Source organism: Candidatus Mycobacterium methanotrophicum (assembly GCF_023515995.1).
Lineage (GTDB): Bacteria > Actinomycetota > Actinomycetes > Mycobacteriales > Mycobacteriaceae > Mycobacterium > Mycobacterium methanotrophicum.
Genome location: NZ_CP097320.1, coordinates 3,816,167 through 4,269,486, shown reverse-complemented (window position 1 = coordinate 4,269,486; position 453,320 = coordinate 3,816,167). Strand labels below are relative to the sequence as shown.

The 453,320-nt window shown below is 65.6% G+C and carries 404 protein-coding genes, 9 tRNA genes, 73 pseudogenes and 1 riboswitch (2 of these 487 running past the window's edge); of the genes and pseudogenes, 249 read left to right on the top strand and 237 right to left on the bottom strand.

Annotation, left to right across the window (positions count from 1 at the left end; all coding sequences use genetic code 11):
* Positions 1-206: the 5' portion of a Dyp-type peroxidase gene (locus tag M5I08_RS22325; RefSeq protein ID WP_219067921.1), read on the bottom strand. Its footprint begins 814 nt before the window's first position; 206 of the gene's 1,020 nt are visible here — the first part of the coding sequence; its start codon is at positions 204-206; its stop codon lies beyond the left edge, outside the window.
* Positions 207-236: 30 nt separating this feature from the next.
* Here M5I08_RS22325 and M5I08_RS22320 point away from each other — a divergent pair, with 30 nt between their 5' ends.
* Positions 237-1,490 (top strand): M18 family aminopeptidase, encoded by a 1,254-nt coding sequence (locus M5I08_RS22320; RefSeq protein ID WP_219067922.1) that lies wholly within the window; start codon positions 237-239, stop codon positions 1,488-1,490.
* 8 nt (positions 1,491-1,498) lie between these two features.
* Here M5I08_RS22320 and M5I08_RS22315 read toward each other — a convergent pair whose 3' ends face one another.
* Positions 1,499-1,810: a nuclear transport factor 2 family protein gene (locus M5I08_RS22315; RefSeq protein ID WP_249763430.1), complete on the bottom strand. Its 312-nt coding sequence runs from the start codon at positions 1,808-1,810 to the stop codon at positions 1,499-1,501.
* Positions 1,811-1,994: 184 nt separating this feature from the next.
* Here M5I08_RS22315 and M5I08_RS22310 point away from each other — a divergent pair, with 184 nt between their 5' ends.
* From M5I08_RS22310 to purM, 7 genes are all read left to right on the top strand, one after another.
* Positions 1,995-2,345 (top strand): VOC family protein, encoded by a 351-nt coding sequence (locus M5I08_RS22310; protein WP_219067923.1) that lies wholly within the window; start codon positions 1,995-1,997, stop codon positions 2,343-2,345.
* 39 nt (positions 2,346-2,384) lie between these two features.
* Complete coding sequence (gene purL, locus M5I08_RS22305; RefSeq protein WP_219067924.1) at positions 2,385-4,679, top strand: phosphoribosylformylglycinamidine synthase subunit PurL; 2,295 nt, start codon at positions 2,385-2,387, stop codon at positions 4,677-4,679.
* Positions 4,676-6,382, top strand: a complete 1,707-nt coding sequence (locus M5I08_RS22300; RefSeq protein WP_219067925.1) for an alpha/beta hydrolase — start codon at positions 4,676-4,678, stop codon at positions 6,380-6,382. The genes purL and M5I08_RS22300 overlap by 4 nt, the downstream gene beginning before the upstream one ends.
* Positions 6,382-7,014 (top strand): Rv0804 family intramembrane glutamic endopeptidase, encoded by a 633-nt coding sequence (locus M5I08_RS22295; protein WP_219067956.1) that lies wholly within the window; start codon positions 6,382-6,384, stop codon positions 7,012-7,014. Before M5I08_RS22300 ends, M5I08_RS22295 begins: the two co-directional genes overlap by 1 nt.
* Before the next feature lie 80 nt (positions 7,015-7,094).
* Positions 7,095-7,484: a sterol carrier family protein gene (locus M5I08_RS22290; RefSeq protein WP_219067926.1), complete on the top strand. Its 390-nt coding sequence runs from the start codon at positions 7,095-7,097 to the stop codon at positions 7,482-7,484.
* A 159-nt stretch (positions 7,485-7,643) separates the two neighbouring features.
* On the top strand, positions 7,644-9,197 hold the full coding sequence (gene purF / locus M5I08_RS22285; protein ID WP_370328532.1) for an amidophosphoribosyltransferase: 1,554 nt from the start codon (positions 7,644-7,646) through the stop codon (positions 9,195-9,197).
* A 58-nt stretch (positions 9,198-9,255) separates the two neighbouring features.
* Positions 9,256-10,350: a phosphoribosylformylglycinamidine cyclo-ligase gene (gene purM, locus M5I08_RS22280; protein ID WP_219067927.1), complete on the top strand. Its 1,095-nt coding sequence runs from the start codon at positions 9,256-9,258 to the stop codon at positions 10,348-10,350.
* A 61-nt stretch (positions 10,351-10,411) separates the two neighbouring features.
* Here the strand turns inward: purM and M5I08_RS22275 are convergent, their stop codons facing one another.
* Positions 10,412-10,588, bottom strand: a complete 177-nt coding sequence (locus M5I08_RS22275; protein WP_219067928.1) for a DUF3073 domain-containing protein — start codon at positions 10,586-10,588, stop codon at positions 10,412-10,414.
* A gap of 133 nt (positions 10,589-10,721) precedes the next feature.
* Complete coding sequence (ygfZ, locus tag M5I08_RS22270; protein ID WP_219067929.1) at positions 10,722-11,816, bottom strand: CAF17-like 4Fe-4S cluster assembly/insertion protein YgfZ; 1,095 nt, start codon at positions 11,814-11,816, stop codon at positions 10,722-10,724.
* A 281-nt stretch (positions 11,817-12,097) separates the two neighbouring features.
* On the opposite strand from ygfZ, the gene M5I08_RS22265 reads away from it, so the two are divergent.
* Positions 12,098-12,967: an aminodeoxychorismate lyase gene (locus tag M5I08_RS22265; RefSeq protein WP_219067958.1), complete on the top strand. Its 870-nt coding sequence runs from the start codon at positions 12,098-12,100 to the stop codon at positions 12,965-12,967.
* Positions 12,968-13,462: 495 nt separating this feature from the next.
* Here the strand turns inward: M5I08_RS22265 and M5I08_RS22260 are convergent, their stop codons facing one another.
* The 8 genes from M5I08_RS22260 to lmeA all read right to left on the bottom strand — a co-directional run bounded on the left by M5I08_RS22260 (position 13,463) and on the right by lmeA (position 18,166).
* Positions 13,463-14,281, bottom strand: a complete 819-nt coding sequence (locus tag M5I08_RS22260; protein ID WP_219067930.1) for a toll/interleukin-1 receptor domain-containing protein — start codon at positions 14,279-14,281, stop codon at positions 13,463-13,465.
* Between the two features lie 103 nt (positions 14,282-14,384).
* Complete coding sequence (locus M5I08_RS22255) at positions 14,385-15,056, bottom strand: heme-binding beta-barrel domain-containing protein (RefSeq protein ID WP_219067931.1); 672 nt, start codon at positions 15,054-15,056, stop codon at positions 14,385-14,387.
* Positions 15,057-15,254: 198 nt separating this feature from the next.
* Complete coding sequence (locus tag M5I08_RS22250) at positions 15,255-15,557, bottom strand: DUF1416 domain-containing protein (protein ID WP_219067932.1); 303 nt, start codon at positions 15,555-15,557, stop codon at positions 15,255-15,257.
* Position 15,558: 1 nt separating this feature from the next.
* On the bottom strand, positions 15,559-16,230 hold the full coding sequence (locus tag M5I08_RS22245; protein ID WP_219067933.1) for a sulfurtransferase: 672 nt from the start codon (positions 16,228-16,230) through the stop codon (positions 15,559-15,561).
* 30 nt (positions 16,231-16,260) lie between these two features.
* Complete coding sequence (locus M5I08_RS22240) at positions 16,261-16,722, bottom strand: DUF4395 domain-containing protein (RefSeq protein WP_219067934.1); 462 nt, start codon at positions 16,720-16,722, stop codon at positions 16,261-16,263.
* 99 nt (positions 16,723-16,821) lie between these two features.
* Positions 16,822-16,941 (bottom strand): Ms5788A family Cys-rich leader peptide, encoded by a 120-nt coding sequence (locus M5I08_RS27115; RefSeq protein ID WP_370328668.1) that lies wholly within the window; start codon positions 16,939-16,941, stop codon positions 16,822-16,824.
* Positions 16,941-17,354 (bottom strand): TlpA family protein disulfide reductase, encoded by a 414-nt coding sequence (locus M5I08_RS22235; protein ID WP_219067960.1) that lies wholly within the window; start codon positions 17,352-17,354, stop codon positions 16,941-16,943. Before M5I08_RS22235 ends, M5I08_RS27115 begins: the two co-directional genes overlap by 1 nt.
* Positions 17,354-18,166 carry a mannan chain length control protein LmeA gene (gene lmeA / locus M5I08_RS22230; RefSeq protein WP_219067959.1) on the bottom strand — a complete coding sequence of 271 codons (813 nt, stop codon included), beginning with the start codon at positions 18,164-18,166 and terminating at the stop codon, positions 17,354-17,356. The genes M5I08_RS22235 and lmeA overlap by 1 nt, the downstream gene beginning before the upstream one ends.
* A gap of 229 nt (positions 18,167-18,395) precedes the next feature.
* Here lmeA and M5I08_RS22225 point away from each other — a divergent pair, with 229 nt between their 5' ends.
* The 6 genes from M5I08_RS22225 to pstB all read left to right on the top strand — a co-directional run bounded on the left by M5I08_RS22225 (position 18,396) and on the right by pstB (position 24,095).
* A complete protein-coding gene (locus M5I08_RS22225) occupies positions 18,396-19,163 on the top strand; it encodes a winged helix-turn-helix transcriptional regulator (protein ID WP_219067935.1) in 768 nt (255 codons plus the stop codon).
* Entirely contained in the window at positions 19,160-20,107 is a 948-nt protein-coding gene (gene mshD, locus M5I08_RS22220) for a mycothiol synthase (protein WP_219067936.1), read from the top strand. The genes M5I08_RS22225 and mshD overlap by 4 nt, the downstream gene beginning before the upstream one ends.
* Positions 20,108-20,234: 127 nt before the next feature.
* Positions 20,235-21,344 (top strand): phosphate ABC transporter substrate-binding protein PstS, encoded by a 1,110-nt coding sequence (gene pstS, locus M5I08_RS22215; protein ID WP_249762963.1) that lies wholly within the window; start codon positions 20,235-20,237, stop codon positions 21,342-21,344.
* 49 nt (positions 21,345-21,393) lie between these two features.
* Positions 21,394-22,398 (top strand): phosphate ABC transporter permease subunit PstC, encoded by a 1,005-nt coding sequence (gene pstC, locus M5I08_RS22210; RefSeq protein ID WP_219067937.1) that lies wholly within the window; start codon positions 21,394-21,396, stop codon positions 22,396-22,398.
* Positions 22,395-23,306: a phosphate ABC transporter permease PstA gene (gene pstA, locus M5I08_RS22205; RefSeq protein ID WP_219067938.1), complete on the top strand. Its 912-nt coding sequence runs from the start codon at positions 22,395-22,397 to the stop codon at positions 23,304-23,306. Before pstC ends, pstA begins: the two co-directional genes overlap by 4 nt.
* A gap of 12 nt (positions 23,307-23,318) precedes the next feature.
* The gene (pstB, locus tag M5I08_RS22200) at positions 23,319-24,095 is read left to right on the top strand and encodes a phosphate ABC transporter ATP-binding protein PstB (RefSeq protein ID WP_219067939.1); all 777 of its coding nucleotides are present in this window, start codon (positions 23,319-23,321) and stop codon (positions 24,093-24,095) included.
* Here pstB and phoU read toward each other — a convergent pair.
* The 5 genes from phoU to M5I08_RS22175 form a co-directional block, all read right to left on the bottom strand.
* Complete coding sequence (phoU, locus tag M5I08_RS22195) at positions 24,092-24,760, bottom strand: phosphate signaling complex protein PhoU (protein WP_219067940.1); 669 nt, start codon at positions 24,758-24,760, stop codon at positions 24,092-24,094. The genes pstB and phoU overlap by 4 nt on opposite strands.
* 100 nt (positions 24,761-24,860) lie before the next feature.
* Positions 24,861-26,960 (bottom strand): LCP family protein, encoded by a 2,100-nt coding sequence (locus M5I08_RS22190; RefSeq protein WP_219067941.1) that lies wholly within the window; start codon positions 26,958-26,960, stop codon positions 24,861-24,863.
* Between the two features lie 167 nt (positions 26,961-27,127).
* Positions 27,128-28,213, bottom strand: coding sequence for a tRNA dihydrouridine synthase DusB (gene dusB, locus M5I08_RS22185; protein WP_249763429.1), 1,086 nt, complete (start codon positions 28,211-28,213; stop codon positions 27,128-27,130).
* Between the two features lie 54 nt (positions 28,214-28,267).
* A complete protein-coding gene (locus M5I08_RS22180; RefSeq protein ID WP_219067943.1) occupies positions 28,268-29,284 on the bottom strand; it encodes an acyl-ACP desaturase in 1,017 nt (338 codons plus the stop codon).
* A 112-nt stretch (positions 29,285-29,396) separates the two neighbouring features.
* The gene (locus M5I08_RS22175) at positions 29,397-29,981 is read right to left on the bottom strand and encodes a TetR/AcrR family transcriptional regulator (RefSeq protein WP_219067944.1); all 585 of its coding nucleotides are present in this window, start codon (positions 29,979-29,981) and stop codon (positions 29,397-29,399) included.
* Positions 29,982-30,176: 195 nt separating this feature from the next.
* Here M5I08_RS22175 and M5I08_RS22170 point away from each other — a divergent pair.
* Together M5I08_RS22170 and M5I08_RS22165 are read left to right on the top strand one after the other, a co-directional pair.
* Positions 30,177-30,520, top strand: a pseudogene (locus M5I08_RS22170) (oxygenase MpaB family protein); the annotation flags it as partial.
* An 89-nt stretch (positions 30,521-30,609) separates the two neighbouring features.
* Positions 30,610-31,014: an oxygenase MpaB family protein gene (locus tag M5I08_RS22165; protein WP_370328531.1), complete on the top strand. Its 405-nt coding sequence runs from the start codon at positions 30,610-30,612 to the stop codon at positions 31,012-31,014.
* A 112-nt stretch (positions 31,015-31,126) separates the two neighbouring features.
* Here the strand turns inward: M5I08_RS22165 and M5I08_RS22160 are convergent, their stop codons facing one another.
* Complete coding sequence (locus tag M5I08_RS22160; RefSeq protein ID WP_219067945.1) at positions 31,127-31,342, bottom strand: zinc transporter Slc39a7; 216 nt, start codon at positions 31,340-31,342, stop codon at positions 31,127-31,129.
* Between the two features lie 35 nt (positions 31,343-31,377).
* Positions 31,378-31,767 (bottom strand): ArsR/SmtB family transcription factor, encoded by a 390-nt coding sequence (locus tag M5I08_RS22155; RefSeq protein ID WP_219067946.1) that lies wholly within the window; start codon positions 31,765-31,767, stop codon positions 31,378-31,380.
* A gap of 106 nt (positions 31,768-31,873) precedes the next feature.
* Between M5I08_RS22155 and M5I08_RS22150 the strand changes: the two are divergent.
* Positions 31,874-32,767: pseudogene (locus tag M5I08_RS22150) on the top strand (SAM-dependent methyltransferase).
* Positions 32,768-32,775: 8 nt separating this feature from the next.
* Here the strand turns inward: M5I08_RS22150 and M5I08_RS22145 are convergent.
* Positions 32,776-33,876, bottom strand: coding sequence for a F420-dependent hydroxymycolic acid dehydrogenase (locus M5I08_RS22145; protein WP_219067947.1), 1,101 nt, complete (start codon positions 33,874-33,876; stop codon positions 32,776-32,778).
* Positions 33,877-33,928: 52 nt separating this feature from the next.
* Positions 33,929-34,017, bottom strand: a tRNA-OTHER gene (locus M5I08_RS22140).
* 210 nt (positions 34,018-34,227) lie between these two features.
* On the opposite strand from M5I08_RS22140, the gene M5I08_RS22135 reads away from it, so the two are divergent.
* A complete protein-coding gene (locus M5I08_RS22135; protein ID WP_370328530.1) occupies positions 34,228-34,887 on the top strand; it encodes an IS630 family transposase in 660 nt (219 codons plus the stop codon).
* A 738-nt stretch (positions 34,888-35,625) separates the two neighbouring features.
* Positions 35,626-35,853: pseudogene (locus M5I08_RS22130) on the top strand (hypothetical protein); the annotation flags it as partial.
* Here M5I08_RS22130 and M5I08_RS22125 read toward each other — a convergent pair.
* The 3 genes from M5I08_RS22125 to M5I08_RS22115 all read right to left on the bottom strand — a co-directional run bounded on the left by M5I08_RS22125 (position 35,758) and on the right by M5I08_RS22115 (position 37,995).
* Positions 35,758-36,747, bottom strand: coding sequence for an MT-A70 family methyltransferase (locus M5I08_RS22125; RefSeq protein ID WP_219067962.1), 990 nt, complete (start codon positions 36,745-36,747; stop codon positions 35,758-35,760). The pseudogene M5I08_RS22130 and the gene M5I08_RS22125 sit on opposite strands and share 96 nt — an antisense overlap.
* Positions 36,748-36,811: 64 nt before the next feature.
* Positions 36,812-37,681, bottom strand: coding sequence for a BglII/BstYI family type II restriction endonuclease (locus tag M5I08_RS22120; protein ID WP_219067948.1), 870 nt, complete (start codon positions 37,679-37,681; stop codon positions 36,812-36,814).
* A gap of 238 nt (positions 37,682-37,919) precedes the next feature.
* Positions 37,920-37,995, bottom strand: a tRNA-Lys gene (locus tag M5I08_RS22115).
* Between the two features lie 122 nt (positions 37,996-38,117).
* On the opposite strand from M5I08_RS22115, the gene M5I08_RS22110 reads away from it, so the two are divergent.
* From M5I08_RS22110 to M5I08_RS22100, 3 genes are all read left to right on the top strand, one after another.
* Positions 38,118-38,190: transfer RNA gene (locus tag M5I08_RS22110), tRNA-Glu, on the top strand.
* A 35-nt stretch (positions 38,191-38,225) separates the two neighbouring features.
* A tRNA-Asp gene (locus tag M5I08_RS22105) sits at positions 38,226-38,299 on the top strand.
* Between the two features lie 28 nt (positions 38,300-38,327).
* Positions 38,328-38,404, top strand: a tRNA-Phe gene (locus tag M5I08_RS22100).
* 23 nt (positions 38,405-38,427) lie between these two features.
* Here the strand turns inward: M5I08_RS22100 and M5I08_RS22095 are convergent.
* The 6 genes and pseudogenes from M5I08_RS22095 to M5I08_RS22065 all read right to left on the bottom strand — a co-directional run bounded on the left by M5I08_RS22095 (position 38,428) and on the right by M5I08_RS22065 (position 43,222).
* Positions 38,428-39,596, bottom strand: a pseudogene (locus M5I08_RS22095) (site-specific integrase).
* Positions 39,596-39,832: a helix-turn-helix transcriptional regulator gene (locus M5I08_RS22090; RefSeq protein ID WP_219067949.1), complete on the bottom strand. Its 237-nt coding sequence runs from the start codon at positions 39,830-39,832 to the stop codon at positions 39,596-39,598. Before M5I08_RS22090 ends, M5I08_RS22095 begins: the two are co-directional and overlap by 1 nt.
* 35 nt (positions 39,833-39,867) lie before the next feature.
* Positions 39,868-41,190: an FtsK/SpoIIIE domain-containing protein gene (locus M5I08_RS22085; protein WP_219067950.1), complete on the bottom strand. Its 1,323-nt coding sequence runs from the start codon at positions 41,188-41,190 to the stop codon at positions 39,868-39,870.
* A complete protein-coding gene (locus M5I08_RS22080; RefSeq protein ID WP_219067951.1) occupies positions 41,187-41,609 on the bottom strand; it encodes a plasmid replication, integration and excision activator in 423 nt (140 codons plus the stop codon). The genes M5I08_RS22085 and M5I08_RS22080 overlap by 4 nt, the downstream gene beginning before the upstream one ends.
* 205 nt (positions 41,610-41,814) lie before the next feature.
* On the bottom strand, positions 41,815-42,018 hold the full coding sequence (locus M5I08_RS22070) for a hypothetical protein (RefSeq protein WP_219067952.1): 204 nt from the start codon (positions 42,016-42,018) through the stop codon (positions 41,815-41,817).
* A gap of 67 nt (positions 42,019-42,085) precedes the next feature.
* A complete protein-coding gene (locus M5I08_RS22065; RefSeq protein ID WP_370328529.1) occupies positions 42,086-43,222 on the bottom strand; it encodes a type ISP restriction/modification enzyme in 1,137 nt (378 codons plus the stop codon).
* Between the two features lie 47 nt (positions 43,223-43,269).
* On the opposite strand from M5I08_RS22065, the gene M5I08_RS22060 reads away from it, so the two are divergent.
* Positions 43,270-44,070: a transposase family protein gene (locus M5I08_RS22060; protein WP_249762961.1), complete on the top strand. Its 801-nt coding sequence runs from the start codon at positions 43,270-43,272 to the stop codon at positions 44,068-44,070.
* Between the two features lie 56 nt (positions 44,071-44,126).
* Here M5I08_RS22060 and M5I08_RS22055 read toward each other — a convergent pair whose 3' ends face one another.
* The 3 genes and pseudogenes from M5I08_RS22055 to M5I08_RS22045 form a co-directional block, all read right to left on the bottom strand.
* Positions 44,127-44,579, bottom strand: a complete 453-nt coding sequence (locus M5I08_RS22055; protein WP_249762960.1) for a transposase — start codon at positions 44,577-44,579, stop codon at positions 44,127-44,129.
* Positions 44,580-44,618: 39 nt separating this feature from the next.
* Positions 44,619-45,866, bottom strand: coding sequence for an ISL3 family transposase (locus M5I08_RS22050; RefSeq protein WP_249762783.1), 1,248 nt, complete (start codon positions 45,864-45,866; stop codon positions 44,619-44,621).
* Positions 45,867-46,021: 155 nt separating this feature from the next.
* Positions 46,022-49,873, bottom strand: a pseudogene (locus M5I08_RS22045) (DEAD/DEAH box helicase); the annotation flags it as partial.
* 147 nt (positions 49,874-50,020) lie between these two features.
* Between M5I08_RS22045 and M5I08_RS22040 the strand changes: the two are divergent.
* On the top strand, positions 50,021-50,887 hold the full coding sequence (locus tag M5I08_RS22040) for a DUF8757 domain-containing protein (protein ID WP_249762959.1): 867 nt from the start codon (positions 50,021-50,023) through the stop codon (positions 50,885-50,887).
* On the opposite strand, the gene M5I08_RS22035 is transcribed toward M5I08_RS22040, so the two are convergent.
* The 4 genes and pseudogenes from M5I08_RS22035 to M5I08_RS27490 all read right to left on the bottom strand — a co-directional run.
* Positions 50,884-51,348, bottom strand: coding sequence for a DUF488 domain-containing protein (locus M5I08_RS22035; RefSeq protein ID WP_249762958.1), 465 nt, complete (start codon positions 51,346-51,348; stop codon positions 50,884-50,886). The two genes, M5I08_RS22040 and M5I08_RS22035, sit on opposite strands and share 4 nt — an antisense overlap.
* Before the next feature lie 150 nt (positions 51,349-51,498).
* Positions 51,499-52,722, bottom strand: coding sequence for a HEPN domain-containing protein (locus M5I08_RS22030; protein WP_219068815.1), 1,224 nt, complete (start codon positions 52,720-52,722; stop codon positions 51,499-51,501).
* Positions 52,723-53,078: 356 nt separating this feature from the next.
* A complete protein-coding gene (locus M5I08_RS27495) occupies positions 53,079-53,273 on the bottom strand; it encodes a DUF8548 family protein (protein ID WP_502213846.1) in 195 nt (64 codons plus the stop codon).
* 118 nt (positions 53,274-53,391) lie between these two features.
* A pseudogene (locus tag M5I08_RS27490) lies at positions 53,392-53,757 on the bottom strand (DUF8548 family protein); the annotation flags it as partial.
* 234 nt (positions 53,758-53,991) lie between these two features.
* Between M5I08_RS27490 and M5I08_RS22020 the strand changes: the two are divergent.
* Complete coding sequence (locus M5I08_RS22020) at positions 53,992-55,950, top strand: hypothetical protein (RefSeq protein ID WP_249762956.1); 1,959 nt, start codon at positions 53,992-53,994, stop codon at positions 55,948-55,950.
* A 6-nt stretch (positions 55,951-55,956) separates the two neighbouring features.
* Here the strand turns inward: M5I08_RS22020 and M5I08_RS22015 are convergent, their stop codons facing one another.
* Positions 55,957-57,351 (bottom strand): hypothetical protein, encoded by a 1,395-nt coding sequence (locus M5I08_RS22015; protein WP_249762955.1) that lies wholly within the window; start codon positions 57,349-57,351, stop codon positions 55,957-55,959.
* A 100-nt stretch (positions 57,352-57,451) separates the two neighbouring features.
* Between M5I08_RS22015 and M5I08_RS22010 the strand changes: the two genes are divergently transcribed.
* On the top strand, positions 57,452-57,778 hold the full coding sequence (locus tag M5I08_RS22010; RefSeq protein WP_249762954.1) for a hypothetical protein: 327 nt from the start codon (positions 57,452-57,454) through the stop codon (positions 57,776-57,778).
* Between the two features lie 72 nt (positions 57,779-57,850).
* The gene (locus tag M5I08_RS22005; protein WP_219068866.1) at positions 57,851-58,006 is read left to right on the top strand and encodes a hypothetical protein; all 156 of its coding nucleotides are present in this window, start codon (positions 57,851-57,853) and stop codon (positions 58,004-58,006) included.
* A 43-nt stretch (positions 58,007-58,049) separates the two neighbouring features.
* On the opposite strand, the gene M5I08_RS22000 is transcribed toward M5I08_RS22005, so the two are convergent.
* Together M5I08_RS22000 and M5I08_RS21995 are read right to left on the bottom strand one after the other, a co-directional pair.
* Complete coding sequence (locus M5I08_RS22000) at positions 58,050-58,874, bottom strand: hypothetical protein (protein WP_219068819.1); 825 nt, start codon at positions 58,872-58,874, stop codon at positions 58,050-58,052.
* Positions 58,867-59,955, bottom strand: a complete 1,089-nt coding sequence (locus M5I08_RS21995; RefSeq protein WP_219068821.1) for a helix-turn-helix domain-containing protein — start codon at positions 59,953-59,955, stop codon at positions 58,867-58,869. The genes M5I08_RS22000 and M5I08_RS21995 overlap by 8 nt, the downstream gene beginning before the upstream one ends.
* Positions 59,956-60,366: 411 nt before the next feature.
* Here M5I08_RS21995 and M5I08_RS21990 point away from each other — a divergent pair, with 411 nt between their 5' ends.
* Together M5I08_RS21990 and M5I08_RS21985 are read left to right on the top strand one after the other, a co-directional pair.
* A complete protein-coding gene (locus tag M5I08_RS21990; protein WP_249762953.1) occupies positions 60,367-61,068 on the top strand; it encodes a trypsin-like peptidase domain-containing protein in 702 nt (233 codons plus the stop codon).
* Positions 61,069-61,309: 241 nt separating this feature from the next.
* Positions 61,310-61,738 (top strand): hypothetical protein, encoded by a 429-nt coding sequence (locus tag M5I08_RS21985; protein ID WP_219068825.1) that lies wholly within the window; start codon positions 61,310-61,312, stop codon positions 61,736-61,738.
* 7 nt (positions 61,739-61,745) lie between these two features.
* On the opposite strand, the gene M5I08_RS21980 is transcribed toward M5I08_RS21985, so the two are convergent.
* Genes M5I08_RS21980 through M5I08_RS21970 form a run of 3 tightly spaced genes read right to left on the bottom strand, consistent with a single transcriptional unit; the run spans position 61,746 to position 64,041 of the window.
* Positions 61,746-62,927, bottom strand: a complete 1,182-nt coding sequence (locus tag M5I08_RS21980) for a rolling circle replication-associated protein (RefSeq protein ID WP_219068827.1) — start codon at positions 62,925-62,927, stop codon at positions 61,746-61,748.
* Positions 62,911-63,507, bottom strand: coding sequence for a PIN domain-containing protein (locus M5I08_RS21975; protein WP_219068829.1), 597 nt, complete (start codon positions 63,505-63,507; stop codon positions 62,911-62,913). The genes M5I08_RS21980 and M5I08_RS21975 overlap by 17 nt, the downstream gene beginning before the upstream one ends.
* 30 nt (positions 63,508-63,537) lie before the next feature.
* Positions 63,538-64,041 (bottom strand): excisionase family DNA-binding protein, encoded by a 504-nt coding sequence (locus tag M5I08_RS21970; RefSeq protein WP_219068831.1) that lies wholly within the window; start codon positions 64,039-64,041, stop codon positions 63,538-63,540.
* 743 nt (positions 64,042-64,784) lie between these two features.
* Here M5I08_RS21970 and M5I08_RS21960 point away from each other — a divergent pair.
* From M5I08_RS21960 to M5I08_RS21950, 3 genes are all read left to right on the top strand, one after another.
* Positions 64,785-65,132, top strand: coding sequence for a hypothetical protein (locus M5I08_RS21960; protein ID WP_219068833.1), 348 nt, complete (start codon positions 64,785-64,787; stop codon positions 65,130-65,132).
* 73 nt (positions 65,133-65,205) lie between these two features.
* The gene (locus tag M5I08_RS21955) at positions 65,206-65,856 is read left to right on the top strand and encodes a M15 family metallopeptidase (protein ID WP_219068860.1); all 651 of its coding nucleotides are present in this window, start codon (positions 65,206-65,208) and stop codon (positions 65,854-65,856) included.
* Positions 65,790-66,368: an LLM class flavin-dependent oxidoreductase gene (locus M5I08_RS21950; protein WP_219068835.1), complete on the top strand. Its 579-nt coding sequence runs from the start codon at positions 65,790-65,792 to the stop codon at positions 66,366-66,368. The genes M5I08_RS21955 and M5I08_RS21950 overlap by 67 nt, the downstream gene beginning before the upstream one ends.
* Positions 66,369-66,573: 205 nt before the next feature.
* Here M5I08_RS21950 and M5I08_RS21945 read toward each other — a convergent pair whose 3' ends face one another.
* Positions 66,574-67,020 (bottom strand): TIGR03618 family F420-dependent PPOX class oxidoreductase, encoded by a 447-nt coding sequence (locus tag M5I08_RS21945; RefSeq protein WP_219068837.1) that lies wholly within the window; start codon positions 67,018-67,020, stop codon positions 66,574-66,576.
* Positions 67,021-67,706: 686 nt separating this feature from the next.
* Positions 67,707-67,973: pseudogene (locus M5I08_RS21940) on the bottom strand (3-hydroxyacyl-CoA dehydrogenase); the annotation flags it as partial.
* Between the two features lie 3 nt (positions 67,974-67,976).
* On the opposite strand from M5I08_RS21940, the pseudogene M5I08_RS21935 reads away from it, so the two are divergent.
* The 3 genes and pseudogenes from M5I08_RS21935 to M5I08_RS21925 all read left to right on the top strand — a co-directional run.
* A pseudogene (locus tag M5I08_RS21935) lies at positions 67,977-68,264 on the top strand (methylmalonyl Co-A mutase-associated GTPase MeaB); the annotation flags it as partial.
* Positions 68,265-69,040: 776 nt separating this feature from the next.
* Entirely contained in the window at positions 69,041-70,954 is a 1,914-nt protein-coding gene (locus M5I08_RS21930) for a serine/threonine-protein kinase PknD (RefSeq protein ID WP_219068841.1), read from the top strand.
* 485 nt (positions 70,955-71,439) lie between these two features.
* Entirely contained in the window at positions 71,440-71,814 is a 375-nt protein-coding gene (locus M5I08_RS21925) for a hypothetical protein (protein ID WP_219068843.1), read from the top strand.
* 1,024 nt (positions 71,815-72,838) lie between these two features.
* Here the strand turns inward: M5I08_RS21925 and M5I08_RS27355 are convergent.
* Together M5I08_RS27355 and M5I08_RS21915 are read right to left on the bottom strand one after the other, a co-directional pair.
* The gene (locus M5I08_RS27355; protein WP_219068847.1) at positions 72,839-73,303 is read right to left on the bottom strand and encodes a hypothetical protein; all 465 of its coding nucleotides are present in this window, start codon (positions 73,301-73,303) and stop codon (positions 72,839-72,841) included.
* Positions 73,300-75,648, bottom strand: coding sequence for a DEAD/DEAH box helicase (locus M5I08_RS21915; RefSeq protein ID WP_219068849.1), 2,349 nt, complete (start codon positions 75,646-75,648; stop codon positions 73,300-73,302). Before M5I08_RS21915 ends, M5I08_RS27355 begins: the two co-directional genes overlap by 4 nt.
* A gap of 336 nt (positions 75,649-75,984) precedes the next feature.
* On the opposite strand from M5I08_RS21915, the gene M5I08_RS21910 reads away from it, so the two are divergent.
* From M5I08_RS21910 to M5I08_RS21895, 4 genes are all read left to right on the top strand, one after another.
* Positions 75,985-76,188 (top strand): cold-shock protein, encoded by a 204-nt coding sequence (locus tag M5I08_RS21910; protein WP_003925183.1) that lies wholly within the window; start codon positions 75,985-75,987, stop codon positions 76,186-76,188.
* Between the two features lie 204 nt (positions 76,189-76,392).
* Positions 76,393-76,971 (top strand): hypothetical protein, encoded by a 579-nt coding sequence (locus M5I08_RS21905; RefSeq protein WP_219068851.1) that lies wholly within the window; start codon positions 76,393-76,395, stop codon positions 76,969-76,971.
* A 125-nt stretch (positions 76,972-77,096) separates the two neighbouring features.
* Positions 77,097-79,913, top strand: a complete 2,817-nt coding sequence (topA, locus tag M5I08_RS21900) for a type I DNA topoisomerase (RefSeq protein WP_219068853.1) — start codon at positions 77,097-77,099, stop codon at positions 79,911-79,913.
* Between the two features lie 136 nt (positions 79,914-80,049).
* Entirely contained in the window at positions 80,050-80,460 is a 411-nt protein-coding gene (locus M5I08_RS21895; RefSeq protein WP_219068854.1) for a hypothetical protein, read from the top strand.
* Here the strand turns inward: M5I08_RS21895 and M5I08_RS21890 are convergent.
* Entirely contained in the window at positions 80,457-82,100 is a 1,644-nt protein-coding gene (locus M5I08_RS21890) for an adenylate/guanylate cyclase domain-containing protein (protein ID WP_219068864.1), read from the bottom strand. The two genes, M5I08_RS21895 and M5I08_RS21890, sit on opposite strands and share 4 nt — an antisense overlap.
* Positions 82,101-82,148: 48 nt before the next feature.
* Between M5I08_RS21890 and M5I08_RS21885 the strand changes: the two genes are divergently transcribed.
* The gene (locus M5I08_RS21885; RefSeq protein WP_219068862.1) at positions 82,149-83,345 is read left to right on the top strand and encodes a DNA polymerase III subunit delta'; all 1,197 of its coding nucleotides are present in this window, start codon (positions 82,149-82,151) and stop codon (positions 83,343-83,345) included.
* 30 nt (positions 83,346-83,375) lie between these two features.
* Positions 83,376-83,448: transfer RNA gene (locus tag M5I08_RS21880), tRNA-Thr, on the top strand.
* Positions 83,449-83,755: 307 nt separating this feature from the next.
* On the opposite strand, the gene M5I08_RS21875 is transcribed toward M5I08_RS21880, so the two are convergent.
* Both M5I08_RS21875 and M5I08_RS21870 read right to left on the bottom strand, forming a co-directional pair.
* Complete coding sequence (locus M5I08_RS21875) at positions 83,756-84,784, bottom strand: hypothetical protein (RefSeq protein WP_249762952.1); 1,029 nt, start codon at positions 84,782-84,784, stop codon at positions 83,756-83,758.
* A 19-nt stretch (positions 84,785-84,803) separates the two neighbouring features.
* Entirely contained in the window at positions 84,804-86,633 is a 1,830-nt protein-coding gene (locus M5I08_RS21870) for a hypothetical protein (RefSeq protein WP_219067011.1), read from the bottom strand.
* On the opposite strand from M5I08_RS21870, the gene M5I08_RS21865 reads away from it, so the two are divergent.
* Entirely contained in the window at positions 86,599-87,543 is a 945-nt protein-coding gene (locus M5I08_RS21865) for an NAD-dependent epimerase/dehydratase family protein (RefSeq protein ID WP_219067012.1), read from the top strand. The genes M5I08_RS21870 and M5I08_RS21865 overlap by 35 nt on opposite strands.
* 77 nt (positions 87,544-87,620) lie before the next feature.
* Here M5I08_RS21865 and M5I08_RS21860 read toward each other — a convergent pair whose 3' ends face one another.
* From M5I08_RS21860 to M5I08_RS21850, 3 genes are read right to left on the bottom strand one after another with little or no spacing between them, the layout of a single operon-like run.
* A complete protein-coding gene (locus M5I08_RS21860; protein ID WP_219067013.1) occupies positions 87,621-87,965 on the bottom strand; it encodes a DUF2304 domain-containing protein in 345 nt (114 codons plus the stop codon).
* Positions 87,962-88,654 carry a polyprenyl-phospho-N-acetylgalactosaminyl synthase PpgS gene (gene ppgS, locus M5I08_RS21855; protein WP_370328528.1) on the bottom strand — a complete coding sequence of 231 codons (693 nt, stop codon included), beginning with the start codon at positions 88,652-88,654 and terminating at the stop codon, positions 87,962-87,964. Before ppgS ends, M5I08_RS21860 begins: the two co-directional genes overlap by 4 nt.
* A 52-nt stretch (positions 88,655-88,706) precedes the next feature.
* Positions 88,707-90,005 (bottom strand): polysaccharide biosynthesis protein, encoded by a 1,299-nt coding sequence (locus M5I08_RS21850; RefSeq protein WP_219067015.1) that lies wholly within the window; start codon positions 90,003-90,005, stop codon positions 88,707-88,709.
* A 220-nt stretch (positions 90,006-90,225) separates the two neighbouring features.
* On the opposite strand from M5I08_RS21850, the gene M5I08_RS21845 reads away from it, so the two are divergent.
* On the top strand, positions 90,226-91,182 hold the full coding sequence (locus M5I08_RS21845) for a TerC/Alx family metal homeostasis membrane protein (protein ID WP_219067068.1): 957 nt from the start codon (positions 90,226-90,228) through the stop codon (positions 91,180-91,182).
* A gap of 187 nt (positions 91,183-91,369) precedes the next feature.
* Here the strand turns inward: M5I08_RS21845 and M5I08_RS21840 are convergent, their stop codons facing one another.
* Positions 91,370-91,858 carry an inorganic diphosphatase gene (locus tag M5I08_RS21840; protein ID WP_219067016.1) on the bottom strand — a complete coding sequence of 163 codons (489 nt, stop codon included), beginning with the start codon at positions 91,856-91,858 and terminating at the stop codon, positions 91,370-91,372.
* 150 nt (positions 91,859-92,008) lie between these two features.
* Between M5I08_RS21840 and dacB the strand changes: the two genes are divergently transcribed.
* From dacB to M5I08_RS21800, 8 genes are all read left to right on the top strand, one after another.
* Positions 92,009-93,394 (top strand): D-alanyl-D-alanine carboxypeptidase/D-alanyl-D-alanine endopeptidase, encoded by a 1,386-nt coding sequence (gene dacB / locus M5I08_RS21835; protein WP_219067017.1) that lies wholly within the window; start codon positions 92,009-92,011, stop codon positions 93,392-93,394.
* The gene (locus tag M5I08_RS21830; protein ID WP_219067069.1) at positions 93,391-94,449 is read left to right on the top strand and encodes a zinc-dependent metalloprotease; all 1,059 of its coding nucleotides are present in this window, start codon (positions 93,391-93,393) and stop codon (positions 94,447-94,449) included. The genes dacB and M5I08_RS21830 overlap by 4 nt, the downstream gene beginning before the upstream one ends.
* A complete protein-coding gene (gene tilS, locus M5I08_RS21825) occupies positions 94,428-95,411 on the top strand; it encodes a tRNA lysidine(34) synthetase TilS (protein ID WP_219067018.1) in 984 nt (327 codons plus the stop codon). The genes M5I08_RS21830 and tilS overlap by 22 nt, the downstream gene beginning before the upstream one ends.
* Before the next feature lie 11 nt (positions 95,412-95,422).
* Positions 95,423-96,040, top strand: a complete 618-nt coding sequence (gene hpt, locus M5I08_RS21820; protein WP_219067019.1) for a hypoxanthine phosphoribosyltransferase — start codon at positions 95,423-95,425, stop codon at positions 96,038-96,040.
* A 322-nt stretch (positions 96,041-96,362) separates the two neighbouring features.
* Positions 96,363-96,716, top strand: a complete 354-nt coding sequence (gene csoR / locus M5I08_RS21815) for a copper-sensing transcriptional repressor CsoR (RefSeq protein WP_219067020.1) — start codon at positions 96,363-96,365, stop codon at positions 96,714-96,716.
* A gap of 69 nt (positions 96,717-96,785) precedes the next feature.
* A complete protein-coding gene (locus tag M5I08_RS21810; protein ID WP_219067021.1) occupies positions 96,786-97,079 on the top strand; it encodes a DUF1490 family protein in 294 nt (97 codons plus the stop codon).
* A gap of 49 nt (positions 97,080-97,128) precedes the next feature.
* Positions 97,129-99,432, top strand: coding sequence for a copper-translocating P-type ATPase (locus M5I08_RS21805; protein WP_219067070.1), 2,304 nt, complete (start codon positions 97,129-97,131; stop codon positions 99,430-99,432).
* Positions 99,429-100,058: a DUF5134 domain-containing protein gene (locus M5I08_RS21800; RefSeq protein WP_219067022.1), complete on the top strand. Its 630-nt coding sequence runs from the start codon at positions 99,429-99,431 to the stop codon at positions 100,056-100,058. The genes M5I08_RS21805 and M5I08_RS21800 overlap by 4 nt, the downstream gene beginning before the upstream one ends.
* Here M5I08_RS21800 and M5I08_RS21795 read toward each other — a convergent pair.
* Positions 100,044-100,946 carry a cation diffusion facilitator family transporter gene (locus M5I08_RS21795; protein ID WP_249763427.1) on the bottom strand — a complete coding sequence of 301 codons (903 nt, stop codon included), beginning with the start codon at positions 100,944-100,946 and terminating at the stop codon, positions 100,044-100,046. The genes M5I08_RS21800 and M5I08_RS21795 overlap by 15 nt on opposite strands.
* A gap of 243 nt (positions 100,947-101,189) precedes the next feature.
* Between M5I08_RS21795 and M5I08_RS21790 the strand changes: the two genes are divergently transcribed.
* On the top strand, positions 101,190-101,564 hold the full coding sequence (locus M5I08_RS21790; protein WP_219067023.1) for an ArsR/SmtB family transcription factor: 375 nt from the start codon (positions 101,190-101,192) through the stop codon (positions 101,562-101,564).
* Positions 101,565-101,638: 74 nt separating this feature from the next.
* Entirely contained in the window at positions 101,639-102,259 is a 621-nt protein-coding gene (locus M5I08_RS21785; protein ID WP_219067072.1) for a cation efflux transmembrane domain-containing protein, read from the top strand.
* 17 nt (positions 102,260-102,276) lie between these two features.
* On the opposite strand, the pseudogene M5I08_RS26265 reads toward M5I08_RS21785, so the two are convergent.
* A pseudogene (locus M5I08_RS26265) lies at positions 102,277-102,357 on the bottom strand (hypothetical protein); the annotation flags it as partial.
* A gap of 172 nt (positions 102,358-102,529) precedes the next feature.
* On the opposite strand from M5I08_RS26265, the gene M5I08_RS21780 reads away from it, so the two are divergent.
* Entirely contained in the window at positions 102,530-102,754 is a 225-nt protein-coding gene (locus tag M5I08_RS21780) for a hypothetical protein (RefSeq protein ID WP_219067024.1), read from the top strand.
* 314 nt (positions 102,755-103,068) lie between these two features.
* Here the strand turns inward: M5I08_RS21780 and M5I08_RS21770 are convergent.
* The 4 genes and pseudogenes from M5I08_RS21770 to M5I08_RS21755 all read right to left on the bottom strand — a co-directional run.
* Positions 103,069-103,896 (bottom strand): annotated as a pseudogene (locus M5I08_RS21770) (APC family permease); the annotation flags it as partial.
* A gap of 100 nt (positions 103,897-103,996) precedes the next feature.
* Entirely contained in the window at positions 103,997-105,013 is a 1,017-nt protein-coding gene (locus tag M5I08_RS21765; protein WP_219067025.1) for a zinc-binding dehydrogenase, read from the bottom strand.
* Positions 105,013-106,209 (bottom strand): LLM class flavin-dependent oxidoreductase, encoded by a 1,197-nt coding sequence (locus M5I08_RS21760; protein ID WP_219067026.1) that lies wholly within the window; start codon positions 106,207-106,209, stop codon positions 105,013-105,015. The genes M5I08_RS21765 and M5I08_RS21760 overlap by 1 nt, the downstream gene beginning before the upstream one ends.
* Positions 106,206-107,180: an alpha/beta fold hydrolase gene (locus M5I08_RS21755; RefSeq protein ID WP_249762951.1), complete on the bottom strand. Its 975-nt coding sequence runs from the start codon at positions 107,178-107,180 to the stop codon at positions 106,206-106,208. The genes M5I08_RS21760 and M5I08_RS21755 overlap by 4 nt, the downstream gene beginning before the upstream one ends.
* Positions 107,181-107,436: 256 nt before the next feature.
* Here M5I08_RS21755 and ftsH point away from each other — a divergent pair, with 256 nt between their 5' ends.
* The 14 genes from ftsH to clpC1 all read left to right on the top strand — a co-directional run bounded on the left by ftsH (position 107,437) and on the right by clpC1 (position 122,346).
* Positions 107,437-109,785 (top strand): ATP-dependent zinc metalloprotease FtsH, encoded by a 2,349-nt coding sequence (gene ftsH / locus M5I08_RS21750; protein WP_219067074.1) that lies wholly within the window; start codon positions 107,437-107,439, stop codon positions 109,783-109,785.
* A 15-nt stretch (positions 109,786-109,800) separates the two neighbouring features.
* A complete protein-coding gene (gene folE / locus M5I08_RS21745) occupies positions 109,801-110,418 on the top strand; it encodes a GTP cyclohydrolase I FolE (protein WP_219067028.1) in 618 nt (205 codons plus the stop codon).
* Positions 110,419-110,438: 20 nt separating this feature from the next.
* On the top strand, positions 110,439-111,257 hold the full coding sequence (folP, locus tag M5I08_RS21740) for a dihydropteroate synthase (RefSeq protein ID WP_370328667.1): 819 nt from the start codon (positions 110,439-110,441) through the stop codon (positions 111,255-111,257).
* On the top strand, positions 111,250-111,651 hold the full coding sequence (gene folB, locus M5I08_RS21735; RefSeq protein WP_219067030.1) for a dihydroneopterin aldolase: 402 nt from the start codon (positions 111,250-111,252) through the stop codon (positions 111,649-111,651). Before folP ends, folB begins: the two co-directional genes overlap by 8 nt.
* A gap of 106 nt (positions 111,652-111,757) precedes the next feature.
* Positions 111,758-112,306 carry a 2-amino-4-hydroxy-6-hydroxymethyldihydropteridine diphosphokinase gene (gene folK, locus M5I08_RS21730; protein WP_219067031.1) on the top strand — a complete coding sequence of 183 codons (549 nt, stop codon included), beginning with the start codon at positions 111,758-111,760 and terminating at the stop codon, positions 112,304-112,306.
* A complete protein-coding gene (locus tag M5I08_RS21725; protein ID WP_219067032.1) occupies positions 112,306-112,782 on the top strand; it encodes a DUF3180 domain-containing protein in 477 nt (158 codons plus the stop codon). The genes folK and M5I08_RS21725 overlap by 1 nt, the downstream gene beginning before the upstream one ends.
* An 85-nt stretch (positions 112,783-112,867) precedes the next feature.
* A complete protein-coding gene (locus M5I08_RS21720) occupies positions 112,868-114,199 on the top strand; it encodes a DUF6779 domain-containing protein (protein WP_219067033.1) in 1,332 nt (443 codons plus the stop codon).
* A gap of 112 nt (positions 114,200-114,311) precedes the next feature.
* Complete coding sequence (locus tag M5I08_RS21715) at positions 114,312-115,232, top strand: Rossmann-like and DUF2520 domain-containing protein (protein WP_219067034.1); 921 nt, start codon at positions 114,312-114,314, stop codon at positions 115,230-115,232.
* Positions 115,229-116,173 (top strand): pantoate--beta-alanine ligase, encoded by a 945-nt coding sequence (gene panC, locus M5I08_RS21710; RefSeq protein WP_219067035.1) that lies wholly within the window; start codon positions 115,229-115,231, stop codon positions 116,171-116,173. The genes M5I08_RS21715 and panC overlap by 4 nt, the downstream gene beginning before the upstream one ends.
* Positions 116,173-116,580: an aspartate 1-decarboxylase gene (gene panD, locus M5I08_RS21705; protein ID WP_219067036.1), complete on the top strand. Its 408-nt coding sequence runs from the start codon at positions 116,173-116,175 to the stop codon at positions 116,578-116,580. Before panC ends, panD begins: the two co-directional genes overlap by 1 nt.
* A gap of 28 nt (positions 116,581-116,608) precedes the next feature.
* A complete protein-coding gene (locus M5I08_RS21700) occupies positions 116,609-117,433 on the top strand; it encodes a type III pantothenate kinase (RefSeq protein ID WP_219067037.1) in 825 nt (274 codons plus the stop codon).
* 97 nt (positions 117,434-117,530) lie between these two features.
* Positions 117,531-119,072, top strand: a complete 1,542-nt coding sequence (gene lysS / locus M5I08_RS21695; protein WP_219067038.1) for a lysine--tRNA ligase — start codon at positions 117,531-117,533, stop codon at positions 119,070-119,072.
* Between the two features lie 117 nt (positions 119,073-119,189).
* Positions 119,190-119,528, top strand: a complete 339-nt coding sequence (gene lsr2 / locus M5I08_RS21690) for a histone-like nucleoid-structuring protein Lsr2 (RefSeq protein ID WP_219067039.1) — start codon at positions 119,190-119,192, stop codon at positions 119,526-119,528.
* Between the two features lie 268 nt (positions 119,529-119,796).
* The gene (clpC1, locus tag M5I08_RS21685) at positions 119,797-122,346 is read left to right on the top strand and encodes an ATP-dependent protease ATP-binding subunit ClpC (protein ID WP_219067040.1); all 2,550 of its coding nucleotides are present in this window, start codon (positions 119,797-119,799) and stop codon (positions 122,344-122,346) included.
* An 80-nt stretch (positions 122,347-122,426) separates the two neighbouring features.
* Here the strand turns inward: clpC1 and M5I08_RS21680 are convergent, their stop codons facing one another.
* Together M5I08_RS21680 and mhuD are read right to left on the bottom strand one after the other, a co-directional pair.
* Positions 122,427-123,791, bottom strand: a complete 1,365-nt coding sequence (locus tag M5I08_RS21680; protein WP_219067041.1) for a serine hydrolase — start codon at positions 123,789-123,791, stop codon at positions 122,427-122,429.
* The gene (mhuD, locus tag M5I08_RS21675) at positions 123,766-124,083 is read right to left on the bottom strand and encodes a mycobilin-forming heme oxygenase MhuD (RefSeq protein ID WP_219067042.1); all 318 of its coding nucleotides are present in this window, start codon (positions 124,081-124,083) and stop codon (positions 123,766-123,768) included. Before mhuD ends, M5I08_RS21680 begins: the two co-directional genes overlap by 26 nt.
* 23 nt (positions 124,084-124,106) lie before the next feature.
* Between mhuD and M5I08_RS21670 the strand changes: the two genes are divergently transcribed.
* The gene (locus M5I08_RS21670) at positions 124,107-124,865 is read left to right on the top strand and encodes an alpha/beta fold hydrolase (RefSeq protein WP_370328527.1); all 759 of its coding nucleotides are present in this window, start codon (positions 124,107-124,109) and stop codon (positions 124,863-124,865) included.
* 7 nt (positions 124,866-124,872) lie between these two features.
* Here the strand turns inward: M5I08_RS21670 and M5I08_RS21665 are convergent.
* Positions 124,873-125,780: pseudogene (locus M5I08_RS21665) on the bottom strand (iron-sulfur binding domain-containing protein).
* Here M5I08_RS21665 and M5I08_RS21660 point away from each other — a divergent pair.
* From M5I08_RS21660 to M5I08_RS21650, 3 genes and pseudogenes are all read left to right on the top strand, one after another.
* Positions 125,779-126,402: a carbonic anhydrase gene (locus M5I08_RS21660; RefSeq protein WP_219067045.1), complete on the top strand. Its 624-nt coding sequence runs from the start codon at positions 125,779-125,781 to the stop codon at positions 126,400-126,402. The pseudogene M5I08_RS21665 and the gene M5I08_RS21660 sit on opposite strands and share 2 nt — an antisense overlap.
* Before the next feature lie 29 nt (positions 126,403-126,431).
* Positions 126,432-126,699, top strand: a pseudogene (locus tag M5I08_RS27105) (MMPL family transporter); the annotation flags it as partial.
* A gap of 238 nt (positions 126,700-126,937) precedes the next feature.
* Positions 126,938-127,738, top strand: coding sequence for a hypothetical protein (locus M5I08_RS21650; protein ID WP_219067075.1), 801 nt, complete (start codon positions 126,938-126,940; stop codon positions 127,736-127,738).
* Between the two features lie 6 nt (positions 127,739-127,744).
* On the opposite strand, the gene disA is transcribed toward M5I08_RS21650, so the two are convergent.
* Genes disA through M5I08_RS21635 form a run of 3 tightly spaced genes read right to left on the bottom strand, consistent with a single transcriptional unit; the run spans position 127,745 to position 130,899 of the window.
* Entirely contained in the window at positions 127,745-128,857 is a 1,113-nt protein-coding gene (gene disA, locus M5I08_RS21645; RefSeq protein ID WP_219067046.1) for a DNA integrity scanning diadenylate cyclase DisA, read from the bottom strand.
* A gap of 16 nt (positions 128,858-128,873) precedes the next feature.
* Positions 128,874-130,274, bottom strand: a complete 1,401-nt coding sequence (radA, locus tag M5I08_RS21640) for a DNA repair protein RadA (RefSeq protein ID WP_219067047.1) — start codon at positions 130,272-130,274, stop codon at positions 128,874-128,876.
* 31 nt (positions 130,275-130,305) lie between these two features.
* Entirely contained in the window at positions 130,306-130,899 is a 594-nt protein-coding gene (locus tag M5I08_RS21635) for a copper chaperone PCu(A)C domain-containing protein (protein WP_370328526.1), read from the bottom strand.
* A 303-nt stretch (positions 130,900-131,202) separates the two neighbouring features.
* On the opposite strand from M5I08_RS21635, the gene carD reads away from it, so the two are divergent.
* The 6 genes and pseudogenes from carD to M5I08_RS21605 form a co-directional block, all read left to right on the top strand.
* Positions 131,203-131,691 (top strand): RNA polymerase-binding transcription factor CarD, encoded by a 489-nt coding sequence (carD, locus tag M5I08_RS21630; RefSeq protein ID WP_219067048.1) that lies wholly within the window; start codon positions 131,203-131,205, stop codon positions 131,689-131,691.
* Positions 131,692-131,714: 23 nt separating this feature from the next.
* Positions 131,715-132,395: a 2-C-methyl-D-erythritol 4-phosphate cytidylyltransferase gene (gene ispD / locus M5I08_RS21625; RefSeq protein ID WP_219067049.1), complete on the top strand. Its 681-nt coding sequence runs from the start codon at positions 131,715-131,717 to the stop codon at positions 132,393-132,395.
* Positions 132,392-132,877: a 2-C-methyl-D-erythritol 2,4-cyclodiphosphate synthase gene (gene ispF / locus M5I08_RS21620; protein WP_219067050.1), complete on the top strand. Its 486-nt coding sequence runs from the start codon at positions 132,392-132,394 to the stop codon at positions 132,875-132,877. The genes ispD and ispF overlap by 4 nt, the downstream gene beginning before the upstream one ends.
* A gap of 114 nt (positions 132,878-132,991) precedes the next feature.
* Positions 132,992-134,404 carry a cysteine--tRNA ligase gene (gene cysS / locus M5I08_RS21615; protein WP_219067051.1) on the top strand — a complete coding sequence of 471 codons (1,413 nt, stop codon included), beginning with the start codon at positions 132,992-132,994 and terminating at the stop codon, positions 134,402-134,404.
* Entirely contained in the window at positions 134,394-135,326 is a 933-nt protein-coding gene (gene rlmB, locus M5I08_RS21610; RefSeq protein WP_219067052.1) for a 23S rRNA (guanosine(2251)-2'-O)-methyltransferase RlmB, read from the top strand. Before cysS ends, rlmB begins: the two co-directional genes overlap by 11 nt.
* Before the next feature lie 101 nt (positions 135,327-135,427).
* A pseudogene (locus M5I08_RS21605) lies at positions 135,428-135,772 on the top strand (PI-PLC domain-containing protein); the annotation flags it as partial.
* 135 nt (positions 135,773-135,907) lie between these two features.
* On the opposite strand, the gene M5I08_RS21600 reads toward M5I08_RS21605, so the two are convergent.
* From M5I08_RS21600 to M5I08_RS27350, 3 genes and pseudogenes are all read right to left on the bottom strand, one after another.
* Positions 135,908-137,149 carry an SLC13 family permease gene (locus tag M5I08_RS21600; RefSeq protein ID WP_219067078.1) on the bottom strand — a complete coding sequence of 414 codons (1,242 nt, stop codon included), beginning with the start codon at positions 137,147-137,149 and terminating at the stop codon, positions 135,908-135,910.
* The gene (locus tag M5I08_RS21595) at positions 137,146-138,072 is read right to left on the bottom strand and encodes an MBL fold metallo-hydrolase (RefSeq protein ID WP_219067053.1); all 927 of its coding nucleotides are present in this window, start codon (positions 138,070-138,072) and stop codon (positions 137,146-137,148) included. Before M5I08_RS21595 ends, M5I08_RS21600 begins: the two co-directional genes overlap by 4 nt.
* Positions 138,072-138,197 (bottom strand): annotated as a pseudogene (locus tag M5I08_RS27350) (LamB/YcsF family protein); the annotation flags it as partial. The pseudogene M5I08_RS27350 and the gene M5I08_RS21595, both read right to left, overlap by 1 nt.
* Positions 138,198-138,246: 49 nt before the next feature.
* On the opposite strand from M5I08_RS27350, the pseudogene M5I08_RS27100 reads away from it, so the two are divergent.
* Positions 138,247-138,372: pseudogene (locus tag M5I08_RS27100) on the top strand (SDR family NAD(P)-dependent oxidoreductase); the annotation flags it as partial.
* A gap of 174 nt (positions 138,373-138,546) precedes the next feature.
* On the top strand, positions 138,547-139,419 hold the full coding sequence (locus tag M5I08_RS21580; RefSeq protein WP_249763426.1) for an ISAzo13 family transposase: 873 nt from the start codon (positions 138,547-138,549) through the stop codon (positions 139,417-139,419).
* Between the two features lie 23 nt (positions 139,420-139,442).
* Here M5I08_RS21580 and kstR read toward each other — a convergent pair whose 3' ends face one another.
* A complete protein-coding gene (kstR, locus tag M5I08_RS21575; RefSeq protein WP_219067055.1) occupies positions 139,443-140,048 on the bottom strand; it encodes a cholesterol catabolism transcriptional regulator KstR in 606 nt (201 codons plus the stop codon).
* Between the two features lie 338 nt (positions 140,049-140,386).
* On the opposite strand from kstR, the pseudogene M5I08_RS21570 reads away from it, so the two are divergent.
* The 4 genes and pseudogenes from M5I08_RS21570 to M5I08_RS21555 all read left to right on the top strand — a co-directional run.
* A pseudogene (locus M5I08_RS21570) lies at positions 140,387-140,901 on the top strand (acyl-CoA dehydrogenase family protein); the annotation flags it as partial.
* A 133-nt stretch (positions 140,902-141,034) separates the two neighbouring features.
* Positions 141,035-141,433, top strand: coding sequence for an IS200/IS605 family transposase (tnpA, locus tag M5I08_RS21565; RefSeq protein WP_219067056.1), 399 nt, complete (start codon positions 141,035-141,037; stop codon positions 141,431-141,433).
* Between the two features lie 4 nt (positions 141,434-141,437).
* A complete protein-coding gene (locus tag M5I08_RS21560) occupies positions 141,438-141,602 on the top strand; it encodes a helix-turn-helix domain-containing protein (protein WP_249762950.1) in 165 nt (54 codons plus the stop codon).
* Between the two features lies 1 nt (position 141,603).
* Positions 141,604-142,692, top strand: coding sequence for an RNA-guided endonuclease InsQ/TnpB family protein (locus M5I08_RS21555; protein WP_249762949.1), 1,089 nt, complete (start codon positions 141,604-141,606; stop codon positions 142,690-142,692).
* A gap of 21 nt (positions 142,693-142,713) precedes the next feature.
* Here the strand turns inward: M5I08_RS21555 and M5I08_RS21550 are convergent, their stop codons facing one another.
* From M5I08_RS21550 to M5I08_RS21540, 3 genes and pseudogenes are all read right to left on the bottom strand, one after another.
* Entirely contained in the window at positions 142,714-142,896 is a 183-nt protein-coding gene (locus M5I08_RS21550; protein ID WP_219067057.1) for a hypothetical protein, read from the bottom strand.
* Between the two features lie 4 nt (positions 142,897-142,900).
* Entirely contained in the window at positions 142,901-144,082 is a 1,182-nt protein-coding gene (locus tag M5I08_RS21545) for a pyridoxal phosphate-dependent aminotransferase (RefSeq protein WP_219067058.1), read from the bottom strand.
* A gap of 10 nt (positions 144,083-144,092) precedes the next feature.
* Positions 144,093-144,718 (bottom strand): annotated as a pseudogene (locus M5I08_RS21540) (acyl-CoA dehydrogenase family protein); the annotation flags it as partial.
* On the opposite strand from M5I08_RS21540, the pseudogene fadA6 reads away from it, so the two are divergent.
* A pseudogene (gene fadA6 / locus M5I08_RS21535) lies at positions 144,708-145,766 on the top strand (steroid 3-ketoacyl-CoA thiolase FadA6); the annotation flags it as partial. The pseudogenes M5I08_RS21540 and fadA6 overlap by 11 nt on opposite strands.
* A 118-nt stretch (positions 145,767-145,884) precedes the next feature.
* Here fadA6 and M5I08_RS26390 read toward each other — a convergent pair.
* From M5I08_RS26390 to ipdC, 3 genes and pseudogenes are all read right to left on the bottom strand, one after another.
* Positions 145,885-147,120, bottom strand: coding sequence for a PGRS repeat-containing protein (locus tag M5I08_RS26390; protein ID WP_305883647.1), 1,236 nt, complete (start codon positions 147,118-147,120; stop codon positions 145,885-145,887).
* A 369-nt stretch (positions 147,121-147,489) separates the two neighbouring features.
* Entirely contained in the window at positions 147,490-147,990 is a 501-nt protein-coding gene (locus tag M5I08_RS21525) for a TetR/AcrR family transcriptional regulator (protein ID WP_249763425.1), read from the bottom strand.
* Between the two features lie 36 nt (positions 147,991-148,026).
* Positions 148,027-148,521: pseudogene (gene ipdC / locus M5I08_RS21520) on the bottom strand ((3aS,4S,5R,7aS)-5-hydroxy-7a-methyl-1-oxo-octahydro-1H-indene-4-carboxyl-CoA dehydrogenase); the annotation flags it as partial.
* Positions 148,522-148,556: 35 nt separating this feature from the next.
* Between ipdC and M5I08_RS21515 the strand changes: the two are divergent.
* From M5I08_RS21515 to M5I08_RS21495, 5 genes and pseudogenes are all read left to right on the top strand, one after another.
* Positions 148,557-149,038, top strand: a pseudogene (locus M5I08_RS21515) (4-hydroxy-2-oxovalerate aldolase family protein); the annotation flags it as partial.
* Positions 149,039-149,131: 93 nt separating this feature from the next.
* Positions 149,132-149,443: a heme-binding protein gene (locus M5I08_RS21510; RefSeq protein ID WP_249762948.1), complete on the top strand. Its 312-nt coding sequence runs from the start codon at positions 149,132-149,134 to the stop codon at positions 149,441-149,443.
* A gap of 96 nt (positions 149,444-149,539) precedes the next feature.
* A pseudogene (locus M5I08_RS21505) lies at positions 149,540-150,195 on the top strand (hypothetical protein).
* A pseudogene (locus M5I08_RS21500) lies at positions 150,192-150,846 on the top strand (SDR family NAD(P)-dependent oxidoreductase); the annotation flags it as partial. The pseudogenes M5I08_RS21505 and M5I08_RS21500, both read left to right, overlap by 4 nt.
* 22 nt (positions 150,847-150,868) lie before the next feature.
* Positions 150,869-150,992 (top strand): annotated as a pseudogene (locus tag M5I08_RS21495) (gamma carbonic anhydrase family protein); the annotation flags it as partial.
* Between the two features lie 13 nt (positions 150,993-151,005).
* Here M5I08_RS21495 and M5I08_RS21490 read toward each other — a convergent pair.
* From M5I08_RS21490 to M5I08_RS21480, 3 genes are read right to left on the bottom strand one after another with little or no spacing between them, the layout of a single operon-like run.
* Positions 151,006-152,040, bottom strand: a complete 1,035-nt coding sequence (locus M5I08_RS21490) for a 3-oxoacyl-ACP synthase III family protein (RefSeq protein ID WP_219067060.1) — start codon at positions 152,038-152,040, stop codon at positions 151,006-151,008.
* Complete coding sequence (locus M5I08_RS21485; protein ID WP_219067061.1) at positions 152,024-152,713, bottom strand: SRPBCC family protein; 690 nt, start codon at positions 152,711-152,713, stop codon at positions 152,024-152,026. The genes M5I08_RS21490 and M5I08_RS21485 overlap by 17 nt, the downstream gene beginning before the upstream one ends.
* Positions 152,694-154,427: a thiamine pyrophosphate-binding protein gene (locus M5I08_RS21480; protein ID WP_219067081.1), complete on the bottom strand. Its 1,734-nt coding sequence runs from the start codon at positions 154,425-154,427 to the stop codon at positions 152,694-152,696. Before M5I08_RS21480 ends, M5I08_RS21485 begins: the two co-directional genes overlap by 20 nt.
* A gap of 344 nt (positions 154,428-154,771) precedes the next feature.
* Between M5I08_RS21480 and M5I08_RS21475 the strand changes: the two genes are divergently transcribed.
* Together M5I08_RS21475 and M5I08_RS21470 are read left to right on the top strand one after the other, a co-directional pair.
* A complete protein-coding gene (locus M5I08_RS21475; RefSeq protein ID WP_370328525.1) occupies positions 154,772-155,533 on the top strand; it encodes an ABC transporter ATP-binding protein in 762 nt (253 codons plus the stop codon).
* Between the two features lie 26 nt (positions 155,534-155,559).
* A complete protein-coding gene (locus M5I08_RS21470; RefSeq protein ID WP_219067062.1) occupies positions 155,560-158,034 on the top strand; it encodes an ABC transporter permease in 2,475 nt (824 codons plus the stop codon).
* 15 nt (positions 158,035-158,049) lie between these two features.
* On the opposite strand, the gene M5I08_RS21465 is transcribed toward M5I08_RS21470, so the two are convergent.
* The 4 genes from M5I08_RS21465 to M5I08_RS21450 form a co-directional block, all read right to left on the bottom strand.
* Entirely contained in the window at positions 158,050-158,520 is a 471-nt protein-coding gene (locus M5I08_RS21465) for a hypothetical protein (protein WP_249762947.1), read from the bottom strand.
* Between the two features lie 179 nt (positions 158,521-158,699).
* The gene (locus tag M5I08_RS21460; RefSeq protein ID WP_370328524.1) at positions 158,700-159,299 is read right to left on the bottom strand and encodes a class I SAM-dependent methyltransferase; all 600 of its coding nucleotides are present in this window, start codon (positions 159,297-159,299) and stop codon (positions 158,700-158,702) included.
* Between the two features lie 41 nt (positions 159,300-159,340).
* Positions 159,341-159,940, bottom strand: a complete 600-nt coding sequence (locus M5I08_RS21455) for a DUF4389 domain-containing protein (RefSeq protein ID WP_219067083.1) — start codon at positions 159,938-159,940, stop codon at positions 159,341-159,343.
* A 32-nt stretch (positions 159,941-159,972) separates the two neighbouring features.
* Positions 159,973-161,184, bottom strand: coding sequence for an FAD-dependent oxidoreductase (locus M5I08_RS21450; RefSeq protein WP_249763424.1), 1,212 nt, complete (start codon positions 161,182-161,184; stop codon positions 159,973-159,975).
* 268 nt (positions 161,185-161,452) lie between these two features.
* On the opposite strand from M5I08_RS21450, the pseudogene M5I08_RS21445 reads away from it, so the two are divergent.
* Positions 161,453-161,929 (top strand): annotated as a pseudogene (locus M5I08_RS21445) (DUF1501 domain-containing protein); the annotation flags it as partial.
* A gap of 277 nt (positions 161,930-162,206) precedes the next feature.
* Here M5I08_RS21445 and M5I08_RS21440 read toward each other — a convergent pair.
* Positions 162,207-162,770: pseudogene (locus tag M5I08_RS21440) on the bottom strand (PGRS repeat-containing protein); the annotation flags it as partial.
* A gap of 1,377 nt (positions 162,771-164,147) precedes the next feature.
* Between M5I08_RS21440 and M5I08_RS21435 the strand changes: the two are divergent.
* A complete protein-coding gene (locus tag M5I08_RS21435; RefSeq protein ID WP_249762946.1) occupies positions 164,148-166,229 on the top strand; it encodes a glycosyltransferase family protein in 2,082 nt (693 codons plus the stop codon).
* Between the two features lie 108 nt (positions 166,230-166,337).
* Here M5I08_RS21435 and M5I08_RS21430 read toward each other — a convergent pair whose 3' ends face one another.
* The gene (locus M5I08_RS21430; protein ID WP_219067067.1) at positions 166,338-167,789 is read right to left on the bottom strand and encodes a class I SAM-dependent methyltransferase; all 1,452 of its coding nucleotides are present in this window, start codon (positions 167,787-167,789) and stop codon (positions 166,338-166,340) included.
* Positions 167,790-168,164: 375 nt separating this feature from the next.
* Between M5I08_RS21430 and M5I08_RS27095 the strand changes: the two genes are divergently transcribed.
* From M5I08_RS27095 to M5I08_RS21405, 5 genes and pseudogenes are all read left to right on the top strand, one after another.
* A complete protein-coding gene (locus M5I08_RS27095; protein ID WP_370328523.1) occupies positions 168,165-169,472 on the top strand; it encodes a transposase in 1,308 nt (435 codons plus the stop codon).
* 10 nt (positions 169,473-169,482) lie between these two features.
* Positions 169,483-170,169 carry a DUF5666 domain-containing protein gene (locus M5I08_RS21420; protein WP_219070925.1) on the top strand — a complete coding sequence of 229 codons (687 nt, stop codon included), beginning with the start codon at positions 169,483-169,485 and terminating at the stop codon, positions 170,167-170,169.
* A 296-nt stretch (positions 170,170-170,465) separates the two neighbouring features.
* Positions 170,466-171,271 (top strand): annotated as a pseudogene (locus tag M5I08_RS21415) (IS256 family transposase); the annotation flags it as partial.
* 431 nt (positions 171,272-171,702) lie between these two features.
* Positions 171,703-172,008 carry a hypothetical protein gene (locus M5I08_RS21410; protein ID WP_219070489.1) on the top strand — a complete coding sequence of 102 codons (306 nt, stop codon included), beginning with the start codon at positions 171,703-171,705 and terminating at the stop codon, positions 172,006-172,008.
* A gap of 140 nt (positions 172,009-172,148) precedes the next feature.
* On the top strand, positions 172,149-173,375 hold the full coding sequence (locus tag M5I08_RS21405) for a class I SAM-dependent methyltransferase (RefSeq protein ID WP_219070487.1): 1,227 nt from the start codon (positions 172,149-172,151) through the stop codon (positions 173,373-173,375).
* A gap of 80 nt (positions 173,376-173,455) precedes the next feature.
* Here the strand turns inward: M5I08_RS21405 and M5I08_RS21400 are convergent, their stop codons facing one another.
* Entirely contained in the window at positions 173,456-173,797 is a 342-nt protein-coding gene (locus M5I08_RS21400) for a metallopeptidase family protein (RefSeq protein WP_249762945.1), read from the bottom strand.
* A 50-nt stretch (positions 173,798-173,847) separates the two neighbouring features.
* On the opposite strand from M5I08_RS21400, the pseudogene M5I08_RS21395 reads away from it, so the two are divergent.
* The 3 genes and pseudogenes from M5I08_RS21395 to M5I08_RS21385 form a co-directional block, all read left to right on the top strand.
* Positions 173,848-174,032, top strand: a pseudogene (locus M5I08_RS21395) (transposase); the annotation flags it as partial.
* 546 nt (positions 174,033-174,578) lie between these two features.
* On the top strand, positions 174,579-175,886 hold the full coding sequence (locus tag M5I08_RS21390; RefSeq protein ID WP_219070485.1) for a hypothetical protein: 1,308 nt from the start codon (positions 174,579-174,581) through the stop codon (positions 175,884-175,886).
* A gap of 345 nt (positions 175,887-176,231) precedes the next feature.
* Positions 176,232-177,086: a class I SAM-dependent methyltransferase gene (locus M5I08_RS21385; protein ID WP_219070483.1), complete on the top strand. Its 855-nt coding sequence runs from the start codon at positions 176,232-176,234 to the stop codon at positions 177,084-177,086.
* Between the two features lie 97 nt (positions 177,087-177,183).
* On the opposite strand, the gene M5I08_RS21380 is transcribed toward M5I08_RS21385, so the two are convergent.
* Positions 177,184-178,686, bottom strand: coding sequence for a sulfotransferase family 2 domain-containing protein (locus M5I08_RS21380; protein ID WP_219070481.1), 1,503 nt, complete (start codon positions 178,684-178,686; stop codon positions 177,184-177,186).
* Between the two features lie 1,096 nt (positions 178,687-179,782).
* Between M5I08_RS21380 and M5I08_RS21375 the strand changes: the two genes are divergently transcribed.
* A complete protein-coding gene (locus tag M5I08_RS21375; RefSeq protein ID WP_249762759.1) occupies positions 179,783-180,583 on the top strand; it encodes a transposase family protein in 801 nt (266 codons plus the stop codon).
* Here the strand turns inward: M5I08_RS21375 and M5I08_RS21370 are convergent.
* The 4 genes from M5I08_RS21370 to M5I08_RS21355 form a co-directional block, all read right to left on the bottom strand.
* Positions 180,554-180,910 (bottom strand): class I SAM-dependent methyltransferase, encoded by a 357-nt coding sequence (locus tag M5I08_RS21370; RefSeq protein WP_219070346.1) that lies wholly within the window; start codon positions 180,908-180,910, stop codon positions 180,554-180,556. The genes M5I08_RS21375 and M5I08_RS21370 overlap by 30 nt on opposite strands.
* Before the next feature lie 13 nt (positions 180,911-180,923).
* The gene (locus M5I08_RS21365; RefSeq protein ID WP_219070348.1) at positions 180,924-181,385 is read right to left on the bottom strand and encodes a glycosyltransferase family 2 protein; all 462 of its coding nucleotides are present in this window, start codon (positions 181,383-181,385) and stop codon (positions 180,924-180,926) included.
* Between the two features lie 264 nt (positions 181,386-181,649).
* Complete coding sequence (locus M5I08_RS21360) at positions 181,650-182,606, bottom strand: class I SAM-dependent methyltransferase (protein ID WP_219070350.1); 957 nt, start codon at positions 182,604-182,606, stop codon at positions 181,650-181,652.
* A 12-nt stretch (positions 182,607-182,618) separates the two neighbouring features.
* A complete protein-coding gene (locus tag M5I08_RS21355; protein ID WP_219070352.1) occupies positions 182,619-187,298 on the bottom strand; it encodes a glycosyltransferase in 4,680 nt (1,559 codons plus the stop codon).
* Between the two features lie 239 nt (positions 187,299-187,537).
* Here M5I08_RS21355 and M5I08_RS21350 point away from each other — a divergent pair, with 239 nt between their 5' ends.
* A complete protein-coding gene (locus tag M5I08_RS21350; RefSeq protein ID WP_219070354.1) occupies positions 187,538-187,684 on the top strand; it encodes a hypothetical protein in 147 nt (48 codons plus the stop codon).
* A gap of 376 nt (positions 187,685-188,060) precedes the next feature.
* Positions 188,061-190,268: a glycosyltransferase gene (locus M5I08_RS21345; RefSeq protein ID WP_219070356.1), complete on the top strand. Its 2,208-nt coding sequence runs from the start codon at positions 188,061-188,063 to the stop codon at positions 190,266-190,268.
* A gap of 290 nt (positions 190,269-190,558) precedes the next feature.
* Here M5I08_RS21345 and M5I08_RS21340 read toward each other — a convergent pair whose 3' ends face one another.
* Complete coding sequence (locus M5I08_RS21340; protein WP_219070925.1) at positions 190,559-191,245, bottom strand: DUF5666 domain-containing protein; 687 nt, start codon at positions 191,243-191,245, stop codon at positions 190,559-190,561.
* A 280-nt stretch (positions 191,246-191,525) separates the two neighbouring features.
* Between M5I08_RS21340 and tnpC (M5I08_RS21330) the strand changes: the two are divergent.
* A pseudogene (gene tnpC, locus M5I08_RS21330) lies at positions 191,526-192,999 on the top strand (IS66 family transposase).
* Positions 193,000-193,138: 139 nt separating this feature from the next.
* Here tnpC (M5I08_RS21330) and M5I08_RS21325 read toward each other — a convergent pair.
* Genes M5I08_RS21325 through fgd form a run of 3 tightly spaced genes read right to left on the bottom strand, consistent with a single transcriptional unit; the run spans position 193,139 to position 197,375 of the window.
* Positions 193,139-194,284, bottom strand: coding sequence for an acetate kinase (locus tag M5I08_RS21325; RefSeq protein ID WP_219070235.1), 1,146 nt, complete (start codon positions 194,282-194,284; stop codon positions 193,139-193,141).
* A complete protein-coding gene (pta, locus tag M5I08_RS21320; protein ID WP_219070237.1) occupies positions 194,277-196,358 on the bottom strand; it encodes a phosphate acetyltransferase in 2,082 nt (693 codons plus the stop codon). Before pta ends, M5I08_RS21325 begins: the two co-directional genes overlap by 8 nt.
* Positions 196,359-196,364: 6 nt before the next feature.
* Entirely contained in the window at positions 196,365-197,375 is a 1,011-nt protein-coding gene (gene fgd / locus M5I08_RS21315) for a glucose-6-phosphate dehydrogenase (coenzyme-F420) (RefSeq protein ID WP_219070239.1), read from the bottom strand.
* Positions 197,376-197,439: 64 nt separating this feature from the next.
* Between fgd and M5I08_RS21310 the strand changes: the two genes are divergently transcribed.
* The gene (locus M5I08_RS21310) at positions 197,440-198,180 is read left to right on the top strand and encodes an MBL fold metallo-hydrolase (RefSeq protein ID WP_219070241.1); all 741 of its coding nucleotides are present in this window, start codon (positions 197,440-197,442) and stop codon (positions 198,178-198,180) included.
* 189 nt (positions 198,181-198,369) lie between these two features.
* On the opposite strand, the pseudogene M5I08_RS21305 reads toward M5I08_RS21310, so the two are convergent.
* The 4 genes and pseudogenes from M5I08_RS21305 to M5I08_RS21290 form a co-directional block, all read right to left on the bottom strand.
* Positions 198,370-198,565 (bottom strand): annotated as a pseudogene (locus M5I08_RS21305) (LLM class flavin-dependent oxidoreductase); the annotation flags it as partial.
* Between the two features lie 112 nt (positions 198,566-198,677).
* A complete protein-coding gene (locus M5I08_RS21300; protein WP_219070243.1) occupies positions 198,678-200,213 on the bottom strand; it encodes a PPE family protein in 1,536 nt (511 codons plus the stop codon).
* Between the two features lie 637 nt (positions 200,214-200,850).
* Positions 200,851-201,482: pseudogene (locus M5I08_RS21295) on the bottom strand (class I SAM-dependent methyltransferase); the annotation flags it as partial.
* A 2-nt stretch (positions 201,483-201,484) separates the two neighbouring features.
* Positions 201,485-201,853, bottom strand: a complete 369-nt coding sequence (locus M5I08_RS21290; RefSeq protein ID WP_219070245.1) for a DUF3054 domain-containing protein — start codon at positions 201,851-201,853, stop codon at positions 201,485-201,487.
* A gap of 55 nt (positions 201,854-201,908) precedes the next feature.
* Between M5I08_RS21290 and M5I08_RS21285 the strand changes: the two genes are divergently transcribed.
* Positions 201,909-203,075, top strand: a complete 1,167-nt coding sequence (locus M5I08_RS21285; protein WP_219070247.1) for an acyl-CoA dehydrogenase family protein — start codon at positions 201,909-201,911, stop codon at positions 203,073-203,075.
* Positions 203,072-203,991 (top strand): annotated as a pseudogene (locus M5I08_RS21280) (acyl-CoA dehydrogenase family protein); the annotation flags it as partial. The gene M5I08_RS21285 and the pseudogene M5I08_RS21280, both read left to right, overlap by 4 nt.
* Positions 203,992-204,067: 76 nt before the next feature.
* On the opposite strand, the gene M5I08_RS21275 reads toward M5I08_RS21280, so the two are convergent.
* The 4 genes and pseudogenes from M5I08_RS21275 to mrx1 all read right to left on the bottom strand — a co-directional run bounded on the left by M5I08_RS21275 (position 204,068) and on the right by mrx1 (position 206,000).
* Positions 204,068-204,718 (bottom strand): transposase, encoded by a 651-nt coding sequence (locus M5I08_RS21275; protein WP_249762944.1) that lies wholly within the window; start codon positions 204,716-204,718, stop codon positions 204,068-204,070.
* 399 nt (positions 204,719-205,117) lie between these two features.
* Positions 205,118-205,447, bottom strand: a complete 330-nt coding sequence (locus M5I08_RS27090; RefSeq protein ID WP_255564705.1) for a ZIP family metal transporter — start codon at positions 205,445-205,447, stop codon at positions 205,118-205,120.
* A 65-nt stretch (positions 205,448-205,512) separates the two neighbouring features.
* A pseudogene (locus tag M5I08_RS27085) lies at positions 205,513-205,684 on the bottom strand (cytochrome ubiquinol oxidase subunit I); the annotation flags it as partial.
* Positions 205,685-205,745: 61 nt separating this feature from the next.
* Entirely contained in the window at positions 205,746-206,000 is a 255-nt protein-coding gene (gene mrx1, locus M5I08_RS21265) for a mycoredoxin Mrx1 (RefSeq protein WP_219067846.1), read from the bottom strand.
* A gap of 88 nt (positions 206,001-206,088) precedes the next feature.
* On the opposite strand from mrx1, the gene M5I08_RS21260 reads away from it, so the two are divergent.
* Both M5I08_RS21260 and M5I08_RS21255 read left to right on the top strand, forming a co-directional pair.
* Positions 206,089-208,209: an ATP-dependent DNA helicase UvrD2 gene (locus M5I08_RS21260; RefSeq protein ID WP_219067897.1), complete on the top strand. Its 2,121-nt coding sequence runs from the start codon at positions 206,089-206,091 to the stop codon at positions 208,207-208,209.
* A gap of 398 nt (positions 208,210-208,607) precedes the next feature.
* A complete protein-coding gene (locus M5I08_RS21255) occupies positions 208,608-208,877 on the top strand; it encodes a WhiB family transcriptional regulator (protein WP_219067847.1) in 270 nt (89 codons plus the stop codon).
* Between the two features lie 73 nt (positions 208,878-208,950).
* Here M5I08_RS21255 and M5I08_RS21250 read toward each other — a convergent pair.
* The 3 genes and pseudogenes from M5I08_RS21250 to M5I08_RS21240 form a co-directional block, all read right to left on the bottom strand.
* A pseudogene (locus M5I08_RS21250) lies at positions 208,951-210,295 on the bottom strand (macrolide-binding ATPase MABP-1).
* Between the two features lie 45 nt (positions 210,296-210,340).
* The gene (locus M5I08_RS21245) at positions 210,341-211,192 is read right to left on the bottom strand and encodes a cyclodehydratase (RefSeq protein WP_219067849.1); all 852 of its coding nucleotides are present in this window, start codon (positions 211,190-211,192) and stop codon (positions 210,341-210,343) included.
* Positions 211,193-211,228: 36 nt separating this feature from the next.
* The gene (locus tag M5I08_RS21240; RefSeq protein ID WP_219067850.1) at positions 211,229-212,641 is read right to left on the bottom strand and encodes a zinc-dependent metalloprotease; all 1,413 of its coding nucleotides are present in this window, start codon (positions 212,639-212,641) and stop codon (positions 211,229-211,231) included.
* 87 nt (positions 212,642-212,728) lie between these two features.
* On the opposite strand from M5I08_RS21240, the gene M5I08_RS21235 reads away from it, so the two are divergent.
* The 3 genes from M5I08_RS21235 to M5I08_RS21225 all read left to right on the top strand — a co-directional run bounded on the left by M5I08_RS21235 (position 212,729) and on the right by M5I08_RS21225 (position 217,044).
* Positions 212,729-213,751: a YlbL family protein gene (locus M5I08_RS21235; protein ID WP_219067851.1), complete on the top strand. Its 1,023-nt coding sequence runs from the start codon at positions 212,729-212,731 to the stop codon at positions 213,749-213,751.
* A gap of 85 nt (positions 213,752-213,836) precedes the next feature.
* Positions 213,837-216,824: a UPF0182 family protein gene (locus tag M5I08_RS21230; protein WP_219067852.1), complete on the top strand. Its 2,988-nt coding sequence runs from the start codon at positions 213,837-213,839 to the stop codon at positions 216,822-216,824.
* 146 nt (positions 216,825-216,970) lie between these two features.
* Positions 216,971-217,044 (top strand) — tRNA-Met (locus M5I08_RS21225).
* 1,212 nt (positions 217,045-218,256) lie between these two features.
* On the opposite strand, the gene M5I08_RS27080 is transcribed toward M5I08_RS21225, so the two are convergent.
* Positions 218,257-218,352, bottom strand: coding sequence for a hypothetical protein (locus M5I08_RS27080; RefSeq protein WP_370328666.1), 96 nt, complete (start codon positions 218,350-218,352; stop codon positions 218,257-218,259).
* Between the two features lie 511 nt (positions 218,353-218,863).
* A complete protein-coding gene (locus M5I08_RS21215; protein WP_219067899.1) occupies positions 218,864-219,976 on the bottom strand; it encodes an NDMA-dependent alcohol dehydrogenase in 1,113 nt (370 codons plus the stop codon).
* Between the two features lie 793 nt (positions 219,977-220,769).
* Between M5I08_RS21215 and M5I08_RS26260 the strand changes: the two genes are divergently transcribed.
* Entirely contained in the window at positions 220,770-220,892 is a 123-nt protein-coding gene (locus tag M5I08_RS26260; protein ID WP_255564707.1) for a hypothetical protein, read from the top strand.
* Between the two features lie 767 nt (positions 220,893-221,659).
* Positions 221,660-221,836 carry a GMC oxidoreductase gene (locus tag M5I08_RS21210; protein WP_370328521.1) on the top strand — a complete coding sequence of 59 codons (177 nt, stop codon included), beginning with the start codon at positions 221,660-221,662 and terminating at the stop codon, positions 221,834-221,836.
* Positions 221,837-221,862: 26 nt separating this feature from the next.
* On the opposite strand, the gene mftD is transcribed toward M5I08_RS21210, so the two are convergent.
* Genes mftD through mftA form a run of 4 tightly spaced genes read right to left on the bottom strand, consistent with a single transcriptional unit; the run spans position 221,863 to position 224,581 of the window.
* On the bottom strand, positions 221,863-223,038 hold the full coding sequence (gene mftD, locus M5I08_RS21205; RefSeq protein WP_219067853.1) for a pre-mycofactocin synthase MftD: 1,176 nt from the start codon (positions 223,036-223,038) through the stop codon (positions 221,863-221,865).
* Positions 223,039-223,050: 12 nt separating this feature from the next.
* A complete protein-coding gene (gene mftC, locus M5I08_RS21200; RefSeq protein WP_370328665.1) occupies positions 223,051-224,208 on the bottom strand; it encodes a mycofactocin radical SAM maturase in 1,158 nt (385 codons plus the stop codon).
* A gap of 5 nt (positions 224,209-224,213) precedes the next feature.
* Complete coding sequence (gene mftB / locus M5I08_RS21195; protein WP_219067855.1) at positions 224,214-224,477, bottom strand: mycofactocin biosynthesis chaperone MftB; 264 nt, start codon at positions 224,475-224,477, stop codon at positions 224,214-224,216.
* Entirely contained in the window at positions 224,477-224,581 is a 105-nt protein-coding gene (gene mftA, locus M5I08_RS21190) for a mycofactocin precursor MftA (RefSeq protein ID WP_219067856.1), read from the bottom strand. The genes mftB and mftA overlap by 1 nt, the downstream gene beginning before the upstream one ends.
* A gap of 115 nt (positions 224,582-224,696) precedes the next feature.
* Here mftA and M5I08_RS21185 point away from each other — a divergent pair.
* Positions 224,697-225,725, top strand: a pseudogene (locus M5I08_RS21185) (amidohydrolase family protein); the annotation flags it as partial.
* Positions 225,726-225,870: 145 nt separating this feature from the next.
* Here the strand turns inward: M5I08_RS21185 and M5I08_RS21180 are convergent.
* Both M5I08_RS21180 and groL read right to left on the bottom strand, forming a co-directional pair.
* Complete coding sequence (locus M5I08_RS21180) at positions 225,871-226,131, bottom strand: hemophore-related protein (protein WP_249763422.1); 261 nt, start codon at positions 226,129-226,131, stop codon at positions 225,871-225,873.
* Between the two features lie 150 nt (positions 226,132-226,281).
* Positions 226,282-227,907: a chaperonin GroEL gene (gene groL, locus M5I08_RS21175; protein ID WP_219067859.1), complete on the bottom strand. Its 1,626-nt coding sequence runs from the start codon at positions 227,905-227,907 to the stop codon at positions 226,282-226,284.
* A 198-nt stretch (positions 227,908-228,105) separates the two neighbouring features.
* On the opposite strand from groL, the gene M5I08_RS21170 reads away from it, so the two are divergent.
* Positions 228,106-228,336: a hypothetical protein gene (locus M5I08_RS21170; protein ID WP_219067860.1), complete on the top strand. Its 231-nt coding sequence runs from the start codon at positions 228,106-228,108 to the stop codon at positions 228,334-228,336.
* 3 nt (positions 228,337-228,339) lie between these two features.
* Here M5I08_RS21170 and M5I08_RS21165 read toward each other — a convergent pair whose 3' ends face one another.
* Positions 228,340-228,525, bottom strand: a complete 186-nt coding sequence (locus tag M5I08_RS21165; RefSeq protein WP_219067861.1) for a hypothetical protein — start codon at positions 228,523-228,525, stop codon at positions 228,340-228,342.
* Between the two features lie 677 nt (positions 228,526-229,202).
* On the opposite strand from M5I08_RS21165, the gene M5I08_RS21160 reads away from it, so the two are divergent.
* Positions 229,203-231,494, top strand: coding sequence for a heavy metal translocating P-type ATPase (locus M5I08_RS21160; RefSeq protein ID WP_219067862.1), 2,292 nt, complete (start codon positions 229,203-229,205; stop codon positions 231,492-231,494).
* 30 nt (positions 231,495-231,524) lie between these two features.
* On the opposite strand, the gene M5I08_RS21155 is transcribed toward M5I08_RS21160, so the two are convergent.
* Positions 231,525-231,872 carry a nuclear transport factor 2 family protein gene (locus tag M5I08_RS21155; RefSeq protein ID WP_219067863.1) on the bottom strand — a complete coding sequence of 116 codons (348 nt, stop codon included), beginning with the start codon at positions 231,870-231,872 and terminating at the stop codon, positions 231,525-231,527.
* Positions 231,869-232,126: a hypothetical protein gene (locus M5I08_RS21150; protein ID WP_219067864.1), complete on the bottom strand. Its 258-nt coding sequence runs from the start codon at positions 232,124-232,126 to the stop codon at positions 231,869-231,871. Before M5I08_RS21150 ends, M5I08_RS21155 begins: the two co-directional genes overlap by 4 nt.
* A 35-nt stretch (positions 232,127-232,161) precedes the next feature.
* Here M5I08_RS21150 and M5I08_RS21145 point away from each other — a divergent pair.
* The 4 genes and pseudogenes from M5I08_RS21145 to M5I08_RS21130 all read left to right on the top strand — a co-directional run.
* Positions 232,162-232,858, top strand: a pseudogene (locus M5I08_RS21145) (zinc-binding dehydrogenase); the annotation flags it as partial.
* Entirely contained in the window at positions 232,836-234,488 is a 1,653-nt protein-coding gene (locus M5I08_RS21140) for an AMP-binding protein (RefSeq protein ID WP_219067865.1), read from the top strand. The pseudogene M5I08_RS21145 and the gene M5I08_RS21140, both read left to right, overlap by 23 nt.
* A 101-nt stretch (positions 234,489-234,589) precedes the next feature.
* The gene (locus M5I08_RS21135) at positions 234,590-235,132 is read left to right on the top strand and encodes a redoxin domain-containing protein (RefSeq protein ID WP_219067866.1); all 543 of its coding nucleotides are present in this window, start codon (positions 234,590-234,592) and stop codon (positions 235,130-235,132) included.
* Positions 235,129-236,031 (top strand): cytochrome c biogenesis CcdA family protein, encoded by a 903-nt coding sequence (locus tag M5I08_RS21130; RefSeq protein WP_219067867.1) that lies wholly within the window; start codon positions 235,129-235,131, stop codon positions 236,029-236,031. Before M5I08_RS21135 ends, M5I08_RS21130 begins: the two co-directional genes overlap by 4 nt.
* A gap of 144 nt (positions 236,032-236,175) precedes the next feature.
* Here the strand turns inward: M5I08_RS21130 and M5I08_RS21125 are convergent, their stop codons facing one another.
* Positions 236,176-236,838, bottom strand: coding sequence for an alpha/beta hydrolase (locus M5I08_RS21125; protein WP_249762942.1), 663 nt, complete (start codon positions 236,836-236,838; stop codon positions 236,176-236,178).
* 515 nt (positions 236,839-237,353) lie between these two features.
* On the opposite strand from M5I08_RS21125, the gene M5I08_RS21120 reads away from it, so the two are divergent.
* Positions 237,354-238,142, top strand: coding sequence for an alpha/beta fold hydrolase (locus M5I08_RS21120; protein ID WP_249762941.1), 789 nt, complete (start codon positions 237,354-237,356; stop codon positions 238,140-238,142).
* Here M5I08_RS21120 and M5I08_RS21115 read toward each other — a convergent pair.
* On the bottom strand, positions 238,101-238,346 hold the full coding sequence (locus M5I08_RS21115) for a hypothetical protein (RefSeq protein ID WP_219067870.1): 246 nt from the start codon (positions 238,344-238,346) through the stop codon (positions 238,101-238,103). The genes M5I08_RS21120 and M5I08_RS21115 overlap by 42 nt on opposite strands.
* A gap of 46 nt (positions 238,347-238,392) precedes the next feature.
* Here M5I08_RS21115 and M5I08_RS21110 point away from each other — a divergent pair.
* Positions 238,393-238,936, top strand: a pseudogene (locus M5I08_RS21110) (selenium-binding protein SBP56-related protein); the annotation flags it as partial.
* 116 nt (positions 238,937-239,052) lie between these two features.
* On the opposite strand, the gene M5I08_RS21105 reads toward M5I08_RS21110, so the two are convergent.
* Positions 239,053-239,580 carry a helix-turn-helix domain-containing protein gene (locus tag M5I08_RS21105; RefSeq protein ID WP_219067871.1) on the bottom strand — a complete coding sequence of 176 codons (528 nt, stop codon included), beginning with the start codon at positions 239,578-239,580 and terminating at the stop codon, positions 239,053-239,055.
* Between the two features lie 71 nt (positions 239,581-239,651).
* On the opposite strand from M5I08_RS21105, the gene M5I08_RS21100 reads away from it, so the two are divergent.
* Together M5I08_RS21100 and M5I08_RS21095 are read left to right on the top strand one after the other, a co-directional pair.
* Positions 239,652-240,437, top strand: coding sequence for an aldolase (locus M5I08_RS21100; RefSeq protein ID WP_219067900.1), 786 nt, complete (start codon positions 239,652-239,654; stop codon positions 240,435-240,437).
* Positions 240,438-240,447: 10 nt separating this feature from the next.
* A complete protein-coding gene (locus M5I08_RS21095; RefSeq protein WP_219067872.1) occupies positions 240,448-241,320 on the top strand; it encodes a dihydrodipicolinate synthase family protein in 873 nt (290 codons plus the stop codon).
* A 25-nt stretch (positions 241,321-241,345) separates the two neighbouring features.
* Here M5I08_RS21095 and M5I08_RS21090 read toward each other — a convergent pair whose 3' ends face one another.
* The 7 genes and pseudogenes from M5I08_RS21090 to M5I08_RS21060 all read right to left on the bottom strand — a co-directional run bounded on the left by M5I08_RS21090 (position 241,346) and on the right by M5I08_RS21060 (position 245,594).
* The gene (locus tag M5I08_RS21090; protein WP_249763421.1) at positions 241,346-241,603 is read right to left on the bottom strand and encodes an NAD(P)H-dependent oxidoreductase; all 258 of its coding nucleotides are present in this window, start codon (positions 241,601-241,603) and stop codon (positions 241,346-241,348) included.
* A 248-nt stretch (positions 241,604-241,851) separates the two neighbouring features.
* Positions 241,852-242,610, bottom strand: a complete 759-nt coding sequence (locus M5I08_RS21085; RefSeq protein ID WP_219067873.1) for an SCO6745 family protein — start codon at positions 242,608-242,610, stop codon at positions 241,852-241,854.
* Positions 242,611-242,681: 71 nt separating this feature from the next.
* Entirely contained in the window at positions 242,682-243,284 is a 603-nt protein-coding gene (locus tag M5I08_RS21080) for a hypothetical protein (RefSeq protein ID WP_219067874.1), read from the bottom strand.
* Positions 243,260-243,568 carry a hypothetical protein gene (locus tag M5I08_RS21075; RefSeq protein WP_249763462.1) on the bottom strand — a complete coding sequence of 103 codons (309 nt, stop codon included), beginning with the start codon at positions 243,566-243,568 and terminating at the stop codon, positions 243,260-243,262. Before M5I08_RS21075 ends, M5I08_RS21080 begins: the two co-directional genes overlap by 25 nt.
* On the bottom strand, positions 243,565-244,029 hold the full coding sequence (locus M5I08_RS21070; protein WP_219067876.1) for a hypothetical protein: 465 nt from the start codon (positions 244,027-244,029) through the stop codon (positions 243,565-243,567). The genes M5I08_RS21075 and M5I08_RS21070 overlap by 4 nt, the downstream gene beginning before the upstream one ends.
* 116 nt (positions 244,030-244,145) lie before the next feature.
* Positions 244,146-244,697 (bottom strand): mammalian cell entry protein, encoded by a 552-nt coding sequence (locus M5I08_RS21065; RefSeq protein WP_219067877.1) that lies wholly within the window; start codon positions 244,695-244,697, stop codon positions 244,146-244,148.
* Positions 244,694-245,594, bottom strand: a pseudogene (locus tag M5I08_RS21060) (RDD family protein). The gene M5I08_RS21065 and the pseudogene M5I08_RS21060 overlap by 4 nt, the downstream one beginning before the upstream one ends.
* A gap of 17 nt (positions 245,595-245,611) precedes the next feature.
* Here M5I08_RS21060 and M5I08_RS27075 point away from each other — a divergent pair.
* Positions 245,612-245,796, top strand: a pseudogene (locus M5I08_RS27075) (phosphate acyltransferase); the annotation flags it as partial.
* Positions 245,793-246,742, top strand: a pseudogene (locus M5I08_RS21055) (acetate kinase). The pseudogenes M5I08_RS27075 and M5I08_RS21055, both read left to right, overlap by 4 nt.
* 78 nt (positions 246,743-246,820) lie before the next feature.
* Here the strand turns inward: M5I08_RS21055 and rfbC are convergent.
* From rfbC to M5I08_RS21035, 4 genes and pseudogenes are all read right to left on the bottom strand, one after another.
* Entirely contained in the window at positions 246,821-247,426 is a 606-nt protein-coding gene (gene rfbC, locus M5I08_RS21050) for a dTDP-4-dehydrorhamnose 3,5-epimerase (protein ID WP_219067879.1), read from the bottom strand.
* 1 nt (position 247,427) lies between these two features.
* A complete protein-coding gene (gene rfbB, locus M5I08_RS21045) occupies positions 247,428-248,423 on the bottom strand; it encodes a dTDP-glucose 4,6-dehydratase (RefSeq protein ID WP_219067880.1) in 996 nt (331 codons plus the stop codon).
* A gap of 26 nt (positions 248,424-248,449) precedes the next feature.
* Positions 248,450-249,316 carry an LLM class F420-dependent oxidoreductase gene (locus M5I08_RS21040; protein ID WP_219067881.1) on the bottom strand — a complete coding sequence of 289 codons (867 nt, stop codon included), beginning with the start codon at positions 249,314-249,316 and terminating at the stop codon, positions 248,450-248,452.
* 26 nt (positions 249,317-249,342) lie between these two features.
* Positions 249,343-249,844: pseudogene (locus tag M5I08_RS21035) on the bottom strand (LLM class flavin-dependent oxidoreductase); the annotation flags it as partial.
* A 402-nt stretch (positions 249,845-250,246) separates the two neighbouring features.
* Between M5I08_RS21035 and infA the strand changes: the two are divergent.
* The 8 genes from infA to truA all read left to right on the top strand — a co-directional run bounded on the left by infA (position 250,247) and on the right by truA (position 254,903).
* Complete coding sequence (infA, locus tag M5I08_RS21030) at positions 250,247-250,468, top strand: translation initiation factor IF-1 (RefSeq protein WP_003418601.1); 222 nt, start codon at positions 250,247-250,249, stop codon at positions 250,466-250,468.
* 51 nt (positions 250,469-250,519) lie between these two features.
* Positions 250,520-250,633: a 50S ribosomal protein L36 gene (rpmJ, locus tag M5I08_RS21025; protein WP_219067882.1), complete on the top strand. Its 114-nt coding sequence runs from the start codon at positions 250,520-250,522 to the stop codon at positions 250,631-250,633.
* Between the two features lie 173 nt (positions 250,634-250,806).
* Positions 250,807-251,181, top strand: coding sequence for a 30S ribosomal protein S13 (gene rpsM, locus M5I08_RS21020; RefSeq protein WP_219067883.1), 375 nt, complete (start codon positions 250,807-250,809; stop codon positions 251,179-251,181).
* A 3-nt stretch (positions 251,182-251,184) separates the two neighbouring features.
* Positions 251,185-251,601 carry a 30S ribosomal protein S11 gene (gene rpsK / locus M5I08_RS21015; protein WP_219067884.1) on the top strand — a complete coding sequence of 139 codons (417 nt, stop codon included), beginning with the start codon at positions 251,185-251,187 and terminating at the stop codon, positions 251,599-251,601.
* A gap of 24 nt (positions 251,602-251,625) precedes the next feature.
* A complete protein-coding gene (gene rpsD, locus M5I08_RS21010; protein WP_219067885.1) occupies positions 251,626-252,231 on the top strand; it encodes a 30S ribosomal protein S4 in 606 nt (201 codons plus the stop codon).
* Positions 252,232-252,303: 72 nt separating this feature from the next.
* Positions 252,304-253,347, top strand: coding sequence for a DNA-directed RNA polymerase subunit alpha (locus M5I08_RS21005; RefSeq protein WP_219067886.1), 1,044 nt, complete (start codon positions 252,304-252,306; stop codon positions 253,345-253,347).
* 88 nt (positions 253,348-253,435) lie between these two features.
* On the top strand, positions 253,436-254,020 hold the full coding sequence (gene rplQ, locus M5I08_RS21000) for a 50S ribosomal protein L17 (RefSeq protein WP_219067887.1): 585 nt from the start codon (positions 253,436-253,438) through the stop codon (positions 254,018-254,020).
* Positions 253,980-254,903 carry a tRNA pseudouridine(38-40) synthase TruA gene (gene truA, locus M5I08_RS20995; RefSeq protein WP_370328520.1) on the top strand — a complete coding sequence of 308 codons (924 nt, stop codon included), beginning with the start codon at positions 253,980-253,982 and terminating at the stop codon, positions 254,901-254,903. The genes rplQ and truA overlap by 41 nt, the downstream gene beginning before the upstream one ends.
* An 8-nt stretch (positions 254,904-254,911) precedes the next feature.
* Here truA and M5I08_RS20990 read toward each other — a convergent pair whose 3' ends face one another.
* Genes M5I08_RS20990 through M5I08_RS20980 form a run of 3 tightly spaced genes read right to left on the bottom strand, consistent with a single transcriptional unit; the run spans position 254,912 to position 256,700 of the window.
* Positions 254,912-255,121, bottom strand: a complete 210-nt coding sequence (locus M5I08_RS20990) for a cutinase family protein (RefSeq protein WP_249762940.1) — start codon at positions 255,119-255,121, stop codon at positions 254,912-254,914.
* A gap of 31 nt (positions 255,122-255,152) precedes the next feature.
* Positions 255,153-255,833, bottom strand: coding sequence for a cutinase family protein (locus M5I08_RS20985; protein WP_219067889.1), 681 nt, complete (start codon positions 255,831-255,833; stop codon positions 255,153-255,155).
* A 48-nt stretch (positions 255,834-255,881) separates the two neighbouring features.
* Positions 255,882-256,700 carry a cutinase family protein gene (locus M5I08_RS20980; RefSeq protein WP_370328519.1) on the bottom strand — a complete coding sequence of 273 codons (819 nt, stop codon included), beginning with the start codon at positions 256,698-256,700 and terminating at the stop codon, positions 255,882-255,884.
* Between the two features lie 463 nt (positions 256,701-257,163).
* Between M5I08_RS20980 and eccB the strand changes: the two genes are divergently transcribed.
* Positions 257,164-258,531, top strand: a complete 1,368-nt coding sequence (gene eccB, locus M5I08_RS20975) for a type VII secretion protein EccB (RefSeq protein ID WP_219067890.1) — start codon at positions 257,164-257,166, stop codon at positions 258,529-258,531.
* Here the strand turns inward: eccB and mycP are convergent.
* Positions 258,517-259,866, bottom strand: coding sequence for a type VII secretion-associated serine protease mycosin (gene mycP / locus M5I08_RS20970; RefSeq protein ID WP_219067891.1), 1,350 nt, complete (start codon positions 259,864-259,866; stop codon positions 258,517-258,519). The two genes, eccB and mycP, sit on opposite strands and share 15 nt — an antisense overlap.
* Positions 259,863-261,227 carry a type VII secretion integral membrane protein EccD gene (gene eccD / locus M5I08_RS20965; RefSeq protein ID WP_219067892.1) on the bottom strand — a complete coding sequence of 455 codons (1,365 nt, stop codon included), beginning with the start codon at positions 261,225-261,227 and terminating at the stop codon, positions 259,863-259,865. The genes mycP and eccD overlap by 4 nt, the downstream gene beginning before the upstream one ends.
* A 110-nt stretch (positions 261,228-261,337) precedes the next feature.
* Here eccD and eccCa point away from each other — a divergent pair, with 110 nt between their 5' ends.
* Complete coding sequence (gene eccCa / locus M5I08_RS20960; RefSeq protein WP_219067893.1) at positions 261,338-265,111, top strand: type VII secretion protein EccCa; 3,774 nt, start codon at positions 261,338-261,340, stop codon at positions 265,109-265,111.
* Positions 265,108-266,328, top strand: coding sequence for a type VII secretion-associated protein (locus M5I08_RS20955; protein ID WP_219067894.1), 1,221 nt, complete (start codon positions 265,108-265,110; stop codon positions 266,326-266,328). The genes eccCa and M5I08_RS20955 overlap by 4 nt, the downstream gene beginning before the upstream one ends.
* A gap of 7 nt (positions 266,329-266,335) precedes the next feature.
* On the opposite strand, the gene M5I08_RS20950 is transcribed toward M5I08_RS20955, so the two are convergent.
* Both M5I08_RS20950 and M5I08_RS20945 read right to left on the bottom strand, forming a co-directional pair.
* Complete coding sequence (locus M5I08_RS20950) at positions 266,336-267,721, bottom strand: PPE family protein, SVP subgroup (protein ID WP_219067895.1); 1,386 nt, start codon at positions 267,719-267,721, stop codon at positions 266,336-266,338.
* Between the two features lie 56 nt (positions 267,722-267,777).
* Positions 267,778-269,190, bottom strand: coding sequence for a PPE family protein, SVP subgroup (locus M5I08_RS20945; protein WP_219067896.1), 1,413 nt, complete (start codon positions 269,188-269,190; stop codon positions 267,778-267,780).
* A 656-nt stretch (positions 269,191-269,846) separates the two neighbouring features.
* Between M5I08_RS20945 and tnpC (M5I08_RS20940) the strand changes: the two genes are divergently transcribed.
* Entirely contained in the window at positions 269,847-271,343 is a 1,497-nt protein-coding gene (gene tnpC / locus M5I08_RS20940) for an IS66 family transposase (protein ID WP_249762911.1), read from the top strand.
* Positions 271,344-271,735: 392 nt separating this feature from the next.
* Here tnpC (M5I08_RS20940) and M5I08_RS20935 read toward each other — a convergent pair whose 3' ends face one another.
* The 9 genes from M5I08_RS20935 to M5I08_RS20895 form a co-directional block, all read right to left on the bottom strand.
* On the bottom strand, positions 271,736-273,544 hold the full coding sequence (locus M5I08_RS20935) for an NAD-binding protein (protein WP_219069590.1): 1,809 nt from the start codon (positions 273,542-273,544) through the stop codon (positions 271,736-271,738).
* Between the two features lie 264 nt (positions 273,545-273,808).
* Positions 273,809-274,489 (bottom strand): response regulator, encoded by a 681-nt coding sequence (locus M5I08_RS20930; RefSeq protein ID WP_219069588.1) that lies wholly within the window; start codon positions 274,487-274,489, stop codon positions 273,809-273,811.
* Entirely contained in the window at positions 274,486-277,053 is a 2,568-nt protein-coding gene (locus M5I08_RS20925; RefSeq protein ID WP_219069586.1) for an ATP-binding protein, read from the bottom strand. Before M5I08_RS20925 ends, M5I08_RS20930 begins: the two co-directional genes overlap by 4 nt.
* Before the next feature lie 11 nt (positions 277,054-277,064).
* Entirely contained in the window at positions 277,065-278,000 is a 936-nt protein-coding gene (locus M5I08_RS20920) for a potassium-transporting ATPase subunit C (RefSeq protein ID WP_219069584.1), read from the bottom strand.
* 54 nt (positions 278,001-278,054) lie between these two features.
* On the bottom strand, positions 278,055-280,166 hold the full coding sequence (gene kdpB, locus M5I08_RS20915) for a potassium-transporting ATPase subunit KdpB (RefSeq protein WP_219069592.1): 2,112 nt from the start codon (positions 280,164-280,166) through the stop codon (positions 278,055-278,057).
* 67 nt (positions 280,167-280,233) lie between these two features.
* Positions 280,234-281,904 (bottom strand): potassium-transporting ATPase subunit KdpA, encoded by a 1,671-nt coding sequence (kdpA, locus tag M5I08_RS20910; RefSeq protein WP_219069582.1) that lies wholly within the window; start codon positions 281,902-281,904, stop codon positions 280,234-280,236.
* Positions 281,905-281,994 carry a K(+)-transporting ATPase subunit F gene (kdpF, locus tag M5I08_RS20905; protein ID WP_219069580.1) on the bottom strand — a complete coding sequence of 30 codons (90 nt, stop codon included), beginning with the start codon at positions 281,992-281,994 and terminating at the stop codon, positions 281,905-281,907.
* A gap of 447 nt (positions 281,995-282,441) precedes the next feature.
* On the bottom strand, positions 282,442-283,923 hold the full coding sequence (locus M5I08_RS20900) for a sensor histidine kinase (protein ID WP_219069578.1): 1,482 nt from the start codon (positions 283,921-283,923) through the stop codon (positions 282,442-282,444).
* The gene (locus tag M5I08_RS20895) at positions 283,920-284,693 is read right to left on the bottom strand and encodes a response regulator transcription factor (RefSeq protein ID WP_219069576.1); all 774 of its coding nucleotides are present in this window, start codon (positions 284,691-284,693) and stop codon (positions 283,920-283,922) included. Before M5I08_RS20895 ends, M5I08_RS20900 begins: the two co-directional genes overlap by 4 nt.
* Before the next feature lie 325 nt (positions 284,694-285,018).
* Between M5I08_RS20895 and M5I08_RS20890 the strand changes: the two genes are divergently transcribed.
* Both M5I08_RS20890 and M5I08_RS26385 read left to right on the top strand, forming a co-directional pair.
* Entirely contained in the window at positions 285,019-285,336 is a 318-nt protein-coding gene (locus tag M5I08_RS20890; RefSeq protein WP_219069574.1) for a PE family protein, read from the top strand.
* A gap of 37 nt (positions 285,337-285,373) precedes the next feature.
* Positions 285,374-286,726, top strand: coding sequence for a PPE family protein (locus M5I08_RS26385; protein WP_219069572.1), 1,353 nt, complete (start codon positions 285,374-285,376; stop codon positions 286,724-286,726).
* 81 nt (positions 286,727-286,807) lie between these two features.
* On the opposite strand, the gene M5I08_RS20875 is transcribed toward M5I08_RS26385, so the two are convergent.
* The 4 genes from M5I08_RS20875 to M5I08_RS26380 form a co-directional block, all read right to left on the bottom strand.
* Positions 286,808-287,092 carry a WXG100 family type VII secretion target gene (locus M5I08_RS20875; RefSeq protein ID WP_219069570.1) on the bottom strand — a complete coding sequence of 95 codons (285 nt, stop codon included), beginning with the start codon at positions 287,090-287,092 and terminating at the stop codon, positions 286,808-286,810.
* 30 nt (positions 287,093-287,122) lie between these two features.
* Entirely contained in the window at positions 287,123-287,419 is a 297-nt protein-coding gene (locus M5I08_RS20870; protein ID WP_219069568.1) for a WXG100 family type VII secretion target, read from the bottom strand.
* Between the two features lie 83 nt (positions 287,420-287,502).
* The gene (locus tag M5I08_RS20865; protein ID WP_219069566.1) at positions 287,503-288,696 is read right to left on the bottom strand and encodes a PPE family protein; all 1,194 of its coding nucleotides are present in this window, start codon (positions 288,694-288,696) and stop codon (positions 287,503-287,505) included.
* A gap of 72 nt (positions 288,697-288,768) precedes the next feature.
* Positions 288,769-289,674, bottom strand: a complete 906-nt coding sequence (locus M5I08_RS26380; protein WP_219069564.1) for a PPE family protein, SVP subgroup — start codon at positions 289,672-289,674, stop codon at positions 288,769-288,771.
* Between the two features lie 196 nt (positions 289,675-289,870).
* Here M5I08_RS26380 and M5I08_RS20850 point away from each other — a divergent pair.
* A tRNA-Leu gene (locus tag M5I08_RS20850) sits at positions 289,871-289,936 on the top strand.
* Positions 289,937-290,446: 510 nt separating this feature from the next.
* Here the strand turns inward: M5I08_RS20850 and M5I08_RS20845 are convergent.
* The 4 genes from M5I08_RS20845 to M5I08_RS26375 all read right to left on the bottom strand — a co-directional run bounded on the left by M5I08_RS20845 (position 290,447) and on the right by M5I08_RS26375 (position 293,313).
* Positions 290,447-290,731 carry a WXG100 family type VII secretion target gene (locus tag M5I08_RS20845; protein ID WP_219066228.1) on the bottom strand — a complete coding sequence of 95 codons (285 nt, stop codon included), beginning with the start codon at positions 290,729-290,731 and terminating at the stop codon, positions 290,447-290,449.
* A 31-nt stretch (positions 290,732-290,762) separates the two neighbouring features.
* The gene (locus M5I08_RS20840; protein WP_219067817.1) at positions 290,763-291,059 is read right to left on the bottom strand and encodes a WXG100 family type VII secretion target; all 297 of its coding nucleotides are present in this window, start codon (positions 291,057-291,059) and stop codon (positions 290,763-290,765) included.
* Positions 291,060-291,142: 83 nt separating this feature from the next.
* A complete protein-coding gene (locus M5I08_RS20835) occupies positions 291,143-292,339 on the bottom strand; it encodes a PPE family protein (RefSeq protein ID WP_219069562.1) in 1,197 nt (398 codons plus the stop codon).
* A 74-nt stretch (positions 292,340-292,413) separates the two neighbouring features.
* Positions 292,414-293,313: a PPE family protein, SVP subgroup gene (locus M5I08_RS26375; protein ID WP_219069560.1), complete on the bottom strand. Its 900-nt coding sequence runs from the start codon at positions 293,311-293,313 to the stop codon at positions 292,414-292,416.
* A gap of 239 nt (positions 293,314-293,552) precedes the next feature.
* Here M5I08_RS26375 and M5I08_RS20820 point away from each other — a divergent pair.
* The 5 genes and pseudogenes from M5I08_RS20820 to M5I08_RS20800 all read left to right on the top strand — a co-directional run bounded on the left by M5I08_RS20820 (position 293,553) and on the right by M5I08_RS20800 (position 298,373).
* Positions 293,553-293,626 (top strand) — tRNA-Leu (locus M5I08_RS20820).
* A 974-nt stretch (positions 293,627-294,600) separates the two neighbouring features.
* Positions 294,601-295,400, top strand: a pseudogene (locus tag M5I08_RS20815) (transposase family protein).
* Between the two features lie 10 nt (positions 295,401-295,410).
* Positions 295,411-295,932, top strand: a complete 522-nt coding sequence (locus M5I08_RS20810; RefSeq protein WP_219070880.1) for a hypothetical protein — start codon at positions 295,411-295,413, stop codon at positions 295,930-295,932.
* A gap of 140 nt (positions 295,933-296,072) precedes the next feature.
* Positions 296,073-297,374, top strand: coding sequence for a recombinase family protein (locus tag M5I08_RS20805; RefSeq protein WP_219070881.1), 1,302 nt, complete (start codon positions 296,073-296,075; stop codon positions 297,372-297,374).
* Between the two features lie 198 nt (positions 297,375-297,572).
* On the top strand, positions 297,573-298,373 hold the full coding sequence (locus M5I08_RS20800; RefSeq protein WP_249762759.1) for a transposase family protein: 801 nt from the start codon (positions 297,573-297,575) through the stop codon (positions 298,371-298,373).
* A 49-nt stretch (positions 298,374-298,422) separates the two neighbouring features.
* Here the strand turns inward: M5I08_RS20800 and M5I08_RS20795 are convergent, their stop codons facing one another.
* Positions 298,423-299,595: a glycosyltransferase gene (locus M5I08_RS20795; protein WP_219070886.1), complete on the bottom strand. Its 1,173-nt coding sequence runs from the start codon at positions 299,593-299,595 to the stop codon at positions 298,423-298,425.
* Between the two features lie 563 nt (positions 299,596-300,158).
* Between M5I08_RS20795 and M5I08_RS20790 the strand changes: the two genes are divergently transcribed.
* Complete coding sequence (locus M5I08_RS20790) at positions 300,159-301,406, top strand: ISL3 family transposase (protein WP_249762939.1); 1,248 nt, start codon at positions 300,159-300,161, stop codon at positions 301,404-301,406.
* Between the two features lie 473 nt (positions 301,407-301,879).
* On the opposite strand, the gene M5I08_RS20785 is transcribed toward M5I08_RS20790, so the two are convergent.
* Entirely contained in the window at positions 301,880-302,362 is a 483-nt protein-coding gene (locus M5I08_RS20785) for a hypothetical protein (protein WP_219068635.1), read from the bottom strand.
* Between the two features lie 15 nt (positions 302,363-302,377).
* On the bottom strand, positions 302,378-303,556 hold the full coding sequence (locus M5I08_RS20780; RefSeq protein ID WP_219068633.1) for a cytochrome P450: 1,179 nt from the start codon (positions 303,554-303,556) through the stop codon (positions 302,378-302,380).
* Between the two features lie 622 nt (positions 303,557-304,178).
* Between M5I08_RS20780 and M5I08_RS20775 the strand changes: the two genes are divergently transcribed.
* On the top strand, positions 304,179-304,403 hold the full coding sequence (locus M5I08_RS20775) for a hypothetical protein (RefSeq protein ID WP_219068631.1): 225 nt from the start codon (positions 304,179-304,181) through the stop codon (positions 304,401-304,403).
* Positions 304,404-304,425: 22 nt separating this feature from the next.
* Here M5I08_RS20775 and M5I08_RS20770 read toward each other — a convergent pair.
* Positions 304,426-304,709: pseudogene (locus M5I08_RS20770) on the bottom strand (class I SAM-dependent methyltransferase); the annotation flags it as partial.
* 362 nt (positions 304,710-305,071) lie between these two features.
* Between M5I08_RS20770 and M5I08_RS20765 the strand changes: the two are divergent.
* From M5I08_RS20765 to M5I08_RS20745, 5 genes and pseudogenes are all read left to right on the top strand, one after another.
* Positions 305,072-306,124 (top strand): YncE family protein, encoded by a 1,053-nt coding sequence (locus tag M5I08_RS20765; RefSeq protein WP_219068629.1) that lies wholly within the window; start codon positions 305,072-305,074, stop codon positions 306,122-306,124.
* 103 nt (positions 306,125-306,227) lie between these two features.
* Entirely contained in the window at positions 306,228-307,859 is a 1,632-nt protein-coding gene (locus tag M5I08_RS20760; protein ID WP_219068627.1) for a long-chain fatty acid--CoA ligase, read from the top strand.
* A 12-nt stretch (positions 307,860-307,871) separates the two neighbouring features.
* Positions 307,872-308,141 (top strand): annotated as a pseudogene (locus M5I08_RS20755) (NAD(P)H-dependent amine dehydrogenase family protein); the annotation flags it as partial.
* Between the two features lie 107 nt (positions 308,142-308,248).
* A complete protein-coding gene (locus tag M5I08_RS20750; RefSeq protein ID WP_219068626.1) occupies positions 308,249-309,115 on the top strand; it encodes a class II glutamine amidotransferase in 867 nt (288 codons plus the stop codon).
* Positions 309,116-309,126: 11 nt separating this feature from the next.
* Positions 309,127-309,993, top strand: a complete 867-nt coding sequence (locus M5I08_RS20745; RefSeq protein WP_219068623.1) for a patatin-like phospholipase family protein — start codon at positions 309,127-309,129, stop codon at positions 309,991-309,993.
* Here the strand turns inward: M5I08_RS20745 and M5I08_RS20740 are convergent.
* From M5I08_RS20740 to lpqV, 4 genes and pseudogenes are all read right to left on the bottom strand, one after another.
* Positions 309,990-311,486, bottom strand: a pseudogene (locus M5I08_RS20740) (CocE/NonD family hydrolase). The gene M5I08_RS20745 and the pseudogene M5I08_RS20740 overlap by 4 nt on opposite strands.
* A gap of 2 nt (positions 311,487-311,488) precedes the next feature.
* Entirely contained in the window at positions 311,489-312,481 is a 993-nt protein-coding gene (locus M5I08_RS20735; RefSeq protein ID WP_219068621.1) for a patatin-like phospholipase family protein, read from the bottom strand.
* 115 nt (positions 312,482-312,596) lie between these two features.
* Positions 312,597-312,994: pseudogene (locus tag M5I08_RS20730) on the bottom strand (SAM-dependent methyltransferase); the annotation flags it as partial.
* Between the two features lie 352 nt (positions 312,995-313,346).
* The gene (lpqV, locus tag M5I08_RS20725; protein WP_219068619.1) at positions 313,347-313,787 is read right to left on the bottom strand and encodes a lipoprotein LpqV; all 441 of its coding nucleotides are present in this window, start codon (positions 313,785-313,787) and stop codon (positions 313,347-313,349) included.
* Positions 313,788-313,918: 131 nt separating this feature from the next.
* Here lpqV and M5I08_RS20720 point away from each other — a divergent pair, with 131 nt between their 5' ends.
* A complete protein-coding gene (locus tag M5I08_RS20720) occupies positions 313,919-314,497 on the top strand; it encodes a cupin domain-containing protein (protein WP_219068617.1) in 579 nt (192 codons plus the stop codon).
* On the top strand, positions 314,494-314,880 hold the full coding sequence (locus tag M5I08_RS20715; protein ID WP_219068615.1) for a rhodanese-like domain-containing protein: 387 nt from the start codon (positions 314,494-314,496) through the stop codon (positions 314,878-314,880). Before M5I08_RS20720 ends, M5I08_RS20715 begins: the two co-directional genes overlap by 4 nt.
* 176 nt (positions 314,881-315,056) lie before the next feature.
* On the opposite strand, the gene M5I08_RS20710 is transcribed toward M5I08_RS20715, so the two are convergent.
* Positions 315,057-315,839 (bottom strand): enoyl-CoA hydratase, encoded by a 783-nt coding sequence (locus M5I08_RS20710; protein ID WP_219068613.1) that lies wholly within the window; start codon positions 315,837-315,839, stop codon positions 315,057-315,059.
* A 13-nt stretch (positions 315,840-315,852) separates the two neighbouring features.
* Entirely contained in the window at positions 315,853-316,902 is a 1,050-nt protein-coding gene (locus M5I08_RS20705) for an enoyl-CoA hydratase/isomerase family protein (protein ID WP_219068611.1), read from the bottom strand.
* 199 nt (positions 316,903-317,101) lie between these two features.
* Here M5I08_RS20705 and M5I08_RS20700 point away from each other — a divergent pair, with 199 nt between their 5' ends.
* Positions 317,102-317,953, top strand: coding sequence for a Bax inhibitor-1/YccA family protein (locus M5I08_RS20700; protein ID WP_219068609.1), 852 nt, complete (start codon positions 317,102-317,104; stop codon positions 317,951-317,953).
* A 141-nt stretch (positions 317,954-318,094) separates the two neighbouring features.
* On the opposite strand, the gene M5I08_RS20695 is transcribed toward M5I08_RS20700, so the two are convergent.
* Complete coding sequence (locus M5I08_RS20695) at positions 318,095-319,312, bottom strand: acetyl-CoA C-acetyltransferase (RefSeq protein WP_219068607.1); 1,218 nt, start codon at positions 319,310-319,312, stop codon at positions 318,095-318,097.
* A 57-nt stretch (positions 319,313-319,369) separates the two neighbouring features.
* On the bottom strand, positions 319,370-320,314 hold the full coding sequence (locus tag M5I08_RS20690) for an SGNH/GDSL hydrolase family protein (RefSeq protein WP_370328664.1): 945 nt from the start codon (positions 320,312-320,314) through the stop codon (positions 319,370-319,372).
* A gap of 264 nt (positions 320,315-320,578) precedes the next feature.
* On the opposite strand from M5I08_RS20690, the gene M5I08_RS20685 reads away from it, so the two are divergent.
* The 4 genes and pseudogenes from M5I08_RS20685 (at position 320,579) to M5I08_RS20670 (ending at position 325,116) form a co-directional block, all read left to right on the top strand.
* The gene (locus tag M5I08_RS20685; protein WP_219068604.1) at positions 320,579-321,631 is read left to right on the top strand and encodes an alpha/beta hydrolase fold domain-containing protein; all 1,053 of its coding nucleotides are present in this window, start codon (positions 320,579-320,581) and stop codon (positions 321,629-321,631) included.
* Between the two features lie 30 nt (positions 321,632-321,661).
* Positions 321,662-323,068, top strand: a complete 1,407-nt coding sequence (locus M5I08_RS20680) for a cystathionine beta-synthase (RefSeq protein WP_219068602.1) — start codon at positions 321,662-321,664, stop codon at positions 323,066-323,068.
* A gap of 201 nt (positions 323,069-323,269) precedes the next feature.
* Positions 323,270-323,869 (top strand): annotated as a pseudogene (locus M5I08_RS20675) (RDD family protein); the annotation flags it as partial.
* Positions 323,870-323,961: 92 nt separating this feature from the next.
* Positions 323,962-325,116 carry a cystathionine gamma-synthase gene (locus tag M5I08_RS20670; protein WP_219068598.1) on the top strand — a complete coding sequence of 385 codons (1,155 nt, stop codon included), beginning with the start codon at positions 323,962-323,964 and terminating at the stop codon, positions 325,114-325,116.
* Here the strand turns inward: M5I08_RS20670 and M5I08_RS20665 are convergent.
* The 3 genes from M5I08_RS20665 to M5I08_RS20655 all read right to left on the bottom strand — a co-directional run bounded on the left by M5I08_RS20665 (position 325,113) and on the right by M5I08_RS20655 (position 326,779).
* The gene (locus tag M5I08_RS20665; RefSeq protein WP_219068597.1) at positions 325,113-325,559 is read right to left on the bottom strand and encodes a GPP34 family phosphoprotein; all 447 of its coding nucleotides are present in this window, start codon (positions 325,557-325,559) and stop codon (positions 325,113-325,115) included. The two genes, M5I08_RS20670 and M5I08_RS20665, sit on opposite strands and share 4 nt — an antisense overlap.
* 44 nt (positions 325,560-325,603) lie before the next feature.
* Positions 325,604-326,098, bottom strand: coding sequence for a transcription elongation factor GreA (gene greA / locus M5I08_RS20660; protein WP_219068595.1), 495 nt, complete (start codon positions 326,096-326,098; stop codon positions 325,604-325,606).
* A gap of 261 nt (positions 326,099-326,359) precedes the next feature.
* Complete coding sequence (locus tag M5I08_RS20655) at positions 326,360-326,779, bottom strand: DUF4307 domain-containing protein (RefSeq protein WP_219068645.1); 420 nt, start codon at positions 326,777-326,779, stop codon at positions 326,360-326,362.
* A gap of 133 nt (positions 326,780-326,912) precedes the next feature.
* Here M5I08_RS20655 and mca point away from each other — a divergent pair, with 133 nt between their 5' ends.
* Genes mca through M5I08_RS20635 form a run of 4 tightly spaced genes read left to right on the top strand, consistent with a single transcriptional unit; the run spans position 326,913 to position 330,415 of the window.
* Positions 326,913-327,782: a mycothiol conjugate amidase Mca gene (gene mca, locus M5I08_RS20650; protein WP_219068593.1), complete on the top strand. Its 870-nt coding sequence runs from the start codon at positions 326,913-326,915 to the stop codon at positions 327,780-327,782.
* Positions 327,779-328,048, top strand: coding sequence for a hypothetical protein (locus M5I08_RS20645; RefSeq protein ID WP_249762937.1), 270 nt, complete (start codon positions 327,779-327,781; stop codon positions 328,046-328,048). Before mca ends, M5I08_RS20645 begins: the two co-directional genes overlap by 4 nt.
* Complete coding sequence (locus M5I08_RS20640; RefSeq protein WP_219068591.1) at positions 328,032-330,026, top strand: thioredoxin domain-containing protein; 1,995 nt, start codon at positions 328,032-328,034, stop codon at positions 330,024-330,026. The genes M5I08_RS20645 and M5I08_RS20640 overlap by 17 nt, the downstream gene beginning before the upstream one ends.
* Positions 330,027-330,037: 11 nt before the next feature.
* A complete protein-coding gene (locus M5I08_RS20635) occupies positions 330,038-330,415 on the top strand; it encodes a nuclear transport factor 2 family protein (protein ID WP_219068589.1) in 378 nt (125 codons plus the stop codon).
* Here the strand turns inward: M5I08_RS20635 and trhA are convergent.
* Positions 330,412-331,182 carry a PAQR family membrane homeostasis protein TrhA gene (gene trhA, locus M5I08_RS20630; RefSeq protein WP_370328518.1) on the bottom strand — a complete coding sequence of 257 codons (771 nt, stop codon included), beginning with the start codon at positions 331,180-331,182 and terminating at the stop codon, positions 330,412-330,414. The two genes, M5I08_RS20635 and trhA, sit on opposite strands and share 4 nt — an antisense overlap.
* Positions 331,183-331,269: 87 nt before the next feature.
* Between trhA and M5I08_RS20625 the strand changes: the two genes are divergently transcribed.
* The 3 genes from M5I08_RS20625 (at position 331,270) to M5I08_RS20615 (ending at position 333,076) form a co-directional block, all read left to right on the top strand.
* Positions 331,270-332,067 (top strand): (2Z,6E)-farnesyl diphosphate synthase, encoded by a 798-nt coding sequence (locus M5I08_RS20625; RefSeq protein ID WP_219068639.1) that lies wholly within the window; start codon positions 331,270-331,272, stop codon positions 332,065-332,067.
* Between the two features lie 92 nt (positions 332,068-332,159).
* Entirely contained in the window at positions 332,160-332,405 is a 246-nt protein-coding gene (locus M5I08_RS20620; RefSeq protein ID WP_219068647.1) for a hypothetical protein, read from the top strand.
* Between the two features lie 233 nt (positions 332,406-332,638).
* The gene (locus tag M5I08_RS20615; protein WP_249762936.1) at positions 332,639-333,076 is read left to right on the top strand and encodes a hypothetical protein; all 438 of its coding nucleotides are present in this window, start codon (positions 332,639-332,641) and stop codon (positions 333,074-333,076) included.
* A 41-nt stretch (positions 333,077-333,117) separates the two neighbouring features.
* Here the strand turns inward: M5I08_RS20615 and coaA are convergent, their stop codons facing one another.
* Positions 333,118-334,056: a type I pantothenate kinase gene (gene coaA, locus M5I08_RS20610; RefSeq protein ID WP_219068587.1), complete on the bottom strand. Its 939-nt coding sequence runs from the start codon at positions 334,054-334,056 to the stop codon at positions 333,118-333,120.
* Between the two features lie 31 nt (positions 334,057-334,087).
* A complete protein-coding gene (locus M5I08_RS20605) occupies positions 334,088-335,008 on the bottom strand; it encodes a DMT family transporter (RefSeq protein WP_219068585.1) in 921 nt (306 codons plus the stop codon).
* A 118-nt stretch (positions 335,009-335,126) separates the two neighbouring features.
* On the opposite strand from M5I08_RS20605, the gene M5I08_RS20600 reads away from it, so the two are divergent.
* From M5I08_RS20600 to M5I08_RS20575, 6 genes and pseudogenes are all read left to right on the top strand, one after another.
* Positions 335,127-336,359, top strand: a complete 1,233-nt coding sequence (locus M5I08_RS20600; protein WP_219068637.1) for a DUF885 domain-containing protein — start codon at positions 335,127-335,129, stop codon at positions 336,357-336,359.
* A gap of 10 nt (positions 336,360-336,369) precedes the next feature.
* Complete coding sequence (locus M5I08_RS20595; RefSeq protein ID WP_219068583.1) at positions 336,370-337,851, top strand: glycine hydroxymethyltransferase; 1,482 nt, start codon at positions 336,370-336,372, stop codon at positions 337,849-337,851.
* 53 nt (positions 337,852-337,904) lie between these two features.
* Entirely contained in the window at positions 337,905-338,735 is an 831-nt protein-coding gene (locus tag M5I08_RS20590) for an acyl-ACP desaturase (protein WP_219068581.1), read from the top strand.
* A 283-nt stretch (positions 338,736-339,018) separates the two neighbouring features.
* On the top strand, positions 339,019-340,350 hold the full coding sequence (phoH2, locus tag M5I08_RS20585; protein ID WP_219068579.1) for an RNA 5'-3' helicase PhoH2: 1,332 nt from the start codon (positions 339,019-339,021) through the stop codon (positions 340,348-340,350).
* 154 nt (positions 340,351-340,504) lie between these two features.
* Positions 340,505-341,299, top strand: a complete 795-nt coding sequence (locus M5I08_RS20580) for a polysaccharide deacetylase family protein (RefSeq protein WP_370328663.1) — start codon at positions 340,505-340,507, stop codon at positions 341,297-341,299.
* Positions 341,300-341,359: 60 nt separating this feature from the next.
* Positions 341,360-341,974, top strand: a pseudogene (locus M5I08_RS20575) (MFS transporter); the annotation flags it as partial.
* 268 nt (positions 341,975-342,242) lie between these two features.
* Here the strand turns inward: M5I08_RS20575 and M5I08_RS20570 are convergent.
* The 3 genes from M5I08_RS20570 to M5I08_RS20555 form a co-directional block, all read right to left on the bottom strand.
* Positions 342,243-343,061 carry an abortive infection family protein gene (locus M5I08_RS20570; RefSeq protein WP_219068573.1) on the bottom strand — a complete coding sequence of 273 codons (819 nt, stop codon included), beginning with the start codon at positions 343,059-343,061 and terminating at the stop codon, positions 342,243-342,245.
* 801 nt (positions 343,062-343,862) lie between these two features.
* On the bottom strand, positions 343,863-344,189 hold the full coding sequence (locus M5I08_RS20560) for a hypothetical protein (protein WP_249762935.1): 327 nt from the start codon (positions 344,187-344,189) through the stop codon (positions 343,863-343,865).
* Between the two features lie 368 nt (positions 344,190-344,557).
* Positions 344,558-345,993, bottom strand: a protein-coding gene (locus M5I08_RS20555) for an IS3 family transposase (RefSeq protein WP_370328484.1) whose coding sequence is annotated in 2 segments (ribosomal slippage) — positions 344,558-345,633 and positions 345,633-345,993 — 1,437 coding nt in all. Because the reading frame shifts where the segments join, the coding sequence is not laid out codon by codon here.
* A gap of 177 nt (positions 345,994-346,170) precedes the next feature.
* On the opposite strand from M5I08_RS20555, the gene M5I08_RS20545 reads away from it, so the two are divergent.
* Both M5I08_RS20545 and M5I08_RS20540 read left to right on the top strand, forming a co-directional pair.
* Positions 346,171-346,494: a hypothetical protein gene (locus M5I08_RS20545; protein WP_219069970.1), complete on the top strand. Its 324-nt coding sequence runs from the start codon at positions 346,171-346,173 to the stop codon at positions 346,492-346,494.
* 762 nt (positions 346,495-347,256) lie between these two features.
* Positions 347,257-348,774, top strand: coding sequence for a Tn3 family transposase (locus tag M5I08_RS20540; protein ID WP_219069968.1), 1,518 nt, complete (start codon positions 347,257-347,259; stop codon positions 348,772-348,774).
* Positions 348,775-349,156: 382 nt separating this feature from the next.
* Here M5I08_RS20540 and M5I08_RS20530 read toward each other — a convergent pair whose 3' ends face one another.
* Positions 349,157-350,572, bottom strand: a complete 1,416-nt coding sequence (locus M5I08_RS20530; protein WP_219069967.1) for a class II fumarate hydratase — start codon at positions 350,570-350,572, stop codon at positions 349,157-349,159.
* A 21-nt stretch (positions 350,573-350,593) separates the two neighbouring features.
* Positions 350,594-351,622 carry a class II fructose-bisphosphatase gene (gene glpX, locus M5I08_RS20525; protein ID WP_219069965.1) on the bottom strand — a complete coding sequence of 343 codons (1,029 nt, stop codon included), beginning with the start codon at positions 351,620-351,622 and terminating at the stop codon, positions 350,594-350,596.
* Between the two features lie 55 nt (positions 351,623-351,677).
* On the opposite strand from glpX, the gene M5I08_RS20520 reads away from it, so the two are divergent.
* Positions 351,678-352,322 (top strand): DUF4245 domain-containing protein, encoded by a 645-nt coding sequence (locus M5I08_RS20520; protein WP_249762934.1) that lies wholly within the window; start codon positions 351,678-351,680, stop codon positions 352,320-352,322.
* Positions 352,323-352,392: 70 nt separating this feature from the next.
* Here the strand turns inward: M5I08_RS20520 and M5I08_RS20515 are convergent, their stop codons facing one another.
* From M5I08_RS20515 to M5I08_RS20490, 6 genes and pseudogenes are all read right to left on the bottom strand, one after another.
* Positions 352,393-352,572 carry a PIN domain-containing protein gene (locus M5I08_RS20515; protein ID WP_219069961.1) on the bottom strand — a complete coding sequence of 60 codons (180 nt, stop codon included), beginning with the start codon at positions 352,570-352,572 and terminating at the stop codon, positions 352,393-352,395.
* Positions 352,573-352,860: 288 nt separating this feature from the next.
* A pseudogene (locus tag M5I08_RS20510) lies at positions 352,861-353,469 on the bottom strand (SDR family oxidoreductase); the annotation flags it as partial.
* On the bottom strand, positions 353,466-353,786 hold the full coding sequence (locus M5I08_RS20505) for a hypothetical protein (RefSeq protein WP_219069959.1): 321 nt from the start codon (positions 353,784-353,786) through the stop codon (positions 353,466-353,468). The pseudogene M5I08_RS20510 and the gene M5I08_RS20505, both read right to left, overlap by 4 nt.
* Positions 353,787-353,985: 199 nt before the next feature.
* Positions 353,986-354,228 carry an exodeoxyribonuclease VII small subunit gene (locus M5I08_RS20500; protein WP_219069957.1) on the bottom strand — a complete coding sequence of 81 codons (243 nt, stop codon included), beginning with the start codon at positions 354,226-354,228 and terminating at the stop codon, positions 353,986-353,988.
* Entirely contained in the window at positions 354,218-355,459 is a 1,242-nt protein-coding gene (xseA, locus tag M5I08_RS20495; protein WP_370328662.1) for an exodeoxyribonuclease VII large subunit, read from the bottom strand. Before xseA ends, M5I08_RS20500 begins: the two co-directional genes overlap by 11 nt.
* Positions 355,460-355,467: 8 nt before the next feature.
* Positions 355,468-356,052 (bottom strand): lipid droplet-associated protein, encoded by a 585-nt coding sequence (locus M5I08_RS20490; protein ID WP_219069953.1) that lies wholly within the window; start codon positions 356,050-356,052, stop codon positions 355,468-355,470.
* 74 nt (positions 356,053-356,126) lie between these two features.
* Here M5I08_RS20490 and M5I08_RS20485 point away from each other — a divergent pair, with 74 nt between their 5' ends.
* A complete protein-coding gene (locus tag M5I08_RS20485) occupies positions 356,127-357,134 on the top strand; it encodes a 4-hydroxy-3-methylbut-2-enyl diphosphate reductase (protein WP_219069951.1) in 1,008 nt (335 codons plus the stop codon).
* Here the strand turns inward: M5I08_RS20485 and M5I08_RS20480 are convergent.
* Positions 357,131-358,246, bottom strand: a complete 1,116-nt coding sequence (locus tag M5I08_RS20480; RefSeq protein ID WP_219069949.1) for a DUF6542 domain-containing protein — start codon at positions 358,244-358,246, stop codon at positions 357,131-357,133. The two genes, M5I08_RS20485 and M5I08_RS20480, sit on opposite strands and share 4 nt — an antisense overlap.
* A 105-nt stretch (positions 358,247-358,351) precedes the next feature.
* On the opposite strand from M5I08_RS20480, the gene ychF reads away from it, so the two are divergent.
* Positions 358,352-359,446, top strand: a complete 1,095-nt coding sequence (ychF, locus tag M5I08_RS20475) for a redox-regulated ATPase YchF (RefSeq protein ID WP_219069948.1) — start codon at positions 358,352-358,354, stop codon at positions 359,444-359,446.
* 242 nt (positions 359,447-359,688) lie between these two features.
* On the opposite strand, the pseudogene M5I08_RS20470 reads toward ychF, so the two are convergent.
* Positions 359,689-360,312, bottom strand: a pseudogene (locus M5I08_RS20470) (transposase family protein); the annotation flags it as partial.
* Positions 360,313-360,662: 350 nt separating this feature from the next.
* Here M5I08_RS20470 and M5I08_RS20465 point away from each other — a divergent pair.
* Positions 360,663-360,917, top strand: coding sequence for a hypothetical protein (locus tag M5I08_RS20465; RefSeq protein ID WP_219069944.1), 255 nt, complete (start codon positions 360,663-360,665; stop codon positions 360,915-360,917).
* A 26-nt stretch (positions 360,918-360,943) separates the two neighbouring features.
* On the opposite strand, the gene istB is transcribed toward M5I08_RS20465, so the two are convergent.
* Positions 360,944-361,783, bottom strand: a complete 840-nt coding sequence (gene istB, locus M5I08_RS20460; protein WP_219069942.1) for an IS21-like element helper ATPase IstB — start codon at positions 361,781-361,783, stop codon at positions 360,944-360,946.
* On the bottom strand, positions 361,780-363,375 hold the full coding sequence (gene istA / locus M5I08_RS20455) for an IS21 family transposase (protein ID WP_219069940.1): 1,596 nt from the start codon (positions 363,373-363,375) through the stop codon (positions 361,780-361,782). The genes istB and istA overlap by 4 nt, the downstream gene beginning before the upstream one ends.
* A 279-nt stretch (positions 363,376-363,654) precedes the next feature.
* Between istA and M5I08_RS20450 the strand changes: the two genes are divergently transcribed.
* Positions 363,655-364,881, top strand: a complete 1,227-nt coding sequence (locus M5I08_RS20450; RefSeq protein ID WP_249763285.1) for an IS110 family RNA-guided transposase — start codon at positions 363,655-363,657, stop codon at positions 364,879-364,881.
* A gap of 151 nt (positions 364,882-365,032) precedes the next feature.
* Here M5I08_RS20450 and M5I08_RS20445 read toward each other — a convergent pair whose 3' ends face one another.
* The gene (locus M5I08_RS20445) at positions 365,033-365,218 is read right to left on the bottom strand and encodes a hypothetical protein (RefSeq protein ID WP_219070903.1); all 186 of its coding nucleotides are present in this window, start codon (positions 365,216-365,218) and stop codon (positions 365,033-365,035) included.
* A 588-nt stretch (positions 365,219-365,806) separates the two neighbouring features.
* On the opposite strand from M5I08_RS20445, the pseudogene M5I08_RS20440 reads away from it, so the two are divergent.
* Positions 365,807-366,043, top strand: a pseudogene (locus M5I08_RS20440) (cytochrome P450); the annotation flags it as partial.
* Between the two features lie 78 nt (positions 366,044-366,121).
* On the opposite strand, the gene M5I08_RS20435 reads toward M5I08_RS20440, so the two are convergent.
* The 6 genes and pseudogenes from M5I08_RS20435 to M5I08_RS20410 all read right to left on the bottom strand — a co-directional run.
* Positions 366,122-366,757, bottom strand: a complete 636-nt coding sequence (locus M5I08_RS20435; protein ID WP_440271467.1) for a transposase — start codon at positions 366,755-366,757, stop codon at positions 366,122-366,124.
* A 533-nt stretch (positions 366,758-367,290) separates the two neighbouring features.
* Positions 367,291-367,575, bottom strand: a complete 285-nt coding sequence (locus tag M5I08_RS20430) for a type II toxin-antitoxin system RelE family toxin (protein WP_249762933.1) — start codon at positions 367,573-367,575, stop codon at positions 367,291-367,293.
* The gene (locus M5I08_RS20425; RefSeq protein ID WP_219070811.1) at positions 367,572-367,811 is read right to left on the bottom strand and encodes a type II toxin-antitoxin system Phd/YefM family antitoxin; all 240 of its coding nucleotides are present in this window, start codon (positions 367,809-367,811) and stop codon (positions 367,572-367,574) included. Before M5I08_RS20425 ends, M5I08_RS20430 begins: the two co-directional genes overlap by 4 nt.
* A 288-nt stretch (positions 367,812-368,099) precedes the next feature.
* On the bottom strand, positions 368,100-368,747 hold the full coding sequence (locus M5I08_RS20420) for a hypothetical protein (protein WP_249763461.1): 648 nt from the start codon (positions 368,745-368,747) through the stop codon (positions 368,100-368,102).
* A 65-nt stretch (positions 368,748-368,812) separates the two neighbouring features.
* A pseudogene (locus M5I08_RS20415) lies at positions 368,813-369,198 on the bottom strand (DUF742 domain-containing protein); the annotation flags it as partial.
* Between the two features lie 40 nt (positions 369,199-369,238).
* Positions 369,239-369,752: pseudogene (locus tag M5I08_RS20410) on the bottom strand (peroxiredoxin); the annotation flags it as partial.
* Between the two features lie 116 nt (positions 369,753-369,868).
* Here M5I08_RS20410 and M5I08_RS20405 point away from each other — a divergent pair.
* A complete protein-coding gene (locus M5I08_RS20405; protein ID WP_219070813.1) occupies positions 369,869-370,153 on the top strand; it encodes a type II toxin-antitoxin system Phd/YefM family antitoxin in 285 nt (94 codons plus the stop codon).
* Positions 370,150-370,413, top strand: a complete 264-nt coding sequence (locus M5I08_RS20400; RefSeq protein WP_219070814.1) for a type II toxin-antitoxin system RelE family toxin — start codon at positions 370,150-370,152, stop codon at positions 370,411-370,413. Before M5I08_RS20405 ends, M5I08_RS20400 begins: the two co-directional genes overlap by 4 nt.
* 35 nt (positions 370,414-370,448) lie before the next feature.
* On the opposite strand, the gene M5I08_RS20395 is transcribed toward M5I08_RS20400, so the two are convergent.
* Entirely contained in the window at positions 370,449-371,675 is a 1,227-nt protein-coding gene (locus M5I08_RS20395) for an IS110 family RNA-guided transposase (RefSeq protein WP_249763288.1), read from the bottom strand.
* A 360-nt stretch (positions 371,676-372,035) separates the two neighbouring features.
* On the opposite strand from M5I08_RS20395, the gene M5I08_RS20390 reads away from it, so the two are divergent.
* The 6 genes and pseudogenes from M5I08_RS20390 to M5I08_RS27070 all read left to right on the top strand — a co-directional run bounded on the left by M5I08_RS20390 (position 372,036) and on the right by M5I08_RS27070 (position 375,131).
* On the top strand, positions 372,036-372,560 hold the full coding sequence (locus tag M5I08_RS20390; RefSeq protein ID WP_219068056.1) for a restriction endonuclease: 525 nt from the start codon (positions 372,036-372,038) through the stop codon (positions 372,558-372,560).
* 95 nt (positions 372,561-372,655) lie between these two features.
* Positions 372,656-372,871: an Mtp family mycobacterial-type pilin gene (locus M5I08_RS27485; protein ID WP_502213837.1), complete on the top strand. Its 216-nt coding sequence runs from the start codon at positions 372,656-372,658 to the stop codon at positions 372,869-372,871.
* A 117-nt stretch (positions 372,872-372,988) separates the two neighbouring features.
* Positions 372,989-373,612, top strand: a complete 624-nt coding sequence (locus tag M5I08_RS20385) for an IS607 family transposase (RefSeq protein ID WP_219068057.1) — start codon at positions 372,989-372,991, stop codon at positions 373,610-373,612.
* A gap of 80 nt (positions 373,613-373,692) precedes the next feature.
* Positions 373,693-374,637 carry a hypothetical protein gene (locus M5I08_RS20380; RefSeq protein ID WP_219068058.1) on the top strand — a complete coding sequence of 315 codons (945 nt, stop codon included), beginning with the start codon at positions 373,693-373,695 and terminating at the stop codon, positions 374,635-374,637.
* Positions 374,532-374,756: pseudogene (locus tag M5I08_RS20375) on the top strand (VOC family protein); the annotation flags it as partial. The gene M5I08_RS20380 and the pseudogene M5I08_RS20375, both read left to right, overlap by 106 nt.
* A gap of 45 nt (positions 374,757-374,801) precedes the next feature.
* Complete coding sequence (locus M5I08_RS27070; protein ID WP_219068059.1) at positions 374,802-375,131, top strand: hypothetical protein; 330 nt, start codon at positions 374,802-374,804, stop codon at positions 375,129-375,131.
* Between the two features lie 16 nt (positions 375,132-375,147).
* Here the strand turns inward: M5I08_RS27070 and M5I08_RS20365 are convergent.
* Positions 375,148-375,345: pseudogene (locus tag M5I08_RS20365) on the bottom strand (hypothetical protein); the annotation flags it as partial.
* 202 nt (positions 375,346-375,547) lie between these two features.
* Here M5I08_RS20365 and M5I08_RS20360 point away from each other — a divergent pair.
* Positions 375,548-375,880 (top strand): DUF732 domain-containing protein, encoded by a 333-nt coding sequence (locus M5I08_RS20360; protein WP_219068060.1) that lies wholly within the window; start codon positions 375,548-375,550, stop codon positions 375,878-375,880.
* Between the two features lie 7 nt (positions 375,881-375,887).
* Here the strand turns inward: M5I08_RS20360 and M5I08_RS20355 are convergent, their stop codons facing one another.
* Positions 375,888-376,568 (bottom strand): guanylate cyclase, encoded by a 681-nt coding sequence (locus M5I08_RS20355; protein WP_370328661.1) that lies wholly within the window; start codon positions 376,566-376,568, stop codon positions 375,888-375,890.
* 75 nt (positions 376,569-376,643) lie between these two features.
* On the opposite strand from M5I08_RS20355, the gene M5I08_RS20350 reads away from it, so the two are divergent.
* Complete coding sequence (locus tag M5I08_RS20350) at positions 376,644-376,805, top strand: hypothetical protein (RefSeq protein WP_219068062.1); 162 nt, start codon at positions 376,644-376,646, stop codon at positions 376,803-376,805.
* 4 nt (positions 376,806-376,809) lie between these two features.
* On the opposite strand, the pseudogene M5I08_RS20345 reads toward M5I08_RS20350, so the two are convergent.
* Positions 376,810-377,623 (bottom strand): annotated as a pseudogene (locus M5I08_RS20345) (adenylate/guanylate cyclase domain-containing protein).
* A 208-nt stretch (positions 377,624-377,831) separates the two neighbouring features.
* Between M5I08_RS20345 and M5I08_RS20340 the strand changes: the two are divergent.
* Together M5I08_RS20340 and gnd are read left to right on the top strand one after the other, a co-directional pair.
* Positions 377,832-379,241 carry a glucose-6-phosphate dehydrogenase gene (locus M5I08_RS20340; RefSeq protein WP_219068063.1) on the top strand — a complete coding sequence of 470 codons (1,410 nt, stop codon included), beginning with the start codon at positions 377,832-377,834 and terminating at the stop codon, positions 379,239-379,241.
* A gap of 15 nt (positions 379,242-379,256) precedes the next feature.
* Positions 379,257-380,285 carry a phosphogluconate dehydrogenase (NAD(+)-dependent, decarboxylating) gene (gene gnd / locus M5I08_RS20335; RefSeq protein ID WP_219068064.1) on the top strand — a complete coding sequence of 343 codons (1,029 nt, stop codon included), beginning with the start codon at positions 379,257-379,259 and terminating at the stop codon, positions 380,283-380,285.
* Here gnd and M5I08_RS20330 read toward each other — a convergent pair.
* On the bottom strand, positions 380,282-380,521 hold the full coding sequence (locus M5I08_RS20330) for a hypothetical protein (protein WP_249762931.1): 240 nt from the start codon (positions 380,519-380,521) through the stop codon (positions 380,282-380,284). The genes gnd and M5I08_RS20330 overlap by 4 nt on opposite strands.
* Between M5I08_RS20330 and M5I08_RS20325 the strand changes: the two genes are divergently transcribed.
* Entirely contained in the window at positions 380,501-381,874 is a 1,374-nt protein-coding gene (locus tag M5I08_RS20325; RefSeq protein WP_219068066.1) for an FAD-dependent monooxygenase, read from the top strand. The genes M5I08_RS20330 and M5I08_RS20325 overlap by 21 nt on opposite strands.
* A gap of 7 nt (positions 381,875-381,881) precedes the next feature.
* Here M5I08_RS20325 and M5I08_RS20320 read toward each other — a convergent pair.
* The 3 genes and pseudogenes from M5I08_RS20320 to M5I08_RS20310 all read right to left on the bottom strand — a co-directional run.
* Positions 381,882-382,019, bottom strand: a pseudogene (locus tag M5I08_RS20320) (alpha/beta fold hydrolase); the annotation flags it as partial.
* A gap of 49 nt (positions 382,020-382,068) precedes the next feature.
* Positions 382,069-382,305 (bottom strand): hypothetical protein, encoded by a 237-nt coding sequence (locus M5I08_RS20315; protein ID WP_219068067.1) that lies wholly within the window; start codon positions 382,303-382,305, stop codon positions 382,069-382,071.
* Between the two features lie 12 nt (positions 382,306-382,317).
* Positions 382,318-382,491, bottom strand: a complete 174-nt coding sequence (locus M5I08_RS20310; RefSeq protein ID WP_219068068.1) for a TetR family transcriptional regulator — start codon at positions 382,489-382,491, stop codon at positions 382,318-382,320.
* A gap of 98 nt (positions 382,492-382,589) precedes the next feature.
* On the opposite strand from M5I08_RS20310, the gene M5I08_RS20305 reads away from it, so the two are divergent.
* From M5I08_RS20305 to M5I08_RS20285, 5 genes and pseudogenes are all read left to right on the top strand, one after another.
* The gene (locus M5I08_RS20305; RefSeq protein WP_249762930.1) at positions 382,590-383,141 is read left to right on the top strand and encodes an Rv1363c family protein; all 552 of its coding nucleotides are present in this window, start codon (positions 382,590-382,592) and stop codon (positions 383,139-383,141) included.
* Positions 383,138-383,638 (top strand): Rv1363c family protein, encoded by a 501-nt coding sequence (locus M5I08_RS20300; RefSeq protein WP_219068069.1) that lies wholly within the window; start codon positions 383,138-383,140, stop codon positions 383,636-383,638. Before M5I08_RS20305 ends, M5I08_RS20300 begins: the two co-directional genes overlap by 4 nt.
* 10 nt (positions 383,639-383,648) lie before the next feature.
* The gene (locus M5I08_RS20295; RefSeq protein ID WP_219068070.1) at positions 383,649-384,215 is read left to right on the top strand and encodes an alpha/beta fold hydrolase; all 567 of its coding nucleotides are present in this window, start codon (positions 383,649-383,651) and stop codon (positions 384,213-384,215) included.
* An 85-nt stretch (positions 384,216-384,300) separates the two neighbouring features.
* Positions 384,301-384,654 carry a DUF732 domain-containing protein gene (locus tag M5I08_RS20290; protein ID WP_219068071.1) on the top strand — a complete coding sequence of 118 codons (354 nt, stop codon included), beginning with the start codon at positions 384,301-384,303 and terminating at the stop codon, positions 384,652-384,654.
* Positions 384,655-384,796: 142 nt separating this feature from the next.
* Positions 384,797-384,937, top strand: a pseudogene (locus tag M5I08_RS20285) (DUF1298 domain-containing protein); the annotation flags it as partial.
* Positions 384,938-384,943: 6 nt separating this feature from the next.
* Here M5I08_RS20285 and M5I08_RS20280 read toward each other — a convergent pair.
* Genes M5I08_RS20280 through M5I08_RS20270 form a run of 3 tightly spaced genes read right to left on the bottom strand, consistent with a single transcriptional unit; the run spans position 384,944 to position 387,296 of the window.
* A complete protein-coding gene (locus M5I08_RS20280) occupies positions 384,944-385,549 on the bottom strand; it encodes a MarR family transcriptional regulator (protein WP_219068072.1) in 606 nt (201 codons plus the stop codon).
* A complete protein-coding gene (locus M5I08_RS20275) occupies positions 385,546-387,123 on the bottom strand; it encodes a pyruvate, phosphate dikinase (RefSeq protein ID WP_370328517.1) in 1,578 nt (525 codons plus the stop codon). The genes M5I08_RS20280 and M5I08_RS20275 overlap by 4 nt, the downstream gene beginning before the upstream one ends.
* An 8-nt stretch (positions 387,124-387,131) precedes the next feature.
* Positions 387,132-387,296 (bottom strand): NAD(P)-binding domain-containing protein, encoded by a 165-nt coding sequence (locus M5I08_RS20270; protein WP_219068073.1) that lies wholly within the window; start codon positions 387,294-387,296, stop codon positions 387,132-387,134.
* A gap of 164 nt (positions 387,297-387,460) precedes the next feature.
* Here M5I08_RS20270 and M5I08_RS20265 point away from each other — a divergent pair, with 164 nt between their 5' ends.
* Positions 387,461-387,970 (top strand): DoxX family protein, encoded by a 510-nt coding sequence (locus tag M5I08_RS20265; RefSeq protein WP_219068074.1) that lies wholly within the window; start codon positions 387,461-387,463, stop codon positions 387,968-387,970.
* A gap of 42 nt (positions 387,971-388,012) precedes the next feature.
* Here M5I08_RS20265 and M5I08_RS20260 read toward each other — a convergent pair.
* The 3 genes and pseudogenes from M5I08_RS20260 to M5I08_RS20250 all read right to left on the bottom strand — a co-directional run.
* Positions 388,013-388,430, bottom strand: a pseudogene (locus tag M5I08_RS20260) (FAD-dependent oxidoreductase); the annotation flags it as partial.
* Between the two features lie 19 nt (positions 388,431-388,449).
* Positions 388,450-388,719, bottom strand: coding sequence for a short-chain fatty acyl-CoA regulator family protein (locus M5I08_RS20255; RefSeq protein ID WP_370328516.1), 270 nt, complete (start codon positions 388,717-388,719; stop codon positions 388,450-388,452).
* A 35-nt stretch (positions 388,720-388,754) separates the two neighbouring features.
* Entirely contained in the window at positions 388,755-389,144 is a 390-nt protein-coding gene (locus M5I08_RS20250; RefSeq protein WP_249762929.1) for a thiol-disulfide oxidoreductase DCC family protein, read from the bottom strand.
* A 60-nt stretch (positions 389,145-389,204) separates the two neighbouring features.
* Between M5I08_RS20250 and M5I08_RS20245 the strand changes: the two are divergent.
* A pseudogene (locus M5I08_RS20245) lies at positions 389,205-389,732 on the top strand (DUF3556 domain-containing protein); the annotation flags it as partial.
* Between the two features lie 64 nt (positions 389,733-389,796).
* On the opposite strand, the gene metE reads toward M5I08_RS20245, so the two are convergent.
* Positions 389,797-392,088: a 5-methyltetrahydropteroyltriglutamate--homocysteine S-methyltransferase gene (gene metE, locus M5I08_RS20240; RefSeq protein ID WP_219068078.1), complete on the bottom strand. Its 2,292-nt coding sequence runs from the start codon at positions 392,086-392,088 to the stop codon at positions 389,797-389,799.
* Positions 392,089-392,220: 132 nt separating this feature from the next.
* A riboswitch (cobalamin riboswitch) is annotated at positions 392,221-392,461 on the bottom strand.
* The gene (locus tag M5I08_RS27065) at positions 392,460-392,612 is read right to left on the bottom strand and encodes a hypothetical protein (RefSeq protein WP_370328515.1); all 153 of its coding nucleotides are present in this window, start codon (positions 392,610-392,612) and stop codon (positions 392,460-392,462) included. It overlaps the preceding riboswitch by 2 nt.
* A 265-nt stretch (positions 392,613-392,877) precedes the next feature.
* On the opposite strand from M5I08_RS27065, the pseudogene M5I08_RS20230 reads away from it, so the two are divergent.
* Positions 392,878-394,029 (top strand): annotated as a pseudogene (locus M5I08_RS20230) (thiolase family protein).
* Positions 394,030-394,147: 118 nt separating this feature from the next.
* A pseudogene (locus M5I08_RS27060) lies at positions 394,148-394,390 on the top strand (enoyl-CoA hydratase-related protein); the annotation flags it as partial.
* Positions 394,391-394,399: 9 nt separating this feature from the next.
* On the opposite strand, the gene M5I08_RS20220 reads toward M5I08_RS27060, so the two are convergent.
* From M5I08_RS20220 to M5I08_RS20210, 3 genes are read right to left on the bottom strand one after another with little or no spacing between them, the layout of a single operon-like run.
* The gene (locus M5I08_RS20220; protein WP_219068079.1) at positions 394,400-395,416 is read right to left on the bottom strand and encodes an NAD(P)/FAD-dependent oxidoreductase; all 1,017 of its coding nucleotides are present in this window, start codon (positions 395,414-395,416) and stop codon (positions 394,400-394,402) included.
* The gene (locus M5I08_RS20215) at positions 395,413-395,913 is read right to left on the bottom strand and encodes an isoprenylcysteine carboxyl methyltransferase family protein (RefSeq protein WP_219068080.1); all 501 of its coding nucleotides are present in this window, start codon (positions 395,911-395,913) and stop codon (positions 395,413-395,415) included. The genes M5I08_RS20220 and M5I08_RS20215 overlap by 4 nt, the downstream gene beginning before the upstream one ends.
* 3 nt (positions 395,914-395,916) lie before the next feature.
* Positions 395,917-396,957 carry a type III polyketide synthase gene (locus M5I08_RS20210; protein ID WP_219068081.1) on the bottom strand — a complete coding sequence of 347 codons (1,041 nt, stop codon included), beginning with the start codon at positions 396,955-396,957 and terminating at the stop codon, positions 395,917-395,919.
* 261 nt (positions 396,958-397,218) lie between these two features.
* Here M5I08_RS20210 and M5I08_RS20205 point away from each other — a divergent pair.
* Together M5I08_RS20205 and M5I08_RS20200 are read left to right on the top strand one after the other, a co-directional pair.
* Positions 397,219-398,367: pseudogene (locus M5I08_RS20205) on the top strand (NAD(P)H-binding protein).
* Positions 398,368-398,447: 80 nt separating this feature from the next.
* Positions 398,448-399,167, top strand: a complete 720-nt coding sequence (locus M5I08_RS20200; protein ID WP_219068082.1) for a CPBP family intramembrane glutamic endopeptidase — start codon at positions 398,448-398,450, stop codon at positions 399,165-399,167.
* An 11-nt stretch (positions 399,168-399,178) separates the two neighbouring features.
* Here M5I08_RS20200 and M5I08_RS20195 read toward each other — a convergent pair.
* Positions 399,179-399,730: pseudogene (locus M5I08_RS20195) on the bottom strand (enoyl-CoA hydratase-related protein).
* A gap of 258 nt (positions 399,731-399,988) precedes the next feature.
* Between M5I08_RS20195 and M5I08_RS20185 the strand changes: the two are divergent.
* Positions 399,989-401,062, top strand: a complete 1,074-nt coding sequence (locus tag M5I08_RS20185; protein ID WP_219068083.1) for a CaiB/BaiF CoA transferase family protein — start codon at positions 399,989-399,991, stop codon at positions 401,060-401,062.
* A gap of 47 nt (positions 401,063-401,109) precedes the next feature.
* Positions 401,110-401,317: pseudogene (locus M5I08_RS20180) on the top strand (SDR family NAD(P)-dependent oxidoreductase); the annotation flags it as partial.
* Between the two features lie 212 nt (positions 401,318-401,529).
* Here M5I08_RS20180 and M5I08_RS26255 read toward each other — a convergent pair.
* The gene (locus M5I08_RS26255; RefSeq protein ID WP_255564712.1) at positions 401,530-401,661 is read right to left on the bottom strand and encodes a hypothetical protein; all 132 of its coding nucleotides are present in this window, start codon (positions 401,659-401,661) and stop codon (positions 401,530-401,532) included.
* A gap of 285 nt (positions 401,662-401,946) precedes the next feature.
* Here M5I08_RS26255 and M5I08_RS20175 point away from each other — a divergent pair, with 285 nt between their 5' ends.
* The 3 genes and pseudogenes from M5I08_RS20175 to M5I08_RS20165 all read left to right on the top strand — a co-directional run bounded on the left by M5I08_RS20175 (position 401,947) and on the right by M5I08_RS20165 (position 405,714).
* Positions 401,947-404,331 (top strand): MMPL family transporter, encoded by a 2,385-nt coding sequence (locus tag M5I08_RS20175; protein ID WP_219068084.1) that lies wholly within the window; start codon positions 401,947-401,949, stop codon positions 404,329-404,331.
* Positions 404,324-405,064: pseudogene (locus M5I08_RS20170) on the top strand (TetR/AcrR family transcriptional regulator). The gene M5I08_RS20175 and the pseudogene M5I08_RS20170 overlap by 8 nt, the downstream one beginning before the upstream one ends.
* A complete protein-coding gene (locus M5I08_RS20165) occupies positions 405,061-405,714 on the top strand; it encodes a class I SAM-dependent methyltransferase (protein ID WP_219068085.1) in 654 nt (217 codons plus the stop codon). Before M5I08_RS20170 ends, M5I08_RS20165 begins: the two are co-directional and overlap by 4 nt.
* 344 nt (positions 405,715-406,058) lie before the next feature.
* Here M5I08_RS20165 and M5I08_RS20160 read toward each other — a convergent pair whose 3' ends face one another.
* Positions 406,059-406,772, bottom strand: coding sequence for an NAD-dependent deacylase (locus tag M5I08_RS20160; RefSeq protein ID WP_219068086.1), 714 nt, complete (start codon positions 406,770-406,772; stop codon positions 406,059-406,061).
* Between the two features lie 37 nt (positions 406,773-406,809).
* On the opposite strand from M5I08_RS20160, the gene M5I08_RS20155 reads away from it, so the two are divergent.
* Positions 406,810-407,175 carry an Rv1152 family transcriptional regulator gene (locus M5I08_RS20155; RefSeq protein WP_249763412.1) on the top strand — a complete coding sequence of 122 codons (366 nt, stop codon included), beginning with the start codon at positions 406,810-406,812 and terminating at the stop codon, positions 407,173-407,175.
* On the opposite strand, the pseudogene M5I08_RS20150 reads toward M5I08_RS20155, so the two are convergent.
* Positions 407,148-407,708: pseudogene (locus tag M5I08_RS20150) on the bottom strand (DUF1697 domain-containing protein). The gene M5I08_RS20155 and the pseudogene M5I08_RS20150 sit on opposite strands and share 28 nt — an antisense overlap.
* 44 nt (positions 407,709-407,752) lie before the next feature.
* Between M5I08_RS20150 and M5I08_RS20145 the strand changes: the two are divergent.
* Together M5I08_RS20145 and M5I08_RS20140 are read left to right on the top strand one after the other, a co-directional pair.
* Complete coding sequence (locus tag M5I08_RS20145; protein ID WP_219068088.1) at positions 407,753-408,196, top strand: PPOX class F420-dependent oxidoreductase; 444 nt, start codon at positions 407,753-407,755, stop codon at positions 408,194-408,196.
* Positions 408,197-408,211: 15 nt separating this feature from the next.
* Positions 408,212-408,400, top strand: a complete 189-nt coding sequence (locus M5I08_RS20140; RefSeq protein WP_219068089.1) for a DUF5302 domain-containing protein — start codon at positions 408,212-408,214, stop codon at positions 408,398-408,400.
* Between the two features lie 103 nt (positions 408,401-408,503).
* On the opposite strand, the pseudogene M5I08_RS20135 reads toward M5I08_RS20140, so the two are convergent.
* A pseudogene (locus tag M5I08_RS20135) lies at positions 408,504-408,710 on the bottom strand (DUF4345 family protein); the annotation flags it as partial.
* A gap of 55 nt (positions 408,711-408,765) precedes the next feature.
* Here M5I08_RS20135 and M5I08_RS20130 point away from each other — a divergent pair.
* On the top strand, positions 408,766-409,347 hold the full coding sequence (locus M5I08_RS20130) for an HhH-GPD-type base excision DNA repair protein (RefSeq protein WP_219068115.1): 582 nt from the start codon (positions 408,766-408,768) through the stop codon (positions 409,345-409,347).
* Complete coding sequence (locus tag M5I08_RS20125) at positions 409,344-409,490, top strand: DUF1059 domain-containing protein (RefSeq protein ID WP_219068090.1); 147 nt, start codon at positions 409,344-409,346, stop codon at positions 409,488-409,490. Before M5I08_RS20130 ends, M5I08_RS20125 begins: the two co-directional genes overlap by 4 nt.
* 12 nt (positions 409,491-409,502) lie before the next feature.
* Here M5I08_RS20125 and M5I08_RS20120 read toward each other — a convergent pair whose 3' ends face one another.
* Together M5I08_RS20120 and M5I08_RS20115 are read right to left on the bottom strand one after the other, a co-directional pair.
* Complete coding sequence (locus M5I08_RS20120; protein WP_219068091.1) at positions 409,503-410,420, bottom strand: Rv1157c family protein; 918 nt, start codon at positions 410,418-410,420, stop codon at positions 409,503-409,505.
* Positions 410,421-410,490: 70 nt separating this feature from the next.
* Positions 410,491-411,117, bottom strand: a complete 627-nt coding sequence (locus tag M5I08_RS20115; RefSeq protein ID WP_219068092.1) for a hypothetical protein — start codon at positions 411,115-411,117, stop codon at positions 410,491-410,493.
* Between the two features lie 154 nt (positions 411,118-411,271).
* Here M5I08_RS20115 and M5I08_RS20110 point away from each other — a divergent pair, with 154 nt between their 5' ends.
* Complete coding sequence (locus M5I08_RS20110) at positions 411,272-412,513, top strand: mannosyltransferase (protein ID WP_219068093.1); 1,242 nt, start codon at positions 411,272-411,274, stop codon at positions 412,511-412,513.
* 28 nt (positions 412,514-412,541) lie between these two features.
* On the opposite strand, the gene M5I08_RS20105 is transcribed toward M5I08_RS20110, so the two are convergent.
* A complete protein-coding gene (locus M5I08_RS20105) occupies positions 412,542-412,871 on the bottom strand; it encodes a transposase family protein (protein ID WP_219068094.1) in 330 nt (109 codons plus the stop codon).
* Between the two features lie 85 nt (positions 412,872-412,956).
* Positions 412,957-413,139, bottom strand: a complete 183-nt coding sequence (locus tag M5I08_RS20100; RefSeq protein WP_219068095.1) for a hypothetical protein — start codon at positions 413,137-413,139, stop codon at positions 412,957-412,959.
* Between the two features lie 78 nt (positions 413,140-413,217).
* Between M5I08_RS20100 and M5I08_RS26250 the strand changes: the two genes are divergently transcribed.
* Entirely contained in the window at positions 413,218-413,346 is a 129-nt protein-coding gene (locus M5I08_RS26250; protein ID WP_255564713.1) for a hypothetical protein, read from the top strand.
* A 290-nt stretch (positions 413,347-413,636) separates the two neighbouring features.
* On the opposite strand, the gene M5I08_RS20095 is transcribed toward M5I08_RS26250, so the two are convergent.
* On the bottom strand, positions 413,637-413,921 hold the full coding sequence (locus tag M5I08_RS20095) for a 4a-hydroxytetrahydrobiopterin dehydratase (RefSeq protein ID WP_219068096.1): 285 nt from the start codon (positions 413,919-413,921) through the stop codon (positions 413,637-413,639).
* 52 nt (positions 413,922-413,973) lie between these two features.
* Between M5I08_RS20095 and M5I08_RS20090 the strand changes: the two genes are divergently transcribed.
* The 3 genes from M5I08_RS20090 to M5I08_RS20080 all read left to right on the top strand — a co-directional run bounded on the left by M5I08_RS20090 (position 413,974) and on the right by M5I08_RS20080 (position 418,400).
* A complete protein-coding gene (locus M5I08_RS20090; RefSeq protein ID WP_219068097.1) occupies positions 413,974-414,357 on the top strand; it encodes a (deoxy)nucleoside triphosphate pyrophosphohydrolase in 384 nt (127 codons plus the stop codon).
* Positions 414,358-414,479: 122 nt separating this feature from the next.
* Entirely contained in the window at positions 414,480-416,366 is a 1,887-nt protein-coding gene (gene typA, locus M5I08_RS20085; protein ID WP_219068098.1) for a translational GTPase TypA, read from the top strand.
* Positions 416,367-416,495: 129 nt separating this feature from the next.
* On the top strand, positions 416,496-418,400 hold the full coding sequence (locus M5I08_RS20080; RefSeq protein ID WP_219068116.1) for an ABC transporter family substrate-binding protein: 1,905 nt from the start codon (positions 416,496-416,498) through the stop codon (positions 418,398-418,400).
* On the opposite strand, the gene M5I08_RS20075 is transcribed toward M5I08_RS20080, so the two are convergent.
* Positions 418,384-418,968, bottom strand: a complete 585-nt coding sequence (locus tag M5I08_RS20075) for a TetR/AcrR family transcriptional regulator (protein WP_219068099.1) — start codon at positions 418,966-418,968, stop codon at positions 418,384-418,386. The two genes, M5I08_RS20080 and M5I08_RS20075, sit on opposite strands and share 17 nt — an antisense overlap.
* A 44-nt stretch (positions 418,969-419,012) precedes the next feature.
* Between M5I08_RS20075 and mshB the strand changes: the two genes are divergently transcribed.
* The 3 genes from mshB (at position 419,013) to M5I08_RS20060 (ending at position 423,169) form a co-directional block, all read left to right on the top strand.
* Positions 419,013-419,930 carry an N-acetyl-1-D-myo-inositol-2-amino-2-deoxy-alpha-D-glucopyranoside deacetylase gene (gene mshB / locus M5I08_RS20070; RefSeq protein ID WP_219068100.1) on the top strand — a complete coding sequence of 306 codons (918 nt, stop codon included), beginning with the start codon at positions 419,013-419,015 and terminating at the stop codon, positions 419,928-419,930.
* 147 nt (positions 419,931-420,077) lie between these two features.
* Entirely contained in the window at positions 420,078-420,500 is a 423-nt protein-coding gene (locus M5I08_RS20065; RefSeq protein WP_219068117.1) for a hypothetical protein, read from the top strand.
* 98 nt (positions 420,501-420,598) lie between these two features.
* Entirely contained in the window at positions 420,599-423,169 is a 2,571-nt protein-coding gene (locus M5I08_RS20060) for a bifunctional FO biosynthesis protein CofGH (RefSeq protein ID WP_219068118.1), read from the top strand.
* A gap of 198 nt (positions 423,170-423,367) precedes the next feature.
* On the opposite strand, the gene M5I08_RS20055 is transcribed toward M5I08_RS20060, so the two are convergent.
* Positions 423,368-423,544: a hypothetical protein gene (locus M5I08_RS20055; RefSeq protein WP_219068121.1), complete on the bottom strand. Its 177-nt coding sequence runs from the start codon at positions 423,542-423,544 to the stop codon at positions 423,368-423,370.
* A gap of 31 nt (positions 423,545-423,575) precedes the next feature.
* On the opposite strand from M5I08_RS20055, the pseudogene M5I08_RS20050 reads away from it, so the two are divergent.
* The 9 genes and pseudogenes from M5I08_RS20050 to M5I08_RS20005 form a co-directional block, all read left to right on the top strand.
* Positions 423,576-424,209, top strand: a pseudogene (locus M5I08_RS20050) (transposase family protein); the annotation flags it as partial.
* Positions 424,210-424,294: 85 nt separating this feature from the next.
* Positions 424,295-425,500, top strand: a complete 1,206-nt coding sequence (locus M5I08_RS20045) for an acetyl-CoA C-acetyltransferase (protein ID WP_219068101.1) — start codon at positions 424,295-424,297, stop codon at positions 425,498-425,500.
* A gap of 58 nt (positions 425,501-425,558) precedes the next feature.
* Positions 425,559-426,392, top strand: coding sequence for a 3-oxoacyl-ACP reductase FabG (gene fabG / locus M5I08_RS20040; protein WP_219068102.1), 834 nt, complete (start codon positions 425,559-425,561; stop codon positions 426,390-426,392).
* Positions 426,389-426,721: a hypothetical protein gene (locus M5I08_RS20035; protein ID WP_219068103.1), complete on the top strand. Its 333-nt coding sequence runs from the start codon at positions 426,389-426,391 to the stop codon at positions 426,719-426,721. The genes fabG and M5I08_RS20035 overlap by 4 nt, the downstream gene beginning before the upstream one ends.
* 6 nt (positions 426,722-426,727) lie before the next feature.
* Positions 426,728-427,408 carry a class I poly(R)-hydroxyalkanoic acid synthase gene (locus M5I08_RS20030; RefSeq protein WP_219068119.1) on the top strand — a complete coding sequence of 227 codons (681 nt, stop codon included), beginning with the start codon at positions 426,728-426,730 and terminating at the stop codon, positions 427,406-427,408.
* A complete protein-coding gene (locus M5I08_RS20025) occupies positions 427,405-427,818 on the top strand; it encodes a hypothetical protein (protein WP_219068104.1) in 414 nt (137 codons plus the stop codon). Before M5I08_RS20030 ends, M5I08_RS20025 begins: the two co-directional genes overlap by 4 nt.
* Positions 427,770-428,114: a hypothetical protein gene (locus tag M5I08_RS20020; protein ID WP_219068105.1), complete on the top strand. Its 345-nt coding sequence runs from the start codon at positions 427,770-427,772 to the stop codon at positions 428,112-428,114. The genes M5I08_RS20025 and M5I08_RS20020 overlap by 49 nt, the downstream gene beginning before the upstream one ends.
* 8 nt (positions 428,115-428,122) lie before the next feature.
* Positions 428,123-429,662: pseudogene (locus M5I08_RS27055) on the top strand (acetate kinase).
* Between the two features lie 48 nt (positions 429,663-429,710).
* Positions 429,711-429,980 (top strand): hypothetical protein, encoded by a 270-nt coding sequence (locus M5I08_RS20005; protein ID WP_219068106.1) that lies wholly within the window; start codon positions 429,711-429,713, stop codon positions 429,978-429,980.
* Between the two features lie 120 nt (positions 429,981-430,100).
* Here the strand turns inward: M5I08_RS20005 and M5I08_RS20000 are convergent.
* The 4 genes and pseudogenes from M5I08_RS20000 to M5I08_RS19985 form a co-directional block, all read right to left on the bottom strand.
* Positions 430,101-430,397, bottom strand: a pseudogene (locus M5I08_RS20000) (IS1634 family transposase); the annotation flags it as partial.
* A gap of 363 nt (positions 430,398-430,760) precedes the next feature.
* Complete coding sequence (locus tag M5I08_RS19995) at positions 430,761-431,138, bottom strand: helix-turn-helix domain-containing protein (RefSeq protein ID WP_219068108.1); 378 nt, start codon at positions 431,136-431,138, stop codon at positions 430,761-430,763.
* A 61-nt stretch (positions 431,139-431,199) separates the two neighbouring features.
* Positions 431,200-431,496, bottom strand: a complete 297-nt coding sequence (locus tag M5I08_RS19990; RefSeq protein WP_219068109.1) for an alpha/beta fold hydrolase — start codon at positions 431,494-431,496, stop codon at positions 431,200-431,202.
* A 172-nt stretch (positions 431,497-431,668) separates the two neighbouring features.
* Positions 431,669-432,547, bottom strand: a complete 879-nt coding sequence (locus M5I08_RS19985) for an alpha/beta fold hydrolase (RefSeq protein WP_219068110.1) — start codon at positions 432,545-432,547, stop codon at positions 431,669-431,671.
* Positions 432,548-432,677: 130 nt separating this feature from the next.
* Here M5I08_RS19985 and M5I08_RS19980 point away from each other — a divergent pair, with 130 nt between their 5' ends.
* The 3 genes from M5I08_RS19980 to M5I08_RS19970 all read left to right on the top strand — a co-directional run bounded on the left by M5I08_RS19980 (position 432,678) and on the right by M5I08_RS19970 (position 434,996).
* A complete protein-coding gene (locus tag M5I08_RS19980) occupies positions 432,678-433,853 on the top strand; it encodes an alpha/beta fold hydrolase (RefSeq protein ID WP_219068111.1) in 1,176 nt (391 codons plus the stop codon).
* 22 nt (positions 433,854-433,875) lie between these two features.
* Positions 433,876-434,673: a 3-hydroxybutyrate dehydrogenase gene (locus tag M5I08_RS19975; RefSeq protein ID WP_249762928.1), complete on the top strand. Its 798-nt coding sequence runs from the start codon at positions 433,876-433,878 to the stop codon at positions 434,671-434,673.
* 119 nt (positions 434,674-434,792) lie between these two features.
* A complete protein-coding gene (locus M5I08_RS19970) occupies positions 434,793-434,996 on the top strand; it encodes a hypothetical protein (protein ID WP_219068112.1) in 204 nt (67 codons plus the stop codon).
* Positions 434,997-436,036: 1,040 nt separating this feature from the next.
* On the opposite strand, the gene M5I08_RS27050 is transcribed toward M5I08_RS19970, so the two are convergent.
* A complete protein-coding gene (locus M5I08_RS27050; RefSeq protein ID WP_370328514.1) occupies positions 436,037-436,450 on the bottom strand; it encodes an oxidoreductase in 414 nt (137 codons plus the stop codon).
* Positions 436,365-436,931, bottom strand: coding sequence for a PadR family transcriptional regulator (locus M5I08_RS19960; RefSeq protein ID WP_219070259.1), 567 nt, complete (start codon positions 436,929-436,931; stop codon positions 436,365-436,367). Before M5I08_RS19960 ends, M5I08_RS27050 begins: the two co-directional genes overlap by 86 nt.
* Before the next feature lie 191 nt (positions 436,932-437,122).
* Here M5I08_RS19960 and fdxA point away from each other — a divergent pair, with 191 nt between their 5' ends.
* From fdxA to M5I08_RS19935, 5 genes and pseudogenes are all read left to right on the top strand, one after another.
* Positions 437,123-437,449, top strand: coding sequence for a ferredoxin (fdxA, locus tag M5I08_RS19955; RefSeq protein ID WP_219070258.1), 327 nt, complete (start codon positions 437,123-437,125; stop codon positions 437,447-437,449).
* Positions 437,450-437,481: 32 nt separating this feature from the next.
* Positions 437,482-438,567, top strand: a complete 1,086-nt coding sequence (dapC, locus tag M5I08_RS19950) for a succinyldiaminopimelate transaminase (protein ID WP_219070263.1) — start codon at positions 437,482-437,484, stop codon at positions 438,565-438,567.
* Positions 438,564-440,086, top strand: a pseudogene (locus M5I08_RS19945) (acyl-CoA dehydrogenase family protein); the annotation flags it as partial. The gene dapC and the pseudogene M5I08_RS19945, both read left to right, overlap by 4 nt.
* Positions 440,087-440,184: 98 nt before the next feature.
* Positions 440,185-442,122 (top strand): annotated as a pseudogene (locus M5I08_RS19940) (APC family permease); the annotation flags it as partial.
* A gap of 123 nt (positions 442,123-442,245) precedes the next feature.
* Positions 442,246-444,213, top strand: a pseudogene (locus M5I08_RS19935) (APC family permease); the annotation flags it as partial.
* Between the two features lie 210 nt (positions 444,214-444,423).
* Here M5I08_RS19935 and M5I08_RS19930 read toward each other — a convergent pair.
* Positions 444,424-445,212 carry a transposase gene (locus M5I08_RS19930; RefSeq protein WP_249762927.1) on the bottom strand — a complete coding sequence of 263 codons (789 nt, stop codon included), beginning with the start codon at positions 445,210-445,212 and terminating at the stop codon, positions 444,424-444,426.
* A gap of 304 nt (positions 445,213-445,516) precedes the next feature.
* Here M5I08_RS19930 and M5I08_RS19925 point away from each other — a divergent pair, with 304 nt between their 5' ends.
* Entirely contained in the window at positions 445,517-445,828 is a 312-nt protein-coding gene (locus M5I08_RS19925) for a hypothetical protein (protein ID WP_249762926.1), read from the top strand.
* Positions 445,829-446,021: 193 nt separating this feature from the next.
* On the opposite strand, the gene M5I08_RS19920 is transcribed toward M5I08_RS19925, so the two are convergent.
* Positions 446,022-446,234 carry a hypothetical protein gene (locus M5I08_RS19920; protein WP_249762925.1) on the bottom strand — a complete coding sequence of 71 codons (213 nt, stop codon included), beginning with the start codon at positions 446,232-446,234 and terminating at the stop codon, positions 446,022-446,024.
* Positions 446,235-446,617: 383 nt separating this feature from the next.
* On the opposite strand from M5I08_RS19920, the gene M5I08_RS19915 reads away from it, so the two are divergent.
* Entirely contained in the window at positions 446,618-447,055 is a 438-nt protein-coding gene (locus M5I08_RS19915) for a single stranded DNA-binding domain-containing protein (protein WP_219070253.1), read from the top strand.
* Positions 447,056-447,106: 51 nt separating this feature from the next.
* The gene (locus M5I08_RS19910; RefSeq protein WP_219070251.1) at positions 447,107-448,012 is read left to right on the top strand and encodes a pseudouridine-5'-phosphate glycosidase; all 906 of its coding nucleotides are present in this window, start codon (positions 447,107-447,109) and stop codon (positions 448,010-448,012) included.
* On the opposite strand, the gene M5I08_RS19905 is transcribed toward M5I08_RS19910, so the two are convergent.
* Entirely contained in the window at positions 447,994-448,311 is a 318-nt protein-coding gene (locus M5I08_RS19905) for a hypothetical protein (RefSeq protein WP_219070249.1), read from the bottom strand. The two genes, M5I08_RS19910 and M5I08_RS19905, sit on opposite strands and share 19 nt — an antisense overlap.
* Positions 448,312-448,367: 56 nt before the next feature.
* The gene (locus M5I08_RS19900) at positions 448,368-449,168 is read right to left on the bottom strand and encodes a transposase family protein (protein ID WP_249762759.1); all 801 of its coding nucleotides are present in this window, start codon (positions 449,166-449,168) and stop codon (positions 448,368-448,370) included.
* A 648-nt stretch (positions 449,169-449,816) separates the two neighbouring features.
* Here M5I08_RS19900 and M5I08_RS19895 point away from each other — a divergent pair.
* Positions 449,817-451,079, top strand: a complete 1,263-nt coding sequence (locus M5I08_RS19895) for an alpha/beta hydrolase (protein ID WP_249762924.1) — start codon at positions 449,817-449,819, stop codon at positions 451,077-451,079.
* On the opposite strand, the gene M5I08_RS19890 is transcribed toward M5I08_RS19895, so the two are convergent.
* Entirely contained in the window at positions 451,060-452,640 is a 1,581-nt protein-coding gene (locus tag M5I08_RS19890) for a PucR family transcriptional regulator (protein ID WP_219069934.1), read from the bottom strand. The genes M5I08_RS19895 and M5I08_RS19890 overlap by 20 nt on opposite strands.
* Positions 452,641-452,723: 83 nt before the next feature.
* Between M5I08_RS19890 and pruA the strand changes: the two genes are divergently transcribed.
* Positions 452,724-453,320 carry the 5' end (the start) of an L-glutamate gamma-semialdehyde dehydrogenase gene (pruA, locus tag M5I08_RS19885; RefSeq protein WP_219069932.1) on the top strand. It continues 1,035 nt past the right edge of the window, so 597 of the gene's 1,632 nt are visible here — the first part of the coding sequence; it begins with the start codon at positions 452,724-452,726; the stop codon falls past the right edge of the window.

The window sequence follows — 453,320 nt, the reverse complement described above, 5'->3', positions numbered from 1 at the left end:
AGCCGGTCCCACGCCTCGGAGCCGATCGAGGCGATCATCGACAAGTGTTTGCTCGGATCGCGGAACCCGATCGCCCGCGCCAGGCCGGCGAGCTCCGGCAGCGCATCGTGCACCGCCGCCTCGCCGCCCTCGTCGATCGTGACAACCAGGAAAATCGCCGCCGGGGTCAGGGGCACGAGAACCGGTTGCGGCTGCACTGGGGGCACGAGTTCGAGCCTAATGAAAAGATGAGGGGCATGGCGGCGACGGCGCGTGGCTTGTGCGGATTCATCGACGAGTCCCCGTCGCCGTTCCACGTTTGTGCCACGGTGGCGGCCAGGCTGCGCGCCGCCGGCTGCACCGAGCTGGCCGAAGCGGACGAATGGCCTTCGGCCGGCAAGTTCTTCACTGTGCGCGCCGGATCGCTGGTGGCGTGGGACAGCGCGATCGGCGCGCGACCGTTTCGCGTGATCGGCGGGCACACCGACAGCCCGAATCTGCGGGTCAAGCAACACCCCGACCGTGAAGTCGCGGGCTGGCATGTCGTCGCGTTGGAGCCTTACGGCGGCGTCTGGCTGAACTCCTGGCTCGACCGCGAGCTGGGCATCAGCGGGCGGCTCTCGATCCGTGACGGCGGCGGTATCGCCCAGCGGCTGGTGCGCATCGACGCTCCGATCCTGCGGGTGCCGCAGTTGGCGATCCACCTCGCAGAGGATCGCAAGTCGGTCGCCCTGGACCCGCAGCGTCACGTCAACGCCGTGTGGGGAGCCGACGGCCGAGCCCGGTCACTGATCGGCTACGTCGCCACGCAGGCCGGCTTCGATCCCGACGACGTGCTCGGCGCCGATCTGATGACCCACGGCCTGACCCCGTCGACGCTGTCCGGCCTGGACGACCAGTTCGTCAGCGCGCCGCGGCTGGACAACCAGGCGTCCTGCTACGCGGGTCTCGAGGCGTTCCTGGACGCCGCACCCGGCGAATACCTGCCGGTGCTGGCGCTGTTCGACCACGAGGAGGTCGGCTCAACCTCCGATCGCGGCGCCGACTCCGAGCTGCTGCTGATCACGCTGGAACGCATCGTGCTCGCCGCCGGCGGCGGACGGGAAGACTTTCTGCGGCGGCTGTCAGGATCGATGGTCGCCTCGGCGGATATGGCGCACGCCACCCATCCCAATTACCCGGAGCGCCACGAGCCCGGGCACCTGATCGCGGTCAACGGCGGTCCGGTGCTCAAGGTGCACCCGAATCTGCGTTACGCCACCGACGGCCGCACCGCCGCCGCGTTCGCGCTGGCCTGCCAGCAGGCCGGGGTGCCCCTGCAGCGCTACGAACACCGCGCCGACCTGCCCTGCGGCTCGACGATCGGCCCGATGACATCAGCGCGCACCGGTATCCCGACGGTCGATGTCGGCGCTGCTCAGCTGGCCATGCATTCGGCACGGGAATTGATGGGCGCGGGCGACGTCGCCGCGTACGCGGCGGCCCTGCGGGCCTTCCTGTCGCCCGGCTGACGCCTTGGTCAGCGCGGCCCGACGAAGATCGGCTCGTAGCGGGTCACGTTCTCCACCACCATGCCGTTGCGGGTGCGGACCCGATCGATCCCACGGATCTGGACTGGCCCGTCCGGGCCGGTTGCGCGGCCGATGTAGCGCAGGAAGACCAGCTGTTCGCCCTCGGCGGCACCCGGAACACTCGCGCTGTCGACGACTTCAAGCCGCCGGTCCGGAGCGGTGGCCAGCAACTCGGCGACTTTCGCCGTGTACGCCTTGGCGCCGCGCGCCGGCTCGGGGTCACCGGGCCAGTAGCCGACGGCCCAAAATGCCGCAAACAGCTCTGCGCTGAAGACAGGGCCGGGAGCCGTTGCAGGAGAAGCGGTTTGAACATTGGTCAGGATTCCTCCAGGGCTCGGACGCGCTGGTTGAGCGCGTTACCGCCAGGGTGTCTCGGCTGCGTGCTGCTCCGCGATTACCTGGGAGGTCATCGGACGAGCGTAATGCCGGTAACACAGCGGGGGTATGGCGCTCAAAGTAGAGATGGTCACGTTCGACAGCAGCGATCCCGCGAAGCTGGCCGGCTGGTGGGCCGACCAATTCGACGGGCAGGTCCAGGAGATGCTTCCCGGCGAGTTCTTCGCGGTCATGCGGTCCGAGGGGCCAGGGCTGGGCTTTCAGAAGGTCACCGATCCCGCGCGGGGCAAAAACCGGGTCCATCTGGATTTCGGCGCGGCTGACGTCGACGCCGAGGTTTCGCGACTTGTCGCCGCCGGCGCCACCGAGGTCGGCCGGCACAGCATCGGCGACAACTTTCGTTGGGTGGTGCTGACCGACCCCGACGGCAACGCGTTCGACGTAGCCGGCGGGCAGTAGCATCCCGCAGCTGCGAGGGCGCCGCTCTAGACTGTCGACGTGACGTCCGGGCTTACTCACGCGGTCGATACCGTCGAGCAGGCCGCGGCCACCCCTGATCAGCCGCAACCGTTCCGCGAACTGGGTCTCACAGACGACGAACATCAGCGGATCCGCGACATCCTGGGACGTCGCCCCACCGATGCTGAGCTGGCGATGTATTCGGTGATGTGGAGCGAGCACTGTTCCTACAAGTCGTCCAAGGTCCACTTGCGGTACTTCGGTGAGACCACCACCGATCAGATGCGGGCCGGGATGCTGGCCGGCATCGGGGAGAACGCCGGCGTCGTCGACATCGGTGACGGCTGGGCGGTCACCTTCAAGGTGGAATCGCACAACCACCCGTCCTACGTCGAGCCTTACCAGGGCGCGGCCACCGGGGTCGGCGGAATCGTCCGCGACATCATGGCGATGGGTGCTCGACCGGTCGCGGTGATGGACCAGTTGCGTTTCGGCGCTGCCGATGCCCCGGACACCCGCCGCGTGGTCGACGGGGTGGTACGGGGCATCGGGGGTTACGGCAACTCACTGGGCTTGCCCAACATCGGCGGCGAAACCGTGTTCGACGCCTGCTACGCCGGCAATCCGTTGGTCAACGCGCTGTGTGTGGGTGTGCTCCGGAGAGAGGACCTGCGTCTGGCGTTCGCTTCGGGTGCAGGCAACAAGATCATCCTGTTCGGTGCGCGCACCGGGCTTGACGGCATCGGCGGCGTGTCGGTGCTTGCTTCGGAGACCTTCGGCGGCGACGAGTCGGGGTCGGGTCGCAAGAAGCTACCGTCGGTTCAGGTCGGCGACCCGTTCATGGAAAAGGTGCTCATCGAGTGCTGCCTGGAGCTGTATGCCGCAGATCTGGTGATAGGCATTCAGGACCTTGGCGGAGCTGGAATAGCCTGTGCGACTTCGGAGTTAGCCTCCGCCGGCGACGGCGGCATGGTCATTGAACTGGATACCGTTCCGCTGCGCACCACGAACATGACCCCGGCCGAAGTACTCTGCAGCGAGTCGCAGGAACGGATGTGCGCGGTCGTCGCACCGGAGAACGTTGACGCGTTCATGGCGGTGTGCCGCAAGTGGGAGGTGGTGGCCACCACGATCGGCGAAGTCGCCGAGGGCGACCGGTTGCGCATCACCTGGCACGGCGAGACGGTGGTGGACGTGCCGCCGCGCACCGTGGCTCACGAGGGCCCGGTGTATCAGCGCCCGATCGCTCGGCCCGACTCGCAGGACGCGTTGAATGCCGACCGGGCCAGCAGCCTGCCACGACCGGTCACCTGCGACGAGCTACGCGCGACTTTGCTTGCGCTGCTAGGCAGTCCGCATCTGTGCAGCCGCGCCTTCATTACCGAGCAATACGACCGCTATGTGCGCGGGAACACCGTGTTGGCCGAACACGCCGACGGTGGTGTGCTCCGCGTCGACGAGTCCACCGGCCGCGGCATCGCGCTGTCGACCGACGCATCAGGGCGCTACACGCTGCTGGATCCCTACACCGGCGCCCAACTCGCGCTGGCCGAGGCTTACCGCAACGTCGCCGTCACCGGCGCCACCCCCGTCGCGGTGACCAACTGCCTCAACTTCGGCTCGCCGGAAGACCCCGGGGTGATGTGGCAGTTCGCGCAGGCGGTACGCGGTTTGGCCGATGGCTGTGCGGCCCTGGGGATTCCGGTGACCGGCGGCAACGTCAGCTTCTACAACCAAACCGGGTCGGCGGCCATTCTGCCCACACCGGTGGTGGGTGTATTGGGCGTGATCGATGATGTCGCCCGGCGCATTCCCACCGCGATGGGTACCGAGCCGAGCGAGACGCTGATCCTGCTCGGCGACACCCGGGACGAATTCGACGGATCAGTCTGGGCGCAGGTCACCGCCGACCATCTGGGCGGACTGCCGCCTGCTGTTGATCTGCCCCGTGAGCGACTGCTTGCCGACATACTGAGCGCCGCCTCGCGCGACGGGCTGGTGTCTGCTGCCCACGACCTGTCCGAAGGCGGCCTGGCGCAGGCCGTGGTGGAATCGGCGCTCGCAGGCGAAACAGGTTGTCGCATTGTTCTTCCCGAGGACGCCGATCCGTTTGTCATGTTGTTCTCCGAGTCAGCGGGCCGTGTGCTGGTCGCCGTGCCGCGCACCGAGGAGAGCCGTTTGCGCGCGATGTGCGAGGCGCGGGGTTTGCCGGCCACTCGCATCGGTGTCGTCGACCAAGGTTCGGACGCGGTGGAGGTTGCGGGTCTGTTCACCGTTTCCCTGGCAGAGCTGCGCAGCACATCCGAAGGAGTGCTGGCCGCGCTGCTTCGATGAATAGCGAACGCCACCAACGGCATCCGTTGGTAGTGTGGGCGTGGAGCCTGCTGCGACTGCAATTCGTCGGGGTGGCGTGCGGCGCGTTGTTCTTCTGCCTGTCGCTGACGCCGTCGCTGCTGCCGCGGGACTGGGTGTACCAGGGCCTGATCGGCGGCATCAACGGGGCATTCGGCTACGGCCTGGGTGTGGTGATCGGCCGAGCCAGCTACCGCGTGCTGCTCCGAGGGGCCCGCTGGTGGCCACCTCCGCCGCGGGCGCTGTTCTGGATGAAGGCGACGGTCGTCGCGATCGCGCCGACCGCTTGCGTGCTGATGCTCATCCCGGCCGCCGCCTGGCAGCGGCAGGTGTCGGCGCTGATGGGTATCGAGGGACCGACGACCCTGGGTTACTTGCGCACGCTGATCGTCGCCGTCGTTGTCGCCGCGGTGTTGGTGTCGACGTTGCGGGTTCTCATCGACGCCGTCAAGCTGCTGGCCCGGATGCTGATCAGGCGATGGCACTTGCACGACGAGGTGGCGCTGTTCATCGGCACGACTATCGTTGTGGCGCTGCTGATCATGCTGATCAACGGTGTCCTGGTACGGGGATTCTTCGCGGGGGCCAACGCGCTGTTCCAGCCGCGGGATACCGCCACCGCCGCAGGTCTGTCGCAGCCGATGCTTCCGGAAAAGTCCGGCAGCCCAGCGTCGTTGGCGCCGTGGGACTCACTGGGCTACCAGGGTCGCAACTTTGTCGCCACCGGTCCGCATGCAGCCCAACTGGCGCGGCTGAACGGCCGGCCCGCCAAGGAGCCGATCCGGGTGTATGCCGGCCTGCGCACCGCGCCCGATGACAGAGGTCGGTTGGCCGCGATCGTCGGGGAACTCGAGCGCACCGGCGCGTTCAGCCGCAAAATCCTGGTCATCGCGCCGACCACCGGCACCGGCTGGATCGACCCGGTCGCGGCGAGCTCGCTGGAGATGCTGTACAACGGCGACACCGCGATCGTCGGTCTGCAGTATTCCTACCTGCCCAGCTGGATCTCGTTCCTCGCCGACAAGCAGAAGTCCATGGATGCCGGCCGAAAGCTGATCGACACGGTTCACGACCGCTGGCGACAATTTCCGCGCGACCACCGACCGAGATTGCTGCTTTACGGCGAGAGCCTGGGCTCGATGGCCGGCCAGGCCGCGTTCGGATGGCTACCCGACATCCGCCGGATGGGCTTCGATGCGGTGCTCTGGGTGGGACCACCCCAAGCCAGCCCGCTGTGGCATGCGCTGATCGCGCGGCGCGACCCGCACACCACCGAGGTCGAGCCGCGCTACGACAACGGGCGAACCGTGCGGTTCTCCGAAGCCATCGACCCTTGCGACGTCAGCCGGCTCGCAGAACCGCCGTGGCAGGGGACTCGGGTGCTATTTTTGCAGCACCCGTCCGACCCGGTGGTGTGGTGGTCACCCGATCTGCTGTTCGACCAGCCCCAGTGGCTCATCGAACCTCGCGGCGCGGACCGCAGCGCTGCGATGCGTTGGTATCCGGTTGTCACGTTTTGGCAAGTCAGCGCCGACCTGACTAACGCCCAGGATGTGCCCGGCGGACATGGCCACAATTACGGCAACGACATCTTGGACGGCTGGGTCGCAGTGGCTCCGCCGGACGGTTGGACGCCGGCCGACACGGAGCGAGTCCGTGCTTCACTGAATCAGTCTGAACTGTGATGCGGCGCAATAGCGTTCATCGCGTACAAGCGCTTGGGCTGGGCGCCGCGCTGGTCGGTTGGAGCTTTGTCGGTCCACGGCTACCGAACCGGGCCCGCTCGGCGGCGCAGGCCGGACTTGCCGGGCTGTTGGACCTGGTGGCGGCGGCGCCGCTGGGCCTGCTTCCGCCCCGACTGTGGGACGGCGTACGGCTGGGGACGGCCGCCGGAGCAGCAGCGGCGACCGGGGTCTTGGCAGTGACATCCGTTCCAGCCGTTCGACGTTCGATGGCCGAACGGAAACTTCCGGCAGCAGTGTCGAGTTGGCTGGCGGTGCAGATACCGTTGGGCACGGTGTGGGCCGAGGAAGCGGCATTCCGCGCCGCGCTGGCCGCGGTCGCCGGCCGCGCTTACGGTGCCTCCGGTGGTCGGCTGCTGCAAGCCGTTGCCTTCGGTCTGTCGCATATCGTCGACGCGCGCGCGACCGGTGCACCCGTGCTCCCCACAATGTTGGCTACCGGCGGCGCGGGCTGGATATTCGGTTGGCTGGCCGACCGTTCCGGCAGCCTGAGCGCGCCGATGCTGGCGCACTTGGCGATCAACGAGTCCGCCGCGGCGGCGGCGCTGATCATCCAACGGCGGTCGCAGGGCTAGTCGGCGGTAGGCGGCACGTCGAGTGCGGTGACCATTGAAAACTCCGCGCGAGGTCGGCAGCCTTCATGGACCCTAGAGGGATGGCCCGCCATCGAGCCGATCCGGTAGCGACCCGCGACGCGGTCCGTGCGGTCGAAGCCTGGCTCCGCGACGACACCCGTCCCGCTCCGAGCCGAGCGCATCTGGCGGCAGCGGTTCGGCTCACCGCGCACACCTTGGCCGACCAGGCACCGGGCGCCAGCGTCGAGGTACGCGTTCCGCCTTTTGTTGCTGTGCAGTGTATTTCCGGGCCGAGGCATACCCGAGGCACACCACCCAACGTGGTCGAGGCCGATCCGCGAACATGGCTGCTGCTGTCCACCGGGCTACTGGGGGTCACCGATGCCAGCGCCACCGGGGCGCTGCGTCTGTCGGGCTCGCGAGCCGGTGAGATCCGGGCCTGGCTACCGCTGGTGAGCTTGGCCGGTTAGTGAGTTTTGTGACGTATGTGACAGCTGACATCCCATGGGATCGACTAGCCTGGAAAACCGGTGTGCGGTGACACAACACGCACGCTCGATTCGGCCATATCGCGGTGCTGTCCGTAGACTGCAAACGTCACCACTCCGCCCCCAGGGAGCCGCCCGACCGTGACCGCCCAGTTGCCAGTGCCCGAGGAAAACCCGCCCGGCGAAGAATGCGGTGTGTTCGGCGTATGGGCCCCCGGCGAAGAAGTCGCAAAACTCACCTACTATGGGCTCTACGCGTTGCAGCATCGTGGCCAAGAGGCCGCCGGCATCGCCGTCGCGGACGGCTCGCAGGTACTGGTCTTCAAGGATCTCGGCCTGGTCAGCCAGGTTTTCGATGAGCAGACGTTGGCGGCCATGGAAGGCCATGTCGCGGTCGGGCACTGCCGATACTCCACGAGCGGCCAAACCACGTGGGAAAACGCGCAGCCGGTGTTCCGCAACACCGCGGCCGGCACCGGGGTGGCACTGGGGCACAACGGCAACCTGGTGAACAGCGCCGAGCTTGTCGCGCGTGCCCGGGAAGCAGGGTTGGTCAACAGCCGGGTTCATTGTGCGGCGACCACCGACTCCGACATCTTGGGTGCACTGCTGGCCCACGGCGCGGCCGACTCCAGCCTGGAGCAGTCCGCGCTGGAAGTGCTGCCGACTGTGCGCGGCGCGTTCTGTCTGACGTTCATGGACGAGAACACGTTGTACGCCGCGCGCGACCCGTACGGCGTACGTCCGCTGTCACTGGGACGGCTGGACCGTGGCTGGGTGGTTGCCTCCGAGACCGCTGCTCTGGACATCGTCGGCGCCTCGTTCGTTCGCGACATCGAGCCGGGCGAGTTGTTGGCCATCGACGCTGATGGCGTCCGGTCGGCCCGCTTCGCCAATCCAGAACCCAAGGGCTGCATTTTCGAGTACGTCTACCTGGCGCGACCGGATAGTACGATCGCCGGTCGGTCGGTGCATGGCGCCCGGCTCGAGATCGGTCGTCGGCTGGCCCGCGAATGCCCGATCGATGCCGACCTGGTGATCGGCGTTCCGGAGTCCGGCACACCAGCCGCCGTGGGCTATGCCCAAGAGGCCGGCATTCCCTACGGGCAAGGCCTGATGAAGAACGCGTACGTCGGGCGCACCTTCATTCAGCCGTCGCAGACCATTCGCCAGCTCGGTATCCGGCTGAAGCTCAACCCGCTCAAAGAGGTGATCCGCGGTAAGCGGCTCATCGTCGTCGACGACTCGATCGTGCGGGGCAACACCCAACGCGCTTTGGTCAGGATGCTGCGGGAGGCCGGCGCCGTCGAGGTGCATGTGCGCATCGCCTCGCCACCGGTGAAATGGCCTTGCTTCTACGGCATCGACTTTCCGTCGCCGGCGGAGTTGATCGCGAACGCGGTCGAAGAGGGGGACGAGATGCTGGAGGCGGTGCGGCATGCCATCAACGCCGACACGCTCGGGTACATCTCGCTGCGTGGCTTGATCGCTGCGACCGAGCAACCCTCCTCGCGGCTCTGTGCGGCCTGTTTCGAGGGCAGCTATCCGATCGAGCTGCCCAGCGAGAACGCGCTGGGCAAGAACGTCGTCGAGCACATGCTGGCCACGACCGCGCGGGAAGCTAGGCAGGCCGACATTGCGGCCCGCGGAATATCGCCGGAAGCGGAGCAGGCCTCCGCGCTGCGCGATCCCTAGCTCAGCGGACAGGTGGCCGATACACGGGTTCGGCCTCGACCGGTAGCCTTTATCGACGATGGCCGACCTTAGCAAGAAGTCCGGAAAAGAACCGGTCGACCCGGGCGTCACCTATGCATCGGCCGGAGTCGATATCGACGCCGGGGACCGCGCCGTTGAGTTGTTCAAGCCGTTGGCCTCCAAAGCCACCAGGCCCGAGGTGCGCAGCAAGCTTGGCGGATTCGCCGGATTGTTCGCGCTACGAAGCGATTACCGCGAACCGTTGCTGGCGGCATCCAGCGACGGGGTGGGTACCAAGCTGGCGGTCGCACAGGCGATGGACAAACATGACACCGTCGGCCTGGACCTGGTGGCGATGGCGGTCGACGACCTGGTGGTATGCGGAGCCGAGCCGCTGTTCCTCCTGGACTACATCGCCCTGGGCCGCATCGTGCCGCAACGGCTCAACGCGATCGTCGGCGGTATCGCCGAAGGCTGCATGCGCGCCGGTTGTGCGTTGCTCGGCGGCGAAACCGCCGAGCATCCCGGTCTGATCGAGCCCGACCACTACGACATCTCGGGCACTGCCGTGGGCGTGGTTGAAGCCGACGGCGTGCTCGGCCCCGACCGGGTCAAGCCGGGAGACGTCATTATCGCGATGGGGTCATCCGGGCTGCATTCGAACGGATACTCGCTGGCCCGCAAGGTGCTGCTAGAGATCGACCGGATGAATCTGGCCGGGTACGTCGAAGAGTTCGGCCGCACGCTCGGCGAAGAGTTACTCGAGCCGACCCTCATCTACGCCAAGGACTGCTTGGCGCTGGCCGCCGAAACCCAAGTCCGGACGTTCTGCCATGTGACCGGGGGCGGATTGGCCGGCAACCTCGAACGGGTCATCCCGCATGGGCTGGTGGCCGAGGTCGACCGCGGCACGTGGACCCCGGCACCCGTCTTTGCGATGATCGCCCAGCGCGGCCGGGTGTCCCGCGCCGAGATGGAAAAAACCTTCAACATGGGTGTCGGCATGATCGCCGTCGTGGCGCCGGACGACACCGACCGCGCGTTGGCGATTCTGACCGCCCGGCATTTGAGCAGCTGGGTGATCGGTGCAATCAACAAAGGCGGGAAGGAAAGCCCGCGAGCCAAGCTCGTGGGGCAGCACCCGCGGTTTTAGGAATCAGCTTGAGGCGATACCAATGCGGGCCGGAAATGGCCGCTGGTGGTTCCGAAAACTTTCAGCGGCGCCAGTCGTCGTCGGCATTCCAGGGTTCTTCGCCGTCCTGCTGGTCGGCGTCGTCATCGCCCGACCCGGACAGCTCGCGCTGAAGCCGATCGAAATCGGTCTGCGGTGAGCTGTACTTAAGTTGACGAGCAACCTTGGTCTGCTTCGCCTTAGCCCGGCCGCGGCCCATGGGGGAACCCCCTCGCGCAATAACGGAGCGGCCCAACGAGTAGGCGGCTCCGATCTTTTGTCTTTATTGTCCTGCTGACAGCTTAGCGTGCCCGATGGGTGCGTGCTGTCGCGCCCCGCACCCGTGCAGATAGTCATCGCGCCGTTCCTCGGAGTCGCTCGACGGCCACCCGACCGGCGCCGGGCGCGTCGATTGGCGGCAGCGAGTCGGGGTCGATCACTGCGGGCACCTCGGCCTCGCCGCCGGTCATCAGCGCGGTCTGGGCCGGTATCCCCCGTTTGAGCAGCGCGAGCGCCACCGGACCCAGATCGATGTGCTCGACCACGGTGCCGAGCCTGCCCACTGCGCGACCGTCAGCCAATACGGGGTCGCCGGTAGCGGGCCGGTCCGCCGATCCGTCGAGGTGCAACAACACCAGCACGCGGGGAGGTTTGCCCAGGTTGTGCACCCGCGCGACGGTCTCCTGACCGCGGTAGCAGCCTTTGTCGAGGTGGACCGCGCCCAGCCCCGGGCCGCCGATCCAACCCACTTCGTGCGGGATTGTGCGTTCGTCGGTGTCGACGCCGAGCCGCGGCCGCACGGCCGCCACCCGGTGGGCCTCGTAGGTCCATACTCCGGCCGGGCGCAGGCCCGCCTGCGTTAAACGGCGCTGCAGGTCGGCGGACTCGCGTCGGTCGACCAAAACATCCAGCTCGACTTGGCCGGCTTGCGCCCCGATCATCCGGCGCACGAAGCCATTACCGGCCGTCGGCACCGCGGTCATCTCGGCGGGCAACGCATCCAATCCCAGCGCCTCGAGCACCGCCGGCTCGCCGAGCTGTGGCCCCAACAGCGAGAGCACGGCCAGGTCCGCGGCGGCGGGAATGACGTCCGACCAGAACACCATCTTGCGCAGATAGTCCAACAGCGGCTCGCCCCGCCATGGCTCGGTGTCGAGATAGGTGACGCCGCCGAACTCGGTTTGAATCCAGTGATCCTCGACGCGTCCCTGCCCGTCCAGGCTGAGGTTTTGCGTGCTGGCGCCGTCGGGCAGCTCGCTGACACGTTGGCTCGAGATGCTGTTCAGCCAGGTTTGCCGGTCGGCACCGGTCAATGTGAGCACCCGACGGTGCGAGCGATCGACCAGCACGGCGGCGGTTTCGGCTGCCCGCTGCTCGCCCAGCGGGTCGCCAAAATGCCAGATCGCGCCGGCGTCGGGGCCGGGCTCGGGGGCGGGAACGGCGGACACACACCAACTCTACGGGCTCAGACACTGGGTCTTATGGTGGCGACCCGCAGCGCCCGGCTTCGCCGCGCTCGCGATCACCACTGGGTCTTTCGGTGGCGACCCGCAGCGCCCGGCTTCGCCGCGCTCGCGATCACCACTGGGTCTTTCGGTGGCGACCCGCAGCGCCCGGCTTCGCCGCGCTCGCGATCACCACTAGGTCTTTCGGTGGCGACCCGCAGCGCCCGGCTTCGCCGCGCTCGCGATCACCACTAGGCTTCTGGTCCATGACAGGTCACCCGGGCGTGGTCGTCACGCTCGACGGTGAGGTACATCCGCCGGCAACGCCACTCCTGTTCGCCGACGACCTCGCCGTAGTGCGGGGCGACGGCGTGTTCGAGACGTTGCTGGTCCGCGACGGCAAGCCGTGCCTGGTGGAGGCGCATCTAAGCCGGCTGAGCCATTCGGCGAAACTGCTGGATCTGGCGGCGCCGGACCTGACGGCCTGGCGGCACGCGATCGACTTGGCAGCGCGGCAGTGGGCGTCCGACACCGCCGACGAGGGTGCGATGCGCTTGGTCTACAGCCGCGGCCGGGAACGCGGCTCCGCGTCCACCGCCTACGTGACGGTCAATCCGATCGCCGACCGGATCACTGCCGCCCGTCGCGACGGCGTGGCCGCGGTGACGCTGCCCCGCGAGCTGCCCGCGACCGGTGTCGAGGCGATGCCGTGGCTGCTGGCCGGCGCCAAGACGCTGTCCTACGCCATCAACATGGCCGCGCTGCGACATGCCGCCCGGCAGGGCGCCGGTGACGTCATTTTCGTCAGCTCGGACGGCTACGTTCTGGAAGGCCCGCGGTCGACGGTGGTGATCGCCGTCGGTGGCGCAGCAGCCGGGGGCAATGTGTGCCTGCTGACTCCGCCGCCCTGGTATCCGATCCTGCGCGGGACCACGCAGCAGGCGCTGTTCGGCGTCGCCCGCGCCAAAGGCTACGACTGCGACTATCGTGCTCTGCGTGTCGCTGATCTTTTTGCAGCGCAAGGAATTTGGTTAGTGTCGAGCATGACGCTGGCGGCTCGCGTCCATACGCTCGACGGGTGGGTATTGCCGAGCGCCCCGATGGCGGCGGAATTCGCCGAGCTTGTCGACGCCGCCATTGTCAGCGATCGCTGAAATCGGTTGTCGGCGCGGCGCTGACCGGGTACGGTCGGCCGTACACAGGGAAGGAGGTGGTCCGCGAAATTGATAGCTGAATGGACTTGTGAGGTGGCTGCCCGCTAGCTGTACCGGGCGAGGAATCACCTGCGCGCGCTGGCGAATTCCCCGCAGCCACCCAGCCCCCGAGCCTCCGGTCTGTCCAACCAGGAACTATGGCTCGGGGGCTGCCCATTTCTTGAGGTCTAGCCCTAAACGCCAAAGGCTCTCTGCGGCAGCCGATATGCGCTTGTCCAGGTGTGACGAAGGCGCCGGGTGTTGATATCTGCGGCGCTGAGCAGAATCGAGTTCAGGTTTGCGGATGGCGTCGGTGCGGCAGCTGGGGTGGTCGGTTTCGGTGACGGTGTGGGGCTCGGCCGTTGGGTGACGAGCACCGCTACCACCACGACCGCGACGACGACCGTTAGTCCGGCACCGGCCGCGATCAATAACCGCCTGCGGGACGCCCCACCGTCATCCGAAGCGGGCAGGCTTCGTCCAGTCGAGGGCAGCGCGGGACGGTTTGGCGCCGCCGAGATGCTCGGTGGCGGTGCCGGTTCGTGTCGGAGTCGTCGACCCGCCAGCGGCCCCGCCTGGTTGGTCGGGTTCTGTGGATGACGCTGCTGCGGTTGGGGACTTCGCGTCGACCGACGCCAGCAGGTTGTCGATTTCGCTTCGGGTGCGGTAGGTGACATCGCTTCGGTCACGCAGCGTGCGCAGCAGACGGGCGATGTCGTTTCGGGCAGTGGGATCGTCGCCGTCCTCTTCGAGCCCGGATTTGAGTTCGGTCAGCAAGTGAGTTTGTTGGCGAGGGTCAAGATCTTGCTCGGCGAGGGTGCTGCTGAGCCGCATCAGATAGGCGAACGGCACCGGCGGTTCGTCGGGCGGCGGCGAGGGCAACGGCGGCTGTTGGGCCGCTAACGCGTGGACCGCGCTGACCAGCTGGATACCGGTGTCGACGGTCGGGTTCTGGTAATCGATAACCTGCAGCGACGCAAGGGGATTGGCCCGCATGCTGTCGACCGGGCCGATCCGAACGGGAAGGATCGGTCTCTGGAGGGCTTTCGCATAGCGCAATTCGGCCTGACAGGGCTTGGACTCCGGCGAGTGATTCGACAGCGCGACGATGAAGACCTCGCACGAGCGGATCTGCTCGAGGATTTCGTTCCACCAGGCTTCGCCGCCGCCCAGGTCGTCATCGAACCAAACCTGCTGGCGGGCCCGCCGAAGCGCTGCCGTCAGGGGCTCGATGGCCGACCTGTCTTGGCTCGAATAGCTGATAAAGAGCCCCATAGCACTCTCCCCTCGGCACGGGGGCGAACAGTCAAACTGCGATGCGACGATAACGCATCTTCGCCCTGGTCGAGCAGCATTCGGCCGCAGCTGCCAGCGCGTGCTAGCCGGCGAACCGCGACAGCCGCGCCGACACGTGCGGCACCAACCCCCCGTCGGCGTCCACCCGTTCTTCGACGTAGGCCAGGTCACCGCCCTCGACGATGCCGTAGAGCCGCTTAGCGCCACCGACCAGCACGCCAGACCGGCTGCGGGCCAAGGCATCGGTGACCAATTCCCATGACGACTGGTTGAGCGGCCGCCCGTAGAACAGCTCGACGTAGCCGGCCGAGTGCGCCAGCAGCAACTCGATGGCGTCTGACTCAGTCAGGTCGTGGGGATCGTTCACGAAGCGCCAGTAGCCGGTTTCCCGCAAGTCGGGTCCTTGGTAGTCGCCGGAATCGGTAAGCCGCCAGGACCGTGCTTCCCAGTTGAGATAGTCGCCGCCGTCGTGTGAGACCACGATCTGCTGCCCGAACCGGTAGTCGCCGTTGGCTCCGCGGCCCTCGCCTTCGCCGCGCCACACGCCAACCAGCGGAAGCAAAGCCAGCAGGGCGTCATTCAGGTTTGCGCCTTCGCGCAGGTTCGCAGTGTCCGCGGGAATAGGCAGGTCGTCGAAGACCGGGATGTTGCGAGCCGCAGTCACCTTGGCGCGTTGGGCGGCTGCGGCCACGGCACGGTCCCCGGAACTAGGCGGGTGGACCGACTCGTCACCGGCGTCGGCGCTGGAGGTCATGCGCCGCTCCTCCGCATCGCTGCGCTCTGCATCGTCGACGGCGCGTCACGACTCGTCGGTGATCAGCCGGTACAGGGTGTACAGCGCGAACCAAGAGATCACCACAACGGCGGCGACCAGCATGATCTCGAAGAACAGAACCACGGCAACGAGTCTAGTTCGCCAACGATCCTGGGACTGGCGGGGGAGACCTGGTGGTCAGGCGAGCTTGACGTCGACCTCGTGGACCCCGGCGCCCGACGGGCTCACCACCGCGTCACCGTTACCGACAGCCGACAGCGCACGCAGCGTCCATGATCCCGGCGCAGCGAAGAACCGGAAGTCACCGGTGGCCGACGCGACGACCTCGGCGGTGAACTCGTCGGACGAGTCCAGCAGACGCACGAACGCCCCGCCAACCGCCTGGCCGTTACCATCGACGACGCGACCGATGATCACCGTCTCCTTCTCCAGGTCGACGCTGGCCGGCAACGTCTGTCCTTGCTTTGGTGCAGAGCACATATCAGCTTCCCAACTCGATCGGGGCGCCCACCAGGGAGCCGTATTCCGTCCAACTGCCGTCCTCGTTGGCGGCTTTGCTCCACGGCACGTTGATCGCGCCGGGGATGTGGCCCGGCCGCTGGCTTTGTTCCTGAGGCAGGTGCGCCGGTGCCATCACCTTGCCGGAGAACTCGTCCGGAGAGCGGACATCGACCAGGTTCTTGACGTTGATGGCCGCGATGACGTCATCGCGAAACGCGCGGATGCTGTTGTCGGGCGCCCTTGCGATGTATGACGTCGCCGGTCGGTTCACCGTCTCGGCCGACAGCGGCCACCCGTCGAGCTCCCGCTTCTTGCGGCCACCGTCGATGAGCTTGACGTTGTCGTGACCGTACAGCTTGAGATACCAGTACGCGTAGGCGGCGAACCAGTTGTTGTTGCCGCCGTAGAGGATCACGGTGTCGTCGTTGGCGATGCCGCGGTCACTGAGCAGTTTGGAGAACTGCTGGGCGTCGAGGAAGTCACGCCGGACCGGGTCTTGCAGATCGGTACGCCAGTCCAGTTTGACTGCGCCGGGGACGTGGCCGACGTCGTATGCGCCGGTGTCCTCGTCGACTTCGACGAAGACCGTGTTGCCGGCGTCGAGATTGCTCTGGGCCCAGTCGGCGGAGACCAGGACGTCGGCGCGTGCCATGTTGGGGGTCCTTTCGGCAGTTACGCGGGCTTAGAAGTCCGGGAGGCGGGCCTTCAGATGCACGACGAGCGGGTAGAGCTGGCAGCCCAGGCAGATCCCGAAAGCTGCGTTGAGAAAAGCCGCCATCAGTGCTGCGGCGGTGGCGATGAGGCCGACCGGCGGCGCAGCAAAAGCGAATCCGGCTGCGCCGATAACTGCGAAGACCAGGCCGACCAGTTGGGCGAACTTCAGCGGCGCCGCCGGCTCACGCTCGCGGACAGGTCCCAGCCGCGGCGCCAGCACACTGGCGAACACCATCCCGTAGGGATGACGGCGCGGGCCGGCGACGGCGCCGATAGCGAAGACGACGGCCTGCAGACTCAGAATGACCGCGGCGGCCAGCGAGCTGAGTCCCGAAACGATCAGGGCGATCACCAGCACACCGGTGGTGATCCACGCGACGAATCGGGGGCCACGGACATCGACCTGGTGGACGGTGCCGGTGCTCGACATGATGGTGCTCCTAGCTGCTCTATGCAGGGGGTATGCGGACGCGCGCCAATGATGTTGGTTCCTGGCTGCTTCGAGCGCGGCGCGAGAAAGCGCGGCTACTCAGCAACTACAACAACAGCAGCAACCCGCGACGCGGCACAGATCGACTGCGCGGCGCTTGGTGAGCAGAAGCTCAAGGCGGGAGGACACATCCGACAGCTTACCCAATGGCCACCCCATCAAGCCAACAGCGGAGCCAACGCCGACCGCAGGTCATCGGCTTTCGGCACACCCGCGGCGCGGTATCGCTGACGCCCCTGCGCATCGAAGATAAACGTCGTGGGCAGCGACAAAACTGAAAGACGTCGCGCGGCGGCCGGATTGGCGTCCATGTTGATTTCCACGTGTGCGACATCACCAAGGTCGTCACATACCTGGGTAACCACGCGCCGCACGTGGACACACGGCGAGCACCATGGCGCGCTGAAATGCACGACGGTGGGCCCGTCATCAGACAGGCCCAAGTCGCTGGTGTCCACGTGCGCGGCCGCCGAAGAATCGGTCGGCCGGACGGTGCCGGCACGCCGGGTCAGCAGCAAGCCGACGACGGCCGCCAGGGCAAGCGCTGCCACAACGGCCACGATCGCGGGGATCACGCCCGGTTGAACCCGTCGAGCGCAATGGTTAATCCGGCGGTGATGCCCTCGATGATCACATCGGAGCCACGGGCGCCCTGGCTTGTCGGCTCCACCCCGAACGGAAGTCGTTGGTCGGGCAGCGTGCCGGCGAACGCGGCCAGCACCGCGTCGCGCTTCTCGTCGGGAACCTTCTGATTGGCGGTGTCCGGGCCGGTCAGCACACCGGTAGGGGCGAACACCAGCGTGGTCTTGTCGTCGCCGGCCATCGACAGGTCCACAGACACACTGACCCGCTTGTCGAAGTGGGCCGACTTCGGGGTGCCGGTGAACACCAGACCGTGGCTACCCGAGATCCCCGATTCAGTTGTCCCGCCGGTCGCGTCGTTGGTCTCCTGCGGCGGCGCCTCCACCATCAGGTCGCGGATACCCATGTAGCGGCCAAGATGCAGCGAGTCGATGATGATCCGGCTCTCCAGCTTGCCGACCCGAAGCTTGGCACTGGGCCGGATCAGCCACGATGTGTCGATTAAGTCGATCGAATGCATGGTCGCCTCCAGCGTGGCTTTCCCGATCACCGGACGGTCGACGGCGCCGGCCTTGATTTCCACCTCGTCGTAGCGGTCGCGCATCGCCTGCGGGATTACCGGAAAGCCGAGGATCGCGACGAATGGATCGAAACCCAGGCCCGCTGCCTGCCGCACCGTGCGGGCCAGCCGATACTCGGCGTAGATGGTGGTCCCGAAGTCGACGCCTACGGCTCCCAGCAGCCCGATCACGGCGGCCAGCACCACCGCTGCCGCAGCGGCCAGCACCTTCCGCATCCGCATATTGTGGCCTACCGCGCCGTCGGCGCCGAGCTGGATGGGGTTGCCCGGCTCGCCCCCGGTCTGCATCGTCATCGCGCTGGATCTGATGGCGCGATTCCTTCTCAGACCGCCCCGGTCTGCATCGTCATCGCGCTGACTTGCAGGCTTCACGCTATCGTTAAATAGCTGGCCGATAACTTCACGCCTCGCCATGAAGTTGGGAGTTGCCTTCCCGCGACGCTGGAGGGGCTTGTTGGATCTACTACTGCTGACCGCGGAGCCGCATCCGGACGTGGTCCTGCCGTCGTTGTCGCTGCTTGCTCACCACGTGCGCACAGCGGCTCCCGACGTTTCTGCCCTGCTGGAAGTAGGTAGCGCGGACGTACTGATCGTCGACGCGCGACTTGACCTGCCGGCAGCGCGTGGACTGTGCCGGTTGCTGAGTACGACGGGCCGCTCGATTCCAGCGGTAATAGTGGTGAACGAGGGCGGCCTGGTGGCTGTTAACGTCGACTGGGGTCTGGACGAGATCTTGCTTCCCGGCACCGGGCCCGCCGAGATCGATGCCCGGCTGCGACTATTGATCGGCCGCAAGGGCAGCCTGCAGGATCAGGAAGGCGTCGGCAAGATCAGCCTTGGCGAACTGGTGATCGACGAGAGCACCTACACCGCCCGGTTGCGTGGACGCCCGTTGGACCTGACATATAAGGAGTTCGAACTGCTGAAGTACCTGGCGCAGCATGCCGGCCGGGTATTCACCCGGGCCCAGTTGCTGCACGAGGTGTGGGGATACGACTTCTTCGGTGGCACCCGTACGGTCGACGTGCACGTCCGCCGACTGCGCGCCAAACTCGGGCCGGAGTACGAGTCGCTGATCGGCACGGTACGCAACGTGGGCTACAAAGCGGTCCGGCCGAGCCGCGGGCGGCCACCGAACGCCGGGCCAGCCGCCGAGGGCGACGAACCCGATGTAGCGGGCCGCCAAGGTCCGCTGGTCGATCCGCTGCGCAGCCAGTGACGTCGCCCGAGTGGCGGGCGGGGCTGGCCGCCGACGAGCAGCAGCAAATCCGTGAACTCGCCCACGCGGCCGCCCAGGTCGACGGAGTCGCACCGGTCGGCGAGCAAGTTCTGCGGGAGTTGGCGCATCGGCGCACCGAGCACCTGCTGACGACCGGTCGCCATCCGAGCGGCGGCCGACGGGTCGTCGGTTACCTGAATCTCTCCCCGGGGACCCGGGATGGCTTCGGCATGGCGGAGCTGGTGGTGCATCCGCACGCCCGCCGCCGCGGTATCGGCGCCGAAATGATTCGCGCCGCGTTGTCGAAAAGCGCCGGGAATAACCGGTTTTGGGCGCACGGCACGCTGGACTCAGCGCGGGCGACCGCTTCCGCGTTAGATTTGGCACCGGTTCGCGAACTCGTCCAGATGCGCCGCTCGCTGCACGGCGTCACGGAGCCGTCCGCGCCCGACGATATTCGCATCCGGACCTACGCCGGTACCGCCGACGACGCCGAACTGCTGCGGGTCAACAACGCCGCATTCGCCCAGCACCCCGAACAGGCTGGCTGGACGCCAACTGATTTGGCCGAGCGACGCGCCGAAGAGTGGTTCGACCCCCACGGGCTGTTCCTGGCCTTCGACGAGCAGACGGACGCGCTGCTGGGCTTCCACTGGACCAAAGTGCATGCGGGAGAGCCTGGCCTGGGTGAGGTCTACGTCGTCGGCGTCGATCCAGCGGCGCAGGGCCGCGGCCTGGGTGGGCTGCTGACATCGGTGGGCGTCGCGTTCCTGGCGCGGCGACTGGCCGCAGCGGCCCATCCCACGGCGATGCTCTATGTCGAGTCGGACAACACCGTCGCGCTGCGCGCCTATCGGCGTCTAGGGTTTACCCAGTACAGCGTGGACACCGCTTATGCGGCAGCCACATCCAGCCCGACGAGCGGCGGCGTCGGCGCTCGCTGAGCTGTTCGCCGGCCGTTCACCCGGCAGCGGGATGCACCGGCTACGCCCGGCGCATACTTTTCGGGTTAGCCGCGGCATCCCTGCCGCGAGGGTAAGTTGCGGGCGAAATCCGCGAGAAAGCGAGATCGTGAAGCTCGACCCGGTGGGCAGAGTGCGGGTGGCCGCGGTGTCGATAGCGTTGATCGCGGGCCTGATATCGACCGGCTGCGGCAGCGACAACAACCTGTACGGCATGTCGGCGCCGACGGGGCCGGTGAACTGTGCCGGCAAGCCCGACCTGACCGCCGAGGGATCCACGGCCCAGCAAAACGCCATTGCCTTGTTCAATACGGACTGGGCGCGGTTGTGCGCCGGAAAGCAGTTGGCATACAACCCGACCGGGTCGGGCGCCGGGCGTGAGCAGTTCATCGCCGCGCACGTGGATTTCGCCGGCTCTGACTCACCGCTGAGCCGCGACCAGATCGATCCGGCCGCCGAGCGCTGCCACGGACATCCGGCCTGGCATCTGCCGATGGTCTTCTGGCCGATCGCGGTGGCCTACCATCTGGACGGTGTCAAGCAGCTGGTTGTCAACGGTGATGTGCTGGCCAAGATATTCAGCGGCCAAATCTTTAATTGGCGCGACCCGCGGATCGCCGCGCTCAACCCCGGCGTGGCGCTGCCCGACACCAAGGTCTGGCCGATCTACCGGTCGGACTCATCGGGGACCACCGACAACTTTCAGAAGTACTTGACCGCGGCCGCACCGAAGAGCTGGACCGGGGGCGTCGGCAGCGAGTTTCAAGGTGGCGTAGGTGAAGGAACACAGAAGTCCGCCGGTGTCATCCAAGCCGTGCGATCCACGTCGGGCGCCATCGGGTATGTCGAGAAAGGCTTCGCCGACGAAAGCGGCGTGCCGTACGCGCAGATCGACGCCGGCAGCGGGCCGGTGGCCCTCACCGATGACGCGGCCCGCAAGGCCATCGACAGCGTCACCTTCGCGGGGGTGGGCAACGACTTGAAGTTGAATCTGGCATCGCTGTACAGCGTCAAAGGGCCCGGTGCATACCCGCTGGTGTTCGCCACTTATGAGATCGTCTGCTCCAAGGGCTACGACCCCGCGACGACAGCCGCGATCAAGTCGCTGTTGACGGTGGCCGCCGTCAACGCCCAAAGCGGTCTTTCGGCCGCCGGGTATGTTCCGTTACCGGAGAGGTTCAAACAGCGTCTGGTCGCCGCGGTCAACGCGATCCAGTGACCGATCCGATCGCCTAGTGGCCGAAGGTCTTTTGCTCGATGGGAACACCATGACAACACCCAATCCAACCGACGCCGGTTCGGGTGAGGTCGTCGCCGCAATCCGCCCCTTGCCCGGGGCCAGCGCCAAACCCGGTGTTGCCGACCGGCTGTTTCGTGGCCTTTCGACGGGCTCCGGCGTCCTGATCATCGTGTTGACCGCCGCCATCGGGATATTTCTGCTCATACGCGCCATCCCAGCGCTGGCGCGCGACAAAGAAAATTTCCTGACCTACGGCGGCGACTGGGTCACCACCAATACAGCGGCGATGCGGTTCGGCATTGCCGAGCTGCTGCAGGTCACGGTGCTCGTGGCACTGTTCGCCCTGATCCTGGCGATGCCGGTGGCCTTGGGCATCGCGATTTTTCTCACCCAATACTCACCGCGCCGTATCGCCGGACCACTGGCCTATGTGGTCGACCTGCTGGCCGCGATCCCGTCGATCATCTACGGGGTCTGGGGGCTGTACGTGCTGGCGCCGCGGCTGCGACCGATCGCGACCTGGCTCAACGAGCACCTGGGCCGACTTTTTCTCTTCGCGGGCGGCAACGCCTCGGTGCCCGGAGGCGGCACGATCTTCACCGGCGGGATCGTGTTGGCGGTGATGATCCTGCCGATCATCACCGCGGTCACCCGCGAAGTGTTCATCAAGACGCCGCAGAGCCACATCGAGGCTGCGCTGGCGCTCGGCGCGACCCGCTGGGAGGTGGTCAGGACCACGGTGCTGCCGTTCGGACGTTCCGGCTATATCAGCGGCGCCATGTTGGGATTGGGCCGCGCCCTCGGTGAGACCGTCGCGCTGCTGATCATTCTGCGCGGCACCCAGGCGGCGTTCGGCTGGTCATTGTTCGACGGGGGCTTCACCTTCGCGACAAAGATCGCGGCCGCCGCATCGGAATTCGACAACCAGTACAAAGCCGGCGCCTACATTGCGGCCGGATTAGTGCTTTTCCTGCTCACCTTCGTGGTCGATGCGATGGCCCGTGCCGCTGTCGCCGGCAAGGACGAGCGATGACGTCGATCCTGGACCGCCCACTGAAGGCGCGGGTATTCACCACCGTCAACCGGCGCCGGCGGGCGGCCAACGGGATGGCGACCGCACTGGTGACGCTGTCGGTAGTGGTGGCGCTGATACCGCTGGTCTGGGTGCTCTATTCGGTGCTGGCCAAAGGTCTTAGTGCTGTCGGGTCCAGCGAGTGGTGGACGCATTCCCAAGCCGACATGACGGCCTTCTTACCGGGCGGTGGCGCCTACCATGCCATCGTCGGCACAGTCATGCAGGGCTTGGTATGCGCGGTCATCTCAATACCGATCGGCATCTTCGTCGCGATCTATCTGGTCGAATACGCCGGCGGTACTCCGCTGGGCAAGCTGACCACGTTCATGGTGGACATTCTCACCGGTGTCCCGTCGATCGTGGCCGCGCTGTTCATCTATGCACTGTGCATCGCCGCGCTCGGCCTTCCTCGGTCGGGTTTTGCGGTGTCGCTGGCGTTGGTGCTGCTGATGCTTCCGGTGATCGTGCGCGCGACCGAGGAGATGCTGCGGATCGTCCCGGTGGATCTGCGCGAGGCCAGCCTCGCGCTGGGCGTGGCCAAATGGAAAACGATCACCCGGATTGTGCTTCCGGCGGGGTTGTCCGGCATCATCACTGGGGTCATGTTGGCGCTGGCCAGGGTGATGGGGGAGACCGCCCCGCTGCTGATCCTGGTGGGCTATTCGCAGGCGATGAACTTCGACGTGTTCAACGGCTTCATGGGATCGCTGCCAGGCATGATGTATGACCAGACTTCGGCAGGCGCGGGCGCCAACCCCATTCCTACCGATCGGTTGTGGGGCGCTGCCCTAACGCTGATTTTGCTGATCGCCGTCATTAATGTGGGGGCCAGGGTGCTGGCGAAAATCGTTGCGCCTGAAAGCTAGGCAGGAGCTGGAGTGGCTAAGAGGCTAGACCTCACGGACGTCAACATCTATTACGGCGCCTTTCATGCGGTCGCCGACGTTTCGCTGTCGGTTCTGCCCCGCAGCGTCACGGCATTCATCGGCCCGTCGGGCTGTGGCAAGACCACAGTGCTGCGCACACTGAACCGGATGCATGAAGTCATCCCGGGTGCCCGCATGCAGGGCAGCGTTTCGCTCGACGGCGACGACATCTATGGCTCAGGGATCGACCCGGTGGGCGTGCGTCGTGCGATCGGAATGGTCTTCCAGCGGCCGAATCCGTTTCCCACCATGTCGATTCGCGACAATGTGGTAGCCGGGCTGAAGCTGCAGGGCGTGCGCAACCGAAAGCGGCTCGACGACACCGCAGAATACGCGCTGCGCGGTGCCAATCTGTGGGACGAGGTCAAGGACCGGTTGGACCGGCCAGGCGGCGGGTTATCCGGTGGCCAGCAGCAGCGGCTGTGCATCGCGCGAGCCATCGCCGTGCAACCCGACGTGCTGCTGATGGACGAGCCGTGCTCGTCTCTGGATCCGATTTCGACGATGGCGATCGAGGACCTGATCGCCGAACTGAAGCAGGACTACACCATCGTCATCGTCACCCATAACATGCAGCAGGCCGCTCGGGTCAGCGATCACACCGCGTTTTTCAACCTGGAGTCGGTCGGAAAGCCGGGCCGCTTGGTGGAGATCGACGACACCGAGAAGATCTTCTCCAACCCGACTCAGAAGGCCACCGAAGACTACATCTCCGGCCGCTTCGGCTAACTGGGCGTGGCGATGGCGTCGTCGTCGGGGAAGTGGCCGGTCGCCTGGAAGATGACTCGGCGCGCCACCTCGACGGCGTGATCGGCGAACCTCTCGTAGAACCGGCCCAGCAATGTCACGTCGACGGCTGACGCCACCCCGTGCTTCCACTCCCGGTCCATCAAGACGCTGAACAGGTGCCGGTGCAGGTCGTCCATCGCGTCGTCTTCTTCGCGGATGCGAGCGGCCTTTTCGGGGTCGCGGGATGACAGCACTTCTTGTGTGCTGTTGCCCAATTCCACTGCCACTCTGCCCATCTCGGCAAAATACCCGTTGACCTCTTCAGGCAGGGCATGCTGGGGATGACGCCTTCGCGCGATCTTGGCGACGTGCAGCGCCAGCGCCCCCATCCGGTCGATGTCGGCAACCATCTGGATTGCGCTCACAATCGACCGCAGATCGCCCGCGACGGGTGCTTGTAAAGCGAGCAAGGTGAAAGCGCTTTCCTCGGCCTGGGTGCTGAGCTGTGCGATCTTCTCGTGGTCGGACATGACCTGCTCGGCAAGCACCAGATCTGCCTGAAGCAGCGCCTGAGTTGCGCGTTCCATTGCAGCACCGGCCAGCTCGCACATCTCGCCGAGCTGCTCGGAGAGCGCCGAAAGCTGTTCATGGTAAGCGGTGCGCATGCCGACAAGCCTACGTTCTCAATCGCAGGACGGGGATGAAGTGCGGTGTGAACGCACGGTGGATGGCGGTTTGCATTCAAACCTTCGAGCACGGTTGCGACTATTCGCATGTGGTGTCGGCGGCGTTGGTCACCGACAAGTCCTCCGGAAGTTTGGTCGGCGCGCTGGCGGTGTTGCGGTCGATTTGCACGCTGACCGACGAGCCGCTGGGCGGCGGAGCGCTGACTGACGAGAAGTCCGGGCCGAGCACGACCTGCACCGTTTTCCCAATCCCGGTGACTCGCTCGACCTTTGGATGGGAAAGAGTCGCGGCGACCGTAGCCGCGGCCTGTTCGTTACCGGGGGAGAACAGCACTGTCGTGGACTTCAGTGAGCTGGGGTAGTCGTCCGGCGTCTTGACCTTGAAGCCTTGGCGCTTCAGCTGGGTGCTGGCGGTGCTGGCCAGCCCTGTTTTGCTGGTCGAGTTCGACACCTGCACGGTGACGTCCTTCGGCGACGTCGTGACGGCCTGCACCCGCTCGGGATGCGGCTGGGCCGACAAGGCGGTGGTCTCGGGCGCTTTGCCGGTCAGCGACTTTGTCGGCGGGGTCGACGTCGCGTTCAGGTCGTTTTCCCCGGGCAGCGGATCGTCGTTGATGATCGCATCGAAAAGCGCGCGCATGTCGGAAGTGCGGGGTGGCTCGTCGCCGTTCTCGTCGGTTTCGCCGGTCGGCACGGTCACGAAGGACACGTGACCGGCAGACATGCCCTGCACCGACTGGCCGAGCTGGACGAGGTCTTTGGTCTTGACGTTGTCGACGTAGCTGTCCTTGATGAACGTATTGACGACGCTGTTGAGCTTGTTCGGCGAGAAGAAGGTGTCCTGGGAGATCAGCGAGCGCAGCAGCGAGGACATGAACAGCTGCTGGCGCTTGATGCGGCCGTAGTCGCCGTTGTTTTCAGTCGTGACGTTGCGGGCGCGAACGTAATTCAGCGCGGTTTTCGAGTCGATGCGTTGGCGTCCGGCATGGGCCAGCACTGTGCCCAGTTCGTAGTCTTTCAGAGGGGCGGTGCTGCACACCTCGACGCCGCCCAGGGCGTCGACCATCTTGGCGAAACCGGCGAAGTCGATGGCAATGAAGCGATTGATACTCAGCCCGGACAGCTTCTGGATCTCCTTCACCAGACACTTCGGCCCGCCGAATGCGAAGGTGGAGTTGAGCTTCGTCTCGGTGTAGACGTATCGGGGGCCGTATTTCTTGGTGTCCCGGTCGTAGAGCGGTCCGTACTCGCCGGTGTCGGGGTTCCACGCCTCGCACTGGATCGGCGTGGTCGCCAGGTCGCGCGGAAACGACACTGCGACTACGCGTTTGCGGTTCGCTGGAATGTTGACCAGCATGATGGTGTCTGACCGCGCGCCGCCGGCATCCTCGGTGTTGCCCGCGCCCATTTCGCGGTTCGCCCCGGCGCGGGAGTCGATGCCGACGATCAAAAAGTCCTCGTCGCCGTATTGCGCATTCGGGTCGAGGATGTCCCGCGACTGCGGGTCCAATGCGCTGACCGTGTTGAGCCGGTGGTTCTTTGACGCGCTCCACTGCCAAGCCTCGCCGGTCAGCGCCAGTGCCAGCGCCGCGATCGCGGCGGCCGTCAAGCGGCCGGCCAGCAACATCGCGTGGCGTCGGCGGCCCGGCTTGCGCGTGGGATGTTCGTCAGCCGGGGGACGGTCGACGGGCTGTGTGGGTCGCGGGCGAACCGGCGATTTCGGCAGGACGGTGGCCTGCTCGGCGCTGCGGCGCTGCGGCGGCCTGACTTCTACGTCGGTGAGCGCAAAGGCATAGGCCGGGGACACGGCATAGGCATCGTCGTTCGATTCTGGCGGCTCGGGGCCGGGAGCCGCGCGGCGATGCCGCGGCCTTTGCGCGGTCGAGCCGCCGATCTTGGCGATCAGCTCGGCGACGGTGAGCTCACCATCGGTATGGCACCCCCGGGGCCCGTCGTCTTCGTCGGGCTCGGTCGGCGATGGGGCCAACGGCTGGGACCATCGACGGGCGACGGCGATGCCTTGCGAAGGCGCTGCGAATCGCTCCCACGGCGCGGCGCCTCGCGTTCCGATGGTCGCTGCGGTAAGCCCTACATCGTCACCGTCGACACCGAAAGCGCGGGGATGGCCGGAAGCGGTATCAGGAGTGGCTTTATCGGCGCCAAAGTCGCCGTCACTCATGTCGTACCGGCCTCCGAATCTGATGTTGTTCTCCGCGTGTTGTGCGCGCACATCAGCGCAGCGAAAGCTGGCCGAGCTTGTTGGGAACTCTGCCACTGGCACGCGACGCAACAAGATCCACATCGTAGCCAGACATGCGCCGAAACGCGATCTGGGATCGTCCGGGATTAGCCGCCCGAGTGCATGATGTCGGCGCCCGCCGGCACCGTGCAGTCGTCGCGGTCGACCAGCCAGCCCTCTGGCAGCGCGACCCGGGCGGGTGAGCCCTGGCGCCCGCGCGGCCCGCCAGCCGCGGTCGGGAACGGCACGCTGGCGTCAAGCTTGTTCAGCGCAGTGTCGAGCTCCTCGAGCGTCGTGACCAGCGCCAGGGCCCGCCGCAATTCCGATCCGGCGGGAAAGCCGCGCAGGTACCAGGCGATGTGCTTGCGGATATCGCGCATGCCCTTGTCTTCGCCGAAATGGGCGGCGAGCAGCTCCCCGTGCCGGCGAATGATGTTGGCGACCTCGCCGAGACTGGGCGGGGTCGGCGGCGGGCTGCCGGTGAAGGCGGCCGACAGCTCGGCGAACAGCCACGGCCGGCCCAGGCAGCCGCGGCCGATGACAACGCCGTCGCAGCCGGTCACGGCCATCATGGTCAGCGCGTCGTTGGCTTCGAAGATGTCGCCGTTGCCGAGCACCGGGATCGTGCTCACATGCTGCTTGAGCTGGGCAATCTGCCCCCAATCCGCGGCCCCGGAATAGCGCTGGGCGGCGGTGCGGGCATGTAATGCGACCGCGGCTGCGCCCTCGGACTCAGCGATCCGACCCGCGTCGAGATGGGTGTGGTGGTCGTCGTCGATGCCGATCCGGAACTTCACCGTCACCGGGATGTCAGTGCCCGCGGTGGCGGCCACGGCCGCCCCGACGATCTGGCCGAACAGCCGTCGCTTGAACGGCAGCGCCGCCCCGCCGCCACGACGGGTGACTTTGGGCACTGGGCAGCCAAAATTCATGTCGACGTGATCGGCCAGGCCTTCGTCGGCGACCATCTTCACCGCCGCATACGTGGTTGCCGGATCGACGGTGTAGAGCTGCAGCGATCGCGGCGATTCGGCGGCGGAGAACGTCGTCATGTGCATGGTGACGGGATGCCGCCCGACGAGCGCGCGCGCCGTCACCATCTCGCAGACGTAGAGCCCGCTGACCGTTCCGACGCGGTCCTGCTCAAGTTCGCGGCATAGCGTGCGGAATGCGACGTTCGTCACACCTGCCATCGGGGCCAGCACCACCGGGCTGGCCAGCGCGATGGGCCCGATACGCACGGCCGGCTACCGCCGGCTCAGCGTGAGCTTGTCCTTGGTTGTGTGCAGCTGGAGAGCCGTGATCCGAAGATCTCCCCTGCGCGCTTCCCGCTCAAGCTGACGCTGCTTGGAGATCTCGAACTTGTCGCAGGCGATCTCGAGTTCCTTGATCAGCAGAGCGAGATCGTCTCGCTCGCGGGCGGCCTGGCCGGTGAAATCGTCACGCTCGAAAATGCGCCACCGCTTCAACACCGGCATCACCACCTCGTCGAGGTGGATGCGCGGGTCGTAAACGCCGCCGACGGCGATCACCACCGCCTTGCGGCGGAACTCCGGCACGGTAAACCCAGGCATCTTGAAGTTACGCAGCACCCGGTGCAACGCATGCATCGCCTTGTTCGGCGCGATCTGCAAGCCGGCTTCGCTGACGTCGCGGTAGAAGATCATGTGCAGGTTCTCGTCTTGGGAGATTTTGGCCAGCAGTTGATCGGCGATCGGCTCATTGCACGCCTTGCCGGTGTTGCGGTGCGAGACGCGGGTGGCCAGCTCCTGGAACGTGACGTAGAGAATGGAGTCGAACACGTTCTCGGCGAACAAATCGCCCTGCTGATTCTGGCCCGGGCTAAAGCCCCGGTTCACCACCTCGATACGCAACTTCTCCAACTCGATCGGGTCGACCGCACGGGTCACCACCAGGTAGTCGCGCAGCGCGATCCCGTGCCGGTTCTCCTCGGCGGTCCAGCGGTTCACCCACTGCCCCCACGGGCCGTCCATACCAAAGCTCATCGCGATCTCGCGGTGATACGAAGGCAGGTTGTCCTCGGTCATCAGGTTCTGGACCATGGCCACCTGCGCGACGTCGGACAGCTGGGACTGCCCCGGCTCCCAGTCCTGGCCACCCAGCGCGTAGAAGTTCTTGCCGTCCGACCAGGGGATGTAGTCGTGCGGATTCCAGGCCTTGTGCACGCTCAGGTGCCGATTCATGTACTTCTCGACAACCGGCTCGAGTTCGTGCAACAGGTCCAGGTCTTGAGGGTCCGGCACAGCACCTCCCGGTTATCTGTATCTGTCGGTTTCAGTCAATATATCTGTGTATGCCGGTAGCATTCAAGCCTCCGGCCGACGACATCATTTCGCGTCGCATTTCGTCGCGTCCTTAACGCGCGGCGGCACGGCTGAGCAGCATCTCTACGCAGTAATCGATGAACTGCCCGCGGGTGGCCGCTAGCCGCCCGTCCAGGTACGCGGTGAACAGCGCGGTCAGCCCGCCGATCAAACCGGTGGCGATCATGTTTTGGCGCACCGGGTCGCCGATTTGGGTCAGCTTGTGCTGCAGCAGGTCGATGAAGCTGGGCATCCACTCCGCTCCGGAGCGGACCAGCACCGGCTCTGCCGCCGGGGCCAGCAACAGCACCCGGCCCCGCACCGGGTCGTCGACCATCAACGCGACGAATCGCTCCACGGCTTCGCGCGGCGTGGTCGCAGACATCAACGTCGACATGGCGCGTGCGCAGACGTCGCCATAGACGCCGCGCACGAATTCGTCACGGTCAGTGAAGCTTTCGTAGAAGTAGCGTTCGGTGAGCCCGGCCTGCCGGCATACCGCGCGCACCGTCACTGCTGGCCCGCTCTCCCCGCCGAGCAGCTGCACGCCGGCCGCGATGAGTTCGTCGCGCCGCAGCGCCTGGCGGTCCTCCACGGGGACGCCGGACCAGCGGCCGCGTCGTTGACCGGACGGCACGTCACTCCTAAGGTCTATAATGACAACACATGTAGCCAGGTTGGCCGGCACGGACAGTAAACCTCACCAGTGAGTCAAGATACGTGTGCGGCGCCCCGGGTCGCGGCGGGTTGCCCGGTTTCACCGCTCGGGTATGACACACCGCCGCTGGGGCCCGACTCGCTGACATGGCGGTACTTCGGTGACTGGCGCGGCATGCTGCAGGGTCCGTGGGCCGGGTCGATGCAGAACATGCACCCGCAACTGGGCGCGGCTGTCGAAGAGCACTCCACTTCTTTCGCGAACGCTGGCCGCGGCTGCTGCGCTCGCTGTACCCGATCGGCGGCGTGGTCTTCGACGGCGACCGCGCACCGACGACCGGCGCCGAGGTGCGCGACTACCACGTGGACATCAAGGGCACCGACAGTCAGGGCCGGCGCTATCACGCGTTGAACCCCGATGCCTTCTATTGGGCGCACTCGACCTTGTTTGTCGGGACGTTGCGTGTGGCGAAGCGGTTCTGCGGTGGCTTGACCGAGGCGCAGAAGCGCCAGCTGTTCGACGAGCATGTGCAGTGGTACCGGATATATGGCATGAGCGTGCGCCCAGTCCCGCAGACGGGGAGGAGTTCGGAGTCTACTGGGACCACATGTGCCGCGAGGTGTCGGAGAACGACTTCGCGGCACGCGCGGTGCTCAACTCGACCGAGTTGCCGAAACCGCCGTTCGCGCAATGGCTTCCGGACCGGCTGTGGACCCTGCAGCGCAAACTGCTTGCGCCGTTCTTCGTCTGGCTGACCGTCGGACTCTACGACCCGCCGGTGCGCGAGCTGATGGGCTACACCTGGACGCGTCGCGACGAGTGGCTACACCCCCGCTTCGGTGACGTGGTCCGGCTGGTGTTTAGCTGCTTGCCGCGCCGGGCCCGCATGTGCGCGGTGGGACCGTGCCAGCGGCCGCATCCCGGCGACGACCCGCTGATGCGCATTCCCGCACGCAACTTGCCACCGCTCGACGAGCGCGACAACCCAAAGCACTACTGCCCCAACGTCTGACGGCAGCGGGCCGTACTTCGGCGAGCAGCTATCAGGGGGCGCCGCCCCGCGGTGGAGGATCGCCTTTACGTCTGTTCGCCACCGAAATTTCAGCGGCGACGGCTGCTGCCGGTCAGCTGTGCGCGTGGTCGTGAGGCTCTTCGAGGCCGGACTGATGCACGTGGCCGTGGCTGTGCTGGGTTCCGTCGTCGCGGGCGTGCGTGTGCTCGTGCTCGACGTGCTCGTGTTCGTGCGCGGTGTGCGCGTGCTCGTGGGCCACTGCGCCGTGTTCGTGTTCGTGTTCGTGCTCGTGCGAGTGCGGCCCTTCATGGTTGTGCTGATTAGTCATCGTCGATCATCTCCTTTGCGTGAAACACGTTGTGCTCAGTTATCTTTCCGCGCCGGCTTTCGGTCGACCACCTGAAGTCCGTCGTCGACGCGGTGATGGCGCGGCATCCCCGGCCCGGCGTGCTCGGCGTTGAACACGGCGTCGACAACGAGCTGCCGCACGTGGTTATTTTCCAGGCTGTAGAAGATCGTCGTCCCCTCCCGGCGGTTCCGCACCAGCCGGGCCATCCGCAACTTGGCAAGGTGCTGGGACACCGACGGCGCCGGTTTGCCCACATGCTCAGCGAGTTCGTTGACCGACATTTCGCGGTCCGCGAGCGACCACAGCAGCTGAACGCGGGTGGCGTCAGCCAACATCCGGAAGACCTCGACCACCAGGCTGACCTGGTCGTCCGGCAGCCGGACGTCCTCGTTACCTGCATGCATACGCAGACAGTAGCGCAGTAGTCGATTATGTCAAGGTCGCCGTTCGCTGCATTAACTAGGCGATCTATATTGTTGGCGAAACGCCGAGATGGGACTCCCGATGTCCATGCGTACCGATAGCGACAGCTGGGACCTGGCGACGAGCGTCGGCGCCGCGGCGACGATGGTGGCCGCCCAACGAGCGCTGGCCTCGGCCGCCGGGCTGATCGACGACCCGTTTGCCGCGCCGTTGGTCCACGCGGTGGGCATCGACGTCTACACCCGGCTGGTGAACGGCGAGATTCCCGTCACCGGCGACACCGAGTTTGACCCGGACCGGATGGCGCGGGGAATGGCGATCCGTACCCGGTTCTACGACCAGCACTTCGTCGACGCGACGCGTAACGGTATCCGCCAGGCCGTCATCCTGGCGGCTGGCTGGATGCGCGTACCTACCGGCTGCCCTGGCCGAAAGGCACCGTCGTCTACGAGGTCGACATGCGGAACGTCATCGATTTCAAAACCTCGGCGTTGAGCAAGCTCGGTGCCGAGCCGGCGGCCGAAGCGTCGAACTGTTGCCGTTGATTTGCGCGACGATTGGCCTACCGCCCTTCAGGCCGCGGGGTTCGACCCGCAGGCTCCCGCGGCGTGGAGCGCCGAAGGGCTCTTGGTCTACCTGCCGCCCGAGGCCCAGGATGGCCTGCTCAACAGCGTCACCGCGTTGAGCGCTGTCGACAGCCAACTGTTCTGCGAATTCGTCCCCGGCACAAGAATTTTCACTGACCCGCGCTGGCGGGCACATCACGAGGGGATGAGTGAGCTCGGGTTCAATATCGACTTCAACGATCTCGTCTACCACTTCGAGCACAGCCACATCAGCGAGTATCTGACCCAGCGTGGCTGGCAGGTTTCGCATCGCACAATCGTGCAGCTACACGCCGCCAACGGCTTCGTCTACCCCGACGATGAAGTCGCGGCGGCTTTCGCCGACAATGTCTACCTCAACGCCGTACTGAGCTGACCAGTTTGCTACTGCAGGCGCGGCAGCACCGCGGTGCGGTAGAAGTCGATCGCGGCGAGCGGATTTCGTTGGGCGAAATGCATGAACGGCGTAGCGCCGGCGTCCAGAACGGCCTGCACGGCTTTGATATGCGTGGCGGCATCGGTGCCGGTGGTCCAGCCGTGAATGACCTTGTCCAGCGGGTTGGCCTGGGCTGCTTGTTGGATGGCGACGGGATTGGGTTGGTCGACGGCGCCACCGGTGAACCGCCACAGCTCTGCGGCGTGGGTAATTTCGTTCTGGTCGCCGACGACGGCGAACATTTCGGCTCGCTTGCCCAGGCTGCCGGGATCGCGGCCGGAGTCGTATGCGCCCTGGTTGAATGCGGCGATCAGTTTTGGGTTTTTGATGCCGCTGGCCTCGCTGATCCAGCCGTCGCCGTACTGGCCGGCCAGGTGCGCACTCTGCGGGCCGCCCGCAGCGACGAAGATTGGCGGAGGTGATGGGGGCGGGTCATAGAGCTTGAGCTGATCGGTCTGAAAGTAGCGTCCGCGATAGGAGATTCGCTGACCACTCCATAGCTGCCGAATCAGCGCGACGGCTTCGACCAACCGGTCATGGCGCTCCTGGTATGGCCCGAACTGGTTGGTGGCTGCTTGCTCGTTGAGCCGCTCACCGGTGCCGACGCCGAGGAACACGCGGTTTGGATAGAGCAATGCGAGTGACGCAAACGCCTGCGCGACAGTGGTCGGGTGGTAGCGGTAGATGGGACATGTCACGCCGCTGCCGAAGGGGATGTGCTTGGTGCGTTGGCCTACCAGCGCCAGCGTGATCCAGGGGAACATCGAATGGCCTTCGTTGTCCTGCCATGGCTGGAGGTGATCGCTGGCCCACAGGTAGCGGAATCCGGCCTGCTCGGCCACCTGGGCTTGGTCGACGAGTTGGGCGGTGGTGAATTGCTCGTGCGACAGCACGAAGCCGACACTCCGCCCCGATGGCGGCGCCGAGGCCGATGTGGACGGGGAGCCAGCGGGTTGCCTGGCGCCGCAGGCGGCCGCTAGTCCGGCGGCGCCCACCATGGTTGCTCCCGCGGCGAACTGTCCGAATGTGCGCCGTGATATTCCTCTCATGGGCCAGGAGTACCCCGAAATCCGCCGGTGGGCAGGGTCGCCGGCGCTTGCTTGGTGCCCACACTAGGACTCGAACCTAGGACCTGCGCCGTTAATTCGTTACATAATTGTAACCGAGACGTGCCGGCGTTGCTGCACAACGAAACATGTTGGCGTGTGCGGTGATTCGCCTATGGCATCACGCGGGAGACCGAAGGCCGGGCTGGTGTTGACTGACGAGGAGCGCACGACGCTGACGCGGTGGACGCGGCGGCGGAAATCTGCGCAGGCGCTGGCGTTGCGGCCGCGGATCGTGCTCGGCTGTGCTGAGGGCCTGTCGCACAAGCACGTGGCAACGCGAGAACGGGTGTGGTGTCAGAGCCCACGGTGGGAAAGTGGCGGGCCCGGTTCGTCGGATCACGGCTTGACGGGCTGGTCGACGACCCGCGGCCCGGGCGGCCCGCCTCGATCACCGCCGAGCAGGTCGAAGACGTGGTGGTGGCCACCCTGGAATCGACCCCCGCCAACGCTACGCACTGGTCGCGGGCATCGATGGCTCAGCGCTGCGGGCTGTCCAAGTCCACGATCGGGCGGATCTGGAAAGCCTTCGAGCTGCAACCCCATCGCAGCGAGACGTACAAACTGTCCAACGACCCGCTGTTCGTGAACAAGGTTTATGACATCGTCGGGCTCTACCTGGACCCCCCCGAGGCCGCGGTGGTGCTCAGCGTGGACGAGAAGTCCCAGATCCAGGCGCTGGCGCGCAGCCAGCCGGCGTTCCCGATGATGCCCGGGATGCCCGAGAAACGCACCCACGACTACGTCCGGCACGGCACCACCAGCCTGTTCGCCGCCTTCGGCATCAGCGACGGCACGGTCGTCACGTCTTTGCACCGGCGTCACCGCGCCATCGAGTTCCGCAAGTTCCTCGCCAAGATCGACGCCCAGGTCCCTGCTGACCTCGACGTGCACCTGGTCTGCGACAACTACGGCACCCATGTGTGTCCTGAAAGTGAAGTGATGAGGATGTAGAAGATCCCAGCGCGAAGCGTGCTGTGCCAGTGATGGAGGTAGGCCCTCCGGGTTCGCCGAGCAGACGGAGAACTCAAACCGCCGCAGTGTCATGCCGGTCAAGAGCCGGGGTGGGAAGCGACTGCGGAAAAGGCCCGCTCGACGGGTCAGGTATGCGACGAGAAGACGAACAGGTGTGAACCACTGCAGACGCATCGAAACGTAGAACGACGGCGCCGAAACCGGAGGCTGTGGGTATCTCCGGGACAAAGGCCCGCCCGCGGGGCGAGCCCTACGCCAGGGGGCTGGCTGCGTGCTGCCCTGGTGGCGTCCGGTGTATAGGTGGCGTGAGCTTGTCGCGGGCGCTGGCATGGAACAGGAGAACCTGTCGTCTCGATACCGACGGCCCGACGATACCGGCGAGGTGCCGGGTCGGGTCGCTAAAGGGAGGACCCCAAGTGGCCGAAACCGCAAGGGGCAGAGTACCGATGCGAGGCACAGGGGCGGACCGGCTCGTAGTAGCGGTGAGGGCCCTGTAGTGGGGCCGGAGCGAAGGAGTCGGGCGGACCAGATCGGCCTGAGGTCACCCCGTATGGGTAGGAGCTGATGGTTGGATCAAAGCCGAAGGTGAAGTCGTTCGAGATCGATAAACGCCTCGTTCATGGGGCGTGGATGAAGGTCCAGGCCAACGGCGGAGCGCCGGGCGTGGACGCCGTCAGCATCGACGGGTTCCGAAAAGCGGAGAGGGACAACCTCCTCGACTTTCGACACACCTTCGCCACCATGAACTTGAGCGTGGGTGAGCACTACATGCAGGTGTCCAAATGGCTCGGCCACTCTAGTTTCGTGCTGACGCTGTCGACCTACGCGGACTACATCAACGAGGACGAACTATCGGCACCGGAGGTCGGTCGCGGAGTGGTCGCCGCGGATAACGTGGTGGAACCTTGCACCCCTTGTGCGGAAGGTCGTACCTGCCTTCTCTAGAAGCCCGCGTACTCGTGTGATTCCGTAGCCGGTCTCAGCGACAATCTGGCGAATGCTTTCGCCAGACTCGTAGCGGATGCGGAGCTCCTTGCCGACCCTGGCCGCAGTGGCGGGGTCTAGGCGCACATGTTTTGTGACGCGCGGAACTTCAATTGCGCCACCCGCGTACCCCTTGTGCACACGACCGCGCGGCGTTATGCCTTCGGCTGCCTCATCGCCCCATACCGTCCAGCCGGGTTGCGGGCGGCGAGCAAACAGTTCTAGGTACGGGCCGGGGGAGCACGCCTCGATAAATGCGTATTGTTCGTCGGGCTTCCGGGAGTGCTCGCGTTTCCGCGTCTCGATCATGTTGACCTGGCTCCGTGCGGGCGGCAACGTTCGCATGCTGCCACGGACACCAAAGAGGATGACCTCCGTTACGTTGCGAAAGTAGAAACCGACGCCTCGGCCATCGGGTCCGCCGTCCTTACGCCGCTTCGCCCAAACCACATTGGACACATAGCGATAACCCCACGCCTCCATCACCCGAAGTCCTTCGGGGAGTAAAGCATTCGGAACCCAAAGGTACAGATGGGAATCCCGCGCTATAACGTCCGAAACCGGAATGCTGCAGATCGCGTCAACGTCCAAGGTGGAGTAGCGGTCAAGACGGCGATGTTCCGGTGCGACCTTGCCGGTTCTGTTCGTAAACCTCCAAGGCGGATCGGCTAATAGCGTTTTCCAGCCGCCGTCCGTGGTGGGTAGCAGTGTTGGTTCAGCAGCTTCGCGTAGCGGTGTTGCGCGCTGCCGGGTTACATCGTCGAAGGAACTGACCAGTGTCACATCGCCTCCCTTAAGCGAACAAATTAGATCTTCATCGAACAAAATAGATCTTTGGTCAGCATCGTAGGGCATCGAGTCCATAAGTCGTTGGACGCCGCTACCCGTCGGTGTGTTCCACCTGATCCCAAGGCGCGACCTAGACCGTTACGTCGGCTAACGGGGGCATAAGGTCGTCGGCCTCTGCCTTCATCTTGTCGATGAGCGGCTTGGCGTCTCTCAGCCGCTCGTAACCTTTGTCCCGCCAGTGCGCACGCAGATCGTCAGCGTCCCCTAGTAGCTTCTTCACTTTCTGGGCCAAGCCGATACCGGTGATACGCGCTGGCTCGATTCCCACCAACAGAAGCGGACACTCGCCGCCACCGCCTAGGTTCACCTTGGGGATGAGCTTGTCCCAGTGCGTAGACGCTTGACCGTACTTCTTGTTTCGGTCCCTGCTCTTGATCGTGGGATAGATGAGCGCTTGGAGATTCGGTCCTCGGGTGACGATTACCCCGATGGCGATTGCCCCCTCGCGATGAAGCGCTTGGAAGTTGTTGAGGTCGCGGTCATAGAAGGGATCTTTGTTGTTCCACTCCATTTCTACGGCGATGCCGGGGAGCGGCTGCTCAATGGTGCCCTTGCCGAACATGTCGATCTCGTGGCTGTGCGTGCGGCTGGTTTGGAGCGTGGTGCCGTCCAGCTCGACATGCTTGACAATCGTGACGTTCTGCTTACCCCAGATTTTCTGGCCGCCTAGCGTCATCGCCGCCAGAGAGTCGTCGAAACGCTTCACGAACACTGTGCGTCCACCGCCACCCGCCCGAAGCTCATCCAACGTGGGGTGAAACTGATCAAGCGCCGTGACGAGGTCCGCGAATCGCGCGCTAAACGATTCCTTGAGGATTACGTCGGCGTATCGAGTAGCGCCGTAAATGTAGCCGCTCGGCCAACCATCAGTGGTGACCTCACGGACCTCGCCTGCTACGTCGACAGCGTCTTCATCCGGGAACGGGCTCGTTGGGTCCACGCTGGGAAGCTATCAGCAGCACCGCCGGGAGCGGAGCAGTACGGGACTCCTCGCTAGCCGCCAAGCTCCGGCCTGGTTGCGGCACGTCGTGCCCCACGACGGCTCAAAGGTTGCTGACGCGCGCGATACAGGGCGCGGTACCGGTCACTCGCTGACACGGTGCTGACGCGGCGGCCTTGACGGATCGGCGCGGCCGGTGTCGCAAACGCTCGGAAACGCCCTGACTTGGACGTTCACCTGGTGCCCCCACTAGGACTCGAACCTAGGACCTGCGGATTAAAAGTCCGTAGCTCTACCAACTGAGCTATAGGGGCGCGAGGCATAGGATACTGGTTGCGCAATCGTGCTCGTTTGAGGATTAGGTCCACGGTGCCCTAAGCTGGCTTGGCTCCCAACGTAGCCTTTGTTGCGAGTACCCCGGAGTGATTCGGTTCTGGCCCCCATCGTCTAGTGGCCTAGGACGCCGCCCTTTCACGGCGGTAGCACGGGTTCGAATCCCGTTGGGGGTACGCGACGCGGCAACGCGGAGCAGTTGGTACAGCTAGGCCCTGTGGCGCAGTTGGTTAGCGCGCCGCCCTGTCACGGCGGAGGTCGCGGGTTCGAGTCCCGTCAGGGTCGCCGTCGTGCAAGGCACATGATGCCTTCCGGCCAGGTAGCTCAGTCGGTATGAGCGTCCGCCTGAAAAGCGGAAGGTCGCCGGTTCGATCCCGGCCCTGGCCACCACGTTCTACCTGCATAGACACGGATTATGCACTCGGTTGTTGGTTTGATTCGTCCGGTTTCTGTCCGGTCTTCGGTGGTTGAATCTCCGTCGCGTGAAGCTGGTCGAGGTTGGTTGCGACCTGGTCCAGCTCGTCGGCGTAGAGGTCGCTGTAGATGTTGGCGGTGATGGTTGGTGTTGAGTGGCCCATGGTCTTCTGCACGTAGCGAAGGTCGGCGCCGGACTTGCGCCAGGCTGGCATAGGTGTGGCGTAGCTCGTGAATGGTCAGCGATGCCAGGTTCGTTTTCTTGAGGACTTGGTTCCAATGCGTGTGCCGGCGCCAGTTGTTGGATCGCAACAGTTTTCCGTTGGGTGAGGTGACGGCTGGATCGTCGGGTTCCCGGCCGGTGATGCGCGCCTTGAAGATGTCGACGACGACTTGGGGGAGCGGGGCGGTTCTGATCCCGGCTCGGGTCTTGGGCGGTCCGATGACGATGTGGCCTTCTACTTCGGGTGCTGCGCGACGGACGTAGAGGCGACGGGCGCTGAGATCGATGTCCTTGACGCGGAGACCGACGAGTTCGGACCAGCGCAGGCCGGTGTAGGCGAGGATCGTCACGACGTCGCCCTGGTCGCCGCACGCCGTGGCAAGCGTTTGGACTTCCTGCGCGGTCAGGTAGCGGTGACGTTCCCGCTCGGGAATGCGGCCCGCTGAGACACCGAGAGCGGGGTTGCGGTGGATGCGGCCGTCTTGGTGCGCGACGTCGAGGATCGACCGCAGCAGGCGCAGCGTGGACATCTTCGCCCACGGGCCGACCGTCAGGCCGTCAACGAACGCCTGGACGTCGGTGCGGGTGATCTCGTCGACCGGCACGTGGCCAAGGCGTGGCTTGATGCGCAGTTCCCAGTGCTGCGTGTAGCCGCTCCAGGTCTTTGGCGACACGGCTCGGCTTCTTGAACTCCGAGAACTGCGTCCATATCCGGCTCAGGGGTGTGCGGCCCAGACGGGGATCGAACCGACGGGCGCCGAGCGCGGCCTCGTTGTCGCGCTCGGACTTGAACGCTTTCGCCTCGCGGAGGGTGGGGAACGTCGCGGACGTCTCGACCCAGCCAGACGGTGCGTCGGGATCGCGGATCAGGTAGCGGACTTGGTAGCGGGGCTCACCGGCGGCGTTGAGGCGTTTCCGGATGCCGCGTGGCGTGTTGCCGGCCATTACCGGCGCACCTGCTTGAGCCAGGACCGGACTTCGGCCCCATCCCAGCGGCGTACCCGCTCCGACAGGGTGTAGCAGGGCGGCCCAATCTGCTCGCCCGTCGTCTCGCGGAGAGCGGCCCACCGGTTGAGTGTCGCGGCAGAGACGCCAAGGAGCGCCGACACCTGATCTGCGGTCAGCAGCTCAGGAAAGCTCCCGGTGGACACAAGCGCTTCCCGAAGACCGTGAATCACCATGGCATCACCTCGCTGCTTGGATTGAGTCGAACCCGTTATTCACTGCTCTGCCCACCGGCCAACCTCGATCTTGCGTATTGCTTCGCCGTGGCGCGGATTTGATCGTCGGACCAGAAGTCGGATCGGACCTTGGTCGTGTGGCTGTCCTCGGCGATGACGTAGCCGGTGCCGGGTCTGTCGGGGTTTATTCGGTGCGCTGGCGCTCTGTCGGCCATCCCGTCGCCAAGGACCATCGTGACTTCCTCGCGGGATCGCAGTCGAAGCGCGATGGTCTGGGTAAACAGCCCTCGCATCGGCAGGACCTCTTTGCGAGGGTCCTGCAGGAACGCGGCCACCACGATTCCCAGCGCTCGACCTTTGGTGAGGATCCGTGACAACGAGGCGGCGGCTTCCTTACGCAGGGTCGGGTCGCTCTTGTACGCGGTCACTCCGGCCAGCTCGTCGATCAGCAGCACAACGAGGGGTGAGGCATTGGTCGGACGGTGCTCGCGCGTTCGGCCCGCCATCTCGTGGCCGCGCTTGTTCATCAGCTTCTCCAGCCCGGCAAGGGTTTCCGCGGCGTCGGCCTCGGTGGTGGCGATCTTGGTGAATAACCCTGCACCGACTGACAATTCGATGCCGTACTTCAGGTCAATTCCGATGAGATGAACCACTCCGGCGGCGACGGCCGGGCCGAGTTCGCAGGCGATGCCCCAGAAGATGGAGCCTTTGCCCGCGCCCGAGCAGCCCACGGTGAGGGTGTGTCGTCCGCGCAAGGGGAGGGTCCAGGCGGAACCGTCCTCGCGTCGCCCGAGCGCGACTCGTGTTGTTGCGACCGCTGTTGGCGGCGCTGCGTGACCTATCGTCGACAACTGCTCCCGCATGACCAGCTCGACGCGCAGCGTCCCGGGCGAGACGACAACCGTCCGCGCCGAATGTGCGCCAGCAGCGTCGCGGATCGCAGGGACGGCCCGCTCCAGGTCTTCCACCGTCTGTCCCATCCGTGCTCGTACTGTGAGGCGCAGGGTGGTGTGAAATACGTCTGTTCCCAGCAGCTTTGGATGAAACCAACGGGTGGAGGTGACCTGCCGGCCTTCTTTGTTGCGGCGAGTGACCTGCTCGGAGGCGGACAAGCCGCAGCGCTTGCAGAGCCTGTGCCAGGAGGCGTAAGCCCATAGTCGCCAGCGCAGCAGTCGGGCCGGTGTTGCGAACCGTTCTTCGAACGTCTCGGGTGAGTGCAGCCGCCAGGAGATGAGGGTCGCGGCGCTGACTCCTACGAGGATCGCCACCCACAGGCCGAGAGTGGTGAGGAAATTCAAGACGTGATCGAGCCGGAAAGCGGTGTCGGGATCGAGCTGTGCGTACGGATCGGGATTCATGCCGATTCCCGGCTGGCCGTTGTGCCCGCGGATGGCTTGCCCGGTGCTCTCATGTCGGAGGCTCGAAAGGACCAGGCGATCCGGGAGAAGTCGCCCGACTTCTCGACGTATGGCAGTGCCATGAGCCCCTCGAAAACCACTGGGGTAAAGGGTGTCCCGCTGGAATTGGCGGGCGCAGACGGCTGCGTTGGTGATGCGAACTTGATCGTCACCGTTCGGCTGCGCTTCGGCGCCGCCGGATCACCGTCAAGCACCTCGACCTGCCACATCGGCAAGCCGGTATCGCGATCTCTGGCCTGTACGCGGTTTTCGCCGGATGACTTGTCGAAGTCGATCATGGGCGTTACTTCGGATACCAGGAACGCGCCGAGGGCGAACACCTGGTCGTGGCCGATCTGGAGCCATTTGGGGATGGACATTGCTGAGCCTTTCGAGTGGGGAACTAGATTCCCATCCAAAGTGGCACCCAGATGAGGTCTTTAGCGACGCCCCTAGAAAATTGGGGATAGCTCAGTCGGCGAAGGTGCCGGCTTTCACAGCCCGCGTCTTGGACGCGTTCGAAAAGTCGCCGCGGTCGCGGACGTATGGTGGCGTGAATCTCCTGCGCGGGTGAAAGCCCGCGCCCTACCTCGGGAAGAACCGCAGTGTCTGCACTTCGGTGTCCTGCACTACGGTCCACCCGCCGTGTACGGGATCACCTCTCTCGCGCATCGCTTTCGCTGCGTCGAGCAGCACGGTATCGAGACTGCCCCGCAAGACCGTGGTTCTGCCCTCGTCGTCGTAGAGCACCCAGCCGTCGGCGGACTCGCTCAACATGTAGGTCACCATCGCTGGAAGCTATCGCGGTGGACCGACAACGAGTCGGAGTCCGACACGTAGCCCCAGCAGTCGGGTCCTATGCGCTTTCGGCGAGCCCGTCGACGATCTTCATCGTCTCCACAGCGACGGTCGTGACCTTGGCGACCAGATCAACGATGTACCGCGGGTCGTCGTGCTCGTCGCACCAATCGTTGGGGTCGTTCTTGATGCCCGACGGCTTGTCGATCTTGACCTGGTACCGGTCAATGATCCAGGCCAAAGCCGACCGGGAGCCGAGCATGTACCTCTCGGCGTCCTCGGGGATGCCGGTGATCGTGACCTTCGGGTTGTAGATCAGCTTCGTGTGGTCATCGACGTTCTTGCCGGTCTCAGGGTCCTTCTTCTTGGCCCACTTCAGTTTCGTCACCCGCCAGGTCTCGCGGTCGGACGGGTCGGCACCAGCCTTCAACTGCACGTCAACCGGATACGGCTCAACGTCTTCGTACCCGACGTGGAGGTCCGACAGGGCTTGGCCAGCTGATGAAAGTTGCTCGAACCGCTCCCTCGTTTCCGGAGTCGGAATGTGCGGCAGCATCTTCTTCAGATCCGCCGCGTACGTCTCGCGGTAGGCCGGGTCGTGGAGGAGACCGTAGACGTAGAAGAAGATGTCGTCTTTGGTGACCTGGTCGCCGACCGCCTCCCGGTAGAGGCGGAGGATGCCGTCGGTGATGTTGTCAACCCTGCGGTAGCCGTGCACGTCGAAATCGCCGGACTCTCCGGCATCGAGCGCGAGGGTGCCGTCGTCGGGGTGAACCTTCTCGTAGGACCAGCGAGGGAAGAATTGAGCCGTGTACGTAAAGAACGAGAGGTCTGGGACAAGTCCGGTCATCAGGGTTGCGAATGTAGTTCCGTCGCGTGGCGCGAGAACAAGGATCCCGGTGTTGCTTTGATTCGGTGTCGGGAACATCGATGGGAGCTTCCCTCGACGTTCGTTCAGCTGGCTATCGAAGTACACGTGCTGCGTCTGGAACGGCCGATACGAGCCTAGGATCACGCGATCGGCATCAAAACTAATGTGGGCGTCGCGTAAAAGTTGATCCTTCAGGCCACTGCTCCAGGCGATCTGGGTTGCGTCGGGGTCCGTAATTGAGGTTTTCTCACTTGGGGCTCGTGAGTCTGGTGTGACTGGAGTTTTCGGCGTGTCGTAGTGGCTGGGCGTGGGGTCCTTGCTCAAGGATTCGGTTTCGACGAGGAAACCCGCTCCGCTGCAAAGGACCCCACGTGTTCACCTACTCTGCCATCTGCGACGTGCCGGAGGAAACCCTGCTGCATGTGACCGCGCTGCTGCACGTTCACCGGCGCGAGATCAGAACGCGGGCCGGGCGGCGGTCGGGTACGGTGCGCACGCAGGCCAAGCTGGTGCTGCGGTGGTTCCGCGACGACGCCCCGATCCGGTTGTTGGCGATGGAGGCTGGGCTGCCGATCTCCACCAGCTACCGCTATCTGCACGAGGCGATCGACGTGATCGCCGAACAAGCTCCTGACCTGCACGAAGTGCTCGACCGGGCCAAGGCCGAACAGTGGTCGCACGTGACGCTGGACGGGACGCTGATCGCCATCGACCGGGTGGACGAGCGCAACGAGGCCGGCCATCACCGGTGGTATTCGGGCAAGCACAAAACCCAGGGCGGCAATGTGCAGATACTGGCCGACCCGGGCGGGTTCCCGGTGTGGTCGAGCGAGGCCGAGCCGGGCAGCGTGCACGACATCACCGCCGCCCGCGCGCACTGCCTGGGCGCGCTGTACAAGTCCGCGGCCGACGGGGTGCCGACGCTGGCCGACAAGGGCTACGAAGGAGCGGGGATCGGGGTGCACACTCCGGTCAAGGGCCGCGGCCTGGCCGTGGAGAATCAGAGCTACAACATGCTGCTCACCGCGGCGCGTGCCATCGGTGAACGCGCCAACGCCGAACTCAAACAGCGTTGGCGCTGCCTCCGTCGAATCCGCCTGTGTCCAACCAGGATTGGCGCAGTTGTTGCCGCCGCGATCGTACTATCGACTCTCCAACGCGGAAATTACTGAGAAAACGTCATTGAGTCAACAAGTTTGAATCTACTGACGTTTCCGTGGGCGGGGTTTCATGCTGCCCGTCCGGGTAGAGAGGGGCACAGGCCGCCTCGGGTGAGCAGCGCCATGGCGATGAGCGCGTCAGGGCTATGAAACCCGTAGGCACGTTTGGTCAGTGCTCGCAGGTGGGTATTGGTGGCTTCGGAGAGGGCATTCGAGAGCCCATGGTCAAGGGTGTTGGCGATCAGATCGCGGTAGCGGCGGATGGTGCGGGCCAGGGCGACGAACTCGGGGATGCGCGAGTGGCTTGCCCACGACAACCAGCCGGCCAGCAGTTGGTGTCCGGCGCGGCCTTTGACTCGAAACACTTCGCGGAGTTGCTCTTTGAGCAGATACGCCCGGTAGAGAGCGCGGTTGGTGTCGGCGATCGCTGCGAGGCTGCTGCGTTGCTCGCCGGTCAAATCGGCCGGGTTTTTGCGGGTTGCCCACATCGCGTGCCGGTCGCGGACACCAGCTTTGGTCATGGTCCGCGCGGATCTCCTGACGTTTCCGTGGGTCGGGTTTCATGCTGCTCGGCCGGGTAGTGCGGGGCACAGGCCGCCGCGGGTGAGCATGGCCATGCCGATCAGCGCCTCAGGGCTGTGAAACCCGTACGCACGCTTGGTCAAGGCCCGCAGGTGGGTATTGGTGGCTTCCGAGCGGGCATTCGACAGTTGGTGGTCGAGGGTGTTGCCGATGAGCTCCTTGTGACGGCGGACGGTGCGGGCTACGGCGACGAACTCCGGGATGCGCGAGTGCGACGCCCAGGACAGCCAACCGGCCAGCAGACGACGGCCGTCGCGCCCTTTGACCCGGAAGACTTCGCGGAGTTGCTCTTTGAGCAAATACGCCCGATACAGCGTGGCGTTGGTAGCCGTGATTGCGGCCAGGCTGGTGCGTTGCTCACCGGTCAAGTCGGCCGGGTTCTTGCGCACCGCCCACATCGCATGCCGGTCGCGGACGCCGGCGCGGGCCATGGTACGCACCCGCACCTTGTCGAGGGCCTTGAGCGCCCAGGCCACGACATGAAACGGATCCAGGCAGATCACCGCGGCCGGGGCCCGGTCCCGCAGCACGGCGTGAATCCATTCCGCCCCATCACAGCTGACGTGAGTCAACGCCGCGGCACGTTCGGCGCCGAGCTGGTCGAAGAACCGGCCCAGGGTGTCTTTGTTGCGGCCTTCGGCGGCCCACACCAACCTGCCTGTCGTGTGGTCGATCACGCACGTCAAGTAGCGGTGGCCTTTGCGGTAGGCGATCTCGTCGATGCCGATGCGGGTCAGTCCGACGAGCAGGTCGTTGGTGTCGCGGCCATCGGCGACCACCCGGCCCACGATCGCGGCGATGGTGCGCCAGGCCACCCGCAAAAACACCGCGACCACACTGATGGCGGCATGCGCGCTCAGCCACGCGGCTGTGTCCTCAAACGCCCAGGTGTGGCGGGCGCCGGGCCGCGCCCAGGGCACATGCGCCACCACCACTCCATGCTCGGGGCAGGCTACCCGCGGTGCGGCGGCCTGCAGATAGGCCTTCGTCGTCCCCAGATCCAGGCTGCGCCAGCGCCTGATCGCGTCCCCGCCGTCATAGCCCGGACAGCGTTTCTGGCACCGCGAGCACCGGCTGGCCTGGTTTGCCTTGGGCCGCACCGCAAACACCAGCGCTTCGCTGGTCACCGGCCGCTTGCCGCGCGAAGTCTCGGTCTCGATCATCACGTCGTCGATGACCATGTCCTGGCCACCGAGGACCGTCGCGAATACCCTGGATTTGCGCAACGCCGTACACCCCTTCCGTCTTGAACCCGATTGCAGTCCAAAACGTAAGCAGGACACGGCGTTGCGCCCCAAAACCCCTGGTCACGAACCCACAACTATGTCAGAAGAGCCACAAGTTTCTTACGTTCGGCGGGTGTCGCGGAAGTAGTTGCGGCGTTATAGCTCTCGCGCTGCATTTCGTAGAAGGCAATCGTCCGCTTCATCTGCTCGCAGACGGTCCGCGCGGAGAAGCCGTAGCACCATGCATCTCGGTTTGTCTTGAGGCCGCCAGAATGTGTGGCGAACACGGTCAGCGCTTGTTGTCGATCGCCGAGTACCGGCCAAGTGGCGAAGCTGCCGCTGCGTTGGTTGATCCAGTCATCGTGGGTGTTGGGTGTGATTGTCTGCCACTGAACGGATTCGAGGTCAGCACCCGCGACGATGTCCAGCTTGGACTCGCGCGTGAGACCGTCGCCGATGTCGCGGTAGAGGATCTCGCACGGGCCGGCGTGAGAGGGGTTCTTTACTCCGATAAAGATGGCCACGGTGTTTCGACTACCAGACCCGAACACCTTGCCGCCCTCCTTGTGGGAGAGTTCGCCCGCGGTGCGCTGGTTACCGCGCAGGTTGTAGACGTAGATCCGGCTGTACTCGTCGGCCAGGGACAGGCGGACGCCGTCGGCAGTGTTGCCTTCAATCCAGTTTCCGTTGGAGACATACGCGACGACACCGCGGTCCCCAACGCGGTCAGCGGCCCATCGGAACGCCCTTAAGTAGGAGTTGTAGAGGCTGTTCTTCAAGGTTGCGGTTGACCTCTTCGCATATGTATCGACGATTCTCTTGTCCAAGGTCGGGTACTTGAGGTTGGCGTTGAGGTCGTTCGCCGACTCCTGGCCTCCCGAGTAGGGCGGGTTCCCGACGATGATGTGGATCGGCGCGGCGAGCTGCTTGATGATCCGAGAGTTGTTCTGCGGGAACATCTCTGTGTCCATTGAGTCGTCGTCTTCGGTCATCTGGAACGTGTCCGTCAGGACGATCCCCTCGAACGGGCTGTACTCGGTATTCGCCAGTGCGTGGTAGGTGGTCTCGATGTTCACTGCGGCGATGTAGTACGCGAGCAGCATTATTTCGTTGGCGTGCAACTCGCTTGCGTACTTGCGAGCCAGGTCTTCTGAGCGCACCAGACCGGATTGCATGAGCCGGGTGATGAACGTGCCGGTGCCGGCGAAGGGGTCGAGGACGTGTACGGCATTGTCGGTGAGTCCGCGGCCGAAGGCTTCGCGGGAGGCGTGGTCGGCGGCGCGGAGGATGAAGTCGACGATCTCGACCGGCGTGTACACGATGCCCAGTGCCTCAGCCTGTTTCGCGAACCCGACTTTGAAGAACTTCTCGTAGAGTTCGGCAATCACCTGCTGCTTGCCGTCGGCGGTGGTGACCTCTGAGGCGCGGATTCGCACCGAGTCGTAGAAGCCCTGGAGGTGCTCGGTCTCGGCTTCCAAACCTGCCCCGCCGAGCTGGTCGACCATCGCCTGCATCGTCTTCGACACCGGGTTGTGGGCCGCGAACTCGTGGCCGGCGAAGAGGGCGTCGAATACCGGTGCCGTGATCAGATGCTGCGCGAGCATCGAGATTGCATCGTCACGGGTGATGGAGTCGTTGAGGTTGTCCTGCAACCCCTTGTGGAACTTCGCGAACGCCTCGGTCACCGCCGGGTCGGCGCCGTCGATCAGTACTCTGATCCGCGCGATGAGAGCCGCGGCAATGTCCGCGACGTCCTTGGCCCAGTCCTCCCAATAGGTGCGGGTACCGACCTTGTCGACGATGCGGGTGTAGATCGCCTCCTGCCACTCCGACAGCGAGAACAACGCCATCTGCGACGCCAGCCGCCCACTGTCGAATCCGTCCCCGTCCGCAACTCCGGCAGCAGGGTCCGAATCGGTGTCGCCACCGCCGGTGGAGCCGGTGCTCTCACCGTTGCCGATGCTCTCCGGGTTCTCCGCCGTCGGGCCGATGTGCCCACCGAGAAGTTGATCGGAACCCTTTCCGGTGGCTTGCAGTTCCGACGAGGTGTTCAGCGCGATCGAGTTGACCATCGCGTTGAACCGGTCATCGTGAGCGCGCAGAGCATTGAGGACCTGCCACACCACCTTGAATCGGCGATTGTCCGACAGTGCCTGTGACGGTGAGACGCCAGCCGGGACCGCGACCGGCAGGATGATGTATCCGTAGTCCTTGCCCTCGGCTCTGCGCATCACCCGACCTACCGACTGCACCACGTCCACAACGCTATTGCGGGGGTGTAGGAACATCACCGCATCCAGGGCGGGGACGTCGACACCCTCCGACAGGCACCGGGCGTTGGACAGGATGCGGCATTCGTTCTCGGGCAAAGGCGCCTTGAGCCACTTAAGTTCGCGGTTACGCTCCAGCGCGTTGTAGGTGCCGTCGACGTGGTGGACCTGCACGGCGAGATCGAGGTTGGTGGTGTTCACATCGTGGCCGTCGGCGATGCTGTCGGTAAGCATCTCGCGGTAGGTCTCCACGACTCGGGGGAAGAGTTCCGCCACCTTCTTGGACGCAGCGATGTCCTTCGCGAAGGCGACCGCCCGGCGCATCGGTACCTCACCCGGCGCGAATCCTTGACCGTCCGGGGTCTTGCCGGCACGTTTGGCTAGACCGTTCCAGGCGCCGACGATCTTCGTCGCATCGTCGAGGCGCAGGTCTCCGTCGGGGCCGGCGAGCCGGGCCTGCAACGGCGCGGCGACCATCTCCTCGTCCACGGTGAGCACGAGGACCTTGTAGTCGGTGAGCAAGCCCCGCTCCACGGCCTCACCGAACGACAGGCGATGGAACTCAGGGCCGTACTTCGTCTCGTCGTCCATCGAGGTGATCTCGGCGGAATGCTCGTCAGCCTTCGCCTTCACGGTCTCGTCGTAGATCCGCGGCGTCGCCGTCATGTAGAGGCGGCGGGTCGCATGCAGATAGTCCGCGTCGTGGACCCGCACGAAGTTCGACTCGTCGACCCCCTCCAGCGTGACGCCGGTGGTGCGGTGCGCCTCGTCGAAGATCACCAGATCGAACGGCGCTACACCCAACTTCTGCGCATCCGCAATGACCGGCAGCGACTGGTAGGTCGTGAACACCACCGTCAGGCCCTTGGCACGCTTGCGATGCTCCATCTCGTGTACCAGCGTCGCCGCGTTCGTGGTCACTGGGATCGCCACGTCGTAGGTGTTGATGTCCTCCGCCGCGCGGGACACCTTCGTGTCCGAGCAGACAGCGAACGCACGCAGGTCCAGCTGCGTCTGCGCCGTCCACTCCCGCAGCGTCTGACTCAGCAGCGAGATCGACGGAACCGCGAACAGAATCCCTGCGCTACCACCGTTCTCGGTTGCGGTGCGCTCGGCGATCTTGAGCGCGGTGAACGTCTTGCCGGTGCCGCACGCCATGATCAGCTTTCCGCGGTCGTTGCCGGCGGCGAACCCCGCGAACACCTTCTCGATCGCGGTGGCTTGATGCAGGCGCGGCTCGTGACGGGTCGCCTCAAAGACGTCGATCTGTAGGTCGCCGTCTACCCAGGCGATGTCCCAGTCGATCGGCGAGTCAGCGATCTCCGCCAGGCCGATCCGCTGCACCGGGATGGTCTGATCCTCGAGAGCGTCCTCAGCGTTCTTTCCCCACCGGTCGGTGGTGGAGATGATGATTCGGTTCGTGAACGGGTTCTTGCCCGAGGCGGTGAAGAACGAATCGATGTCCTCCTTGCGGAGCTGGTGCGTCGGCTCGTAGAACTTGCACTGGACCGCCGTGTACTCACCGCTGTCGCGCTCGCGGGCGACGAGGTCGATTCCGGTGTCGGGCTTGCCTTTACGGCCAGGCCAGTCGATCCACCGCCACACCGCGTCGTACTGCTGCGACAGCAGCGGATCGAGGTCGAAGTAGCGCACCATGAGCTTCTCGAACTTGGTCCCGCGTTCCGAGTTCGACGGCGCTTCGCGGAACGCCTCCATCACCTCGTGGATCGAACCCATACCCTGCTGCCTCCATACTCGACGTCCTGCAGGAATGAGAGTAGGTTGCCGCAGCGGTCACAACTGAAAGCTCACGATGCGTGCGTGTCGCGGGGCCGGCGCTCCGCTATGAGCGGTTCCGACGCCCAGCATGGATACGCTGCCGAGATGGGAGCCGATGACGCCGCCAAGAACCGCGCTGTGGACCCGAGGTCTCCGCGACTCGGCGAGGAGACCGCCGAGGTCATGATCACGGTCAAGACCTACCCCAACCCCAGCGAGACCTACGGAGAGACCGTGTGCGTGGCCGGCGTCCGCCTCGACCGCGGCCGCCCCGAATGGATCCGGCTCTACCCAGTGAAGTTCCGCAACGCCGATTTCGATAGCCAGTTCAAGAAGCACGAGATCATCCGGATCAACGGCACCTACCACCAAGCCAATGACAACCGTCCCGAGTCGTTCCGGCCGCGCCAGGACGAGATGGTGCACTTCGAGCGCCTCGACTCGAAGAAGAACTGGCTACTGCGCCGCACCAAGCTCAAATCCCTCATCGGCGAGACCACGATGTGCGACCTCCTCGCACAGAACCCTAAAGGCGGCATGGCGACACCGTCGCCGTCGCTCGGGCTGATCAAACCGACCGACATCGAGACGTCTGTGGTCGACGGTGACCCGTGGACGCCGGCTGAACAGGCGAAGGTGAACCAGGCGTCTGAACCCGACCTGTTCGGGACGTCGATCGAGCCGCTGGAGCCCGCCCCGTTCGCGGTCCGATACAAGTACCGTTGCGCCGCCGCGAGGTGCCCGGGGCACGACCAGAAGAACTTGGACTGGGAGGTCGGGCAGGCCGGTCGGCGGTGGCGAACCGAATACGGGGACGCTGGTGCTCGCGAGGCGATGTTGAAGCGGTGGCGTGACGACATGCTCGCCCCCGAGAAGGACATCCACTTCTACGTCGGCAACCAGAACCGTTACCGGCGCAGCTTCTCCGTGCTGGGCACTTGGTACCCGAAGTTCGAGAACGCCTTGTTCTAGACGTGCACCACAGCCGCGTTCGGACGAGTCTCCAACACTCGGTCCACGACTATGTTCCGGTGGCACTCGGCGTGGTCGTGCTCGAAGCACAGCAGCGCCACCGCTCCGCCGTCCAGGAGCTCGCACACGTGCGCGAGCGCATCGCTTGCGTCAGTGGTGTCGAGGACCTCGCGGTACCGTGCCAAGGACTCGGGTTCGCCGGCGCGGAACCCCGCGCGGTTGTCCTTCGGGTTGCCCAGGGCGCGGTGATGGACGTACTCAATCCCGGCGGCGCGCAGGGCCGCGGCGAGCTTCGTCTTCGACAGGCCTGGCTTGCGACTAAGCGGTGTCAGGCGCACGTCCACGAGCACTCGCACGTCCTGGCCGAGTAGTTGAGCAACGAGGTCGCCGACGGTCTTCCCCTCGTAGCCGATGCTGACCAGGGTCCCGTCTCCGTTGTACTTGGAGTCAGCTGATGCCACGTGACTATGGTGCACCACGCCGTCCTGGGAGCTGGCGGCAACCGGCGAAGACGCGGCGCGGGGTCACAGCCTCCTGTTTGGAAGCGGCCGGTGCCGGGCAGACGTCGAACCACACGGCTCTGGCGCTCGCACCGCTCGGCGGAGAGCCATCTACTCCTTTTCGAACACCTTCGGCCATATGCTTCGCCAGTTCCTCGCATCGCGCTCGAAACGGCTGTTCGCACGCACCGCGTCGGCCAAACGCTCCGATGGAACACCCGCCTCCAGCAGCAGGCACACCGTGAGAACCCACCGCAGTGACCGCGTGATGTAGTGCATCTCGGCGAGGTCGGGATTCTCCTCCTCCGAACGCAGTCCATGCGCGAGAGTGTTCCGCTGATCAGTCACCGCACGCTTCCAACGGTTGATCCGGCCAACGCACTCCGGAACAGCCTCGGCCGCCCGGCTCGCCAAGGTCTCGATGCGGATGGGAAACGATGGCTCGTAGAGGTACTGACCGATTGCCTGCGTCAGCGCCTGACGCACCTCATCGGGAATGTCGGCGTCCTTCAACCCGGCCGTGGCCTCGTCGACCGTCTCCGCCGTCCATCGACGTACGTCCGGATACAGCCGCCGATGGAGATTCTCCGCGGCGGTGCACAGGCTCAGCGCTTCGGTCTCCACGGTCTGGAACTCCCCGGCGCAGGACGCCGCAAGAATCTGCGGCACCGGCGATACCCGCTGCGAGAGTTCAAGCCACCGGCCGATGAAGTCGGCGCCACCAGCACCTTCGAGTGTGAGGAGAGACTCCTCGGCGGAATCGCGAGGCGCGGACCCGTCGACCACGCGGCCGTACACGTCTGCGGAGCCTCCGCGCGGGACCGACAGGTTTAGCTGGCGGACGCGGCACTCGGCCCCGTTGAGGATCGTGAGCACCGTTGCGATCGGTATCGCGACGGTGGACACCATCGTGGACAACGGAAGCGCGTGGTCGAACGCCAGCTTGAGGCGTGTACCCGTCGTGAGGACGATGTCCGGTCCACCGAGCGTCGGGATTGACGCCAGCGGCTCGAACCGCACCTTCCCGGCTCCGGGAGTCGACACACCCCCCTCCGCAGCGTCCGGCGGGTCGTAGACCCACTGCATCGGCGTCATACCGGTTTCGGGCAACTCGGTGCGCACCGAAGGCAGCTTGGCGAACGCATGGAGGCCGGTGACATCCAAGGTCACCACGTCGAACTCGGTCTCGTCGTCCGGGAACAGCGCGCCGACGAAGCACCAGTCTGCCCGCAGTACCTCGCGGCTGTGAGGTTCGTCTTCTCCAGGGCTCGGGAAGCCCAACATCTGGCGGCGCACGGAACGTAGACCCCATAGCGACACTTCGCCGGGGCTCATTGCTGTGCCCTCCTAGCACGACGGCGTCGTCAGTCACGCGTTGCTGTGGCGGGCCGCCGGCGAAGGATCCAGGTCCGCGTCGTGTCCACTCGACCATCGGGTTGAAGCTGGGACTGACCTCAAGCTCGACGCGGTTGTCCCGGAATCGAAGCACTCCGGTGCGAGGTGGTGTTGCCGTGGTCTCAGCGGCCGATGCCTTGGGCACCACCTGGAACTGTCCGATGGTCTCGGGGGTCTGCTCGGGGAACCGATCTGCCATACCCGAAATGTATGCCGAAAGGTGGTGCAGGCCGTCGCCGAAGAGTCTCCGGCCTCCTACGCGGTAAGCGGATCAGCGGGCTACACCGCGGACGGGCCTACTTCCGGATCCGCTGGAACTGCCACACCCCGTGATCGAGGTCGGTGGGCGACATGCCCATCTCCTTCGCCGCGGCAGTCAGGATCGCCAGCGCGAACGGCGGCGTGACACCGCGCCGAGGCAGCTCCAACGAGTCGGCCACGAACCGGCAGATCATCCGGTCCGGCTTCACACCCGGGATGCCGGCGAGCATCAGCATGTAGTGCCACGTGATCCCGGAACGTTGCCCCGTGACCGCGCAACCACGCCTTGCGCACCTGCTCCAACTGGGCGTCGTCCTGGGCCAACTTCCGAAGCGAGTCGGTGTCCCTGATCCCCTCGCCGTCGAGCACGCGGGCCGCGTCGCGGATCGCCTCGGACTTGAGTACCCCGCCGCGGGTGGAGGTGCGGTTGCTGTTGCCGATCTTCTTCGCCCAGCCGGCCGGTCCGCCGAGCTCGTCGAACGTGGCCAACAACTCGGCGACACCGTCGCGGTTCGGGTCGCCACCCTGCTCGCGGCGGTAGGCACGGTAGCGGGCGACGACGTTCTCCACGCTGCTGTACGTGACGCCCGTGGACTGCACGCTGTCGATCACGCAGAGGGCGAGGCCGTCGCGGTAGCCCGCCGGCGCCTTGGAGCCGCGGAACTGCTCGCAGGCAGCGACGAGAACATGGAGCTGCTCGGCGGTGTGGGGCATGGGCGCAAGCGTGACATAGGGCGCCGACGCCGGGACGAGAACGTTCGCTGCCCCGCGGCGGGTCACTGTCCCGACCTGCTGCCGGTTTGGAGAATAGGAACCGTGTTGCGCAGGCTGAGGTCCATCATCGGGGTGGGGTGGCGCCGTCTACTGACCAACCGACGCAGCGGTGCCGTCGCCTCGTACAGTCACCCAGATGAGGAAGTGCCCCGCACCGGTCCGGATGGTGTGAACGTGTTCGAGCAGCATGATCGATGGCTGGAAGAACTACTCGAATGCACCCGCTGCAAGGAGTCGATCACCTGCACGTCGGGCCACATGCCGCTGACCGCGATCCTTCAGGAGATCGCAGACGCCTGCGCCGATCCCCAGCAGCACGACCGGACGCAGATCTATGACTGGCGGTCCAGGGCCTCCGACCTCACCGACACGCTCAACTGGCTGGGGCCTGAGCTGAAGGCGCTAGTCGATGCACCGGGGCACGCAATCCGGCAGGCGATCACCAACGACTTGCTGGCCCCTGGGCCGAACGGAGGCGCACGCCTAGACGACACCAAGCGGCCGGTTGTCGACGCGGCCAACTTAGCCCTCACCGCGGCCATTGACGGAGACGACATACTGGCGGCAGCCTGGCGCGACCTGGTTGCCGCGTGCCGCGACAGCGACCACATCCGCTATCCGCACGAGCGGGTGGCGTTCCTGCGCGACAACGTCGTGGCGCTGAGTGACCACCGCAAGCAGGACCGTGCGCACTGGAATCCCATCTCTACGGCCGCGAGTGTCCTAGTGGGTTATCAGGGCACCGTGCAGCTGGCGCAGGCGATGGTCGGCGACCCGCCGGACGAGACGCAGCCTTACGACCCACAAGCGAAGTCGACTCTGACCGAGCAGGAGCTCGCAGACCTGGCCGAGCGCTGCGCCGCGATGTCGCCGAGGACCGGAGACTTCGTGGTGTGGTTCCGTCTCGCTCCGGCGTTCGTCCGGAGTATGTCGTGTGTCAGCCACGGCGACGTCACGTTCTACGACGCGCAAATGCTGGCGAGCGCACTGGCGGCAGACGCGGATCGGGTCCGGGAGCTGTTCGACGTCGTACCGGAGGAACTGCTGACTGACGAGATCCGGGAGCTTCAGTCGTCGGGGCAGGTGGACGACCAAACGGGGTTCGAGTACGAGCCGCAGCTGGTGTACGCACGCGTCGCAGTCCGCGGCATCCAACGGCACAACGCTACCGCCGTGGCCCGCAGCTACCTCGACGCGGTGTTGGCCGTCGTGGGTGTCTACGACGACATGTGGAAGGTGCTGGGAGGAACTCTGCTGTTCGACGGTCAGTCCTCCTACTTCCCGCCAGTCCGGTGGGGCTTGAAGGAGCCGCTCCCTGAGCGTGCCTTCTACGAGAATGATCACTTCACGACCAACCTGGACGAGATGACCGGAGCTGGGCACGTGATCACCGCTGAGGCCGTACCTCTGCTTCAACCCGTCCTGCGCCTCCAAGCAGCACTCGCGGATGCTCCGCGGTCCGACCCCGAAGCCGTGATCCTGGCCGCGGTTCACGCCATTGAGCACTGCAACAGGTGGGCGGCCCCTCTCGCGGGCCACAAGTGGTACGTGTTCGTCGCCGAGTACTTCTTTGACGAGTACACCGTCACTTCGTTCGCCAACCGCGCAGTTCGCGACGTATTCGCCGCGGTCGTGCAGCACGTTCCCGATCGTTCACCGGGCGCTCGAATCCCGGCGGAGTTGGCGACTATCCGCGAAGACGTCACGGATGGTAGCTGGGGATTCCGCATCAACCGGCAGAAGACTTTGGACCACGTGGCCGTGCTGAAACGGATCTACGCCGATCACTGGCTATCCCGCCAGCTCAACGAGACCGCCGACATCTTGTCCTCGGGCGCTTCTCTCGGCGGAGCGTTCGCGATCGAACAACAGCGCCTTGAGAACCGGGTAGCCAGGCTCACGCGGTCGCGCAACGCGGCGATTCACGGAGGGCCGTTGTCGTCGGCTGCCTGCGACAGCATCGCCGACTTCGCCACAGTCATTGCGCAGAAAGCGCTGTACACAGCGGTGCGTGCGACGGTCGCCGGGCAGGCGGTCGACGTCTACGCCACCAAGCAGCGGGATGAGTACCGCCAGCGCAGCCAGAACCTCGCGTCGGGTGGCGATCTGAAGAACCTGTTCACCCTCACCTAGAGCCGGTCAGTCCTCCGGCTCCGCGTCGTAGAAATCGTCGAGGGTCCACGCCTCCGCTGCGACCGTCAACTGCTCGGTCTTCGTCCGGGTGCCACGGCGGTCCATCGCACTGACGGTCATCTCCACGGTGATCTCCTCGGGCGCTTTGGTACCGGCGACGACCGTGACGGTGAAGTCGCCGGACCGCTCGCGCGGCCGGAGATCACCGACGTCCCAGGTGACCTCGAAGACATCACCCTTGTCGGAGACGGCCCCAGCGTGCGGGAGGAAGTCGGGGACCTGCGCCGTAGTCATGCTGGCGAGAGCGTTCGCACGCATCTGGTCCAGGGGGTCCGGCCACTTCGGCAGCGGGGGAAGGTCACGGACACTCGGTGGATAGGTGCGGACCAGAACCCCGCCCTTGCGGATGCGGACCATCAGCTGCACACGGGAGACCGGGTCGTCGGTGTCGTTGCCGACCTGGAAGCACACGGTGTTCGCGTCATCGTCGTTGACGATCTGACGGAGCACGTGATCCATCAGCCGGCTGCGCAGCTTGGTGAGGTAGTTGGCGACACGGCTGTCGAACTCCTCGGCGTCCTTGGGGTCGGCGTACCGGAGCATCCCCAGCGGCCCGGTGATGTCACCGAGTGAGCTGAACGTTTCGTACGCGGCCCAGACTGGGCGGGCCGGATTGGGCTGCGGCTTGGGGCGCGGCGGTGGCCGATCCGCGGGCTTTCCGCTGTTGGCCCGGACGTACGTCTCGTGCCGACACAGCCAGTCCTCAAGTTGTTCGCGCTCGATGCTGAGCCGGATGAGCGGGTCCGCGGTGGCCGTCGGCGTCAGGTCCAGTTCTTGCCGCTGCGCGCCCTGCAGGAGACGGTGGCCGAGCATCTCAACCTCCTTAGGACCCGCCGGCGCCGTGCGCCCTGCCCCGCGGTGGAAGGCGATCCCGGCGTGGAACTTGTCGTACTGCTTCTGCAGCGTGTGCTGCGGGTCGCCGGACTCAGGCGCTTCGACGACCACGACGAGCACCTCGACGCCTTCGAACCGGATCGTGCGCGGCGTGAACCGAGGGGTGGATGCGTACGTCTTGATCCCCGGCGTGAGGTTGGCGTGGTCGATGGCAGGGATCCCAGCCGCGGCGCCGGGTTCCACGCCCACCACCATGTAGGCGACGCCGCCGCAGTGGAGCCGAGCATCTTCGACGGACCGGTTGGCGAACCCGAGGACCGCCTTGGCAACTGCGAACTTGCCCGCGGCGGTGCTGAGGTCCAGGGTGCTCTTCCACTCCAGCCAGTTCGTTTCCTGGGCCTCGGCCCGGGAGCGGTGGATCGCCGCGACGAGGCGAAGAAGCTCGTCGTCTGTGCGAAGCGCACGGGTCGTGTCGATGTCGCTCAGCGTGATCGGCCGCGGATCCACCGGATCAGCGTATTGCTCGGTGGTGACAGCTCTGGGCGGCACGCGGCGTGATTCCGCGGGGGGTGGGCAACCGGGTGGGTACCGGTCCGATGATCGCGCAATGGCCAGCCGCGCGGACTCCGACGAGCACTACGTCCTCGACCTGTGCGACGAGGTCCTCGGGATTCGGGGACGGCGCCAGCAGCGGTTCGACTGGCTCCGCGGAGATCCGTCACCGTCGCGACCGCGCGGTATGGAGCTCCCCGTCGACGGGTACTGGCCCAGCCTGGGGCTCGTCGTGGAGTTCCAGGAGGAGCAGCACTCAGAAGCGGTGGAGTTCTTCGACCGGCGCCAGACAGTTTCCGGGGTCGGCCGCGCCGAGCAACGCCGCCGCTACGACGAACGCAAGCGCACCGAGATCCCGAACACGGGATGCAGCTCATCGTGATCGAGAAGTCCGCCTTCACGGTGAAGTCGAAGCGGATCGCCCGTAACCGCGCACGGGACCTCGCGGTTGTCCGTGAGCATCTCGACTCGCGCTGTTGCTGCTGATCCCGTGCTTGTCGTGCAACTGGCCCACAGGCTGCACTTCCCCGTGTTCATCGGTGGGTTCACCGACAAGGGAAAGGCGGATCTGTTGAAGCTCCCGAAGACCCTGCCCGCAGACCTGCGGTGATTGCTCGCCGAGTACGACGCACGTAGCCCTCGCTCTTGGGTGGTTACCTGGACGCATCCGCGACGGCAGCGAGCACATCAGCTGCAAGCGCGGCAACAGAAGCTGCCACCAGGTCGGGGTCTCCGATCCCTTCCTCTGCCCGACCTGCCATGACGGATCCAAGTGCATCGGGGCCGTCGGCGAAAAGAGGTCGCAGCCAATCGAGGTCCTGCTCGGCCACCGTCTTGGAGATCGGCTCGGATAGTAGGCGCTGAAAGCTTGAGCCGAGTGCCGCCGTGTCGGTTGTTGCCACAAGCAGGCGGTAGATATCGTGAGCGTCCTTATCGTTCAGGCGGTCAGGTTGGTTGCGCCGTTCGTGGATCTTGTGGACTTTCGCAATCAAGAGTGCGGCTGGCCCGGCAACTCGGGCTTCGAAAGTCCTTGTGTCGTTAGGGTTGAGCGCAGATATCGTACGGAGGTCGTTGTCTACAACGGCGGCTTCCAACCCGACGGTCCGCCTTGTTGCTTGGTTGGAGTGGGGTGGGATTCGTGCGCCGCGATGAGACCTACCGCCTTGCGACAACGCATCTGGAACCATCAGATCGACCGGGATGCCTGCCGGGTTTAGCCATGCTCCAGGCTGCCCGTTCACGTTCGGGTAGAAGCCAGCTCGTTTCATCGCTTCTTCAAGAAGTGGCTCTTCGGGGAGTCCCCGCGGGTCGACCGCCAGGTCGCTGTCCTTCGTTGCCTCGGCGATCGCAACGTCTGCGTGACCACTGTGCAGATAGATGGCCTGCGCGCCGACCACGACGATCGAATCGTGTTGCTCGGTCAGGGCTTCGAGCGCGTCCAGCAGGGCTGAACGGGCTTTGATGAGTAAATCATCCACGGCGCCAAGCACTTTCGTTGCGCTCCATCCATGAGATGAGTTCCTCTCCCTCGGAAGGGTTTCGGCCTGGACCCGTGAGTAGATCTACTGCCGCCTGTTCAACCGCGACAATGACCGCGCCCTCGCGATTGGTACTGGCTCCGCTGAACACGACGTCGTATTTAGGTTCGGCAAGGATCACGTTCGCGCCTTTCTCCGCTGGCCGTAGTCCCCATTCGTTCGCTGCGCGCGCCGCATCATCGACGTAGACCATCGCCGCGCGGGCGGGAGCGTATGGTGCCCACTGTGCTGCCGCGATCGTTCCGGTTATCGCGTACTGTGAGTACCGGGAGTTGGCAGCCTTGCTCTGCAGCGCTTCTAAACCGCGAGGCTCGATGTAGCTCGACGTTCGGTTGTTGCGGAAGAAGCTGTAGTCGCGACTCCATCGGCGTAGGAGCTTCGGCCAGTCCTCTAGGACGTAGTCTTTGCCCGTTTTCTGCACCAGTCCCTCTTCTTGAAGGAACTCCAACACCCGGTACGTTGCGCCGGTAGATGCTCCGGAGGCACTGACGAGATCGCGTGCCGACCATGGACCCCGCCCTGCTATGAGCGCCCGAACTACACGAGCGGCTGGCTCACCCGCCAGTGATCCGCGTGGCCGACCCGGGCTTCGCCAGGGATCTTTGTCGGCGCCCCGGTCGCGAACGTACAGCGCGGGACGCGATGACTGGACCAGAATGTTGCCGGTGGCGTCGATGAATGACATGGCACCTTCCGACAGCCGATCGCGAATCGGGGGAGCGAGGTATCGCGACATGACCATGGTCTTGGTGTCGATGAGCTCGCGATCTGCCGCCCACCGCAACTGGTCAGAGACCTTGGGAATGTCGCGGCTGACGAGCAGCCTCTTCACCCCCACGAGGAAACGAACCTGCTCGCCTGAAGGTGCGGTAAGCGCGAGTATCGCGTCGATCGCAGCGTCCGTCGGCGGTCGCTGAACGTCAACGCGCCAGTTGTCAGGCAGGCGATTGCGCAGCAGCTCGGTGCACTCGGTCAGGATCTCTGCTTCCGAGTTCGGCGGTGTGGTGGTTGGTTTAGTCATAGAGTCTCCTGTTCGGGAAATATACATGTTCCGATGGTTACGGAACAAGATATTTATCCGAACACTTCGCATCTGCCCATGTCATTACCAGCAGTCTGCGCAGCTACACGCGCATTTATTCGGGATATTAAATAGTTCCGTTGGCTACGGAATAGATCTATAAACCGAACGCTCTGCCGCGGCGCATGCCCTGCCGACGATGCCGCCGCGAGCTGTGAAGCGAGCTGGGGCGTCGCTTGCGAGTGCGCAGCCGTTGGCAAGGCCGCTCGGCTGCAAAGGGTCGGCGCCGACGTACCTTCCGGGCAATGTCCACATCGGTATCCCGCGTGACGCGGCGGGGCAAGCGCGCATGTGCTGTCTGTGCGCGATGGTGAATCGGGGCTTGCCAGAGCGAGGTCCTACGCTCTGCCCATGTCAGTGGTTCCGGTCCAGTGTTGGATGCGTACGTTCAAGGTCGGATTCACCGGCGGGTCCGCCTCCTGTTTCGTTGTGACGCATCGTGATCGGCAGTGGCTGATCACCGCGAAGCACGTGGTCGACGCCGCGGCGAAGAACGGTGCCGACACGCTCGAACTCACCGGCGAAAACGGGCTGAGCGTGGAGCTCAAGGCGCCAATGGAGTTCGTTCCCCTGGTCGATGACGGACCGGACATCGCGGTGTTCAGCATCGGTGATCACAAGATCGTCCGCGACGACTTGCTGCTAGTGCCGTCCGCAGACAGCTTGGCGCTCAGCCAGGAGGTGTTCTTTCTCGGGTACCCGATGCCGGGCACCCTCCCGTTGTCTGGCCGTCTGCCGGCAGTGCGGAGGGGCATCGTGTCACAGCGGGCCATCTTCAATGGTGTCGTTGCCTGGATCATCGACGGCCACAACCTGCCGGGCTTCTCTGGAGGCCCCCTCGTCTTCGCCAGCCACGGCGGGGTTGGATCGAACTGGCATGTGCTCGGAGTCGTTAGCGCCTACGTACAGCACAGGATCGCCGTCGAGATCACGGGTGGCGCGGTCCAGGGCAACACCGGGCTGACAGTTCCGAGCAACGCGGGGCTGGTGGTCGTCTACGACATCAAGCACGCCATCGCTGCGATCGACGCGTTCATCGACGCAGGCATCTGAGACCGAGCGGCCATATAGGCTGCTTTATACAAGGCCAGAGTCGCATCCCAAAGGATGTTCTGGTTGAGATCTCAGAAGAGCCCGGTATTCGACCCCTAGCGGTTGACCCGGGTTCTTTGCTACGTGCACGACTGGCCTGACCGCCTCCGGTGCTCCAACGTTGGTCGCCCGATTTGTCGGTACCCAGATAGATGATGACCACATCGGCATACACGCCGGTACCGTCGTTGGAGCGTGAATCATGGACAGTGACCCCGAATTCGGGGCTTTTGCAGACGAGGCCGTCGCCTCATGGGGCCGGCCTGGTGGGGACTACGGATACCAGGAGTTGGAAGCGGCGATCGCGGTCCTGTATCGATCCCGGTTGGAGTTTCCGCCCGCTTGGACGGAATGCCAGCGCGATGAGTTCATTGCCGAGCAGGCATCCAGAGATGCTAACGACGTTGGTGCCAGTTTCGACGATTTAATCGACACCGTCACCGATCGGCTGTGCCGCGATCGCTACTTGGATTGCGGTGGTCGGCCGCTCAACGAAGACATTAGTGCTGAGATCGCATTCGCCCGCCGCGACGCGATCGAAGATCTGAGATGGCGGATGATCGACGAAACTCCTGACGCAATCAGGCGAGTCGATCGCGAACTCGCCGATGAGGTGACCGACGGAATCTAGCCAATCATCAAGTACGCGTAAGATTTACGAGACCGCGCGCGAGCTGCGCGGCGAAGCCCGGTCCGTCATTCACGAGCGCGTATCCGCCGGCCAGTCCGCCCTGATTACAGAGTATTCGCCGCCGCCGAACCCGCCGATGCACCACGATGCAGGTGTCACTGCAGAGACGGGGGACCAGGCGCGTGGCTGTGCGCGGCACCACGGCGGTGGGGAAGCGAGTGGATGAATTGCCATACACCGCTTGGTTGCGCGACCAGCGCCGCACGATCCGGCGAGCTGCCAGGTAGGCGTCCTGTGCAACATCCACAACGGCAATGGCCTTCTTGAGTCCGTAGACACCCCAGAATCGTCCAGGGCCGCGGCCGGGCTGTCGCCACAGTTCGGGCACGATGTGTTGGTATTCCTTGTCGCCGTGCAGGTTTGGCGATGAGTGCTTGATGAAGTAGATGGCCAGCCGTTTCGGGTCGCAGGCTTTCAACCCGTTGCGCACGTCGATGGCGGTGCCGGCGAGAAGATGCCGTGCCTTCTGCTCGGCGTCAGGGTGGTCGACAACCTGAGCCCAGGACTCGGACAGCCAATGCGCGAAGCCGCGACCGGAACGGCCGGGTGACGTCGGCGGCGCCATCCATAGATGGATGTGCCGAGCTCCGCGCCGCTGAAATTCCAATTTCCAGATGTAGCGGGCCGGCTCGCCGTACTCACGTTCAAATCGTTTGCGCCACAACACCATATGCCGCTTCACGCTCGCCCCGTCCGGCGCGACGGCCTCCCAGTCTCCGGGGTAGGTGAGCGTGACCATCGCTGGGACTCGACGGGACTCCACCAGCGGGCTGTAGTCGAGTTCGGCGAAGGTACGGCACATCGCTGACCGTGATTTGCGGGACCACTCGGTGATGACAGCGCCAGCGCCGCGGTAGTCGGCCGCCGAATCGCTCCGTCGTGTCGAAGACACGACGGAGCGATCACGGTCCCCGGCTGTGAGGGCGAGATCATTTCTGACGTGCAGCTTCGCGTCGTCAACGTCACGATGGTGATGACCGACGGCCCGTTCTGCTGTTTTCTCGGCCCGGACAGGATTGGTCCAGCCGAGTCGTACGACGCCAGGACCGACGTTGATGCGAAACCGTCCCGATTCAGGTTCGGTGCCGCGACGCCCGGGCCTGCGCCGCTGGTTAGCCCGGTCGCGCATCTCCCACCAGCAGCGGCAGCAGGATCTCGGCGACCTCGGCCATCTTGTGCCGTGTTACCAGCAGGTCGAGGATCTGTTCCACGGTCTGTGGCGGGTTGGTCCGGCGATTCGACATCTCTCGCAAGGCACGCACTCCTGCGTGCGGGTGCGCTGAGACGGTGTTGGCGGCGAGCTGATGTGGGTACACGGTTTCGATGCCGGCTTCCACGAGAACACTCGCTGTCCTGAACCCGGCGCGGCGATCGTCGGTGACGATGGCGTCGGCTTTGCCGATGATCGCCGCGTGCGCGACGTGGCCGTCATCGGCGTCGTTGAGGCCGTAGCTGTACTCGCGGTCTTTGGAGGCGTGAACCTCTGAGCCCGGAAAAGCCTGCTTCAGCTGGTCGAAAAGGTGCAGTCGGCGCGTGACGCTGTCAGCGATTCCGCGCTTGTCGTGCAGGCCGGCGAGTACGTAGTCCAGCTCGAACAGGATCCCAGACCCCCACACGGGCGCGTAAGCTTCCTCGGTGGCCAGCTGCAGCAGGAAGTCGCGCTGAAGGCTCGGCACAAGGGCACAGGTGTCGAGGACAGCGCGATACACGTGGGCGAGTCTTTCAGACGCCGTAGACGGTCAACGCTTGCGTTTTGCCTCGGCGAGCAACTCGGCGACCTCGTCGGCGTCGGCATCCGCGAACTCCGCCGAGCTCTCGGTGATGAACTGGTTGCGCCGAGCGCGAAGCGCCTCGCAGTAGGCAAGGACATCGGCAAGCCGCAGCTTGCGCCGGATTGCGCCAGGCACGTGCGCGTGTAACTCGCCGTCCTGGATGAGGCGAACCACCGTGGGACGGCTCAGGCCGAGGATCTCGGCGGCCTGCTGGGTGGAGATTTCCTGGTCGCGGGTCAGGATGCTGATCGACTGGCCATGGCTGAGTGCTTGGGCGACACGCTTGAGGACCTCGTAAAGCTGCTCGGTCAGTTCGACACGATCGTGTTCGCCCGCGCCGGACAGGAAGAAGGCAGGGTCAGGAGAGGTTCCGTGACGGACCTCGTGCGCCTCGATGAAGCTCAAGACATTGGCAAGCCCATGGGCATCGGCCGGAACCGGGCTGACTATCTCCGCGGAGGCGGTGCTCATGGTCTCACTTCCTTTCATCCCACCCTCGGAACTCAACCGATCATAGCACAGTTACGAAAGTTACGAAAGGACGGTGAGGCGTTGGACTATGCGCTGTCGCCCAGCAACGCCGCGGCAAGCTGGGATGCGAACGCTGGGCCATCATTAACGAGGGCGTAGCCACCGGCGAGTCCGCCTTGGTCGCACAGGAGTCGACGTCGTCGGACTTTTCGCTGGCGTATTTTGCCGGTCGTTTCGTCTACCCGGACGACCACGCGATGCGCCGTCCGCGGCGTGACGCTGGTGGGAAACCGCTCCGCGCCACCGAAAGAGCGTCGGATGTCTAGCCCCCTCCGTAGGTAGGACCTTGCACGCCGTCGCGATAAGTAGTGCATTTCTGGGATGGCCCAGTGCCGGCGCAACAGGTCTCAATCAGGCTCGGTGCCTGTCCGAAGTGAGGTGAAACCTCCTCCGACGTGTACTGGCCGCCGGAATTCGCACAGTTGGCTTGCACATCGGTCTGCGCATGGGCAAGAGGTGCGGCCAAGATCGTCACCGCGACCGCAATTCCGAACGTGCCCCCGGTGCGGGCACTGAATACAGGGCGCTTCATCTTCCTCCGTAAGCCGCTGCTCTTGCAGAACTAAGGCGTTAGTTTACCGACTCCGCGCTGAAGCCCGCGGCCTGCGCAGAGATCCAAAACGACACTAAACTACGAGGATGTAATTCCCCGCCGACGCGCTCGCCAACCAAAGGAACTGCGCATGGACCCACTCAAAATTTCCAGCGTTGAACTCGACGATCGGGATCCTTTTCGAGCGACCTTCAACGTGCACCTGTCGCGCGACATGACGGATTTCGAGCGTCAGACGCTGCCCCCGCTTCTGTCCGGAAGCTTCTCACCGTCCGAGGCTCGAGGTTCGGCGGTGGTCGCCATCAGAAACGTGACGATTGCGATGATCGAAGACCACCGAGACCTGCTCAAGCAGATCGTCGCGGAAGCCGAATCTTTAGCCGAGGCAATGGAACACGATCAACCCGCGGTGGCCGCTCAAGTCGCGGCCAGAGTGGACGATGTCCGGCAGCGCGCCGCAGCCATCGACTGGAGCTAGCTTAGCTAGAGCATCAGTCGCGGATAATTAGGCGGTGACGCCTGCTCGGTTGCTAGCCGCGCTGATTGTGGTGATGTCGGTGACCAGCCGGGGTGCCCGTGCCAACGCCGACATCCCCCCGCTGAGCGCCGAGGCGCGCGCGGCTGGATTTGTCGACATCCGCTCCGTGGTGCCCAACGCGGTCGTCGATTTGCGTTATGCGACGCCGAACAATTTCACCGGCGCGCCGCTGTATCCGGCTGATGCCCGCTGCCTGGTGTCCGAATCGATGGCTTCCGGACTTGCCGCTGCGGCGAAGGCATTGGGTTCGCAAGGGCAGACGCTCGTGTTCTGGGATTGTTACCGACCGCACCCGGTACAGGTCAAGATGTTCGATGTTGTGCCGAATCCGGAGTGGGTGGCCAAGCCCGGCTCCTACGCGAAAAGCCATGAGGCGGGCCGCTCGGTCGACGTGACGATGGCGAGCGCACAACAGCAATGCCCGCCCGCGCGTCAGTTGGCCGGTCGATGCCTCGCCGATATGGGAACCGACTTCGACGACTTTTCGCCGCGCGCTCTTGCCTACGCCACTGACGGCGTCAGCGCGGATGAGCAGGCCAACCGGGCCCGGTTGCGGCACGCGATGGTTGCCGGCGGGCTGTCGGCGTACTCCGGTGAATGGTGGCACTTCGACGGTCCCGGGGCCGGCGTCCAGCGCCCGATCCTCGACGTTCCGGTCGACTGAGCCGGACGGACAGCCCCACGTGGCCGCCGGCTCCCGATGCGGCGTATCCGCGCATCATTGCCGCTAACGGCCCGAAAATGGCTGCGCTAGCGGGCGATATCGCCGACGGGGCATTGCCGGCCATGCTGCCTGCGGAGTTCACCGCCCAAGCCCGCCAAGCGCTCGGACCGGACCGGCTCCTGGTCGTCGGGCTTTCCGTGGTCAGCGACCCCGACGCGGACCGCGCGAAAGCGACTGCGCGGCAGATGGTGTCGGAAAGGCTCAGCGCGCCGTCGTACGCAGCCCTGATCGCCACGTTGGGTTACTTGGCTCAGGACATCGGCGACGCGAGCGACCGGCTGGTGGATGAGCTTGTCGCGTACGGTGATCCGGCGGCCATCGCCGCCAAGGTGTGCGAGCACCTGGCCGCCGGTGCGGATCACGTGACGCTGCTGCTGCCCATCGGCGGCGAATTCACCGCTGGTGTCGACCAACTCGAACAACTCGCCGCCGCGCTAAAGTTCGCCAAATAGGCGGATGCGTTGAGCCCGCGGCAGCTGCCGCACCACGAGTTCAGATGAGTGGTCGATCATCTCGCCAAGCTCGTCGTCCGAGATGGAACCGTCCAATTCCACGGTGTTCTAGTGGCGCTTGTCCTGGTGATAGCCGGGACGAACCGCTGGATGCCGGGCACGCAGATCAAGTGCAATATCCGGGTCGCCAGGACCTGGTCTCGGGTCATGCAGGGTTCGAATAGACGCGGGTGGGCGAGATGAAGACAGCGGTCCGGCGTTCCTCACGCATCACTCGGTCGTAGGTGTCCCAGTCGTCGTGGGTTCCGCCGGTCGCCGTAAAGATCTCCCGAAGTAGCAGCCGGAGTCGTTCGCTATCGACATCCGGGTGGGGATCGTCGGGCCCGATCAGCTGCGTCGAACCTTCCACCGCCGACCATTGCCAGCCGGCCTTGGTGACGACGGTGGCCCGCGGATCGGCGCGCAGATTACGCAGCTTGCGGCCGCTGCCGATCGCCACGAGCCCGACGACCCGTGCACCCGTCAGGGGGTGGTTCAAGACCCCGGCGTTGACCACCGACGACTGGACGCTGCCATCACCACGGACAGTGCTGAACACACAAAGGCCGTGATCTTGTGACATCAGCTCAGCAAAGTTGGAGAGATCTGTCATCGTTCGTCGCCCCTTCTAGTACCGTTGCGGCCCGGCTGTTTCACGCGAAAGTGCATCAATTCAATCCACCTTTCGATGCGTCGTGCTTGGCGGGGCATCAGCTTCGGTTGTCCGAGCGCGCCGGTAAGAACCGTGTTGCCCTGGCGGGAGATAACCAGTTCGAACGTGAGGTCGCGGGAATGGCAACGTCCCATGGCATGGAACTACTGCTCGGCCCAGTCCACGGGAATCTGCATGAGCGGGGGCGCGATTCGTTTTAAACCGCGCCCAGCTTGGCCAGCTCCAGGCAGAATCCCGTGCGGGCAGCCGTAATGTGCGATCGAGTCCGCCTGCCCGGCCAGCAATCGGAGTCGGCGCAGATGTGCGCTGACCGCTTGACAATGCCCTTCCGTACGTAGGCCCAGCCGCACACTCGAGACCCCCCGAAGTCTTCAGAAGCCGATGTTGGCCGGATTCAACGGGCTCAGTGGACTGGCCGGATTCGACGGACTATCAGGGCCATAGGGACCGATGTTGCAAGTCGCGCTGGAGTTCGCCGTGCAATCTGCAGGGTTGAACGGGTCGGGGTTGGCTGGGTCAGCGTTCGCGCAAACAGCCAACGCCATAGCGGCCGCGGCGACAAAAGCGCCCATTGCCGCTGCCTTGGTGATAGCACTCATCGGCGGGGCGTTACTCCGGCGTCTGCGTTATTTCGGTGAAAAGCGCAATCCGCCGTCCAGCCGAATGACTTCGCCGTGGAGGTAATCGTTTTCGACAATGCTCTGTACGAACGCGCCGTATTCGGCGGCTCTGCCCATTCGTTTGGGGAAGGGAACCCGCGGCGCCCAATACGTTTCCAACTGGTCACCCGCCTTGCCATAGGCGGGCGTCAAAAACGTCCCAGGAGCGATGGCGAGACGCGGGCGTCGAGCGTGATCAAGCGGAGGCAAATCGCGGACAGCGGCCAGCGCCATTAGATGACCATCCCTGAACTGATCGCGGCCGCGCGCAGCGGTTCCCCGGGGCCGCGGGACGGTCGCACAACCTGGTCGAAGGTGAGCGCCGTGACGAGGTGCCGGTGGCGGTGCTGGCCGTCGATCCGTCCGTCGCCGTTGAGCAGCGGTGCGCTGCTCGGCGACCAAATCCGGATGGCCGCCCACATCAACGATGCCGGTGTGTTGATCCGTTCGGTGGCTACCCGGGGCCATCTCGGCGGACTCGCCGCGGCCGTTCCCGCGGCCATCCGGCTACTCGGTGCACTGGGCCCGAGCGCCTTACCGGCCAGCGTCGTCGCTCGTTCGTCGCCCAACGGCAATCGTATGCGCGTGAGCAACAGCCGAAGTCGGGATCAGAGCCGGCCCCGACATTTCGGTTCCAGCTCTCGATCGTCCGACGCGGCGCACCAGTCCGGAATTGGATCTCCCGGCTCGACACCCAACACCGGTAACGCTTGAAATGATGGGCATCGAACACAATCAAGCCCGGCTCGTTGACAAAGCCGTCGGGTGGAACCACTGCCCGGAACTTAAGCAGCCGGCCAAATGTCAACGAGTTTGCTGCCGGAATTCCTGGCCGGTGCCCATACAGCACTGTGAGCTGCGCCGACGATGACCGCGGCGATGCTAGTGCCGCGTTGGCAGGCAGACTTCTCGCCGGACACACAAAGCCAGCACAAAGCCCGCATTAAACATTTATTCATCTCTAAAGCGTTATCTGTTAACTGTAAGCTCATCCTGCTGTCGCCCGAGCCGCAACTCAAGGTCTAAAGAAGGGTCAGGCAGTCGGCAAGACGATCGCCGGGCCAAAGTCACGGGGCAGGGCAAATGACCCGGTGGTCGATCGAGCAGAAGATTTCACAGCCGGCCAGCACTATCGGATAGGCACCGGCCTGCGTGGGCGTGTAGAACGACGAGGTGAACGCGACAAGTGGTGACGGGCAGGCCGGTTTGGACCATTACGGATACATCCCGATGCCGAGTTCGTTTCAATCGAAACTCGCACCGGCCATGAACGGTATCTCATGAGAGAAGGAGCGCCGAGGGTGAGCAACAGCCAGCCGGGGTGGCGGACGGGCTCTTGGTTTGGGCCCTACCGGCTGGTGCGGCTACTGGGCCGCGGCGGAATGGGCGACGTCTACGAGGCCGAGGACACTCGAAAGGGCCGGGTAGTAGCGCTCAAGCTGATTTCCCCGCAGTTTTCCGACGAACCGATGTTTCGCGTCCGGATGCAACGCGAGGCCGCCGCCGCAGGACGGCTGACCGAGCCCCACGTCGTGCCGATCCACGACTATGGCGAGATCAACGGTCAGCTGTATCTGGACATGCGCCTGATCGAGGGTGCCAACTTGGCCGCCATGCTGAAACGCAATGGGCCGATGAGCCCGCCGCGGGCGGTGGCCATTGTGCGGCAGGTCGCCTCGGCGCTCGACGCCGCGCACGCGATCGGCGTGACACACCGTGATGTAAAACCGGAGAACATCCTGATTACCGGGGATGACTTCGCTTATCTGGTGGATTTCGGGATTGCCCGCGCCGCGACCGACCAGGGGATAACCCAGACCGGAATGGCGATGGGAACGTACAAGTACATGGCGCCGGAGCGGTTCACCGGCGAAGAGGTCACCTATCGGGCCGACATCTATGCGTTGGCCTGCGTATTGAGCGAGTGTTTGACGGGCGCACCGCCGTTTCGGGCCGACAGCATCGAACGGATGGTCGCCGCGCATCTGATGGAGCCTGCTCCGCGCCCCAGCCAGCTGCTGCCCGGACGGGTTTCGGCGGCGCTGGACCAGGTGCTCGCCAAAGGGATGGCTAAAAAGCCTCAGGAGCGTTACCGCAGCGCCGGTGAATTGGCCAACGCCGCGCTCGACGCGCTCACCGCGGCCGATCAGCACAAGGCCGAAAGCATTCTTCAGCACGGCCAAGAGGCCGAGACGATGGCGCGTCCGGTGCAGGGCGGCGACGGCGCCGGTGGTTGGCGACCCTCCGCCCCGGGACCTGTCGCTCGACCACCGGTGACCCCGCCACCCAAGGCGCAGCATCCTGATTTCGCACGCAGCGCGCCCGAGCGGCCCAGCAGACGCAAATGGTGGATCCTCGCGGCCATTGCCGTAGCACTGCTCGCCGCCGTTTGCGGATACCTGGTAAGGCCACACTCTGCGGGTCCGGCGACGCAAGCCTGCGGACAAAAGGTGCTGCCCTTCGGCGGGCTGAACTTCCGCCTGTCCCCCGGCGGGGTGGCAGTCGACTCCTCCGGTGCCGTGTACGTCACCAGCCAAAGCATGTATGGCCGAGTGCTGAAACTGATGCCCGGGTCGACCACGCCGACAGTGCTGCCATTCACCGGCCTGTACCAACCCCAGGCCGTGGCTGTCGACTCGGCGGGCACCGTGTACGTCACCGACTTCAACAACAGAGTCGTGATGTTGCCGGACGGTTCGAACAACCAGACTCAGCTGCCGTTCAGCGGTCTTAATTACCCAGAGGGCATCGCATTGGATAGCGCCGGCGACGTATACGTCGCCGATCGCGGCAATAACAGGGTGGTGAAGTTGCCGGTGGGGTCCCACACCCCAACCGATTTGCCATTCACCGGATTGAAGAACCCAGACGGTGTGGCGGTGGACGGGGCGGGCAACGTGTATGTCGCCGACACCGACAACAACCGGGTGGTGAAGCTGGAAGCCGGGTCCACCAACCAGACAGCACTGCCGTTTCCCGGTTTGACTGTCCCGTGGGGTGTGGCGGTGGACAGTGCCGGCAACGTCTACGTGAGCGAACACGACAACAATGAGGTTCTGAAGCTGCCGGCTGGGTCGGATGTTCCGACGCCATTGGGACTTACCGGACTCAATACGCCGTTGCAGCTCGCGGTGGACAGCGCGGGCAACGTGTACGTCGCCGACCGCGGCAACAACAGAGCGATCGAGTACGTCGTGGCCGGATGTCCCGGGTAGCGGATCAGCGCCGACGGATTGCGATCATGCGGTTGGCCGCGGTGGCCGCAAACTCGGCGTAGCCGAATGCAGCGGGTCGCCGCCGATGAACCGAGCCACATCCGCGACCCGGCCGTCCTGGCAAGCTGCGGGATCGGGCCTGATCGACGCGATCGTGAGACTCTGGCTGGCGCCGGTCATACGGAACGATTAGAAGAATTTAGAGCGAGTCGCTAACCGGGGATAAGTGAACTGCGGGGATTCCTCGTGCCGGCCGGCCGAGCGGCTCTGTCGCATCGCGGCTTTGGTTTTACGCCGTGCGTTGATACGCGCCACCGACCTCCGCGAAGGCGGATGTCTGCGGCCTCGCCGCTTGCGTGCTGATGCACAACCACTGGACTTCGGCGACTCGTCGACATCGTGACGGTGCAGCCAACTCTGGTGGTCCGAGATAGGCCGAAAACAGGTTTCGATCTTTCACACCGCATCCGCAGCGGTGTACCCCGTTGGCAGAGCGGCTTTTTCTTGCCGACGACGGTGAAAATGTTGCTGCCAAGCTGAACGTGGTCTCCGGTGTGTTCGAGCACCTCACTGTGGACGCAACAGGACAAGCCGCGTTCGTATTGGTGCTGCTGCTACAGGCACAACACGGGGAGCCGATCGGCAACATCGAGATCAAACTCCGGCCACCGCATGACGGCGCTGACCCTATGATCATCAATGGACCGATTCCGCCGGAAGCTGGGGCAGGCGAAACGGGGTTCGCACATTATCTCATCAGCACCAATTTCTGGCGTCACTTTGAGGGTCGTTGGGTGATTGAGACGACGGCAGGCGGCAACGCGGTGTCGCTGCCACCCTACGTCCACCACTCAGGCTGAAGCGCCTGTTAGCGGGCGGTGCAGCCTGGATATCTGAGCCGCACCAGGAAGCCGGCGGATCTGGGACAAGCTGTGCGAACCGGATGCCGTGATCGGCACCGCTCGGGGTTGGAAGCCGGCGACCATCGACCGCTGGGACGCGAGACGGCCTGGCCGTTTCCCATCAACCCAATAACGACTAGATCTCCCAAAGACATTCGAACGGAGGTGCAGATATGAAACGAGAAGTCTGGCCAGAGGAATACGTGTCGCCATCGACGCATCACGGCTGTCGACCAATGCTGCCGAGAAATGAGGCTCTTCGCCGTGCTGCCGCCGAGCGGAAACGACGGTCTACGTCAGACGAGCCGGTGGGCGACAACGGATACACCCAAGAGGAGCACCTGACCAATGTGCGGCTTGCTGGTGCTCGTCGTTAGCGCACTTGACGCTACTCGACGGGCTGGTGGTGTCGGCGCTGCCGCAGGATCACGGCGATGTCTTTCGCGGCCATGACAAAGAGCAAAGAAACAGCCGCACCAACAGCGGTCCCGTGAGTCGTGAGCATCAGCCAGATTGAAACCGCGATTAGCGCAATCGCCCGGAGGGCGAACAGCGTTACTTCCCACATTTTGGTGGCTCGCTCTCTGCTGCGCCCTCGATGAATGCTTCGACGCCGCCGCCGAATCCCCCTAATCCAATCGCGGTGAGGTGGCCGATGCGGTTGCGGATCTTTCGCTCGGTGCCGACGCGGTTGGTGTGGTACTCGGCGCCGAGGTCGTGGAATCGGGCGACGGGGTCAGAGAGCAGCTGCCAGACGATGGTCAGGATGGAGCGGGCGACTGCGACGAGGGCTTTGCGGACCGGACTGCACGGCGCGTGGGCACAGTTTGGGCCACGACACCAGGTGCTCGGGGGTGGAAAAGCGGGTCATGTCTTACCCGATTCGGCGATGATCGTCTGGGCGGCGCGCCGGCCGACACCGGTGATCTCATCGAGGCGCTCGATCGCGGTCAACCGAGTGGGCTCGGTGCGGATCACTCGGTCATTTTTGCAACGACTTGGCGACGGCGGCTTGGATGGCAAGAGGCAGAACACGCCGCAGAAATAGCGTAATCGGTGTGAGATTTCTCAACTGACGGCCCAACGCTACGACGGCCGGTCCCTCGCCCAGCGTTTCCGCGAGCAGCCGCTCGCGTGTCATGACCTGCCATTTACTCGAGCGGGCACGGGATAACTCGTTGCCTCCCTGCTTAATCCGACGAAGCTTCGCGGGGAAAAACGGAAGGACGAGGCTGACACGTCGGCCGGTGAAGTTGCACGGGCCAGCGCGGCCGGGTAGTTTGCTGCTGCGTCCACAGGGAATGCGAACGGATTGCGCTGTCCGACCGTTCACCGCACTGTTTATAGCTTCGGCATGTGCGCGTTTCTTCAGCAGTGAGGGAATGTGTTTCATGGCGGCTGCACCGACAGAGGCGTGGAAGTCGACCGTCGAGGGGTCGGTCGTCACCGGTATGTCTCGCCCTCGTGACCCAGCGCCGCGAGCACTAAGCGCAGCACGCGCATAGCCCCGGCTTTATCCAGCGGTTCGTTACCGCTGCCGCATTTCGGTGACTGTACGCAGGACGGGCATCCCGACGGGCATTCGCACGCCTCGATAGCGGCAGCGGTGGCGCCCAGCCAGGTGCTCGCCCGGCGGAAACCCTGTTCGGCGAAACCCGCTCCCCCCGGATAACCGTCGTAGACGAAGACACTGGGCAGTCCATCGGGCTCCGGACCCACCGCGGTCGACAAGCCGCCGATGTCGCCGCGGTCGCAGCTGGCCACCAACGGCAGCAGCCCGATCGCGGCATGCTCGGCGGCGTGCAGCGATCCAGGGATCTGCGGCGCGTCGATCCCATTGCGGCGCAGCGCCTCCGGCGTGATCGTGTACATCACCGCCGTGGTGGCCAGGGTGTACGCCGGCATATCCAGTTCGATGAAGTCAATGACCTCCCCGGTCAACCGACGACGCAAATAGCCGACGACTTGAGTGGTCACGCTGGCAGGCACCAAGCCTAAGGCGAGCGAACCGAATACCCGCCGTTCGCCGGCTCCAGTGACCGTGATGTCGGTGCATTCCCTTGCAAACGTCGCATATCCGGGGTCTTCGGCGTGAACGAAAGCCATGCCCTCTTCCAAGCTCAGCGAATCGACAACGTAGCTCTCGCCCTGGTGCAGGTATACCGCTCCGGGATGCACCGAAGCGGCGGCCTGTCCGATACCGGTGGTCCCCAGCAACCGTCCGGTCTCGCTTTCAACGATGACGATCTGTCCGCCCGTCGACCCCCGAATGTCCACTGCCGGATGCGGGTCGACGCCCGGAGCAGGGAAGTACCTGCCGGCTCTTCTTCGTAGCAGGCCGTCGTCAACGAGTCCCTCGGCGACCTGCTCTGCCCCAAACGCTCGGACCTCGGCATCTTCTAGCGGCAATTCGGTTGCTGCACAGAGTAATTGCGGACCGAGGATATACGGGTTGGCTGGATCGATCACCACACGCTCGATCGGCTTGTCCAGCAACGCGGCGGGGTGATGCACCAGGTAGGTGTCCAGCGGATCGTCACGGGCGATCAGCAACACCAGCGCAGCCTGACCGCGCCGCCCAGAGCGGCCGGCTTGTTGCCAAAACGACGTGACCGTCCCTGGGAAGCCGGCCAGCACGACCGCGTCGAGCCCGGCGATATCGACACCTAACTCCAGCGCGTTGGTGGTGGCCAAGCCCCGCAGCTGCCCGTCGACCAGTGCGCGCTCAAGCGCGCGACGGTCCTCGGGCAGATAACCCGCCCGATAAGAGGCCACCGACTCGGTGAGCTCCGGAGCGATGTCCGCCAGTCGTGCACGTGCTGCCAGCGCCGTCAACTCGGCGCCCCGGCGTGACCGGACAAAGGTCAGCGTGCTGGCTCCTTCGGCGATCAGATCGGCCATCACTCGGGCCGCCTCGCTACCGGCGGACCGTCGTACCGGAGCGCCGTTTTCGCCGAGGAGATCACCGCGCAGCGCCGGCTCCCACAACGCGACCGTGCGGGCGCCCTGTGGCGAGCCGTCCTCGGTGATCTCGGCCACCGGCTGGCCGATGAGCTCGGCGGCACTCGCACCGGGCGCCGCGGTTGTCGCGCTGGCGAAGATGACAGTCGGTGTTAAAGACGTTGTCGCCGAGTCGGCCGAGTAGCGTGCGCACAACCGCAGCAGGCGACGCAGAACCATCGCTACGTTCGAGCCGAAAACACCGTGGTAGTAATGGCATTCGTCGACCACCAGAAAGCGAAGGCCGCGCAGAAACACCGCCCACCGGGCGTGGTTGCGCAGCAGCGCCAGGTGGATCATGTCGGGGTTGGAGAACAGCCACCGCGAGCGCTCGCGCGCGAAACGCCGCACCTCGGCCGGACTGTCACCGTCATAGGCCGTGGGCGCGACATCATCCAGGGGTATCGCCGCGGTCAGCGCGTGCGCGGCCCGCATCTGGTCGTGGCCAAGCGCTTTTGTCGGCGACAGGTACAGCGCCCGGGCGCGCGGATCCGACGCCAGCGCGTTGAGGATGGGAAGCTGGTAGGCCAACGATTTCCCCGAGGCCGTGCCGGTGCTGATAACCACGTGACGGCCGGCATGGGCCAGCTCCGCTGCATCGACCTGATGTGCCCACGGTGAACTGACGCCGTGATCGGCGAAGGCGCGTACCACGTCCGGCTCAGCCCATGCCGGCCACGAACGTCGGCGGCCGTGCCTGGGAGCCAGCTCGGCGACATGACGTAGCGGGTGTTCTCCCGGTTCACTACCGGCGACCACGGCGGCGAGCAGCTCGCTGCCGAAAGTCACCATGTCTGCGTCCCTCCTGATGTCAGCTGATCGCCGACTACCTCGACCGACGGCGATCCTGCGGCCAAGTTTGGGCACCTCACCTGAATTGTTTACCTCTTGGTAGCTGAATTGATCACCTCAGGCTGTCGCAGACGCGATGAACGTGATTGACTGTTCACGGTCGCAGCTTCTGTGTTCGTGTAAAACTTTCGCAGGATCGACGTTGCGGTCGCGAGTTCCTGCGAGGTTGTAGGTCGGGTGAAGTTCCGGCGACTCGGCAAGGTATAGCGGTCGGAACGGGCCCGGTGCACCGAACGGCGGTGCACCGCACCCGAGAAGTAAAGGAAAGATCAAGAAATGCCACAGGGAACTGTGAAGTGGTTCAACGCGGAGAAGGGATTCGGCTTCATCGCTCCCGAGGACGGTTCAGCCGACGTGTTTGTCCACTACACGGAGATCCAGGGATCCGGCTTCCGCACCCTTGAGGAAAATCAGCGGGTCGAATTCGAAGTTGGCCAAAGCCCCAAGGGGCCCCAGGCCACCGGCGTCCGCTCTATCTGAGCCCGCCTGAACACGACAACCCCCGCGCGGTCCGGAGTTTCCGGGTTCGGGCGGGGGGTTGTCGTTGCGACGTGTCACGGCCACGCGTCGCCGGGCGGGCTTGACGGCTCGACTCGCGCCGTCACCGCTTCGCGGCTGGGAGGTACCCCCACCTCGCGCCGCGTCGCGGCGCTCGTCGTCGTCGGACGGCTTACTGTCGGTGACGTGAGCCAGCTGTCCTTCTTCTCGGCGGAATCGGTGCCGCCGGCGGTCAGCGACCTCACCGGCGTGCTGGCGGCCGCCGGTCAGATCGTGACGGTCGGCCTTGCGGCCAGGCTGTCGGTGGTGGTGGACCAGCCCTGGCGGGCCGAGGCGCTAGCCGAGATGATCGATGAGGCCGGTTTGGTGGCCGAGATCACCCAGACCGACGAACAGACGCCGCTGGTGCGCACCGCGGTCGATGCGAGGCTGCGTTCCATCGCTGCCGAGTGGACCCGCGGCGCGGTGAAGACCGTCCCCCGGTTGTGGTTGGCCGGGCCTCGCGAACTGCGAGCGTGGATATTGGCGGGCGGCAGCCCGGACGCCAACCGGTATCTGCTCGGACTGGATCCGCACGCGCCCGACACCCACTCGCCGCTGGCATCGGCGCTGATGCGGGTCGGGATAGCCCCGACTTTGATTGGGACTCGGGGGGCTCGGCCGGCGCTGCGGATCAGCGGTCGGCGTAGGCTATCGCGCCTGGTGGAAAGCGTCGGGGAACCGCCCGACGCCGTTGCGGCGTTGTCCTACTGGCCGCACGTTTAGCGGCTACTGGGTGGGGTTTGACCGGGGGGCCGGTTTGCATCGGCCCGTCCCGGGTGCCACATTGTCAGGTGTCCGCGGGGCCGCCGCATGGCTCCGGACGCAATGGAAAGTGAGCGTAAACGCTAGTGGCTGAGGGCGACCGTAGCGGCCGCGACGGTGGAACCACGCGACGACTCGTCATCGTCGAGTCGCCGACGAAGGCGCGCAAACTGGCCGGCTACCTGGGCTCCAGCTATATCGTCGAGTCCTCCCGAGGTCACATCCGCGACCTGCCCCGGGCGGCGGCCGACGTGCCCGCAAAGTTCAAATCCGAGCCGTGGGCCAGGCTCGGAGTCAACGTCGATGCCGACTTCGAGCCGCTCTACATCATCAGCCCGGAGAAGAAGAGCACCGTCAGCGAGTTGAAGGGCCTGCTGAAAGACGTCGACGAGCTCTACCTGGCCACGGATGGCGACCGCGAGGGCGAAGCGATCGCCTGGCACCTGCTGGACACCCTCAAGCCGAATATGCCGGTCAAGCGGATGGTCTTTCACGAGATCACCGAACCGGCTATCCGTGCGGCCGCCGAACATCCCCGCGACCTGGACATCGACCTGGTCGACGCCCAGGAAACCCGGCGCATCCTGGACCGGCTGTACGGCTACGAGGTCAGTCCGGTGCTGTGGAAGAAAGTCGCGCCCAAGCTGTCGGCGGGCCGGGTCCAGTCGGTGGCCACCCGGATCATCGTCCAGCGTGAACGCGACCGTATGGCGTTCCGCAGCGCGTCGTACTGGGACATCGTCGCCCAGCTGGACGCCAGCGTCTCCGACCCGCAGGCCTCCCCGCCCACCTTCACCGCCCGCCTGGCGGGCGTCGACGGGCTGCGGGTTGCCAGCGGGCGCGATTTCGACTCGCTGGGCCGGCTGCGCAAGGGCTCGGCCTCGTCGCAGGAGGTCGTGATCCTGGACGAGGCCAGCGCGACCGAGCTGGCCGGAGGATTGCGGGGCGCCCAGTTGTCGGTGGCGTCGGCGGAGGAGAAGCCCTACACCCGGCGTCCGTACGCGCCGTTCATGACGTCGACGCTGCAGCAGGAAGCCGGCCGTAAGCTGCGGTTCTCCTCCGAGCGCACGATGAGCATCGCCCAGCGCCTCTACGAGAACGGCTACATCACTTATATGCGGACCGACTCGACCACGCTGTCGGAGTCGGCGATCAACGCGGCGCGCACCCAGGCGCGGCAACTCTACGGCGAAGAGTACGTCTCCGCCTCCCCGCGCCAGTACACCCGCAAGGTGAAGAACGCCCAGGAGGCGCACGAGGCGATCCGGCCCGCCGGTGAGATATTCGCGACTCCCGACGCGGTACGTCGCGAGCTCGACGGCGATGAATTTCGACTCTATGAGCTGATCTGGCAGCGCACAGTGGCCTCTCAGATGGCCGACGCGCGCGGCACCACGCTGAGCCTGCGGATCGCCGGCAGGTCGGGAGGGTCGCAGCCCCCAAGAGATGTGGTGTTCTCCGCGTCCGGGCGCACCATCACGTTTGCCGGTTTCCTGAAGGCCTACGTCGAAACGGTCGACGAGCTGGCCGGCGGCGAGGCCGACGACGCCGAGCGCCGGCTGCCGCGCTTGACCGAGGGGCAGCGGCTGGAGGCCCTCGAGCTCACCCCTGACGGCCACTCCACCAACCCGCCGGCGCGCTACACCGAAGCCTCGCTGATCAAGGCTCTCGAGGAGCTGGGCATCGGCCGTCCGTCGACGTATTCGTCGATCATCAAGACCATCCAGGACCGCGGTTACGTGTACAAAAAGGGCAGCGCTCTAGTGCCCTCGTGGGTCGCGTTCGCCGTCACCGGTCTACTGGAACAGCATTTCGGCCGGCTGGTCGACTACGGCTTTACCGCGGCCATGGAAGACGAGCTCGACGCGATCGCCGCCGGCCAGGAGCAACGCACCAACTGGCTCAACAACTTCTACTTCGGCGGTGACCACGGCGTGCCAGATTCAGTGGCGCGCTCCGGCGGGCTGAAACAACTGGTCGGGGTCAACCTCGAAGGGATCGATGCTCGAGAAGTCAACTCCATCAAGGTCTTTGACGATTCGCAAGGACGCACCGTTTACGTGCGGGTGGGGAAGAACGGGCCCTACTTGGAACGGATGGTGCTCGGCGACGACGGCGAGTTGAAACCGCAGCGGGCCAACCTCAACGACACGCTGACTCCCGACGAGCTGACTTTGGAAGTGGCCGAACAGTTTTTCGCCACACCCCAAGAGGGTCGGACGCTAGGAGTGGATCCGCAGACCGGTCACGAGATCGTCGCCAAAGACGGTCGCTACGGGCCATATGTCACCGAGATCCTTCCGGACCCAACGGATAACGGCCCCGACGCCACCGGTGATCAGGCTGCCAAGAAGCGCAAAAAACCCACCGGTCCCAAGCCGCGTACGGGTTCGCTGTTGCGCAGCATGGATTTACAAACCGTCACGCTTGAGGACGCACTGAAACTTCTGTCGCTGCCCCGCGTCGTAGGCGTTGATCCAGACTCGGGTGAGCAGATCACCGCACAGAACGGGCGCTATGGCCCATATTTGAAGCGCGGCAACGATTCTCGCTCGCTGGCCACCGAAGACCAGATATTCGACATCACCCCCGAGGAAGCGTTGAAGCTCTACGCGGAGCCGAAACGTCGTGGCAGGCAGGCTGCCGCAGCTGCACCGCTGCGCGAGCTGGGCAGCGACCCAGTGTCGGACAAGCCGATGGTGATCAAAGACGGTCGATTCGGCCCGTATGTCACCGACGGCGAGACCAACGCCAGTCTGCGCAAAGGCGACGACGTGCTGTCGATCACCGACGAGCGTGCCGCGGAATTGCTGGCCGACCGGCGCGCCCGGGGCCCGGCGAAGCGGACGCCCAAGAACCCGACGCGCAAGAGGCCGGCGAAGAAAGCAGCCAAACGTAACTAGTCCGGCGCCCTGAGCGGCGGAAACCTCTGCGGGTATCTGCTTATGTTGTTTTTTTTCCAGATTTTTGCGTAAAATCTGGTGATTCTCAGCGACTTCTCAGCTATAGTGGTGGTCGTTAGTTGTCCCTAGGAGAGCCATGCGAACCGCCGCCCGATACTGCATTACCGCCGGTGTTGCGCTCGGAGGCGTCAGCGTCATCGTCGCTGCACCGGCGGCTCCCCCGCTGCGCGACATCCAGGTGCCTGCGGTGCACCTCTCCGGCAACTCCCACGAAAACCCGGATGTGAACACTCCGTCCGTCGCTGACTTACTGCAGGTCATGTCCGGCGTGGAAGGCCCGATTGTGATCCAGAACATCACCGAGCCCGACGGCACAGCCGCTCACGGTGGCCAGCCAGCCGACGTGCCGGGCCTTAGCGACCTGCTGAATCTCGGTATTGACCCGGCCGGGGGCCAGCCCGGGAAATCGTTCGTCGACCTCACGCCGCCGACGGCGGGCGATCTGACTGCACCGCCGGCCAGCCCGCCGCCACCGCCGGGCAGCTAGTCAAGTTCGCTGGACACCCCTTGCGGCGCGGCCAGGTTTAGCGGCCGGGCCAGCTGGGTGGGTGCCACCCGTCCGCGCAGCGCGACGAGTTCACCGACATCCCAGCACAAAGCTTCGGCGTCGAGCGCGCCGCTGACCGCGACGGCGGACGCCAGCACGTGGCCCTCTTCGAGCTTGGCCAGCTCGGTGAGCCGCGCGGCCTCGTTGACCGGGTCGCCGATCACCGTGTACTCGAAGCGGGCTTTCGCGCCGATGTGCCCGGCGATGGCGCGCCCGGAGGACACCCCGATGCCGAAATCGGCGGTGCCGATCACCGGGAGCAACTCGTCGTGCAGCTCACGCGCCGCTGCCAGAGCGGCACCAGATGCGTCCGGGTGCTCGATCGGCGCGCCAAAGATGGCCAACGCGGCGTCGCCCTGGAATTTGTTGACGAAGCCGCCGTGCCGGCCCACCGTGTCGACCACCACCCGGAAGAACTCGTTCAGCAGGCTGACCACCTCGGCGGGGGGCCGGGTCGCCGCGAGCTGGGTCGAGCCGACCAAATCGACGAAGAGCACAGCGATGTCTCGTTCCTGGCCACCCAATTCGGTGCCGCGCTCGAGTGCCCGGCGGGCAACGTCTTCACCCACGTAGCGGCCGAACAGGTCGCGCAGACGTTGCCGTTCGGACAGGTCGCGGACCATGTCGTTGAAGCCGGCCTGTAGCAGGCCCAGCTCGCTGGCGTCGTAGATCTGCATGTGCGCGTTGTAATTACCGCGCTGTACCTCGCCGAGCGCCCAGCGCAGCTGGCGCAGCGGGTCGGCGATCGACATGGCCACCAGCAGCGTGCTGGCCGGCCCCATGCCCAACGCCAGCAACGCCAGCAGCAGGATCGGGTTGAACACCTTCTCCGGCGACCCGTGCAGAAACGACGCCTTGTCGGCGACCACGGTCAGCGCGATCGCCAGCAGCGGCACCCCGGTGGACAGCGCCCAGGCCAGCATCTGGCGTCCGATGACGCCCGACGCCCGGATGTTCTCCGGCAGCCCCCCGCGCAGGGCGGCAACGGCCACCGGACGCAGTACCCGCTCGTTCTGCAGGTAGCCGACGATCGCGGTGACGGTGGCGCCCAACGCGGTGGCGACGGCCACCACCGGCGCGGCATGCTTGGCCACCGGCCAACTGGCGATGATGAAAACCGTGCCGCCCACCGACCAGTAGCCCAGGCTGACCAGGGTGCGGTAGAACGGCATCCGCAGCGCGCGACTGCGCGCCAGCTCGGTGACGGCCGGGTCGGTGTCGGTGAGCAGACCGTCGCGGCGTTGCCACCGGAACACCGGCACCAGCAGCCATACGCTCAGCGACGATCCCGCGAAGAACAACGCAACGATCACCGCGAAGAAAATCGCTAAGTTGGCGCTTGACAGGTCTTGCAGTTGGATGCGGTCTTCGGGCGGCAGCCCGTAGCGCAGGAAGCCCAACACCAGCAGTGCGCCGATGATGTCGGCCTGCAACACGGTCAGCAAAAAGACCGGCCACGGTGTGCGCACCACCCACTGGACGAACCCGCTGATTCGCCCGGGAAGTGCCGCCGCCGTGTCCACGAACCCACCGTATCGGTCGTCGGGGGCGAAAAAGTCGCGAAAACATTCCGTGTGCAGCCGCTTCTGTTGCGGGGTGGTCAGCGGTGGTCAGTACTGTTGCCGGTGATGGCGCGGGTATTTGCACGGTTGGTTGGCCAGGAGTCGGTCGAAGCCGAGTTGGTGGCCGCCGCTTCGGCGGCCCGCGGTGATTCGACTCACACCGCGGCGATGACGCATGCTTGGCTGATCACCGGCCCGCCCGGCTCGGGCCGTTCGGTGGCGGCGCTGTGCTTTGCGGCGGCGTTGCAGTGCACCTCGCCCGGCGCGCCGGCCTGCGGGGAATGCCGCGCCTGCACGACGACGACGGCGGGCACCCACGCCGACGTCCGCCGGATCGTCCCGGAGGGTCTGTCCATCGGCGTCGAGGAGATGCGCGCGATCGTGCAGATCGCGTCTCGCCGGCCGAGCACGGGACGCTGGCAGATTGTTCTGATCGAGGACGCCGACCGGCTGACCGAGGGCGCGGCCAACGCCTTGCTCAAGGTTGTCGAGGAGCCGCCGCCGTCCACGGTTTTTTTGCTGTGCGCACCGTCGGTGGATCCCGAGGACATCGCGCTGACGCTGCGGTCCCGCTGCCGCCATATCGCGCTGGTCACCCCGTCGCCGGAGGCCATCGCTCAGGTTTTGATCGAAGGCGACGCTCTGAGCGCCGAGACAGCCAACTGGGCGGCCTCGGTCAGCGGCGGACATGTGGGCCGCGCGCGGCGGCTGGCCACCGATCCGGAGGCGCGCGAGCGGCGGCTGCAGGCATTGGGGCTGGCCCGCGACGCCGCCACCCGGTCGAAGGCCTACGGCGCCGCGGAGGCGTTGGTGGCCGCGGCCGAGGCGGAGGCGGCGGTGCTGACCGCCGGGCGCGACGAGGCTGAAACCGAGGAACTACGCACCGCGCTGGGCGCGGGAGGCACCGGTAAGGGCACTGCCGGCGCGTTGCGCGGCGCCACCGGCGCGATCAAAGACCTTGAGCGACGGCAGAAGTCGCGTCAGACCCGGGCGTCGCGGGATGCCCTGGACCGCGCGCTGATCGACCTGGCCGCCTACTTTCGGGACGCGCTGTTGGTCTCCTCCAACGCAACAGGCGTGCGGCGCAGCCACCCGGACATGGCCGAGCCCATCGCGGCGATGGCCGCGCACGTCGCACCCGAGCGGTTGCTGCGCTGCATCGAAGCGGTGCTAGCGTGCCGCGATGCGCTGGCGATCAACGTCAAGCCCAAGTTCGCCGTCGATGCCATGGTCGCCACCATCGGCCAGGCGCTGCGCGACTGACCTGTAGACTCGTGCCGCCCCGAGGGGCGCGCCACCTTAGCTCAGTCGGTAGAGCGGCTCACTCGTAATGAGCAGGTCAGGAGTTCGATTCTCCTAGGTGGCTCCGCTGATGAGTCGAGTCACGGATTACATATCAGTCGCGTCATGCGGTGGCTGGCGAGAGTTGGTGTCTGGGTGTTGTGAGGACAGGAGCACGCGTGATGCGGACAGGGTCGTAGCCACGCTCGGCCTCAGCTGCGAGTGCGGCGAGATCCGCCTCCGCGAGAGTTCGCCCGGAGCTTGGTCCACCGACAGGGTTGTGCTTTTTCATGTGATCACCTCCCGCCACCCGGGAGCAGAACTAGCTTCGCTAGATCCGGCACAGCCGGAATTTTGAGTCAAGTTTGACGTACTGGGTCAGATGGTTGGGCTTAAGCAGCGAATAATGGTGTGTTGCTGAGGTTTTCGAGAGCCCTATTGTAGGCGCGGGAAGCTGCCTGCAGAGGTGGCGCGCATGTGTGGTCGGTGAGGTGCGCCAAGCCGGTGGGCAGGAGTCGGTCGTGCACGCAGGTCAGGAAGTGGGCGGTGTGCAGGCCGTGGGATTTGAGTCGGCGCAGGTCATAGGTGATCTGCCCGGCGGTGACCGCACCGGGTGGCAGTCCGCGCAGCTCGCTGGTGAGCGCGCGCAGATCGGCGTTGGTGAAGCCGTTGGTGTGGCAGCCAAATGTTAGGAGCGCCTGCAGCAGGGCGTGGCTGCGGCGCTGGGCCAGCCGTAGTCCGGGGATGCGGGCGCCGGTGGCGGTGGTGATAGCCCCGGTGATGGCATCGAGCGCGGCGGCGCCGGTGATCGGGTCGTGGCCGAGTCGTTGGACGTGCAGCAGACGTCGGTTGGCGGAAAAGCCGATCTCCCGCAGCGCGGGCAGATTAGTCAGCCGTTTGCCGATCGAAAAGTCGGTGGCGTCATTGATCGTGGTTTCGGTGCGTAGCGCTCTCCCTTGTTTGTGGTACTGCGTGATTCGGGTGCGCTTGTAGTCCACATGCAGGCTGGGGGTCACGCCCTGGGTGATCACCCGGGTGCGAAATGGACCGGGTGCGCGGTGTGGTCCCCGGCGCATCAGGCGGCGGCCGAAGACCAAGGCGACCTGGTCGGGGCGGCCGATGTCGAGGTTGTCGCGGATGACGTGTTCGAAAAACATCCGGCCCGCCACGGGTTTGTCCAGCATCTGGGTCAAGGAGAATTCGGCCTGCAGGATCGAGAGCTCGTAGCGGTAGCCCGCGGCCCGGTCGCTCGCGGTGAACGGGTGCGGCGGGATGGCCAGCCGCTTGCGCAGCAGCGCGTCGATCTGCTCTTCGCCGAGCCGATCGCAGATCGCCTGCGGCGCGGCGGGATCATCGACGGCGGCGAACCCGTTGTCTAGCGCGGTGAATCCGATGCCGGCCTTGGCCGCTTGGCGCGACATTCTGCGCACGCTCGCCGACCTACTTGGGCAGCGCATAGCCCACCGGTCCCGCGGCGATGCAGATCGCGAGCGCGGCCGTGTCGGCGCGCGCCGTGATGGCATTGCCCGCGCCGGGCAGCCGGATATACACCCGGTTGAGCCCGGGATGCACCGGCACTTTCGTGTCGCGCCCGTCGGACAGCGACAGCGTTATCGAGCCGTCGCTGTTGGCCAGGTAGTTGAGCTCGACGGTCCAGTCCGTCGGCAGCAGTGGGCCGTCGAGAACAAGGCGCACCGGCCGGTCCGGCTGAACGAAGTAGCCGCACTGCGGCACGGGGCCCGGCAGCATCGTGCGGACCCAGGTCACCTGCGCGTCGGCCAATCGACCCGAGCTGTCCAGTACCCGTAATCGCGTGGTCGCCGAAGCGAATTCGGGACGGTCGCGCAGCAGCGCGAACAGGCGGCTGGCCAGGTTCTCCGGCCAGGCCACTCGGCCCAACACCAGCGGATCGACCTCTTGATCCAGCAACGGCGCACTCGACGCCGCGCGCGCGTCGGCCAAGCCGCGCCGCGCGTTCTGCAGATAGGGCTGGGCCGGGTTATCCCGCCAGGACGTCAGAAACGTCGCCGTCGAATAGCAACTGCTCGCCACGAACGCCCCCGCCAGCGCCGTCGCCACCACAGCACGACCGACAGACGCGTCCAGCCAGCGTGACGACGGACGGTTGGGTGCGCAGAACCCGACCGCGGCCAACAACGCCAGCACCACGACGAGATCGGGGAAATAGCGCAACGTCTGGGCCAATTCGAGGGCGGTGAACCGCGATGAGCGCATCAGATAGATCGGCACCTGGCAGGCAACCACGTAGCCGGCCGCAGTCAGCCATACCGGCACAAGGTGCCGTTTGCGCGCCAGCGAGACTCCCAGCGCGGCGGCCAGCACCAGCCAGCCCAGCACTTGGACCGCCAGCGGCGGGGTGGCCCAGGGTGAGGCGGGTGCCCAGCGGGCCCAGGCCCACGGCCCGCCGGCCAAACCAGGAACGATTCCGTGAGTGATCGAGCGGCGCAACAGATCCCACGTCATCGCCAGATCCGAACTCCACCTCCGCTGGTTGACCACCACCACGTAGACCGCGATCCAGGCGCCGGTCAGCCCCAGCGACACCGCCCACAGCCGGAGCCCGGCCCGCCACACCGTCGCCAACGCCGCGCGGTCACCTTGCACGTGGCATAGCAGTGCGGCGATCGCGAATGCGACGAAGGGAATCACCGCGGCCTTCTCGAAGAACAGCAGACCGCCGAGGTAAACCAGCACGCCGGTCACCGCATAGCGCTGGTTTCCGGTTCGGACCAACACGATCGCGTCGGCGCAGACCCAGGCCAGCGCGGTCAGCATCGGCAACGAGTTCAGCGCCGCCGCCCACCATGCGAACCCCGGCACGCCGAGCGGGGTGAACAGCGCAAAGGTCAGCGGGACAAGCAGCACCGGTCGCCAGCCCAGGATCACGTGCAGTGCCCGCAACAGCGCAAGCCAAGCCAGCAATTGCAGCACCAGCAGGCTGACCGCCGGTCCGATCCAGTCCAACGGCGCCAGCCGGGTAATCGCACCCGCGACCAGGAAGGCGGCCGGCATGACGTGGCCGTCGTGGTCGTCGAACAGGTACGCCGGCGAGAGCAGCCCATGTGTACCGGCCCGGCCGACCAGGATCAGGTCGTCCCAGTAGAAGTAGCCCCGAAACGCCAGCACCGCCCGGATCGCCAGTTGCACCGCGATCAGCGCGCCAGCGGCGAGCGCGACGTTCGGGATCCGGGTGGCCCATCGGTATGGTGGGCCGGTGCGCGCACTGGTCACCGGGGCAGCCGGTTTCATCGGGTCGACGCTAGTCGACCGGTTGCTCAGCGACGGGCACAGCGTCGTGGGCCTGGACAACTTTGCATCGGGGCGGGCCACCAACATCGAGCACCTCGCGGACAATGCCCGCTTTGCCTTCCTCGACGCCGACATCGTCGCCGCCGATCTGCAGGCGATCCTCGACGAGCATCACCCGGAGGTGGTGTTTCACCTGGCCGCGCAGATCGACGTGCGGCACTCGGTGGCCGATCCGCAATTCGACGCCTCGGTCAATGTGATCGGCACCGTGCGGCTGGCTGATGCGGCACGGGCAGCCGGTGTGCGCAAGATCGTGCACACCTCGTCGGGTGGCTCAATTTACGGCACCCCGCCGTCGTATCCGACCAGCGAGGAGGTGCCCACCGATCCGGCGTCGCCGTATGCGGCGGGCAAGGTTGCCGGCGAGATCTACCTCAACACGTTCCGCCATCTGTACGGCCTGGAGTGTTCGCACATCGCGCCGGCCAACGTCTACGGCCCGCGACAGGACCCGCACGGCGAGGCCGGCGTGGTCGCGATATTCGCCCAGGCGCTGCTGTCCGGTAAGCCCACCAAGGTTTTTGGCGACGGCTCTAACACCCGCGATTACGTCTTCGTCGACGACGTGGTGGACGCGTTCGTCAAGGCGTCAGGGCCGGTCGGTGGCGGGCAGCGATTCAACGTCGGCACCGGCGTGGAAACCTCGGACCGGCAACTGCATTCAGCGGTGTCCGCTGCCGTCGGTGCGCCCGACGATCCGGAATTTCATCCGCCGCGGCTGGGCGACTTGAAACGGTCCTGCCTCGACATCGGTTTGGCCGAACGGGTTTTGGGCTGGCGCCCGCGGGTGGCACTCGACGAAGGAGTGCACCGTACCGTCGAGTACTTCCGGCACACCCACGCCGGGTAGCGAAAGACGTTGAGAATAACCCATTGCGATCGAAATCGGGGTGTCTTCGCAATGGATCACCTGTCGTGTGGTCGACGTCAACGACCGCCATCGGGTGTTTGCGCGCCTTCCAAGGCGACCGCGCGGGCCAGTCGCGCGTAGCGCAGCTCCAGGTCTTTGAATCGCAAGTAGGTGCTCAACGTGGTGAAGCTGAAAGCGATTATCAGCGCGTAGAGCATCAGGTCGGTGCCCCGGTCGACCCCGAGCCAATGCGCCACCACGGTGGTGTCGTTGGGCCGCAGCACGGCGTACACACCGGCCAGCACGAAAACCAGATAGCCGACTTTGACCCAGGCTTTCGACTGGGCGCTGCGACGAGACCGCAGCAGGTAAACCAATAATGCAACGATCGAGGTGATCAGCAGACCCTGGATCCAGTTCATCGCGGCGTCCTTCCTCGCAGGAATCCGTCGAAGATGATGTTGACGCCGTTGAGCAGCGGCTGTCCTTTAGATTTCGAGTATTCGGTGTAAAGCACTTCGACGGGTTCTTCGGCTATCCGCCAACGGTTTTCGGCGATCAGCATGATGAACTCCGTAGCGTGGCTCATTCCGTTCATCGTGATGTCCAGCCCGTCGGCAACCGTCTTGTTGAACACCCGCAGGCCGTTGTTGGTATCGGTTAATCCGAGCCTGCGGCCGCGCGGGCTCAGCGTCGCGGCGGTTTGCAGCACAAGACGTTTCAGCAGCGGAGGCCGGCTGACGCCGTGACCGAATCGCGTTCCGATCACGACGTCGACGTCGCCGGCGGAAAGCCGGTCGATCATCTTGACGAGGTCCTTGACGCGGTGCTGACCGTCGCCGTCGAAGGTCGCAAAGACCTGTGCGCCGGGCTGGCGCCGTGCATATTCGACACCGGTCTGGATGGCCGCACCCTGGCCCAGGTTCACCGGGTGGCGCGCCAGATGCGCGCCGGCCCGCAGCGCGATGTCTCCGGTGTCGTCGCTGCTGCCGTCGTCCACACATACGACGTTGAGGAAAACCGCGCGCAGCTCGGCGATGACGTCGGCGATGACGCCGGCTTCATTGAAGGCTGGCACGATGATCCAGACGTCGCGCCTGTAAGTGTGCATTTCGGGCATGTCAAGCCCACAAGCTACACGCCTGTTCGCCCAAGTCGGCCGATCAACCGCCCGCGCGCGACAGCGCGGCCAGATGCACCGCGATCCCGACCAGCGGACCGCACAGCAACGCGACGACGGTGCGGGTCGCAAGCGGCAGCGGCAACAACAGCAACAGCGTCGCTGCCACCGTCGCGCCGACCCAGCCCAGCGCGTAGGCCCGATGCAGCGCAGCCGCAATCGTGGCCGCGCCGGTCAGCGTCAGCATCGCGATCGCCACCGCAGCGGCGGTCGACCAGGCCAGCAGGGCGCCCGCCGCGTGGTAGTCGGGCCCGAACCCGGCCCGCAACAGCCACGGTCCGACCACGCCCGCGGCCAGCACACCGAGCCCGCCGATTCCGCCGACCAGCGCCGCAGGTGCGACCAACGCCCGCAACCGCTCGGCGCGCTCGTCGACGAAGTGCGCGATCAGATTGCCTTGCATGGCGGTCAGCGGCACCAGCAATGGCGCGCGGGTCAGGGTGACCGCCAGAATGACCACTCCGCCGTCGGTGCCGAGCTGGTTGGAGGTCGCTTTGAGCAGCACCGGAAAACCCATCACCAGAATCGCGCTGGCACCGGCCGCGGTGATCGAATGCGCGGCCCCGCGCAGAAACGTCGCGGCGCCGCCCGGGGTCAGCAGCCGGGCCGCGGTCCGGGTTGTCGGCGAGGCCACCATCATCACCAGCCAGGCGACCGCGCCGGTGACGGTGGCCCACAGGAATCCGACCAGCCCCCAGCCGATCATGAAGGTGGCCACCGCGACCGCCACCCGGATCACCGCGTCGGTGACCATCAGCGCGCCGTACTGGGTCCAATGGCTGACCCCGGCCAGCAGGCCCAGCAACGTGGCGTGCAGACAGAACCCGGCAAGCCCGACGCTGAGCAAGCCCACCGAAAGCCAATGATCGTCGGCGAACACCCGGCTGCTCCACAGCGGTGAGCTAACGGCGATCACGAAGGCGGCGCCAAGCCCGACCAGACCGGCCACCCGCAGTGGATGGGTCCGTCGCCCCGGCAGGACTTCGGTATAGCCTCCGGCGCGGACTTCCCGGGTGGTTTCCTGCAGCAGCCCGTTGGCCGCCCCGGTGACCAGGCCGAACGCTCCCCAAAAGACCGCGAAGACCGAAAATCCCGCCGGCGCCAGGTCACGGGCTGCCAAGTAGACCACGGCGTAGCCGCACAGGGCGGTCAGAACGGTCGCCGTGCCCACCCGGGCGACGCTGCCGCGGGCGATGGGACTGACGGAGGCGCCGAGATTGGCGGTCGGGCCCACCTCGGTCACGGGGATGCCCCTTCGGTCCAGCGGGGCATCACCACGCATTGAAAATACCCAGCGCCCCCCAGCGCGGTTGTGGCCGGTGCAGGCTCGGGTGATTGCGACCTGACAGACTGGCGCGCAGAGGGGAGTATTCCTGCGCCGCGGTGTCGTCATCACGTCACCCGCAACCGGGCGACCGGCGCCGCGGGCCGTTGCGACTTTGGTCGCGACGGTGGGAGAGACCTCTGGCGTTGCTGTGCATTCCAACGACCGGGGGTCTCTTGTGTTCGTGTCAGCGCTCGAATGGGTCGTCACTCTGGCCGCGACGACGACGGTGCTGTTGTTCGACGTCGCGGTTATGGCGCGCCGGTCCGGGGAACCAACGATGCGCCGTTGCGCGATCGCGTTGTCGGGTTATGTCGCGCTCGCGGTGTGCTTCGGAACCTGGACTTGGCAAACCCATGGCCGGCAGTTCGGCCTGGAATTCTTCGCGGGATGGCTCACCGAGTACAGCCTGTCGATCGACAACCTGTTCATTTTCGTCGTGATCATGACCAGCCTCAATGTGCCCAAGGTCTATCAGCGGCAAGCGCTGTTCGTCGGTATCTTGATCGCGCTGGTATTCCGCGGCATCTTCATCGCGCTCGGCGCGGCGGCCATCCAGCGCTTCTCGTGGGTCTTCTACGTATTCGGCGCATTTCTGGTTTACACCGCGATCAGACTGGCCCGCGGTGCTAAGCACGGCGCGAACACGGAGAACGTGGCCGTCAAGTTCGCTCGAAACCACTTGCACGCCACCGACAGCTGGCATGGTTTCAAGCTCTACGTCACCCAGGGGTCGCGGCTGTCCATGACCCCGATGTTTCTGGTGATCGTCGCGCTCGGCGTTGCCGACCTGCTCTTCGCGTTGGATTCGATTCCCGCGATTTTCGGGCTCACCCGCGAGGCCTACTTGGTGTTTGCCGCCAACGTATTCGCGTTGATGGGCCTGCGGCAGCTGTACTTCATGCTGGCAAATCTGTTGCAGCGGCTGGTTTATCTATCCAAAGGCCTTGGCGTCATCTTGTTGTTCATCGGGGTCAAGCTGGTGTTGCAGGCGTTGCGGGAAAACGATCTGCCGTTCATCAACGGCGGCGAGCACGTCAACGTTCCTGAGATCCCGACCTTGCTCGCACTCGCGATCATCGTGGTAGCCCTTGCCATCACCACAGCCGCCAGCCTCTACACCACCCGCGAGTGAGTCGGTTAGGCCTCGATCTGACCGGCGATCGCGCCGCCCAGCGGGAAGATTACCCACCAGAAATTCGCAGCGAAACGGGACAGCACACCCACGTTGCCGGCATGCCACTTGCGGCGCTACGGATTGGAGCGTCGGATATTTCGCTGTGCGCGAATACCGAGTCTCGCTGTGCGCGTTGCCCGGTGCGTCAGTGTCCGCCTGCCTTGAACCGCTCCCGGGACCGCAGCACCTCTTCTTCGGCCTCTTTGCGGCCCACCCAGTCGGCGGCTTTGACGAATTTGCCCGGCTCGAGCGCCTTGTATTGCGAGAAGAAGTGCTTGATCTCGTCGAGCTCGAACTCCGGGACGTCTCCGACGTCCTGGATGTGATCCCAGCGATGGTCCTTGGCCGGAACACACAGCACCTTGTCGTCGCCGCCGGCCTCGTCGGTCATCCGGAACATGCCGACCGGTCGCGCCTTCACCAGCACGCCCGGGAAAACCGACTGCGGAAGCAGCACCAGGGCGTCTAGCGGGTCGCCGTCCTCGCCGAGGGTGTGGTCGATGAAGCCGTAGTCGGTCGGGTAGACCATCGACGTGTAGAGATAGCGGTCCAGATAAACCCGTCCCGTCTCGTGGTCGACCTCGTATTTGTTTCGTTGACCCTTCGGGATCTCGATGATGACGTCGAATTGCACCGTTTGGGCTCCTTCGGCTGGGCGGTCGGCTGCGCGCGCGTCAACCCTAGTCCAACCGTAGTCCAGCAGCCTGGCGCCTCACGTCGGTCCCACACTGCGGAAGTCGGCGGGTATTTGAAGCACAATGGGCGCAAAGGAGTCAGGAGAGTCATGCGTCCCACTCAGTGGCGGCGGTCCACTCACTTGATCGTGGGGCTGGGCGTGCTGGCGGTGGTTGCCGCCGTGGTTGCGGCAACTGCGTTGTTCACCGCCAGCGGTCGCGGCGCGAGCGGCGTTCAGATCCCACCTCCGCCGCCGGCCGTCACCGCCAAGCCGGGCATTGTCCCGGTGTCCGAGACCGCGCCGGTGCCGACCCGGCCCGCGCTGGCCGCGACGCTGGCGGCGGTGGTTTTCAACCCTGACCTGGGCAAGTTCGGCGGTCGGGTCACCGACGCGATGACGGGCGAAGAACTCTGGCGCCAGTCTGATGACGTCGCGCTGCAGCCGGCGTCGACGAACAAGACGCTCACCACCGCCGCCGCGTTGTTGGCGCTGGACCGCGAGGCGCGGGTCACTACCCGAGTTGTCGCCGCCGACCAGCCCGGCGCCATCGTGCTGGTCGGCGGCGGCGACCCGACCCTGTCGGCGGCTCCGCCCGGGTGGGACACCTGGTATCACGGTGCCGCGCGGATCAGCGATCTCGCCGATCAGATACGCCGAAGCGGCGTGTCAGCGACGAGGGTGGAGGTAGATACCTCGCTGTTCAGCGGCCCGAGCATGGCGCCCGGTTGGGATCCGGCCGACATCGAGGGCGGCGACATCGCGCCCATCGAATCGGTCATGCTCGACGCCGGACGTATCCAGCCGGCGACCGACCAGTCCCGCCGGTCGGTGACCCCGGCGCTGGACGCGGGACGCGCGCTGGCCACCGCGCTCGGCGTTGACCCACAGCAGGTGAGCATCGCCAGCCGTCCCGCATCCTCCGGTGCGCGCCAGCTGGCCGCTGTCAGGTCGGCGCCGCTGATTGAGCGGCTGAACGAGATGATGAGCGTCTCCGACAACGTGATGGCCGAATGCATCGCCCGTGAAGTGGCGGCCTCCATGCACCGGCCGCTGAGCTTCGCCGGCGCCGTCGACGCGGTGACCAACCGATTGAACGCCGCGCACATCGACACCCGCGGCGCGGACTTGCAGGACTCCAGCGGGTTGTCGGTCGACGACCGCCTCACCGCCGAGACCCTCGACGCCGTGGTGCAAGCGGCGGCCGGGCCCGATCAGCCTGCGCTGCGGTCGCTCCTGGACCTACTGCCGATCGCCGGCGGCAGCGGCACGCTGTCCGACCGATTCCTCGACACGGTCGCCACCACCGGGCCCGCTGGGTGGTTGCGGGCCAAAACCGGTTCGCTGACGGCCACGAACGCGTTAGCTGGTGTGGTGACCGACCGCAGCGGACGGGTGCTGACCTTCGCGCTGATCTCCAACGGCGCCGGCCCGACCGGCCGCACGGCGATCGACGCGGTGGCGGCCACTCTATGGTCGTGCGGATGCGCAACATGACCGCGTCGGCGGAGCTGACGGTCGGGCGCACTGTCGACTGGGGATTCGCGGCGACGGTCGGCCAGCGGCTGGCCCGTCCCGGCCCGCCGTCCACCGACTACACCCGCCGCCAGGTGATCGACAACCTGGCTGCCGCCGCCAAGGCGGCTGAACCGCCGGTGCGCGAGGTAACCGGTCTTCAGACCAATGGCGAGGTTCCCGACGCCCGCATTGTCGACCGACAGGGGTGGGTTCGGGCGGCAGCCGAGTCGATGCGGGTAATGACCGGCGGAACCGACAAGCCGCGCAGTGTCATCTCCGGACGTGTCACCGGCGCGCAGACCGGTGCCCTGCTGGCGTTCGTCGCGTCCGGAATCCTCGGCCAGTACGACCCGTTCGCCGCCGCTGCTGACGGCGGTGCCCTGCTGCTGGTCTATCCCAACGTCATAGCGGTCGAACGGAACTTGCGGGTGGAGCCTTCTGATTTCCGGTTGTGGGTGTGCCTGCACGAGGTCACCCACCGAGTGCAGTTCACCGCTAATCCGTGGCTGTCCGGCTACATGTCGCAAGCGCTGGGCGTGCTGACCCGAGACGGCAGCGACGACGTGGCCCAGGTGGTGAGTCGACTGGCCGACTTCGTCCGCGGCCGCGGCGATTCGTCACCCGCGGGCACCGATGGGCACTCGAAGGGTGTGCTGGGGTTATTGCGGGCGGTGCAATCCGAACAGCAGCGTGAAGCCCTGGATCAACTGTTGGTGCTGGGCACACTGCTGGAGGGCCACGCCGACCACGTGATGGATGCCGTTGGGCCCCTTGTAGTGCCGTCAGTCGCGACCATCCGGCGCCGCTTCGATGAGCGTCGTCACCGCAAGCAGCCTCCCCTGCAACGGGTGCTGCGCGCATTACTGGGCATCGACGCCAAACTGAGCCAGTACACCCGGGGCAAGGCGTTTGTCGACCATGTCGCGGGTCGCGTTGGGATGCAGCGATTCAACACCGTCTGGACCGGACCGGACACCCTGCCCCAGCCCGCTGAGATCGAGCACCCGCAACGATGGATCGACCGGGTGCTGTAGCCGAGCTCCGCTCGGCTGTGGCAGCGTTCGCCAAGGAATACCTCGCTACTGCCGATCGCTGGTGCGTGGCGCTGTCCGGGGGCCCAGATTCGTTGGCGCTCGCCGCCGTTGCGGCTGGCCTGCTGCCGACCACCGCGCTGATCGTCGACCATGGCCTGCAAGCCGGGTCGGCGGCAGTGGCCGCCACCGCGCAGCGACAAGCCAAAGAATTAGGATGTGCTGCCGCGCACGTACTTTGCGTGCAAGTAAGCGACTCACGCGTTGCCGGCGGTCCGGAGAGCGCCGCGCGCAGTGCGCGTTACCGCGCGCTGGAGGCAGCCCGTCGCGATCGTCCGGTGCTTTTGGCTCACACCCTCGACGATCAGGCCGAGACGGTGTTGCTCGGGCTGGGCCGCGGTTCGGGTGCTCGATCGATAGCCGGAATGCGCCGTTACGACCCGCCGTGGTGTCGCCCGCTGCTGGGTGTGCGGCGCCGCGTGACGCACGCTGCGTGCGCCGAGCTGGGCCTGACCGCCTGGCAAGACCCGCACAACACCGACCGCCGCTTCACCCGGACCAGGCTGCGCCACGAGGTGCTGCCGCTGCTGGAAGAGGTGCTCGGCGGTGGCGTGGCAGAAGCGCTGGCTCGCACTGCCACCGCGTTGCGAGAGGACATCGAACTGGTCGACGCCCTGATTGCGCAGGCAATGACCACATCCGGTACCGCCGAGGGGCTCGACGCCCAGGCGCTGGCGGCGCTGCCCGACCCGGTTCGTCGTGGCGTCATTCGCAGCTGGCTACTGGCCGGCGGCGCGATCGGGCTGAGCGACAAGCAAATCCGCGGGGTGGACCGGCTGGTCACCGCTTGGCGTGGCCAGGGCGGGGTGGCGGTCGGGTCCGGTTTGCGCAATCAACGGTTGGTCGCCGGGCGAAGCGGCGGGCTGCTGGCGTTGCGTCGGGAGCCGATCGGCAATCGAACGTAAGCCGACCACCGTTGGTTGTCAGCGCGGTGGCATGGCACGCTGTGGGCGTGGCAGCGGAATCGCCGGAGCTGTACCCGGGGGACATCAAGTCGGTGTTGCTGCCCGAGGAGCAGATCCAGACCCGAATTGCCGAGCTAGGCGCACAGATCGGCGCGGATTATCGCGAACTTTGTCTCGACGACGACCGCGACCTGTTGTTGATCACTGTCCTCAAGGGTGCGGTGATGTTCGTCACCGACCTGGCACGCGCGATCCCGCTGCCGACCCAGTTCGAGTTCATGGCGGTCAGCTCCTACGGATCGTCGACGTCCTCGTCGGGAGTGGTGCGCATCCTCAAAGACCTCGACCGCGATATCAACGATCGCGATGTGCTGATCGTCGAGGACGTGGTCGACTCCGGGCTGACGCTGTCGTGGCTGTCGCGCAACCTGGCCACCCGGCATCCACATTCGCTGCGGGTATGCACGCTGCTGCGTAAGCCCGACGCGCGGCGCGCCAACGTCGGCATCGCATATGTCGGTTTCGACATCCCCAACGAGTTCGTGGTGGGCTATGGCCTCGACTACGACGAGCGCTACCGCGACCTGCCCTACATCGGAACCCTGGACCCGAGGATCTACCAGGACTGACCTGCTACTGCCGTTGCCAGACGGCGGTGACCGACAAGCTGACCGTCTGCTGACCGGGTTCCAGCGGAGCGGCCTGCATGCCGCGGCGTGGTGGCGCCGCAGGCATGACGGACGCAGCCTCCGATGCCTCGGAAATCGCGATGACTCGCCGAGCCCAGTCCGGACTAGCTGGCCGTACTGGGCAGCGCGGGTTTTGGCGTCCTGGACGGCGCGCGCGAGCGTGCGCGTGGTGATGGGCGTGACCAGCACTTGAGTCGTTCGTGGGCAGAGGACCCGCTCGTCTGATAGCCCACCCCGGGTGGGGTGGGGTAGAGTGCCGCTCATGAGCCAGGAATTGACAGCGAAGAAGCAGGCGGTGCTGAACCGACTGAAGACGGTTCGAGGCCACCTCGACGGCATCATTCGGATGGTCGAATCCGACGCCTACTGCGTGGATGTGATGAAGCAGGTCTCAGCCGTTCAGTCCTCGCTGGAGCGGGCCAACAGGGTGATGTTGCACAACCACTTGGAGACCTGCTTTTCCGCTGCCGTGCTGGACGGACATGGGCAAGCCGCCATCGACGAGCTCGTTGATGCGATCAAGTTCACGCCGGCGCTGACCGGTCCGCTGGCACAGCTGGGTGGTGCGGTTGGCGAACCCGCTGACGATCGGCTGGCGACGGCAGGCAGCAGCTAGACGTGGCGATCAGGACCGTGGCTGTCCCCAGCGTTGTGGCCGGTCGTCGATAGGAAGGGAGCACTTGAGATGGTGTTGCATGGACTCGTGGCGAAAGCGGCGCCCACGGTGGTGACCGGCGCCGTGGGTGTTGCGGCGTATCAGGCGCTACGCAAAGGGGTGGCGAAGGTTCCGCTACGCGCGGCGACCGTCACCGTGACCGCGTGGGGCATGCGCTTTGCCCGCGACGCCGAGCGCAAGGCCCAGCGCGGCGCTGAGCAGGCTCGACTGACGGCCGCCGATGTGATCGCGGAGGCGAAAGAGCGCATCGGCGAGGACGTTACGCCGCTGGTGGTGGACTCGGACAACAATGGCGCCCACTGACACGCTCGCCGATATCGCACTCAAGGTTGTATCCGACGCGGCGGGGCGAATGCGGGTGCACGCCACCGGGTTTCGCTTCGACGAGGTTCGCGCCGTAGCGATAGAGGACTCAGTCGTCAAGGTGACCGGAGTGTGCGCGGTGTATGCCTATCCGCGTACGGCATCGGTGGTCGTCTACTTCTCGCCGGGCAGTCGCGACACCGACGGCGTCTTGTCGGCGATCGCCGCCGCGCGGGATATCCCCGCAGAGTCGGTGCCCGCGCGCGCTCCGCACTCGGCTAATGCGCGCAAAACAATTGGGGCGCGGAAGTTCAGCGGCGGGATTCGTCGCTTGTTCGGCCGGCCGCCGGACGGCGACGAGTCGACCGGGCCAGCGGGTTGCGGCGGCAGCGAGTCCGGGCCGCCGAGCTCGTGCCAGGCGTCGCCGGGAAAGGATAGTGGGAGCCAGCAGCGGAAGTGGCTGCTGCGGGTATTGCTGGCGGTGCCGTTGTCGCTGCTCTCATTCGGGTTGACGACGTTTCTTGCCGCGTACCCCTGGGCAAAATGGTCGGCCTTCGCCGTGACGATACCGGTGCAATTCGTGTCCGGGTGGCCGGTTCTGCGGGGGGCGGTGCAGCAGGCGCGCGCCGGCAGCGCAAATATGGACACGCTGATCGCGCTGGGCACGATGACCGCATTCACCTACTCCGTCTATCAGTTATTCACCGGCGGACCCGTGTATTTCGACACTGCCGCGCTCATCAGTGCATCGGTCGTGTTGGGCCGCTATTTCGAGGCCAGAGCCCAGGGCAAGGCGTCACAGGCAATCAGCAAGCTGCTGGAGATGGGCGCCAAGGAAGCCTGCCTGCTCGTCGGCGAACAGGAAATTCTCGTCCCCATCGATCGGGTCCAAGTCGGGGATCTGGTGCGAGTACGGCCGGGCGAGAAAATTCCGGTCGACGGCGAAGTCGTCGACGGACGTGCGGCCGTGGATGAGTCGATGCTCACCGGCGAGTCCGTTCCGGTCGGGAAGACCGTGGGCGACCATGTCGCAGGAGCAACGGTCAACCTCGACGGCCTATTGACCGTGCGCGCCACCGCCGTTGGGGCAGACACCGCGTTGGCCCAAATCGTGCGCCTAGTTGAGCAGGCACAGGGGCGCAAGGCCCCGGTACAACGGATGGTCGACCGGGTATCGGCGGTGTTCGTGCCGGCGGTGATTGGCGTTGCCGCCACGACCTTCGTCGGATGGACGCTATTGGTGGCCAACCCGGTGGGCGGTATGACCGCCGCGATTTCGGTACTGATGATTGCCTGCCCGTGTGCGTTGGGCCTGGCCACCCCGACGGCGATCACGGTCGGCACCGGCCGAGGCGCCGAGTTGGGGATCCTGGTCAAGGGCGGTGACGTGCTCGAAGTCTCGAAGAAGGTCGACACCGTGGTGTTCGACAAGACCGGCACCCTCACGCGCGCCCAAATGCAGCTGACCGATGTCATTGCCGGCAAGCGCCGCCAGCCCGATGTGCTGCTGCGGATCGCGGCGGCAGTGGAATCGGGCTCCGAGCATCCCATTGGCGCGGCGATTGTCGCCGGTGCGCTCGAACGTGGGTTGAACGTACCGCCCGCCACGGGGTTCGCCAGCGTCGCGGGACACGGGGTGCGGGCGCGGGTCGACGGGCGATCTGTTCTTGTGGGGCGGCGCAAGCTCGTCGAAGAGCACGAGTTGTCGGTGCCCGACGACCTCGCTCTGGCGGCCCTCGAGTTGGAAGAGCGAGGCCGCACCGCGGTTTTCGTCGGGCGCGACGACCACGTCGTCGGTGTGCTCGCGGTGGCCGACACCGTCAAGGACGACGCCGTCGACGTGGTTCGCCAACTGCGCGCCATGGGGCTGCAAGTCGTCATGATCACCGGCGATAACACCCGCACGGCGGCCGCGATCGCGAAGCAGGTCGGCATCGAACGGGTGCTGGCCGAGGTGTTGCCCCGGGACAAAGTGACCGAGATTCGGCGGCTGCAGGGCGAGGGTCGCGTGGTTGCGATGGTTGGTGACGGCGTCAACGATGCGCCCGCCTTGGTGCAAGCCGATCTGGGCATTGCGATTGGCACCGGCGCCGATGTCGCCATCGAGGCCTCTGATATCACGCTGATGTCCGGCCGGCTCGACGGTGTGGTGCGTTCGATCGAGCTGTCGAGACAAACCCTGCGGACAATCCATCAGAATCTCGGCTGGGCCTTCGGTTACAACACCGCCGCGATCCCTCTTGCCGCGCTGGGCGTGCTGAACCCGATCGTTGCGGGCGCGACGATGGGGCTCTCCTCGGCCAGTGTGGTGACTAACTCGCTGCGGCTGCGACGATTTGGTCGCGACGCATGATTCACGGCATCGTGCTCCGATGGGTGGTCACCGGACTGTTTGCGCTGACCGCTGTCGAATATGGGGTAGCGGTCGTCGCCAAATCCCGACCGTGGATGTCGGCCGTCAACTATGCACTGCACTTCGTCATGGCCGTTGCGATGGTGGTGATGGCCTGGCCGTGGAGCACAGGGCTCCCCACGACGGGACCTGCCGTGTTTTTCCTGCTTGCGGCCCTGACGTTTGTGGTGATGGCCATCGTCGCGGTTCGCACGGCCACCCGGTGGGAGCTGTACGCCTATCACGGCGTGATGATGCTGGCGACGGCATGGATGTACGCGATCATGGACCGTCATCTGATGCCGGCCGGATCGAGCCCCCGGCCGGATATGTCGAGTATGTCGATGCCGGGCATGGACATGTCTGCGATGAACATGCCGGCAACCAACGAACCGCCCCTATGGATCAGCGTCGTGGGTTGGATCGGTGCCGTCGGCTTCGCGGTCGCAGCGGTCTTCTGGACTTTCCGGTATGCCCTTGATCGGCGTCGAAAGACGGCCCCGCGCCGGTCGCTGGGTGACTTCGGTCAGGCAATGATGGCCGCAGGTATGGCTATCTTCTTTCTCGCCACGCTATTTCGGATCTGAGGGGATGTGGTCGATTTGTAGCGTGCTGTGGTGGATGTGGTGTTGCTCGGTGAGCAGCGCGAGCAGGTCTTTGCGTATGGCGTGGCAATCCCGGTTGGCTTCCACGAGCACATGCGCTGACAGCGCCGGCGAACCGGAGGTGATTTCCCAGATGTGGAGGTCATGCACCTCCACCACCGCATCGTGGTCGACCATGGCCTGCCCCACCTCGGTGGGGTGGATCTCTTTGGGCGCAGCCTCCAAGAAAATTTTCGTCGCGGTCCACACCAGTGCCGACCCGGCTTTGACCATCAGCGCCACCACGATGAGGGTCGCGATTGCGTCGGCACGCGCGTACCCGGTCAGCATGATGATCACCCCGGCAACCGCAGTCGCGATGAACGCGAACAAATCGGTGAGCATGTGTTGGAAAGCGCCCTCGACGTTAAGGCTGGTGCGGTTGGCCCGGCTGATTAGCCAGGTCGCCGCCGCATTGACAACAATCCCCACCAGCGCGGTGCTCAGCACCAGGGCGCCGGTGACCGCCGTGGGGCGGATGAGTCGGCCGATCGCCTCATCGGCGAGCAACGCCGCCAGCAGCAACAGGGTCAGTCCGTTGGCCTGTGCAGACAGCACCTCCACCCGTTTCCACCCATAGGTCATCCGCCCCGCCGCCGGACGTGCTGCAAGCCGAATCACCCACAGCGCCAACACAATCGACGTTGCGTCGGTGAGCATGTGGCCGGCGTCGGAGATCAACGCCAACGAGTGCGCCAGCACGCCCACCACCAACTCGGCCACCATGAACCCGACGATCAGCACCAGTGCTATCGCCAACCATTTGCGGTCGCCGTCAGCCGATACCCCATGGCTATGGCCATGACCCTCGCCCGGGCGGTCCCCTCCCAATGCGACGTCGCCCGATGAGCTGCGCGCCGACGCCGACGCCGCGGCCCGCTGAAGGTCGTCTGCCACGATCACCTCTTCAACTCAGGAGACCGAATCTAAAAGATGCACTAATGCGCATATGAACGTATCACGCGGAGCGTCGCGCATGTCAATACCGCCGCCGCAGAAAAATGCGTCAAACCCGACTTGGGAGCAGCGAACCGGGCCGTTGGATTAGCCACGATTTAGCGATAATATCGCTGAATGACGATAGATGCGACCTCCGGTCAAGCACAGCGGATGCAGCTCGCGCCGGCGGCGGCGTTGTTTCGTTCCCTTGGCGATCCCGCCCGATTGGCCATCGTCGGGCGGTTGGCGGCCGGCCCAGCGCGGGTGGCCGACCTCATCGAAGCGGTCGGGTTGGCGCAGTCCACTGTGTCCAAACATCTTGCCTGTCTTCGGGATTGCGACCTGGTGGCATCCGAGCAAGTGGGGCGCGCCTCACTGTTTCGGCTCACCCAGCCCGCGCTGCTCGACGTACTTGCCTGCGCCGAGACCGTGCTGGACGCCACCGGTCAGGCGGTCGTGTTATGCCCGAATTACGGTGTGGACAGCCGCACGTCGGAGATGATCCGGTGACCACCGCCGGCGCACCCCTCGACCATCCCGCGATCGGTGAGAACGCCTGCTGCGCAGCGGAATCCGCGCCGCAGATGCCAGTGGTCCGGGATGCTCGGTGGCGCCGGGCGGCTCGGTGGGCGCAGATACTGTCCTGGGTCAGCCTGGCGTGGATGCTCACCGAGGGCGTTGTCGGGCTTTGGCAGGGCCTCACCGTGGGGTCGATTGCCTTAACCGGGTGGGCGCTGGGCAGCGTGGTTGAGGGCCTGGCCAGCGTGATCGTGATATGGCGGTTCACCGGCTCACGGACGTTGTCCGAGACCGCCGAACGGCGTGCCCAACACGGCGTCGCGGTGTCGTTTTGGCTACTGGCCCCCTACGTCGCCGCGGAGTCCGTTCACCACCTACTTGGCCAGCAGCGCGCCGAGACCAGCCGCATCGGGCTCGTGCTAACCGGCGTCGCGCTGCTGACGATGCCGATCCTTGGCAGCGCCAAACACAAACTCGGCGCGCGACTGAACTCGGCCGCCACCGCAGGCGAAGGCGTCCAGAACTACCTATGCGCCGCCCAGGCCGCCGCGGTCCTGGCAGGACTCGCCGTCACCGCGAGCTGGCCCGGCGGCTGGTGGCTCGACCCCGTCATCGGGTTGGGCATCGCCGCCGCCGCAGTCTGGCAAGGCGTCCAATCCTGGCGCGGCCAGGACTGCGGCTGCTAATCCCGGCCAGGCGCGGTTTAGTCGAGACGGCAGCGGATCAGCCGGGAGCTGTTGGTGACCACCGCCACCGAGGACGCGTTGTGCAGGATCACGGGAAGACCGTGCACTTCGTGATCGTCGGCGACAGCGCTTCTGCCCAAGGAGGGTTGCTCAACCCGGCCATCGATTCGCTCAGGAAGCTTGTGATCGAGGCGTCAAGGTTCTGATCGCACGATCAGAATTCGAGCCCGTAATCGATGCCCTGCTCACGATCCTGGTCGCGGCTGAGGTGTGGTCGATGAAGCGTTGCTGCTCGACGCGCTCATCGACGGTGGCCTCGATCGACTGCCGGTAGGCCGCGCGGCGGGCTTTGACGGCGTTCGTATGCGGGGCCAGCAGGTGTTGCATCCGCTGGGGAAGCTGCGTGCGGTCTTGGGTGCGGGCGGCGACGCCGTGGACGGTACGGGCTGGATCCCCTGGCGGCATCCCAAAGCTGGCGCTCGGCTCGCCCATTGACGGGCTTGACCGCGCGCAAGACCACGTAGCGCGAAAAATCCCAACTCTGGCTCAATTGGCGAAATCGCGGGTATTTCGCGGACCCAATCGCGCCTTGAGACGACGCGCCATCGGCATCGCATAGCGACACCCCGGAGAAATCCGGTCGCATCCCCGTCGTGGTGGATTCCACGTAACCTCTGTCTACTCGATCTTCGATCCGTTCATGCCGCCAATCCGATCCGAATTGTCCGCGACACCTGTCGCGCACCGAAAAATGCAGTCTGACCTGGAAAGTTGTGCCGCATTGGTACAGCTACCCCTACAGAAGGCACCCCAGCACATACCAGCGTGCTGCCCGCGGTGTTTCCGGTGATGCGGTCCAAGATGACGGCCAGCACGGCCTCTTCCCCCTGGAAGTCCTGCCACGGCTGGCTGCCCATCGCGGCAAACGCGACCAGCACATGGACACCTGTGACGATCAACAGGGCGTAGATGATTGCGCGCGGCATCGTATGTTGCGGGTCTTTGACTTCGTCGCCGGCGGTGGAAATCGCGTCAATGCCGATGTAGGCGAAGAAGATTGTGCCGGCGGCCAAGCTGATGCCCGAGACGCCGAATGGCACCAGATCGGCGAAGCGATCAGCTTTGAACGCCGTGAACGCGATGGCCGCGAAAACTACCAGCACACCGAGATTGATCGCCACCATCACCGCGTTGGCCCTCGCGGACTGATTGACACCGCGGATTAACGGGACCGCACACATCGCCACCAACACAATGGCCGGCAGATTGCTGGCGCCGCTCGCAGAGTCGAGCAGCAGACATGCTGCGACGCCCATTGCCGCGAGCTCGCCCATGGTGGCGTAGCAGTACGAGTAAGCCGATCCGGAAACCGGGAGCGCCGAGGCCATTTCGGCATAGCAGACCGCGGCCAGTCCTGCCGCGACGCTGGCGATGACGAACGAGATGACCACCGCGGGGCCGGCTTGCCGCACCGACTGCGAAAGCACGATGAAGATGCCCGCACCGACTGTTTCGCCCACACCGAACATGGTCAACAGGAAGGTTCCCAGGCTGCGCTGCAAGTGATCCGAGGCCCCGGCGGCGGCCGGCGCTCCGCTCACCGGCCGGCGTCGCAACGTCTGCCGCGCCAGGCCCAGCCCGGGGTTGGCATGGCGCCTCCTCCGGAGGATTCGGTGAGCTAGCCGGCTTGGCTCAAGATATAACAACCAAAGGCAAAATCATGCCGCGAAGTGCAGATCAGGGCGTTACCAATATCTTGCAGTGCTGTCCCGGGTCGGCGAGATCATCGAAAGCCGCGCCGACCTCGTCCAGGCCGACTTCGCCGGTGATCACCGGCGCGACGTCGATCTCACCTTCGGCGATTGCGCGCAGGGAATCGGCGAATTCGTTCGGGTCGTAAGCGAGGACGAACTGGACGTGGATCTCCTTGGCAATGGCAAAGAATGGATGCATAGTATCGGGCTGCATGCACACGCCGACAACGACCAGTCGAGTGCCGTGCCTGGCCCTGCGCATCACGTCATCGATGATGCCGGGCACCCCGACCGCCTCGAATACCACAGTGGGACTGACGGTGTCGAATGGTGAGCCCTGCGCGGGGTCGAGCGTTTGATGAGCGCCCATCGTGGTGGCGAGCTCACGCCGCTTCGCCGAGAAGTCAGCTGCCACAATGTGTTCCACGCCACGCGCATGCAGGGCGGCAATCACGGCGATGCCGATCGGTCCGCAACCGACCACCAGCGCGGTCTCGCCGGGCTGAACACCCGACTTGTTAACGGCGTGCAGCCCGACCGCCATCGGCTCGGTCAAAGCCGCGTGTCGATGGTCCAGGCCGTTGGGAATGCGCAGTAGCAGCGGTGCCGAAAGCAGCATCCGCTCGGCGTAGCCGCCGGGCGTCTTGTTGCGGTAGACCATCGGTTCGACGTGTTTTCCCGAGATCAGTACCGGTATGGACGTAACCAGCGTTCCCGCCGGAAACGTTTCGGTGTCGGGGCCGGCTTCGAGCACCTCTGCGCTGAACTCGTGGCCCATGAAGACGTCATGGCTCAAGTCGACGCTCACGCCGCCGCCGAGACTTTCCCCCATTTGACCGCTCAGCGACACCACCTCGGCGCCGTGGGCGGCGAAATGCAGATCGGAGCCGCAGATCCCACACGAACGCACGCCGACCAAAACCTGGCCGGGACCGGGAACTGGGTCGGGTACGTCGTCGCGACAGACCATGCGGCCTTCGCGTAACACCGCGGCGCGCATCAGCTGTTGTCGCTTTCCATTTTGAGTTCATCGGTGTGCTCGGTGATCGCCTTGACCACCGCCTCGCCGGCGCGGCCAAGCAATTGCTCACGCATGCCCCTGGTCCATTCATGGGATGCCCTAGGCGCCTCCAATTGCCCCTTGAAATGCGGAATCACCTTGCGGGCGAACAAATCATAGGAGTGATAGGTTGCCTGCGGAGACGCCCAGTCGTGGCCGAGCAGCAGGAAGGCGCCGAATCCGCCGGACCGGCCCAGCAGGCCTTCGATGTAGCCGATCGCCTCGTCGGGCGTGCCGATGCAGCAATTGCCCCTCGCTGCATAGTCTTCGACGAACTCGCGAGGCGACTGCGAGCCCTCGACCAGGTTGGCCAGCGGCACGAACCCCGCAGCACCGAAGTACTTCGCGAAGTCCTGCAGGCCATAGGTGCAGTCGTCGATCGCCTGATCTCGGCTGTCGGCCAGATGCACGATGCCCAGCACTCGCCAGTTGGCCCGGTCGGGCCCGTCGCGTCCGGCTTTGCCGGCTTGTTCGCACACGACTTCCCAGGCATTTTCCAGCGCCGCATAGCCGCCCGGGACCGACATCGACAGCGACAGCAGCGACGTGCCCAGCTCGCCGGCCAGCCGCGGCCCGGCGGGCGAAATCATTGCTGCCGTCGAGATTTCCGGATAGGGCCAGCTGTAGGGACGGATGTGCAGCTGGGCATCGCGCAGCGTGAACCAATCCGAGTGGCGGCTGATCCGCTCGTCGGGTGCGGCGCGGAACAACGCCAGCATCGCCTCTAGCGATTCATGCATCATCCGGCGCTGCTCGACCGGATCGATACCCATCATGTAGGCGTCCGACGGCAGGGCGCCCGGACCGACACCGAACATCGCCCGGCCCCGGGTCAGGTGGTCCAGCAACACCCACCGGTCGGCCACCATCAGCGGATGGTGGTAGGGCAGCGACACCACGCCGGTGCCCAGCCGGATGTGCTTGGTCCGTTCGGCGGCCGCGGCGATGAACACCTCCGGGCAGGAGATCAGCTCATAGCCACCGGAGTGGTGCTCTCCGAACCAGGCTTCGTCGAAGCCAAGGCGATCCAGGGCGACCACTCGATCCATGTCGTATTCGAGTGCCGCCGTGGGCGATTGGCCGGTCGGGTGAAACGGTGTGATGAAGACACCGAAGTTCAGGGGGCGGCTGTTCACAGCTGCGCACTCGTGAGGAAGTCCAGCACCACTTCATTGACGCGATCCGGGCACTCCTGTTGCAGCCAGTGCCCGGCGCCCTCGATCATCACTTCACGGTAGGGACCGGTCACCACCTCCTGGATTCGGTCGCGGCGCATGAAGGCGCTTACCGGATCGTGGGCGCCGGCGATGAACAATGCGGGCACCGAGATGGTAGCGGCCGGCGGGTCGGCCAAGATTTCCCAGTTGCGGTCCAGATTCCGGTACCAGTGCAGCCCGCCCGTGAACCCCGTGCGGGTGAACCCGGCGATGTAGTGATCGAGTTCCTCGGCGGTGATCCAGCTCGGCAGGCCGTCGGATTCGGGTAGCCGCTCGATGAAGCCCTGCGGCCCGGGCCGGATCATCCGCATCGCAGCCGCACGGTCATCCGGTGGGCGCAGGCCCGCCATCATTCGGCGGAGGGTTTCCGCGGGGTCGGCGTCTAGTTCGGCGTCGGCCACCCCAGGCTCCTGGAAGTAGAGCATGTAGAAAAAGTTGTCGCCGAAAAGGCTGCAGAACGCCTGTGCCGGGGGAACCTGGGCCCGTGGCACCGGCGGCACACTGAGACCGACAACCGCCGCCACGCGGCCGGGATGCAGCTGCGCCGAGCTCCACACCACCGGGGCGCCCCAGTCGTGACCGATGAGCACTGCCCGCTCGGCGCCGAAGTCGTCGAGTAAGCCGATCAGGTCGGCCGAAAGCTCTGCAATGTTGTAGGCGGAGATGCCGTCGGGCCGGCTGGAGCCGCCGTAGCCCCGCTGATCGGGGGCCGGCACGTGGCAGCCGGCGGTGGCCGGCGCCGGGATCTGGTGGCGCCACGAATAGGCGAGTTCCGGAAAACTGTGGGCCAGCACCGCTACTGGTGCGCCGGGCTCACCGGCTTCAACGGTGTGCAGCTGCACGCCGTTGGTGTTGACGATGCGTTCGGTGACGGGGACCGTGTCAGGCACCGTCTCACCAAAGCACACCCCGGGGTCGGCCCGAAAGGTGTTCGGCAGTCGAGTCCCGCCGGTGATTGACACCGGCGATGAAAATGGTCGGGAACTGCCCTTCGTTGTTTTTACGGCAGATCGAAACGGCATGATTTCCGTCTATTGGCGACCGCTGCGTTCGGCCGCGCTGAACTCGCGATCTCCACGGGACGGTACCCTGGACTATTCCAGCTGCGTGTATCGGAAGGACCTGGCCGGCGGCGGCCGACGATCGATGAACCGGAAAAACGTGATCCGCACGCTCACGGCGATTGCTGTCGTGCTGCTGCTTGGTTGGTCATTCTTCTACTTCGGCGATGACACGCGCGGCTATAAGCCCGTCGACACCTCTGTGGCGATCGCCCAGATCAAGGCCGGCAACGTCAAGAGTGCGCAGATCGACGATCGCGAACAGCAGGTGCGGATAGTGCTGAAAAGCGCCAGCAGCGGCACCGACGGGTCCGACAAAATCATCACCAAGTACCCGACCGGTTACGCGGTTCCGTTGTTCGAGTCGTTGACGAGCAAAGGCGCCCAGGTCAGCACCGTCGTCAACCAGGGCAATATCTTGGGTTCGCTGCTGATCTACGTGCTGCCGTTGCTGCTCTTGGTCGGTTTGTTCGTGATGTTTTCCCGCATGCAGGGCGGCGCCCGGATGGGCTTCGGCTTCGGCAAATCGCGGGCCAAGCAGCTCTCCAAGGACATGCCCAAGACAACATTCGGCGACGTCGCCGGCGTCGACGAGGCGGTCGAAGAGCTCTACGAGATCAAGGACTTCCTGCAAAACCCCGGCCGGTACCAGGCGTTGGGCGCCAAGATTCCCAAGGGCGTGTTGCTCTACGGGCCGCCGGGAACAGGTAAGACGCTGTTGGCCCGCGCGGTAGCGGGAGAGGCGGGCGTCCCGTTCTTCACGATCTCCGGGTCGGATTTCGTCGAGATGTTCGTCGGCGTCGGCGCATCCCGCGTCCGTGACCTGTTCGAGCAGGCCAAGCAGAACAACCCGTGCATCATCTTTGTCGACGAGATCGACGCGGTGGGGCGCCAGCGTGGCGCCGGGCTCGGCGGCGGCCACGACGAGCGCGAGCAGACGCTGAACCAGTTGCTGGTCGAGATGGACGGCTTCGACCCGCGGGCCGGGGTCATCTTGATCGCGGCCACCAACCGGCCGGACATTCTCGATCCGGCCCTGCTGCGGCCCGGCCGCTTCGACCGGCAGATCCCGGTGTCCAATCCCGACATCACCGGTCGCAAGGCGATCCTGCACGTGCACGCCAAGGGCAAGCCGATGGCCCCCGACGCCGATCTGGACGGGTTGGCCAAACGCACCGTCGGGATGTCCGGTGCTGACCTGGCGAACGTCATCAACGAAGCGGCCTTGTTGACCGCGCGTGAGAACGGCACGGTGATCACAGCGGCTGCCCTCGAGGAGTCCGTGGACCGGGTGATCGGCGGGCCGCGCCGCAAAGGGCGCGTCATCAGCGAACTGGAAAAGAAGATCACTGCCTACCACGAGGGCGGGCACACGCTAGCCGCCTGGGCGATGCCCGATATCGAGCCGATTTACAAGGTGACCATCCTGGCCAGAGGACGTACCGGCGGTCATGCGGTGTCGGTTCCAGAGGACGACAAGGGGATGTTGACCCGGTCGGAAATGATCGCGCAACTGGTATTCGCGATGGGTGGCCGCGCCGCCGAGGAATTGGTGTTCCGGGAACCGACCACTGGTGCGGTATCCGACATCGAGAAAGCCACCAAGGTAGCTCGCTCGATGGTGACCGAATACGGGATGAGTTCCAAGCTCGGCGCAGTCAAGTACGGCACCGAACACGGCGACCCGTTCTTGGGCAGGACCATGGGCACTGCGCCGGATTACTCCCATGAGGTCGCGCGCGATATCGATGACGAAGTCCGCAAGCTGATCGAGGCCGCGCACACCGAGGCCTGGGAGATCCTTACCGCATACCGTGATGTGCTCGACACCCTGGCCGGTGAACTGCTGGAGAGGGAAACGCTGCACCGTGTCGAGTTGGAGGCGATCTTTGCCGACGTCGAAAAGCGGCCCCGGCTGACAATGTTCGACGACTTCGGCGGCCGCGTCCCGTCCGACAAGCCGCCGATCAAGACGCCGGGCGAGCTGGCCATCGAGCGCGGCGAGCCGTGGCCCAAGCCGACACCCGAGCCCGCGTTCAAGGCCGCCATCGCGGCGGCGTCGCAAGATGCCGCACAGGCCGAGGCCGAACGAGCGAAAAACGGCGCCAACGGTTCGCACGGTGCGCCACACGGCCCCGGCGAAAGGCAGGGTGCCGCACCGCACAACTCGACCCAACCCGACTACGGTGCACCGGCGGGCTGGCACGCTCCCGGCTGGCCACCGCAGCAACAGCCGGGCTACTGGTACCCACCGCAATCTCCGCCGCCGCCACGTTGGCCGCAGCCACCGCACCACTACGCGGGTGCCCCGGGCCAGCCTTACCCCCCCTATCCGCCGTATCCGCCTCCTGCTGCACCCGCACCGGAGTCCGGCCAGCCCGTCGACCCGCCGGGCGGCGACCCGAGCCGGTCCAACCCGCCGGCGCACGGCTGAACGAACGGGGCACCCATGGTTTCAACAGCACAGCCGAATTCTCGAACTGTGACCCTGAGCACCCCGGTCTTTGACCAGGCGCGCGTCGAGGCCGCGATCCGTGAGCTGCTGTATGCGATCGGGGACGACCCGGATCGACACGGTCTGCAAGACACTCCCGCCCGCGTCGCGCGCAGTTACCGCGAGATGTTCGCCGGGCTGTACACCGATCCGGACACGGTGCTGGACACCACATTCGACGAGCAGCACGACGAGTTGGTGATGATCAACCAGATTCCGCTCTATTCCACCTGTGAACACCACCTGGTGGCGTTCCATGGCGTTGCGCATGTGGGCTACATCCCCGGCCGCGACGGCCGGGTCACCGGATTGTCCAAGATTGCGCGGCTGGTCGACCTGTACGCTAAGCGGCCGCAGTTGCAGGAGCGGCTGACGGCCCAGATCGCCGACGCCTTGATGCGCAAGCTCGACCCACGCGGGGTCATCGTCGTGATCCAAGCCGAACACCTGTGCATGTCGATGCGCGGGGTGCGCAAGCCAGGAGCTGTTACCACCACGTCAGCAGTGCGTGGACAGTTCAAGTCTGACGACGCATGTCGAGCTGAGGCGCTCGAACTGATCTTGCGAAAGTGAGCACGACGCGGGTCAAAGTCATGGGGGTGGTGAACGTCACCGGCGACTCGTTCTCGGATGGCGGGCACTACCTGGACGCTGACCGCGCCGTTGAGCACGGCCTGGCATTAGCGGCTAACGGGGCGGCGATCATCGACGTGGGGGGAGAGTCGACCCGGCCCGGCGCGGTCCGAATCGAACCCGGCGTGGAGACCGCCCGCGTCGTTCCTGTCGTCAAAGAGTTGGCGTCACAAGGCATTACGGTCAGCATCGATACCGTGCACGCGGGCGTGGCGCGTGCGGCGCTGGAAAACGGCGCTCAGATGGTCAACGACGTGTCCGGTGGACGCGCCGATGCGGGAATGGCCGGCCTGCTCGTCGAAGCCGGTGTGCCTTGGGTGTTGATGCATTGGCGATCGGTATCGGTCGATCGTCCCCACGACGTGCCCCGCTACCGCGATGTGGTGGCCGAAGTGCGCGCCGAGTTGCTCGCCAGTGTCGACGACGCGGTTGCCGCCGGCGTGGATCCGACAAAGCTTGTCATCGACCCCGGTCTCGGATTCGCCAAGACCGGCCAGCATAATTGGGCATTGCTGCATGCCTTGCCGGAGTTGGTGGCCACCGGCGTCCCGGTTCTGGTCGGGGCGTCGCGGAAACGGTTCCTCGGCACCTTGTTGGCCGGTCACGACGGTGCGGTGCGGCCACCCGACGGGCGTGAGACGGCTACCGCGGTGGTTTCGGCGTTGTCCGCGCTGCATGGCGCTTGGGGAGTGCGGGTGCACGACGTGCGGGCCTCGATCGACGCGCTGCGCGTCGTCGACGCGTGGACAAAAGCCGGAGCGGTCGGATCTGATGGCTGACCGAATTGAGTTGCGCGGCTTGGCTGTTCGCGGCCGACACGGTGTCTTCAACCATGAGCGTGCCGACGGTCAAGATTTTGTTGTCGATATCACGGTCTGGATCGACCTGGTGGACGCCGCGGCAAGCGACGACTTGGCAGACACCTATGACTACGGGAGCCTCGCTAATCGAGCGGCCGCTATCATCGCCGGGCCGGCCCGAAATTTGATCGAAACGGTCGCCGGGGAGATCGCCGAGGACGTGATGAAAGACATGCGCGTACACGCTGTCGAGGTGACGGTACACAAGCCGCACGCTCCGATTCCGCAGACCTTCGGCGACGTGGCGGTGGTGGCCCGACGGTCGCGGCGCTGGGGCCGCGGACCGGTTGTTCCGGCCGGAGGGGGCCTATGAGTCGCGTCGGCGACGAATTGGCACTGAGCGATGAGGTGGGGGCACGCCCCCTCGCCGCTGCGCGGCTGGGGGCACCCCCACCCGCTTGCGGGGGAGAGGGGCGCAAATGACTCGCGTGGTGCTGTCCATCGGGTCCAACATCGGTGACCGGTTAGCGTGGCTACAGTCGGTGCTCGACCGGCTGGGGTCGGCGGTGCGAGCGGTCTCTGGAGTTTATGAGACGGCGGCCTGGGGCGGCGTCGAGCAGGGCCCGTTTCTCAACGCGGTGGTGATCGCCGAGGACCCGACGCTCGACGGACGTGGTTGGTTGCGCTGGGCGCAGGAGATGGAGCAGGCCGCCGATCGAGTTCGCGGACAGCGTTGGGGGCCGCGCACGCTCGATGTGGACTTGATCAGCTGCTATGAGACGTCGGCGGCCGGAGAGACCGACGTGATCTCGCTAGAGAACGGTCTGAGGCTGCCGCATCCGCTGGCTCATCTGCGGGCCTTCGTGATGATTCCATGGCTGGCAGTGGACCCGGCCGCGCAGCTGACGGTGACCGGCGGAAAGCAGCCTGTCGCAAAGTTGCTCGCCCAGCTGGACGTGGCCGACCGGGCTGGTGTGCAGCTGACCGGGCTGGTGCTCGAACCGCGAGGCGAAACCCCGGAAACCTGATGGGCCCGACCAGGAAACGTGACCTGACGGCCGCGGTGATCGGCACCGCGGTGGTCGGATACCTGCTGGTCGTCTTGCTGTACCGGTGGTTTCCGCCGATCACCATCTGGACGGGTCTGTCACTGGGTGCCGGGGGGGTCGCCGAGGCCGCGTGGGCGCGTTATGTCCGGACCAAAATCGGCGACGGCGAGATCGGCGACGGGCCCGGCCGGCTGCATCCGCTATCGGTGGCGCGCAGCCTGGTCATCGCCAAAGCGTCCGCCTGGGTGGGCGCGTTGGCGCTGGGTTGGTGGGTCGGTGTCCTGGTGTACCTGCTGCCGCGGCGATCGTGGTTGAGGGTAGCTGGCGAAGACGTCACCGGCACAGCGGTAGCGGCCGCCAGTGCGCTGGCTTTGCTGGTTGCTGGGCTGTGGCTGCAACATTGCTGCAAGTCGCCCCAGGATCCGAGCGAGCACGGCGAGGGTGCGGAAAATTAGCTTGGCTCGGTGGCGCAATTAGCCCAGGTGAGAATCGCCGGAGCACGGCGACACCGGAGTGACCTCGGGCCGGTACAGTCGGGCCATGACCGATCAGTCCCGCGGCGCCCGGGTTCGGCGCGGCGGGCGCAGACCGGGTTGGGCACTGCTGACGGCGTTGCTGGTGCTCGCAATCGGCGCCAGTTCTGCGCTGGTTTTCACCAACCGGGCGGAGCTTCTCAGGCTCGCCGTGATCCTGGCTCTATGGGCTGCCGTCGTCGCTGCGTTTGTGTCGGTGATCTACCGCCGGCAAAGCGACGTCGATCAAGCGCGGGCGCGCGACCTGAAGCTGGTTTACGACCTGCAACTGGACCGCGAAATCTCGGCCCGCCGCGAGTACGAGTTGACCGTCGAGTCTCAGCTGCGTCGCGAGCTGGCCAGCGAATTGCGCGCACAGTCCGCAGACGAGGTCTCAGTGTTGCGGGCGGAGTTGGCCGCCCTGCGCACCAACCTGGAGATTTTGTTCGACGCCGAACTAAGCGAACTGCCGGCACTGGAGACCGAGCGCAGGACCGTGCGGGGCTACAGCGACTGGGACACGGAACACGAAAGCGCTCGTGAGCGGGTCAACCGCGTCACCTCGGTGCGCGCCGAAGAGCCTCGGCGGGTCGACGACAGCTCGATCATCGACGTGCCGGAGGAGCCGCTGGTCCCACCGCTGCGGCAGCCGGTCGTCGATAGCTACCAGGTGGCGCCGTACGCCTACCAGCCCGCCGGCGCTCGCGAGGCAGAAGCCGACCGGGATACGTATCGGCGCCGCGACGACCAAGCCGTCCAGGACCAGTCGACGCCGCCCACGGGCTGGCCCGCGCAGGGGACGCCACCGGCGACCGGGGCGCAGCGGCAACCCGAGTGGTCGGCGCCTGGCGCAGAGGCCCGCCGCCGTGAAGAAATCGCGCCGGGTTGGCAGCCGGTCAGCTCCGAAGGACAACGGCTGCCGCCAGGAACAGCCGGGGGCAACTGGATCGCCGAATCGGCCGACAGCACTCTGAGCGAACCCGCGTCGGCGTCGCCGGTCGAGCGGCGGGGTCGGCACTCCGGCATCGCCGAGACGGGGCAGCGCCCGCGGTCCCGGCATTCCGCTGACGACTCTGCATACTCGGGCTCCGACGCATACTTGGGCCCCGACACCGGTGGATCCGCGGCGCCGCCCCCGGTGATGTCGCCGCCACCGCCGCCGATGTCGCCGTCGCCGCAGTCACCAGCTGACCGGGAACCGGCCATGTCGCCGCCGCCGACACCCACGGCGCGGCATCGCAGCACCGACGCGTTGGACACCGATGCACCGCCGTCCGGTGGCCAGTCGGTCGCGGAGTTGCTGGCCCGGCTTCAACCCAGCTCGTCGGGCGGCGGCCGGCGTCGGCGCCGCGAGGACTGAGGCGAACGCCACAGCGCGATTCGGGCCGTTGCAAGGGTAGAGTCTTAACGACCGTCCGGTACCCGCACAGCAGGACTGGAACGAATTAACAGACTTGTGAGGGTCGTCTGCGATGGTGCAGTTCGACGGATTGCGTCCCGCCCGGCTCAAGGTGGGGATCATCTCCGCCGGCCGCGTCGGAACGGCTTTGGGCGTCGCGCTGGAACGCGTCGACCATGTCGTGGTGGCCTGCAGCGCTGTCTCCCGTGCATCGCGGCAGCGTGCCGAACGCTGGTTGCCCGACACCCCGGTAGCGCCGGTACCCGACGTTGCCGGCAACGCAGAGCTGCTGCTTTTGGCCGTACCGGACACCGAGCTGGCCGCGCTGGTTTCCGGGTTGGCCGCCACCTCGGCAGTGCGGCCGGGCACCGTCGTCGCGCACACCTCCGGCGTCAACGGAGTGGCCGTATTGGCACCGCTGAGCAGGCAGGACTGCGTTCCGCTGGCCATTCATCCGGCGATGACGTTCACCGGTTCCGACGAGGACATCTCCCGGCTGCCCGACACCTGCTTCGCGATCACGGCGGCCGACGAGGTCGGATATGCGATCGCGCAATCGCTGGTTCTAGAGATCGGCGGCGAGCCGTTCGGAGTTTGCGAGGACGCGCGGACCCTGTATCACGCTGCACTGGCTCATGCCGGCAACCACATCGTCACCGTGCTCGCCGACGCCCTGGACGCGTTGCGGGCTGCGCTGTCGGGCAACGAACTCCTCGGTCAGCAGCTGGTCGACGATCAGCCTGGCGGCATCGCCGAACGGATACTCGGGCCGCTGGCCCGCGCCGCGCTGGAGAACACCCTGCAACGAGGGCAGGCGGCGCTCACCGGCCCGGTCGCGCGCGGTGATGCCGGCGCAGTCGCCGATCACCTGAGCGCGCTGGCGTCCGTCGACCCGCAGCTGGCCCGGGCATATCGGGGGAACGCCGTGCGCACGGCCGAGCGGGCGCACGCCCCGGCCGAAGTCTTCCAGGTCCTACAGGGCTCGGCGCGATGACGGACAACATGGCGTCGAAGTTCAATGCCGGCGAACTCAACGTCTATTCGGGCCCCAGCGATGTCGGCGAGGTCAGCCGCGCGCTGCGCCACACCGGTCGGCGGGTGATGTTGGTGCCGACCATGGGCGCGCTGCACGACGGGCACCTGGCCCTCGTGCGGGCCGCCAAACGGGTGCCCGGCTCGGTGGTGGTGGTGTCGATCTTCGTCAACCCGCTGCAATTCGGCGCCGACGAAGATCTGGACACCTACCCGCGGATCGTTGACGGCGATTTGGCCCTGCTGCGCGGTGAAGGGGTTGAAATAGCTTTCACCCCAAGCGCTGCAGCGATGTATCCCGAGGGCCCGCGCACCGCCGTCAATCCGGGTCCGCTGGGATCAGAGCTCGAGGGCGCCGCCCGGCCCACTCATTTCCCCGGCGTGCTCACCGTGGTGTGCAAGCTGCTGCAGATTGTGCGACCTGATCGAGTGTTCTTCGGCGAGAAGGACTATCAGCAGCTGGTGTTGGTCCGCCAGATGGTCGCCGACCTCAATGTCGATGTGCGGGTGGTTGGGGTGGCGATCGCGCGCGAACCAGATGGCCTGGCGATGTCGTCGCGCAACCGCTACCTCGATCCTGCCCAACGCGAACTGGCCGGGGTGCTGTCGGCGGCGCTGCTGGCGGGGATGCATGCCGCGTCGGGGGGCGCGGACGCGGCGCTGCAGGCCGCGCGGGCTGTGCTGTCGGAGGTGCCCGCTGTCGAAGTGGATTATCTGCAGGTGCGCGATCCCGCACTCGGGCCCGCGCCGCTGCACGGCCCCGCCCGTCTACTGGTTGCGGCCCGGCTCGGCGCCACCAGACTCCTTGACAATGTCGCGATTGAAATCAGTACTACCGTCGGCGTCGACGGGCGAGAGCCTGCGGTTCCGACCGGGCATGACGAATCATCCTGGAGGAACTGATGTTACGAACAATGCTCAAGTCGAAAATCCACCGGGCAACCGTCACACAGGCAGACCTGCATTACGTCGGCTCGGTTACTATCGACGCCGACTTGATGGACGTAGCAGACCTGCTCGAGGGCGAACAGGTGACCATCGTCGACATCGACAACGGCACCCGGCTCATCACCTACGCGATCACCGGCGAACGTGGCAGCGGCGTGATCGGAATAAACGGCGCCGCCGCACATCTCGTCCATCCCGGTGACCTAGTGATCCTGATTGGCTACGGGACGATGGAGGATGCCGAGGCGCGCAGCTACCAGCCGAGGATCGTCTTCGTCGACGCCCGCAACCGACCGATCGACCTCGGACACGATCCGGCATTCGTACCTGCCGACGCAGGCGAGCTGGTCTCGCCGCGATGAGGCTCGACCCAAAAACGGTGGCGTAGCCGTGCTGCTGGCAATCGACGTTCGCAACGCACACACAGTTGTCGGTCTGCTCGCCGGCTCGAAGGAGCACGCGACCGTCGTGCAGCAGTGGCGGATTCGCACTGAATCGGAAGTGACCGCCGACGAACTGGCCTTGACCATCGACGGTCTCATCGGTGAGGATTCCGATCGGCTAACCGGTGCAGCCGCGTTGTCTACGGTTCCATCTGTGCTGCAAGAAGTACGGGTGATGCTCAAGCAGTACTGGCGGTCGGTCCCGCATGTGTTGATCGAACCCGGGGTCCGCACCGGCATCCCGCTGTTGGTGGACAATCCAAAAGAAGTCGGCGCTGATCGAATCGTCAACTGCCTAGCGGCTTTCCAGAAATACGGAACTGCAGCCATCGTGATCGACTTCGGCTCGTCGATCTGCGTGGATGTGGTATCCGCCAAAGGCGAATTCTTGGGCGGCGCCATCGCGCCAGGGATACAGGTTTCATCTGATGCGGCCGCGGCGCGCTCGGCCGCATTGCGGCGGGTGGAGCTGGCCCGGCCGCGCTCGGCGGTCGGCAAGAACACCGTCGAATGCATGCAGGCGGGTGCGGTGTTCGGTTTCGCGGGGCTGGTGGATGGCCTGGTCGGGCGCATTCGCGACGATGTGGACGGTTTCGCCGGCGGCCCAGGAAACCAGGTCACGGTGGTAGCCACCGGCCACACCGCGCCGCTGCTGTTGACCGAACTGCGTTCCGTCGATCATTACGACCAGCACCTGACCCTGCAGGGGCTGCGGCTGGTGTTCGAACGCAACCAGGACAGCCAGCGCGGCCGCGTCAAGACCGCACGCTGAAGAGGGCAACCGCTAGTCGTCGAGTGTGGATCCTGGCTAAGGCTGCCCGCGGATTTCGCGCGGTACCTTCACGCTCGGCGCCGTAACCGCACGCTCGATGGCATACGGTCATTTAAGCTGGCACGTCGTGAGCGCCGGCGGTCAAGAGCTTCCTGAGGACATCCCCGAGCAATTCCGGATCCGGCGGGACAAGCGTGCCCGGCTGACGGAGCAGGGCCGCGATCCGTACCCCGTCGAAGTCGGCCGCACCCATACGCTGGCGCAGATCCGTGCCGCTTACCCCGACTTGCCCGCCGATTCGACCACCGGTGACGTCGTCGCTGTGGCCGGCCGAGTGGTGTTCGCCCGTAATTCGGGGAAATTGTGTTTTGCGACACTCCAAGAAGGCGACGGCACCCAGCTGCAGGTGATGATCAGCGTCGCCGGCGTCGGTGCGCAAGCGCTTGACGCGTGGAAGGCCGACGTGGATATCGGCGACATCGTCTGCGTGCACGGCGAGGTGATCAGCTCACGCCGCGGCGAGCTGTCCGTCCTCGGCGACAGCTGGCAGATGGCGTCCAAGGCGCTGCGGCCGCTGCCGGTGGCGCATAAGGAGATGAGCGAAGAGTCGCGGGTCCGGCAGCGCTACGTGGACCTGATCGTCCGTCCTCAGGCACGCACGGTTGCCCGGCTGCGGATCGCGGTCACTCGCGCTATAAGGTCCGCGCTGGAGCAGCGCGGGTTTCTCGAAGTCGAGACGCCGATGTTGCAGACTTTGGCCGGGGGTGCAGCGGCCCGGCCGTTCGTCACACACTCGAACGCTCTCGACATCGATCTGTTCCTTCGGATCGCACCTGAACTGTTCCTCAAGAGATGCGTCGTTGGCGGGTTCGACAAGGTCTTCGAACTTAATCGGGTGTTCCGAAACGAAGGAGCCGATTCCACGCATTCCCCCGAATTTTCCATGTTGGAGACCTACCAGGCGTATGGAACGTATGACGATTCGGCGGTCGTGACACGCGAGCTCATTCAACAGGTGGCTGACGAGGCGATCGGTACTAGGCAACTGTCACTACCCGACGGCAGCGTCTATGACATCGACGGAGAATGGGCGTCGATACAAATGTATGCGTCGCTATGCGAGGCACTCGGCGAAGAGATCACCCCGCTCACCAGTGTTGAGCACTTACGAGCGATCGCCGACTCGCTCGGCGTCGCGGTGCCGGCCGACCGCGGGTATGGGCATGGCAAGCTGATCGAAGAATTGTGGGAACACACCGTAGGCGCCAGCTTGACCGCACCCACCTTTGTTCGGGATTTCCCGGTGGAAACAACGCCCTTGACGCGTCAGCACCGCAGCATCGCCGGCGTCACGGAGAAGTGGGACCTTTATATACGCGGGGTCGAACTAGCCACCGGATATTCGGAGTTGATCGATCCGGTGGTGCAACGAGAGAGGTTCGTTGAGCAGGCGAGAGCCGCGGCTGCCGGCGATGATGAGGCGATGGTGCTCGACGAGGATTTCCTGTCGGCACTCGAGTACGGTATGCCGCCGTGCACGGGAACGGGAATGGGTATCGATCGGTTGTTGATGGCTTTGACTGGACTGTCAATTAGGGAGACGGTATTGTTTCCGATTGTTCGTCCACATAGCAACTGACGTCATCTATGGTGGCATGTTGAATAATGCGCCTCGATATGGCAGGTTGATGTTCACGGGGGCGGTCCAAACAACTCGCACTGTAAGTGCTCGGGAAGAAAGCGTGAGGCGCAGCCAATGGCGAAGAAAGTGACCGTCACCCTGGTCGATGATTTCGACGGCGAGGGCGCCGCCGATGAAACTGTCGAATTCGGCCTCGACGGGGTGACCTATGAGATCGACCTTTCGAGCAAAAATGCGACGAAACTGCGCAACGACCTGAAGCAGTGGGTGGAAGCCGGCCGTCGCGTCGGCGGCCGCCGGCGTGGACGTAATAGTTCCAGCCGCGGCCGCGGCGCCATCGACCGCGAGCAGAGCGCCGCCATCCGCGAGTGGGCCCGCCGCAACGGGCACAATGTGTCGACGCGCGGCCGCATCCCGGCTGATGTCATCGACGCATTCCACGCTGCGACCTGACGCAGTCACCGCACATCGCAAAGCCGGATCAGCACCGCACGCGGGCTGGTCCGGCCTTCGCTGGTGGCGAACTGATCACCCAGCCGGCCGGGAACCGGTTCGCCCCTCTCCTGCGTTGCCTTTATTACGGCTGAAGATTTTGCCGGGCATATGCGATGGCGGTAATGACCGCACTGTAGGACGCCCGGCGAGCCGTCCATTACAGTGGATGGCAGGTACGCAGGAGCCGACCAGAGTACCGATGGCGAGGGAGAGCAGGTAACCACGGATGTTCGAACGATTTACGGACCGCGCCCGCAGGGTCGTCGTCTTGGCGCAAGAAGAGGCCCGGATGCTCAACCACAACTACATCGGGACCGAGCATATCCTGTTGGGCCTTATTCATGAAGGCGAAGGCGTAGCGGCCAAGTCGCTGGAATCGCTGGGCATTTCGCTCGAGGGCGTGCGCAGCCAGGTCGAGGAGATCATCGGCCAGGGCCAGCAGGCCCCATCGGGACACATCCCGTTCACGCCGCGCGCCAAGAAGGTGCTCGAGCTGAGTCTGCGTGAGGCGCTGCAGCTGGGCCACAACTACATCGGCACCGAACACATTCTGCTCGGCTTGATCCGTGAGGGTGAAGGCGTTGCCGCCCAGGTGTTGGTCAAGCTGGGCGCTGAGCTGACCAGGGTGCGTCAGCAGGTGATCCAGCTGCTGAGCGGCTACCAGGGCAAGGAGACGGCCGAGGCCGGCACCGGCGGCCGCGGCGGCGAGTCCGGCAGCCCGTCGACGTCGCTGGTGCTCGACCAGTTCGGGCGCAACCTGACCGCCGCCGCGATGGAAGGCAAGCTCGACCCCGTCATCGGTCGCGAGAAGGAGATCGAGCGGGTGATGCAGGTGTTGAGCCGGCGCACCAAGAACAACCCGGTGCTCATCGGTGAGCCCGGCGTCGGGAAGACCGCGGTGGTCGAGGGTCTGGCGCAGGCCATCGTGCACGGGGAGGTTCCCGAGACGCTGAAAGACAAGCAGCTCTACACGCTGGACCTGGGATCGCTGGTGGCGGGCAGCCGTTACCGCGGTGACTTCGAGGAGCGTCTGAAGAAGGTGCTCAAAGAAATCAACACCCGCGGCGACATCATCTTGTTCATCGACGAGTTGCACACGCTGGTGGGTGCCGGCGCCGCCGAGGGCGCCATCGACGCGGCGTCGATCCTGAAACCGAAGCTCGCTCGCGGTGAACTTCAAACGATCGGCGCAACCACGCTCGACGAGTACCGCAAGTACATCGAGAAGGACGCCGCGCTGGAGCGCCGCTTCCAACCGGTCCAGGTCGGCGAGCCGACGGTGGAGCACACCATCGAGATCCTCAAGGGCCTGCGTGACCGCTACGAGGCGCACCACCGGGTGTCCATCACCGATTCGGCGATAACGGCCGCCGCAACCCTGGCCGACCGCTATATCAATGACCGGTTCCTGCCGGACAAGGCGATCGACCTGATCGACGAGGCCGGTGCCCGCATGCGGATTCGCCGGATGACCGCGCCGCCAGACCTACGTGAGTTCGACGAAAAAATCGCCGAAGCGCGCCGCGAGAAGGAGTCCGCGATCGATGCGCAGGACTTCGAGAAGGCGGCCAGCCTGCGCGACCGCGAGAAGCAACTGGCGGCGAAGCGGGCCGAGCGCGAAAAGCAATGGCGCTCAGGTGATCTCGACGTGGTGGCCGAGGTAGACGACAACGAGATCGCCGAGGTGCTGGGTAACTGGACCGGCATCCCGGTGTTCAAGCTGACCGAGGCCGAGACCACCCGGCTGTTGCGCATGGAAGACGAGATACACAAGCGGATCATCGGCCAGGAGGACGCGGTCAAGGCCGTGTCGAAGGCGATCCGCCGCACCCGTGCCGGGCTGAAGGACCCCAAGCGCCCGTCGGGTTCGTTCATCTTCGCCGGCCCGTCTGGGGTGGGTAAGACCGAGCTGTCCAAGGCGCTGGCCAACTTCTTGTTCGGCGACGACGACGCGCTTATCCAGATCGACATGGGCGAGTTCCACGACCGGTTCACTGCATCGCGGTTGTTCGGTGCCCCGCCGGGATACGTCGGCTATGAGGAGGGTGGCCAGCTCACCGAGAAAGTGCGGCGCAAACCGTTTTCCGTGGTGCTGTTCGACGAGATCGAGAAGGCGCACCAGGAGATTTACAACAGCCTGTTGCAGGTGCTCGAGGACGGCCGGCTGACCGACGGACAGGGCCGCACGGTCGACTTCAAGAACACCGTGCTGATCTTCACGTCCAACCTCGGCACCGCCGACATCTCCAAGGCAGTCGGTCTGGGCTTCACCCAGGGTGGCGGCGACAACGACTACGAGCGGATGAAACAGAAGGTCAACGACGAGCTGAAGAAGCACTTCCGTCCGGAGTTCCTCAACCGCATCGACGACATCATCGTCTTCCACCAGCTGACTCGCGACGAGATCATCCGGATGGTCGACCTGATGATCGGCCGGGTGGAAAAGCAGCTGAAGGGCAAAGACATGGCGATGCAGCTGACCGACAAAGCCAAGTCGTTGCTGGCCAAGCGTGGCTTCGATCCGGTGCTGGGCGCGCGCCCGTTGCGGCGCGCAATCCAGCGGGAGATCGAGGACCAGCTGTCCGAGAAGATCCTGTTCGAGCAGGTCGGTCCGGGCCAGCTTGTCACCGTGGACGTAGACAACTGGGACGGCGAGGGTGCGGGAGAGGATGCGGTGTTTACCTTCACCGGGGCCCGCAAGCCGATTGAGCCCGAGCCAGATCTGGCCAAGGCCGGCGCCCACGCCATCGGCACTACGGGTACCGCAGCGCCATAATCGCACTGCCGAGTGGCCAGTTAAGACACGCTTTACGCGAAACTCCGTGTCATAACTGGCCACTCGTGCGTTGCGTGGATTCAGCGCTGCGCGGACAGCAGCCCGAAGACCTGTTTTGCGATCTGCAGCATCCAGCCGGTCACGCTCGGACCGTGATCGCGCGGCCAATTCAGCTGGAAACTCACTACCCACGGCTGCCCGGTCCGGTCGAGGGCATACCAGCTGAACGTCAGGTCACCCGGCAGGCCACCGGCTTTCGCGCCGATGTAGGGCCATTCGTGCCGATCCAAATTGATACCGGGAGCAGCCGCCAAGATCTGCTTGACGGGCGCGGCTTTGCGTACCGCGGCGGCCTGCAGTGCCGCATGCACCCGGCAGATATCCTCGGCGCTGCCATACCATTCCACACCGTAGTCTGAGGCAGGCACGTGGGCGCGCATTGGATCCGGTTGGTAGACACGCGAATTGGCTTGTCGAAGCAACGTCGCCCGAGCTTGTGGCGTGGCCCGTTGCCATTCCTCGCGCACATCCGGCTGTCCCCAAGCGACGGAGAACAACTCGTACATGGTCGGAAAAGGCGTCATCGCCGCCGGGTCGTGATGGCCGGCCTTTGCCAACGCAGCCTCGACGCCCTGAGTCCCCACTTTTCCGATCAGCATGTCCGTGGCCATGTTGTCGCTGGTGGCGATCATCTTCTCGGCGGCGGTTCGCACCGAAATATGGGCTCCCACCGGCAAATCCATTCCCGAACCGACGGCTCTGCCCTTCTCGGTGATGGTCAACTGATCGTCCCAGGACACCGTTCCGCCCTTGACGGCATCCGCTACGGCGTAGAGCACGTACAGCTTGAAGATCGACGCCAGCGGGAGTGGCAGTGCGGTGTTGGTACCCGCCACCCGATCGCATTGCCCATCGTTGACCTCGGCGACCTGCCACGAGTAACGGGCGTGGGTCTTGCCCAGCGCGGTATTGATGTCACGCCAGGAGGAGATCGTCGGCGCTTGCGTGGTGACCTCGAACCCGTCGACCAATGTGTCGTCGCCGGTATGTATCCGGATTTCTTGGCGTGCACCGTAGGACGTGATCAGCTGCAGTGTGCCGGTGCCCGCCTTGAGGTCGACTCCGACCAGGGTGAACGGGCGATCCCACCAGAGGGCTTCCATGCTCGCCTCGACCGGCTTGATCATGTCGGCGGTGGCGAGGGTGGCGACTCCGATCGGACCGATAGGCCAGTCGGAGTTGATCATGTCCAGCGTCTGCTGCGCCCGCAGACCGGCCGGCGTCCTCATGTCGATCCGCCGGCCGCCGTCCGCTGCGTTGGCGGACGGAGTCGGCGGTGGAGAGCAAGCCGCGGCCAGGACGGCGACCAGCGTGGCAGCGGCCGTCAATGCCGCAACGCGGTGCCGGACCTGGCGCGGGTTACGCGTTGCGGCCGGAACCGGCAACGTCTAACACAACCTCGAATTCCAGCAGTGATGCGCCGGTCGCCACGGGGTTAGCCCGATGGCCGGCGTGAGCTTCGATAGCCGGCCCGGTTGCCCACGCCTGGAAGGCCTCTTCGGACTCCCACTGCGTCACCACGAAGTAGCGGTCTTCGCCCTTGACCGGGCGAAGCAGCTGAAAGCCGAGGAAGCCCGGCGAATTCTCCACCGCGTGCGCGCGATGAGCGAACCGCTTCTCCAGTTCAGGGCCTGCATCCGCGGGCACCTCAATTGCGTTGATCTTCACCACTGGCATGTCGTTAGGCTACCGTGCCGCCCATGGCGGGTGATCTGCTCATCCATCGTGGTGGTCGAGGCGACCCGGTGGTCTTGGTGCATGGCCTGATGGGCCGCGGCACGACCTGGCCGCGACAGATACCGTGGCTGACCGGGCTGGGTGCTGTCTACACCTACGACGCGCCGTGGCACCGCGGCCGCGGCGTGGACGATCCCTACCCGATCAGCACCGAACGTTTTGTGGCCGACCTCGGCAATGCGGTGGCCGCGCTAGGCACGCCCGCGCGGCTGGTCGGGCATTCCATGGGCGCCCTGCACTCCTGGTGTCTGGCCGCCGAGCGTCTCGACCTGGTCTCGGCGTTGGTGGTCGAAGACATGGCACCGGACTTCCAGGGCCGCACCACCGGACCGTGGGAGCCGTGGCTGCATAACCTGCCGGTCGAATTCGCCTCCGCAGAGCAGGTATTCGCCGAGTTCGGGTCAGTCGCGGGCCGGTATTTCCTGGAGGCGTTCGATCGCACCGCAACCGGTTGGCGGCTGCACGGTGACACTGCTCGGTGGATCGAGATCGCAGCAGAATGGGGCACCCGCGACTATTGGGCGCGGTGGCGAGCGGTGCGAGCGCCCGTACTGCTGATCGAGGCCGGCAATTCGGTCACCCCAACTGGGCAGATGCAATCGATGAACGAAACCGGCTACCGGGCAGAGTACTTGCATGTACCCGGCGCAGGCCACTTGGTTCACGACGAGGCACCACTGGTTTATCGGCAGGCGGTGGAATCGTTTTTAGCTCCGCCTTAGCTCTATGTCAGCCCGATTCTCCGACCAGCGCGAACCGGCCGTCTGTGGTCTGTTTCACCAGACCATCGGCGAGCAGTGACTTCAGCGCTCGTTCGCGCTGCTCGGTATTCGTCGGCCAAGCGACGTCCAGCTCAGCACGGGTGACCGGAAACTCATTGTCGCGTAAGACATCCAATAGCCGGCCGCGAACCTGTCGGTCTGTTCCGGCGTAGGCCTGCGGGCGGCGTGCCGCACCCTGCCCGGGTGGGTAGCCGGTCTGCCGCCATCGGCAGCTACTCAGTGGGCATAGCCCGCATCGCGGCGTCCGCGCAGTGCACAACGTAGCGCCCAGCTCCATCAGCGCCGCTGAAAATCGGTGCGCTGAACCATCATTGGGCAGCAACGCGGATACATCGGCGTGGTCACGGGCCGTCGACGCGGCGGCAGCGTCCGCGCGGCCATGCACAACGCGAGCCACCACCCGACGGACGTTGGTGTCGACCACCGGCACCGACTGCTGGTAGGCGAAGCACGCCACCGCCCGGGCGGTGTAGCTGCCCACCCCGGGCAGCGTCAGCAGAATCTCGACGTCGTCGGGAACCACGTCACCGTAGTCACGAGCGATCACGGTCGCGCACTCGTGCAGGCGCTTGGCTCGCCGTGGGTAGCCGAGCTTGCCCCAAGCGCGCACGATGTCTGCCGCGCTGGCCGCCGCCGTCGCCGATGCTGTCGGCCACCGCACCACCCAGTCGCGCCAGATCGGCAGCACCCGTGAAACCGGTGTTTGCTGCAGCATGAACTCGCTGACCAGGATTTGCCAGGGGCTCACGCCGGGATCCCGCCACGGCAGGTCACGTCGCGACCGGTCGTACCAATCGAGAAGTTCACACTGCATTGGTGAGAGCTTCACGGCCGGCGCGGCAAAATATGCGGCATGCCCGATACCAATCCGGTAACCGCGTGGAAAGCACTCAAAGAGGGTAACGAGCGGTTCGTCGCCGGCCAGCCGGAGCACCCGAGCCAAAGCGTCGACCATCGGGCCAGCCTGGCCAAAGGGCAGACGCCCATCGTGGCGCTCTTCGGCTGCGGGGACAGCCGGGTGGCCGCCGAGATCATCTTCGACCAGGGTTTGGGCGACATGTTCGTGGTCCGGACGGCCGGGCATGTCATCGACTCCGCGGTGTTGGGCTCAATTGAATTCGCGGTGACCGCGCTTGGCGTGCCGCTGATCGTGGTTCTGGGCCACGACGGCTGTGGGGCGGTCAAGGCGACGCTTGCCGCACTCGACGACGGTGTACTGCCGGGCGGTTATGTGCGTGAGGTGGTCGAGCGGGTGACGCCGTCGATATTGCTGGGGCGCCGCGAGGGTTTGACCCGGGTAGACGAATTCGTGGCGCGGCATGTGGTCGAGACCGGCGCGCAACTGATGGCTCGCTCGACTGCCATTGCCGACCAGGTGAAGGCAGGAACGTTGGCGATTGTCGGCGCCACCTACCGCCTCATCGCCGGGCGCGTGGTGCTGCGCGATGCGATCGGCGATATCGGGGACGAGCCTTAAGCCAGCCCTCACGGGGGGCGGGCAGCGCGCTCGTCGACGAGTTCGCCGCTATCGACCACCAGATGCTGGTGATCACCGCGGCAACGGTCATGGTCATCATGCTGCTGCTTATCGGTCTACCGTTCACCGGTAGCCGCGGCTATCCCGTTGATTTCCGTCGGCCTTGCGCTGGCTGTGGCCCGCCCTATAGTGGCGGCACTCGGCAACCACGGGCTGGTCGAGGTGTCGCTGTTCTCTGTCGCGCTGGTTGCGGCGATGATCCTTGGCGCGGGAACAGATTACGCGATCTTTCTGATGGTCGCGGTGGTGCTGCGCAACCCGGTGGCAGCGGTCGTGGTGGTCGGCAACTTCGGCTCGACACCCTGGTCGTCGGGGCTTTCCTGATGCCGGCGCTGGTGGCCTTACTGGGACGCTGGTTGTGGTGGCCACGCCTGCCGAGCCGTCCCGCCCGGCGGTTCAACCTGACCGGAGCTAACTGGGCGACACGCCGAGTCGGGTCAGCCCTGTCGACGTGACCTGGGCTTATCGTGTGAACGTGCTGGATCTGGAACCGCGGGGCCCGCTACCGCCGGAGATCTACTGGCGACGCCGGGGATTGGCGTTGGGCATCGGGGTCGTCGCGGTCGGCATTGTGATCGCGATCGTCGTCGCGGTCCTGAGCAGCAGCGCCGGTGCCAAAACCGACGGCAAGTCGGGGGCCGCGGCGGGACAGAGACCCGCGGGCGCAGCCGGAGCAGCGCCAGAGTCCAAGAGCCCGGTGGTGCCGCCGGCGGGACAGAACTCCGACCAGCCGGCCGAGACGCCGACGGCAGCCGTGCAGCCACCGCCGGTGCTCAAAGAAGGCGACGACTGTCCCGACTCCACCCTGGCCGTTTTGGGCCTGACCAACGCGCCCCAGTACTTCATCGGCGACCAGCCGAAATTCACGATGGTTGTGACCAATATCGGGCTGGTGGCCTGCAAGCGCGACGTCGGCGCGGCGGTTCTGGCGGCCTATGTGTATTCGCTGGACAACAAGCGGTTGTGGTCCAACCTGGACTGTGCGCCGTCCAACGAGACCCTGGTCAAGACGTTCGCGCCGGGCGAGCAGGTGACCACCGCCGTGACCTGGACCGGCATGGGGTCGGCCCCGCACTGTCCGCTGCCACGGCCGCCGATCGGACCCGGAACCTACAACCTTGTCGTACAGCTGGGAAACCTCCGCTCTGCCGCCGTCCCGTTCATCCTGGCGCCGCCACCACCACCGGGCGCCGTGCCTCCGCCGGCACCAGGAATGCCCGGCCAGGCGCCCATCGGGCAGGCGCCGGTTGGGCCGCTGCCCGGTCCCGGCGGCTAACCGGGCTCAGCCCAGGGGGTCGGCGATGGTTGACTCGGCCAGACGCGAAAGCCCCTCGCGAACCTGCCGTGCCCAGATCGCGCCGATCCCCTCGACGGCCTCCAGATCGCTGGCGCTGGCCGCCAGCAGACCCTGCAGGGATCCGAACTCCCGGACCAGCCGGTCGGCGTGGGCGGACTGCAGCCGGGGGATACCGGCCATCGCGCGATAGCCGCGTGTGCTGATTGCCTCGTCTTGGGCTTCCGTCGTCGACGGGTAGCCGAAAACCTTTGCCAGCACAGTGAAGTCGACCAACTCGGTGTCGGTCAGGTCATCCAGCTCGGCCAGGATTGCTCCGAGCTCTTCCTTGGACAACGGTTCGGGGTTGGCGTGGTAGTCGCGCACGATCAGTTCCCGCGCGGCGTCGTTGCCGCCCAGCAACTCCTCCAGCTGAAGCCGCAGCTGACGTCCGTCGGTGCCCAGCTCGACGGCGTCGTAATCGATCACCAGACCGAGCCGGCGGACTAGCTCGAGCCGCTGCACCACCGTCATCACATCGCGCAGCGTGACGAAGTCTTCGATCTCGGCGCGTGACAGTTGTCCGCTGACCTCGTCGAGCCGGGCCTTGTAACGCTCCAGCGTGGCGAGGGCCTGGTTCCCCCGCGACAGGATGGTCGCCGAGTCGGCCAGTACGTGGCGTTCGCCGCCGAGGTAGACGGTCACGATGCTCATCGAGTGGCTCACCGAGATCACCGGGTAGCCGGTCTGGATGGCGGCCCGCTCGGCAGAACGATGCCGGGTCCCGGACTCGTCGGTGGGTATTGACGGGTCGGGCACCAGCTGCACGTTGGCCCGCAGAATCCGACTGCAGTCGGTGGACAGCACTACGGCACCGTCCATCTTGCACAGCTCCCGCAATATGGTCGGCGCATAGCGCACGTCGAGCGAGAAGCCGCCGTCGCAGATCGCCTCCACGCCGTTGTCGCAACCGAGGACTATCAGGGCACCGGTCCGGCCGCGCAGGATGCGTTCTAGGCCGTCGCGCAGTGCGGTTCCCGGCGCGAGCCGTGCGACGGCTTCGCGCAGGGTGGGACGCGGCGCCGGTACATCACCGTTGGTCTTTGCTCTGCCACCAGTCATTGCTATTCATTCTGCGCTATCCAGCCAACGTGTCGGTGCCGGTTACGGTGGCGTGGTGCTCGGCGATGTCGAGCAGGTGCTCTAGCGCTGCGACGATGGTGGCCGCCTCCAGCGCCCGCACGCCCGTCGGCGCCACATCGCAGCCCGGCGGGATCAGCGCGGTGGTGAACCCCTGCCGGGCGGCTTCGGCGAGCCGTCGTTCCATGCCGCTGACCCGTCGCAGATCGCCCGCCAAACCGACTTCACCGATCATCACCGCCGTGGCCGGCAACGGCAGGTTGACGTAGGCCGAAGCCAGTGCGATCGCAACTGCCAGGTCCGATGACGGATCGGTCAGCCGCATACCGCCCACGGTGGACAGGTAGACGTCGTTGACCGCGATCTTGAGGCGAGCGTGCTTTTCCAGCACCGCGGCGATCATCGCGGCCCGGGCGTGGTCGATCCCGCTGACGGCCCGGCGAGGCGAGCCGCCCGAGGGAGCTGCCAGCAGCGCCTGGACTTCGCCGATCAATGGTCGCGTACCGTCAAGGCTCACCGTGATGGCGGTGCCCGCGACGGGCTGCGGCCGCTGATCGAGAAATAGCCCGGATGGATCGACAACACCCTCGATTCCGTTGTCCTGCAAGAGAAAACAACCGACTTCATCGGCCGCTCCGAATCGATTCTTCACACCGCGGACCATCCGCAGCAGCGAGTTGCGGTCACCTTCGAAATGCAGCACGACGTCCACCAGGTGTTCCAGTGAGCGCGGCCCGGCGATGGCCCCGTCCTTGGTGACATGGCCGACGATGATCAGCGGCACACCGGTGGTCTTCGCTGCCGCGGTCAGCGCCGCGGTCACTGCGCGCACCTGGGTGACACCGCCGCTGACGCCGTCGGTGTCAGTGCTGGACATGGTCTGCACCGAGTCCACGACGACCAGCGTGGGTTGCACCGCGTCGATGTGACCCAGCACCGCCTGCAGGTCGGACTCGGCGGCCAGGTAGAGCTCGCGATGGCTGCAGCCGGTCCGGTCGGCGCGCATCCGGATTTGGCCCGGCGACTCCTCGCCGGAGATATACAGCGCGCGCTGCCCTGACTGTGCCCATTGATGGGCGACCTTGAGCAGCAGCGTCGACTTGCCGACGCCGGGATCGCCTGCCAGCAGGGTGACCGAGCCCGGCACCACGCCGCCGCCCAGCACTCGGTCGAGCTCATCGATCCCAGTGGGGCAATGGCGGGTGTCACGGGGTTCGATGGAGCTGATCGGAACCGCGGCCGACGAGGTGGCCGACTGGCGGGCGCCGTTTCGGACAGCGCCGAGTACCGCGACCTCGTCGACCGACCCCCAGGCGCCGCACTCCAGGCAGCGTCCTACCCACTTGGCGGTGACATGGCGACATTCCGAACAGCGGTACTGCGAACGTGCCTTGGCCACCCGGTGACGCTATCCCGCGGGGCCGACAGATTTAGGGACGCTCGGCCGACAGCGGCCGCCCTTCGGGCGCCGAGATCGGCACCGCCAGGCTCACACTGCCGGCCTTTTCGAAATTGAAGGTGAAGTTGTAGTTAAGGCCGTTGGTGATCGGCTTGTCGAGTGACACCGTCGCCTTGACGGAGTCGGCGGCTTCCACGGCGTCCACGACAGTCGTGGCCTTCGGGTTCTGCCCGCTCGCAGTGCCGACGAACAGCGTCCCACCCACAGGCAACGTGGGATTGCCGGTGACCGTCACCTTGCCGATATCGCTGGAGATGCCGACCAGCTTGTCGGCAACATCCGGCGACTGGTTGATGGCGACCAGCACCAAGTCGACGGTTGTGCCCGGGCGCAGGAAGTCGGTGCTCTGCTGTGCCTGGATGCGGACGTCGCGCAGCGTGACGTCGTTGACGCGCCCATGGGTGCCGTTGACAGCGGACTCCTGGCTGGCGGTCTGCGAGAGCTGCCCGGAGCCGCAGCCGGCGAGCGCGGCTGCGCCGATCAGTGCGGCCCCCGCGAGCGCGGCGACCCCGGTTGACCGGCGGTTTGAGCGGGGTCTGGAGTCGCGGTAGTAGAAGCGATTCACTCAAAGCCTCCTGCTCAGCCGACTCATGCCAGTGCGGTTCGACTATGCACAGTAGTAGGTCGATCAGACGGGCGGTAGCTGAGGTGTCAGAACAGCGCAGTATCATCTTGTGCGTGCCGAACAGCGCAAACCGGGAGTCCTCCGGGATGGCGCCCATCGGGTTCCAGATAGGTCGGTGCCCTGCATGAATTCTGCCGTCTGTCAACCCCCTCTTTTCGCGTGCGGTGCCCCTGACCTGCGCCGTTGTTCCGCACGTGTTGGAGACGCGTGTTAGCATGGAGAAACGAAAGGGGCTCTAATCAGATGATTTTCAAGGTCGGAGACACCGTTGTCTATCCACACCACGGTGCTGCGTTGATCGAGGCGATTGAAACCCGAACCGTTAAAGGGGAGCAAAAGGAATATCTCGTCTTGAAGGTGGCGCAGGGCGACCTGACCGTTCGAGTACCCGCTGACAACGCCGAATACGTCGGAGTCCGCGATGTGGTCGGGCAGGAAGGTCTCGCCAAGGTGTTCCAGGTGCTGCGCGCACCGCACACCGAAGAGCCGACCAACTGGTCCCGCCGCTACAAGGCCAACTTGGAGAAGCTGGCCTCCGGTGACGTCAACAAGGTCGCCGAGGTCGTTCGCGATCTGTGGCGCCGCGACCAGGAACGCGGCCTGTCCGCAGGCGAGAAACGCATGCTGGCCAAGGCCCGGCAGATCCTGGTGGGCGAGTTGGCGCTGGCCGAAAATACTGACGACGCCAAGGCGGAAACCATCCTCGACGAGGTACTGGCCGCCGCGTCTTGAATCCCTGACGGGCAGGGGCCGGGGTGACGCACACCGTCGCGGTGGTGCCCGCCGCCGGGTCGGGCCACCGGCTGGCCGCCGGTGTGCCCAAGGCGTTCTTTCATCTAGACGGGCGCACGCTGGTGGAACGCGCCGTCAGCGGTCTTCTTGAATCAGGTGTGGTCGATCGTGTCGTGGTAGCGGTGCCGGCTGATCGCACCGGCCAGGCCAAATTGATCCTCGGCCGCGAGGCGACCGTCGTCGCTGGCGGGGCGAATCGCAGGGAGTCGGTGAGCCGGGCTTTGGCCGCGGTCGCAGACACAGACCGACCCAACTTCGTGCTGGTCCACGATGCCGCGCGGGCGCTCACACCGCCCGGCCTGGTGGTACGTGTGGTCGAGGCGCTGCGGGCCGGGCACTCGGCTGTAGTGCCCGCGCTGGCGGTTGCCGACACCGTCAAGGCCGTCGACGCCGAAGGGGTGGTGTTAGCGACCCCGGAGCGGGCCGGTCTACGAGCCGTACAGACCCCGCAGGGATTCGCCACCGAACTGCTGCTGCGGGCATACCAGCGGGCACCTGAGGGTACTGGGGCAGACTTCACCGACGACGCATCCATGGTCGAGCAGATCGGCGGTCAAGTACAGGTGGTCGACGGCGACCTGCTGGCCTTCAAGATCACCACCCGGTTGGACATCCTGTTGGCCCAAGCGATTGTCAAGCAGTGAACGCGCGGATAGGTCTGGGCACCGACGTGCACGCGATCGAAGCTGGTAGGCCGTGCTGGCTGCTGGGGCTGCTGTTTTCCGACGCCGACGGGTGCGCCGGGCATTCCGACGGCGACGTGGCTGTGCATGCGTTGTGCGACGCGGTGCTCTCGGCGGGGGGACTCGGCGACATCGGCGACGTGTTCGGTGTCGACGACCCGCGCTGGGCCGGCGTCAGCGGGATCGACATGCTGCGCCACGTCGCGGATCTGACCGCCGGGCGGGGTTACCGGGTCGGCAACGCCGCGGTGCAGGTCATCGGAAACAATCCCAGAGTCGGGCCGCGGCGCGCCGAGGCGCAGAAACTGTTGTCAGATCTACTCGACGCGCCGGTGTCGGTGTCGGCCACCACCACCGACGGGCTGGGGCTGACCGGTCGCGGTGAGGGCCGCGCAGCGATCGCCACGGCGTTGCTGATCGAGGTCGAAGGAAGCGTCGGTTAGCCGCCGCGACGCTCTTGCGCACCCCGGTGATCGTTTCTCTCGTATGCGATTGGAAACGACGCCGCGGCGCTGCGCTGGTATTGGCAAAGCTACGGCCCGGTAAGCTGGCACGTCGTGACCGATCGCGCCCACCTGCGGCTATCCGACACGGCAACGGGAGCCGTGCGTGAATTCGTTCCGCTGCGGCCGGGGCACGTCTCCATCTACCTGTGCGGCGCGACTGTGCAAGGTCTGCCGCACATCGGCCATGTGCGCAGCGGCGTGGCCTTCGACATCCTGCGCCGCTGGCTGATGGCGCATGGCTGCGACGTCGCGTTCATTCGCAACGTGACCGACATCGACGACAAAATACTCAACAAGGCCGCCGCTGCGGGCCGGCCGTGGTGGGAATGGGCCGCCACGTACGAGCGGGCGTTCTCCGCCGCCTACGACGCCCTGGGCGTCTTGCCCCCGTCGGCGGAGCCGCGGGCCACCGGCCACATCACCCAGATGGTGGAGCTGATTGAGCGGCTGATCGCGACCGGCAACGCCTATACCGGTTGTGGCGACGTCTACTTCGACGTGCTGAGCTACCCCGAATACGGTCAGTTGTCCGGGCACAAGATCGACGACGTCCACCAAGGTGAGGGAGCGGCCACCGGCAAGCGGGATCAGCGCGACTTCACGCTGTGGAAGGGCGCCAAGCCCGGAGAGCCGTCGTGGCCCACGCCGTGGGGGCGCGGACGGCCCGGTTGGCACACCGAATGCGTGGCAATGGCACACGAGTATCTCGGCCCGGAATTCGATATCCATTGCGGTGGAATGGATTTAGTCTTCCCCCATCATGAGAACGAGATTGCTCAAAGCCGCGCTGCCGGCGACGGGTTCGCCCGCTACTGGTTGCACAACGGCTGGGTCACCATGGGTGGCGAGAAGATGAGCAAGTCGCTGGGCAACGTGTTGGCGATTCCCGCCATATTGCAGCGAGTCCGGCCCGCCGAGCTGCGCTACTACCTTGGCAGCGCGCATTACCGCTCGATGCTGGAGTTCTCCGAGACCGCGTTGCGCGACGCGGTCAACGCCTACGTCGGGATCGAAGACTTCCTGCATCGAGTGCGCAACCGGGTCGGCGCCGTCGAACCGGGGCAGTGGACGCCGCGGTTCGCCGACGCCCTCAACGACGATCTGGCGGTGCCGGCCGCGCTGGCCGAGGTGCACCATGCCCGCGCGGAGGGCAACCGGGCTCTTGACGCCGGTGATCACGATGCCGCGCTGGCCAACGCCGCCGCCATCCGAGCGATGATGGGCATTCTCGGTTGCGACCCGCTCGACGAGCGCTGGGAGTCACACGACGAGACGTCGGCTGCGCTGGCAGCGGTCGACGTGTTGGCTCGCGCCGAGCTGGCGCGGCGCGAGCAAGCCCGCGCGCAGCGCGACTGGAAGCTGGCCGACGAGATCCGTGATCGGCTGAAGGACGCGGGTATCGAGGTCACCGATACCGGCGACGGCCCGCAGTGGTCGCTGGGGGCCTCAGCCGATGGCAGGTAATTCCCGGCGCCGCGGAGCGGTCCGCAAAGCCGGCACGAAAAAAGGGCCGACCGTCGGCTCCGGCGGCCAACGACGCCGCGGGTTAGAAGGCCGCGGCGCCACTCCGCCAGCCCACCTGCGTCCGTACCATCCGGCCGCCAAGCGGCTCAAGGCACAGCAGCGCCGGCCCGCTAAGCGCAGCAACGACGACGTCGAAACGGTCCTGGGCCGAAACCCGGTACTGGAATGCCTGCGCGCCGGGGTTCCGGCGACCGCGCTCTACGTCGCGCTCGGAGTCCAGGCCGATGAGCGGCTCACCGAATCCGTCACGCTGGCAGCCGATTCCGGTATCGCGATCCTCGAAGTGCCGCGCACCGACCTGGATCGGATGACGACCAACGGCCTGCATCAAGGGATCGCGTTACAGGTGCCGCCTTACGAGTACCTCCATCCCGACGCGCTACTGGAGGTGGCCTTGAATTCGCCGCCAGCATTGCTGGTCGCGTTGGACAACATCTCCGATCCGCGCAACCTGGGCGCGATCGTTCGGTCGGTCGCGGCGTTCGCCGGTCATGGCGTTTTGATTCCGCAGCGGCGCTCCGCCTCGGTGACTGCGGTGGCCTGGCGAACCAGCGCCGGCGCTGCCGCGCGGATTCCCATCGCGCGAGCCACCAATCTCAATCGAACACTGAAGGATTGGGCGGACCGCGGTCTGCAACTCGTCGGGCTGGACGCCGACGGCGACACCCTCCTCGACGATCTGGACGCCGAGGGTCCGCTGGTGGTAGTCGTCGGATCGGAAGGAAAGGGGCTGTCGCGGCTGGTGCGGCAGAACTGCGACGCGGTGGTGTCGATCCCGATGGCCGGAGCGGGTGAGTCGTTGAACGCGTCGGTGGCTGCCGGCGTGGTACTGGCTGAGATCGCCCGTCAGCGCAGGCGCTAGTCGAATTGGCAGCCCGACGGCCGGTGCGGCTCGGCGCCGTGCTGGTGGCCATTGCGGTTCTGGCGATGGCGCCGCGGACGGCTGCGGACTTGCCGCAGTTGCACGACCCCATCGTCGAGCCCCAGCAGTGCGCCGACACCGGGCCGGTCTACGCCGGTGACCCGTCGTATCCCTACGTCGGAACACAGGTGCACGACCTGACCCTGGCGCAGATCCGCACTCTGGACTGCGGCAAGCCGAATCGCCAATTCCCGCAGGCGGACGTGGTGCAGCACAACACGATAGTCACTTTGTCGGAGGTGTTCTCACCCGCCGACTCATATCGGGCCGATGTGCGCTTCACTATCGAAACCAAGGTGGCTGCCGATCGGCCGGCCATATCGGCCGAGCCGCAGGAGTTCGTCGATGCGGTGCTGGCTGCAGTCAGGTCAGCGGGGAAGGTCGACAATCAGACTGGCCACGGCGGCACCGCCAGGTGGTTGGCGCATGGTGTTACGAAGCGATATCACCCGCGCCATCATCTTGGAGAAGGGACTATCTCTGCTCCCAACGACTCCAGGGGCTGCTGGTACTACTGAGGGCTAGAGGCCCAGTAGTCGTACCCCGGCCCACAGCGCCAGCACCGCCGCTAGCAGCGCTGTCGGCACGGTGCACAGCCCGAGCCTGGTGTACTCCCCGACGCTGGCCGGAACGTCGTAGCGACGTAACACGCTGCGCCACAGCAGATTTGACAGCGAGCCGACGTAGGTCAGGTTGGGGCCGATGTTCACCCCGATCAGTACGGCCAGCACCGCCGCTGGCCCGCTTGACGCCACCAGCGGTGCCAGCACGAGTGTGGCGGGCAGGTTGTTGACGATGTTGGCCAGCACCGCGGCCACCACCGCGAAGCCGAGCAGCGCGGGCAGACCGGAACCGGACGGCAATACCGCGGCCATCCGGTCGGACACGCCGTTCTGCATGACCGCTTGCACCACGATGCCCAGCGCCAGGACGAATACCAGAAACGGTATGTTCACCGCGCGCACGATCGCCACCGCCGTGGTGTGGCGTCGCGCCAGGCTTCGTATCGCCAGCACCGCCGCTCCGGCGAGCGCCGCCCAGGCCGGCGCCGCCTCGGCCGCCTCCGCGATCACGAACCCGGCGAGCGTCAGTGCCACCACCACCAACGCGAACACCGGTATCTGCGGAGTTGGCTCATCTTCAGGTGGATCCGGCCGCACGCTGAGATCGCGACGGAAGAATACCCGGAAGACGAGGTAGACGGTGGCCACCGCGGCCAGCCAGGGCAGCGCCATCACCGCGGTGAATTTCGTGAACGTCACGTTGGCGACGTGAAAAGCAAGCAGGTTGGTCAGGTTTGACACCGGAAGCAGTAGCGACGCCGCGTTGGCCAGGTGTGCGGTCGCGTAGGCGTGTGGCCGCACCGGTGCCCGCAGCCGGCGCACCGTCGTCAACACCACCGGCGTCAGCAGCACAACGGTGGCGTCCAGGCTCAGCACCGCGGTGATCACGGCGGCAATAGCGAACACTTGCCGCAGTAGCCGTCGGGATCCGAGGCGGGCGCGTGCCATAGCCGCTCCGGCCGCCTCGAAAAGGCCTTCGTCGTCGCACATTTTGGCCAACACCAGCACCGCGCCCAGGAAGGCGACGACGCCCGACAGTTGAGCTGCCTCTGCGGTCGCGTCGCGCGTGGAGATCGCGCCGACGGCTATCAGGATGACGACCGCCGGAACGGCGGCGAACGCCTCCGGCCAGCCGCGTGGACGGGCAACCGCGAACGCCAAAACCACCGCCAGAGCCAGAAGAGCCAGAAGCAGCGTCAAATTCGGGCCCACGGGTCTTCACGCCGCCATACCGTCGGCATATCCAGCGCGACACCGTCTTGGTCGGCCAGCTTACTCAGGACGCGCAGCGTCACATCCAAGTCGTCGCCCGCATACGGCAACGCGCGCAACGGTTCTGACAGCGGACGGAAGAAATCATCCCAATGGATCAACACCACGCGGTGCGCACCCACGGCGCGCACGGCTTCGGTCCAGTAGTCGGCGAGGTAGGACTCGCCCTGCAACCCCAACTGGCCCACACCGAGATAGACGACATCGGCGCGATGGCCGGCCAGCAAGCCCTTGACGAAGCCGGCACTGCCTTGAATCAGCAGCCGCCGATCCGATGTCCGGTGATGCACCAGCACCGACCAGGCCTCGCCGCAGCGGTACGCCGATGCCTTCACCGGCGGTACCACCGGCGCGCTGATCTCTCCGGGGAACCGATCGGGTGGGCTGTGGCGCGACCTGATCAACGTAATATCAAAGGCGCCCAACCGAATTGGTTCGCCCGATACAGCGATCACGATGCGGTCTGCGGAAAGGCCGTGGCCGCGGCCGACATTGGCCGCTGATTCGCCGCCGACCAGAAGCGCCCCGGTGCGATCGGCTACCAGCGCGGAATCCAGCGCGTGGTCGATATGCGTGTGCACCGGGACGACCGCCTCCAGCCGTGTCAGCCGGAGGCGGGCCAGGCAGCCGTCGACCCGGGCCGGCGACGGTGACACCTTGCCCAACGCCGCCCGGGCCAGGCTCGGCCGGGAGAAGTAGCCATCGGTCAGCAGCGCCGAAGCCCCGCCGTCGAGCAGCAGCGTCGACACCCCCAGCCACGTCACGGTCAGCGGCGCTCTGGATTCTGCGACCGGCACACTGAACCGGTGTGTGTACCGCCCGATGTCCGGACGGCCGGGGCGCAGTCGCATCAGCAAACCGCCTTCAGGTCAATCCCGTCGGCCTTCAACCGATCCCGTACCGCCGTCGCAATCTGCACCGCACCGGGTGAATCGCCACGCACACGAATCGATTTCACCTGAACATCCAGCGCTGAGGCCACGGTCGCTAGCTTAGGGCGGGTCCGCCCGCGTGGCTTCTGGGCCGTGACGATTGACGGCAAGGTAGTAGCGATCACCGGCGCCAGCAGTGGGATCGGTGAGGCGACCGCGTCGCTGCTCGCCGCACGCGGGGCCAAGCGGGTATTGGGCGCGCGTGATCCGGACGAGCTAAGGGCTCGCGCATGCTCGGCGCGGAGGCCAAGGTGCTGGGCCGGGGCGGGGTCAAGCTGGTCGCGGCGGCTGGCGGGGCGCATCCGGATACCGTGGCGGCTGGTGTGCGCCGGGGTGGATCACGACCGACCGATTCCGGGGCGGGTGCGCCGGCCGGGTGCGGGGCGCCCGCCGATGGCGGTGACCGCCCCCGATCTGCTCGCCGCGCTGGATGCGCTGGTGGATCCGGTCTCGCGGGGCGATCCGGAGTCGCCGTTGCGGTGGACGACGAAATCGGCGGCGAAGCTGGCCGCCGAGCTGAGCGGCGTAAGGCATCGGGTGTCTGCGCGCACGGTGGCCAAGCTGCTCAAAGCCGCTGGTTACAGCCTGCAGGCGAACTCGAAAACCCTGGAAGGCGACCGGCATCGGGATCGGGATGCGCAGTTTTGCTATCTCAACACCCGAGTCGAGCGGTTTCCGGCCGGCGGGGACCCGGTGATCAGCGTGGACATCAAGAAGAAGGAACTCGCCGCCAACTACGAAGCCGCCGGCCGCGAACGGGAGCCCGCCGGGTCACCGCGCACGGTCCACGTGCACGACTTCGCCGACAAGGCCCTGGGCAAGGCGGCTCCCTACGGGGTCTATGGCATCGCCGCCAGCACCGGCTGGGTCAACGCGGGCGCCGACGCCGCCACCGGCGCGTTCGCGGTGGAATCGATCCGCCGGTGGTGGATCACGATGGGCGCCATCGGCTATCCCGGATCGGGCAAGCTGCTGATCACCGCCGACTCCGGTGGCTCCAACGGATCCCGGCTGCGGCTGTGGAAAATAATTACTGCGCGCCCTAAGTGCAGCAGCCGGCCGGCGGCTGGAGAAGCGCCATCGACGCCATCGACGAGCACGCCTGGACCCCGCACCTACCTACCCACTGGCCCGGGAACCGGCGTGGAACACCCGGTGGCACAACATCGTCGGCTACCAATCCAGCGCCTGAACCACCATCCACCCGCCCCGGCAACCAGGACCCAACAGGAAGGTGCTCGACACCGAGCTGGTCCGCGGTCGTAGGGCCGGTCCACCGGCCTGACCGGTCAGGCCGTGGAGCTGCCGCCGTTTCCGATCAGCAACCGCACCGCGAGATCGAGTCGCTTGCTGACGTCGGTGGCCGACGCTCTTCGGGTGAGCCAGGCCAGCAGATTCGACGTCCACACATTCGAGATCACCCTGGCGAGGTGGTACTGCTCCTCGGTCGGTTCGCCGTCGCTCATCGCGCGGGCGAACATCGAGTCGATGAGCCTCTCGGCGTGATCGACCTCACCCGCCGCGGACGCGTCGGCGAACACGTACGCGCGCGTCATCGCCTCAGTCAGTAGCGGATTGCGCTGCATCGCGCGGTTGAGCTTGCTGACCATGAAGTTCAACCGCTGGTACGGCGTTCCGCCGGTCAGGCTGGCGCGGTCGGCCTTGGCGTCGATCCGCTCGAGTTCGCGGCCCAGCGCGGAGACCAGCAGATGCACCTTCGACGGGAAATACCGGTAAAGCGTGCCTACCGCGACGTCGGCGCGGTCTGCGACCGCACGCATCTGAACTGCCTCGTAGCCGCCTTTGGAAGCGATGGCCATCGTCGCGTCGAGGATGCGTTTGCGACGCTCGCGCTGCGCCTCGGACCCGAGTTCGGACTCGGCAAGTACCGCCACACTCATCACCTCACGAGGTTGCGGCGCGGTGGAATTCGGGGGTTGACCCGAGTCGGCGTGGGCTGGCCCCGGAACCGAAGGGGACATCTGACGGACAGCTCCTTTTCTTGCGTGCTCGCCCGAAACGATACGCATGCCGAGCGCGAATTTCTCACCTCCGTGCCGCCGGGACACTGGAGATGTCCTGCTGCGATGGCATTCGACTTCGCGATCGAACGCTGGCACTATTAGAACACGTTCTAGCCCGGTGGCGATGCAGCTTTCGTAGAAAGCTGAGGAGCAGCCGGACAATCAGCGCCGAACCGAGGAGCCGATCGTGCCAACCGCCATCACCGACGAAGCCGATCGGCAGCTTCCAGGCGATCAAGCATCTGCGCGCCGAAATGCTTTGCCGTGCCGAGCAGGTCGCGGTGGCCGCCGCCGACGCTGCCTGCGCGGCAGGCGATGACGATGATCGCCAGTTGTCCATCGCCGCGGGCGTGAGCATCGATGCGGTGAAGGCCAACGTCAAAGACTGCATCCAGGTGCTCGGCGGCATCGGCATCACCTGGGAGCACGACGCGCACCTGTACCTGCGACGGGCCTACGGGATAGCGCAGTTCCTCGGCCGGCCCGCTGGCTGCGCCGAACCGCCGAGCTGACCCAGGCCGGTGTGCGTCGTCGCCTGGGCATCGACCTCAGTGAAGTCGCCGACCTGCGGCCGCAGATCGCTGCGGCGGTCGCCGATGTCGCCGCGCCGCCCGCGGACAAGCGCCAAGCGGCGTTGGCAGAAGCGGGGCCCTTGGCACCGCACTGGCCGGCGCCGTACGGCCGCGGTGCCGGCCCGGCCGAGCAGCTGCCGATCGATCGGAAGTAGGTAGCGCGGCGGACCCCTGCCTTCAGGCATGGGGGTGAGCGCGTCAAGGCTGTGCTTGTGGTGCCCCTGCCCGGCACGCAGCGGCGTGTCACGGCATTAGATAGGTGCTACGGGTCTAATGTTGTCGGTCGTGGGTGTTACGTTGCGGACGAACGCGAATATCGCGTTCCAGTGCGCGTATCACCTGGTGTGGTGCCCAAAATATAGACGCAAGGTGATCGGCGGGCGGATGGAGCAGCGCTTGAAAGAGATCATTGCTGAGGTGATCGAGGAGAAGGGGGCGTGGTTGGTCGAGTTGGAGACCATGCCTGATCATGTGCATCTGCTGGTGGAGGTGGATCCCCAGTTCGGGGTGCACAAGTTGGCGAAGGCCATCAAGGGCCGCTCCTCGCGGGTGTTGCGCGAGGAGTTCCCGTGGCTGAAATCGCGGCTGCCGTCGCTGTGGACTAACTCGTATTTCGCCGCCACCGTGGGGGGTGCGCCGTTGTCGGTGATCAAGCGGTACGTCGAAACGCAGAAGGACCGCTGAAGTCGTGTTGGCGGGGCGGCGGTTTCGGGTCGAGTTCACCGACGAGCAAGCCGGGTATGCCGAGCAGGTCGGGGCGGCGTGCCGGGCGGTGTGGAACACCGGCCTGGAGCAGCGCCGTGAGTACCGCCGGCGTGGGGCGTGGATGAAATTACCAGCCTCAGGCTCATGAGTTGGCCGAGGCTAAAGTCGAGCACCCGTGGTTGAAAGACGTTCCGGGGCATTGTTTGCAGCAGACGTTGATGGACCTGGACCGGGCGTGCCGCGAGCATGGCGCCTTCGGTGTGCGGTGGCGCTCGGCGCGGCGGTGGCCGCCGTCGTTCCGGTTTCCCGAAGGCTCCAAGATGGCGGTCGAGAAACTCAACCGCTGCCATGGCCGGGTGAAGCTGCCTAAGTTCGGGTGGGTGAAGTTTCGCCAGTCCCGCAGCCTGGATGGTGAAACCATCCGCTCGGTGACCCTCGGCCGGGAGGGCCGGCACTGGTATGTCTCGCTGCTGGCCGACGACGCGGCCGAGCCGCCGGCTGCTCATGCGGCTCCCGGATCGGCGGTGGGTGTGGACCGTGGTGTGGTGGTGGCGGTGGCGACCAGCGGCGGCGAGCTGCTTGACCGGCCGTTCGTCACCGCCGGTGAGCAGCGCCGCGCGGCGGCGTTGCAGCGCAGGCTGTCGCGGGCCGCCAAGGGTTCGGCCAACCGCAACAGGACCCGTGCTGCCCTGGCGAAAGTGCGGGCACGGGAGCGGCGCCGGCGGCAGGATTTCTGCCAGAAAACCGCCAACGAGCTGGCGCACGCCAACGCCGTGGTGGTGCTGGAGAAGCTGCCGACCAAGAACATGACGCGGCGGGCGCAGCCCGTCGCGGACCCGAACAATCCTGGCCGTTTTTTGCCGAATGGCGCGGCCGCCAAGTCGGGCCTGAATAAGGGAATCTTGTCGAAAGGCTGGTACCGGTTCGAGCAAGCACTGACGTCTGTGTCCCGCTACACCGGGACCCAAGTGGTGAAAGTTCCGGCAGCGTTCACGTCGCAACGCTGCTCGGCGTGTGGGCATGTGGACCCGAAATCCCGTGAGAGCCAAGCGGTATTCCGGTGCACCCACTGCTCACGCCCCGCCGAGCACGCGGACGTGAACGCCGCCAAAAACATCCTGGCCGCAGGGCTTGCGGTCCCTGCCTGCCGAGAATCTGGCGCACCCTCGGGCGCGGCAGAGACGCCGAAGCAGGAACCAGCAGGAAACCGCGAGGAATTACTGCTCCAACCCGTCTAAACAGGTTGGAATCCCCCGGCTTTAGCCGTGGGGAGGAACGTCAACGTGGTGAGTCGTGGCCCAGCGCGCCACTTCGGTGCCCGACGTCTGAGTCCCCGGGAATGACCAGATCGGATACACCACCAGCGTGAGCGCGGGGAGGACGACTCCGAACGTGCCAGCCCACCGCGCCACGCGCGCCGAGCCCCAAGACTTGGCAGCCATACGTTTACGCTCCACCGCTATTCTGGCCCGGTAGCCAAGCGCGCATCCGGCGCAACGCCTCTTCAATGTCGCTTGCCGGCCCGGCGAAGGACAGCCTCACAAACGAACCGCCGTGCCCGGGATCGAAGTCGATCCCGGGAGCAATCGCTACCCCGGTATCGGCCAACAGCTTCGAGCAGAAACCCATCGAGTCGGCGGTGTAGTCGCAGACGTCGGCGTAGACGTAGAACGCGCCGTCGGTGGGCGCGAGCCGGTCGATGCCGATTTCGCGCAGACCGTCGAGAAGCATCGTGCGATTGACGGCGTACTGGCGCAGATGGCCGTCGGCTTCTTCGATCGCTTCGGGAGTGAACGCCGCAACGGCGGCGCGCTGCGACAACACGGGCGGGCAGATGGTGAAATTCCCGGTCAGTCGGTCCACCGCGCGGCGCAGCTCGGCCGGCACCAGCAACCAGCCCAGCCGCCATCCGGTCATCGCGAAATACTTGGAAAAGCTGTTGACCACCACCGCATTTCGAGACGTACTCCAGGCGCAGCTGGTCTGCGGCGCACCCGGGTAGACCAACCCGTGGTAGACCTCGTCGCTGATCAGCCGCACACCAGCGCTATCGCACCAGGACGCCATCGCTGCGAGTTCTGCCGGGGGGATGACTGTCCCGGTCGGGTTGGCCGGGCTGGCTACGACTACGCCCTGCACCGACGGATCCAGCGCGGCGAGCATCTGCACTCCTGCCTGAAAGCGGGTCTGCGGCCCGCATTCCATCGCGACGACCTCGCATCCGAGCGCAGCCAAGATATTTCGGTAACAGGGGTAGCCGGGGCTGCTGACCGCGACTCGGTCACCGACGTCGAAGCAAGACAGGAAGGTGAGCAGAAAACCCCCCGATGAGCCCGTCGTTACCACCACATCGTCGACATCGACGTGCAAGTTGTGCCGATCCAGGTACGACGCCGCGATGGCCGCGCGCAGCTCGGGAATTCCCAGCGCCACCGTGTAGCCGAGCTGACCCCGATGCAGCGCCGCCGCGGCCGCAGCGCGCACCGGCTCGGGCGCGCCGGCACTGGGCTGCCCCGCCGACAAGTTCACCAGGTCGCCGTGAGTGCGCTGGCGCTCTGCGGCGGCCAGCCAGACGTCCATCACGTAGAACGGTGGGATCCCGGCGCGTTGCGCGACGTGATCGCTCATGCGGTCAAGGTTAGAACACGTCAGCTTCTAGCCTGCGCAAGTCATCCCGCGCAGAACCCAGCAGCTGTGAACTGCCCTGCGCCCGTTTGAAATACAGTTGCATGTCGTGTTCCCAGGTGATCGCGACGCCGCCGTGCAGCTGAATGCCCTCGGCGGCCACCGTGTGGTCAACGACGCGTTGGCAGCGCCGTCGGTATCGGGAGACCGATCGGCCAGCGACAGTGCAGCGCCGTAGACCAAGGGACGGGCTAACTCCAGCGCGATGTGCAGATCGGCGAGCTTGTGTTTGATCGCCTGGTATGGGCCGATGACACGGCCGAATTGGGCGCGTTGCTTGGCGTAGTCGACCGCGGCGTCCAGCATGGCCTGGCCCGCGCCGACCAATTGGGCGGCGGTGGCCAGTGCGCCGAACTCGTAGGCGTGGGCGACGTCGGCTCGCCACGCTTCGCCGACGGCGTCGGCGTCAAACAGGTGGCGGCTTGAGTCGACGGACGCGTGCCGCTCGCCCACAACGGCGTCGCTGACCGTGCCACCCTGTTCAGCGGCCAAAACCAGGCCGGCCGCGTCGGCATCCACCGCCCGCGGCATCTGCGGCCGCAGCATGACGGTGGCGATCAGCTCACCGCTCGCCAGCGCTGGGCTGTGCGAGCGGGTCGACGTTGACCCCGCGGCCGTCGACGACGTTGTGGTCGGATGCGTCGACGCGCTCGGCGGGCAGGCCGGCAACATCGGTCGTAACGCGTGGCTCGCCGCGGGCTATCCCGAAGAGGTGCCCGGGGTAACCGTCGACCGGCAATGCGGATCCAGCCAGCAGGCGATTTCCTTTGGCGCGCAAGCGATCATGTCGGGCACCGCCGATCTGATCCTGGCCGGCGGCATGCAGAACATGAGTCAGATCCCGATCGCGTCGGCGATGGTGGTCGGCAAGGAGTTTGGGTTCACCTCGCCGACAAACGAGTCGAAGAATTGGCTGCACCCGCTACGGCGATCAGGAGATCTCACAGTTCCGCGGGGCGGAGTTGATCGCCGAGAAATGGAACCTGTCCCGCGAGGAGACGGAGCAGTTCGCGCTGACCAGTCACGAGCGTGCGCTGGCCGCGATCCGCAGCGGTCATTTCGACAACGAGATCATCGCCGTGGACGGCTTCCGGATCGACGAGTGCCCCCGCGAAACGTCGCTGGAGAAGACGGCGGCGCTGAAGCCGTTGACCGAGGGTGGCCGGTTGACCGCCGCGGTGGCCAGCCCGGTCTGCGACGGCGCCAGCGCGGTGCTGCCGGCCAGTGAGCAGGCCGTCAAGGACCACAAACTCACCCCGCGGGCCCGCCCATCCACCACATCAGTGCCCGCGGCGCCGACCCGGTGTTCATGCTGACCGGGCCAATCCCGGCCACCCGCTACGCACTGGAGAAGACCGGGCTGTCCATCGGGGACATCGACACGGTCGCGATCAACGAGGCGTTCGCGCCGGTCGTGCTGGCCTGGCTCAAAGAGATCAAGGCCGACCCGGAAAAAGTCAACCCCAACGGCGGCGCGATCGCGCTCGGCCACCCGTTAGGGGCCACCGGGGCAAAGCTTTTCACCACCATGCTCAATGAGCTGGAGCGCACCGGTCGCCGCTACGGCCTGCAGACGATGTGCGAAGGCGGCGGCGCCGCCAACGTCACGATCATCGAACGGCTCTAATCCTTCTGCCGCGAGCGTGCATGTTTGTACACCGACACGCCGCAAATCCCGTACAACTGCGCACGCTCGCGTAGCAGCCCCGCACGCCGTGGCGTGCGGGGCTGCGCCTCCCCCGGTATCAGCCGTTCTGGCCGGACGTGCCGGGCGTGCCGGGCGTAGCTATGCCGCCCGCGCCGGTCGCTATCGCGGTGCCGGGTGCGCCGCCGTCGCCGCCGTCGCCGACGGTCACACCACGACCGCCGTTACCGCCGTCACCGCCGTTGCCGCCGATAGCGTTGCCACCGGCGCCGTGGCTCGTGGCTTCGCCGCCGGCCCCGCCGGCCCCGCCGTCACCGCCGGTAGTGGGGCCGGCCCCGCCGACACCGCCAGAACCGCCGTTACCGCCGGTCGTCATGCCGTCCTTGCCGTTGGCGGTGGCTTCGCCGCCGGCCCCGCCGGTCCCGCCGTCGCCGCCGGTAACCGTGCCGACTCCGCCGTTACCGCCGTTGCCGGCTAGACCTCCGGTCGCGGAGCCACCGGTGCCGTTGACCGTGGCTTCGCCGCCAACTCCGCCAGTGCCCCCGCTTCCGCCGGTCGCGCCGTTACCGCCGGCCCCGCCGTCGCCGCCGACGCCTCCGCTAGCGGTGCCACGGGCGCCGTCGGCGGTGGCGTCGCCGCCGACTCCGCCGTCGCCGCCGTCGCCGCCGTTGCCGCTGGCGGCCAAGGCGTTGCCGCCGGCCCCGCCGGCCCCGCCATCCTCGCCGGGCAGGCCGTCGCCGCCGTTGCCGCCGTCGCCGCCGTCGCCCATCAGCGTCCCGCCGTTACCGCCCGCGCCGCCGGCCCCGCCGTCGGCCCCGTTACCGCCCATGCCGCCATCGCCGTACTCGCCGGCGTTCCCGCCGGTGCCGCCCTGTCCAGCAGCGTCGGTGGCGCCGTTGCCGCCGTCGCCGAACAACGACCCGCCAGTACCGCCATCGGCTGCCGCCAACGTCGAGTCCGGCGTTCCGTTGGCGCCGTTGCCGATCAGGAACTCCCCGGACGTCGTGTTGACGACGTTGTCGACCTGTTGACCAAATGGGCTGTTGATCCAGTCCTGCTCGAGCATTTGGATGGAGTTGTCGAAGGGCTGGGACGACGCAGCGCCGAATGGATCGGCAATCGAAGGCAGCGTGTCAGCGCTGGCCGCGAAGGAGGTAGCGTGGTCGGCACCCGCGCCAAAGGCGCCCAGATCCAGAAAATTGCCTGGATCGAACGCTGAGGGATCCACAACCGAGCCGGGCACACCCCCCATGCCGCCCGTGACGAGGTTGGCGATGAGGTCTCCGAGACCGAAGTCGTCGGCATGCGCGCCGGGCGCCGTGGCCAGCGGGGTCATCCCGAATGCTAGAAACGCCCCGGCAGCCGTAGCGGCCCCCACCACACGTGCGCGGCGGCGTGTCTTGGTGTTGCGTGTTTGGCGGTGCCCCCCGCTGCCGATTCGGCGGTGTCCAGCCATTATGGGTCCTTCCTGTGCGGCAGAGGCATCTTCGGCAGACGTCTCTAAGTGATTCGACGGCGCTTTATCATACCCGCGACGACGTTTTCTAACCCCATTCTCAGGGTTGAGTTTTCCTAAACGTCTCTCCCGTGTGGACTGGCGGCGCTGCGCCGAACGGCGGGGACTGAGCGCGGCGAGCGTGCAGTGGTTGCGATTTTTCCCGCGGCGAATTTTTTCGCAGTGGTTTCACGCTCGGCGCTCGCGCCGTCAGCGTGACAGACCAGCGATGATGTCGTCGACCGTGCGACCCGCCAGCAACTCCACCTCGCGGCGACTCGCGCCGCGCAGCGGCCCGTGCAGGGCAAGTTCGGCGAACCCGTGCACCGCCGACCAGCAGGGCCACTCGGCGCCGTCGCGTCGTTCGGGCGGCAGCACGCCCGCATCGGTCATGGCGTCGAGTGCCTCGATCAACGCGACAAACGGCGGTGCAATGGTCGTCGCGTTCGGCCCGTCAGCGGATCCGAAGAAAGCCGTGGTGAACCAGCCCGGCTCGTCCAGCGCGAACCTGATGTAGCCCATCCCGACCGCCCGCAGCCGATCGCGCGCTTGCAGACCCGTCGAGCCGCGCCCGCGCATCGAGCCTTGCATCCGCGCCGCCATCCGCAATTGGATCGCGGCCACCACTGCGCGCAGCAATGCTTCCCGGTCGGCGAAGTGACGGTATGCGGCATTGGGCGAAACCCCAACTCGCCGAGTAGCTTCCCGCACCGTCAGCGCGTCTGGCCCGCCGGCCCGAGTGAGGTCGAGGCCGGCGTCGGTATTGCCCTCGACCAGACCGGCTTTGAGCAGCATCGGGGTGTTGTCCGCCATGACGACCTGCGACCAGGTGAGTTCCTTGCCGTGCCGCATCGCCAGGCCGCCGCGAACCATCGAGGCCCAGGTCATCTGCGACATCCTCTTGAACGTCGCGGCGTTTCGCAGTGCCGCGGTGAATCCCCTTGCCCGCGAGCAGCGTTCCAGCTTCTCAACCAACCCGGTGCGCAATACGCGGTGCGGCATGCCGCCGACGCGGGTAGTGACGACGGTCCCGTCCAGCCCGGCCTGCAGATAGCGTTGCTTGACCGCGTCAGGCACAGTCGAACCCGAGGTGAGCAGAAATCGGGTGCCCATGGCAACCCCGGCGGCACCGTAAGACAATGCTGCGGCCAGCCCACGACCGTCGAAGAAACCGCCCGCCGCGATCACCGGGATGCTCACCGCGTCAAGCACCGACGGCAACAGCAGCGTCGTGGCGATCGGCCGAGGCCAAGATGCCCAGTCCGCCGGCGTTGGCGGTCGCCGAGCTCGGCGACGACGCCCAAGTCGGCTTCCACGGGCACGAGAACCTCGGCCTGGGTGTCGCCAACTCGGTGGAGGCCGTGCGGGCGGGCGCCAAACAGATCGACGGCTCCTGCCGTCGCTTCGGCGCCGGAAATGCGCCGGTCGAGACCCTGATCGGGGTGTTCGACAAGATCGGCGTCAAGACCGGCATCGACTTCTTCGACATCGCCGACGCCGCCGAGGATGTGGCACGCCCGGCGATGCCGGCCGAATGCCTGCTCGACCGCAACGCGCTGATCATGGGCTACTCCGCGGTCTACTCCAGCTTCCTCAAGCACGCCGTGCGCCAGGCCCAGCGTTACGGCGTCCCTGCTCACCAGCTGCTGCACCGGGCCGGCCCGCGCAACTCATTGGCGGTCAGGAAGACCAGCTCATCGGTATCGCACTGGAAATCAAGCGCGAGCAGGCGAGCGGCCGGGAAGCCGTTACACACTAGCTTCACAGCTTCGGCAAATGCGTCGGTAACACTGCCGCGGGTAGGCTCGCTTAGCAGATCGAAGCAATAGCCAGTGCCCGAAGGAGCAATCCGATGACCATGACTTCCGCACCCCCGTGGTCCCGCCGCCGCGGACTGTATCGTGTGCTCAGCGGTGGCCTGCTGAGCGCTTCGGCAGCGACGCTCATTGCGTTGCCGCTGGCGAGCCCTGCCAACGCGCAATGCAATGGGCAGACCGTAGGTAACTCCATCAACTCCTACCTGGAACAGCATCCCGACCTCCATCAGCAGCTGATCGACAAGTCCGAGGCGGAGGGCAGCGGCGGCAACGTCATCGACTACCTGAATCGGCACCCGGACGTGCGGCAGCATCTGATCGACCTGTCGCAGCAGTGCGCGCCGTAGCCAGGCAGTGAGCGAGCCTCGTCGGTGAGCGGCCGCGGCGACACCGCGGAATGTTCGCCCATTGACGAAAACTAGAACACGTTCTAGTGTCAAGGCGTGTCCGCTCCCCTTGTCTCGGAGCCGCTCACTGATGCAACCGCCGAAGCGGAGCAACTGGTCGCCGCCGCACCGCATATCGAGACCGAAGCCGACTTGATCGAGGGCTTGCAGCACCTGGCCGGGTGTGTGGTCGCCTGCACGCGATGCTGCTGTCGGGCCGTTCACCAAGATGGGGCTGGACAACCCGGACACCCTCTACTTCGGCTGCCGTGTCCAGCCCGACCACGATTACCTGGTCACCGGCGTGCGCGGCACTACCACCGACCTGAGCTTCCAGCTGCTCGGCGGTGAGTACACCCCTACCTCGGGTCTGGTACATCTCGCTGGACTAGGTCAACCACCAGACGTCGCTGAACAACACTCAGGCCCGAGCGGATCCGGACGGCAAGGTACGGATCGTCGTCGCCGACCAGAACCCCGGCGTCACCAACTGGGTAGAGACCGTCGGGCATCGGCGGGGATTCCTGCAGTTCCGCTGGCAGCGAGTGTCGCGCGAACTCACAGAGGCCGACGGCCCTACCGTCGAGTTGGTCGACTTCGACCAGATACCGGCCAAGTTGCCGCATTTCGAGCACAACAAGATTTCCGACGAGGAATGGCGCGCGCGAATAGCGTTGCGCCAACAGCAGATTGCGGCAAGGATGTTGGGGTGACGACGATGCTCGACGGTACGGTCGTGGTGATCAGCGGGGTCGGACCGGGTCTCGGTACCACCCTGGCCCGCCGATGTGCTGACAACGGCGCTGACCTGGTGCTTGGAGCCCGCACCGTGGAACGGGTGGAAAATGTCGCCAAGCAGATCAACGACACCGGACGCAGAGCCCTGGCGGTACGCGCCGACATCACCGACGACGAGGTGAATGACCTCGTCGAGACCACCATGGCGACCTACGGCAAGGTGGACGTGCTGGTCAACAACGCGTTTCGGGTGCCGTCGATGAAGCCGTTGGCGGGCACCAGTTTTCAGCACATCAGTGACGCGACATCAGTGACGCGATCGAGCGCAGTGCGCTCGGCGCGTTGCGTCTGATTCAGGCTTTCGCGCCGGCGCTGCAGGCGTCGCACGGATCGATCGTCAACGTCAATTCCATGGTGCTGCGCCATTCTCAAGCCAAATACGGCGCCTACAAAATGGCCAAGTCGACGCTGCTGGCCATGTCACAATCGCTGGCCACCGAGCTGGGCGAGAAAGGTATCCGCGTCAATTCCGTTGCGCCCGGGCATATTTAGGGTGAGACATTGCAGGCCAGGCGGGCAAGTACGGCACCACGGTGGATCAGATCTATGCGGTCACCCCGGCGAATATCCGCGGAGGTGCTGGTGATGGGTTCACCGGCCACTGCCAAGGGCCCGATCGCGGGGACCGGCGCCAAGATGTGGGGCGAACGTCAACCCGCAGGCCTACCAGGAGCTGGCCCGGCGCTATCTGAACGGGCTGGAGCCTCTCTGAGCCTCGGCAGCAGCTATTCCGCTCGCCCGCCCCAGCGGATCGCCGCCGCGGCGGCGAAGTCGCCCGCATGAGCAAAGCCCGCCATCATCACAATGTCTCCGGGCTTGACATGACCATCGCTGATAGCGGCATCGAAGTTGACCGGTATCCCCACCGCAAACAGGTTGCCGTACTCGTTGAAGGTATCGACGTGGCGTTCGTGGGGTAGTTGGAGGGCTTCGCTCCAGTTGCGCAAGAAGATCCGGTTGGGTTGATTGGTGACCAGCAGGTCGAGGTCTTCGGATTTGACCCCGATGCGGTCGCAGACGGCCAAGGCCACCTCGGGCACCTGCCGGTTGCCCCGGGCCAACACTTTGGTGATCTTGGCGTCGTCAAAGTTCACGCATAGTTCCCCGGATCCGGCCTGCCACCAGAGTCGGGGCGGCTCCGTGGTCACTGCCATGTCACCGGCGTACTGGCCGTAGTGGCGGCATTCGACGTCGAGCACCGGCGAGTCATCGGAAAGGGTCAGCAGTCCCACGGCCGCACCGTCACCTGGGACCGCGGACTGGGCAAGCTGGCGGACATGTTCTTGTTCAAAAACTTTGCCCGCACAGTTTTGGGCGACGGCGATCAACGCGGACCTGCCCGCGCCGGAAACCAGCAATTGACGGGCCAGCTTGATCATCAAGACGAACGCCGCGCACCCACCGTTGTGCACGTCGACGACGTACTCGGGGCTCATGCCCAACCGGTAAGAGATCTCGCCGCCGGCTCCCAGGATCGGGAGGTCCGGGAGCTGCGAATGCGTCAGTAGCACATCGACACCGGCAAGCATCCCGACGCCGTGTCGCTCGACCAAAGCCATGGTGGCCCGCTCGATCATGTCGACGTTGGACTCGTCAATTGCGGAGTGGTGGCGAAACGGCGGTGCACGAAACATCGGGCTGTTTCGCAAGTCATCGGTGCCCGCACAGTGTTCGTAGTACGCGGCGGGGACGCGGTTTTCGGGCAGGTAGGTGCCGACATCGACCAGACTGACAGTGGTTTTATCAGCCGCTGTGACCATGCCGCGTCTTCCTCATCCAGTCTGGTGTCACCGGCAGCCGGTTGCGGTGGCGGTATTCGGCGATCGCCTTGAGGGTGTTCAGCTCCAGTAGATGCCCGGCGCCGAACATGTCCCAGAAGTCGCCGACCCAAATCGTCCGGTGCGGCGGAGCCGCATCAGGGTAGGGGTTGTGGTCGTAGAACGGGTGGTGACAGTTGGTCCATAGCACTACCGAGCCGGGCTTGTCGAAGACCGTCTGAGCGTCGATGACCCGCATCAAGTAGATCATCCACAGGTGCTTGCGCTGATCCCAGGCGCAGTGATAGTCGACGGTGCGTGCTTGCTCGTTAGCCACTGTGCGGGTATAGATTTTGGTCTCGGACCCCAGCCGGTCGTAGGCCAGCCACAAACCTGGTTCGTCGGTTTCGGTGAAGCCGCGCAAACTGTAGGTCCACTCCTCTAGACAGCGGGTGTCGGCCATGTAGGCGAACAGCTCCTCGGGCGGGCAGTCGATGCACGCGCTGACGGTGCAGTAGTCGCCGAATACCTGATCGTGCGGATACACCGAGTGCATCATCTCCATGATGACGGGAGTGGCCTTCTGCCGCGGGCTGGTCTCGATGCGAGTTACTCCCTCGATCGGCTCTGTGCTACCGGTGTGAGCGGCGATATCTTCAAGCGCGGGCAGCGGCATCGGATTGGTTCTCCTCGGTAGTCGACGGATAAAACGTTTCACCGCTTGGCGCGCCGGTCGTGGTTGGTGGAGTTGCTGTCAAAAATGTTGCAAACGGCGGGATTTCGTCGGCGGAACATTCGACACAGACTACTGACGGCCCGTCGACTTCGACCGCGGCGCGTAGCGCCGCCGCCAAGGAGTCGATGTCGGTTACGTCCACCGACGACAGCCCGGGAAACATCGTCGCCAGACCGGCCCCAAGCCGACTGGGCGCGAAGCGGTTGTAGCTGTACAGGTCCTCATAGAACAATTGCTCGCGGGTCACACACATCGCGTGCGCGTTGTTGTTGAACAACAGCAGCGTCAGCGGAAGCCGGTATTCGATCGCAGTGTGCAGCTCCATGCCATGCATGTAAAACGCGCCGTCACCGGCAATTACGACCGTACGCCGCTGCCTCCCGAATGCCATGCCCGCCGCTGCTCCGAAGCTGTAGCCCATGCCGCCCATGCCGAGCGCGACGAGGAAGCGACCGCCGCGCCGCACCGGCAAATAGTGGATCGCGGCCGCGCCGGCATTGCCCGCATCGACGACGATGTCCACGCCGTCGGGCAGCGCGCTGTCGACGGCGACGAGCGCTTCGTGGTAGCGCACACCGGGACCATCGAACTTCGGCGGGACCAACTCGGTAGGTGCGCTCGGGGTGGGCGTCGGTCGTTCGGTCGGGCACCGGTATCCGGAAAGCGCGCGCGTCAGCATCCTCAGCGACTCCCGCAAGTCTTCCGTGTGCACGTGGGTGCACGGTAGGTAGGGCGGTGCCGAGCCGACCGAGAGAAGCCGCACCCTCGCCAGTGCAGCATCCAACCCGGCGCGGGCCGTGACCGGCAATCGGGTGCCTACCAGCAGACACAACGCGCTGCCGGCCACTGCGTCGATCGCTCCCGGATGGCCCATCACACCGGTCACCCCTAGCGCCGACGACGAGCCGAAGTCAGCTGTGCCCGCAACGTCTTTGGCATCGGGAACGCAGGCCACCTGCGCACCCAACACCGCACGTAGCCGCTCCAGCTCCGCGCGGGCGTCATCGCGTGCCACCTGCTCGCCGGCGATGATCGTGACCGGGCCGTTGGCACGACGCAGCGCCCGGGCGATCGGTCGCGGGTCGACGACCCGTGGCCATGTCGGCCGGCCGAAGCCGTTACCGGCCAGGGCGCTGTCGCCAGTGACCCACGCTCGTTGAACATCCTTGGGCAACAACAACACTGCCGGCCCGCCCGCGCGTGCCGCCGCGATCGCACTCGGTAACGCCGAGACAATGCCGGCAGCCGACGATACCCGCTCGCAGGACACCGAAACCGCTGAGAACAAGGCATGGGCGTTCAGAGAGCCGTTGCGCCCGCTGGTGTCCTGGAAGCTGCCCTGGCCATCTGCGGTGATCGGCGGTTGACCGACCAGGGCCAGCACCGAAACTCGACTGGCGAGTGACTCGCCCAGTCCCGAGACCAGGTTCAGCGAGCCGCCGCCCGACGTCGCCGCGACCACACCCAATCCGGCGCCGCTGCGGCTGTAACCATCCGCCATGGTGGCCGCGGAGAACTCGTGCTTGGCCAGTACGGCGCTGATGTCGTGGCAAAAATACGCTGCATCGTAGAGGTCTTCGATGTTCGCGCCGTCCACCCCGAAGATGTGCCCGACTCCGAGCGCGGCGAGGTGCTCAACGATGTAATCAACCACCCGGCGCGAGCCCGCGGGCCCTGCTTGCGCACCTGGTCGATCGGCGATCACGTCTTTGTCTTCCCGAGGGGCCGAACCGAGCAACGATGCCACCGATCTCGACCGCCATCCGGGGCGGCGTCGAGCCGTATCATACAACGGTTTCAGGAGGGCAGAGGTGAATCATCTAACGGGCGCTGTTGATTCGGTTGTCGTCGAGTCTGCCCACGGTCGACGTTGCCGGGCACGGCTCCGGACCGCTGAAAACATGGTGCTGAGAGCGGTATTCGTGCGACGACGACGGTAGTACGCTGCTGATGTCTGGACAGCAAATCTCGCGCTCGCGGATCAATTGGGGTCGGGTAATGCGGTCTCGTGGAAGGGCCATCATCAGACGACTCGATAGCTCCGAGGGGCGCAAGCGGGAACTGATCATCGAACTCCGCGACGTGGTGCGCGAGTACCGGATCGGCGGTCAAACAGTGCGTGCTCTCGACGAGGTCAACCTGCGGTTCGATGGGGGACAGTTCGCGTCGGTCGTCGGACCGTCGGGGGCGGGTAAGAGCACGCTGCTGCATTTGCTCGGCGCGCTGGACAGCCCTGATTACGGGTCGGTCATCTTCAACGGCGAGGATATCGGCCGTCTCGACGATGAGCAGCAGTCGGCGTTCCGCCGTCATCGGGTCGGGTTTGTCTTTCAGTTCTTCAACCTACTGCCGACCCTGTCGGCATGGGAGAACGTGGCGGTCCCGAAGTTGCTTGACGGGGTCCGACTGGCCAAGGCCCAACCCGCTGCGGTTCGGCTGCTGGAGCGGGTCGGGCTGGCTAACCGGGCCCAACATCGACCGGCGGAACTGTCCGGCGGCGAAATGCAGCGGGTTGCGATCGCGCGGGCATTGATGATGGATCCACCGCTGATCCTCGCCGACGAACCGACCGGCAACCTCGATTCCACCACAGGCGCTGCCATCCTGTCGCTGCTCGCCGAGGTGGCGCATGAGGACGGCCGCGCTCGGCAGGTGGTGATGGTGACCCACAACTCCCATGCCGCGACGGCGACCGATCGGGTGATCACGCTGCGCGACGGGCGGGTCGGTTCCGACGAGTTGTCGGCGGTTCCGGGGTGACAGGGGGCTCGCCGATAGCTGCTGCGATGAGCCGGCTCCGCCTGTTCAGCGTGCGGGAACTTGCTGTGCATCGTTGGCGCACGGTCGCCTCGATCGCCGTAATGGCTGCATCCGCGATGTATCTGGTCGCGGTGTTCGGAATCTTCGGGTCGATCACCGGATCGGTCAACCGGCTGTCCGATGGGGTCGCGGGCATCGCGGCACTCGAGGTGTCGGGCATTACCGACGCGGGATTTCCCGACACGATAACGGCCGACGTCGCCACCGTGCGCGGCGTCGCGACCGCGGCGCCGATGATTCGGACTTCTGCGCCCACGGCGTCAGGTCCGGTTCTGCTGTTCGGCGCAGACAAGGACAGCGCCGTGCTGGGCGGCGCCTTGAAGGACGCCGTCGCGAAGCCACTGAAGACGCTGTCCGCCAACCCCGACGCTGTTCAGGTCGGGCCGGGTGTCGGTCACCGCAAAGGCGAGACATTCCGGCTGGGGTCGGCTTCGGTCTCAGTCACGGAAGTGCTCACCGGCAAGCAGCTTGCCGACCTCAACGGCGGACACTACGTGCTGGCGCCACTCGCTTTGGCGCAGGACATCACCGGGCGAAAGGGCCAGCTCGACTCGATACTGATCACGACAAAGTCCGGGGCTGATCTCGCGGCGGTGCGCGCCGCGGTCACGGCCGCCGTGAAGGGTCGGGCGATCGTCGCGGATCCGAGCATGCGAGCAGCCCGGGCCGGCGACGGCGTCAAGCTGATGAACTACATGGCGTTGATGGGTGCGGGAGTCGCGTTGGTGGTCGGCGCGTTCCTGATTTTCACCACGATGACGATGACGATCACCCAGCGCCGGCCGGTGATCTCGATGTTGCGTGCGATCGGAGGCCGACGTGTCACCATCGTTCGCGATTTGCTCGCCGAGGCCGTGATTCTCGGGTTGATAGGCGGAGCGATCGGGTCGAGCATCGGAATCATCCTGGGCCGTATGGCGATTGGCCGATTGCCCCCGGCGATAACTCAAGGCCTCGAAGCTCGGGTGGAGTACTGGTTGCCCGGCTACGCGATACCGGTCGCGCTGGCGGCGACCGCGTTCACCGGCGGGGTAGCGTCGGCGATGGCTGCGCGGCAGGTGTACAAGGTCTCACCGATCGAGGCCTTGGCGCCGGCTGGGGTTTCGGCCGCGGACTTCGTGCCGCGATGGCTGCGGACGGCATGCGGGATTGCAGCCGTCGCGGTGTTCGCGGCATCGATCGAGGTCGTGGCCGACCGGCGCGGCACACTCGCGTTCGCCGCAGTCTTTGCTGTGTTCAGCGCTGAGATCGCGCTTGGCTTCGCACTCACCGCGCTGATCGTCAAAGCGACTGCGGCAACGGCACGAATGTTCGGATCGGTTGGGCGACTCGCGGCGGCGACGGTCGAGCGTGCGCCGCGGCGGGTGTGGGCCACGGTGATGACGGTGCTCATCGCGGTGCTCACCACCGTCGTGATCACTGGTACGAACGCCGACATGATCTCCTCGGCGCGCGCCATCTTCGCACCGGTCGCCGGCGTCGACGTGTGGGTGAGCGCGGATCCTCCCGACAGATATCCCGTCGATGCGCTGCCGCGAGGTCTTGCCGGCAAGGTCGCGGCAGTGCCCGGGGTAGGCCACGTCATCCAGGGCGCTTTCGGATTCGCCGAGGTTGGCGGTACGCGGGTGATGCTCGACGGATTTTCCGCCGGGACCGCCGATCCGCTCTACCGCGCGCTCGGTGAGCAGGTGCGCAGCGACGTGCTCGCCGGTCGGGGCGTGGTGCTTTCGCAGAGCCTCGGCAGAACGCTCCATGTCCGAGCCGGCGACGACCTAGCACTGCAAACGCCACACGGCCTGCGCCGGACGGCTGTGTTGGCCTTGGCGCCGTACTTCTCGACGGTCATCGGCACCGTCGGGATGGACCTCGGTCGGATGCGCGCGTGGTTCGACCGCCCGGCCGCGACAGCACTTCAAATCGCCGCGGCCGAAGGCGTGAATCCGAATCGCCTATTGGCCGACGTCCGTCATGTGGTGTCCGCGCCGAATTACGTGTACAGCGGTCGCGCCGCGCTGGCGGGCCTCGAGGCGCCGCTTCACCAGAGCATGTTCATCGCCAATGCGGTATGGATCATCGTCGTATTCGTGGCGGCGGTAGCACTTTTCAACACATTGACGCTCTCGGTGCTCGAACGGCGTCGTGAAATCGGCGTGCTGCGAGCGATGGGAACCAGTCGGCGGTTCACCGTGGCGATGATCCTCGCCGAGGCGGCCGCCATCGGTGTCGTCGGCGGCGTGTGCGGGCTGCTGTTCGGCCTGACCGACCAGTGGCTCTACAGCCTGGTCAGCGGGGACATGATGAATTTCGCCGTGGGCTTCCGGCCGAGCCCGAGGGCGCTCGTGTTCGCCGTCGGCGCGCTGGTGATCAGCCTGCTCGGCTCGCTGCCGCCGGCGCGGCGCGCGGCGCGGCTGAACATCATCGAGGCCGTCGGCGTCGACTAGTTTTTCCCGAAGCGATCAGAAGCCGAGGGGAAGAAGCGCAATCCACAACTCGATGAGGGGATCCGTGAACGGAATGGTGAACGTGCTGTCGAGTGCCGGGTTCGTCGTGTCTGTGAAGGTATTGACTGTGACATCAACGGTCCCTGCGGTCACGTCCGCGGGCAGCGTTACCCCTGGCGGCAGCAGCGTAGCTAGGTGATCCGAGGGGTCGATCCCCGAGGTCAAAACATCCGTGAACCCGTGACCTGAGATGACCATCGCGTCGAAATGTTCGTCCGGGTCGGCGAAGCCCTGGTCGGTGAACAGGCCGAAATTTTGCAGGGGTCCACTCATAAAGTCCGCGTCGGGCCCCGGGGGGCTGGAGATGGTGATGCCATCATCCCCGTCTGCGTGGGCGACGGGGATCGTTGCCAGCGAAACAAACCCGGCGGCGAGGGTCGCGCCAGCCGCCGCGCCGAGGGCGACAATAGTACCTCGACTACTCATAGAAGACCCCCAATTCGAGGTGGGATCCAACTCACTGATGTGAGGAAGCTGAGTGTATACCTACGTCTGGGCTAAAGGAAGGGTGTCAAAACACCCTGGATGATGGGGTACGCCAATCCTCAGCGAATGGCGAATCGCCTACATATTCGACAGCACGTGAATACCCGGTCACAGTTCCGCTACCGGCGCTTTGGGGGGTTCGTCTCGACCACCGTGGCGAATCCTTGCAGATGAGGTGTGCACGGGGGCGGCACCAGGGTTCGCCGGATGCTGCGCAATCCACCGGTGTCGAAACCGGCCGCGGCGATGGCGTCGACGGTTCGGCGGTTCGGTTTGCAACCGGACGCCAACCAAGACCATGGTGCTGCGATCAGATCCTGGAACCTTCCCATCGCGCCGTCCCCGCGGACGTGCTCGAGGACGACCAACCGGCCGCCGGGTGCGAGCACACGGCGGATCTCGCCGAGGGTGGCGGCCACATCGTCGACCGAGCACAACACAAGTCCGACATGTACCGAATCAAAACTGTTGTCCGGGAAAGGGATCGACTCGCCGATCCCATCGACAATGTCGGCGGCGATGCGGTGGCGGCGCGCACGAGCGCGAGCCATCCGGCGGAACGCCGGCTGCGGCTCTACCGCGGCGACCGACGTCACCGTGGGTGGAAGGAACATCAAGTCGGACCCCGGGCCGCAACCGACCATCAACAGTCGACCGGCCGCATGCCTCATCGCCTCGCGGCGATACCGGCGATAGAACAGCCGGTCGAAGATCGGCATGCCGATTCGATACAGATACGGGAACAACGGATTAGGGCGGGTCACCTGCTACCCAGGTCCAGCCGGAACGGCGGATATTCGTCGCGCATCAACGAGACGTACACGGCCACCCGGTACCGCCATCGAACGATGCCCATGAGGAGGTCGTGCATGCCCTGTGAGATTGTCCCGGTGCACAGCAACCACACCGCGGCGACGACGCACAGGACCTGCAGCAGCGGCTCCATCGCCCAGCAAATCAATATCTGAGGGAACCCCAGCAGCCACCACTTCACCAGCACGGCCGAGTTGTTGAGGTGGTCGGGATAGTCGAGCTTGAGATCCCCCGGGTAGTCGGGCCGAGAAGCAAGCGTGAAGGGCGGGTACCTGTCGGTGCTGTTCATCGGGAATCGGTAATTCATGACTCGCCACGACCAGCGCAGAACTCCGACGTTGAAGTCGAAGATCGGGCGTGGATACCGTCCGGTGAACAAGATGGCGGCCCCTGCGACGATGGTCAGCAGCGGGTACATCAGATAGAGAAGCATCAAAATGGGGTAGTGCGGGACGGCCAGCACACACCATTTGACGAGCCACAGCCAGCGTGAGGGCTCGTCGGAATCGCCTCGTACGCATAAGGGGTGATCCGGGTAGTGGTCCATGGTCGTGGTCAAGCCCCTCATTTCCGGCGTTGTCATGGGCGGCGACCAGGGGGGGCGGTCGTCGCGGCCTGCAGGTCGCGGCTGATCTGCGCGGACATCCTGCGGTGACTGAGGAAATGCAGGAACACCGCCAACGTCCAGGTGTGCAAGCGGCCGGGGATCATCGCCGCCGGTCTGAGCGCAAACTCACTGTGGGACACCGGCAGTGACGCCACGCGGGACACGGCGTCGACCCGGCGTCGCCTGGTTTTCTCATACCAGCGCAGCGCACTCGAAAGCTCGCCGTTTCTGCCGTTCATTCCTTTCCGGAAATCCGACAACGCTTTGCGCAACACCATGGTGTCGAGCAGCGCCTGATTAGTGCCCTGCGCGAGAGTGGGGGGCATCGTGTGTGCGGCGTCACCGAGCAACGTCACCGCGCCTTGGCCTGGCCGCGGGATCGGATGCCGAAAATGCGGGTACGGGGAAGCGGCCAAGTCGTCGTCGGTCAATGTCGTCAGCACTCGGTCGGCCGTGTCACACCAACCGGTGAAAGCCGATCTAATCAGCTTGATCGGGCTTACCGGTCTGATGAAGTCGGACGACCAGGGCAAGTCGAACCACCACTGCATCGCGGAGCCACCGGCCGGCCACAGGCCGAGGTTCCCCTGTTTTCCGATAATGACCTGTGCGACATGAGGGTCGACCACATCGGGCAAGGTGAGCAGTCCCTGCCAACTGCACCATCCGGTGGGCTGCGCGAGTGGCGCGCCGACGATATTTCGGACCACCGAGTGCAGGCCGTCCGCGCCAATCAGCAGGTCTCCTTGGGCGAAGCTGCCGTCTTCGAATCCGACTCGCACGCTGTTGCGGGTAGTCGCCACCTTGAACGCGCGGGAGTTGCACCGGATCCGATCCGTCGGAAAGCCGTCCAACAGCCTTTCCAGCAGCACCCGCCGGGGCACCATCCGAATAGGTGCGCCCAGCCGCTCCGCGATCGCAGTCAGGTCCAAAGTGGCGAGCGCGCGTCCCGTGGATGTCGACATCCGCACGGTGGACAGCAGCTGACCTGCGCCCGCCATATCGACAGCCAGCTGCCTCAGAACCGTCGCGCCATTGGGCCAAATGGTCACGGCACCGCCACCGGCCTGCAGATTCGGGCGCCGTTCGAAGACGGTGACATCATGTCCGTCGCGGAGTAATCCCCGGGCAATGGAAATGCCGCTCACCCCGGCGCCGACAACGAGGATCCGAAGTGACCGCAGATCATTTTCGGCCGGCAGCTTCGCAGAACCTGCGGTGTCGGGCACAGTCCGAAATCGGTTTCTCAGCCGGTTCGTCGCCACGGACTCAATCTATGACGGCATTAAGCCCCCGTGCAGGGGTATGGCCGGATATTCCGCAGGGCGCCCACACCTCGCGAGCAGACGCGGAATCGCACAAGAATCGCTGTGGCGATGCGATTCTGCGTCTGCTCGCCGGCTAGATCCGGCGGGCGGTCCATTCGGCGCGATCAAGCCATCTGGCGGTAAACACAATTCGCTGGCCGGCCAACTGAGCATGGTGGCGACCGCCGTCAGGGCGGCAGTGCCCACGCGGGTGTGCGCGGTGCAACTGGGCGGTTTCGACACGCATGCCGACGAACGCGCCACTCAGCAGCGTCTGCTGTAGACCTTGGACGAAGCCCTAACGCCGTTCCTTGAGCAGATGGCCGGTGACCGGTACGGCAGAAATGTTGTCCTGCTGGCGTACTCGGAATTCGGACGACGGGTGCGGGCCAACGCGTCACAGGGCACTGACCACGGCACAGCTGGACCCGTGTTCATCGCCGGCGCTCCGGTCAAAGGCGGCTTCTACGGCGACCAGCCCAGCCTGACCGACCTCGACAACGGCGATCTCAAGCCCACCACCGACTTTCGCGACGTGTACTACGAGCTGCTGTCCACGACGTTACAGACCGACCCCACACCGTCGGTTGGGGCCGGTCGGCGCAGCCTGGGATTCCTCTGAACGAAGCACGTTAACAATGCCACCGGGGCATCGGGACACCGGGCCTATCCCAGCTGGTCAGCACCACTGAGGGGATTTGTTAGGGGTGGAAAACGCCACAAGAGCCAGTCGCCATTGTCCGCGCCGGCACCTCTTTCAGAACCGAAAGCTCGTCGAACGCCCAACCATCTGCACCGGCCTAGGTAGCCGCTTGAGGAAGGATTCGACCGGCCCGCAGCGACGATAACCAGCCGGCCGCGGGCCGGTCGAATCCTTGTGGTTAGGTGCGGATAGGTCAGCCGGAGGGGCCCGAGTGGCCAGTCTCCCCAGTCGCGCCGTTCGCACCGTCCTGGCCGAAGATCCCGCCTTTGCCGCCGAGCCCGCCGGCGCCGCCGTCACCACCGAGCGCGCCGGTGCCGCCGGTGCCGCCGTCGCCGCCGGCGCCGCCGTCGCCGCCGTTGCCGAACAGTGCCGCGCCGCTGCCGCCGGCGCCGCCGGCGCCGCCGAGCCCGCCAGTGGCGCCGTCGGCGCCGGTGGCGCCGACCCCGCCGCTGCCGCCGTCGCCGCCGTTGCCGAAGAAGAAGCCCGTCGCGTCGCCACCGGCACCGCCGGCGCCACCGGCGTCGCCGCCGGCACCGCCGTTGCCTGCTATGCCGTAGCCGGTGTCCCCACCGGCACCGCCCATGCTTCCTTCGAAGCCTTCGCCGCCCGCGCCGCCGTTGCCGTCGTACGCGACGCCGCCGGCGCCGCCGGCCTCACCGACGACGGTGCTGTTCCAGCCAGCACCGCCGTCACCGAAGAGCAACCCACCGGCGCCGCCTGTCGGATCTGCCGCCGTTCCGTCGGCGCCGTTGCCGATCAGCAACGTGCTAGGGTCCAAGCTATCGATCGAGTTGTCCCACTGGACCGTGAGGCCGCCCAGGCCGGTTGTGCCGTCAATCCACTCTTGTTCGAGAGTGTGCTGTGGGCCGTAGATGAAGGTCTCGTACAGCTGCGCGAGGTCGGTCGACGCAGCGGGGTCAGGGGGGACGGCGGCCGGATCAGCGGAAGTCGAAGCCGGGGACAACGCGGAGTCGATGTCGGGCATCGTGCCGGCCAAACTCGACGGGTCAAAGTTCGCCGCACCCTGCAATGCGGCGTCGAGGTTGGAGAGCCAGCTCGTCATGTCCAAAGCCGTCGTGGGGTCCACGGCGGAGAGGGAATTGAGGATTTGATCGATGATGATGTCTTCGCCGTCAGCCTTTGCCACCGGGATGGCGAGCAGCGGCGACACGCTCGCGATCGGCGACAGGCTCAAGGTTATGAACGTGCCGGCCGCAACGCTAAGGCGGATGAAACGAGCGTTGCGGTGCACGTCGTCTCTAGGCGATTCGCGGTCTTGCTTCTTCGAACGCCGATGTGTCATCGTTCTCGCCTTTCCTGCCGTTCCTGTGGGCTTCGCGTGTTTTCTTAGGTCGTGATTAGGCTGCGCTGGAGTCCATTTACGCGTCGGCCTGGGCGCAAACTGCTGCCATCCGGAAGCGTCTGCGGGCCCCTGGAGATAGAGAAATTAACTCGTTCGTACGCACCTGCATCTGCGGTGTTCACTGGGGTGATTGCGGTCACGATGAACGAGTAAGCAATGCCGGCGAGACCGTCGGGCTGACAGCAGCGGACCGCTTTTTGCGTTTCGCGACTGATGGCTCGGCTCCAACCAGCCATGGCCCACCCCGTTCGACTTAGATGTTTCCCAGGTGTCGTTAAGGTAAGCCTTCGACGTCCATCAGGCAACTCGGGCAAGGGAAATTTGCAAAAAAAATCGGAAAGATTTCTGATGATCCGGAGAACTGCCGTGTTCAACCTGGTCAAAGCCCTGTTTGCCCCGCTGCGGTGTGAGGCAGTAGCAGGGGGTTGGTGAATAGCTTGGTGCGTGATATTGGCGGTCTTCGGGTCATGTGGTTGGGAGTTGGAGTCGCTCCGCCAGGCCACGCCCGCGCGCCCGCGAGGGTCCACCGGGTGCGAGGTTGCCACTAAGCCGGACCCAGGCTCGCGTGGAAGTGTTGTTGCGGAGTTCCGCATCGAGGCAGACGTGGGACGCGCGGCGCTTGCCGCCGTTCCGATCCATCAAGACGACCGGGAACACCTCAGTTCTTGGGGTACTTTGCTACCCATGCGATTCGCCGTCGCGATTGTGTCACCTCCGAATTTTCAGCACAGCAGAGCATTTGACGAAGTTGCGGAGGGATTGCACCATGCTCTTTTGGCGCTTGGCCATGACTCGGTGGTGACCAGCCGTCTCGACCTCGACGAGCGCCGCACCATCGTGCTCGGCGGAAACCTCCTCGTCCGAAACGGCTTAAAGCCGCCGAAAAACCCCATCTTCTACAACCTCGAGCAATTGGGTGACGACTTGCCGTCGATGACGTTGCCTGGATTCTTCGACCTTTTCCGGCGTTACCCGACGTGGGATTACAGTCCAGCCAACATCGAGCGGCTCGCCGCCCTGGGATTGCCCCGGCCCACCTACGTTCCGATCGGATACGTCCCCGAGCTGACCCGGATCGCCCCAGCCGCCGAGGACGTCGACGTACTTTTCTACGGCGCGCCCTACGAGCGCCGATACGCCGTTCTGCGGGATCTGCACGACAGAGGTCTTCGGGTCAAATGGCTATCGGGCGTCTACGGCGCGGGCCGCGATGCCTGGATCGCGCGCTCGAAGGTCGTCCTCAACCTGCACTACTGGGAAGCGAAAATCTTCGAAATCACGCGTGTTTCGTATCTGCTCGCCAATAGGCGGGCGGTGGTCTCAGAGTGTGGCGCCGATCCGGCATTGGAGCGCGACCTAGAGTCGGGCGTCGCGTTCGCGGACTACGACGAACTGGTCGAGCGCTGTGTGGAGCTCCTCGGCGACGAGCGTGCGCGACGCGAGCTCGCCGAGCGGGGCTACGAAATTTTCTCCGCTCGCGACCAGGCCGCCATCGTGGACCGCGCACTGGCAGATCTCGAGGGTGTCGCCCACCAGACCGATGCGCGGGCCGGCCCTTGCACCGATGTGCGCCCCGAAGACCACAGCGCAGATCATCAGCTCCGCGAGCGCCGACTGTTCAGGCATAAGTTTGCGCCCGACCGCGATCTGTGGCTGGCCAAGGTCGAACGCAATCCCGCGGATGCGCGGTCGGTCTTTTTCCTGGCCGAAACCTGCTTCCAGTTGGGCGATTTCGTCGACGCGCGCAGGTGGTATGCGCGGCGGGTCGAGATGGGCGGCTGCGACGAGGAGGTCTACTGGGCGATGTTTCGGCTCGCGGCCTCGATGGGGGAACTCGGTGAGCCGTGGCCGAATGTTCAGGATGCCTACCTCAAGGCGTGGGAGTTTCGACCGACCCGCGCCGAGGCGTTGCACGCCATCGCCTTTCGGTGTCGCGGCGAGCGGCGCTACTGGCTCGGTTACCTGCTTGCCCAGCGGGCCGCCGAAATGCCGTTTCCCGAAGAGGACCTTTTTGTCCTCGGATACTTCGCAGAGGTTTACGCCTGGCGCGCAACCGATGAGCTGGCGGTGTGCGCATCCTGGATCGGTCGGCACGCCGAGGCGTTCACGCTGTGCCGGCGCCTGCTGGCCCGCCCCGACATCCCTGAGGGTGATCGGCAACGGATCGCGGCCAACCGCGACTTTTCGGCGCCGGCCATGATCGAGGCGGCCGAACCGTACCCCGACGCCCTGGCGCAGTCCCTTGCCGCCGGTCCCGGGGAGGCCGAGGTCACCGTCAGCCTGATCGCCGGGCCGGACCGCCAGACCACCGAGCAGACCATTAACTCGTTTCTGACCTGCTGCCTGGATGTGTCGCGGGTCGGGCGCTTCCTGGTGCTCGACGCCGGCCTGTCGGCCCCCGACCGCGCGCTGCTGCAGCAGCGCTACGGGTTCCTCGAGTTTGCCGATTGCGGCCCCGGCGACCGGCCCGCCGCCCAACTGGCGCAGCTGCGCCCTCAGATCAACGGACGGTTCTGGCTGCACCTGGGTGAAAGCTGGCGGTTTTTCGCCCCCGAGAACTACATCACCCGCCTGAGCGCGGTGCTCGACGCCGAACCACAGGTGTTTCAGGTGGGCATCAACTTCGCCGACGCGGCCAAGCTGACCGGCGCCAGCGCTGCCGAGCAGGCAATACGCCGGGCACCCGACGCCGGCCGTTACCTGCTGACCAAGGCGCCGGCCACCGGCCCGGCGATGTTCGACACCGCACGCCTGGACCGGGCCGTCCGTGTGCAGGAAAGCCGCGCCGGACTACAAACCGCCAGCCTCGACGAAGTGCTCTGCATATCAGGTCTCGATGTGGGCGTACCACTGTGATACTGGGTCGGCTCGGAGTTAGCCGACGGGTAGATCGAATCCGGCGCGAGACGCGCAGTTGTTGCCCTACTGGACCTGACATTTTCGTCACGGTCTCGTTATGCAGGCTCAGTAGAGGCTGAACAGCTCGGTCAGGCGGTCCGGTTCCTCGCAGAGCGGACCCGAGTCGGTCATTTCGAGTTCCTCCCACAACGACCGCAGTCGATTCTCGTCCATGACGGTTGCGGCGTGCTCATCGACGATGTCGTAGGAGCAATCGGCCAAAACGTGCGATGCCGGGTCGACGCTGTTGATCGCGACCAGGCCAGTCGGCGGGCAGTCCAGCACATGCAGTCGCAGATCCGGGCGGTACTTTTTCAGGATTGGCAGCAACTTCCAAACGTCGCCAGTCCACATGCCGGCGGTGTCTTTCTCAAAGGACTCGCCCGGCAACCACTGCCGCAACGCCATCCGCGGATTCAACGGCACGCAGTCATGCAGCAGGATCAGTGAGCGGGGATGACAGGCAGCCTCTGCCCCGATCAGATCGCGCAGCAGGAATTCGAACCGGTGCATGCCATCCAAAAAGACCATGTCCACCGGCCGTCCCAGCAACTGCCGCACATTTTCGGTCGCAAAGAAAGTGTCCGACGGCATCTGGAAGAAGAACGTGCGCCTGCGGTTGCCGGTGGCGGTAACCGCAAGCTGGAACTGAGGGTCCACCGCGATCGCGTCGCAACCCGCGAGCGCCAGCGAAGTCCCAGTCTCTGTGCCGACCTCCAAGTATGTGCGCGGCGTCAGATGCGTGTGCAATGCGGTCAGGAAGTCAACATATGGAACCCCGAGCATGCGGAACGAGTTGGTCGCATCGTCAAAGTCGTGCACTGGGGGCCAGCCCTCTCCGTCGTCTTGATTGCTTGCCGCGTATTTCCGCGATCTCGCGTCGGCGTCCGTCCTGACACGCTGGCCACATCGGGCCGCATACGAGTTAGCGCGCAGCGCGCAACCACGCTTTGCTCGTGGACGGACCCCACCTTCACCAGATGCGGATCTGACGCGGCCTCCTCCGAACGTCGACAGCATTGGCTGCACGAATGCGGCGAACGCGATGATGTCGCCAGCGACGGACCGTACGCTCTGGTCAAGACAGCCGGCCGGCGCGCAGCCAACGATTCGGTCATACAGATCTTGTGCGAACCTACCTGCCGTCGCGGCCGGCTGATCCATGTTCTCCCACAGACCGAGATCGAAGGTTTGCTTAATCAACTGTGCGACAAGCGGATTCTCTGCCATCCGCTCCAGGCCCAGCGCTTCCACCGACTGCGCCACTTGCGCTGGCTCGCGCACGCAGAGCATGTATCGCACCTCGACGCCCAGTTCGGCACAGATCTCGTCCCAGATCGGCAGCAGCCAGACAGCCCTTGGATCATGAAAACCGAAGTGCCGATTTCTAATGAGTTGCGCGCGCAGCCATTCCACCATCTCTTCGCGTATGACGCGCACCGAGTCTTCGGCCCAGGACTCTGCTGGCAGGTCGGGTATTTCGTCGAGATCGCACTGCGCAATCTTCAGCGCGCTCAACAGGCGATCATGGAACGCCAGGAGGTCCGCGCTGGCCCACCGCGAGCGTCCGTCATCGGACGTCGACGGGTCGCCCGCGCCAAAATGGACGCCAAGTAGGCCCAACAGGTTCGCGCAGAATGCGGCGCCGCTTTGTTCCATGCCGAGGACAAGGACGACGCAACCTTCATCCGTTCGCTTCGTGCCGGACGTTTCGATGCGAAGCGGCTTGCTCGGTGAATTTGTAAGCTCCGGCCCGCCGGCAAAGCGGACCGAAACCTTGTCGAACGGGGCGATGGGTGCATCGAAGACGAATTCGAAGCCTGCGTTGATCGGCAGCCCTCGACCCCGAGTGGGGTCATCCGCCGTTCGGCGCGCAGACCATCCTCAACGGCCATGAGTTCGCAGGCCGCCGCGGCGGGGATAGCATTCACCAAGGCCGGCAACTGCTTCACCGCTGTGGCCGACCCCGCAGGCCTGGCCCGGATCGCAGATGCCTTGTCGCAGGATGCGGCTGTAGGGCGGCTGGGTCGGGTCTGCCAACGCTGGATCTATTCGGCGTGTTTGTGCTTCGGGCTGGATCTCGACGAGCAGCACCGCAGCGGATTCGGCTACGGGTTCGCCGTCTATCAGCTCGAATACAGCCGCAACCTGATCTTCGCCAACGGCGCCATCATGCAGCGGATGTTCGACGCAGTCGTCGATCGCACCCGCTGCCGGCTGGATGTGCCCAAGATCGGCACCATCGTCGGCGCCGTGCGGCGCCCGCGCCGCACCCGCAGACGCTCCTCGGCGATCGAGGCCGCGATCGAGACACCTGCCTATGGCCTGACCGTGTTCAAGCTGCACTTTGGGCGGTTGACCGGCAAGGCCTACACCAAAGGCGAACGCGTGCTTCGGTTCGAGGCGATCGCGCATAACGCCGCCGGGCTGCGCTGCGGGCGCATGATCGAGAAGTTTCCCGAGATCGTCACCCAGCTGGGCGGCATCGCCGAACGGTTCGCCACCGCGCTGGACTGTGTGGACACCGGATTCCTGGGCGATGGCGTCCTCGATGGGCTGCCCACCGCGTCAACGCTGGGCGCCACCCGCGTCGGCGGGGCGGACCTGAACAAACCCCCGGAGCGCATCGAGGAGCAGATGCACCCTTTTGCCCGCCAGCTTGAACAGTTGGCGACGATCCCGGGCGTGGGCCAGTGCGTCGCTGAGGTCATCATCGCCGAGACCGGCGCTGACATGACTCGCTTTCGCACCGCCGCACACTTGGCGTCGCGGGCCGTGGTGTGCCCGGGCCATCACGAGTCGGCCGGCAAACGCCGATCCGGCAAGACCCGTCACGGCAACCGATGGCTTACCGGAGCGCTGGGCACCGCTGCGATGGCCGCAGCCCGCACCAAAGACACCACCTACCTCGGGGCCCGATATCAGCGCCTAGCGCCCCGCCTGGGTAAGACGAAAGCCATTGTCGCCATCCAACACTCAATCCTGACCGCGGTATGGCACATGCTCACCGACGATGAGCGCGACAAGCGCCACATCACCCTGGGAGCCGCGACTCACCGGTTATTTCGAACCAGACGATTCGGCTTTCGGCACAACCGCTCAAAAAACACAGTAGTCTCGTACAGAGCCATCGCCGGTGCTCGATTCCGCCGCTGGCGGAACCGTTGCCTAGCTGGCCTGGCCAAAGTGGCCGACGATTGAAAGGATCTCGATGCAACTAAGTTTCAAGCCCGCCCGGCTGACCGGATTCGCGGTCCTCGCGGTTGCGAGCGCAACCGCGCTCGCCGTGGGCGCGTGCAGTTCGTCGAACAAGTCGAACAATGCGCAGCCCCCGGCTACGTCGTCACCGGCGTCCGCCAACGCCCCGCAGCAGGTCCACGGACTGATCGCATCGGTGTCGGGCAACGCGATACAGGTCACCGAGAAAGATGGGACGGCCGCCGTCGACTTCAGCCCCACGACGAAGGTCAGAGAGGTCACCCCGGGCCAGTTCAGCAACGTCGCCAACGGCAACTGCGTGGCGGTGGCTCCCGCCGCGCCCGCCGCAGGTGGCGCTGTCACGGCAAAAGTCGTGAACATAGTCCCAGCTGCTGCGAACGGCAAGTGCCCGCAACCTAAACCCCCGGCCAACCCCGGACCGAATCAGCCAGTTCACGGCACGGTTGCGTCCGTGGCAGGTGACACCATCACGGTGAGCGATACCGACGTCAACGGAAACCCGTCTCAGACCCCCGTGAAGGTGGACGACAAAACGCGCTACTCCCTGGTGGGGGCCGTCGATTCCGGGGCCATCGCGCAGGGCAAATGCATCACAGCGTCTGGCACAACCAAGGATGCGAGCGGCGCGCTGCAGGCGACAGTGATCAGCTTGGCCGCCGCGAACAACGGCAAGTGTTAAGCGGCTGCAAGCGGCGGGGGCGGTAACGCGTCAGTATGACCGCGGCAGTCCCAGGCTATAGCTGCGCGATGTGGTTGAGGATCATCTCGCCGCACCCACGGTGAGCCGGAAAAGCCTCTTCGAGGAGGGCGTATTTCTGCGCGCGGTACAACATCGAGACTTTCGAATTCGCCTCCACCGCACCGAAGCGCAGGCTGGGACCATCCGTACTGAGTGGCGATCGGCACCAGCGATAAGCAGCTCGTTAATGACATCCCCGACCGAGGTAATTTCGGGCAGTTGCCGTTAGATCTAGAGACACCGAGGTGGCCGCCTTCCGCGAGCGGCCGCTGGACGATCAGCGGTTCCCGTATGTGTTCCTCGATGCCACCTACTGCAAGGCGAGGGTCAACCACCGGGTGGTTTCCCAGGCCGTGGTGATCGCCACCGGGGTGGCCGCCGACGGCCGGCGTGAAGTCTTGGGCTTTGAGGTCGGCGACAGCGAAGACGGCGCGTTTTGGACGGCGTTCTGCGCTCCCTGAAATCGCGCGGTCTGGCCGGGGTGCAACTGGTCATCTCCGATGCCCACAGTGGACTGCGTGGCGCGATTGACGCCGTTGTGATCGGCGCGACCTGGCAACGCTGCCGAGTGCATTTCTCGCGCAACGTGTTGGCCCAAGTCCCGAAAGGCTCAGCGGAGATGGTCGCCGCTGCGATCCGCACCATCTTTGCCCAACCTGACGCCGAGCACGTGCGCGAGCAACTCGACACCATCGCTTCCATGCTCGGCCGACAGTTGCCCAAGGTCGAAACCATGCTGCGCGACGGCGTCGACGACATCACCGCATTCGCCGATTTCCCTGTGCCGCACTGGAAAAAGATCTGGAGCACCAACCCACTGGAGCGGCTCAACAAAGAAGTCAAGCGTCGCACCGATGTCGTCGGGGTTTTCCCTAACCCGGCAGCACTGTTGCGGCTGGCCGGCTCCGTGCTTGTCGAAGCTCACGATGAATGGCAGGTTGCCGACAAACGCTACCTGTCTGAATCCACCTTGGCTTTGCTCAACGAGCCCAATGATCAACCCCAGCCGAACGTTGCACCTCCTGCCGCGCTGACGGCATAGTGAAAGCCCTGTAGAGGTTGAAAACTCCCGCAGAGCTTCGGGCGAAACGCCTGCTTGACTTGGCCTCCTCGCAGCGGTGTGCGCCTTAGTAGAGACTGCGGTGAGCGTTCGGGGCTCAGCGGGAGAGTTTGAGGGGGTCGAGATGTCAGGCATCGATGGCAAAGTCGTATGTCAAAGTGCTCACCGGCCGGCGGCTCGGTTGATCAGCCTGCCTCGACGACGGGCAAATCCCCGTCAACGGCACGCTGATCGATACCCATTAGGTTGGACCCGGCACCCCGTGGACCGATTATGGTCGGCCTGGCAGTCGAAGCTGCTGCTTCGCGAGCCGCTATTTGTGGAACTGTACGGCACGGCGCTGGTCCCCCGTAGTCCAAAGGAGCTACCCGAAGGTCGACGGCGGTGGTGGGCACGACGAACTACTCCCGCCCTTGACAGCCATTGCCGAGGACTTCGAAAACTTCGTTGCCGCTCTGGCCCAGGACCCGCAGCTTCTCACAGCCGACCCGCACTGGGCACCACAGAGCTACTTGCTTCGCCCCGAAGTATTTCCATACTCAGAGATTGGGCGCATCGAGGCGGCCGCGGTGACCCTCGGCCGACTCGAACGCCACTTGCGGGCACAAGGCTGGCGGGGGACGCTCGACCTGAAACGGCTCAACGCCACGCTGCTGCCGCGCGCAGTCATCCGCGATCCGACTGCTGCTGCGACTGATCGAGACAATTTATACCGATGACATGATCGCTTTCGGGTATGAGCCCGCGAATGTGGGCCATCCGCCTTCTGCGGATACCAGCGCTGTTGCGGTGCAAGCACTGGCCGAGCTGGTTGAGCGGCATGAGCGGATCAGCGATCTTCACCGGATGCTCGCGCCAAATGACTACCCTGGAGACTCCGGGCGGTTCCCCGGAGGTGGAGCAGCGAAAGGTGCGCTGCCCCGACGAGGAGGGACAGGATCGGCGCATGGCCGTGGAGATATCCGGGGTCACCCTATGCCCCAGCGATGACCTGATCACCGCTGCTTGCCTCGACCGCCCGCGGACGGGTCCGGTCGACGGATACGCGTTCGAGGTCGACGGCTGGGTCGTAAGCAAGGCGCCCGTAGCCGAGGTGGAGTTCGTCCACGAGCAAACCGTGCTTGCGAGTTGCGCGCTAACTGTTTCCCGGCCCGATGTGGCCGAAGTGTACGGCAGCAGTTCGTCACCAGCGGGGTTCTCGAAGGCGGTCGAAACCGTCGGACTCGCACCGGTTTTCACCGTTGGGGTGAGGGTTGTCCTCCAGGATGGACGCCGACGCGCGATTGCGGAAATACGCGGCAGGCAATCGATACAAAGGGGGGCGGGCCCAGTGCACGACTTTGACGATGCGACCCACTCGTTCCGCATGCTGGGTGTGCCCTACGATGACTTCCTGACCGCATTGCACACCCATCTGACGCCGCGCACATACTTGGAGGTCGGCACAGAGACTGGGACTTCGCTGGCGCTCGCGGGTTGCGACGCGATCGCGGTGGACCCTCAGTTCCAGCTTGCGGTTACCGCCACCGGCAACCGCAGGCGCACGTTCTTCTTCCAGATGCCGTCGGACACTTTCTTTGCGACCGAAAATGTGCGGCAGTTGCTGGGACGGCCGGTGGACATGGTCTTTTTGGATGGCATGCACCGGTTCGAATTCCTGCTGCGCGATCTGATCGGGACAGAGGCTGCCTGTCATCCCCGCTCACTGATCCTGCTGCATGACTGCGTGCCGTTGAATCCGCGGATGGCGTTGCGGCAGTGGTTGCCGGGCGAGTCCTTTGAGAAAGACACCGCCGGCATGTGGACTGGCGACGTTTGGAAGTTACTGCCAATCCTGAAAAAGTACCGTCCGGATCTGCGACTGCATGTGCTGGACTGCCCGCCGACTGGCCTGGTCGCCGTCACCCGCGTCGACCCGGCATCGCACGTTTTAGCCGATCGCTACTACGACATCATCGATGAGCACGCCGCAACCGCCATGGACGAGAATCGACTGCGGTCGTTGTGGGAAGAACTCCAATTGACGGACTCGGGTCCGCTCTGCGAGGAACCCGACCGCCTGACCGAGCTGTTTAGTCTCTACTGAGCCTGCATGAGAAGTTTAGGTAGCGACGTGAGATCGTGCCTTCGTCACGTCAGTCGCTATCAAGCTCGATCAACCGCGCGTCACTTGACCTCGAAGTAATGCGCGAGCTCGTGAAGCACGACGTTTCTGACCTCGCGACGTAGACGATCGGCGTCGCCGGCAGCGAGTCGCGTGATCGGCCCGCGGAAGATGCTGACCTTGGCGGGCAACATTCCGCTGCCCGAGAAAGGGCCCCATCCTCTCCTATGCAGCGGCACGCCGGAGTACAGGCCGAGCAGCGGAAGCCCGCCGGGAGGCTCGTCCTCGACGATGAACGCGACGTTGCTGATCGCCCGACGGAACTCGGCCGGCAAGGAGCCCAACGCATCGTCAATCGCCTCTTCGAACGGATCGTCGAGATCCGGGTCCGAACGCGCATCCATCTCCGCAACGATGCCACAATCGGCGCTGGGATAGTGGCGGCTTCTTCCAACTGGAGGAGTTCGCCCAACTCGGCCCCACCTTGTGGCGCCGCCGCGTCGACATCCTTGCCTTCTTCGACCACCACGCCTTCAACGGACCCACCGAAGCCGTCAACGAACGGCGAGAAGCTTTGCGCCGCAACGCCCCCGGATTCCGCAAAAGCTCACCCACTACCGCTGGCGCTCACTGCTGCACGGCCGAACTCCACCAACTTGTCAAGGCACTCTGAATTACGAAGATCCCGTTACGTCAGGAACACCTCACTTCTTGCGGTACTTTGCTACCCATGCGATTCGCCGTCGCGACTGTGTCACCGCCGAATTTTCGGCACAGCAGAGCATTTGACGAAGTTGCGGAGGGATTGCACCTCATTCTTCTGGCGCTTGGCTATGACTCGGTGCTGACCAACCGTCTCGACCTCGACGATCGCCGCACCATCGTGCTCGGCGGAAACCTTCTCGTCCGAAACGGCTTAGAGCCGCCCAAAAACCCCATCTTCTACAACCTCGAACAACTGGGTGACGATTTGCCGTCGATGACGTTGCCTGGATTCACGACAGAGGCCTCCGGGTCAAATGGCTATCGGGCGTCTACGGCGCGAGCCGCGATGCCTGGATCGCACGCTCGAAGATCGTCCTCAACCTGCACTACTGGGAAGCGAAGATCTTCGAAATCACACGTGTTTCCTATCTGCTCGCCAATAAACGGGCGGTGGTTTCCGAGCGTGGTGCCGATCGGACATTGGAGCGCGACCTAGAGTCGGGCGTCGCGTTCGCGGACTATAACGAACTGGTCGATCGCTGTGTGGAGCTCCTCGGTGACGAGCGGGCGCGACGCGAGCTCGCCGAGCGGGGCTATCAAACATTCTCCGCTCGCAGCCAGGCCGACATCGTGCACCACGCGCTGGCGGATCTCGAGGGTGTCACCCACGAGACCGCCGCAGGGGATGACCCCGGTAGCCATGTGCACCTCGAAGGCAAAGACCACACCGCAGATCAGCAGCTCCGCGATCGCCAACTGTTCAGGCATAAGTTTGCGCCCGACCGCGATCTGTGGCTGGCCAAGGTCGAATGCAATCCCGAGGATGCGCGGTCGTATGCGCGGCGAGTCGAGATGGGCGGCTGCGACGAGGAGGTCTACTGGGCGATGTACCGGCTCGCAGAGTCGATGGCGGAACTCGGTGAACCGTGGCCGGACGTTGAGGACGCCTACCTCAAGGCGTGGGAGTTTCGACCGACCCGCGCGGAGCCGCTGTACGTCATCGCCTTTCGGTGTCGCGTCGAGAAGCGCTATCGGCTCGGTTACCTGTTTGCCCAGCGCGCCGCCGAAATGCCGTTTCCCGAAGAGGACCTCTTTGTCCTCGGATACTTCGCAGAGGTTTACGCCTGGCGCGCCACCGATGAGCTGGCGACGTGCGCATCCTGGATCGGTCAGCACGCCGAGGCGTTTGAGCTGTGCCGGCGCTTGGTGGCCCGCCCCGACCTGCCCGAGGGTGATCGGCAACGGATTGCGGCCAACCGCGACTTTTCGGTGCCGGCCATGATCGAGGCGGCCGCACGGTACCCCGACGCCCTGGTGCAGTCCCTGGCCGGCGGTCCCGGCGAGGCCGAGGTCACCGTCAGCCTGATCGCCGGACCGGACCGCCAGACCACCGAGCAGGCACTGAACTCGTTTCTGACCTGCTGCCTGGATGTGTCACGGGTCGGGCGCTTCCTGGTGCTCGACACCGGCCTGTCGGCCCCCGACCGCGCGCTGCTGCAGCAGCGCTACGGGTTCCTCGAGTTCGCCGATTGCGGCACCGGGCACAGGCCCGCCGCCCAACTGGCGCAGCTGCGCCCTCGGATCGACGGACGGTTCTGGCTGCACCTGGGTGAAGGCTGGCGGTTTTTCGCCCCCGAGAATCTCATCACCCGCCTGACCGCGTGCTCGACGCCGAACCCCAGGTGTTTCAGGTGGGCATCAACGTCGCCGATGCGGTCAAACTGCCCGGCGCCAGCGCCGCCGAGCCGGCGGTGCGCCGGGCACCCGACGCCGGCCGCTACCTGCTGACCGAGGCGATCGCCGCCGGCCCAGCGATGTTCGACACCGCACGCCTGGATCGAGCCAGCGGCGGGCAAACCAGCGACCCCGATCCTGGGCGACCGCCCGCCGCCAGGCTGCGGACGCCAGCCTCGACGAAGTGCTCTGCATGTCAGGTCTACACCTCTAGACCGAGGCCTTCGCCCCCACCTGTGGAAACTGCCGGCGGTGGGCCGTCGAGTTGGGGGCTCCGGCTGGGACGTCATCGGCGGCATGCTGAACGTCGCCATACTCCTCGAAGAGGCCGAACAACGCTTATAGTCAGGCGTGGTTGAGAGGACTGACAAGTTCGGCTGACTACAGTGAGGTGGCATCATGACCGGGAGTATTCCGCCGGGCTCGAATCGTACTTCGACAGCGAACTGCGGCACGCCTGATGAAGTGCTGCCCCCCCGGGAGCTTCAGGATTGGGTGGGTGGCGGTGGCGCTGACGCGTATAAGGCAATCGGCAATAAATTCTTGGGTCATTTGGTTGACCTATGCGGGTTGCAGCCAGGTGATGCAGTGCTCGACGTTGGCTGCGGTTCAGGGCGGATGGCTTTGCCGCTCACCGGCTACCTGAGCCCCGTGGGCCGCTACGCTGGCTTCGATGTTTCACGCGAAGCAATTGCGTGGTGCACGCAGAACATCTCGGGATCACACCCCAACTTCGATTTCACAGTCGCAGATGTTCAGAGCAGTCAGTACAACCCGAAAGGGAAATACAAATCATCGGACTTCCGTTTTCCCTATCCCGACGGGTCGTTCGATGTAGTGCTACTTGCCTCAGTATTCACGCACATGCTGCCAGCAGACGTGAGGCACTATCTGCAGGAGATCGTCCGTGTGCTGAAGCCGGGCGGGCGAAGTCTAATCACCTTCTTCCTGCTGAATGAGGAGTCTTTAGCACTCATGAAGGAAGGAAAGGGGCCTTTAAACTTCGAGCATGAGATGCAAGGTTATCGAACGACCAACATCGAAAATCCTGAAGCGGCGATCGCCTACCCGGAAGCCTTCGTCAGGGATCTGTATGGGAAATGCGGCCTTGAGCTTCGTGAGCCGCTGCGCTACGGCTCGTGGTCCGGCCGAACCGACGGTATGGGCGGGCAGGACGCCGTGATCGCGGTCAAGCCGCGAGCAGACAACAACGTGACGAACGGCGTAGTAGATGCAGGGTTCCGGCATTGTTGAACGGCGGGGCCGTGACCCACGGTGACGGACGTGGTTGACGTTGCGTTTCGCTGCTGGGCAGGCACGGGCTTCTTAAGAACGATGGAGTTAGAACCACCTACACCGACTCAGCGACAGACTCGCTGGCCGCAACTTTGTCGTACAACACCTGGTCAAATTGGAGCAAAGACTCAAGCGCTTCGCGTATGCTGGGGTCGCGGGAGTCAAGCCCGTACTTTGTTTTCGCAACATTTTCGCGAACGTTCACGTCGGAAGCGCTACTGCGCTCCAGGCGCATCTTTTCAGCCACCTTGGTGAGGAATGACGGGACGCGGTCGCTTCTGCCGACGAGATCGAAGATTTCCAAGTTCCTGATTGCCCCTTGAAGGTCACGTTGCGTGACACGGCCGGTCGGCCCACGGTCGGTCTGCCCACGGTCGGTAAGGTAGCGAACTTGACAATTGTCGAAAAGCGACTGGGCTTCACCCGATAACTCGCTGGCCCATTTCTTCAGATGCACCGGGGATCCAAGATCTACTTTCGCCAGGCATGTTGCTATGTGCTGGACCGCAGCATCATGTTGGTAAAAACGCTTTTTCTCGTCTGGGTCAGCCAGTCTACGGACCCACGCGATGTGGGAGATTAGCTGATCAATGGGGTCGCGCAGCATGGTGGTAACAAGTGTGTTTTGCAAAGTCAGCTTATGCCGTAGAGCACGGAGATGCACGTGACCGGAAAGGAATACTTTATCCTCAAATATAGTGTCCGGTCCGGCACCGAACTTCCATTCCGGATTGCTCTCGATATGGGACGCGCACGCGCGCTCACCCAAGCAATCCTCCATGAAGGCGTTTACCGAGGACCCGGCGGTTTTGGGGACGTGTACGAGAAACATCCGTTGGAATGCGTCGCTGCTGCCAAATGAGAGCGAATGCACGGCTCGGACCATACCGCTGGAGTCTGTGAATCTCAATTCCACCTTTTGGCCTAGTCGCACGGTAACTGGCAGCTCCACATCAAAACCCACATGGCCTTCCGTTTTATCGCCAAAGTGACGCACCACGCCGGGGCGATAGATCTCGCAGCTTGCCACTGCCACCTCGTGTTCACCCACAACAACGTGGAGCGTCAAGGGGGTACCTTCAAGATAAGCCCAGCCACGGATTTTCACGGAGGCATCGGGACGCACGATTGCGCACTCGAGAGGCTCGTCCAACATGAATACGTACGGCGACGCTGGCCGAATAACCGTCTTCGACCCTAGATAGCGCCAGGTTATTGGCCGCTGCTGGGGCAGGTCAGATCTCACCAAAGTAACACCTTGCTTTCTCGGCTGGTGAAGGCATCGCCGGTCAGGAACAGCCCAGCCCGTGGCCTCACAGACGGCACGGCCTTCGAAACGACCGTATTCGAGATAATGCTCCGCGGGATCGACGCGCGCTTGCACGACATCTGGGTGATGGTCCAGATAGAACTTTGCATCGAAGTTTTCGGGAAGCGCCTTGTAGCGCCCTTCACGAAATAATGGAATAGATATTATCTGTTCCGACCACTCGAACTTTTCGGGCTTTTGCAACTGGATATAAAACTCGGGGCTCCCGTTGTCGTGAAAATTAGCCACATAGAAATTGAGGAGGCCAAAGACAGGTCTACTGACGTTTCCGTGGGTGGCTTTCGAGGCCCGGACAGGCTTGTTCTCTGGGCCGCGCCAGTGGCCAGGGCAGGTCTGTGACCTGCCCTTTCGCCTGCCGGGAGGGCGCATAGAGGCTCGCGGGTCAAGGGTGGCCAAAGGCCATCGCGAAGCGACGCGCAGCGCCCTTGACGCGTGAGGGGTGCGTCCGTAGCAGGCGCGGCCCAGATCCGCGTTCACCCAACCGAACCCGTGACCAGCGCTCCGTCGGGCACCCACGGAAACAGCAGAAGAGCCCCAAAGACGCTCAGCTGGCGGAGAAGATTGCAAAATGACCTCGGGGTGAATACCCAACAATGTACGTCCCGGTACTCGTCAGAATCCAACGCCTCAACTGCTGCTCTCAAAGCTTCACGCGGTTGGTGCAGGTGTGTCAAGTCGTGTGGGTCGACGTTTTCCGCCCAAAACATGTCGGATCTACTGACGTTTCCGTGGGTGGCTTTCGAGGCCCGGACAGGCTTGTTCTCTGGGCCGCGCCAGTGGCCAGGGCAGGTCTGTGACCTGCCCTTTCGCCTGCCGGGAGGGCGCATAGAGGCTCGCGGGTCAAGGGTGGCCAAAGGCCATCGCGAAGCGACGCGCAGCGCCCTTGACGCGTGAGGGGTGCGTCCGTAGCAGGCGCGGCCCAGATCCGCGTTCACCCAACCGAACCCGTGACCAGCGCTCCGTCGGGCACCCACGGAAACAGCAGAAGAGCCAACATGTCGCCGTTATGGTTTACTACATTAGATAGGAAGTCCAGAATCTGCAAGGGCGTTGGCCTTGTTGCTTTCTGCAGCCATGCACCAATCCAATCGGTTGCGGTGGTGAGTCCGCGTAGCCGGTCGAAAATATAACGTTTGTCTGGTATTGCAAGCGAGAGGATTCCCCCAGGCTCCATGAATCCGTGGATTTCATTGAGGTTTTCTCACTTGGGGCTCGTGAGTCTGGTGTGACTGGAGTTTTCGGCGTGTCGTAGTGGCTGGGCGTGGGGTCCTGCTCAAGGATTCGGTTTCGACGAGGAAACCCGCTCCGCTGCAAAGGACCCCACGTGTTCACCTACTCTGCCATCTGCGACGTGCCGGAGGAAACCCTGCTGCATGTGACCGCGCTGCTGCACGTTCACCGGCGCGAGATCAGAACGCGGGCCGGGCGGCGGTCGGGTACGGTGCGCACGCAGGCCAAGCTGGTGCTGCGGTGGTTCCGCGACGACGCCCCGATCCGGTTGTTGGCGATGGAGGCTGGGCTGCCGATCTCCACCAGCTACCGCTATCTGCACGAGGCGATCGACGTGATCGCCGAACAAGCTCCTGACCTGCACGAAGTGCTCGACCGGGCCAAGGCCGAACAGTGGTCGCACGTGACGCTGGACGGGACGCTGATCGCCATCGACCGGGTGGACGAGCGCAACGAGGCCGGCCATCACCGGTGGTATTCGGGCAAGCACAAAACCCAGGGCGGCAATGTGCAGATACTGGCCGACCCGGGCGGGTTCCCGGTGTGGTCGAGCGAGGTCGAGCCGGGCAGCGTGCACGACATCACCGCCGCCCGCGCGCACTGCCTGGGCGCGCTGTACAAGTCCGCGGCCGACGGGGTGCCGACGCTGGCCGACAAGGGCTACGAAGGAGCGGGGATCGGGGTGCACACTCCGGTCAAGGGCCGCGGCCTGGCCGTGGAGAATCAGAGCTACAACATGCTGCTCACCGCGGCGCGTGCCATCGGTGAACGCGCCAACGCCGAACTCAAACAGCGTTGGCGCTGCCTCCGTCGAATCCGCCTGTGTCCAACCAGGATTGGCGCAGTTGTTGCCGCCGCGATCGTACTATCGACTCTCCAACGCGGAAATTACTGAGAAAACGTCATTGAACCACCCCAGCGGGTTCGGGATGTGTTCGATCACATGGGAGGCAACAACGTAGTGGAATCGGCGCGATCCGACTGCATCCCCTATGCCCGAGGGGCCGACCACGATGTCGACACCTTGGATGTGGTCGTTGCTGACGCGCTCATTGTTACGATACTTGTCACGCAACTTATCTGTAGGCAGGTGATCGGCATATAAAACGCCCGTACCTTTCTTGGGCACTATCGGCTTATGCAGTGGGCCAATTTCCAGCCCTTGCTTCTCGAGCTTCAGGTTTTTGGTGAGCATCGCGGCGCGGTCAAAGGGTGCGGTCATCGGGGGGACTTTCTTAGTTGCGGGGACTGGAATACGTGATGAAGTCGCCTTGGACGAGCGAAAGTGCGGGGTGGTAATAGGGATCGTTGAGTAACATGTCGCCCCAACGCGCTCGCATGGCGTCACATTCCCCCTCGAATCGGCGACGCTTAGCCGGTGCGGTGTCTGAGCCGCGGGTGAGGGATTCGTGGTGATAGAGTTCGGCGTTGAGGGTCCACACGTTGCGGTAGCCTTTTCGCGAAAGACGCAGGCACAAGTCCACGTCGTTGGAAGCAACCGCGAGAGATTCGTCGAAGCCGCAGACGTCCTCGAAGCGGTCTCGCTTTATAGCCATGCAGGCGGCAGTGACAGCCGACATTTCCTGAACCAGCAGGGGTAGCTGGCAGCTCCACATCAAACCCACATGGCCGTCCGTTTTATCGGCAAAGTGATGCACCACGCCGGGGCGATGGATCTCGCAGCTTGCCACTGCCACCTCGTGTTCACCTACAACAACGTGGAGCGTCAAGGGGGTACCTTCAAGATAGGCCCAGCCACGGATTTTCACGGAGGCAGCGGGACGTACGATTGCGCACTCGACGGGCTCGTCCAACATGAATAGGTAAGGCGACGCCGGCCGAATAACCATCTTCGACCCTAGATAGCGCCAAGTTATTGGTCGCTGTGGGGGCAGTTCAGATTCCATCAAAGTAACACCTTGCTTTCTCGGCTGGTGATGGCATCGCCGGTCAGGAACAACTCAGCCCGTGGCCGCACAGAAGGCACGGCCTTCGAAACGACCGTATTCGAGATAATGATCCGCGGGATCGACGCGCGCTTGCACGACATCTGGGTGATGGTCCAGATAGAACTTTGCATCGAAGTTTTCGGGAAGCGCCTTGTAGCGCCCTTCACGAAATAATGGAATAGATATTATCTGTTCCGACCACTCGAACTTATCGGGTTTTTGCAACTGGACAAAAAACTCGTGGCCCACGCTGTCGTGAAAATCAGCCACATAGAAATTGAAGAGGCCAAAGACGCTCAGCTGGCGGAGAAGATTGCAAAATGACCTCGGGGTGAATACCGAACAATGCACGTCCAGGTACTCGTCAGAATCCAATGACTCGACTGCTATTCTCAAAGCTTCACGCGGATGCCACTCATGCCTTAAGTCCTGTGGATGGATGTTTTCCCCCCAAGTTATGTTGCCGTCATGTTTTACCTTATTAGATAGGAAGTCCAGAATCTGTGCGGGCGTTGGCCTTGTTGTTTTCTGCAGCCATACACCAATCCAATCGGCTGCGGTGGTGAGTCCGCGTAGCCGGTCGAAACAATAACGTTTGTCTGGTATTGCAAGCGAGAGGATTCCCCCGGGCTCCATGAATCCGTGGATTTCATTGAACCACCCGAGCGGGTTCGGGATGTGTTCGATCACATGGGAGGCAACAACATAGTGGAATCGGCGCGATCCGACTGCATCTCTTAGGCCCGAGGGGCCGACCACGACGTCGATACCTTGGATGTGGTCGTTGCTGACGTTTCCATCGCCACGATACTTGTCACGCAACTTATCTGTAGGCAGGTGATCGGCATACAAGACGCCCGTACCTTTCTTGGGCACTATCGGCTTATCCAGTGGGCCAATTTCCAGCCCTTGCTTCTCGAGCTTCAGGTTTTTGGCGAGGGTCGCGGCGCGGTCAAAGGGTGCGGTCATCGGGGTACTTCCTTAGTAGCGGGGACTGGAATACGTGATGAAGTCGCCTTGGGCGAGCGAAAGTGCGGGGTGGTAATAGGGATCGTTGAGTAACATGTCGCCCCAACGCGCTCGCATGGCGTCACATTCCCCCTCGAATCGGCGACGCTTAGCCGGTGCGATGTCTGAGCCGCGGGTGAGGGATTCGTGGTGATAGAGTTCGGCGTTAGGGGTCCACACGTTGCGGTAGCCTTTTCGCGAAAGACGCAGGCACAAGTCCACGTCGTTGAAAGCAACCGCGAGAGATTCGTCGAAGCCGCAGACGTCCTCGAAGCGGTCTCGCTTTATAGCCATGCAGGCGGCGGTGACAGCCGACATTTCCTGAACCAGCATGGCACGGCATTTGTCGCCGGGGTATCCGCGGGCTACGCGGTAGTAGGCGTGACCCGCCACGCCTTCACCCGCCACGGGCCCTAGTCCGAGAATAATGCCAGCGTGTTGAATATGATTATCCGGGTAGTAAAGCATCGCCCCTACCGCCCCTACACCTGGCTGAATCGCCAGCGATACGAGCTCCCTGAGCCACGCTGCCGTGATAATTTCGGTATCGTCGTTTAAAAACACCAGAATGTCACGAGCGCTTTGCTTCGCTGCGGTGTTATTCAGCCGCGAGAAGTTGAATGGTTCGTCGAAGATGATAACTCGTTGGTGCTGGCGCTGGCCCTCCTGTTCGAGCAGTTCGATTGTGTTTTGCTCGTCCGATTGGTTGTTGACGATAATGATCTCGTAGTTGCTGTAGTCGGTATGTTCCCGGATGCTGTTTAGGCAACGTCGCAGGACCTCACCACCATTCCGGGTCGGGATGATGATCGACACCGATGGTTCTGGCTCCCGGAGCTGGTAGGAAAGACGCCAGTTGCCGCCTCGGTCCGGGATGGGTGTGACGCAAGCCTCGATGCCCTGACGCTCGAAGTGGGCGTTGATGGATTTTTTAGACGCAGCGATCGCGTAGTTTTTCTCGTTTGACCCGCGGGCGGTTGAACCCTCAATCGCGCGCCAGTGGTAGAGAACACGAGGAATATGGATTATTTGGTCACGCGCCACGCGTTCGATGCAGCGAAAAGCTAAATCATAATCCTGACTACCTTCATAGCCTTCGCGAAAGCCACCGACCTCGCGCACCAACGCGAGTTGATAAACTCCGAGGTGGCTGAACATGTTTTGGCCGCAAAACAGGATGGGGTTCCAGTCCGACTTGAAATACGGATCGTAGCGCTTTCCAGTCTCGTCGACCTTGTCTTCATCGGAGTAAATGAGTCGCGCCTCGGGATGTTTAATTATAGTTTGGGCCACGTGAAACAGGGCGTGCTCGGGCAGGATGTCATCATGATCCAGCAGGGCTGCATAGTCGCCGCTTGCTAGTTCCAGTGCACTGTTAGACGTTGCCGATATATGACCGTTCTTCTTGCGAAAGATAACCTTTATCCGGTCATCTTTAGCGGCGTATTCCTCCAAGACACGTCGCACGTGTCGTTGTGTCGAGGCGTCGTCGGCAATGCAGAGTTCCCAGTCGCCCCACAGTTGGCTGCGGACGCTGTCCAGGCACGCGCGCAGCCACCGTTCGGGCGTGTTGTACACAGGCAAAATGACGGAGATCAGCGGCCGGTCTGTCATTGCGTCAATGAGGTCTCTGATCTGCGCGCGCAAGTTGTCGTCAATAGTGTCGTGGGTCTTGACCCACTCGGAGTACTCCGTCCCTTCATGCGCGCTGCGTTGCAGCGTCTCAAGCGCAGCCGTCGGGCCGCGGTGCAGGGCCACGCCGACCTCGCGCACGATTCGCAGCCATGTTTCGTCCCGGTCTTGCATCCGCTTGATTTCCGGGACTGCTATGCGCAGCACTGCCTCCAGTTGACTGATGCGGCGAATACGCAGACTACCTAATAGGAATTCGCTGGCGTCAGAGCTGTCGCTCGGGTCTAGGCGCAATGCGTATATAGGACGTTCGACCTTGATGAGCAGCCGGTGCTGTGTGGCGTTGTCGGCAAATGCAAGGAAGTTAGTGTCTTCCTCTTGAAAGCCATTGCCATGATCACGGTACAGCTTTGGATGGCTTAATCGGCCTGCGGTCGGCACAAGCGCCACGCTCAGCACATACCAACCGGGACCTATGCGAGTAAAGCCCGGCGGCAGATGCAGTTGGAAACTGGGGTCAATTCCGGTGGTCGACCAGATGTGGCCATCGTGGAATGGCATCTGGACAACCGGTCTCACATCAGCAACCGGTGTCGCCGATAGGTTTATGCCGGACCATCTGTTGTTCAGACGTCGCGCGACTTTACTCAGGTGAGGCGACCGTAAGACCCTATGGGCCAATTGTGTCTGTGCGGAATGCTGGTGGTTCCGCTGCCCCAGTTCGGATAGCGGCTGAATGCAGAGCACCTCGTCGAGACTGGCAGTGCGTGGCTTGGTGCCGTCCGGGCCGATGGCTGGGTTAAGGCGAGCAGTGGCTGGGTTGAGGCGAGTGGTGTCGAACATTGCTGGGCCGTGAGCCAAGGTTTCGGTGAAGGCGTAGCGGCCGGCGTCGGGTGTTCGGTGTGCCAGGTCCTCAATTGCGGTGGTGCCGGTGAGGGTGGTTGCGTCGGCGAAGTTGATGCCGACCTGGAATACCTGTGGTTGGGCTTGCAGTACCGCGGTGAGGCGGCTGATGAGATTTTCGGGGGCGAAGAACTGCCAACCTTGACCTAGGTGTAGCCAGTACCGTGCGTCGATCTGGGCGTGAAGCTGTGCTAGTTCGGTTCCTGATCTGCTGGTGAATCTGCGACGGATGAACTTGAGGAACCCGTAGCGTTGCCGCAGTGCGGCGCGGTCTGGCGACGAGAGGCCGGTGTCAAGGACTAGGAAACGTCCGACTCGTGACACGTCGAGGCAACATGTCAAAAATGAGTTGAGGGTTTGCACGACGGTCAGCGGGTCCGGTCCGGCGATGAGGGTGACCGCGATCTGGGCATCGCCGGGTTCAGCGATCAGGGACTGCACCACGGCTTCGGGATATGGTGCGGCGGCTTCGAGCATGGCCGGTACTGAACAGTCGCGGTTAGTCGCGATGCGTTGCCGGTCGCAGTCGGGGATGTCAGGGCGGGCGACTAGGCGTCGGCACAGCGCGAACGCCTCGGCGTGCTGACCGGCCCAGTGTGCGCACACCGCCTGCTCATCGAGCGCGCGCCAAGCGTAAATCTCGGCGAAGTATCCGAAGACGAAGAGGTCCTCTCCGGGGAATGGGATTTCGGCCGCCTGCCGGGCAAGCAGGTAACCAAGTCGGTAGCGTTGGTCGAGGCGGTATCGAACGGCGATGGCGTGCAGGGCTTCGGCGCGGGTCGGGCGGAAAATCCAGGCGCGCAGGTAGGCGCCTTCAACGTCTCGCCACGGTTCGTCGAGTTCCGCCATCGAGGCCGCCAACCGCAACAGTGCCCAGTAGATCTCCTCGTCGTTGCCGCCCATTTCGATTCGTCGCGTACACCAGTTGCGAGCGTCGGCGAAATCGCCCATCTGGAAATAGGTCTCGGCGAGGAACAAGACCGACCGTGCATCCTCGGGATTGCGCTGGACCTCGGCTAGCAACCGATCGCGTTCCCGCTCTGACTTATGCCTGACCAGGTGCATCCGTTCAGCGGTGCTCTGCTCGTGGACTTCACGGAATAGCGATGTCGCGAACTCAGTGGCCAGCGAAGCCAAATCCGAAGAGTCACCCAGCATTCTGCGGGCCGCGACTACCTTTAGGTAGTCGTCGAGGGCGGGTTGCAGGATCGGCCAGATGTGGGAGCGTACGGTGTCGTCAGGCTCATGGATGATCGACTTCTGGACTTGGTGGAACACACGAATCTGCAACGTCGCCCGCAGCTTGATACTGCCGATCATCGTCGCCAACATGAACGGGAATAGCCTGTCGTTGAGGGCGGTCGACCGGCCGCCCGGCGTGCCGTCCAGGATCCCGCGATCGGTCGTGACCGCGGTGAGGACGCTTTCCACCTCCGCCTCAGACAATCCAGCCCGGCAGTATTCGGTCCAGGAGGTAACGAGAGACCGGTACTGCGCATCGATGAGTCCGGCCTCAAGGGCCTTGATGATGAGCCGGCCGGGTGGAAAGTGGGCGCGGCGGAATATCCCGAAGGCAAGGAGCAGGACCGGCGTGTCGGACGGCCCTGCAGCGTCGACAGCTTCGGCGATCACTGCGGCTGCACCCGCGACGTCCCCGGCGTTCATGAGATTCCGGAGATTGCGGGTCCGCTCTGCGTCGCGGTGGGTCGGACTCGGCTTAACTCGAAGCTCGTCGCTTACGAGGTATCCCGCCTCGGAGTTACCCGACTGGCCACCCCGCCTCCGTCGCTTGACGGGTTTACACCCGGCATGCTGCTTCTGCGCGGAGTCCGACTCCGCGACCACCACCGAGGTCGCTCCGACGGTCGGATTACCCAACGGGTCGTCGCTGCCAAGGTCGTCACTGGCCCCAGAACCCTCGACACGGTGGCCGACCGCAGCGAGCAGGAATGTTGATCCGGCCACGCGCTGGCTGCACGCGATCTCGAACCGGCCTTGCCGTGCCCAATGTTCGTAGCCCGATGAGAATCTGCCATCGCGCACGGCGAGGGCGATGTCGGGAAACGTGTGAAGGTATAGCTCCTCGTCGAACAGTTCGCTGCGCGGCAGTTCGTCCATTCCGGCAGTCTCCTAGTCGAGAATTGCGGCCAAATACGCCCAGCCGCCCCATGTCCGAGGTAGGTAGTATCGGGTAAACCATAATTGGTTCGGCCCCGTCTGGCACGAATTCGCGCCCGATGAGGTCGAGCAGGCCGTCGCTGTTGGCCTCGTCGCGGATCGTGGTGGCGCGGTACGGGCGTGGATGCACTCAGGTCAGGCCTGCCGGCGCGGGCGAGTCGACGGACAAGCCTGGGCGGGTGCTGCCGGCCCAGCTTGGCCAGTTCGGCGACCAGCCGATCGATACCCAGACGGCCCTTGTGATCCTCGTGGATCTTTTGATCACCTCAGTCGATTCCGTGTTTTCTTTTTCTCGATCCGACTGGTTTCGTTTCAGCCAGGCGTAAAATCCGCGGCGGGATACGTCGAGCACCTCGCACATCAAGGAAATTGGGATTCGGTCTTTGCGTGGTCTGCGTCGTACTTCTCCATCCAGATCGCGAATGAAGACGAACTTCACATGCTCTCTTTCGCAAACCACGCCGCCGCTTTACTCTACGGCCTTGGCCTTAAACTCAGGGGTGAACTTTCTGCGTGTCGAACCCATAACTGTTCTTCTCCTTGTAGACAATCATTCCACTTCGGTGACTGTCTACGAAAGTGATCGTCCTCCAGCCACCCCCAATCTGCTCGTCGCACGAAAAATCGAGGTCTGTGCTTTGCCTGTGTTCAGCTTCGACCTGCCCAGGGATAACCCACGCCCTTTTACGGTACGTTGCACCCATGCTGTTCGCCGTCGCAGTTGTGTCACCTTCTAGCGATCCGACCATCGGCGGAGGATTTCGCGAGATCGCCGAGGCAGTGCACCATGGTCTTCTGGCGCTCGGCCACGACTCGGTGCTCACAAACCGTCTCGACCTCCACGAGCGCCGCACCATCGTGCTCGGGGCAAATCACGTCATCCACTATGGCCTGGAGGTGCCAAAAAACCCCATCTTCTACAACCTCGAGCAATTGGGTCACGACTCGCCGTGGATGGCGACGCCTGCATTCGTCGACCTTTTTCGTCGTTACCCGACGTGGGACTACAGTCCAGCCAACATCGAATACCTCGGGACGCTGGGGCTGCCCCGGCCCACCTACGTTCCGATCGGATACGTCCCCGAGCTGACCCGGATCGCCCCGGCCCCCGAGGACGTCGACGTACTTTTCTACGGCATGCCCAGCGAGCGCCGGTATGCCGTTCTGCGGGATCTGCACGACAGAGGTCTTCGGGTCAAATGGCTGTTGGGAGCCCTCGGCGCGAGCCGCGATGCCTGGATCGCGCGCTCGAAGATCGTCCTCAACGTCCATTACTGGGGGGCGAAGATCTTCGAAATCGCGCGTGTTTCCTATCTGCTCGCTAATGGACGCGCGGTGGTTTCCGAGCGTGGTGCCGATCCGACATTGGAGCGCGGCCTGGAGTCCGGCGTCGCGTTCGCGGACTACGACGAACTGGTCGAGCGCTGTGTGGAGCTCCTCGGCGACGAGCGTGCGCGACGCGAGCTCGCCGAGCGAGGCTACCAGGCTTTCTCCGCTCACAGCCAGGCCGACATCCTGCACCACGCGCTGGCGGCCCTTGATGGCGTGACCCGCGAGACCGCTGCGCGCGACGATTCGCGCATCGATGTGCGCCTCGAAGACAAAGACCACAGCGCAGATCTTCAGCTCCGCAACCGCAATTTGCTCAGGCATAAGTTTGAGCAGGAACGCGATCAGTTGCTGGCCGAGGTCGAGCGCAACCCCGAGGACGCGCGGTCGGTCTTTTTCCTGGCCGAGACCTGCTTCCAGTTGGGCGATTTCGTCGACGCGCGTAAGTGGTATGCGCGGCGGGCCGAGATGGGCGGCTGCGACGAGGAGGTCTACTACGCGCTTTTTCGGCTCGCGGCCTCGATGGCGGAACTCGGTGAGCCGTGGCCGGATGTTGAAGACGCCTACCTGCGCGCCTGGGAGTTTCGACCGACCCGCGCCGAGGCGTTGCACGCCATCGCCTTTCGGTGTCGCGTCGACCAGCGCTACTGGCTCGGTTACCTGTTTGCCCAGCGCGCCGCCGAAACCCCAGTTCCCGAAGAGGACCTCTTTGTCCTCGGATACTTCGCCGAGGTTTACGCCTGGCGCGCCACCGATGAGCAGGCGGTGTGCGCATCCTGGATCGGTCGGCACGCCGAGGCGTTTGAGCTGTGCCGGCGCCTGCTGGCCCGCCCCGACATCCCTGAGGGTGATCGGCAACGGATTGCGGCCAACCGCGACTTTTCGGTGCCGGCCATGATCGAGGCGGCCGAACCGTACCCCGACGCCCTGGCGCAGTCCCTTGCCGCCGGTCCCGGCGAGGCCGAGGTCACCGTCAGCCTGATCGCCGGACCGGACCGCCAGACCACCGAGCAGACCATCAACTCGTTTCTGAACTGCTGCCTCGATGTGTCACGGGTCGGGCGCTTCCTGGTGCTCGACACCGGCCTGCCCGCCCGCGACCATGCCAAGCTGCGCAAACGCTACGGTTTTCTCAAGTTCGCCCGTGGCAAATCCGGCGACAGGCCCGCCGCCCAGCTGGCGCAGCTCCGCCCTCGGATCGACGGACGGTTCTGGCTGCACCTGGGCGAAGGCTGGCGGTTTTTCGCCCCCGAGAACTACATCACCCGCCTGACCGCGGTGCTCGACGCCGAACCACAGGTGTTTCAGGTGGGCATCAACTTCGCCGACGCGGTCAAACTGGCCGGCGCCAGCGCCGCCGAGCAGGCAATACGCCGGGCACCCGACGCCGGCCGCTACACCCTGACCAAGGCGCCGGCCCGCGGCCCGGCGATGTTCGACACCGCACGCCTGGATCAAGCCGTCGGTGTGCACAACAGCGACCCCGATCCGAACGCCCAACGTCGGCGACCGACCGCCCGCGCCGGGCTGCGCACCGCCAGCCTCGACGAAGTGCTCTGCATCTCAGGTCTAGACCCCTAGCCTCGACACAGCTGCCCCAAACCAACTCGGTCGGGGATGTCATTAACGAGCTGCTTATCGCTGGTGCCGATCGCCACTCAGTACGGATGGTCCCAGCCTGCGCTTCGGTGCGGTGGAGGCGAATTCGAAAGTCTCGATGTTGTACCGCGCGCAGAAATACGCCCTCCTCGAAGAGGCTTTTCCGGCTCACCGTGGGTGCGGCGAGATGATCCTCAACCACATCGCGCAGCTATAGCCTGGGACTGCCGCGGTCATACTGACGCGTTACCGCCCCCGCCGCTTGCAGCCGCTTAACACTTGCCGTTGTTCGCGGCGGCCAAGCTGATCACTGTCGCCTGCAGCGCGCCGCTCGCATCCTTGGTTGTGCCAGACGCTGTGATGCATTTGCCCTGCGCGATGGCCCCGGAATCGACGGCCCCCACCAGGGAGTAGCGCGTTTTGTCGTCCACCTTCACGGGGGTCTGAGACGGGTTTCCGTTGACGTCGGTATCGCTCACCGTGATGGTGTCACCTGCCACGGACGCAACCGTGCCGTGAACTGGCTGATTCGGTCCGGGGTTGGCCGGGGGTTTAGGTTGCGGGCACTTGCCGTTCGCAGCAGCTGGGACTATGTTCACGACTTTTGCCGTGACAGCGCCACCTGCGGCGGGCGCGGCGGGAGCCACCGCCACGCAGTTGCCGTTGGCGACGTTGCTGAACTGGCCCGGGGTGACCTCTCTGACCTTCGTCGTGGGGCTGAAGTCGACGGCGGCCGTCCCATCTTTCTCGGTGACCTGTATCGCGTTGCCCGACACCGATGCGATCAGTCCGTGGACCTGCTGCGGGGCGTTGGCGGACGCCGGTGACGACGTAGCCGGGGGCTGCGCATTGTTCGACTTGTTCGACGAACTGCACGCGCCCACGGCGAGCGCGGTTGCGCTCGCAACCGCGAGGACCGCGAATCCGGTCAGCCGGGCGGGCTTGAAACTTAGTTGCATCGAGATCCTTCAATCGTCGGCCACTTTGGCCAGGCCAGCTAGGCAACGGTTCCGCCAGCGGCGGAACTTGCGCACCGGCGACGGCTCTGTGCCAGACTACTGTATTTTTTGAGCGGTTGTGCCGAACTTGAGTTTCGCAGTTTGATCAGTGTGGCGGGTGTGATTTTTGAGGTCATTGTGGCGTGGCTATTCAGCTGGTGCTGATGTGATTGATGGGTCTGATGTGGCTCTTGTCGGCGTGTCGGGTTGATCTCGGGCCGGCATTGGGCAGGGTGTGTTCGTGCCCGATGCCCCGTCGTACGAGCAGCTCGCAGCCGAGAACGCGGAGTTGCGTTCGGAGAACGCGGAGTTGCGGCGCATGGTGGCGGTGTTGAGCGAGCGGGTTGCGGAGTTGGAGCGCCGCCTGGGAGTGGATTCGTCGAACTCGTCGCGGCCGCCGTCGTCGGATGCGCCGTGGAATAAGCCCGCGCGGAAGCGCTCGTCGCGGACCCGCTCGGGCCGCAAACCGGGTAAGCAGCCGGGCGCGCCGGGGATCTCGCGGAGCCTGAGCGACGACCCGGACCAGACAGTGTTGATCGAGCCGCACCGCTGCGCCGGCGGCGGCGCGTCGCTGGCCGCTGGTGGGGTGCATGCTCGGGAGCGGCGCCAGGTCCTCGATGTGCCGGAGGCGCCGCCCTTGGAAAATCACCGAGTATCGGCGGATCTCGAAGATCTGCCCGGGCTGCGGGACGCTCACCGCCGCGGGCTGCGACGATGAGGCGGTGCCGGTGGTGCGCGCCCAGACCCTCGCGGCGCCGGCCTGCCGGTGCGGATCGGACCCGAGGTGTGCGCGCGGGCGGGCGCTGCTGACGTGCGCGCACTACCTGCCGGTGGGCCGCTCCCGAGAGCTGTTGGAGGCGTTGACCGCGGTCGACGTCTCGACCGGGTTTCTGGCCGGGGTCCGCGGCCGGGCGGCACGCAGGCTGGAGCGAAACTTCCTTGCCCACATGCGGCAACTGCTCGCCGCCGCGCCGGTGCTGCACGCCGGCGAAACACCCGGGCGCGCCGCCGGCGCCCTGTCCTGCGTGCACGTCGCCTGCACCGGATACCTGACCTCGATGCACGTCGGGGACCGCTCGGCGAAGACCATCGACGCAGGCGGCGTGCTCGCCGAATACACCGGGGTGCTGGTACGCGACGGCTACGCCGGCTACACCCACCTGCCCGCCGTGCACGCCTGGTGCGCCGCGCATCTGCTGCGCGACCTGCGCTCGATCTCCGACGCCGACCCCGACCACCAGCAATGGGCACTGGCCATGGCCGGCGTGCTGCTCGACGCCCACCACGCCGACACCCAAGCGCGGGCCGCCAGTGCCGATGCCCTCGACCCGGCCGTACTCGCGGCCATCGGCAACCACTACCTGGGCGCGCTGGCCCACGGCAGCGACGAAAACCGTCGCCGGGAAACCGAACTCGCCGCCAAGGCCGCCACCCTGATCACCCGGTTCCGCCGTTATGAGGACATGATCCTGCGCTTCGCCACCGACCTGTCGGTGCCGTTCACCAACAACGAAGCCGAACGCACCCTGCGCCCAGTCGAAATCCGGCAGCGCACCTCCAGCGGCTGCTGGCGCACCGTGGAAGGCCTCGCCGACTTCGCCATCGTGCATTCCTACCTCGACACCGCCAACAAATGGGGCATCGACAAACTCCACGCCCTCCGTCAGCTCTTCACCACCGGCGCCTGGCTACTCCCAGCGCTAGCCCCCACCTGAATAGCTACCATCAGCCGGGGACGACGACGGTCCGGGCGCGCGCCGTCGATTGCGCCGGCCGCATGCAACCTGTCGAATCCGAATGGAACAGGCTGGGATACGGCGCAAACGGAGTGCAGACAGTCTCGATTCAGCTGATCTAGATCACTTGCAGGCAGTCGCGGGCAATGGCCAGCTCTTCGTTGGTGGGGATGACCAGCACGGCGATCGGCGAGCCGTCAGTGGAAATCCGCCGGGCCTCCTTGCCGGACTGCGTGTTTCGCGCCTCATCGATCTCGATGCCCAGCCCCGCCAGCCCGCTCAGCGCGTCGCAGCGCACCGACGCGACGTGCTCGCCGACGCCAGCGGTGAAACTCACCACATCGGTGTGGCCCAGCACCGCCAGGTAAGCACCGACATATTTGCGCAATCGGTGGACGAATACGTCATAGGCCAATTGCGCCGCCTTGTCGCCGGATTCGATCATCTGATGCAGTTGGCGAAAGTCTCGCTCACCGGCCAGGCCCAGTAGTCCGGAGCGCTCGTTGAGCACTGATTCGATCTCGTCCACGCTCATCTGCGCGGCGCGGCACAGGTAACCGATGACACCGGGGTCGATGTCGCCGCTGCGGCTACCCATCACCAGACCCTCCAACGGGGTCAGACCCATCGATGTGTCCACTGCCCGGCCGGCCGCGATCGCCGACGCCGAGGCGCCGTTACCCAGATGCAGCACAATCTGGTTCAGGTCTTCCAGCGGCCTGCTCAGGAACGCCGCGGCCTGCTGGCTGACGTACTGGTGCGACGTGCCATGAAATCCGTATCGGCGGATCCGCCACTTGCGCGCCACCTCACGGTCGATGGCATACGTCGCCGCCGCCGCGGGCAGGTCGTGGAAGAACGCCGTGTCGAACACCGCGACATGCGGCACGTCCGGCAGCATCTTTCGGGCCACCTGGATACCCTGCACGGCGGGCGGATTGTGCAGTGGAGCCAGCACGGACAACTGGTCGAGCTTGGCGATGACCGCGTCATCGATCACAGTCGGCTGGTAAAACGTTGCCCCGCCGTGCACCACCCGGTGTCCGACCGCCGCCAGCCCGCAAGCCTTCAAATCGATTCCGGCGTGCGCCAACTGGTCGAACGCCTTCCGCAGCGCGGCGTCGTGGTCGGCGACCGGCGAAGACGGTTCGCCGATCCGTTCGACGATGCCGTCGGCCAGTGAGTTACCCGAATCAGGCTCGATGAGTTGGTATTTCAGCGATGACGAGCCGGAGTTGATGACCAGCACTGTGCGATCAGGCATCGGCACCCTGGGCCTGGATCGCGGTAATCGCGACGGTGTTGACGATGTCTTCGACCAGCGCGCCGCGGGACAGGTCGTTCACCGGCTTGTTCAGCCCTTGCAGCACCGGACCGATGGCGATCGCCCCGGCGCTGCGCTGCACTGCCTTGTAGGCGTTGTTTCCGGAATTGAGATCGGGGAAGATCAACACGGTGGCCCGGCCGGCGACCGGCGAATCACGCAGCTTGGTGGCCGCCACCGAGGGCTCGACCGCCGCGTCGTATTGGATCGGGCCGTCGACCAGCAGCTGCGGCGCCCGCTGGCGCACCAATCCGGTCGCCTCCCTGACCTTGTCGACATCTGCACCCGTGCCAGATTCACCGGTGGAATACGACAGCATCGCGACCCGCGGCTCGATGCCGAACTGTGCAGCGGTGCGGGCAGAGCTGATAGCGATATCGGCCAGCTGGTCGACCGTCGGGTCACGGACTATCGCGCAGTCGCCGTATGCCAGCACCTGATCCGGTAGGCACATCAGAAAGATGCTGGACACTGTAGAGATACCTGCGGCGGTGCCGATGATCTCGAAGGCCGGACGGACGGTGTGTGCGGTCGTGTGTGCAGCGCCGGACACCATCCCGTCGACCATGCCGTTGTGCACCAGCATGGTTCCGAAATACGACGCATCGTGGATGATCTCCCGAGCCTGCTCGACGGTGACGCCCTTCTTGGCGCGCAGCTGCGCGTACTGCTCGGCGAATTGGTCGGACAACTGGCTGGTCCGCGGATCGAACACCGTGGCTGCGTCCAGGTTGACGCCGAGTTCGGCAGCGCGAGCGCGGATCTGGCTCTCATCGCCAAGGATGGTCAGGTCGGCGATACCGCGCTGCAGCAACCGGCCGGCGGACCGCAGGATCCGATCGTCGTCACCCTCGGGCAGCACGATGTGTTTGCGATCAGAGCGGGCCCGCTCGCGCAGCTGAAAGGTGAACATCTGCGGCGTGGTGACCTTCGGGATCGGAATTGCCAACTGCGCCAACAAATCTCCAAGGTCGACGTACTGTTCCATTAGCTGCAGCGCAGTGTCGATTTTGCGCTGCGATGACGTGGTGAGCCGGCCGCGCGCCGACGCCACCGCGCTGGCGGTGTCGAAGGTGCCCAGCGTGGTCGCGACGAGCGGCAGCCGCAGCCGCAGGCCGGCTACCAGTGCCCCGATCGACCGATGCAACTCGAACCCGCCGTTGAGGATGATGCACGACAATGACGGAAACCCCTCGGCCGCATGGGCGCTGGCGACCGCCAGCACGACGTCGGAGCGGTCACCGGGCGTGACCACCGCCACGCCCTCACACAACCGCTCCAGCACATGATCCGCCGTCATCCCGGCGACGACCACACCCATCGCTTCACGGTTCATCAGCGCGGTGTCACCGCTGAGCATCGTCCCGTTCACCGCGGTCTGAAGCTCGGCTACCGTCGGCGCGACCAGCAGCGGTTCGTCGGGCAGGACATAAGTCCGCGCGTCCAGTGGACGCAACGCCTCGGCGACTGCGATCAATTGGGACCGCTCGCAACGGTTGGCCACCACGGCCGCGGTATGCGCGTGCTGCGCCGCCAGCTCGGCCAGGCACATCTCGACGAGCCGGGCGACTTGCTCTGCCCTGCGGCCCTTGGCCCGCACCGCCAATAGCACGGATGCGCCAAGGTTGACCGCGATACGGGCATTCACGCTCAGCTCGGCCGGGCTGACCCCGCCGTCGAGGTCGGTGTAGTCGCTGCCGACGATGACGACCGCATCACAGTGCTCGGCCATTGCGTGGTAGCGCTCGACAATGTCGTCGATGGCGGCGTCGCGATCGGCATGCAGCTGTTGATAGTTCACACCGATACAGCGCTCGTAGGGCAGACCGGCGGTTGCATGGGCGAGCAACAGATCCAAAATGTAGTCCTGGTCGTCGTCTGACACCGTCGCCCGCGTGATCGGCCGGAACACACCGACTTTGGGCACGGTCGCAGCCAGTCGATGCAGGATTCCGAGCGCGATCGTCGACTTGCCGGTGTCGCCCTCCGGCGCGGCGACGTAGATGCCGGGCATGTTTTGTCAGGCCAACCGCCGCAGCCGCGGCGCCAGATCCTTCTCGAAGAGCTCCAGGAAGCGGCGCTGGTCGTGACCGGGCGCATGGAACACCAGATGGTTGAGGCCCCAGCCGACGTAGTCGTTGACCTTCGCGACCGCCTCGTCGGGATCGGAGGCCACGATCCAGCGCTTGGCGACTTGTTCGATCGGCAGCTCGTTTGCGGCTTTTTCCATCTCGAGGGGGTCGTGGATGCTGGTCTTCTGTTCGGCGGTCAGCGATAGCGGCGCCCAGAACCGGGTGTTCTCCAACGCCAGGTCCGGGTCAGTGTCGTAGGAGATCTTGATTTCGATCATCCGGTCGATGTCGTCGGGATTCTTTCCCCCCGCCTCCGCGCCCTCCCTCATAGCGGGGATGAGCTTGTCCTTGTACAACTCCTCGCCCTTACCGGAGGTGCAGATGAAGCCGTCGCCCGCGCAGCCCGCGTACCTGGCGACCTGGGGCCCGCCCGCGGCGATGTAGATCGGGACGCCGCCCTCGGGCACGTCGTAAATCGAGGCGCCCTTGGTGTGGTAGTACTCGCCCTGGAAGTCGACCCGGTCGCCCAGCCACAGCTCCCGCATCAGCCGCACCGATTCGCGCAGTCGAGCGTAGCGCTCCTTGAACTCTGGCCAGTCGCCCTCGTATCCGGTAGCGATCTCGTTGAGTGACTCCCCAGTACCGACGCCGAGAAAGATGCGGTCCGGGTAGAGACACCCCATGGTGGCGAAGGCCTGCGCGATGACGGCAGGGTTGTAGCGGAACGTCGGGGTCAGCACCGAGGTGCCCAACGTGATCCGCTTGGTGCGTTCGCCGACGGCGGTCATCCACGCCAGCGAAAACGGGGCATGCCCGCCCTCGTGCCGCCAGGGCTGGAAGTGGTCGCTGACCGTCGCACTGTCCATCCCATGCGCTTCGGCGGCGACCGCCAGCTCGACGAGTTCGCGCGGCGCGAATTGTTCCGCCGACGCCTTATATCCGAGTTTGAGTTCGGCCACGCTGTCGTTTCTACTCCCTCTTGTTGCGGGCGACCTGCTGCGCCCGGTGCTTAGACTCTCCGACATGGCAGCGGTGCTCAGAACCGTCACCGAGACCGTGCATCTCGCGCAGGGCGGGGCGGTCAACTGGCTGCTAGTCACCGACGACAGCGGGGTCATGCTGATCGACGCCGGATATCCGGGTGACCGCGATGACGTGCTGGCGTCGTTAGCGAAGCTGGGATACCAAGCCAGCGATGTGCGCGCGATCCTGGTCACCCACGCCCATATCGACCACATGGGCTCGGCGATCTGGTTCGCCAAGACTCACGGCACCGCGGTGTATTGCCACCCCGACGAGGTCGGCCACACCAAGCGCGAGTATCTGGAACAGGCTTCGCCGCTCGGCGTCGCGCTGCGCATCTGGCGGCCCCGGTGGGCGCTGTGGGTCACCCACGTGGTGCGCAACGGCGGGCTGATCCGCGAGGGTATCCCGACCGCGCAGCCGCTGACCGCCGAGACGGCGGCGGAGCTGCCCGGCCATCCGATCGCCATCCCCACTCCCGGTCACACCGGCGGCCACTGCTCGTATCTGGTCGACGGTGTTTTGGCCAGCGGCGACGCGCTGGTCACCGGCCACCCGCTGCTGGCGCGCCGCGGCCCGCAGCTGCTGCCGGCGATGTTCAGCCACAACCAGGACGCCTGCATCCGCAGCCTGGCCGCGCTGGCGCTGTTGGACACCGAAGTTCTGGTACCCGGTCACGGCGACTTGTGGCGGGGCCCGATCCGCGCAGCCACCGCTGAGGCGACCGCAACGGCGCAATGAGCAGCTAACCGCACGACGTCGAGATCGACGCTAGCGCGCAAAGCCCGCGGGTAGCCGTGAACTAACGTCGATCTCGCCACTGATCCCTCAGCTCGCCTGACCCAGGTTTTTTCGCAACGTCTGGCCGGTTGCCGGCGGCGGGATCGACCCACACGGTGGTGTTGTTGACGCCCGGGAAGTGGGCGGCCAGTCCAGCATGCCGAAGCTCTCCACCACCGCGGCGGCTGTGGTGTGGCTCAGCTGGATTGCGGCCGAGTCCACCCGAATCATGCTGGTAGCAGCCGCGATCTGGCCGATCAGCACCGCCGGTGCCGAACTCGCGACGCCGACGAAGCGGTGGTTGGTCGATCCAGAATCGGCGATACCCCCATTGCTCGGCGCGGCGTTGATGACGCTCTTCGAAAGGGCGGCGCTGTCGGCTGGCCGATGCCGCGCAGGCCCACCGCGACCTGCAGGGGCGCAAGACGGTCGGCTCTATCGTGTTGGTGCCGTAACGCTCACTGGTCCACGTCGGGCTCCCAACCGCCCGGGACCATCGGCACCGTCGGACCGCCGCCGAACTCATCGCCGGCTAGCGTGGCCAGCCCCGCGGCCTCGGCGGCCTCGTTGCGGACCGTGCCGGCAAAACCCAACGGCCCGGCCCCGTTGCCCGACGCCAGCGGCTCCCGCCAATCCGGGTCGACATCGATATTCATATCGGCGTATTCGTCGCCGTGATCGCGCACTATCGCGCGCCGACGCCGCCGCGCCTGCCGCTGCTCCCGCGTGGCCGCTGCCGCTGCCGTTGCGGCGATGTCAGGCTCCAGCGCCTTCCTTTTGGCGCTGGAACTAACGCCGGTCGGCACGCCCGAGCCGAACCTGATGCCCGGAGGGCCGACCGCGTAGGGAGGGACAAAACCTGCCCCGCCGGCGGCCGGCGGCGGCGCCGGCGGGGCACCGGCAGCGGCTGGGGCGGGGGCGGGGGCGGGCGGCGGGGGCGCCGCGACCGTGACGACGGCCGGTGCGTTGCCGAGGACCGACAGCGGTTGGAATCCGGTTCCGACGGGGATCGGCGCCGCGGTCGGGACGGGCACCGCGGGTGCAGTCAGGCCAGTCAGGCCAGCTAGCCCGGCCAAGCCACTCGCCCCCGCAGGTGCGACAGCGGGCGCAAGAAGTGCCGGGGAAAGCAACGGCAGGAAAGGATGCACAAGTTCCAGGATGTCCCGTATTCGGTCAACGACGAAGAAAAGACAGGTAAAGACCACCGAGCCCAATTCCTGATCGAAGTCATGTGACTCCGACAGACCCGAAGAGAGAAACTGGGGGAATTCTCCGAAGTTATCTATGACGTTCTGCGTCCAAGCGTTCAGGCTCGTAACGGGCGGGAGCTGAGAGGGGTCTAAATCTCCGAATATGTGGTTCATCAATGTCGGGAGCTGTTGTTGAAGTTGGGGCGACAGGAACTGCGACAGCAAGCCCGTCCCATCGGATGCAGCGGCCGCCGGCGCTTTCTCGGTTTTCACGATCTGGGGCGCCGGGGTGGTCTGCGGCGTCGACGCCACCGCCGTGCCGGACACCGCTTGATAGGTCGTCATCGCGGTGGCCGCCTGAACCCACATCCGCGCGTAGTCGGCTTCGTTGAGAGCGATCGGAATCGTATTGATCCCGAAGAAATTCGTCGCCACCAGCACCGCGTGGGTGGCGTGGTTGGCGGCCAGCTCGGCCAGAGTCGGCATGGCCGCCAACGCCGCGGTGTAGGCCGCCGCCGCAGTCTCCAGCTGGGTGGCTGCCGCCGCGCTGTTGGCGCTGGCCTGCGTCAGCCACGCCAGATACGGCAGATTGGCGGCCACATACGATTCTGCGCTCGGCCCTTCCCACACATCGGCCTGCACCCCCGCCACCACGGCATTGAGTTCCTCCGCTACCGAGGCGTATTCGGCGCTCAGCGAGTACCATGCCGCGGCGGCTGCCAGCAACGATCCCGGCCCGGGACCACTGCTAAGCAACGCAGAATGCACCTCTGGCGGAGACGCCATCCAGATCGGCGCAGTCATCGGTAGCCGCCTGCAATTGGACACCGCCAGGCGAGCGGTGAAAGTCTCGACGGCTGCACTGGCGGCGCACCCAGGCCTTCGGAGCCGACTCGCAGTGTCATGACGGGTACTCCTTCCGAACCACCCCGTCGGGCGACGATATAGGTAAGGCTAATCAATATGTTGGTTAGGCTAACCTACTTAAGCGCGGCGACGCAACTAGGAATCGCACGTGCTGACCAACTCAGCTGATCTGGAATTCGCACTACGAACTGACGCTCGACGAGAGCCCCGCGTCGCCGCTCGTGGGCGATCGATGCCGACTGCGATCCGATCCGCGTGGTGGACGAGGAGCAAAACTTGCTCTACTCGAACCCGACCCTTCGGCCGGCGAATGGGATTACGACTTCCTCGAAGCCAACTTGACGATCGCCCGTAACACCCTGGCGCGCGGTCAGGAAACGATCCGCCACCGCCTACCGGCACGCCTTCACCGACCTCACCCCACGTGTGACCATTCCGCTTGGCTGCTGTTGGGGGACTCACCACCGCGACCACCGACAGCCCCGCCCGACACCACCGGGCGGGGCCAAATCACACCTGAACCAGCCTCAACACCAATGACGCCACCATGTGCAAGATCATGAGTCGACATGTAATCGGCTGCCATGCTGCTGCCGGCGGCGCTCAACGCGGTGACGTTGTCCAGCAAGCGGTCCTGCGTGCCGGGCGCTAGAAAACCGATGAACAGCCCCTCGGCGATCCGCGCTGTCGGCTTGGTGTCATCGAAGCCGAGCCGCCGCAGCGCGTTGGGCCAGTCGGAGCGAAGGTCGATGCCGACCGCGCGCCGGTCGGCGGTCGGGCTGGCCGCCATGCCCCGCAGCGTCTGAGCTTTGAACTCGATGACTTGCGGCTGGTCGATCTCGTAGACGCATGCGCCCGCCGGCCACCACAGTCGATACGGCCGGGCGTCCAGCCCGGACGCCAAGATCACTGCCTGCCGAATACCGGCCCGGCCGGCGTCGGTGAGGAAGTCGTCGAAGAATCGGGTGCGGACCGCGAAAAGGTCTGTCAGCAAAGCGAACCCGTTGTCGCCGCCAAGATCACTGATGGCCCGCTCGCCGCTGGCGATCTGGGTGAAGAAGTCGACGCCGACGCGGACCAACCGCTCGGCGAACGGGTCGTCGATAGCCCGGCCCTGGTGGCCAAGGCCCTGGCCGTCGCTGCCAGTGTCGCGGTAGTTCCGACGCCGGTGGCCGGACCCCGGGTGTCGCGATCTGTCCGCGCCATGATCAGGCCGACTTACGGGCGCTCAACTGCACCGCCGCCCGCCAGCCGAGCAACAGCACCGCGGTGACCGTCGACGCCACCACTACGAAACTCGCGGCCACACCGGCGGACGTGGCCTTGCGCAACAGCATTCCGACCGCGACCGTGCACACCCACACCACAATCCCGGTGGGAACCAGCGCCGTCGGGCGTCGCCACGCCCGCGCGGCAAGCCAGCCCAGGGCGGTCCCGCTAAGAAACGGCCATGCCGTCGTTGCGACGCCCATCGCACTTAGCCCCTCGTCGTGACTGCGGCGCCCGACCGCGCAGAACAGCAGCACGCAGGCAACGTCGACGCCGAGCCACCCCAGAGCCTGCCGCGGACGCACCATGCCGCGGACATTACCGGCAAGCCGGCGGGGCCAGCTCCGGACTTACGATGGCCCGATGGACTTCGACCCGCACGACCCCCTGAGCCTGGATGCGGCGCTGTCCGACGACGAGATCGCCGTTCGCGACACCGTCCGACAGTTCTGCGCCGAAAATGTCATCCCGCACATCGGGGAATGGTTCGAAGTCGGTGACCTTCCGGTTCGTGACCTTGGCAAACATTTCGGCCAGCTCGGCCTGCTCGGCATGCATCTGGAAGGCTACGGCTGCGGCGGGGCTTCTGCCGTGCACTACGGCCTGGCGTGTACCGAACTGGAAGCCGCCGACTCCGGTATCCGGTCGATGGTGTCGGTGCAGGGTTCGCTGGCGATGTTCGCGATCTGGAAATTCGGTTCCGAGGAGCAGAAGCGAAGCTGGCTGCCCGGCATGGCCGCGGGCGAACTGCTCGGCTGCTTCGGGCTCACGGAGCCCGACGCCGGGTCCGACCCGGCGTCGATGACAACGCGGGCGCGACGCGACGGGTCAGACTGGATCATCAACGGCCGCAAAATGTGGATCACCAACGGTTCGGTCGCCGACGTCGCGATCGTGTGGGCGGTCAGCGACGACGGGATCCGCGGCTTCATTGTGCCCACCGATACGCCGGGGTTCGCCGCCAACACCATCCACCACAAGCTTTCGCTGCGGGCGTCGATCACCAGCGAGCTGGTGCTCGACGACGTGCGGCTGCCTGACGACGCCCTGCTGCCGGAGGTCACGGGTCTCAAAGGACCGCTGTCATGCCTGTCGGAAGCACGCTATGGGATTGTCTGGGGCTCGATGGGCGCCGCGCGTTCAGCGTGGCAGGCCGCGCTGGACTACGCCACCCAACGCAGCCAGTTCGGCCGGCCGATCGCCGGATTCCAGTTGACGCAAGCCAAACTCGTCGACATGGCCGTCGAATTGCACAAGGGCCTGCTGCTTGCGCTGCAGCTCGGACGCCTCAAGGACAGCGTAGGACTGCGACCCGAGCAAGTCAGTTTCGGCAAGCTCAACAACACCCGGGAAGCGATCGAGATTTGCCGAACTGCGCGAACGATCCTGGGTGGCAATGGGATATCGCTGGAGTATCCGGTGATCCGGCACATGGTCAACCTGGAGTCGGTGCTCACTTACGAGGGCACCCCGGAAATGCATCAGCTGATCCTTGGCCAGGCGATCACCGGCATGGACGCCTTCCGATGACACTGGAGTACACGTCTGAGCATCGGCAGTTCCGGGAACTGGTGCGCGATTTTGTGCAGCAGATGGTGGTCCGGGCTCACGAACGCTGGGAGAAAGCCGGGTGCCTGGATCATTCCCTGTTCGCTGAAGCGGGAAAGCTTGGGCTGCTGGCGTTTACGGTACCCCGGAATTCGGCGGGGCCGGTGTCGACGACTTCCGCTACAACGCGATCGTCGTCGAACTGCAGCGGGCCGGTGCGGCGGCCGAGGCTGTCGCATTGTCGCTGCAGAACGACATCGTACTGCCGTATTTCACCGACCTGACCACGCCCGCACAGCGACAACGGTGGCTACCGGGGGTGGTTACCGGCGAGACGAAAATCGGTATCGCGATGACCGAGCCGGGTGCCGGCAGCGACTTGGCCGGAATCCGCACCACCGCGGTACGTGACGGCGACCATTACGTCGTCAACGGTGCGAAAACGTTTATCTCCAATGGGCAGACCGGGGACTTGTTCGTCGTCGCGGTACGCACGGGACCCGATCGGCACAAGGGGCTGTCGCTGCTGGTCGTCGACCCGGACACGCCGGGTTTTTCCCGCGGCCGGAACCTGGAGAAGATCGGCCAGCACGCGCAGGACACCAGCGAGCTGAGCTTCACCGACATGCGGGTTCCTGCCGACAACCTGCTGGAGGAGGAAGGCAGAGGTTTCTATCAGCTGATGAACAACCCTCCGCAAGAGCGACTTTCGCTGGAGGTGGGCGCTGTGGCTGCCGCCGAAGGGGTATTTGCGGAAACGCTCGACTACGTCAAACGGCGAAATGCGTTCGGCTCTCCCATCTCTGGGCTGCAGAACACCCAATTCGTGCTCGCTGAGCTGGCCGCCGAACTCGATATCGCGCGAACCCATCTCGATGACTGCATCGCCGAGCGTCTGGTTCGAAAATAACCGGTGAGTCGCGGCTCCCGGGGTGATGTGGCGCTTGTCGCGCTCTATTGAGTCGTGTGGGTGCTCAGGCGGCCTGGATCGGCTCGAAGAGGACGGTGAACCCGAGCGCGTTGGCTTGGCCGACGATGCGGCGCATGGCGCGTTCGGGATCCAGCCGTGCGAAGTAGTCACCGCCGAGATCGGCGTAGTCGACGTCGTCGGTGAGGATGTGCCAGACCGCGGTCAGGATTGAGTGTTGGATGGCGACAATGGCTTTCGTCTTACCCAGGCGGGGCGCTAGGCGCTGATATCGGGCCCCAAGGTAGGTGGTGTCTTTGGCGCGGGCTGCGGCCATCGCAGCGGTGCCCAGCGCTCCGGTAAGCCATCGGTTGCCGTGACGGGTCTTGCCGGATCGGCGTTTGCGGGCCGACTCGTGATGGCCCGGGCACACCCCGGCCCACGACGCCAGGTGCGCGGCGGTGCGAAAGCGGCTCATGTCGGCGCCGGTCTCAGCGATGATGACCTCAGCGACGCACTGGCCCACGCCCGGGATCGTCGCCAACTGCTCAAGCTGGCGGGCGAAAGGGTGCATCTGCTCCTCGACGCGCTCCGATAGTTCCCCGATGGCCGCTGTGAGCTGGTCGATGCGTCGCAGGTGTAGCCGGCACAGGAAGGCATGATGGTCACCGAAGTTGCCGTTCAACGCCTGCACCAACGGCGGGATCTTGGGCCGCATCCGAGCCTTGGCCAGCTCGGCCAGCGCCCGCGGCCAGATCGGGCTCGCCGTCTCACGTGGACTAAGCGCCCGAGACCTTGCCTCCTTCGCCGATCAGCACCCGATGAGCGCCGAAGGAATCTCCCGCGCCGCCCGAAGCCTCTTTTAACCCGATATTCCCCCGGCAAAGGTCAGATTCGTTGATACGCCTGCTCGGACTTTCCGGGAGGTCGGCGCGAAAGCGGGGCCTCCTCGGCGCGGCAGACCGACGCCGACATCGCAGAAAATATTGTGCGCGTGGCATTTTCAGTTTGGGTCCACAATCGCAGCCAAGGCGATCGCGGTCGCTTGATGGTCGGCGAACTCACCCGCGAGTCGCCGCTGAACGTGCTCGGAGCGGTCGACCCGCATCGGTAACCGTCACCGCCTTCGTTGCCGGTTGACCGAGTCGATCAGCAGCCATCGATGCGCACGGGACACCTCGCCGCCCTGGGAGAGCACGAAGATGACGGTGTTCATCCCGTCGGCGAAATCATGGCCGACCACCGCGATCAGCACGAAGGCCCCCGCTTGAGGTGACAGCGCGAACCCGGTGCCGATCCTGAAACCGTCCAACAGGCTGTGCACCGACAAAGCCAGCGCCTCGAGGGTTCCCAGTGATCGGTGCCGGGATGCTTGGTCTGGGTCATCGCGGTGGTGCAGCACCAAGAGTCGACTAAGCACCAGAAAGCCCACGAACCCCACGCCCATGGCCGCACCCACCGTGCATCCCGCCGCGACCGAGCCCAGCCGGTCAACAGCTCCGGACCGAGGCCGAACAACGCCACTCCCAACACCACGCCGCCGGTGAACGCCATCACAGGTGTGGGCGCCCAGATGGCGGTCGGCGGCCAGCCCGAACAGCGTCGCGGGCAGGATCGGGAACGCCGGCAACACCAGAATCGAGGTCAGATCGCCGCCTGCGCCGGGTGAGTGGATAGCGTCTGAGCAGTCGGGGTTGGCGGGCTCCGCGGGTGATACGGGCGGCGGTGTTGCCAGACCCGCACGGTTAGCCGGCCAGCTCAGCCAGTTTCGCTTTGATTTGCTTGGCGGCCGGGTTGGTCATCGTCGACCCGTCGGCGAACTTGACCGTCGGAACCGTGTGGTCACCGCCGTTGACCGAGCCGACAAATTCCGCTGCCGCGGTGTCGTGTTCGATGTTGACCTCGTCGTAGCTGATTCCGGACGCCTTCAACATCGTCTTGAGCCGATGGCAGTAGCCACACCAGGTGGTGGTGTACATGGTCAGCGAAGCATTGCTCATAGTTCGTCAAACATAACGCGCGTTCTTGTTATTGCCACGGCGTGGGGTTGGGCGGGGTTTGTCGGCGACCCCTGCCAAGATGGACGCCATGCCGGTGATCGCGGACTCCTTAGTCCCACTGATTGCCGACCTCGACGACGAGCAGCGCGAGGCGGTGTTGGCTCCGCGCGGGCCGGTCTGCGTGCTGGCCGGGGCGGGAACCGGGAAGACCCGGACCATCACCCACCGCATCGCGGCGCTCGTCGCCGCCGGCCATGTGGCCGCGGGCCAGGTGTTGGCGGTGACGTTCACCCAGCGGGCAGCCGGAGAGATGCGGTCCCGGCTGCGGGCATTGGGTGCCGCGGCGCAAACCGGTGTCGGCGCGGTGCAGGCTTTGACGTTTCACGCGGCGGCCCACCGGCAGCTGCGGTACTTCTGGCCGCGAGTCGTCGGTGACACCCGCTGGGAATTGCTGGAGAGCAAGTTCGCCGTCGTCGCCCGCGGCGCAAGCAGCGCCCGGTTGCAGCTGAGCACCGACGACGTGCGCGACGTGGCCGGCGAAATCGAGTGGGCCAAGGCGTCGCTGATCTCCCCCGAGCAGTATCCCGACGCGGTCGCTGCCGCCGGCCGCGACATTCCGTTGGACGCCGCAAAGGTCGCCACGGTGTATGCCGCCTACGAGTCGCTGAAATCCCGCGGCGGTGGTGTCCAAGACGTCGCGCTGCTCGACTTCGACGACCTGTTGCTGCACACCGCGGCCGCGATCGAAGACGACGCCGCGATCGCCGAGGAGTTCCGCGACCGCTACCGCTGCTTCGTGGTCGACGAATACCAGGACGTGACGCCGCTGCAGCAGCGGGTGCTGTCGGCGTGGCTGGGGGATCGCGACGACCTGACCGTGGTCGGCGACGCCAACCAAACCATCTACTCGTTCACCGGGGCCTCACCGCGGTACCTGCTCGACTTCTCGCGGCGGTTTCCGGAGGCGACGGTGGTGCGCCTCGAACGGGACTACCGATCGACCCCGCAGGTGGTGTCGCTGGCCAACCGGGTGATCGCCGCCGCCCGCGGCCGGGTGGCCGGCAGCAAGCTGCAGCTGGTCGGCCAGCGTGACCCGGGACCGGTCCCGACGTTTGGTGAACATTCCGACGAAGTCGCCGAAGCCGCGGCGGTGGCGGCGTCGACATCCCGGCTCGTCGAGTCCGGCACGCCGCCGGCCGAGATCGCCGTGCTGTACCGGATCAACGCGCAGTCCGAGGTTTACGAAGAAGCGCTGACCGAAGCCGGTATTGCCTATCAGGTCCGCGGCGGGGAGGGCTTTTTCAGCCGCCAAGAGATCCGCCAGGCCCTGCTGGTCCTACAACGGGCCGCCAACCGCGGCGCCGAAGCCGACGCCCCGCTACCCGACATTGTGCGGGGGCTGCTCGAACCGCTCGGTTTGACGGCCGAACCGCCGACCGGAACCCGGGCCCAAGAGCGGTGGGAGGCGCTTTCGGCGTTGGCCGAGCTGGTCGACGAAGAGGTGGCGCACCGCCAGCAGCTGGACCTGCCCGATCTACTGACCGAACTGCGCGCCCGCGCCGACGCGCGTCACCCGCCGCCTGCGCAGGGTGTCACGCTGGCCTCCCTGCACGCCGCCAAAGGGCTGGAGTGGGATGCGGTTTTCCTGGTCGGCCTGACCGATGGCACGCTGCCGATCTCGCATGCATTGGCCCACGGCGCCGAAAGCGAAGCTGTCGAAGAAGAGCGTCGACTGCTCTACGTCGGAATCACCAGGGCCCGAACGCATTTGGCGCTCAGCTGGTCGTTGTCCCGCAACCCGGGTGGTCGCCAGACACGCAAGCCGTCCAGGTTCCTCAACGGTCTTGACCCGCAGACTCAGTCCGACCGCAACCCGAACCGGCCACGGCGTAGCCGCGGCACAACGTCGAACTGCCGCATCTGCAACAACCAGCTGACCACGCCGGCGGCGATCATGCTGCGCCGCTGCGAAACCTGCGCCGCTGACATCGACGACGAGCTGCTGCTAGCGCTCAAAGATTGGCGGCTGCGCACCGCCAAGGAGATGAAAGTGCCCGCATATGTTGTGTTCACAGACAACACACTGATCGCGATCGCCGAGCTACTGCCCACCGACGACGCCGCGTTGGTCGCGATCCCGGGTATCGGCGCTCGCAAGCTGGAGCAGTTCGGTCCGGACGTATTGGAGCTGGTTCGCAGCCGCGTCTAGCCAAACACCCAGGTCAGAAAATCGGTTGCCGGGTCAGGCTGTTACGATTTAACCTCGAACCGCGATAGTCACGCTCCGGCAGCTACTTTGACGAGAGGAGGGAGCCACGATGATCGGCATGAGCGCATTCGGTGTACACCCGGTCGTTTCGGCTGGCCCCAGCGGCTCCCACCATGCTGCCCATGCCGCCGCCTTGGCTGCCGCGCGCAAGCGCCGTAACGCCGCCGCGACACAAGTGTCCGTGGATCGGGGCTCTGCCTAGGTAACCGCCCACTATCCCGCCAAACGGCCACGGACCCGAAGTCAAAGGATCCGTGGCCGCAGTTTTTCTTCGAGCGCCTCGTCCCCTGGTCCGGATCCCCGCAAAACCACTAGACCAGGAAGCAGGTGAACCGGATATGTCGACACCGATAGTCCCCGACGGGCAGCAGCCGGAGTTGCCTTGCCACCTCGGCGATCCCGACCTGTGGTTCGCTGACAACCCGGCTGATCTGGAGCGCGCCAAGGCATTATGCGCGGACTGCCCGATTCGAAGCCAGTGCCTGGCGGCGGCATTGCAACGCGGCGAGCCGTGGGGCGTGTGGGGTGGGGAGATCCTCGACCGTGGCAGCATCGTGAACCGCAAGCGGCCGCGCGGACGTCCGCGTAAGGATCCGGTCGCCGCCTAGGGCCGCGAAAGCGCAAGTAGCGACGTGTTTTCCGAGAGGCAGCGTCGGTAGTTGCACCGTCGCGGTGAAGAGGTTAGACGACCGCCGCGTCGGGTTCGGCGAAGCCGGGAATCAGCTCCTCCGACAACGCCTTGATCGGAACGTGCGCGTCGAGCTGGCACTCAATCGCGGCCACCGACGCGATCACGCGCATGGGGATTGCCAGCTTCGGTGGCAAGTCCATCTGACGAGCGGTTTTGATCTGCGACACCGACCGATCGATGTGGCTTGTCGCCATCTTCTGTAGCCATTTGCGGGTGTAGTGGAAGACCTCGGCCTCGATGGGTTCCACGTACTGACGCAGCATGTCGTCGATGTCACGCACCGACACCTGCTGGCCCTTTTGAAGGAAGCCGATTTTCTCCATCGTGGGCAGTAGCAGGTCGTAATTCTTTTCCTTCGCCAGCCGGATCGCCATCCCGAGCTCGAGCGGAAATCCACCGGGAAGCGGTGCCACCGCGCCGAAGTCGATCACGCCCATCCGGCCGTCCGGCAGCAACATGAAGTTGCCGGGGTGGGCGTCGCCGTGCAGCATTTCCAGCCGGCGCGGCGCGTCGAAGGTTAGCTCGAGCAGCCGAACACCCATCAGGTCGCGTTGTTCGACGGTGCCGTTGCGGATGATTTCCGCCATCGGCGTGCCGTCGATCCATTCTTGAATCACAACTTTGGGCGCGCTCGCCACGATGTGCGGGACCAGGAAGCGCGGGTGGCCCTGATACGCCTTGGCGAATGCGCGCTGGTTGTCGGCCTCCAGCCGATAGTCCAGCTCCATCTCGGTGCGCTCGATCAGCTCGTCGACCACACCTTGCACGTCGGCACCCGGGGCAAGTTGTTTGACCACTCCGACCATGCGTTTCATGGTCTTCAGGTCGGCCCGCAGTGCCTCGTCGGCACCCGGATACTGGATTTTTACGGCAACCTCGCGCCCGTCCGACCACAGCGCTTTATGCACCTGCCCGATGCTGGCGGATGCCACCGGTGTGTCGTTGAAGTCGGAGAAGCGTTGGCGCCACTTGGTGCCGAGCTGGGCGTCGAGCACCCGGTGAACTTTCGCGGCGGGCAGCGGCGGCGCGTCCTTCTGCAGTTTCGTCAGCGCCTCCCGGTATGGTTCGCCGAACTCGTCGGGGATCGCGGCCTCCATCACCGACAGCGCCTGGCCGACCTTCATCGCGCCGCCCTTGAGTTCGCCGAGGACGGTGAACAGCTGATTGGCTGCTTTCTCCATCAACTCGGCGTTGACCGCGTCTCGCGACTTGCCGGTCAGCCGCTTGCCGAACCCCAACGCTGCCCGGCCGGCGAAGCCGACCGGGATGCTGGCCAGCTTCGCGTTGCGCGCAGCGCTTCCGCGTTTAATGTCTGCCACGTCAACCATCATCCATGACCGGCCGATGCGTGCCCGCATCGATGTGAAAACAACCGATTGTTCAACATGGACACAGTGGATGCCTGGCCCAGTGCCGCGCCACGATCGAGCCGGCATGAACGTCGAACTCCAGCGTGGCGTTCAAGGCCGGCGGCGGCCCACGATCAGCGTCCGATCCACGCACCGCGCCGATCACCCGGTTGACCTGGCTGAGCGCCAACGCTGCCGTGGCCAGCAGGGTCGCGCGGTCGGCCACGCCGACGGTGTCGCGAAGCTGCGCGGCGACGGCAGGCCACGCCGCGTCGCGGTCCCGCCGATGCAGATCGGCACACCGCAAACAGCTGGTGACACCGGGGATCACCAGGGGGCCGACCAGGCCGACGCCGTCGCGCACTCGGACTGCGAGGTGCGCGACGCCCTGACTGTGCAGGTCACGCAGCATCCGCGGTTCTGCGACCAGGTTGTCCGACAACACCACCAGGTCGGCTTCGGCGGCGCTCACCGCGGCATGCGGTTGGCTGCTCTGCTTGACCCGGGCACCCGAACAGCGCAGCGAGTCGATCAGCAGTTCTGACAGCGGGCCGCGTCCGTGCACGCGGATCGACGCCGACCGGACGGGCCGCTGCTGGGGTCCACGCGTGGCGACGCCGGCCGCTATCAGCTGCGCGACCAACCCCTCCAGCTCAGCGCCGGCCGCGCCGTCCTGCCGGTCCGCTTGGCGTCGCAGCTCGCTCATCGGTACCGGCGAACGCATCGTCCGCAGCAGTGCGGCCAGTCCCGCGGACGTAAAGCCCCGTGGCGGGCGGATCAGCACGGCGCGACGTGGACTCCACCCCACCTGGACGGCGCCGTCGGGGCGCACCAGCACCGGCAGGGCGGGATCCAGCGCAAACAACGGTGTGGACTGCGCCATCCACGCACTGTGCCACGGCCGGGCGGAAGCGCCGGGTCAGCTATCCACAGAGCCGGCGTCGCCGCCGGGATCGCCGGGGTCGGCATCTGCGCCCCGCTCGAACTCGGCGATCGCCTCATCGATTCCGCTGGTGTCGCCGCCGATGACCCGGTCGATAAACGCGGCCGGGTCATCGAGATCCTCCGTCGCCGGCAGCAGATCGGGGTGCTGCCAAACCGCGTCGCGGGCGTCGAAACCGGTGGCCTGGGTCAGCCGGTCCCAGAGCGCTGCGGCCTCCCGCAGCTTGCGTGGCCGCAACTCGAGCCCGACCAGCGTGGCGAAGGTCTGCTCGGCCGGGCCGCCAGTGGCCCGGCGGCGGCGCAGCGTCTCAGCGAGAGCGGCCGCGCCGGGGATGCGATCGTCCAGCGCCGCGGTCACCACCGTTTGCACCCAGCCCTCGATCAGCGCCAGCAGCGTCTCGAGGCGCTCCAGTGCGTGGGTCTGCTCCGGCGTGGCCTTGGGCTCGAACACGCCCTGGGGCAACAGCCGTTCCATGGCGGCGGGATCGTTCAACGACGCCGGGTTGAACCCGCGGGCCAACTCCTCGATGCCCTGCATGTCGATCTTCATTCCTCTGGCGTAGGCCTCGACGGCGCCGAGCAGCTGGCTGGCCAACCACGGCACATGACTGAACAGCCGGTGGTGGGCGGCCTCGCGAGCCGCCAGGAAGGTGACAACCTCGCTGCGCGACTGCTCAAGCCCGGCGGCAAAAGCTTCGATGGCCTCCGGCAGCAGCGCTGCAATTCCCTTGGGCCCCAACGGCAAACCGATATCGGTCGATGTCAAGACTTCGCGGGACAACCGGGCCAGCGCCTGGCCCAGCTGCGAGCCGAATGCCATGCCGCCCATCTGCGACATCACCGACAGCAGCGGACCGGCCATGTTCTTGGCCTCGTCGGGTAGCGACTCGGCCCACACCGTCGCGATCTGCTGGGCCATCGGATCGCACAGCCGCTTCCACGTCTGCAGGGTGCCCTCCACCCAATCGGTGGGGGTCCACGCGACGGCCTTGCTGGCCCCGGCCGGCAGCGCGGTCACCCCGTCGAGCCAGGTGTCGGCGAGGTGGACGGCGTCGCTGATCGCCCGGCTGGTGGTGGCCGGGATCGGCGCCACGAACCCGATCGAACTCGATGCCAGCTGCCGGGCCAGCTCGTAGTTGACCGGCCCGGAGGCTTGGCCACCGGCCATGGCGGAGCCGGCGCCACTGAACATCTGGCCGAGACGGGTGAAGATCTGGCCGAGGTCGGCCACGTTGAATTCGCCGCCGAGGCCGCCCAGACCAAACGGGTCGGCTGATTGCGAGCCGGAGTCGGGGTCCTGGGGACCTTGGTCCCGGCGCTTGTCGCGGTCGGGGTCATCTCCGCCGGAGAAGCCGAAGGGCGGGTCAGCCATGCCCTCAACGGTACTCACCCGCGGCGCAGGACGCGCGATGCGCCGTCACGCCTACAGTGAACCGACGTCCTATTGCCGCTGACCAGTCCGTCTAGTGTTAGCCAGGTGAACAGGCGGATTCTGACGCTGATCGTGGCGCTGGTGCCGATCGTGGTCTTCGGTGTGCTGCTGGCAGTGGTGACGGTGCCTTTTGTGTCGCTTGGCCCGGGCCCCGCGTTCGACACGCTCGGCGAGGTCGACGGTAAGCAGGTCGTCGACATCAAAGGCACGCCGACGCACCCGACGTCCGGTCACCTGGACATGACCACGGTGTCCCAGCGCGACGATCTGAGCCTGGCGGAGGCGGTCACACTGTGGCTTTCCGGGCAGGAGCAGCTGATGCCACGGGACTTGATCTACCCGCCGGGCAAGTCGCGGGAGGAAATCGACAAGGACAACGACGCCGATTTCAAAGAGTCCGAGCACAACGCCGAGTTCGCGGCCCTGGGATATCTGAAGTACCCGCAGGCCATCACTGTCGTGGCGGTCAGCGATCCCGGGCCTTCGGCGGGCAAGCTGCAGGCAGGTGACGCCGTTCAAGCGGTCAACGGCACGCCGGTCGCCAACGTCGAGCGGTTCACGTCGTTTTTGAAGCACACCAAACCCGGCCAGTCGGTCGCGGTCGACTTTCGCCGCAAGAATGCGCCCGCCGGCGTCGCTCACATCACGTTGGGCAGCCATAAGGGTCGCGATTACGGCTTCGCGGGCGTCTCGGTGATGGATGCCCCCTGGGCGCCGTTCGTGATCGATTTCAACCTGGCCAACGTGGGCGGGCCCTCGGCGGGCTTAATGTTCAGCCTGGCCGTCGTCGACAAAGTCACCACCGGCAATCTGGCCGGCTCGAAGTTCGTCGCGGGCACCGGCACGATCACAGCCGACGGCGCCGTGGGTCGTATCGGCGGCATCGTGCACAAGATGACTGCCGCCCGGTCCGCCGGCGCTACCGTGTTTTTGGTGCCGGCCGAAAACTGCTCCGAAGCAACCTCGGCAAAGCTGTCCGGGCTGCAGTTGGTGAAGGTTGCCAAGCTCGACGACGCGGTCAATGCGCTGCACGCCGTCACCTCCGGCGGCCAGCCGCCCCGCTGCTGACAGTGCGTCCCCCACCTGCTCGCAGTGCGTACAGTTGTGATAGGTCCGACGGGCAGAAGTCGACATGAAGCAGGGAGCGTAGCTAGTGGGGATGCGGCCCGCGGCCAGGATGCCGAAGCTGACTCGGCGCAGCCGGATCCTGATCACGATCGCGCTGGCGGTGACCTTGCTGCTGCTGATCGGTCCGCGCTTGACCGACGGCTACGTCGACTGGCTCTGGTTCGGCGAGTTGGGCTACCGATCGGTGTTCACCACCGTGCTGCTGACCCGACTGGTGCTGTTCCTGGTCGGAGGTCTGCTGGTCGGCGGCATCGTGTTCGCCGGCCTGGCACTGGCCTACCGCACGCGGCCAGTATTCGTTCCGAGTAATGGCAATGATCCGGTAGCCCGCTATCGCAGCGTGGTGATGGCTAGGTTGCGGGTGATCGCAACGGGGATTCCGGTTGCGATCGGGCTGCTCGCCGGGGTGGTCGCCCAGACCTACTGGGTGCGCGTTCAGCTGTTCATGCACGGCGGCGACTTCGGCATCGCCGATCCGCAGTTCGGCAAGGACCTCGGCTTCTACGCTTTCGACCTGCCTTTCTACCGGCTCGTCCTGAGCTTCTTGTTCGTGGCGCTGTTTTTGGCGTTAGTAGCAAATCTGGTGGCACACTATGTATTCGGTGGTATCCGGCTGTCCGGGCGTACCGGCGCGCTGAGCCGATCGGCGCGTGTCCAGTTGATCAGCCTGATCGGTACTCTGGTGCTACTCAAGGCAGTTGCCTATTGGCTGGACCGCTATGAGCTGCTATCCCACACCCGCGGCGGGAAGCCGTTTACCGGCGCCGGGTACACCGATATCAACGCGGTGTTGCCCGCAAAGCTGATTCTGTTGGCGATCGCGTTGATCTGTGCGGCCGCGGTCTTCTCGGCGATCGTGTTGCGGGACTTGCGCATTCCGGCGATAGGACTGGTGCTCCTACTGCTGTCGTCGTTGATCATCGGTGCCGGCTGGCCGCTGATCGTCGAGCAGATCAGCGTCAGACCCAATGCCGCACAGAAGGAACGCGAGTACATCAGCCGAAGCATCACCGCGACCCGGCAAGCGTACGGGATCACCGGCGATGTTGTGAGCTACCGCGATTACAGCGGCGACGCGCGGGCAACTGCCGAGCAGGTCGCATCCGACCGTGCCACCACCTCCAACATCCGGCTGCTTGACCCGACGATCGTCAGTCCGGCGTTCACACAATTCGAGCAGGGCAAGAACTTTTACTACTTCCCCGACCAACTTTCCATCGACCGCTACGTCGACCACGACGGTCATCTGCGCGACTACGTCGTTGCCGCCCGCGAGCTCAACCCGGACCACCTGATTGACAACCAGCGGGACTGGATCAACCGGCACACCGTTTACACCCACGGCAACGGCTTCATCGCCTCACCGGCCAACACGGTGCGCGGTATCGCCAACGATCCCAACCAAAATGGCGGATACCCGGAGTTTTTGGTCAACGTCGTCGGCCCCAACGGCGGGGTGGTCTCCGAAGGTCCGGCCCGGCTGGACCAGCCGCGGATCTACTTCGGACCGGTCATCGCCAACACGCCCGCCGACTACGCGATCGTCGGAAGCAACGGCGCCGACCGGGAATACGACTACGAGACCAACGCCGAAACCAAGAACTACACCTACACCGGAAGCGGCGGCGTGCCGATCGGCAGCTGGATCTCGCGTAGCGTCTTCGCCGCCAAGTTCGCCGAGCGAAACTTCTTGTTCTCCAGTGTGATTGGAAACAACAGCAAAATCTTGTTCAACCGTGATCCGGCCCAGCGGGTTGAGGCGGTGGCGCCGTGGTTGACCACCGACAGCAGCGTCTACCCGGCCATCGTCAACAAGCGGCTGGTGTGGATCATCGACGCCTACACCACGTTGAACAATTACCCGTATTCCGAGCTAACCTCGTTGTCGTCGGCCACCGCCGACTCCACCGAAGTCGCGTTCAACCGCCTTGTGCCCGACAAGCAGGTGTCCTACATCCGCAACTCGGTGAAGGCCACCGTCGATGCCTACGACGGGACGGTTTCGCTTTACCAGCAGGACGAGCGCGATCCGGTGCTCAAGGCGTGGATGAAGGTCTTCCCCGGGACCGTCAAGCCCAAGAGCGATATCACCCCCGAATTGGCTGCCCATCTGCGCTATCCCGAGGACCTGTTCAAGGTGCAGCGGATGCTGTTGGCCAAATACCATGTCAACGACCCGGTGACGTTCTTCTCCACGTCAGATTTCTGGGATGTCCCGCTTGACCCGAACCCAACCGCAAGCAGCTATCAGCCGCCGTACTACATCGTTGCGAAAAACATCGCCAAAGGAGATGATTCGGCGTCATATCAGTTGATCAGCGCGATGAACAGGTTCAAGCGCGACTACCTGGCCGCGTACATCAGCGCCAGCTCCGACCCGGCGACCTACGGCAAGATCACCGTCCTGACCATCCCCGGCCAAGTCAACGGGCCCAAACTGGCCAACAACGCGATCACCACCGACCCGGCGGTGTCGCAGGACCTTGGCGTGATCGGGCGCGACAACCAAAACCGAATCAAGTGGGGCAATTTGCTCACGCTGCCGGTCGCCCGGGGCGGGCTGATGTATGTCGAACCCGTTTTCGCGTCACCCGGCGCCAGCGATGCCGCCTCATCATATCCGCGGTTGATCCGGGTGGCGATGATGTACAACGACAAAATCGGCTATGGCCCCACCGTGAGCGATGCGCTGACTGGACTGTTCGGCCCGGGCGCCGGCGCGACCGCGGCCGGGATTGCGCCGGCCGAGCCGGGCGCACCCGCGAATCCGCCGCCCAGCGCTGCACCGCAGGCCGACGGCTCGCCACCCCCGCCAGCGGCCGCTGGTGCTGTTCCGCCCCCTTCGCCGAACGGGGCCGTCACGCTGTCTCCGGCCAAGGCCGCCGCGCTTAAAGACGTTGAGTCTGCCTTGAGTGCGGCGCGCGACGCGCAGAAGAGCGGCGACTTCGCCACCTATGGAGCGGCGTTGCAGCGGCTCGACGACGCGATTTCCAAGTTCGACAACGCCAAGTGATCCCACTTGCACCGGCGAGCGTGCGCGTCTGTACGTCGACACGCCGCACGATTCGTCAGTCTGTGCACGCCCGCGCAGCTGTTACGCGTGGTGAGCGCGCGATTTGGTGCCCTCGCAGGCGGTGAAGTAACCTGATATTCACCCGTCGCGGGGTGGAGCAGCTCGGTAGCTCGCTGGGCTCATAACCCAGAGGTCGCAGGTTCGAATCCTGTCCCCGCTACTAATGCGAAACGGCCCCCGGATATGGCTCCGGGGGCCGTTTCATGCGCGATGGGAACACTTTTGGGAACATTCGCAAAGCTAACGGCCTGCCGGAATCTGATTGGGAACATCGGCAACGTGCTCTGACCAGTGCCGATCACTTCGGTGGTGTCGGCCAGGCGTGGCTGCACGCTTGGCCGGCAGCAGAATCTGGGTGCTGGCGAGCGGGTGCATCGCGCCCGCCTTGGGCGCACGTCGAGGATCTGGGCGCCGAGCCTACGGATGCGCCGGCGGCGGCCGTATCCCCACCGCGTGAGGGTGCCGCCGCACCCGAGGTGCGGACAGCCGATCTCGCCTGCGCCCAGGGCCTGCTCGGCCCACTCGACGGTGCGGACAACGATCATCGGGTGCTCGGGCGACCATGAGGCACCAGGATGGTCTATCACGGTGCGAGCCGGGAAGGGGTCATCTCGTGTTGGCCGCAGGTGCGCGAAACCGCCGCTGCGCCAGTCGATCACCCCGGCACGATCGTCCGGCGCCGCGATGATCGCCGAAACGAACCCACACCACCATGGCCCTGGGCACAACCCAGCATCGTCACCACGCCGCCGCGCGAACCCGGCCAAAGCATCCTCACCCCCAGCGCCGGTACCCCTACCCCGACGTGGTCACCCTGAATGCCCGCCAACATACGGGGTGTCGGTGCTGACCTGTGAGCCCCGCCGACCCGGCCTCCAAAGGCGGGGTGGAAAACGCCGTGAAACTGCCCAAGGCCGATATCGTGCCCGCCGAGACGAACTTGCTGGCGCACTACGACAGTTTCGCCGAAGTCGAGGTGGCGTGCGCGGCGTTCACCGAGCAGGTCAACACCCGAGTGCATCGGGCCACGCGCAGGGTTCCCGCGCAGATGCTCGTCGAGGAACGCGCCCGGTTGCATCAGGTGCCCGACCTGCCGCACACCGCCGCGCTCGGGGTGACTCGCCGGGTCCCCGACAATACCCCCCATGGTCACCTTCGAACATTGTCAATACTCCACTCCGGCAACACTGTTGGGGCAAAGTGTGTGGGTCCGCGTGTGTGGGTCCGCCATCACGACGGCACCGATGAGGTCGTCATCTGCGCACTTGATGACGGTGGCCCCATTGACGTCGCGCGGCACCGTCGAACCAGCCCGGGCAACGTCGACTCGTCGGGAGCGCCACCGCTGGTGAGTCCGAACGAGACCAGCTTCTCAGCTGCGGTCTTTGCGGCCCCGCTGGCCAATCGCCGCGGACGACCGGCACCCGGCCAAGGTAGCTGTGACCGCTAACGCGAGCACCCCGGCCAGCGGGTAACGGACCCCGCGCCGGTCACGAGGGTCTGGAATGGCGCCCAGTACGTTGAGCAGTTGCTGCTGGCGTCAGGCTCGCCTCGGGGACCGATGTCGGACAGGATGGCATGTGGGTGTGACCTCGGGCTCGGACACCGACGTTCCTCGATGAGAAACTGCGTCAGCGCCCAGCGGCCGGTCAGTGTCGGATGACCTCTCGTGAGTCGTCGGCTTGCATCAAGCGCACACCACCGACCGCCAGGAGGGACTTCCTCCCGAAGGGGTGATGGCAGGACGCGGGTGCTGGGCGCGACCACACGACCACACCCACCCATCTGGGTGAACAGGCCGGGTGAAGTGCTCGCAGGATGCTGGACCTCGGCACTAGCACCCGGCCCGGATAGTAACTGGACAGGTGCCCTTTGACCTAGTCGATTCGGAAGCCGTAAGCGGCTTCGCTCTCCTAGATCAAAGGGCACCTCTGCCGTTATGGCACACGCGCCACAATCATCCGTCGGTGGATTCAGCCTCAGTTGTCGTGGACGATGAGACCGCGGATGTTCTTGCCGTCGCGCAGATCCTGATAACCGTCGTTGAGCTGGTCCAGGGTGTATCGGGTAGTGACCATCTCTTCGACCTTCAACGTGCCCGCATCATACATACGGCTCATACGCAGAATATCCCATTGAGGGTTAGAACTGCCGAATAGGCCACCCTTTATTTTCTTTTCGTACAATGTTAATTCGAGGCCCGGAACGTGAATGTTTTTCTCGTGCGGTTGGCCGAGCGAAGTCAAACATACCGTTCCCCCCTTGCCGATCACGCTAAACGCGTTGCTAATGATTTCCTCTTTGGGGGTGTCGACGGTGATCATCGCCTGGTCGGCCATCTGACCCCAGGTCAACTCCTTGACCTTCGCGAAGGCCTCCTCGAAGTTATCGAAGGTATGGGTGGCGCCGAATTTCGCCGCCATGTCCCGCTTGAACTGCACCGGCTCGATCACGATTACATGCTTCGCCCCGGCCATAGCGGCGCCTTGCACTGCGCTCATGCCCACTCCACCGACGCCGAAGATGACCGCGGTGTGTCCAACCCGCACTTCGCCGACGTTAACCGACGACCCCCAGCCGGTGGGCAGTCCGCACCCGATCAATGCAATAGGCTCTAACGGTATCCAGCTGTCGACCTTCACCAACGAATGCTCAGAGATCGTCGCGCGCTCCGCGAACGTTCCTATCAACATAAACTGGCCGAAGTCGGTTCCCTTGGAGTGGAAGCGAGTGGTGCCATCGGGCAGCACGCCGTCAAGGATGTAGGCACCCCAGTCGCAGAGGTTCTGATGCCCGGTTGAGCAATAGCGACAGACGCCACAGCTAGGAATCCAGCTGGCGATTATATGGTCGCCCTCTTTTACTTTGGTGACGTTAGCGCCGACTTTCTCGACTACCCCGGAGCCCTCATGCCCGCCCACGATCGGAAACCGGCACTCCAGTTCGCCGTCCTCCAGGTGCAGGTCGGTACGGCACAGTCCAGAGGCACTATATTTGACGGTGACCTCACCTGGACCAGGATCGTCCACGTCCAGCTCAACGATCTCAAACGGCTTATGAGGAGCAGTTAATACTCCTGCCCTTGTTTTCATTCCCATTCCTTGCACCTCTGATTGTCTCCATCGGGGCCGGCAACTTACTCCGGGCCATTTTGATTAAACTCATCTATCAAACGTCGATTTGCGGACGTTTATAAACGTAGTTCCTGGTAACCGTATTGTTTTTACACCTCAAGCGTTCCCTATGTCAAGGCCTAGCCGCCCGTCACGTCGACCTGGCAGCATTGCAACCGCCAATCAACCGATTGGCCAAGGCGAAGTAGCGCAGCCCCTACGCGCTCACCATACGTGAGGCAACCAGCCACTACTCTGCGCTCACTTTTACGTCAGCCGCCTCGGGTAGCGATAAAACTTACGAAATGCCTGCGAAACACTTCTCACTTGCGACCGATATAGACGATTATGAGAATCATTTCTATTAAGCGATGTCGACGGCGGTTGGGATGGGGGTGGCTGCGACGGCCGCAAGCCGGGCCAGAGCACGGCCCTGGTCCAGATCGGACATCGGCCCCGCCGCGGACCAGCGCCTTGGCAAAGTCGCGTTTCACGAGGGGGCAGCAGTAGTTTGAGTGGCCGGCGTCTCGGGCCGGGTTGGTCGTCAATTGAACAGTAAAATGGCCGCAAAGATCCGGCCAGCCGAATGGGTGAGCCGCCCAACAGGGCCAGCCCGTCGCCGAGTACCCGCACCCAGGGCGGCCGGCCAATAGTGCCAGGACACTGCCGAAGCCAATTGCAGTCCCGGTGTAATCATCGCTTCCGTATCTTGGCGGCAGTCGCGTCGCGGTGCTGTCGCCGGGCGGTTGTACTGCCGGCAACCGCCGACGGCATGGTTGACTGGCTGAGTCGGCGTGACCACGTCGAGGACGGCGCTCATCGGATCAGTCTGCTGCCATTCGTGGCACTCGAGCGGCTCGACGATATCCGGATCCGGCGCGCCATGTCACCGTGATCGAACGGGCCCCTGGCCTTTCCGATCCTGCCTCGCCAGGCTGACCGCGACGGATTCCCTCTTGCCGATCAGCATCGCGAGTCCCGTGGTGCGCCGCTATCGGGCGATGCTGACCTCGCATCCGCATCGACATGTCCGGTTGGTGCGCGCCCGCCGTCGTCGGCGGTTCCGGCGCGGTCGACGGCGGATACTTTGCCGCGGTCTGCGATCTTGACTTCCGCAGTCCAACTCCAACGCACGGGGACCGCGGTAGCATTCCGGTGCAGCGGACAGTGGATTTCTCAAGTAACACGGCACTGTTGGTGCAATCCGCTCGCGACGCCAGTATGCGTGGATCGCAGACCTCAACGGCGAGACGGGGAAGGCATCGGCCACCGTCCGGCTGAGCATCGTCGATAATGTGCGCACCGGGCCTGGGTCGGCATGTCTGCGTCCGGCGATGGGCCGGGCGCCCGCCGTGCGCACCTGCTGATGCTTTCAGGCATCGGGGAGGAAGAGGTATTGCGGAAAGCCGGTGTGGAATGGTCAGCCCGCCTGCCGGTCGGGCAGCACTGCGCCGACCGCCCGCTGATGCGGCCCGTAAGCCCGAGGACGCGTGGTGCTTGCTTCAGCCGATCCGCGAGTGCTGCCGCGCATCGAGCACCTGCGAGAGCGGACCCGCCGACGTCGCGGCGCTGCGATCGGGACCCGGTTAGCGCGCGAACTATGCGTGCCCGAAACCCGCAGCAGCACACCAATGCGGTCGACTTCTCGGCATTTGTGCGGAAGTGCCTATCGGTGACGACCGACGACGAATTCCGCCAGTGCTGGATCTGCAGTGTCGGGTTAACGGCATCGACGGCCTATGGGCCGTGGACGGATCGATCCTGCCGACGGTCATCAGCCGCGGACCGACCGCGATGAGACCGTGCACCGGGTCCGCGGAGTTCGTTCGCAGTGGCTGACGTAGCCGAAAAGCCGTCGGAGCGGATCACATGCCCAGATCGCGCCGAAACCCCGGCGGTATCACCAGGTCACTCCGGCTCAGATCGTGTACCGAGGAATGACCGAGACCCAGTAGAGCCGAGTCTATACCGCCGCGCATGATGTCGAGCACATTTTCCACCCCGTCCTGCCCGCCGGCGGCCAGTCCCCAAAGGTACGCGCGTCCAATCATCGTCGCCCGCGCGCCAAGCGCGAGCGCCTTGACCGTATCGCTGCCGCGCCGGACTCCGCCGTCCAACACGATTTCGACCTGGCCGCCGACCGCGTCGGCGATCGCCGGCAGCGCCCGGATCGAAGCCGGGGTGCCGTCGAGGTTGTTGCCGCCGTGGTTGGACACCGAGATCGCGGTGACACCGGCGTCGACGGCGCGGCGTGCGTCGTCGACACGTATCACGCCTTTGAGCATGAATGGGCCACCCCATTGTTCGCGCAGCCACGCGACGTCATCCCAGGTCGGCAGCGGCGTTTGCATCCACTCGCCGTAGGCGCCGAAGAACGTCGGTGCCGGGCCGCCGCCGTCGGCTAGGTTGGGCGCGGTCAGGTCGGGAACCTTGGCGGTTTTGGCGAATTGGAGTAGCCACCGCGGCCGGGTGATGCATTCCGGAGCTAACCGCAGCATCGCCTTGAGGTCCATCTTTTCCGGGATTTTCGGGCTACCCCAGTCTCGGCCGCTGGAAAATGTCCAGTCCGAGGTCAAGATCACGCCCACGGCGCCCGCCGCCCGCGCGCGTTCCATCCTGGCCTCCATCTTGTCGCGGCCACCGGTCCAGTACATCTGGAAAAACGTCTGCGGGTTAGCCGCGGCGACCTCTTCGATGGACTTGCTGGCGAACGAACTCAGGCTCATCGCCGTGCCCCGGGCCGCGGCAGCCCGCGCGACGGCGACTTCCCCGTCCGGGTGTACGGCCTGCACCCCGGTGGGCGAGATGAACACCGGCAGCGAGATCGGTTGTCCCAGTACGGTGGTGCCCAGGTCACGCTTGCCGGACAATCCAGCGGCGTGCGGCGCGAACCCTAGTTCCGCGAACGCGGCGACGTTGTCCCCGACAGTCGTGCCCCGCTCGGATCCCGCAACCAGAGCGCTGTAAACACTCTTGGGTAGCGTTTTTGCCGCACGACGCTGAGCCTCCGCAACGGTCTCGAACCAGCTTGATTTCGCCATGATGAATACCTCTCAGCCGCGACCGGTCAGCGGATCGCTGTCGCAGGCTCGTTTCGGTGGCCGCGTGACCACTGTCAGCGGTATGGGACGGGAATGGTCGGCCCCGGGTTTGGGCACGACACGGTCGGCGGCGAGTGCCGGCTCGCCAAGGCCTCGCACGCATTCCGGGTCCGGGCCGTCTAGCGGCAGGCCTGTGAAAAACTTCGCCGCCATGCAGCCACCGCGGCAAGCATCGAAGTGCCCGCACTTCGCGCATGCCCCGCCGGTGGAGGGCGCACGCAACTCACGGAACAGCTCCGAGCTGCGCCAGACCGCGGCGAACCCGCCGTCGTCCAGGACGTTGCCGGCCAGGAACTGCTCGTGGATGGCGAATGGGCAGGCGTAGACGTCACCGACCGGATCGATCAGGCACACCACGCGTCCGGCGCCGCACAGATTCAGCCCGGGCAGCGCCGCGCCGTAGGCGGCCAGATGGAAAAATGAGTCGCCCGTCAGCACTCCTTCACCGTGCGCCACCAGCCAGTCGTAGAGCGCGCGTTGCTGTTCGGCCCTCGGGTGCAGGTCCTCCCAGACATCGGCGCCGCGTCCCGACGGGCGCAGCCGGGTAATGCGCAGTGTGGCGCCGTAACCGTCCGCCAATGCCTTGAAGTCGTCGAGCTGGTCGATGTTGTGGCGAGTCGCCACAACCGAAATTTTGGCGTCGCCGAAGCCGGCCGCGGACAGGTTCTCCAACGCACGGATGGCCATCGCGAACGAACCCTCGCCGCGCACAGCGTCGTTGACCTCTGCGGTGGCGCCGTCAAGCGAGATCTGCACGTCCACGTAGTCCGAGGCGGCCAGCTTCACCGCCACCGCCGGAGTGATCCGGACGCCGTTGGTGGAAAACTTCACGCCAACATGATGCGCGGTCGCGTACTCGACCAGGTCCCAGAAATCGCCACGCACCGTCGGCTCACCACCACCGATGTTTACGTAGAAAATCTGCATCCGCTCGAGTTCATCGATGACGGCCTTGCACTGTTCGGTGCTGAGTTCACGCGGATCACGTCGCCCCGACGATGACAGGCAGTGCACGCACGACAGGTTGCAGGCGTAGGTCAGCTCCCACGTAAGGCAAATGGGCGCGTCCAGCCCAAGCTCAAACTGATCCACGAGCCGGTTAGGCAACACCGCGGTCACGATATCCGCACCAACGTCTGTGAATCGGCCAGCGTTTCCAGCGCTTCCGCGTACGCGTCGGGGTCCTCAACCCCGGCCGCGCTCAGCGCTGCGCGGACGCTCGCATGCTCGGGCAGTGAGCGCACGATGTCAACGATCACGCGATTTTTCAGGAAGGAAAGCTTTCTGGTCCCGAAGTGATATAACAGCGCCCCGAACGGTTCTGGCCGCAACGCCGCCTGGGGATGCAGACGCCATCGTTCGTCCAAGTCGAACGCCATCAGTAGACGCCGCACATACCGTCGATGGACAGCTCCTCGACCAGCGTCTCGGAAATCAGCTGCTCCGCGGTGACGGCGGCTTGGGTGGCGTCTGGGTCGTGCATGATTTACCTCCAGGGTGTTTGGCATATGGACTTGCACTATGGCAGCGGTCACAAAGGTACCAGACGGGCAGACCCCTACCAACAGTTCCGTTCCCGGGACGCCTCGCACGGCGCCATCGTCGACGGGCTCGGAGGCGAGCCGCACGTCGGCGACGTCGCGGTGCGAGACGGCGTCATCGCGGCCGTCGGTCACCTCGATGGCGAGCGCGCCGCGCGGGAGATCGACGCGACCGGGCTGCTGGTCACCTCGGGTTTTGTCGAGCTGCACACCCACTACGACGGCCAGTCCATCTGGTTGGAGCGCCTGACCCCGTCGTCGGCGCACGGGGTGACCACCGCGTTAATGGGCAATTGCGGTGTCGGCTTCGCGCCGTGCCGCCAATCCGATCACGACGTGCTGGTCGACGTGATGGCCGGCGTCGAGGACATTCCCGGTGTCGTGATGCCGACGGTTTGCCGTGGGCTTGGGAAACCTTCCCCGAATACCTCGAGGCCCTGGAAAAAGGCAGGCGTGACATCGACGTGGCGGTCTACTCGCCGCATTCCGAGCTACGGCGCCGCCCGTGAAGAGATTGAAGAGATCGCCCGCGGCGTGGTCGACGGCGGCGGGCGCCTATTGCAGTTCGTGTCCGACATCCCGGCGGCGGCTACCAGGCTGGTGCTGCAAACGATGTTCGACGTCGCCGAGGATGTCGGACTGCCTTTGACCTTTACCTTCGTCGTCGCCAATGCCGGCGACCCGACATGGGAAGACGCGATCGCGATGATCGAGAAGGCCAACACAAATGCGCGGGCTGGCGGCGCACAATTCACCGCGCAGCTGCTGCCGCGCCCGATCGGCCTGATCATCGGGTTGCAGTTGAGCGCCAACCCGTTCGTCCTCTATCCCAGCTACCGCGAGATCTCCCATCTGCCGCTGGCCGAACGGGTGGCCGAGATGCGCAAGCCCGAAGTCCGCGTCCGCATCCTGGCCGACGAGCCCGGGGTTGGGCGTCCGATGCTGTACGTGACGCAGATGTGGGACTGGATCTTCCCGCTGGACGACAACCCCAACTACGAGCCCGATCCGGCGGACAGCATCGGAGCCCGGGCGCGGGTCAAAGGGGTGGACCCGATGGAGGAGGCTTACGACCGCCTGCTCGACGCGGGTCCGCCCCGGCCGGGGGCCACCCGGCTCCGGTGCTGAAGCTAGCCTCGGGGGGTTAGGGCTGTTGAGCGCGGGGCGCTGCTGAATTCCCTCGGGCTGTCAGCGTAGTAGTAGAGGTCTTGGTCCCTGACAGACAGATGACTCAGCTCGACAGCGCGTCGAAGAGTGCGGCCAGCTGATCCGGCGTTGCCGACGACCGCGCTTTGGCCGGTGGCCGGCTGATTGCCGCGGCGAGCACGTTGTTGGCATCCGGATGAGCGTCGAGGAATCCGCTTGCCGCGTTCAGCACGCCGCTGGCTGTGGCAGCCGACCCGCTTGCCGCGCACGGCGCGGGCCCGGCGCCGGCGATCGGCGACGGCGCGAGGACCCCCGCCGCAACGGCAAGAGCGCTGCCGGCGACCACGCCCAAGACTCTGCACCGTAAGCACATCGCGGATGCTCGCATTCTTGCCGCCCCCTTCGTCCCGACAGTTTGAACGTCCAGTACAACAGCCGGAAAGCGAAAGGAAAAGCCCGGCCCCACTCGGGGACCGGGCTCTTCGGGCAAGCGGACTCAGAAGTCCATGCTGCCCATGCCGGCGTTCGGGTCGGGGACGGAAACCCCGGCCTTCTCCGGCTTGTCGGCGACGACGGCCTCGGTGGTCAGGAACAGGGCCGCGATGGACGCCGCGTTCTGCAGCGCCGAACGGGTCACCTTGACCGGGTCGGCAACGCCGGCCTTCAGCAGGTCCTCGTACTCGCCGGTCTGCGCGTTGAGGCCGTGACCTGCGGGCAAGTTGCGCACCTTCTCGGCGACCACGCCGGGCTCCAGCCCGGAGTTGAAGGCGATCTGCTTCAGCGGAGCCTCCAGCGCCACGCGGACGATGTTGGCGCCGGTGGCCTCGTCACCGCTCAGTTTGAGCTCGTTGAGGACCGGGGCCGCCTGCAGCAGCGCGACGCCGCCGCCGGGGACGATGCCCTCCTCGATGGCGGCCTTGGCGTTGCGCACCGCGTCCTCGATGCGGTGCTTGCGCTCCTTGAGCTCCACCTCGGTGGCCGCGCCGGCCTTGATCACCGCAACACCGCCGGCCAGCTTGGCCAGCCGCTCCTGCAGCTTCTCGCGGTCGTAGTCGGAGTCGCTGCTCTCGATCTCCTGGCGGATCTGGGTCACCCGCCCGGCGATGGCGTCGGTGTCCCCGGCGCCCTCGACGATCGTGGTCTCGTCCTTGGTGACGACGACCTTGCGGGCCCTGCCCAGCAGCGAGAGGTCCGCGGTCTCCAGGGCGAGGCCGACCTCTTCGCTGATCACCTGGCCGCCGGTGAGGATCGCCAGGTCCTGCAGCATCGCCTTGCGGCGGTCACCGAAGCCGGGGGCCTTGACCGCCACCGACTTGAAGGTGCCGCGGATCTTGTTGACGACCAGGGTGCTCAAAGCCTCGCCCTCGACGTCCTCGGCGATGATCAGCAGCGGCTTGCCGCCCTGGATGACCTTCTCCAGCAGCGGAAGCAGGTCCTTGACCGTCGACACCTTGGAGCTGACCAGCAGGATGTAGGGATCCTCCAGGACAGCTTCCTGACGCTCGGGGTCGGTGACGAAATAGCCCGAGATGTAGCCCTTGTCGAAGCGCATGCCCTCGGTGAGCTCGAGCTGCAGGCCGAAGGTGTTGGACTCCTCGACGGTGATGACGCCCTCGTTGCCGACCTTGTCCATCGCCTCGGCGATCAGGTCGCCGATCGACTGATCGCCCGCCGAGATGGCCGCGGTGGCCGCGATCTGCTCCTTGGTGTCGACCTCCTTGGCGCCCTTGAGCAGCGTCTCGGTGATCTTCTCGACGGCCTTCTCGATGCCGCGCTTCAAGGCGAGCGGGTTGGCGCCGGCCGCGACGTTGCGCAGGCCCTCCCTGACCAGCGCCTGGGCCAGCACGGTGGCCGTGGTGGTGCCGTCGCCGGCGACGTCGTCGGTCTTCTTGGCGACTTCCTTGACCAGCTCAGCGCCGATCTTCTCGTGCGGGTCCTCCAGCTCGATCTCCTTGGCGATGGACACGCCGTCGTTGGTGATCGTGGGAGCGCCCCACTTCTTTTCCAGGACGACGTTGCGGCCCTTGGGACCCAACGTCACCCGCACCGCGTCGGCGAGGGCGTTCAGGCCCCGCTCCAGGCCGCGGCGGGCCTCTTCGTTGTACGCAATTGTCTTGGCCATTGCGAAGTGATTCCTCCGATTGGGGATGACACGTCTGTGGCCGGGCGCAGTGCCCGCGACGGACGGCTGGGGTTGTGCCCGCTGACGCGGCCCCTGCCTCACCGTCCCGACCTAGCACTCACTGGTCGCGAGTGCCAATGTCATTCTTAGCACTCACCCATGCCGAGTGCAAGAAAGCGACGTGCCTGACCTATTCCGGTGCGTCGCCAGCGTCAAGCCGCCAAGGCCGGGATCGGATTCACCGCGCTGGACAACGGGTTCGCCACCGTCGAGGACCCGGCCGCGCTGCAAGCGATCTGCGATCATCTCGACGAAGACCAGATCGACACGCTGCTGCGCAAGTGGCTGGCCATCCTGCCGCATCCATTCACCGCGAGCGACCGGGCCGCGGACTACCGCTTCCCTATGGACGCCACGATCCACGGGTAGGCATCACCGTGGGCGCCGCGGCGTTTCTCGGTGCGAAACAGCTTGGTCTTCTCCTGCGCGCCGCCCGACGAACAGCACCCCCTCGCTACCGGTGAACCGGGCCAAGTGCTCGTGGGCGATGTCGTCTTTGCGTTGCCCCGTGACGAAATCCCCCCGGGGCAGCCCGTGGTCGCGGGCGAACCGGTGCACCGCCTTATGATGGGCTCCGGACGGAGATGGGACGGCCAGTCGGCCAACCAACCGTTATGACGGTTCATCCACCGGGCCGGTCCGTCGGTCACGGTCTTCACCCGCCGACCGCAGCCCCCAAACCAACAGTGACCAACGACATGCCTCGTCGGGCTGGGGCGAAGCCCCGGTTAGGTATGATTCGCGCCGGCCGGTTCGAGAACCGATTTAGTCATACGGCACAAGCCGCCTGACCGTGTGTCCAGCAGACGGGGTCAAGCCCAGTGAGGCAAATCAAGTAACGAATTTTGCGATCCGTGCCGGACGAAGGACTGCAAAACACCACCCACCGAAAAACGCCACCCGCCTAAAGACGCCTGGAGTTGGTCGGGAACTTTGGGGTGCTGCGGGACGGCATATGGTAGCAGGGGAGAACCGGATACGTGACGCTGACACGCTGAACGTCATTTGCACGAAGTGCGTCGCCGCGCGCCGGAAGGGAGATGTGAGCACCAGTGCCCGTCAGAGCCGACGGCGAACGCCCGCCCGACGCCGACCGTGACCGGAACGCCGCACAGGCGAGCACCGGTCGATCGCGTTGGCAACCCTCCGCCGACCGGAGGCGCGAAACTGCCGAAAGGGGCGGGCGAAGCTCACGTTCCAACCAATCAGGCGAAGTCCGCGGACGGAAACGCCCCATGAACCTCAGCACCAACACATCCAGCCGCGAAGTGCAGATACTCGTCGACGGAATGTCGTGCGCCTCGTGCGCGGCCCGATTAGAGAAGCGGCTTAACGGCATCGACGGCGTCACGGCGTCCGTTAACTTCGCAACCTCGAAAGCCAACGTCACATACACTGGCGCTGTTACACCCGAGCAACTGGTGGCCACCGTCGGAGAAGCCGGCTACAAAGCTGAACTTCCCCAGCTCAGCCCGCTGCCGCGCGACGAGGCCAGGTCCTCGGCCGAGTCTGGTCCAACGGCTGCGCTGCGCCGACGGTTTCTGGTGTCGGCGCTGCTCTCGGCCCCCGTGATCGCGATGGCGATGACCCCTGCGCTGCAGTTCACCAACTGGCAGTGGTTGTCCCTGATACTGGCCGCGCCTGTCGTGGGATGGGCCGGGTTGCCGTTCCACAAAGCGGCATGGGCGAACCTGCGTCACGGCACCGCGACGATGGACAACTTGATCTCGATGGGAACCCTTGCGGCGTTCGGCTGGTCGGTCTATGCGCTGTTCTGGGGCACGGCCGGACTGCCGGGCGTCAAGCATTCGTTCGACTTCGCCGTCTGCCACACCGACGGTACGGGCAGCATTTACCTCGAAGCGGCCGCGGGCGTCACCACATTCGTCCTCGCGGGCCGCTACTTCGAGGCCCGCGCCAAGCGGCGGGCGGGGGCGGCGCTACGGGCGCTGCTGGAACTCGGCGCTAAGGATGTGGCGGTGCGGAAAAACGGTGTGGAACAACGCGTCCCGATAGACAGCCTAGCTGTCGATGACGAATTCGTGGTGCGCCCGGGTGAGAAAATCGCCACCGACGGTGTCGTGATCGAGGGCTCGTCCGCGGTCGACGCGTCGATGCTCACCGGAGAATCGGTTCCCGTGGAGGTCGGTCCCGGCGAACAGGTGATCGGTGCCACGGTGAACGTCGGCGGCCGAATCGTGGTGCGCGCCAATCGGATCGGTTCCGACACTGAATTGGCGCAGATCGCAAAGCTGGTCGAGCGCGCACAGACTGGCAAGGCGCCGGCCCAAAGGCTGGCCGACAAGGTCTCGGGGGTCTTTGTGCCGGTCGTCATCGCGCTGTCGGCGGCGACACTGGCATTTTGGATCGCCACCAGCGGATCGTTTTCGACGGCGTTCAGCGCTGCAGTGGCCGTGCTGATTGTCGCCTGCCCGTGTGCGCTTGGCCTGGCCACGCCGATGGCGCTCTTGGTCGGCACCGGTCGCGGCGCGCAACTGGGCATCCTGATCAAAGGGCCCGAGATCCTCGAATCCGCCCGGCGCATCGACACGGTTGTCCTCGACAAGACGGGCACGCTCACGACGGGCACGAAGACCGTGCTCGCCGTGGTCACCGCCAACGATGAACAGCCGCATGACGTGCTACTGCTAGCCGGTGCGGTCGAGCACGCCTCCGAGCACCCGATTGCCAGGGCCATCGTCAAGGCCGCCCGCGAGAAGGTGGGCGAGCTGCCGGGTGTCGACGGTTTCACCAACTTGGCGGGGCTCGGGGTGCAGGGCGTTGTCGGTGGCCACCAGGTGCTCGTGGGCCGGCAGCGCCTTCTCGCCGAGCGGTCCCAGCAGCTACCCGATGAACTCGTGCGGGCCGTGCACCGGGCCAACGCCGACGGCGACACGGCTGTCGGCGTCGCGGTGGATGGCAAAGTCTGCGGTGTGTTGGTTGTCAGGGGCACCGTGAGGCCGACATCGGCCGCGGCGGTCCGCGAGCTGCGTGCGCTGGGCTTGTCGCCGATCATGCTGACCGGCGACAACGCGGCCACGGCGCGCACGATCGCCCGGCAGGTCGGCATCGATCAGGTCATCGCGGAGGTGTTGCCGCAAGAGAAGGTGGAGACCATCAAGCGGCTGCAGGCGCATGGCAAGGTGGTGGCCGCGGTCGGCGACGGCGTCAACGACGCGGCCGCATTGGTGCAGGCGGATCTCGGTCTGGCGATGGGCACCGGGACCGACGTCGCGATCGAGGCCAGCGATCTGACTCTGGTCCGTGGTGACCTGCGCGCCGTCCCCGACGCCATTCGGTTGTCGCGTAAGACATTGGCGACGATCAAGGGCAACCTGTTCTGGGCCTTCGCCTATAACGTCGTGGCGTTGCCGCTCGCGGCCGCCGGCCTCTTGAACCCCATGCTGGCCGGTGCCGCGATGGCGTTTTCGTCGTTCTTCGTAGTCAGTAACAGCCTACGGTTACGGAGTTTTAAAGCGCTTGAATCAGCTAGGAATTCGAGTGGCGCTGCTGCGACAACGACCTGAGGCCGTAGCAATCGCCGTCCCGATGCTCTCTTATGCTTTAGCGCGAGAGGTGTACCGGACGGTTTGAACCCAGATCAACCCGTCGCGAAACACAAACGTGTCAACGCCGTCGTCCACACGCGACATTGCCGAATCGGCAGCCCACTCCAGAAAGAGCACGTCGCCCTCGTAGGTCTGGGTCTTCAGCTCCCAAACGGCTTGCGGCACATCGCTGAGCAGCTGGGTGAACGCCGAGCGAATGCCGTCCTTACCGCGCAGCACACCAGCGGGTGAGATGAACACCGCGTCGTCGTGGTAGTCGGTGAGGATGTCGTCAAGATCGCCCGCACCGAGCGCTCGGGCGTGGTGGGCAAATACTTCCTCGGGTGTGCGGGTCATCGCCGGCCTTCAGTTCGTAGGTGCAGTTGCTTCGTTTTGTCTCGTTGCGCTCTAACCGCCACTTGCGGGTGCGCTTCACCCAGAGAGTCGCTCAACAGTGCCTTCGGTCTGCCCCACTGGAGGACGTAGAGCGGGTCGGTGGCCGCCACTGGCACCGGATCGACGGGTTTGGCGTCGCGGATCAGCTCGTGCCAATCCAGGTCGCGGCCGGGCCTCAGCTGGTCCAGCAGTTCGCGGTAGCGGCCAGCGCTCACACTGGCACCGTAACCGACTAGTGCATCACATGCCTCATTTTGACCTGCACCTCACCGACGGTGACTTGCCGCCCCGGTTCCCGATTGTGGGTGGCCACGAGGGCACCGGGATCATCGAGGACGTCGGCGCCGGCGTCACGAAGGTCAAGCCGGGCGACCATGTGGTGTGCAGCTTCATCCCGAATCGCGGAACCTGTCGGTACTGCGCGACCGGTCGCTCCAGGCGGCAAAGCACGCGGGGCCAAAATACGTGATCGCGGTCGATCCCCTCGAGTTCAAGCGCGACGCGGCAGTGGCTTTCGGCGCGACACACGCCTTGGCGACCGCCGCGGAGGTTCGCGGAAAAGGTTTCCGAGCTGACCTGGGGGTCCAATGGCCGACCAGGTCATCATCACGGTGGGCACCGTCGGCGAGCAGGTGGTCACCGACGCCTTCAACGCCATCGGCAAGGGCGGCACGGTAGTGATCGCCGGCCTCGCGAATCCCGAGAAACTGACTGTGCACGTCTCCGGCTGCGTGATGACGCTCTACGAAAAGACGATCAAGGGCATCCTCTTCGGGTCGGCCAATCCGCAGTACAACATCGTCAGGCTGCTGCGGCCCTACGACGCCGGCCAGCTCACGCTGGACGAACTCGTCACCACGAGGTACACCATCGAGCAGGTGAACGAGGGCTACCAGGACTTGCGGGACGGGAGGAACATCCGGGATGTCATCACTCACGCCGAATAACCTGAGCTACGCGTCGGGCCTCGCGGATGTTCCGCTGCTTGGCGACACGATCGGCCACAACCTTGACCGCACCGTGCGGCGGTTCGCCGACCGCGAGGCGCTCGTTGAGCACCACACCGGCCGGCGCTGGACCTATCGGAAATTCGCCGCCGAGGTCGACGCGCTCGCGTTGAGCCTGCTGGAGGTCGGGATCGCCAAGGGACACCGGGTGGCCATTTGGGCGCCTAACTGCGCGGAATGGACCTTCGTCCAATACGCGACCGCAAAGATCGGGGCCATTCTGGTCAATATCAACCCCGCTTACCGTGCCCACGAGTTGGAGTACGTCCTCAACCAGGCCGGTGTCACCATGCTGATCGCGGCCGAGAAGGTCAAGACCTCCGACTACGCCGAGATGATCGACGAGGTCCGGCCGCGATGTGAGGCCCTCGACGAAGTCGTGCTGCTCGGCGGTGAGGACTGGCATGCGCTGCTCGACGCTGGCCGGCGGGCCGATCCGCGACAGCTGGAGCGCGTCGGGGCGACGTTGACTTTCGACGATCCCATCAACATCCAGTACACGTCGGGTACCACCGGGTTCCCGAAAGGCGCCACGCTTAGTCACCACAGCATCCTCAACAACGGGTTCTTCGTCGGTGAACGGTGCGGCTATACCGAGGCCGACCGGATCTGCATTCCCGTGCCCTTCTACCACTGCTTCGGTATGGTTTTGGCTAATCTCGCGGCCACCAGCCACGGCGCGTGCATGGTGATCCCGGCGCCGTTGTTCGCGCCGAAGGCCACGCTGGAAGCCGTGCATGCCGAGCGCTGCACCTCGCTTTACGGGGTGCCGACGATGTTCATCGCCGAACTGGCCGAGCCGTCGTTCGACGACTTCGATCTGACCAGCCTGCGCACCGGAATCATGGCAGGCTCACCATGCCCGGTGGAGGTGATGAAGCAGGTCATGGACCGGATGGGCGTCGGGGAGGTGACGATCTGTTACGGCATGACCGAAACGTCGCCGGTGTCGACGCAAACCACTGCGGACGACTCGATCGAGCGGCGGGTGTCCACCGTGGGTCGGGTACACCCGCACCTGGAAATCAAGATCGTCGAACCGAACGCGGGAGTAACCGTACCGCGCGGTACGCCGGGCGAACTGTGCACCCGCGGATACTCGGTGATGCTGGGCTACTGGGAGAGGCCCGACTGGACCGCCGAGGTGATCGACGCCGCGCGCTGGATGCACACAGGCGACCTGGCCGTCATGGACGAGGAGGGCTACGTTAGCATCGTCGGCCGGATCAAAGACACCGTGATCCGCGGCGGGGAAAACATCTTCCCGCGCGAAATCGAGGAGTTCCTTTCCACCCATCCAGACATCTTGGACGTCCAGGTGATCGGCGTTCCGGACCGCAGGTACGGCGAGGAGATCATGGCGTGGATTCGCATGCGAGAGGGTGCCGAACCACTCACCGCCGAGGACCTGCGGACCTTCTGCACAGGGAAGGTGGCGCACTACAAGATCCCGCGTTACGCGCACGTAGTCGACGAGTTCCCGACGACGGTTAGTGGTAAGGTTCGCAAGGCCCAGATGCGCGACTTGGCGGTCGAAATCCTGAACCTTCACGCGGAGACTGACCGCTGAACGGCGGACCGCAACTTTCGTTGGCTACACAATGCGATGGCAGGCGTCTCACCGCCCGTCGGGTGGCCGTCCATCGTCGTGCCGAGAGTAAAAGGATCAGCATGAAGTATTCCAGCTTGGCGGCCGGTGTGGTGGCCGCCGCAGTGCTCGTCGCGGGGTGCGGTGGGCACTCTGTAGCCTCGCAGCCCGCTGGCCCGGCGCACGTAGGAGCAGCGGGTGGTGGCGCTGACCGCGCCGTTCCGGCTCAGCTGCAATTCACCGCGAAAACGCTCGATGGGCAGGCGTTTCAGGGAGCGAGTCTGGTGGGCAAACCCGCGGTGTTGTGGTTCTGGACGCCTTGGTGCTCGACGTGCCAAAGCGAAGCCGCCATGGTCGGCCAGGCCGCTGCGTCTCATCCGGCCGTGACCTTCGTCGGCGTGGCGGGGCAGGACAAGGTGGCCGCCATGAAGGAGTTCGTCGACAAGTACCCGGTGAAGGGATTCACCCAGCTGGCCGACACGACCGGATCGATCTGGATGAAATTCGGGGTCGTCGAACAGCCCGCGTTCGCGTTCGTCCGACCGAGCGGCGGCATCGACGTGGTCAAGTCCGAGCTGGCTGAGTCCGACCTGAATCGGCGGGTAACGGCGTTGACCAGCCCGTGATCGACACCGGGGCGCTCGGCTTCGCGCTGGGCGCCGGCCTGGTGGCGGCGCTGAATCCGTGTGGCTTCGCGTTCCTGCCGGGCTATCTGGGGCTGGTGATCGCCGGCGGTGACGCGGAGTCGTCGCGGTCGGCGGCGCTGGCCCGGGCGGGCCTGGCGACGGTGGCCATGTCCGCCGGATTCGTCACCGTGTTCGGTGTTTTCGGCTTGGTGATCTCACCGCTGATCGCCTCGGTGCAAAAGTATCTGCCGTTCGCCACCGTGGCCGTCGGAGTCCTGCTGGTGGTGATGGCGGTATGGCTGCTGGCCGGTAAAGACATCAGCGTCATCCTGCCGAAGGCGTCGGTCGGGGCGCCAACCGCGCAGCTGCCGTCGATGTACGGTTACGGCGTCGGCTATGCGATCGCGTCGCTGTCCTGCACGGTCGGGCCGTTTCTCGCGGTGATCGGCACGACGTTCAAGCAAGGATCGGCGCTCACGGGCGTCCTGGCCTTCGTTGCCTATGCGGCCGGGATGAGCCTCACCGTTGGGGTGGCCGCCCTCGCGGTGGCCCTGGCCGGATCCACGGCCACTGGCGCGTTGCGGCGAATCCTGCCGCACGTAGGCCGGATTGCCGGCAGCATCATATTGCTGACCGGGCTCTACGTGACTTACTACGGTTACTACGAGATCCGGCTGTACTTCGCCCACGCCAGCCCCGAGGACCCAATTATCAAAACTGTCCGCGCGGCGCAAAGTTGGCTGGCGCACAGCGTCGACGCCCTGGGTGCGTGGCCGTTGCTGGCCGCGCTCGCCGTGTTGGTCGCCGTCGGCCTGGGGTGGGCCGCCATTCGCCAGGATCCACGGCCCACTAGGCGAAAAAGTGTCAGTCACATCTGGAATGCTTGGCGCACAAGGTGATTGGCGTCTAGGCTGCAACGGCACACCGATCCTGCCACGCTGCAGGGCGGCCTGTGGTCGGCTCGCACAGAGAACCCGCTCTTGGTGAATGCCGCCTCCCGGTTGTCAAGAATCGTTCGACGGCGCCGATCGCCGGAGGGCTGATCAATATGAAGTAGTGATCGGCGTCGACGTCAACCACCCTGGCGTAGCGGACCTCTGCGGCGAACCGTTCGGCGTCAGCCCGTGAAACCACCAGGCCGCCGCCTGGGACCATGGGCCTTTGCTGGCTCGGACCAACAGGACGGGGCAGCGCAGCTGCGGCCACATCCCATAAACGTCCTGCGTCGATGCGTAGGCGCTGTCCTCGCCCGCCGCGGCCAAGTCGGTCCGAGTCCGGACGGTGTCGCCGACCGGTTCCAGCTCCCACGCGAAGTAGCTGTCCCAGGATTCGTCCCACGGAGTCATGGCGCCGGCGGCCCGCATGTGTGACAGCACATCTGGTGCCGACGGATATGTCCGGCCCAGTCTGCTGATGGATTTCGTGATGGGCGGCAATGCGCTCGGTTCAGGCTCGCCCGCGGCGTGGATGAGGACGAGACGGCTACACCGCCGCGGACACTGGGCTGCCAGCGACATTCCGATGAAGCCACCCATCGAGTGCCCAATCACGTCGAACGAATCGGCCCCGTAGAGATCGGCGATCTCGAGGAGATCGCGGACGTGGCTGTCCCAGCCGTACGAACCGGGTGGGCTGATCTCGCTGCGCCCACGACCACGTAGGTCCATGGTGACGACGTGGTGGCCCGCCTCGACCAGTACGGGCACGAATGGATCGAACGATCGGCAATTCGCCGATAAACCACGTACGCACAAGATGAGGCGCCCGAGCGGATCGCCGTTCGATTCCACGTGTAGGGCGCCCGATGTCAGCTGGATCCGGTTGGTAGCGTCACTTTCCGGTAACCGGACCCGTGCGGCCGATTAGGCTATCGACGGGAGTTTGCCGCTACATGACTGCATCGGTTCGTCAATCGGCATGTCGCCCAGGTTACCCGACTCCGCCTGCTTGCGGTCACACCATCCGGCTGGAAGTTCCGCTGATATCGTGTATGCGGCGCCGCCACGTTGTCCACTATTTCCGTCCCAGGCACGTCAGGGAGCCCGTTCGACACCAAAAATCGCGGTGCAAGCAACCCGGGCCGCGACTGCCAGCCGATCTACCATCGACTGCAGGATAATTAACACACCATCAGACAGGGCAGGCGTTGGGGTACCGATCGGTCACATCCGTTGACGGGACTCGTCTGCGGTCGTGGAGCAATGAGGGCCGCGGGGTTCCCGTGCTGATCTCCAACGGGCTCGGCACGCCTCACGACGCCTGGCCGACGATCAACCGGCAGACCGAAACCTATCGGGTCGTGACGTGGGACCATCGTGGTCTCGGCGGGTCGGATCGCCCCTCCGACGAGTCGCGGATCACCATCTCCGACCACACCGACGATCTCTTCGCCGTGATGGACTCTTACGGCATCGATCGAGCCGTGGTCATCGGCTGGTCGGCCGGTGTCAACATCGCGTTTGAGGCAGCCCTGCGCGAGCAACGGCGGATCGCCGGCGTGCTCGCCGTCGGCGGCGTCCCCGGCGGAACCTTCGAAGCCTTGCTTCACCCTCTTCCACGATTCCTGCGCCCGCGGGCCGGGCGGGTGGGATCCCACTTGATGCGGTACCTCGGGCCGGTCCTCAATCGGCTCGGCGACGTATTACCCGGTTCGCCCGAGCATGGGTTTGACACACGAGGAGTCGCCACGTTCGGCCTCGACGTCATTCACGGACAAACTCTGGTTCGAGTACTGCGCCGGTTCGCCGATCACGATTGGCCCTGGTATTCGCGTCTCGCCCGCGCGGTCGGCGACCAGCCCCCGATGGACCTGAGCTCGATCGACATACCAGTCACCTATATCGCCGGGACGTGGGACGCGATCACATCAGCGGAACGAATGCGGGCGGCCAGCGCGCAGACACCACGGAGCCGATACGTCGAGCTCCCGGCCACGCATTTTGTGCCGCTGCAGCTTCCCAACCGCATGTCAACGGAGCTCAGCAGCCTCGTTAATCGCTGCCGTCTCTAGCGTCCCGCGCCGTTTAATTCGTTTCATCAATCGCTGGATGGACTGAAGGATCTGTTCGGCAGTCTTGGTCCATACGAACGGTTTTGGGTTAATGTTCCAGTTGGCGATCCAGGCGCGGACGTCGCGTTCGAGGGCTTGCACGTTGCGGTGGTCGCCGCGTTCCAGCATTCGGCGGGTCAGTTCGGGGCGAGACAGGATCACCATTCTCTGTGACTATGACGATCGCATCCCTGCAGGGGTGTGCCGATATGACCAGTGGTCGGTCGACAAGGTGATCAGCATCCCCGCCGAGCCGGCCGATGCCGATGAGCTGCCACCCGCGCTTAAGCCGTTCGGCGCCGTGCCCCCGCTGGTATCCGACATCGACTTGTCGGTCGATGACCGCTGGCTGTATGTATCGGGTTGGGGGACTGGCGAACTCAAGCAGTACGACGTCAGCGAGCCGTTCCATCCCCGGGAGACCGCGTCGCTGCGCCTTGGCGGGATCGTGCGACGCGAACCGCATCCTGCGGCCCCGGGCCTTCCCCTCAGCGGCGGGCCACAGATGGTGGAGATCAGCCGCGACGGACGCCGCGTCTATGTGACCAGTTCGCTCTACGCCGCCTGGGATGAGGTGTTCTATCCTGACGGCGTTGGGGTGGCTGGCCAAACCCGACGCCGACACCACCACCGGCGGTCTGGTCCCCGACAACCGGTTCTTTCCGAACGGCGAAGATTTCCGCGGTCTGCGGGTCCACCAAATTCGACTGCAGGGAGGCGACGCCTCCGGCGACTCCTACTGCTACACAAGCTGAACCGCCTTCTCAGGACGTCGCCCGAGGCGGCTTGTGACTGACGGCTCGGCACAGTTCTGGCGCGACGAGGCCGATGCGACTTCCGGGGAACCGAAGCCCGGTAGTGCCGGAAAAGCTCACCGCGGGTCCGGTTCCTGGTGAGCGACGACAACGACGTCGGCGGGTGTGCCGCCGACCGCACGCAAGCTGTGGCTCACCGACGCGTCGAAGTAGGCGCTGTCACCGGCGGCCAGGGTGACGATCTGATCGCCGTAGGTCAGCTCGACGGACCCGGCATGCACGAACAGGAATTCCTGTCCGGCATGCGCCGGGCGGGGGTCGTCAGCGTTTTGGCCGTTGGGCCGAACGACGAACGGCGACATCGACTTTCCCAGCACTCCCGGCGCGAGGGCCACGTAACGTTCGGTACTGGCGCTGCGGTCGACGGCGCGGTCGACGGCGATCTTCTCGTTGGTGGCCTCGGAAAACAGCTGCGCGACGTCGACGTCGAGTGCGCGGGCGAGTTTGAGTGCCACCGCGATCGACGGTGTGCTCTGCCGCCGCTCGATCTTGGACAGATAGCTCTTGGTCAGCCCCGTCTGCGCGGCGAGCGTCTCCAGTGTGAAGCCGCGTTGCCGGCGCACCGCACGCAATAGCGCTGTCATGGTTGCATGATGACACAAAGTTTCCTATCATGGCCATCTGTGTCCTAACCCACGATTCACCGGAGCCGTCGATGGCAACCACGTTCACCGATTCCAAGGCCGACTTGATGCGGCGCGCGCAGCACAGTCTGGCCGCCAACGTCGCTGATTCGAACCTGACCACCCGCCAGAAGCTGGCGCTGACCTGCCGTGCGCTGTTCGACGCCGGTCATGATTCGGGTCTGGCCGGGCAGATCACCGCCCGCGCCGAACAGCCCGGGACCTACTACACCCAGCGGCTGGGCTTGGGGTTCGACGAGATCACCGACGCCAACCTGCTGCTGGTCGACGAGGACCTGGCCGTGCTGGATGGGGACGGAATGGCTAACCCCGCCAACCGCTTCCACAGCTGGATCTACCGGGCGCGGCCCGACGTGGCCTGCATCGTGCACACCCATGCGTTTCATGCGGCGGCGCTGTCGATGCTGGAGGTGCCGCTGGTGGTGTCGCAGATGGACACCACGCCGCTCTACGACGACTGCGCGTTTTTGGCCGAGTGGCCGGGCGTGCCGGTCGGCAACGAGGAGGGCGAGATCATCAGCGCTGCCCTCGGCGACAAGAAGGCGATCCTGCTGGCGCACCACGGCCAGATCGTGGCGGGCGCCAGCGTCGAGGAGGCCTGTTCGCTGGCGGTGCTCATCGAACGCGCGGCCAAGCTGCAACTGGCCGCCATGGCAGCCGGCGCCATCAAGGAGCTGCCCGAGCGGCTGGCCCGCGAGGCCCACGACTGGACGCTGCGGCGCGAACGCAGCCGGGCGAACTTCGCGTATTACGCGCGCCGCGCCCTGGTCCGACACCCCGACGTACTGAGCAACTGAGGAGCCCGCAGTGCCGAAGATTCACGGCATCATCGCCTACCCGGTGACCCCGTTCGATTCGACCGACCGCATCGACACCGCGGCGCTGACCGCGCTCGTCGACCGGCTGGTGCTCGCCGGCGTCCATGCGATCGCCCCGCTGGGCAGCACCGGCGAGTTGGCCTATCTGGACGAGTCCGAGTTCGACACCGTCGTCGACACCACGATCGCCGCCGTCGACGGCCGGGTGCCCGTCGTGGTCGGAGTATCAGATCTGACCACCGCCAAGACAATTCGGCGCGCCTGCTACGCCGAGAAGGCCGGTGCCGACGCGGTGATGATCCTGCCGGTGTCCTACTGGAAGCTCGCCGAACGCGAGATCGTCGCGCACTACAGCAGCATCGGCGACGCGATCGGGATTCCGATCATGGCCTACAACAACCCGGCCACCAGCGGGATCGACATGAGCCCGGAGCTGCTGGTGCGGATGTTCGAGACCATCGAGCGGCTGACCATGGTCAAGGAGTCCACCGGCGACCTGTCGCGAATGCAGCGCATCGCCGAACTCAGCGAGGGTCGGCTGCCGTTCTACAACGGCAGCAACCCGCTGGTGCTCGACGCGCTGCGGGTCGGGGCGGCCGGATGGTGCACGGCCGCTCCATGTTTGCGTCCGCAGCCCTGTCTCGATCTCTACGACGCCGTGCGGGCCGGGGATCTGCAAAAGGCGCAGGCGATCTATGACGAGCTCAAGCCATTGCTGAAGTTCATCGTCGCGGGTGGGCTGGCTACCACCGTCAAGGCCGGTTTGGATTTGCTGGGTGTCGGTGTCGGGGATCCGCGCCGACCGCTGCTGCCGCTCGACGACGACGGCCGGAACACGTTGCGGCAGCTGTTAACAGGGTAGAGCGTATGCCGGCAGGTCACCGGATTCAGAAGTGACGGCCGGCGTCTTCCGCACTTTTCAGCGGCGCTGCTTTTTCCGCGTCGCCGTTGTTGGTGGATGGAAATCGGACCCGAAGTTGGTGGGGACCCCAGGCGAATAGACACCACTGGTGTAAACGACGGCAGCTTTCTTGCCGGTGATGTCCGGTGTAGCCGCGCTCTGGGTCGAAACCGAACGCCCAGCCGGGTTGGGTCACGTTGTCGATCCACTGTTTCAGGACATAGGGGATGCCCGAGTTCCACATCGGCACCGAGAACAGATTAGGCGTCGGCGTTAGCGAATCGGTCGAAAACGCTCGGGGACGCCTGCCACGGCGCCACCTGTGCACCGGTTGGTTCTCCACCGCCCAAGACCGCTAGCTTAGCTTCGTTGGACAACCGGCCAAAATCTCGTTCTCGCTGTGGTGTTCGCGCGGACGAAGCCGATGCCAACCTTCAGCGGTCGCTCGGATGCACTCTCGCGCAGATTCGGTTACAAGTTACGCACTTCGGCTCAGCCTGGAACGCTCGCCTTCAGCGACGCCAGGGCGCGTGCGCTCAATCGGGCAAGTTCGTCCGCCTCGTCACCGTCGAGGGCGGCCGCCAAAATCTCGGCCATCCGGCGGCTGGTCGTCTGCTCGACCTCGGCGTAGCGGTCCTTGTTGTCCGCGCCGTCGGCGAACGGCTCGGGCCACCCGAACATCTTCGTGTACTGATATCCCTTGCCGAGCATGTGTGCTTCTACGGGGGTGACACCGGAAATGGTGAGGGCGTTCAAATGCACACCGCCCCAGAGCTCCCGCAGGATGAACATCACCTGCAGCGCCCGCGCGGGGGCGTCATCGGCCAGCGGCATAGTGCGCCAGCCGGCGTACAGCGGTAGGCCCGCGGCCGGCGTCGTCGCCGTAATCTCTTCCCCCAGCGCGGCGATGCGCTCCAGCCCCTCGGCGGCTGCCAGATACCTTCGGGCGAAGCCGGCGACTTGACCCCAGTAAAGCTCTGCCGCGCCAGACGCGCCGCGCACCGCGATGCCTTGTTCCCACAGGGCGGCGAGGAACGTGGGTTCGAACACCGCAAATACCGAACTGACCGTGACGCCGGATGCCTCGCCCAGCACACCTCCGCGGCCGGCGACGTAACCAGCGAACGGGTCCCGGTAACCGGCGGCGACGCTTTCGGCGAAAGTCTCCGAGTGCAGCATGAATATTCGGACCGCTTCCTCTATCGGCGGTCCGGCGGTGCGCGCGGCGTCCAACATGTCGTGATCACTCATGGCGATTCTCCTCTCTCGGATGCGAGCTGTATTTCCCGGTGTCAGAGCGCAGGGGGATCCCGCTATCTTGGTCAGCCGACATCGGCGGGGACCGGCGCATCAGCTGCCGCCGAGGGCTGGCTCGGCGATTCGTCGCGAAAGTAATCCCTGATTTGCGGCACGGATCTGGCCGGTGAACCGTTGAACCGGGTCAGCTTAGCGGTGCCGGGCACATCGGCCCAGCCGTCGGTGACTTTCCGCAGGTTGGTGACCACCTGATAAACCTTCGGGAAATCTGCCTGCACGGTCTGCCACATCTCGGCCGACGTCACGTGCGTGGCCGAGGCCAAATAGTCGACCAGCTTCGACGCCCCGGCGGTGGAAGCCGAGAACGGCACCCCGTCCAGCAGTTCGGCCGCGTGGGGGAAATCCAGCATTACCAGATTCCGGACGTCTTGGATGGGGATTCGGACCACGCTGGCCACGTGGTCAAGCAGCTTGGGGTGCTCCTCAGTCACGCCGCCGTCGGGCAATATCGCCGGGCCGAGGGCATCGACGACGACCGAGATCAAGCCGATGCCGGCGCGATCGCCCTGGACCCGATCCAACGCGAACACTGGGCGGGTGTCGTTGAGCAGCCGCTGCCCGCCGATGAGGCGGGGGAACAGGTTCAGCCCGAGCACCAGTCCAACCACCGCGACACCACCACCGGAACGACCATCCAGGCGAATTTCAGCGGGTTCTCCGGCACGCCGCGCCAAGTCACCACGACCATCGTGGTGCCGAAGGCGATCACCACGATCCCCAACACCAGCAGCAGGGGAGCAAGAAAGGCCACCCCGCCGCCGCGCGTGGGCAGCAGGTTCACGGTGCCCGGAATATCGTCCCAGCCTGCCGTCAGTTCCGGTAGGTTGACGATCACCTGGTTGATCTTCGGATAATCCGTCTGCAGCATGTGGTCGACTTGCGCGGGCGTCATGAACATGGCGGTGCCCAGGCAGTGGACCAGCTTGGGTAGCTCGGCGCTGCCTCAAATCCAAAAAGCTGATGGTCGCCATTTTGTTCACCAGCCATCGCGAGTCCTGTCGATTCATCGTCAGACGGTAAGCCACGTACTTCATCCTTCATCGACGGGATGTTCTTGGTCAGCGGGCTGGTCGCGGTGGTGTTGGTCAGGACCAAGGTGTCCGCGTCGCTGCCCTTCAGCGATTCCACAGCCACCCCGACGACATTTGTTTTATCGGTCACTTGAGCTTGTTTGTTGGGCATGATGGCGGCTTGCAGGAATTTGCGGTATAGCGCATCGAAGTCGCCGCAGAGGTATTTACTGGCGCGGTCGGGCAGGGTGTCGATCGTGTCGGGCGTGTAGGTCCACAACGTGCTGATCGCCGCCGCCGCGGTGCGCGCGACCTCTGTTTCGGTGGCGACGGCGCCGACCAACCAGGCTTCGCGCCGTCCTCTGGGTCGCCTGTCAGCGACGGTCTCTCGCGCCGCGTCGGTTCCGGTGGCGTCGGTCGCGGCGTCAGCGGGGGAGTCGTGGTCGGGGTTCGTGTCGGTCAGGTCATCGGGCTCAATTCGCTGATTTTCCACAGGTCTCCTTCCTGCTTGGCCGTTGTCGTCCACCGGTTTGTTCGTTCGAGCTGCAATGTGCCGTCCGGGGATTTCGACGTGACCTTCGTCGCCGCCAGCACGTCGACGCTACCGTCGTCGTTTTGTCGGGAGACGCCGGCCTCGGGGACGGTGCCCTTGGCCGGTTCGGCCCCCGCCACTTGGACGAGGATCGCGTTCTGGTTTTGGCGGTACTGCTGGGCGAAATCGCCCGTCGCCTGCGCAACTATGCGCTCTGTGTAATCGTGAGCGCGGAAAGGGTCCGGTGTTGTGAATTCCGTCATGAACGCCCGCACATAGCTCAGCGCCGCGGCGTCTGTGATAGTCGAAAGCCTCTGCGTTTCATGCGATTCCAGCTCCCGTGCGCATAATGTCATCGCCGCCGCAGCGATGGCCGCGGTGAGCGTCGCCACGAGTGGCAGTCCCCGACGCCGTGACCGCTGCGGCGCCGCCGAGAACCACGGCTGTTCGCCGGGTCCGAGTTTGCGTCGAGGGCTCACGGTTTGTCCCCAGCCGTCTGCGGTTCGGTGACGACGGCGAGGTCGTCGACACGCCATCCCGCCCCGCCCGACTTGACGAAGTTCACCCTCACAGAAGCGGCCAGGTGACGCTGGTCGGGCGGCGCGCCGCGCTCACCCCGCAAGAACACCAGCATCGTGGCACGGTCAGGCGTGACGCTGAGCACCGAACTGTCGGTCGCCCAGTACTCGTTGCGCACCGGGCCCGCCTTCCGCGCTGCCTGCTGCAGGGTGGACAGTTCGCCGCGATTTTTGTCGCTGGCCAGTGACAACGCGTGGTCGAAGTCGGCCTGGATGGTCTCCGGACGGTAGCTGAGCATCTGCGCGACCATGTGCGGGCCGAGCGCCGCGATCGCTGCACTGGCATCCCTGACCGCCCGGTCATGTCGGCGCACAACGGCATCGGTGATCGCGGCGCCGGCCGCGCACAGCAACGCGGCGGCCAGCATCACCGCCGCGGCGGCGCGACGCGGGTTGCTATCCGGTCGCCGGGTCGGCAGGAGGCGTGCCTCGGTGCGCAGCAGGATGTGAGCGAAGGTCCGCCGGTGGGAGTCCCATAACGGCCAAAGCCAGCCAACGATCGCCGGGGCGGTGTCCAGCAGGTGCGCCAGGTGCGCGGCAAAAGCCGCCACGGCCCGACGGCGTGGGCGCTTCGGTGCATGACCGCGATGCCGAAAACGGCCCGCCCGAGGCTTTGCCCGCAGACAACCGGCAGCAGCCGGTTGAACGCCGTCCACAGCATCGCGACAGCGCCAAGTGAGACGCACACCCACCACCACCGGCCGCGCAGCGGCACCTACAGCGCCGCCAGCATCGTCGTCGCGAGAACCGCGGCGCCGGGCGCAGGATGTCGATCGCCAGCGCCCCGGCACGCGGCAGCCACGGCGTCGGCTCCGGCGGTGCAGCGCAGCGCCGGGGCGGTCGCGGTGGGTCCGGTGCTGCAGGGCCTGGGCAAACCGATCAACGATCTGTCTCGGGGTGCGCTGGTGGATGACATCGTCGACAGGTGGCGATCACCGCGATCCAGGCCCAGGCAGGCTCACAATTGCAGACACCGCCAACCGAAGGAGGCGAACGATGAGCGGGCTTGTCTTGGTGCTCAACTCGGGATCGTCGTCGATCAGGTTTCAGCTCGTGGACCCGGTGGCCGGCACGGCCGTGGCCTCCGGTTTGGCGGAGCAGATCGGCGAGCCGGACGGGCGCGTGGTACACGATTTCGGCGACCGGCGGTTCGAGCATCGCGGCCCCATCGCCGACCACGCGCAGGGGATGCAGCTGGTGGGTCAGATGTTCAAGGAGTGCGGCCCGGACCTCGGCGCGCCAGGATCAGGGCGGTCGGTCACCGGGTGGTGCACGGCGGCGAGCTGTTTCGCGAGCCGACACTTTTCTGCCCTGCTCGATGCCGCGGCGACGTACGCCATCGATCAGGCTGTCGCCGACGCGTTCGACGTCCGCCGCCGCGGCTTTCACGGCACCTCGCACCAGTACGTGTCCGGCGAAGCGGGCAGGCTCCTGCGCCGCGAGTTGAGCGAGTCGAACACGAGCGTGTTGCACCTCGGCAACGGGGCCTCGGCTTCGGCGGTACGTGGCGGTGTGGCGGTCGAGACCTCGATGGGGCCCCATTGGAAGGTCTGGTGATGGGTACCCGCGGCGGCGGCATCGACCCGGGGGTGCTGTTGCACCTGAATCGGCGAGTGGGGACGGACGTGGAGCAGATCGACTGGCTGCTCAACCGCGGCTCCGGGCTCAAGGGGCTGTGCGGCGTCAACGACTTTCGGGAGTTGTGCGCCCAGACGGATGCCGGGTCACCGTCGGCGAAACTCGCCTTCACCGCCGGCGTCGGCGAGAATGCGGCCAACGTGCGTGAAGATTCGTTGTCCGGCCCGACCGGTTACGGCATTGTCGTCGACCGGGAGCGAAACCGTTCCAGCGTCCGCGGCGCGCGGGTGATCTCCACCGACGACTCGAAGACCGCGGTTGCGGTGGTGCCGACCAACGAAGAACTGGCGATAGCCCGCGCCGCCTAGCAATTCGTGGGGAGCTGACCTGGAATCCGCACGGCAGCCGGATCCGGTTTTGCTGGTTAGCACGAGTCGAGCTAAGCCTTAAAGCGTTGCCCGCAGCCCACCGACGAAGGCGCGGGTAGCCTCCCAACTCGGCAACAGGCCGGCGGCGCGCACCTCGTCGAGGCTGGGCGCTGCGGCGTCCCGGTCGGACAACAGTAGTTCGTGTCCGCTCGGCCAGTCGATCGCCAGCGCCGCGTCGGTGGGGGCAATGGTGTGTTCGCGTTGCGGGCTGTATTCCGCGGAGCACAAATACATCACCGTCGAGTTATCCTGTAGCGCGAGGAATCCGTGCGCAAGACCCTCGGACAGGTACACCGACCTGTGGTCACGGTCGTCGAGCAGAACTGAGTCCCACTGCCCGAAAGTCGGTGAACCAACCCGGATGTCGACGACGACGTCGAACGCCGACCCGGAAAGACAGGTCACGTACTTGGCCTGGCTCGGTGGCAGCTGAGCAAAATGCAGACCGCGCAGCACACCGGCCGCCGAGACCGAACAGTTGGCCTGCCGCACGTCCAGCCGATGACCGGCGAACCCGGTGAAGCCCCGGTCGGTGAGCCACTCGAAGAACATTCCCCGCGAATCGGAATGCACTTGTGGGGTGATTTCCCACGCGCCGGCGATGTCGAGTTCACGGGCCCGCATGTCAGCGACCCCACTGCTGGTAACGGGTCTCGACGGCAGCTTTCAACGGACCCCACCACGGCTCGTTGTCCCGGTACCAGTCGATGGTGGCGCGAAGACCCTCGGTGAAGTCGGTATGCTTTGGCGCCCAGCCTAGTTCGTCGCACAGCGACGTGGGGTCGATGGCGTAGCGCAGGTCGTGGCCGGCGCGGTCGACGACGTAGTCGAAGTCGTCGGGATCCTGGCCCATCAGCTGCAGCAGCGTCTGTAACACCGATAGGTTGTCGCGCTCGCCCTCGGCGCCGATCAAGTAGGTTCGGCCGGCTTGGCCGCTGGTAAGGATTCGCCGGACCGCATCGTTGTGGTCCTCGACGTGGACCCAGTCTCTGACGTTGGCGCCTTTGCCGTACAGCTTCGGCCGCCGCCCGGTCAGCACGTTGGTGATCTGGCGGGGAATGAACTTCTCCACGTGCTGATACGGCCCATAGTTGTTGGAGCAGTTCGAAATCGTCGCACACACGTCGTAGGAGCGCACCCAGGCTCGCACCAGCATGTCGGAGGCGGCCTTGGTCGACGAGTACGGACTCGACGGGTTGTAGGGCGTGGATTCGGTGAATCGCTGCGGATCGTCGAGCGCAAGATCGCCGTACACCTCGTCGGTGGAGACGTGATGCAGCCGCACCCCGTGCCGCCGTACCGCCTCCAGAATGGTGAACGTCCCGATCACGTTGGCCTGCAAAAACGGGGCCGGATCGGCCAACGCGTTGTCGACGTGGGTTTCGGCGGCGAAATGCACCACCGCGTCAGCCTCGGCGACAAGGCAGGAAACCAGCTCGGCGTCGTTGATGTCGCCCTGAACCAGCCGGATGTTGTTTTCGACGGGGGCCAGCGATTCGCGGCTGCCGGCATAAGTCACCGCGTCGAGCACCGTCACCGTGTCCTCCGGGTGCTCGCGCACAGTGGTGTGCACAAAGTTGGCGCCGATGAAACCAGCGCCGCCGGTCACCAGCAGCCGCATGAGGGCACCTTAGCGGAGAGCTCCGGTCAGCCGGTGGGCGTCAGCCTCAACGGCCCGGCCAGCTCGCTCAGTGCGGGCAGCAGTGTCTCCGGTGTCCAGCCGCCAAGCACCTGGATCGCGACGTGGTCGGCGCCGGCCTGCAGGTGCTCGTTGAGGCGCGCGGCGATCGCCTCCGGTGTGCCGTAGGCGACCACCGCGTCGATCAGCCGGTCGCTACCGGGCTTGCGCACGTCGTCTTCGCTGAAACCCAGCCGCAGCCAGTTATTCACATAGTTGCTCAGCCCCAGGTAATGGTCGACGGTCTCGCGGCCAATCCGGCGGGCCTCGTCGGCGTCGGTGCTCAGCACCACCTTGTGCTCCGGCGCCAGAAACACCGAGTTGCCCATCTTTTCGCGCGCCTTGGCGGTGTGCTGCGGCGTGGTCAGATACGGGTGCGCGCCCGCGCTACGCTCGGCGGCCAGTTTCAGCACCTTGGGACCCAGCGCCGCCAGCACTCGACGACTGGTCGGCACCATCGCGCCGTCGAGCTGGTCGAGGTAAGCGACCAGTGCGTCGTAGGGCTTTACATACTCTGAAGTGTGCTCGCGGTGGCCCACCCCGATGCCCAGCAGAAACCTTCCCGGATGGGCGTTTTCGATGCGCTCATAGGATTTGGCGACCACCGGTGCCGGCGCCGACCAGATGTTGACGATTCCGGTGGCCAGCTGCAGCGAATTAGTCTGCGCCAGAGCCGGATCCACCCACTCCAACTCCGCGTCCGGCGATCCGCCGACCCAGGCGGCGCCATAACCGAGGGATTCGATTTGGGCGGCCAGCTCGGGGGCCAGCGAGCGGTAGGCCAGCCATACGCCGAACCGGCCCAGGTCGGGTTTCAGCGATACTGCGTCGGTCATCTAAGTCCCTCCTGTCGTCAAGCGGTCAGCTCCCGGGCCTGCGCGGTGTGCCCCGGCGCGGTCAGGTAGGGATGCGCTCCGGCGCTGCGCTGCGCCGAAAGTAGAAGTACCCGCGGGCCCAGCGCGGCAACCACTCTGCGCTCGGCGGGCACGCCGTAGTCGTCGAGGCGGTCGAGGTAGGCGACCAGCGCGTCGTAGGGCTTGCGGTATTCGCTGATCGCTCGCGATGCCCGACGCCGATACCCAGCAGGAACTGGCCGGGGTAAGCCTCGTCGATCCGGTGGAACGACTCGGCGACCGGCTTGGCCGGCGCCGACCAGATGTTGACGATGCGGGTGGCCACCTGCAGCGTGCTGGTCGCTTCGAGGATGGGCTCCACCCATTCCAAACCCATTCCAACTCGGCCGGTGGCGAACCGCCTACCCAGACCGCGCCAAAGCCCAGGGCCTCGATTTCTTTGGCCTGCTGCGGGGTCAAGCCGCGGCCAAACGATCCGAACCGACCAAGGCGGCAATCCGCTCCAGCCAGTCGGTGTCGATGCCGCCTTCGACCAACGTCGGCGCGATGTCTCAGCCGCCGTCGATGCCGTGGTCCTGTAGCCACTCGCCGGGATCGTCGTCGATGGTCAGGATCACCGGTTTGCGGCCCCGGGCGTCGGGACCGGCGGCGCTAGCTTCGGCGTTGAGCATGCGCCTCTCGGGGCCCGCCCGCGTGGCGGGGTCGGCTGGTTCCGATTCCGCCCACAGCGATTTTGGCCAGTGGGAATGAGCGGGTATCGTGGGTCGACAGTGCCTCATAGCGCTGGTTTTTTTGCGTGCCCAGTCTTAGGAATTTCCTGTCACCGGCTCACGTCGCAAAGCCAGCCGACGCTGCGCCGAACCGGGCGTAGAAGCAGCAACGAAACCAAAGACGAGGATTCGAAGAAAAGTTATGGCCAAGAAGGACGGCGCCATAGAGGTCGAGGGCCGCGTGGTCGAGCCGCTGCCAAATGCGATGTTCCGCATTGAGCTGGAGAACGGCCACAAGGTGCTTGCCCACATCAGCGGCAAGATGCGGCAGCACTATATCCGCATCTTGCCCGAGGACCGAGTGGTGGTGGAGTTATCTCCCTACGACTTGTCCCGGGGCCGCATTGTGTACCGCTACAAGTAAAAGTCCGAGCGACAAAGCCATCGAACAGAGAAGAACAGGATCGAAACAGCCGTGAAGGTGAACCCGAGCGTCAAGCCGATCTGCGACAAGTGCAGGATAGTCCGTCGGCATGGACGCGTCATGGTGCTCTGCTCTGATCCGCGCCACAAACAGCGCCAGGGCTAATCGGAGCGCCTTAGACACCGACAACTGAATGCAGACCTCCCAGCACCAGTGAGCGGCTGGAATCTTTTCAGATGGGCCAGCTCATCGACGTCCGGAACGGAGGCCGGACCCCGGAGCAGTCAGCCGGGAACGGACTGGGATCAGACCTCCGCGAACGAGAAGGAATGCCACCCATGGCTCGAGTTGTGGGCGTGGACCTGCCGCGCGATAAGCGCATGGAGGTCGCGTTGACCTACATTTACGGCGTTGGCCGTACCCGGTCGAACGAAATTTTGGCCGCCACCGGGATCGACAAAGACCTGCGCACCAAGGATCTCAGCGACGATCAGGTGACGCACCTGCGCGACTACATCGAAGCCAATCTGAAGGTCGAAGGTGACCTGCGCCGTGAGGTGCAGGCCGACATTCGCCGCAAAATTGAGATCGGCTGCTACCAGGGCTTACGGCACCGCCGCGGCCTACCGGTGCGCGGCCAGCGCACCAAGACCAACGCGCGCACCCGTAAGGGCCCGAAGCGCACGATCGCCGGCAAGAAGAAGGCCAGGTAAGTCATGCCACCAGCCAAGAAGGCCGCCGCCACCCCCAAGAAGGGTCAGAAGACCCGGCGGCGGGAAAAGAAAAACGTCCCGCACGGCGCCGCCCACATCAAGAGCACCTTCAACAACACAATCGTGACGATCACCGACCTGCAGGGCAACGTCATCGCCTGGGCATCGTCGGGCCACGTCGGCTTCAAAGGTTCACGCAAGTCGACACCGTTCGCCGCCCAGCTGGCCGCCGAGAACGCCGCCCGCAAAGCGCAGGAGCACGGCGTCCGCAAAGTCGACGTGTTCGTGAAGGGCCCGGGGTCGGGCCGCGAGACCGCGATCCGGTCGTTGCAGGCCGCCGGTCTGGAGGTCGGCGCGATCTCTGATGTCACCCCCCAGCCGCACAACGGCTGCCGGCCGCCCAAGCGGCGCAGAGTCTAGCCAGGTCGAGGAGAAGGACAGACAATGGCTCGTTACACCGGACCGATGACCCGCAAATCGCGTCGGCTGCGCACCGACCTCGTCGGCGGCGACCAGGCGTTCGAGAAGCGCCCTTACCCGCCTGGCCAGCACGGCCGCGCGCGGATCAAGGAGAGCGAGTATCTCCTGCAGCTGCAGGAGAAGCAGAAGGCCCGCTTCACCTACGGCGTCATGGAAAAGCAGTTCCGACGCTACTACGCAGAGGCCGCAGGCCGTCCCGGCAAGACCGGTGACGAGCTTCTGCAGATCCTGGAAAGCCGGCTGGACAACGTCGTCTACCGCGCCGGGCTGGCGCGCACCCGCCGGATGGCCCGCCAGCTGGTCAGCCACGGCCACTTCGCGGTCAACGGCGTGCACGTCGATGTCCCCAGCTACCGGGTGTCGCAGTACGACATCATCGATGTGCGGGACAATTCGGTGAACACCGTGCCGTTCCAGATCGCGCGTGAGACCGGCGGCGACCGTCCGATTCCGAGCTGGCTTCAGGTGGTCGGCGAGCGGCAACGCATCCTGATCCACCAACTGCCCGAGCGGGCACAGATCGAGGTGCCGCTCACCGAGCAGCTGATCGTCGAGTACTACTCGAAGTAGGTCTCCTGCACCGCCGGTGCAGGTCTTGACGGCATCAAATAGCGGGTGCCGAGAAGGAGAAGAAGAAACACCATGCTGATCTCACAGCGACCGACTCTGTCCGAAGAGGTCATCAACGACAACCGTTCGCAGTTCGTCATCGAGCCGCTGGAGCCGGGATTCGGCTACACGCTTGGTAACTCGCTGCGCCGCACGCTGCTGTCGTCGATCCCCGGCTCGGCCGTCACCAGCATCCGCATCGACGGCGTGCTGCACGAGTTCACCACCGTGCCCGGCGTCAAGGAAGACGTCACCGACATCATCTTGAACCTCAAGAGCCTGGTGGTGTCCTCGGAAGAAGACGAGCCGGTGACGATGTATCTGCGCAAGCAGGGCCCGGGCGAGGTCACCGCTGGTGACATCGTGCCGCCGGCCGGTGTCATCGTGCACAACCCCGAGATGCGCATCGCGACGCTGAACGACAAAGGCAAGCTCGAGATCGAGCTGGTCGTGGAGCGTGGCCGCGGCTACGTCCCGGCCGTGCAGAACAAGGCGTCGGGCGCCGAAATCGGCCGTATCCCCGTCGATTCCATTTACTCGCCGGTGCTCAAGGTGACCTACAAGGTGGACGCCACCCGTGTCGAGCAGCGCACCGACTTCGACAAGTTGATCCTCGACGTCGAAACCAAGAGCTCGATCGGTCCGCGTGACGCGTTGGCGTCGGCGGGTAAGACCCTGGTCGAATTGTTCGGTCTGGCACGCGAACTCAACGTCGAGGCCGAGGGCATCGAGATCGGGCCGTCGCCGGCCGAGGCCGATCACATCGCGTCGTTCGCGCTGCCGATCGACGACCTGGATCTGACCGTGCGTTCGTACAACTGCCTCAAGCGCGAGGGTGTGCACACCGTCGGCGAGCTGGTGTCGCGCACCGAGTCCGACCTGCTCGACATCCGCAACTTCGGGCAGAAGTCCATCGACGAGGTGAAGGTCAAGCTGCACCAGCTGGGTTTGTCGCTGAAGGACAGCCCGGCCAGCTTCGACCCGTCGCAGATCGCCGGCTACGACGTCGCCACCGGCACGTGGTCCGGCGAGGGCGCCTACGACGACCAGGACTACGCCGAAACCGAACAGCTCTAAAGCCGCGTCCGGTGACGATGCGGGCCGTGGGCGGCCCGCTGAGGAGCCGGACAACAGTACTCAGCACATCTAGACAGGAGCGTCAGCAATGCCCAAGCCCACCAAGGGTCGTCGCATCGGCGGATCGTCTTCGCACCAGAGGGCGATTCTGGCCAACCTGGCCACGGCGCTCTTTGAGCACGGCCGAATCACGACCACCGAGCCCAAGGCTCGGGCACTGCGGCCCTACGCCGAGAAGCTGATCACCCACGCCAAGAAGGGCACGCTGCACAACCGGCGTGAGGTGCTCAAGAAAATCCCCGACAAGGACATAGTGCATAGCCTGTTCGCCGAGATCGGGCCGTTCTTCGCCGACCGCGACGGCGGCTACACCCGCATCATCAAGGTCGAAGCACGCAAGGGCGATAACGCCCCGATGGCGGTCATCGAGTTGGTGCGGGAGAAGACGGTCACCTCGGAAGCCGAACGTGCGCGCCGGGTAGGCGCTTCGAAGGCCGCTGCGCGCGAGGCTGCACCGGAAGCGGCCGCGGCGGCGCCGCAGGCCGCAGTCGAGCCGGAGGCGGCAGTCGGTGGCGAGGCGCAAGAGGCCCACGACCACGAGGCCGAGACCACGATGCCTGAGCCGGAAGCCGTTGAGCCGGAAGCCGAGGCCGCCGACGCTGACAAGTCCTAGCGATTCGCCGTTGAATGACGTGCCCGCCATCGACGCCGATGGTGGGCACGTTCGACTTCGGCTCGATATCGCTTACGACGGCACGGATTTCGCTGGCTGGGCCCCGCAGCCTGGTCAGCGCACGGTCGCGGGCGTTCTGGAGGAGGCGCTTTCGACGGTGTTCCGGACGCCGGCGCCGTTGCGGGCGGCCGGGCGCACCGACACCGGCGTCCATGCGACCGGTCAGGTCGCCCATGTCGACGTCTCGGCGGATGCGCTGCCCAACGCCTATCCTCGCTCGCCCCGACCAACCGAACCGGAATTCCTGCCGCTGGTCCGGCGTCTGGGCCGGTTGCTGCCCGCCGACGTTCGGATCCGCCGAATCATCCGCGCGCCAGCGGGTTTCGACGCCCGATTCTCGGCACTGCGCCGCCACTACGTCTATCGCCTCTCGACCGCCCCCTACGGGGCGGAGCCGCATCAGGCCCGCTACATCACCGCATGGCCGCGCCTGCTCGACGCGGACGCGATGACGGAAGCGTCGCGTAACATGTTGGGGCTACATGATTTTGCTGCATTTTGCCGTCACCGCGAGGCTGCCACCACGATTCGCGATCTGCAGCGGCTGGACTGGACCCGCGATGGTCATCTGATCACCGTATGCGTCACCGCCGACGCCTTCTGCTGGTCGATGGTGCGGTCGCTGGTCGGTGCCCTGCTGGCCGTCGGCGAACACCGGCGCACCGCCGCCTGGTGCAGCGGGTTGCTTACCGCAACGCGCCGGTCCAGTGACTTCGCCGCCGCGCCGGCGCGGGGTTTGACGATGATCGGCGTGAGTTACCCGCCCGAGAACGAACTGCAGGCGCGGACGTTGATCACCCGCGACCTGCGCACGCGCGACTGATGCCTCGGCTACAGCTTGCCGGCAACGAAACTTGCGGCCTGATCCACCAGCCCTGAGCTGATATATGAGTTCTGCAGATGCGCCGCCCAACGCAAAGAGCGAATCCCCTGACTGCAGATCGGGTCGCCGGCCGCGCACAGGTCGACGGTCTTACCGGCAAACGCGGGGTTGGAGCCGTCGGTGATGGTGACATCAGCCGGGTAGTTGTAGAACAGCACCCTTGGGCTCGGTTGACAGTACGTGCATTGGCTAGGTGAGCTTGCCGGCAACAAAGTCGGCGGCCTGACTGACCATGCCGGCCTCGATATATGAGTTCGGCGAGTGTTGCGGCCAGTTGTCGGACCAGGTGTGTGGATCGGCCGGATTGCATATCGGGTCGGCGCCGTGGCACTCCTCGATCGTCCGGTCGTTGTAGGCCGGGTTGAAGTTCGTGATCGGCCCGACCCACTGGCTTCCGTTGCCGAACAGCGCGACCGCCGCGATGTGCGGCTCGGCGCTCGGTGGCAATGGATTGGTGAAGCCGAATATCGGGCCGGGGGCGGCCATCACCACGTCGGTGACCGCCGCGCCCAGCGAGTAGCCGCCCAATACCACGTGGGTGTCAGGGCAGCTGTTGACCGTGTTCTGGACGTGGGCGCTCATGTCGTTGGCGCCGACGTCGATCTCGGTGTCGGCGGGGTAGCGCACCGCGTAGAGGTTGACGGTGCGATGGACCCGAGAGCGCAACGCGCTGACAAAGGAGTTGCCGAGGACACCGGCGCCCGGCGACTCCAGTCGTCCGCGGGCGAACACCACCTCGACGTCAGGACAGGAGGCCCGAGAGACTGGAGCCGCCGGAATCAGCGTCGCCGGCACAAGCATCAACGCCGTGGCGAGCAATCCGGCGACCGCGAACCTGGCTAAGGAGCCCGGGATCGGATGCGGCTTCATGGGGCTGATAGTAGTGCGCCGATTGGCGATTAGCAGGGGGAATGTCTGTCAGCGAAACACCGTGGGCTGGTCGACCACGACGTTCGCCGGGGGGTGGCCATCGAGGCCGGGTCCAGGCCCGGGTCCGGCGCCAGGTACGGAGGCCGGGGGAACGCCCAGCGGTGGTGCGGGCGCGGTGGGGGGCAGCACCGCCAGCAGCCTGGTCTGTATGAAGCTCGCCGCCTGGCTGGTGTAGATGGGTACGTAGCCCTCGGTGTGGCCGGTCCACTGGTTGCCGGGGCCGGCGTGACAGATCGGGTCCACGGGGTTGCAGAAGTCGATGGCCTTGGCGCCGAACATCGCGCTCTGTGCCGAGATCGGTCCGCCGCTGCGGTCGGCCGGGTTGCCGAAGGTGGTCACCGCGATGACGTTGTTGGCGTACTGGGCCGGCAGCGCGCTGCCCCAGATGATGCCGCCGACCGGGACACCGCTGACGATGTCGATCACCGACGCGCCCTGCGAGTAGCCGCCGAGCACCTGCGGGGTGCTGGGGCACTTGTCGGCCACGTCTTTGATGTGCTTGATGGCGTCGTTGGCGCCGTCGCCGCCGTGCAACTGCAGCAGGCTTGCCTTGTAGTTGACCGCGTAGGCGTCGATGTTCTTGCCGGTGTTCCGGCGCAGCGTGTTGACCAGGGCCTGCCCGACGTGGCCCAGCCCGGCCGGCTCGTCGGTGCCGCGGGCGAAGGTCACCGCGACGTCCGGGCAGTTGTCCGCGCGGGCCGACGGGATGGTGCGCGAAACGGCACTGGGGACGACCAGCAGGACACCGGCGGCCAGCACCGCGGCGGGGCGCCGGGACACCCAACGGCTGACGTGGTAAATGGGCACCAGACGATTTTAGGTGAGAACTGGGCAAACGATCACCTCGGCGGCCCCACGGCCGCGGTGCGCAGCTTCTTGTCGCCGGCTGCTGGGCCGCGCCGCTTCGTCATGCTCACGTAGTTCCGGCTGCTAGTCCTGATCGAGATTGCGCAGCAGTTCCGGAATGTCACGGCCCTGTGCAGGACGCGCAATATCGCGCAGTATCTCGATATGGTCGGTGCGCTCGACGTACAGGACGGGTCGCCCCGTTGCGTTTTCGAGGTAGTAGTCGATGGCGTGCTCGAATATCCGCGCTGGGCAACCTGCTGTTCCACGAACGCCTTGAGTGAGTCGGGTGGTGAGACGTTCATGGTGCCCACGGGACGAACGCTAGTGATGGCAAAAATTGTCGAACGCCTGGCGCCCTCGGCGCCGCGGCCCTGTGGATCGACGGCGACGCGAGATGTGACCACTAAATATCGTGAAGCCGATGCACCCGGGGGTCACGCGACTGCAGGTCAGCGGGTATCGATTTCTGCTGCGCCGTATCGAATGCGCGCTGCTGGGCAGGGATGTCCGCGACGTTAACGAACCGATTCGCGCGTCGCTGCAGTCGCTGATGGCCGGCGCAGTGCTGGCGATCGTCATGGTGGCCGGATGCGCGCTGCTGGCCGCGGTGGGCCCGCAACCGGGTTTGCCGAACGCCTCGATTGTCATGGGCAAACAATCTGGGGCGCTGTACGTTCGCATCGGCGAAACCCTGCATCCGGTGCTGAACCTGGCCTCGGCGAGGCTGATTACCAGAACGAATGCCGACCCGCAGCCGGTGCCCGAGTCGGACCTGAGCCATAGCAAAAGAGGACTGCCGCTGGGCATCCCCGGCGCCCCCCAATTTCTGGGGATTCCACTTGGCGAGGACGAACTGCGGTGGACGGTCTGTGACAGCGGCGGCGGCTCACCGAGCACGACCATCGTCATCGGTTCGGCCGAGGGACCGCGCTCGCAGCCCTTGGCGGGCGAACAATCCGTCCTGGTCAAGCCGGTATCAGGCGGGTCCACCTATCTGCTGTACGACGGCCGCCGGGCCGTGGTGAATCTCAATGAACCTGCGGTGGTGAGGGCACTCGGGCTGGACGGTCGGGTGCCGTTGGCGGTGTCATCGACGCTGCTGAACGCCGTCTCGGAGGCGCCGCCGATCACGACGCCCCGGATTGCGGATGTCGGCACTCGCGGATCCTCGGCACTGCCGGGGTTTACGGTCGGCAGCGTGCTCCGGGTGGCCCGCGCCGACCGCGACGAGTATTACGTCGTAGTCGGCCACGGGATCCAGCGCATCGGCCGGGTGGTCGCCGATTTGTTGCGATTCACCGACTCGCGGGGCGCCCGCACCGTCATCGCCGTCGCGCCCGATTTCATCCGCTCGGCGCCGACGGTGACCGACTTGCCGGTGGCCACGTTTCCCGACCGGGCGCCGACGCCGTTGACCGACTCCACAACGCTGTGCGTCGGTTGGCGGCATGGCGATGTCGCGATGTCGGCCGGCGGTCCACCGATCCCGGCGGGCCAGGAGCCGGTGAAGTTATCGCAGGCCGATGGAAACGGCCCGGCGCTCGACGCCGTTTACCTTTCGCCGGGGCACTGTGCCTATGTACGGGCGACCGGTCTGTCGGGAAGCAACCCGCAAGCCGGCACCCGATACCTGATCACCGACACCGGTGTGCGATTCGCCATCCACGACGACGATGCCGCACACGACCTCGGCCTGCCCGATACGGCCATCCCGGCACCGTGGCCGTTATTGGCGAAACTTCCTGCGGGGCCGGAGCTGAGCAGGGCGAACGCCTCAGTCGCGTCGTAGTCGGGCCATCAGTGTGCCGGCGAGCACCACTGCTGCCAGCACGCCGCCGCAGATCGCCGCGCCGCGTAACGCCGTGTCCCGCGCGCCATGGTTCGCCGGCGCGGGACGCGGCGGTGCTGCAATCGGCACCGGTGTGTGCGGCGGCGAAGGCGATGGGTTCACCGGCGGGTCGGTGCTGACCGCGGCGAGCAAGTCGACAACGCCCGCGCCCACCAGTGGATCCCGCCCGCCGGGAGGATGGTGCGCGGTGGCTTCGATGCGTTGCATCACCTGACGCGCCGTCAATCTCGGGAACCGGGATCGGATCAGCGCCGCCAACCCGCTGACCACTGGAGCCGCGTAGCTGGTGCCCGACAGCCGGGCCGTTCCATCAGGCCCGCCAAGGGTATTCATCAAGCCGTCGCCCGACGAGCTCAGCGATATCACCGCCTCGCCGGGAGCAGCGACATCCACCCACGGTCCGGCAAGCGTGAACGACGATGGTTCGCCGCGCGCGTTCACCGAACCCACGGTCAGCACGTAGTCGTCGTACCACGCGGGGCTGACCGCAACCGTCACGTTGTCCCACGTTGCCTCGGGTCGCTGAGCCGGACACTGCCCCGCGCCGGTGTTGCCGGCCGCGACCACGACGACGGCGTTCTTGATGTCAACCGCGTAGGACAGTGCGGCGCCGAGGGCGCGGTCGTCGAGCACCGACCCGGTGCGGATGCAGGCAACCGCGGAGATATTGATCACCGAAGCGCCGAGATCCGCCGCGGTCCGGACAGCTGCTGCCATGGTGTCGACATCGCCGGATCCGGTGTTGGACGGATCCGCGACCGCGCCGAACTTCGCGCTGGACTGCCGGATGCTGATCAAACTGACCTCCGGCGCGACGCCGCTGAACCCATCATGATGGTGGGAATCCGGTGCGGCGGCGATGATCCCGGCCACCGCGGTGCCGTGGCCGTCGCAATCCTGGGTGCCGTCGCCGGTAAAGACGTAGTCACCGCCGGCCGCCGTGTCGGGCAGCCGCGAGTGCGGCGAAACCCCGGTGTCGATGACCGCGACCCGTTGGCCAGCACCACGAGTGAGTCTCCACACCGCGGCCAGATCAAGCCCGGACAGTTGGCTGGGGGCGTCGGCCCGGTTCGCAGCGCCAGCCATCGACGGCACTGCGCACATCGACCGCTGCACGGTGGGCTGCGGCGGCCTCGCCGGCGCCGGCTCGGGTAGCCGGCTGCTGTCGATTGGTGGCGGCGAGACCGCGTACGCTGCAGGCATTCCGTATTGCGGCAGCGCGGCGATCATCACGACCGTCACACACCGCAGCGCTTTGCACTGTGCGGTGGTCATAGCAGGTTCATGCCACGCGCGGCACTGTAAAACCCGCAGATCCAGCACGCAAGCGGCACGATAGCGGCCAAGGCGAGATACTCCGACAGCTCGACAGCTCGTCGCCCGACGGGGGAGAGCCGCATCGTGTGGGCGATGAAACCCAGGCATAGCGCGGCCGCCGCCAGCGTCGTCGCCAACGCAGCTATGTAGGGCGTCTGGAGCGGGTAGGCGACGGCGGCGATGACGAGAGTTGCGCCGAGCGTGGCGATTCCAGCCGCGAGCAGCGGCACGGATCGCGCCAGGTCAGGGTGGGAACGCGCTCGCAACAGCAGCACACCGCCGGTTACCGTGGCGAACGCAATCCCACGCCAGGGTGGACCGTCGGCGAATACCGATCCGACTGCGGCGCCGATAGCTCCCAGTGCGCCCGCAGCGGAGAATGCGACGACCAGGCTGGTCAGCCAGGTGTCGGCGCGGATCGACTTGGCGTTCAATCCCTCTGGAACACCGTCGGACTCCGGCGAGACTTCTGAGGACAGGCCCGCCAGCATGATCGACAGCGGTGCGGACACTTCGACCAAGACCAGCGATATCGCCGCGGACGCCGCACCGATCGCCGTTAGCGGCACTGCGGTGACCGCACCCACCACCGCCGCAGCTGCTTCGGCCGTCGCGAAGCATGCCAATGCCGTGAATACGGTTGCGTGGCAACCTATCACCCGCATGACGGTCGCCGATGTCGCAGCGGCAGCCGCAGCGAGCAACGCATTCGGCGCCCCCAATCCAGCGGGAACTGCCAGCAAGCCGGCGAGGCCGGCGAATCCGGCAGCCGCCAGACCCAACGTCAGTCCGACCGACCCGTCGCCGAACACCCGGTGGGTGGCGAGCGCCGCCAGCAGCGCGATGAAGCCGGCCGCCGCCGCGACACCGGCACAGCCGGCCCGACGGATGTCGTTGGCGCCAAGAGCTGTTCCGACCAAGACCGCCGCGCCGCTGGCGGCCATGCAACTGGCCGCCAGCGCACCGACCAGCCGAGCCGATCGACTAGTCCAACGCCGCGCCGTCGAAGCGAGAGAAATCGATACCGCCTCTGCTAGGTCGTCGAAACGTGGCGGCGTTGGAACGGTCGACGATCTGGTCAGCATCAATACTGTGCCGTCCCGGATTTCGGATTCGGCCAACGTCTTTGACGGGTCGAGCGCGCCGTTTCCCGCAAGTGAAAGCTGATATCGAGCAGCAACCAGCTCACCGCCACACTCGGCTGCCACAATGTCCACGATCGGTGGTATCAGCGACGCGATCGGCAAGGCGGCCGACAGCACCAAGTCGACGTAGCGGGAGTCGGCGTAGACAACCACCCGTCGCACTGCTTGGTCCACCACGACCTCCCTTCGCCAATCGGGACGCTAACCGACGTCGCCAGGCCGCGTATCCGATGATCCACAGCTGACTTGCAGCCGATTGCGGTCCTACCTAGGGTGCCAATCGCATGGGGCACTGCGACAGTTCGGCGACGGTGGAAGTCACGCCGCCGGCACGGCTGGCTCTGCCGGTGGTGGAGTCGGCCGACATCCTTGTTGCGCCACCACCGCCCGTGACGCGACCTACGCGGACGAACATGGTGGCCCGTTTTCTGCCGATCGTCACGGCCATCGCGACTTCCGCGATGATGGCGGTCTTTTTTCTTTCCCGCTCAGCCGGGGCGCGCAGTCCCGTGTTCATGACGTTTCCGCTCATGATGCTGTTGTCGGCGGCGGTGACGGTGGCGTCCGGCGCGGGTCGGCGGCGCGGCGAGATCAACGCCGACCGCGCCGAATATCTGGGCTATCTGTCTGACTTGCGTGCTGCTGTCGCCGAAACCGTTGCGGCACAGCATTCGTCGCTGATGTGGTGCCATCCGGATCCCGACCTGTTGTGGACCTTAATAGGCGGTCGGCGGATGTGGGAACGGCGATCATCGGATTCAGACTTCTGTCACATCCGAATTGGTATCGGAACGCAGTGTCTTGCCACCCGTTTGGTGCCTCCCCAGGCCGGGCCGACCGACCGGCCGGATCCGGTAACGGCGAGCGCCTTGCGGCGATTCCTGCAAACGCACTCGAGCGTCCCGGATGCGCCGATCGCGATCGACCTACGGGAACTGAAGGCGGTGACGGTTGACGGTGAAGCCAGGCACGCGCGTGCGCTGTTACGCGCGATGATCTGCCAACTGGCCGTGTTCCACAGCCCGACCCTGGTGTTGGTTGCCGCCGTGGTCAGTGACAGCAATCGAGGCCACTGGGATTGGTTGAAGTGGTTGCCGCACAATCAACATCCGTGCGCCGGCGACAGCCTCGGCTCTGCCCGGATGGTGTATCCGTCGCTGGCCGCGGCCATTCTGGCACTCGCCGACCTGCCGACGCCTCAGTTGGTCATCGTCGTCGACGACGGAGACGTCGTCGGCGTGAGGTTGCGCAACGGCGCCACGGGCGACGACGGCGCCACAGCTGGGCAGCTGCGGCTGCGCGTGAGCGGCAGCGAGCTGGTGATCGGACAGCCCGGCGGTGACGAAGCCTCCGCACGCCCGGACCACATGACATACACCGCTGCGTTGACGTGTGGGCGAAGGCTTGCGGGCTACCGAGCCGGCCGGCCGGATGCGTCAGGCTGGCAGGATCTGCTCGGGATCGGCGACCTTGCGTCCTACACCGCGACTGACTGCTGGAACAACACACGTCCCCGCGACCGGCTCCGTGTTCCGATCGGCACGACGGCCACGGGCGCCCCGCTAGAGCTCGACATCAAGGAGGCCGCCGAGAAGGGCATGGGTCCGCACGGGCTGTGCATCGGGGCGACCGGGTCGGGTAAGTCTGAGCTGTTGCGCACGGTCGCACTCGGGATGATGGTCCGTCACTGCCCAGAAGCGCTCAACCTGGCCCTCATTGACTTCAAGGGCGGCGCGACCTTCGCCGGCCTGGAGCCGGCGCCGCATGTCGCCGCCGTCATCACGAACCTGTCCGACAAGGCCGCACTGGTCGCAAGGATGCGTGATGCGCTCACCGGCGAGATGAACCGCCGCCAGGAAGTCTTGCGCGCGGCCGGTAGCCTCGACGGGGTTGGCGCCTACAATCGCGCGCGGCAAGCGGGAGCCCAATTAGCGCCGCTGCCAGTGCTGTTCATCATCGTCGACGAGTTCTCCGAACTGCTCAGCCAGCACCCGGATTTCGCTGACGTTTTTGTCGCGATAGGCCGACTCGGCCGATCGCTGGGTATGCATCTGCTGCTGGCCAGCCAACGTCTCGACGAAGGCAGACTTCGCGGCTTGGAGGCACATCTGTCCTATCGCGTATGCCTGAAGACGTTGTCCGCCAACGAGTCACGCATTGCGCTGGGAACCAACGACGGCTACGAATTGCCCAGCACACCGGGTGCGGCATATCTGCGGGTCGGCACGGACGAGTTGATCCGCTTCCAGGCCGCGTATGTTTCCGGCCCGTGCCATGCGGACACTCAGTGCACCGGGGAGGGGTGTGACGAGCCGTCGCAGCCGGTGCGGGTTTTCACTGCAAAACCGATCGGGCCGATCGCACGCACCCGCAAATCCGACGGCGACGAGCAGCGCACCGTTTTGCAGACCGTTGTCGATCGCCTCTCCGGACACGGCCCGTGTGCGCACGAGGTGTGGCTGCCGCCGCTGGAGACGAGCCCGGCCCTGGACACCGTGCTGCGCGACGGCGAGTCAACCGGCGAACCCAGGCCCGCGTTGACCGTTTCCATCGGCCTCGTTGACCGCCCGTTCGAGCAGCGGCGCGCCCCGCTGGTGGTCGACTTGTCCGGGGCCGCCGGCAATGTCGCTGTGGTCGGCGCGCCCCAATCCGGCAAGTCGACCACCTTGCGCGCGCTGATCACCGCGCTGGGCGTCACCCACGATCCGCGATTGGTGCAGTTTTACTGCCTGGACTTCGGCGGTGGGGCATTGGCATCGTTGGCCGACTGGCCGCACGTCGGCTCGGTCGCCGGCCGAGCGGACTCGCAGTTAGCGCGGCGGATGATCACCCGGCTTGACGCGATCATCCGGTCCCGTGAGGCCGCCTTTCGCGACCACGGGATCGGTTCGATGGCCCAGTATCGGCTGCTGAAAGCCAGACAAGACCCGAGATGCGACCGCTTCGGCGATGTCTTCTTGATCGTTGACGGATGGGCAAGCCTGTGCCGTGAATTCGAAGCGATCGAGGCCTCGATCAGCAGCCTTGCCGCTCAAGGACTCTCATTCGGAGTCCATGTGGTGTTGTCCGCGTCGCGATGGGCTGAGATTCGCCCCGCACTCAAGGATCAGATCGGAACCCGAATCGAGTTGCGGCTGGGCGATCCAGCGGATTCCGAACTGGACCGTCGACGGGCCCAGCTGGTCCCTGAAGGCAAGCCGGGCCGGGGCCTTTCCGGCGACGGGCTGCATATGGCGATCGCGTTGCCCGGTCGGCAGAAAGGACAGATGTTGCACCGCCGTCATGGCGGATGGACCGCGCCGCCGATAGCCCTATTGCCTGCGCGCGTCGAATACCAGCGCATGGTGCAGCAGACCGTCGCGGGCTCCGATGTGCTGATCGGCCTCGAGGACAGTGAACTGCGTCCGCTAGCCGTCGATTTCGCCCAGCAGCCGCATCTGCTGATTCTTGGGGACGCCGAATGCGGCAAGACCGCTGCGTTACGCACCGTTTGCCGTGAGCTCCTGCGGACCACGACCGCCGCACAATCGCAGCTGTTCATCGTCGATTTCCGTCGCTCGCTGCTCGGCGTCGTCGAGCCGGAGTATCTTGGCGGATACCTTGCCTCGGCGGACGCCGTCGACGCGGTGTTACCGCGCCTGGATGGCCGGCTGCGCGACAGAATGCCGCCGCCGGACGCTACCCCGGTGCAGTTGCGCAGCAGGTCCTGGTGGTCAGGACCCGAGATCTATGTCGTCATCGACGATTACGACCTGGTAGCCACCGCCAACAGCAATCCGCTTTCGCCGCTGCTGGAATCTTTGCCGCACGCCAAGGACCTGGGTTTGCATCTGGTGGTGGCACGCCGCAGCGGCGGGGCCGCCCGCGCCATGTTCGAGCCACTACTCGCGGGATTGCGTGATGCCGGCTGTATGACGTTGCTGATGAGCGGAAGCCCGGACGACGGCCTGATGATTGGCTCTGTCCGCCAGTCGCCGATGCCGCCTGGCCGCGGCACGCTGATCACCCGCGACGCCGGAGCGCAGATCGTGCAGCTCGCCTGGAGTCCCCCGCCATGAGCACGCACGTAGTCGAGGTCGGCCCAAACAGCATCCGCGAATTATGTTGCAGCGGCGCAGCAGTCGACGACGACGGGGAGATGGTAAGGGCCGCGTTCGACAGCATCGACGATCCGGTAGCCCTGCTTGACCTCCGTCCGGTCAGTGTGGACTGGTTGTGGCGGACCGTGTTGGGTTCGCATGCCTGCGGTGGCTCTGAGCGGGCGATTGTCGTTCACCCGTCGTGGTGGGCGCCGACGCGAATTGCTCGCGTCGGCGCTGCGGCAGATACCGTCGCCGGCGAGGTAGCGCTGCGGCCCCGATCGTGGCTGCTGATTCAGGCATCGCCGCTCAAGGCCCAGCACGCGACGGTGGTTGTGGAAATCGCCGACTGCTTCGTGGTGATCACCGGCGCCGCGGTGGTCGCCGAATCCCGCTGCGGGGAGCCGGAGCTCGTCGCTCAGGCGGTCATGCGATCCGTCCGAGAGATGACTTCGGACGTGGCCGCGGCGGTGGTGATCGACGCGCCGGACACGGTAGCCGGGGCCGGTGCGCTGGCAGCGATGATCGCCGACGGGCTGCGCGCCGGCGACCGCATCAGCGCGGTGCACGTCGACGATGCCCGCTTGAGACAGCTTGCCGCACAGACTATTGCGGACGAAAGTACTGGCCGGCCATGTTCGGACGAAGCCGCCCGGCCCGGCTATCGCCGTTACCGCGGTCTGGTGCTGCTGGCCATGCTGCTGATCGTCGCGGTATCAGGAGCGCTCTTGCCGGGCGGGCACCGTGCGCCGGCCGGCGAGGGCATGCCGATGACATTCTTGGTGGAAGGGCACGTCGCCCTGGAAGTTCCGGCGCAATGGCCGATGCAGCGCGTCGTTGGCGGGCCGGGTTCGGCGCGGGTGCAGGTCACATCGCCGTCGGATCCGGAGGTGGCGCTGCATGTGACGCAATCGCGAGTTGCCGTCGCAAACCTAAGCGCCACCGCCGAGTCGCTGAAGCGTGCAATCGATGCGGAGCCGACCGGTGTGTTCGTCGACTTCAACCCGGTCGGCGCTAGTGCCGACCGCCCTGCGGTGACGTATCGGGAGCGCCGCCCCGGGCACGACATCCAATGGATTGTGTTGGTCGACAAAGCGGTTCGGATCAGCATCGGATGCCAAAGCCGTCACGGACGCGACGACGCGGTACGGCAGGTGTGCGAGCGGGCGGTGCGGTCGGCTCGGGCAGTGAGCTGAGAGCTGCTCAGCCCAACGGACGGTGCCCCAGTGAGACCTCGAGCAGGCGCTTCTTCTGCTCCTTGTACTCCTGCTCGCTCAGGCGGCCCTCGTCGCGGAGCTTGGCGATCTGGCGGATCGCCGCCGCGACCCCGGTGACGACGGTGCGCGGCGCGGGCGTCACGTCGGCGTCATCGTCGCTCGCCACACCCGGAGCGCGGCCCGTCAGCCGGGCGTGGGCCACCGGCTTGCCGCCGTCCTGGCCCTCGTCGGTGGCCGGTGGGCCAGCCATGGCTTGGCCGGCCATACCCGCCAGACCCATCTGGTTGAACGCATTAGCCGAGCCGGCTTCCACCGCCGGCGCAGCTGCCGCGGCAGGGCCGGTGAGCGGCGACGTCAATGCAACGGAACGTATCTCGGGCGCGGCCACCGTCCAGTTCGACGGAACCGACAACCCTGCGACCGTGTTCGCCTCGCCCAGGCCCGCCGACACCGACGGGCCCGGGTTCGCGATTGTCGCCGACGGCATTGGGGTCACCAGCGCTGACTCCGACCCGGACGCTTCCCCGAACATTTCGCTGACGACGTCATCCGTGTGCATCTGAACGAATAAGCTGCTGAAGTCGGGGTAAAAACTCGTGATCGACAACGGTGTGGCGCCGAGGCTGGCCACGTCGGCTGGTGCGGAGGTAAAAATTGCTTCCAGTTCGCTCAACAGGCCCAGCGCGTCTGAAAGAGAAGTCGACTGGCCCGATGTTGCGGCGCCCTGCAGCGCGTTGGGCGCCGCGGAGAATGTCTGGGAGGCACCCGACACGATGCTTTGCGCATCGCCGGCAGACCCGCTGGCGGCTTGACCGACCGCGTCGGCTTGGCTGGCCGTCCCGCCCGGGTCGGTGCTCTGGTGTGGTGAGCTGAAAGGTGTGAGCGCTGTCGCGGCTGCCGACGAACCTGCGTAGCAGTACATCGCCGCGGCGTCCTGGGCCCACATCTCGGCGTAGTGCGCCTCGGTGGCCGCGATTGCCGGCGTGTTCTGCCCGAAGAAGTTCGTCGCCACCAATGCCAGCAGCAGGCTGCGGTTGGCGGCGATCACCGGCGGCGGAACCGTCGACGCGAACGCCGACTCGTAGGCGGCGGCCGCCGACCTGGCCTGGGCGGCCGTTTGCTCGGCCCGCGCAGCGGTGGCGCTCAGCCACGCGACGTAGGAGACGGCCGCAGCGGTCATCGACGCCGACGACGGACCCGACCACGGCCCACCTGTCAGCTCCGCCACCACCGACTGATATGCGCCGGCTGCGGTGTACAGCTCGTCGGCCAGCCCCGCCCAGGCCTGCGCAGCGGCCAGCATCGGCCCCGAGCCCGGACCGGCATACATCCGACCGGAGTTGATCTCCGGCGGGTAAATCCCGAAATCCATCGCTGCGCATCCTTCGTTGAGACAACCGGCGCTTCCACCCGAGGTCGGTGGGTGGTTCAGCGACCGAGCAGGCGGTTCTTCTGCTCGGTGTATTCCTCGTCGGTCAGAATTCCCTCGTCGCGGAGCTTGGCGAAGTCGCGCAGCTCCGCCGCCACGCCGGTGACCACGGCCCGCGGTTTACTCTCCGGCGCTTCGGATTGACCGCCGACCTTCGCACTGTCACCGGTGGCCGGCGGGGCTCCGGCGCGAGCCGCCACCTGTGCGCCTTTAGCCCCCTGGCCGCCACCGCGGGCACCGCCGGTGACCACGGTCGCGGCCATGGCCCGCCCGGCCATACCCCCGAGCGCCATCTCGCTCAACGCGCTGCTCGAAACGCCCCCCCCGGCCGGCCCGGCAGAGGCCGCAGGGGGGGCCGGCAGGGCCGGCAGCGTGTACGCGACGGGGCGTACCGCCGGTGTGGCGAGGCTCCACGTCGGCGGCACGGACAATGCGCCGACCGTGTTGGCCTCGCCCAGGCCCGCCGACACCGGCGGGCTTACGTTCGTCGGCGCCGGTGGGCTCACGTTCGTCGGCGCCGGTGGGGCCCAGGGTGCCCCTAAATCCAGCCAGGTCGGTGTCCCTGTGTACTGGCTGACGACCTGATCCGTGTGCTCCCCGACGAAAAGGCTGGCGACGTCGGGGTAAAAACCCGTGACCGTCAATGGCGCGTCCGCACCTAGTTCGGCCAGGCTGGATGGTGCGTCGAGAAAAATTGCTTCGAAATCGCTCAACAGGCCCAGCACGTCTGAAAGAGAAGTCGACTGGGCCGGCGTCGCGGCGCTCGACAGCGCGCTGGGCACCGCGGAGAACGCTTGCTGAGCCGACGACACGGTGCTTTGCGCGTTGCCGGCCGAGGTGCCGGCAGCTTGGGCGGCTGCGGCGGCCTGGCCGGTCGACCCGCCCGGGTTGGTGTTTTGCTGTGGAAAAGTGAACGGTGTCAGTGATGTTGCGGCTGCCGACGAAGCTGCGTAGCCGTACATCGCCGCGGCGTCCTGGGCCCACATCTGCGCGTATTGCGCTTCGGAGGCCGCGATCGCCTGCGTGTTTCGGCCGAACAGGTTCGTCGCCACCAGCGTCGTCAACTGGGTGCGGTTGGCGGCGACCATCGGCGGCGGGACCGTCGAGGCGAACGCCGCCTGGTAGGCGGCGGCGGCGGCGTTGGCCTTGGCGGCGGTTTCCTCGGCCTGGGTGGCGGTGGCGTTAAGCCAGGTGATGTAGGACGAGGCGGCCGCCGTCATCGATGCGGACGCGGGCCCCAGCCACGGTCCGGTGGTCAGCCCCGACACGACCGACTGATACGAGTTGGCCGCCGAATGCAGTTCGGCGGCCAGTCCTTCCCAGGCCTGCGCGGCGGTGAGCATGGGCGCCGACCCGGGGCCGGTATACATTCGAGCGGAGTTGACCTCCGGCGGATACATCCCGAAATCCATCGCTAAGTCACCCCTCTAGTTCACCGCGATCGAGTTGGCCCAGTCGGTGCGCCAGACGCCCCCGACCCTGGTGTATGTCGCGGTTGCGGACAGCTCACACCTGGCCGTGTCGGCACCAGCGACTGCTGGCGCAATGGTGACATGCCGCAAGGCTGTTGTCGCCTCTGGCCCCCGCGCGTCGTCAACTGACGCCGGAATTGCGCCGCCGCATTTGCACTACTCACCGCCGCGACAATGCCGGGCGAAATCATCGACTGCCGCCGGCGACATTCGGACTCACCGGTCTGGAAACCATCGGCCCCCTTCGGTGATAATGGTCGGGCAAACCGCCATTACATCAGGTTGCGGTTTGGAGCGTCCACCAGCCTAAATTAGTGCTGGACGTAAACATTCAGCCGTTTCGCGGAGGCGGTGAGGTCGCGGCATCTGCGCCTGGGTGGTGGCGCCGAGGCCGTTACGGGTCGTAGCTATGGTCGGTGTTTGTGGCTATCAGGGAAGCTCGTGCAGTGGTCGATGCGCTGGCTGATTGGCAGCCGCGTCGACGTCAGGGGTGTGAACGCGCCGCTGCGACAGTGGTGACTGTCGGTGCTGGTGTGGCTGGTGTGGTCTCGGCGTGTCGCCGGTGATGTTGGTGGTGGGGCTGGTGTGATCTCGGAGTGGCCGCGCCCGAGGAGATGTCGCGTGAGGAGCTGATCGCGCTCGTCGCTGGCCAGGCGGCGCGGATCGCCGAACAGGACGCGCGGATCGCCGAACTGGCCGCGGCCAACGAGGAATCCGCGGCGAGGCTGGCCAGACTGGAGCATCTGCTCTCGCGCAACAGCGGCAACTCGTCGATGCCGCCGTCGCAGGACGATGCCCCAGGCCGCGTGGCGCCGGTGAAGCCGAAGCGTCGGAGCGGGTCGGGGCGGAAGAGGGGCAAGCAGCCCGGAGCCCCGGGGACGCATCTGGCCTGGACCGACGGCCCGGCTGAGCGAGTGGACCGGTTCCCGCAGGGGCGGTGCGGGTGCGGCGCGGAGCTGGCCGGGGCGGCGGATCTGGGGATCGTGGACCGCTACCAGCAGCACGAGATCCCCGCGATCGAAGTGCGGATCACCCAGTACGACCAGCATCGGGTGATGTGCGGCTGCGGCCGGGTGCACACCGCGACCCGCCCCGACGGTGCCCGGTCCGGGCCGGTCGGGTACGGGCCGAACCTGCAGGCTCTCGCGGTGTATCTGATGGTGGTGCAGTTCATCCCCGCGCACCGGGTGGTGGAGCTGCTGGACTCGCTGACCGGCGCCGCCCCCTCGGTGGGGTTCGTGCACGGCATGCTCGCGCGCGCCTCCGCGTTGCTGGCCGAGGTGGACAAACGGATCCGCGCCCTGATCACCCTGGCGTACGCGGTGTGCTGCGACGAGACCCCGCTGCGGGTCGGACCCAGGACCCCCAAGCTCGGCCGGAAGAAGGCCGAGAAGTATCTGCTGGTCGCCTGCACCGAGTGGTGCACCAGTTATCTGGTCGGCGACCGGGATCTGGACACGTTCAAGAGGTCCGTGATCACCGAGCTGGACGGCGCGGTGCTCGTGCACGACCGCTACCAGAACTACGACTCTGCCGCGCTCGGCGATCACACCCATCAGCTGTGCTGTCAGCACCTCGGGCGGGATCTGGGCGATGCCGGCGAGGTCTACCCCGACGCGGAATGGCCGCCCCAGGTCGCTCGGGCGCTGCGCTCGCTGATCCACCAGGCCAACCTCGCCCGCGCCGCCGGTGCCGACGGCATCGACCCCGCCGTGCGTGACAACCTTGTCGGCGAGTTCAAACACGGAGTGCTGGTAGGGCTTTCGGAGACAACCAGCGGCGGCGACCGTCCGGGCGAACGCAAGGCTCGGCTGCTGCTGGAAACCCTGCGCGACCGCGAGGCCGACACGCTGCGCTTCGCCTTCGACCTGCGTGTGCCGCCCACCTCCAACCAGGCCGAACGCGACCTGCGGCCGGCCAAGATCCAGCAGAACATCTCCGGGCGGCTCACCAGCGAGAAACGCACCGAAGACCGCTACCGCATCCGCGGCTACCTGTCCACCGCGGCCAAGCACGGCCGCAACACTTTCGGCGCGTTGCGCGAGGCCATCATCGGCCAACCCTGGATGCCACCCGACCCAGCCCCGGCCTGACAGCGGCCCGACCGCCACCACCGAATCCAACCATTCCGGCGGGGGCGCCGCGGGGCGCAATCACACAAGTCGAACCACAGGTCAACGTCGGGGCTGAATGTTTACTGCTGGACCGCTGGACCATCTCACTATCGGCCGTTTAAACGCAGGAAATCCAAAAACGACAGCGGTTTCTTAGCGCCGTTTTGTCGTAACGATCAGTCGTATTTCTCAGGCTAATCACCTGTATTTCTTAGGCGCACGAATTCGTTGCCATTGCGCGGAGTCGGGCCACAAATGCCGACAGGTGCTTTCGCCCCCTGGTCCGATGGCCTGTCTGCAGTCGTACCCGATTCCAAGCGGCGCAACCCCGCGAAGTGGCTGGTAACGACGTGGACGCCAGCTGCGAGCGTTCAGCCGGCCCGCGCTTGGCGGGCGGCGTCGATGGAGACGCCTTGCTCCTCCGTGGCTGGCTGAGCGTCCTGGCCGTCGCGCAACCCCTCGTCGTCGGTCGGTTGCCGAGGCGGCAGTCCCTTGCGCAACGTGCCCAGCAATTCCCGGTACGGGCCGACCAGATAGACGGTGTCGTCCGCGCGCAGCCGCTCTTCCCGGCTGGGGCGTAGCTGCACCGGCGCGTCCTGCCGGGTGATCGCGATGATGCGGATTTGGGTAGACACGTCGAACATCTGCAGGCCATCGAGTTCACTGCCGGGCGCGACCCGCATGGCGCCGACCATGAAGGAACTGTGCCCGACCGAAAAGGTCCCCAGCACCTCCAGGCCGCTCGCGGCGCCGATGAACCAGGGCACGGCCAGTTCGACGGTGGACCGGACGCCGTCGAAGCCGAACCGCTGAGCGACCGCGAAGCCCAATTTGCGCTCGAACACCCGCAGCACGACCGGCACTTCGGCCAGCCGATTGACGTCGGGCAGCACCCGCGGTCCCAACATCTCGGCCATGATGATCCCGGTCTCGATGTTGATCATGTCGTCGCGGGTCACTACCGCCACCGCACGGGCACGATCCGGCCGCGCTGATTCCAGCGTTTGGATCACCGTCGCGTCCCCGAAGATCACCGGCACGTCGAGTTCGCGCACCGCCGGCAAGAAGCGGTTTTCCTCGTCGCGCTCGATCACCGCCACGTCGTGGCCAGCGGCAACGAGATCGCTGACCACCCGGATCCCGAGCTCGGACAGCCCGACGACGATGATGTGGTTGCGCAGATGGCGCACTCGCGGGCGCGCCGCCGCGGCGACGAAGCGCTGGGACAACAGCACGTCGGCGATGAATGCGACCAGCAATGCGATGGTGGTCGCGCCGCCGAACATCAGCATGACAGCGAACAGACGTAGCCAGATGACCTGTTGGCCGAAGCTGAAGTCACCGTAGCCCGTGGTGGTGATCGTCTCGACGGTGAAGTACAGCGCGTCGATCCACGACATCCGCGGGCGCTGATAGTTGAAGTGCAGCACCGCCATTGAGGTGATAACCAGGATGCCCGCTGCCATCAACGCCGGATAAAACGCCGGGTTGAAATCATCGAGCACCACCCGGATCGCGTCGAGCACTCGTCGCAATCGAGGCCGGCGTGCGCGGGTTCCGACCGGCAACGCAACCTTGACGCCGCGATCGGCCGACTCGTCGGCAGTCCCGATCATCACCGTCCAGTCACCGGCGTGCACCCGATGATCCCGGCTCGGACAGGCCACCACTTCACTGCGGTTGGGGGAGTTCCCGCCGTGGATGACCGCGACCGGCGCCAGGTCGCCGTAGAGTTCGCGCAGCGTTGCGTCGCGGGGTGCTTCGCTGCCCGAGGCCACGAATTTGATGCCAGCGGCCTCGAACGGGTGGGCGGTATGCGACAGGCAGGCTTCGACGACCGACGGCGCCGCGAGTTCTGCGACGTGGAAGATGGCGCCGGGCCCGTTGTCGTCAGCAACCGCAGCACGCAACACGTCATTGGTCAGGCGCGCCACCACACGCATGTTCTGGTTGGCTCGTCTTGCCAGAAGGGCGATTTCGAGGTTGAGCGCATCGTCATCCCCGGCACATACGACGGCAATGGCGCGCGCGACTTCGGCGCGCACGAGCTCGCGCGCCACGCCGACGTCGGAAAGCTTGGCACTGTCTAGCTTGACAACCCGCGCGCCGGCCCTTTTCAGCTCCTCGACGATCGTCGTGGCCAGCGCATCGTCACCGCTGACAATGATGTGATGATGCATGCTCTCATCCGCCACTCGGGAATACCTGATTGCGATCGAGTCCAAGACTGAGCGCGGGGAGGCACCCGCTTTGCCGATGCCATTACTGATAAAGGTTACCCCACGGCTTTGCGTCGTCCGGGCCCAACACCTAAGTTTGCTGGCCGGAAATTCACTCATGACGACTGACTCATGGCCCGTGCCCGCGGCGCTAAAGCTTAAAGCCGTTACTGCGCGGGATCATTCGCGTGGTATCGCCCGAGCATGCCTTAAGAGCAGTGGCGCTCAAGCCTCGAAGCGATACCCCATGCCCGCCTCGGTCAGCAGATGGTTCGGATGCGACGGGTCGTCCTCGAGCTTGCGTCTCAGCTGCGCGAGAAAGACACGCAGATAATGTGTTTCCCTCGCGTACTTCGGTCCCCAGATCTCCCGCAGCAACTCCTCGCGCTCGACCAGCTTGCCGCGGTTGCGTACCAGCATTTCCAGCATTCCCCACTCGGTCGGCGTCAGGTGGACCTCGGCGCCGTTCTTGATCACCTTCTTTGCGGAAAGGTCAACGATGAACGACTTGGTTTCCACCACCGGATTGTCCGCACCGGTGGCGACCGCTGCCCGTCGCACCGCGGCGCGCAACCGGGCCAGCAGTTCGTCCATGCCGAACGGCTTGGTCATGTAATCGTCGGCACCGGCGTCCAGTGCTCCCACCTTGTCAGCGGAATCGGTGCGTGCTGACAGCACGATCACCGGAGCGCTCATCCAGCCGCGGAGCCCGGCGAGCACGTCGATGCCGGATATGTCGGGCAGCCCGAGATCCAGGATCACGACGTCGGGCGGCTGCTCGGCGGCGGCTGCCAGTGCTCGCGCGCCTGTTGCGGCGGTGATCACCTCGTAGCCGCGCACCGACAAGTTGATGCGCAGTGCCCGCAACAGCTGTCGGTCGTCGTCGACGACAAGTACCCGGGTCATCGGCTTGATTCCGCGGGGGGTGCCGCCAGATCCAGCGCGATGGTCAACCCGCCGCCGGGAGTGTCGTTGGCTTGGATGGTGCCGCCCATCGCCTCGACGAACCCCTTGGCTACCGACAAGCCGAGGCCCAGACCGATGGTGTTGTCGGTATCGCCCAGCCGCTGGAACGGTTCGAACATTTGCTCAGCAGCGCCGCGGGCGACGCCCGGACCCTCGTCGACGACATTGATCAGCACCCGATCGGCGACCTGGCCGGCGTTGACCCGCACCAAGCTGTCGGGCGCGTGGCGCAGCGCGTTGTCGATCAGGTTGGACAGCACCCGATCCAGCAGCCCCGCATCGGCCATCACGGTTGTCCCGCCGACATCTGCCTTGACCCGGTCGAAGGTGTCGCGCCCGAAGGCGGTACTGCGTGTTCCGATGCTGACCAGCGCGCGTTGCACGGACTCCTCGAGGTAGATCTTGGAAAGCTCCGGCCGGACCACGCCCGCGGCCAGCCTGGACGAGTCCAGCAAGTTGTTGACCAGCGTTGTGAGTTGGTCGATCGACTCTTCAATGGTGGCAAGCAATTCGGCAGTATCGTCGGGCGAAAACCAGACATCTTCGGCGCGAAGGCTGGAGACCGCCGCCTTGGCCGCGGTCAGCGGGGTCCGCAGGTCATGTCCGAGCGCCGAGAGCAGCAACCGGCGCATCTCGGCGGCCTGAGCAAGAGTGTGGGCCTTGCCGGCCTGTTCGGCCAGCTCCTGCTGTTTGACCAAACCGGCGGCTTGGGTTCCAACGGCCGACAAGACTTTGCGGTCGCGGGCGGTGAGGGCTCGGCCGGACAGCAGCAACCAGAATTCGTCGTCGCCGACTTTGACCGCGGTGTCAGCGGAATCCACCATCGCGCAGGGGGCTTTGCCGACCGAGACGACCACCTGGCGGTCACCGTCGACTTCGCGCATCAGGCAGACCGCGCGCTGAGAATACGCCTCCCGGACCCGCTCCAGCAGCGTGTCGAGACTGCCGCCGCGCAGCACCGACCCGGCGAACAACGCCAACAACTCGGCTTCCTGAGCCGCGAGCCTGGCCTCGCGGGCGCGGTTGGCGGTGGTGTCGACCAGCGCGGCGATACCGATGGCGACCCCCAGCAGAACCACTTCGGTGATGAGTTGGCTGGGGTCCTGAACGGTGAAGGAGCCTCGCGGGTCGGTGAGGAAAAAGTCCAACAGCCCCGCAGACAGCAGCCCCGACAGCAGGGCCGGCGCCACGCCGCCGAACAGCGCGACACCAATCACCCCGACGAAGAAGACGGCAGTCTTGCCGCCGACGTCCAGCAGCGAGTCCAACCAGGCCAGGGTGATCGCCAACATCACCCACGGCACGGTGACAGCGGCGAGCCACGATGCGAGTCGCCGGCCCCGCGGCGAGATTGACGCGAAGGAAAACCCGGGGTGGACTTGGTCATGGGTGACCATGTGGACGTCGATCTTGCCCGAGTTCTTGATGGTGGCCGCGCCTATTCCCTCGCTGAAAATGCTCGCCCACCGCGACCGCCGCGAGCTGCCGAGCACCAGCTGGGTGGCGTTGGTCTCGCGGGCGAACTCCAGCAGTGCGGCCGATACGTCATCGCCAACCACGGTGTGAACTGTTGCGCCCAGGCTGGTGGCGAGTTCGCGCACTTTGCTCGCTTGCAGCGCCGAGGTGCCCGAAAGCCCGTCGCCGCGGACGACGTGTGCCACCATCAGTTGAGCGCTCGACTTCGATGCGATGCGAGAAGCGCGGCGCACCAACGTTTCCGATTCCGGGCCGCCCGTCACGGCGACAACTATCCGTTCGCGGGTTTCCCAGCTGTCGGTAATCTTCTTGTCGGCACGGTAACTCGCCAGCGCCGTGTCGACCTGGTCGGCAAGCCATAGCAGCGCGAGTTCACGCAAAGCGGTCAGGTTTCCGGGGCGGAAATAATTGGACAGCGCCGCATCGACCCGCTCCGGCGGGTAGACGTTCCCGTGGGCGAGCCTGCGCCGCAACGCTTCCGGTGTGATGTCGACCAATTCGATCTGAGCTGCTTTTCGGACGATATCGTCGGGTACCGTTTCACGCTGCTCGATGCCGGTAATCGAGGCGACGACGTCGTTGAGGCTTTCCAGATGCTGAATGTTGAGCGTCGAGATCACGGTGATGCCCGCGTCAAGCAGCATTTCGACGTCTTGCCACCGTTTCGAGTTCGCGCTGCCCGGGACGTTGCTATGCGCGTATTCGTCGACCAGCGCCACTGCCGGCTGACGGCGCAGCACCGCCTCGACGTCGAGTTCGGGGAACGTCGTTCCGCGATAGGTTAGGTAGCGCGGCGGAATGACCTCGATGTCGTCGAGAAGCTCTGCGACCTTCTTGCGGCCATGGGTTTCTATTACCGCCGCGACGACGTCGGTGCCCCGCGCCAGCCTGCGATGCGCCTCGCCGAGCATGGCGCAGGTCTTGCCGACGCCGGGTGCGGCGCCCAGGCAGATGCGCAGCTCACCACGTCGGCGCGGTTGTGCTCGTTCGGCGGCTGCGTTTGACGCAGCCTGCGCATCGGAAGTCACACCGACATCATCTACGACTTCGCCGGGTACTTGCCATCCAACTCGAGATTGAGCTGCAGCACGTTGACCACCGGCTCGCCGATGAAGCCGAGCTGACGACTGTGCTGGTTGTGGCTAACCGCCTCATGCACCTGGGCAACGCTGATCCCGCGCGCCTGGGCTACCCGGGCCACCTGAACCTCGGCGTAAGCAGGCGAGATGTCGGGATCGAGGCCACTAGCGCTGGCGGTGACGGCGTCGACAGGTACCGTCGGGTGATCAGACGCCGCCCCGCGAACCGGGACGATCTGACCGACCGAGTAGTCCTGACCGTACTGGGCACATTGCACCCGCACACCCTCGTAAAGCTGCTGGAAGACCGTCGTCGGTGCGCTACCGGGCATCGAGCAGGGCTCGTTGACGCTGACCACCTGGGTCGGGTGGACCACCTTGCCGGCTGAATCCCGTGGCCCGATCACCGACAGCACTGCGCCCGCCCCGCCGCCGGTGCAGAACGGGCGCGACCCGTCGACCTTCTCGAGCTTTCCGATCGCAAGGCTGCGCGAGCACACCTGGGTCAGCAGGCTGGGTTTGAACCCGGCCGTGGACGGATCGGCGCCTGCAGCCAGCTTGGCCGGATCGGCCGGTGTGTCAACGATGCTTTCCGGACCCAGGTTGCTGGCGCCCGACGCCAACGGGTCGTAGCCGTTTCCAGCGGCTGACGGCCTGGATTGGAAGTACTGCGGCAGCGGGTTGCCGTCTTTGTCGGTGAACAGCTGACCGATCAGCTTGCTGCCCACCGGCCGCCCGGCGACGGTGAGCATCGAGCCCTCCGCCTTGGCGTGCAACCCGGGAAGCAGCGCGATTGCCCAGATGGCCAGCGGGTAGCCGATGCCGGTGATCACCGTCATCACCAGCAGCGCGCGCAGCGCCGCCCAGTGTTGGCGAAGCAAGTTCGAGAATTTCATTTGCGCCGCTCCTCCTCCTCACTTCGTTCTGCATCGTCGCCGACGCGGTTCATGTCAGCCCATCCCGGGGATGAATTGCACGGCCAGGTCGATCAGTTTGATACCGATGAACGGGGCGACGATTCCGCCCAGCCCGTAAATGTAGAGGTTGCGGCTCAGCAGTTTAGCGGCACGGCTCGGTGTGTACTGGACACCGCGCAGCGCCAACGGGATCAGCAACACGATGATGATCGCGTTGAAGATCACCGCGGAAAGGATCGCCGATTCCGGGCTGTGCAGCCGCATCACGTTGATGGCGTCCAGGCCGGGGAACAGCGCCACGAACATGGCCGGGATGATCGCGAAGTATTTGGCGATGTCGTTGGCGATCGAGAACGTGGTCAACGCGCCACGGGTGATCAACAGCTGCTTGCCGATCTCGACGATCTCGATGAGCTTGGTGGGGTCGGAGTCCAAGTCCACCATGTTGCCGGCCTCTTTGGCCGCGCTGGTGCCGCTGTTCATCGCCACCCCGACGTCGGCCTGGGCCAATGCCGGCGCGTCGTTGGTGCCGTCACCGGTCATCGCGACCAGTCGGCCACCCTCCTGCTCACGCTTGATCAGCGCCAGCTTGTCTTCGGGGGTGGCCTCGGCGAGGAAGTCGTCGACCCCGGCCTCGTCGGCGATCGCCTTGGCGGTCAGCGGGTTGTCACCGGTGATCATCACCGTTCGGATGCCCATCCTGCGCATCTCGTCGAACCGGCTGCGCATGCCTTGCTTGACCACGTCCTTGAGGTGGATGACGCCCAGCACGTCGGCTTTCTTGCCGCCGCCGCCGTCGGTGACTACGCCGACCACCAGCGGAGTGCCGCCGGCGGCCGAGATGCCGTCGACGATATCGCCGAGCGCGTCGGGAATCGTGCCGCCGTGGTCGCGGATCCAGTTGGCGACCGAGCTGGCCGCACCCTTGCGCAGCTGTCGCCCGTCGAGGTCGACGCCGGACATTCTGGTCGTCGCGGTGAATTCGACCCAGTGCGCGTGGCTGAGTTCGCCGGGGGAGCGCTCGCGCAGTCCGTAGGCCTGCTTTGCGTGGACCACGACCGAGCGGCCCTCCGGGGTGTCGTCGGCGAGGCTGGAGAGCTGCGCGGCGTCCGCCAGCTCCGCGGACGTGACCCCGGTGACCGGGATCAATTCCGACGCTTCCCGGTTGCCCAGAGTGATGGTCCCGGTCTTGTCGAGCAGCAACGTGTTGACGTCGCCGGCGGCCTCGACCGCGCGGCCCGACATCGCCAGCACGTTGCGCTGGACCAGTCGGTCCATGCCGGCGATGCCGATCGCCGACAGCAGCGCGCCGATGGTGGTGGGGATCAGGCACACCAGCAGCGCCACCAGGACGACGCCGGTGACGCCGTTGTTGGTCAGCGCGGAGGTGTCATGCACGCCGGGGTTGTCGATCTTGGAGTAGATCGCCAGCGGTTGCAGCGTCGCCACCGCGAACAGGAAGATGAGGGTCAGCGCCGCGAGCAGGATGTTCAGCGCGATCTCGTTCGGCGTCTTCTGCCGGTTGGCGCCTTCGACAAGGGCGATCATCCGGTCGATGAAGCTCTTGCCGGGCTCTTGGGTGATCTTGACGACGATGCGGTCCGACAGCACTGTGGTGCCGCCGGTGACCGCGGAGCGGTCGCCGCCGGATTCTCGGATCACCGGCGCCGATTCGCCGGTGATGGCTGATTCGTTGACCGAGGCAATCCCTTCCACGATGTCGCCGTCGCCGGGAATGATTTCGCCCGCCTCGACGACGACAATGTCGCCTTTTTGCAGTTCTGGTGCCCGGACGTCCTCCTGGGTGCCGGGGGCATCCGGTGACCAGCCGTGTAGCCGGCGTGCGATGGTGTCGGCCTTGGATTTGCGCAAGGTGTCGGCCTGGGCTTTGCCCCGTCCTTCAGCGACCGCCTCAGCGAGGTTGGCGAAAAGCACTGTCAGCCAGAGCCAGAACACAATGAGCCAGCCGAACCACGACGAGTTGCCCATCGTCAGCAGCGTCGACCAGACGGCGCCGATCTCGACGATGAACATCACCGGGTTGCGCCATAGGGTGCGCGGGTCGAGCTTGCGCACCGCGTCGGGAAGCGCTTTGACCAGCAGCACGGGATCGAGCAGGCCGCCTCGGACCCGCCCGCCGGACATGTGGCCGGGGAGTTGAGGCGACGAGTGGGTGGGCTGGGCGTTGGAAGCCGTCGTTGTTGTCGTCAATTCAGTGGATTCCTTCAGCGAGAGGTCCGAGTGCCAAAGCCGGCAGGAAGGTCAGGGCACACAGGATTACCGTGACGGCCGCGACAAGGCCGACGAACTGCGGTCGATGGGTGGGCAGGGTGCCGGGGGATTCCGGGGTATGACCTTGCTGGGCAAGCGATCCGGCCAGCGCCAGCACCAGGATTATCGGCACGAACCTGGCGATGACCATCGCCAGGCCAAGTGCGATGTTGTACCAGGTGGTGTTCGCCGACAGGCCGGCGAAAGCCGAGCCGTTGTTGTTGGCCGCGGAGGTGAAGCCGTAAAGCACTTCCGAGAGGCCGTGCGGTCCGGTGTTGGCCATGGCGGCGCGCTCACCGCCGAACCCCATCGCGATGCCGGTGCCGAGCAGCACGAGCAACTCGGTCACCGGGAAATAGCTTGCCGCGAGTTTCATCTCGCGGGGGGTGATCTTCTTGCCGAGGTATTCCGGTGTCCGGCCGACCATCAGCCCAGCGATGAACACGGTGAGGACGGCCATGATCAGGATGCCGTAGAGGCCGGAGCCGACGCCGCCGGGCGCCACCTCACCGATCTGCATGTTGAACAACTCGACCAGCCCGCCCAGGCTGGTGTAGGAGTCGTGCGCCGAGTCCACCGCGCCGGTCGAAGTCAGCGTGACCGCGTCGGCGAAAACCGCGGAGTCGGCGACGCCGAGCCGTCGCTCGACCCCTTCCATCGCGGCGCCGACGGCAGTGGGCACGGTGCCGTGGTGGCCCAACTGGAATACCCCGATGAGGGCGACGCTGGACACCGCCAGGACGGCCATGATCGCGGCGATCGCATAACCTTGCTTCTTGCTTTCGACGATGCGGCCGAAGGTGCGCGGCAGCGAGAAGCTGATGGCCAGCAGCAGGAAGATCTCCACCCAGTTGGTCCACGCGCTCGGGTTCTCGAAGGGATGCGCGGAGTTGGCGTTGTAGAAGCCGCCGCCGTTGGTGCCGAGTAGCTTGATCGCTTCCTGGCTGGCGACCGGTCCGCCGGTGATGGTCTGCTGGGCGCCGCTCAGCGTGGTGACAACCTGGTCGTTGAGGTGGAAGTTCTGGATCACGCCGCCGGCGAGTAGCACGATCGCGCCGATGAACGCGATCGGCAGCAGGATGCGGAGCGTGCCGCGGACCAAGTCGACCCAGAAATTGCCGAGTTCGGCGGTCCTGGTGCGGGCGAAGCCGCGAACCAGCGCCACCGCGACGGCCATGCCCACCGCGGCGGACACGAAGTTCTGTACGGCCAAGCCGGCCATCTGCACGAGGTGGCCCTGGGTCGACTCGCCTGCGTACGCCTGCCAGTTGGTGTTCGTCACGAAGCTGATCGCGGTGTTCCAGGCCAGCGAGGGTGTCATCGGGGTCGCAGGATTCTTCAGGTGCAGCGGCAACTTGTCCTGCAGCAACTCGAAGAAGAACAGGAACAGCACGCTGACCGCCGAGAACGCCAGCAGGCTGCGGGCGTAGGCAGGCCAGGTCTGTTGTGCTTCGGGGTCGGCGCCGATGACACGGTAGAGGGCCTTCTCCACGCGCCAGTGCCGCGGCGAGGTGTACACCCGGTACATGTAGTCGCCCAGCGGCACGTGGATGGCCACCAACGCCACCACCAACAAAGCTAGGAACGCGACCCCCGCAGTAGAGTTGTTCACTTAAAACCTTTCCGGCAGGAACAAAGCCGCGACGAGGAAAATCGCCAACGCTGCCGACAAGACGATGCCGACGATGTTGTCATAGCTCATGCGCGCCACTCTCCCCCGCGAGCGGGTGGGGGTACTCTCAGCCGCGCAGCGGCGAGGGGGCGTGCCCCCACCTCATCGCTTCGCTCCGCGTCGTCGCGGCTCATAGCTTTTCGACCAGCTTTTGCGCATAGCCGAGGACGGCGAAGACTGCCACCGTCAGTAGGACGTAGGCAACCACCGACATAGTTCCTCCGTTCGTGACAAGCCGACAGCTCGACGGTCCATCGAGTCGTGGTGCCGGTATGCAAGGTAGACCTTCATGGTGAAGACCTGGAATGACGCTATGCCTCGGCGGTTTCGAACGCGTCATCGTTAACGTTTTCTTTACGGCGGGCAAGGCTTACTGAGTTTGCGACGACCGAGCAGGCTAACGCGTAACAACCAATTAACGCTCAGTTTCGCGGCCACCGCGAATTGCGGGAACTTTGCTGCACCGGCTGTGACCCGTTACCCTACGATAGGCAGGCGCACCCGGAAAGTGGTTTTGCCGTCAGCGGATTGGGCGCTGATCGAGCCCTGATGGGCTTTGACGATCGAGTCCACAATCGCCAGGCCCAGTCCATTTCCGGAGCCGTCGTATCGGGCGTTCTTCGCGCGAACGAATCGCTCGAAGAGGTGCGGCAGTAGGTCCGGCTCGATGTCGGGGCCGTCGTCGGTAACCGTCAGCTCGGCGTATGGCGCACCGTCGGCAGGCCGGTGACAGGCGATTCCGGTCGTCACGGTCACACCGGACGGGGTATGCACCCAGCCGTTGGTCAGTAGATTGCTGACGAGTTGGTGCAGGCGGTCGCGGTCGCCGCGCACCCACACCGGCTCGTCGGGCAGGTCCTTGACCCAGCGGTGACTCGGCGCGGCCACCGCCGCGTCGTTGACCGCGTTGAGGACCAGATCGCCCAGATCGACGTCTTCGGTGCGCAGATCCTGACCTTCGCCCAGCCGTGAGAGCAGCAACAGCTCGTCGACGAGCGACGTCATCCGCCGGGCTTCCGACTCGATGCGGGCCAGCGCGTATTCGGTGGTCGGCGGCAGCGCGGCGCTGTCTTGGCGGGTGAGCTCGGAGTAGCCCTGGATGGCTGTCAGCGGGGTGCGCAGTTCATGGCTGGCGTCGGTGATGAATTGCCGCATCCGCCGGTCGGATTCGGCGCGGTGCGCGAGCGCGCTGTCGACGTTGTCGAGCAGCCGGTTCAAGGTGTGGCCGACGATTCCCACCTCGTTGTCCGGGTCGGTGTCCTCCGGTTGGACTCTGGCGGTGATGCGATGGTCCTCCATGAGGGGCGCGCCGGCGACCTCTGCGGCGGTTGCCGCGACGCGCCGCAAGGGCCGCAGCGCGTATGTGACCACCAGTGTGGTCAGGGCCGCCGTTACCAAGAAAGCTGCTATCAAAAGCATTGTGGCGCTGATAATTCGGCGCTTGATGGTCTTGTTTGCAAGATCCAACGAGACCCCGACAACGAGCTCGTCAGCGGGACCGACCGTTTGGCTGTCCACACGGAATGACCCAAGGCTGCCCAGCGTCACAGTGCGTAGCCGTCCGTCCTGCCAGTGCTGCGCCTTGATCGCCGCGACGACATCGGGAGTGGCGGGACGCGGATCGTCTTGGAAAAATACCGCTGAGCCGATCACTTCGCCGTTGTGCAGCACGGCGATGACGTTCCCCGTGTTCTGTCCGGTGAATCCCAACATCGCGTGCCCGAGGCCACCGTGATGCGACGATTCGTCACGGCGATACCGGGCGACCGAATAACTCAGGGCGTCAAGCGATTCGGAAACTTCCGCGTCGTTCATTGCGTTGACGTAGGTGCGGAAGCTCAGCGTGGAGATCACACCGACCGCCAGTACCACGATCGTGACCACAGCTGAGACACCCAGTACCAGCTGGCGACGCAAGGTCCGCGGGCGCCACCAGGATGCGGTTGGCGGCCTGATCATTTGGGCGGGCGCAACACGTATCCGACACCGCGAACGGTGTGAATCATCGGCTCCCTGCCGGTGTCGATCTTCTTCCGAAGGTATGAGATGTACAGATCGACGATGCTGGTGCGTCCCGCGAAGTCGTAATTCCAGACGCGGTCCAGGATCTCGCTGCGGGTCAGCGCTCGGCCCGGATTGCGCATCAGGAAGCGCAGCAGTTCAAATTCGGTTGAGGTAACCGAAATCGGCTTGCCTGCGCGCGCGACTTCATGACTGGCGCCGTCGAGCGTGAGGTCGCCGACTTTGAGACCCTCCGCCGCGGGCGCCTCCATGTGGTTGGAGCGACGAAGCAGACCGCGTAGCCGGGCAACCAACTCCTCCAAGCTGAACGGCTTGGTCATGTAGTCGTCGGCGCCCGCCGTCAAGCCGGTGACCCGGTCGGTCACCGAGTCGCGTGCGGTGAGGAAAAGCGTGGGGGTGTAGGCGTCCGCCTCGCGGATCCGCTGCAGGATCTCCAGACCGTCGATATCGGGAAGCATGATGTCGAGGACCAGCACGTCGGGGCCGACCTCGTCGAACTTCGTCACGGCCTCCCGGCCGTTGTGCGCTACCTCGACCGTCCAGCCCTCGTAGTGCAGCGCCATTTTGACCAGGTTGGTCAACGCCGGTTCGTCGTCCACCAACAGGACCCGGATCGGCGATCCGTCGGCACGGCTGATCCGGGGCAGCTGACCGAGAATGGCCTGACGTCGCCGCTGATCGCGCGCAGAGTCCGACATTATCGCCATGTCCCTCCATTGTTCCCGGCTCACACGCCATTGTCACGCAGTTCATAGAAATCTCAAATCTGTCGGCCAGCCGGCGCGCAGGGGCCGACATCAGCAGATATGCGTTTTCTATGTATCTCGTCGCTTGGCTTGCGCTGCGGTTATACACCAAAAACACTGTGTAGCAGAGCCGTTGGCAAGGAGCTAGTTGGCCAAAAGTGAGGGTACATCGCTAACCGATTGTGTGTAAACGTTTTAGGTAACCCTGCCATAACAGAACCAACGAAATAGCCGCCGCCACCAACGATGAGCGCGGCCGTCGGCAAACGAAACTTTGGAGAGATCAGTGTCTTTCGCGTCTTTCGCGTCTTTCGTGACCACGCATCCGGAGACGCTGTCGTCGGCGGCCGGCGATCTAGCTGGCATCGGTTCGGCGATGGCTGCGGCAAATCAGGCGGCAGCCGGCCCGACCAGTAGTGTCGTTCCCGCCGCTGCCGACGAGGTGTCGGCGCTGACGGCGGCGCAGTTCGCCACGCACGCGGGCAGCTACCAGGCCATCAGCGCCGCGGCCGATGCCATTTATTCGTTGTTGGTCAGCACCCTGCAGACCAACGCCGCATCGTATGCGGCCACCGAAGCCGCCAACGTCATCGCCGCCGGCTGACCCCAGCGCACAACGGAAAGGGCAGAAGGCTAAGGCAATGGACTACGGGGCGGTTCCGCCGGAGATCAACTCAGCTCGCATGTACGCCGGTCCGGGCGCCGGGTCGATGCTGGTCGCCGCGGGGGCGTGGGACGGGCTGGCGGCCGACCTGCACGCCACGGCAGCTGCGGCCGGATCGGTGGTTTCCGGGCTTGCCACTCAGTCTTGGCGCGGTGCCGCGTCGACGTCGATGGCCGGCGCCATTGCACCGTTTTTGACATGGATGAGCGCAACCGCAACTCAACTCGAGCAGGTGGCCAACCAGGCCAGGGCGGCAGCCGCCGCCTATGAGGCCGCGTTCGGTATGACGGTGCCGCCGGCGGTGATTGCCGCGAACCGGGCGCAGCTGATGGCGCTGATCGCCACGAATTTCCTAGGTCAGAACACGCCGGCGATCATGGCCACCGAGGCTCACTACGCGCAGATGTGGGCTCAGGACGCCGTGGCGATGTACAGCTACGCCGCCAGCTCGGCGGCCGCCTCGACGTTGGCGCCGTTCACTTTGCCCAAGTCGACCACCAACCCCGCAGGCGCGACCGGTCAGTCCGCCGTGGCGGCCCAGGCCGCCGGCAGCCACGCGCAGACCGCCGCTTCGACTTCGCTGTCGGCTGTGCCTTCGACCTTGCAGGGGCTCTCACAGCCGACGCAGTCGGCGGGTGGCCTCTCGGGGCTATTGTCGGGCAATGGTGCAGTGGTGACGACCACTGGCGTCTCGGGAGCGTCTGGAGGGCTGAGCGCGCTTGCGGGCCTAGCTGGGTCGACGGGCAAGGGTGTCGGCACCAGTGCGAGCAGGGGTGCCACCTCGGGCCTCGGGGGACTCAACAACCTGACGAACATCGCGTCATCCTCGTCGAGCGGAGTCGCCGACTTGGGCTCGGATGCAGCCGGTTTGGGTTCCAATGGCTCTAGCTCGGGAGGCAGTGGCGCTGGTTTCCCCGGCGTTGGGGTGAGTTTCCCGGCCGCCGATTCGCTGTCGGCGTCGGGAGCTATGGGGACGTTCGGTAGCGTGCGTGGACTGGATTTGGCGCCTGCGCTGAGCAGCTCGATGCCGATGAGCCACCTTGGCTTTGGTTCCGCGGGCACCGCGGCGACCATGGGCCAGGCGAGTTCGGTCGGCTCGCTGTCGGTGCCGCAGACGTGGACGCCGGACGCTGGTCCAGGCGCTGTGTCGATGAGCCCCGCCGCCGCAATGCCCGTGCCCACGAACGGCTTTGGCGCGACGGCTGCTGCGTCGGCCAGTGCGCCGGCTGCAACCAAGGTCACATTTCCGCAGCTGGGCGAACATGAGGTCGATGGACTGGCGCGAATCGGTATGCGTACCAGTATGGTTCCGCCGCAGCTGGTCGGATAATTCGGCGGGGCCAACCAAATATTGTGGCCCGCACACCGGTTGGTGTGCGGGCCACAAAAGGCTGCAGCGGGTGCTGGTTAACTACGCCCAGCTGCCGCCGACGGCGCTGTCGGTGGAGTTCATGTTGTTGCCGGCGGTTTGCACCTTTTGGCCGTGGGCGTTGGCTTGAGAGTAGATGACCTGGAAGTTGCGGCCCAGCGCGGTGATGAACTCCTGGCAGGCAGAAGAACCCGAGCCGCCCCAGAAGTCGCCGGCGGCCAGCACATCGCGCACGATGGCCTGGTGCTCGGCCTCCAGCGACGCGGCCTGGGCCCGGATCAGCGCGCCGTGGGCGTCCACGTCGCCGAACTGGTAACTGATCGACATTGTGTTCTCCTAAAAGGCTGGTGCGATGGGCTAGCTGGACAGGATCTGCTGGGAGGCCTGCTCTTGGGTTTCGTAGTTGTTGGCGTCGCGGATCAGCCCGTCGCGCACTCCGTGCAGCATGTTGACGATGTTGCGGAACGCCTGGTTCATCTGGCCCATGGTGTCATGCGACGTCATCTGGGCGGTGCCGCTCCAGCCGGCGCCGGCGATGTTTTGGCTCGACGCCCACATCTTGCGGGCCTCGTCCTCCACCGTTTGGGCGTGCATGTCGAAACGGCCCGCCATCGCCCGCATCTCATGCGGGTCGGTCATAAAACGCGTCGGCATAATCCTGTCTCCTTGTTGTGAGTGCTCGACACTGGTCGAGATTGATGACTGCTCTCAGGTAGGCGGCATCGTCTCCCCGGTCATCAGACGAAGACCTGTTTGGGCATAACCTTCGGCTTGACGCCGTAGCGCGGGCCGGCCATGCCGTAACCGGATTTGCCTGCGGCGCTGGCCATTCCCGGCATGATGCCGCTCGGCGCTCCGCCCATGCCAGTGCCACCCTCGTCGACGGCCGCGGTCCAGCCGCTACCTGCCAAGGTGGCGTCGGTGACGGCGGCTGGAGTGGCGGCCGACCACCCGGCCGGCACGGACAGCCCGCCGACCGAGGACGCCGCGCCCATACCGGCCAACGTCGCGCCGCCGCCAAAGCCGCCGGAAGACGCGCCCGCCAGGGTGGTGCCGAAGCCCAAACCGGCGCCGAGAGGGGTGGCGTCACCGATGGTGAAGCCGAATGCGGCGCCGCCCATGAAGTGGCCGAGCAGCGGCAGGGTCGCGGTCATCTCCGCGATGTTCCATGCCAGCGTGACGCCGACGTTGTAGATCACGTTTTCCACGATCGGGGTGGTGGCCAAGTTGTTGAGGGCGGACAGCACGCCGCCGCTGCTGGCTTGCGCCGAGTTGGCCGCCGGGGTGGCGGCGGCGCTCACCGCGTTTTGCAGGCCGCTGAGGGTGCTGTTCAGCGTTGCCGAGCTGCCGTTGCTGCCGACGGCGTTGCTGACCGCGGCCGCTTGGGTTCCCTGCCCGGCCGGGTTGGTGTTTTCTATCGGGGGGGTCAGCGGGGACAGTGTCGCGGCTGCTGCCGAGGCGCCGGCATAGCCGTACATCGCGGCGGCGTCTTGAGCCCAGAATTCGCCGTACATGGCTTCGTTGGCCGCGATCGCCGGGGTGTTTTGGCCCAGGATGTTGGTCGCGACCAGCGCCGCCAGCTGCGCCCGGTCGGCGGCGATCACCGGCGGCGGGATCATCGCGGAACGGGCCGCCTCGTAGGCCGCCGCCGACGAGGCGGCCTGGGTGGCTGCTTCCTGCAGCTGCCCGGACGTGGTGGTCAGCCAGTCGATGTAGGGCTGAGCCGACGCGGCCATCGCCTGTGAGGACGGGCCCTGCCACTCCGAGGTGAGCTGAGAGATCACCGACTCATACGATGCCGCGTTGGAGCTCAGCTCAGAGCTTAGGGCGTTAAATGCCGAGGAGGCTGCCATCATCGGCCCCGCTCCGGCGCCGGCGTACATCAGTCCGGAGTTGATTTCCGGGGGTCGCGCTGCGAAATCGAGAACCATGTTTTTAGATCCCGTCCGTGAGTGATCGAAGTGTGGTTGAGGTTGACCGGACCGCATCGGCCGGCGGGGTGGTCAGGTGAGCGTTGGTTTGGGGATCGGCGGCATGACTTTGGGTTTGACGCCGTAGCGCGGGGCGCCGAAGCTGGTGCCGCCGCGACCGCTATTGGCGACCGCGGGCATGCCGGCGATGCCGGGTCCCATCCCGCCGGTGGTCGGGGCGGCGGTGGTCCAGCTCTGCGAGGCCAGCGTGACGGGTGTGCTCGCCGTCGGCACTCCGGCTCCGCCGGCCCAACTCGGCGGCACCGACAGCGGGCCGATGGACGACCCCGAGCCGGCCGCGGCCAGTACCGGCGCCGCGCCCATTGCGCCGACTCCGCCGGTCCCGCTGACCGCGGTTGCCGGACCGACGTCGCCGGCCAGACCGGCGCCCAAGCCGCCGAGATCAGCCGAACTCGTTGACGGACCGGACAGCGTCGTCAGCAGACCGCCACCGCCCATCCCGATCATGTCCGAGTAGGCGGAGGCGAAGTTGCCCATCTCATCCATCGGTATTTCGGTGATCCCACCCGATATAGAGTTGCCGCCGAGGAACGACGCCAGGCTATTGATGGCTCCTGCGAGTCCGCCGCCCGATGCCGCGCTCGACGACCCGCTCGATGCCGCCGACGAGGCCGAATTCGCCGCGGTCCCGGCCTGGTTGGCGGCCTCGGTCTCCTGATAGGAGCCCGACGAGGTCTGCAGCAGGTTGACGAACTGCTGATGAATGGCCTCGGCTTGGGCGCTGACCGTTTGGTAGAGCTGCCCATAGGTCGAGAACACGCCGCTCTGCAGGATCGACACCTCGTCGGAAGCCGACGGGGCGATGGCCGTGGTCGGGCCGGCGGCGGCAGAGCTCTCGGCGGCAAACGAGCTGCCGATGCCTTCCAGCTGGGATGCCGCCGTCGAGATCGCAGCCGGCGCGGTGTTCACATAGGACATGTATTTCTCCTGGTGGCGAGAGGCCGACCCCGTCACAGGGGTCCGGCCATGATGGTCACTGTTTCTGAGTGCAGGTCTCCGGCAGCGGTTCCATCTCCGGGTGGCTCTGAGTGAGACCGCATACCGGGTTGATGGCTGATGACCGTCAGGGCGGAACTTTAGATAAACTACTTGTCTCGGTCCGGCGCCTTGGGATGGCCGGGAAATAGGAGCAGGCAGCGGACTTAAAATCCGCCAAGTGTCGGTTCGAATCCGACGGGCACGGTTCGGGGCGCACGAATGGTCTCAGGCTTTTCTCAGGTCGGGCGACGGTGCTGTTAGTGGAACACGGCGTCCACGGTCCCACCTTGGTGCTATCAGGCTCGGGATCGCTAATGGCTTGACGGTTTCTTAACGCACGCAACTGGCCTTGCGGCGGTGCCAGACGATCCGGGCAACGGTTTGGCCTGGTCTCAGCCCTGCCCGGCAGGCTGGACGCCGTTGCCGGCCTTATCGGGTTTGGCGGCGCCGGCGACGGCTTGCCGGTAGCCGCTGCTGGGTGAGTCGGCGAAGCAGCTGCGGGATAAACCTCGAGAGCTCTTTCGTGGCTCTCTCGGCGCTACCTGAAGGCCAGGGTCCGTCCTGGATGATCGTCGCTTCGATGCGGCGCCGGCTGCACCTAGCAGCGCGCCGGCGACACTTAGAGTGCCGTTCTCGGCTCTGGGTCCTGGCGGCACAAATGGTCGTGGCCGGCACACCGTTTGGTGTGCCGGCCACAATGGTTAGTGGGGGATTAGGCCCAGCTGCCGCCGACGGCGCTGTCGGTGGAGTTCATGTTGTTGCCCGCGGTTTGCACCTTTTGGCCGTGAGCGTTGGCTTGTTCGTAGATGACCTGGAAGTTGCGGCCCAGCTGGGTGATGAACTCCTGGCAGGCCACCGAACCCGAGCCGCCCCAGAAGTCGCCGGCGGCCAGCACATCGCGCACGATGGCTTGGTGCTCGGCCTCCAGCGAAGCCGCCTGCTGACGGATCAGCGCGCCGTGGGCGTCCACGTCGCCGAACTGGTAACTGATCGACATTGTGTTCTCCTAAAAGGCTGGTGCGAGTGGGCTAGCTGGACAGGATCTGCTGGGAGGCCTGCTCTTGGGACTCGTAGTTGTTGGCGTCGCGGATCAGCCCGTCGCGCACCCCGTGCAGCATGTTGACGATGTTGCGGAACGCCTGGTTCATCTGGCCCATGGTGTCATGCGACGTCATCTGGGCGCTGCCGCTCCAGCCGGCGCCGGCGATGTTTTGGCTCGATGCCCACATCTTGCGGGCCTCGTCCTCCACCGTTTGGGCGTGCACGTCGAAACGGCCCGCCATCGCCCGCATCTCATGCGGGTCGGTCATAAAACGCGTAGGCATAATCCTGTCTCCTTGTTGTGAGTGCTCGATACTGGTCGAGATTGATGACTGCTCTCAGGTAGGCGGCATCGTCTCCCCGGTCATCAGACGAAGACCTGTTTGGGCATAACCTTCGGCTTGACGCCGTAGCGCGGGCCGGCCATGCCGTAACCGGATTTGCCTGCGGCGCTGGCCATTCCCGGCATGATGCCGCTCGGCGCTCCGCCCATGCCAGTGCCACCCTCGTCGACGGCCGCGGTCCAGCCGCTACCTGCCAAGGTGGCGTCGGTGACGGCGGCTGGAGTGGCGGCCGACCACCCGGCCGGCACGGACAGCCCGCCGACCGAGGACGCCGCGCCCATACCGGCCAACGTCGCGCCGCCGCCAAAGCCGCCGGAGGACGCGCCCGCCAGGGTGGTGCCGAAGCCCAAACCGGCGCCCAACGGGGTGGCGTCACCGATCGTGACGCCGAATGCGGCGCCGCCCATGAAGTGCCCGAGCATCGGCAGGGTCGCGCTCATCATGGCCATGTTCCAGGCCAGCGTGACACCGATGTTGTAGACGGTGTTGGAGACGACCGGCACGCCGAACAAACCGTTGAGAGCCGACAGTACCGATCCGGCGCTGTCCTGAGCCGCGCTGGCCGCCGGGTTCGCGGCCGCGCTCGCCGCGCTCTGCGTGCTGCTCAGCGCGTTGTTCAGTGTCGCCGAGGTCCCGTTGCTGCCGACGGCCTGGCCGACCGCGGCAGCTTGTTGGCCCTGCCCGGCGGGGTTGGTGTTTTCGGTCGGGTCGGTCAGCGGTGTCAGCGCCGACGAGGCTGCTGACGCCGCGGCGGAGTAGCCGTACATCGCGGCGGCGTCCTGCGCCCAGAACTCGCCGTACATGGCCTCGTTGGCCGCGATCGCCGGGGTGTTCTGGCCCAGGATGTTGGTCGCGACCAGCGCCGCCAGCTGCGCCCGGTTGGCGGCGATCACCGGCGGCGGGATCGTGGCGGCGTGGGCCGCCTCGTAGGCCGCCGCCGATGAGGCGGCCGCCATGGCTGCATCCTCGAGTTGCGCCGAGGTGGTGGTCAGCCAGGTGATGTAGGTCTGGGCCGAGGCGGCCATCGCCGTGGACGACGGACCCGTCCACTCCGAGCCGAGGTGGGAAATTATCGACTCGTAGGACGCCGCGTTCGAGTTCAATTCGGAGCTGAGGGCGCTGAACGTCGCGGACGCGGCCGTCAATGGTCCCGCTCCTGAGCCGGAGTACATCAGTGTGGAGTTGATCTCCGGGGGTCGCGCTGCGAAATCGAAAACCATGTGTCTGATCCCGTCCTTGAATTGATCGGATTGCGATTGAGGTTTATCTGGCCAGCATTGGCCGCGCGGATTCCTTATGTGGCCGTCGGCGTGGGGATCGGCGGCATGACTTTGGGTTTGACGCCGTAGCGCGGGGCGCCGAAGCTGGTGCCGCCGCGACCGCCGTTGGCGACCGCGGGCATGCCGGCGATGCCGGGTCCCGTCCCGCCGGTGGTCGGGGCGGGGGTGGTCCAGCTCTGCGAGGCCAGCGTGACGGGTGTGCTCGCCGTCGGCACTCCGGCTCCGCCGGCCCAGCTCGGCGGCACCGACAGCGGGCCGATGGACGACCCCGAGCCGGCCGCGGCCAACACCGGCGCCGCGCCGATTCCGCCGGCCCCGCCGACGGCCCCCGCCGGACCGACGTCGCCGACCAGGCCGGCGCCCAAGCCGCCGAGGTCCGCCGAGGCCGTTGCGGGACCGGCCACCGCGGTCATCAGACCGCCAGCGCCCATACCGATCATGTCCGAGTAGGCGGAGGCGAAGTTGCCCACCTCATCGAATCCCACGCCGAACATGTTGCTCGACGTGGGGCTGGCAGTGAGGAAGGACGTCAGGTTGTTGATGAGGCCGGTGATAGGACCGGTCGATTGCGCGCTCGTCGACGCGGCCGAGGACCCGCTGTTGGCCAGCGAAGACGCGGCGGCCCCGGCCTGGTTTGCTCCTTCGGTCTCTTGGTAGGCGCCTGAGGATTGCTGCAAGAGATTCACGAACTGCTGGTGAATGGCCTGGGCTTGGGCGCTGACCGTTTGGTAGAGCCGGCCGTAGGTAGAGAACACGCTGCTTTGCAGGAGCGACACGTCGTCGGCAGCCGCGGGGGAGATGGCTGTGGTCGAGCCCGCGGCCGCCGAACTCTCGGTGGCAAACGAGGTGCCGACGCCTTCTAGCTGGGTCGCGGCCACCGAAATGGCGGCGGGTGCAGTGGTCACATATGACATGTATTTCTCCTGGGTGGCAAGAAGCCGACCCCGTCAGCGGGGTCGGCCACGATGAATCACTGTCAGTGTGTGCGGGTATCCGGCAGCGGTTCTACTCTGGCGCAACCTGGGCGGGAGCGCATACCCGGTTAATGGCTTCGTAACCGGGAAGTCGGAACTTTTAACACACGGCTTGGACCGAGCGGGCGATTCGGGTGCCCGGTTCGCGTTTCAGCTGCCACGCGTAACATTCCTCGCCGGCCCCCATAGCCCAATCGGCAGAGGCAGCGGACTTAAAATCCGCACAGTGTCGGTTCGAGTCCGACTGGGGGCACGACTGAGGCTCCGCACCGAACTCGGGGTGGTCTCAGAGGTTTCAGGTTGTCCTCAGGTCGGCCAAAGCGTCTTTTTGCTGGACAACGGCGTCCACAGCTTCACCTTGGCGCGGCGCTGCTCAGACGGCGTACCGCCTTCACGGATTTTTAAACGGCCTGCATGCCACCTGCGGCGGGCGGGCCCCGCCCGGCCGATCGCGACCCGGATAACCCGGAAGGCGGCCAAGCGCTTCAATGGCCGCTCAATGGCCGCCCGTTCGCGAAGCGATGATCTGATCATCTCGATTCGAGGACCAGCCATTGCTTTCCCGGCGCGGAGAGCACCATGCGGGCAGCGATCTCGCAAAGGTCGGGACATCGATTTCCCAACTGATAGCTGTGTCTGGATATCGGGGAGGCGAATCGCCAGGCGCGCAGCGGCATCGTGTGCTGAAGCCGGACGCACGTCACTGCTCGCTTTCATGGGATTATTTTCCGACCGATGCCTCTGGTGCCTGAGCGGGCATGCGTGTCGACGCCATATAGTTGCGCGATGGTTGATCGACTTTCAGGGCCTGATGCTGACGCGGGACAAAACCTTGATAGCGCCCTGTCCACGCCAACCGTATTCATAGCTACACCCATGTACGGGGGCATGGCTGCGGGGATTTACACCGTATCAATGGTGCAATTACCCGCTATCTTCCTGAGGAACAGGGTTGATTCGTTGTACGCCTTCACATCCAGTGAAAGCCTTGTGCCGAATGCCAGAAACGTCTTGACTCATCAATTTCTATAATCCAAGGCCACCCATTTGATGTGGATTGATTCGGATATTGGGTTTAACGCAATCGACATAGTGAGGTTTTCTCACTTGGGGCTTGTGAGTTTGTTGTGACTGGAGTTTTCGGCGTGTCGTAGCGGCGGGGCGTGGGGTCCTTGCTTGAGGATTCGGTTTCGACCAAGAAAGCCGTACCGCTGCAAAGGACCCCACGTGTTCACCTACTCTGCCATCTGCGACGTCCCGCAGGAAACCCTGCTGCATGTAACCGCGCTGCTGCACGCCCACCGGCGCGAGATCAGAACCCGTGCCGGACGACGTGCCGGCACGGCCCGCGCCCAGGCGAAGTTGGTGCTGCGGTGGTTTCGTGACGACGCCCCAATACGACTGCTCGCCTTCGAGGCCGCCCTGCCGATCTCCACCTCCTACCGCTACCTGCACGAGGCGATCGACGTGATCGCCAAACAGGCCCCCGACCTGCACGAAGTGCTTGAGCGGGCCAAGCGGGAACAGTGGTCGCACGTGACGTTGGACGGAACGCTGATCGCCATCGATCGGGTGGACGAGCGCAACGACAACGGCCATCACCTGTGGTATTCGGGCAAGCACAAGACCCAGGGCGGCAATGTGCAGATACTGGCCGACCCGGGCGGGTTCCCGGTGTGGTCCAGTGAGGTCGAACCGGGCAGTGTTCACGACATCACTGCCGCCCGCGAGTACTGTCTGGGCGCGTTGTACAAGTCCGCGGCCGACGGGGTGCCGACGCTGGCCGACAAGGGCTACGAAGGTGCCGGGATCGGGGTGCACACTCCGGTCAAGGGCCACGGCCTGGACGTGGAGACCAGAGCTACAACATGCTGCTCACCGCGGCGCGTGCCATCGGTGAACGCGCCAACGCCGAACTCAAACAACGTTGGCGCTGCCTCCGTCGAATCCGCCTGTGCCCAAACAGGATTGGCGCAGTTGTTGCAGCGGCCATCGTACTATCGACTCTCCAACGCGGAAATTACTGAGAAAACGTCAGTGAGCATGCTGATAGCCGATAGGGACATCGTGTGTGGGATATATCCGAAGAAAGAAGTGGACTGGGCGGGTGTGGCGCAAGCGGTCAAGGCCGGCGTGCCGCCGGAAGAGTGCCGGAAGAGTTTGAGCAACCACGCAGGCTTGTTCGCCGTGAAACTCTTAGACGACTCCGCTGGCGGTTTGGCCGCCGACCCTGATCGATTACTAGAGATTGCGGCCGGAGGCACCGGATTTATGCTCATCAAGCGCGGAGTGTTTGACACCCTATCCGAGGTCGTCCCAGAATATGCGCCAGACGAAAGATCAATTAAGGAGTGCTACGCCACCACCACCGACCTTGAGTCGGGCAGGCTGATAACCGAAGATTATCATTTCTGCGGGCTGGCCCGCACCCACGGTTTCAAGATTTATGCAGCACCCTGGGTGCGTTTAGGCCATGCCGGAACATACGTATTTGACCGCCATTTTGACCTGAACTGGCTGAATTTGAGCGATGGATCCGAAATTGATCCCAGCGGCTAAAAGGCCGTCGCGTGGCGCAGGCGGGGATCGGCGGCGTGGCGGTCGAGGCACAGCGCAGCGACTCATAAGCAGCAAGGTAGCGGGCCGCGGAGGCATTGCCCGGGATGCTGACGTAGATCTGCGCCCATATATTCGAGGGTATGCGCGCAGCCGTCTACACCAGAATCAGCCAAGACGCCACGGGACAGCGTGCCAGTGCGACCCGCCAGTTGAAAGACTGCGAGGCACTCGCCGATCGGCTCGGATGGGAGGTCACCCACCGCTACGGCGACGACGACCTGTCCACCTACTCCGGTCACGCCCGTCCCGGCTTCGAGGCAATGTTGAAGGCGATGGCTGATAGCGAGTTCGGCGCGGTGATCTGCTGGCATCCTGACCGGATCTTCAGGTCGATGAAGGACCTGGAGCGGTTGATCGCCATCGCCAATGGCCACCAAGTGCAGTTGCGTGCCGTCAAAGCTGTGGTGGTGGCCGATCTTCGCCTACCAGGTGAACGCCGAGCGGTGACCGGCTGCCCGGCGGTGACGCCGGCGTGCGAGCCGGTCGTCAGCGGCGCGGACGCTGTCGCGGCAGCGTTGCGCAGTGCTGACGTCGCCGCCGCGGTGGTCCAGGCGGATGGCGTGGCGCGGACCTGGTTGACTGCGCCCGGCCGTGACGTTATCGCTGCTGCGTTGACGCCGCGCTGGTCGCGGTGGGCGGCGGAACAGTGCCGCCCAGCCGTGGCAGCGATATTCGAGACGGTCGCCGCCGGTGGCCAGGTGGATGGCGCTCGCGTCGGCGAAGCGGTGACCCGGGCGATCCGGTTGGCGTTGTTCGGCGTCGACGACGAGTACGCACTGTGGGAGGCGGTCCAGCAGCGCCAACCAGTCGGCGGCGATGACGTGGTTAGTCGGCTGGCCCGAGCCGCGCCGCAGCTTACCGACGAAGAGATTTTCTTGTTGGCGTCGTCGGTGCACGGCAGCGGTGAGCGCGGCGGTGTCGGCCAGATCAGCGACACTTTCGTGTGGGCGTTGCTGCACCTTGCGTCCGACACCGGGCTGGCGGGGAAGCTGCGCGAAAACCCTAACGATATCGCGGTTTTCGTCGAGGAGATCGTGCGGCTACATTCGACGATCCAGTACCCACTGCGGGTCGCCTTGCGGGACACCCGTATCGGCGACCTCGATTTGTCAGCCGGTGACATGGTCGCCATAGCGGCAGGTGCGGCCAGCCGACAGGGCGACGGCGGCGACCAGGTGAACGAGCGGGCGTGTAAGCATTGGGGGTTCGGTACGGGCCAGCATCGTTGCCGCGGTAATCATCTAGTCCGGGCTGCGCTGCGGGTGCTGGTGGAGGAATGGCTGGCACAGATCCACCCGTGTGCGGTGCCGGACGAGTTTGTGCCGCGATACATTCCGGGCCGGTCGGCGCTGGTGGAGCTACCGTTGACGTGGCAGACGTAGAACCGGCCCCCGTTTTGGCCGAGGGCGGTTCGTCGTTGGTGTTGGGACTTCCATAGTCCGCCACTGAGGTTTTCTCACTTGGGGCTCGTGAGTCTGGTGTGACTGGAGTTTTCGGCGTGTCGTAGTGGCTGGGCGTGGGGTCCTTGCTCAAGGATTCGGTTTCGACGAGGAAACCCGCTCCGCTGCAAAGGACCCCACGTGTTCACCTACTCTGCCATCTGCGACGTGCCGGAGGAAACCCTGCTGCATGTGACCGCGCTGCTGCACGTTCACCGGCGCGAGATCAGAACGCGGGCCGGGCGGCGGTCGGGTACGGTGCGCACGCAGGCCAAGCTGGTGCTGCGGTGGTTCCGCGACGACGCCCCGATCCGGTTGTTGGCGATGGAGGCCGGGCTGCCGATCTCCACCAGCTACCGCTATCTGCACGAGGCGATCGACGTGATCGCCGAACAAGCTCCTGACCTGCACGAAGTGCTCGACCGGGCCAAGGCCGAACAGTGGTCGCACGTGACGCTGGACGGGACGCTGATCGCCATCGACCGGGTGGACGAGCGCAACGAGGCCGGCCATCACCGGTGGTATTCGGGCAAGCACAAAACCCAGGGCGGCAATGTGCAGATACTGGCCGACCCGGGCGGGTTCCCGGTGTGGTCGAGCGAGGTCGAGCCGGGCAGCGTGCACGACATCACCGCCGCCCGCGCGCACTGCCTGGGCGCGCTGTACAAGTCCGCGGCCGACGGGGTGCCGACGCTGGCCGACAAGGGCTACGAAGGAGCGGGGATCGGGGTGCACACTCCGGTCAAGGGCCGCGGCCTGGCCGTGGAGAATCAGAGCTACAACATGCTGCTCACCGCGGCGCGTGCCATCGGTGAACGCGCCAACGCCGAACTCAAACAGCGTTGGCGCTGCCTCCGTCGAATCCGCCTGTGTCCAACCAGGATTGGCGCAGTTGTTGCCGCCGCGATCGTACTATCGACTCTCCAACGCGGAAATTACTGAGAAAACGTCACTATAACTTTCATCGGCGCAACATAATTCGCGGTAATGCTTACGCGCCCACACGCCCCATGCGGCCAGCGTCTTCAAGCAGATCGGCGGCGCTGGCAACGCTTAGGGCAGGTTTGGTCATCTGGGCGGCGACCTCACGAGCTCGAGTGATGCATTGCGGATCAAGGATGGAACGCAGGTCTGCCACCAGCGAACCCAGGTTGCTCACCGAGAAGGCTCGCCCTGAGCCGACTTTCAGTCGCCTCACGGCATCTGCCCAGATCCGCTGATCATTGATCGGGTGCCAGAGGATCAACGTGGGTATTCCGGCGCGCATGCCTGCGGCCGTGGTACCGGCACCCCCTTGATGAACCACCGCGCGGCAAGCCGGAAAAACGGCCGAGTGGTTCACCGCGCCCACAACCTTAACGTGATCAGAATGCGGAGCGTCGTTGAAGTCACTTGCCCCAGAGCAAAACAACGCTCGCTTGCCTAGCCGCGCGCAGGCCACACTGATCGCGCCGACCGTCTGAGCGGCGTTTGGGAGCCACACCCCGCTGCCAAAGCCGAAGTAGATCGGCGGCGTTCCCTCGGCGATCCAAGACAAGACCTCGTCGTCGGCTTCCGTCGGCAATTCCAGCGTCAGCGCCCCCACGAACGGCCGCCAACCATCTCCGTCCGCCCACTCGGCTGCCAGCTCGGGAAAACACAGCGCGTCGTAGGCCTGAATCTCCAGGGATCGTGTCGAGTGTTCCGTCACCTCAGGCAGGCCCAGTGCACGGCGTTGGGCGGCTTCAGCTTCCTCCGTTACGGGGCCGGCCCAGCCGCTCAGGGGCAAGTGCGCCCCGGGGAAGAAGTGCAGCGTCGCCTGTGGAATGCCGTAATACTCCGCGACGTTGGCGGCCAGCCCCTGCTCGATTCTGCCCGTAATCAGCAGGTCGGCCCCATTTGCCAGTGCCGTCAGCGTCGTGCCCCACTGCACCATGGCCCGGGACAGGCACTCCTGCTCGTCCACCACCCCGGTGACCGGATCTTGGATCGTCCGGTTGCGGCCGGACGCGAGCGACTCCGGGCCGAACGGGACGGCATCAAGTTCCGCCAACTCAAGGAACCCAACCAGCTCGGGCGCGACCGCCATGCACACGTCGTGACCTCGGCGCAGCAGCTCACGACCGACGGCGGCGAAGGGCTCGGTGTCGCCGCGAGTTCCGTAGCCGGCGAGTACCATTTTCATCGGCGGAGCCTAACTGACGGTGTGCCGAAACGTCCGAGCAGCCGCTCGATTCGGTACCCGGCAAACGTCTGCCCCCGCTCAACCGCTTGGGCGGATAAACGAACTTCGGGCACGCCAAAGGGGTACGGCAGTTCAAGAACCGATGGCAGCAAGGCGTTCTGCGCGGTGCCGGACGCCGTTATGGACGGCTCGATGGATCGGCAACAGTCGGCCTTTACTCGCCGGTCGCCACCGTGGGCAAATACCGATAGCGCAGCACGCATCGAAACGCAGACATCGCCGCGCGCGATACATCCCGCACGGGCAGCGCGCTACGATCCCGCAGTCTGCCTGGGCGGCAATATGTTTCAAAGCGGACAACTTCTTTTCCGTTGCGTGAATGAACGCGCCGATATCTCGTCCTTCTCGTCGGAGTGCTGGACGCAAGCGGCTGCTGTCGGTGACCACGGTTGCGGCTCTTCTGACATAGTTGTGGGTCTGCGACCTGAAGGGTTTGGGCGCAACGCCGTGTCCTGCTTACGTTTTGGACTGTTGGAGGTTCAAGACGAAGAAGGGGTACGGCGTTGCGCAATTCCAGGGTATTCGCGAGGGCTCTCGGTGGCCAAGACATGGTGGTCGAGGACGTATCGATAGAGGTCGAGACCTCACGCGCCAAGACGCCGGTGAGCAGCGAAGTGCTGGTGTTTTCGGTGCGTCCCAAGGCCTCGCAGACTAGCCGCTGTTCACGCTGCCGCCGCCGCTGCCCCGGATATGACGGCGGAGAGAGCTCGCGGCGGTGGCGCACCCTGGACGTGGGCGCCACCAAGGCATACCTGCAGGCCGCCGCACCACGGGTGCAATGCAGTGAGCATGGAGTGGTGGTGGCTCATGTGCCGTGGGCGCGAGCCGGCGCCCGCCACACCTGGGCATTCGAGGACACCTGCGCATGGCTGGCCGCCCATACCGCGCTCAGCGTGCTGACCGTGCTGTTGCGGATAGCGTGGCGCACCGTGGCGGCGATCGTGACCCGGGTGGTCGCCGACGGTCGCGACACCAACGACCTGCTGGTCGGGCTGACCAGGATCGGTATCGACGAGATTTCGTACCGCAAGGGGCACCGCTATTTAACGGTGATCGTGGACCACACGACAGGCAGGCTGGTGTGGGCTCGTGAGGGCCGCAACCAGGACACCCTGGGGGCGTTCTTTGACCAGCTGGGAACCCAACGCGCCGCGCAGTTGAGCCATGTCAGCTGCGACGGTGCGGAATGGATCCACGCCGTGGTGCGAGCGCGTGCCCCGCAGGCGCTGATCTGCCTAGATCCATTCCATGTAGTGGCCTGGACGCTCAAAGCGCTAGACAAGGTGCGGGCGCGGACCATGACCAAAGCCGGTGTCCGCGACCGGCACGCGATGTGGGCAACCCGCAAAAACCCGGCCGATTTGACCGGCGAGCAACGCAGCAGCCTCGCAGCGATCGCCGACACCAACCGCGCTCTCTACCGGGCGTATCTGCTCAAAGAGCAACTCCGCGAAGTGTTTCGAGTCAAAGGCCGCGCCGGACACCAACTGCTGGCCGGCTGGTTGTCGTGGGCAAGCCACTCGCGCATCCCCGAGTTCGTCGCCCTGGCCCGCACCATCCGCCGCTACCGCGATCTGATCGCCAACACCCTTGACCATGGGCTCTCGAATGCCCTCTCCGAAGCCACCAATACCCACCTGCGAGCACTGACCAAACGTGCCTACGGGTTTCATAGCCCTGACGCGCTCATCGCCATGGCGCTGCTCACCCGAGGCGGCCTGTGCCCCTCTCTACCCGGACGGGCAGCATGAAACCCCGCCCACGGAAACGTCAGTAGATTCACGGTTGCGATGTTGAACAGCGTCACCGCACCACTATGACCTGCTCCGCAGTCCGCTGTGATGCTGTGCGGGAGTGAGGCGGGGTGACTGAGCATCAGGTACCGTTCCCCGGCATTCGGGACAGTTGGAGATATTTACGGCGTTCGCTGAGCCGATCATTGTGGTGCTAGCCCGTGGCGCGGCGGTACGTCGGCCGTTGGCGGCGTGCTGGACCACCTCGGAGTATTTGTGGGCGCAGATTTTGGTTGGGCCTATCGCGGACCACATGGGACTTGGGAGGACTCGCAGCCAAGCTATGTGTACGGGCCACCGGCGGTGATCCTGCCGACTCTGATGGATTGACCGAGATTAGGCCGGTGGTACGGGATTTAGGCACATCGAACGGGTCGAGCCTGAATCAGTATCCGCAAGTTTTTCTACGCGCACCCTTCATGTGCCCGATTTCAATCATCTTCGGGAAGCGGGAAGCGCGTCAGGCAATACGTCGTCAAGTCAAGTATCAACGCGTCTCGCTGAGCCTGACGCGGCAGCCCGCCGACACTGGCGCCTTGAATTGTCATGAACAGCCGTACGATCGCGAGTGGATTGAGCTGGTTCGCGGCGTCTTCAAAGCTGGCCAGAATTTTCGGGACATCTTCGCCGTCCAGCGCGACTAACGCCATAATTTTCTGGACCCGCTCGGCTATCTCGGCTTCGTCTGTCAACCCACATATGGCGCTGCCGTGTGACTCGATCCGCCTGTACATGTCGAGCAAGCCTTGCCCGTAGAGCATTTTCAGGTCATTGACGTAGCGGCGGAAGTCTTCCACGTCCTGCGGGTTCGGTTGTTCGATTTCCGCTAAGTGCTTCGGGATCAGTTCCTCTGGACGTTCACCGAGCGCCGTCAGGAACCCCTTGATATGGGTCTCTAGGTCAGCGTCGTCCATGTCGTCGGTCCAGACCTACCAGCGCAGCTTTAGGCGGCGCAGGTGGGTCACACTGGTCGGTTTATGCACGATAGCCGGGGTGAACCCTGGTTTGAGTTCGAAATCCGGGATGCGGTTCAACCATTCGCTCACAAACGAGTTCATTTCAAGACGAGCCAGGTGCATGCCCAAGCATCTGTGCATGCCGGCGCCGAACGCCCAGTGGCGCTGCGGCCGCACCTTTCCGTCGCTGCCCCTCGATATCTCATCGCCGCCGTCTGTTCTGCCTGCGGCCTCCAGAGCAAGCCACACCGAACTGCGTGCCGGGATTGCGACACCACCGATATCGACCTTTCTCGTGGTAACGCGCGGGATGCCCGGCCCTGGCGGCTCCAACCGGAAGATTTCCTCGGCGAACGCGGGGATCTGTGCTGGGTCCTCGCGCAGCTGGGCCCGCAGTTGCGGGTCGCGCGCAAGGTGGAGAAGCGCGAAAGTGATTGCCGCGGAGACCATTTCAATGCCAGCCACAGAGAACAACAAAAGGATCACCGACACCACTTCGACCCTGCTGAGCGGAAAATCTTTGTCGCCGGCGAGTCTTTCGAGCAGCGGCCAAAGGATGCCGGGCGGCCGCTCGGGATCTGTAAGGCCGGCGTCGAAGCTGGTGTTCAACCACTTGACGAGTTCGAGTTGTGCTGTCCCGGTGGCGTCGCCGATTACCGCGGCCCTGGTCATCTCGTGCGCCCGAGTGTCGTCTGGCGGCAACCCGCACACCATGAATAGCGCTTGGCACGCATAAGTGTCGGCGACGCTAACTGCATCACACTGCCTTCTGGCAGCGACTGCGTCGGCCAGTTTCGCGGCGCGGGCCCCCAGCTCCGGCGCGAATGGCGCCAACGCTCTAGGGCTGAAGAGCGGATGCAAGACGCTGCCGAAACGGGCATGCTCCGACCGCGTACCGCACGAGAGCGGCACCTGCGGAAGCGGTGCGCCGAATAACTGAATCGCGAACGTTTTCGGTGGCGACGCGAATGTTTGCGGGTCGAGCAACGCCGCACGCACGTCGTCGCGGCGGGTGAGATAGTAGCCGTGCAGCAATGGATCGCCGGTGTCTATCTTCACTACCGGGCCCAGCTCGCGAAGGTGGCGCCAGTACGCGGCGCGGTCTGCTGCGAAGAACGGACTCTCTTTATGGTGCAACGGAGGCGAAGTCATGCGGCTACCTCCAACGGCGCCCGTCTACGCGCATAGTCGGGTGTATCGGGCACCTCGGTGTCGTTCATGCCTGGGTTAACTCCAGTGTGGTCGCAGTGATGTCGAGAGGCTGAGTATTGCGACCAGGAACGTCAGCAGCGTACGACTGTCGTGGCAGCCTCTCGGCGGAGTCGCCGGGTCAAACCAGGGTACCCAACTGCTCGCTCAACGGCGAGACGACGCGGAGCGGTTACGCGCGCCACCGACCGGCAGAAAAAAGGCAGTTTCAGGGCATGTGCCGCCGCCCGCACCGCTGGCGCACTTGCCGGTCGTCCACACGCCGTCGGGTGTTGCGCCGCAACGTCGCCGTAATCCGCCCGGCCCGCAGCGACAACCCTGCTGCTGCCCAGCCGCTAGTGTCCTGAGCAGATTGCATGGCTTTTATTGTGGCGCGACAACTCCGGCTGTCTCGGCCCCAGCCCGTCTGACCCGAGCGCCCCGACGCAGCCCGACCCGGTGTCCACTACAACCGAAAAGATCACAAAGGTACCGGCCTGGTACCGGCCAAGCGCCCGCATCGGTGAATCAAGGCTAAATGGCTCTTCGATTTGACGAACAGAGCGGACACGAAAATAATTGCGCCATGAAGACGAAACTGGTGGTCGTTGCCGCCTTCGCGGCTGCTGTGCTGGTCAACGGCGGCATTGCCGTTGCGGACCCTGCCCCACCTGCACCTTCACCTGACCCGAACGCGCCGAAGTGCTGGACGCAGACCGACGACGGCTGGATGCACACAGCACTTTTACCCTGCGGCTGGACATATTCGTCGTCGCAAGGTTGGCAGCAGCTGCCGCCTCCACCTCCCTGACCCGGTTCGCGTGTCAATGCAAGTTCACCGACACGCCGGCTATCCGCGCGTTCTCCTGCGCCCGCGCGATTGCGGTCGGTGAGGAGTCGATGCCAGTCGCCGAGTAGCCCTGTGAGGCGTAGAAGGTGGCGTGTGGCCCGGATCCGGCACCCGGGTCAAGCACCTCGCCTTTGACCGCCCGCAGTGCGACAAGTTTGCTGTACGGCCTGCTGCGGGACCGCCGATGTCTCATGGTGTGGCTGCCGGCAAGCCGTGGGAGGATTGCTGATCGCTTAAAAAAATCGTGTGATTTAGGCCGCTGTTCAGGCCCTCATGGTTAAGAAACTCTTACTTGTTTATAACCTTCTCCCAGGTCAGCGTTGATTAGCGAGCACCGAGAATTGCCCGGCGAAACGCACTGCCATGTTTGCTGTTTGGGGTCAAATGCGTGCTGAAAGAAATGGTGTTTAAGGATACTCTGAGTCCTTGGCGTGACGTGCGCCCCCTGCATCGTGTCTGAGGCTGTTGGTGCGTTTTCAACCGCTAGACTCGGCTTGAAGCGGCGCTCGACGCGCCTACCCCAGGATCGGGTTTGCAGCCTGCGGAAGTATTGGGCCGCACGAACCGTTTGACCGTCCAGAGCCAAACGTCCGCCCACCACGAACCAACGAGCAGAGGCTGGTATCACTGTGAGCAAGGTAAACGGGCTTGATGGGGTCGTCACGGCTCCGGGCTTCACAGCGACCGCCGAAATCCTCGTCCAGCATGGCGCCATCAGCGGCATCGCCGTAAGTGCCGACGGCGCGTGGCTGATGGCCACCCACTATGGCGACGACAGCTTCTCGTTGATCGACGCCGGTAACAACGCGGTCGCGCAAACGGTCGTCGGCATTGCCGAACCATTCGCCATCGCCGTCGCCGCCACGCCGCAGGTCCGCGTCTACGTCAGCACCGTATCGGCGGCATACGACTCGATTTTGGCTTTTGATCTGACTGCCAACCGCGTCGTCGGGGTGCATGTCGTCGGGGTGCATCCGGTGGCGCACAGCGTCACCGATCTGGCGGTCGGCACCGACGGAAGATATGTCTACGTCAGCCGGACCGCCCCCAATGGGGCCGACGTCGCAATCCTCGACACCGCGACGGGCTCCGAAGACGCGATCGGCATCGCGACCGCGGCCGGTACCTCCGCCGGGTGCGTGCGCGTCAGCCCGGACGGCGACCGGCTGTACGTCGCGGCCAACCGACCCTCGTCGGCAGAGCTTGTCGTGATCGACACGCACAGCAACCGCGTGCTGAACGCCTTCGAAATCGGTTGTCCGATCAGGGATATCGCGCTCAGCCGGGACGGTGCCACCGCGTATGTCGCCAGTTGCGGCCCCGACTTCGGCGCCGTGCTCGACGTCTTCGACACCCGGACTGACACCCTTGCGGGCACATACAAATTCGGCGAGATCGGCGGCTTGCTGGCCCAATTGGTGTTGAGCCGCGACGGTGAGCGGGCATACCTCGTCGGCGAAACCGGTGTGACCGTATTGTCCACGTCAACCCGCGACGTTGTCGGCAGCATTGTGGTCGGTGCGCAGCCGTCATGCCTGACCGAGAGCCCGGACGGAAATCGCCTATACATCGCCGACTACGTCGGCGCGATCACTGTGCTGACGATCGCGCCGAGGGCCGCGTGCACCGACGCGATGACCGCGGACGAGGTACCCACCGCCCCGCCCCAGGGGGTGTTGTAACTAACCTGCTGAGAGCCGGCCTAGCGTGCGATGATCGCCACCAGGGCGACGGTGAGCAGGCCGGCCCGGGACAGCAGGTAGGGCGAACCAAAGGCGGTTCTCGATGTACAGCACGATGCAGAGCTTCCCGTTGACGATCACCGCCATCTTGCGACATGCATCCGGCGTGCATGGGGCACGCAAGGCCATCACCGCGACAGGCGGCGGTTACCGCGAATGCACCTACGCCGAACTGGTTCGCCAAGCTGCCCAGCTGGCGAACGTCCTACGGCGCATCGGTGTCAACGGCGACCAGCGAGTCGCCACTTTTATGTGGAACAACGCCGAACACCTGGCGGCGTATATGGCGATACCCGCGATGGGCGCCGTGCTGCACACGCTCAACATCCGCCTCTTTGCCGAGCAGATCGTCTACGTCGCCAACGAGGCCGAAGACCAGGTGGTGTTGGTCGATTTGTCGCTGGCCAAACTGCTCGCGCCGATCCTTGGCGAACTCGACACCGTGCACACCGTGATCGCGGTTGGAGATGGCGACACCGCGGCGCTGGAGGAATCGGGCAAGACGGTGCTGCGCTACGCCGACGTGCTGAGCGGTGAGTCGACCGAGTTCGACTGGCCGGACGTCGACGAGAACTCCGCGGCCGCGATGTGCTACACCAGCGGCACCACCGGCAACCCGAAAGGCGTGGTCTACAGCCACCGGTCGACCTACCTGCACACGATGGCCACGTGTACCCACAACGGCATTGGAGTCGGTTCCAGCGATTGCGTGCTGCCCATCGTGCCGATGTTCCATGCCAACGGGTGGGGGCTGCCGTATGCGGCGCTGATGGCGGGCGCCGACCTGGCGCTGCCCGATCGGCATCTGGACGCCGAATCGCTGATCGACATGGTCGAGAAGCTGCGAGTTACCGTTGCCGGTGCGGTGCCGACCATTTGGAACGACGTCATGCATCACTTGGAAAAGGATCCCGACCACGACATATCGACCCTGCGGATTGTCGCCTGTGGCGGCTCGGCGGTGCCAGTGTCGCTGATGCGCACCTTCGAGGAAAAACACGGAGTGCAAATCCGCCAGCTGTGGGGGATGACCGAAACCTCGCCGATGGCCACCATGGCCTGGCCGCCGCCGGGCACATCCGACGAAGAGCACTGGGCGTTTCGCGCCACCCAGGGCCAACCGGTATGCGGTGTGGAAGCCCGTATCGTCGACGACCACGGCCGGGTGCTGCCCAACGACAACAATGCCGTCGGTGAGGTGGAAGTTCGCGGGCCGTGGATCACCAGCTCCTACTATCGGGGACACGACGAGTCGAAATTCGATTCCGGCTGGCTGCGCACCGGCGACGTGGGTCGCATCGACGAGCGAGGCTTCATCACGCTGACCGACCGCGCCAAAGATGTGATCAAGTCTGGCGGAGAATGGATTTCGTCGGTCGAGTTGGAGAACTGTCTGATCGCGCATCCGGATGTGATCGAGGCTGCTGTCGTCGGGACTCCCGACGAGCGCTGGCAGGAACGGCCGCTTGCCGTCGTCGTCGCCAAAGAAGGCTCTGACGTCACCGCCACTGATCTACGAAACTTCTTGGCAGACAAGGTCCCTCGATGGTGGTTGCCGGAGCGCTGGACATTTGTCGACGAGATACCCCGTACTAGCGTCGGCAAGTACGACAAGAAGACCATCCGGTCGCGGTACGCCGACGACGTTTATCAGGTCGCGGAGGCGCGAGATTAGCGGCGCGAGCAGACGCAGAATCGCGATCCGCCTTGGTCATTCGGGCTCGCCGGCGAACGCTACGAAATCGAAGTGCGCGGCAACCCGGACGCCTTCATCACGGTCAAGGACTGGCAGCCGGAAAGCGTGCAGGCCGGCTTGAAAAGCAACCCCGGCGTTGTCGCAACGGCGGGGCACTGCGTCAATGCCGTCCCTGCGACCTGCGCGGCTGCGGCGGGCATCCAAAGCTTCTTCGACCTGCCGCTGATTACCGCTCGGGCTGCGCCCGGGCTGTCGCGGTAGCCTGCGGTCATGACACGCTCCTTGGCCGTCGAACAGTCGCACCTGGTATCTGTCGGCTACGCGCGCCGATCGCCGGAAACACCCTCAGCCCTGCTGGCGGGCTGACCGTGTGCCGACTCTTCGGGCTGCATGCCGGGACCAACGTTGTCACCGCGACGTTTTGGCTGCTGGACGCGCCGGACAACCTCGCCGAGCAGAGCAAAAGAAACCCGGACGGCACCGGCCTGGGCGTCTTCGACGGCGAAGGTCGCCCCCAGGTGCGCAAGCAACCGATCGCCGCGTGCCATGACACCGAATTCGCCACCGAAGCGCACGAAATGGCCGGCACCACCTTTATCGCGCACGTTCGCTATGCGACTACCGGATCACACGACATAGTCAACACGCATCCGTTCCTGCAAGACGGCCGGATCCTGGCGCACAACGGCGTGCTGGAAGGCCTTGACCTGCTCGACGAGCGGCTGCGGGAAGTGGGCACCGCCGATCTAGTGTTGGGGCAGACCGACTCCGAGCGGGTCTTCGCGTTGATCACCGCCTCGATCCGGGCACGTGGCGGGGATGTGCAGGCCGGTGTGGTCGACGCGATGAAGTGGCTGGCCGACAATATACCGATTTACGCAGTCAATCTGCTGCTGTGCACCGCCACCGACATGTGGGCGCTGCGCTACCCCGACACGCACGAGCTGTACATCTCGGACCGCCGGGAAACTGCGCCGGACCGCGAATTTAACCTGCGCACCAAGCGGATTCGCGCGCACTCCGAGCATTTGCGCGGGCGGCCTTCGGTGGTGTTCGCCACCGAGCGGATGGACGACGACCCGCGCTGGCGCCTGATGGGCCCGGGGGAGTTGGTCCACGTCGACGCCGGGTTACAGATCAGCCGGCAGGTGGTACTGCCGGATCCACCACGGCATCTGCTGAATCTCGAAGATCTGAGCGCGACGGCTCAGGCCGCCCAGCACGCGCCGGGATAGCGAACCGAGACGTGACGATCAAACGAGCGCTGGTGCTCGGCGGCGGTGGCGTGGCTGGAATCGGCTGGGAGACAGGAATTCTGCAAGGCATCGCTGACGAGTCGCCCGCTGCGGCGCGAGCTCTGCTGGATTCCGAGGTCCTGGTCGGAACGTCGGCTGGCTCGGCGGTGGTCGCCCAGATCGGCAGCGGCTTGAGCCTCGAGCAGCTGTTCGGGCGGCAGGTCCGGGAAGCGTCGAGCGAACGCGACCCCGGCGTCGGGGTAGACGCCGTCACCGACCTGTTCCTGGCCGCCCTGTCGCAACCGGACAATACGGTGCCGCAGATGCGGCAGGGGATCGGGGCGGCCGCGCTGGCGGCAGGGACCGTCGCCGAACCGGTCCGGCGGGATGTGATCGCCCAGCGCCTGCCGGCGCACAGTTGGCCCCACCGTGCGCTGCGGGTCACCGCCGTCGATGTCGCAACAGGGGAACTGGTTGTGTTCGACCGCGATTCGGGTATCGACCTGGTCGACGCGGTGGCCGCCAGTTGCGCGGTGCCGGGAGCGTGGCCACCGGTGACGATTGGCGACCGGCGCTACATGGACGGTGGAATCGGCAGCACCATCAACCTGGCCGTCGCCGACGACTGCGAGATGTCGGTGGTGCTGGTGCCGGCCGGCGTGGCGGCGCCGTCGCCGTTCGGCCTCGGACCCGTCGCCGAGATCGCGGCGTTTGGCGGCGCGGCGCTCGGGGTGTTCGCCGACGTCGGGTCGCTGGCGGCCTTCGGGCCCAATCCGCTGGATCCGCGCTGCCGCGTCGCCTCGGCAAAGGCTGGGCGTGCGCAAGGCCGGCGGGAGGCGGCCGGCGTCGCTGCGTTCCTCGGCGTCACGCCGACCTAGGCGATCACCGGAATAAGCAGTCGCGCAGCGTAATCAGGTCCCCAATGGATAGTGCATCTGCCGCGTGGCCCGCGTTCGTAGGCTGACGGGAACTGACCGGTGAGCGGGTTGCGGGGCCACAACCACCGGCCCGCGACAACAAGCCGCAACTGCTCGCCGGCTCTGAACAGCGTCGCCGACGGCCCGAGTGAAAAGATCCACGTCGTTGCTGCCGTGCACTTCGACGAACAGCCGCAGCGCCATCGGACCGGTGATTTCGGTGTCGGCGTCCAGCGTCCAGCCGAATCGTGCGCCACCGGAACGGGTATCGAACGCGATGGAGCCGGCTCGTTCGGGGGAGCGGCTGCCCAGTCCGGCACCGCTGAGGTAGAGCGCCGTCCAGTCGATCGACTCCGGCGGCCAGCTGGTTTCTTCGCGGACCTCGACGATATGGTCGCGTCTTCGCGGACTTCGAGGCGAACCCTCGGCTGCGGTGCGCCCGTCCCACCGCGGAGATGCCGGTCGAGGAACGCCAACTGCGTCTCGAGCGCCGAGGGGGAATAGAACGTCGCCCATTTGCCGCCGCGGTGGGTGCAGAGATGACGTTCGGGCGAACTGATCTGTTCGAAGGCGCGCACCGACCCGCGGCTGTGCAGGTTGTTGTCGGAGAAACTGCCGCAAATCAGTGCCGGCACTTCGATTTTCGGCAAGTCGGGCACGAGCCCCTGCCACCACTCGTCGCGTAACGGTCGTTTGGCAGCTTCGTCGTTCAGGGTGTATTTCAGCCGCGCGGCCCGCAGGCCACGGCTCCACATCTTCAGGAAGCCGGTCTCGCGGACACCACCCGTGCGGGCGAAGTCGCGGTAGGCGTCGGTGAATCCTTCCCACGGGACGATCGCGGCGAGATGCGGCGGTCGCAGGGCCGCGGTCTTCGACTGCGAGATGGCAAGGTAGGAGACCCCGATCATGCCCACCGCGCCGGTGCTCCACGGTTGCGCTGCAGCCCATTCGACGAGGTCGTAGACATCCTCGCCTTCCTGATCGGAAAGCAGTGCGCACACTCCATCGGATCGACCGGCGCCGCGCAGATCGCAATTGACCACCGCGAACCCGTGTTCCGTCCACCAGACCGGGTCGGGTGCCTCCCAGCCGGTCAGATCGGAAAACCGCGGTCGCGTCGGTTGGCGCAGCAGCCGGTACTGGATGGACACCGAGTAGCCTCGGCCGCACCTTTTCTTAGTGGGGAGGTTGTCCTTGCCGTAGGGATGTGCGCAAAGCAAGGCCGCGAACGGGCCATCGCCGGGTGGGCGATATACGTTGGCGCGCAATATGGTTCCGTCACGAGTGGGGACCGCTACGTCGTTGTCGATCACCAGGGCAGTCGGCTGCGCGGCGTAGACGTCGACCGGTGATCGCGCGAAACCGCGCAAGCGTTTGAGCGCGTAGCCGGCGGCACCGGGCCGTCGCCAGGGTCGGTCGGCAGCCGCGGCGTCGGGTGAAGTCGGGTGTGCCATGGCTAGTCCGTCCGGGCAGCGTTGCCGGTCGGGCCGATGGTGTCCAGGGCCCGGGCGGCCAGCGTGCGGCCGATGTCGATCACCTCGGCAGCGCGGTGGAATTCCAAGCCGCGGCAGGCCGAGCGGGGCACCTCGATCAGCGAGTCGGGCGGGTAGGCGGCCAGGGTGTGACGCGCCAGGGCGGCCTGGGCGATGTCGATGGTGCGGTTCATCACTTCGAAACCGCCCAGCTTAGGAACATCGGGTTCCTCGTCGGGTTCGGCCTCGACGTCGGATTCGGGATCTGCAACGCCGAACCGATTGAGCACCGCCCGCGCGGTGGGCCGGTCGAGCAGTGCGGACGTGCTAGTCAGCATGCGGTTCAGCCACTCGGTGGTGGGCCGGGGTTCGGGCTCGTGGTGGCCGGTGGCCTCGCTGCCGGACAGGCTGACCGCGATGGTCAGATCGGCGTTGACCGCAGAGATCGGCGCCATCGGCAGCGGATCGAGGATCCCGCCGTCGGCGAGCAGTCGCCCGTCGACGGCGTGCGGCGCGATTACCCCGGGGATGGCGATCGACGCCCGGATGGCCTCGTCGACCGGCCCGCGCTGCAACCACACCGACTTGCCGGCCAGTAGGTCGGTCGCCACCGCGGTGTAGGGGATCGGCAGTTGCTCGATGGTGGCCGCACCGAGGATGTCGCGCACCGCGTCGAGGATTTTCTCGGCCCGCAGCACACCGGCCGCAGTGATCGACGGATCCAACAGTCGCAGGATGGCGCGCTGCGTCAGTGAGCGGGCCCAGTCGGCGAACTCGTCGAGTCGGCCCGCCGCCTCTAAACCACCGACGAGCGCGCCCATCGACGAACCGGCGATCCCGACGATCGCAAACCCCCGGTCGCGCAATTCGTGGAGCACCCCGATATGGGCGTATCCGCGGGCGCCGCCGCTGCCAAGCGCCAGTGCGACCCGGGGCCGCGACGACTTGTCGGCGTGCTGGGCGTCCAAGCCGGCCATGTCTTCATTGTCCCCGCGCCCGCGTTGGCCGTCGGTGGCGGTAGAAAGCAGCGACCCCGCGTACGCGAGCAGAGTTCGGCGGGCGCCCGACGGCGACCGCCGAATGCTCCGGGAATCAGCTTCGGTGCGCGCTCACCAGGAATGACGGCAGCTGCGCACGGCCGTCGGACCCGATCGTCACATTGCGGTATTCGAAACCGTCTGGCAGCGTCCCGGGCACGTTGACCCACGCCCGCGCGCGGGCCGTATCTCGCCGACGACCAGGTGCCCGCTGACGATCTCGCGCAGTTGCGTCTCGTTGAATGGCCGTGGTCCGAAATCGGCGTCTGGCGGGAACGCCTCGGTGGAGAAAGCCAACGCAAAGAATCTCCCGCCGGGTCGCAGCGCCTGTGCGCTCGATTCGATGTATGCGTCGCGGAGGGTCTCGGGCAAGCAGTGAAAAACCAGCCCGTCGATGACGGTGTCGAAGTAGCTGTCGTAGCCGGTCGTTTTCGAGAGGTCGGCGACGCGGAATTCGGCATATGGCACCGAAGGTAAATACGCCGAGCGCTGGTTTCAACCGCCCGACCGCGTTTAACAACTTCAATACAGCAGGTCAGCCCGTCTTAACGCGTTGCGTACGCCTACGCTAAGCCGGTTCGCGGGAATCTGCACCGGAAAAACTAGACAAACGCTGGGAATCTCTGTAGCGCATCCCAAAGTCGAGCTACAATTGCCGGGAATATCGGAAGAAATGAATTCCGGCCGGTCGGCACGTCGGCGCGTTCTGGTCAACGAGCCCTCGGCTGGTGTCGACGAACTGCCATCCAACGGCGTCGGTCGGCATTTTCGCCCGGCGTGATTCAATCCCCGGCCGCTTCTCAGGTCATCCGCATTCGTCGGCGGCAGCGGCGCGTGCCGCCACGATCACCGCCGCCTGCTGTGCCGGGCTCAGCCGGGCCCACGGGACGTTCCAGGTGCCGGCCCCGCTGGCGCGCGGCGCCTGAACGGCCGCCAGGTATGCCTCGACCAGTGCCTGCGGGTCGCCGGGCCGCTCCTGCATCCACGTCTTCGCAGCGTGACAGGCCTGAAAGTACTCTTCCTCGGTCGACTGCGCGGGCGCGTCAACGCGGGTCGTCACCCCGCTGGGCGAGACACCCGGACGGGCGGACGGCCATCCCGACGACGGACGAGGAGCGGGGGGTGGGGGCACCGACGGCCGGGCCGGGTCGCGACCGACCGTGCACCCCGTGCCTGCCGACACGACGGCGGCGACGACAACCGCGCTCCACACCAACCGGCGACGTAGGCACCAACGCACCCGCATCAATGTATGCAACCCCGCATCAAATGTATGCAACACTGTCTGGCGTGATGCAGCGAACGGGATTTTGGGAGTGTTGTCGGCTCTGACTTGCCGCCGCCCCCCATCCGCTCGTCCCGTTCTGGAGTTCTTGCATGGTTTCGGTAAATCTTGTTGCTGATCGCATCCCATCACACCCCTTTGCCGTCCGGTCGGTCTCCGGCCCCACCCGGCTGCGGCAGGCTGACCTGCTGCACCTCACCGACCGAACCGCCGACGACGTGCTCAACGGGCGCTTCGACCACGTCCTCCCACCGGGGGGCGTACCCACCGACGACCGCTGGTTCGTCCGGCTGCACGGTGACGACGAAGCCGACATCTGGCTGATCAGCTGGGTGCCCGGCCGTCGCACCGAACTGCACGACCACGGCGGATCGCTGGGCGCCCTGACGTTGCTGTCCGGGGCACTCGACGAATTCCGTTGGGACGGCGAGCGGTTGCGCCGACGGCGCCTCGGGGCCGGCGACCAGGCCGCGTTCCCGTTGGGCTGGGTGCACGACGTGCTGTGGGCCCCGACCGCCGGGGCCGCCGCGATGCCACCTCCGGCGGCTCCCACGCTGAGCGTGCACGCGTACTCGCCGCCGCTGACCGTGATGTCGTACTACGAGGTCACCACGCGGCACACGTTGCGCCGCAAGCACACCGAGCTGACCGACCAACCGGAGAAGTCATGAGCCGCATCGATCAGATATTGGATTCGTCCCGCGCCCGATTGCGCCGGCTGGCTGCTCACGAGGTACCCGCCGCGCTGGACCGCGGTGCGTTGATGGTCGACATCCGGCCGCAGGCCCAGCGCACACGTGAGGGAGAGGTGCCCGAGGCCCTCAACGCTTTAGTCATCGAACGCAACGTGCTGGAGTGGCGGTGCGACCCCACCAGCGACGCCCGGCTGCCGCAGGCCGTCGGTGACGACGTGGAGTGGGTGATCCTCTGTTCACAGGGCTATACGTCCAGCCTCGCGGCGGCCGCATTACAGGATCTGGGCCTACACCGGGCCACCGACGTCGTCGGGGGATATCAGGCGCTCGTCGCCGCGGGAATACTGGCCGAGCGTTAGCCCGTTTAGCCGCCCCCCGCCGCCGCCCATGCCGTAGCCCCAGCAGTCATCGGTGTACTCAGAACTCGACTGCTCGGGGGAAACGGCGCCGGTGCGGGCGCAGAACACCCGGCCGACCGCAGTGCCGGTGAACGTGTAGTGCCGAATCCACCACGGGTTCGGTCACTGCGGGCTCTTTAGCGGTGGGTGAAGTTGGCAGGCCGCTTTTCGATGAACGCCGCCATTCCTTCGGACTGATCGTCGGTCGCGAACGTGGAATGGAACAACCGGCGTTCGTAGAGCAGCCCTTCGGCCAAGGTCGATTCGAAGGCGCGGTTGACCGCCTCCTTGGCCATCCGGGCAGCCGAGCCAGACATCTGCGCAATGGTGCTGGCGACGGCCTTGGCCTCGGCCAGCAGGTCGTCGGCCGGCACCACCCGCGACACCAGGCCGCTGCGCTCGGCCTCGGCGGCGTCGATGGTGCGCCCGGTCAGAATCAGGTCCATGGCCTTGGCCTTGCCGATCGCCCGGGTCAGCCGCTGTGAGCCGCCCATGCCGGGCAGCACGCCGAGCTTGATCTCCGGTTGGCCGAATTTCGCTGTGTCAGCGGCGATCAGCACGTCGCACATCATCGCCAGTTCGCAGCCGCCGCCCAGCGCGTGCCCGGCGACCGCGGCGATGGTCGGTGTGCGCACCGCGGCGAGCTTGGCCCAGGGGGCGAAGAGGTCGCCGTCGAAGACGTCGGCGAACCCCAAGTGCGACATTTCCTTGATGTCGGCGCCGGCGGCGAATGCTCTCGCCGATCCGGTGATGACGATCGCCCCGATGCCTGAGTCGGCATCGAGTTCGGCTGCAGCACTGGTGACGTCGTTCATCATTTGGCTGTTGAGGGCGTTCAGTGCCTTCGGCCGGTTCAGCGTGATGGTGCCGACCCGCCCGTCGCGCTCGACCAGGATGGTCTCGTAAGCCTTCTCAGTCACCGCAGCTGCCTTTCTAGAACGTCAGATCGTCATCGACCGGTGCGAAGTATGCCTCGACGTCGTCCGCGCTCACCTGGGCCAGCGACGCCGGCGACCACTTCGGATTGCGATCCTTGTCGACCAGCTGAGCCCGGATGCCCTCGACCAGGTCATGCGAACGCAGCGACGCGCACGACACCCGATAGTCCTGAACCAGAACATCTTCCAGCGTGTCCAGCTTGGCGGCGCGGCGCACCGCCTCCAGCGTCACCGACAGCGCGATCGGGGAGCGGGTGGCGATCAGGTTGGCGGCGTCTTGAGCAAGTCCCGAGCCGGGTCCGCCGTCATGGCCGCGCAGCGCGGCGACGATGTCGGCGACGGTGTCACCGGCATAGCACTCGTCGATCCAACCACGTTGCGCTACAAGGTTACTCGGCGGCGGCTCGACGGCATGGGCGGCGACTGCCCGCTCCACGCCTTCGGCGACGATCACCTGGCGCAGCGCGTCGAGTTTGTCGTGCGGAACAAAGTGGTCAGCGAATCCCAGTGCGATGGCGTCAGTCCCGGAGAACGGCGCACCGGTGAGCGCCGCATGCAGACCCAGCGACCCAGGCGCGCGCGACAGCAGATACGCGCCGCCGACGTCGGGGATGAAGCCGATTCCGACCTCGGGCATGGCCATCTTGGACCTATCAGTCACCACCCGGGTGTTGGCGTGTGCGCCCACACCGACGCCGCCGCCCATCACGATGCCGTCCATCAGCGACACGTAAGGCTTTCCGAACCGGCCGATCTGGGCGTTGAGCAGATACTCGTCGCGCCAGAACCGCCGCGCAGCCACCCCGTCGGCGCGCGCACTGTGGTAAATCGCCACAACGTCGCCGCCGGCGCACAGGCCGCGCTCCCCGGCGCCGGAGAGCACCACCGCGCGGACCCGCTCGTCCTGCTCCCAGCCCGCCAGAACCGCCCTGAGCTCGTTGACCATGCCCTGGTTCAGCGAGTTGATCGCCTGGGGGCGATTGAGCGTCACAAAACCGACACCGTCATGAACGCGGCGCAAAACCTCGTCGGATTGGTCCGTCACGCGCGTCGTCTCTCCTCGGTGAACGTTCGTCCAGCAATCTAGATCGTCACCCGCATCGCACCGCTCGCGGGTAAGCTTTATTTCGAGTGGGTCCGGCCGCGCAGCGAGTAACGCCTCCGCTGGGAACTTGGTTGGACTACGGTTCGTTGATCATTTGTTCACACAGCTGAAAAGTCACAGCTCACGAGAGGATCCGACGGTGCGGGAGACTAGCAACCCGGTATTCCGCTCGCTGCCCAAGCAGCGTGGCGGATATGCGCAGTTTGGGACTGGCGTCGCGGGTGCCGCGACTCAATATGGGCATCAGACGGACCCCTATGCTCCGTATGTCGACCAGCGGGCAGGCGTTTCCCGCCCGCTGACCATTGACGACGTCGTCACCAAGACCGGGCTCACCCTGGCTGTGCTGTCGGCGGTGGCCGTCGTCTCCTACTTCATGGTGGAGGCCAATCAGGCGCTGGCCGCCCCGTTCACCTTCGTCGGCGCCTTCGGTGGTCTGGCCCTGGTGTTGATCGCCACGTTCGGGCGCAAGCAGGACAACCCGGCGATCGTGCTGACGTACGCGGGGTTGGAGGGGCTGTTCCTAGGCGCCATCTCCTTCCTGCTGGCCAACTTCTCGGTATCGACCACCAGCGCGGGTGTGCTGATCGGGCAGGCGATCCTCGGCACGCTCGGGGTTTTCGTCGGGATGCTTGTCGTGTACAAAACCGGCGCCATCCGGGTCACCCCGAAGTTCACCCGGATGATCGTCGCCGGCCTCTTCGGTGTAGTGGTGCTGATGCTGGGCAACCTGGTGATGGGAATGTTCGGCGTCGGCCACGGCGAGGGCCTGGGGCTGCGCAGCGGCGGCCCGCTGGCCATCATCTTCTCGCTGGTCTGCATCGGCCTGGCGGCGTTCAGCTTCCTCATCGACTTCGACGCCGCCGACCAGATGATCCGCGCCGGAGCACCCGAGAAGGCGGCCTGGGGTATCGCGCTGGGCCTGACCGTGACGCTGGTCTGGCTCTACATCGAGATCCTGCGCCTGCTCAGTTACCTACAAAACGATTGACCTTGAGATCGAAAAGGCCGGCACCAACGTGCTGGCCTTTTCCGTCTCTTCTGAGTGTGAGCCGACCGCGTCCAGTGTGCAGCGGCGGCGGGGCTTCTCGGCGTGTCGCCGCCCTGGTTTCACACTCGACGCGGGCCCGTGTCAGATGAGCCGCTCGAGCACCATCGCCATGCCCTGCCCACCGCCGATACACATGGTCTCCAGGCCGAAGGTCTTGTCGTGCGCCTGAAGGTTGTTCAGCAGCGTGGTGGCGATGCGCGCGCCGGTCATGCCGAACGGGTGGCCCAGCGCGATCGCGCCACCCGAGACGTTCAGCTTGTCCTCGTCGATGCCCAGTTCGCGGGCCGAGCCGAGTACCTGCACCGCGAAGGCCTCGTTGATCTCGAACAGGTCGATGTCTGTGATCGACATCCCGGCGTTGACCAGCGCCTTCTTGCTCGCCTCGATCGGGCCAAGGCCCATGATCTCCGGGGAAAGGGCGCTCACCCCGGTGGCCACCACCCGCGCCAGCGGTATAAGGCCTAGTTCTTTGGCCTTGGTGTCGCTGGTGATCACCACCGCGGCGGCGCCGTCGTTCAACGGGCAGGCGTTACCCGCGGTCACCGTGCCGTTGGGCCGGAACACCGGTTCGAGCTCGCTGATCTTCTCGTAGGTGGTTCCCGGTCGCGGCCCGTCGTCGGTGCTTACCATGGTGCCGTCGGGCAGCGTGACCGGTTCGATCTCGCGCTCGAAGAACCCGCTCTTGATCGCCTCCTCGGCCCGGTTCTGGCTGCGCACTCCCCAGTGGTCCTGGTCTTCGCGGCTGATGCCGGTGAGTATGGCGACGTTTTCGGCGGTTTGACCCATCGCGATGTAGATATCGGGCAGCGCCTGGTCGGAGCGGGGATCGTGCCATTCGTCGGCGCCCTCGGCGGCGGCGGCCGTGCGCTTTTGGGCGTCGTCGAAGATTGGGTTCTTGGTGTCCGGCCAGGAGTCCGAGTTGCCCTTGGCGAAACGGGAGACCGTTTCGACGCCCGCGGAGATGAACGCCTCGCCTTCACCGGCCTTGATCGCGTGGAAGGCCATCCGGATGGTCTGCAGCGACGACGAGCAGTATCGGTTGACGGTGGTGCCCGGCAGGAAGTCGTAGCCGAGTTCGACGGCGACGACGCGGGCCATGTTGAAGCCCTGCTCACCACCGGGTAGGCCGCACCCCAGCATCAGGTCGTCGATTTGATGCGGATTGAGCGTCGGCACCTTGTCCAGTGCGGCGCGCACCATCTGCGCCGCCAGGTCGTCGGGCCGCACGCTGACCAGCGAACCCTTCATGGCGCGGCCGATCGGCGAACGGGCGGTCGAGACGATGACGGCTTCCGGCATGACGCTCCTTGGTGTGGGTGTGATCTCGAATCTAGCCGCCAGAGGAAGCCGGCCCAGTTAGCCGGGGGCAGACACGACGAAGGGTGCGGGCACGCCCGTGGTTGGCCGTCGCCACAGCCGCGAGATCAGCGAGATCAGCCGGAGTGCCGAGTAGCCGGGACCGGCCTCGGTGGCGCTTGTCGAGGCCAGCGCCGGCTCGCCGGCCCATTCGCCGAGCGCCTGGCACAACGCCGGTAGCAGTTGACTTGCGGCGAGCGCGTATCCGGCCGCGGACGGATGAAATTGATCGTCGGACAGCATCAGCTCGGGTGCATGCCGGAATTCGTCGGTAACCAATGAGGCCAGCGGCACCGGCACGCCGCCGGCTGACCTGACAGCGCCGGCCTGGGCGCGGGCCAGCCGCATACCACGGGTGCGTACCGTCCAGCGCAGCGGCTGCGGGATGGCTTTGACGACGCCGAAATCAGGGCAGGTGGCTACGACGACCACCGCGCCGCTGGCGCACAGCCGACGCACCGCTGCGCCGAGTCGCCGCGCGGAAGCGCCGATGCCGTTGAGGGCCGTGACGTCGTTGGCGCCGATCAAGATCACTGCGGCGTCCGGCGGCGGCCCGGCCACAAACATGGCGTCCACCTGCCCGGACAACCCCTTGGAGGTGGCTCCGACGATCGCTTTGGTGCTCAACCGGATGCGTTTACCGCTGCGGTCGGCGAGTCCGCGCGCGATCAGCACACCGGGAACTTCTTCGGCAGTGCGACAGCCATACCCCGTCGCCGTCGAGTCGCCGAAGATCATCAGGTGCAGGTCGACTGGCATCCCGCGTTCCCAGCGCTGCACTAGACCGCCACCGGGCGCGTAGACGCCGTCAGCCCGCGGCGGGACGTCCCAGGCTTTCGGGATGACGCTGCGGGCTTTCGCTGCTTGGCCAATCAGCAGGTTGCGAGCGCCCAAATAGGCGGTGCCGGTCGACGCCAGCGCACCTGCTGCGGCCAGCGCAACCATCGAACCTCGCGGCGCGCGGAGTACCACGCGTTCAGTTTATGCCGTCGAGAGGGGGCGCTTTGGGGAGCTGAGGCTCGACGCGATTACGGGCCGGATCAGTTCTGGTATCGAATAAGGATATTTGCTTGTTGAACTTGTCAACGGTGTCAAGCTAAGTTTGCCAGGTTGGCTGAGCGCAAGGCCGGGTACCCGTGCTGGGTAGCAGCTGAACCCGATGCTTGGCTACTTCGCCGACTTACTACAACGACGTGGGAAGTGTGGAGGATGAGCGCGCCGACTCAGGTACCGAGTATTCCGCCTGCGAGTGCGCGTGCCCTAAAGACGGTGCGACCGCGCAGGTTACCCGTCAGCGACGGCGCGCCTGTCGAGGTCGTGGAAAGCGGTCCCAGCCTTCCCGGAATGGTCGCGGCGGTGGCATGCCACCTCACGGTAAGGCCGATTTTGGCTGTGGGCAGCTACATTCCGCACATGCCGTGGCCGTTCGGCCTGATCGACTTCGTCTCCCAAGTTTTACTTCCTACGCCTGGGACTGTCCGCGCGACAGTGGAATTGCCGCACGCGACCGCGCAGCTGGTTCGTGCGCCGGGTGTATTGCCCGCCGACGGCAAGCGACGGGTGGTGCTCTATTTGCACGGCGGCGCGTTTTTGACGTGCGGAGCCAACTCGCACAGCAGGGTCGTCAACGCCTTGTCGAAATACGCCGACTCGCCGGTGCTGGTGGTCAATTACCGTCTGATTCCCAAGCATTCGGTCGGTATGGCCCTGGACGATTGCCACGATGCCTACCGTTGGCTGCGGCTGCGCGGATATCGACCTGAGCAAATCGTGTTGGCCGGAGACTCCGCGGGTGGCTACCTGGCTTTGGCGCTGGCCCAGCGGCTTCAGCAGGTCGGCGAGGAACCAGCTGCGCTGGTGGCGATTTCACCGTTACTGCAGCTGGCCAAGGAACCCAAACAGGCACATCCGAACATCAAAACCGATGCGATGTTCCCGGCCAAGGCATTTGATGCGTTGGTCGCGCTGGTGGCCAAGGCCGCAGGCAAACGCATTGTCGACGGAGCGCCCGAGGAACTCTACGAGCCACTCGACCACATCGAGCCGGGACTGCCGCAGACGTTGATCCACGTGTCGGGATCCGAGGTGTTGCTGCACGACGCGCGGGTGGCCGCCGTCCGGTTGGCGGCGGTAGGCGTCCCTACTGAGGTTCGGGTCTGGCCGGGCCAGGTACACGACTTCCAGCTCGGCGCACCGGTGGTGCCCGAAGCGACGCGCTCGCTGCGCCAGATTGGCGAGTACATCCGGGAAGCCACTGGCTAGTGCCCGCGCGGCACTTGAGACGATGAGCGCATGCGGATCGCGCGACATATCAGTGAACTCATCGGCAATACTCCATTAGTTCAGCTGAACTCAATCGTGCCGCCAGGGTCCGGCAGGGTCGTCGCCAAGGTCGAATACCTCAACCCCGGTTTGAGTAGCAAGGACCGCATTGCGGTGAAGATGATCGACGCCGCAGAGGCCAGTGGCCAGCTGAAACCGGGCGGCACCATCGTCGAACCCACCTCCGGAAACACCGGCGTCGGCTTGGCTTTGGTGGCCCAGTACCGCGGTTATCGGTGTGTGTTCGTCTGCCCGGACAAGGTAAGCGAGGACAAGCAGAATGTGTTGCGTGCCTACGGCGCTGAAGTGGTGGTCTGCCCGACGGCGGTACCGCCCGACCATCCGGACAGTTACTACAGTGTCTCGGATCGCCTGGTCGTCGAGATCGATGGCGCGTGGAAGCCCGACCAGTATTCCAACCCGCAGGGACCGGCGAGCCATTACGAGACGACGGGGCCGGAGATCTGGGCCGACACCGACGGCCTGGTCACCCATTTCGTCGCCGGTATCGGGACCGGCGGGACGATCACCGGCGCCGGTCGCTACCTCAAGGAGGTCTCGGGCGGACGACAAGTTGGGCCGGTACGCGTCGTCGGCGCCGACCCGGAAGGTTCGGTGTATTCCGGCGGCAGCGGCCGGCCATATCTCGTCGAAGGAGTAGGAGAGGACTTCTGGCCGGCGGCCTACGACCGCAGCGTCCCCGACGAGATCATCGCGGTGTCCGACTCCGATTCGTTCAACATGACCAGAAGGCTGGCCCGTGAGGAGGCCATGCTGGTGGGCGGGTCATGCGGGATGGCGGTGGTGGCCGCGCTGAAGGTGGCCGAACAATCGGGGCCCGACGCGCTGATCGTGGTGTTGCTACCCGACGGCGGTCGTGGATACCTGTCGAAGATTTTCAACGACGCCTGGATGTCGTCGTATGGGTTCCTGCGCGCCCCGCTGGACGGCCGGCTCCAGCAGCCCACGGTCGGCGATGTGCTGCGCGGGAAGTCGGGCAAGCTGCCTGATTTGGTGCATACCCACCCCTCGGAGACGGTGCGCGACGCGATCGGCATCTTGCGCGAGTACGGCGTGTCACAGATGCCCGTCGTCGGCGCGGAGCCACCGGTGATGGCCGGCGAGGTCGCCGGCAGTGTGTCTGAGCGCGAACTACTTTCGGCCGTCTTCGAAGGCCGCGCGAACCTAGCTGACGCCGTTGGGATGCACATGAGTCCGCCGCTGCCGATCATCGGAGCCGGCGAACTGGTCGGTTCATTGGCCAAGGCGCTGCGGGACTTGGACGCCGTCATGGTTGTCGGGGAAGGCAAACCGGTGGGGGTCATCACTCGGTATGACCTACTGGGTTTCCTCTCCGATGGCCCCCGACGCAAGTAGCCGGGCGGCCAACAAGCAAATTACTTTGGGCAGCAAAACACCGTGCGTGCCGGGTGGTTCGGGAGAGTCAACCGAGGGCGGCCGGACAACGCGCCCGCCGAACGTCTGCTGGTCGCCGACTGCATGCCAATCTCTCGGATAGCCTGGTGCCGCTTAGTCCAGCAAATCGTGTGCAGAGGGAAGCCGTCCGTGACCGACCAACCGCCCCCGCCGCCGGCCGGTGGCGAGTACCCGCCGCCGCCACCGGCGTCGGGCGGATATGCGCCGCCGCCTCCCGGCCCGGCGCTGCGCGGTCTGCCGCGGCATGCCTACACGTCGTGGCTCGCCCGGGTCGGGGCATGGCTGATCGATATCGTGCCGTTCGTGGTCATCCTCGGCGCCGGATGGCTGGTGCGGCAGAACAGTGTCGATAGCGCCTGTCTGACTGACATCACCCGGCACGGCGTCGACCAGATCTGCTCGATCGGGTATTCCACGGTGGGTGTGGCGGTGATGTGGGGGGCAGCGCTGGTCGGGCTGATCTATCTGGTCTGGAACTACGGCTACCGTCAGGGCACAAGCGGGTCGAGCATCGGCAAGTCGGTGCTGAAGTTCAAAGTCGTCAGCGAGAACACCGGGCAGCCGGTGGGTTTCGGCATGTCCGTGCTGCGCCAAATCTGCCACGTCGTCGACGCAGTGCCGTTCTACATCGGCTACCTGTTTCCGCTCTGGACCGCCAAACGCCAAACGCTGGCGGACAAAATCATGGCGACGGTGTGCCTGCCACTTGAGCAGTCGGCCCCAGACGCACGTGCTGGCTGACCCGGTCACGATGGCTGGCGAGGCTGCTTGCCAGGCTCGCCGCTTCGCGGCTGCGGGAACCCAGCTCCCCGTACCGTCTAGGCTGATCGTCGATGAGCGAACACTTCGACACCGCCGGGCTCGCCACCAAGGCCATCCACGCCGGTTATAGACCGGATCCGTCGACCGGTGCGGTCAACGTCCCGATCTACGCCAGCAGCACGTTCGCGCAGGACGGAGTCGGTCGTCTGCGCGGCGGATTCGAGTACGCGCGCACCGGCAACCCGACCCGCGCCGCGCTGGAGACCGCGTTGGCCGCCGTCGAGGACGGCAGGTTCGCTCGGGCGTTCGGTTCCGGCATGGCCGCCGGCGACTGTGCGCTGCGGGCGGTGCTGCGCCCCGGCGACCACGTGGTTATCCCCGACGACGCCTACGGCGGAACCTTCCGGCTGATCGACAAGGTGTTCACCGGATGGGGTGTGCAGCACACCCCGGTGCTGCTGGGCGATCTCGATGCCGTCCGGGCAGCGCTGCGCCCGCACACCCGGCTGATCTGGGTGGAAACACCCACCAACCCGCTGCTGTCGATCGCCGATATCGCGGCAATTGCCGAGTTAGGCGCCAAGGCTCGCGCAAAAGTGTTGGTGGACAACACGTTTGCATCACCAGCGCTGCAGCAGCCGTTGACGCTCGGCGCCGACATCGTGCTGCACTCCACCACCAAGTACATCGGCGGGCACTCCGACGTGGTGGGCGGAGCGCTGATTACCAACGACGAAGAGTTGGACGCGGCGTTTGCGTTCTTGCAGAACGGGGCCGGTGCGGTGCCGGGACCCTTTGATGCCTACTTGACCATGCGCGGCCTGAAGACGCTGGTGTTGCGGATGCAGCGGCACAGTGAAAACGGCACCGCCATCGCGGAATTCCTCGCCGGGCACGCATCGGTGAGCGCGGTGTTATATCCAGGTCTGCCCACTCATCCCGGTCATCAGATCGCGGCGCGGCAGATGCGCGGCTTCGGCGGCATGGTGTCGGTGCGGATGCAAGGCGGGCGCAGCGCCGCCGAAGCGCTGTGCGCCAACACCAAGGTGTTCATCCTGGCCGAGTCGCTGGGTGGAGTCGAGTCGCTGATCGAACATCCCGGCACGATGACCCATGCATCGACCGCCGGTTCGCAGTTGGAGGTTCCGGACGACCTGGTGCGGCTGTCGGTCGGCATTGAGGACATCGCCGACCTGGTAGCCGATCTCGACCAAGCGCTCAGCTAAGCCCGCTGCAAGGCCAGCGCCGGACGGATGACCGCGGTTGTCACCGCCAGGTTGACCTCCGCTAGCCGCTTAAAGCCGTTGAAGCCACTGCTTTGCAGCTGAACCCGGTGGATGTGTCCGTCGACCTCCAACTGCGACAACACGATGCCGGTGGTTTGGCGGCGCAGCTTTGCGATCGCGGCCGCCGGGCTCATCGGGCGGCGCAGCAACATCTGCAGCGCCGGGGCGGCCACTGGATCCGTCGGCTCTGGTCCGATCAGCGCAACCAGCTGACCGGACCGCACAGGTTCGTAGTCCAGTGCCGGGCGGATTCGGCAGGCGTACGCCAATTCCAGCAGCACCGCCGCGGACAGCGCACTTTCGTGCCGGCCCCGCTTTAGCGCAGGCTGAGCCGACGCGTTGTCGAGCAACAGCAAGGCTAAATCCTCGGCGATGCGCGCCATCAGCCGATGCGATCCCGCCCTATAGTCCCCGACCGACGCCCTCGTTAGGCGTGGTACGGCTCTGCGCTGACCAGCGTCACTTCGACGGTGTTGCCGTTAGGCACGGTGTAGCTGCGCGTCTCACCGACTTTGGCGTCGATCAGGGCAGCGCCCAGCGGCGAGTTCGGGGAGTACACCTCGAGCTTGCCGTCGTTGATGCCCTCCTGGCGGGTAGCGATCAGGAATGTCTCGGTGTCGGATTTGTCGCCGTTGTAGTAGACCTTCACCACCGAACCGGGCAGCGCCACACCGGACTGCTTGGGCGCCTCGCCGACCTTTGCGTTGTTGAGCAGGTCCTGCAGTTGGCGAATGCGCGCCTCTTGCTGGCCCTGCTCTTCACGGGCGGCGTGGTATCCGCCGTTCTCGCGCAGGTCGCCTTCTTCGCGCCGGTCGTTGATCTCGGCAGCGATGACCGGACGGTTCGCAATCAACTGATCGAGCTCGGCCTTGAGTCGATCATGTGACTCCTGGGTCAACCAGGTCACCTGAGTGTCCGTCATCTTGTCGCGCTCCTTGTGGTGTCGGTTCCGCGGCATCCGCCTCGGCAGGTTGTCTTCGCCTTGCTGCCGGGCGGTTCCACCGCGTGTACTGCCGACCCCAGTAGTCGGGCAGACCCCCTGCGCGGCGCATACGGCCGCTAATGCAGCAATACACGGTCCCAGCTGGAACCGTGCACCCAAACATGCTACCACCGCTGCGGCGGGCGCCGAATACGTTTTCGGAGTTCGGGGTTTGCCGGCGGTTGGGGTGCGCCGACCCGGTCAGGGTACGCGCAGGTAGCCCGGCACGTCGGCGCCGCAGCCGTAGACGTCGCCCATCACCGGCGGCTTGCTCGACTTGACGATCGTTGTCACCTGGACCGTTGCTTCGGACGCTGGCGGGACCAGCACCTCACGGCGACCTGTCTCACTGCCGTCTTTTGCGCGCACCCGAACGATGCAGTCGACCGGTTGCGACGGGTCGGATCGCGTCACGCTGATCGTTACCGATACCGTCTCCTGGTCGATGAGTCGGTAGCCGGCCAGTGTGCCCGCGACGTCGCTGCGACCCAACCGTTGGTAGCCGATGACGGCGACCACGATCCCGGTGACGATACCCAGCCCAGCCAGCGCAAGGACGACCCGGCGCCGCGAGGCGCGAGGCAATGGGCGATACCCGTAGCGGGTGCGCGGCGGCGGCAGCGAAGGTTCTCCTTGAGTTGTCTCGCGGTACCTGCCGGGTGATCAGGTTTCCGGCCCCGGTATACGAGATGAAACTATTAGGACTGGAACTATAGGGCCACAGACCAGGCCGAAAGATTTGGACAGGGAGCACGTGAGCGAACTGCGGTTGATGGCGGTGCACGCCCACCCAGACGATGAGTGCAGCAAGGGCGCTGCCACCCTCGCCCGCTACGCCGACGAGGGGCACCAGGTGCTGGTGGTGACCCTGACCGGAGGTGAACGCGGTGACATCCTCAACCCGGCGATGGACCTGCCCGAAGTGCACGGACGCATCGCTGACATCCGCCGCGACGAGATGGCTAAGGCAGCCGAAATCCTGGGCGTCGAGCACACCTGGCTGGGCTTCGTCGATTCCGGGCTGCCGAAGGGCGATCCGTCGCCGCTGCCCGAGGGATGCTTCGCGCTGACTCCACTGGAGGTGGCCGTCGAGGCGCTTGTGCGGGTGGTGCGCGAGTTTCGTCCGCACGTGATCACCACGTACGACGAGAACGGCGGCTACCCCCACCCGGATCACATCCGCTGCCACCAGGTTTCGGTCGGTGCTTTTGAAGCGGCCGGCGACTATGCCCGGTTCCCGGACGCCGGCCCGGTGTGGACGGTGTCCAAGCTGTACTACAACCACGGATTCCTGCGACAGCGGATGCAATTGCTACAGGACGAATTCGCCAAGCACGGCCAGCAGGACCCGTTCGAGAAGTGGCTGGCGCATTGGGATCCCGCACACGACGTGCTCGCCGGCCGGGTGACCACCCGGATCGAGTGCTCGGCGTACTTCAGTCAACGCGACGACGCGCTGCGTGCCCACGCCACCCAGATTGACCCGGAAGGGGATTTCTTCGCGGCCCCGATCGCATGGCAGCAGCGGCTATGGCCCACCGAGGAGTTCGAGCTGGCTCGCTCCCGTGTTCCGGTACGTCTACCCGAGACCGATCTGTTCGCCGGACTCGAGGGACAGCAGTGAACCAGTTGCAGCTTGTTGCGATTGCGGTGCTCGCAGACGGACCGCCGCACAACAGCGGACCCGATTTCGGCAAAGCCAGTCCGTTTGGATTGCTCGTGGTGGTCCTGCTGCTGATCGGCCTGGTGTTCTTGGTGCGCTCGATGAACCGCCACCTGCGCAAGCTGCCGGAGTCCTTCGATCCGCAAAATCCCGGCCCGGATCAGGCCGCCGACGACGGGACGATCGGCCACACCGTCGAACGACCACCGCATGAACCCGGCGGGTAACCGACTCGGCGGGGCGGCGAGTCCCTACCTTCGCCAGCACGCCGACAACCCGGTGCATTGGCAGCAATGGTCGCCGCGGGCGCTGGCCGAGGCCGCGCAGCGCGATGTACCGATCCTGCTGTCGGTCGGCTACGCCGCATGCCACTGGTGTCACGTCATGGCGCACGAGTCGTTCGAGGATGACGAGGTGGCCGCCGCGATGAACGCGGGCTTCGTGTGCGTGAAGGTCGACCGCGAGGAGCGGCCCGACGTCGACGCGGTCTACATGAACGCCACGGTTGCGCTCACCGGGCAGGGCGGCTGGCCGATGACATGTTTCCTGACGCCCGACGGACGGCCCTTCTTCTGCGGTACGTACTATCCCAAAGCCGCATTCCTGCAGCTGCTTTCGGCGGTGGAGGCTACCTGGCGCGATCGCCGCGACGAGGTCGAGCAGGCCTCCGATCACATCGCAGGCGAATTGCAGTCAATGGCAGCCGGATTGCCCAGTGGCGGCCCGCAAGTAGCGGGGCGGCTGTGTGACGACGCCGTCGCCGCCATTCTGCGTGACGAGGACACCGTGCACGGTGGTTTCGGCAGGGCACCGAAATTCCCGCCGTCGGCTTTGCTCGAGGCGCTGGTGCGGCACTACGAGCGGACCAGCTCGTCGCGCGCGCTGGACGCGGTCCGACGTACCGGTACCGCGATGGCCCGCGGCGGAATTTACGATCAGCTGGCCGGCGGGTTTGCCCGCTACAGCGTCGACAACGCTTGGGTGGTGCCGCATTTCGAGAAGATGCTGTACGACAACGCGCTACTGCTGCGCGGCTATGCACACTGGGCCCGCCGCACCGGGGACGAATTAGCGCGCCGGGTTGCCGGCCAGACCGCCCGGTTTCTGCTCGACTATTTGGCGCAAGCCGATATGTTCACCTCGTCGCTGGACGCCGACGCCGACGGCCGGGAGGGTTCGACCTACGTCTGGACGCCGACGCAACTGATCGAAGTACTCGGCAGCGACGACGGCCCTTGGGCCGCTTCGGTTTTCGGAGTCACTGCAACGGGTAACTTCGAAGCCGGTGCGTCGGTGCTGCAGTTGCCCAGCGACCCGGATGACCCCGGCCGTTTCGAACGCGTCCGGACCGCGTTGCGGGCCGCCCGGCTCACCCGGGCGCAGCCGGGTCGCGACGACAAAGTCGTCACCGCCTGGAACGGACTGGCCATCACCGCGCTGGCCGAGGCGGGTGTGGCGCTGGGCGCGCCGAAGTTGACTGACGCCGCCGTGCGCTGCGCGGTTGCGTTGGTCCAGCTGCACCTGGTGGGCGGCCGGCTGCGCCGGGCCAGTCTGGGCGGGGTGGTCGGCGAGAGCACAGCGATCCTGGAAGACCATGCGATGCTGGCCACCGGGTTGCTGACGCTCTACCAGATGACCAGCGACGACGTCTGGTTGACGACGGCCACCGCCCTGCTCGATATTGCGTTGGCGCACTTCGCCGATCCGGACCGGCCCGGCCGCTGGTTCGACAGCGCTGACGACGCCGAGCGGCTGCTGATGCGGCCCGCCGACCCGCTGGACGGGGCTACGCCGTCCGGCGCGTCCTCGATCGCCGAGGCGCTGCTGACGGCGGCTCATCTGGGCGACGCGAAACACGCTGACCGCTACCGGCAGGCGGCGGCTGACACGTTGCAGGCGCACTCTGCGCTGCTCGCCCGGGCTCCCCGCTCGGCCGGACATTGGCTGGCGGTCGCCGAATCGGCGGTGCGCGGGCCGGTGCAGATCGCGGTGGCCTGTGACCCGGCTCGATCCTCGCTGCTGGCCGACGCGCGCAGACTGGCGCCCGGCGGGGCGATCGTCGTCGGCGGAGCGATGGGATCCTCGCAGCTGTTGGTTGGCCGCGATCGGGTGGCCGGTGCTGACGCGGCCTATCTCTGCCGGGGGCGGGTGTGCGACATGCCCGTCACCACGGCCGAGGATCTGGCGGCGGCGCTCGCCCGGTAGCGTCGCCGGACATGCCGAGCCGCGAACAGATCGCCGACGCCGTCAACCGCTACATCAGCTTGCTGGCCAAGGGCAGCGCTGACGATTTGGTCGAGTTGTTCGCCGACGACGCCGCCGTTGAGGACCCGGTCGGCGGGGAGGTGCACGTCGGCCGGCCGGCGATCCACGGCTTCTATTCGGGTCTGACCGCCACAGAAAACGTGCAGCGGGAATGCGAGCTGGTGACGCTGCGGGTGGCCGGTAACGAGGCGGCCTTCCAGTTCCGGCTGACAGTGAAGGCCGGCGGCGGGATCGTGATCGAGCCAATCGACGTGATGGTGTTCGGCGAGGACGGCAAGGTGACGGCGACGAAGGCCTACTGGTCGCCCGACAACGTCACGCAACTTTAGCGCGCAGCTAGGCCCGGGTGGCCGACGTAGAACACCGCGAGCCAGACGGCGATGTAGTGGCAGACCGCGGCCAGCACGGTGCAAGCGTGGAAGAACTCGTGGTAGCCGAACGTGGTGGGCCACGGGTCGGGCCAGCGCAGCGCGTACAGAATGCCGCCAATGCTGTAGAGCGCGCCGCCGACGGCCAGCAGCACCATCGCGGCCACCCCGGCGACGTGCATGATCGTCGCGACGTAGAACGCCGCGACCCAGCCGAGCAGCAGATAGAGCGGGACACCGACCCAGCGCGGGGCGGTCGGCCAGCCCAGCTTGAGCAACACCCCGGCGAGTGCACCGCTCCACACGATGCTGAGTACCAGCATCCCCACGTGATGCGGCATCGCCAACAACGCGAACGGGGTATAGGTGCCGGCGATCAACACGAAGATCATCGAGTGGTCGAGCCGCTTCATCCGGATGCGCGCCTTCGCCGATTTCCAGGTGACGCGGTGATAGACGGCGCTGACGGTGAACATTCCCACCACGGCGCCGACATAGACGAACGTCGCCAGACCGGCTTTGAGCCCTGCCAGCGTCCACGACACCGATATCAGTGCAGCGCCGGCGCCGACCGCGAAGACGGCCGACACCAAATGGATCCAGCCGCGCGCTCTCGGCTTGGTCAGCACGTCGGTGGCTGACTCCACAACCTGATCGGCGACGTTTTCGATGGTGTCGGCTGGGCCGGAAGCGCGGGACTCGGTGGCCACATGATTCTCGCCGCTCAATATCCCTCCTCGATCCCTGGTGAGATCCCGGCTGCCGTTGCGGTCGGATCGCGGGTAGGCGATGCGCCCACAGTAATCTTGATCCCTGTGGAGATCATTCCGCCGCGCCTGAAGGAACCGTTGTATCGGATTTATGAGTTTCGCCTGCGGCAGGGGTTGGCCGTATCCCGATCCGCGCTGCCGCGTCACATCGCAGTGCTGTGCGACGGCAACCGGAGGTGGGCGCGTGACGCCGGATTCGACGATGTCAGCTACGGGTATCGGATGGGCGCGGCCAAGATCGCCGAGATGCTGCGCTGGTGCCAGGAAGCTGGCATCGAAATGGCGACCGTCTATCTGCTTTCCACCGAAAACCTGCGACGCGATCCCGCCGAGCTGGCGGCGCTCATCGAGATCGTCACCGATGTGGTCGAGGAGATTTGCGCGCCGGCTAACCGCTGGAGTGTGCGCACGGTCGGGGATCTCGAACTGATCGGCGAGGACCCCGCGCGGCGATTGCGGGCGGCGGTGGAAAGCACAGCGGGCACCGCCTCGACCGCCGGCTTTCACGTCAACGTCGCCGTCGGGTACGGCGGGCGCCAGGAAATCGCCGACGCCGTCCGAGCATTCTTGAGCAAGCAGATTGCCAACGGAGCCAGCGCCGAGGAGCTCGTCGACGCCGTCAGCGTCGACGCGATCTCGGAGAACTTGTACACCTCCGGGCAGCCGGATCCCGACCTGGTCATCCGGACGTCGGGGGAGCAGCGGCTGTCCGGGTTCCTGCTGTGGCAAAGCGCCTACTCGGAGATGTGGTTCACCGAAGCGCACTGGCCGGCGTTCCGCCGGGTCGACTTCCTGCGCGCATTGCGCGATTACAGCCAGCGCCATCGCCGTTACGGCATCTAGCGGCGATCGCAAGCGCGGCGCAGCCGGGTCAGCGGGTCGCCGCCGGCGAACCAGCGACATGTCACACTGAAAGCACGGCTGCGCTTTCGGCGTTGGTGTTTGCGCTGAGTTGGTGGCTGGGCCTGTATTTGCTGGCGCGCGACCCGCGCAAGCCGGTGCTCGCGTTCTCGGCGGTCGGCCTGTGCAGCTTTGCGACGGCAGGGCTGGACGCCACCGCCCGGCAGGCCTGGCAGTGGTTCGTCACCGAGGTGCCGCAGCGCTCGCTGCACAACTGGCAGAACGCCGCGGCGCGGCTCATCGCCGCCGATCTGCGCGGCCGGGTGGCGGTTTCCAGTTAGCGCCCGGCGACGATGCGGTCCGGAACTGGCGGGCTGTGGGGGTTCCCCCAGCCGCGCAGCGGCGAGGGGCGGGGGGGGCAAAAAGACTTAGCTGGCCTAGCCATGAAATGCGTGGCCCAGATCACTCGGTTGACTTGCGCATGGCAGAGCTTGGCAGTGCGAGGCGGTTACCTGGCAGTCGCAGACCGGCACGCTAGAAAGTGTTCGACCCGTCACCGCAAGGAGCTCTGAACATGACCGCTGTTACCGGACTGGCTCCCCGACCCCTCGCCGACTCGACCGACTCCTTGTTGCGGTTTGCCATGCGGCTCGACGCAGCGGTGACCGGGCTGGCCGGCCTGATGATCGCCGCGGCCGCCGATCCGCTCTCGTCGCTGACCGGGCTGAGCTCGATCGCCGAATATGGCATCGGCGCGTTCTTCGTGCTCTACGGGCTGGTGGTGTTCGCCCTCGCCGCAGCACCCCATCTGCGCCGCGCCGGGATCGGCGTGGCGGTCACCAACGTCGTCTTCACCGTGGCGGCGGTCGCCGTGGTGGCCTGCAATACCTCGGAGTGCGCCGCCTGTCGGCGTGACTCCCATCGCGCCGGTGCGGGGCGCCGCTGTCAGAGGTTGCGGTGTGTGCCTCCGCATCGGTTTGTGCCATGCCGAACGTCGCGTTGTTCAGAATAATCCGCGATTTTCGCGCAACAACTCGACGTTCGCGCCGAGACCTACAGCTTGCGCAGCCGTAGCCGGTTGATGGAATGGTCGGCGTCTTTGCGCAGCACCAGGGTGGCCCTCGGCCGGGTGGGCAAAATATTCTCGATAAGGTTCGGCCGGTTGATCGAACGCCAGATGCCGCGGGCTGCGACCACCGCCTGCTGATCGGTCAGGCCCGCGTAGTGGTGGAAGTGCGAGGCCGGGTTGGCAAAAGCGGTCGAGCGCATCGCCGAGAACCGGGAGACGTACCACTGCTCGATGTCCTCGATCCGCGCGTCGACATACAACGAGAAGTCGAACAGGTCCGACACCATCAGCGTGGGCCCGGTCTGCAGCACGTTGAGGCCTTCGAGGATCAGGATGTCGGGGTGACGCACCACTTGCTTGGCGCCCGGCACCCGGTCGTAGTGCAGGTGTGAGTACACCGGGGCGCAGGCATAATCAGAGCCCGACTTCACCGAGGTGACGAAGCGCATCAGTGCCCGCCGGTCATAGCTCTCCGGAAAACCCTTGCGGTGCATGATGTTTCGACGGGTCAGCTCGGCGTTAGGGTAGAGGAATCCGTCGGTGGTCACCAGGTCGACCCGCGGGTGGTGATCCCAGCGGGCCAGCAACGCCTGCAGTACGCGGGCCGTCGTCGACTTACCGACCGCCACGCTGCCTGCTACGCCGATGATGAACGGCACCGGCCGATCGGGGTTTTGCCGGGGTTCGCCGAGGAATTCAGCGGTGGCGGCGAACAATCCTTGCCGGGCGGCCACTTGCAGGTGCAAAAGCCGGGCCAGAGGCAGATAGACTTCCTCGACCTCGAGCACGTCGATCTGCTCGCCCAGCCCGCGCAAGCCGACGACCTCGTCTTCGGTCAGCGGCTGCGGCGTCGCCATCCGCAGCGCGCGCCACTGACTCCGGTCGAACTCCACATAGGGGCTCGGCTCGCTCAGCCGCGACACGGGCCTCAGTCTTGCAGTCACACGCCCGCGCTCAGCGGTTGGGTTGGCTCGCGGCGGCAGCCGATGTGGTCCAGCGGCGTCTCGCTCCGACCCTCTTGCGGGTGGCGACAGCATCGCTGCGTGCGAGTTCGATGGTGGCCGCCGTCATCGCCAGCGCTGCCACCGACAGCGTGATCATGCCGGCGCGCCCGGTGTTCAGCGTCTCGCCGAGCATGACGACGCCCAGCACCGCCGCGACGACCGGCTGGGACATCTCCAGAGTCGGCATCGACGCGGTCAGGGAGCCGGCTCGAAATGCCGCTTGCTCCCAAGCGAAACCGCCCACCGCCAACAACACCCAGGCATAGGTTTCAGGTGACCCGGCAAGCGTCCACACACCGTCGTCGAGCCGACTGACGACCTCTTTAGTGAGTACGGCGAACACCCCCCACAGCGAACCCGATACGAACGCGAACAACACCGCGGCCAGGGCGCCGCCGAAGACCCGGGCGGCCACGACGCAACCGATCAGCAGTGACCCCAGCACTACCGCCACCACGGCCCAGCTCTGAGCCGAGGCGCGCGATTGCCCGGGCTGCGGATTGCCGACCGTCACGATCACGGTCACCGCCGCAGTCAGCACGGCGGCCCACAGCCACTCCCAGCGGGTCACCCTGCGGCGGGACAATGCCGCGCTGATCGGCAGTGCGAACAGCAGCGACAGCACCAGCAATGCCTGCACCAGCAGCACCGAACCTTGGCCCAGCGCGGCCGCCTGCAACCCGATGCTCGCCACCAGAATCAGGGCACCCTGCCGCCACCGTCGATTGCGCAGCAGCGTCGCGTACAGTGCGGCGTTGCTCTTCGACGGTTCGACCATTCGGTGCGTCGCGCGTTGCTGGAGTACGTCGCCCAAGGCAACGCACAGCGCAGAGCCCAGGGCGAGCAGCGCAGCGATTTCCATCTTGGCCATCAGCATCTTTCTCTGTCGACGGGACGGTAAATCTTGCCTGTGTTTTGACTGTTCCCCGTCATAGCGCAGGTGACACCACAAGGTGCCAGCCGCCCGCCGGGGCGATAGCCTCGACGGGGTGCAGCACGACAACGAAGCGACCGCGCTGATCCGCGAGTACCTGCTGCTCGGTCTGCGTTTCGACCGCATCGAATCCGGTTACGTCGACGCATTCACCGGCGATCCCGCGTTGCGTCAAACGGTGTTGGCCGAGCCCGCGCCCGATCCGGCCGGCCTGGTCCGCCTGGCTCGGCGGCTGCTTGACGCGCTGCCAGATGTGCCGCGCGGTAACGGGTTCGACGAGGCCCGCGCCGATTTCATGGGCGCGCATCTGCGGGCGTTGGCCTGTGCTGGGCGAAAGTTCGCCGGAGAAGACATCGGCTTCGTCGACGAAGTGCACGACTATTTCGACGTCGACATCGTCAAGGGTGAGCAGCAGACCTACCGGCAGGCGCATGCCCGGCTCGACGAAGTGTTGGGTGACCAGGCCCCCAGCGGCCCGCTGGCCGACCGGATGGCGGCCTACCGGGCCGCAGAAGAAATCCCGCCCGACCGGTTGGCCGAGTGCATCGAGGCGTTCTCCAGCGCGCTGCGCGACCGGGTGCGCGCCGAGTATCCGCTGCCAGACGCCGAAACCGTTGACTACCAGGTGGTGACGGACAAGCCGTGGTCGGGATTCAACTACTACCTGGGCGATTACCGCTCCACTGTGGCCGTCAACGCCGACGTCAAGCAGCTGATGTCGAACCTGCCGCGGCTGGTGGCCCACGAATCCTATCCGGGGCATCACACCGAGCACTGCCGCAAAGAGGCTGGGCTGGTCAACGGCAAAGGTCAGGCCGAGCAGACGATTTTCCTGGTGAATACCCCGCAGTGCCTGATGGCCGAGGGCCTGGCCGATTTGGCGTTGCACGCCGCGATCGGCCCGGGTTGGGGGCACTGGGCGTCCGAGATTTACGCCGACGTGGGGCTGCGGTTTGACGGCGAGCGCGCCGAGGCGCTTTCCGAGGCGTCGGCGGCGCTGGCCGGTGTCCGTCAGGATGCGGCGTTGATGCTGCACGACGAGCACCGCGATGCCGACGAAGTGGCGGCGTTCCTGCGGCGTTGGCTGCTGGTCGACGACGCCCGCGCGCGGCAGATGCTGCGGTTCTTGTCCTCGCCGCTGTGGCGCGCCTACACCAGCACCTACGTCGAGGGGTATCGACTGCTGCGAGCCTGGCTGGACCACCGGCCGGCCGGGGTGAGCCTCACCGAGCGGTTCGGCCGGCTGCTCGACGAGCCGCTGATCCCGTCGAGGCTGCGGCCCGACTAGTCTCGGCTGCATGGCAGCCGATTTGACCGCGACCACCTCATCCGCCTCGTCCCCGGGCGCCGATTACGCCGATACCGCGAGCGCGGCCTACCAGGCGGCGCTGCAGGTCATCGAGTCCGTCGAGCCGCGCATCGCCGCGGCGACACGCAAAGAGCTTGCCGACCAACGCGGTTCACTTAAGCTCATCGCCAGCGAGAACTACGCCTCACCCGCGGTGCTGCTCGCCATGGGCAGCTGGTTGTCCGACAAGTACGCCGAAGGCACCATCGGGCACCGTTTCTACGCCGGCTGCCAAAACGTCGACACCGTCGAGAGCGTGGCCGCCGAGCACGCCCGCGAATTGTTCGGCGCGCCATACGCCTACGTCCAACCACACTCGGGTATCGACGCCAACCTGGTCGCCTACTGGGCGATCCTGGCCACCCGGGTCGAGGCGCCCGGTTTGGCCGAGGCCGGCGCCAGGCACGTCAACGACCTCTCCGAGGCAGACTGGGAAACGCTGCGCAGCAAGCTCGGCAATCAGCGCTTGATGGGCATGTCGCTGAATGCCGGCGGCCACCTCACCCACGGTTTCCGGCCCAACATCTCCGGCAAGATGTTCCACCAGCGCAGCTACGGCACCGACCCGGAAACCGGACTGCTGGACTATGACGCCGTCGCCGCGGCGGTGCGCGAATTCAAGCCGCTCATTCTGGTCGCCGGCTACTCCGCCTACCCGCGGCGGATCAACTTCGCCAAGATGCGCGAGATCGCCGACCAAGTCGGCGCCACCCTGATGGTGGACATGGCGCACTTCGCGGGCCTGGTTGCCGGGAAGGTGTTCACCGGCGATCAGGACCCAGTGCCGCACGCCCACGTCACCACCACCACCACGCACAAGTCGCTGCGCGGGCCGCGCGGCGGGCTGATCCTGGCGCAGCCGGAGTACGCGGACGCTGTCGACAAGGGCTGCCCGATGGTGCTGGGCGGACCGTTGGCGCATGTCATGGCCGCCAAGGCGGTCGCGTTGGCGGAGGCCCGCCAGCGGTCGTTCCATGCCTACGCGCAGCGCGTTGCCGATAACGCCAAGGCGCTGGCCGAGGGTTTCCTGCGACGCGGCGCGCGGCTGGTCACCGGCGGCACAGACAATCACCTGGTGCTGCTGGACGTGACATCATTCGGGCTGACCGGCCGGCAGGCCGAATCGGCGCTGCTGGATTCCGGCGTCGTCACCAACCGCAACGCCATCCCCGCCGACCCCAACGGCGCCTGGTACACCAGCGGCATTCGGTTTGGCACCCCCGCGCTGACCACCCGCGGTTTCGACGCCGCCGACTTCGATCGGGTCGCCGAACTGGTGGTCGAGGCGCTGGCCAACACTCAACCCGCTGCGGGGCCACAGGGCCCCTCGAAGGCCAAATACGTGCTGGCTGACGGAACCGCCGAGCGGGTGCACGCCGCGGCCGCCGAGTTGCTCGCCGACAATCCGCTTTATCCGGGGCTGGCGCTTTAAAGCGTGTCAGACCGATTTTACGGAACCTGTATACGCGGGTTACGGTTACTTTCATGGCAATCAAACCCGTTGCTAACGCGCTGATGCTCGAACTCGAGCCGGTCGTCGGAGAAAACCTCAACCGCCACCTCGATACCGAAATGCTCTGGTTCGCGCACGACTTCGTGCCGTTCGACCAAGGCGAGAACTACGCGTTGCTCGGCGGGCGTGACTGGGATCCGTCGCAGGTGACGCTGCCCAAAGCGATCACTGACGCGTGCGAGATCCTGCTCGTCACCAAGGACAACCTGGCCGGTTATCACCGCGAGTTGGTCGAGCACTTCATCCTCGAGGAGAACTGGGGCCAGTGGATCGGCCGGTGGACCGCCGAAGAACACCTGCACGCCGTTGCGCTGCGCGAGTACTTCGCGGTGACCCGTGAGATCGATCCGGCCGCCAACGAGCAGGTCCGCTTCCAGCACGTATCGATGAAGGGTTATCGCGCCGACCAGTACTCTCAGGTGGAAACCCTGGTGGTCATGGCATTTTTCGAGCGCGCCCACGCCGTGTACTGCAACAACCTGGCGACCCGAATCGAAGAGCCGGTGCTGGCCGGGCTCATCGCCCACATCGCACGCGACGAAGAGCGGCACGAGGAGTTCTTCGCCAACCTCGTCGCGCACTGCCTCGGCTACACCCACGACGAGACGATCACGGCGATCGCCGCTCGCGTGGCTGAGGTCCAAGTCGTCGGCGCTGACATCGACGCCTACCAAGACAAGGTGCGAAACGTCGCCGACGCAGGCATTTTCGGCACGGATCAGCTGCGGCAGGTGATCTCCGACCGCATCACCGCGTGGGGGCTCGCCGACGAGCCCGCGCTGCGGCAGTTCGTCATCGGCTAGGACGCCGCTGAGCTTTCTCCGCGGCGCGCCTGCGCGGCATACTTGCGCAGACCGGAGTAGCGTCGCTTTCGATGGCTAGCGACATGCTCTGCTGTCCGGGCGGCGCCTCTCGTCTCGACTCCGACAGGATCGCCGGCCCCGGTCCTGCCACGCGGCCCCCGCCGAATCGTCCGTGCGGGCCGCACGGGCATCAGCCCGGTTATGACGCCCCGCGTGTACTGGTGGCGGTGGGGCCACCACCCGCATGCGGCAGCGAACCGGGCGATGAGCTCGAGGAGCGCTCGTGACTGATTCCCCGGCGGTTGCGCATGACACCAAACGTACGTACGTGCTCGACACCTCGGTGTTGTTGTCCGATCCATGGGCGTGTTCCCGGTTCGCCGAACACGAAGTGGTGGTTCCCCTGGTGGTGATCAGCGAGCTGGAAGCCAAACGGCATCACCACGAACTCGGCTGGTTCGCCCGTCAGGCGCTGCGGTTGTTCGACGACCTCCGGCTCGAGCACGGGCGGCTGGATCAGCCGATCCCTGTTGGGACAGAGGGTGGCACGCTGCACGTCGAACTCAACCACAGCGACCCGGACGTGCTGCCGGCCGGGTTCCGCACCGACACCAACGATTCGCGCATCCTGTGCTGTGCCGCCAACCTGGCCGCAGAGGGCAAGCGAGTAACGTTGGTGAGCAAAGACATTCCGCTGCGCGTCAAAGCCGGTGCGGTGGGTCTGCCCGCCGACGAATACCACGCCCAAGACGTCGTCACGTCCGGCTGGACCGGGATGACGGAGATGGAAGCCACCCCCGACGACATTGACGCGCTGTTCGCCGACGGCGAGGTCGATTTGGCGGCGGCCCGAGACGTGCCGTGCCACACCGGTATTCGCCTGCTGGCCGGCAGCTCCCATGCGCTCGGCCGGGTCAACGCCCACAAACGCGTCCAGCTGGTCCGCGGCGACCGCGAGGTGTTCGGACTGCGTGGTCGCTCCGCCGAGCAGCGGGTGGCTCTGGATCTGCTGCTCGACGAGTCGGTGGGCATCGTGTCGCTGGGCGGCAAGGCCGGTACCGGCAAATCGGCGCTGGCGCTGTGCGCCGGTCTGGAAGCCGTGCTGGAGCGACGCACTCAGCGCAAGGTGGTGGTCTTCCGCCCGCTCTACGCGGTCGGCGGTCAGGAGCTGGGGTATCTGCCCGGCAGCGAGAGCGACAAAATGGGTCCGTGGGCACAGGCGGTCTTCGACACCCTTGAAGGTCTGGCCAGCCCGGCGGTGCTCGAGGAGGTGCTCTCCCGCGGGATGCTCGAGGTGCTGCCGCTGACCCATATCCGTGGTCGCTCGCTGCACGACTCGTTCGTCATTGTCGATGAGGCGCAGTCGCTGGAACGCAACGTGCTGTTGACCGTGTTGTCCCGGCTGGGTACGGGGTCGCGGGTGGTGTTGACTCACGACGTCGCTCAGCGCGACAACCTTCGGGTGGGCCGCCACGACGGGGTTGCCGCCGTGGTCGAGAAGCTCAAGGGACACCCGCTTTTTGCGCACATCACGCTGCTGCGCAGTGAGCGGTCGCCGATCGCCGCGCTGGTCACCGAGATGCTTGAGGAAATTACTCGGGCCCCGCTGCCGTAATCGCGGCGACCTGCTGCGCCCGGCTTCGCCGAGCGTGCAATCACCGCAGGTAAACTTCCTCCCCGTGCCGAGACGACCAGACAACCTTGCGTGGCGGTACTGGCGCACGGTCGCCGGTGCGGCGGCAGCGGCCGTCGTCGTCACCACCGGTGCGTTGACCGGTCACATCAGGTTCGCGCACGCCAACGATGTCGTCGACTGTGCGCAAGTCAAATGCGTGGCGTTGACGTTCGACGACGGCCCCACCCCGTACACCGATCGGCTGCTGGATATCCTGACCGCCAACAACGCCCAGGCAACGTTCTTCGAGATCGGCAACAAGGTTGCTGCTAACCCGGCCGGCGCCAAACGTGTGGTGGACGCGGGCATGGAGATCGGCAACCACACCTGGGAACACCCCAACATGACGACGCTCCCGCCGTCCGATGTGCCCGATCAGTTGTCGAAGGCCAACGCTGCGATTGCCGCCGCCACCGGAGTGACGCCCAGGCTGTGGCGGCCGCCGGGCGGGCTGACCGACGCGGGAGTCGATGAGCAGGCCGCAAAGATCGGCCTGGCCGGAATCCTTTGGGACGTCATCCCTTACGACTGGATCAACGACTCGGACACCGCGGCCAGCAGATACCTGCTGATGACCCAGATCAAGCCCTCTTCGGTGGTGTTGCTGCACGACACCTACTCCAGCACCGTTGATCTGGTCTACCAGTTCATCCCAGTGCTGAAAGCCAACAACTATCACCTGGTGACGGTCAGCCAGCTACTCGGGCAACGAGCACCGGGCAGCGTGTACGGCAGCCGGGAGAATGGGCCGCCGGCCGATGATCTGCACGACATCCCGGTCGCGAAGATTCCATCGTTGCCCAACACGCCGTCGCCGAAGCCGATGCCGAATTTCCCGATCACCGATGTTGCCGGCCAGAACTCGGGCGGATCGAGCAACGGCAATTAGCCGCTTGGTTGGACGCTTGGCCGCCGACGGTCGGCCGGTCGTTCTGACATGATGGAACCAATGCCAATCCGGCGGAGCGAGCCGGCTAGCACCGGCATCAAGCGGCGCTGGTTGTCGTTGGCGGTCACGCTGGCAGTGACGTCATGTGCCTTCCTGTTCATCAATTGCGGTGTGTTCTTGATACCGGCGTTGCAAACCGACCGCCACACCTCGCTGACGGAGGCCGGTCTGTTGTCGGCGATGCCGAGCTTCGGCATGGTGCTGACACTGGTCGCCTGGGGTTACCTGGTGGACCGGATCGGCGAGCGGATGACGCTCACAGTGGGCTCGGCGTTGATCGCCGTGGCGGCATTTGCCGCGGCACCGCTGCACTCGCTGCCGGCGATCGGCGCACTGTTGTTCGTCGGCGGGATGGCGGCCGCCAGCGCCAACGTAGCCGGCGGCCGGCTGGTGTCTGGGTCGTTCCCGCCGCAGCAGCGTGGCCTGGCTATGGGAATTCGCCAGACCGCGCAACCGCTGGGCGTCGCCATCGGCGCCGTGGCGATGCCCGAGCTGACCGAGATCGAGAACGGCTTCTTTGCCGCGCTACTGTATCCGGCGATCGCGTGCGCGGTGGCGGCGCTGGTCAGCTGGATCTTCCTGGCCGACCCGCCGCGGCCGAAGCGAACAGTCGCCGTCGCCTGCTTCGTGGCGTTGCTGATCCTGGCGCTCAACGATCAGCTGGACTCGCCGCTCGCCGAGGCCGCCATGGTCGTCGCGGCGGTGGTCGCGGTGGGCTACAACGGGTTGGCGGCTACCGCGATTACCGAGTACGCCGGGCCGTTCTGGAGCGGACGCGCGCTGGGCGCCCAAAACACGGCCCAACGGCTGATGGCGGCCAATAGGGGTCGGCTTAGCAACGGAACAAAACTGGTTGTTTTGGTGATCTTCGTTTAGCAGCGGCTTACGAGTGGCCTTTGCGCCAGGGCGCTTCAGGGTCGGCGAGGGTGTCGAGCATCAGCTGGCACCAGGTGAGCGCCGCGTTGACCGCGAGGTGAGCGTGCCGGGTGCCAAGACCGACGCGCGCGGTTGCTGGACCGTGCCCGGTGCCCAGTCCGCGGTTGCGCAGCTCGGCGAGTCCGTTGGCGATGGTGGTCACCGCACCGAGGATGCGCCTGACGCCTTCGCCGCCATCTGGTCCGGACCCGGTGGAGGGGTCCAGCCCAAGCGAAAGCTGTGCTGCACGAGCCAGTTTGGGTAGGTCGGACTTGTCATCGAACGGCTGGCCGTGTTCGGTCAGGACGACCTTCGCGGTGCTTTCGATCAGTTCCTTGGCGCTGCCGACCGCGAGCGCGGGATCGTCGCTGATCGCGCGCCTGATGCGCTCGAAACCCTCGCGGATGGCCGATGGGTCCGAGAGCCTCGCAATGGATTCGATCGAAAGCTGCGGACCAACTGGCGTGATCTGGCCGGTCTGCTCATCGATCTGGTAGCCGTCGCGGCGTAGCGATTGGTGAAAGTGGCTCAGGGACTGCGGCTCCCAACCATTCAGCAACCGTTCAGCGACCCGGAGAAATCGGGCGACGTGTCGCGGGTCGGCCCAGTCGACCGCATCCAGATACGACTGCGTGGTCTGCCGGCGCACGCTGCTGTCTTCGTAGCGGCAGTCGGGATCGGGCGCGAAGCCCTCGTCCTGGAACGCGGTATTGATCGCGCCGACCGTGCTGTCGGTCATCAAGTCGCGGAAGACGCCGCGCGTCGTGCGCCCGACGAGATCGGTCATCGCGTTGCGCTCTGTGTCGGCGTCCCGGTCGTTCGCCCGCCTGCACGCGCGACGGCCCGGTAGATCGTTGAGCGGGTGACCGGGAACAGCTCCTCGAGCTCGCCGATGGTGTGCCCTCCGGCGCGGTAGAGCTCGACGAGGTGCGCCTCCTGCCGCGGACTGAGCTTGGGTTGCTTGCCCCGACGGGTCTCCGGTGGACGCTCGAGCGCCCAATCCCAACCTGACGCGCGATCGCAACGCTGACGCGGACGACTTTGACCGACAGGCACGCTGTGGGCGTACGGTGCTATTCGCGCCCGTGGGGAGCTTCGGTGATCCGGATATGAAGGGGGGCTCTCGGACGCCCACGATGCACCGCTCAGCAGCAGGTCGATCCGCTGGCAAAGTCGGTGGGGTTCGTGCTCGCGGAGCCTCATCGCGCCCACACGTTGACGCCGCAACACAAAGTCAGTCATCTCGCCAACCCCCTGCCGGCGCGCAACGTGGCAAACCTCCACGGTCGCTGTCGGCCAGCGCCATGGATGGAGACCTATTGCCCCTGACGTCAGAGACTTGGGTCGTCATTACCCCCAGGGGGTATGCGCGCGGGAGATCGAATGCTAACACGCCGGTACGCGGGCCGACAGAGATCGATAGTGACGCACTCGACTAGGTTTCCCCTGAATTCGTCGAGGCTCCATTTAAGCCGCGTCCGGCTACATGGCAGCGATTCTTTCGTACTCGTCGGGAGCAAGCAACGCCGCCGAGCTGGGCCACCGTCTGACGCTGTAGAAGTCCTGGCACCAGGGGAATCCTCGCCGATCACGGCATGGTGTGATGATTACCCTGGGGTAGGCGCGGCTGCACTCCAGGTCCCGAACAATTCGGCGGCGTTGACATGACCAATTTCGCCGCTGCTGGACATTCGATCCGCTGGGTCTGCGACCCAATTTCGCAGACGTAGTACGCATTCGAATTGTCAGGGTCTGCCACGTACTGGACCCCCACGGTGTCGCCGCAGGTGATGTTATTGCCTGGGGGGATACGCGGCGGCTGCGTATGCGCCACGGGCGCACCCACCATGGTCACCCACCCGACGCCGGCAACGGCGGCCCCAATAACGGCCACCTGGTTAATCTTGGTGAACATGACGACTCCTAAAAATTTGGTATTACTTACATTCCGTGTCAGCGCGGTGTCTGAATAAGGGCCTTTCGGCCCGACGTAATCGCCGAACGTCACCTGTGACTCACCGAAATCGAATGTTCTGCCCATCGCCGACTTGAGGGGCGCACCACTAACGGTCGAGCAGGCCGGATCTGGTGGGTCACCCAGGGCTGTCAGTGGGCCCGACCGCCTCGGACTTAAACTCAGGGGTGAACTTCCGCCGTGTCGAACCCATTACAGTTTTCTCCTTGCAGACAATCATTCCACTTCGATGACTGTCTACGGAAGCGGTCGTCCTCCAGTCGAATTCCCATCCGACCGGAACATGTCAAGGCCGGTGAGACAGTTTCTTACGCGGATTTGATGAGTGCTTCGGGGGTTGGCTGGTTGATCCAGGCGATGGTGGGCAGTTTCGGCGGGGTGGGCCGGCGATGCCGGAACCTGGCGGGGTTGGCGGCATAAGCCGCGTCGAGTGTGGCGGCGCGTTGGGCCTGTACCTGGGTTGCGGTGCCGTAGTGCACCGAGGCCGCGGTGTGTAGCGCGACGCCGCTGTGACGATGTTCATGGTTGTAGTAATCGAAGAATGCGCTGCAGAAGGCGCGGGCGTCTTCGATCGAGCCGAACCGGCCCGGGAACGCCGGGCAGTACTTGAGGGTCTTGAAATTGGCCTCCGAGTAGGGGTTGTCGTTGGACACGTGCGGGCGGCTGTGGCTGCGGTCCACACCCAGGTCGATCAGCAGTTGGGCGACCGGCTTGGAGGTCATCGAGGTGCCGCGATCAGCATGTAGAGCCAGTTGACCGGGTTCGATGCCGTGGTGGGCCAAGGTGTCGTCGATGAACTGCTTGGCCAGCTCGCCTGTCTCGCTGGCAGCGAGGGTCCAACCGACGACGTAGCGCGAGAAGATGTCGATGATCACATACAGCTGATAGAAGATACCACGTTGTGGCCCTTGCAGTTTCGTTATATCCCACGACCAAACCTGGTTCGGCGCGGTGGCGATCAACTCGGGTTTCTTGCGCGCCGGGTGGGTGCGCTGACGGCGCCGCTCCCGGTTCTCCCCAGCAATGGCCAAAAGCCGGTACATGGTGCGAATCGAGCACAAGTAGATGCCGTCGTCGAGCAGGCGCGCCCACACCTGCGCCGGCGCCAGGTCGCAGTACTCGGCCGATCGCAGCACCGTCAGGATCTGCTGGCGTTCGGCCTCGGTGAGCTTGTTCGGCGGCTCGGGCCGCCTCCGCGGCGCCGGCCGCGGTGCTGGGTTGCGGCGCCGATAGAGCGTGGCCCGTGATGCACCCAGCAATTCACACGCCCGCTTGGTGGACGTCGCCGACTCCAGGGCGGGCAGGTGCTCGCCGATCACGGCTTCGACTTCGGCTCGAAATCCGCGCTCTCGCAGAGCATCTCCAAGAGCGCGTGTGCTTTTCCCGTGATCTCCAGGGCTAGCTTGGTCCGGTCCAGCTCGGCCTGCAATTGCTTGGTGCGCCGCCGCAGCTTGTCCAGCTCCACCTGCTCAGCGGTGCGTTTCGACTTGCCCTTGGGCGTCAGCCCGGCACGGGCACCGGCATCACGGGCCTTGCGCCATTCGGCGATGTGCGAGCTGTACAGGCCTTCGCGGCGCAGCAACGCACCACGCTCGCACGAGCCGGCCGGCAGGGCGTCGTACTCGTCGAGGATGCGGGCCTTGTACTCGGCGGTGAACGTGCGTCGCCGAGCCCGAGCACCCGGATCCGGCGTGCTGTCCACTTGGTCAGTATCGGCGCACCCCTGCAGGGATGCGATCGTCATAGTCACGGAGAATGGTGATCCTGTCTCGCCCTGTAGCGATGATCGGCTACTGCTGCTGTCTCACCTAACCCTGTCACACAGGGGACTTCAACGCACTGACTATCGACGGTAACGGCGCCGACGTCATCACGGTAATGAAGGCACCATGCCGCGGGCGTTCGTTATCGGCCCGGACGGGTGGCGACCGTCGACACCGATTACTTCACCAGCATCGAACTCACCGGCACCTGCGGAATGGCGTCCAACTACCTTGCGACCCCTCCGGGGTTGACGGTTGCCGTCACGCCATCCGTCACCTCGACGATTTACCGCCCAGGGGCGGGCATGGGCATGCTTGGCATGGGGGACATGCTCGGCATCGATGGCATTGGCGACATGGACGGCATGTTTTTCATGTCGTCCATCATTTTTTTCATGTCCGCTTTCATGGACTCGCAACAGCTTTGCATGTCGCTATTCTTCACGGGACCGCCCCAGCTCGGCTGCGCGATGAGGAGATAGAGGCCAGCGACGACAATAAAGGTGCCCGTTGCGATGCCGGTGATGGCGAGGGCCGGGTAGAGCCAGCGAGTCCAAGTCGAGGTGGTGCTGGCCGGACTGGTGGGGCTGGTATCTGTCATTGATTCCTACCTTTCGGGATCGAAAGACCCACATAGTCACTCATAGTCACTTGTGCCGTATCGGGCTGTCATCCGTAGTGCCGACCGCGGCGTGGCGTCGCGCCGATGGCGCGTATCAACGCGCAACGCGCGATAGAGAACGCACAATGGGATGGTTGGCGATCCGCCATCTTCGCAACGCTGTCGATGGCGTTGTTGACCCCTTCCGTTGACCCGTTGTTACTCCGTGCAGGTACCTTACCCCGCTAGGGTATAAATACCTAGAGCCTGAGGATGCAGGATGGCGGATCGCCATCCGACAGCAAATGTGACGACCCATCGCTCCCTACGGGGCACACTCCCAAAACCTCCGCGAAGCTCTTGAAGCTCTGGTCTTCTCGGCCGGTCGTGGCCCATGGTTTCAAACTCAGCGACAGCCAAGCCTATGCACCAGACCGTTCAAAGCGTACTGTACCCCCTAGGGTATGATGTGGTCTACACAACGCTCGATGGGTCGCCATAGCAACCGAACGAAACTGATTGTTTTCGAAGGCCCGCAAGGGGATCCCCTTACGGGCGGCGCGGCGGAGCCCTTGCCGCGCTCAAGTGACTGGGGCTAGCGTCCTTGCGATGATGGCCCGAACCCGGACCGGTCGGAGGCCAGATGCCGGTCCGCTACCTGTCTGATCCCGAGCTCGCCCGACTGAGCAGCTGGCCGGACGAGATCGCCGACGAGGACGCGGTCACCTACTTCACGCTCTCCGCCGACGATCTAGCGTGGCTGGCGGGCTTCAACCGCCAGCACAACCGCCTCGGCGTTGCCGTCCAACTATCGACGCTGCCGTGGCTGGGTTGGATCCCCGACGACCTGGCCGCTTGCCCGCCCACCGCACTCGATCGGCTCGCGCAGGCCACGTCGGCGCGGCTGCCCAGGGTGCAGTTGCCGGCGTTGCTGATCGAGGTCGACCAGATGACCAGGTTTAGCGAGGAGTTCACCCACGCCGGCGGCGCACAACCCCGCAACCCGGACCTCACCCGCAACGTGTACGCGTCGCTCATCGCGTACGCATGCAACCTCGGCTATGCCGGGATGGCCGACGCCTCCGGCATCTCCGAAGACGCCCTGGCCTGGACCTCGCAGTGGTACCTGCGCCAAGAGACGCTGCGGGCGGCGAACACGCGTCTGGTAAACGCACACCACGCGCACCCGCTCGCGGCACTGTGGGGCGGCGGGACGCTGTCGTCGTCGGACGGGCAGCGGTTCCCGCAGCGCGGCCATAGTCTGACCGCCCGGGCGATGTCCCGCTACTTCCTCGACGAGGGCACCACCACCTACACCCATGTCTCCGATCAACACTCCACCTACGGCACCAAGGTCATCCCGACCACGTGGCGCGAGGCCGTCGCAGTGCTCGATGAGATCTTTGGCAACCCAACGGATTTACCGCTCGGTGAGCACACCGTCGACACCGCCGGACAGACCCTTGCGACGTTCGCGATCTTCCACCTGGCCGGGTTGCAGTTCTCCCCGCGCATCCGCGACATCGGCCGCCTACAGCTCTACCGCCTCGGAACGCCCTCCGAATGGCGCGCTCGATACGCGCACGCCGGGCGGCTGCTCGGCCAGCCAATCCAGACGCAGCTGATCGCCGACCACTGGGATGATCTGCTGCGCCTGGTTGCCTCGATGAAGTTCGGGCACACCACCGCGAGTCTGCTCATCGCCAAGCTGCACGCCAGCAGCCGGCAGAGCACGCTCGCGAAGGCGCTTCACGAGTACGGGCGCCTGATCCGCACCCTCTACATATGCCGTTACGTCGCAGACGAAGAACTACGTCGCCGGGTACGCCGTCAGCTCAACAAGGGCGAAAGTCTGCATGCGCTGCGCCGCGACCTCTTCTTCGCCCACCAAGGCCACGTCCGACGACGCCATCTCGATGACCAAATCGATCAAGCACTCTGCCTCACCTTGGTCACCAACGCCTGCGTGTTGTGGACCACCACCTATCTCGCCGACACGATCGACGCACAACGGGCAGACCGCGTCGACGTCAGCGACGAGATCACGGCACACCTGACCCCGGCGCAACATGACCACATCAACTTTTACGGCACCTACTCTTTCAACATCGACGCCGAGCTTCGCCGCCAAGGCCACCGCCCGTTACGCATCCCCGCATAGCCCAAGAAGATCACGAAACAACCAGATTCGTTCCGTTACTACGGCGACCCCGGCTACACCGCCGGTGTTCGGGGCGTTGATCACCGCGGTCGGTTATCCGCCGGCGTTCGCGATATGTGCCCTGTTTCCGCTGTTGGCCATACCGGTGGTGCCGGTCAACTACGAAGGGCCTGACTGATTCGGAAGCTCACCTGCGTCGGCAAGGGACAGCAGCTCGCTGCGGCCGATCTGGCTGACCAGGCTGGCCGAGTCAAAGTAGATGCGCTCATTGGTGATTCGATCGGCTCCTGCCTACTGCTCGAGATCGACGCTGGTGCAGAATTTTCATAAAATTTTGGCCCTGCCGTCGATCTCGGTGAATCGAGGTGCCACTAGTCCTCTTTTAATCGTCATGGACCTTGGCCATCGCGAGCACGTCGAGGCGACTATCGAGTTCGGACTCGGACAGCTTGTCGCCGATCAGCCCGCGGTCGATCACCGTCTGGCGAATCGTCTTGCGCTCCTTGACGGCTTGCTTGACCACCGCGGCGGCCTCCTCGTAGCCGATCACCGAATTCAGCGGGGTCACGATCGACGGCGAGGACTCGGCCAGCTCGCGCAAGTGCTCGACGTGCGCGCTCAGCCCGACGATGCAGCGTTCCGCAAACGGCGTGGATACGTTGGCCAGCAGCTTGAACGACTCCAGCAGATTGCGCGCCATCATCGGGATGTAGACGTTGAGCTCGAAGGCTCCACTCGCGCCGCCCCACGCGATCGCCGCGTCATTGCCCACCACTTGCGCGGCGACCTGGGTAACCGCCTCGCACAGAACAGGATTGACCTTGCCCGGCATGATCGAGCTGCCCGGCTGCAGATCCGGCAGCTGGATCTCGGCCAACCCGGTCAGCGGACCCGATCCCATCCAGCGGACATCGTTGGCGATCTTGGTCAGCGATACCGCGATGGTGCGCAGCGCGCCGGACGCCTCCACCAGCCCATCGCGAGCGGCCTGGGCTTCGAAAGCATTGACCGCCGTGCGTAATTCGGTCAACCCGGTATCTTTCACCAGCACCTCGACCACCTTGGCGCCGAAGCCGTCGGGAGCGTTGAGGCCGGTGCCGACCGCGGTGCCACCGATCGCCAGCTCGCCCAGCCGGGGCAGCGTGGCGCGCACCCTTTCGATGCCGGCCTCGATTTGGCGGGCGTATCCGGAAAACTCCTGACCGAGTGTGACCGGGACGGCATCCATCAGATGGGTGCGGCCCGATTTCACCACCGTGCGCCACTCGCGAGCCTTGCCCGCCAGCGCGTCGTGCAGCACCTCCAGGGCCGGGATCAGGTGGCGCACCGCGGCTTCGGTGGCCGCGATGTGGGTGGCGGTCGGGAAGGTGTCGTTGGACGACTGCGACATGTTGACATCGTCGTTGGGGTGCACGGTCACCCCGCCCTTGGCCGCGATCGACGCGATCACCTCGTTGGCGTTCATGTTCGAACTGGTGCCCGACCCGGTCTGGAACACGTCGATGGGGAACTGGTCGTCGTGGCGTCCGTCGGCGATCTGGGCAGCGGCCGCGATGATCGCGTCGGCCTTCTCCTTGGACAGCAGCCCGAGATCTTTATTCACTTGTGCGCAAGCGCCTTTCAGCAGACCCAAGGCGCGGATCTGAGTGCGCTCGAGCCCTCGTCCGGAGATGGGGAAGTTCTGCACGGCGCGCTGAGTCTGCGCACGCCACAATGCGTTTGCCGGGACCTGGACTTCGCCCATGGTGTCGTGTTCGATGCGGTATTCGGTGTCGTTCGCGGCGGTGTGAGCGCCCATGGACGGTCCTTGTCTGGGTGGTTACGGCAGGGGATATTGCGCGGTGGAATCGCCGGCGAAGTCGATCGCAGAGTATTCGTTGAGTTTGGACAGCCGGTGGTAGGCCTCGATCGTCCGCACCGTGCCGGACTTTGAGCGCATCACGATCGACTGGGTGGTGCAGCCGCCGGGTTGATAGCGGACGCCCTTGAGCAGGTCCCCGTCGGTGACGCCGGTCGCGCAGAAGAAGACGTTCTCCCCGGACACCAGGTCCTCGGTGGTCAGCACCTTGTCGAGGTCGTAGCCGGCGTCGAGCGCCTTGCGCCGTTCGGCGTCGTCTATGGGCGCCAGCTGCGCCTGGATCTCCCCGCCCATGCAGCGGATCGCCGCCGCGGCGATGATGCCCTCCGGGGTGCCGCCGATACCGGCCAGCATGTCGGTGCCGGAATGGGGCCGGCACGCAGAAATCGCGCCCGCCACGTCGCCGTCGGTGATCAGTCGGATTCGTGCGCCGGTGGCGCGGACGTCGTGGATCAGCCGGGCGTGCCGCGGCCGGTCCAGGATGCACACCGTCATGTCGGCCACCGACAAGCCCTTGACCTTTGCGACCGCGCGGATGTTGTCGGCGATCGGCGCGGTGATGTCCAGCATGTGGGCGGCGTCCGGCCCGACGGCGATCTTGTTCATGTAAAACACTGCCGACGGATCGAACATCGAACCCCGGTCGGCCACCGCCAGCACCGAGATGGCGTTGGGCATGCCCTGGCTCATCAGCGTGGTGCCGTCGATGGGGTCGACGGCGAAGTCGCAGTCCGGACCGTCGCCGTTGCCGACCTCCTCGCCGTTGTAGAGCATCGGCGCGTGGTCTTTCTCGCCCTCGCCGATCACCACCACGCCGCGCATCGGCACCGAGTTCACCAGTTGGCGGATCGCGTCGACGGCCGCTCCGTCGCCGCCTTCTTTGTCTCCTCGACCCACCCAACGCCCGGCGGCCATCGCACCGGCTTCGGTGGCCCGCACCAGCTCCAGAGCAAGGTTGCGGTCCGGGGGTTCACGTCGACTCTCGCTCATGGCTGTTGATTGTCCCAGAGGGGTGTTCGGGCTCGGGAGCTGGGATACTCGTGATGTGACGACGCAGCCGCAGCCGCAACCGACGGCCAGGCCGGCTAAGCCACGGCTGCTGCAGGACGGCCGGGATATGTTCTGGTCGGTCGCGCCGCTGGTGGCGGCCTGCATCATCCTGGCCGGCATGGTCGGGATGTGCACGTTTGCCCCTGGTGGCACCAACCGCGGACCGGTGCCGTCGTACGACGCGGCCCGCGCCCTGCGGGCCGACGCGCAGACTTTTGCGTTTCCGGTCCGGTTGCCGCGACTGCCCGACGGCTGGCAGGCCAACTCCGGCGGCCGCGGCGGCATCGGCGACGGACGCGCCGACCCGTCGACCGGTCAGCGGGTGCGGGCGGTCACCTCCACCGTCGGCTACCTCAGCCCCACCGGCATGTATCTGAGCCTGACCCAGAGCAACGCCGACGAGGCCAAGCTGGTCGGCTCGATCCATCCGGCCATGTACCCCGCCGGGACCGTCGACGTCGACAGCACCCAGTGGATCGTCTACCAGGGCGACGACGGGGTTGAGCCGGTGTGGACAACCCGGCTGAACAGTCCGGCCGGTCCTGCCCAGGTCGCGATCACGGGCGCCGGAAGCGTCGACCAGTTTCGTACGCTGGCGGCTGCCACCCAATCGCAGCCGCCGCTACCGGCGCACCGGTAGAAGGGACATCGATGACCGCACCTGAAGCAGGTCTGACCGGCTGGTCTCCGGCGCCGTTTACCGGTGGTGGCTACGCGTCGTGAACACTCTCACCCATCCGGAGCAGGAATCGCAGCAGCGCACCCTGCACGATGGGGCAAATCGCGAAGTACTCGATGCCGGCGGCCCACCGCGTCGCCCGTTCGTGGTGCTCATGTTCGGCCACCGTGAGAGCGATTAGCACGCTGGCGTCGAGCAGGTATGTCGTCATTCGTCGCCAAGTGCTGCGGAAACCTCATCGGTGGTGATCCGACGACCCACACTGACCACCGGAAATCCGGAGCGTTCATCTACGACGATGCTGAGCGGCTGGTCGAGTCGACTGAGTCCCCGTGCGGTCAGTTCGGCAACTGTCGACGACAACGACTGTCCGCGAGCCCTCGCGAGTTCCGCGACGCGGCGATGCACTGCCGGGGGAGATCAACCGTTGTCCGCACTAGTGCATCATATCTGCATCATGCATGATGCAGATGGCGTCCGAGCCGCTTGTCTCTTAGCTGCGGCCGACGAAGCCACCGATGGCGCCTTTGTCCAGGATCGGCGTCTCGACGGCGGCCGGACATACGGCCAGCACGCCCACCCCGCGGGAGACGGCCTCCGAGCGCAGCGCCAACGACAGCCCCACCACCGCACGCTTGGTCATCACGTAACTGGTGATCTGCCCGGCCGCGGTCAGCCCGGCCATCGAAGCGGTGTTGACGATATGACCGTGCCCCTGCCGCGGCATCGCCGGGTAGGCGGCCGCCACCCCGTGCACCACGCCGCGGATGTTGACGTCGACGATCGCATTCCACTGGTCGAGCGTGAGCAGTTCGGTGTCGCCGCCCCAAGCGATTCCGGCGTTGTTGAACATCAGGTCGAGCCGGCCGGCGCGGGAGACGGTGGCGTCGACGGCGGCCGCGTCGGTGACGTCGAGGGTGGCCGAGGTCGCGCTGCCGGGACCGGTCAGGCCTTCGGCGGTGCGGGCTGCCGCGGCGCCCTCGACATCGGTGCACACCACGTCGGCGCCGGCGACGACCATGCGGCAGCCGTCCGCGGCCAGTGCACGGGCCACCGCTCGGCCGATGCCCGACGGCCCGCCCCCGACGACCGCGGTGCGATCAGTCATGCCGGCTCCCGTTCGGGTCGCGGATCATTCCACTTGGCTTCGATCACCCGCCACGGGTCGGCGTAGCGGCCCGGGTAGCGATAGTACGGCGAACGCCGTTTGAGCAGCTCATGGGCCAGCGGCGCCGCCAACCGTGCCGGATAGCGTCGCCAGCTCATCCGGTCGGACGTCTCGGCAAGCAGTTGCGGCCACGAAATACGTTGGAATTTCAGGGCTTCCACCGCCCGGGCGGTGTCCATCCAGTCGGTGGCGAACCAGTCGGTGTCGCTGTCTGGGTTGCCCTTGCCTCCGGCAGGTATCCCGCCGGCCAAGCCCATCGCCGCCGCGATGGGGTGTCCAGGTCGACGTCGAACCGCGGCTCTGCGGTGAGCACGCCGCCCAGCCGCAGCATCACCCAGTCCAGCTCGGAGCCGCGCACCAGCTGCTCGGCTTGCGCCTTGTGGGCACCGTAGATGTCGGGTGGCCAGGGGTAACTGAAACGTGTCCTAGTTTCGAATACGAATTGTCAAACTGGTTTCAGTCGCAAGAATCTTGCTGGTCGCTGACGGCCAGCGCATCGGCGATCCGCTTACGTGCGCCAGCTAAGTGCTCCTCGCATCGTTTTGCCAGCTGTTCGCCTCTTTCCCATAAGGTTAGCGATGCATCGAGGTCCAGCCCGCCCTGCTCGAGCAGGCGCACAACCTCGATCAGCTCGTCTCGGCATTCTTCGTATCCGAGATGACTAATAGGTGTAGCCTCTTCGGGTTTGTCAGATGCCATTGGTTCGTCCTTCGCTGATCGCTGCCACGGCGCCGTCGGCGACCCGCACCCGCAGCTTGGTGCCGGCCGGGGCGTCGTCGGCACAACGGAGCACCGCCGAAGGCCCCGCAGCGGGGACCGTCTGCACCACGGCGTAGCCGCGCGCCAGGGTGGCCGCCGGTCCCAACGTAGCCAGCCGGGCGGACAAGTGAGCGACGCGTTCGGCCTGCACGTCGATCAGTCGGCCGATGTCGCGGCGAACTGCCGAGCGGGCGCGGTGAATCTCCTCGGCGCGCACCCTAAGCGCGGCCAGCGGTTCGGCCAGCACCGGGCGGCTGCGCAACTGCGCGAGCGCGCGCTGTTCGCGAGCAACCCAGTTGCGCAGCGACTGGGCGCTGCGCCGGCGCAGGTCGTCAAGCAGGTGTTGTTCAGCAGCGGTGTCCGGGACGATCTTTTTGGCGGCATCGGTGGGAGTGGCGGCGCGCACGTCGGCGACCAGATCGCACAGCGGATTGTCCGGCTCATGACCGACCGCGCTGACCACCGGGGTGCGGCAGGCGGCGATCGCGCGGCACAGCGTCTCGTCGGAGAACGGCAGCAGATCCTCGACGCTGCCGCCGCCGCGGGCCACCACGATCACGTCGACGTCCGGGTCGGCGTCCAATTCGCGCAGCGCTTCGACGATTTGGGCGACGGCGCCCGGGCCTTGCACGGCAGTGTTGCGGACCGCGAACCGCACCGCGGGCCAGCGCGCGGCGGCCACCGTGGTGACGTCGCGCTCGGCGGCGCTGGCCCGCCCGGTGATCAGTCCGACCGTCGCGGGCAGGAACGGGATCGGCCGCTTGAGCCGCGGGTCGAACAGCCCCTCGGCGTCCAGCAGCCGTCGCAACCGCTCGATGCGGGCCAGCAGTTCGCCGATTCCCACCGGGCGGATTTCGGACAGCCGCAACGTCAGGGTGCCGCGTCCGGTGAAGAAGGTCGGCTTGCCGCAGACCACCACCTGCACACCCTCGACGAGCTTGACCGGCGCACAGTCCACCAAATCGCGCGGGGCGGTGACGGTCAGCGACATGTCGGCCGCAGGGTCGCGCAGCACCATGAACACCGTTTTGACGCCCGGCCGGATGTTGATTTGGGTCAGCTGGCCCTCGACCCACACCGCGCCCAGCCTGTCGATCCAGCCCGCGATGCGGATGGCTACGGCACGAACTGGGTAGGGATTCTCGGCCGAATTCGTCGGCCGAGCCGGCACCGCTTCGGTCACCTCGCCGTCGCGTGAGTGATCCTGTTGGCGAGCAGCGTCTGGAACGGTGCGCGCGCCTTGGTGGCCTCTTCGTAGGCCAACAGGGCCTCGAGTTCGTCCACCTCGAGCGATTGCAGCCTGGCCCGCAGCTGAGCCAGCGTCAGCGTCTCGTAGTCGAGCTCGTCGGCGACGGCCGGCGCAGCCACTGACAGGGTGGCCGGCCTTTTCGCGCGGGCGACGGGCTGAGTCGGAGGGTCGGTGGCGGTGTAGAGCGCGAACCGTCCTTCGGCGCGGCGCTCGGGGTCGGTCGCGTCGACGCCGGAGCCCAGCGCGTCGGCATCGTCCTCGGAGTCGCCCAGGTCCTCGTCGAAGGTCGCCCACTGCGGCTGCTCCTCCTTGGGCGGGAAAATGCTTTCCAGCGTCGAGTCGCCCTTGATCACCAGCTCGGCCAGGTTCTGCTGGAAGCGCATGACGAGGTGCGCCGCCTGACTGGCCAGCGTCATCGGATACATCAGAATGGTTTTCGGCAGCTTGATCGTCTCCTCGACGGCGAATGTCGCCGCGCCGACCAGCAGCCGGACCCCATACGGTGCAGTAGCCATGCGCCCCAGCCTGCCTTAACCGGCGGTCAACGCCAAGCTGGCCCCGACATGTCGGCGGAAAGTACCCTGATGCCATGCCTTCCACCGTCAACATGCGGATTCCCGGCGCCGCCAGTTCGCTGGTAACGCCAACGACGGGCAAGCGGGTGCTGCTGGCCGAGCCACGCGGGTACTGCGCAGGCGTCGACCGCGCTGTGGAGACGGTCGAGCGCGCGCTGGAAAAGCACGGCCCACCGGTCTACGTCCGGCACGAGATCGTGCACAACCGGCACGTGGTGGACACCCTGGCCAAGGCCGGGGCGGTTTTCGTCGACGAGACCGACGAGGTGCCCGAGGGCGCGATCGTGGTGTTTTCCGCGCACGGCGTCGCACCGACCGTGCACGCGTCGGCGGCCGAGCGGTCGCTGCGAGTCGTCGACGCCGCCTGCCCGCTGGTCACCAAGGTGCACAACGAGGCCAAGCGCTTTGCCCGCGACGACTACGACATCCTGCTGATCGGCCACGAGGGCCACGAGGAAGTCGTGGGTACCGCCGGCGAAGCCCCCGACCACGTGCAGCTGGTCGACGGGCCCGGCGCTGTCGACGCTGTGACGGTGCGCGACGAGAACAAGGTCGTCTGGCTGTCCCAGACCACACTGTCCGTCGACGAGACCATGCAGACTGTGCAGCGGCTGCGGGCGCGGTTCCCGAAACTGCAGGATCCGCCGAGTGACGACATCTGCTACGCCACGCAGAATCGGCAGGTCGCGGTCAAGGCGATGGCGCCGGAGTGCGAGTTGGTCATCGTCGTCGGGTCGCGCAATTCGTCGAACTCGGTGCGGTTGGTCGAGGTTGCGCTGGGCGCGGGTTCGGCGGCCGCTCATCTGGTGGACCACGCCGGCGACATCGACCCGGCGTGGCTGGACGGCGTCATCACGATCGGGGTCACCTCGGGTGCATCGGTGCCTGAGGTGCTGGTGCGTGGCGTACTGGAGCGGCTGGCCGAGTACGGCTACGACGTGGTGCAGCCCGTGACGACGGCTAACGAGACGCTGGTGTTCGCCTTACCGAGAGAGATCCGCCCCACCCGCAGCAGGGCTTAGACGTCGTATTCCCAGGAGTCGGCTCCGGGCTCGCGTGAGCGCCGGGGACGCGATGGGGGCTCGCCGCGCAGCTCGTCGTCCGGGGTCGACCCGCGATATCGAACCTGCGAGATCGGGTGGTGGGTCGCGGTGGCACCGGTTGTTCCGCTCGGCACGGACCTGCGACGAGCCTCCGACGGTGCTGCGCGGTCCAAGGGCTCGATGGGCTCGTAGGGGTCGAAGCGGCTGCTGCGACGGGTCGGTTGAGCCCGGTGAATATGCGGGTCGCGGTGGATGTCCCGCGACGGCCGACCACGCAGGTCCGGATCGCGCGGCATCCCGCCGCGGCGAGGTGGCTCCGGGCTGTCGTACTCGCCGGTGCGCGTCGGACGCCTGGGCCGTCCGGCCCGGCCAACGGTTGGGTCGGCTTCGTCCAGCGGCGGTCGGGGTTGGCGGGAGCGCGACGCGGCCGGACGTTTGGCTGCCCGCCTGGCGTCGGCCGACCTGGCGGATCTCTGCGGCTTCGCGGAACGTCTGACGGCGTGGGCTCGCGGCGAACTCGGCTTCGCGGCTTTGTCGGCGGTGTCGTCATCGGCTGACTCGCCCTTAAGGCCCGCCAACATCGACGCCAGCCGCCCCATCAGGCCGGCGGGCTGTGCGTGGTCGCTCGTCGTATCTGCGTCGGCCTTCGCGACCGGGCGGATCACCATGTCCAGCAACCAGCGGACGATGCCGATGACCAGCACGCCGCCCGAGGTGAACACCATCAGCGGGAAGCGTTCGATCAGCGGATAGCCGCAGTTGATCAGCAGGTCCTTGAGCCCGGTGAACTTGGCGCCGTGAAACAGCCAGTACGCACCGGGCACCGCGCAGAACAAGATCAGCGGCGGCTGGATGACCGCGGTGAAGATGCCGGACTGGCGCACCGCCAGCACCGCAGCCACACAACCCGCCACGTACAGCCCGGCAAAGACGGCGGTCAGCTCTTTGCCCGAGCCGGCGTCGAAGGCGAAACCCGCGGCGGTGCAGGCGACAGCGACAACTACGGCGGCCCACCAGGGCACACCGGCGATGTTGGGGAATATCGAACGGTGATCTGCCGCCACCGTCGACCGCGTCCGCTGTGCTGACACACGTCGACCGTACCGGCTCAGCGCCGAAAGGCTCGTAAAGACTTGTAAGCAGGCGGTGGGCGTGCCACATCCCACGCTGGGCGGCTCTCATACACTTGACTCCCTGTGAGCAGCTTGAGCCTGGGGATCGTGGGTCTGCCGAATGTGGGCAAGTCAACGCTGTTCAACGCGTTGACCAGAAACAACGTGGTGGCAGCGAACTATCCGTTCGCGACAATCGAGCCGAACGAGGGCGTGGTGCCGTTGCCCGATCCCCGGTTGGCAACGTTGGCGACGATGTTCGACTCGGAGCGCATCGTCCCGGCGCCGGTGACCTTCGTCGATATCGCCGGCCTGGTCGCCGGCGCCTCCGAAGGCGCCGGGCTGGGCAACAAATTCCTGGCCAATATCCGCGAGTGTGACGCGATCTGCCAAGTGGTGCGGGTGTTCTTCGATGACGATGTGGCCCACGTCGCCGGGCAGGTGGACCCCAAATCCGACATCGAGGTCATCGAGACCGAGCTGATCCTGGCCGATCTGCAAACACTCGAGCGGGCGGTGCCGCGGCTGGAGAAAGAAGTTCGCAAAAGCAAGGACCGCAAACCGCTCTACGACGCCGCCGCGGCCGCTCAACAGACGCTCGACGGCGGGACGACGCTCTTCGCCGCCGGGGCCGACGCTGCGCTGCTGCGCGAATTAAATCTTTTGACCACCAAACCGTTCCTCTACGTGTTCAACGCCGACGAGGCGGTGCTCACCGATGTCGACCGGGTCGCCGAACTGCGTGCGCTGGTGTCGCCCGCCGACGCGGTTTTTCTCGACGCCAAGATCGAGGCCGAGCTGATCGAGCTCGACGACGTGTCGGCCACCGAGCTGTTGGAGTCGATCGGCCAAACCGAGCGCGGTCTGGATGCCCTGGCGCGGGCCGGTTTTCACACGCTGAAGTTGCAAACCTTCCTGACGGCCGGGCCCAAGGAGTCGCGGGCGTGGACCATTCATCAAGGCGATACCGCGCCCAAGGCGGCCGGGGTGATCCACACCGACTTCGAGAAGGGCTTCATCAAGGCTGAGGTCGTGTCCTACGACGAGCTGGTCGCCGCTGGGTCGATGGCCGCGGCCAAGGCGGCCGGCAGGGTGCGCATGGAGGGCAAGGACTACGTGATGGCTGACGGCGACGTCGTCGAGTTCCGGTTCGGGTCAACGTCCACGTCGAAGAACTAGAGCGACCCGTGAGCCTCGTGCACAGCGAGCGCGGCCGAGCGGTCGTGCCACAAACCGCCCGCACCAATCGAATTCGACGGGCTCGAATATGCGGCCTTAGCGTTACTTTTGAATCCCGTTGCCGTACAGGACGTTTCGATGCCGACTTGGCCGGAATCGCTAGTCGCCCCATCCCTCAGAGTGCTCGTAGGCCACGCAGCGTCCTTCTCATCAGTTCACGTCGTTCATCTATTGAGGTTTTCTCAGTAGTGTCCCCTTTGCAGGGTTGATAGTACGACCGCGGCTGCGACGATCTGGCCGATTCTGTTCGGGCACAGGCGGATTCGGCGAAGGCATCGCCAGCGTCCTTTGAGTTCAGCGTTGGCGCGTTCCCCGATAGCCCGTGTCGCGGTCAGGAGCGTGTTGTAGCTGCGGTTCGCGACGTCGAGGTCACGGCCCTTGACCGGGGTATGCACCCCGATCCCGGAACCTTCGTATCCCTTGTCCGCCAACGTCGGTAATCCCTCGCCGGCCGCTTTGCACAGCACGCCCAGGCAGTGCATGCGAGCGGCGGTGATGTCGTGCGTGCTGCCCGGCTCGACCTCGCTGGACCACACCGGGAACCCGCCCGGGTCGGCCAGTATCTGCACGTTGCCGCCCTGAGTCTTGTGCTTGCCCGAATACCACCGGTGATGGCCGACCTCGGTGCGCTCGTTCACCCGGTCGATCTCGACCAGCGTCGCGTCCAGCATCACGTGCGACCAGCCTTCCCGTTTCGCCTGGTCGAGCACGTCGTGCAGGTCAGGAGCCTGCTCGGCGATCACGTCGATCGGCTCGTGCAGATACCGGTAGGAGGTGGAGATCGGCAGCCCGGCCTCCAACGCAAGCAGCCGGTGGCTATGTCAACTTGAAGTGGCCCCACCGTGACGGCGTGAATTGGCCCCATCTGAAATCTTCGTGGAGCGGTTTGGTGGACGGGGGGCGACTGATCCCTGTTGGTGCGAGCCGAGCGCCGCGCCATCCGGCGGGCAGGGGCCTGACCCCTGCCCGTGTCACTGCGCGATGAGGGGTCGCAGAGGCTCGCGGGCCAAGGGTGGCCGAGGGCCATCGCGAAGCGACGCGGTAGCGCCCTTGACGCGTGAGGGGCGGCCCCGTAGCCTCGCGCGGCGCTTGGCGGAGGTGACCGGAAGCGGTCAACGCGACCTTCATCGAAGGTGCTAGGGGTTCGGTAGGCTTGGTGTCCGCGGAACCTCGGACCGGCTCTTTTCAGGGTCTTAACGTTAGCGAGGCGGTTGAGCTTGGCGAGCTGCTGGCGTTCGTCAGCGACTGGCTGGCCCGCGACCCTAATCGGTTGGATGTGTCGTTGTGTGAGTTCGTCGGCGTGCCCGATCATGTCGGTCCGGTGTGCTCAGTGGATGAATTGCGCGCTGAGGTGGCCCGTTTCGCTGGTATGTTGTTGGGCTATACGCCAGCCGGTGAGTTCCTCACCTAACACCGCGACCATGTGGCAGATGGCTGTTAATTGCTTTGGGGTGCAACGTTTTTTGGTCGATTGTTTGCTGTGTGGGTCGGAGTGCAGGCCTTCGCCGCCTTGACGTTGCGGGTGTGGGCGAGTCGGTAAGAGGTGCTGCCGGTTTCGATGATTCGTCCGCCGAACGTCAACCTGTCGACAACTGCCGCGCAGAGCCGCGGGTCGGTGAATGTCTTTGTCCACGAAGCGAATGGCTCGTTGGAGGCAATGGCAATCGCTGAGCGCTCTTCGCGCTCGGTAAGAACTTGGAACAGCAGTTCGGCCCCGCGTCGATCCAGCTGCAAGTACCCCAATTCGTCAATGAGTATTAAATCTACTCTGCCGTAATGGTTTATCAGTTTGGTGAGTTGCTTGTCGTCGGCGGCTTCGGCGAGCTCGTTGACCAACTTGCTGGCCAGCGTGTAGCGCACCCGGTAGCCGGCTTCGGCGGCCAAGGTGCCCAGAGCTATCAATAGATGAGTTTTGCCGGTCCCGGAATCCCCGATCAAGCACAACGGGTGCCCGGCCTTGACCCAGCCGCAGCTGGCGAGCTGGCCGATGACCGCGGGATTGACGGCCGAGTTAGCGTCAAAAGAGAACTCCTCCAACCGCTTTGGGCGAGGAAAGCCGGCGTCACGGATTCGCCGCTGGGCGCGACGCTGTGTGCGGTCGTCGCATTCGGCGATCACCAGCTCTGATAAAAACCCCAGGTAGCTCAGTTGCTCGCGTTCGGCGGCGGCGGCGACCTCGACAAAGCGGTCACGGATGGTCGGAAGCCGCAGAATGCGACAACCCTGCTCGATCGCGGCGACCGCGGCCTGCTCGGTGACGCCGCGCCGCCGGGTCATGAGGTTTGCCGCCCCAGCAGAGTGTCGTATTTGTCCAGCGAGGGCGCCGCACGGGTATCGGCGGGCACGGCCGTCACGCGATGCTGGGCCAGGCTAGCCACGCACCCGTCCTGATTGGCGTCGTATGCGCCGCTGACCGCGCCGCGGCGGTCGGCGGCCTTGCGGGCTTCTAGGGCCACCACATCAGCGCTGCTGGACCCTACCGACAGCGCCGCGGCGATCCCGGCCAGCACATCGGCGCGCTGCAGGTGGCGATGCAATAACAGCACCTCCACCAGGGCCCGCGTGCCGCCGGCATCACCGTGGGCTTTGCGGGCGGCGGCCCAAAACGCCTCGTGCTCGGCGGTGAACACCTTGGCTGCCCGTGCTTGGGCCAACGCGGTCGCCCCAGGCAGCGCGCCGGGCTTGCGCGCCAGGATCTCCAGATAGTGGTCCAAGTCCAGCACTTTGGCGCCCTTGCCGACCGCCCGTTGATGCCGTGCGACCACCGAATTGCGATCATAGGCAGTGACTTGCGACGCCGACAACTTCACCTGAAGCCGATGCCCAATGAAGCGGGCCGGCACGCTATATTGATTGCAGCGCACCATCACCTGCGCGTAGCGGTCTACCCGCGGCGTCAAAGTCAATGCGGTATCGAATGATTCGCCCGGCAACGGGCGCAACAGCGTCTTCTCAAACGCCCAGTCCTGGCTCACACTGGTCGACCGGTTGCCCACCCGGCGGGCGTCATCGGCGTCGTCGGCGGCCTCCAGCAGCGCGTTGAGCTCGTCAATCGAGTCGACGACAGGCATTGGGACGCAGTGGTTTCGGCGAAACCGCCCCCCCTCGTCCTCGACGCCGCCTTTCTCGTGGCTGCCCTCATGGCCGGGCTGGCAATACCAGGCTTCAAAACCATAGTGCGATTTGAAAGCGATCCAACGCTCGTTCTCCTGCCGCGAGCGCCCAAAGAGCACCTGCTTGACCGCGCTGGTCAGGTTGTCATAGCGCACCTTCTCGCACGGCACCCCGCCCAGCCGGTCAAACCCATAGACGTGGCCTTCCAAAAACGCCTCTTGCCCCTGAGTCAAATACGCTCGATGCGCCGCGCGGGCCGAATAGCTCAACCGCATCGTGAACAGAGCGGTCTTGGTCTTGATCCCACGCAGGATCACCCACAGGTCATGAAAGTCAACCTCGGCCTCCGCGGCCGGCGGATGGGTCTGGGGCACATACCCGGGCTCCAGCGGTTTGCCCGCCTCGGCCAGGATCTGCGGGCGGCGCTTGCGAACATGATCACGCACCGTCGAATACGACAAGCCCACTGCCCCACGCTCATCCACCAACCGAGCCAACACCCGCCGGGCGGTATGACGCTGCTTTTTCGGTGCATCCACATCAGCACGCAACATCTCATCGATCGCCGCCTTGAACGGCTCCAACCGCGGCGCAACCCGCTGCGGCGTCTTACGCACCGGCGGGATCGCCGACTCCAACGCCTGGCGCACCGTGCGCCGATGCACATGATGCTTACCCGCCAGCGCCCGAATCGACAACGCGTCCACCCGGCGATCGCGGCGAATATCCGCGAACTGCTCCACCCTTGACCCCATCCTCCAGCCTCCACTTCTCCTAATGAGTATTAGCGGGTGCGGCCTTCGGGCAGACTTGCTATCGGTAGCGGCCGGTGGGTGAGTACTGATGCCTCCTGGATTTCGAGTCCTGATGTCAGATCGTCGCCCCCACCGGTTCGCCCGGGAGAAGGGATCGCTGATGGGATGTCGTGCCCGCCCGCGTGGCGTGAGCACTGCTTCATTAGGTCGCCGAGAGTTCTCCCGCACGCTGCCGGCTGTAACCCGGACAACTGCAGACAGGAGCGAGGAGTGGCGAAATTGCTGTACGTGGGCGACGATTGGGCGGAAGATCATCACGACGTCGAACTGATGGACTCGGCGGGACGCAGGCTGGCCAGGGCGCGGCTGCCCGAGGGCGCGGCCGGGATCGCGCGGTTGCACGCGATGATCGGCGCCGAGCTGGGCGCCGACGCCGACATGGCCGAGGTGGCGATCGGAATCGAGACCGACCGGGGCCCGTGGGTGGCCGCGCTGATCGCGGCCGGATACACCGTGTACGCGGTGAACCCGCTGTCGGTGGCCCGGTACCGGGAGCGGCACAGCGTCTCCGGCGCCAAGAGCGACCCGGCGGACGCACACACGCTGGCCGACATGGTCCGCACCGACTCGCACCAGCTGCGCCCGGTGGCCGGCGACAGCGCGGCAGCCGAGGCGGTGAAAGTTGTTGCCCGCTCGCACAAGACGATGATCTGGGACCGCACCCGCCACACCCAGCGGCTGCGGCACGCGCTGCGCGAGTACTTCCCCGCCGCGCTGGAAGCCTTCGACGATCTCGACGCGGCCGATGCGCTGGAACTGCTCGGCAGAGCCCCCGACCCCGCGTCGGCGGCGAAGCTGAACCGCAGCCAGATCCGGGCCGCGCTCAAACGCGCCGGTCGCCGCGACATCGACACCAAGACCAGCCGGATCCAGGACGCGCTGCGCGGCGAGCAGCTCGGCCGCGACCCGGTGATCACCACCGCGTACGCGGCTGCCACCCGCTCGATCGTGGCCGTGCTCACCACCCTCAACGAGCAGATCGCGATCCTGCAAGAGCAGGTGGAGGAGCATTTTCACCGGCACCCGGACGCTGAGATCATCCTGTCGCAGCCCGGCCTGGGACCGATCCTCGGCGCCCGGGTGCTCGCCGAATTCGGCGACGACCCAGCACGGTACGCCGACGCGAAGGCCCGCAAGAACTACGCCGGAACCAGCCCGATCACCCGCGCCTCCGGCAAGAAGAAGGTCGTGCTCGCGCGGTTCGTGCATCAGGACAGGCTCATCGACGCGCTGATGACGCAGGCGTTCTCCGCGCTGCGCGCCTCGCCCGGCGCACGCGCCTACTACGACAAGCAACGCGCCCGCGGCCTCGGCCACAACCCCGCGCTGCGCCAGCTCGCCAACCGGCTCGTCGGAATCCTGCACGGCTGCCTCAAGACCCGCACGCTCTACGACGAAGCCACCGCCTGGCCGTCCCACAATCAAGATCAACAAACCGCCGCTTGACATTTAAGCTCCTGGGATGTCTGACAGCGATCCGGGTTATCGGACCACTGATCACAGGTGAGGTGGGGCCAAATCAGACCGTCACAACGACACCCTGTCGCCACACAGGTGGGGCCATTTCAAGCCGCCCTCCTGGGGCCAATTCAGACTGTCACGGCCACAGCCGGATCGGGGCATCGTCGCGGAACCAGCGCAACACCAGCTTGGCTTGCGCGCGGACCGTTCCCGCGCGCCGCCCGACGCGGGTGCCGATCTCGCGCCGGTGCGCGTGCAGCAACGCGGTCACATACCGCAGGGTTTCCTCAGGAACGTCGCAGATGGCAGAGTAGGTGAACACGTGGGGTCCTCTTGCGGCAGAACGGCTTTCTTCGTCGAAACCGATCCTGAAGCAGGGACCCCACGTCCTGCTCTCACGACGCGCCGGAAACTCCAGTCACAGCAACCTCACGCACCCCAAGTGAGAAAACCTCAGTACACGGTTACGTCGGAACGAAAGCGATCCGCGATTGAGGTAGTAGGCAAGCACTCGATCGATCGCCTTGGTGTGCCAGCGCCAATGACGGACAAGACGCGGTACCAAGTGCGTTCAGTCGCTGTACCGTTCGGGAACTGCATAGAACCGACGAACGTTCAGGCCGGTGGGCACAGCTGTCCTATCCGATTCCAGTGTGCAGGCTGTGGCTTTTACCGGCCCGACCCGTCCTACCTCCCTGCAATCGAGGAGCACCTCAACTCCCTGAAGGCGGACCGTGGAACCGCCCAAGCACTCGGAGTGGCGGACTTCGTGGTCGACAACATCGGCGCTCAGGTAAGCGCCTACGAGAAGGTGTTATCGCACTTACGTAGCAGCCTGGATGAACTCGACCCGGTAGAGCGACAACGCGTGCAGGAGGCATCCGCGACCCTTCGAAAAGTGCGCGCCGTTGACGATCCCGATCGTCTCGACATCACCCGCGAGCGGCCGGCGACCATGCTCACGTTCGGTGGCGGCATTCACTACTGCCTGGGAGCACACCTGGCCAGAGCCGAACTCGCTGAAGCCCTGACCGTCATCACACGCCGGATGCCCAACCCGCGCCGCAGCGGCCCGGCCCCATGGAAGCCACTGATGGGGATCACCGGACCAACAACCCTGCCCATCGAATTCGACGCCGGACACTGAACCCGCCGACCAGCCATGAGCTAGGTAGGCTGCCAACGCACTCACCAATAATCGGGCTCTTCGATTTTGACCGGGCAATCAGCATGAAGTCTGGGTTGCGGCCCGCTGTCTGCGGGTGCAGTGGAAGCGTATCCGGCGGGCCGAGTTTTCTGTGTTGCGGAATCCGCAGGCGGCCCGTTTGACCTGTTTGACCAGCCGGTTGTAGCCCTCGGTGGCCGCGTTGGTGATGCCGGTGGTGATGAAGGCGTTGATTTCGGACCACCAGGTGTCGACGGTGGTGGCCAGGGTGAGCAGTTCGGGGATTTGGGAGTCGATGCACCAACACAGGAAGCGGTGCAGCCGGTGCCGGGTCAGGTGCGGATCGCCGCCGACGCGCACGGTCGATAGCAGGGTGCGTAGTTCTTCTTTGGCGATCCACGCTGAGAGGATCTGGCCGGTGTTGTCCTCGGCGAGGATCGCGTTCCACATTTTGGCGAAGCTCTTGTCCGACAGGCGTTCCCGGGCACGCAGCAGGCGGCGCCGGTTGGCCCATTCGGGGTCGAGTGTGCGGCCGCGACGATCGCGTAGGTCCCAGGTGACGCGGCGGCGCACCTTGGTCAGCGCGTCGTTGCCGAGCTTGACCAAATGGAAATGGTCGACCACCAGCGTCGCATTGGGCAACAACCCCGGCGTGCGGATCGCCGCCGCGTAGACCGCCGCCGGGTCGATCGCCACGAACTCGGCAGCGCCACCGGGTCTTGTTCCAGCGCAGCATGATTCGGTCTTCGCCGTAGGGGATGTCACGCGGCGAGGCGCTCACCCGCTCCTTCACCGAGGTGGACACCACCCCGCACGACGGGCACGCCGCCGCGGTCTCGCTCGCGGTCACCACGTGCACCACCCGCGTCCCATCTGCCCAGCGCTCGACACGCTCAACCTGTACACCTGGCAGCCCAAACAACAATGTCGTACCGTCGATCACGGCCCTTGGCTTCCTTCCTTCGCCTGAGTAATTCGCAACTTCAGACTTCGGAAGGCCAAGGGCCTCCTTATGCAGCGACACGCTCTATGTGAGCGAAATCACAACCGCCCGTTTAAAATTGAAGAGCCCTCATTTCCTGTCCCATAGCGCGTGTCTCGAATCCTTTCCGTGGTTTGCTACCTGCTCGGCCCCTATCAGGCAGCCAGGCCGAGACAGCGAGGCAAGGTGTCGATCAGCTAGCTCGCAAAGGGACCCGCTATCGCTGCAGTCCGCGCGCGGATCTGAGTCATCGTCGGCGGTACACCGACGCTCGATGCGCAATCCTGTGCACGATGACGATCTTGGCCGTGTCGTCGATGCTGTAGATGATCCGGTAGTCGCCTCGTCGCGCCGAGAAAAGGCCGGCGAGTTCGCCGACCAGCGCTCTGCCGAGCCGGTGCGGGTTTTCACGGATGGGGCCATGTAGCGCAGCCAGAGCTGCGTCGCGGATCTTCGCCGGGAGGCGGTTCAGGTGACGGAGTCCCTCAGGAGTGATGCGGAGCTCGTATGGGTCCGTAGGCGCAGAACTCACGCAGACGGCAAGGGCCGCGATCTACCCTGAGCGGCCTCTTCTTGCGACCGCTTCAGCGAGGCGACAAGCTCGCGATCCCGCAGGATGTCGAGCGTCTCTTCGAGTGCGTCGAGGTCGTCGGGGCTCACCAGTACGAATGATGGCCGTCCGTTGCGCGTGACGAGGACGCGCGCATGCTCAAGTTCGACGCGTTCGGCCAGTTCGGACAGGTGGGCTTTCGCTTCGGAGAAGGGCATAACTTCGACCATAGGTCAATATTCTGACTTGTCGCCGCGTGTCGCGCAAGCGGGCGGGTTCCCACTGCGCCCGCAAGGGGATGGCCTTCCGGCCACCCTTGACCCGCGAGCCTCTATGCGCCCTTCGGCGGGCTTAAAGGGCAGGTCGGTGACCTGCCCGCGGTGCCGTCGCGGCCCAGACAAAGACCTGAATGCCCAGGTAACGAACCCACGGAAACGTCAGTAGATTCGAAAAATTGAGGCTAGAGTTAGCCGACCGTGACGCCAACGATCGCTAACGGCGGTCCTCTAAGTGCTCCCTAAGAAATCGACCACGGCGCTCAGCTCGCTTTCGTCACGAGCGACCGCGTAAACACGGCAAGCTTCCGTGGCGACGACGCTCTCTTCCAACATCAGCCGAGCAGCAATTTCGCGCAGGTAGTTATGGTGGTCGGCGACGCCTGTGAGGAGCTCTGCGATCGAAACGGAGTACGGCTCAGTGGCAAAATGCGCTTCGACGGCTGGATCGGCGAGGACAACTTTTTCGGGCGCTGCATCATCGGGAAGGTTGTGGATGAATTCGCAGGCTGAGGGCATGTCGCCACCGCGAAGTCCCACGGCCCAAAGACCCGCGTTGCGAAGCAACTTCACTGCTGACGGAACGTCCTGTGCGGACCCGATCCGCAGAACCTGGGATCCAGACAGCAAGTGGTGATCACAGCGCCGCATTATCTCGATTGCCAGGTGGCTGGCGAAAGTGTCCTCGACGCAGATAACGGCCTTGTTCTTGCTCTCATCAGCGTGCAAATAGGAGTCGATCTGATAGGTGCTCGCCAGCCGCTTCTGCGCGTGCCCGTGAAGCGATGTCTCAGGTTCTTCCGGGACGAAAAGGCTCTGCGCGGGGGCCGATTCCATCGTATTGACCATGTAGGCGACGCGGCCCTCACCGAAACCCATGTGATTCTCTGAGTACCGCTTGCCATTACGTGTCGCCATCGCCAGCTCGGCTCGTCGAGAACGATTGTCATCGAGTCACCGAGCGGGGCGCGCACCCGCAAATAACCCTTTGTCACCAGGTCGTCGACCAGGAACCGCGTCGCACCGAGCGGCAAGGACAGACGAGCGGCGATCTCTGCGACCGAGGGATTGTGCACGCAACACGTCAGGATCTGGCCGCGCGCACATCATTTCTAGGCCAGCGCGGCGGCTTCGCTTCTGCGTTGAGCGCTTCGACCGGAGCATCGAGTGGCAGTTCGACCCCGGAGTCGGTACGGCCTGCCGTCAGCGTGTGTGGCCGGACCAGGCTCGGCTCGTGCGCGGTTTCTGGTGCTGTGAACCAGTCGCCGATCGGTTCGCCCTTGCCCTCCCTCCGACTGCTGATGCGCGTCGGGGTGCTTCTGCCGGACATGTGGCGAACTATGCGGCACGTTGTGATTCTGCAGGAACCACAAGGTCTGGTCGGCGTGCACCGAAGCGCGCAGCTCGCTGGAGACGACCTTTGAGTATGGTGCGGTCGGCGCCGATGACGAATGTGGTCCGTCTGACCGGTAGCAGCCGGGCCAGCAGGCCACGGCGCCGAGTGTGCCGGCCACGCCGGGAGGCCTCACGCGCCACGGACGGATCCACGCAGCTTGGCGAGCCTGCCTCGGCGCACCCCGAACAGCTCGGACACCACGCCGTCCGCGTCGGAGAGCAGCGGATAAACGAACGAGCGCTGTTGGGCGAAGTGGGCCTGCTTGTCGACGGTGTCGGTGCTGATACCCACCCGATGGGCGACCACCCTGGCGAATTCGTTGCTCAGATCCCGAAAATGACAAGCCTGGGCTGTACACACATCGGGGAGGACGCTAATGGGAAGAAGAACAGCACAACCGGCCCGTCGGAAAGGAGCGCGGACAGTGTCCGAGGCCGACCGGTGTGGTCGTACAAAGTGAAGTCAGGCGCCTTGTCGCCCGCGATCATCGGCAAAGATTAACGCCAGGAAGCTCTGTGCGGCGCACGACTGGAGATAATTCGGGTACACCACAGGCCTTGTGCTGCTACGGGCCGAGACTGCCGATCGCGCTAGAATTCTGTACATGACGTCACTCCCGCTGGCCGAGGTGCGGGCTAACCTCTCGAAGCTGATTGAGGAAGCGGTCCGGACTCATGAGCGAATCGAAGTCACCCGGCAGGGTCGCCGGGCTGCGGTGATTCTCAGCGCCGACGACTACGACTCGATCATGGAAACCATCTCGATCCTCAGTGACCAGGAGTTGATGCGCGAGGTACGAACAGCGGACACCGAGGCCGAGAGCGGTCAGATCTACACACTGGAAGAAGTGACAGAGGAGATGCGCGCCGCCGGGCGGCTCCCGTCTTGACCTATCGAATCGAGTTGACCAAGTCGGCCAAGAGAGCGCTCACTGAACTCCTGCCAGAGGCCGTGGCGGTCGCATGTTGGGAGTTCATTCGCGGCCCGCTTGCTGAGGATCCCTACCGAGTGGGTAAACCACTTCGCGATCAATTGGAGGGACGGTACTCGGCGCGGCGGGGCGAATTCCGGGTAATCTACCAAATCCTCGACGAGCGGGTCGTGGTTCGAATCATCCACATCGCCCACCGGCGTGACGTTTACCGGTGACAATGGTTGTGTCAGACATCCCAGGAGCTTAAATGTCAAGCGGCGGTTTGTTGATCTTGATTGTGGGACGGCCAGGCGGTGGCTTCGTCGTAGAGCGTGCGGGTCTTGAGGCAGCCGTGCAGGATTCCGACGAGCCGGTTGGCGAGCTGGCGCAGCGCGGGGTTGTGGCCGAGGCCGCGGGCGCGTTGCTTGTCGTAGTAGGCGCGTGCGCCGGGCGAGGCGCGCAGCGCGGAGAACGCCTGCGTCATCAGCGCGTCGATGAGCCTGTCCTGATGCACGAACCGCGCGAGCACGACCTTCTTCTTGCCGGAGGCGCGGGTGATCGGGCTGGTTCCGGCGTAGTTCTTGCGGGCCTTCGCGTCGGCGTACCGTGCTGGGTCGTCGCCGAATTCGGCGAGCACCCGGGCGCCGAGGATCGGTCCCAGGCCGGGCTGCGACAGGATGATCTCAGCGTCCGGGTGCCGGTGAAAATGCTCCTCCACCTGCTCTTGCAGGATCGCGATCTGCTCGTTGAGGGTGGTGAGCACGGCCACGATCGAGCGGGTGGCAGCCGCGTACGCGGTGGTGATCACCGGGTCGCGGCCGAGCTGCTCGCCGCGCAGCGCGTCCTGGATCCGGCTGGTCTTGGTGTCGATGTCGCGGCGACCGGCGTGTTTGAGCGCGGCCCGGATCTGGCTGCGGTTCAGCTTCGCCGCCGACGCGGGGTCGGGGGCTCTGCCGAGCAGTTCCAGCGCATCGGCCGCGTCGAGATCGTCGAAGGCTTCCAGCGCGGCGGGGAAGTACTCGCGCAGCGCGTGCCGCAGCCGCTGGGTGTGGCGGGTGCGGTCCCAGATCATCGTCTTGTGCGAGCGGGCAACAACTTTCACCGCCTCGGCTGCCGCGCTGTCGCCGGCCACCGGGCGCAGCTGGTGCGAGTCGGTGCGGACCATGTCGGCCAGCGTGTGTGCGTCCGCCGGGTCGCTCTTGGCGCCGGAGACGCTGTGCCGCTCCCGGTACCGGGCCACCGACAGCGGGTTCACCGCGTACACGGTGTATCCGGCCGCGATCAGCGCGGCCACCCACGGGCCCCGGTCGGTCTCGATTCCGATCGCCACCTCGGCCATGTCGGCGTCGGCGCCCAGCTCGGCGCCGATCATCGCGTGCAACCGCGCGATCCCGGCCGCGCCCTCGGGCAGCCGCGCCCTGGCCAGCCTGCGTCCCGCCGAGTCCATCAGTTCGACGTCGTGATGATCTTCCGCCCAATCGTCGCCCACGTACAGCAATTTCGCCACTCCTCGCTCCTGTCTGCAGTTGTCCGGGTTACAGCCGGCAGCGTGCGGGAGAACTCTCGGCGACCTAATGAAGCAGTGCTCACGCCACGCGGGCGGGCACGACATCCCATCAGCGATCCCTTCTCCCGGGCGAACCGGTGGGGGCGACGATCTGACATCAGGACTCGAAATCCAGGAGGCATCAGTGCTCACCCACCGGCCGCTACCGATAGCAAGTCTGCCCGAAGGCCGCACCCGCTAATACTCATTAGGTGGCACGATTGTCGTCGACCATCTCTATCATCGGCCCATGCAGTGGGTGTCCTCGCTAATCGCCAGCGCAACAGGCTTTCTCGGCTCGCGAACTCCAGCATGAAGATCGCTTATTTCTTCCTCCCGCCCTACTTCGGACTCTTGGCGGGCCTCATTGGCCACAATGTCACGACGGGCTGGCTGGGCGCAGGCGCCGGTTTGTTTCTGGCCGTGTTGATCTCAGCGGAGGGCCACCGGCGGCCCGGAGCCGATGCGAGCATGAGGGCGATTGACGCCATGTCCGGCACGGAGTTTGAGGCCTACGTCGCTGCCCGACTGCGGCGGGGCGGCTGGCAAGTCACGTTCACCTCAGTAGTTGGCGACTACGGCGTCGACCTGATCGCGCATAGGGACGGTAAGTCGGTGGCGATTCAGTGCAAGCGCCACGGCAAGTCCGTCGGCGTCGCGGCTGTCCAGCAGGTTGTCTCCGGTGCATGTCACCACGGGTGCACGAAGAGCATCGTCATCAGCAATCAGGAATTTACCCGGGCGGCCAGGCAATTGGCCGTTACCCACCACTGCCAGCTGATCGGTCGCCGAGCATTGCAGGCCTGGGTGCCGCCTCCTGTGCGACGGGAGGTTTAAGAGATCGCGACTGGAATATCCTCAGCAGGTGGCGACTATAAGGCGGTCCATAAGCGTGCTGGTGGTTGCTCTGTCCGCTTTCGGACTGGCCAGCGGTGCCTGGGCACAAGCGGCTCCTGCCCCTGCGCCCACCCACCAATCACTGGTGTCCGGGTGATCTTTGGGACCCGGCCTGGGGCGCCAACTACAACTGGAACTGGAGTCAGTGCCATGGCTGGCAAGCTCCGGCAAGCCAAGGTGCTTCAGTGGGCTGGTTACCTTGGGGTCCGCCGCCGCTGTGGGCGCCGCCACCCCCACCGCCACCCTCGTGAGCACCCCAGGCTCATCTGATGTGGAACCCCACCGCCAATGCTTGGGGGGGTTTGAGCTGTTGGGGTAATACTGAGTGATAGTGAGCGCATGAACGTTCGAGTGAGTATGTTGGTGGTGTGAACCTGACGGAGTGGGCGCGTGCTCAGGGCGTGCATCCGCAGACGGCGTACCGGTGGTTTCGAGAGGGCACGCTGCCGGTTCCGGCGGTGCGGGTGAATGAGCGCACGGTCCTGGTGGCGCCTGACGTGGCGCCGGGTTCACCGGCTCCGGCGTTCGGGTTGTATGCGCGGGTCTCCTCGCATGATCAAAAGGCGGACCTGGATCGTCAGGTGGCGCGGCTGACGGGGTGGGCCGCTCAGGCGGGTGCAACGGTGGTGCGGGTTGAGGCCGAGGTTGGATCCGGGATGAACGGGTCACGCGCAAAGGTACGGCGGCTGTTGGCCGACCCGAAAGTGACCGTCGTGGTGGTCGAGCACCGGGATCGCTTGGGGCGGATGAACACTGAGCTGGTGGAGGCGGCGCTGGCGGCGCACGGCCGCCGGTTGGTGGTACTCGACGACGGTGAGGTCGACGACGATCTGGTGGGCGACATGGTGGAGGTGCTCACACGTTTCTGTGCGCGGCTCTATGGTCGCCGCAGTGCTCGAAACCGTGCGTTGAAGGCGGTTGGCTGCGCGCAGCGTGATATCGGCCCGAAGGCGGTTGTCGGCGCCGGGAGCAAAGATAACGGCCGTGAGTAAACGTGCGTTGCGGCGGATCGCGCTTGGCCAGCTGGACCGCAAGCAACACAAGTGTCTGGCGGGCTCAGCGTAAGCAGGCGGTGACGGAGGCGGCGTCGTCGCGGTGGGCCGGTGCCATCACCCGCGCGGTCGAAGATCAGCACCAGCTCGGGATGCGCGCCCTGGACGCCGAGGTCACCGATTTGCAGGCCGCGATCACAGTGTCGGAATCCCGGTGTGCGCTGCGCCCGGGTGAGGTCTGCGCCCCGGATCGAGATGTTGCTGGTGGGCCGCGGCGGCGGTCACGGCGCGCGGTGCGCGGTTATCGCTCGGCGGCCGGGCGGTGCTGCAAGACCCGTCGGCTGGCGGCCTTGCGCGGGCGTCTGGCCGCCGCGCAGGCCGCGTTGGCCGCGGGCCGGCCGTCGATCACCGTGGGCGGGAACAGGTTGTGGCGCACCCGGCAGAACCTGGCCGCCGCTGAGTGCAGCGAGCCGCAGTGGCGGGACCGTTGGGATGCCGCCCGCATGTTCCTGACCGCCGACGGTGAATCGGGCAAGACCGGCGGTAACGAGACGATCCGCGTCGATGAGTCAGGTCATCTTCGGGTGAAAGTTCCTGCCGCCCTGGCGGACCGGTTCGGCACGCACCTACACATCGCCGACCCGGTGGCGTTCAACCACCGCGGCGACGAGTGGGTGGCCCGGGTGGCCGGCCGGCGGGCGGTGCGCTACGACATCAGCTTTGACCCAGCGAAAAGCCGTTGGTATCTGGATGCGTCCTGGACCATCGCGCCCGAACCAGGCCCCACACTCGACGAGCTACGCGGTCACCGGGCGCTCGGTGTGGATCTCAATGCCGATCACCTCGCCGCCTGTGCCCTGGACTGCTCAGGAAATCCGATCGGTGAACCAGCAACCATCGCGGTCGAGACTGCCGGGTTGGGTCGGCCGAGCCGGCGGCCAACCGAAGTGCAATTGTGGAGCTCATTGTCGAGGATGTGGACGCCAAGCACCAGCGGCTTCGCGAGCACCTGGCCGAAGTCGTGACTGAACCGACAACTATGCCGTGGGGCAACCGGGCGCTGTTATTTCGCGATCCAGATGGAAACCTCGTCAACTTGTTCACTCCTGTCACCGACGAGGCCCGCGCCAAGTTTGGAGTTTGATTTTCCACCCGCGCGCGGCGGGCATTCGCAGGGTTAGGCTGGGGCGTGGCCGCGGAAGACCGGGCTGATGCGCTTGACGAGCGTGAGGAGTCGCTCGCCCGGCGGGAGGCTGAAGTCCGAAGACGTGAATGGTTCGCTGGCCAAAGAGATCACATCGCAGATGAGCGGGAGCAAATGGCGAATCAGCGAGAAGCATTTGCCGACGAGCGAGAGCTGCTCGCCGACCAACGCGACGGCACGGCGGCAGAGCGTGAACGTGAGCGACTGCAACGCGTGGAAGACCGGACGGACCGTAGAGAAGCCGGCGCCGAGCGGGATCAGGCCAACGTCGATCGCGAGATGACCGAAACCGAACGGCGTCAGCGCTCCCGCTAACTATCGGCGCAAATCATCAGGGGTGCGCGGCAAGAAACGTCTCATTGCCCAAGCCGGCGGTGAGCTGATCGACATTGAACGGCTCGTCGAGGCGCGCGTGCAGCTTCTTCGGGTCGATCAGTAGGCTGATCTCGGCGGTCTGGCGGGCGAATAGCCGACCGAAACAAGGGTAGAGCCAACGCATTACGGCGCGCTCCGCAGAAGTGCGGCGCGCCACTCCCGCCGCCGCGGCGAGCGCTGCGACGTCCGCACCCGCCAGCCCGCACCGACCGAACTCGGCCACCGCGGAGTCAAAGACAACTCGCACCCGGGTCCGCAGCCGCTGCGCTTGCTGGCTGCATTGCAGGAGGTCATTGGTCGTTGATCTGCCAACTCATCGGTTTGGTCGTAGCATCGGCGCAAAGGAGAGGACATGAATGAGCAGACGCGCGCGAACCCGCGGCGGGCGCACGCACCGATGTTTGCAGGTTCTGTGTGGTACGGCGGCGGCCGTCGTCGTGGCCCTATTGAGCGCCGGGATAGCGGACGCCGATGAGGCCGGTTACCTGGACGAGTTGAGCCGCCACGGATATCTGGTGACCCCGCCGACGGGGGAGTACCTCCTGGGCAGCGGCCACGCGATGTGCAAGGAATTGGACGCCGGGCAGTCGCCGGACGACGTCGCCAAGCATTGGACCTACCCCAACGCGTCGTATCAGAACTTGCTGGACATGGCGACGGCAGCGCAAAACAACCTATGCGGTGATTAAGCGCGAATTAGTCTGCGACGACGGCGATTTCGCCGCCCAGCCGGTACGGTGCCACCAGCGGAAGGTCATCACCGCTCCAGAATCTGCCCGGGTCGAACCAGTTGGACCCCTTGTGGGTTTCGATCAGCCCCATCTCTTCGTAGGTGACCGCCACCGTTTCTGCGCAATAGGCGGACTCGAAGCTGCCCTGTCGCTGCTCGGCTCTGCGCCGTCGCGTTGATTCGCGAACATGGCTGTCCACCACGGGAATTCCGCGCACCCAGTCGTATCTGGTCGGCAGCTGACCGCGCAGCCACCGCAAGGTGAGCCGGCCCGCAGTCGGAAACGGCGTGCCGTCCATCCGGGCGACCACGCGCAGTAATCGATTCTCTTGCTCGCGGTTCGTGTCCGGCGCCAGCTGGCGCAACCAACATCGCTGGCCATAGCGCTGCAGCCACCGCTCGACTGCTTGCCGGGCGTCGTTGAGTTGCACACCGCGGTGGTTGGCGCCCGTCCAGACATCGGTCAGCTTGTCGCCCAGTTCGGCATGCCACATCAACGGCGGCAGATCCTCGATCGCCACCGTCATGCCGACATGGTTGACCGGACTGTTCGACAAGGTCTGGATCGCGCGGTCGGGTCCGGAGCGCCCACGAAACAGCCATATGTCGCCGGTCCGGGTTTCGTTCAGTGCGCGGTCCAGGGTCACCGTGTGTGTTTCCACCACCGCACCTTATGCGGATATCGTTCAACGACGCGATGCGCTCGCGAATAGCCTGTGCTGATGCGCACAATGTGGAAGTTGCTCGGGTTGGCCGGGATCGTCGGCGTGGCCGCCGGGGGAGTACTGGTGGCCCGCGACCAGCGCCGGCGGCGGGCTTATACGCCCGATGAAATCCGCGACCGGCTGCACCAGCGGCTGGCCGAAGCGGGCGATCAGCCGTAACTGTTCAAGCGGCGACGGCGTAGAGGCGGTGGGTGCCGGCGAAGCCCTTCAATTCCGCAACGCGGACGTCGTCGACACAGATGCCGCCGCAGTCGCTGACCGCGTCGCGCACGGTCTGGCTGACCAGGATCTCCCCGCCACCGGCCTGCCCGGCCACGCGCGCCGCCATCGCGACGTTACGGCCGAACAGGTCGTCGCCACGGCGCACCGATCGGCCCAGGTGGATCCCAATTCGCACCCGAATTCCGTTGCGCCTCTTGCGTTGTGCGTCTTTCTGCAGCGCGTGTTGAATGTCGACGGCGCAGCGCACCGCCTGCTCAGCCTGGGCGAAGGCAATCATGAATCCGTCGCCCTGGCTCTTCACCACATGCCCGGAGCGTTGCTTGACCAGTTTACGGACCATCTTGTCGTGCTCGCCGATCAGCTTGACCCACGCGCGGTCGCCGACCCGTTCATCGAGCGCGGTGGACTCCTCGATATCGGAGAACAGAATCGCTACCTTGCCGTCCGCAGTGACCCGGGCCAGGTCGGGGCGTTCCACCTCGGCCCAGTCGGCGAGATCTTCGATCGAGTTGCGCATCGCGGCGCCGAGCCCCTCCTTGCGGACCAGGTTCGCGGTCTGCCACACGGTCTTGACCGCCTCCCGGCCCCCCGGTCAGCAGCCAACTGCGCGGGTCGACGCGCTCCCGCAGTTCCGCGGCCTCCCGGCGACTGCGGGTGAGCGCTGCCCATAGGATGGCCAGCGCGCCGGCTTCGGCCACTGCCACGCCGGCCAGGGCGTAGACCGCGATCATCAGGGGGTCATGCATGCCAGGCATCTTTCCCGATGAGAAGCATCTGTCCTAGTAACGGGCCGAGTCCGCGGTGCCGGAATTCGGCTGTGACTTGAAAGCTCAACTGCGGGAGCGCTTTTGGCTAATCAGGCTTGGTTGGGCCCGCACGCGGTTACTTGACGCCAGGCACGCTGCGTGTTGTCGGTCCCGTAGTGTCTAGTGTTGGTGGTCGATTCTTCGTGGAGGTCTCCGATTGGCTGAATCCGGTGGTCGCGGCTCAGAGGTGCTGGTGATTTTCGGCATTACCGGCGACCTGGCTCGCAAGATGACCTTCCGCGCCCTCTACTGCCTGGAACGCCGGCTATTGCTGCAATGCCCGGTGCTGGGTGTGGCCAGCGACGATATCAGCGTCGAGGAGCTGGTCAACCGGGCCCGCAAGGCCGTCGTCGACACCGGCGAAGGCTTGGACAACAAGGTATTCGATCGGCTGGCGAACCGGTTGTCCTACTTGCACGGTGATGTCACTGACCCCGCCCTGTACGCCGAGCTGGCCAAGCGCCTCGGCTCGCGACGTGATTGCCTGTTCTACCTGGAAATGCCGCCGTCGCTGTTCGCTCCCATCGTCGAGAGCCTGGACAAGGCCGGGCTGTTAGCGCACTCCCGCGTCGCGGTGGAAAAGCCGTTCGGCCACGACCTCAAGTCTGCGTGCGAACTCAACGCGCAACTGCGCGCGGTGTTGAACGAGGACCAGATCTTTCGGGTGGACCACTTCTTGGGCAAGCAACCGGTCGTCGAACTCGAGTATTTGCGCTTCGGCAACCTGGCGCTGGCCGAGATGTGGGACCGTCACAAGATCTCGCAAATTCAGATCACCATGGCCGAGAACTTCGGCGTCGAGGACCGGGGCAGGTTCTACGACGGGGTGGGCGCCTTGCGCGACGTCGTGCAAAACCATCTGCTGCAGGTGCTCGCCGGAGTTGCGATGGAGCCGCCGGTGGGGCCGAGCGCAGACGATCTCAACGACAAGAAAGCCGACGTTTTGCGTGCGATACCGGCGCTGGACCCAGACCTTTGCGTGCGGGCTCAATACAGCGGCTATACCGACATCGACGGGGTGGCCAAGGGCTCGCAGACCGAGACCTTCGTCGCGCTGCGACTGGAGATCGACAATTGGCGCTGGGCCGGGGTGCCGATATTTTTGCGGGCGGGCAAGGCGATGGCAGAACGGGTGACCGAGGTGCGGTTGTTCACCCACCGCGTCCCCGCGTTGGCTTTCCTGCCCGACCGCAAGAAGGCCGAACCCAACCAGATCGTGCTGCGGATCGACCCCGATCCCGGACTTCGCGTGCAGTTGACCGCGCTAGACGCCGGCCGCTGGCGCGACATCCACCTGGATTCTTCGTTCATGCAAGACCTGGGCGAGCCGCTGACGCCCTACGAGCGCATACTGCATGCCGGGTTGACCGGCGACCGCCAGCTGTTCGCGCGTGAAGACAACATCGAAGAGACCTGGCGCGTCGTGCAGCCGCTTCTCGACAATCCGGGCAAGATCCACCGTTACGAAACCGGCTCGTGGGGGCCGGAAGAGGCCCGGTCGCTGCTGCGCGGTCAACACGGTTGGCACCAACCGTGGCTTCCCACCGACCACCGTGCGTCACAGTAAGGAGAACAGGACAACATGCAGCTTGGGATGATCGGACTGGGCCGGATGGGCGCGAACATCGTCCGTCGGCTGGTCGAAGACGGGCATGAATGCGTTGTGTACGACCATAATCCGGACGCGGTCAAGGCGATTGCGGAGGAGCCGAGGGCTACCGGAGTCTCCTCTCTGCAAGAGCTCGCCGAGAAGCTCGCCAAGCCGCGGGTGGTCTGGGTGATGGTGCCCGCGGGCGACATCACCACCGGGGTGATCGGCGACCTCGCCAAGACACTGGAAGCCGACGACATTGTCATCGACGGCGGTAACTCGTACTACCGCGACGATATGCGTCATGCAAAGACACTGGGCGAGAACGGGATTCGCCTCTTGGACTGCGGCACCAGCGGTGGCGTGTGGGGCCGTGAACGCGGCTACTGCTTGATGATTGGCGGCAGCGAAGACGCTTTCTCCCACGCTGAGCCGATTTTCGCCACCATCGCACCCGGCGTGGACTCAGTGCCGCGTACCCCGGGGCGAGAAGGTGAGGTCGCTCAATGCGAGAAGGGTTATCTGCACTGCGGGCCTTGTGGCGCAGGGCATTTCGTCAAGATGGTGCACAACGGCATCGAGTACGGCATGATGGCCTCGCTCGCCGAGGGGCTCAACATCCTGCGCAACGCCGACATCGGCACCCGCAGCAAGAAAGGGCAGGGCGACGCCGAGACCGCTCCGCTGACGAATCCCGAGTTCTACGAATACAACATCCCCATCCCGGAGGTCGCAGAGCTATGGCGGCGGGGCAGCGTCGTCGGCTCCTGGTTGTTGGATCTGACCGCGATCGCGCTGCACGAGGCGCCGGACCTGGCTGAATTCGCCGGCCATGTCTCCGACTCCGGTGAAGGCCGCTGGACCTCGATTGCCGCTATCGACGAGGGAGTTCCGGCGCCGGTGCTGACGTCGGCGCTGTATTCGCGGTTCGCCTCGCGCCGGCTCGACGAGTTCGCCGACAAGGCGTTGTCGGCCATGCGTAAACAGTTCGGCGGGCACGTAGAAAAGCCTGGCAGCTAGCCGTTGAGCGCACGGTAGATGAACTCGGTCAAGGTGTCGATCGCCTCATCCTCGTCGAACGCGCGACCTTTTGACTGACCGCCGAATCGGCCTTCGGAGAGTTGCCAGCGATAGCTGAACCCATCGAGCAGGCCGGCGAACATCGCCAACACCAACTCGGGCGGCCCTGGCAGGCTGCGCCCGGCTTTGGCGATCGGGTCCAGATGATCATCGAGGTGGTCGACGTTGCCGGCCATCATCGCTTCTCGGTCGGATCGCGGGGCGACGGGATACAGCCACGCACTTTGGAGGTGTTCGAAGACCTCGGCGTCATCGACGAAGTGATCTCCGCTGGCATGGCGGCGCCAGTCACTCGGTTCTATGCCGACGGCCGGGTGGTCTGGGAGGGTCGGATGGCCGAGCCGGTGGCACCGCGGTCCGACGTGCCGTATCCCAACGTGTGGTTTGTGCCGCAGTGGCGGACAGAGCAGATCCTGCGCTCGCGGCTCGCCGCGCACGGCGTGCAGGTTGGGCTCGGCGCCGGGGTGGTCGAGTTCGACCAGGACGAGGAGGGGGTAACGACGCGGCTGAACGGCGGCGAGACCGTGCGTGCGGCGTATTTGGTCGGCGCTGACGGCGGAGGCAGTACCGTCCGGCGTCAACTCGCGGTGCCGTTCGTCGGTGAAACCGACGAGGACGTCAGAATGCTGGTGACCGATGTGCGCGTCGACGGCCTGGACCATGATTACGGGCACGCCTGGATGCTCGACGGGGGCGCCTTTTTGGTTTTCACGCCGCTGGCCGGTGCTGACGACACATTCGTCGTGGCAACCCGCGCGTCCCGGATAGCGCCCACGCTCGAGGCTCTCCAGCAGACGCTTGAAGCCGCATCCGGGCGTACCGACGTCCGGCTGCACGAACTGACCTGGAGCACGATCTGGCGGCCGAATGTCCGTATGACGCAACAGTTCCGGATGGGCCGCGTCTTTTTGGCCGGTGACGCCGCGCACGTGCATCCGCCGACTGGCGGCCAGGGCCTCAACACCGGTGTGCAGGACGGCTACAACCTGGGCTGGAAGCTGGCGGCTGTGCTCGCCGGGGTGCCCGCCGAGCTGCTGGACAGCTACCAGGCCGAGCGGCTGCCGGTCGCGGCGCGGGTGCTCGGCATCAGCGCCGCGCTGCTGGAAAAGCATCTCAACAGCGCTGATGACGCGTTCGAGCGCGGCGAGGAAACTCGGCAACTGGATGTGAGTTACCGAGGTGGCCCATTGACGCTCGACGACGGCTCCAGCTGCACACTTGTCGCGGGTGATCGGGCCCCCGACGCGCCATGCCTAGACCAGGGCGGCCGGCCGGTGCGGCTGTTCAACTGCTACACCGGACCGCACTGGACACTGCTGCGATTCGGGGTGGCGGCGCCGGTCCTCGACCGTGCAGACGGGTGGTCATACCGCATCGGTAGCGATCTGGTCGACGCCGACCGCCACATCCAGGACGCTTACGACATCAAAGATGGTGCGGCGGCGCTAATTCGGCCCGATGGCTACATCGGGGCCATCACGTCACGACCGGCGGACTTGGCGGCCTACGCAGCCCGGGTTATGTCGTAACTCCCAGTCAGCGCCTCACGAACGTCACCACGACGTCGCTGAATGCGTCGTTGTCGTCGCCGGCTGCGGTGTGTCCCGCGTCGGACAGTTCGACGAACTCGGCGCCCGGCACCGTCGCCAGAAAGTTGCGCACGCCCTCCGGGCTCTCGGGCGTAGGTGTCCGCCTGACGTTACCTACAGCAGGTTTGCCAGGTTCAACTGCCCGCATCCGGCGGCAGCGGCGCGTCGGGGAACAACTGGTTGAAGGCGCCGAACATGATGCGGTCCTTGGTCTTCGCCTTGACGCCGTCGAACAGCCGGTGCAACGTCTCTTGGGTGTGGCCGAAAGTGCGCTCGATGTGCGGATAGTCCCTGCCCCACAATGTGTTTCGGTAGCCCATCGCGGTCATCGCGGCGATCGCCGAGCTGTCGTGCTGAAACGACGCATACACCTGCGAGTAGGGTCACCGCACGCTGCCGACGCTGGCGCCCGAAGCGGCGACAACGTCGGCCGTCGTTGCGGCGGTGAAGCCGCGCGTGGCGAACACATCGGTTGCCGCAGCCAGGATGCGTCGCTGGGTGTCATCGGTTCTGGCCCAGCGGCGAACGCGCGGGCGGGTAGTGCCGATCTGGGGCATGACTAGAGTTAACGCGCTCGCCGAAAAGACTGGAATGCAGTTCTGGAAAAATTGGGCACGTGCGTTGGACGTTACCGACGCGCCGAACAGGAGCAAAAATGGCAGACGATGCTGCTACCTCCGGTGGGGAGCCTGACGTCGTATACCTTCGCCCGCTGCAATCCCATACCCAGGTTGAGCGGATCGCGATGGTGGTCGGCCTGGTGACGGGTGTGCTGCTGGCGGGGCTGGTCGGCTGGCTGGGTTTCACTGCGTATGAGGCGCACAATCTCGAGGCGCAGCGCAATCTTTTCGTGCAATCGGCTCGCGACGCCGCGGAAGACCTCCTCACGGTGGACTATCGGCATGCCGACGCCGATGCCCAGCGGATCCTGGACTCGGCGACCGGCAAGTTTCATGACAGCTTCGCGCGCCGAAAGCAGTCATACGTCGACAACGCCCAGCGGATGCGGTCGAAGCTGGTAGCCACCGCCACCGACGCCGGTCTGGAATCGCGAAACGGTGATCAGGGCAAGGTGTTGGTAGCGGTGACGGTCCGCTCGTCGGATCCCGCGCAGGCGCAGCAGGAGCCGCACTTCTGGCGGCTGCGGGTCACTGTGAAGAAGATGGGCGATGTCGCCAAGGTCTCCGACGTGGTGTTCGTCTCATGACGCAACCAAGAGGCGTCGACTGGTCGCGCGTACTGGTCTACGGCTTGCTTCCTGCCCTGGCGTTGCTGCTGACGATCGCCGCGGGTCTGCTCAAGTGGAACGACTCGTCGGTTCGTGATATCGACCTTGCTCGCAGCCAATCGGTGGCGGCGGCAAGGGATTCCACGGTCGCGTTGCTGTCGTTCCGGTTCGACACGCTGGATCGGGACGTGGCGGCCGTTCGCGAGCGGTTGACCGGCAATTTTCTCGACACCTACACGCACCGGACGCAGGAGGAGCTCATCCCGAATGCGAAAGAACGACGGCTCTCCGCGACGGCCAACGTTCCCGGGGCGGCGTGCGAATCGGCTACGCAAAATCATGCGATAGTGCTGGTGTTCGTCAACCAGACGGTCAAGATCGGTGACTCCGCGCCGGCCGATGCCGACTCCAGCTTCCGGGTGACGCTGGACAAAGTCGGCGACCGCTGGCTGGTTTCCGGCTTCGACCAGTTGTAAGGATCAGATGATGACGGGACACCGCTGGATTAGTGTGCACGCTCCCGCGGTGGAGTTGAAGGCCCTGGCGTGGGGGCCGCCCGACGGCCCGGTCGCGCTGTGCCTGCATGGGTTTCCCGATACCGCTTACGGCTGGCGAAATTTCGCGCCGCGACTCGCCGAGGCAGGCTGGCAGGTGGTGGCACCGTTCATGCGCGGCTATGCGCCGTCATCGATACCGTCCGATGGCAGTTATCACATCGGGGCGTTGATGGATGACGCGCTGCAGGTGCGTTCGGCGGCCGGTGGCACCGACCGCGACGTGCTGATCGGACACGACTGCCGCAACACCCGCCCGCCGATGCGCTACGCCGAACTGCACCAGCACTGGACGTCGCCGCCAGCGCTGCCGACCCTGTACTTACACGGACGCGACGACGGGTGCATGACAGCGGCTTTCACGCATTGGATGATCCCACGGGTAATGCCGGAAGGCAGCGACGTCGCCATCGTCGAAAGTGCCGGACACTTCCTGCAACTCGACCAGCCGGAGCGCACTGCCGACTTGGTGCTGGGGTTCGTCGGCGCAGCCGGTTAGCGGCCGCCTCGGTCCCACGGATCGCCGTCTTCATCCTTGGGCTACCTGGGCTCGCGGTTTTCCGCGATGGCTGCCACACTCAACCATGACTGTAAATCCGTTCTGTCCGATTTTCGCCGCCTGGGCAGTGGTACTGGTAGCGGCAGGCGTCGCTCACGCTGACACACCGGATGCCCAGTTTTTGGCGTCGCTGTCGAATGACGGAATGAACGTCGGCCCATCGGATCGGTTGATCGCCATCGCGCATGAACGGTGCGACAACGATGGTCTTTCTCGCGCCGACGTGTATAACTTTCGATTCGGCGGGCGCCCAAGCCCATTCAGGGTCGCCATGTCGAAGATCGCCGCCGAGCTGCAAGCTCAGGGTTTGACGACGGCGCAGGTGCGGCCGTTCATGCAAGATGCCATCACCGTGTATTGCCCCGGTGCGACGAATTGACATGTCCGCGCGCGGTCGACGATGTCCGCAGTCGAGCCCAGCCTTGCCGAGCCCTGACCGTCCGCGTCGAAGACGGTTCGCCGTTGACCTATCCGAGCTGGGCGCCGGCGGCCCTCGAGCCCGAGCGGACGACCCGCAGCCACATCCGGCGCTGTCACCGGCAATGGGACTCGTTCACGGCGTGCACGGCATCGGCGAGACGATCGCGATCAGCGTCCACGCCGCCGAATCCGCGGTTGGTGACGTCGACGAGCACCTTATTCGGCTCGACGCCGAGCTGTAACGAAAGCTATGGAGTGTAACCAGATTTGGCTTCCGACTCGCGGGTCAGGCCGGCCGCGAGGATTAGCTCCTCGTGCAGTTCGAACCACACGGTGTGATAGGAGTCGATGAGCGGTCGAGACAGCCAAGCCGTGTCGCCGGCGTGGACGTTGTCCAGCGCCGCTTGCAGTTTGGTCGAATAGCGGCCCAGCCGCGGCAACTGTGCAGCCGCCGCGGAGATGATCGGCGTCACCCGATGGTGCACGTCATCGAGGCGAGCCAGCACCGCGGCGTCGTAATCGGCGTCGTCGTGTGCGTTGGGCTGCCCGTCCTTGACCTGCCAATCGGTGACCAGCGCTTTGAATTCGGCGTTGACGCGACGGAATTCGGCGTAGGCGGAAGTCAGTGCCGTCGTGTCGATCTGCTGGCGTTCGGCGGCCAGCAACTCGCCCAGCCGGATCCGCCCCTCGGGGCTGAGCCGCAGCACGTTGCCGTCGACCAGTAACCCTGATCGGGTCAGCTCGTCAACGGTGGCGGCCAGGTCGTCGGCGTCTTCGCCGAGCGTCGCGGTCAAATCATCGAGGCGCGCCCGACCTTTCAGCCGGACCGCTTGCAACACGGTCAGCTCGCTCACGTGTCCTCGCGCAGTCGCAGTGCGGCCAGCATTGCCAGCAGCGGGCGGGCGGACACCACATCGCTGTGGTCGCTGGCCATGGCGGCGCGCACCGCGCCATCGGAATGGCTTACCAGTCGTGGGTAGTCGCCGCCGGCATGAGCACGTAGCGGGCTGATGCGTCGGGCGATCTCGGCCAGCTCGCGTAGTTCTGGAGTGTCATCTTCGGACCAGGCGGTCAACTGCAGCCTCCCGTCGCGCACTTCGCCTTCGGTGCCGTCGACGGTGACCAGCTTGCCGGCCAGAGATTTGGCGATTCCGCGGCCGCAGCCCACCACGGCCACTCGGCCGAGCTCACGGCTGACCACGGCCGCATGGCTGGTGGCACCGCCGGTTTCGGTGACGACGCCGCGCGCAACCAGCATGCCGTGAATGTCGTCGGGGCTGGTGTGGTTGCGCACCAAGATGACATCCTCGCCGCGGTCGGCCGCATCAACCGCGGCGTCCACTTCGGTGTAGGCCCGCCCTGAGACCACGCCGGGCCCGGCCGGTAAGCCTTTTGCCAAAAGTGTCGAAGTCGAGCGGTGTTCTGGTTGCAGCGATGGCCGTAGTAACGCCTCCAGGTGGGCAGGCGTCACCCGGCGCAGTGTCTCGGCATCGTCGATAAGACCGTCACCGCGCAGTTGCAACGCCAGGCGCACCGCGGCCTGCGCCGACCGCTTCGCGGGCCGTGTCTGCAGCAGCCACAGCGTCGCGTGCTCAATGGTGAACTCGATCTCTTGCACATCGGAGGTGAGCCGCTCCAACGAGCGGGCGGCGGCGATCAGTTCGTCGTAGACAGCTTGCTGCTGGTCGCGCAGCGCGGTGATCGGTTCGACGTCGACCGTGCCGGATACCACGTCACCCCCTTGGCCTCCTGGCAACCACTCCCCGAAGGCCTCGTTGGCGCCGGTCATCGGGTTTCGCGAAAAGACAACGCCGGCACCGGAACTGGTGTTGACGTTGCCGAAGACCATGGCCTGCACCACCGCCGCGGTGCCGCGTCGGTCGTCGAGTCCATGATGGGCGCGATAAGCGGCGGCGCGCGGCGAGCCCCACGACGCGAACACAGCCTCGACCGCTGCGCGCAGTTGTAGATACGGGTCGGCAGGCGCGTCGCGGCCGACCGGCGACTCGATGAACCGACGACGGGTGTCGCGGGCGAATCCGGCGGTGCGCTCTGCCGCCAACGCCTGCTCGACGGCGTCGTTGATCCCGAGATCCAGCACCGTGTCCATCATCCCGGGCATCGACACCGCCGCCCCGGAACGCACGCTCACCAGCAGCGGATGCGGTCCGCGTCCGAACGTGCGCGACGTCGCCGCCTCCAGCCCGCGCATTCCGTCGAGCACGTCATCCCAGATCGCGTCGATCGTCGCCTCGGGTTCGCTGAGGTAGCGCGCGCCCACCTCGGCGGTGATGCAGAACGCGGGCGGCACCGGCAGGCCGTTGCGGCGCATCATGTCGATGCCATGCCCCTTGTGGCCCAGAATTTTCGGTGGGTAGTTGGCGTCGCCGTTCAGCACTAACACCGAAGGTGCAGAAGGGGAAGCCATCAGGATGCTCAGGATTCGCCGCGCGACAGGCCGAACGCGAAATTGGTGCCGAATCCGCCGCGCAACGCGAGGTGGATCCACAGCAGCGCGTACGGCTCCAGCAGCGGGGCCAGCGTCAGATCGCCGGCGTCGACGGTTTCGAAGCCCAGCTCGCTGACCAGCGTCGCGGTCACTGCGACGTCATGGCCGCGGTCGCGCCATGCGGTACCACGCGTGCGCCCGACGTTGCCGGCGCCGATGATGGCGATCGTGATGTGCCTGCTCCTTTGCGGTTTGTTTGCCGGTGGGACGATACCTCGGCCCCTCCGTGCCCACCCGATGATCTAGGTTGGCGTCTATGACTGCCTATGATGTCGGGTTGCTGATCCTGCGGGTGGTGCTGGGGTTGACGCTCGCAGCTCATGGCTACAACAAGTTCTTCGGCGGTGGACGGATACCCGGGACGGCGCGCTGGTTCGAAAGCATTGGCATGAAGAACGGCAAGTTTCAGGCCGTCGCCGCGGCGAGCACCGAAGTGAGCGCGGGTCTGGGGCTGGCGGCGGGGCTTCTGACGCCGATCCCGGCCGCGGGCTTTGTTGGGCTGATGTTCGTCGCCGCGTGGACCGCGCACCGGCCCAACGGCTTTTTCATCGTCAAGGAGGGCTGGGAGTACAACCTGGTGCTGGCCGCCAGCGCAGTCGCGGTGGCCACGATCGGCCCCGGTCAGTACAGCCTGGACTGGCTGATCTTCGGGTACAACTGGCGCAACGGCTGGCACGGTCTGCTGATCTCGCTGCTGCTGGGCTTGGGCGGCGGGGTCGGTCAGCTGTTGCTCTTCTACCGCCCGCCGGTCAAACAGGCACAGTAGCCGCTGTCGTTTCGCGGGCCAGCACTTCCGCGGCGGCGCGCTCCCCGGTGCGGATGGCGCCTGGTAGAGCACCCACAGCAACGACACCTCTGATGCAGCCGAGGTGTAGGGGCCGGCCAGCGCAATGCCCAGCATGTCGCGGGCCTGCTGCGACAAGATGTTCTTGTCCAACCATGCCGCCAAACTGATCTGGTCCCACTCGGCGGCCTTGCGGGCCTGCCAGGGGCTTGCAGCGCAATCGATCGGCACATCTGCCGCATTTTGATCAACCCGACCCCGAGGTTCATCGTCGCCCAAGGGCTTACCGTCCACGGGATCGCGCCGGCGTGGCGGTGCTGCTTGCCGCCGACCCGGTCCGGGCTTCCAGCAGCACGACCGGGCGACCGGCTTGCTTTAGCCGCAGGGCGGCGGTCAAACCGGCGAATCCCGCATCGACAACGCAATAGTCGACATCTGTCATGGCTGATCTCAGCAGCAAGCTACACCGATTGCCGGCGTGGGGTGGGCGAATAGGGCAGGCCGCTGCCGGTGTTCTCGTCGACGACGACACGCCCGCCGAGATAGGGAAATGCCCGCTGCGGGCACGACGACCGGTTGCAGATCTTGCAGCCGGCCCCGATCGGCGCCGCGGTGCCCGGATGGTCCGGCGCGATTCCGCCTGCGTAGACCAGTTTGTCGGCGTGCACCAAGTCGCAACCCAAGCCGACGGCAAAGCTTTTATGCTGGCCCAGATAACCCTGCTCTGCCACCCAGCGTCTCGCGGCGGGAGATTTCGTCTTCTGGCTCAGCAGGCGCTCGGGTGTGACTGGCAGTACGGTGTGGTCCCCGGGAAGCGATACCGGTTGGCGGCCACCCATCGGTAGATGGTTTCCTCGATGAAGCGCATACCGGGAATCCGATAGGTTACCAGCGGGATTCGCGTCCCGAGCGCGGCCGATAACGCAGCGTTGGCGGCCCGCGCGCCGGAGTAGACAGCGCCGGAAGAATCCAGCCATCGGACCGATTCCATCAGGGTCGTTGGTGCGATACCGAGTCGCTGTGCGGCCCCGGGAGTTTGCAGAGCCTCGGTCTGCAGCTTTCCTATTCGATCCAACTTCAGCAGCAAATCCCGGGAGCGAGTGCATATTCCGCAGGCCCCGTCGAAGAACAGGGTTCCCGCCGTTTCGGTGTTCATCGTGCGACACCCTACCGCGGGCGCAGTGGAAGTACCGACGCCTCGCCGACCGACCGGCGTGCGCGGATACCGGCGATCGCGAACACAATCGCGGTGCCGATCTCGGTCAGGGACATGATCCTGGGCGCCAAACTCGTGTGCCTGGTGATCTGGCTGGGCGCAGCAACATCCAAGCTGAACAAGCACTTCCCGTTCGTCATCTCCTTCAACACTCACGGTCGGGCCCTGTTCACCTTGGCCCACCGCGCGATGGCCGATCAGAACGAAGACGACTACGTGCTCACCGACGGCGAGCGACTCTGCGGCACCGCAATCGGATGGAATTTCGGCGACGGGCACTTCAGCAACGAGCAGCTGGTTGCCGCGCTGCAGAAGCGCTGTCACTTCGAGCCGGGCGAGGTGCGCGTGGTGATGCTCGACGCCCAGCCGATCCATAAGCAGACCCAACAGTACCGGCTGGTCGACGCGGCTACCGGTGAATTCGAGCGCGGCGACGTGCGCGTCGCGGACATGGTGACGCGCCAGCCCTGGGCCCACGACGTGCCGGTCCATGTGCTCGCCGAAGGGCTGGACTCGCGCCGAGCGTGAAACTGTTGCGAGATTTCGACGACTTTTTCGCAGTGGCGTTACGCTCGCCGCGTCACCTCTGGAACTAGGCGCTGGCTCGCACTTGCTTCGTCGCAGCGACCAGATTGGTCAGCGACGCCGAGACCTCATCGGGATTACGGGTTTTCAGCCCACAGTCGGGGTTGACCCACAGTCGTTCGGCCGGTACGGCTTTCAGCGCCGCCCGTAGCGAGTTGGCGATCTCGTCGGTGCTTGGCACCCGCGGCGAGTGGATGTCGTAGACACCGGGCCCCACGCTGTTGGCGAAGCCGACCGAGTTCAGATCGTCGAGCACCTCCATGTGCGAGCGGGCCGCCTCGATGGACGTGACGTCGGCATCCAGGTCGGCGATCGCACCGATCACCTCGCCGAACTCCGAGTAGCACAGGTGAGTGTGGATCTGCGTCGAATCGGCAACGCCGGAGGTCGCCAACCGGAAAGAACCGACCGCCCAGTCCAGGTAAGCCTGCTTGGCCGCATTCCGCAGCGGCAGCAGTTCCCGCAGCGCGGGCTCGTCGACCTGGATCACCGCGATGCCGGCCGACTGCAGGTCCACGGTCTCGTCGCGAATGGCGAGCGCCACCTGGTTGGCGGTGTCGGCCAGCGGCTGGTCGTCACGGACGAACGACCAGGCCAGAATCGTCACCGGGCCGGTGAGCATGCCCTTGACCGGCTTGTCGGTCAGCGACTGCGCGTAGGTGATCCAGTCGACCGTCATCGGGTGGCGCCGCGCGACATCGCCGTAGAGAATCGGCGGGCGAACGCAGCGGCTGCCGTAGGACTGCACCCAGCCGTTCTGGGTGGCGAAGAAACCGTCCAGCTGCTCGGCGAAGTACTGCACCATGTCGTTGCGTTCTGGTTCGCCGTGCACCAGCACGTCGAGGCCGAGGTCCTCCTGCAGCTTGATGACGTCCGCGATCTCCTGCTTCATCCGGCGTTCATACTCACTACTGTCAATCTCACCGGACCGAAAAGCCGCGCGGGCCTTGCGAATCGCCGAGGTCTGCGGGTAAGACCCGATCGTGGTGGTCGGTAGCGGCGGCAGGTGCAGCCGCGCGTTCTGCGCCTCGCGGCGCTTGGCGGCCGGCCCGCGTTCGGTGCCCGACGTGGTGATCGAGTCGATGCGGGCCCGGACCTGGTTGTTGTACAGCCGCGGATCTGACCGGCGGGACGTCACCGCGGCGTTGGAGGCCTCGATCTCCTCGGCCACCGCGTCGCGGCCGTCGCGCAGCGCGCGTGCCAATGTGGCCACCTCGTGCACCTTTTCGGCGCCGAAGGCCAGCCAGCTGCGCAGCGCGTCGTCCAGATCGGTTTCCGGCTCCAGCGAGTACGGCACGTGCAGCGTCGAGCACGACGTCGACACGGCCACTGACCCCGCCGAGCCTAACAGGCTGGCCAGCCGGCCCAGCGCCGCCTCCAGGTCGGTGCGCCAGACGTTGCGCCCGTTGACAATTCCTGCCACCAGTGTCTTGCCAGCCAGCTCCGGGACCGCAGATATTTGGGCCACCGCGGCGTCGGCGCCGCGGACCAAGTCCACGCCGATCGCCTCGACGGGTGTGCGAGCCAGCGCGGGCAGTGCGCTGCCGGGGTCACCGAAGTACGTGGCCACGTAAATCGCGGGCCGCTTCTGCACTGATCCCAGCGTGTTGTACACCTTCTCCGCCAGCGCCGCTGCGTCGGCGTAGATGTCGGTCACCAGGACCGGTTCGTCCAGCTGCACCCACTCGGCGCCGTTGTCGGCCAAGAGCGTTAGCAGGTCGGAGTATTGGGGGACCAGCTCGCCGAGCCGCTCGACCGGTGCGCCGGCACCGCCGACCGCCTTGCTCAGCAACAGGAAGGTGAGCGGGCCGATGATCACCGGACGCGCCGGAACCCCTTGTGTCAGAGCCTCGTTGAGTTCAGCCAGCACTTTCTCCGGGTGCAGCGAGAACGTGGTGTCCGGCCCGAGCTCCGGGACGATGTAGTGGTAGTTGGTGTCGAACCATTTGGTCATTTCCAGCGGCGCGATGTCCTCGGTGCCGCGGGCGGCCGCGAAGTAGCGGTCCAAGTCGTCGGAGACGCTGTGCACCCGGGCCGGCAGCGTTCCCAGCAGCACGGCCGTGTCAAGCATCTGGTCGTAGTAGGAGAAAGTGTTGACCGGCACCGAGTCCAAGCCGCCGGCGACCAGCTGCGCCCAGGTGTCGCGGCGCAGCCCGGCGGCGACAGTCTCCAGCTCTGATCGGCTGGTGCGGCCCGCCCAATAGCCCTCGGTGGCTCGCTTGAGTTCTCTTCGCGGGCCGATGCGCGGAGAGCCGGTCACGGTGGCGGTAAACGGTGTTGCGGTCACGATGTCGTCCATTCACTCGACGGGCAAAAGGCTGGTCACCGCCAGCGGACGCAAAGGAGGCCCAGATGCGATGTGCCGTCAGCACATTTATGCACCCAGGACAGCCATCCGCCCATTCCACGAGGCGATGAGCCGCCAGGCGCGGCGCGCCCGGCACAGCCGGCAGGTCTTCGGACTCGCAGGCACGCACCCGGTGATACTCCTACTGGCCGTCGCTTCCCGATCTCGGATCTTTCCAAGGCCAGTGCTTGTGACGGCGGTCGTTCCTGCATACCGCTGCGGGACAGTCCCGGACTCTCACCGGGTTCCCTCTTACGAAGCACTACTAACATGCCCCGCTCGATGCTGACACGAGTGCCAGCAAACCAGCTGCGCAAATGAGATTACCTGATCCATGGCGGCGACCCGCTGCGCCCGGCTTCGCCGCGCTTGCGATCGCCGCTGGCGGCCAGCGCCGCTGCGATGGGCAGATCACCGTTGTTGAATTCGATGGTCCGGCCGATCGTCGCGTCGTCGTTCAACACCGTGGCCACCACCAGTGCGACGTCTTACCGGGAGACCTCTCCGGCGGCGCCAACGGCGATCCGCCCGGTTGCCGGTCCCTGGGTTACGGAAGACCGACGTTCACCCCGCAAGGTCAAGATGCGAGCCAGGTGTACAGCGACCTTGCCGTGGCCGCCGATCACGACGACGCGCGTCATGCTTTCCGACGCTACCCGGCAGCTGAGCACCCCCGCGGCGAGCCGTCCAACGGGTTGGTCAACAATCGAACAACAACCTCATGTCTTAATGAGTTAGGTCATGGCTGAAGCCGTAATCGTCGAGGCGGTGCGTTCACCGGTCGGCAAGCGCAACGGTGGGCTGTCCGGCGTACACCCCGCCGACCTTTCTGCGCAGGTCCTCAACGGACTCGTCGAGAAGGCCGGCATCGACCCCGAGATCGTCGACGACGTGATTTGGGGATGATGCGTCATGCAGGCCGGCGAGCAGGCGCTCGACATCGCGCGCACCGCCTTGCTGACCGCCAGCTGGCCGGAGACCGTGCCCGGTGTCACCGTCAACCGTCAGTGTGGGTCCAGCCAGCAGTCGATTCACTTCGCTGCCGCCGGCGTGATCGGTGGCCACTACGACGTCGTCGTCGCAGGCGGTGTGGAGTCGATGTCGCGGACACCGATGGGATCCTCGCTGGCAAACGGCGGCAGGCCGTTCTCGCAGACATTCCTGGACCGCTATCACGGGGCTATCCCCAACCAGGGCATCGGTGCGGAGATGATCGCCGAGCAGTGGGGACTCGACCGGACGATGCTCGACGAGTTCTCCCTCGGCTCCCACGAAAAGGCTGCGGCTGCGCAAGATTCCGGTGCCTTCGATGATGAGATCGTCGCGATCAAAGACCAGGACGGCAATACCGTGCTCAAGGACGAGGGCATCCGCCGCGGTACCACGATCGAGAAGATGGGCGAGCTGAAGCCCGTTTTCAAGGAGGACGGCGTGATTCACGCCGGCAACTCCAGCCAGATCTGCGACGGCTCGGCGGCGCTGCTGTTCATGTCCATGGAGATGGCGAAGTTGTTGGGCCGCAAGCCGATCGCCAAGGTGCATACTGCGGTACTGGCCGGGGCTAACCCGGTGATCATGCTGACCGCGCCGATCCCGGCCACCCAGAAGGCGCTGCAGCGCTCCGGCCTGAAGCTCGAGGACATCGGGGTTTTCGAGGTCAACGAGGCGTTCGCGCCGGTGCCGCTGGCGTGGCTGAAGGACATCGGAGCCGACGAGAAGAAGCTGAACCCCAACGGCGGCGCGATCGCGCTCGGCCATCCGCTCGGTGGATCTGGGGCCCGGATCATGACCACGATGCTCTCTCACATGCGGGACAAGGGAATTCGTTACGGCTTGCAGACGATGTGCGAGGGCGGCGGTCAGGCCAACGCCACCATTGTGGAGCTGCTGTGACGGTAGCGCTCAGGGAACGGCGCGGCAATGTCCTGGTGATCACGATCAACCGGCCCGAGGCCCGCAACGCGGCCAACGGCGCAGTGAGCACGGCCGTCGGCGACGCGCTCGAACAAGCAACCAGGTTGTCCCGGACGGCACGGTGTTGGAAGCCGCACTCGCACTGGCCGAGCGGATCACGGTGAATGCGCCGTTGTCGGTGCAGGCCTGCAAGCGGATCGCCTACGGCGCCGTCCCCGACGAGGAACCCGGCTGGGCCCGCACCCAACGCGAATTCGGCGTGGTGCTCAAGTCCGAGGACGCCAAAGAAGGCCCGCTGGCGTTCGCCGAAAAACGCTCGCCGGTCTGGAAGGCGCGTTAGTCCGACAACCTAGCGCGCCAGCGTGTTCACCGCTCGGCCGAAGACGCCGGGGAGCAGGCTGGCTGCCGGCACCACCGCGCGTCGGCCTGCCCGCGGCGCGGTGGCCAGCACGAGCGCGCGGGTCAGCAGGCGATAGTCGCGGGTAATCCGGTGCCACGCCGCTTCGTAGGACGACGGCGTGCCGTCGACGATCGCTGCCACGGCGGCGCCGGCTTGTTTGACGGCGAGGCTGATGCCCTCGCCGGTCAGCGCATCCTCGTATCCCGCTGCGTCGCCGACTAACAACACCCGTCCGGCGACCCGGCGCGAAACTACTTGGCGCAGCGGACCGCAGCCGCTCGGCCGCGCCGGCGCAGCGCCGCGCAACCGGGCGGCCAGCCGCGGGAACCAGGAAAGGTCGGGCCGGTGCCGCGACAGAATCGCCACGCCGACCAGCTCCGGCTCCACCGGCGTCACGTACGCCTCTCCCCGGGGCGACCAGTGCACTTCGACGAGCTCCGACCATGCAGGTACAGCAAAGTGCCAGCGCACGCCGTAGCGCCGCGGATTTCCGGCCACCGCGTTGATTCCGACGGCCCGGCGCGCCGTCGAGTGCAGCCCGTCGGCCGCTACCAACCATTTCGCCCGCACTCCGGCCGCCCTAACGCCGTCCGCGTCTTGGTCGATCCGGGTGACCCGCGTCGAAATCCACTCGGCGTCTTGTTCTTTCGCGCGGGCCGCCAACGCGGCATGCAATGTGGTTCGCCGCACCCCCCGGCCCGGGCAACCGCGAAAGCGCGCTTCGGCGCGACGGTGCTCGCTCAGGTAAGCGATGCCCCGAAACGGCAGGCCGGGTGGGTCGATTCCGAGCGCAATCAGCTCCGCGAGGCCGCCGGGCATCAGCCCCTCACCGCAGGCCTTGTCGATCGGGGTTGCCCGCGGCTCGGCGACGATCACCGAAAGCCCTTGCCGCCGGGCGTGCAATGCGGTGGCAAGGCCGCCGGGGCCACCCCCGACGATCAACAGGTCGGCGTCGTAGGAACTCATGTGTAGCCAAGTGCCGCGTTTTCCACCCTGATTCGCACCGTGAGCAGCAACGCGTTAACCAGCGTGAAGCACGCCGCCGTCAGCCATGCCGTGTGCACCAGCGGCAGCGCCACACCTTCGGCGACGACGGCGACATAGTTCGGATGATGCAGCCACCGGTACGGGCCCCGCCGCACCAACGGCGCCTGCGGCATCACGATCACCAGCGTGTTCCACCGGTGGCCAAGTGTTGCCACGCACCACCAGCGCAGTGCCTGACCGAGTGCCACCAGCGCCAGCATCGGCCAGCCGAGCCAGGCAATGAACGGTCGGTGCAATGCCCAGACCTCACCGACGCAGCCGAGCAGTAGCGCGGCGTGGACCGTCACCATCACCGGATAGTGGCCATGGCCGAATTCCTTGCCGCCGTGCGCGAAAGACCATCGCGCGTTGCGCCTGGAGATGATCAGCTCCACCAGCCGCTCGATGCCGATCGCCAGGATCAGCAGGTAGTACACGAGCTACCAGCCGAGCAGCACGAGTTCCGAACAGAATCCCGGCCCCATCGCCATCATCAGCCCGAACGAGCCCGGCGGCGGCGGGTCGGCCATGTTGGCGCGGAGTACATCCAGCACCGACACTGACGAAAGGTTGCCGTTATCGCGCAACGAGTTTCGGGTGTGATCTAGGGCATCGGCGGGAAGGTCAAGGGCGTGCTCGACGGCGTCGATCACCTTGGGACCACCCGGATGGCAGACCCATGTCGAGATGTCTGCGGGAGTCAGGCCGTGGTCGTTCAAGAAGTTGCGGACGTCTTCGCCCAGGTACTCCTCGGCGACGGTCGCGACCTCTGTGGACAACTTGATCTGAAAGCCGTTACTGCCGATATTCCAGCCCATGACCTCTTCGGTGTCGGGGTAGAGCCGGCTGCGGGTCGCGAGCACCCTGGGCCCCGTCGGTGTGCGGGCAGATCCCTTTGCGACCACGGCGGCCGCGGCGTCGCCAAACAGGCTGGCCGCTACCAGGTTCGCGATCGAGTAGTCGTCGCGCTGCAGCGTCAACGAGCACAGTTCGACGGCGAACAGTACCGATATCTGATCGGGGAACGCGAGCAAGTAGTCGTACATGCGTGCCACTCCGGCGGCCCCGGCGACACAGCCGAGCCCGAACAACGGGACGCGCTTGACGTCGGGTCGCAGTCCCACGCGGGTCGCCAGCCGGGCCTCCAATGTCGGCACTGCCAGCCCGGTGACCGTCGTCGAGAAGACGATGTCGACCTCGGAAGGCTTGACCTTGGCGGCGTCGAATGCTGAGAGCAGCGCCCGCTCGCCAAGCTCCATGGCGGTCTTGATGAATATGTCGTTAGCTTCCGTGAAGCCGCTCAATGTGGCGTATTGCGGCAACGGCAATGCGATGCGGCGCTTCTGCACGCTGGCGCTGGCGGCGAACCGGTCAAATTGCGGGCCGCCGAAGCCGGTCAGGCCCGACAGGGCCTCCTGCTGGCCGACCTGGTGGGGCGGAAATTCGACCGCCGCCGACGCGATGGACGCAAACGGTGTCATATGGCTTACTCCCTGGGCACCGGGCCGACGGGCGCGTTTTCTAATGTATCCATCTGGTGGGTCGCCGTTGGGCAGCTCGGTTGGTGAATCCAATTCATTGGACTAAACCACAGTCGCTTGGATTTCACATTAGCACCTCCCGCTAAGTTGAGCCGGGCGGTCCCGTCGATACGGTGGAAAACTTTGTTTATGCCTGCGCCGTCGCCGGCGCAACCAGCGAATTGTCCGCCAGTGTGAGCGGGGATCGCTAGGTTGGAGGGTGTGCGGATTCTGGTGACCGGCGCGACCGGTTACGTGGGATCGCGGCTGGTTACGGCTTTACTCAAGGCTGGCCATCAGGTGGTGACCACCACCCGCGACCCGGCTCGGCTGGCCCGAATGGGCTGGTTTGATGACGTCACCCCGGTCGTCCTGGACGCCTCAGACTCCGACTCGGTCCGGGCGGCGTTCGCCGCCGCCGGCCCGCTCGACGTCGTCTACTACTTGGTCCACACGATCGGTCAACCCGGCTTCCGCGATGCCGACTGGGCCGCCGCCGGCAACCTCGCGGTTGCGGCGAAGGACGCCGGTGTGCGCCGCATCGTCTACCTGGGCGGGTTCGTCCCTGACCAACCCGACGACGGGGCGCTGTCCGAACATCTCGTCAGCCGGGCCGAGGTGGCCTAGACGCTGACGGTCGACGGCGGCCCAGAAGTGGTGTGGCTCGGCGCGGCATTGATCGTCGGTGCTGGCTCGACGTCGTTCGAGATGTTGCGCTACGTCGGTGACCGGTTCCCGGTCATCCCGATTCCAGCCTGGATGGATAACCCGATCGACCCGATTTCCATCCGGGACGTGCTGCATTACTTGCTTGCGGCCACCGATAGCGGACAAGTTCCGGCGGGCGCATACGACATCGCCGGCCCGGACCAGACGTCGTATCATGCACTGCTAAAAACCTATGCGCGGGTTTCCGGCAAGCGGCACACGAGTCTGCCGGCGCCGGGGGTGGGCACCACTATGGCGTCACGGGTCACGGCGGTTGCGCTGCCGGTGCCCAGCGGGCTGGCCGCCGATCTCGTGGAATCGCTGGATCATCCGATGCAGGCCTCCGGCGCCGGCTTGCGCGATCTGGTTCCCGACCCGCCCGGCGGGCTGATGCCCGTCGAGGAGGCGATCACCCGGGCGTTGTCGAGTCGCCGGCCGCTGCCGGTCAACGCGCTGGCTGATCCACACCATCTTGCCGATAGCGACCCGGGGTGGGCCGGCGGCGACGTGCTGCGGCTGCGGCGGCTCGCAGGAATGGTGACGCCGTCGGTCGCGCGGCCAGGTCTCGCGTTGATGGATGCCGTCCCCGGCCCCATTGCCGGTGCGCTTCGAACCGGCCTCGACATGCTGATCGCACTGACACCGAAGGTGCGTGTCGCATGACCCGCGCCGGCGACGATGCAACGGGGGCATCCCCGGCCGCGCAGCGGCGAGGGGCGAAGCGATGAGGAGGAGCGGCGCCAATGACTGAAGTCGAAAGTCCACATCCCAGCGCTGTCGAAGAAATTCGCCGCGCAATGCTCAATGTCGCTGTGCCGCACAACGAACCGCCTTCCATCGTGCGGCGCCGCCGGATTGTTGTGGTGATCGTGCTGCTACTCGGCGCGGCGGTGTTGGGGCTTGCGATGCGCCGGCATCCCGGCGAGCCGAGCTTCTACTGGTTGTCGCTGGCACTGGCCGCCGTATGGGCGCTCGGGGCATTCGCGTCCGGCCCGTTGCATCTGGGCGGCGTCTGCTGGCGTGGGCGCAACCAGCGTCCGGTGATCAGCGGCGCCGTCGTGGGTCTGGTGGTCGGCGGCGTCTTCGTGGTCGGCGGGCTGATCGCCAGGGAGATGCCCGCGGTCTCCGAGTTGATCACCCGCGTGTTGCACTACACCGACCAGGGATCCTGGCGGCTCACCATGACTGTCGCGCTGCTCGGGGGGGTCGCCGAGGAGTTGTTCTACCGCGGCGCGCTCTACACCGCGTTGGGCCGGCACTATCCGGTACTCGTCTCGACCGTCGTGTACGTGGCCGCCACGTTGGCCAGCGGCAACCTGATGCTCGGATTTGCCGCTATTTTCCTGGGCACGGTGTGCGCATGGGAGCGCCGCGCCACCGGCGGCGTGCTGGCGCCGATCGTGACCCACTTCGTGTGGAGCCTGGTCGTGCTGCTCGCGCTGCCCCCGCTGTTCGGTCTGTGAGCTCGCCGCAATCAGAGGTCGGTGAAGTTCGGCGTCCGACGCTCTTGGAAAGCCCTTGCGCCCTCGCGGAAGTCGGGCGATCCCAGCAGGACCTGCTGACCCTCCGGTTCGCGCTGTAGTGCGGCCTCCAACTCCGGCAGTGTCGCCGCGTTGATGGCCTCCCTGGTCTTGGCCAACGCCACCGCGGGCCCGGACAGCAATCCGGACACCACCTTGTCCACTTCGGCCGCGAAGTCGTCGGCCGGCTGCTACGACCGGTTGCGGCAGCGCCACGATGGCTCGAATCGCGCGGTTGAGGGCCAGGATGAGCTCGGCCCCCTCGTCGGCGCTCATGCCCGCCCCGCAGCTGAAGCCGCGGCCGGTGCCAGCCAGGCGGACCACTTTCACCGCGGATCGCTCGCTGCCTGCTCCATCGCATCGGCGATCCCGGTCAGCACCGGCAGCGTCAGCGAATTCAGGCTCTCGGGACGGTCGATCGTCACCGAAAGCACCCCGTCGGCCAGTGTGACCGCAAGCCCGGTGACGGGCGCGAGGGCGTCGATTCCAGAATCGATGGCGGTCATGGATTCGACCCTAAGCCACTGGGATGCAGCGCCGGTCGGCCCGGCTGAGAAGATGCCAACGGAACCAGTGTCGACCCGCTGCGCCCGGCTGTGCCGCGCTTGCGGTCGCCACGCGGAACCAGTGTCGACCCGCTGCGCCCGGCTGTGCCGCGCTTGCGGTCGCCACGCGGAACCAGTGTCGACCCGCTGCGCCCGGCTGTGCCGCGCTTGCGGTCGCCACGCGGAGATTTTGCTCTACTCGAACAAGGAGGTCGCTAGATGGCCGGACCGCTGACTGGGCTGCGGGTGATCGAGCTGGCCGGAATCGGGCCCGGGCCGCACGCCGCGATGATCCTCGGCGACCTCGGCGCCGACATCGTGCGCATCGACCGGCCAGGAGCAAGTGGTGCGGACCCCATGCTGCGCAACCGGCGCTCCGTCATCGCCGACCTCAAATCCGAGCAGGGCCGCGAGCTGGTCCTCAAGCTCGTCGCCAAGGCCGACGTGCTGATCGAGGGTTTCCGGCCGGGCGTCACCGAGCGGCTGGGCCTGGGCCCGGAAGACTGCGCCACGGTGAACGACCGGCTGGTGTACGCCCGGATGACCGGCTGGGGTCAAACCGGACCGCGTAATCAGCGGGCCGGCCACGACATCAACTACATCTCGCTCAACGGTGTGCTGCACTCGATCGGCCGGGCAAATGAGCGGCCGGTGCCGCCGCTGAACCTGGTCGGCGACTTCGGCGGCGGGTCGATGTTCCTGCTGGTCGGGATTCTGGCAGCGCTGTGGGAGCGACAGAACTCCGGCAAGGGCCAGGTCATCGACGCCGCGATGATCGATGGCTCCTCTGTGTTGGCGCAGATGATGTGGGCGATGCGCGCCACGGGCATGTGGACCGACGAGCGGGGCACCAACCTGCTCGACGGTGGCGCGCCCTACTACGACACCTACGAATGCTCGGATGGCCACTACGTCGCCGTCGGCGCCATCGAGCCGCAGTTCTATGCGGCGATGCTGGCCGGACTCGGCCTCGACGCCGCCGAACTGCCGGCGCAAAACGACCGCACCCGCTGGCCGCAGCTGCGGGCCCGGTTCACCGAGGTGTTCGCCAGCCGCGACCGCGACCATTGGGCGAAGGTGTTCGCCGGTTCGGACGCGTGCGTAACTCCTGTGTTGGCCTTCGGTGAGGTGGAGACCGAACCGCATATCACCCAGCGCAATACCTTCTACCGGACCGGCGGGGGACTGCAGCCGTTGCCGGCGCCGCGGTTCTCGCGCACGGCTCCCGGCGAGCCGCGCCCGCCCGGCCAGCCCGGAGCCGACATCGAAGCCGTCCTCAGCGAGTGGGTATAGTCTCGACCAACCAGTGAGTTAGCTCGGGTAGGAGTGGCCCGACCGTCGCCTACTCGGCGTCTACAGGGGGCGTGGTTGGCATGACGCTGCCTACCGCGCGATCTTGCCAGCAAGGGCATCCGCGCGATGACCATCGCCCCGGGCCTGTTCGACACTCCGTTGCTGGCGGGCCTGCCGGAGCCGGCCAGGGAGTCGCTCGGCCAGCAGGTGCCGCACCCCAGCCGGCTGGGTAAGCCCGACGAGTACGGCGCGATTCGGATGGCCCCCAGAGCGGGCAGCGGTAAGCGGCAAAGAAGATCCCCGCCGCCTGACGACGATGCAGCCGCGGTGCGGCTGTTGAGGAGTCGGGCAAAAAAAGATCCCCGCCAGGGGCGGGGGCCGGAACAGTGAGGCTAGGGCACAGGTGCGTTTGGGGCCCGGCAGTACCTCGTCTCGGTAGCGCCCGCACCGACCGGCGCTACGACAGATCAGCTCGCAGTGGGCAGCGGGCGCCAGTCTTCGAGTTGCTCGGAGGTTTCGCCCTCTACCAGCATGTCGCCGTGATAGAGAGCCTCGAAATCAGCTTTGATCACGTCGGCACTCGAGTCGTCGATCCACATGGTCATGAGCGTATAAGTCGCCTTTAAGGAATCCTTGAGTCACGATTCGGAAAATGGTGGCAATTATTACCGCCGGGTAGGGTTGTCCTGGACGGCACGTCCGGCCGACCGGATATTGGTCACGTATCGAATTAGCAGCCGATGGGCTCCGCGAAATGTCCCCGTTGGTCGGCGTGACGATGAACCATCACGGATACCGGTAGGTGTCTATCGGGCAGGGCGTCGAGGTTGCACCTGACATTGCATGGCTAAGTTAGCGCGGTAGCCACCGCTGGAAGGACACGCATGCTGCAGGGAGTGGCTCGCCTCGCCATAGCCGCGCCGCGCCGCATACTCCTCGTCGCAGGCCTTTTCATGGTGGCGGCCGCAATCTTCGGGCTGCCCGTCGCGAAAAGCCTTTCCGCCGGCGGCTTCCAGGGCCCGGAGTCGGAGTCCTCGCGGGCCATCCACCTGTTGACCGACAAGTTCGGGCAGAGCGACCAACAGCTGGTGATCTTGGTGACCGCGCCGGCCGGCGCCCAAAGTGACCACGCCCGTCACGTCGCCACCGACACCGTCGATCAGCTGAAGCGGTCGGCCGGGGTATTCAACGTGTCTTCGGCGTGGACGCGACCGGCCGCAAATCCGCCGCATCTGGCCGCCGATCTGGTGAGCAGAGACGGCAAATCCGGATTGATCGTGGCCAACCTCAAAGGCGGCGAGAACTACGCCCAGAACTACGCCAAGGCGATCGCGAAGCAAGTGGTGTACGACCGTGACGGCGTCACCGTCCGTGCCGGCGGCGTGGCGATCGTTTACGCCCAGATCAATCACCAAAACGAGCGTGACCTGTTGCTGATGGAATCCATCGCGATCCCGCTGAGCTTCCTGGTGCTGGTGTGGGTCTTCGGCGGGCTGCTGACCGCGGCCTTGCCCGTCGCCCTGGGCGGGCTGGCGATCGTCGGCTCAACGTCGGTGCTGCGGCTGATCAGCTTCAGTACCGACGTCTCGACCTATGCACTGAACCTCAGCACTGCGCTGGGCCTGGCCCTCGCCATCGATTACACCCTGCTGATCGTCAGCCGCTATCGCGACGAGTTGGCAGACGGCACCGGTCGAGACGAGGCGCTGATCCGGACGATGGCCACCGCCGGGCGCACGGTGCTGTTCTCGGCGACCACCGTTGCGTTGTCGATGGCCGTGATGGTGCTGTTCCCGATGTACTTCTTGAAGTCCTTCGCTTACGCCGGCGTCGCCACCGTGGCTCTCGTGGCGGTGGCGACGATCGTGGTGACACCGGCGGCGATCGTGCTGCTCGGGCCGCGGCTGGACGCGCTGGACGTGCGCCGGCTCGGACGGCGGATACTCGGTCGCCCCGACCCCGTGCACAACCCGGTGGAGCAGTTGTTCTGGTATCGCTCGACGAAGTTCGTGACACGCCGGGCAGTGCCGGTCGGTCTGGCCGTCGTTGCGCTGCTGCTGCTGCTCGGCGTTCCGTTTCTCGGCGTGAAGTGGGGTATGCCCGACGATCGGGTGCTGCCGCAATCGGCCTCGGCGCATGCGGTCGGTGACCAGCTGCGCCGCGACTTCCCGGACGACTCGGCGACGGCGGTGCCCGTCGTCATCCCCGACATCGGCGGGGTGGGCACTGCCGACCTGGACCGCTACGCCGCCGACCTGTCCCGGGCGCCCGACGTCTCGGTGGTGTCCGCCCCGACTGGAACGTTCGCGGCCGGCAACCGAGTCGGGCCGCCGTCCGCGCCCACCGGGATGGGCAGTGGCAGCGCATTTTTGACCGTCGCCACCACAGCCCCGCTGTTCTCGCAAGCCTCGGATAACCAGCTGGACCGGTTGCACCAGGTCGCCGGACCGGCCGGCCGGTCGGTAGAGATGGCCGGCCTGGCCCAAATCAACCGCGACAGCGCGCATGCGATCACCACCGGGCTACCGCTGGTGTTGGGACTCATCGCCGCGATCACGTTCGCGCTGCTGTTCCTGCTTACCGGCAGCGTGGTGCTGCCGGTAAAAGCGTTGGTGTGCAACGTGTTGTCGCTGACGGCGGCGTTCGGCGCGCTGGTGTGGATCTTTCAGGACGGCCACCTCGGCGCGTTCGGGACAACCGACACCGGGACGTTAGTCGCCAACATGCCGGTGCTGTTGTTCTGCGTCGCGTTCGGCCTGTCGATGGATTACGAGGTGTTCCTGGTTTCCCGGATGCGGGAATACTGGTTGGCTTCCGTCGCGGCCCGCCCGTCGACGGCGGACAACACGACAAAACGCGCCGACAACGACGAAAGTGTGGCGCACGGGCTGGCCCGCACCGGCCGGGTCGTTACTGCCGCTGCGCTGGTGATGTCGATCTCGTTCGCAGCGTTGATTCCCGCCCAGGTGTCGTTTATGCGGATGTTCGGCGTCGGGCTGACACTGGCCGTGCTGGCCGACGCGACGTTGGTGCGAATGTTTCTGGTTCCGGCATTCATGCACGTATTGGGCCAGTGGAGCTGGTGGGCACCGAAACGACTGGGCTGGCTGCACGAACGGTTCGGGATCAGTGAGACGGTCGCCGGCGCCACCCTGCCGGCAACTGCTGACCGTCCGCCCGGCCGGCGTCGCCGCGAAGACGTTGGCTCGGCAGTGTCCATTGGCGGGCGGGCCCGGGGTACCGCCGCGACGGGCGCCGACAGTGGCTAGCCCAGCTCACCCGGCAGCGGATAATTCCCGCCGTCGTCGTGCACCGCGTGGATCCGGCGAGCTGCTCCGCGACCAAATCCTGGACGCCGCTACTGAACTCCTGCTTGAAACCGGGGCACGCCAAGGAGGTGTCGGTTCGCTCGGTGGCGCACCGCGTCGGTGTGACCCCGCCGTCGATCTATCTGCATTTCGAAGGCAAAGGCACCCTGCTCGACGCCGTGTGCGCCCGCTACTTCGAGAAGCTGGATGAGGAAATGCAGCGGGTGGCCACCGGACAACCGTGCACTATCGACGTGCTATGAGCGCAGGGCTGGCATATGTCCGGTTCGTCACCGAGGCTCCGGAGCTCGACCGGATCGCGACGATGGGTGAGTGGCGGTCGGGCAGCGATATCGACGCTGCGCTGGCCGGCTCGGCGTTCGAGCACATGCGTGCCACCGTGCGCAAGCTGATGGACGAGGGCAGCTGCCCGCCCGGCGATGCCACGACTGTCGCCCTGCAGCTGTGGAGTGCGGCGCACGGGGTGGCATCGCTGCTGATCGCCAAGCCCCACCTGCCGTACGGTGATGCAGGCGAGTTCGCCAACCGGGTGCTCGGTGCGGTGTTCTGCGGGCATATCGTCGGGCATATCGTGGAGAGGCTTCTCGGCGCCGACGCCGCCCCGCAGCAGACGGTGGAATGGTTGATGGCGGTAGGCTCTTTACAGAAACGGACAGAAGGCTTGCAAGCATGACGGCTTCCTACCAGCGGCCCCCGGTAACGGTCGACAACCCGTTCTTCGCTCGAATCTGGCCCACCGTTGCCGCCCACGAGACCGACCAGATCCGCGCGCTGCGTCGGGAAAATTTGGCCGACCTGTCAGGCCGGGTGCTGGAAGTGGGCGCGGGTATCGGCACCAACTTCCCGCTGTACCCGGACGCCGTCACGCAGGTTGTGGCGGTCGAGCCCGAGCGTCGACTGGCTGTACGGGCGCGCGACGCGGCCGCCGACGCGCGGGTGCCGGTCGTGGTGAGTGACACGGCGGTGGAAGATTTCTCGGCCGCCGAGCCATTTGACGCGGTGGTGTGCTCGCTGGTCCTGTGCTCGGTGAGCGATCCCGATTCAGTTCTGCGCCAAGTGTTTTCGTGGTTACGTCCGGGCGGCGAGCTGCGCTATCTGGAGCATGTGGCCAGCAGCGGGATCCGCGGCCGGTTCCAGCGACTGGCCGATGCGACGGTCTGGCCGAAGCTGGCGGGTAACTGCCACACACACCGCCACACCGGGGAGTCGATCCGCGCCGCGGGGTTCGAAGTGGACCACGCCCGGATCGAGCAGGCGTTGCCGGTGTGGGTGCCGCTACCGGTATCGGAGTTCGTGCTGGGCCAGGCGAAGCGTCCGGCTTAACTCTTGCGCCGAGACTGCGGATTCGATCTGTGCGCAGGCTCGCCGCCGCTAGCGCAGGCTCGGGTGTCGAGAGTCCAGCGCAGCGCGAACGCGACGGACGATGTCGGCCGGCTGGTCATCGGCGATCACCCGGATGGCTATCCAGCCGAGCCGTTCCAGCTCCTCCCTACGCCGAATGTCCTTTTTGTACTGCCAGCGGTCGAGGTCACACGTACTCCGGCGACCAAGCAGGACTCGCCGCACTCGTCCGGTGCAACGACACCAGTGCCGTCGAACCTGCGTCCAGCGCGCGATCTGTGGCGAATGCGCGATCTGTGAGCAGCGTCGATAACGCCAGCGCAGGCTCAGTTCAGCAGCGCGGGCAGCCGCTGCAACAGCGTCGGGAGTGCCTTGCTGGCCGTCTCGCGGACGGTGAGCGTGGCGCTGTTCGACAGCGGCGTCGGCTCGGGGTTCACCTCAATGACGACCGTGTCGCGTGCCAGCGCCAGCTCGGGCAGGCTCGCCGCCGGGTACACGATGGCCGAGGTGCCCACCACGACCAGCACGTCGGCGCCGATTGTCGCTTCCACCGCGTGCTGCCACGGCTGCTCGGGCAGCGGCTCACCGAACCACACGATGTCGGGCCGTATCAGACCGCCGCAGCTGCATGTCGGCGGCTCAACGTCTATGGCCGGCTCCGGCATCTCGGGTAGTTCGCCGGTGTAGCGCAAACTGCAAGTCGCGCAACGGAAGTCGAACAAGCTGCCGTGCAGGTGATGCACCGGCGAGCTGCCGGCGCGCTCGTGCAGGTCGTCGACGTTCTGGGTGACGACGGTGACCTCGGCGTGGTCCTGCCAGGCCGCGACGGCGCGGTGCCCGGCGTTGGGCTCGACATCGGCCACCAGGTAGTGCCGCCACAAATACCATCCCCAAACCCGCTCGGGGTTGGCAAGCCAACCTTGCGTGCTGGACAACTCGTAGGGGTCGAACCGCGCCCACAGCCCGTTCTTGTCGTCGCGGAATGTCGGCACGCCGCTCTCCGCCGAGATGCCGGCGCCGGACAAGACGGTTATGCGCACCCCGCCGACATTAGCCGGACTGCGCGATACTGAGCAGGTGGAGCTGGGGGAGTGGCTACAGGTTGACGGACGAGCGGGTCGCCCGCTGTTCGACCAGCTCCGAAACCAGATCGTCGAAGCGATCCGCGATGGCACGGTGCCGCCCGGCGCCCGGCTGCCGACCGTCCGCGAACTGGCCGGTCAGCTCGGCCTGGCGGTCAACACCGTTGCCCGCGCCTACCGCGAGCTGGAATCTGCCGGCGTCGTCGAAACGCGCGGACGCTTCGGCACATTCGTCGCCCGCGCCGACCCGTCGGATTCCGCGATGGCCGCCGCCGCGCGCAGCTACCTCGACGTCGCGCGGGGACTCGGGCTCGGCAAGGCTGAGGCGCTGCGCTACCTGGAGGCCACCTCCAACGACTGAGATCCGCGCAGAAGTTTGGCCAGTGTGCGCATGTTGCGGGTAGTGGTCGATGATTTGTATCGCGCCTAGCCCATGGTTTTGCCGATAGTGCTGTCCAGCGTGTGGTTCTTGGCCACCTGCCAATAGATCACGCCCGCGGAATCGGGTCCGCGGCTGATCTTCTCGTCGGCCCCGGCGTGGTCGGCCAGCGCCGCGAGTTGGTCGAGCACGCCGGTATCGCTGACGAACGTGACGTAGGCCTGGTAACAGTCGCGCTCGGCCTCGAACGGGTAGCCGTCGACGATGGCCCGGACCGTCTCAAGGGGGTAGACCAGCACCCACGCGTCATATCCGAAGCGCTGCCGCAGCCCGCTCTCGGCCTTGACGCGCACCGCATCCGCGCCGGCGCCGGACTCCAGCAGGACATTACCGCTCGCCAAAATCGTGCGGACCGCTGCGAACCCCGCTTCGGTCAACGCGTCGGCCACATCGGCCATCTTGAGGTTGACGCCGCCGACGTTGACGCCGCGCAGAAACACCGCGTAACGGGCCATCAGCGTGATGGTAGCGGGCCTGCGATGATGAGTAGGCTTTCGACATGGGACGTCAAGTGTTCGACGACAAGCTGCTGGCGGTGATCGCCGATAATTTCCTCGGCGTGCTGGCCACCGTCAAGCGTGATGGGCGTCCACAGCTGTCCAACGTGCAGTACTACTTCGAGCCCCGCAACGTCGCGGTTCAAGTGTCGATCACCGAGCCGCGCGCCAAGACGCGCAATCTGCGCCGCGACCCGCGGGCTTCGCTGCTGGTCAGCGCCGACGACGGCTGGTCCTACGCCGTTGCCGAGGGCACGGCGCAGCTGACATCACCGGCGCTTGCCCGCGACGACGACACCGTCGAAGCGCTAATCACGTTGTACCGCAACATCGCCGGAGAGCACCCGGACTGGGACGAATACCGCGAGGCCATGGTCACGGACCGTCGTGTCTTGCTGACGATGCCGATCGCGCACGTATACGGCATGCCGCCGGGTGTGCGGTGATCTAGGCTTGCGGGTATGGCTGCATCCAAAGCGGGGCCGGAGTCCGAGTCGGAGGACGGCGCCAAACGCAAATTCCGAGAAGCCTTAGACCGCAAGAACGCGAAATCGGCGAGCGGGTCCGGCCACAAGGACGGTGGTGCCAAGCAGCCGCGTGCGCACGGGCCGCTGGAGAGCCGTCGAGAGTTCCGGCGTAAGAGCGGCTAGTTGGGTAGCTCGGCCGTGACTTCGGTGTCGGCAATCGCGAAATCGCGGCGGGAACGACGAATTCAACTGCCATGAGCACTTCCTGGAACCAGTGCCGCCGGCCATTGGGGGCCAGCGAAATCAACCGCCCGACCGCACTCAACAGCATCAGACTCGCCAGTAGACGCACATCGGTGGCCCGGATCGGGGATTTGCACGCGGCTCGTAGCAACGCCAGGCTAGAGCCGGCGACAAAGGCCGAGTAGAATCGCTCCCGCGAATCGACCGTCGCGTTGGCGTCCGTCGCACCGGGAACCGAAGCCGTCCCCAGCGCGAAGTGGTAAACGCCGATGGCGATACGAGAGGCCTTGTGGTTGGCTAGTCGAGTGGTGAAGCTGTGGCTAGCGCAGGAGCCGAAAGCCGACGCGCTTCTCGCGGAGAACCCGTTCGCGTTGCTGGTCGGGATGGTCCTGGATCAGCAGATCCCACTTGAGGTCGCGTTCGCCGGCCCGAAGAAGATCGCCGACCGGATGGGCGGCTTCGACGTAGCGCAGATTGCCGACTACGACCCGGACAAGTTCGCCGCTCTCTGCTCGGAAAGGCCTGCAGTACATCGTTTTCCAGGCTCAATGGCCAAGCGCATCCAGGCCTTGGCGCAGATCGTCGTGGACAAGTACGATGGGGATGCCGCCGCGTTGTGGACCGCAGGCGACCCCGACGGGGCTGAGTTGCTACGGCGACTCTGGGCGCTACCGGGATTCGGCGAGCAGAAGGCGCGGATCTTCCTGGCGCTGCTTGGCAAGCAGTACTCGGTGACCCCGAAGGGTTGGCGCAGCGCTGCCGGCGACTACGGCAAGGCCGGCACGCATATGTCGGTCGCCGACATCGCCGACGCCCGCTCGCTCGGGCAAGTGCGGTCATACAAGAAGCAGACCAAGGCAGCTCAAAAGGGAAAGGCGGCAACGTGAAGACACTCCTGAACTGTCTGTGTGGCGAGGCCATTGTCGGCAAAGACGAAGACGACTTGGTCGAGCTTGCTCAGGCGCACCTTGCCAGTGTTCATCCCGGCCTGGAGTACGACCGCGACACAATCCTGTTCATGGCTTACTGACGCCAACCCGGGTTACGGCACCACCGTCGAGCCGATGGTGGGCAGGAACTGGCACTGCTTGTCCTTGGTGGTGACCTGCCCGAAGATCGTCGACATGACGCTGCCCGAACCGGTGTCGGCGATGGCGGTCAACGTGGTCGGCCCCGCCGGGTTGATGTCCGGTTGCGGCTTGAGCGTTACGCTGCCCGACTTGCCAGTGGTCAGGTTCACCCAGGTCACGTTCAACGGCAGCTTCTGCACGTCGGCAGGTCCAGGTGTGCCGATCGCGGTGAACACGTAGGCGGTCTGACCCGCTCTGGGGCCCGGCGTCGGGATCGTCGCGGGCCCGGCCACTGACAGCGCGGTCGCCAGCACGTTGCCGCCGTCGGCCGAGCAGCCGTTGCTGATCGACGGATACATGAAATCCTGCGTGGGCGGTGCGTCCGGGCTGAAACCCGGAGCTGCGGCGGCCGGCGCAGGTGCCGGCGCTGCGGGCGGTGCAGCCGACGCGGCTACCGGCACGGCATTCGCGCCGGCCGGGGCAGGTGCCGCCTCCGGCCCGGGGCCTGCAGCGTGCACCGGATCGATACCCGTGGGCAGGTGCGCCTGAGCGCCCGGCTCCACTCCTGGCGGGACGATGTGCGCGGTGGGTGCCTGGACGAACTGATTCACCGATGCGGCAACGTTTTTCGATTGGTCGGGCGCAGTCGGATTGTGGGTGAACGCCGACGCCGCGGCCATCAGCAACTGCGTTGCCTGCTCGGGGTTGCCGGCGGCCTGCTGAATGATCGGGCTCAACTCGGTCAGCGCCGGAAGTCCCGGCAGCTGTTGGGCGGGGATCGGCGGGGGCGGGGCCGGGTCGGCAGCCGCGCCGGGGCTAAGGGTCACCGCGGTGCTGCATGCGATGGCCGCGGCGGCGAAGCCGCTGATGAGATTCCCGTTGATTACCACGGTGGTCCTCCTGGTCGTTGTTGGTGGGATGGCCGGCTAGCGCTGCGATGCGCTAGCCGGCCAACGCGGGTCACGGCAAGCCGGAAACCGGGAAGAGCAACGGGTTGGTCGGTGCGGCGACGGGAAGAGACGCCACGCCAGGCGTGCCGACGCCAGGAGAAGCCGGGACGCCGCCGGTCACCAGCGAGGTCAGGTCACCCGGCAGCGAAATCTGCTGCGGCAGCGGGATTCCAAGGAACGGTATTTGCGGCAGGTTGAGTTGCGCCTGAGGCAGCAATCCCGCAGGTCCGGCCGCCGGCGCCGCTGCCGGAGCGGTCGGCGTCAAACCGGGAATCCCGAGCCCGGGCGTAGCGGTCGTTGCCGCGGGCGCCGCGCCGGGGAGGCCCGGAACCAGCGAGCTTGCGCCCGGCACGGCGGAAGCGGCCCCCGGAAGACCTGCCGTCGACGGCTGCGGAACTCTGATGCTGGCCAACGGCGGTGGCGTGGCTGGCTGTCCGCTCAGGGCCGCCCCAAGGTTTTGCAGCACCTGGGGTGCGCCGGCCGCAGAAGTGATCAGCTGCTGCCCGATATCGGGTGCCGGTATCGGCGCCGCCGCCGGGTCGGCGTGGGCTGTGCCCATCAGACCGCCCATGAGCAGCGCGGCCGACGAGCCCGCCACAACCGCGGTGGCGCGGAACAACGTCCAAATGTTTGACATGACTCTCCTGAGGTTCTCGACGACTGGGGTGCTGCTGCGCTGATAGTTCGCCGGTTACTGACGTGGCTCAAGTGACACGTGTGGCGGTTATTCGATCGTTACGGATACGAGTGACTGCGGTGACCGGGCGGGCGAATCTGCGGCGACGGCAGGTTTGTCGCGGCCCGTTAGAGTCGTGCGGGTAGACACCACCTCGGCCGCCCCGGCGGCAGCTACCACCCGTCGGCGGGCGAGCACGCGCAGCGCTGTCGGGCCGGTGCTGTTGGTGATGAGCGTCGCCGCGCGGTTGGCCTGGACGTATCTGGCTCCCAACGGAGCCAATTTCGTCGACTTGCACGTCTACATCGGCGGTGCGGCCGCCATCGATCACGCGGGCAGCCTGTACCAGTACGTCTACGCGGACCAGACGCCGGATTTCCCGCTGCCGTTCACCTATCCGCCTTTTGCGGCGATGATCTTCTACCCGCTGCACCTTCTGCCGTTCGCCCTGGTCGCGTTCTGTTGGCAGGTCGGGGCGATGGTCGCGCTCTATGGCGTGGTCCGGATCAGCCAGCGGCTGCTCGGGGTGGCGACCGGCGCGGGCCACGGTCTGGCGATGCTGTGGACCGCGATCGCTATCTGGCTCGAGCCGCTGCGCAGTACGTTCGACTACGGCCAAATCAACGTGGTGTTGGTGCTGGCCACCCTGTATGCGGTTTACACCACCCGGTGGTGGTTCTCGGGCCTATTGGTTGGCTCGGCAGCCGGTGTAAAGCTGACGCCGGCGATCACCGGCCTCTATTTCCTCGGTGCACGCCGATGGGCTGCGGCGGTGTTTTCCGCGATCGTTTTCTTTGCCACCGTTGTGATCTCGGCGCTGGTCATTGGTGACGAGACCCGCCAATACTTCACCAAGCTGATTTTCAGCACCGACCGGATCGGACCGATCTGCACGACGTTCAATCAGTCGTGGCGCGGCGGCATCTGCCGGATCTTCGGCCACGACGCCGGTTACAGCCCGCTGGTGCTGACCGGGATTGCGATCACCGCGATACTCGCCGTCCTGGCTTGGCGCGCACTGGGCAACGACCGGCTCGGCATGCTGCTGGTGGTCGAGTTGTTCGGGCTGCTGCTCTCGCCGATTTCCTGGACGCACCACTGGGTGTGGCTGGTGCCGTTGATGATCTGGCTGCTGCACGGGCCGCTGTCGGAGCGTGTCGGTGCGCGCATTCTTGGCTGGACGTGGTTGGCGCTGACCATCATCGGTGTGCCGTGGCTGCTCAGCTTTGCCCAACCGACGATCTGGCAGAACGGCAGGGCGTGGTATCTGGCCTGGGCCGGGCTGGTCTACATCGTGGCGACCTTGGCGACTCTGGCCTGGATTGCCGCGAGTGGACCGCGAGCGGCTAAGTGGTGACCTGTAATTGGTTGTTGGTCTTGAGGTTTCACAGTCCGGCGATGATTTGTAGTGATTGGTTGACGGGGTTGTCGCGGCGGCGGCATTGTCGCAGTATCTGCCAGTCTTCGAGCCGGGCGATGACGTGTTCGACGCGGGCCCTGATGCGGCGGTGGGCCCGGTCGTGGTCGTCGTGGTTGATTCGGCCGGTGGGGTCGGGGGCGGGGTGGTGATCGGAGGTGATGGCGCGGTATCCGCTGTCGCCGAGGATGACACGACCGTCGAGCAGGTGTGCCACGGTGTGGCGGGCGACGATGATGCGGTTTCCGGGTGTTGGGCCAGCCGCGGCCGACGGCGACGGGTTGGGCGTGGATTTCAACTAGTCGCTCGACCAACGAGTTCAAATCGCCACCGGCACCGGCCTGTTGGCGGGCATTCCGTCCGGCATACCTCAAGCCTTGTTCTTACTCGCCGGGATCCTCTGCCAGATAGTCGCCGAGGGTATAGGACTGCCCTAAAGCACGACGGCGCTCGGCCTCCTCGAAAACCGCTTGCAGGCGCGCCTGATCGGACTGGGTTTTACGCGCCACTTCGCGATACAGCTGGTTGTCCATCGCGAAAACACCGGGGGCAGGCTTAGTGATCAAAACTGGCGGACTCTACCTCCGGCAACCACGGCAGCTCGGGGGCTCCGCGAACATCAGGGCGTCGAAGGGTTGCCGACCGTGTGTAGCCTCTCCGCCGACGTGGTTTCGTTGCGCTCGAAGCTGTCCGCCGTTTTCGAGAGCCTGTCGGCAGTGGACCGCATCCGTGTGCTGAACGCGGTCAAGGTCTTCGTGGTGGCCGCGCGATAGCGGTTGGACCGGCTCGCCCCGAACTGCCAGGTCGATACCGCCGGTATGGCGGGGCCGCGACCGCGGACAGCTCGGACGCTCGCACCTCACACTGGTTGGACGCTGCGCGCAGACCCGCGGGGTCGATCTTGAGCGAGGTCACGATAAGCATGACGCGATGGTAACGCGGCGAGAGCGCGACGCGTAACCGTAACAGCATGCGGACCCGGCCGCCCCGTGGGGCACCGGCTTTCAGGCGCTCGGGAAGTGTAGCACCGCCGGTTTATGCTCCTTCAGCCCCTTGGCTTAGCTTAGGTCCCGATAATCCCGTCGATGTCGTGCGCCATCGCGACGTCCTTGTCGGTAATGCCGCCCTCGGAGTGCGTCACCAGCGCGAAAGTCACTGTTCGCCAACGGATATCGATATCAGGGTGATGGTCCTGAGCCTCGGCGTGCTCGGCTACCCGACGCACCGCGTCGATACCGGCCAGAAACGCCGGAAACTTGACTGACCGGCGCAGCGAGCCCTCCGCGTGTTCCCACCCCTTGAGGTCAGGCAGTGCGGCGTCTACTTGTTCATCGGTTAATACAGCCATAATTTTCAGCGTACGTCGCTCGGTGCCCGCGACTGCTATAGCGTCGCCCCCAATGCCGAACCAGATCGTGGTCGCCGGGGCCGTCATCGCCGAATCCCGGGTGCTGGTCGCACAACGGCAGCGGCCGCCCGCTCTGGCAGGCCGCTGGGAATTGCCGGGCGGCAAGGTGGCGCCCGGCGAGACCGAGCCCGAGGCGCTGGCCCGCGAACTCGCCGAGGAGCTGGGCGTCGAAGTCGCGGTCGGCGAACGCCTGGGCGGCGACATTGCACTCAACGCGACGACAACGCTACGTGGCTACCAGGTGAGTCTGGTCCGCGGCGAACCTCATCCCTACGACCACCGGGCGTTGCGCTGGGCGACTGCGGCGCAGCTGCGCGAGATCGACTGGGTGCCCGCCGACCGGGGCTGGCTGCCCGCGCTGACCCGCATCCTCTGACCAGAGCGGTACAGGTCACAGCCGCTCCGTTAATTGCCCGGCTCCTCTTCGGGCCGCTGCGCGGCCCACATCGTCACCGGGCGGTTTCGCGATTAACCACTCGCACTGTCAGAATCACAGGCGTGGATTTTCGCAACATCGCCATCGTCGCTCACGTCGACCACGGCAAGACGACGCTGGTTGACGCCATGTTGCGACAATCCGGCGCGCTGCACGAACGCGGCGAGGTGACGGACCGAGTGATGGACACCGGCGATCTCGAGCGGGAAAAAGGCATCACCATCCTGGCCAAGAACACCGCGGTACACCGTCATCACAGCGACGGAACCGTCACCGTCATCAACGTGATCGACACCCCCGGGCACGCCGACTTCGGCGGTGAAGTCGAGCGCGGCCTGTCCATGGTCGACGGCGTGCTGCTGCTGGTCGACGCCTCCGAGGGTCCGCTGCCGCAGACCCGGTTCGTGCTGCGCAAGGCGCTCGCCGCACATCTGCCGGTGATCCTGGTCGTCAACAAAACCGACCGGCCCGACGCACGCATCGCCGATGTCGTCGACGCCAGCCATGACTTACTGCTTGACGTTGCGGCCGATCTGGACGACGAGGCCGCCAAGGCCGCCGAGGGAGCGCTCGGCCTGCCGACGCTGTACGCGTCTGGGCGCGCCGGGGTGGCCAGCACCGCAGCGCCTGCCGACGGCCAAGTGCCCGATGGCGACAATCTAGACTCGTTGTTCGATGTTCTGCTGCAACATATTCCACCGCCCAGCGGCAACCCGGATGCGCCGCTGCAGGCGTTGGTGGCCAACCTTGACGCGTCGGCGTTTCTGGGCCGGCTGGCGCTGGTCCGCATTCACAACGGCCGGCTGCGCAAGGGGCAGCAGGTGGCGTGGCTGCGAGAGGTGGACGGCGAGCCGGTGATCGCCACCGTGAAGATCACCGAGCTGCTGGTCACCGAGGGCGTCGAGCGCTCGCCCACCGAGGAGGCCATCGCCGGCGATATCGTCGCGGTCGCAGGAATACCCGAGATCATGATCGGCGACACGCTTGCCGACGTCGCGAATCCTGTTGCGCTGCCCAGAATTAGCGTGGACGAGCCAGCGATCTCGGTGACCATCGGCACCAACACCTCTCCGTTGGCGGGCAAAGTGTCCGGGCACAAGCTGACTGCGCGGATGGTCAAGTCGCGGCTGGACACCGAGCTGGTCGGCAACGTGTCGATCCGGGTGCTCGACATCGGCCGACCCGACGCCTGGGAGGTACAAGGCCGCGGCGAGCTGGCGCTAGCCGTGCTCGTCGAGCAGATGCGCCGCGAAGGGTTCGAGCTGACCGTCGGCAAGCCGCAGGTGGTGACCAAGACCGTCGACGGCAAGCTGCATGAGCCGTTCGAGGCGATGACCATCGACGTCCCCGAGGAATACGTCGGCGCAGTCACCCAGTTGATGGCCGCGCGCAAGGGCCGGATGGTCGAAATGGCTAACCACGCAACCGGTTGGGTCCGAATGGATTTCGTGGTCCCCAGCCGGGGGCTGATCGGGTGGCGCACCGACTTCCTCACCGAGACCCGCGGCACCGGTATCGGCAACGCGGTGTTCGACGGCTACCGGCCGTGGGCGGGGGAGATCCGGGCCCGGCATACCGGATCGCTGGTGTCCGACCGGACCGGCGCCATCACACCGTTCGCGTTGATTCAGTTGGCCGATCGAGGCCAGTTCTTCGTCGAGCCCGGGCAAGACACCTATCAGGGCATGGTCGTCGGGATCAATCCGCGCCCGGAAGATCTCGACATCAACGTCACCCGCGAGAAGAAGCTGACCAACATGCGGTCTTCGACCGCCGACGTCTTCGAGACCCTGGCCAAGCCGCTCGAGCTCGATCTGGAGCAGGCGATGGAGTTCTGCGCGCCGGACGAGTGTGTCGAGGTAACCCCCGAGGTGGTGCGGGTGCGAAAAGTGCAGCTGGACGCCACCGACCGGGCCCGCAGCCGTTCACGGGCCAAGGCCCGTGCGTAAGTGGTATTGCCCGCCGAGCCGAACGCGGCGGCGAAAAATCCGCCACGATCCCGCCGTAGCGTTACGCGCGCGGCCGAGACGGCATACGGCGCGGTTCTGGGGGCCAGCCGCCCGGGCCCCGATACCCTGTTGGGCGTGCCGAAACGAGCCCGCCGCGCCTGGCTGACGATCGGCGTGCTGGTTTCGGCGCTTTCCCTGGCCGGCTGCACGGTCAGTCCGCCACCGGCCCCGCAGAGCACCGAGACCACCCGAAGCGTCCCGCCGCCGCCGCAGCGCAAGACGCAGATCATCGTGGGCATCGACTCGATCGGCGCAGGCTTCAATCCGCATTTGGTGTCCGATCTTTCCGCGGTCAACGCCGCGATCGGGGCGCTGGTGCTGCCCAGCGCATTCCGGCCGGTGCCCGACCCGGCCACGCCGACGGGATCCCGGTGGGAGATGGACCCGACGTTGCTGGTGTCCGCGGACGTGACTAACGAGAACCCGTTCACGGTGACCTACAAAATCCGGCCGGAGGCCCAGTGGACCGACAACGCTCCCATCGCCGCCGACGACTTGTGGTATCTGTGGCGCCAGATGGTCGGCCAACCCGGTGTGGTCGATCCGGCCGGCTATGACCTGATCACCGGTGTGCAGTCGATCGACGGCGGCAAGCAGGCGGTCGTCACGTTCTCGCGGCCATACCCGGCCTGGCGGGAGTTGTTCAACAACATCTTGCCCGCGCACATCGTCAAGGATGTGCCGGGCGGTTTCCCGGCCGGATTGGCGAGCGCGCTGCCGGTCACCGGCGGACAGTTCCGGGTGGAAAACATCGACCCGCAGCGCGACGAAATCCTGCTCGCCCGCAACGATCGTTATTGGGGGCCGCCGGCCAAGCCGGATCTGATCCTGTTCCGGCGAGCGGGGGCACCGGCCGCGCTGGCCGACTCGGTCCGCAACGGCGACACGCAAGTGGCCCAAGTGCACGGTGGCTCAGCGGCTTTCGCGCAATTGTCGGCTATCCCGGCCGTGCGGACCGCGCGGATCATGACGCCACGAGTCATGCAGCTCACGTTGCGCGCCAACGAGCCCAAGCTGGCCGACACCGCGGTGCGCAAGGCGATTCTGGGAATGCTTGACGTCGACCTACTGGCCGCCGTCGGAGCAGGCAGCGATAACACCGTCACCCTGGACCAGGCGCAAATTCGCTCGCCCAGTGATCCCGGCTATGTGCCGACCGCGCCGCCGGCGATGACCCGCAACGAGGCGTTGGCGTTGCTGGAAGCATCCGGATATCAGATCGAAAACGACACGTCGGCGTCGGTCACCCCGCCACCGCCGGGGCCCTCGGCGGCGCCGCGGCCCCGTAATGGGCCACCAGAGATCACCCGGGGCCGTATCAGCAAAGACGGCAAGCAGCTCTCCCTGGTCATCGGCGTGGCGGCGAATGACCCGACATCGGTGGCAGTGGCCAATACCGCCGCCGACCAGTTGCGCGATGTCGGTATCGCCGCGACCGTGCTGGCGCTGGATCCGGTGGTGTTGTACCGCGATGCTCTGGTCAACAACCGGGTGGACGCCCTGGTCGGTTGGCGCGAAGCCGGGGGAAACCTGGCCACGCTGCTGGCGTCCCGCTACGGCTGTCCTGCGCTGGAGGCGACGGCGGTGTCGACGGCGGTGGCGCCGACGGCCTCATCCGGTCCCGCTGTCGCGGGCCGAGCGACTCCGGCGACCACCGCCACGGCGCCTACCTCGGCCGCACCCCGCCAGGCGCAGGAACCCGGGGCGTTGGTGCAGGCCCCATCCAACCTCACCGGCATCTGCGATCACAGCATTCAGACGGACATCGACGCCGCGCTGGCCGGCACCGCGAACCTCAACGACGTCATCAACGAAGTGGAGCCGCGGCTGTGGAACATGTCGGCCGTGCTGCCGATTCTGCAGGACACCACCATCGTGGCCGTCGGCCCCAGCGTTCTGGGTGTGAGCCTTTCGGGATCGGTACTGGTCGGCATCGTCGGCGGCGCCGGACAGTGGGTCAAAACCGCGCAGTAAGCGTGATCACGGTGTCGACGATGTGCTCCAATTGGCGCTTGTTCGGCGGGGCTCCGGTGAGCAGCACTTGCTGGTAGATCAACGCCGGGCCGACGCGCGCGGTGTAGGGCGTGAGCGCGGCGGCGTTGATCTCGCCGTTGGCCACGCCGGCCTGCAGAATCGATTCGGTGATCGCCAGGCGGGGCGCCACAACGGCGTCGGCGAAGATCGCACGCAATTCCGGCTCGTGCAGAAGCTGGTTCATGATGGCCAGACTGGGGAACGCGGTCTTGCCGGAAAGTATGTCGCAGTGCGCGGTGAAGACGGCCAGCAGATTCTCCCGCGCCGACCGGTCGGTGCGGGGCTCTGGCAGCGCCGGCAGCGCGTAACGCAGCGCCGACTGGACCAGGTCGTGCTTGCAGGTCCAGCGACGGTACAACGCGGCCTTGCCGGTCCGGGCTCGCGCCGCGATTCCTTCCATGGTCAGGCCCCCGTAGCCGGCGACAGCAAGTTCGGCCAGCGTCGCGTCGTAGAGCGCGTCCTCGAGCTCCTTGCCGCGGCGGCGAGTGCGAGCGGTCTGCGGTGGCATCCGTTGATAGTAGCCAGCTGCGTTCACACCGGTATGGTGGCTCCATGCAGGAGACGCCACGGCTGTTGTTCGTCCACGCCCATCCGGACGACGAGACCATCACCAACGGCGCCACCATCGCCCATTACGTCGCCCGCGGGGCGCAGGTGCATGTCGTCACCTGCACCCTCGGCGAAGAGGGCGAGGTCGTCGGCGACCGTTGGGCACAGCTGGCCGCCGACCGCGCCGACCAACTCGGCGGCTACCGCATCGGCGAACTCACCGCGGCGCTGCAAGCCCTGGGTGTGCCCGCGCCGATCTTCCTGGGCGGTCCGGGCCGCTGGCGTGATTCGGGCATGGCCGGCACCGAACCGCGGCTCGGCAACGAACGGTTCTGCGATGCCGATGACCGCGAAGCCGTCGGCGCGCTGGTCGCGCTCATTCGCACCTTGCGGCCGCATGTCGTGGTGACCTACGACCCCAACGGCGGATACGGACATCCCGACCATGTGCAGGCCCATGTCGTCGCCACAGCAGCAGTGGCCGCGGCCGGGGCCGACGACTACCCGGGCGCGCGGTGGTCGGCGCCGAAGCTGTACTGGACGGTCATCGCCAGAAGCGCATTCGCCGCAGGCTGGGAGGCGCTCGGCCCCGCCGACATGCGGTCCGAGTGGGTGATTCCGCCGTCCGGCGGCGACTACTCCGCTTTTCAGGAACTCGGCTACCCCGATGAAGAGATCGACGCCGTGATCGACGACCCGGACGCGCTGCCGGCCAAGCAGGCGGCGCTGGCCGCGCACGCCACCCAGTTGACCGTCGGCCCGACCGGCCGGGCGTTCGCGTTGTCGAATAACTTCGCCCTGCCCATCGTCACGCAGGAGCACTACATCCTGGCTGCCGGCGTCGCGGGAGACCGCGATGGGCGCGGCTGGGAGACCGATCTACTCGCCGGACTCGACCTCACCAACCCCGTCGCGCGGTAGGCTTCGGAGCAGGCGAGCCCGCGAGGACCAAAAAGGAAGAGTCATGGATCCGGATTTGGACCAGAACGAACAACACTGGCGGGACCGACTGGACAGCTTCCAGTGGGTGCTCATGTCTAACGTGTCGCAGTTGGACAGCGTCCCGACCTGACCGCGACCAAGCCGCGCGTCGCGCGCGTTGACGACATCGTCGTAACGGATCCAGCGATTCGATTCGTCATCCTGGCGTTACTCGCCGTCGACGGGATTCTCTCCGCAGTGGCCGGTGCCCTGCTGCTGCCGGCCTATATCGGTTCAATTCCATTTCCGATCAGCGCGTTGGTCAGCGGTCTGGTCAACGCGGCCCTGGTTTGGGCTGCCGGGCGATGGGCCACATCAGCGAGAATGGCGGCGTTGCCGTTGTGGACGTGGCTGCTGACCGTCCTCGCGATGTGCGGTGGAGGTCCGGGCGGCGATGTTCTATTCGGTGGGCCCGGAGTGATGGCCTACGGCCCGTTGCTGCTGCTCGCGGCGGGCGTGTTGCCGCCGGGGTGGGTGCTGTGGCGCCGCCAAGAGCCAGGCGCCCGCTGACGGGAGCTGGACGCTACTGTTGCGCACATGGCACGCGTCGGGGTTGGACACGGGTGGGGTGCGTGGATGAAATCCAGCCGGGCGGAAGTTACACCACCGTGCCACTGACCCTGGGGCAAGAGCCGACGCTACTGCCCACCCCGTCGCTGCCGCCGTCGCCGAGTGCCTCCGCGACGCGCCGGGTGTTGCGGCGCGCCCGCGACGGGGCGGCGCTGAATGTTGACGAGGCGGCCGTCGCGATGGCCGCCCGCGGTGATGACCTTGAAGATCTGTGTCACAGCGCGGCGCGGGTACGCGATGCCGGCCTGGAATCGGCCGGACGGCGTGGCGCTGGTGGCCGGCTGCCTATCAGCTACTCGCGCAAGGTGTTCATCCCGGTGACCCGTCTATGCCGCGACACCTGCCACTACTGCACGTTTGTCACGGTGCCGCCCAAGTTGCGTGCCCAGGGCGCGGGGATGTTTTTAGAACCCGACGAAATCCTCGACATCGCCCGCCGCGGCGGCGAACTCGGTTGCAAGGAAGCGTTATTCACTCTCGGTGATCGGCCCGAGGATCGGTGGCCGGAGGCGCGGGAGTGGCTGGACGAGCGCGGCTACGACTCCACGTTGTCCTATGTGCGAGCGATGGCGATCCGGGTGCTGGAGGAAACCGGGTTGTTGCCGCACCTGAACCCCGGCGTGATGAGCTGGTCGGAGTTGTCGCGGTGCAAGCCGGTGGCGCCGTCGATGGGAATGATGCTGGAGACGACGTCGCGGCGGCTGTTCGAGACGAAGGGCCTGGCGCATTACGGCAGCCCCGACAAAGATCCGGCGGTTCGGCTGCGCACGCTGACCGACGCGGGCCGGTTATCCATACCGTTCACTACCGGTCTGCTCGTCGGCATCGGCGAGACGCTGCCCGAGCGTGCCGAGACACTGCATGCTATTCGTAAGTCGCACAAGGAGTTCGGGCACGTCCAGGAAGTCATCGTGCAGAACTTCCGCGCCAAGGAACACACCGCGATGGCGTCTACTCCGGACGCCGGTATCGACGACTTCCTGGCCACGGTGGCGGTGGCCCGCCTGGTGCTCGGTCCGGGCATGCGCATCCAGGCGCCGCCGAACTTGGTGTCGGCCGACGAGTGTCTGGCGCTGGTCGCCGCGGGTGTCGACGACTGGGGCGGCGTCTCCCCGCTGACACCCGATCACGTCAACCCCGAGCGGCCGTGGCCGGCACTCGACGAGCTCGGCGCCGTCACCGAAGCGGCGGGCTACGACCTCGTGGAGCGGCTGACCGCACAGCCCAAATATGTACTGGCCGGGGCAGCCTGGATCGACCCGCGGGTCCGCGGCCACGTCGCAGCGCTGGCCGATCCGGCCACCGGGCTGGCCCGCGACGTGCGTCCGGTGGGCATGCCGTGGCAGGAGCCGGACGAGGTGCTGTCGTCCGGCCGGGTGGACTTGAACGCGGCCGTCGACACCGAAGGTCGCAACGCCGAGGCCCGTAGCGACTTGGACAGCGCATTCGGGGACTGGGACTCGATCCGCTCCAAGGTGCACGAGTTGGCGGCCCGGGTGCCCGAGCGCATTGACACTGATGTCCGCGCAGCCTTGCGCGCTGCTGAACGTGATCCGGCCGGTTGCACCGACGCCGTGTATCTGACATTGGCCACCGTCGACGGTCCGGCGCTGGATGCTGTTGCCGCGCTGGCAGATTCGTTGCGCCACGACGTGGTGGGTGACGACGTGACATTCGTGGTCAATCGCAACATCAACTTCACCAACATCTGCTACACCGGCTGCCGGTTCTGCGCCTTTGCTCAGCGCAAGGGCGACGCCGATGCTTACTCGCTGTCGACGGCCGAGGTCGCCGAGCGTGCGTGGGAGGCCCACGTCGCCGGTGCCACCGAGGTATGTATGCAAGGTGGTATCGATCCCGAGCTGCCGGTCACCGGCTACGCCGACCTGGTGCGCGCCGTCAAGGCGCGGGTGCCGTCTATGCACGTACACGCGTTCTCGCCGATGGAGATCGCCAGCGGTGTGACCAAGAGCGGCTTGAGTATTCGCGATTGGCTGACCAGCCTGCGCGAGGCGGGACTGGACACCATCCCCGGCACCGCCGCTGAGATCCTCGACGACGAGGTCCGCTGGGTGCTGACCAAGGGCAAGCTGCCCACCTCGATGTGGATCGAGATCGTGACGACAGCGCACGAGGTCGGACTGCGGTCATCCTCGACGATGATGTATGGGCACGTCGACAACCCCCGGCACTGGGTCGGACACCTCAACGTGTTGCGCGGCATCCAGGATCGCACTGGGGGTTTCACCGAGTTCGTGCCGCTGCCGTTCGTGCACCAGAACTCGCCGTTGTACCTCGCCGGTGCGGCGCGGCCGGGGCCCAGCCACCGCGACAACCGCGCCGTGCACGCGCTGGCACGAATCATGTTGCACGGCAGGATTTCTCATATCCAAACCAGTTGGGTCAAGCTCGGCGTCGAGCGCACACAGGTGATGCTCAACGGCGGGGCGGACGATTTGGGCGGCACGCTGATGGAGGAGACCATTTCGCGGATGGCCGGCTCCGAACATGGATCGGCCAAGACCGCGGCGGAATTGATCGCGATCGCGGAGGGCATCGGCCGCCCGGCCCGCCAGCGCACCACGACGTACAGCCCGCTCGCAGCGTAGAGTCCCCCCATTTCCGCGAGCGTGCGTGTTTGTACGCCGACACGCCGCCAACTGTGACAGTCTGTGCATGCTCGCGGCGTAGACGCGCTGTCGAAGGGGAGGCGGTCGACGTGACTAGTTGCCATTGCACCGCAGTCAACCCCGCTATAGCCGCGCCGCCAGCTCGGTGCCTTGCTTGATGGCACGCTTAGCGTCTAGCTAAGCTAGCAGGTAGAACGCGCCCTGCCGGTAATCTCCGGTCCCTTCCATCACCACCAGGCTGACCTGCTCGGCGACCAGCCAGTCCCGCAGCTCCAGCGGCGCATTGGTGGTCGTGGCGAACGTGCGGATCTCCTGGCGGCGAGACCGCTTGCCCTTCGGGCTGGGCGCCCGCACGCCTTGAGGTCCTTCTTGCCGATATCCCCCGATCCGGCTGCTTGCGTTGGAGGCCGGGCTGCCGATCTCCACCTCCTACCGGTATCTGCACGAGCCGATCGACGTGATCGCCGAGCAGGCTCCTGACCTGCACGACGTGCTCGACCAGGCGAAGCGGGAAGGCTGGTCGCACGTCACGCTGGACGCGACGCTGGTCGAGATCGACCGGGTGAACGAGCGCACCGAGGTCGGCCATCACCGGTGGTACTCGGGCAAGCACAAGACTCAGGGCGGCAACGTGCAGATACTGGCCGACCCCGCTGGGTTCCCGGTGTGGTCCAGCGAGGTCGAGCCGGGCAGCACGCACGACATCACCGCCGCTCGCATGCACTGCCTGGGCGTGCTGTACAAAGCGGCCGGCGAGGGATTACCGACGTTGGCGGACCAGGGATACGAAGGTTCCGGGATCGGGGTGCATACCCCGGTCAAGGGCCGTGACCTCGACGTCGCGAACCGCAGCTACAACACATTGCTCACCGCGGTACCGGCGATCGGGGAACGCGCCAACGCCGAACTCAAAGGGACGCTGGCGATGCCTTCGCCGAGTCCGCCTGTGCCCGAACAGAATCGGCCAGATCGTCGCAGCCGCGGTCGTACTATCAACCCTGCAAAGGGGACACTACTGAGAAAACCTCAATGCAACGGTGTGGGTTTTATCGTGAGACACTGGCGACCACTCACCGGCCGCACGGAAAACCCAAGGAGCAGCAGATGACAACTCATTTCGATCCACCCGGTTCGGTCATTGTTGCGGGGGCTCGCACCCCCATCGGGCGGTTACTCGGCGCACTGAAAGGATTCACCGGCGTCGAGCTGGGCGCCCTGGCGATCCAGGCGGCGCTGGAGCGCTCCGGAGTACCAGCCGACCGCGTGCAGTACGTGATCATGGGGCAGGTGCTGCAGGCCGGTGAGGGGCAGATCCCCGCTCGCCAGGCCGCGGTCAAGGCGGGGATCCCGATGACGGTGCCCGCGCTGACGATCAACAAAGTCTGCCTGTCCGGGCTGGATGCGATCGCCCTGGCCGACCACCTGATCCGCGCCGGCGAGTTCGACATCGTGGTCGCCGGTGGCATGGAGTCGATGACCAACGCACCACACCTGCTGCCGAAGTCACGGGAGGGCTTCAAGTACGGCGACGCGAAGCTGGTGGACTCGATGGCTTACGACGGGCTGTGGGACAGTTTCACCAATGACGCGATGGGCGCGCTGACCGACAAGCAGAACCCGCGGCTGGGCATCACCCGCGAGCAGCAGGACGCGTTCGCGGCCCGTTCGCACCAGCTGGCGGCGGCCGCGCAGAAGGAGGGCCGCTTCGCCGAGGAGATTGCTCCAGTGCAGATACCGCAGCGGCGGGGCGATCCGCTGGTGGTCGACACCGATGAGGGCGTGCGCCCCGAGACCACCGTGGAGTCGCTGGCCAAACTGCGTCCGGCCTTCGCCCCCGACGGCACCATCACTGCCGGCTCGGCCTCGCAAATCTCCGACGCTGCGTGCGCGGTCGTGGTGACCAGCCGGGCCAAGGCCGAGGAACTGGGCCTGCCGTGGCTGGCCGAGATCGGCGCGCACGGCACGGTGGCCGGGCCAGACTCCACACTGCAGTCGCAGCCCGCCAACGCCACCCTGCTTGCGCTACGCCGCGAGGGACTTTCGGTGGCGGACCTGGATCTGGCCGAGATCAACGAAGCCTTTGCCGCCGTGGCGATCCAGTCGATGCGTGAGCTGAAGATCGACGAGGAAAAGGTCAACGTCGACGGCGGGGCGATCGCGATGGGACATCCGCTGGGTATGTCCGGTGCGCGGCTGGTGCTGCACCTGGCGCTCGCGCTCAAGCGCCGCGGCGGCGGGGTGGGCGCAGCCTCGCTGTGCGGCGGCGGCGGCCAGGGCGACGCGCTGGTGGTGCGGGTACCCAAGCAGTAGCTGGCGTCAATGACAAACCAGCGACAGATAGGAAACGGTTAGTGAAAGGTGATGTGCCATGACCACTTTGGACGCCGAGCAGCAGGACGCCTCGTGGCGTGGCGGCGGCGAGAAGCTGCGCGGCCGAGTTGCTTTCGTGACCGGCGGCACTCGCGGCATCGGCGCGGCGATCTGCAAGAGCCTGGGCAACCAGCACGCGACAGTAGCGGCAGGCTACGGTCATAACGTCGAGCGCGCCAAGGCATTTGCTGACGACTACGAGGAACTGCTAGGGGTGCGGCCCAGCCTGTACCACGGCAACGTGGCATCTGCCGAGGATTGCCGGCGCACTGTCGGTGAGGTCCTCGAGCAGCACGGACGGCTCGACATCCTGGTCAACAACGCCGGCATCACCATCGACAAGACGGTGGCCAAGATGACCGACGAGGACTGGTACACCGTGCTGGCGGTGAACCTGTCCGGGGCGTTCTTCATGGCCCAGGCCGCGCTGGCGCACATGGTCGAGCGGGGCAGCGGCCGGATCATCAACGTCTCTTCCGTCGTCGGCGAAACCGGCAACGTCGGGCAGGCCAACTATTCGGCCTCGAAGTCGGGGCTGTTCGGATTGACCAAGACCCTGGCCAAGGAGGCCGCGTTCCAGCTGGCCAGGGCCGGCAAGAACACCGAGGACGGGATCGGGCTGACCGTCAACACCGTGACCCCTGGTTTCATCGCCACCGAGATGGTCGCGGCGATGCCCGCGAAGGTGCTCGAGAAGATCAAGGGCCAGATTCCGGTTGGCCGCCTTGGGCGACCCGAAGAGATCGCCCGGGTGGTGCACTTCCTCGCCGCCGACGCGTCCTCCTACATCACCGGCCAGGTGTGGGGGGTCAACGGCGGCCTCGACATGTGAGAAGCAGCGTCGACGAAGCGGATCGGTTCTCCTCGATCGCGGACTTTCCCGACAACTTCGTAACAGAAGGCGGCGACATTGTGGATGCCGAATTGGTGGACACAGCTGCGGGTGGCGCGGAGGCGTTGGGCCGCGCCGATCCGTATGACCTGCTGAGTGCGCTGCGGGAGATCGCCAGTCCCTGGCTGCTGGCGCGGGAGACTTTGCCACTGCTGGTCGAGTGGGTCCGGATCGCTGTCGGAATCGGTGACCGGCAGCTGCCGGCGAAGGACCAGCGGTTCAGTGATCCGGCCTGGCGGGACAACCCGTTGTACAACCGGTTGGCCTAGGTCTACCTGGCCTGGTGTGAGACGGTCGGCAGGCTGGTCGAGGACGCGGACCTGCACGAGCGTGAACGTTCCCGCGTGCGGTACGCGACGAACATGTTGACCGCGCTGACCGCGCCGACCGATCTGTTGCCCGGCAACCCCGCAGCGATGAAACGCGCCTTCGAGACGGGCGGAGCGAGTCTGCTGCGCGGCGCCCGGAACTTCGTCGGCGACCTGATCCTCAATCGCGGCATGCCCGCACAGGTCGACACCAGCGGCTTCGTCGTCGGCGAGAACCTGGCCGCGACACCAGGCGCCGTCGTGTACCGCGAGGAGATGTTCGAACTCCTGCAATACTCTCCGACGACGTCCACGGTGTATTCCCGGCCGCTGCTGATGGTGCCGCCAGAAGTGAACAAGCACTACTTCCTCGACCTGGCGCCTGGGAGAAGTCTGGTGGAATACACCATCGCGCAAGGAATCTCGTTTTTCACGATCGTCTGGCGCAACCCACGTCCGGAGCACGGCGGATGGAGCATGGCCGACTACGTCGCCGCCCAACTGCGGGCCCTGGACATCGTGCACGAAATCAGCGGCGCCGACGACGCGAACGTGCTGGGAGCCTGCGCCGGCGGATTGACGACCGCGCTGATGCTGGGACACCTTGCCGCGGCCGGCCAAGCGGCGTACACGCGGCCGCGTTCATGATCACCATGGTCGACACCAGCGAACCCAGCCTGATCTTGGCGCTGTCCACCGAGCGGGCGCGCCGGCAGCTGAGCAAGGACGCTGCCGCGAAACGGCTCTACGACCAGAAGACCATGGCGGCGAACTTCGCCTGGATGCGGCCTAACGAGCTCATCTTCAACTATGTGGTCAACAACTGGCTGATGGGCGAGGACCCGCCGGCGTTCGACATCCCTGCGTGGAACGCCGATTCGACGAACCTCCCCGCCGCGTTCGACCATGACTTCATCGAACTGTATGCCACCAACGCCGCCAGCACGGGCGCGCTGACGATGCTGGCACCCCGATCGACCTGTCGAAGGTCGATTGCGACAACTACATCGTGGCCGGGCACACCGACCACATCACCCCGTGGAGGCCCTGCTACCTGACCAGTCATCTGCTCGGCGGCGCCAGCGAGGTGGTGGTGACCTCCATCGGGCACATCCAGACGATCGTCAACCCGCCCGGCAAACCGCGCGCCAGTTATCACGCCGGCCCCGCAGCGGGTCCCGACGCCGACGCCTGGCTGGCCGGCGCCACCGGGCACGACGGCTCATGGTGGCCGCACTGGGCGCAGTGGCTGACCGCGCGCTCGGGAGAACCTGTGCCCGCGCCCGACAGCCTCGGCAGCCGCGCCCATCCCGCCGGGGATCCTGCACCAGGGCGTTATGTGCGAGAGATATAACCGATACTATGGCCGAACCCAATCTCTCCCCCGCGCCCACCGGTACGTCGAGCATCTACATCGCATCCGCGGAGGCCGACACCGGCAAGTCCGCCATCGCTTTGGGACTATTGCACCTACTGGCCGCGTCGGCCGCGCGGGTAGGGGTATTCCGGCCGATCGTGCGGTCCACCGATAAAGCTGACGACCTCCTCGAGCTGATGCTCGAGCACGCCACCGCCACCCTCGACGACTACGGCCAGTGCCTGGGAGTGACCTATGAACAGGTGCACGAAGATCCCGAGGCCGCGCTGAGCGAGATCGTCGCGAAATATCACGAGGTCGCCCACCAATGCGATGCCGTGCTCGTCATCGGAAGCGACTACACCGACATCATCAACCCGATTGCGCTGAGCGTCAACGCGCGCATCGCGGCGAACCTCGGGGCACCGGTGGTGCTGGCCATCAACGGCCACAGCCGCAGCCCCCAGGCCATCTCACAGATTGCCCAGCGGTGTTTGACCGAAATAACTGCCGTGCACGCGCGCACCGCCGCAATTATCGCCAACCGGTGCGACCCCGAGCAGCTGGGCGATGTCCACGGCGGGAAGTTGTTTCACGAGCCGACGCTGATCACCGATGCGACGCTGGCAGAGATCGAGCGGCTCTCCGACTTGGCGCCGCTGCACAATCCGGCGAACGCGATCGGCATCAAAATCGCGCGCAAGGATTTTCCGGGCATACCGCACGTCGCCGTGTTCGACACCGGGTTCTTCCACACACTGCCGGACGCCGCGGCGACGTACGCGATCCACCGGGATACCGCGGAAAACTACGGTATTCGCCGCTACGGGTTCCACGGCACCTCGCACGAATACGTCGCCGGGCGAGGTAGCGACGGTCCTGGGCAGCGATCTGAGCCAGCTGAATACGATCGTGTTGCACCTCGGCAACGGGGCGTCGGTCTCGGCGGTGCGCGGCGGGGAGGCGGTCGAGACCTCGATGGGGCTGACCCCGCTGGAAGGCCTGGTGATGGGCACCCGCTGCGGAGACATCGACCCCGGCATCCTGATGCACCTTCATCGCACCGCGGGGACCACCGTTGAGCAGCTCGACGAGCTGCTCAACCGGAATTCCGGGCTCAAAGGACTCTGCGGTGTCAACGACTTTCGCCAGTTGTGTGCCCGGATGGAGGCCGGTTCGCAGGCGGCGCAGCTGGCCTATGACGTCTACATCCACCGGCTGCGCAAATACATCGGCGCGTACGTCTTCGTCTTGGGCCGCGTCGACGCGATCGCCTGCACCGCCGGGGTCGGCGAGAATGCGGCCAACGTGCGAGAAGACTCGCTATCGGGTCTGGAAGGCTACGGCATCGCAGTCGATCCCGAGCGCAACCGGTCCCGCGACCGCGGAGCGCGGGTGATCTCCACCGACGACTCGAAGACCACGGTTTTGGTGGTGCCGACCAACGAAGAACTGGCGATAGCCCGCGCCGCCTGGCCTTTTCGTGTGAGTCAGGACAGGATCAGCCAGCTCAAAGTCCTGATTTGCCGTTTAGCGACGTATTAGCTAAACTGCTAATCATCCGATATACACCGCCTTATCTAAGGAGTTGAGATGGCAACCGCAAACAACACGAACACCTTCGAAGAGACCGCTAACCGAATCCGCGAGCTCAACGAGAAGCTGATCCAGCTGGCCAAGGAATCCGGTCAGGCCTCGCTCGACACCTACGAGAAGACGCTGCAGAACATGGCCGACTTCGAAAAGTCCCTGGCCAGCCACAGCCAACTCGACTGCGTAAGCGCCCTGGCGAACACCCATGCGAACTTCGTCCAAGACCTCAGCAGCTTCTACATCAAGGCCGCTCGCGAAGCCGTGAAGTAACAAGACGGCAGGTGAAAACCCCACCCGAAGGTGCGGATTCCACCCCAGCTACCACAACACCCACGACTCACAGCACCAAAGAAGCGCCCGGCAGATAGCACGGGCGTGCCCGCGCCGGTGGCCGTCCGCGGTGGCGAGGGTGACCAGGTGCATGCGGTCAAGTTCGTGACGCAGGTTGCGCCAGGTGTCGCCGGTGCGGATTTCCGCATGGATGAGAAGCAGTGCCAGCCAACACAATTGGACGTGGGCACGGAGGTCCGTGGGCACGGAGGTCCGCAGCAGCCACTTGCCGTCGTAGTGGGCTTCGCATGCGGCGGTGGCGCGGTCGATGCGCAGACGCCCGGTCGGGGTGCGCCGCAACAACCGTCGCAGCCCGGGCTTGCCCTTCAGGGAGCCGACCAGCTCGTCGCGCCGACGCCGAACCGCTCCCACAGTTGATCCAGCACCCACGCCCCGCCGAAGCGGCGCGAGTTAGGTTGCGCCGCTTCGTCTCCCGCAGCTACGCACCTACACCGCTATCACATATCCACTAGTGAAATCCAGCGACACGCCCGAGCTCGTGTGCCTACAGGAATTCGCCGTTCGAGCGCCTCTCCAAGGCTCCGACCAGCGTATGCGCTCCGCGCAACCCCGAAATAGGACCTACGAACTATTGGGCTGTACGTAAACAGGCTGCGGCCAGCAACAGGGCCAGCAACAGCCAGTCCGACTGGGTGACCGCGCAAGTGGAATCCCACCGGAGCGGTGGGGGTTTTCACTTGCTTACCGGAAGCGCAGGCGTTATTCGGCGCGGGTGCGGCGAACGATGTTTGCGTCCAGGAAACTTCGGTAGATCTCGAGCATGGCCCGCCGCTGCGCTGACGTCAGTTCCATCGCAGCTTCGATGGCGGCACCGAGGTCGGCGGATTCGTCATCAGACGAGGCGGGCCGTTCGACAAAACCCGCCATTCTGTACAGCTCGTCGGCTGAGGTGTCGAGCGTTTCGGCGATCGACTCCAACACGGCGTCCGACGGTGCCCGCAGTCCGCGCTCGATCTGGGAGAGATATGGGTTCGATATTCCCACCACCTTGGCGAACTCCCGCATCGGCAGCTCGGCTAGTTCACGCTGCTGGCGAATGAGAGCGCCCAACACACTACGTGGCCGTTGCTTGTTCACGCCTCCAGATTACCGTGGTGGCGTACGCCCAACTGGACTCGTTCTCCAGCAACGTAATCCATCACCGGTGGATCCGTCGTGCATGCACAGCCCCGCGCGCAGGCTGCTTGCCGCCTTCAAGTTGACGTTCCTGCGATTTGTGGAACCCGATGACCACCGACCGTTCGATGCCGTAGGAGTCCATCACCGCGAACAAGTCGTCGGTGTGGTCCGAGATGTTGATCCGCGACTCGTCGGAGGGGCGTTCCGATCCGCCGAGACCGCGATGATCCCACGTCATCACCCAATAGGTGTCGGTGCTCCGGTTGATAGCCGGCCACGCATCGTGCGGAGTGCCAAGCCCGTTGGAGATCAGCACGGGAATTCCGTGGCCATCGTTATCCCACGCCCGCAGACGCGTGCCATCAACGGATGTGACCGATCGGTACGCCAATACACTGCCTTGCTTGATGGTTCCGCTTGTACCTGATCAATCGTAGGGGCACAGAAGGCAGCCACACCGGAATCTCGCTAAAGCTCTGCCCGCCACGTCATCGCCGCGATCGTTCGAGGGTGTCTGACACCGCTTCGACGCCACGTTTGGTCAGCAAGATCGTGTAGTGGTTCACTGTCGGGATGGTCACGCTGCGCAGTGCCGGCACCGCACCAAGCCAGATCTTGATGGTGCTTTCGGGGTAGAGCGGCGAAGTCTGGTTCAGGACTCCGCGCTCCGCACGCAGAAGGGTTGCCGGCACCGTCAGTCGTTTCAGGGCACGATCGAATTGGTCACGGTCGAACTCGCTTTCTGCGTCTGCGATGACCGCGTCCTCACGCACCGTTGACCGCAGTGTCGGAGGCTGGCCACCGAGGTCGTACACCATTGCCTTTTCGATGTGTGTGTTCCAGGCGTCGACGAGCGCCGGGTGCCGCCGCCAATAATCGAGATAGCTCGCCACGGAATCGAACGTCAGGCGTAGGCGGTCGAGCGCGGGTCCGATCAGGCAGGCAAGCCGTTGATCGACCGGCAGCCGGGCAATCGTCCCGATCTCCAGTGGGATACCACCGTCGACTAGTACCAGGTTTCGCACCCGATCCGGGTAGCGGTCAGCGCAGAGGATTGCGACGAAAGCGCCCATCGAGTGCCCGACGACGGTGGCCTTCTCGATCCCGAGAAAGTTGAGCACCGAGACGAGGTCATCGGCGTGGGCCGTCACTGAGAACGGCCCGACGATTTGACTGCTGCGACCTCGCCCGCGTAGGTCCGGTGCAACCACCGTGAAGTCGGGGATGAGTTGATCGGCGAGCGCGGCGAAGTGGAGGTGGTTTCCGGTGATACCGTGTGCGGCGAGGACTACCTCACCGCCATCACCCCATCTGCCGATCTTCAGATTGCCGCCATCGACCGGAACGTCGTAGGTCTTGTATCGCATCTTTGGGTGTGCACCTGCTCATCGAGGAGCGTCATCAAAGGTCGCGTCAGGGTGGCCTATGTCACCGCCGACGCTGTCAGCGGGCCGGATCACGCCCGCGCACTTTCAACCGACAAGCTACGTTGATCTGATGACGCTACACCGAACGCTGCAAGACAGTCTGGCGGATGGCGGCATCGTCAGCACCTACATGAGGGCGCCTGCGCAGGTGTACAGCGCAGCGGCGGTCGGGGCCGCGCGCTTCACGAGTTCTATGGCCGAGCAGGGCGCGACCCCGGCCGATCTGCTTGATACGTTCAACCGCTGGACGCGGTCGGCTTTCGAGCGGAAACCACCGACATGGTCGACGGCGCACAACATCGTCCGGGTGTGGCCGATCGCGCGGCTGCGGGATTTCAGCATCAATCCGCGGTCGCGGGGCGTGCCGGTTCTGGTGCTACCGCCGCAAGCCGGCCACGATTCGTGCATCGTCGACTTTGCTGATGGGCAGAGCCAGATCCAAACGGTCCAATCAGCCGGAATCGGCAGAGTGGCTTCGCTGGATTGGATCGGTGCAACTCACGGAACAAGAAATACGGCCGTCGAGGACTACCTGGCGGTCATCTCCGAAGCGATTGACCAGCTTGGGGGACGGGTCAACCTGGTGGGTGACTGCCAGGGTGGATGGCTCGGCACCATCTTCGCAGCGATGCACCCCAAGAAGGTGCACACACTGGCCGTTGCCGGTGCACCGATCGACACGAAACGCGGAAAACCGCAGTTACAGCAGTGGCTCGCGTTGTCGAGCCTGAATTTCGACATTCCCGCCCACCGAATGATGGTCGCCGTGAATGGCGGAATCTGGCCGGGCCGCTACCAGCTTGCCGGGTTCAAGTCGATGGAGCCCGCCGGTCAGTTCGAGCGGCTGGCCCAGCTGCTCGGTAACGCGCCCCGCGAGGACGAGCTCGCCCGTTACGCCAAATTCGCTGACTGGTTCGAGCACACGCAGGACATCAGCGGCGCGTTCTATCTGTGGATCGTGAAGCACCTGTTTGTCCGCAACGAGCTTGCCGGGGGAACGCTGCGGGTGGCCGGGGAAAGGGTAGATCTTGGCCGCATTCGATGTCCGATTTATTTGATCGCCGGCGACCGCGACCACATCACGCCGGCCGAACAGGTTTGGGCCCTTGAAAAGCACGTGTCGACCGACCCCCACGACGTCACTCGCCGGCTTGCTTCAGCCGGACATCTGGGCTTGTTCATGGGTCGCCATGCGCTCGACGAGCACTGGGCGGCGGTCTTCGCGGACATCGCGCGTCGGTCGTAACCAACCTTCGCGTCGGATCATCATGCCCGAACAAACCACTGAACAAAGTCGCACCGCCGCAATGGCGGCCGCAGGTGTCGATTTGACCGGACGCACGGCAGTGGTCACCGGTGGTGGCAGCGGTATCGGCCGCGCCTGTGCAGTCAGGTTGGCTCGGGCAGGAGCGGCGGTAACGGTGATCGACCTCGACGAAAACGTGGCGATGTCCACAGCGCAGGCTATCGGTGGTACCGCCCGTGCGGCCGACTTGACTGACCCTCGGGTGCTCGACGAACTCGACGTAACTGCAGAAATCGTCGTCAACAATGCCGGTTTTCAACACATCGCACCGATCGAGGAGTTTCCACCCGACAAGTTCGCCGCGCTGCTGCGGCTGATGATAGAAGCTCCGTTTCGATTGATCCAACGCTCACTTCCACGGATGTACGCTGCTGGATACGGCCGCATTATCAACATTTCGTCGGCGCACGGGTTGCGCGCCTCACCGTTTAAGTGCGGGTATGTCGCCGCCAAGCACGGGCTTGAGGGATTGTCGAAGGTGGCGGCATTGGAGGGTGGCCCGAAAGGCGTCACATCGAACTGCATCAACCCAGGGTATGTTCGCACACCGCTGGTGGAGAAACAGATCGCAGCCCAAGCCGCGAGTCGAGGAATTCCCGAATCCGACGTTATCAACCAGGTCATGCTTGCTGAAAGTGCGATAAAGCGGCTCGTCGAGGTAGACGAAGTTGCCGAGCTGGCAGCCTATCTCTGCTCCGAGCAGGCTGCTCTGATCACCGGTGCGTCGCTATGCATTGACGGCGGCTGGACAGCTCACTGAAGTCGCGCCGCTCACAGCGGCGATATATAGGAGATCCGTTGCCGGACAGCAGCTTCCGGCGCGGTCTTCATTAACACTAGTCGAGGATGCGCACGCCCGGCTGCCGATGGCACATTGCCGTGGGTGGAGGGGACCCCAGCGAATCCGGTCAGGCCTCGCTCGACACCTACGAGAAGACGCTGCAGAACATGGCCGACTTCGAAAAGTCCCTGGCCAGCCACAGCCAACTCGACTGCGTAAGCGCCCTGGCGAACACCCATGCGAACTTCGTCCAAGACCTCAGCAGCTTCTACATCAAGGCCGCTCGCGAAGCCGTGAAGTAACAAGACGGCAGGTGAAAACCCCACCCGAAGGTGCGGATTCCACCCCAGCTACCACAACACCCACGACTCACAGCACCAAAGAAGGTGGGCGTTCCCGCGGCTCCCGGCATGATCACCTCCGCGCGCATCGACGCTGCACGAGCTGAGCGACGATTCCGGTGCCGCCATCGACTACGGGCGGATTAGCGCGCTGCGCGCCCCCCCCGGATCGCCAAAGCGATCGCAAGGCCCTGGCGAAATACAAGATGGGCAAGCACTTTCACACCACAATTACCGACACCAGCTTCACCTACCATCGCGACCAAGCCGAGATCGACACCAAAGCCGAAGGCGTCTCCTTAAGGCCAGGCCGGAACGGAAAAATCACGGGTGGTCTCATGGCGGGCCGCCTATAGGGTGCAGGTATGGCCAATCGAAGGCGGTATGCACATCTGTCTTCTGCAGCAGCGCCTCCGCGCCGCCCGCCGGCTTTCCGGTAATAACGATTTCACCCGTTGCTGAGGAGGCGAGCGACAATGCGTGACATGGAAGTAAACCGGCACGGTAAAATCGTCTTTCCCGCCAATTGCTTTCCAGAGCTTGACTTTTCGACGCTCAACACCTTGCAGCAGCTGGACGGCGTCGTCGAGCGCGACTTCGGCGCCAAGGCGCCGACGGGGACCGACATCTTCGATCGCATCGCGGCCGGGCGGTACCGGACCAAGTTCGGGTTGATGCGCGACATGGCGCTGAACCTGTTCTGGGCCAACAGGTTCGTCATCACCATGTACGAGGTCCAACCGACCCGGTGGGCCGACCTGCCGCGTCGTCGCGACGACGTGTTCGTGCCGATACAGACACCTTGGCGGGACCGGGAGACCAAGGTTTCGGCGGTGCGGGACACCTATCCCAAACTGGCCGCGCGGTGGGACGCGGAGACCGAGGACCGAATCTATAAAATTCTCTTCGACGTGTTCAGCCATCGTCGCAGCCACGCCACCAAACTGTCGGCCGTCATTCCCACGGTCGCCGAGTTGTGTTCTGACCGGGCCAATCAGACGCTACGGCTGCAGGAATACGATCCCGACTTCCCCCGCTTCAGCTACGCCGAGATCATCGACTGCTACGAGGAGATCCCCGAATTGGAGGCGCTGCACCGCTGGTCGATGGTGCTGCACAACCAGTACCCGTGGCACCGCGAGCACGCCACCTTGACACCGGTCAGCGAGCTGCGTGACGACGATTACGTTGATGAAGTCGGATCCGACCGCCGCCCGGGTGCGGCGGATGATCTCGACCGGGAAGCGGCGGCGTTTCTCCGGCGTACCGCCCCAGGCGTCGTTGCGCTTATTGGTACGCGGCGCCAGGAACTGGTTGATCAAATAGCCTTCACTGCCCATGATTTCGACGCCGTCGTAGCCGGCATCGCGGGCGAGCTGCGCGCAGCGCACGAAGTCGTCGATCGTGCTCTGCACCCCGCGTGACGAGAGCCGACGCGGGCGAAACGGGTTGATCGTGGCCTTGATCGACGACGCGCTCACCGAAAGCGGGTGATACGCATAACGACTGGGCACGTTCGGCGCGCAGCGCAGAAATCTGCGTGCGCAGCGCAGCCGTGTCGCCGTAAGCGGCGCCGCGCAGCTTGACGGCCACGTCACGGGCGCGGGTATCGCTGAGCGCTCCGCCGCGTCCGCTCATCGGCTCGGCGATCCAGCGGGCCAGTTCGGCGCGGCCGGCGTCGGAGGCGGTGTAGACCTTCTTGTCCGGTCGGCCGCGCTGGATGACGAGAGTCGCGACGACCCAGCCGTCGTCTTCCATCGCCCGCAGCGTGCGGTAGATCTGCTGATGGGTGGCGCTCCAGAAATAGCCGATCGAGCGGTTGAACCGGCGTGCGAGCTCGTAGCCGGAGCCGGACTGTTCGCACAACGACACCAGGATCGCGTGCGGTAGTGCCACCCGCGCAGGATAAGCACCGCCGTGGCGCTATGCAACTAGTTGCGCTGCGCTAGCGCGCATAGCCGCCCCGGTAGTTGCGTTGTATGTGCAACGTCTAGTGTCAGTAATCAACGGACCTTCACCCCCGGGAAGCAAAACCACCAATCCGGGCGTACTTCCCCGGGCCACGGACACACATGGAGGAGACCTTCGTGACGTACACGATCGCCGAACCCTGCGTCGACATCAAGGACAAGGCATGTATCGAGGAATGCCCGGTCGACTGCATCTATGAGGGCGCACGGATGCTCTACATACACCCCGACGAATGCGTGGACTGTGGCGCCTGCGAGCCCGTCTGCCCGGTCGAGGCGATCTACTACGAGGACGATGTGCCCGAGCAGTGGAATCAGTACACGCAGATCAATGCGGACTTCTTCGCTGAACTGGGATCGCCCGGTGGCGCGGCCAAAGTCGGCTTGACCGAGAACGACCCCCAGGTCGTCAAGGATCTGCCGCCGCAAGGTGAGGGCGACTGAGCACCCTGGTGAACCGCCGGCCAGCGTCGGCCGTGTCAGCTCTGTTGCCGGTGTTCCCCTGGGACACCCTGGCCGATGCGACGGCGCTGGCCGCGTCGCACCGGGACGGCATCGTCGACCTATCCGTCGGCACGCCGGTCGACCCGGTGGCGCCGGTGATCCGCGACGCGCTCGCCGCAGCCAGCGGCGCACCGGGATACCCCACCACTGCGGGCACCCCGGAACTTCGCCAATCGGCCGTCGCTGCGCTGGAGCGTCGCTACGGCGTGACCGCGTTGACCGGGGCGGCGGTGCTGCCGGTGATCGGCACCAAAGAGCTCATCGCGTGGCTGCCGACGCTGCTGGGCTTAGGCGCCGACAGCCTGGTGGTGGTGCCCGAGCTCGCCTACCCCACCTACGACGTCGGTGCCCGGCTGGCCGGAACTCGGGTGCTCTACGCCGATTCGCTGACCCAGCTCGGTCCGCAATCGCCCGCGTTGGTCTATGTGAACTCGCCGAGCAATCCGACCGGGCAGGTGCTGGGCGTCGATCATTTGCGTAAAGTCGTCGGTTGGGCTCGAGAGCGCGGCGCGCTGGTGGCCTCTGACGAGTGCTACCTGGGCCTGGGTTGGGACGCCGAGCCGGTGTCGATCCTGCATCCCTCGGTCTGCGACGGTGACCACACCGGTCTGCTGGCGGTGCACTCGCTGTCCAAGAGCTCTTCGCTGGCCGGTTACCGGGCCGGCTTCGTCGCCGGGGACCAGGCTCTGGTCGCCGAGCTGCTGGCGGTGCGCAAACACGCCGGGATGATGATGCCCACACCGGTGCAGGCGGCGATGGTCGCCGCCCTGGACGACGACCCCCACGAGCATGAGCAGCGCGACCGCTACCGCCGACGCCGCGACGTGTTGCTTGCGGCGTTCCGTTCAGCCGGTTTCACCGTCGACCACTCCGAGGCCGGGCTGTATCTCTGGGTCACCCGCGGCCAGCCTTGCCGTGACACCGTCACCTGGCTGGCGCAGCGCGGCATCCTGGCGGCGCCCGGCGAGTTCTACGGCCCACGCGGGGCTCGGCACGTCCGGGTGGCGCTGACCGCCACCGACGAGCGGATCGCTGCGGCCGCCGAGCGCTTGTCCTAGCGTCGAATGTGGCCCATCTAAGGCGCATCGGTGCATTGATGGGCGGCCCGGTGGCGCGGTGGGCCGAGCAGACCGACCGAAATCCTGCGCGGCTGGAGCGTACGACCGCTGGGGCCACGACATCAGCCAGGTCATCCAGCCGACGTCGTTCACCCAATCGAAAAGGGCAGTGCTGGATGCGCCAAAGGCATTAAAAGACGATGCGCGACGCGCCCGCGTCAACCCGGCGCTGCCGCTGTATGCCGCCAACTATTTGCTCGACCAGGCCGACATCGGGCTGGGCTGCGCGCTGGGCACCGGCGGCGGGATGGTCAAGTCATTGGTCGCGGCTTACGCGCCGGCCGATGTTCGCGAGCATGTCCTGGCCAAGTTCGAGACCGGCGAGTGGGAGGGCGAGACCGCTCAGCTGTTGACCGAGCGCACCGGCGGCTCCGATCTCGGCGCCCTGGAGACGACGGCACGACGCGACCGCGGCGACGATGAGGACGGCTGCACGTGGCTACTTAATGGCTTCAAATGGTTTGCGTCCAACTGCGACGGGCAGGTGTTCGTGGTGCTGGCCAAGCCCGAGGGCGCGCCGGATTCCGGGCGCGGTGTGGCGACGTTCCTGCTGTCCGGTGAGCCGAGCGGTCAGGACGCCCAGACCGGTCTGCACGACGGCAAGGGGCTGGGCCGGATGATGGAACTGACCAACGCGGCGCGGCTCGGCATCGCGCTGTTCGCCCTCGGCAACTCGCGCCGCGCCCTGGTCGAGTCGCTGTGCTACACGCGGCAGCGGCAAGCATTCGGCGGCACGTTGCTCGACAAGCCGTTGATCCGCCGCAAACTCGCCGAGATGATCGTCGACGTCGAAGCTGCCCAAGCGCTGGTCTTCGACTGCACCGGATTTGCCAACCACCGTCAGCCCCGCGCGGCGCCTCAGCGTATCGCCGTGCCGGTGACGAAGCTGAAAGTGTGCCGGCTGGGCATCACCATGGCGTCGGACGCGATCGAGGTCCACGGCGGTAACGGGTATGTCGAAAACTGGCCCGTCGCGCGGCTGCTCCGCGACGCGCAGGTCAACACCATCTGGGAAGGTCCTGACAATATCCTGTGTCTTGACGTACGGCGGGGCATCGAGCGCTCTGATGCCCATCAGCCTTTGCTGGAGCGTCTGCATGATGCGGTTTCGGTGTCCGACGACGACGCGACGACACGCTTGGTGCGCTGCTGCATCGACGATTTGGGGGCGGCGATCACGGCTTGGCGCAAGCTGGACGGCGCGGTTGCTGAGGCCCGGCTGTTCCCGCTCACCCGGTTCATCGGCGACGTGTATGCGGGGGCTTTGCTGACCGAGCAGGCAGCCTGGGAGAGGGCCACCCGCCAGGCCGACCGCAAGGCCCTCGTCGCCCGGTTGTATGCCTCGCGTCACCTCGCTGACCAGGAACGCCTGCGGGGTATCGACGGACAGAGTGACGATGCGATAGAAGGGATAGAAGGGTTTGACGAGCTGGTCGAGGGCTCGCTGGTGACCGGCTGAGAACGCAACATCCCCGGCTCGGCTGCGCTCAGCGCGCGCGATGGGAGACCACAACGTACGCTTTTGCGGAGCCGGCAAGATCTTGCTAAGGAAGTGGTGTGACAAAACTAGTAGACGAGCAGAGAATTGCGCCGTCTTTTTCCGACGTGTTTAAGCGGGTTGTTCTCGGCAAGCCGATGGTCAACGACCAGCTGGAACACGAACGACTGTCGAATCCTGTTGCGCTGGGCGTGCTTTCACCCGACGCGATCTCGTCGACCGCTTATGGTTCGGAACAGATCATGATCGAGTTGCTGCCGGCCGCCGGGCTGGCCGCGTTCGCGCTGCTGCTCCCGATCACCGGTGTCATCCTGTTGATTCTGGTGCTGGTGGCCGCCTCCTATCGCCAGGTCGTGATGGTCTACACCCGCGCGGGTGGCTCCTATGTGGTGGCCCGGGAGAATTTCGGGCCCCGGGTGGCTCAGATCGCCGCGGCGTCGCTGTTGATCGACTACGTGGTGACCGTCGCCGTGCAGTGCGCGGCCGGAACGGTGGCGGTGGCCTCGGCGTTTCCCGTCCTGGGCCCGTACAGCCTGGAAATCACCGTCGGCGTCGTGCTGGTGATGTGTTTCGGCAACCTGCGCGGCCTGCGCGAGGCCGGCGTGCGTTTCGCCGCGCCGACGTATTTCTTCGTCGGGATGGTGTCGCTGACCATCGTCGTGGGCGTCATCCGTGAATTCACGGGTGGTTTGACGACTTACAACCCCGAGCACCTCGACGGAGCCATTCCCGTCGGCCACGGCAACGGCATCGTCATGGGCGCCACGGTGCTGATCGTGTTGCGCGCGTTCGCCAACGGTGGCTCGTCGCTGACCGGTGTCGAGGCGATCTCCAATACGGTCAACGCGTTCCGCAGGCCCGAGGGCATCAACGCCCGTCGCGTGCTGACCATCATGGCCGCGATCCTCGGATTTCTGCTGGCCGGGGTGGCCTGGCTGGCGCACGTGACGCGCGCTACCCCCTACACCGAAGGGTATCCATCGATGCTGTCCGAGATCGCCCGGGCGGTGTTCGGCAACGGGGTGATCGGTCAGGTCTTCTACTTCTTGGTGCAGGCGGCGACCGCGTTGATCCTCTACACCGGGGGCAACACCAGCTTCAACGGGTTTCCGGCGTTGGTGAGTTTCGTCGCCGAGGACCAGTTTTTGCCGCGGCCGCTGATGAAGCGCGGTCAGCGGCTGGTGTTCTCCAACGGCATCATCACGCTGACGGTGCTGGCGGTGGCGCTGCTGGTGCTCACCGGAGGATCGCTGAACGCGCTGGTGCCGTTCTACGCGATCGGGGTGTTCACCGGCTTCTCGATGGCCGGCTACGGGATGAGCAAACACTGGCTGACCCATCGTGGGTCCGGCTGGCGATCCAAGCTGGTGACCAACTTCTCGGCGGGCGTCTTGTCCACGGTCGTGGTGGGGATCTTCGCGATCGCGAAGTTCACCGAGGGCGCCTGGCTGGTCGTGGTGGTCTTCCCGATTCTGGTTTTCGCTTTGATGCGGTTCAACCACCAGTACCGGGCCGAGGCGTCGGTGCTGGAGACGTCGCTGACCGAGCGTCCCGACGTGGACCGCTATGACCGGCATCGGGTGTTCGTCTTTGTCGACAACGTCGACCTCGCCGAGGTCGAGGCGATGCGTTACGCCGACGGCCTGCACGCCGACGAGTTGGTGGCGGTGCATTTCGTGTTGGACTCGGCGCATGCCGAGCGGCTGCGACGACGCTGGCAGCACTTCGGGCACGTCACCGAGCTGCGGATGGTCGAGTGCCGGGATCGCAACTTGACCAGGGCCGCCCAACAACTGGTGGCGCAAGCTATTCACGAACACCCGCACACCAAGGTGACGGTGTTGCTGCCGCGTCGCAGCTATTCGCCGCTGTTGGGCCGGCTGCTGCATGACCGCACCGCCGACAAGATCTCCGCAGCGGTCAGCCGGATCCCCGGCGCGAGCGCGCAGATCGTGGTCTACGACATCGAGTCTCGGATCGAGCACTCCCGCGCCGACGGGCCGGCGCACCCGTCAGCACGGCCGGGTGATGCGGTTACCCCTCCCGGCGTGCCCGAGTCGCCCCCGACCTACGCGAAATGATGTTCGCCCCAAGGCTGTCTAGTACCGAGGAAGTGAGACATGGTGACAACATCGGACAATAGCTCGGACATCGCTCCGACTTTCGTCGACAAATGGAAGCGCATCGTTTTGGGCCAGCCGCTCACCAGCGAGCAGCTGGAATCCGAGCGATTGTCGAATCCTGTTGCGCTCGGCGCGCTTTCACCTGACGCGATCTCCTCGACGGCATATGGCCCAGAGCAGATCATGATCGAACTGCTGCCGCGTGCCGGGATGGCCGCGTTCGTGCTGTTGCTTCCGATCATCGGCGTCATCTTGTTCATCTTGTTGCTGGTGTCCGCCTCGTATCGCGGGGTCGTGATGACCTACGCCCGGGCCGGCGGCTCTTATATGGTGGCGCGGGACAACTTCGGGTCCCGGTGGGCGCAGATCGCCGCCGCGGCGCTGTTGATCGACTATGTGGTCACCGCCGCGGTGCAACCCGCGGCCGGGACGGTCGCGGTGGTCTCGGCGATACCCCAGCTGCGCCCCTACCACCTGGAACTGACGATCGGCGTGGTGATCCTGATCTGCGTCGCCAACCTGCGCGGTCTGCGGCAGTCGGGCCGGAACTTCGCGATCGCGACGTACTCCTTCGTCATCATGATCACGCTGACGATCGTGACCGGCGTGGTCCGTGAGCTCTTCTGGGGCCTGCCGAGATACGACCCGCAGCACATCGTGGGTGCGGTGCCGGTCCATCAGGGCGGTGGCCTGGTGATGGGCGCCACGGTGCTGGTGGTGCTGCGCGCTTTCGCCAATGGCGGCACGTCGCTGACCGGTGTCGAGGCGATTTCCAACACGGTCAACACCTTTCGCGAGCCGCAGGGCTACAACGCCCGCCGGGTGCTGACCCTGATGGCCGTCATTCTCGGGTTCTTGCTGGCCGGTGTGGCCTGGCTCGCGGTCGTCACCCACGCCACCCCGTATTTGGACGAATACCCGTCGATGCTCTCGGAGATCACCCGGGCGGTCTTCGGGCAGGGGGTGACCGGCAACATCTTGTACTTCTTGGTCCAGGCGTCCAGCGCGGCGATCCTGTTCACCGGCGCCAACACCGGTTTCAACGGGTTTCCCGCGTTGGCGAGTTTCGTCGCCGAGGACCAGTTTCTGCCGCGGCCGCTGACCAAGCGTGGTCATCGCCTGGTGTTCTCCAACGGCGTCATCACGCTGGCCGTGCTGGCGGTGGCGCTGCTGCTGGTGACGGGGGCCTCGGTCAACAGGCTGGTGCCGTTCTACGCGATCGGCGTGTTCACCGCCTTCGCGATGGCCGGGTTCGGCATGAGCCGACACCACCACACCCACCGCGATCGCGGCTGGCGGCGCCAGATGCTGGCCAACTTGTCCGCCGGGATCATGTCGGCGATCGTCGTGGGGATCTTCGTGGTGGCCAAGTTCACCGAAGGCGCCTGGCTGGTCGTCGTCGTCTTCCCCTTCTTGGTGTATGGCCTGATACGGCTGAACCAGCAGTACCACGCCGAGGCTTCGGTGCTGGAGATGTCGCGCACCGAGCGTCCGGAGTTGGCCGAGCACGCCCGGCTGCGGGTGTTCGTATTCGTGGACTCGGTCGACCTAGCCGAGGTCGAGGCGCTGCGCTACGGCAAGGGGCTGCACGCCGACGAGTTGACCGCGGTGCATTTCGTGATCGACGCAGAGCACGCCGCCCAGTTGCAGGATCGCTGGCAGCATTTCGAGCACGACACCCGGCTGCGGGTGATCGACTGCCCCGATCGTAATTTGAGCCGGGTCGCACAAGAGCTGGTCTTGGAGGTCAAACGGGCATATCCCGACACCAAGGTCACGGTGCTGTTGCCACGCCGAACATATTCGGCGCTGCTAGGCAGGCTGTTGCATGACCGCACCGCCGACAAGATGGCCCGCGCTGTCAGCCGAATCCAGGGCGCGACGGCCATCATCGTGCCCTACGACGTCGAGTCCCGCATCGCCCGGGCGGACCCCGATGTGCTCGCCGAGCGGATCACCCGAGAAACCGCCGATGAAGCGGTGATGTCGTGCGCCGAAGCCGACTAGCACGCAGGTCGGTCAGCCACGACTGTAGCTACACTTCGTGTGACGCCGAACTTCTCTAACCGGAAAATACCAAGGTGAGTGGCAGCGAACACCAAGGTGAGTGGGCAGACCGAACGCACCCGGCGGAGCTAGTCCAGCCGGGTCCTGTTGTGCGGATGAAGATTTGGGTCAGGCGGCGGGTTCGAGGGTGATGTGGTAGCCCATCGCCATCAGTTGGGTGACGTAGTTGTGTGTTCTGCGTTCGGTGTTGATCCGGGTGGCGTGGTAGTCGGCGCCGAGGTCGTGGAATCGGGCGGTGGAATCGGCCAGTAGCTGCCAGATGATCCTGAGGATGGTGCGGGCGACCCCAAGCAGCGCTTTGAGTTTGCCGCGGCGTTTGACAAGGCGCCGGTAGCGTTCGCCGAGGAAGGTGTTGGTTTTCGCGGTCGCCGCAGCGGCTTCGCCGAGCGCGGCTTTGAGGTAGGGGTTTCCTTTGCCGGTCTTGCCGCCACGACTTATGGGACCGGACTGGATGGTGCGTGGACACAGGCTCGCCCAGGAGACCAGGTGCTCGGGTGTGGGGAAGCGGCTCATATCCAGCCCGATCTCGGCGATGATCATCTGCGCGGCGCGTTGGCCGATGCCCGGGATCTCATCGAGCCGCTCGATAACGCTTGGCGCGCAGTGGGCCACTGCAGCGGGATCGACCCGGGTGTCGTCGCCGGTGGCAGGATCGCCGGCGACGTTGTCGCGATTGGCATCGATGCCCGCGCCCGGACCCATAGCGGGGTCGTTGTGATCGATGGCCCCAGCCGCGCCGGGCAGTTCGGCGATCAACTCCTCGATCCGCACGGTCAGGATATCGATCTGGGTGAAAAGCGCATCGATCTGGCCCAGCAACATCCGCGCCAACTCGGCGTGATGATCATCAAAGCGACCGTCGAGGGCGGTAATCAACTCCGAGCGTTTGCCCACCACCGCCGGCTTCTGCTTACGCCTTCGTTGTGCTGCCACTTCGCTTGCCCTCCAATCGAATCCATCCATTCCATCGGGTGGATCGCCCGGGGGACTCGGTACAGGGAAACCGAAGTTCTACCGGGGCTTCGCCCCAGCCCGACGAGGCATGCCGTTGGTCACCGTTGGTTTGGGGGCTGCGGTCGGCGGGTGAAGACCGTGACCGGCGGACCGGCCCGGTGGATGAACCGTCATCACGGTTGGTTGGCCGACTGGCCGTCCCGTCTCCGCCCGGAGCCCATCATGACCGTAGCGCGATCCGTCGCCGATGTCTTGGCCGAGCCATGTGGTCTTTGAGGTCGAATGCATCGACCGCATGTTCTGCAACGTCTACGTGCCGGGGTTGCAGTACGCGCCCGGCCTGGTGGGCTATGTGCACCAACAGTTGGGTCTGCCGATCGCCTCGACCGCGCCGCTGGCCCGTATCACCGAGGCGTTCGACAAGGCCGTGCACCGGTTCGCCCGCGACAACGCCATCCCGTGGGTCGATTTCGCCAAGGGGCAGCGCAAAGACGACATCGCCCACGAGTACCTGGCGGGGTTCACCGGCAGCGAAGGGGTGCGGCAAACGGCTGACTAATCTGCCCGCGCTGCGGGAGATCGGCTTTTCCGCCAACCGACGTCTGCTGCACGCCCAACGACTCGGCCACGACCCGATCACCGGCGCCGCCGCGCTCGATGCCATCACCGGGGCTATCACCACCGCCACCGGCGCCCGCATCCCCGGACTACGGCTGGCCCAGCGCCGCAGCCACGCCCTGCTGCAGGCGCTCCTAACATTTGGCTGCCACACCAACGGCTTCACCAACGCCGATCTGCGCGCGCTCACCAGCGAGCTGCGCGGACTGCCACCCGGTGCGGTCACCGCCGGGCAGATCACCTATGACCTGCGCCGACTCAAATCCCACGGCCTGCACACCGCCCACTTCCTGACCTGCGTGCACGACCGACTCCTGCCCACCGGCTTGGCGCACCTCACCGACCACACATGCGCGCCACCTCTGCAGGCAGCTTCCCGCGCCTACAATAGGGCTCTCGAAAACCTCAGCAACACACCATTATTCGCTGCTTAAGCCCAACCATCTGACCCAGTACGTCAAACTTGACTCAAAATTCCGGCTGTGCCGGATCTAGCGAAGCTAGCCGGCGTGCCGGAAGCAACAATGCGTGACCCTTCCGGATCGGGCCCCGGCGCCAAGCTAATGAACGGGCTCACACGCCCAAGGAAGAGTCGGCGTCGGCAGGCGACCCAACCCCATTTTCACGCCCGCAAGGCGTCCCCCGCAGGGATATGGAGCTAATGAGAGCTAGCGGGTCGAGTCGTCGTTCGGCAGACTCGCTTGCGGTAGCGGCCGGTGGGTGAGCACTGATGCCTCTTAAGGCCGCCGCCACGATCGTGCCCTACGACGTGCAGTCCCGGATCCGCGAAGCCTTCCCGGACATCTTGGAACAACGCATCGTGCGAGAGGTCGAGAAGCTCGAGGCACGGGTTTTACGCAGTGAAAACCAGATTGTCGATGCCTACCAACACCCTGAACGGCCGGCGACGGTGATCCCGGTGAATAGCGTGATACCGGGGCGCCGTGCGACCGTTGAAGGTCGGATCAGCCAAGTAGAGGACAACACCACGCATCAAGAGCTTTTCCGTTCGATCGTCGTCGGCGACGAGACCGGGGAGATCCGCGCCACCTTCTGGCCCGGGGCAGCGGCGACGACATCTAGCCCGGGCAGCTCCTGCGGATCACCGGAAAGGTGCAGCAAAGCGGCAATCGCGAACCGTCGATGCTCGACCCAATTTATGAGGTGATCGAGCAACCGGCGGAGTCGTAGCGCCATTCGGCGACGTAGGGTGCAATCCGTGCGTGTCCATTCCGAGGTCTCCGCCGCGCTGGATGCCGGACGGCCCGTCGTGGCGTTGGAGAGCACCATCATCAGCCATGGGCTGCCGCGTCCGGACAACCTGCGCATCGCGCGCAAGATCGAGGACGCGGTGCGCTCCGGCGGGGCGGTGCCGGCCACGATTGCGATCGTCGGCGGCGAGCCGTGCATCGGCCTGGATGATGCGGCGTTGCGCCGTATCGCGCAGGGCGACTCGGTGGTCAAGGTCAGCGTCCGCGACCTCGCGGTGCTCGCGCCCCGGGGCGGAGACGGCGGGACGACGGTCGCCGCGACGGCGCACCTGGCGGCCGCGGCGGGCATCACGGTGTTCGCCACCGGCGGGCTGGGCGGCGTGCACCGGGGTGCGCGCGACAGCTGGGACGAGTCCGCGGATCTCACAACGCTTTCCCGCACCGGCATCCTCGTCGTCTGCGCAGGCGCCAAGTCGGTCCTGGACGTGCCGGCCACCCTAGAGCGGCTGGAGACGTTGAACGTGGGAGTGATCGGCTACCGCACCGACCGGTTCCCTGGCTTCTACCTCGCCGATTCCGGGCACCCGGTGGATTGGCAGGTGGAGACGCCGGCCCAGGTCGCCGATGTGCTGCGGGCGAGACGCCGACTGGGCCTCGACGGGTATGGGCTGGTATTGGCCAATCCCATCGCGCCGGGCGACGAGATGGACCGCGCGTTACACGACCGGGTGCTGGCCGCCGGCCTGGCCGCCGCCGAAGCAAAACGCGTGCGCGGCAAGGACGTGACGCCGTTCTTGCTCGACTTCTTCCACCGCGAGACGGGCGGCGCGTCGCTTGCCGCCAACATCGCCCTGGTGCTGTCCAATGCCCGCTTGGCGGCGGAGATCGCCGTGGCCTACGCGGCGAGGATGTAGTCGTCGTCGCGCGGTTGGGCCAGCATGCGGGTCAGCCGCTTGCGGTCGAACGGCCACGGGTCGATGTGGTTGTCGTCGGCGAAGTACCACGAGTTGCGGAATCGCCGGCGCATGTAGTTGTGGGCCTGGAAGTCGGTGGCGAGCGCGACCGCGTCCAGCTCATGGTGAACGCCGTCGGTTGTGCGCACGCCGTTTTCGGCGATCTGGGCGATCGGCTCGCTGACGAAACTGGCGTTCGGCTTGGAGATTCGCCGGTAGTAGTCGCCGGAAAGCGATACTTTGATGCCCGCTGAGTGCAAACGTGTCGATCGGTACTGAGGGTCTGCTCGCTCCCTGAGTCATGAGTGACGTTTTCTCAGTAATTTCCGCGTTGGAGAGTCGATAGTACGATCGCGGCGGCAACAACTGCGCCAATCCTGGTTGGACACAGGCGGATTCGACGGAGGCAGCGCCAACGCTGTTTGAGTTCGGCGTTGGCGCGTTCACCGATGGCACGCGCCGCGGTGAGCAGCATGTTGTAGCTCTGATTCTCCACGGCCAGGCCGCGGCCCTTGACCGGAGTGTGCACCCCGATCCCCGCTCCTTCGTAGCCCTTGTCGGCCAGCGTCGGCACCCCGTCGGCCGCGGACTTGTACAGCGCGCCCAGGCAGTGCGCGCGGGCGGCGGTGATGTCGTGCACGCTGCCCGGCTCGACCTCGCTCGACCACACCGGGAACCCGCCCGGGTCGGCCAGTATCTGCACATTGCCGCCCTGGGTTTTGTGCTTGCCCGAATACCACCGGTGATGGCCGGCCTCGTTGCGCTCGTCCACCCGGTCGATGGCGATCAGCGTCCCGTCCAGCGTCACGTGCGACCACTGTTCGGCCTTGGCCCGGTCGAGCACTTCGTGCAGGTCAGGAGCTTGTTCGGCGATCACGTCGATCGCCTCGTGCAGATAGCGGTAGCTGGTGGAGATCGGCAGCCCGGCCTCCATCGCCAACAACCGGATCGGGGCGTCGTCGCGGAACCACCGCAGCACCAGCTTGGCCTGCGTGCGCACCGTACCCGACCGCCGCCCGGCCCGCGTTCTGATCTCGCGCCGGTGAACGTGCAGCAGCGCGGTCACATGCAGCAGGGTTTCCTCCGGCACGTCGCAGATGGCAGAGTAGGTGAACACGTGGGGTCCTTTGCAGCGGAGCGGGTTTCCTCGTCGAAACCGAATCCTTGAGCAAGGACCCCACGCCCAGCCACTACGACACGCCGAAAACTCCAGTCACACCAGACTCACGAGCCCCAAGTGAGAAAACCTCAATGACGTTCGGCGATTATGCCTGGCCAAAAGACCCTTTTCTCTAGCAAGCGCTGGCGCGGAATGTAATGAGTCCGACCGCTACCAAACGATTAGGAATGGTGATGTTCGCCAAGACGAAGGCGGCAGCTGGCGGCGCAGCTATTGTCGGCCTCGGATGGGTGACCATTGCGAATCCGGGCGTCGCGCAACCCCAGCCACCGCGCATGCCCCAGGACACTAACTTCACCTGTCCTGACATCGCGGGCATCAACTATGTACGGGATCCCGAAGATTTGCATGGGTACTACCTCTGCGTTGATGGATTGCCGCGCCATCGATACCGGTGTCCACAAGTTACGGTATTAATCATGGGGATCCCGCCCAAGTGCATACTCTTGCCTTATCCCCTGCCGTAGGGTGAGCCGCGAACCAGCGCTTGTTGTTGCGCGGATGACGCGGTTTGGCCGCGCAGATAGTGATTCGCCGCTCGCCGGCCGCACCCCTTTCACCGAGGCCATGCCAGTAGATGGTTAAGTGAGACTCGTGAAGAAACTGGCAGCCGTGGTGAATTCGCTCGCCGGGCTCGCGTTCACCGCCAATGGCTACAAACCGCTCAGCAAGCGTGGTTATCCCTCCCTGTACGCGTTCGCGTTCGGGGTGTTCGCCTCCGAGCTGCCATTGCAGATCCTCGCGGGCCATTTTGCAGTGCTGGCGGCACTGACCCGCAGGCTCTCGCCGCGGGCACGCCGGTTCAGCTGGCTGGTATCGGCGTTGTCGTGGCTGGGACTGCTGGGCCTGAACCGCGTGGGCCGTGCGGCTAACGTGCCGCTCACCGCTGCGCTCGACGCCGGATTGGGCACCGCTCGTCGCACCGAGTCGGGCGATTTATGGAAACGGCCGGATGGTGCCGGCACGGCCAAGACGCCCGGGGTCATCCGCATGATGCGGATCTACGGTGACTACGCGCACGACACCGACATCCCTTATGGCGATCATGGCTCTCGCAACCACCTCGACATCTGGCGACGGCCCGACCTCGACCCTGGCGCTCGGGCGCCGGTGCTGTTGCAGGTTCCCGGCGGCGCCTGGATGGTGGGAAGCAAACGCCAGCAGGCTTATCCGTTGATGAGCCACCTCGCCGAGCTGGGCTGGGTATGTGTGGCGATCAACTACCGGCTCAGCCCGCGCTCCACCTGGCCCGACCAGATCGTCGACGTCAAGCAGGCATTGGTGTGGACGAAGGAGCACATCGCCGACTACGGCGGCGACCCGGACTGGATCGCGATCACCGGCGGCTCGGCCGGCGGGCACCTGTCGGCGTTAGCTGCGCTTACTGCGAACGATCCGCAGTTTCAGCCGGGCTTCGAGGGCGCCGACACCAGCGTGCGGGCGACCGTCCCGTTCTACGGCGTCTACGACTTCACCCGCAACGATGCGATCCACCCGCTGATGGTGCCCACGCTGGCGAAGTACGTGTTCAAGCTGCGACGGGCCGAAACCGCAGAGGGGTTCCGCAGCGCCTCGCCTGTCGCGCATGTATCAGCTGATGCACCACCGTTTTTCGTGCTGCACGGGCGCAACGACTCGCTGATCCCGGTCGAACAGGCCCGCGCCTTCACCGCCCGACTGCGCGAGGTCAGCCGCCAGCCGGTTGCCTACGCCGAACTGCCGTTCGCGCAGCACGCCTTTGACATCTTCGGCTCGGCCCGCGCCACCCATGCGGCGTTGGCCGTCGAGCAGTTCTTGGCCGAGATCTATGAACGCACGGCCGTGACGTCTAGCCAGATCGCTCGATAGCACGCAGCCCCAGCGAAAGAAGCAGCCGCACTTCGGGATTGGCCAGTGACGTCGACAGCAGCTTCTCAACCCGACGAACCCGGTAGCGCACGGTATTGGGATGGACGTTCAGCTGCTGTGCCGCCGCGGCGACTTCACCAAAGCTATCCAGATAAACGCCTAGCGTCTGGGCCAACTCCGGGTCGCGGACTTGCAAGTCGCGCACCCGGGGGTCGACCAGCCGCTGGTCGGCGGCGACCATCGTGACGATCTCGTCGAGCAGCACGGTGCTGCGCGCTTCGGCCAGCGACGTCACAGCGGCGAACGAATCCGGATGGCGCTCAGCGCTATCCAGCACCCGGTCCACCTCCGCACGCACGGCGGCCAGACCGGCCAAGCCGGTGACCGGCGCGGCGACCACCGCCCGCAACTGCAATCCCAGTTCTCTGCGCAGCGCGCTGATGATGCCGCGAATCCAGGAGGTGAGTGACGACCGCTTCGCGGTATGCGGCAGTAGCACATAAACCCGCGAACCCCGCGAGGCGACCTGCGCATCAGCCCGAAAAGCACTCGCGCTCAATGCCAGCACATCGGCCAGCCGGGCGTGACGGTCTGGAGTGTGGAAGCCGATCAGGGCGGCGTTGCCGTCGGGCATGATTCCGAGCTCGCGTGCGATGGTGTCGACATCGACCGATCCGCCCTCAGACAAGCCCAGCAGCTCCTGGACCCGCAGCGCGTGCGTCGACGGCCTGGCCGCCAGCCTCGACATGATGCGGGCGGCGAGCACGGCGGCGCCGCGCAGCATGTCCTCGGCGTCGTCCGCCAGCGGCTGGGAGCCTTGCTGCACCCAAATAGCGCCCGCGAACATCGGCGCTTGGCGTTCATCGAGGGCCGGCTGACGAACACCAACTGCCAGCCTGGGTCGTAGACCCAACTCCGGGCGCTCGGCCACCCGGACCACATCGTCGCCGGCGCGTAGCGCATCGAAGATGCCCCACTGACCGATCCACTTCAGGTGTTCGGGCGGCCCGGCACGACCGAGGATCGACAGTCGCCGCAATTCATCGGCTTCGTCGTTGGACGCCGAGTAGGCCAACACGTGCGACTGCTCGTCCTCGATGCTGACCATGCCGTGAATACGGTCGGCCAGGGACTGGGCCAGCCCGAACAAGTCGGTGCCTGAGTCGTAGTGCGGATCGGCCCGATCGCCGTGGTGTTCGAGGACATGATTCACCAAGCGGTACAGCCGCTCCCAGCGGGCCTGCGGGTCCACCGCCACCACCGCCGTCCCCGCCGCGACGGCCCCGGCCACCAGAGCGCCGGACGGTTTCTTGGTGAAGACGGCCACCGGGGCGGGGCCGGTAACGAGCCAGCGCTGCGCCTCGCCGTCGGCAACACCGAGGAGGAAGAACACGTCGGCCGAGTCCGCATCGTGGCCCAGACCCAACCGCATATCGTCGGAGTCGATCAATGCCGCCGACGCTACCGGCAGATCCAGGCCGCGAGGCGCCTCGACCAAGCTCACGACGGTGGTATCCAGGGCCAATAGCAACTGACCCAGTCCGACACCCGCCCTTCGCATGTTATCCGATCCTACTAGCAACTAAGGCTTGTTTTGTCTGATCAGCTAGCCATGTGCGGCTTCGCCGCTGAAACCCTGGGGACATGGATGCCATCTCTTCCGTTCCCCCGCCCGGCAACGAGCCGGTCCATGACTACGCACCGAACTCGCCCGAACGCAGTCGGCTAAAGGCTGCGCTGACCGCCCTGGCCGATCAGCCGATCGACCTGCCGCACGTCATCGGCGGCGCCCATCGCATGGGCACCGGTGAGCGCATCGACGTCGTGCAGCCGCACCGGCACGCCGCGACGCTGGGCACGCTGACCAACGCCGACCACGCCGATGCCGCCGCCGCCGTGGCAGCGGCAATGGCCGCCCGGGCACCCTGGGCGGCGACCCCGTTCGACGAACGCGCCGCGATCTTCCTGCGCGCCGCCGATCTGCTCGCCGGGCCGTGGCGTGAGTCGATCGCCGCCGCAACCATGCTGGGTCAGTCCAAAACCGCCTACCAGGCCGAGATCGACGCTCCATGCGAGCTGGTCGACTTCTGGCGGTTCAATGTCGCCTTCGCGCGCCAGATCCTGGCGCAGCAGCCGCTGAGCGCAGCGGGGGAGTGGAATCGCAGCGACTATCGGCCGTTGGACGGATTCGTCTATGCGATAACGCCGTTCAACTTCTCCGCGATCGCCGGCAATCTACCC

Excerpts from the sequence above, each read along its gene's own strand:
- M5I08_RS22320 (WP_219067922.1), top strand. The coding sequence starts at position 237 with ATGGCGGCGACGGCGCGTGGCTTGTGCGGATTCATCGACGAGTCCCCG.
- M5I08_RS22310 (WP_219067923.1), top strand. The coding sequence starts at position 1,995 with ATGGCGCTCAAAGTAGAGATGGTCACGTTCGACAGCAGCGATCCCGCG.
- M5I08_RS22300 (WP_219067925.1), top strand. The coding sequence starts at position 4,676 with ATGAATAGCGAACGCCACCAACGGCATCCGTTGGTAGTGTGGGCGTGG.
- M5I08_RS22295 (WP_219067956.1), top strand. The coding sequence starts at position 6,382 with ATGCGGCGCAATAGCGTTCATCGCGTACAAGCGCTTGGGCTGGGCGCC.
- M5I08_RS22290 (WP_219067926.1), top strand. The coding sequence starts at position 7,095 with ATGGCCCGCCATCGAGCCGATCCGGTAGCGACCCGCGACGCGGTCCGT.
- purM (WP_219067927.1), top strand. The coding sequence starts at position 9,256 with ATGGCCGACCTTAGCAAGAAGTCCGGAAAAGAACCGGTCGACCCGGGC.
- M5I08_RS22275 (WP_219067928.1), bottom strand. The coding sequence starts at position 10,588 with ATGGGCCGCGGCCGGGCTAAGGCGAAGCAGACCAAGGTTGCTCGTCAA.
- M5I08_RS22260 (WP_219067930.1), bottom strand. The coding sequence starts at position 14,281 with ATGGGGCTCTTTATCAGCTATTCGAGCCAAGACAGGTCGGCCATCGAG.
- M5I08_RS22255 (WP_219067931.1), bottom strand. The coding sequence starts at position 15,056 with ATGACCTCCAGCGCCGACGCCGGTGACGAGTCGGTCCACCCGCCTAGT.
- M5I08_RS22250 (WP_219067932.1), bottom strand. The coding sequence starts at position 15,557 with ATGTGCTCTGCACCAAAGCAAGGACAGACGTTGCCGGCCAGCGTCGAC.
- M5I08_RS22245 (WP_219067933.1), bottom strand. The coding sequence starts at position 16,230 with ATGGCACGCGCCGACGTCCTGGTCTCCGCCGACTGGGCCCAGAGCAAT.
- M5I08_RS22240 (WP_219067934.1), bottom strand. The coding sequence starts at position 16,722 with ATGTCGAGCACCGGCACCGTCCACCAGGTCGATGTCCGTGGCCCCCGA.
- M5I08_RS27115 (WP_370328668.1), bottom strand. The coding sequence starts at position 16,941 with ATGGGGTGGCCATTGGGTAAGCTGTCGGATGTGTCCTCCCGCCTTGAG.
- lmeA (WP_219067959.1), bottom strand. The coding sequence starts at position 18,166 with ATGCGGATGCGGAAGGTGCTGGCCGCTGCGGCAGCGGTGGTGCTGGCC.
- pstC (WP_219067937.1), top strand. The coding sequence starts at position 21,394 with ATGACAACACCCAATCCAACCGACGCCGGTTCGGGTGAGGTCGTCGCC.
- pstA (WP_219067938.1), top strand. The coding sequence starts at position 22,395 with ATGACGTCGATCCTGGACCGCCCACTGAAGGCGCGGGTATTCACCACC.
- phoU (WP_219067940.1), bottom strand. The coding sequence starts at position 24,760 with ATGCGCACCGCTTACCATGAACAGCTTTCGGCGCTCTCCGAGCAGCTC.
- M5I08_RS22190 (WP_219067941.1), bottom strand. The coding sequence starts at position 26,960 with ATGAGTGACGGCGACTTTGGCGCCGATAAAGCCACTCCTGATACCGCT.
- dusB (WP_249763429.1), bottom strand. The coding sequence starts at position 28,213 with ATGGCAGGTGTGACGAACGTCGCATTCCGCACGCTATGCCGCGAACTT.
- M5I08_RS22165 (WP_370328531.1), top strand. The coding sequence starts at position 30,610 with ATGTGCCGCGAGGTGTCGGAGAACGACTTCGCGGCACGCGCGGTGCTC.
- M5I08_RS22160 (WP_219067945.1), bottom strand. The coding sequence starts at position 31,342 with ATGACTAATCAGCACAACCATGAAGGGCCGCACTCGCACGAGCACGAA.
- M5I08_RS22155 (WP_219067946.1), bottom strand. The coding sequence starts at position 31,767 with ATGCATGCAGGTAACGAGGACGTCCGGCTGCCGGACGACCAGGTCAGC.
- M5I08_RS22145 (WP_219067947.1), bottom strand. The coding sequence starts at position 33,876 with ATGAGAGGAATATCACGGCGCACATTCGGACAGTTCGCCGCGGGAGCA.
- M5I08_RS22125 (WP_219067962.1), bottom strand. The coding sequence starts at position 36,747 with ATGCCCTACGATGCTGACCAAAGATCTATTTTGTTCGATGAAGATCTA.
- M5I08_RS22090 (WP_219067949.1), bottom strand. The coding sequence starts at position 39,832 with ATGGTGATTCACGGTCTTCGGGAAGCGCTTGTGTCCACCGGGAGCTTT.
- M5I08_RS22085 (WP_219067950.1), bottom strand. The coding sequence starts at position 41,190 with ATGAATCCCGATCCGTACGCACAGCTCGATCCCGACACCGCTTTCCGG.
- M5I08_RS22080 (WP_219067951.1), bottom strand. The coding sequence starts at position 41,609 with ATGTCCATCCCCAAATGGCTCCAGATCGGCCACGACCAGGTGTTCGCC.
- M5I08_RS22070 (WP_219067952.1), bottom strand. The coding sequence starts at position 42,018 with ATGGTGACCTACATGTTGAGCGAGTCCGCCGACGGCTGGGTGCTCTAC.
- M5I08_RS22055 (WP_249762960.1), bottom strand. The coding sequence starts at position 44,579 with ATGACCAAAGCTGGTGTCCGCGACCGGCACGCGATGTGGGCAACCCGC.
- M5I08_RS22040 (WP_249762959.1), top strand. The coding sequence starts at position 50,021 with ATGGGAGCCGATGACGCCGCCAAGAACCGCGCTGTGGACCCGAGGTCT.
- M5I08_RS22030 (WP_219068815.1), bottom strand. The coding sequence starts at position 52,722 with ATGAGCCCCGGCGAAGTGTCGCTATGGGGTCTACGTTCCGTGCGCCGC.
- M5I08_RS27495 (WP_502213846.1), bottom strand. The coding sequence starts at position 53,273 with ATGCTCGCCGGCATCCCGGGTGTGAAGCCGGACCGGATGATCTGCCGG.
- M5I08_RS22010 (WP_249762954.1), top strand. The coding sequence starts at position 57,452 with ATGGCCAGCCGCGCGGACTCCGACGAGCACTACGTCCTCGACCTGTGC.
- M5I08_RS21995 (WP_219068821.1), bottom strand. The coding sequence starts at position 59,955 with ATGACTAAACCAACCACCACACCGCCGAACTCGGAAGCAGAGATCCTG.
- M5I08_RS21990 (WP_249762953.1), top strand. The coding sequence starts at position 60,367 with ATGTCAGTGGTTCCGGTCCAGTGTTGGATGCGTACGTTCAAGGTCGGA.
- M5I08_RS21985 (WP_219068825.1), top strand. The coding sequence starts at position 61,310 with ATGGACAGTGACCCCGAATTCGGGGCTTTTGCAGACGAGGCCGTCGCC.
- M5I08_RS21980 (WP_219068827.1), bottom strand. The coding sequence starts at position 62,927 with ATGCGCGACCGGGCTAACCAGCGGCGCAGGCCCGGGCGTCGCGGCACC.
- M5I08_RS21970 (WP_219068831.1), bottom strand. The coding sequence starts at position 64,041 with ATGAGCACCGCCTCCGCGGAGATAGTCAGCCCGGTTCCGGCCGATGCC.
- M5I08_RS21960 (WP_219068833.1), top strand. The coding sequence starts at position 64,785 with ATGGACCCACTCAAAATTTCCAGCGTTGAACTCGACGATCGGGATCCT.
- M5I08_RS21955 (WP_219068860.1), top strand. The coding sequence starts at position 65,206 with ATGTCGGTGACCAGCCGGGGTGCCCGTGCCAACGCCGACATCCCCCCG.
- M5I08_RS21950 (WP_219068835.1), top strand. The coding sequence starts at position 65,790 with ATGGTGGCACTTCGACGGTCCCGGGGCCGGCGTCCAGCGCCCGATCCT.
- M5I08_RS21945 (WP_219068837.1), bottom strand. The coding sequence starts at position 67,020 with ATGACAGATCTCTCCAACTTTGCTGAGCTGATGTCACAAGATCACGGC.
- M5I08_RS21915 (WP_219068849.1), bottom strand. The coding sequence starts at position 75,648 with ATGGTGACTTTCGGCAGCGAGCTGCTCGCCGCCGTGGTCGCCGGTAGT.
- M5I08_RS21910 (WP_003925183.1), top strand. The coding sequence starts at position 75,985 with ATGCCACAGGGAACTGTGAAGTGGTTCAACGCGGAGAAGGGATTCGGC.
- M5I08_RS21895 (WP_219068854.1), top strand. The coding sequence starts at position 80,050 with ATGCGAACCGCCGCCCGATACTGCATTACCGCCGGTGTTGCGCTCGGA.
- M5I08_RS21885 (WP_219068862.1), top strand. The coding sequence starts at position 82,149 with ATGGCGCGGGTATTTGCACGGTTGGTTGGCCAGGAGTCGGTCGAAGCC.
- M5I08_RS21875 (WP_249762952.1), bottom strand. The coding sequence starts at position 84,784 with ATGTCGCGCCAAGCGGCCAAGGCCGGCATCGGATTCACCGCGCTAGAC.
- M5I08_RS21870 (WP_219067011.1), bottom strand. The coding sequence starts at position 86,633 with ATGAAACCGGCTGCCCCGGTGACCAGTGCGCGCACCGGCCCACCATAC.
- M5I08_RS21860 (WP_219067013.1), bottom strand. The coding sequence starts at position 87,965 with ATGAACTGGATCCAGGGTCTGCTGATCACCTCGATCGTTGCATTATTG.
- ppgS (WP_370328528.1), bottom strand. The coding sequence starts at position 88,654 with ATGCACACTTACAGGCGCGACGTCTGGATCATCGTGCCAGCCTTCAAT.
- M5I08_RS21850 (WP_219067015.1), bottom strand. The coding sequence starts at position 90,005 with ATGCGTGGTGATGCCCCGCTGGACCGAAGGGGCATCCCCGTGACCGAG.
- dacB (WP_219067017.1), top strand. The coding sequence starts at position 92,009 with ATGCGTCCCACTCAGTGGCGGCGGTCCACTCACTTGATCGTGGGGCTG.
- M5I08_RS21830 (WP_219067069.1), top strand. The coding sequence starts at position 93,391 with ATGACCGCGTCGGCGGAGCTGACGGTCGGGCGCACTGTCGACTGGGGA.
- tilS (WP_219067018.1), top strand. The coding sequence starts at position 94,428 with ATGGATCGACCGGGTGCTGTAGCCGAGCTCCGCTCGGCTGTGGCAGCG.
- csoR (WP_219067020.1), top strand. The coding sequence starts at position 96,363 with ATGAGCCAGGAATTGACAGCGAAGAAGCAGGCGGTGCTGAACCGACTG.
- M5I08_RS21810 (WP_219067021.1), top strand. The coding sequence starts at position 96,786 with ATGGTGTTGCATGGACTCGTGGCGAAAGCGGCGCCCACGGTGGTGACC.
- M5I08_RS21805 (WP_219067070.1), top strand. The coding sequence starts at position 97,129 with ATGCGGGTGCACGCCACCGGGTTTCGCTTCGACGAGGTTCGCGCCGTA.
- M5I08_RS21800 (WP_219067022.1), top strand. The coding sequence starts at position 99,429 with ATGATTCACGGCATCGTGCTCCGATGGGTGGTCACCGGACTGTTTGCG.
- M5I08_RS21790 (WP_219067023.1), top strand. The coding sequence starts at position 101,190 with ATGACGATAGATGCGACCTCCGGTCAAGCACAGCGGATGCAGCTCGCG.
- M5I08_RS21785 (WP_219067072.1), top strand. The coding sequence starts at position 101,639 with ATGCCAGTGGTCCGGGATGCTCGGTGGCGCCGGGCGGCTCGGTGGGCG.
- M5I08_RS21765 (WP_219067025.1), bottom strand. The coding sequence starts at position 105,013 with ATGCGCGCCGCGGTGTTACGCGAAGGCCGCATGGTCTGTCGCGACGAC.
- ftsH (WP_219067074.1), top strand. The coding sequence starts at position 107,437 with ATGAACCGGAAAAACGTGATCCGCACGCTCACGGCGATTGCTGTCGTG.
- folE (WP_219067028.1), top strand. The coding sequence starts at position 109,801 with ATGGTTTCAACAGCACAGCCGAATTCTCGAACTGTGACCCTGAGCACC.
- folP (WP_370328667.1), top strand. The coding sequence starts at position 110,439 with ATGGGGGTGGTGAACGTCACCGGCGACTCGTTCTCGGATGGCGGGCAC.
- folB (WP_219067030.1), top strand. The coding sequence starts at position 111,250 with ATGGCTGACCGAATTGAGTTGCGCGGCTTGGCTGTTCGCGGCCGACAC.
- folK (WP_219067031.1), top strand. The coding sequence starts at position 111,758 with ATGACTCGCGTGGTGCTGTCCATCGGGTCCAACATCGGTGACCGGTTA.
- M5I08_RS21725 (WP_219067032.1), top strand. The coding sequence starts at position 112,306 with ATGGGCCCGACCAGGAAACGTGACCTGACGGCCGCGGTGATCGGCACC.
- M5I08_RS21720 (WP_219067033.1), top strand. The coding sequence starts at position 112,868 with ATGACCGATCAGTCCCGCGGCGCCCGGGTTCGGCGCGGCGGGCGCAGA.
- M5I08_RS21715 (WP_219067034.1), top strand. The coding sequence starts at position 114,312 with ATGGTGCAGTTCGACGGATTGCGTCCCGCCCGGCTCAAGGTGGGGATC.
- panC (WP_219067035.1), top strand. The coding sequence starts at position 115,229 with ATGACGGACAACATGGCGTCGAAGTTCAATGCCGGCGAACTCAACGTC.
- panD (WP_219067036.1), top strand. The coding sequence starts at position 116,173 with ATGTTACGAACAATGCTCAAGTCGAAAATCCACCGGGCAACCGTCACA.
- lysS (WP_219067038.1), top strand. The coding sequence starts at position 117,531 with ATGGCATACGGTCATTTAAGCTGGCACGTCGTGAGCGCCGGCGGTCAA.
- lsr2 (WP_219067039.1), top strand. The coding sequence starts at position 119,190 with ATGGCGAAGAAAGTGACCGTCACCCTGGTCGATGATTTCGACGGCGAG.
- clpC1 (WP_219067040.1), top strand. The coding sequence starts at position 119,797 with ATGTTCGAACGATTTACGGACCGCGCCCGCAGGGTCGTCGTCTTGGCG.
- mhuD (WP_219067042.1), bottom strand. The coding sequence starts at position 124,083 with ATGCCAGTGGTGAAGATCAACGCAATTGAGGTGCCCGCGGATGCAGGC.
- M5I08_RS21670 (WP_370328527.1), top strand. The coding sequence starts at position 124,107 with ATGGCGGGTGATCTGCTCATCCATCGTGGTGGTCGAGGCGACCCGGTG.
- M5I08_RS21660 (WP_219067045.1), top strand. The coding sequence starts at position 125,779 with ATGCCCGATACCAATCCGGTAACCGCGTGGAAAGCACTCAAAGAGGGT.
- disA (WP_219067046.1), bottom strand. The coding sequence starts at position 128,857 with ATGACTGGTGGCAGAGCAAAGACCAACGGTGATGTACCGGCGCCGCGT.
- carD (WP_219067048.1), top strand. The coding sequence starts at position 131,203 with ATGATTTTCAAGGTCGGAGACACCGTTGTCTATCCACACCACGGTGCT.
- rlmB (WP_219067052.1), top strand. The coding sequence starts at position 134,394 with ATGGCAGGTAATTCCCGGCGCCGCGGAGCGGTCCGCAAAGCCGGCACG.
- M5I08_RS21595 (WP_219067053.1), bottom strand. The coding sequence starts at position 138,072 with ATGCGACTGCGCCCCGGCCGTCCGGACATCGGGCGGTACACACACCGG.
- M5I08_RS21580 (WP_249763426.1), top strand. The coding sequence starts at position 138,547 with ATGGCGGTGACCGCCCCCGATCTGCTCGCCGCGCTGGATGCGCTGGTG.
- M5I08_RS21550 (WP_219067057.1), bottom strand. The coding sequence starts at position 142,896 with ATGGCTGCCAAGTCTTGGGGCTCGGCGCGCGTGGCGCGGTGGGCTGGC.
- M5I08_RS21545 (WP_219067058.1), bottom strand. The coding sequence starts at position 144,082 with ATGAGCGATCACGTCGCGCAACGCGCCGGGATCCCACCGTTCTACGTG.
- M5I08_RS26390 (WP_305883647.1), bottom strand. The coding sequence starts at position 147,120 with ATGACCCCGCTGGCCACGGCGCCCGGCGCGCATGCCGACGACTTCGGT.
- M5I08_RS21510 (WP_249762948.1), top strand. The coding sequence starts at position 149,132 with ATGACCATGACTTCCGCACCCCCGTGGTCCCGCCGCCGCGGACTGTAT.
- M5I08_RS21490 (WP_219067060.1), bottom strand. The coding sequence starts at position 152,040 with ATGGTCACAGCGGCTGATAAAACCACTGTCAGTCTGGTCGATGTCGGC.
- M5I08_RS21485 (WP_219067061.1), bottom strand. The coding sequence starts at position 152,713 with ATGCCGCTGCCCGCGCTTGAAGATATCGCCGCTCACACCGGTAGCACA.
- M5I08_RS21475 (WP_370328525.1), top strand. The coding sequence starts at position 154,772 with ATGCGGTCTCGTGGAAGGGCCATCATCAGACGACTCGATAGCTCCGAG.
- M5I08_RS21470 (WP_219067062.1), top strand. The coding sequence starts at position 155,560 with ATGAGCCGGCTCCGCCTGTTCAGCGTGCGGGAACTTGCTGTGCATCGT.
- M5I08_RS21465 (WP_249762947.1), bottom strand. The coding sequence starts at position 158,520 with ATGAGTAGTCGAGGTACTATTGTCGCCCTCGGCGCGGCGGCTGGCGCG.
- M5I08_RS21460 (WP_370328524.1), bottom strand. The coding sequence starts at position 159,299 with ATGCCGATCTTCGACCGGCTGTTCTATCGCCGGTATCGCCGCGAGGCG.
- M5I08_RS21455 (WP_219067083.1), bottom strand. The coding sequence starts at position 159,940 with ATGGACCACTACCCGGATCACCCCTTATGCGTACGAGGCGATTCCGAC.
- M5I08_RS27095 (WP_370328523.1), top strand. The coding sequence starts at position 168,165 with ATGAGTTCGCAGGCCGCCGCGGCGGGGATAGCATTCACCAAGGCCGGC.
- M5I08_RS21420 (WP_219070925.1), top strand. The coding sequence starts at position 169,483 with ATGCAACTAAGTTTCAAGCCCGCCCGGCTGACCGGATTCGCGGTCCTC.
- M5I08_RS21405 (WP_219070487.1), top strand. The coding sequence starts at position 172,149 with ATGACTACCCTGGAGACTCCGGGCGGTTCCCCGGAGGTGGAGCAGCGA.
- M5I08_RS21400 (WP_249762945.1), bottom strand. The coding sequence starts at position 173,797 with ATGGATGCGCGTTCGGACCCGGATCTCGACGATCCGTTCGAAGAGGCG.
- M5I08_RS21385 (WP_219070483.1), top strand. The coding sequence starts at position 176,232 with ATGACCGGGAGTATTCCGCCGGGCTCGAATCGTACTTCGACAGCGAAC.
- M5I08_RS21370 (WP_219070346.1), bottom strand. The coding sequence starts at position 180,910 with ATGACCGCACCCTTTGACCGCGCCGCGATGCTCACCAAAAACCTGAAG.
- M5I08_RS21360 (WP_219070350.1), bottom strand. The coding sequence starts at position 182,606 with ATGACCGCACCCTTTGACCGCGCCGCGACCCTCGCCAAAAACCTGAAG.
- M5I08_RS21355 (WP_219070352.1), bottom strand. The coding sequence starts at position 187,298 with ATGGACGAACTGCCGCGCAGCGAACTGTTCGACGAGGAGCTATACCTT.
- M5I08_RS21345 (WP_219070356.1), top strand. The coding sequence starts at position 188,061 with ATGCTGTTCGCCGTCGCAGTTGTGTCACCTTCTAGCGATCCGACCATC.
- M5I08_RS21340 (WP_219070925.1), bottom strand. The coding sequence starts at position 191,245 with ATGCAACTAAGTTTCAAGCCCGCCCGGCTGACCGGATTCGCGGTCCTC.
- M5I08_RS21325 (WP_219070235.1), bottom strand. The coding sequence starts at position 194,284 with ATGCCTGATCGCACAGTGCTGGTCATCAACTCCGGCTCGTCATCGCTG.
- pta (WP_219070237.1), bottom strand. The coding sequence starts at position 196,358 with ATGCCCGGCATCTACGTCGCCGCGCCGGAGGGCGACACCGGCAAGTCG.
- M5I08_RS21310 (WP_219070241.1), top strand. The coding sequence starts at position 197,440 with ATGGCAGCGGTGCTCAGAACCGTCACCGAGACCGTGCATCTCGCGCAG.
- M5I08_RS21300 (WP_219070243.1), bottom strand. The coding sequence starts at position 200,213 with ATGACTGCGCCGATCTGGATGGCGTCTCCGCCAGAGGTGCATTCTGCG.
- M5I08_RS21290 (WP_219070245.1), bottom strand. The coding sequence starts at position 201,853 with ATGGTGCGTCCGCGGCAGGCTCTGGGGTGGCTCGGCGTCGACGTTGCC.
- M5I08_RS21285 (WP_219070247.1), top strand. The coding sequence starts at position 201,909 with ATGGACTTCGACCCGCACGACCCCCTGAGCCTGGATGCGGCGCTGTCC.
- M5I08_RS21275 (WP_249762944.1), bottom strand. The coding sequence starts at position 204,718 with ATGCGGCCCAAGATCCCGCCGTTGGTGCAGGCGTTGAACGGCAACTTC.
- M5I08_RS27090 (WP_255564705.1), bottom strand. The coding sequence starts at position 205,447 with ATGGGCGTGGGGTTCGTGGGCTTTCTGGTGCTTAGTCGACTCTTGGTG.
- mrx1 (WP_219067846.1), bottom strand. The coding sequence starts at position 206,000 with ATGAGCAATGCTTCGCTGACCATGTACACCACCACCTGGTGTGGCTAC.
- M5I08_RS21260 (WP_219067897.1), top strand. The coding sequence starts at position 206,089 with ATGCCGGTGATCGCGGACTCCTTAGTCCCACTGATTGCCGACCTCGAC.
- M5I08_RS21255 (WP_219067847.1), top strand. The coding sequence starts at position 208,608 with ATGTCGACACCGATAGTCCCCGACGGGCAGCAGCCGGAGTTGCCTTGC.
- M5I08_RS21245 (WP_219067849.1), bottom strand. The coding sequence starts at position 211,192 with ATGGCGCAGTCCACACCGTTGTTTGCGCTGGATCCCGCCCTGCCGGTG.
- M5I08_RS21215 (WP_219067899.1), bottom strand. The coding sequence starts at position 219,976 with ATGAAAACAAGGGCAGGAGTATTAACTGCTCCTCATAAGCCGTTTGAG.
- M5I08_RS26260 (WP_255564707.1), top strand. The coding sequence starts at position 220,770 with ATGGTTGACTGGCTGAGTCGGCGTGACCACGTCGAGGACGGCGCTCAT.
- mftD (WP_219067853.1), bottom strand. The coding sequence starts at position 223,038 with ATGGCGAAATCAAGCTGGTTCGAGACCGTTGCGGAGGCTCAGCGTCGT.
- mftB (WP_219067855.1), bottom strand. The coding sequence starts at position 224,477 with ATGGCGTTCGACTTGGACGAACGATGGCGTCTGCATCCCCAGGCGGCG.
- mftA (WP_219067856.1), bottom strand. The coding sequence starts at position 224,581 with ATGCACGACCCAGACGCCACCCAAGCCGCCGTCACCGCGGAGCAGCTG.
- groL (WP_219067859.1), bottom strand. The coding sequence starts at position 227,907 with ATGGCCAAGACAATTGCGTACAACGAAGAGGCCCGCCGCGGCCTGGAG.
- M5I08_RS21160 (WP_219067862.1), top strand. The coding sequence starts at position 229,203 with ATGAACCTCAGCACCAACACATCCAGCCGCGAAGTGCAGATACTCGTC.
- M5I08_RS21155 (WP_219067863.1), bottom strand. The coding sequence starts at position 231,872 with ATGACCCGCACACCCGAGGAAGTATTTGCCCACCACGCCCGAGCGCTC.
- M5I08_RS21140 (WP_219067865.1), top strand. The coding sequence starts at position 232,836 with ATGTCATCACTCACGCCGAATAACCTGAGCTACGCGTCGGGCCTCGCG.
- M5I08_RS21135 (WP_219067866.1), top strand. The coding sequence starts at position 234,590 with ATGAAGTATTCCAGCTTGGCGGCCGGTGTGGTGGCCGCCGCAGTGCTC.
- M5I08_RS21115 (WP_219067870.1), bottom strand. The coding sequence starts at position 238,346 with ATGGTGATCCTGTCTCGCCCCGAACTGACCCGCCGAATGCTGGAACGC.
- M5I08_RS21105 (WP_219067871.1), bottom strand. The coding sequence starts at position 239,580 with ATGACAGCGCTATTGCGTGCGGTGCGCCGGCAACGCGGCTTCACACTG.
- M5I08_RS21100 (WP_219067900.1), top strand. The coding sequence starts at position 239,652 with ATGGCAACCACGTTCACCGATTCCAAGGCCGACTTGATGCGGCGCGCG.
- M5I08_RS21090 (WP_249763421.1), bottom strand. The coding sequence starts at position 241,603 with ATGTGGAACTCGGGCATCCCCTATGTCCTGAAACAGTGGATCGACAAC.
- M5I08_RS21085 (WP_219067873.1), bottom strand. The coding sequence starts at position 242,610 with ATGAGTGATCACGACATGTTGGACGCCGCGCGCACCGCCGGACCGCCG.
- M5I08_RS21075 (WP_249763462.1), bottom strand. The coding sequence starts at position 243,568 with ATGACGCCCGCGCAAGTCGACCACATGCTGCAGACGGATTATCCGAAG.
- rfbC (WP_219067879.1), bottom strand. The coding sequence starts at position 247,426 with ATGCGGGCCCGTGAACTCGACATCGCCGGCGCGTGGGAAATCACCCCA.
- rfbB (WP_219067880.1), bottom strand. The coding sequence starts at position 248,423 with ATGCGGCTGCTGGTGACCGGCGGCGCTGGTTTCATCGGCGCCAACTTT.
- M5I08_RS21040 (WP_219067881.1), bottom strand. The coding sequence starts at position 249,316 with ATGACCGACGCAGTATCGCTGAAACCCGACCTGGGCCGGTTCGGCGTA.
- infA (WP_003418601.1), top strand. The coding sequence starts at position 250,247 with ATGGCCAAGAAGGACGGCGCCATAGAGGTCGAGGGCCGCGTGGTCGAG.
- rpsM (WP_219067883.1), top strand. The coding sequence starts at position 250,807 with ATGGCTCGAGTTGTGGGCGTGGACCTGCCGCGCGATAAGCGCATGGAG.
- rpsK (WP_219067884.1), top strand. The coding sequence starts at position 251,185 with ATGCCACCAGCCAAGAAGGCCGCCGCCACCCCCAAGAAGGGTCAGAAG.
- rpsD (WP_219067885.1), top strand. The coding sequence starts at position 251,626 with ATGGCTCGTTACACCGGACCGATGACCCGCAAATCGCGTCGGCTGCGC.
- M5I08_RS21005 (WP_219067886.1), top strand. The coding sequence starts at position 252,304 with ATGCTGATCTCACAGCGACCGACTCTGTCCGAAGAGGTCATCAACGAC.
- rplQ (WP_219067887.1), top strand. The coding sequence starts at position 253,436 with ATGCCCAAGCCCACCAAGGGTCGTCGCATCGGCGGATCGTCTTCGCAC.
- M5I08_RS20985 (WP_219067889.1), bottom strand. The coding sequence starts at position 255,833 with ATGAAGCCGCATCCGATCCCGGGCTCCTTAGCCAGGTTCGCGGTCGCC.
- eccB (WP_219067890.1), top strand. The coding sequence starts at position 257,164 with ATGCACCCGGGGGTCACGCGACTGCAGGTCAGCGGGTATCGATTTCTG.
- mycP (WP_219067891.1), bottom strand. The coding sequence starts at position 259,866 with ATGACCACCGCACAGTGCAAAGCGCTGCGGTGTGTGACGGTCGTGATG.
- eccCa (WP_219067893.1), top strand. The coding sequence starts at position 261,338 with ATGGGGCACTGCGACAGTTCGGCGACGGTGGAAGTCACGCCGCCGGCA.
- M5I08_RS20955 (WP_219067894.1), top strand. The coding sequence starts at position 265,108 with ATGAGCACGCACGTAGTCGAGGTCGGCCCAAACAGCATCCGCGAATTA.
- M5I08_RS20950 (WP_219067895.1), bottom strand. The coding sequence starts at position 267,721 with ATGGATTTCGGGATTTACCCGCCGGAGATCAACTCCGGTCGGATGTAT.
- M5I08_RS20945 (WP_219067896.1), bottom strand. The coding sequence starts at position 269,190 with ATGGATTTCGGGATGTATCCGCCGGAGGTCAACTCCGCTCGAATGTAT.
- M5I08_RS20935 (WP_219069590.1), bottom strand. The coding sequence starts at position 273,544 with ATGCATCATCACATCATTGTCAGCGGTGACGATGCGCTGGCCACGACG.
- M5I08_RS20930 (WP_219069588.1), bottom strand. The coding sequence starts at position 274,489 with ATGACCCGGGTACTTGTCGTCGACGACGACCGACAGCTGTTGCGGGCA.
- M5I08_RS20920 (WP_219069584.1), bottom strand. The coding sequence starts at position 278,000 with ATGAAATTCTCGAACTTGCTTCGCCAACACTGGGCGGCGCTGCGCGCG.
- kdpB (WP_219069592.1), bottom strand. The coding sequence starts at position 280,166 with ATGTCCGGCGGGCGGGTCCGAGGCGGCCTGCTCGATCCCGTGCTGCTG.
- kdpF (WP_219069580.1), bottom strand. The coding sequence starts at position 281,994 with ATGAGCTATGACAACATCGTCGGCATCGTCTTGTCGGCAGCGTTGGCG.
- M5I08_RS20900 (WP_219069578.1), bottom strand. The coding sequence starts at position 283,923 with ATGATCAGGCCGCCAACCGCATCCTGGTGGCGCCCGCGGACCTTGCGT.
- M5I08_RS20895 (WP_219069576.1), bottom strand. The coding sequence starts at position 284,693 with ATGGCGATAATGTCGGACTCTGCGCGCGATCAGCGGCGACGTCAGGCC.
- M5I08_RS26385 (WP_219069572.1), top strand. The coding sequence starts at position 285,374 with ATGGACTACGGGGCGGTTCCGCCGGAGATCAACTCAGCTCGCATGTAC.
- M5I08_RS20875 (WP_219069570.1), bottom strand. The coding sequence starts at position 287,092 with ATGTCGATCAGTTACCAGTTCGGCGACGTGGACGCCCACGGCGCGCTG.
- M5I08_RS20870 (WP_219069568.1), bottom strand. The coding sequence starts at position 287,419 with ATGCCGACGCGTTTTATGACCGACCCGCATGAGATGCGGGCGATGGCG.
- M5I08_RS20865 (WP_219069566.1), bottom strand. The coding sequence starts at position 288,696 with ATGGTTCTCGATTTCGCAGCGCGACCCCCGGAAATCAACTCCGGACTG.
- M5I08_RS26380 (WP_219069564.1), bottom strand. The coding sequence starts at position 289,674 with ATGTCCTATGTGAACACCGCGCCGGCTGCGATCTCGACGGCGGCATCC.
- M5I08_RS20845 (WP_219066228.1), bottom strand. The coding sequence starts at position 290,731 with ATGTCGATCAGTTACCAGTTCGGCGACGTGGACGCCCACGGCGCGCTG.
- M5I08_RS20840 (WP_219067817.1), bottom strand. The coding sequence starts at position 291,059 with ATGCCTACGCGTTTTATGACCGACCCGCATGAGATGCGGGCGATGGCG.
- M5I08_RS20835 (WP_219069562.1), bottom strand. The coding sequence starts at position 292,339 with ATGGTTTTCGATTTCGCAGCGCGACCCCCGGAGATCAACTCCACACTG.
- M5I08_RS26375 (WP_219069560.1), bottom strand. The coding sequence starts at position 293,313 with ATGTCATATGTGACCACTGCACCCGCCGCCATTTCGGTGGCCGCGACC.
- M5I08_RS20805 (WP_219070881.1), top strand. The coding sequence starts at position 296,073 with ATGCGCGCAGCCGTCTACACCAGAATCAGCCAAGACGCCACGGGACAG.
- M5I08_RS20795 (WP_219070886.1), bottom strand. The coding sequence starts at position 299,595 with ATGAAAATGGTACTCGCCGGCTACGGAACTCGCGGCGACACCGAGCCC.
- M5I08_RS20785 (WP_219068635.1), bottom strand. The coding sequence starts at position 302,362 with ATGGACGACGCTGACCTAGAGACCCATATCAAGGGGTTCCTGACGGCG.
- M5I08_RS20780 (WP_219068633.1), bottom strand. The coding sequence starts at position 303,556 with ATGACTTCGCCTCCGTTGCACCATAAAGAGAGTCCGTTCTTCGCAGCA.
- M5I08_RS20775 (WP_219068631.1), top strand. The coding sequence starts at position 304,179 with ATGAAGACGAAACTGGTGGTCGTTGCCGCCTTCGCGGCTGCTGTGCTG.
- M5I08_RS20760 (WP_219068627.1), top strand. The coding sequence starts at position 306,228 with ATGTACAGCACGATGCAGAGCTTCCCGTTGACGATCACCGCCATCTTG.
- M5I08_RS20735 (WP_219068621.1), bottom strand. The coding sequence starts at position 312,481 with ATGGCCGGCTTGGACGCCCAGCACGCCGACAAGTCGTCGCGGCCCCGG.
- lpqV (WP_219068619.1), bottom strand. The coding sequence starts at position 313,787 with ATGCGGGTGCGTTGGTGCCTACGTCGCCGGTTGGTGTGGAGCGCGGTT.
- M5I08_RS20720 (WP_219068617.1), top strand. The coding sequence starts at position 313,919 with ATGGTTTCGGTAAATCTTGTTGCTGATCGCATCCCATCACACCCCTTT.
- M5I08_RS20715 (WP_219068615.1), top strand. The coding sequence starts at position 314,494 with ATGAGCCGCATCGATCAGATATTGGATTCGTCCCGCGCCCGATTGCGC.
- M5I08_RS20695 (WP_219068607.1), bottom strand. The coding sequence starts at position 319,312 with ATGCCGGAAGCCGTCATCGTCTCGACCGCCCGTTCGCCGATCGGCCGC.
- M5I08_RS20690 (WP_370328664.1), bottom strand. The coding sequence starts at position 320,314 with ATGGTTGCGCTGGCCGCAGCAGGTGCGCTGGCGTCGACCGGCACCGCC.
- M5I08_RS20685 (WP_219068604.1), top strand. The coding sequence starts at position 320,579 with ATGAGCGCGCCGACTCAGGTACCGAGTATTCCGCCTGCGAGTGCGCGT.
- M5I08_RS20680 (WP_219068602.1), top strand. The coding sequence starts at position 321,662 with ATGCGGATCGCGCGACATATCAGTGAACTCATCGGCAATACTCCATTA.
- M5I08_RS20670 (WP_219068598.1), top strand. The coding sequence starts at position 323,962 with ATGAGCGAACACTTCGACACCGCCGGGCTCGCCACCAAGGCCATCCAC.
- M5I08_RS20665 (WP_219068597.1), bottom strand. The coding sequence starts at position 325,559 with ATGGCGCGCATCGCCGAGGATTTAGCCTTGCTGTTGCTCGACAACGCG.
- greA (WP_219068595.1), bottom strand. The coding sequence starts at position 326,098 with ATGACGGACACTCAGGTGACCTGGTTGACCCAGGAGTCACATGATCGA.
- M5I08_RS20640 (WP_219068591.1), top strand. The coding sequence starts at position 328,032 with ATGAACCCGGCGGGTAACCGACTCGGCGGGGCGGCGAGTCCCTACCTT.
- M5I08_RS20635 (WP_219068589.1), top strand. The coding sequence starts at position 330,038 with ATGCCGAGCCGCGAACAGATCGCCGACGCCGTCAACCGCTACATCAGC.
- M5I08_RS20615 (WP_249762936.1), top strand. The coding sequence starts at position 332,639 with ATGACCGCTGTTACCGGACTGGCTCCCCGACCCCTCGCCGACTCGACC.
- M5I08_RS20605 (WP_219068585.1), bottom strand. The coding sequence starts at position 335,008 with ATGGCCAAGATGGAAATCGCTGCGCTGCTCGCCCTGGGCTCTGCGCTG.
- M5I08_RS20595 (WP_219068583.1), top strand. The coding sequence starts at position 336,370 with ATGGCAGCCGATTTGACCGCGACCACCTCATCCGCCTCGTCCCCGGGC.
- M5I08_RS20590 (WP_219068581.1), top strand. The coding sequence starts at position 337,905 with ATGGCAATCAAACCCGTTGCTAACGCGCTGATGCTCGAACTCGAGCCG.
- M5I08_RS20570 (WP_219068573.1), bottom strand. The coding sequence starts at position 343,061 with ATGACCGATCTCGTCGGGCGCACGACGCGCGGCGTCTTCCGCGACTTG.
- M5I08_RS20560 (WP_249762935.1), bottom strand. The coding sequence starts at position 344,189 with ATGTTCACCAAGATTAACCAGGTGGCCGTTATTGGGGCCGCCGTTGCC.
- M5I08_RS20540 (WP_219069968.1), top strand. The coding sequence starts at position 347,257 with ATGCCGGTCCGCTACCTGTCTGATCCCGAGCTCGCCCGACTGAGCAGC.
- M5I08_RS20530 (WP_219069967.1), bottom strand. The coding sequence starts at position 350,572 with ATGGGCGCTCACACCGCCGCGAACGACACCGAATACCGCATCGAACAC.
- glpX (WP_219069965.1), bottom strand. The coding sequence starts at position 351,622 with ATGAGCGAGAGTCGACGTGAACCCCCGGACCGCAACCTTGCTCTGGAG.
- M5I08_RS20515 (WP_219069961.1), bottom strand. The coding sequence starts at position 352,572 with ATGACGACATACCTGCTCGACGCCAGCGTGCTAATCGCTCTCACGGTG.
- M5I08_RS20505 (WP_219069959.1), bottom strand. The coding sequence starts at position 353,786 with ATGGGCTTGGCCGGCGGGATACCTGCCGGAGGCAAGGGCAACCCAGAC.
- M5I08_RS20500 (WP_219069957.1), bottom strand. The coding sequence starts at position 354,228 with ATGGCATCTGACAAACCCGAAGAGGCTACACCTATTAGTCATCTCGGA.
- M5I08_RS20490 (WP_219069953.1), bottom strand. The coding sequence starts at position 356,052 with ATGGCTACTGCACCGTATGGGGTCCGGCTGCTGGTCGGCGCGGCGACA.
- M5I08_RS20485 (WP_219069951.1), top strand. The coding sequence starts at position 356,127 with ATGCCTTCCACCGTCAACATGCGGATTCCCGGCGCCGCCAGTTCGCTG.
- istB (WP_219069942.1), bottom strand. The coding sequence starts at position 361,783 with ATGACCCGGCGGCGCGGCGTCACCGAGCAGGCCGCGGTCGCCGCGATC.
- istA (WP_219069940.1), bottom strand. The coding sequence starts at position 363,375 with ATGGGGTCAAGGGTGGAGCAGTTCGCGGATATTCGCCGCGATCGCCGG.
- M5I08_RS20425 (WP_219070811.1), bottom strand. The coding sequence starts at position 367,811 with ATGCCCTTCTCCGAAGCGAAAGCCCACCTGTCCGAACTGGCCGAACGC.
- M5I08_RS20420 (WP_249763461.1), bottom strand. The coding sequence starts at position 368,747 with ATGGGTTTCGGTGAGGGCCGCGTCGCCTACATGGTCAATACGATGGAA.
- M5I08_RS20405 (WP_219070813.1), top strand. The coding sequence starts at position 369,869 with ATGACGTCACTCCCGCTGGCCGAGGTGCGGGCTAACCTCTCGAAGCTG.
- M5I08_RS20390 (WP_219068056.1), top strand. The coding sequence starts at position 372,036 with ATGAAGATCGCTTATTTCTTCCTCCCGCCCTACTTCGGACTCTTGGCG.
- M5I08_RS20360 (WP_219068060.1), top strand. The coding sequence starts at position 375,548 with ATGAGCAGACGCGCGCGAACCCGCGGCGGGCGCACGCACCGATGTTTG.
- M5I08_RS20350 (WP_219068062.1), top strand. The coding sequence starts at position 376,644 with ATGCGCACAATGTGGAAGTTGCTCGGGTTGGCCGGGATCGTCGGCGTG.
- gnd (WP_219068064.1), top strand. The coding sequence starts at position 379,257 with ATGCAGCTTGGGATGATCGGACTGGGCCGGATGGGCGCGAACATCGTC.
- M5I08_RS20330 (WP_249762931.1), bottom strand. The coding sequence starts at position 380,521 with ATGGCCGGCAACGTCGACCACCTCGATGATCATCTGGACCCGATCGCC.
- M5I08_RS20310 (WP_219068068.1), bottom strand. The coding sequence starts at position 382,491 with ATGCCCCAGATCGGCACTACCCGCCCGCGCGTTCGCCGCTGGGCCAGA.
- M5I08_RS20305 (WP_249762930.1), top strand. The coding sequence starts at position 382,590 with ATGGCAGACGATGCTGCTACCTCCGGTGGGGAGCCTGACGTCGTATAC.
- M5I08_RS20300 (WP_219068069.1), top strand. The coding sequence starts at position 383,138 with ATGACGCAACCAAGAGGCGTCGACTGGTCGCGCGTACTGGTCTACGGC.
- M5I08_RS20295 (WP_219068070.1), top strand. The coding sequence starts at position 383,649 with ATGACGGGACACCGCTGGATTAGTGTGCACGCTCCCGCGGTGGAGTTG.
- M5I08_RS20290 (WP_219068071.1), top strand. The coding sequence starts at position 384,301 with ATGACTGTAAATCCGTTCTGTCCGATTTTCGCCGCCTGGGCAGTGGTA.
- M5I08_RS20275 (WP_370328517.1), bottom strand. The coding sequence starts at position 387,123 with ATGGCTTCCCCTTCTGCACCTTCGGTGTTAGTGCTGAACGGCGACGCC.
- M5I08_RS20265 (WP_219068074.1), top strand. The coding sequence starts at position 387,461 with ATGACTGCCTATGATGTCGGGTTGCTGATCCTGCGGGTGGTGCTGGGG.
- M5I08_RS20250 (WP_249762929.1), bottom strand. The coding sequence starts at position 389,144 with ATGAACACCGAAACGGCGGGAACCCTGTTCTTCGACGGGGCCTGCGGA.
- metE (WP_219068078.1), bottom strand. The coding sequence starts at position 392,088 with ATGGACGACATCGTGACCGCAACACCGTTTACCGCCACCGTGACCGGC.
- M5I08_RS20220 (WP_219068079.1), bottom strand. The coding sequence starts at position 395,416 with ATGAGTTCCTACGACGCCGACCTGTTGATCGTCGGGGGTGGCCCCGGC.
- M5I08_RS20210 (WP_219068081.1), bottom strand. The coding sequence starts at position 396,957 with ATGACACCGTTTGCGTCCATCGCGTCGGCGGCGGTCGAATTTCCGCCC.
- M5I08_RS20200 (WP_219068082.1), top strand. The coding sequence starts at position 398,448 with ATGACTGAAGTCGAAAGTCCACATCCCAGCGCTGTCGAAGAAATTCGC.
- M5I08_RS20185 (WP_219068083.1), top strand. The coding sequence starts at position 399,989 with ATGGCCGGACCGCTGACTGGGCTGCGGGTGATCGAGCTGGCCGGAATC.
- M5I08_RS26255 (WP_255564712.1), bottom strand. The coding sequence starts at position 401,661 with ATGTGGATCGACGACTCGAGTGCCGACGTGATCAAAGCTGATTTCGAG.
- M5I08_RS20175 (WP_219068084.1), top strand. The coding sequence starts at position 401,947 with ATGCTGCAGGGAGTGGCTCGCCTCGCCATAGCCGCGCCGCGCCGCATA.
- M5I08_RS20165 (WP_219068085.1), top strand. The coding sequence starts at position 405,061 with ATGACGGCTTCCTACCAGCGGCCCCCGGTAACGGTCGACAACCCGTTC.
- M5I08_RS20145 (WP_219068088.1), top strand. The coding sequence starts at position 407,753 with ATGGGACGTCAAGTGTTCGACGACAAGCTGCTGGCGGTGATCGCCGAT.
- M5I08_RS20140 (WP_219068089.1), top strand. The coding sequence starts at position 408,212 with ATGGCTGCATCCAAAGCGGGGCCGGAGTCCGAGTCGGAGGACGGCGCC.
- M5I08_RS20115 (WP_219068092.1), bottom strand. The coding sequence starts at position 411,117 with ATGTCAAACATTTGGACGTTGTTCCGCGCCACCGCGGTTGTGGCGGGC.
- M5I08_RS20095 (WP_219068096.1), bottom strand. The coding sequence starts at position 413,921 with ATGGCTGTATTAACCGATGAACAAGTAGACGCCGCACTGCCTGACCTC.
- M5I08_RS20090 (WP_219068097.1), top strand. The coding sequence starts at position 413,974 with ATGCCGAACCAGATCGTGGTCGCCGGGGCCGTCATCGCCGAATCCCGG.
- M5I08_RS20075 (WP_219068099.1), bottom strand. The coding sequence starts at position 418,968 with ATGCCACCGCAGACCGCTCGCACTCGCCGCCGCGGCAAGGAGCTCGAG.
- mshB (WP_219068100.1), top strand. The coding sequence starts at position 419,013 with ATGCAGGAGACGCCACGGCTGTTGTTCGTCCACGCCCATCCGGACGAC.
- M5I08_RS20045 (WP_219068101.1), top strand. The coding sequence starts at position 424,295 with ATGACAACTCATTTCGATCCACCCGGTTCGGTCATTGTTGCGGGGGCT.
- fabG (WP_219068102.1), top strand. The coding sequence starts at position 425,559 with ATGACCACTTTGGACGCCGAGCAGCAGGACGCCTCGTGGCGTGGCGGC.
- M5I08_RS20025 (WP_219068104.1), top strand. The coding sequence starts at position 427,405 with ATGATCACCATGGTCGACACCAGCGAACCCAGCCTGATCTTGGCGCTG.
- M5I08_RS20005 (WP_219068106.1), top strand. The coding sequence starts at position 429,711 with ATGGCAACCGCAAACAACACGAACACCTTCGAAGAGACCGCTAACCGA.
- M5I08_RS19985 (WP_219068110.1), bottom strand. The coding sequence starts at position 432,547 with ATGCGATACAAGACCTACGACGTTCCGGTCGATGGCGGCAATCTGAAG.
- M5I08_RS19980 (WP_219068111.1), top strand. The coding sequence starts at position 432,678 with ATGACGCTACACCGAACGCTGCAAGACAGTCTGGCGGATGGCGGCATC.
- M5I08_RS19975 (WP_249762928.1), top strand. The coding sequence starts at position 433,876 with ATGCCCGAACAAACCACTGAACAAAGTCGCACCGCCGCAATGGCGGCC.
- M5I08_RS19925 (WP_249762926.1), top strand. The coding sequence starts at position 445,517 with ATGTCTTGGCCGAGCCATGTGGTCTTTGAGGTCGAATGCATCGACCGC.
- M5I08_RS19915 (WP_219070253.1), top strand. The coding sequence starts at position 446,618 with ATGCCTCTTAAGGCCGCCGCCACGATCGTGCCCTACGACGTGCAGTCC.
- M5I08_RS19890 (WP_219069934.1), bottom strand. The coding sequence starts at position 452,640 with ATGCGAAGGGCGGGTGTCGGACTGGGTCAGTTGCTATTGGCCCTGGAT.